The organism is Priestia sp. 53B2 (assembly GCF_056099005.1).
Window position 1 is genome coordinate 115343 of record NZ_JBLZXA010000027.1, and the last position, 461373, is coordinate 576715.

The 461373-nt window shown below is 37.9% G+C and carries 474 protein-coding genes, 3 tRNA genes, 1 other RNA gene, 5 pseudogenes, 5 riboswitches and 2 other annotated features (2 of these 490 only partly in view); of the genes and pseudogenes, 358 read left to right on the forward strand and 125 right to left on the reverse strand.

The genetic code is table 11. The features are described 5' to 3' along the window. A protein-coding gene (locus tag ACN6NE_RS21030) for a YibE/F family protein (protein WP_129708381.1) crosses the window boundary here: on the forward strand, positions 1-749 show its 3' portion. 34 nt of this gene lie to the left of the window's left edge; the window shows 749 of its 783 coding nt (coding positions 35-783); its start codon lies off the left edge, out of view; its stop codon occupies positions 747-749. Positions 750-1354: 605 nt separating this feature from the next. On the opposite strand, the gene ACN6NE_RS21035 is transcribed toward ACN6NE_RS21030, so the two are convergent. After that, positions 1355-1588, reverse strand: coding sequence for a hypothetical protein (locus ACN6NE_RS21035; RefSeq protein WP_474327059.1), 234 nt, complete (start codon positions 1586-1588; stop codon positions 1355-1357). 72 nt (positions 1589-1660) lie between these two features. Further along, positions 1661-2341 (reverse strand): hypothetical protein, encoded by a 681-nt coding sequence (locus tag ACN6NE_RS21040; RefSeq protein WP_240702662.1) that lies wholly within the window; start codon positions 2339-2341, stop codon positions 1661-1663. A 295-nt stretch (positions 2342-2636) separates the two neighbouring features. On the opposite strand from ACN6NE_RS21040, the gene ACN6NE_RS21045 reads away from it, so the two are divergent. From ACN6NE_RS21045 to ACN6NE_RS21060, 4 genes are all read left to right on the forward strand, one after another. Further along, a complete protein-coding gene (locus tag ACN6NE_RS21045; protein WP_474327062.1) occupies positions 2637-2987 on the forward strand; it encodes an ArsR/SmtB family transcription factor in 351 nt (116 codons plus the stop codon). 15 nt (positions 2988-3002) lie between these two features. Then, the gene (locus ACN6NE_RS21050) at positions 3003-4301 is read left to right on the forward strand and encodes an arsenical efflux pump membrane protein ArsB (RefSeq protein ID WP_057274862.1); all 1299 of its coding nucleotides are present in this window, start codon (positions 3003-3005) and stop codon (positions 4299-4301) included. A gap of 265 nt (positions 4302-4566) precedes the next feature. After that, entirely contained in the window at positions 4567-6720 is a 2154-nt protein-coding gene (locus tag ACN6NE_RS21055) for a DNA topoisomerase III (protein ID WP_129708393.1), read from the forward strand. Positions 6721-6838: 118 nt separating this feature from the next. Continuing rightward, the gene (locus ACN6NE_RS21060) at positions 6839-7237 is read left to right on the forward strand and encodes a PaaI family thioesterase (RefSeq protein WP_129708396.1); all 399 of its coding nucleotides are present in this window, start codon (positions 6839-6841) and stop codon (positions 7235-7237) included. Between the two features lie 4 nt (positions 7238-7241). On the opposite strand, the gene ACN6NE_RS21065 is transcribed toward ACN6NE_RS21060, so the two are convergent. Continuing rightward, the gene (locus ACN6NE_RS21065; protein ID WP_474327734.1) at positions 7242-7871 is read right to left on the reverse strand and encodes an NUDIX hydrolase; all 630 of its coding nucleotides are present in this window, start codon (positions 7869-7871) and stop codon (positions 7242-7244) included. Between the two features lie 135 nt (positions 7872-8006). Between ACN6NE_RS21065 and ACN6NE_RS21070 the strand changes: the two genes are divergently transcribed. Together ACN6NE_RS21070 and ACN6NE_RS21075 are read left to right on the forward strand one after the other, a co-directional pair. After that, positions 8007-8696: a DUF421 domain-containing protein gene (locus ACN6NE_RS21070; protein ID WP_240702689.1), complete on the forward strand. Its 690-nt coding sequence runs from the start codon at positions 8007-8009 to the stop codon at positions 8694-8696. Between the two features lie 120 nt (positions 8697-8816). Beyond that, on the forward strand, positions 8817-8951 hold the full coding sequence (locus tag ACN6NE_RS21075; RefSeq protein ID WP_474327065.1) for a hypothetical protein: 135 nt from the start codon (positions 8817-8819) through the stop codon (positions 8949-8951). Between the two features lie 68 nt (positions 8952-9019). On the opposite strand, the gene ACN6NE_RS21080 is transcribed toward ACN6NE_RS21075, so the two are convergent. Then, entirely contained in the window at positions 9020-10537 is a 1518-nt protein-coding gene (locus ACN6NE_RS21080) for an alpha/beta hydrolase (protein ID WP_474327067.1), read from the reverse strand. Positions 10538-10829: 292 nt separating this feature from the next. Between ACN6NE_RS21080 and ACN6NE_RS21085 the strand changes: the two genes are divergently transcribed. Both ACN6NE_RS21085 and zwf read left to right on the forward strand, forming a co-directional pair. Then, positions 10830-11741, forward strand: coding sequence for an AEC family transporter (locus ACN6NE_RS21085; RefSeq protein ID WP_474327069.1), 912 nt, complete (start codon positions 10830-10832; stop codon positions 11739-11741). 125 nt (positions 11742-11866) lie between these two features. Beyond that, positions 11867-13366, forward strand: a complete 1500-nt coding sequence (gene zwf / locus ACN6NE_RS21090; RefSeq protein WP_129708408.1) for a glucose-6-phosphate dehydrogenase — start codon at positions 11867-11869, stop codon at positions 13364-13366. A 146-nt stretch (positions 13367-13512) separates the two neighbouring features. Here zwf and ACN6NE_RS21095 read toward each other — a convergent pair whose 3' ends face one another. Continuing rightward, the gene (locus ACN6NE_RS21095; RefSeq protein WP_129708410.1) at positions 13513-14181 is read right to left on the reverse strand and encodes a GntR family transcriptional regulator; all 669 of its coding nucleotides are present in this window, start codon (positions 14179-14181) and stop codon (positions 13513-13515) included. A gap of 208 nt (positions 14182-14389) precedes the next feature. Here ACN6NE_RS21095 and ACN6NE_RS21100 point away from each other — a divergent pair, with 208 nt between their 5' ends. After that, positions 14390-15445 carry a tartrate dehydrogenase gene (locus tag ACN6NE_RS21100; protein ID WP_474327072.1) on the forward strand — a complete coding sequence of 352 codons (1056 nt, stop codon included), beginning with the start codon at positions 14390-14392 and terminating at the stop codon, positions 15443-15445. 369 nt (positions 15446-15814) lie between these two features. Beyond that, complete coding sequence (locus tag ACN6NE_RS21105) at positions 15815-17023, forward strand: MFS transporter (RefSeq protein ID WP_129708417.1); 1209 nt, start codon at positions 15815-15817, stop codon at positions 17021-17023. 124 nt (positions 17024-17147) lie between these two features. Here ACN6NE_RS21105 and ACN6NE_RS21110 read toward each other — a convergent pair whose 3' ends face one another. Continuing rightward, entirely contained in the window at positions 17148-17471 is a 324-nt protein-coding gene (locus ACN6NE_RS21110) for a winged helix-turn-helix transcriptional regulator (protein WP_014460492.1), read from the reverse strand. Between the two features lie 356 nt (positions 17472-17827). On the opposite strand from ACN6NE_RS21110, the gene ACN6NE_RS21115 reads away from it, so the two are divergent. The 4 genes from ACN6NE_RS21115 (at position 17828) to ACN6NE_RS21130 (ending at position 21084) form a co-directional block, all read left to right on the forward strand. Next, complete coding sequence (locus ACN6NE_RS21115) at positions 17828-18577, forward strand: GTP cyclohydrolase II (protein ID WP_474327075.1); 750 nt, start codon at positions 17828-17830, stop codon at positions 18575-18577. Continuing rightward, the gene (gene ribD / locus ACN6NE_RS21120; RefSeq protein ID WP_474327077.1) at positions 18574-19665 is read left to right on the forward strand and encodes a bifunctional diaminohydroxyphosphoribosylaminopyrimidine deaminase/5-amino-6-(5-phosphoribosylamino)uracil reductase RibD; all 1092 of its coding nucleotides are present in this window, start codon (positions 18574-18576) and stop codon (positions 19663-19665) included. The genes ACN6NE_RS21115 and ribD overlap by 4 nt, the downstream gene beginning before the upstream one ends. 143 nt (positions 19666-19808) lie before the next feature. Beyond that, a complete protein-coding gene (locus ACN6NE_RS21125) occupies positions 19809-19943 on the forward strand; it encodes a hypothetical protein (protein ID WP_474327079.1) in 135 nt (44 codons plus the stop codon). A 265-nt stretch (positions 19944-20208) separates the two neighbouring features. Next, positions 20209-21084, forward strand: a complete 876-nt coding sequence (locus tag ACN6NE_RS21130) for a helix-turn-helix domain-containing protein (RefSeq protein ID WP_474327081.1) — start codon at positions 20209-20211, stop codon at positions 21082-21084. A gap of 304 nt (positions 21085-21388) precedes the next feature. Here ACN6NE_RS21130 and ACN6NE_RS21135 read toward each other — a convergent pair whose 3' ends face one another. Then, positions 21389-21535: a hypothetical protein gene (locus ACN6NE_RS21135; RefSeq protein WP_013056671.1), complete on the reverse strand. Its 147-nt coding sequence runs from the start codon at positions 21533-21535 to the stop codon at positions 21389-21391. 12 nt (positions 21536-21547) lie between these two features. Beyond that, positions 21548-21772: a DUF3892 domain-containing protein gene (locus tag ACN6NE_RS21140; RefSeq protein ID WP_013082820.1), complete on the reverse strand. Its 225-nt coding sequence runs from the start codon at positions 21770-21772 to the stop codon at positions 21548-21550. A gap of 104 nt (positions 21773-21876) precedes the next feature. Between ACN6NE_RS21140 and ACN6NE_RS21145 the strand changes: the two genes are divergently transcribed. The 4 genes from ACN6NE_RS21145 (at position 21877) to ACN6NE_RS21160 (ending at position 24176) form a co-directional block, all read left to right on the forward strand. Then, positions 21877-22557: a class I SAM-dependent methyltransferase gene (locus ACN6NE_RS21145; protein ID WP_129708426.1), complete on the forward strand. Its 681-nt coding sequence runs from the start codon at positions 21877-21879 to the stop codon at positions 22555-22557. Between the two features lie 65 nt (positions 22558-22622). Beyond that, positions 22623-22751: a YuzL family protein gene (locus ACN6NE_RS21150; RefSeq protein ID WP_013056674.1), complete on the forward strand. Its 129-nt coding sequence runs from the start codon at positions 22623-22625 to the stop codon at positions 22749-22751. 375 nt (positions 22752-23126) lie between these two features. Then, a complete protein-coding gene (locus ACN6NE_RS21155) occupies positions 23127-23396 on the forward strand; it encodes a CD3324 family protein (RefSeq protein ID WP_057243870.1) in 270 nt (89 codons plus the stop codon). A gap of 135 nt (positions 23397-23531) precedes the next feature. Continuing rightward, positions 23532-24176, forward strand: a complete 645-nt coding sequence (locus ACN6NE_RS21160; protein WP_129708428.1) for a FusB/FusC family EF-G-binding protein — start codon at positions 23532-23534, stop codon at positions 24174-24176. Positions 24177-24252: 76 nt separating this feature from the next. On the opposite strand, the gene ACN6NE_RS21165 is transcribed toward ACN6NE_RS21160, so the two are convergent. Then, positions 24253-25095, reverse strand: a complete 843-nt coding sequence (locus ACN6NE_RS21165; protein WP_474327085.1) for a sulfurtransferase — start codon at positions 25093-25095, stop codon at positions 24253-24255. Between the two features lie 245 nt (positions 25096-25340). On the opposite strand from ACN6NE_RS21165, the gene ACN6NE_RS21170 reads away from it, so the two are divergent. Together ACN6NE_RS21170 and ACN6NE_RS21175 are read left to right on the forward strand one after the other, a co-directional pair. Beyond that, complete coding sequence (locus tag ACN6NE_RS21170) at positions 25341-26090, forward strand: Cof-type HAD-IIB family hydrolase (RefSeq protein WP_129708431.1); 750 nt, start codon at positions 25341-25343, stop codon at positions 26088-26090. A 122-nt stretch (positions 26091-26212) separates the two neighbouring features. Beyond that, on the forward strand, positions 26213-26908 hold the full coding sequence (locus ACN6NE_RS21175; protein ID WP_129708433.1) for a peptidoglycan-binding protein: 696 nt from the start codon (positions 26213-26215) through the stop codon (positions 26906-26908). A gap of 123 nt (positions 26909-27031) precedes the next feature. Here ACN6NE_RS21175 and ACN6NE_RS21180 read toward each other — a convergent pair whose 3' ends face one another. Both ACN6NE_RS21180 and ACN6NE_RS21185 read right to left on the reverse strand, forming a co-directional pair. Then, a complete protein-coding gene (locus ACN6NE_RS21180) occupies positions 27032-27196 on the reverse strand; it encodes a hypothetical protein (RefSeq protein ID WP_013056680.1) in 165 nt (54 codons plus the stop codon). A 464-nt stretch (positions 27197-27660) separates the two neighbouring features. After that, entirely contained in the window at positions 27661-28392 is a 732-nt protein-coding gene (locus ACN6NE_RS21185; protein WP_028408814.1) for a polysaccharide deacetylase family protein, read from the reverse strand. A 160-nt stretch (positions 28393-28552) separates the two neighbouring features. On the opposite strand from ACN6NE_RS21185, the gene ACN6NE_RS21190 reads away from it, so the two are divergent. Together ACN6NE_RS21190 and ACN6NE_RS21195 are read left to right on the forward strand one after the other, a co-directional pair. Next, on the forward strand, positions 28553-28963 hold the full coding sequence (locus ACN6NE_RS21190; protein ID WP_028408813.1) for a hypothetical protein: 411 nt from the start codon (positions 28553-28555) through the stop codon (positions 28961-28963). Between the two features lie 84 nt (positions 28964-29047). Next, on the forward strand, positions 29048-29236 hold the full coding sequence (locus ACN6NE_RS21195; RefSeq protein ID WP_474327089.1) for a hypothetical protein: 189 nt from the start codon (positions 29048-29050) through the stop codon (positions 29234-29236). A gap of 172 nt (positions 29237-29408) precedes the next feature. Here the strand turns inward: ACN6NE_RS21195 and metA are convergent, their stop codons facing one another. After that, positions 29409-30320 carry a homoserine O-acetyltransferase MetA gene (gene metA, locus ACN6NE_RS21200; RefSeq protein ID WP_129708439.1) on the reverse strand — a complete coding sequence of 304 codons (912 nt, stop codon included), beginning with the start codon at positions 30318-30320 and terminating at the stop codon, positions 29409-29411. A 352-nt stretch (positions 30321-30672) separates the two neighbouring features. On the opposite strand from metA, the gene ACN6NE_RS21205 reads away from it, so the two are divergent. The 6 genes from ACN6NE_RS21205 (at position 30673) to ACN6NE_RS21230 (ending at position 37541) form a co-directional block, all read left to right on the forward strand. Continuing rightward, positions 30673-32361 carry a formate--tetrahydrofolate ligase gene (locus ACN6NE_RS21205; protein ID WP_474327092.1) on the forward strand — a complete coding sequence of 563 codons (1689 nt, stop codon included), beginning with the start codon at positions 30673-30675 and terminating at the stop codon, positions 32359-32361. 278 nt (positions 32362-32639) lie between these two features. Next, positions 32640-33158 (forward strand): hypothetical protein, encoded by a 519-nt coding sequence (locus ACN6NE_RS21210; RefSeq protein ID WP_474327094.1) that lies wholly within the window; start codon positions 32640-32642, stop codon positions 33156-33158. A 61-nt stretch (positions 33159-33219) separates the two neighbouring features. Then, positions 33220-33696 carry a glutathione peroxidase gene (locus tag ACN6NE_RS21215; RefSeq protein ID WP_025752029.1) on the forward strand — a complete coding sequence of 159 codons (477 nt, stop codon included), beginning with the start codon at positions 33220-33222 and terminating at the stop codon, positions 33694-33696. A 124-nt stretch (positions 33697-33820) separates the two neighbouring features. After that, positions 33821-34474, forward strand: coding sequence for an HD domain-containing protein (locus ACN6NE_RS21220; RefSeq protein WP_129708445.1), 654 nt, complete (start codon positions 33821-33823; stop codon positions 34472-34474). Continuing rightward, complete coding sequence (locus ACN6NE_RS21225; protein WP_474327096.1) at positions 34455-36353, forward strand: ABC-F family ATP-binding cassette domain-containing protein; 1899 nt, start codon at positions 34455-34457, stop codon at positions 36351-36353. The genes ACN6NE_RS21220 and ACN6NE_RS21225 overlap by 20 nt, the downstream gene beginning before the upstream one ends. Positions 36354-36416: 63 nt before the next feature. Then, on the forward strand, positions 36417-37541 hold the full coding sequence (locus ACN6NE_RS21230; RefSeq protein WP_013056691.1) for a conserved virulence factor C family protein: 1125 nt from the start codon (positions 36417-36419) through the stop codon (positions 37539-37541). Between the two features lie 32 nt (positions 37542-37573). On the opposite strand, the gene ACN6NE_RS21235 is transcribed toward ACN6NE_RS21230, so the two are convergent. Beyond that, a complete protein-coding gene (locus ACN6NE_RS21235; protein WP_205654935.1) occupies positions 37574-38440 on the reverse strand; it encodes a polysaccharide deacetylase family protein in 867 nt (288 codons plus the stop codon). A gap of 241 nt (positions 38441-38681) precedes the next feature. On the opposite strand from ACN6NE_RS21235, the gene ACN6NE_RS21240 reads away from it, so the two are divergent. The 14 genes from ACN6NE_RS21240 (at position 38682) to rarD (ending at position 49609) form a co-directional block, all read left to right on the forward strand. Continuing rightward, the gene (locus tag ACN6NE_RS21240; RefSeq protein WP_013056693.1) at positions 38682-39119 is read left to right on the forward strand and encodes a BrxA/BrxB family bacilliredoxin; all 438 of its coding nucleotides are present in this window, start codon (positions 38682-38684) and stop codon (positions 39117-39119) included. A 134-nt stretch (positions 39120-39253) separates the two neighbouring features. Continuing rightward, positions 39254-40033: a class I SAM-dependent methyltransferase gene (locus tag ACN6NE_RS21245; RefSeq protein WP_474327736.1), complete on the forward strand. Its 780-nt coding sequence runs from the start codon at positions 39254-39256 to the stop codon at positions 40031-40033. Positions 40034-40415: 382 nt separating this feature from the next. Continuing rightward, a complete protein-coding gene (locus ACN6NE_RS21250; protein WP_025752035.1) occupies positions 40416-41018 on the forward strand; it encodes a YpjP family protein in 603 nt (200 codons plus the stop codon). Between the two features lie 188 nt (positions 41019-41206). Next, positions 41207-41521: a thioredoxin family protein gene (locus tag ACN6NE_RS21255; RefSeq protein WP_013056696.1), complete on the forward strand. Its 315-nt coding sequence runs from the start codon at positions 41207-41209 to the stop codon at positions 41519-41521. Positions 41522-41611: 90 nt separating this feature from the next. After that, a riboswitch (cobalamin riboswitch) is annotated at positions 41612-41744 on the forward strand. Between the two features lie 259 nt (positions 41745-42003). Continuing rightward, positions 42004-42963, forward strand: a complete 960-nt coding sequence (locus ACN6NE_RS21260) for an ABC transporter substrate-binding protein (RefSeq protein WP_129708456.1) — start codon at positions 42004-42006, stop codon at positions 42961-42963. Positions 42964-43051: 88 nt separating this feature from the next. Next, positions 43052-43660: an adenosylcobinamide amidohydrolase gene (locus ACN6NE_RS21265; RefSeq protein WP_129708459.1), complete on the forward strand. Its 609-nt coding sequence runs from the start codon at positions 43052-43054 to the stop codon at positions 43658-43660. A gap of 4 nt (positions 43661-43664) precedes the next feature. Next, positions 43665-44651, forward strand: coding sequence for an adenosylcobinamide-phosphate synthase CbiB (gene cbiB, locus ACN6NE_RS21270; RefSeq protein WP_057237138.1), 987 nt, complete (start codon positions 43665-43667; stop codon positions 44649-44651). Further along, a complete protein-coding gene (gene cobD, locus ACN6NE_RS21275; RefSeq protein ID WP_474327102.1) occupies positions 44626-45705 on the forward strand; it encodes a threonine-phosphate decarboxylase CobD in 1080 nt (359 codons plus the stop codon). Before cbiB ends, cobD begins: the two co-directional genes overlap by 26 nt. Then, the gene (locus ACN6NE_RS21280; RefSeq protein WP_129708465.1) at positions 45702-46262 is read left to right on the forward strand and encodes a bifunctional adenosylcobinamide kinase/adenosylcobinamide-phosphate guanylyltransferase; all 561 of its coding nucleotides are present in this window, start codon (positions 45702-45704) and stop codon (positions 46260-46262) included. The genes cobD and ACN6NE_RS21280 overlap by 4 nt, the downstream gene beginning before the upstream one ends. Beyond that, positions 46259-47032, forward strand: a complete 774-nt coding sequence (cobS, locus tag ACN6NE_RS21285) for an adenosylcobinamide-GDP ribazoletransferase (RefSeq protein WP_129708468.1) — start codon at positions 46259-46261, stop codon at positions 47030-47032. The genes ACN6NE_RS21280 and cobS overlap by 4 nt, the downstream gene beginning before the upstream one ends. Beyond that, the gene (locus ACN6NE_RS21290) at positions 46990-47604 is read left to right on the forward strand and encodes a histidine phosphatase family protein (RefSeq protein ID WP_129708471.1); all 615 of its coding nucleotides are present in this window, start codon (positions 46990-46992) and stop codon (positions 47602-47604) included. The genes cobS and ACN6NE_RS21290 overlap by 43 nt, the downstream gene beginning before the upstream one ends. Next, positions 47556-47981 carry a bifunctional adenosylcobinamide kinase/adenosylcobinamide-phosphate guanylyltransferase gene (locus ACN6NE_RS21295; protein WP_474327105.1) on the forward strand — a complete coding sequence of 142 codons (426 nt, stop codon included), beginning with the start codon at positions 47556-47558 and terminating at the stop codon, positions 47979-47981. The genes ACN6NE_RS21290 and ACN6NE_RS21295 overlap by 49 nt, the downstream gene beginning before the upstream one ends. Next, a complete protein-coding gene (locus ACN6NE_RS21300) occupies positions 47978-48547 on the forward strand; it encodes a cob(I)yrinic acid a,c-diamide adenosyltransferase (protein WP_474327107.1) in 570 nt (189 codons plus the stop codon). Before ACN6NE_RS21295 ends, ACN6NE_RS21300 begins: the two co-directional genes overlap by 4 nt. A 135-nt stretch (positions 48548-48682) precedes the next feature. Continuing rightward, positions 48683-49609 (forward strand): EamA family transporter RarD, encoded by a 927-nt coding sequence (gene rarD, locus ACN6NE_RS21305; protein ID WP_013056706.1) that lies wholly within the window; start codon positions 48683-48685, stop codon positions 49607-49609. 91 nt (positions 49610-49700) lie between these two features. On the opposite strand, the gene ACN6NE_RS21310 is transcribed toward rarD, so the two are convergent. Further along, positions 49701-50027: a MerR family transcriptional regulator gene (locus ACN6NE_RS21310; RefSeq protein WP_013082852.1), complete on the reverse strand. Its 327-nt coding sequence runs from the start codon at positions 50025-50027 to the stop codon at positions 49701-49703. 297 nt (positions 50028-50324) lie between these two features. Here ACN6NE_RS21310 and ACN6NE_RS21315 point away from each other — a divergent pair, with 297 nt between their 5' ends. Further along, a complete protein-coding gene (locus ACN6NE_RS21315; RefSeq protein WP_013056708.1) occupies positions 50325-50483 on the forward strand; it encodes a hypothetical protein in 159 nt (52 codons plus the stop codon). A 32-nt stretch (positions 50484-50515) separates the two neighbouring features. Here ACN6NE_RS21315 and ACN6NE_RS21320 read toward each other — a convergent pair whose 3' ends face one another. Next, positions 50516-51436: a CobW family GTP-binding protein gene (locus ACN6NE_RS21320; protein ID WP_474327111.1), complete on the reverse strand. Its 921-nt coding sequence runs from the start codon at positions 51434-51436 to the stop codon at positions 50516-50518. A 252-nt stretch (positions 51437-51688) separates the two neighbouring features. Between ACN6NE_RS21320 and panE the strand changes: the two genes are divergently transcribed. Continuing rightward, positions 51689-52618: a 2-dehydropantoate 2-reductase gene (gene panE / locus ACN6NE_RS21325; protein WP_474327113.1), complete on the forward strand. Its 930-nt coding sequence runs from the start codon at positions 51689-51691 to the stop codon at positions 52616-52618. Further along, positions 52618-53418: a GIY-YIG nuclease family protein gene (locus ACN6NE_RS21330; RefSeq protein ID WP_474327115.1), complete on the forward strand. Its 801-nt coding sequence runs from the start codon at positions 52618-52620 to the stop codon at positions 53416-53418. The genes panE and ACN6NE_RS21330 overlap by 1 nt, the downstream gene beginning before the upstream one ends. Positions 53419-53468: 50 nt before the next feature. On the opposite strand, the gene ACN6NE_RS21335 is transcribed toward ACN6NE_RS21330, so the two are convergent. After that, the gene (locus tag ACN6NE_RS21335; RefSeq protein WP_016763842.1) at positions 53469-53780 is read right to left on the reverse strand and encodes a hypothetical protein; all 312 of its coding nucleotides are present in this window, start codon (positions 53778-53780) and stop codon (positions 53469-53471) included. A gap of 243 nt (positions 53781-54023) precedes the next feature. Between ACN6NE_RS21335 and ACN6NE_RS21340 the strand changes: the two genes are divergently transcribed. The 4 genes from ACN6NE_RS21340 to proC (ACN6NE_RS21355) are packed head-to-tail and all read left to right on the forward strand — an operon-like array spanning position 54024 to position 56798. Further along, positions 54024-54911: a 5'-3' exonuclease gene (locus tag ACN6NE_RS21340; RefSeq protein ID WP_129708488.1), complete on the forward strand. Its 888-nt coding sequence runs from the start codon at positions 54024-54026 to the stop codon at positions 54909-54911. Between the two features lie 46 nt (positions 54912-54957). Continuing rightward, positions 54958-55305, forward strand: a complete 348-nt coding sequence (locus ACN6NE_RS21345; protein ID WP_013056714.1) for a YojF family protein — start codon at positions 54958-54960, stop codon at positions 55303-55305. 23 nt (positions 55306-55328) lie between these two features. After that, entirely contained in the window at positions 55329-55991 is a 663-nt protein-coding gene (bshB2, locus tag ACN6NE_RS21350; protein ID WP_013056715.1) for a bacillithiol biosynthesis deacetylase BshB2, read from the forward strand. A 3-nt stretch (positions 55992-55994) separates the two neighbouring features. Next, on the forward strand, positions 55995-56798 hold the full coding sequence (gene proC, locus ACN6NE_RS21355; RefSeq protein WP_474327119.1) for a pyrroline-5-carboxylate reductase: 804 nt from the start codon (positions 55995-55997) through the stop codon (positions 56796-56798). A 160-nt stretch (positions 56799-56958) separates the two neighbouring features. Here proC (ACN6NE_RS21355) and ACN6NE_RS21360 read toward each other — a convergent pair whose 3' ends face one another. Continuing rightward, complete coding sequence (locus ACN6NE_RS21360) at positions 56959-57357, reverse strand: thiol-disulfide oxidoreductase DCC family protein (RefSeq protein ID WP_474327121.1); 399 nt, start codon at positions 57355-57357, stop codon at positions 56959-56961. A 149-nt stretch (positions 57358-57506) separates the two neighbouring features. Here ACN6NE_RS21360 and ACN6NE_RS21365 point away from each other — a divergent pair, with 149 nt between their 5' ends. Both ACN6NE_RS21365 and ACN6NE_RS21370 read left to right on the forward strand, forming a co-directional pair. Then, the gene (locus tag ACN6NE_RS21365) at positions 57507-58073 is read left to right on the forward strand and encodes an RNA polymerase sigma factor (protein ID WP_013056718.1); all 567 of its coding nucleotides are present in this window, start codon (positions 57507-57509) and stop codon (positions 58071-58073) included. Beyond that, positions 58070-58831, forward strand: coding sequence for an anti-sigma factor (locus ACN6NE_RS21370; protein WP_474327124.1), 762 nt, complete (start codon positions 58070-58072; stop codon positions 58829-58831). The genes ACN6NE_RS21365 and ACN6NE_RS21370 overlap by 4 nt, the downstream gene beginning before the upstream one ends. A gap of 42 nt (positions 58832-58873) precedes the next feature. On the opposite strand, the gene ACN6NE_RS21375 is transcribed toward ACN6NE_RS21370, so the two are convergent. Then, complete coding sequence (locus ACN6NE_RS21375; protein WP_474327126.1) at positions 58874-59308, reverse strand: Hsp20/alpha crystallin family protein; 435 nt, start codon at positions 59306-59308, stop codon at positions 58874-58876. A gap of 229 nt (positions 59309-59537) precedes the next feature. Here ACN6NE_RS21375 and ACN6NE_RS21380 point away from each other — a divergent pair, with 229 nt between their 5' ends. Both ACN6NE_RS21380 and ACN6NE_RS21385 read left to right on the forward strand, forming a co-directional pair. Then, entirely contained in the window at positions 59538-59918 is a 381-nt protein-coding gene (locus tag ACN6NE_RS21380; RefSeq protein WP_013056721.1) for a replication termination protein, read from the forward strand. Between the two features lie 374 nt (positions 59919-60292). Beyond that, positions 60293-60571: an AbrB/MazE/SpoVT family DNA-binding domain-containing protein gene (locus tag ACN6NE_RS21385; RefSeq protein WP_025752053.1), complete on the forward strand. Its 279-nt coding sequence runs from the start codon at positions 60293-60295 to the stop codon at positions 60569-60571. Positions 60572-60659: 88 nt separating this feature from the next. On the opposite strand, the gene ACN6NE_RS21390 is transcribed toward ACN6NE_RS21385, so the two are convergent. Further along, the gene (locus ACN6NE_RS21390; protein ID WP_474327129.1) at positions 60660-62033 is read right to left on the reverse strand and encodes an MATE family efflux transporter; all 1374 of its coding nucleotides are present in this window, start codon (positions 62031-62033) and stop codon (positions 60660-60662) included. Positions 62034-62254: 221 nt separating this feature from the next. On the opposite strand from ACN6NE_RS21390, the gene ACN6NE_RS21395 reads away from it, so the two are divergent. After that, positions 62255-63007 (forward strand): SDR family NAD(P)-dependent oxidoreductase, encoded by a 753-nt coding sequence (locus tag ACN6NE_RS21395; protein WP_474327131.1) that lies wholly within the window; start codon positions 62255-62257, stop codon positions 63005-63007. A gap of 31 nt (positions 63008-63038) precedes the next feature. On the opposite strand, the gene ACN6NE_RS21400 is transcribed toward ACN6NE_RS21395, so the two are convergent. Then, the gene (locus tag ACN6NE_RS21400; RefSeq protein ID WP_474327132.1) at positions 63039-64550 is read right to left on the reverse strand and encodes a phytoene desaturase family protein; all 1512 of its coding nucleotides are present in this window, start codon (positions 64548-64550) and stop codon (positions 63039-63041) included. A gap of 136 nt (positions 64551-64686) precedes the next feature. On the opposite strand from ACN6NE_RS21400, the gene ACN6NE_RS21405 reads away from it, so the two are divergent. Continuing rightward, positions 64687-65790, forward strand: a complete 1104-nt coding sequence (locus ACN6NE_RS21405; protein WP_129708511.1) for a glycosyltransferase family 2 protein — start codon at positions 64687-64689, stop codon at positions 65788-65790. Next, positions 65733-66251, forward strand: a complete 519-nt coding sequence (locus ACN6NE_RS21410) for a glycosyl-4,4'-diaponeurosporenoate acyltransferase CrtO family protein (RefSeq protein WP_474327134.1) — start codon at positions 65733-65735, stop codon at positions 66249-66251. Before ACN6NE_RS21405 ends, ACN6NE_RS21410 begins: the two co-directional genes overlap by 58 nt. On the opposite strand, the gene ACN6NE_RS21415 is transcribed toward ACN6NE_RS21410, so the two are convergent. After that, complete coding sequence (locus tag ACN6NE_RS21415) at positions 66248-66700, reverse strand: hypothetical protein (RefSeq protein ID WP_013056728.1); 453 nt, start codon at positions 66698-66700, stop codon at positions 66248-66250. The two genes, ACN6NE_RS21410 and ACN6NE_RS21415, sit on opposite strands and share 4 nt — an antisense overlap. A gap of 669 nt (positions 66701-67369) precedes the next feature. Between ACN6NE_RS21415 and ltaS the strand changes: the two genes are divergently transcribed. The 3 genes from ltaS to ACN6NE_RS21430 all read left to right on the forward strand — a co-directional run bounded on the left by ltaS (position 67370) and on the right by ACN6NE_RS21430 (position 71287). Beyond that, on the forward strand, positions 67370-69307 hold the full coding sequence (gene ltaS, locus ACN6NE_RS21420) for a lipoteichoic acid synthase (RefSeq protein WP_013056729.1): 1938 nt from the start codon (positions 67370-67372) through the stop codon (positions 69305-69307). 165 nt (positions 69308-69472) lie between these two features. Then, positions 69473-70117: a 5-bromo-4-chloroindolyl phosphate hydrolysis family protein gene (locus ACN6NE_RS21425; RefSeq protein WP_474327137.1), complete on the forward strand. Its 645-nt coding sequence runs from the start codon at positions 69473-69475 to the stop codon at positions 70115-70117. 24 nt (positions 70118-70141) lie between these two features. Beyond that, on the forward strand, positions 70142-71287 hold the full coding sequence (locus ACN6NE_RS21430) for a toxic anion resistance protein (protein WP_129708517.1): 1146 nt from the start codon (positions 70142-70144) through the stop codon (positions 71285-71287). 46 nt (positions 71288-71333) lie between these two features. Here the strand turns inward: ACN6NE_RS21430 and ACN6NE_RS21435 are convergent, their stop codons facing one another. Together ACN6NE_RS21435 and ACN6NE_RS21440 are read right to left on the reverse strand one after the other, a co-directional pair. Continuing rightward, positions 71334-71909 carry a hypothetical protein gene (locus ACN6NE_RS21435; protein WP_474327140.1) on the reverse strand — a complete coding sequence of 192 codons (576 nt, stop codon included), beginning with the start codon at positions 71907-71909 and terminating at the stop codon, positions 71334-71336. A 21-nt stretch (positions 71910-71930) separates the two neighbouring features. Beyond that, entirely contained in the window at positions 71931-72440 is a 510-nt protein-coding gene (locus ACN6NE_RS21440; RefSeq protein ID WP_474327142.1) for a hypothetical protein, read from the reverse strand. 139 nt (positions 72441-72579) lie between these two features. Here ACN6NE_RS21440 and ACN6NE_RS21445 point away from each other — a divergent pair, with 139 nt between their 5' ends. Together ACN6NE_RS21445 and ACN6NE_RS21450 are read left to right on the forward strand one after the other, a co-directional pair. After that, positions 72580-72723: a hypothetical protein gene (locus ACN6NE_RS21445; RefSeq protein WP_165351731.1), complete on the forward strand. Its 144-nt coding sequence runs from the start codon at positions 72580-72582 to the stop codon at positions 72721-72723. Next, positions 72724-73491 carry a polysaccharide deacetylase family protein gene (locus ACN6NE_RS21450; protein WP_129708526.1) on the forward strand — a complete coding sequence of 256 codons (768 nt, stop codon included), beginning with the start codon at positions 72724-72726 and terminating at the stop codon, positions 73489-73491. 39 nt (positions 73492-73530) lie between these two features. Here ACN6NE_RS21450 and ACN6NE_RS21455 read toward each other — a convergent pair whose 3' ends face one another. Both ACN6NE_RS21455 and ACN6NE_RS21460 read right to left on the reverse strand, forming a co-directional pair. Continuing rightward, a complete protein-coding gene (locus ACN6NE_RS21455) occupies positions 73531-75009 on the reverse strand; it encodes a potassium/proton antiporter (RefSeq protein WP_474327144.1) in 1479 nt (492 codons plus the stop codon). Between the two features lie 165 nt (positions 75010-75174). Continuing rightward, positions 75175-76551 (reverse strand): M28 family peptidase, encoded by a 1377-nt coding sequence (locus ACN6NE_RS21460; protein WP_129708529.1) that lies wholly within the window; start codon positions 76549-76551, stop codon positions 75175-75177. 325 nt (positions 76552-76876) lie between these two features. Here ACN6NE_RS21460 and ACN6NE_RS21465 point away from each other — a divergent pair, with 325 nt between their 5' ends. From ACN6NE_RS21465 to ACN6NE_RS21495, 7 genes are all read left to right on the forward strand, one after another. Next, positions 76877-78160, forward strand: a complete 1284-nt coding sequence (locus ACN6NE_RS21465) for an ATP-binding protein (protein WP_474327147.1) — start codon at positions 76877-76879, stop codon at positions 78158-78160. Between the two features lie 104 nt (positions 78161-78264). Continuing rightward, positions 78265-78633, forward strand: a complete 369-nt coding sequence (locus tag ACN6NE_RS21470) for a hypothetical protein (protein ID WP_013082877.1) — start codon at positions 78265-78267, stop codon at positions 78631-78633. Positions 78634-78886: 253 nt separating this feature from the next. Next, positions 78887-80281 (forward strand): L-cystine transporter, encoded by a 1395-nt coding sequence (locus ACN6NE_RS21475; protein ID WP_474327149.1) that lies wholly within the window; start codon positions 78887-78889, stop codon positions 80279-80281. 149 nt (positions 80282-80430) lie between these two features. Next, the gene (gene pulA, locus ACN6NE_RS21480; protein WP_474327151.1) at positions 80431-83343 is read left to right on the forward strand and encodes a type I pullulanase; all 2913 of its coding nucleotides are present in this window, start codon (positions 80431-80433) and stop codon (positions 83341-83343) included. Positions 83344-83471: 128 nt separating this feature from the next. Beyond that, entirely contained in the window at positions 83472-84965 is a 1494-nt protein-coding gene (locus tag ACN6NE_RS21485) for an aldehyde dehydrogenase family protein (protein ID WP_474327738.1), read from the forward strand. Positions 84966-85072: 107 nt separating this feature from the next. Then, positions 85073-86359, forward strand: a complete 1287-nt coding sequence (locus ACN6NE_RS21490) for a cytochrome P450 (protein ID WP_474327740.1) — start codon at positions 85073-85075, stop codon at positions 86357-86359. Positions 86360-86478: 119 nt separating this feature from the next. After that, positions 86479-87138, forward strand: coding sequence for a serine/threonine-protein kinase (locus ACN6NE_RS21495; RefSeq protein ID WP_057237085.1), 660 nt, complete (start codon positions 86479-86481; stop codon positions 87136-87138). A gap of 13 nt (positions 87139-87151) precedes the next feature. Here the strand turns inward: ACN6NE_RS21495 and ACN6NE_RS21500 are convergent, their stop codons facing one another. Beyond that, entirely contained in the window at positions 87152-87430 is a 279-nt protein-coding gene (locus tag ACN6NE_RS21500; RefSeq protein WP_013082883.1) for a hypothetical protein, read from the reverse strand. Positions 87431-87570: 140 nt separating this feature from the next. Between ACN6NE_RS21500 and ACN6NE_RS21505 the strand changes: the two genes are divergently transcribed. The 3 genes from ACN6NE_RS21505 to ACN6NE_RS21515 all read left to right on the forward strand — a co-directional run bounded on the left by ACN6NE_RS21505 (position 87571) and on the right by ACN6NE_RS21515 (position 89464). After that, positions 87571-87714 carry a hypothetical protein gene (locus ACN6NE_RS21505; protein WP_014460421.1) on the forward strand — a complete coding sequence of 48 codons (144 nt, stop codon included), beginning with the start codon at positions 87571-87573 and terminating at the stop codon, positions 87712-87714. A gap of 129 nt (positions 87715-87843) precedes the next feature. Then, a complete protein-coding gene (gene motA / locus ACN6NE_RS21510) occupies positions 87844-88638 on the forward strand; it encodes a flagellar motor stator protein MotA (RefSeq protein ID WP_013056745.1) in 795 nt (264 codons plus the stop codon). Then, positions 88631-89464 carry a flagellar motor protein MotB gene (locus ACN6NE_RS21515; RefSeq protein WP_474327155.1) on the forward strand — a complete coding sequence of 278 codons (834 nt, stop codon included), beginning with the start codon at positions 88631-88633 and terminating at the stop codon, positions 89462-89464. The genes motA and ACN6NE_RS21515 overlap by 8 nt, the downstream gene beginning before the upstream one ends. A 35-nt stretch (positions 89465-89499) precedes the next feature. Here ACN6NE_RS21515 and ACN6NE_RS21520 read toward each other — a convergent pair whose 3' ends face one another. Next, positions 89500-89832 carry a hypothetical protein gene (locus ACN6NE_RS21520; protein WP_013056747.1) on the reverse strand — a complete coding sequence of 111 codons (333 nt, stop codon included), beginning with the start codon at positions 89830-89832 and terminating at the stop codon, positions 89500-89502. A gap of 199 nt (positions 89833-90031) precedes the next feature. Between ACN6NE_RS21520 and ACN6NE_RS21525 the strand changes: the two genes are divergently transcribed. Together ACN6NE_RS21525 and ACN6NE_RS21530 are read left to right on the forward strand one after the other, a co-directional pair. Next, positions 90032-90985: an NAD(P)/FAD-dependent oxidoreductase gene (locus ACN6NE_RS21525; RefSeq protein WP_474327157.1), complete on the forward strand. Its 954-nt coding sequence runs from the start codon at positions 90032-90034 to the stop codon at positions 90983-90985. 19 nt (positions 90986-91004) lie between these two features. Continuing rightward, positions 91005-91700: a YqjF family protein gene (locus ACN6NE_RS21530; protein ID WP_474327159.1), complete on the forward strand. Its 696-nt coding sequence runs from the start codon at positions 91005-91007 to the stop codon at positions 91698-91700. A gap of 3 nt (positions 91701-91703) precedes the next feature. Here ACN6NE_RS21530 and msrA read toward each other — a convergent pair whose 3' ends face one another. Next, entirely contained in the window at positions 91704-92609 is a 906-nt protein-coding gene (gene msrA / locus ACN6NE_RS21535) for a peptide-methionine (S)-S-oxide reductase MsrA (RefSeq protein WP_474327161.1), read from the reverse strand. Between the two features lie 323 nt (positions 92610-92932). Between msrA and nhaC the strand changes: the two genes are divergently transcribed. Next, on the forward strand, positions 92933-94339 hold the full coding sequence (nhaC, locus tag ACN6NE_RS21540) for a Na+/H+ antiporter NhaC (protein ID WP_129708552.1): 1407 nt from the start codon (positions 92933-92935) through the stop codon (positions 94337-94339). Between the two features lie 179 nt (positions 94340-94518). On the opposite strand, the gene ACN6NE_RS21545 is transcribed toward nhaC, so the two are convergent. Further along, complete coding sequence (locus ACN6NE_RS21545) at positions 94519-95172, reverse strand: GntR family transcriptional regulator (RefSeq protein ID WP_129708554.1); 654 nt, start codon at positions 95170-95172, stop codon at positions 94519-94521. Between the two features lie 364 nt (positions 95173-95536). On the opposite strand from ACN6NE_RS21545, the gene ACN6NE_RS21550 reads away from it, so the two are divergent. The 8 genes from ACN6NE_RS21550 to ACN6NE_RS21585 all read left to right on the forward strand — a co-directional run bounded on the left by ACN6NE_RS21550 (position 95537) and on the right by ACN6NE_RS21585 (position 105368). Continuing rightward, the gene (locus ACN6NE_RS21550; RefSeq protein ID WP_129708557.1) at positions 95537-96949 is read left to right on the forward strand and encodes an amino acid permease; all 1413 of its coding nucleotides are present in this window, start codon (positions 95537-95539) and stop codon (positions 96947-96949) included. 296 nt (positions 96950-97245) lie between these two features. Then, positions 97246-98247, forward strand: coding sequence for an acyltransferase family protein (locus tag ACN6NE_RS21555; RefSeq protein ID WP_474327164.1), 1002 nt, complete (start codon positions 97246-97248; stop codon positions 98245-98247). A gap of 25 nt (positions 98248-98272) precedes the next feature. Next, on the forward strand, positions 98273-99148 hold the full coding sequence (locus ACN6NE_RS21560) for a peptidylprolyl isomerase (protein ID WP_474327166.1): 876 nt from the start codon (positions 98273-98275) through the stop codon (positions 99146-99148). A gap of 30 nt (positions 99149-99178) precedes the next feature. Beyond that, a complete protein-coding gene (locus ACN6NE_RS21565) occupies positions 99179-99337 on the forward strand; it encodes a hypothetical protein (protein ID WP_165351732.1) in 159 nt (52 codons plus the stop codon). Positions 99338-99512: 175 nt separating this feature from the next. Continuing rightward, positions 99513-100187, forward strand: coding sequence for a response regulator transcription factor (locus ACN6NE_RS21570; protein WP_129708566.1), 675 nt, complete (start codon positions 99513-99515; stop codon positions 100185-100187). Continuing rightward, on the forward strand, positions 100177-101604 hold the full coding sequence (locus ACN6NE_RS21575; protein WP_195780261.1) for a sensor histidine kinase: 1428 nt from the start codon (positions 100177-100179) through the stop codon (positions 101602-101604). Before ACN6NE_RS21570 ends, ACN6NE_RS21575 begins: the two co-directional genes overlap by 11 nt. A gap of 380 nt (positions 101605-101984) precedes the next feature. Further along, a complete protein-coding gene (locus ACN6NE_RS21580) occupies positions 101985-103349 on the forward strand; it encodes an allantoinase (protein WP_129708572.1) in 1365 nt (454 codons plus the stop codon). A gap of 528 nt (positions 103350-103877) precedes the next feature. Further along, a complete protein-coding gene (locus ACN6NE_RS21585; protein WP_129708575.1) occupies positions 103878-105368 on the forward strand; it encodes a peptide MFS transporter in 1491 nt (496 codons plus the stop codon). Between the two features lie 28 nt (positions 105369-105396). Here ACN6NE_RS21585 and ACN6NE_RS21590 read toward each other — a convergent pair whose 3' ends face one another. Next, positions 105397-105801: a hypothetical protein gene (locus tag ACN6NE_RS21590; RefSeq protein WP_129708578.1), complete on the reverse strand. Its 405-nt coding sequence runs from the start codon at positions 105799-105801 to the stop codon at positions 105397-105399. 498 nt (positions 105802-106299) lie between these two features. Between ACN6NE_RS21590 and ACN6NE_RS21595 the strand changes: the two genes are divergently transcribed. Together ACN6NE_RS21595 and ACN6NE_RS21600 are read left to right on the forward strand one after the other, a co-directional pair. Then, positions 106300-108009 (forward strand): NAD-dependent malic enzyme, encoded by a 1710-nt coding sequence (locus tag ACN6NE_RS21595; RefSeq protein ID WP_129708581.1) that lies wholly within the window; start codon positions 106300-106302, stop codon positions 108007-108009. 143 nt (positions 108010-108152) lie between these two features. Further along, on the forward strand, positions 108153-109496 hold the full coding sequence (locus tag ACN6NE_RS21600) for a 2-hydroxycarboxylate transporter family protein (protein ID WP_474327170.1): 1344 nt from the start codon (positions 108153-108155) through the stop codon (positions 109494-109496). A 47-nt stretch (positions 109497-109543) separates the two neighbouring features. Here the strand turns inward: ACN6NE_RS21600 and ACN6NE_RS21605 are convergent, their stop codons facing one another. Then, positions 109544-110365 (reverse strand): Cof-type HAD-IIB family hydrolase, encoded by an 822-nt coding sequence (locus ACN6NE_RS21605; RefSeq protein ID WP_474327172.1) that lies wholly within the window; start codon positions 110363-110365, stop codon positions 109544-109546. A 399-nt stretch (positions 110366-110764) separates the two neighbouring features. After that, on the reverse strand, positions 110765-111790 hold the full coding sequence (locus ACN6NE_RS21610; RefSeq protein ID WP_129708589.1) for an LLM class flavin-dependent oxidoreductase: 1026 nt from the start codon (positions 111788-111790) through the stop codon (positions 110765-110767). A gap of 327 nt (positions 111791-112117) precedes the next feature. Here ACN6NE_RS21610 and ACN6NE_RS21615 point away from each other — a divergent pair, with 327 nt between their 5' ends. From ACN6NE_RS21615 to ACN6NE_RS21670, 12 genes are all read left to right on the forward strand, one after another. Continuing rightward, positions 112118-112648: a hypothetical protein gene (locus ACN6NE_RS21615; protein ID WP_129708592.1), complete on the forward strand. Its 531-nt coding sequence runs from the start codon at positions 112118-112120 to the stop codon at positions 112646-112648. A 10-nt stretch (positions 112649-112658) separates the two neighbouring features. After that, positions 112659-113183: a GNAT family N-acetyltransferase gene (locus ACN6NE_RS21620; RefSeq protein WP_129708595.1), complete on the forward strand. Its 525-nt coding sequence runs from the start codon at positions 112659-112661 to the stop codon at positions 113181-113183. A 26-nt stretch (positions 113184-113209) separates the two neighbouring features. Continuing rightward, positions 113210-113476 carry a glutaredoxin family protein gene (locus ACN6NE_RS21625; RefSeq protein WP_129708598.1) on the forward strand — a complete coding sequence of 89 codons (267 nt, stop codon included), beginning with the start codon at positions 113210-113212 and terminating at the stop codon, positions 113474-113476. Positions 113477-113545: 69 nt separating this feature from the next. Beyond that, the gene (locus ACN6NE_RS21630; protein ID WP_029714094.1) at positions 113546-114367 is read left to right on the forward strand and encodes an amino acid ABC transporter substrate-binding protein; all 822 of its coding nucleotides are present in this window, start codon (positions 113546-113548) and stop codon (positions 114365-114367) included. A 74-nt stretch (positions 114368-114441) separates the two neighbouring features. After that, complete coding sequence (locus tag ACN6NE_RS21635; protein ID WP_013056769.1) at positions 114442-115140, forward strand: amino acid ABC transporter permease; 699 nt, start codon at positions 114442-114444, stop codon at positions 115138-115140. A 27-nt stretch (positions 115141-115167) separates the two neighbouring features. Next, positions 115168-115878, forward strand: a complete 711-nt coding sequence (locus ACN6NE_RS21640; RefSeq protein WP_474327177.1) for an amino acid ABC transporter permease — start codon at positions 115168-115170, stop codon at positions 115876-115878. Next, complete coding sequence (locus ACN6NE_RS21645; protein ID WP_129708601.1) at positions 115875-116648, forward strand: amino acid ABC transporter ATP-binding protein; 774 nt, start codon at positions 115875-115877, stop codon at positions 116646-116648. The genes ACN6NE_RS21640 and ACN6NE_RS21645 overlap by 4 nt, the downstream gene beginning before the upstream one ends. A gap of 165 nt (positions 116649-116813) precedes the next feature. Next, positions 116814-117536, forward strand: a complete 723-nt coding sequence (locus ACN6NE_RS21650; protein WP_474327179.1) for a riboflavin kinase — start codon at positions 116814-116816, stop codon at positions 117534-117536. A 1-nt stretch (position 117537) separates the two neighbouring features. After that, complete coding sequence (locus ACN6NE_RS21655) at positions 117538-118860, forward strand: LLM class flavin-dependent oxidoreductase (protein WP_474327181.1); 1323 nt, start codon at positions 117538-117540, stop codon at positions 118858-118860. Between the two features lie 168 nt (positions 118861-119028). Then, entirely contained in the window at positions 119029-119532 is a 504-nt protein-coding gene (locus tag ACN6NE_RS21660) for a hypothetical protein (protein ID WP_240702664.1), read from the forward strand. Positions 119533-119628: 96 nt separating this feature from the next. Beyond that, complete coding sequence (locus ACN6NE_RS21665) at positions 119629-120627, forward strand: N-acetylmuramoyl-L-alanine amidase family protein (RefSeq protein WP_129708613.1); 999 nt, start codon at positions 119629-119631, stop codon at positions 120625-120627. 99 nt (positions 120628-120726) lie between these two features. Next, the gene (locus ACN6NE_RS21670; RefSeq protein WP_025752091.1) at positions 120727-120906 is read left to right on the forward strand and encodes a DUF8096 family protein; all 180 of its coding nucleotides are present in this window, start codon (positions 120727-120729) and stop codon (positions 120904-120906) included. Positions 120907-120962: 56 nt separating this feature from the next. Here ACN6NE_RS21670 and ACN6NE_RS21675 read toward each other — a convergent pair whose 3' ends face one another. Then, positions 120963-121343 (reverse strand): plasmid mobilization protein, encoded by a 381-nt coding sequence (locus tag ACN6NE_RS21675; protein ID WP_013056777.1) that lies wholly within the window; start codon positions 121341-121343, stop codon positions 120963-120965. Positions 121344-121815: 472 nt separating this feature from the next. Here ACN6NE_RS21675 and ACN6NE_RS21680 point away from each other — a divergent pair, with 472 nt between their 5' ends. After that, entirely contained in the window at positions 121816-123675 is a 1860-nt protein-coding gene (locus ACN6NE_RS21680) for an N-acetylmuramoyl-L-alanine amidase (RefSeq protein ID WP_129708616.1), read from the forward strand. A gap of 153 nt (positions 123676-123828) precedes the next feature. Beyond that, positions 123829-124731 (forward strand): GNAT family N-acetyltransferase, encoded by a 903-nt coding sequence (locus ACN6NE_RS21685; protein ID WP_474327186.1) that lies wholly within the window; start codon positions 123829-123831, stop codon positions 124729-124731. A 20-nt stretch (positions 124732-124751) separates the two neighbouring features. On the opposite strand, the gene ACN6NE_RS21690 is transcribed toward ACN6NE_RS21685, so the two are convergent. Together ACN6NE_RS21690 and ACN6NE_RS21695 are read right to left on the reverse strand one after the other, a co-directional pair. Further along, positions 124752-125297, reverse strand: coding sequence for a DUF4825 domain-containing protein (locus ACN6NE_RS21690; protein WP_474327188.1), 546 nt, complete (start codon positions 125295-125297; stop codon positions 124752-124754). A gap of 83 nt (positions 125298-125380) precedes the next feature. After that, the gene (locus ACN6NE_RS21695; protein ID WP_474327190.1) at positions 125381-126112 is read right to left on the reverse strand and encodes a ZIP family metal transporter; all 732 of its coding nucleotides are present in this window, start codon (positions 126110-126112) and stop codon (positions 125381-125383) included. 284 nt (positions 126113-126396) lie between these two features. Between ACN6NE_RS21695 and ACN6NE_RS21700 the strand changes: the two genes are divergently transcribed. Further along, a complete protein-coding gene (locus ACN6NE_RS21700; protein WP_129708628.1) occupies positions 126397-127608 on the forward strand; it encodes a cytochrome P450 in 1212 nt (403 codons plus the stop codon). A 29-nt stretch (positions 127609-127637) separates the two neighbouring features. On the opposite strand, the gene ACN6NE_RS21705 is transcribed toward ACN6NE_RS21700, so the two are convergent. Further along, the gene (locus ACN6NE_RS21705; protein ID WP_129708631.1) at positions 127638-128216 is read right to left on the reverse strand and encodes an LOG family protein; all 579 of its coding nucleotides are present in this window, start codon (positions 128214-128216) and stop codon (positions 127638-127640) included. 309 nt (positions 128217-128525) lie between these two features. Here ACN6NE_RS21705 and ACN6NE_RS21710 point away from each other — a divergent pair, with 309 nt between their 5' ends. From ACN6NE_RS21710 to ACN6NE_RS21720, 3 genes are all read left to right on the forward strand, one after another. Beyond that, positions 128526-129854: an NAD-dependent malic enzyme gene (locus ACN6NE_RS21710; RefSeq protein ID WP_129708634.1), complete on the forward strand. Its 1329-nt coding sequence runs from the start codon at positions 128526-128528 to the stop codon at positions 129852-129854. A gap of 144 nt (positions 129855-129998) precedes the next feature. Further along, the gene (locus ACN6NE_RS21715; protein WP_013056785.1) at positions 129999-130481 is read left to right on the forward strand and encodes a PH domain-containing protein; all 483 of its coding nucleotides are present in this window, start codon (positions 129999-130001) and stop codon (positions 130479-130481) included. Further along, complete coding sequence (locus ACN6NE_RS21720; protein WP_474327194.1) at positions 130474-131853, forward strand: PH domain-containing protein; 1380 nt, start codon at positions 130474-130476, stop codon at positions 131851-131853. The genes ACN6NE_RS21715 and ACN6NE_RS21720 overlap by 8 nt, the downstream gene beginning before the upstream one ends. 31 nt (positions 131854-131884) lie before the next feature. Here the strand turns inward: ACN6NE_RS21720 and ACN6NE_RS21725 are convergent, their stop codons facing one another. Next, entirely contained in the window at positions 131885-133243 is a 1359-nt protein-coding gene (locus ACN6NE_RS21725) for a D-serine ammonia-lyase (protein ID WP_129708640.1), read from the reverse strand. A 177-nt stretch (positions 133244-133420) separates the two neighbouring features. Between ACN6NE_RS21725 and ACN6NE_RS21730 the strand changes: the two genes are divergently transcribed. Next, positions 133421-133630 carry a cysteine-rich CWC family protein gene (locus tag ACN6NE_RS21730; protein ID WP_474327196.1) on the forward strand — a complete coding sequence of 70 codons (210 nt, stop codon included), beginning with the start codon at positions 133421-133423 and terminating at the stop codon, positions 133628-133630. A gap of 1 nt (position 133631) precedes the next feature. Continuing rightward, the gene (locus ACN6NE_RS21735; RefSeq protein ID WP_129708643.1) at positions 133632-134570 is read left to right on the forward strand and encodes a carbohydrate kinase family protein; all 939 of its coding nucleotides are present in this window, start codon (positions 133632-133634) and stop codon (positions 134568-134570) included. 24 nt (positions 134571-134594) lie between these two features. On the opposite strand, the gene cyoE is transcribed toward ACN6NE_RS21735, so the two are convergent. Beyond that, positions 134595-135512: a heme o synthase gene (cyoE, locus tag ACN6NE_RS21740; RefSeq protein WP_129708645.1), complete on the reverse strand. Its 918-nt coding sequence runs from the start codon at positions 135510-135512 to the stop codon at positions 134595-134597. A 388-nt stretch (positions 135513-135900) separates the two neighbouring features. Between cyoE and ACN6NE_RS21745 the strand changes: the two genes are divergently transcribed. The 4 genes from ACN6NE_RS21745 to ACN6NE_RS21760 all read left to right on the forward strand — a co-directional run bounded on the left by ACN6NE_RS21745 (position 135901) and on the right by ACN6NE_RS21760 (position 138425). Further along, positions 135901-136518: a poly-gamma-glutamate hydrolase family protein gene (locus tag ACN6NE_RS21745; protein WP_129708648.1), complete on the forward strand. Its 618-nt coding sequence runs from the start codon at positions 135901-135903 to the stop codon at positions 136516-136518. 95 nt (positions 136519-136613) lie between these two features. Continuing rightward, a complete protein-coding gene (locus tag ACN6NE_RS21750) occupies positions 136614-136790 on the forward strand; it encodes a hypothetical protein (protein ID WP_013056791.1) in 177 nt (58 codons plus the stop codon). Positions 136791-136858: 68 nt separating this feature from the next. Then, a complete protein-coding gene (locus tag ACN6NE_RS21755; protein ID WP_129708650.1) occupies positions 136859-137467 on the forward strand; it encodes a methyltransferase in 609 nt (202 codons plus the stop codon). Positions 137468-137990: 523 nt separating this feature from the next. Further along, the gene (locus ACN6NE_RS21760; RefSeq protein WP_033578828.1) at positions 137991-138425 is read left to right on the forward strand and encodes a MerR family transcriptional regulator; all 435 of its coding nucleotides are present in this window, start codon (positions 137991-137993) and stop codon (positions 138423-138425) included. A 60-nt stretch (positions 138426-138485) separates the two neighbouring features. Here ACN6NE_RS21760 and ACN6NE_RS21765 read toward each other — a convergent pair whose 3' ends face one another. The 3 genes from ACN6NE_RS21765 to ACN6NE_RS21775 form a co-directional block, all read right to left on the reverse strand. Continuing rightward, on the reverse strand, positions 138486-138698 hold the full coding sequence (locus tag ACN6NE_RS21765; RefSeq protein ID WP_013056795.1) for a hypothetical protein: 213 nt from the start codon (positions 138696-138698) through the stop codon (positions 138486-138488). Between the two features lie 129 nt (positions 138699-138827). Next, positions 138828-138974, reverse strand: coding sequence for a hypothetical protein (locus ACN6NE_RS21770; protein ID WP_013056796.1), 147 nt, complete (start codon positions 138972-138974; stop codon positions 138828-138830). A gap of 141 nt (positions 138975-139115) precedes the next feature. Beyond that, positions 139116-139424 carry a hypothetical protein gene (locus ACN6NE_RS21775; protein ID WP_129708653.1) on the reverse strand — a complete coding sequence of 103 codons (309 nt, stop codon included), beginning with the start codon at positions 139422-139424 and terminating at the stop codon, positions 139116-139118. A 220-nt stretch (positions 139425-139644) separates the two neighbouring features. Here ACN6NE_RS21775 and ACN6NE_RS21780 point away from each other — a divergent pair, with 220 nt between their 5' ends. Together ACN6NE_RS21780 and ACN6NE_RS21785 are read left to right on the forward strand one after the other, a co-directional pair. After that, complete coding sequence (locus tag ACN6NE_RS21780; RefSeq protein ID WP_474327202.1) at positions 139645-140004, forward strand: hypothetical protein; 360 nt, start codon at positions 139645-139647, stop codon at positions 140002-140004. Positions 140005-140081: 77 nt separating this feature from the next. After that, positions 140082-140261, forward strand: a complete 180-nt coding sequence (locus tag ACN6NE_RS21785) for an H-type small acid-soluble spore protein (RefSeq protein ID WP_013056799.1) — start codon at positions 140082-140084, stop codon at positions 140259-140261. A 71-nt stretch (positions 140262-140332) separates the two neighbouring features. Here the strand turns inward: ACN6NE_RS21785 and ACN6NE_RS21790 are convergent, their stop codons facing one another. Both ACN6NE_RS21790 and gltC read right to left on the reverse strand, forming a co-directional pair. Continuing rightward, positions 140333-141403 (reverse strand): DUF3900 domain-containing protein, encoded by a 1071-nt coding sequence (locus ACN6NE_RS21790; RefSeq protein ID WP_474327204.1) that lies wholly within the window; start codon positions 141401-141403, stop codon positions 140333-140335. A 160-nt stretch (positions 141404-141563) separates the two neighbouring features. Further along, the gene (gene gltC / locus ACN6NE_RS21795; RefSeq protein WP_013056801.1) at positions 141564-142466 is read right to left on the reverse strand and encodes a glutamate biosynthesis transcriptional regulator GltC; all 903 of its coding nucleotides are present in this window, start codon (positions 142464-142466) and stop codon (positions 141564-141566) included. Between the two features lie 134 nt (positions 142467-142600). Here gltC and gltB point away from each other — a divergent pair, with 134 nt between their 5' ends. Next, positions 142601-147154 carry a glutamate synthase large subunit gene (gene gltB / locus ACN6NE_RS21800; protein WP_474327207.1) on the forward strand — a complete coding sequence of 1518 codons (4554 nt, stop codon included), beginning with the start codon at positions 142601-142603 and terminating at the stop codon, positions 147152-147154. 16 nt (positions 147155-147170) lie between these two features. Beyond that, positions 147171-148652: a glutamate synthase small subunit gene (gene gltD, locus ACN6NE_RS21805; protein WP_129708665.1), complete on the forward strand. Its 1482-nt coding sequence runs from the start codon at positions 147171-147173 to the stop codon at positions 148650-148652. Positions 148653-148686: 34 nt separating this feature from the next. On the opposite strand, the gene ACN6NE_RS21810 is transcribed toward gltD, so the two are convergent. Both ACN6NE_RS21810 and ACN6NE_RS21815 read right to left on the reverse strand, forming a co-directional pair. Next, positions 148687-149166 (reverse strand): hypothetical protein, encoded by a 480-nt coding sequence (locus tag ACN6NE_RS21810; RefSeq protein WP_474327209.1) that lies wholly within the window; start codon positions 149164-149166, stop codon positions 148687-148689. Positions 149167-149218: 52 nt separating this feature from the next. Then, complete coding sequence (locus ACN6NE_RS21815; RefSeq protein ID WP_129708668.1) at positions 149219-149689, reverse strand: staygreen family protein; 471 nt, start codon at positions 149687-149689, stop codon at positions 149219-149221. A 201-nt stretch (positions 149690-149890) separates the two neighbouring features. On the opposite strand from ACN6NE_RS21815, the gene ACN6NE_RS21820 reads away from it, so the two are divergent. The 3 genes from ACN6NE_RS21820 to ACN6NE_RS21830 all read left to right on the forward strand — a co-directional run bounded on the left by ACN6NE_RS21820 (position 149891) and on the right by ACN6NE_RS21830 (position 153338). After that, positions 149891-151291 (forward strand): tannase/feruloyl esterase family alpha/beta hydrolase, encoded by a 1401-nt coding sequence (locus tag ACN6NE_RS21820; protein WP_129708671.1) that lies wholly within the window; start codon positions 149891-149893, stop codon positions 151289-151291. A 248-nt stretch (positions 151292-151539) separates the two neighbouring features. Next, a complete protein-coding gene (gene folD, locus ACN6NE_RS21825; protein ID WP_028408722.1) occupies positions 151540-152394 on the forward strand; it encodes a bifunctional methylenetetrahydrofolate dehydrogenase/methenyltetrahydrofolate cyclohydrolase FolD in 855 nt (284 codons plus the stop codon). Between the two features lie 344 nt (positions 152395-152738). After that, positions 152739-153338, forward strand: a complete 600-nt coding sequence (locus ACN6NE_RS21830; RefSeq protein ID WP_057243784.1) for a DUF3298 and DUF4163 domain-containing protein — start codon at positions 152739-152741, stop codon at positions 153336-153338. Between the two features lie 2 nt (positions 153339-153340). On the opposite strand, the gene ACN6NE_RS21835 is transcribed toward ACN6NE_RS21830, so the two are convergent. Continuing rightward, positions 153341-153607 carry a diaminopimelate epimerase gene (locus ACN6NE_RS21835; protein ID WP_474327212.1) on the reverse strand — a complete coding sequence of 89 codons (267 nt, stop codon included), beginning with the start codon at positions 153605-153607 and terminating at the stop codon, positions 153341-153343. Positions 153608-153779: 172 nt separating this feature from the next. Here ACN6NE_RS21835 and ACN6NE_RS21840 point away from each other — a divergent pair, with 172 nt between their 5' ends. Both ACN6NE_RS21840 and ACN6NE_RS21845 read left to right on the forward strand, forming a co-directional pair. Next, the gene (locus ACN6NE_RS21840; protein ID WP_474327214.1) at positions 153780-155204 is read left to right on the forward strand and encodes a phospholipase D-like domain-containing protein; all 1425 of its coding nucleotides are present in this window, start codon (positions 153780-153782) and stop codon (positions 155202-155204) included. A 190-nt stretch (positions 155205-155394) separates the two neighbouring features. Beyond that, positions 155395-155907, forward strand: a complete 513-nt coding sequence (locus ACN6NE_RS21845; protein ID WP_035335711.1) for a GNAT family N-acetyltransferase — start codon at positions 155395-155397, stop codon at positions 155905-155907. A 36-nt stretch (positions 155908-155943) separates the two neighbouring features. On the opposite strand, the gene ACN6NE_RS21850 is transcribed toward ACN6NE_RS21845, so the two are convergent. Further along, entirely contained in the window at positions 155944-156231 is a 288-nt protein-coding gene (locus ACN6NE_RS21850) for a phospholipase (RefSeq protein WP_306461257.1), read from the reverse strand. Between the two features lie 99 nt (positions 156232-156330). Continuing rightward, positions 156331-156762 (reverse strand): MarR family winged helix-turn-helix transcriptional regulator, encoded by a 432-nt coding sequence (locus tag ACN6NE_RS21855; RefSeq protein ID WP_016763912.1) that lies wholly within the window; start codon positions 156760-156762, stop codon positions 156331-156333. A 191-nt stretch (positions 156763-156953) separates the two neighbouring features. Between ACN6NE_RS21855 and ACN6NE_RS21860 the strand changes: the two genes are divergently transcribed. The 3 genes from ACN6NE_RS21860 (at position 156954) to ACN6NE_RS21870 (ending at position 159156) form a co-directional block, all read left to right on the forward strand. After that, positions 156954-157358: a CidA/LrgA family protein gene (locus ACN6NE_RS21860; protein WP_474327217.1), complete on the forward strand. Its 405-nt coding sequence runs from the start codon at positions 156954-156956 to the stop codon at positions 157356-157358. After that, on the forward strand, positions 157328-158020 hold the full coding sequence (locus tag ACN6NE_RS21865) for an LrgB family protein (RefSeq protein ID WP_129708682.1): 693 nt from the start codon (positions 157328-157330) through the stop codon (positions 158018-158020). The genes ACN6NE_RS21860 and ACN6NE_RS21865 overlap by 31 nt, the downstream gene beginning before the upstream one ends. 263 nt (positions 158021-158283) lie before the next feature. Next, on the forward strand, positions 158284-159156 hold the full coding sequence (locus ACN6NE_RS21870) for an STAS domain-containing protein (protein ID WP_474327219.1): 873 nt from the start codon (positions 158284-158286) through the stop codon (positions 159154-159156). Positions 159157-159276: 120 nt separating this feature from the next. Here ACN6NE_RS21870 and ACN6NE_RS21875 read toward each other — a convergent pair whose 3' ends face one another. Both ACN6NE_RS21875 and ACN6NE_RS21880 read right to left on the reverse strand, forming a co-directional pair. Further along, positions 159277-159753, reverse strand: a complete 477-nt coding sequence (locus tag ACN6NE_RS21875; RefSeq protein ID WP_129708688.1) for a hypothetical protein — start codon at positions 159751-159753, stop codon at positions 159277-159279. Positions 159754-159821: 68 nt separating this feature from the next. Continuing rightward, on the reverse strand, positions 159822-160394 hold the full coding sequence (locus tag ACN6NE_RS21880) for a GNAT family N-acetyltransferase (protein ID WP_474327222.1): 573 nt from the start codon (positions 160392-160394) through the stop codon (positions 159822-159824). Positions 160395-160634: 240 nt separating this feature from the next. Here ACN6NE_RS21880 and ACN6NE_RS21885 point away from each other — a divergent pair, with 240 nt between their 5' ends. The 13 genes from ACN6NE_RS21885 to ACN6NE_RS21945 all read left to right on the forward strand — a co-directional run bounded on the left by ACN6NE_RS21885 (position 160635) and on the right by ACN6NE_RS21945 (position 173627). After that, positions 160635-162806, forward strand: coding sequence for a glycosyltransferase family 39 protein (locus tag ACN6NE_RS21885; protein ID WP_474327224.1), 2172 nt, complete (start codon positions 160635-160637; stop codon positions 162804-162806). Between the two features lie 13 nt (positions 162807-162819). Continuing rightward, the gene (locus tag ACN6NE_RS21890) at positions 162820-163785 is read left to right on the forward strand and encodes a glycosyltransferase family 2 protein (protein ID WP_129708694.1); all 966 of its coding nucleotides are present in this window, start codon (positions 162820-162822) and stop codon (positions 163783-163785) included. Then, entirely contained in the window at positions 163778-164182 is a 405-nt protein-coding gene (locus ACN6NE_RS21895) for a GtrA family protein (RefSeq protein ID WP_129708696.1), read from the forward strand. The genes ACN6NE_RS21890 and ACN6NE_RS21895 overlap by 8 nt, the downstream gene beginning before the upstream one ends. After that, positions 164179-165066, forward strand: coding sequence for a UTP--glucose-1-phosphate uridylyltransferase GalU (gene galU / locus ACN6NE_RS21900; protein ID WP_129708699.1), 888 nt, complete (start codon positions 164179-164181; stop codon positions 165064-165066). Before ACN6NE_RS21895 ends, galU begins: the two co-directional genes overlap by 4 nt. Before the next feature lie 144 nt (positions 165067-165210). Then, positions 165211-165885, forward strand: a complete 675-nt coding sequence (locus ACN6NE_RS21905) for a response regulator transcription factor (protein ID WP_474327227.1) — start codon at positions 165211-165213, stop codon at positions 165883-165885. Position 165886: 1 nt separating this feature from the next. Further along, entirely contained in the window at positions 165887-167266 is a 1380-nt protein-coding gene (locus tag ACN6NE_RS21910; RefSeq protein WP_474327229.1) for a sensor histidine kinase, read from the forward strand. A gap of 372 nt (positions 167267-167638) precedes the next feature. Then, positions 167639-167803, forward strand: a complete 165-nt coding sequence (locus ACN6NE_RS21915; protein ID WP_013056824.1) for a YezD family protein — start codon at positions 167639-167641, stop codon at positions 167801-167803. Between the two features lie 347 nt (positions 167804-168150). Then, positions 168151-168303: a Fur-regulated basic protein FbpA gene (locus ACN6NE_RS21920; RefSeq protein WP_129708707.1), complete on the forward strand. Its 153-nt coding sequence runs from the start codon at positions 168151-168153 to the stop codon at positions 168301-168303. 252 nt (positions 168304-168555) lie between these two features. After that, the gene (locus ACN6NE_RS21925; RefSeq protein ID WP_474327232.1) at positions 168556-169620 is read left to right on the forward strand and encodes a sulfate ABC transporter substrate-binding protein; all 1065 of its coding nucleotides are present in this window, start codon (positions 168556-168558) and stop codon (positions 169618-169620) included. Between the two features lie 94 nt (positions 169621-169714). After that, positions 169715-170551, forward strand: a complete 837-nt coding sequence (gene cysT, locus ACN6NE_RS21930) for a sulfate ABC transporter permease subunit CysT (RefSeq protein ID WP_474327234.1) — start codon at positions 169715-169717, stop codon at positions 170549-170551. 12 nt (positions 170552-170563) lie between these two features. Continuing rightward, positions 170564-171430: a sulfate ABC transporter permease subunit CysW gene (cysW, locus tag ACN6NE_RS21935; RefSeq protein ID WP_474327236.1), complete on the forward strand. Its 867-nt coding sequence runs from the start codon at positions 170564-170566 to the stop codon at positions 171428-171430. A gap of 19 nt (positions 171431-171449) precedes the next feature. Continuing rightward, positions 171450-172523: a sulfate/molybdate ABC transporter ATP-binding protein gene (locus ACN6NE_RS21940; RefSeq protein ID WP_474327238.1), complete on the forward strand. Its 1074-nt coding sequence runs from the start codon at positions 171450-171452 to the stop codon at positions 172521-172523. A 108-nt stretch (positions 172524-172631) separates the two neighbouring features. Further along, positions 172632-173627: a beta-ketoacyl-ACP synthase 3 gene (locus tag ACN6NE_RS21945; RefSeq protein ID WP_474327240.1), complete on the forward strand. Its 996-nt coding sequence runs from the start codon at positions 172632-172634 to the stop codon at positions 173625-173627. A 149-nt stretch (positions 173628-173776) separates the two neighbouring features. On the opposite strand, the gene ACN6NE_RS21950 is transcribed toward ACN6NE_RS21945, so the two are convergent. Next, positions 173777-174616: a YitT family protein gene (locus tag ACN6NE_RS21950; protein WP_063248093.1), complete on the reverse strand. Its 840-nt coding sequence runs from the start codon at positions 174614-174616 to the stop codon at positions 173777-173779. 247 nt (positions 174617-174863) lie between these two features. Here ACN6NE_RS21950 and ACN6NE_RS21955 point away from each other — a divergent pair, with 247 nt between their 5' ends. The 9 genes from ACN6NE_RS21955 (at position 174864) to ACN6NE_RS21995 (ending at position 183972) form a co-directional block, all read left to right on the forward strand. After that, positions 174864-175217, forward strand: coding sequence for a YolD-like family protein (locus ACN6NE_RS21955; protein ID WP_129708725.1), 354 nt, complete (start codon positions 174864-174866; stop codon positions 175215-175217). 122 nt (positions 175218-175339) lie between these two features. Beyond that, the gene (locus tag ACN6NE_RS21960; protein WP_013056833.1) at positions 175340-175480 is read left to right on the forward strand and encodes a hypothetical protein; all 141 of its coding nucleotides are present in this window, start codon (positions 175340-175342) and stop codon (positions 175478-175480) included. Between the two features lie 381 nt (positions 175481-175861). After that, positions 175862-176614 carry a DeoR/GlpR family DNA-binding transcription regulator gene (locus tag ACN6NE_RS21965; protein WP_013056834.1) on the forward strand — a complete coding sequence of 251 codons (753 nt, stop codon included), beginning with the start codon at positions 175862-175864 and terminating at the stop codon, positions 176612-176614. Beyond that, entirely contained in the window at positions 176611-177525 is a 915-nt protein-coding gene (pfkB, locus tag ACN6NE_RS21970; RefSeq protein WP_474327245.1) for a 1-phosphofructokinase, read from the forward strand. The genes ACN6NE_RS21965 and pfkB overlap by 4 nt, the downstream gene beginning before the upstream one ends. Positions 177526-177537: 12 nt before the next feature. Beyond that, a complete protein-coding gene (locus ACN6NE_RS21975) occupies positions 177538-179409 on the forward strand; it encodes a PTS fructose transporter subunit IIABC (RefSeq protein WP_013056836.1) in 1872 nt (623 codons plus the stop codon). A 195-nt stretch (positions 179410-179604) separates the two neighbouring features. Beyond that, positions 179605-180987 carry an aspartate kinase gene (locus ACN6NE_RS21980; RefSeq protein ID WP_013082960.1) on the forward strand — a complete coding sequence of 461 codons (1383 nt, stop codon included), beginning with the start codon at positions 179605-179607 and terminating at the stop codon, positions 180985-180987. A 116-nt stretch (positions 180988-181103) separates the two neighbouring features. After that, entirely contained in the window at positions 181104-181589 is a 486-nt protein-coding gene (locus ACN6NE_RS21985) for a YusW family protein (RefSeq protein WP_474327248.1), read from the forward strand. A gap of 188 nt (positions 181590-181777) precedes the next feature. Next, the gene (locus ACN6NE_RS21990; protein ID WP_129708729.1) at positions 181778-182368 is read left to right on the forward strand and encodes a superoxide dismutase family protein; all 591 of its coding nucleotides are present in this window, start codon (positions 181778-181780) and stop codon (positions 182366-182368) included. Positions 182369-182484: 116 nt separating this feature from the next. Next, positions 182485-183972: an FAD-dependent oxidoreductase gene (locus ACN6NE_RS21995; protein WP_474327249.1), complete on the forward strand. Its 1488-nt coding sequence runs from the start codon at positions 182485-182487 to the stop codon at positions 183970-183972. Positions 183973-184046: 74 nt separating this feature from the next. Here the strand turns inward: ACN6NE_RS21995 and ACN6NE_RS22000 are convergent, their stop codons facing one another. After that, positions 184047-185279: a helix-turn-helix domain-containing protein gene (locus ACN6NE_RS22000; protein ID WP_474327251.1), complete on the reverse strand. Its 1233-nt coding sequence runs from the start codon at positions 185277-185279 to the stop codon at positions 184047-184049. A gap of 308 nt (positions 185280-185587) precedes the next feature. Here ACN6NE_RS22000 and ACN6NE_RS22005 point away from each other — a divergent pair, with 308 nt between their 5' ends. From ACN6NE_RS22005 to ACN6NE_RS22015, 3 genes are read left to right on the forward strand one after another with little or no spacing between them, the layout of a single operon-like run. Then, positions 185588-186367, forward strand: coding sequence for an SDR family NAD(P)-dependent oxidoreductase (locus ACN6NE_RS22005; protein WP_474327253.1), 780 nt, complete (start codon positions 185588-185590; stop codon positions 186365-186367). A 12-nt stretch (positions 186368-186379) separates the two neighbouring features. Next, positions 186380-186682 carry an ArsR/SmtB family transcription factor gene (locus tag ACN6NE_RS22010; RefSeq protein ID WP_129708738.1) on the forward strand — a complete coding sequence of 101 codons (303 nt, stop codon included), beginning with the start codon at positions 186380-186382 and terminating at the stop codon, positions 186680-186682. A gap of 13 nt (positions 186683-186695) precedes the next feature. Continuing rightward, the gene (locus ACN6NE_RS22015; protein ID WP_129708740.1) at positions 186696-188096 is read left to right on the forward strand and encodes an aldehyde dehydrogenase; all 1401 of its coding nucleotides are present in this window, start codon (positions 186696-186698) and stop codon (positions 188094-188096) included. Between the two features lie 28 nt (positions 188097-188124). Here ACN6NE_RS22015 and tenA read toward each other — a convergent pair whose 3' ends face one another. Next, positions 188125-188814 carry a thiaminase II gene (gene tenA, locus ACN6NE_RS22020; RefSeq protein ID WP_013056845.1) on the reverse strand — a complete coding sequence of 230 codons (690 nt, stop codon included), beginning with the start codon at positions 188812-188814 and terminating at the stop codon, positions 188125-188127. 97 nt (positions 188815-188911) lie between these two features. Further along, positions 188912-189010, reverse strand: a riboswitch (TPP riboswitch). A 226-nt stretch (positions 189011-189236) separates the two neighbouring features. On the opposite strand from tenA, the gene ACN6NE_RS22025 reads away from it, so the two are divergent. From ACN6NE_RS22025 to ACN6NE_RS22035, 3 genes are all read left to right on the forward strand, one after another. Beyond that, a complete protein-coding gene (locus ACN6NE_RS22025) occupies positions 189237-189983 on the forward strand; it encodes a TspO/MBR family protein (RefSeq protein WP_474327256.1) in 747 nt (248 codons plus the stop codon). 303 nt (positions 189984-190286) lie between these two features. Continuing rightward, the gene (locus ACN6NE_RS22030; protein WP_013056847.1) at positions 190287-190469 is read left to right on the forward strand and encodes a hypothetical protein; all 183 of its coding nucleotides are present in this window, start codon (positions 190287-190289) and stop codon (positions 190467-190469) included. 175 nt (positions 190470-190644) lie between these two features. After that, a complete protein-coding gene (locus ACN6NE_RS22035) occupies positions 190645-191979 on the forward strand; it encodes a sodium-dependent transporter (protein WP_474327259.1) in 1335 nt (444 codons plus the stop codon). Between the two features lie 30 nt (positions 191980-192009). Here ACN6NE_RS22035 and ACN6NE_RS22040 read toward each other — a convergent pair whose 3' ends face one another. Next, complete coding sequence (locus ACN6NE_RS22040; protein ID WP_028408694.1) at positions 192010-192585, reverse strand: cell wall hydrolase; 576 nt, start codon at positions 192583-192585, stop codon at positions 192010-192012. Between the two features lie 250 nt (positions 192586-192835). On the opposite strand from ACN6NE_RS22040, the gene ACN6NE_RS22045 reads away from it, so the two are divergent. The 5 genes from ACN6NE_RS22045 (at position 192836) to ACN6NE_RS22065 (ending at position 197756) form a co-directional block, all read left to right on the forward strand. Beyond that, the gene (locus tag ACN6NE_RS22045) at positions 192836-193867 is read left to right on the forward strand and encodes a LacI family DNA-binding transcriptional regulator (protein ID WP_129708751.1); all 1032 of its coding nucleotides are present in this window, start codon (positions 192836-192838) and stop codon (positions 193865-193867) included. Positions 193868-193985: 118 nt separating this feature from the next. Next, complete coding sequence (locus ACN6NE_RS22050; protein WP_013056851.1) at positions 193986-194711, forward strand: ThuA domain-containing protein; 726 nt, start codon at positions 193986-193988, stop codon at positions 194709-194711. A 32-nt stretch (positions 194712-194743) separates the two neighbouring features. Next, complete coding sequence (locus ACN6NE_RS22055; RefSeq protein ID WP_129708754.1) at positions 194744-195769, forward strand: Gfo/Idh/MocA family protein; 1026 nt, start codon at positions 194744-194746, stop codon at positions 195767-195769. Positions 195770-195781: 12 nt separating this feature from the next. Then, positions 195782-196786 (forward strand): Gfo/Idh/MocA family protein, encoded by a 1005-nt coding sequence (locus tag ACN6NE_RS22060; protein ID WP_129708757.1) that lies wholly within the window; start codon positions 195782-195784, stop codon positions 196784-196786. 1 nt (position 196787) lies between these two features. After that, positions 196788-197756: a sugar phosphate isomerase/epimerase family protein gene (locus tag ACN6NE_RS22065; protein WP_129708760.1), complete on the forward strand. Its 969-nt coding sequence runs from the start codon at positions 196788-196790 to the stop codon at positions 197754-197756. A gap of 68 nt (positions 197757-197824) precedes the next feature. On the opposite strand, the gene ACN6NE_RS22070 is transcribed toward ACN6NE_RS22065, so the two are convergent. Further along, positions 197825-198433, reverse strand: coding sequence for a DNA-3-methyladenine glycosylase (locus ACN6NE_RS22070; protein WP_129708763.1), 609 nt, complete (start codon positions 198431-198433; stop codon positions 197825-197827). 468 nt (positions 198434-198901) lie between these two features. Between ACN6NE_RS22070 and ACN6NE_RS22075 the strand changes: the two genes are divergently transcribed. Beyond that, positions 198902-200401 carry a UDP-N-acetylmuramoyl-L-alanyl-D-glutamate--2,6-diaminopimelate ligase gene (locus ACN6NE_RS22075; protein ID WP_474327264.1) on the forward strand — a complete coding sequence of 500 codons (1500 nt, stop codon included), beginning with the start codon at positions 198902-198904 and terminating at the stop codon, positions 200399-200401. A 97-nt stretch (positions 200402-200498) separates the two neighbouring features. Here the strand turns inward: ACN6NE_RS22075 and ACN6NE_RS22080 are convergent, their stop codons facing one another. Then, complete coding sequence (locus tag ACN6NE_RS22080) at positions 200499-201005, reverse strand: hypothetical protein (RefSeq protein WP_474327266.1); 507 nt, start codon at positions 201003-201005, stop codon at positions 200499-200501. Between the two features lie 170 nt (positions 201006-201175). Between ACN6NE_RS22080 and ACN6NE_RS22085 the strand changes: the two genes are divergently transcribed. The 5 genes from ACN6NE_RS22085 to thiE all read left to right on the forward strand — a co-directional run bounded on the left by ACN6NE_RS22085 (position 201176) and on the right by thiE (position 205873). Next, positions 201176-201640, forward strand: a complete 465-nt coding sequence (locus tag ACN6NE_RS22085; protein ID WP_129708769.1) for a GNAT family N-acetyltransferase — start codon at positions 201176-201178, stop codon at positions 201638-201640. 479 nt (positions 201641-202119) lie between these two features. Continuing rightward, positions 202120-202719 (forward strand): TetR/AcrR family transcriptional regulator, encoded by a 600-nt coding sequence (locus tag ACN6NE_RS22090; protein WP_474327268.1) that lies wholly within the window; start codon positions 202120-202122, stop codon positions 202717-202719. Positions 202720-202815: 96 nt separating this feature from the next. Beyond that, positions 202816-204024 carry an MFS transporter gene (locus ACN6NE_RS22095; RefSeq protein ID WP_474327270.1) on the forward strand — a complete coding sequence of 403 codons (1209 nt, stop codon included), beginning with the start codon at positions 202816-202818 and terminating at the stop codon, positions 204022-204024. 201 nt (positions 204025-204225) lie between these two features. Further along, a riboswitch (TPP riboswitch) is annotated at positions 204226-204334 on the forward strand. A 74-nt stretch (positions 204335-204408) separates the two neighbouring features. Then, positions 204409-205215 carry a hydroxyethylthiazole kinase gene (gene thiM / locus ACN6NE_RS22100; RefSeq protein WP_474327273.1) on the forward strand — a complete coding sequence of 269 codons (807 nt, stop codon included), beginning with the start codon at positions 204409-204411 and terminating at the stop codon, positions 205213-205215. A 13-nt stretch (positions 205216-205228) separates the two neighbouring features. Continuing rightward, positions 205229-205873, forward strand: coding sequence for a thiamine phosphate synthase (thiE, locus tag ACN6NE_RS22105; RefSeq protein ID WP_474327275.1), 645 nt, complete (start codon positions 205229-205231; stop codon positions 205871-205873). A 27-nt stretch (positions 205874-205900) separates the two neighbouring features. Here thiE and ACN6NE_RS22110 read toward each other — a convergent pair whose 3' ends face one another. The 3 genes from ACN6NE_RS22110 to ACN6NE_RS22120 all read right to left on the reverse strand — a co-directional run bounded on the left by ACN6NE_RS22110 (position 205901) and on the right by ACN6NE_RS22120 (position 207383). Further along, on the reverse strand, positions 205901-206329 hold the full coding sequence (locus tag ACN6NE_RS22110; protein WP_013082985.1) for a pyridoxamine 5'-phosphate oxidase family protein: 429 nt from the start codon (positions 206327-206329) through the stop codon (positions 205901-205903). Positions 206330-206475: 146 nt separating this feature from the next. After that, a non-coding RNA gene (gene ssrS / locus ACN6NE_RS22115) (6S RNA) lies at positions 206476-206653 on the reverse strand. Between the two features lie 109 nt (positions 206654-206762). After that, entirely contained in the window at positions 206763-207383 is a 621-nt protein-coding gene (locus tag ACN6NE_RS22120) for a hypothetical protein (RefSeq protein WP_474327278.1), read from the reverse strand. Between the two features lie 153 nt (positions 207384-207536). On the opposite strand from ACN6NE_RS22120, the gene ACN6NE_RS22125 reads away from it, so the two are divergent. Next, on the forward strand, positions 207537-207989 hold the full coding sequence (locus ACN6NE_RS22125) for a helix-turn-helix transcriptional regulator (RefSeq protein ID WP_041816549.1): 453 nt from the start codon (positions 207537-207539) through the stop codon (positions 207987-207989). 281 nt (positions 207990-208270) lie between these two features. Here ACN6NE_RS22125 and ACN6NE_RS22130 read toward each other — a convergent pair whose 3' ends face one another. Beyond that, complete coding sequence (locus tag ACN6NE_RS22130) at positions 208271-209461, reverse strand: anti sigma factor C-terminal domain-containing protein (protein WP_474327281.1); 1191 nt, start codon at positions 209459-209461, stop codon at positions 208271-208273. Continuing rightward, positions 209458-209952 (reverse strand): RNA polymerase sigma factor, encoded by a 495-nt coding sequence (locus ACN6NE_RS22135; protein WP_016763958.1) that lies wholly within the window; start codon positions 209950-209952, stop codon positions 209458-209460. Before ACN6NE_RS22135 ends, ACN6NE_RS22130 begins: the two co-directional genes overlap by 4 nt. Positions 209953-210373: 421 nt before the next feature. Here ACN6NE_RS22135 and ACN6NE_RS22140 point away from each other — a divergent pair, with 421 nt between their 5' ends. From ACN6NE_RS22140 to ACN6NE_RS22155, 4 genes are all read left to right on the forward strand, one after another. Beyond that, complete coding sequence (locus tag ACN6NE_RS22140; RefSeq protein ID WP_013056869.1) at positions 210374-210604, forward strand: YkvS family protein; 231 nt, start codon at positions 210374-210376, stop codon at positions 210602-210604. 131 nt (positions 210605-210735) lie between these two features. Then, positions 210736-211650, forward strand: coding sequence for an ATP-binding protein (locus tag ACN6NE_RS22145; RefSeq protein WP_013056870.1), 915 nt, complete (start codon positions 210736-210738; stop codon positions 211648-211650). Between the two features lie 11 nt (positions 211651-211661). After that, positions 211662-213578, forward strand: a complete 1917-nt coding sequence (locus ACN6NE_RS22150; protein WP_474327284.1) for a vWA domain-containing protein — start codon at positions 211662-211664, stop codon at positions 213576-213578. 98 nt (positions 213579-213676) lie between these two features. Next, entirely contained in the window at positions 213677-214588 is a 912-nt protein-coding gene (locus tag ACN6NE_RS22155; protein WP_129708791.1) for an EamA family transporter, read from the forward strand. A 36-nt stretch (positions 214589-214624) separates the two neighbouring features. Here ACN6NE_RS22155 and lacZ read toward each other — a convergent pair whose 3' ends face one another. Next, the gene (gene lacZ, locus ACN6NE_RS22160; RefSeq protein WP_474327286.1) at positions 214625-217729 is read right to left on the reverse strand and encodes a beta-galactosidase, LacZ type; all 3105 of its coding nucleotides are present in this window, start codon (positions 217727-217729) and stop codon (positions 214625-214627) included. Positions 217730-217867: 138 nt separating this feature from the next. On the opposite strand from lacZ, the gene ACN6NE_RS22165 reads away from it, so the two are divergent. From ACN6NE_RS22165 to ACN6NE_RS22180, 4 genes are all read left to right on the forward strand, one after another. Beyond that, positions 217868-218686 (forward strand): AraC family transcriptional regulator, encoded by an 819-nt coding sequence (locus ACN6NE_RS22165; protein WP_240702692.1) that lies wholly within the window; start codon positions 217868-217870, stop codon positions 218684-218686. 145 nt (positions 218687-218831) lie between these two features. Then, positions 218832-219308, forward strand: coding sequence for a site-2 protease family protein (locus ACN6NE_RS22170; protein WP_129708800.1), 477 nt, complete (start codon positions 218832-218834; stop codon positions 219306-219308). Between the two features lie 157 nt (positions 219309-219465). Beyond that, positions 219466-219942 (forward strand): GNAT family N-acetyltransferase, encoded by a 477-nt coding sequence (locus tag ACN6NE_RS22175; protein ID WP_474327743.1) that lies wholly within the window; start codon positions 219466-219468, stop codon positions 219940-219942. Between the two features lie 24 nt (positions 219943-219966). Further along, on the forward strand, positions 219967-220752 hold the full coding sequence (locus ACN6NE_RS22180) for an ABC transporter ATP-binding protein (RefSeq protein WP_474327289.1): 786 nt from the start codon (positions 219967-219969) through the stop codon (positions 220750-220752). Position 220753: 1 nt separating this feature from the next. Here ACN6NE_RS22180 and ACN6NE_RS22185 read toward each other — a convergent pair whose 3' ends face one another. The 3 genes from ACN6NE_RS22185 to ACN6NE_RS22195 all read right to left on the reverse strand — a co-directional run bounded on the left by ACN6NE_RS22185 (position 220754) and on the right by ACN6NE_RS22195 (position 223805). Further along, positions 220754-220948 carry a hypothetical protein gene (locus ACN6NE_RS22185; protein WP_129708806.1) on the reverse strand — a complete coding sequence of 65 codons (195 nt, stop codon included), beginning with the start codon at positions 220946-220948 and terminating at the stop codon, positions 220754-220756. 101 nt (positions 220949-221049) lie between these two features. Continuing rightward, positions 221050-221592, reverse strand: coding sequence for a GNAT family N-acetyltransferase (locus ACN6NE_RS22190; protein WP_129708809.1), 543 nt, complete (start codon positions 221590-221592; stop codon positions 221050-221052). A gap of 335 nt (positions 221593-221927) precedes the next feature. Next, positions 221928-223805, reverse strand: a complete 1878-nt coding sequence (locus ACN6NE_RS22195) for a terpene cyclase/mutase family protein (protein WP_129708812.1) — start codon at positions 223803-223805, stop codon at positions 221928-221930. A gap of 142 nt (positions 223806-223947) precedes the next feature. Here ACN6NE_RS22195 and ACN6NE_RS22200 point away from each other — a divergent pair, with 142 nt between their 5' ends. From ACN6NE_RS22200 to ACN6NE_RS22210, 3 genes are all read left to right on the forward strand, one after another. Beyond that, a complete protein-coding gene (locus ACN6NE_RS22200; RefSeq protein ID WP_129708816.1) occupies positions 223948-224988 on the forward strand; it encodes a C45 family autoproteolytic acyltransferase/hydolase in 1041 nt (346 codons plus the stop codon). An 11-nt stretch (positions 224989-224999) separates the two neighbouring features. Next, entirely contained in the window at positions 225000-226502 is a 1503-nt protein-coding gene (locus ACN6NE_RS22205) for an NAD(P)H-hydrate dehydratase (protein ID WP_474327292.1), read from the forward strand. A gap of 113 nt (positions 226503-226615) precedes the next feature. Beyond that, on the forward strand, positions 226616-226894 hold the full coding sequence (locus tag ACN6NE_RS22210) for a hypothetical protein (protein WP_223268911.1): 279 nt from the start codon (positions 226616-226618) through the stop codon (positions 226892-226894). 40 nt (positions 226895-226934) lie between these two features. On the opposite strand, the gene ACN6NE_RS22215 is transcribed toward ACN6NE_RS22210, so the two are convergent. The 3 genes from ACN6NE_RS22215 to ACN6NE_RS22225 form a co-directional block, all read right to left on the reverse strand. Continuing rightward, on the reverse strand, positions 226935-227825 hold the full coding sequence (locus ACN6NE_RS22215) for a PhzF family phenazine biosynthesis isomerase (RefSeq protein ID WP_474327295.1): 891 nt from the start codon (positions 227823-227825) through the stop codon (positions 226935-226937). Positions 227826-227969: 144 nt separating this feature from the next. Then, the gene (locus tag ACN6NE_RS22220; protein WP_474327296.1) at positions 227970-228635 is read right to left on the reverse strand and encodes a hypothetical protein; all 666 of its coding nucleotides are present in this window, start codon (positions 228633-228635) and stop codon (positions 227970-227972) included. Positions 228636-228799: 164 nt separating this feature from the next. Beyond that, positions 228800-229573 carry a sulfite exporter TauE/SafE family protein gene (locus ACN6NE_RS22225; RefSeq protein ID WP_013056888.1) on the reverse strand — a complete coding sequence of 258 codons (774 nt, stop codon included), beginning with the start codon at positions 229571-229573 and terminating at the stop codon, positions 228800-228802. Positions 229574-229695: 122 nt separating this feature from the next. On the opposite strand from ACN6NE_RS22225, the gene ACN6NE_RS22230 reads away from it, so the two are divergent. Beyond that, positions 229696-230463, forward strand: a complete 768-nt coding sequence (locus tag ACN6NE_RS22230; RefSeq protein ID WP_474327298.1) for a TrmB family transcriptional regulator — start codon at positions 229696-229698, stop codon at positions 230461-230463. Positions 230464-230490: 27 nt separating this feature from the next. On the opposite strand, the gene ACN6NE_RS22235 is transcribed toward ACN6NE_RS22230, so the two are convergent. After that, positions 230491-231117, reverse strand: coding sequence for an FMN-dependent NADH-azoreductase (locus ACN6NE_RS22235; protein WP_474327300.1), 627 nt, complete (start codon positions 231115-231117; stop codon positions 230491-230493). A 197-nt stretch (positions 231118-231314) separates the two neighbouring features. Here ACN6NE_RS22235 and ACN6NE_RS22240 point away from each other — a divergent pair, with 197 nt between their 5' ends. Next, positions 231315-232034: an SDR family NAD(P)-dependent oxidoreductase gene (locus ACN6NE_RS22240; protein WP_474327302.1), complete on the forward strand. Its 720-nt coding sequence runs from the start codon at positions 231315-231317 to the stop codon at positions 232032-232034. 87 nt (positions 232035-232121) lie between these two features. Here the strand turns inward: ACN6NE_RS22240 and ACN6NE_RS22245 are convergent, their stop codons facing one another. Beyond that, positions 232122-232256 carry a hypothetical protein gene (locus ACN6NE_RS22245; protein WP_276319808.1) on the reverse strand — a complete coding sequence of 45 codons (135 nt, stop codon included), beginning with the start codon at positions 232254-232256 and terminating at the stop codon, positions 232122-232124. A 234-nt stretch (positions 232257-232490) separates the two neighbouring features. Between ACN6NE_RS22245 and ACN6NE_RS22250 the strand changes: the two genes are divergently transcribed. From ACN6NE_RS22250 to ACN6NE_RS22260, 3 genes are read left to right on the forward strand one after another with little or no spacing between them, the layout of a single operon-like run. After that, entirely contained in the window at positions 232491-233054 is a 564-nt protein-coding gene (locus ACN6NE_RS22250; protein ID WP_474327304.1) for a class I SAM-dependent methyltransferase, read from the forward strand. A gap of 11 nt (positions 233055-233065) precedes the next feature. Then, positions 233066-233746, forward strand: coding sequence for a response regulator transcription factor (locus ACN6NE_RS22255; protein ID WP_474327307.1), 681 nt, complete (start codon positions 233066-233068; stop codon positions 233744-233746). Then, on the forward strand, positions 233743-234819 hold the full coding sequence (locus tag ACN6NE_RS22260; protein WP_474327309.1) for a HAMP domain-containing sensor histidine kinase: 1077 nt from the start codon (positions 233743-233745) through the stop codon (positions 234817-234819). Before ACN6NE_RS22255 ends, ACN6NE_RS22260 begins: the two co-directional genes overlap by 4 nt. Here ACN6NE_RS22260 and ACN6NE_RS22265 read toward each other — a convergent pair. Next, on the reverse strand, positions 234810-236252 hold the full coding sequence (locus ACN6NE_RS22265; RefSeq protein WP_474327311.1) for an aminotransferase-like domain-containing protein: 1443 nt from the start codon (positions 236250-236252) through the stop codon (positions 234810-234812). The two genes, ACN6NE_RS22260 and ACN6NE_RS22265, sit on opposite strands and share 10 nt — an antisense overlap. A 103-nt stretch (positions 236253-236355) precedes the next feature. On the opposite strand from ACN6NE_RS22265, the gene ACN6NE_RS22270 reads away from it, so the two are divergent. The 3 genes from ACN6NE_RS22270 to ACN6NE_RS22280 all read left to right on the forward strand — a co-directional run bounded on the left by ACN6NE_RS22270 (position 236356) and on the right by ACN6NE_RS22280 (position 237776). Continuing rightward, positions 236356-236967: a LysE/ArgO family amino acid transporter gene (locus ACN6NE_RS22270; RefSeq protein WP_129708852.1), complete on the forward strand. Its 612-nt coding sequence runs from the start codon at positions 236356-236358 to the stop codon at positions 236965-236967. Positions 236968-237034: 67 nt separating this feature from the next. Further along, positions 237035-237463, forward strand: a complete 429-nt coding sequence (fosB, locus tag ACN6NE_RS22275; protein ID WP_129708855.1) for a metallothiol transferase FosB — start codon at positions 237035-237037, stop codon at positions 237461-237463. A gap of 115 nt (positions 237464-237578) precedes the next feature. Next, the gene (locus ACN6NE_RS22280; protein WP_129708858.1) at positions 237579-237776 is read left to right on the forward strand and encodes a hypothetical protein; all 198 of its coding nucleotides are present in this window, start codon (positions 237579-237581) and stop codon (positions 237774-237776) included. A 62-nt stretch (positions 237777-237838) separates the two neighbouring features. Here ACN6NE_RS22280 and ACN6NE_RS22285 read toward each other — a convergent pair whose 3' ends face one another. Genes ACN6NE_RS22285 through ACN6NE_RS22295 form a run of 3 tightly spaced genes read right to left on the reverse strand, consistent with a single transcriptional unit; the run spans position 237839 to position 239880 of the window. Next, complete coding sequence (locus tag ACN6NE_RS22285) at positions 237839-238312, reverse strand: DinB family protein (RefSeq protein WP_474327313.1); 474 nt, start codon at positions 238310-238312, stop codon at positions 237839-237841. Positions 238313-238327: 15 nt separating this feature from the next. Then, positions 238328-239359, reverse strand: a complete 1032-nt coding sequence (locus tag ACN6NE_RS22290) for an AfsR/SARP family transcriptional regulator (RefSeq protein ID WP_474327315.1) — start codon at positions 239357-239359, stop codon at positions 238328-238330. Continuing rightward, on the reverse strand, positions 239317-239880 hold the full coding sequence (locus ACN6NE_RS22295; RefSeq protein WP_474327317.1) for an alpha/beta fold hydrolase: 564 nt from the start codon (positions 239878-239880) through the stop codon (positions 239317-239319). The genes ACN6NE_RS22290 and ACN6NE_RS22295 overlap by 43 nt, the downstream gene beginning before the upstream one ends. Before the next feature lie 232 nt (positions 239881-240112). Here ACN6NE_RS22295 and ACN6NE_RS22300 point away from each other — a divergent pair, with 232 nt between their 5' ends. Then, positions 240113-240238 carry an anti-repressor SinI family protein gene (locus ACN6NE_RS22300; protein ID WP_474327319.1) on the forward strand — a complete coding sequence of 42 codons (126 nt, stop codon included), beginning with the start codon at positions 240113-240115 and terminating at the stop codon, positions 240236-240238. A gap of 204 nt (positions 240239-240442) precedes the next feature. Next, entirely contained in the window at positions 240443-240778 is a 336-nt protein-coding gene (locus ACN6NE_RS22305) for a helix-turn-helix domain-containing protein (protein ID WP_116072478.1), read from the forward strand. A gap of 105 nt (positions 240779-240883) precedes the next feature. Here the strand turns inward: ACN6NE_RS22305 and ACN6NE_RS22310 are convergent, their stop codons facing one another. Then, positions 240884-241972, reverse strand: a complete 1089-nt coding sequence (locus ACN6NE_RS22310; protein WP_129708867.1) for an FAD-dependent monooxygenase — start codon at positions 241970-241972, stop codon at positions 240884-240886. A gap of 331 nt (positions 241973-242303) precedes the next feature. On the opposite strand from ACN6NE_RS22310, the gene ACN6NE_RS22315 reads away from it, so the two are divergent. From ACN6NE_RS22315 to ACN6NE_RS22350, 8 genes are all read left to right on the forward strand, one after another. After that, a complete protein-coding gene (locus tag ACN6NE_RS22315; protein WP_129708870.1) occupies positions 242304-242699 on the forward strand; it encodes a CDI toxin immunity protein in 396 nt (131 codons plus the stop codon). Positions 242700-242922: 223 nt separating this feature from the next. Beyond that, positions 242923-243699 carry an NUDIX domain-containing protein gene (locus ACN6NE_RS22320; protein WP_129708873.1) on the forward strand — a complete coding sequence of 259 codons (777 nt, stop codon included), beginning with the start codon at positions 242923-242925 and terminating at the stop codon, positions 243697-243699. Between the two features lie 71 nt (positions 243700-243770). Beyond that, a complete protein-coding gene (locus tag ACN6NE_RS22325) occupies positions 243771-244319 on the forward strand; it encodes a cysteine hydrolase family protein (protein ID WP_129708876.1) in 549 nt (182 codons plus the stop codon). 23 nt (positions 244320-244342) lie between these two features. Then, a complete protein-coding gene (locus ACN6NE_RS22330) occupies positions 244343-245812 on the forward strand; it encodes a nicotinate phosphoribosyltransferase (RefSeq protein WP_129708878.1) in 1470 nt (489 codons plus the stop codon). Between the two features lie 15 nt (positions 245813-245827). After that, on the forward strand, positions 245828-246508 hold the full coding sequence (gene nadD / locus ACN6NE_RS22335) for a nicotinate (nicotinamide) nucleotide adenylyltransferase (protein WP_129708882.1): 681 nt from the start codon (positions 245828-245830) through the stop codon (positions 246506-246508). 34 nt (positions 246509-246542) lie between these two features. Further along, the gene (gene nadE / locus ACN6NE_RS22340) at positions 246543-247364 is read left to right on the forward strand and encodes an ammonia-dependent NAD(+) synthetase (protein ID WP_474327324.1); all 822 of its coding nucleotides are present in this window, start codon (positions 246543-246545) and stop codon (positions 247362-247364) included. A gap of 181 nt (positions 247365-247545) precedes the next feature. Further along, positions 247546-247983, forward strand: coding sequence for a S1 domain-containing RNA-binding protein (locus ACN6NE_RS22345; protein WP_129708888.1), 438 nt, complete (start codon positions 247546-247548; stop codon positions 247981-247983). A 740-nt stretch (positions 247984-248723) separates the two neighbouring features. Then, a complete protein-coding gene (locus ACN6NE_RS22350; protein ID WP_129708891.1) occupies positions 248724-251135 on the forward strand; it encodes a S8 family serine peptidase in 2412 nt (803 codons plus the stop codon). A gap of 38 nt (positions 251136-251173) precedes the next feature. Here ACN6NE_RS22350 and ACN6NE_RS22355 read toward each other — a convergent pair whose 3' ends face one another. Together ACN6NE_RS22355 and ACN6NE_RS22360 are read right to left on the reverse strand one after the other, a co-directional pair. Next, positions 251174-251950: a 3-hydroxybutyrate dehydrogenase gene (locus ACN6NE_RS22355; RefSeq protein ID WP_129708894.1), complete on the reverse strand. Its 777-nt coding sequence runs from the start codon at positions 251948-251950 to the stop codon at positions 251174-251176. A gap of 82 nt (positions 251951-252032) precedes the next feature. Further along, positions 252033-252314: an acylphosphatase gene (locus tag ACN6NE_RS22360; protein ID WP_028408645.1), complete on the reverse strand. Its 282-nt coding sequence runs from the start codon at positions 252312-252314 to the stop codon at positions 252033-252035. 140 nt (positions 252315-252454) lie between these two features. Between ACN6NE_RS22360 and ACN6NE_RS22365 the strand changes: the two genes are divergently transcribed. The 3 genes from ACN6NE_RS22365 (at position 252455) to ACN6NE_RS22375 (ending at position 255113) form a co-directional block, all read left to right on the forward strand. Beyond that, positions 252455-253672: an MFS transporter gene (locus tag ACN6NE_RS22365; protein ID WP_474327328.1), complete on the forward strand. Its 1218-nt coding sequence runs from the start codon at positions 252455-252457 to the stop codon at positions 253670-253672. 129 nt (positions 253673-253801) lie between these two features. Beyond that, the gene (locus ACN6NE_RS22370) at positions 253802-254017 is read left to right on the forward strand and encodes a hypothetical protein (protein ID WP_474327330.1); all 216 of its coding nucleotides are present in this window, start codon (positions 253802-253804) and stop codon (positions 254015-254017) included. A gap of 85 nt (positions 254018-254102) precedes the next feature. Further along, a complete protein-coding gene (locus ACN6NE_RS22375) occupies positions 254103-255113 on the forward strand; it encodes an LLM class flavin-dependent oxidoreductase (RefSeq protein WP_474327332.1) in 1011 nt (336 codons plus the stop codon). Between the two features lie 84 nt (positions 255114-255197). Here ACN6NE_RS22375 and ACN6NE_RS22380 read toward each other — a convergent pair whose 3' ends face one another. The 4 genes from ACN6NE_RS22380 to ACN6NE_RS22395 all read right to left on the reverse strand — a co-directional run bounded on the left by ACN6NE_RS22380 (position 255198) and on the right by ACN6NE_RS22395 (position 257654). Further along, the gene (locus ACN6NE_RS22380) at positions 255198-256313 is read right to left on the reverse strand and encodes a site-specific integrase (protein WP_474327334.1); all 1116 of its coding nucleotides are present in this window, start codon (positions 256311-256313) and stop codon (positions 255198-255200) included. Between the two features lie 79 nt (positions 256314-256392). Then, on the reverse strand, positions 256393-256683 hold the full coding sequence (locus tag ACN6NE_RS22385) for a DUF1827 family protein (protein ID WP_080743208.1): 291 nt from the start codon (positions 256681-256683) through the stop codon (positions 256393-256395). A gap of 132 nt (positions 256684-256815) precedes the next feature. Then, positions 256816-257289, reverse strand: a complete 474-nt coding sequence (locus tag ACN6NE_RS22390; RefSeq protein ID WP_474327337.1) for an ImmA/IrrE family metallo-endopeptidase — start codon at positions 257287-257289, stop codon at positions 256816-256818. Positions 257290-257303: 14 nt separating this feature from the next. Next, entirely contained in the window at positions 257304-257654 is a 351-nt protein-coding gene (locus tag ACN6NE_RS22395; protein WP_034652432.1) for a helix-turn-helix domain-containing protein, read from the reverse strand. A 172-nt stretch (positions 257655-257826) separates the two neighbouring features. On the opposite strand from ACN6NE_RS22395, the gene ACN6NE_RS22400 reads away from it, so the two are divergent. The 6 genes and pseudogenes from ACN6NE_RS22400 to ACN6NE_RS22425 all read left to right on the forward strand — a co-directional run bounded on the left by ACN6NE_RS22400 (position 257827) and on the right by ACN6NE_RS22425 (position 260623). Continuing rightward, entirely contained in the window at positions 257827-258096 is a 270-nt protein-coding gene (locus tag ACN6NE_RS22400) for a helix-turn-helix domain-containing protein (protein ID WP_474327339.1), read from the forward strand. Next, on the forward strand, positions 258089-258358 hold the full coding sequence (locus tag ACN6NE_RS22405) for a group-specific protein (protein ID WP_129708912.1): 270 nt from the start codon (positions 258089-258091) through the stop codon (positions 258356-258358). Before ACN6NE_RS22400 ends, ACN6NE_RS22405 begins: the two co-directional genes overlap by 8 nt. A 13-nt stretch (positions 258359-258371) precedes the next feature. After that, a complete protein-coding gene (locus ACN6NE_RS22410; protein ID WP_165351733.1) occupies positions 258372-258545 on the forward strand; it encodes a hypothetical protein in 174 nt (57 codons plus the stop codon). Between the two features lie 264 nt (positions 258546-258809). Then, positions 258810-259160, forward strand: a pseudogene (locus tag ACN6NE_RS22415) (Rha family transcriptional regulator); the annotation flags it as partial. A 48-nt stretch (positions 259161-259208) separates the two neighbouring features. Continuing rightward, positions 259209-259529: an ORF6C domain-containing protein gene (locus ACN6NE_RS22420; protein WP_276319815.1), complete on the forward strand. Its 321-nt coding sequence runs from the start codon at positions 259209-259211 to the stop codon at positions 259527-259529. A 112-nt stretch (positions 259530-259641) separates the two neighbouring features. Further along, positions 259642-260623: pseudogene (locus ACN6NE_RS22425) on the forward strand (DnaD domain-containing protein). 216 nt (positions 260624-260839) lie between these two features. Here ACN6NE_RS22425 and ACN6NE_RS22430 read toward each other — a convergent pair. After that, entirely contained in the window at positions 260840-261028 is a 189-nt protein-coding gene (locus ACN6NE_RS22430) for a DUF4177 domain-containing protein (protein ID WP_129708918.1), read from the reverse strand. A gap of 465 nt (positions 261029-261493) precedes the next feature. Then, positions 261494-261679, reverse strand: coding sequence for a type Z 30S ribosomal protein S14 (locus ACN6NE_RS22435; protein ID WP_129708921.1), 186 nt, complete (start codon positions 261677-261679; stop codon positions 261494-261496). Positions 261680-262022: 343 nt separating this feature from the next. Between ACN6NE_RS22435 and ACN6NE_RS22440 the strand changes: the two genes are divergently transcribed. Further along, the gene (locus ACN6NE_RS22440; RefSeq protein WP_129708924.1) at positions 262023-262475 is read left to right on the forward strand and encodes an ArpU family phage packaging/lysis transcriptional regulator; all 453 of its coding nucleotides are present in this window, start codon (positions 262023-262025) and stop codon (positions 262473-262475) included. A 117-nt stretch (positions 262476-262592) separates the two neighbouring features. Then, entirely contained in the window at positions 262593-263099 is a 507-nt protein-coding gene (locus tag ACN6NE_RS22445) for a CBO0543 family protein (RefSeq protein ID WP_129708927.1), read from the forward strand. Positions 263100-263542: 443 nt separating this feature from the next. On the opposite strand, the gene ACN6NE_RS22450 is transcribed toward ACN6NE_RS22445, so the two are convergent. Beyond that, a complete protein-coding gene (locus tag ACN6NE_RS22450; RefSeq protein WP_129708930.1) occupies positions 263543-263785 on the reverse strand; it encodes a hypothetical protein in 243 nt (80 codons plus the stop codon). 710 nt (positions 263786-264495) lie between these two features. Between ACN6NE_RS22450 and ACN6NE_RS22455 the strand changes: the two genes are divergently transcribed. The 5 genes from ACN6NE_RS22455 (at position 264496) to ACN6NE_RS22475 (ending at position 268782) form a co-directional block, all read left to right on the forward strand. After that, the gene (locus ACN6NE_RS22455) at positions 264496-264684 is read left to right on the forward strand and encodes a hypothetical protein (protein WP_474327343.1); all 189 of its coding nucleotides are present in this window, start codon (positions 264496-264498) and stop codon (positions 264682-264684) included. Positions 264685-265254: 570 nt separating this feature from the next. Continuing rightward, positions 265255-265491 (forward strand): hypothetical protein, encoded by a 237-nt coding sequence (locus ACN6NE_RS22460; RefSeq protein WP_474327345.1) that lies wholly within the window; start codon positions 265255-265257, stop codon positions 265489-265491. Between the two features lie 967 nt (positions 265492-266458). Further along, positions 266459-267088, forward strand: coding sequence for an alpha/beta hydrolase (locus tag ACN6NE_RS22465; RefSeq protein ID WP_474327347.1), 630 nt, complete (start codon positions 266459-266461; stop codon positions 267086-267088). Positions 267089-267116: 28 nt separating this feature from the next. Beyond that, positions 267117-267833 (forward strand): helix-turn-helix transcriptional regulator, encoded by a 717-nt coding sequence (locus ACN6NE_RS22470; protein WP_129708939.1) that lies wholly within the window; start codon positions 267117-267119, stop codon positions 267831-267833. Between the two features lie 64 nt (positions 267834-267897). Further along, positions 267898-268782, forward strand: coding sequence for a DMT family transporter (locus tag ACN6NE_RS22475; RefSeq protein WP_129709693.1), 885 nt, complete (start codon positions 267898-267900; stop codon positions 268780-268782). A 38-nt stretch (positions 268783-268820) separates the two neighbouring features. On the opposite strand, the gene ACN6NE_RS22480 is transcribed toward ACN6NE_RS22475, so the two are convergent. Continuing rightward, the gene (locus ACN6NE_RS22480; RefSeq protein ID WP_129708942.1) at positions 268821-270440 is read right to left on the reverse strand and encodes an ABC-F family ATP-binding cassette domain-containing protein; all 1620 of its coding nucleotides are present in this window, start codon (positions 270438-270440) and stop codon (positions 268821-268823) included. A gap of 505 nt (positions 270441-270945) precedes the next feature. Between ACN6NE_RS22480 and ACN6NE_RS22485 the strand changes: the two genes are divergently transcribed. From ACN6NE_RS22485 to ACN6NE_RS22495, 3 genes are read left to right on the forward strand one after another with little or no spacing between them, the layout of a single operon-like run. Next, positions 270946-272523 carry a spore germination protein gene (locus ACN6NE_RS22485; protein ID WP_129708945.1) on the forward strand — a complete coding sequence of 526 codons (1578 nt, stop codon included), beginning with the start codon at positions 270946-270948 and terminating at the stop codon, positions 272521-272523. 6 nt (positions 272524-272529) lie between these two features. Then, positions 272530-273657 carry a spore germination protein gene (locus ACN6NE_RS22490; RefSeq protein WP_129708948.1) on the forward strand — a complete coding sequence of 376 codons (1128 nt, stop codon included), beginning with the start codon at positions 272530-272532 and terminating at the stop codon, positions 273655-273657. Further along, complete coding sequence (locus ACN6NE_RS22495; protein ID WP_129708951.1) at positions 273641-274852, forward strand: Ger(x)C family spore germination protein; 1212 nt, start codon at positions 273641-273643, stop codon at positions 274850-274852. The genes ACN6NE_RS22490 and ACN6NE_RS22495 overlap by 17 nt, the downstream gene beginning before the upstream one ends. Positions 274853-274988: 136 nt before the next feature. Here the strand turns inward: ACN6NE_RS22495 and ACN6NE_RS22500 are convergent, their stop codons facing one another. Continuing rightward, a complete protein-coding gene (locus tag ACN6NE_RS22500) occupies positions 274989-275429 on the reverse strand; it encodes a YtoQ family protein (RefSeq protein ID WP_025752263.1) in 441 nt (146 codons plus the stop codon). 170 nt (positions 275430-275599) lie between these two features. On the opposite strand from ACN6NE_RS22500, the gene ACN6NE_RS22505 reads away from it, so the two are divergent. The 3 genes from ACN6NE_RS22505 (at position 275600) to ACN6NE_RS22515 (ending at position 278875) form a co-directional block, all read left to right on the forward strand. Beyond that, a complete protein-coding gene (locus tag ACN6NE_RS22505) occupies positions 275600-276511 on the forward strand; it encodes an ABC transporter ATP-binding protein (protein ID WP_474327746.1) in 912 nt (303 codons plus the stop codon). Beyond that, positions 276504-277271, forward strand: coding sequence for an ABC transporter permease (locus tag ACN6NE_RS22510; protein ID WP_474327352.1), 768 nt, complete (start codon positions 276504-276506; stop codon positions 277269-277271). The genes ACN6NE_RS22505 and ACN6NE_RS22510 overlap by 8 nt, the downstream gene beginning before the upstream one ends. A 101-nt stretch (positions 277272-277372) precedes the next feature. Next, positions 277373-277479: riboswitch (SAM riboswitch) on the forward strand. Positions 277480-277564: 85 nt separating this feature from the next. Then, entirely contained in the window at positions 277565-278875 is a 1311-nt protein-coding gene (locus tag ACN6NE_RS22515; protein WP_129708958.1) for a Na+/H+ antiporter NhaC family protein, read from the forward strand. 39 nt (positions 278876-278914) lie between these two features. On the opposite strand, the gene ACN6NE_RS22520 is transcribed toward ACN6NE_RS22515, so the two are convergent. Beyond that, on the reverse strand, positions 278915-279043 hold the full coding sequence (locus ACN6NE_RS22520) for a hypothetical protein (protein ID WP_276319809.1): 129 nt from the start codon (positions 279041-279043) through the stop codon (positions 278915-278917). A gap of 124 nt (positions 279044-279167) precedes the next feature. Here ACN6NE_RS22520 and ACN6NE_RS22525 point away from each other — a divergent pair, with 124 nt between their 5' ends. The 9 genes from ACN6NE_RS22525 (at position 279168) to ACN6NE_RS22565 (ending at position 288651) form a co-directional block, all read left to right on the forward strand. Next, positions 279168-280127 carry a LacI family DNA-binding transcriptional regulator gene (locus ACN6NE_RS22525; protein ID WP_129708961.1) on the forward strand — a complete coding sequence of 320 codons (960 nt, stop codon included), beginning with the start codon at positions 279168-279170 and terminating at the stop codon, positions 280125-280127. An 85-nt stretch (positions 280128-280212) separates the two neighbouring features. After that, positions 280213-280461: a transcriptional regulator SplA domain-containing protein gene (locus tag ACN6NE_RS22530; RefSeq protein ID WP_016764006.1), complete on the forward strand. Its 249-nt coding sequence runs from the start codon at positions 280213-280215 to the stop codon at positions 280459-280461. 110 nt (positions 280462-280571) lie between these two features. Then, positions 280572-281600, forward strand: coding sequence for a spore photoproduct lyase (splB, locus tag ACN6NE_RS22535; RefSeq protein ID WP_474327748.1), 1029 nt, complete (start codon positions 280572-280574; stop codon positions 281598-281600). Between the two features lie 153 nt (positions 281601-281753). Further along, a complete protein-coding gene (locus ACN6NE_RS22540) occupies positions 281754-282197 on the forward strand; it encodes a hypothetical protein (protein ID WP_129708963.1) in 444 nt (147 codons plus the stop codon). 99 nt (positions 282198-282296) lie between these two features. After that, positions 282297-282533 (forward strand): hypothetical protein, encoded by a 237-nt coding sequence (locus ACN6NE_RS22545; protein WP_013056931.1) that lies wholly within the window; start codon positions 282297-282299, stop codon positions 282531-282533. Between the two features lie 173 nt (positions 282534-282706). Next, positions 282707-284362: a DUF2339 domain-containing protein gene (locus tag ACN6NE_RS22550; RefSeq protein WP_474327356.1), complete on the forward strand. Its 1656-nt coding sequence runs from the start codon at positions 282707-282709 to the stop codon at positions 284360-284362. Between the two features lie 127 nt (positions 284363-284489). Then, positions 284490-286571: a DNA topoisomerase III gene (locus ACN6NE_RS22555; RefSeq protein ID WP_474327358.1), complete on the forward strand. Its 2082-nt coding sequence runs from the start codon at positions 284490-284492 to the stop codon at positions 286569-286571. Positions 286572-286654: 83 nt separating this feature from the next. After that, positions 286655-287092 carry a YrvL family regulatory protein gene (locus ACN6NE_RS22560; RefSeq protein ID WP_129708973.1) on the forward strand — a complete coding sequence of 146 codons (438 nt, stop codon included), beginning with the start codon at positions 286655-286657 and terminating at the stop codon, positions 287090-287092. A gap of 224 nt (positions 287093-287316) precedes the next feature. Continuing rightward, the gene (locus tag ACN6NE_RS22565) at positions 287317-288651 is read left to right on the forward strand and encodes an FAD-dependent oxidoreductase (protein WP_474327360.1); all 1335 of its coding nucleotides are present in this window, start codon (positions 287317-287319) and stop codon (positions 288649-288651) included. Positions 288652-288676: 25 nt separating this feature from the next. Here the strand turns inward: ACN6NE_RS22565 and ACN6NE_RS22570 are convergent, their stop codons facing one another. Then, positions 288677-289810, reverse strand: coding sequence for a GerAB/ArcD/ProY family transporter (locus tag ACN6NE_RS22570; RefSeq protein WP_474327362.1), 1134 nt, complete (start codon positions 289808-289810; stop codon positions 288677-288679). Between the two features lie 95 nt (positions 289811-289905). Continuing rightward, complete coding sequence (locus ACN6NE_RS22575) at positions 289906-291036, reverse strand: GerAB/ArcD/ProY family transporter (protein ID WP_474327364.1); 1131 nt, start codon at positions 291034-291036, stop codon at positions 289906-289908. Positions 291037-291540: 504 nt separating this feature from the next. Here ACN6NE_RS22575 and ACN6NE_RS22580 point away from each other — a divergent pair. The 7 genes from ACN6NE_RS22580 (at position 291541) to ACN6NE_RS22610 (ending at position 297058) form a co-directional block, all read left to right on the forward strand. Beyond that, positions 291541-291810 carry a hypothetical protein gene (locus ACN6NE_RS22580; protein ID WP_014460213.1) on the forward strand — a complete coding sequence of 90 codons (270 nt, stop codon included), beginning with the start codon at positions 291541-291543 and terminating at the stop codon, positions 291808-291810. 209 nt (positions 291811-292019) lie between these two features. Beyond that, on the forward strand, positions 292020-293159 hold the full coding sequence (locus ACN6NE_RS22585; protein ID WP_474327366.1) for a zinc-dependent alcohol dehydrogenase: 1140 nt from the start codon (positions 292020-292022) through the stop codon (positions 293157-293159). A 388-nt stretch (positions 293160-293547) separates the two neighbouring features. Beyond that, positions 293548-294942, forward strand: a complete 1395-nt coding sequence (locus ACN6NE_RS22590; protein ID WP_474327750.1) for a phospholipase D-like domain-containing protein — start codon at positions 293548-293550, stop codon at positions 294940-294942. Positions 294943-295168: 226 nt separating this feature from the next. Then, positions 295169-295242, forward strand: a tRNA-Trp gene (locus ACN6NE_RS22595). Between the two features lie 26 nt (positions 295243-295268). Further along, positions 295269-295350, forward strand: a tRNA-Leu gene (locus ACN6NE_RS22600). A gap of 19 nt (positions 295351-295369) precedes the next feature. Beyond that, positions 295370-295441 (forward strand) — tRNA-Gly (locus tag ACN6NE_RS22605). A 216-nt stretch (positions 295442-295657) separates the two neighbouring features. Then, on the forward strand, positions 295658-297058 hold the full coding sequence (locus tag ACN6NE_RS22610) for a Na+/H+ antiporter NhaC family protein (protein WP_474327367.1): 1401 nt from the start codon (positions 295658-295660) through the stop codon (positions 297056-297058). 199 nt (positions 297059-297257) lie between these two features. Here ACN6NE_RS22610 and ACN6NE_RS22615 read toward each other — a convergent pair. Next, positions 297258-297464, reverse strand: a pseudogene (locus ACN6NE_RS22615) (spore gernimation protein KB); the annotation flags it as partial. Positions 297465-297623: 159 nt separating this feature from the next. On the opposite strand from ACN6NE_RS22615, the gene ACN6NE_RS22620 reads away from it, so the two are divergent. Together ACN6NE_RS22620 and ACN6NE_RS22625 are read left to right on the forward strand one after the other, a co-directional pair. Next, complete coding sequence (locus ACN6NE_RS22620; protein WP_474327369.1) at positions 297624-298136, forward strand: GNAT family N-acetyltransferase; 513 nt, start codon at positions 297624-297626, stop codon at positions 298134-298136. A gap of 188 nt (positions 298137-298324) precedes the next feature. Continuing rightward, entirely contained in the window at positions 298325-298447 is a 123-nt protein-coding gene (locus ACN6NE_RS22625; RefSeq protein WP_013056948.1) for a YjcZ family sporulation protein, read from the forward strand. Positions 298448-298521: 74 nt separating this feature from the next. Here ACN6NE_RS22625 and ACN6NE_RS22630 read toward each other — a convergent pair whose 3' ends face one another. Then, positions 298522-299460 carry a VanW family protein gene (locus ACN6NE_RS22630; protein WP_474327372.1) on the reverse strand — a complete coding sequence of 313 codons (939 nt, stop codon included), beginning with the start codon at positions 299458-299460 and terminating at the stop codon, positions 298522-298524. 178 nt (positions 299461-299638) lie between these two features. Between ACN6NE_RS22630 and ACN6NE_RS22635 the strand changes: the two genes are divergently transcribed. Continuing rightward, on the forward strand, positions 299639-300454 hold the full coding sequence (locus tag ACN6NE_RS22635) for a hypothetical protein (RefSeq protein ID WP_129708999.1): 816 nt from the start codon (positions 299639-299641) through the stop codon (positions 300452-300454). Between the two features lie 299 nt (positions 300455-300753). After that, positions 300754-302820 (forward strand): FUSC family protein, encoded by a 2067-nt coding sequence (locus ACN6NE_RS22640; RefSeq protein ID WP_474327374.1) that lies wholly within the window; start codon positions 300754-300756, stop codon positions 302818-302820. Between the two features lie 26 nt (positions 302821-302846). Here the strand turns inward: ACN6NE_RS22640 and ACN6NE_RS22645 are convergent, their stop codons facing one another. The 5 genes from ACN6NE_RS22645 to ACN6NE_RS22665 all read right to left on the reverse strand — a co-directional run bounded on the left by ACN6NE_RS22645 (position 302847) and on the right by ACN6NE_RS22665 (position 305496). Further along, the gene (locus ACN6NE_RS22645) at positions 302847-303140 is read right to left on the reverse strand and encodes a hypothetical protein (protein WP_474327376.1); all 294 of its coding nucleotides are present in this window, start codon (positions 303138-303140) and stop codon (positions 302847-302849) included. Positions 303141-303207: 67 nt separating this feature from the next. After that, complete coding sequence (locus ACN6NE_RS22650) at positions 303208-303669, reverse strand: DUF3231 family protein (RefSeq protein WP_240530759.1); 462 nt, start codon at positions 303667-303669, stop codon at positions 303208-303210. 353 nt (positions 303670-304022) lie between these two features. Further along, positions 304023-304280 carry a hypothetical protein gene (locus tag ACN6NE_RS22655; protein ID WP_474327378.1) on the reverse strand — a complete coding sequence of 86 codons (258 nt, stop codon included), beginning with the start codon at positions 304278-304280 and terminating at the stop codon, positions 304023-304025. 121 nt (positions 304281-304401) lie between these two features. Next, positions 304402-304728 (reverse strand): YflT domain-containing protein, encoded by a 327-nt coding sequence (locus tag ACN6NE_RS22660; RefSeq protein ID WP_013056955.1) that lies wholly within the window; start codon positions 304726-304728, stop codon positions 304402-304404. Between the two features lie 348 nt (positions 304729-305076). Continuing rightward, positions 305077-305496 (reverse strand): hypothetical protein, encoded by a 420-nt coding sequence (locus ACN6NE_RS22665; protein WP_013056956.1) that lies wholly within the window; start codon positions 305494-305496, stop codon positions 305077-305079. A gap of 270 nt (positions 305497-305766) precedes the next feature. On the opposite strand from ACN6NE_RS22665, the gene recQ reads away from it, so the two are divergent. From recQ to ACN6NE_RS22705, 8 genes are all read left to right on the forward strand, one after another. Then, a complete protein-coding gene (recQ, locus tag ACN6NE_RS22670; protein ID WP_474327380.1) occupies positions 305767-307902 on the forward strand; it encodes a DNA helicase RecQ in 2136 nt (711 codons plus the stop codon). A gap of 113 nt (positions 307903-308015) precedes the next feature. Continuing rightward, positions 308016-309392, forward strand: a complete 1377-nt coding sequence (locus ACN6NE_RS22675) for a sigma-54 interaction domain-containing protein (RefSeq protein ID WP_129709017.1) — start codon at positions 308016-308018, stop codon at positions 309390-309392. Positions 309393-309609: 217 nt separating this feature from the next. Beyond that, positions 309610-310593: an agmatinase gene (gene speB, locus ACN6NE_RS22680; protein WP_474327382.1), complete on the forward strand. Its 984-nt coding sequence runs from the start codon at positions 309610-309612 to the stop codon at positions 310591-310593. Between the two features lie 82 nt (positions 310594-310675). Then, positions 310676-312130, forward strand: a complete 1455-nt coding sequence (locus ACN6NE_RS22685; RefSeq protein WP_129709024.1) for an aldehyde dehydrogenase family protein — start codon at positions 310676-310678, stop codon at positions 312128-312130. A gap of 14 nt (positions 312131-312144) precedes the next feature. Next, entirely contained in the window at positions 312145-313506 is a 1362-nt protein-coding gene (locus ACN6NE_RS22690) for a purine-cytosine permease family protein (protein WP_129709027.1), read from the forward strand. A 256-nt stretch (positions 313507-313762) separates the two neighbouring features. After that, complete coding sequence (locus ACN6NE_RS22695; protein WP_129709030.1) at positions 313763-316375, forward strand: helicase-related protein; 2613 nt, start codon at positions 313763-313765, stop codon at positions 316373-316375. A gap of 174 nt (positions 316376-316549) precedes the next feature. Beyond that, on the forward strand, positions 316550-316729 hold the full coding sequence (locus ACN6NE_RS22700) for a hypothetical protein (protein ID WP_129709033.1): 180 nt from the start codon (positions 316550-316552) through the stop codon (positions 316727-316729). Positions 316730-317029: 300 nt separating this feature from the next. Next, positions 317030-317950 carry a 1,4-dihydroxy-2-naphthoate polyprenyltransferase gene (locus tag ACN6NE_RS22705; RefSeq protein ID WP_129709697.1) on the forward strand — a complete coding sequence of 307 codons (921 nt, stop codon included), beginning with the start codon at positions 317030-317032 and terminating at the stop codon, positions 317948-317950. A 41-nt stretch (positions 317951-317991) separates the two neighbouring features. Here ACN6NE_RS22705 and ACN6NE_RS22710 read toward each other — a convergent pair whose 3' ends face one another. Then, complete coding sequence (locus ACN6NE_RS22710) at positions 317992-319167, reverse strand: alanyl-tRNA editing protein (RefSeq protein WP_474327385.1); 1176 nt, start codon at positions 319165-319167, stop codon at positions 317992-317994. 111 nt (positions 319168-319278) lie between these two features. Here ACN6NE_RS22710 and ACN6NE_RS22715 point away from each other — a divergent pair, with 111 nt between their 5' ends. From ACN6NE_RS22715 to ACN6NE_RS22725, 3 genes are all read left to right on the forward strand, one after another. Then, entirely contained in the window at positions 319279-321426 is a 2148-nt protein-coding gene (locus tag ACN6NE_RS22715) for a YhgE/Pip domain-containing protein (protein WP_129709039.1), read from the forward strand. 64 nt (positions 321427-321490) lie between these two features. Beyond that, positions 321491-321868 carry a PH domain-containing protein gene (locus ACN6NE_RS22720; protein WP_129709042.1) on the forward strand — a complete coding sequence of 126 codons (378 nt, stop codon included), beginning with the start codon at positions 321491-321493 and terminating at the stop codon, positions 321866-321868. A gap of 224 nt (positions 321869-322092) precedes the next feature. Then, the gene (locus ACN6NE_RS22725; protein ID WP_474327387.1) at positions 322093-323292 is read left to right on the forward strand and encodes an MFS transporter; all 1200 of its coding nucleotides are present in this window, start codon (positions 322093-322095) and stop codon (positions 323290-323292) included. Between the two features lie 69 nt (positions 323293-323361). Here ACN6NE_RS22725 and ACN6NE_RS22730 read toward each other — a convergent pair whose 3' ends face one another. Next, positions 323362-324234 carry a selenium metabolism-associated LysR family transcriptional regulator gene (locus ACN6NE_RS22730; RefSeq protein ID WP_129709048.1) on the reverse strand — a complete coding sequence of 291 codons (873 nt, stop codon included), beginning with the start codon at positions 324232-324234 and terminating at the stop codon, positions 323362-323364. Between the two features lie 341 nt (positions 324235-324575). Between ACN6NE_RS22730 and ACN6NE_RS22735 the strand changes: the two genes are divergently transcribed. The 4 genes from ACN6NE_RS22735 to ACN6NE_RS22750 are packed head-to-tail and all read left to right on the forward strand — an operon-like array spanning position 324576 to position 328337. Beyond that, entirely contained in the window at positions 324576-324965 is a 390-nt protein-coding gene (locus ACN6NE_RS22735) for a GntR family transcriptional regulator (protein ID WP_013083081.1), read from the forward strand. Further along, complete coding sequence (locus ACN6NE_RS22740) at positions 324958-325857, forward strand: ABC transporter ATP-binding protein (protein ID WP_129709051.1); 900 nt, start codon at positions 324958-324960, stop codon at positions 325855-325857. Before ACN6NE_RS22735 ends, ACN6NE_RS22740 begins: the two co-directional genes overlap by 8 nt. Next, on the forward strand, positions 325832-327841 hold the full coding sequence (locus tag ACN6NE_RS22745; RefSeq protein WP_474327390.1) for a DUF6449 domain-containing protein: 2010 nt from the start codon (positions 325832-325834) through the stop codon (positions 327839-327841). The genes ACN6NE_RS22740 and ACN6NE_RS22745 overlap by 26 nt, the downstream gene beginning before the upstream one ends. 16 nt (positions 327842-327857) lie before the next feature. Then, positions 327858-328337 carry an RNA polymerase sigma factor gene (locus ACN6NE_RS22750; RefSeq protein ID WP_474327392.1) on the forward strand — a complete coding sequence of 160 codons (480 nt, stop codon included), beginning with the start codon at positions 327858-327860 and terminating at the stop codon, positions 328335-328337. 51 nt (positions 328338-328388) lie between these two features. Here ACN6NE_RS22750 and ACN6NE_RS22755 read toward each other — a convergent pair whose 3' ends face one another. Beyond that, entirely contained in the window at positions 328389-328967 is a 579-nt protein-coding gene (locus tag ACN6NE_RS22755) for a DedA family protein (protein ID WP_474327394.1), read from the reverse strand. A gap of 164 nt (positions 328968-329131) precedes the next feature. On the opposite strand from ACN6NE_RS22755, the gene ACN6NE_RS22760 reads away from it, so the two are divergent. After that, on the forward strand, positions 329132-330340 hold the full coding sequence (locus ACN6NE_RS22760) for a DNA polymerase IV (RefSeq protein WP_129709064.1): 1209 nt from the start codon (positions 329132-329134) through the stop codon (positions 330338-330340). 156 nt (positions 330341-330496) lie between these two features. Further along, positions 330497-330916 carry an organic hydroperoxide resistance protein gene (locus ACN6NE_RS22765; protein WP_013056975.1) on the forward strand — a complete coding sequence of 140 codons (420 nt, stop codon included), beginning with the start codon at positions 330497-330499 and terminating at the stop codon, positions 330914-330916. A gap of 62 nt (positions 330917-330978) precedes the next feature. Here ACN6NE_RS22765 and ACN6NE_RS22770 read toward each other — a convergent pair whose 3' ends face one another. After that, positions 330979-331428: a MarR family winged helix-turn-helix transcriptional regulator gene (locus ACN6NE_RS22770; protein WP_013083086.1), complete on the reverse strand. Its 450-nt coding sequence runs from the start codon at positions 331426-331428 to the stop codon at positions 330979-330981. A 144-nt stretch (positions 331429-331572) separates the two neighbouring features. On the opposite strand from ACN6NE_RS22770, the gene ACN6NE_RS22775 reads away from it, so the two are divergent. The 4 genes from ACN6NE_RS22775 (at position 331573) to ACN6NE_RS22790 (ending at position 333982) form a co-directional block, all read left to right on the forward strand. Continuing rightward, complete coding sequence (locus tag ACN6NE_RS22775) at positions 331573-331782, forward strand: cold-shock protein (RefSeq protein WP_013056977.1); 210 nt, start codon at positions 331573-331575, stop codon at positions 331780-331782. Positions 331783-332073: 291 nt separating this feature from the next. Continuing rightward, complete coding sequence (locus ACN6NE_RS22780; protein ID WP_474327397.1) at positions 332074-332895, forward strand: MBL fold metallo-hydrolase; 822 nt, start codon at positions 332074-332076, stop codon at positions 332893-332895. A 401-nt stretch (positions 332896-333296) separates the two neighbouring features. Continuing rightward, the gene (locus tag ACN6NE_RS22785; protein ID WP_013056980.1) at positions 333297-333503 is read left to right on the forward strand and encodes a zinc ribbon domain-containing protein; all 207 of its coding nucleotides are present in this window, start codon (positions 333297-333299) and stop codon (positions 333501-333503) included. Positions 333504-333505: 2 nt separating this feature from the next. Then, positions 333506-333982, forward strand: a complete 477-nt coding sequence (locus ACN6NE_RS22790) for a GNAT family N-acetyltransferase (RefSeq protein ID WP_129709073.1) — start codon at positions 333506-333508, stop codon at positions 333980-333982. A gap of 20 nt (positions 333983-334002) precedes the next feature. Here ACN6NE_RS22790 and ACN6NE_RS22795 read toward each other — a convergent pair whose 3' ends face one another. Then, complete coding sequence (locus tag ACN6NE_RS22795; protein ID WP_474327399.1) at positions 334003-335031, reverse strand: 3D domain-containing protein; 1029 nt, start codon at positions 335029-335031, stop codon at positions 334003-334005. Between the two features lie 301 nt (positions 335032-335332). Between ACN6NE_RS22795 and ACN6NE_RS22800 the strand changes: the two genes are divergently transcribed. The 3 genes from ACN6NE_RS22800 (at position 335333) to ACN6NE_RS22810 (ending at position 339183) form a co-directional block, all read left to right on the forward strand. Next, the gene (locus tag ACN6NE_RS22800) at positions 335333-337867 is read left to right on the forward strand and encodes an AAA domain-containing protein (RefSeq protein ID WP_129709079.1); all 2535 of its coding nucleotides are present in this window, start codon (positions 335333-335335) and stop codon (positions 337865-337867) included. 99 nt (positions 337868-337966) lie between these two features. Next, positions 337967-338566, forward strand: coding sequence for a cobalamin B12-binding domain-containing protein (locus ACN6NE_RS22805; protein ID WP_474327401.1), 600 nt, complete (start codon positions 337967-337969; stop codon positions 338564-338566). Then, positions 338563-339183 (forward strand): hypothetical protein, encoded by a 621-nt coding sequence (locus ACN6NE_RS22810; RefSeq protein ID WP_129709082.1) that lies wholly within the window; start codon positions 338563-338565, stop codon positions 339181-339183. Before ACN6NE_RS22805 ends, ACN6NE_RS22810 begins: the two co-directional genes overlap by 4 nt. On the opposite strand, the gene ACN6NE_RS22815 is transcribed toward ACN6NE_RS22810, so the two are convergent. Beyond that, positions 339180-342740: a CheR family methyltransferase gene (locus ACN6NE_RS22815; protein ID WP_474327403.1), complete on the reverse strand. Its 3561-nt coding sequence runs from the start codon at positions 342738-342740 to the stop codon at positions 339180-339182. The genes ACN6NE_RS22810 and ACN6NE_RS22815 overlap by 4 nt on opposite strands. 420 nt (positions 342741-343160) lie before the next feature. Here ACN6NE_RS22815 and proC (ACN6NE_RS22820) point away from each other — a divergent pair, with 420 nt between their 5' ends. The 5 genes from proC (ACN6NE_RS22820) (at position 343161) to ACN6NE_RS22840 (ending at position 347531) form a co-directional block, all read left to right on the forward strand. Continuing rightward, on the forward strand, positions 343161-344003 hold the full coding sequence (proC, locus tag ACN6NE_RS22820; RefSeq protein ID WP_474327405.1) for a pyrroline-5-carboxylate reductase: 843 nt from the start codon (positions 343161-343163) through the stop codon (positions 344001-344003). Between the two features lie 87 nt (positions 344004-344090). Then, a complete protein-coding gene (gene proB / locus ACN6NE_RS22825) occupies positions 344091-345197 on the forward strand; it encodes a glutamate 5-kinase (RefSeq protein WP_013056988.1) in 1107 nt (368 codons plus the stop codon). Between the two features lie 114 nt (positions 345198-345311). Further along, positions 345312-346574: a glutamate-5-semialdehyde dehydrogenase gene (locus ACN6NE_RS22830; protein ID WP_129709090.1), complete on the forward strand. Its 1263-nt coding sequence runs from the start codon at positions 345312-345314 to the stop codon at positions 346572-346574. Between the two features lie 358 nt (positions 346575-346932). Beyond that, on the forward strand, positions 346933-347130 hold the full coding sequence (locus ACN6NE_RS22835) for a cold-shock protein (protein ID WP_013056990.1): 198 nt from the start codon (positions 346933-346935) through the stop codon (positions 347128-347130). A 38-nt stretch (positions 347131-347168) separates the two neighbouring features. Continuing rightward, the gene (locus ACN6NE_RS22840) at positions 347169-347531 is read left to right on the forward strand and encodes a VOC family protein (protein WP_057243662.1); all 363 of its coding nucleotides are present in this window, start codon (positions 347169-347171) and stop codon (positions 347529-347531) included. A gap of 22 nt (positions 347532-347553) precedes the next feature. Here the strand turns inward: ACN6NE_RS22840 and ACN6NE_RS22845 are convergent, their stop codons facing one another. Further along, on the reverse strand, positions 347554-348159 hold the full coding sequence (locus ACN6NE_RS22845) for an RraA family protein (protein ID WP_129709093.1): 606 nt from the start codon (positions 348157-348159) through the stop codon (positions 347554-347556). Between the two features lie 572 nt (positions 348160-348731). Between ACN6NE_RS22845 and ACN6NE_RS22850 the strand changes: the two genes are divergently transcribed. Both ACN6NE_RS22850 and ACN6NE_RS22855 read left to right on the forward strand, forming a co-directional pair. Next, positions 348732-349187, forward strand: a complete 456-nt coding sequence (locus ACN6NE_RS22850; RefSeq protein ID WP_013056993.1) for a hypothetical protein — start codon at positions 348732-348734, stop codon at positions 349185-349187. Beyond that, entirely contained in the window at positions 349175-349471 is a 297-nt protein-coding gene (locus ACN6NE_RS22855) for a YxcD family protein (protein WP_129709096.1), read from the forward strand. Before ACN6NE_RS22850 ends, ACN6NE_RS22855 begins: the two co-directional genes overlap by 13 nt. 46 nt (positions 349472-349517) lie before the next feature. Here ACN6NE_RS22855 and ACN6NE_RS22860 read toward each other — a convergent pair whose 3' ends face one another. Next, entirely contained in the window at positions 349518-351689 is a 2172-nt protein-coding gene (locus ACN6NE_RS22860) for an MMPL family transporter (protein ID WP_474327409.1), read from the reverse strand. 207 nt (positions 351690-351896) lie between these two features. Here ACN6NE_RS22860 and ACN6NE_RS22865 point away from each other — a divergent pair, with 207 nt between their 5' ends. The 3 genes from ACN6NE_RS22865 (at position 351897) to ACN6NE_RS22875 (ending at position 354127) form a co-directional block, all read left to right on the forward strand. Continuing rightward, positions 351897-352757, forward strand: coding sequence for a dimethylarginine dimethylaminohydrolase family protein (locus ACN6NE_RS22865; protein ID WP_474327411.1), 861 nt, complete (start codon positions 351897-351899; stop codon positions 352755-352757). A gap of 128 nt (positions 352758-352885) precedes the next feature. After that, positions 352886-353089 carry an alpha/beta-type small acid-soluble spore protein gene (locus tag ACN6NE_RS22870; RefSeq protein ID WP_013056997.1) on the forward strand — a complete coding sequence of 68 codons (204 nt, stop codon included), beginning with the start codon at positions 352886-352888 and terminating at the stop codon, positions 353087-353089. A gap of 189 nt (positions 353090-353278) precedes the next feature. Beyond that, entirely contained in the window at positions 353279-354127 is an 849-nt protein-coding gene (locus ACN6NE_RS22875; protein ID WP_129709104.1) for a YihY/virulence factor BrkB family protein, read from the forward strand. A gap of 33 nt (positions 354128-354160) precedes the next feature. On the opposite strand, the gene ACN6NE_RS22880 is transcribed toward ACN6NE_RS22875, so the two are convergent. Beyond that, complete coding sequence (locus ACN6NE_RS22880) at positions 354161-354439, reverse strand: hypothetical protein (protein ID WP_035438954.1); 279 nt, start codon at positions 354437-354439, stop codon at positions 354161-354163. Positions 354440-354636: 197 nt separating this feature from the next. Here ACN6NE_RS22880 and ACN6NE_RS22885 point away from each other — a divergent pair, with 197 nt between their 5' ends. Both ACN6NE_RS22885 and ACN6NE_RS22890 read left to right on the forward strand, forming a co-directional pair. Continuing rightward, positions 354637-355569, forward strand: a complete 933-nt coding sequence (locus ACN6NE_RS22885) for an alpha/beta hydrolase (RefSeq protein ID WP_129709106.1) — start codon at positions 354637-354639, stop codon at positions 355567-355569. Positions 355570-355770: 201 nt separating this feature from the next. After that, positions 355771-356664, forward strand: coding sequence for a helix-turn-helix domain-containing protein (locus ACN6NE_RS22890; RefSeq protein ID WP_474327414.1), 894 nt, complete (start codon positions 355771-355773; stop codon positions 356662-356664). 369 nt (positions 356665-357033) lie between these two features. Here ACN6NE_RS22890 and ACN6NE_RS22895 read toward each other — a convergent pair whose 3' ends face one another. Together ACN6NE_RS22895 and ACN6NE_RS22900 are read right to left on the reverse strand one after the other, a co-directional pair. Continuing rightward, a complete protein-coding gene (locus ACN6NE_RS22895; RefSeq protein ID WP_129709115.1) occupies positions 357034-357567 on the reverse strand; it encodes a PIN domain-containing protein in 534 nt (177 codons plus the stop codon). 7 nt (positions 357568-357574) lie between these two features. Then, entirely contained in the window at positions 357575-357931 is a 357-nt protein-coding gene (locus ACN6NE_RS22900) for a hypothetical protein (RefSeq protein WP_129709118.1), read from the reverse strand. Positions 357932-358167: 236 nt separating this feature from the next. Between ACN6NE_RS22900 and ACN6NE_RS22905 the strand changes: the two genes are divergently transcribed. Next, the gene (locus ACN6NE_RS22905) at positions 358168-358728 is read left to right on the forward strand and encodes a maltose acetyltransferase domain-containing protein (RefSeq protein ID WP_474327416.1); all 561 of its coding nucleotides are present in this window, start codon (positions 358168-358170) and stop codon (positions 358726-358728) included. A gap of 246 nt (positions 358729-358974) precedes the next feature. Next, complete coding sequence (locus ACN6NE_RS22910; protein ID WP_129709126.1) at positions 358975-359952, forward strand: ring-cleaving dioxygenase; 978 nt, start codon at positions 358975-358977, stop codon at positions 359950-359952. A 150-nt stretch (positions 359953-360102) separates the two neighbouring features. On the opposite strand, the gene ACN6NE_RS22915 is transcribed toward ACN6NE_RS22910, so the two are convergent. Then, positions 360103-360609 (reverse strand): PCYCGC motif-containing (lipo)protein, encoded by a 507-nt coding sequence (locus tag ACN6NE_RS22915; protein WP_474327418.1) that lies wholly within the window; start codon positions 360607-360609, stop codon positions 360103-360105. Between the two features lie 234 nt (positions 360610-360843). On the opposite strand from ACN6NE_RS22915, the gene ACN6NE_RS22920 reads away from it, so the two are divergent. The 4 genes from ACN6NE_RS22920 to ACN6NE_RS22935 all read left to right on the forward strand — a co-directional run bounded on the left by ACN6NE_RS22920 (position 360844) and on the right by ACN6NE_RS22935 (position 364106). Then, complete coding sequence (locus tag ACN6NE_RS22920; protein WP_129709132.1) at positions 360844-361698, forward strand: STAS domain-containing protein; 855 nt, start codon at positions 360844-360846, stop codon at positions 361696-361698. A gap of 323 nt (positions 361699-362021) precedes the next feature. Further along, positions 362022-362219, forward strand: a complete 198-nt coding sequence (locus ACN6NE_RS22925) for a DUF3311 domain-containing protein (protein ID WP_013083119.1) — start codon at positions 362022-362024, stop codon at positions 362217-362219. Further along, entirely contained in the window at positions 362219-363712 is a 1494-nt protein-coding gene (locus tag ACN6NE_RS22930; protein WP_474327421.1) for a sodium:solute symporter family protein, read from the forward strand. Before ACN6NE_RS22925 ends, ACN6NE_RS22930 begins: the two co-directional genes overlap by 1 nt. Before the next feature lie 226 nt (positions 363713-363938). After that, positions 363939-364106 (forward strand): Fur-regulated basic protein FbpA, encoded by a 168-nt coding sequence (locus ACN6NE_RS22935; RefSeq protein WP_014460141.1) that lies wholly within the window; start codon positions 363939-363941, stop codon positions 364104-364106. 26 nt (positions 364107-364132) lie between these two features. Here ACN6NE_RS22935 and ACN6NE_RS22940 read toward each other — a convergent pair whose 3' ends face one another. Together ACN6NE_RS22940 and ACN6NE_RS22945 are read right to left on the reverse strand one after the other, a co-directional pair. Further along, positions 364133-364258, reverse strand: a complete 126-nt coding sequence (locus tag ACN6NE_RS22940) for a hypothetical protein (RefSeq protein WP_276319810.1) — start codon at positions 364256-364258, stop codon at positions 364133-364135. An 83-nt stretch (positions 364259-364341) separates the two neighbouring features. Next, on the reverse strand, positions 364342-364935 hold the full coding sequence (locus tag ACN6NE_RS22945) for an exonuclease domain-containing protein (protein WP_129709137.1): 594 nt from the start codon (positions 364933-364935) through the stop codon (positions 364342-364344). 237 nt (positions 364936-365172) lie between these two features. Between ACN6NE_RS22945 and ACN6NE_RS22950 the strand changes: the two genes are divergently transcribed. The 14 genes and pseudogenes from ACN6NE_RS22950 (at position 365173) to ACN6NE_RS23015 (ending at position 378111) form a co-directional block, all read left to right on the forward strand. After that, complete coding sequence (locus tag ACN6NE_RS22950; RefSeq protein WP_474327423.1) at positions 365173-365469, forward strand: hypothetical protein; 297 nt, start codon at positions 365173-365175, stop codon at positions 365467-365469. A 382-nt stretch (positions 365470-365851) separates the two neighbouring features. Beyond that, complete coding sequence (locus ACN6NE_RS22955; RefSeq protein WP_474327425.1) at positions 365852-368203, forward strand: immune inhibitor A domain-containing protein; 2352 nt, start codon at positions 365852-365854, stop codon at positions 368201-368203. A 223-nt stretch (positions 368204-368426) separates the two neighbouring features. Beyond that, positions 368427-369806 (forward strand): class II fumarate hydratase, encoded by a 1380-nt coding sequence (fumC, locus tag ACN6NE_RS22960; protein ID WP_129709146.1) that lies wholly within the window; start codon positions 368427-368429, stop codon positions 369804-369806. Between the two features lie 175 nt (positions 369807-369981). Next, positions 369982-370221: a hypothetical protein gene (locus tag ACN6NE_RS22965; protein WP_013057019.1), complete on the forward strand. Its 240-nt coding sequence runs from the start codon at positions 369982-369984 to the stop codon at positions 370219-370221. Positions 370222-370247: 26 nt separating this feature from the next. Beyond that, complete coding sequence (locus ACN6NE_RS22970; protein ID WP_474327427.1) at positions 370248-371144, forward strand: GH25 family lysozyme; 897 nt, start codon at positions 370248-370250, stop codon at positions 371142-371144. Between the two features lie 61 nt (positions 371145-371205). Beyond that, the gene (locus tag ACN6NE_RS22975; RefSeq protein ID WP_474327429.1) at positions 371206-371472 is read left to right on the forward strand and encodes a hypothetical protein; all 267 of its coding nucleotides are present in this window, start codon (positions 371206-371208) and stop codon (positions 371470-371472) included. Between the two features lie 132 nt (positions 371473-371604). After that, complete coding sequence (locus ACN6NE_RS22980) at positions 371605-372231, forward strand: LytS/YhcK type 5TM receptor domain-containing protein (protein ID WP_240702675.1); 627 nt, start codon at positions 371605-371607, stop codon at positions 372229-372231. Between the two features lie 296 nt (positions 372232-372527). Then, on the forward strand, positions 372528-372740 hold the full coding sequence (locus ACN6NE_RS22985) for a hypothetical protein (protein WP_013083131.1): 213 nt from the start codon (positions 372528-372530) through the stop codon (positions 372738-372740). Between the two features lie 260 nt (positions 372741-373000). Continuing rightward, positions 373001-373123: a YjcZ family sporulation protein gene (locus ACN6NE_RS22990; protein ID WP_474327431.1), complete on the forward strand. Its 123-nt coding sequence runs from the start codon at positions 373001-373003 to the stop codon at positions 373121-373123. Between the two features lie 605 nt (positions 373124-373728). Then, positions 373729-375327, forward strand: a pseudogene (locus ACN6NE_RS22995) (M4 family metallopeptidase); the annotation flags it as partial. A 306-nt stretch (positions 375328-375633) separates the two neighbouring features. Beyond that, the gene (locus ACN6NE_RS23000; protein ID WP_098578800.1) at positions 375634-376374 is read left to right on the forward strand and encodes a metallophosphoesterase family protein; all 741 of its coding nucleotides are present in this window, start codon (positions 375634-375636) and stop codon (positions 376372-376374) included. A gap of 276 nt (positions 376375-376650) precedes the next feature. Continuing rightward, entirely contained in the window at positions 376651-377319 is a 669-nt protein-coding gene (fsa, locus tag ACN6NE_RS23005) for a fructose-6-phosphate aldolase (RefSeq protein ID WP_474327753.1), read from the forward strand. 165 nt (positions 377320-377484) lie between these two features. Next, complete coding sequence (locus ACN6NE_RS23010) at positions 377485-377703, forward strand: spore germination protein (protein ID WP_129709155.1); 219 nt, start codon at positions 377485-377487, stop codon at positions 377701-377703. A gap of 120 nt (positions 377704-377823) precedes the next feature. Then, complete coding sequence (locus ACN6NE_RS23015; protein ID WP_474327434.1) at positions 377824-378111, forward strand: C-type lectin-like domain-containing protein; 288 nt, start codon at positions 377824-377826, stop codon at positions 378109-378111. A gap of 29 nt (positions 378112-378140) precedes the next feature. On the opposite strand, the gene ACN6NE_RS23020 is transcribed toward ACN6NE_RS23015, so the two are convergent. The 3 genes and pseudogenes from ACN6NE_RS23020 to ACN6NE_RS23030 all read right to left on the reverse strand — a co-directional run bounded on the left by ACN6NE_RS23020 (position 378141) and on the right by ACN6NE_RS23030 (position 380195). Then, the gene (locus ACN6NE_RS23020) at positions 378141-378812 is read right to left on the reverse strand and encodes an NAD(P)H-dependent oxidoreductase (RefSeq protein WP_116516258.1); all 672 of its coding nucleotides are present in this window, start codon (positions 378810-378812) and stop codon (positions 378141-378143) included. 300 nt (positions 378813-379112) lie between these two features. Beyond that, positions 379113-379253 carry a small, acid-soluble spore protein L gene (gene sspL, locus ACN6NE_RS23025; RefSeq protein WP_013057030.1) on the reverse strand — a complete coding sequence of 47 codons (141 nt, stop codon included), beginning with the start codon at positions 379251-379253 and terminating at the stop codon, positions 379113-379115. Between the two features lie 171 nt (positions 379254-379424). Further along, positions 379425-380195 (reverse strand): annotated as a pseudogene (locus ACN6NE_RS23030) (SDR family NAD(P)-dependent oxidoreductase). Positions 380196-380390: 195 nt separating this feature from the next. On the opposite strand from ACN6NE_RS23030, the gene ACN6NE_RS23035 reads away from it, so the two are divergent. From ACN6NE_RS23035 to ACN6NE_RS23045, 3 genes are all read left to right on the forward strand, one after another. Further along, positions 380391-381998 (forward strand): ATP-binding protein, encoded by a 1608-nt coding sequence (locus ACN6NE_RS23035; RefSeq protein WP_129709158.1) that lies wholly within the window; start codon positions 380391-380393, stop codon positions 381996-381998. Beyond that, on the forward strand, positions 381995-382702 hold the full coding sequence (locus tag ACN6NE_RS23040; protein WP_474327437.1) for a response regulator: 708 nt from the start codon (positions 381995-381997) through the stop codon (positions 382700-382702). Before ACN6NE_RS23035 ends, ACN6NE_RS23040 begins: the two co-directional genes overlap by 4 nt. A gap of 202 nt (positions 382703-382904) precedes the next feature. Further along, positions 382905-384212: a CitMHS family transporter gene (locus tag ACN6NE_RS23045; RefSeq protein ID WP_129709164.1), complete on the forward strand. Its 1308-nt coding sequence runs from the start codon at positions 382905-382907 to the stop codon at positions 384210-384212. Positions 384213-384247: 35 nt separating this feature from the next. Here ACN6NE_RS23045 and ACN6NE_RS23050 read toward each other — a convergent pair whose 3' ends face one another. Then, entirely contained in the window at positions 384248-384847 is a 600-nt protein-coding gene (locus tag ACN6NE_RS23050; protein ID WP_014460120.1) for a DedA family protein, read from the reverse strand. Positions 384848-385184: 337 nt separating this feature from the next. On the opposite strand from ACN6NE_RS23050, the gene ACN6NE_RS23055 reads away from it, so the two are divergent. The 9 genes from ACN6NE_RS23055 (at position 385185) to ACN6NE_RS23095 (ending at position 392903) form a co-directional block, all read left to right on the forward strand. Then, on the forward strand, positions 385185-386465 hold the full coding sequence (locus ACN6NE_RS23055) for a GntP family permease (protein ID WP_474327440.1): 1281 nt from the start codon (positions 385185-385187) through the stop codon (positions 386463-386465). A gap of 19 nt (positions 386466-386484) precedes the next feature. After that, positions 386485-387261, forward strand: a complete 777-nt coding sequence (locus ACN6NE_RS23060) for a 3-hydroxybutyrate dehydrogenase (protein ID WP_474327442.1) — start codon at positions 386485-386487, stop codon at positions 387259-387261. Positions 387262-387452: 191 nt separating this feature from the next. Continuing rightward, the gene (locus tag ACN6NE_RS23065) at positions 387453-388913 is read left to right on the forward strand and encodes an aminoacyl-histidine dipeptidase (protein WP_129709170.1); all 1461 of its coding nucleotides are present in this window, start codon (positions 387453-387455) and stop codon (positions 388911-388913) included. 244 nt (positions 388914-389157) lie between these two features. After that, positions 389158-389631, forward strand: coding sequence for a hypothetical protein (locus ACN6NE_RS23070; protein WP_129709173.1), 474 nt, complete (start codon positions 389158-389160; stop codon positions 389629-389631). A 181-nt stretch (positions 389632-389812) separates the two neighbouring features. Beyond that, on the forward strand, positions 389813-390391 hold the full coding sequence (locus tag ACN6NE_RS23075) for an N-acetyltransferase family protein (protein WP_474327445.1): 579 nt from the start codon (positions 389813-389815) through the stop codon (positions 390389-390391). Positions 390392-390548: 157 nt separating this feature from the next. Continuing rightward, positions 390549-390878, forward strand: a complete 330-nt coding sequence (locus ACN6NE_RS23080) for a PadR family transcriptional regulator (protein ID WP_013057038.1) — start codon at positions 390549-390551, stop codon at positions 390876-390878. Positions 390879-390896: 18 nt separating this feature from the next. Continuing rightward, entirely contained in the window at positions 390897-391616 is a 720-nt protein-coding gene (locus tag ACN6NE_RS23085) for a pentapeptide repeat-containing protein (RefSeq protein ID WP_474327447.1), read from the forward strand. A gap of 179 nt (positions 391617-391795) precedes the next feature. Then, the gene (locus ACN6NE_RS23090; RefSeq protein ID WP_129709184.1) at positions 391796-392482 is read left to right on the forward strand and encodes an O-methyltransferase; all 687 of its coding nucleotides are present in this window, start codon (positions 391796-391798) and stop codon (positions 392480-392482) included. A gap of 163 nt (positions 392483-392645) precedes the next feature. After that, positions 392646-392903, forward strand: a complete 258-nt coding sequence (locus ACN6NE_RS23095) for a hypothetical protein (protein ID WP_129709188.1) — start codon at positions 392646-392648, stop codon at positions 392901-392903. Here ACN6NE_RS23095 and ACN6NE_RS23100 read toward each other — a convergent pair. From ACN6NE_RS23100 to ACN6NE_RS23125, 6 genes are all read right to left on the reverse strand, one after another. Continuing rightward, on the reverse strand, positions 392854-393765 hold the full coding sequence (locus ACN6NE_RS23100; RefSeq protein ID WP_474327450.1) for a LysR family transcriptional regulator: 912 nt from the start codon (positions 393763-393765) through the stop codon (positions 392854-392856). The genes ACN6NE_RS23095 and ACN6NE_RS23100 overlap by 50 nt on opposite strands. A gap of 136 nt (positions 393766-393901) precedes the next feature. Then, positions 393902-394087 carry a hypothetical protein gene (locus tag ACN6NE_RS23105; RefSeq protein ID WP_129709194.1) on the reverse strand — a complete coding sequence of 62 codons (186 nt, stop codon included), beginning with the start codon at positions 394085-394087 and terminating at the stop codon, positions 393902-393904. A 157-nt stretch (positions 394088-394244) separates the two neighbouring features. Beyond that, positions 394245-394379, reverse strand: a complete 135-nt coding sequence (locus ACN6NE_RS23110) for a hypothetical protein (protein WP_013057043.1) — start codon at positions 394377-394379, stop codon at positions 394245-394247. A 138-nt stretch (positions 394380-394517) separates the two neighbouring features. Then, entirely contained in the window at positions 394518-395780 is a 1263-nt protein-coding gene (locus ACN6NE_RS23115) for a dicarboxylate/amino acid:cation symporter (RefSeq protein ID WP_474327453.1), read from the reverse strand. A 52-nt stretch (positions 395781-395832) separates the two neighbouring features. Then, positions 395833-397161, reverse strand: coding sequence for a diaminopimelate decarboxylase (gene lysA, locus ACN6NE_RS23120; protein WP_129709199.1), 1329 nt, complete (start codon positions 397159-397161; stop codon positions 395833-395835). A 145-nt stretch (positions 397162-397306) separates the two neighbouring features. Then, a riboswitch (Lysine riboswitch) is annotated at positions 397307-397489 on the reverse strand. Positions 397490-397555: 66 nt separating this feature from the next. Continuing rightward, on the reverse strand, positions 397556-398068 hold the full coding sequence (locus ACN6NE_RS23125; protein ID WP_129709202.1) for a CBO0543 family protein: 513 nt from the start codon (positions 398066-398068) through the stop codon (positions 397556-397558). 335 nt (positions 398069-398403) lie between these two features. Between ACN6NE_RS23125 and ACN6NE_RS23130 the strand changes: the two genes are divergently transcribed. The 42 genes from ACN6NE_RS23130 (at position 398404) to ACN6NE_RS23335 (ending at position 438904) form a co-directional block, all read left to right on the forward strand. Continuing rightward, positions 398404-399522, forward strand: coding sequence for an NAD(P)/FAD-dependent oxidoreductase (locus ACN6NE_RS23130; RefSeq protein ID WP_129709205.1), 1119 nt, complete (start codon positions 398404-398406; stop codon positions 399520-399522). A 73-nt stretch (positions 399523-399595) separates the two neighbouring features. Continuing rightward, positions 399596-399910 carry a YckD family protein gene (locus tag ACN6NE_RS23135; protein WP_013057048.1) on the forward strand — a complete coding sequence of 105 codons (315 nt, stop codon included), beginning with the start codon at positions 399596-399598 and terminating at the stop codon, positions 399908-399910. A gap of 161 nt (positions 399911-400071) precedes the next feature. Beyond that, positions 400072-401796: a PAS domain-containing sensor histidine kinase gene (locus ACN6NE_RS23140; protein WP_474327455.1), complete on the forward strand. Its 1725-nt coding sequence runs from the start codon at positions 400072-400074 to the stop codon at positions 401794-401796. An 86-nt stretch (positions 401797-401882) separates the two neighbouring features. Then, positions 401883-402146 carry a DUF1292 domain-containing protein gene (locus tag ACN6NE_RS23145; protein ID WP_013057050.1) on the forward strand — a complete coding sequence of 88 codons (264 nt, stop codon included), beginning with the start codon at positions 401883-401885 and terminating at the stop codon, positions 402144-402146. Between the two features lie 151 nt (positions 402147-402297). Further along, complete coding sequence (locus ACN6NE_RS23150; RefSeq protein WP_474327458.1) at positions 402298-403542, forward strand: acyl-CoA dehydrogenase; 1245 nt, start codon at positions 402298-402300, stop codon at positions 403540-403542. Continuing rightward, positions 403520-404293: an SDR family oxidoreductase gene (locus ACN6NE_RS23155; protein WP_474327460.1), complete on the forward strand. Its 774-nt coding sequence runs from the start codon at positions 403520-403522 to the stop codon at positions 404291-404293. The genes ACN6NE_RS23150 and ACN6NE_RS23155 overlap by 23 nt, the downstream gene beginning before the upstream one ends. 19 nt (positions 404294-404312) lie before the next feature. Continuing rightward, a complete protein-coding gene (locus tag ACN6NE_RS23160) occupies positions 404313-405929 on the forward strand; it encodes a long-chain-fatty-acid--CoA ligase (RefSeq protein WP_129709222.1) in 1617 nt (538 codons plus the stop codon). A 90-nt stretch (positions 405930-406019) separates the two neighbouring features. Beyond that, positions 406020-406583, forward strand: coding sequence for a TetR/AcrR family transcriptional regulator (locus ACN6NE_RS23165; RefSeq protein ID WP_129709225.1), 564 nt, complete (start codon positions 406020-406022; stop codon positions 406581-406583). Positions 406584-406666: 83 nt separating this feature from the next. Further along, a complete protein-coding gene (locus tag ACN6NE_RS23170) occupies positions 406667-407548 on the forward strand; it encodes a 3-hydroxyacyl-CoA dehydrogenase family protein (protein WP_474327462.1) in 882 nt (293 codons plus the stop codon). Further along, a complete protein-coding gene (locus ACN6NE_RS23175; protein ID WP_474327464.1) occupies positions 407548-408330 on the forward strand; it encodes an enoyl-CoA hydratase in 783 nt (260 codons plus the stop codon). Before ACN6NE_RS23170 ends, ACN6NE_RS23175 begins: the two co-directional genes overlap by 1 nt. Positions 408331-408344: 14 nt before the next feature. Next, a complete protein-coding gene (locus ACN6NE_RS23180) occupies positions 408345-408746 on the forward strand; it encodes an acyl-CoA thioesterase (protein ID WP_013057057.1) in 402 nt (133 codons plus the stop codon). Positions 408747-408771: 25 nt separating this feature from the next. Further along, positions 408772-409830, forward strand: a complete 1059-nt coding sequence (locus ACN6NE_RS23185; RefSeq protein ID WP_474327466.1) for a phosphotransferase family protein — start codon at positions 408772-408774, stop codon at positions 409828-409830. Further along, positions 409827-410570 (forward strand): 2-phosphosulfolactate phosphatase, encoded by a 744-nt coding sequence (locus tag ACN6NE_RS23190; RefSeq protein ID WP_474327468.1) that lies wholly within the window; start codon positions 409827-409829, stop codon positions 410568-410570. The genes ACN6NE_RS23185 and ACN6NE_RS23190 overlap by 4 nt, the downstream gene beginning before the upstream one ends. After that, the gene (locus ACN6NE_RS23195) at positions 410558-412336 is read left to right on the forward strand and encodes an acyl-CoA dehydrogenase family protein (protein WP_474327470.1); all 1779 of its coding nucleotides are present in this window, start codon (positions 410558-410560) and stop codon (positions 412334-412336) included. The genes ACN6NE_RS23190 and ACN6NE_RS23195 overlap by 13 nt, the downstream gene beginning before the upstream one ends. A gap of 11 nt (positions 412337-412347) precedes the next feature. Next, complete coding sequence (locus ACN6NE_RS23200) at positions 412348-413109, forward strand: SDR family NAD(P)-dependent oxidoreductase (protein ID WP_474327472.1); 762 nt, start codon at positions 412348-412350, stop codon at positions 413107-413109. A 29-nt stretch (positions 413110-413138) separates the two neighbouring features. Further along, complete coding sequence (locus tag ACN6NE_RS23205; RefSeq protein WP_474327474.1) at positions 413139-413912, forward strand: enoyl-CoA hydratase/isomerase family protein; 774 nt, start codon at positions 413139-413141, stop codon at positions 413910-413912. 14 nt (positions 413913-413926) lie between these two features. After that, positions 413927-414910: a quinone oxidoreductase family protein gene (locus ACN6NE_RS23210; protein ID WP_474327476.1), complete on the forward strand. Its 984-nt coding sequence runs from the start codon at positions 413927-413929 to the stop codon at positions 414908-414910. A gap of 193 nt (positions 414911-415103) precedes the next feature. Beyond that, entirely contained in the window at positions 415104-415988 is an 885-nt protein-coding gene (pdxS, locus tag ACN6NE_RS23215; RefSeq protein ID WP_014460089.1) for a pyridoxal 5'-phosphate synthase lyase subunit PdxS, read from the forward strand. Positions 415989-416018: 30 nt separating this feature from the next. After that, positions 416019-416267: a ferredoxin gene (locus ACN6NE_RS23220; RefSeq protein ID WP_013057065.1), complete on the forward strand. Its 249-nt coding sequence runs from the start codon at positions 416019-416021 to the stop codon at positions 416265-416267. 213 nt (positions 416268-416480) lie between these two features. Continuing rightward, on the forward strand, positions 416481-416810 hold the full coding sequence (locus ACN6NE_RS23225; RefSeq protein ID WP_013057066.1) for a DUF3870 domain-containing protein: 330 nt from the start codon (positions 416481-416483) through the stop codon (positions 416808-416810). A 178-nt stretch (positions 416811-416988) separates the two neighbouring features. Then, on the forward strand, positions 416989-417645 hold the full coding sequence (locus tag ACN6NE_RS23230) for a CoA transferase subunit A (protein ID WP_013057067.1): 657 nt from the start codon (positions 416989-416991) through the stop codon (positions 417643-417645). A 1-nt stretch (position 417646) separates the two neighbouring features. Next, positions 417647-418309 carry a 3-oxoacid CoA-transferase subunit B gene (locus ACN6NE_RS23235; protein WP_474327480.1) on the forward strand — a complete coding sequence of 221 codons (663 nt, stop codon included), beginning with the start codon at positions 417647-417649 and terminating at the stop codon, positions 418307-418309. Beyond that, a complete protein-coding gene (locus tag ACN6NE_RS23240; RefSeq protein WP_474327482.1) occupies positions 418309-419499 on the forward strand; it encodes a thiolase family protein in 1191 nt (396 codons plus the stop codon). The genes ACN6NE_RS23235 and ACN6NE_RS23240 overlap by 1 nt, the downstream gene beginning before the upstream one ends. Continuing rightward, positions 419487-420872 carry an aminotransferase family protein gene (locus ACN6NE_RS23245; RefSeq protein WP_129709258.1) on the forward strand — a complete coding sequence of 462 codons (1386 nt, stop codon included), beginning with the start codon at positions 419487-419489 and terminating at the stop codon, positions 420870-420872. The genes ACN6NE_RS23240 and ACN6NE_RS23245 overlap by 13 nt, the downstream gene beginning before the upstream one ends. Then, on the forward strand, positions 420856-422151 hold the full coding sequence (locus ACN6NE_RS23250; RefSeq protein WP_129709261.1) for an aminotransferase class III-fold pyridoxal phosphate-dependent enzyme: 1296 nt from the start codon (positions 420856-420858) through the stop codon (positions 422149-422151). The genes ACN6NE_RS23245 and ACN6NE_RS23250 overlap by 17 nt, the downstream gene beginning before the upstream one ends. Before the next feature lie 28 nt (positions 422152-422179). Then, positions 422180-423637, forward strand: coding sequence for an aldehyde dehydrogenase family protein (locus tag ACN6NE_RS23255; protein ID WP_474327485.1), 1458 nt, complete (start codon positions 422180-422182; stop codon positions 423635-423637). Positions 423638-423666: 29 nt separating this feature from the next. After that, the gene (locus ACN6NE_RS23260; RefSeq protein ID WP_474327487.1) at positions 423667-425187 is read left to right on the forward strand and encodes a M81 family metallopeptidase; all 1521 of its coding nucleotides are present in this window, start codon (positions 423667-423669) and stop codon (positions 425185-425187) included. Continuing rightward, a complete protein-coding gene (locus tag ACN6NE_RS23265; protein WP_129709270.1) occupies positions 425175-425654 on the forward strand; it encodes a GNAT family N-acetyltransferase in 480 nt (159 codons plus the stop codon). Before ACN6NE_RS23260 ends, ACN6NE_RS23265 begins: the two co-directional genes overlap by 13 nt. Positions 425655-425696: 42 nt before the next feature. Continuing rightward, the gene (gene kamA / locus ACN6NE_RS23270) at positions 425697-427106 is read left to right on the forward strand and encodes a lysine 2,3-aminomutase (protein WP_029714300.1); all 1410 of its coding nucleotides are present in this window, start codon (positions 425697-425699) and stop codon (positions 427104-427106) included. A 2-nt stretch (positions 427107-427108) separates the two neighbouring features. After that, positions 427109-427387 (forward strand): YokU family protein, encoded by a 279-nt coding sequence (locus tag ACN6NE_RS23275; RefSeq protein WP_129709272.1) that lies wholly within the window; start codon positions 427109-427111, stop codon positions 427385-427387. Positions 427388-427488: 101 nt separating this feature from the next. Further along, positions 427489-428970, forward strand: a complete 1482-nt coding sequence (locus tag ACN6NE_RS23280; protein WP_474327490.1) for an amino acid permease — start codon at positions 427489-427491, stop codon at positions 428968-428970. A 240-nt stretch (positions 428971-429210) separates the two neighbouring features. Next, positions 429211-429957 carry an MBL fold metallo-hydrolase gene (locus ACN6NE_RS23285; RefSeq protein WP_474327492.1) on the forward strand — a complete coding sequence of 249 codons (747 nt, stop codon included), beginning with the start codon at positions 429211-429213 and terminating at the stop codon, positions 429955-429957. An 18-nt stretch (positions 429958-429975) separates the two neighbouring features. After that, positions 429976-430233 (forward strand): SunI/YnzG family protein, encoded by a 258-nt coding sequence (locus ACN6NE_RS23290; protein ID WP_474327494.1) that lies wholly within the window; start codon positions 429976-429978, stop codon positions 430231-430233. Between the two features lie 39 nt (positions 430234-430272). Beyond that, the gene (locus ACN6NE_RS23295) at positions 430273-430734 is read left to right on the forward strand and encodes an N-acetyltransferase family protein (protein ID WP_474327496.1); all 462 of its coding nucleotides are present in this window, start codon (positions 430273-430275) and stop codon (positions 430732-430734) included. 190 nt (positions 430735-430924) lie between these two features. Next, entirely contained in the window at positions 430925-432097 is a 1173-nt protein-coding gene (locus ACN6NE_RS23300; RefSeq protein ID WP_129709288.1) for an iron-containing alcohol dehydrogenase, read from the forward strand. Positions 432098-432276: 179 nt separating this feature from the next. Further along, a complete protein-coding gene (locus tag ACN6NE_RS23305; protein ID WP_474327498.1) occupies positions 432277-432615 on the forward strand; it encodes a hypothetical protein in 339 nt (112 codons plus the stop codon). After that, a complete protein-coding gene (locus ACN6NE_RS23310; protein ID WP_474327500.1) occupies positions 432612-432962 on the forward strand; it encodes a hypothetical protein in 351 nt (116 codons plus the stop codon). The genes ACN6NE_RS23305 and ACN6NE_RS23310 overlap by 4 nt, the downstream gene beginning before the upstream one ends. A 552-nt stretch (positions 432963-433514) precedes the next feature. After that, positions 433515-434777, forward strand: a complete 1263-nt coding sequence (locus tag ACN6NE_RS23315) for an ATP-grasp domain-containing protein (protein ID WP_129709293.1) — start codon at positions 433515-433517, stop codon at positions 434775-434777. A gap of 15 nt (positions 434778-434792) precedes the next feature. Beyond that, positions 434793-435353 carry a hypothetical protein gene (locus tag ACN6NE_RS23320; RefSeq protein ID WP_129709296.1) on the forward strand — a complete coding sequence of 187 codons (561 nt, stop codon included), beginning with the start codon at positions 434793-434795 and terminating at the stop codon, positions 435351-435353. Between the two features lie 32 nt (positions 435354-435385). Beyond that, positions 435386-436324, forward strand: a complete 939-nt coding sequence (locus ACN6NE_RS23325; RefSeq protein WP_129709299.1) for a DMT family transporter — start codon at positions 435386-435388, stop codon at positions 436322-436324. A gap of 27 nt (positions 436325-436351) precedes the next feature. Continuing rightward, entirely contained in the window at positions 436352-437587 is a 1236-nt protein-coding gene (locus ACN6NE_RS23330; protein ID WP_129709302.1) for a DUF6421 family protein, read from the forward strand. Positions 437588-437602: 15 nt separating this feature from the next. After that, positions 437603-438904 (forward strand): valine--pyruvate transaminase, encoded by a 1302-nt coding sequence (locus tag ACN6NE_RS23335; protein WP_474327503.1) that lies wholly within the window; start codon positions 437603-437605, stop codon positions 438902-438904. Positions 438905-439061: 157 nt separating this feature from the next. Here the strand turns inward: ACN6NE_RS23335 and ACN6NE_RS23340 are convergent, their stop codons facing one another. Together ACN6NE_RS23340 and rpsN are read right to left on the reverse strand one after the other, a co-directional pair. Continuing rightward, positions 439062-439454 (reverse strand): (2Fe-2S) ferredoxin domain-containing protein, encoded by a 393-nt coding sequence (locus ACN6NE_RS23340; protein ID WP_129709325.1) that lies wholly within the window; start codon positions 439452-439454, stop codon positions 439062-439064. A 91-nt stretch (positions 439455-439545) separates the two neighbouring features. Continuing rightward, complete coding sequence (rpsN, locus tag ACN6NE_RS23345; RefSeq protein WP_129709328.1) at positions 439546-439815, reverse strand: 30S ribosomal protein S14; 270 nt, start codon at positions 439813-439815, stop codon at positions 439546-439548. Between the two features lie 257 nt (positions 439816-440072). On the opposite strand from rpsN, the gene ACN6NE_RS23350 reads away from it, so the two are divergent. The 3 genes from ACN6NE_RS23350 to ACN6NE_RS23360 all read left to right on the forward strand — a co-directional run bounded on the left by ACN6NE_RS23350 (position 440073) and on the right by ACN6NE_RS23360 (position 445089). Beyond that, positions 440073-440531: a cell wall hydrolase gene (locus ACN6NE_RS23350; RefSeq protein ID WP_474327506.1), complete on the forward strand. Its 459-nt coding sequence runs from the start codon at positions 440073-440075 to the stop codon at positions 440529-440531. Positions 440532-441160: 629 nt separating this feature from the next. Next, positions 441161-441387, forward strand: a binding site (T-box leader). Between the two features lie 39 nt (positions 441388-441426). Further along, positions 441427-441655, forward strand: a binding site (T-box leader). Positions 441656-441701: 46 nt separating this feature from the next. Continuing rightward, complete coding sequence (gene thrS, locus ACN6NE_RS23355) at positions 441702-442925, forward strand: threonine--tRNA ligase (RefSeq protein WP_129709335.1); 1224 nt, start codon at positions 441702-441704, stop codon at positions 442923-442925. A 763-nt stretch (positions 442926-443688) separates the two neighbouring features. Continuing rightward, positions 443689-445089, forward strand: coding sequence for an amino acid permease (locus ACN6NE_RS23360; protein ID WP_129709341.1), 1401 nt, complete (start codon positions 443689-443691; stop codon positions 445087-445089). Between the two features lie 66 nt (positions 445090-445155). Here ACN6NE_RS23360 and ACN6NE_RS23365 read toward each other — a convergent pair whose 3' ends face one another. Beyond that, complete coding sequence (locus ACN6NE_RS23365; protein WP_474327508.1) at positions 445156-446364, reverse strand: MFS transporter; 1209 nt, start codon at positions 446362-446364, stop codon at positions 445156-445158. A gap of 255 nt (positions 446365-446619) precedes the next feature. Here ACN6NE_RS23365 and ACN6NE_RS23370 point away from each other — a divergent pair, with 255 nt between their 5' ends. The 9 genes from ACN6NE_RS23370 (at position 446620) to ACN6NE_RS23410 (ending at position 456734) form a co-directional block, all read left to right on the forward strand. Then, positions 446620-447081, forward strand: a complete 462-nt coding sequence (locus ACN6NE_RS23370; RefSeq protein WP_047750944.1) for a MarR family winged helix-turn-helix transcriptional regulator — start codon at positions 446620-446622, stop codon at positions 447079-447081. Next, positions 447078-449747, forward strand: coding sequence for an MMPL family transporter (locus tag ACN6NE_RS23375; protein ID WP_474327511.1), 2670 nt, complete (start codon positions 447078-447080; stop codon positions 449745-449747). The genes ACN6NE_RS23370 and ACN6NE_RS23375 overlap by 4 nt, the downstream gene beginning before the upstream one ends. A 264-nt stretch (positions 449748-450011) precedes the next feature. Next, positions 450012-450176: a hypothetical protein gene (locus ACN6NE_RS23380; protein WP_474327513.1), complete on the forward strand. Its 165-nt coding sequence runs from the start codon at positions 450012-450014 to the stop codon at positions 450174-450176. A 301-nt stretch (positions 450177-450477) separates the two neighbouring features. Next, the gene (locus tag ACN6NE_RS23385) at positions 450478-451626 is read left to right on the forward strand and encodes an ABC transporter ATP-binding protein (protein ID WP_129709350.1); all 1149 of its coding nucleotides are present in this window, start codon (positions 450478-450480) and stop codon (positions 451624-451626) included. Positions 451627-451705: 79 nt separating this feature from the next. Then, entirely contained in the window at positions 451706-452692 is a 987-nt protein-coding gene (locus ACN6NE_RS23390; protein WP_129709353.1) for an SIS domain-containing protein, read from the forward strand. 116 nt (positions 452693-452808) lie between these two features. Further along, the gene (locus ACN6NE_RS23395) at positions 452809-454095 is read left to right on the forward strand and encodes an ABC transporter substrate-binding protein (RefSeq protein WP_013083210.1); all 1287 of its coding nucleotides are present in this window, start codon (positions 452809-452811) and stop codon (positions 454093-454095) included. A 15-nt stretch (positions 454096-454110) separates the two neighbouring features. Continuing rightward, complete coding sequence (locus ACN6NE_RS23400) at positions 454111-454992, forward strand: carbohydrate ABC transporter permease (RefSeq protein ID WP_474327516.1); 882 nt, start codon at positions 454111-454113, stop codon at positions 454990-454992. Then, entirely contained in the window at positions 454992-455876 is an 885-nt protein-coding gene (locus tag ACN6NE_RS23405) for a carbohydrate ABC transporter permease (protein WP_098600457.1), read from the forward strand. Before ACN6NE_RS23400 ends, ACN6NE_RS23405 begins: the two co-directional genes overlap by 1 nt. Before the next feature lie 15 nt (positions 455877-455891). Then, positions 455892-456734 carry a fructoselysine 6-kinase gene (locus ACN6NE_RS23410; RefSeq protein WP_129709356.1) on the forward strand — a complete coding sequence of 281 codons (843 nt, stop codon included), beginning with the start codon at positions 455892-455894 and terminating at the stop codon, positions 456732-456734. Positions 456735-456775: 41 nt separating this feature from the next. Here the strand turns inward: ACN6NE_RS23410 and ACN6NE_RS23415 are convergent, their stop codons facing one another. Next, positions 456776-457507, reverse strand: a complete 732-nt coding sequence (locus ACN6NE_RS23415; RefSeq protein ID WP_013057106.1) for a GntR family transcriptional regulator — start codon at positions 457505-457507, stop codon at positions 456776-456778. A 294-nt stretch (positions 457508-457801) separates the two neighbouring features. Between ACN6NE_RS23415 and ACN6NE_RS23420 the strand changes: the two genes are divergently transcribed. The 4 genes from ACN6NE_RS23420 to ACN6NE_RS23435 all read left to right on the forward strand — a co-directional run bounded on the left by ACN6NE_RS23420 (position 457802) and on the right by ACN6NE_RS23435 (position 460737). Further along, positions 457802-458821, forward strand: a complete 1020-nt coding sequence (locus ACN6NE_RS23420) for an STAS domain-containing protein (RefSeq protein ID WP_129709358.1) — start codon at positions 457802-457804, stop codon at positions 458819-458821. A gap of 188 nt (positions 458822-459009) precedes the next feature. Further along, on the forward strand, positions 459010-459438 hold the full coding sequence (locus ACN6NE_RS23425; RefSeq protein WP_129709361.1) for an SRPBCC family protein: 429 nt from the start codon (positions 459010-459012) through the stop codon (positions 459436-459438). Continuing rightward, positions 459439-459774 (forward strand): ArsR/SmtB family transcription factor, encoded by a 336-nt coding sequence (locus ACN6NE_RS23430; protein ID WP_129709364.1) that lies wholly within the window; start codon positions 459439-459441, stop codon positions 459772-459774. Positions 459775-459957: 183 nt separating this feature from the next. Continuing rightward, positions 459958-460737, forward strand: coding sequence for an MBL fold metallo-hydrolase (locus ACN6NE_RS23435; RefSeq protein ID WP_129709367.1), 780 nt, complete (start codon positions 459958-459960; stop codon positions 460735-460737). A gap of 71 nt (positions 460738-460808) precedes the next feature. Here ACN6NE_RS23435 and ACN6NE_RS23440 read toward each other — a convergent pair whose 3' ends face one another. Continuing rightward, positions 460809-461373 carry the 3' portion of an alpha/beta fold hydrolase gene (locus ACN6NE_RS23440; RefSeq protein ID WP_306461263.1) on the reverse strand. The gene runs 239 nt beyond the window's last position, so only the last 565 of its 804 coding nucleotides appear in the window; the start codon falls outside the window, past its right edge — the gene reads right to left on this strand; it ends in the stop codon at positions 460809-460811.

A 461373-nucleotide genomic window follows, 5' to 3' on the forward strand; every position in this document is an offset into this window, starting at 1 on the left:
TTATTCTTATGAGTATTGTGGGCGGAAAAAAAGGGGTTAGATCTTTCCTTGCTTTGTTCTTGAATTTTGTCGTTATTTTTCTAACCATTCTCTTTATGCTGTCTATAAAAAATACGATTATTGTTACGTTAATCGCTTGTACAATCATTAGCTGCATTAATTTATTTTATATTAATAAATTCAATCATAAAACGCTTGCTGCGTTTGTTTCAACGATTATTACCTTAGCCGTTTTAGTACTCTTTATTTTTATCATTGAACATCATGCCGTGATTCAAGGGTTTGGAGAAGAACAAGAAGAAGAAATTAACGCTTTTTCACTTTACGTTGGAATTGACTTTGCTAAAATAGCTATTTGTACCATTATTATGGGAGCCATAGGAGCGATTATTGATATTTCGCTATCTATTTCATCTTCTATGAATGAATTATTTGTTCATGATCCGTCCGTAACTAAAAAAAATCTCTTCAATTCAGGACTGAAAATCGGAAGAGATATTTTAGGCACCACAACCAATACACTGTATTTTGCATTTGTAGGGGGATATTTAACTTTAATTATATGGTTTAAGAGATTGTCGTATTCGTTTGGAGATATTATCAATTCAAAAACCTTTTGTGCAGAAGTCATTTCTATCTTAAGCGGAGGCATTGGTGTAGCCATTATTATTCCAATTACTTCGTGGATTAGTGCCTCTATTTTCTTACAAAAAAGAGAAAAGCGAAGCATATGTACAAATAAAAAATAGAAAAATTATAAGAAAATGCCCATCCAACTGGTTGTTGGTAATATTTGGATGGGCATTCACAATATTTGTGGAATGTTGAAAAAAACTTGATAGAGGCTGGAAGTTATAGTTGAACGAAGGATTATTCTCTATTTTTCTCAATGATAGATAATACGAAAAGGCCAGGAAGCAGAATTTACAGGAGAAGCAGCTTTTACAAGGACGGTCTCACCGTTAACTGGAATTACATTTTTAAAAGCATAAATTCTACGTTCACCTCTTGGAGATCCAGGTCCTCTGGAGGTCTTTTGAGGTATAATATTTCGCTCATTGTTTGGGTCAAGTATCCAGTGTACGTACCAAATCTGCCGTAAAAATTGCCTATTTGTACTTTGCGGACGTTCATCAAATATACAGTGATTCACTTGGCCTGTCCAATATAGATATCGCCCGTTTCCTATATGCCATTCATCACCTGCCCGATATCTGATTCCTACACATTCACCGAGATAGATAACATCAGGGATGTTATAATGATTCTCTCTTTGACAGCTAGGGTCACTATATTGTGTATAAGGCGTAACTTCTACTTTTTTCAATTGATTTTTTCTAAAATACAAATATTGCTACGTGACTTGCCCTGTCGTTCGGTTTACGGCTCGGTGGCTAAGAAGAATACCATTATAAGTCTGTAACTTTGTGTTATCGATGCTTCTTGTAACGGTTAAGGTACCAGCATTTGAGCTTATGACGCCGCCTACTAATCTTCCATTATGAACACAGTACCCGTTTCTGCAAGAGGCACCGGCATTAGCTCGATATAGAACTCCTACGCATGTCCCACTATTAATTAAAGTCAATTATATTCACCTCGCATTCCAACTTGTTTTATAGAAATAGCTTTCGAAAGTGCTCTTCGTTTGAAGTGATTTCTATAGATCATCCGGGCCGTATCGATAGGAAGGCTGTGTTTGAATAAAGTAGCCATTTCGCACTTGAGCCACCCAGTTTTGAAATATTTCTCTCCATTCAACACGGTTAAAAAACTCATCAAGCGGCTTTGTAGAATCCCATTCAATAATAAAGAAAGGAACTACTGATGGATTCCAGACGCCTATACTATTGACACCTGATTCTTTGATAAGAAGTAAAGGCAGGCCTCGTTGGTAACCCATGATTGGCTCTATTTGTAAAAACGGGGCACCTTCCCATGATGGTGGCGGAGGTGTACCGCAGGGAATATTCGTCATGGTATAATTGGCGAAGACTTGCTGCATATTCACCGCGATCAACCCATAGCTAGAGAGTATCATTCGGCGAACGCTTGTTATCGTTTTATTAGGATATTGCTCTGTATCAGGCAGTGTACCAGGGAAAATAAGAGCACGTTCAATTTCATCAATTAAACGATTAAGAAATTTTGTTTGAGTAGTATTAAGCATAGAAGGGTGGCTGAGGAATACAGGGATTTTAAAAGCTCTGTCGGCTGTATTTTTCAAAGAGATTTTAGGGGAAGCAGAGGGAGATACTTTATTGTCTCTAAGAGAGTAAGGCTTGTCTACATAATATTTACCATCTTGCGGGTTATAATAGGAATAATGTTTTTTTATCATAATCATTCTTTCTTATTTTTCTCTATATTTTATATGGATAGACAAAATAAGTATGTTTGTTTGTCGAAGGACATTAGGAGCATTTTTACGAGAAAATATACCTATAGTATTATGTGCTAGATTTGGTTTAGATTAGTAGGGAAAAAATAACTTCTTTAAATCCTTAGACAACTACTAAATCACTTTTAGTTTACTAAAAAATTGTAAAACATTTAGAAATCAATTATAGTAATGAGCATTAATACATAAGCACATTATTATCTATCAACTGAAAGGGAGTAGGAGGTATTCATTAATGACCACAAAATCTATAGATAGTATTGAAAAGGCAGCCCAAATCTTAAAATTATTGGGAGATAAAACAAGGCTTTCGATGGTGAAATTAATAGAGAACAATGAATGCTGTGTGTGTGAGTTCGTAGATATCTATCAAGCTAGTCAACCTTCAATTAGTCAGCATTTACGAAAATTAAGAGATGCTGAACTTGTGAAGGAAAGAAGAAAAGGGCAATGGGTTTTTTATTCTCTTAATAAAGAAAGCCAGTACTATGAGTTTGTTCTGGGCATACTTGAATCTGTACCAAGTCAGGACGAACGTTTAAAAGAGCTGGAAAAACAAGGACTGCGTATTAGTTGTTGTGAATAATTGGAGGTTTAAAAAGTGGCATCAGTTGTACTAGCATCATTGATTTTTTTAGTAACATTAATTTTTGTCATTTGGCAGCCGAAAAATTTATCAATCGGCTGGTCGGCTTGCGGGGGAGCTATGATTGCTTTACTGGCAGGCGTTGTTGATTTTCAAGACGTTCTTGAGGTAACCAGCATTGTGTGGAATGCGACTCTTACGTTTATTGCTATTATTATTATTTCTTTAATTTTAGATGAAATTGGTTTCTTTGAATGGGCAGCGCTTCATATGGCTAGAGCTGCAGGAGGGAACGGCGTGCGTATGTTTGTTTACGTGTCTCTTCTTGGAGCCGTTGTAGCAGCGCTATTTGCTAATGACGGAGCAGCGTTGATTTTAACACCCATTGTACTAGCCATGGTTCGGGCATTAAAGTTCGACGATAAAATGGTTTTTCCGTTTATTATCGCAAGTGGATTTATTGCAGATACAACTTCGCTGCCCCTTGTTGTTAGTAACTTAGTAAATATCGTATCAGCCGACTTCTTTGGTATTAGCTTTTCTGAATTTGCATCACGCATGATTGTTCCAGATTTGGTTTCTCTGTTTGCAAGTATTATGGTCTTGTATCTGTATTTCCGCAAAAGAATTCCTAAGAAATACAATGTAGCAGATTTGCAGAAGCCAGTGGATGCCATCAAAGATGAAAAGATGTTTCGGTTATCTGGAATTGTCTTAGTTTTGTTAGTGCTAGGCTATTTAATTGGAGAATTCTTTAGCGTCCCTGTTTCGATTATTGCAGGTATTATTGCTATTCTATTTTTGATGATGGCCAAAAAAAGCCGAGCGGTTCATACAAAAAAAGTGTTACAGGGAGCTCCATGGGCGATTGTCTTTTTCTCTATCGGCATGTATGTCGTTGTATACGGCTTGCGTAATGCTGGTTTAACAGAAATTCTGGCTGACGTGATCCGAGCAACGGCCAGTCATGGACTGTTTGCAGCAACAATTGGTATGGGATTCACTGCGGCTATTCTTTCATCGATTATGAACAATATGCCAACTGTTATGATTGATGCACTAGCAATCGATGCAACACACGCAGCTGGAACAATCAAGGAAGCATTGATTTATGCAAACGTCATTGGATCGGATTTAGGTCCGAAAATTACCCCGATTGGTTCTTTAGCGACGCTTTTATGGCTTCATGTTCTTTCAACAAAAGGCGTGAAGATTTCATGGGGAACGTATCTTAAAACAGGTATTATCTTAACGATTCCGACATTGTTTATTACGCTTGTTGGTTTGTATATTTGGTTATTGATTATTTCATAACACGTCCTAAAGGAGATTTGTTTTAGTCGATATGATAATGGCTGTTGCCAGAAAAATTCAGATGTGTATCGAAGCTGTAGAAAATGATCTACAGCTTTTTTATTGAAAAGGTATAACGGATAGCGACACGTTTTTAAAATGAGATAGGTATCCCTCATCTAAACTACTTTTCTCCTCATTCATACTCCAACAGCTCTTTCTATGATAAAATAATAAAACTGACTAAGTTTCACATGGAAATTTGAAATGTAAGGTGATTAGATACATGAAGTTAATTATTGCAGAAAAGCCGGATCAAGGATCTACGCTAGCTTCACAGTTTAAGCCGAAGCGTCACGACGGCTATTTAGAGATTCCACCGAATGAAGTGTTTACAGACGGAGCGTATGTAACGTGGGCAGTCGGGCATTTATGTCAGCTTGTGAGTCCGGAAGATTATAAGCCGGAGTGGAAAAAGTGGTCAATTGACACGCTGCCGATGATTCCAGACCGTTTTCAATATGAAGTGACGCGCTCAAAAGCGAAGCAGTTTCAAGTGGTAAAAAAGCTGCTTAAAAAGCCTACGGTCACAGAAATTATACATGCGGGAGATGCGGGGCGCGAAGGAGAATTAATTGTTCGTAATATCATTCAGCTGTCAGGTGTGCATAAGCCGATGAAGCGATTGTGGATTTCTTCTTTAACGCCAAAAGCCATTTATGATGGGTTTCAACAGTTAAAAGACGAAAGCGATACGCGTAACCTTTATTATGAAGCATATACAAGAGCATGTGCAGATTGGGTCGTTGGGATGAATGCTTCACGGGTGTATAGCATTTTGTTAAAAAAGCATGGCATGTCAGATGTTTTTTCGGCAGGACGAGTTCAGACGCCAACTCTTGCTTTGATCGTGAAGCGTGAAAAAGAAATTGATAACTTTAAATCAGAGCCTTTTTGGGAAGTGCTGGCTAAGTTTGATATTGAAGGAAAGAAGTATGAAGGCAAATGGCATCAAGACGGAGAATCGCGTCTTAAAGAAAAAGAAATGGCCTATAAAATTGCTCAGTTTTGCGAAGGAAAAGACGCGGAAGTTCATGAACTCGTAACGGAGCGAAAAGAGTTCCAGCCGCCTTTATTATTTAACCTATCATCACTTCAAGCAACCGCGAATAAAGCGTTTAAGTTTTCTCCTAAAAAGACGCTTGATGTGCTGCAAGGGCTGTATCAGAAAGGAATTGTTTCTTATCCACGATCAGACTCAAACTACGTAACAGAAGGAGAAGCGGAAACGTTTCCTGAGATTTTAGAAAAACTGAGTGCTTTTTCTGAATACGAACATTTATTTCCGCTTCCGTACGATTCAATTCTAGGAAATAAACGCTATGTAAATGCAAAAAAAGTGAGCGACCACTATGCGATTATTCCCACGGAACAAGTGAAGGACCCTAGCAAACTGTCAGGAGACGAACAGAAAATTTACGACTTAGTCGTAAGACGTCTAATTGCGGCACACTATGAAAAAGCGATTTTCGATTATACAACGATTACGACACTCGTGGAAAAGCGAGCAGCTTTTATTTCAAAAGGAAAGCAGCAAATTCAAGAAGGCTGGCGCAAAGTAATTTTTCAAAATGAGAAAGACGACGATGTCATTCTTCCGAATGTCCAAGAAGGCGAAGAAGGAAAAGTTGTTAAGGTAGACGTAAAAGAAGGTAAAACACAGCCTCCAAAACGCTACACCGAAGGTCAGTTGATTACACTGATGAAGACAGCGGGTAAGCATTTAGATAATGATGAGCTGGAGAAAATTTTAGCAAAGTCAGAAGGCTTAGGGACGGAAGCAACGCGTGCTGGAATCATTACGATGCTTAAAGATCGTAAATATATTGATGTGAAAAAAAACCAAGTGTTTGCGACTGATAAAGGAAAGGTATTGATTGACGCGATTGGAGATAAAATTTTAGCTTCTCCAGAAATGACGGCTAAATGGGAGCAGCGTTTAGCTGAAATTGGAGAAGGAGCAGCATCAGCCGCTGCTTTTATGGAACAAACAAAAAAGCTGTCAGCTAAAATTATCGAAGACGCTGTCGAAGCCGAAAGCAAGTGGAACTTCAGCGGATATGACACTGAGTCTATTCAGCGAAAAGGCAAGGGCAAAGGTAAAAGCTTTTCTTCCAAATCGTTTGGTTCGTGTAAGCTTTGCGACGGAAAGGTAGTCGATAAAGGTTCATTTTACGGATGCTCAAACTATGCAAAAACAAAATGCACGTTTACCGTATCGAAAAAGATTTTAGGTAAAACAGTTACGCAGGCTAATTTAAAAAAGCTGTTAAGCGAAGGACAGACAGATTTAATTGAAGGTTTTAAAAAAGGTGATAAAACCTTTAATGCTAAGTTAGAATGGAAAGAGAACAAAGTGCAGTTTTTATTTGAAAAGTAGAGAAATAAAAAGCGTTTGCTAAAGAGCAAGCGCTTTTTGCATGTGAAGAAACAGGAGTTTTCCAGCTTTTCTAGAATTTCTTATCTTATATAGTTTATTCATATAAAGGATGAGATTAATGAAACGAACGAGTAAAGGGATGATTCCGTTTTGGGATTATATTGGCATTGAAGAAACGCTGCTTGAAGAAGGATATGCGGAGTTAAAAATCGCGATTCAACCGCAGCTTCTGCAAGGAAGAGGAACGGTTCATGGAGGCGTTATTGCCACGCTTATCGACGCGGCGGTTGGTTCAGCTGTGCGGTCTTCTCTTTCTGGGGATGAAAGTGCCAGTACAGTTGAGTTAAAAGTAAATTATACTAGACCAAGTATGGGCGAATATTTAGTTGCAAAGTCTACCCTGTCTCACCGAGGCAAGACGCTTGCTGTTGGAGAAGTGAAAATTGAAGACAGCAGCGGCAAGCTTGTTGCGCTTGGGAGTGCAACCTATATGATTTTTTCAGCAAAAAAAGCTTAGGATTCTAAGCTTTTTTTGCTGAATGCAGCTGCTGACTAATACATGCAATGATTTTTTTATAGTAAGCTTCGGGATGGGGAGCAAATTCACTTTTGTGTGCCGTACGGTGAATAGGCTCTTTTTTATTTGTTATTCCTTCAATCATCAGTTCTGTTTGATTTCCAAGCCACAGTTCGCAAAAGTGAGAAAACGGCGCTTTTACAAGTCCTGATACCTCTTCTTGCTGCAAAGTAAAAGCACTAAGAGGATGAGAGCTGTAGTATAAAAATACGTGTGCAAATTCTTTATCAATATAGCGTGGCTGAGATACTTCGTATTTAAAGACATCTAAAGAAAGCAATTCATCAAATGAAATGTTTATGCCGAGCTCTTCGTGAATTTCTCTTACACCGTCCTCAGCGGTTTCTGTATGAAGCAAATGTCCGGCAGCTGTGATATCAAGCGCACCGGGATAATCTTGTTTTTGTTCGCTTCGAATTTGAAAATAAATATAGTCTGTATCATTTTCACGGCTGACAAACCAGCAGTGAAACGCTTCGTGCCAATAGCCTTTTTCATGAACTTCTTTGCGAGACGCTGTTCCTATGCGCTCCTGTTGGTCGTTAAATACGGTTAACACTTCATTGTTCATGATAAGCCCTCCATTTGTTTCCTACTTCTTTCTACTCTAACCTGTCGTGAAAGGTATGTAAATAATGGAAGATGAAAAAACGTGTTCATACATAAAAATAAGTACAAAATAAAGGATACATCAATTTTAGTAAAGAAGGTGCATGCGTTGAATCATTGGATGGAAGTGGTACTTCGTTCAGTGTTGATTTTACTTGGCTTATTTTTTATTACAAAGCTGTTAGGGAAAAAACAGTTATCTAAACTTTCTTTTTTTGAATATATCGTTGGCATTACGATTGGAGATATTGCGGGAACAATTTCAATGGATGTAGATTTACAGGCAAGTCACGGGGTAGTAGCAATTTTAGTGTGGGCATCCTTTCTTATTGTTGTCTCAAATGTATCGTTAAAAAGTATAAGCTTTCGAAAAGCAGTGGAAGGGACAACAACGCTCCTTATTAAAGAAGGAAAAATCCTTGAGGAAAATGTAAAAAAAGAAAAATATACAGTAGATGAACTCATGGAACAGCTTCGGAAAAAAGACATCTTTTATGTGGAAGATGTAGCTTTTGCCATGCTCGAAACCAACGGCGAATTAAGCGTGCTGTTAAAAAAAGAAAAGCAAAACGTTACGAGAGAAGATTTATTAATAAAAGGTGAGGCGACACGATTACCTCAAACGATTATCATGGACGGAAATATAATGAAAGAAGCGGTTCATGAGCTGGGATATAGCGTAGCGTGGGTTAAAGAAGAGCTCAAAAAGAAAGGTGCTGCAGCCGATAAGGTATTTTTAGGTCAAGCAGACTCAGCAGGTCATTTGTATCTTGATTATTATGAAGACTGAGGCTGAGAGAAAAGTATTTTAGCCCAAGTGAAAAACGAACCACTAATCAACATGTTTGATTAGTGGGTCGTTTTTTTGTGATTGTGAACATAGTATTATTTGTTTCGTTCCTTCTAGCAGGTGATTGGAGGGCAAGGCGAAGACTCCTGCGGGAAAAGCGGAACAGATGAGACCCCGCAGGAGCGCAAGCGACGAGGAGGCTCAACGGCCACCCGCGGAAAGCGAAGCTTTGCACGGAAATCAACTGCGGTGTAATAAGCAGTCAAGCTCATCTATCTCATTTGTTCATCTTTAGGTTGGATTCATTTAGTTATGTCTCAACCTCAGCGGGGATCTACTTCTCGTCCAGATTTTATGTCGATGACTTTAAGGCTGTCTTTTGGTGCTTTAATATCTTTACTTGCAGGCGCTGCTTTTTTATTTTCCACCCAGTCTACTAACAAATCAAAAGACTGATGAGCATATGGAAGCAGGGGCTGAAGTTCTTGATTTGGGTCCGTTTGTTTATTCCATACTAAGCTGTCAACGTGATTTCCGTTTTTAACAGTATAAAGACGATGAAGATTTGTCTTGCCAGCTTTTTTAACGAGCTTTTCATAGCCTTCGGCGTGAATAGAAGGGAAGATAAGTGAATCGAGAGAGCCGGTCATACTGATAAGAGGCACATCGATATCGCCCGTATTTTCTACTTTTGCTACATTTTCTTTTACGCTTTTTGGACGGGTTTGATAGCGATAATTTTCAAAGATGTAGTCCCATGAGCGGTCCCGTAGGCCTGATGAAGTAAAGTTTAAATAGTTGTGCCAGTTTGTTCTTCCGGGAGCTGTCGGATCAAAGTGGTCACGGTAAATGTTTAAAGTGACCGCCCAGTACACTTGATCATGATAATTCCACAATTTTTCTGATCCTTTCGGAAGGCCGGCTTTATACATTTGTTTAATAGCTTTTTTCTGCTCTTTTCCCGTTCCGTACAGCGCTTCTTCTGCGTTGTTCACAACAGGGGTTAGTGAGCTAATTAAATTGGGTGCTTTTGCACTCCACAATACGCCTTCCCAATCGACGCCTCCATCAAATAAACGAGGCTCTTTTGTTTGTTTTGGATCGTCGTGTTCAAGTGCATATCTGACGACGTATCCGCCGTTTGAAATGCCAATTGCATACGTGGGTACTTTATGATCGTTTCGAATCAAATGGCTTGCAGGATTTTTTCGATTGGACGGGTTGATTAGCTTGTCTGAATAATGAGTAGTCAAGTATTTCTGGGCAGCTTTTGTCATTTGACGATAGCGCATATTCCATTCTGCTACGCTGTCGTCATCGTTAGTAAGTGCATTTTTTACTTTAGCAAAAGGGTCGGTAGGGTCACTTTCTCCTTGCGTTCCTTTATCAATCGCAGCAAACGCATAGCCTTTTTTAAGAACGTAATCGCTGAATAATAAATCGGTGGACGTTTCATTGCGCGTGGCAGGAATGCCTGCTACTACAAGTTTTCCATTCCAGTTATCAGGAACTCGGATGACGAACTGAGCGTCTTCGAAAATTCCATTTACTTGCGTTCCTTTAACCGCAGCAGGCTGGTTGATTCGATACCAGCCCGATTCATCTTCAGCTTTCCCCCAATTATAAGGAGTAAGCCCAATGTTTCCATAGAGCGTAGCCTGCTGATATTGAGCGGGGTTTTTAGTCGTCAGCCAATTCCCGTTCGCTCCATCAAAATAGGTTTCTGCCGACTGATCAGCATTTGGGATGACATCTGTTTTGTTAGAAGCTTCAGCAAGAGATCCTGAAGCTGAAAAACAAAGAGCAGCCGAAAAAATAAGCGCTATCATTTTTCGTTTCACGTTTCTTCCTCCTCATAAAAATACTACATACCTTTTAAATAAATTCCATAAAAAAGAAAAATGTCCTGTTTTAAAATCAGTTTGGAGGATAGTTTTTTCATTTGTTTCTAAGCTGTTTTTGTCTAACAAACAGGTAAACTGCATCCAATTCTCTAGTTTCTTTTTGAGCTGCTTATATTATAATGAAACAAGGATTAAAAAAGACAGGGTAAAACAATCGATTAAATAAGTATAAAAGATATGAAAAACGTTTCTATAAAACGTTTATCTTAAAGGGCAAGGGAGTAGGTCTATGAGCAGCTTTAACAGTCAGTTTTTGTATTCCATTACAATCATTCTATTAGGATACATACTAAAACGAACAAACCTCCTTCAGCAAAAAGACGGGGAAGCTTTAGCAAGAATTATTTTTAATATTACAATGCCTTGCTTGATTATTGTCACATTCAGCAGTATTAGAATTGATGGATCGCTTATCTTACTATTAGTTATTGGGATTGTCTATGGCTTGCTGCTAGCTGCTGTAGGGGTTTTTGTTTTTCGAAAAGATGAAAGAAAAGTGAAAGGCATGTTAACAATGATGATTCCAGGGTTTAATATTGGAATGTTTGCTTATCCATTAGTAGAAGGCATCTGGGGAAAAGAAGGGCTTAAATATTTTGGAATGTTTGATGTCGGAAATGCCTTTGTTATTTTTGTTTTATGCTATGTGATTGGCAGCTACTACTCAGGAGATGATATTGACATTGAATTTAAAAAGATTTTATACAAAGTATTAAAATCGATGCCGCTTCTTACCTACGTAATCATTTGTCTTCTTGCGATTATAGGCATTCATTTACCATCATATGTATTAGACATTTCAGGCATTATCTCTAAAGCGAATATGCCGCTTTCTCTTTTGCTTTTAGGCGTATATTTAAATTTTTCGTTCCAAAAAAGTTACTTGAAAAAAATTATTATGTTTTTAAGTATCCGCTACGTAATCGGACTTGGCGTAGGAATTGCACTGTTTTTCCTGCTTCCATTTGAAGATATGTTCCGGTATACAATCTTAGTTTGCTTCATTCTACCGGTAGCGGGGTCAGTTTTACCTTACGCAGTAGAATTCAAATACGATCAAAAATTTGTCGGCACCGTTTCAAATATGACCATTCTGCTGAGCTTTTTGCTGCTGTGGGGAATGACAAATATTTTAATGTAAATAACAAAGGACGCTCGCACTTGTGAGCGTCCTTTTTGATAAAAAAAGGATATTCCCAAATAAACAGAGGTAAGCTAGGAGAAGAGAAAATCCATCATACATACAACCTGACGGGAGGAAAAAAAGTGGAGTCCTTAACTTTTGTTTTATTTGGCGCAACGGGTGATTTAGCAAAAAGAAAAATCTTTCCCGCTCTTTATAATTTATTTACAGACAAAAAGCTCCCTGATGCTATTTCTATTATTGGATCGGGGTACGAGCAGATGTCTCATGAGGATTTTAAAGAGCGTGTAAAGCAATCTATAAACGATTTTTCGAGACGGAAAATGGAAAGTAACGAAGAAGATTTTTTGTCCCTGTTTCATTATCAAGCAGTAGACGCAAGCAAAACAGAAGATTACGAACAGCTGCTAAAACTTGTGAATGAGCAAGAAACAACTCATGGAAGTAAAGGAAATCGGTTGTTTTATTTGTCCGTAGCACCAGAATACTTCGATGTAATTGCTCTGTATATAAAAAAAAGCGGCTTGGATCAAACCAGCGGCTGGAAGCGTCTTATGATTGAAAAGCCGTTTGGACATGATCTTGTTTCAGCAAGAGAGCTTAATGAAAAGCTAAGCAGCACGTTTAAAGAAGAAGAAATTTATCGAATTGATCATTATTTAGGTAAACCGATGGTGCAAAATTTAGAAGCGCTTGAATTTACGAACCCCGTGCTGCAATCGCTTTGGAATAACAAACACATTGCGAACGTGCAAATTACGGCAAGTGAAACAGTCGGTGTTGAAAATCGTGCAGGGTATTATGATCATACGGGGGCCATACGCGACATGATTCAAAATCATATGCTGCAGGTTCTCATGATGACAGCTATGCATCTTCCAAAACGAATTTGCTCAGAAAACATTTTAGAAGAAAAGCAAAAAGTAATGGAGTCACTGAGGAAAATTCAAGCGAAAGAAGTAGCTCGCGATGTTGTACGAGGGCAATACGGAAGCGGAGAAATCGATCACAAATCTGTTAGAGGATACAAAGAAGAGCCTGGCGTAGAAGCAGACTCTAAAAATGATACGTTTGTGGCAGCACGTTTATGGATTGATAATCCATTTTGGAAAGGCGTTCCTTTTTATATTCGAACGGGCAAACGAATGAAAGAAAAATCAACTCGTATCGTCGTAGAATTTAAAGATTCTTTAAAAGGTCTGTACGAAACTCCTTATGACAAAGTAGCACCAAACTTATTTATTATTGAAATTAGTCCAAGCGAAAACGTCGCTTTGCAGCTTAACAGCAAAAATCCATTAAAAAATGGTGTTATTGAGCCGGTTCGTATTACGTTCTCAAGAGAAGAAGAAAGTGTACCGGAAGCATATGAACGAATTATTTACGACGCATTAATCGGAGACTCCACGTTTTTTGCTCATTGGAAAGAAGTAGAGCTATCTTGGCAGTGGGTGCAGCCTGTATTAGATGCATTTGAGGCTGACATGCTGCCGCTTTATGAATATCCATCGGGTTCACAAGGTCCTGAAGAAGCCCAGAAATTAGTTGAACAAGAAGGCTTTAAGTGGTGGCTCGATGACGATGAGCATGGGGAAGCACCTGGAGTGTTTTTGCCTATTTAAAAAAAGAGGCTAGGACAAAATTTTTTTCGTTGAAGAAAGATCCGAACGATAAATCGAGATTCTTGATGGAGAATCTCGATTCATCGTTCGGATTTTTTTATGTATCCCATTTGTTCGGCTTTAGATTGGATTGATGTAGCTATGTCTCAATCTCTTTTGGTGTTTAATCGTTTTTGTAAATAAACAAGATCATGATGTAAATGTTTTTGCATATGTTCAACAGCTTTTAAACTGCGTTTTTTAATAAAGGTGAACACTTGCTGATGTTCATCTAAAATCTCAGCAGCGCGTCCTTTACCTTTAAAATTAAGCACCCGACAAAAATAAATCAATACATTTACGCTATCGAGCTGTTTTTTTAAATGTTTATTATGACTGTATTGAAGAATCAGCTGATGAAAATGTTCATTTAGTTCAATAAGTCGAGAATCTTCAGCTCCTTGCTTTATTTCCTCAGCGGTTCTGTCTAACAGCTGCTCAATGAAAAGAAGCTCTTCATCAGAAGCGCGAGTAATACACAGCTCAATGGCTAAAGACTCTAAAGCCGTACGAATTTGATAAATTTCTTCTACGTCTTCAGGAGACAGGGAATAAACAATAAAGCCTGTTTTTTGATCTGCAACTAAAAGGCCGTCTTTTTCTAATAAACGCATTGCTTCTCTTATGGGAGAGCGGCTAACCCCAAATGCTTTAGCTAGCTGGGTTTCATTGATTCGCTGGCCCGGTTTATATTCACCGTTCACAATCATTTGCTTAATTTTTTCATAAAATTGAAGATAGTATGGTAACGGCTTATGTAAATCAAAATTGTTCATTGATATACCTCGTTTATTTATAATCATTTATTTCCTAATTATAATACGCTTGTTCATAAGAGTCATAATAATTTTGAATTTTTGAAGCGAATGAATATATTCAGAATTTTCTTGATGAAAGCGTTATTTTTGCGTATAATCAAATAGATAATATCAGTCGACGGTCGACCGATAGGTTTTTTACATAAAAGACGCAGGGGGATTTTTGATGAAAACGTTAAAAATAGCGAACATACCAGGAGATGGAGTTGGAAAAGAAGTTGTGCCGGAGGCGGTTAGAGTCCTTCGTACGATTGCAGATCTTCACGGGGGATTAAAATTTGAATTTACAGAATTTCCTTGGAGCTGTGATTATTATTTGAAGTATGGACATATGATGCCGGAAGATGGGCTAAAGCAGCTTGAACACTTTGACGGAATTTTTTTAGGAGCCGTAGGAAATTTAAATCTTGTGCCAGATCACGTGTCGCTATGGGGTCTGCTCATTAAGATTCGTCGAGAATTTCAGCAGGTAATTAATATTCGTCCAGCCAAGAGGCTAAAAGGCATCGCATCTCCACTAATGAACCCAAAAGATTTTGATTTAATTGTTGTTCGTGAAAATAGTGAAGGAGAATACAGTGAAGTAGGAGGCCGGATTTATCAAGGAGAAGATCAAATTTCGATTCAAAATGCGGTTTTTTCTCGAAAAGGAACAGAACGAGCGATGCGCTATGCATTTGAATTAGCTTCTAAAAGAAAAGAAAAAGTTACAAGCGCAACGAAGTCAAATGGAATTGTTCATTCCATGCCGTTTTGGGACGAAGTGTTTCAAGATGTTGCAAAGAGTTATCCTCATATTGAAACAGACTCACAGCACATCGATGCGCTGGCGGCTTTTTTCGTTACAAATCCAAGTCGTTTTGATGTAATTGTAGCAAGCAATTTATTTGGAGATATTTTAACAGATATCGGAGCTGCTATTATGGGGAGTATTGGGGTTGCTCCTGCTGCAAATATTAATGTGAACGGAAAATATCCTTCGATGTTTGAACCGGTGCACGGGTCTGCTCCTGATATTGTCGGAAAAGGAATTGCAAACCCAGTCGGACAGATTTGGACGGCTAAAATGATGTTGGATCATTTTGGTGAACAAGAATTAGGCAGTCATTTATTAGAGGTTATCGAACAAGTGACGGAATCGGGTATCATTACACCAGATGTTGGAGGCAGCGCAACTACTAGTGAAGTAACGAATCAAATTATCTCTTATTTAAAAAAGTAATAGTTCTAAAAAAGGCTGGAATAAAAGTAATTTAGTTGAAGGAAAGAGGCTAGGATAAAAGAATATTAGACGAAGTGAAAAACGAACCATGAATCAAAGTGTTTGATTCATGGTTTGTTTTTTTGTGGTAAACGTAGGTTTCATGTGTGTAGGTCTTTCTAGCAGTTGATTGAAGGGCAAGGCGAAGACTCCTGCGGGAAAAGCGAAGTCTTGCACGGAAATCAAAATCGATAAATACATGTTGACACTTACATATATGAACCCTATAATAGTTTGAGTTGATATAATTCGTATACATATTATTTCTAGACTATGATTTAGTTTGTTTTAAGAAATAGATACGAATAAACAAATAAAAGGAGGAAAATCATGCAGAAATCGAAATTATGGACAAAAGATTTTTTAGCGGTCTCATTGACTAGCTTTTTTGTTTTTGTCATTTTTTATATGTTAACTGTCACATTGCCCCTGTTTGCAATGGATGAACTTCATGCAAGTAAACAAAGCCTAGGGCTAATTGTGACAATCTTTTTAGTGTCCGGTATTGTGTTCAGACCGCTAGCCGGTAAGTGGATGACAACATTAGGACAAAAGAAAGTACTATTGATAGGTGTCTTTATCTTTTTAATTGGTTCTATTTTATATATGAATATTCATTCATTATCTGCGCTGCTGCTGCTGCGTGTGCTTCATGGTATTGGTTTTGGAATGAGCACAACTGCTACAGGAGCAATTGTTGCAAATGTAATCCCAGAACAGAGAAAAGGCGAAGGGATGGGGTACTATGCGACGTTCATGAACTTAGCGATGGTAGTAGGTCCGTTTGTAGGCTTAACGTTAACAAATACTTTGAGTCATACAGCGGTCTTTACCGTTGCGGTTGTATCTTCCGTTTTAGCAGTATTATGCAGTCTAGTACTTCGTGTACCTGAGGTGCAAGCTTCTTCTGCAACAAATGAAATACAGCCAGCTAAAGGTCTTGCAGCGTTTTTTGAATACCGTTCGCTGCCTATTTCTGTTGCAGGCCTTGTGGTAGCTTTTTCATATGCAAGTGTTATTTCGTTTGTGTCTATTTATGCAAAAGAAATGGGCTTTACGCAAGCTTCAAGCTTTTTCTTTGTTGTATACGCAGTGTGCCTGTTGGCTTCTAGACCCTTTACAGGAAAATGGTTTGATCAATACGGAGAAAACAGCGTGGTATATCCGTCCATTTTATCTTTAGCTATCGGTATCTTTTTGCTTAGCCAAGCGACAACAAGCTGGGTGTTTTTATTAGCTGGAGCATTGATTGGATTAGGCTTTGGAACGATTACATCAAGTTTTCAATCCATTGCTGTAAAAAAAGCTTCTCCTCATCGCCGAGGTGTCGCCACGGCTACGTTTTTTGTGTTTTTTGACTCTGGAATGGGCTTAGGGTCCTTTTTATTAGGCATTTTATCCACAGCAGCCGGTTATAAAGGAATGTATGTATTCTGTTCCATTATTGCTCTTTTAGCTATAGCAGTATATCTTGTATTGCACGGCCGAAAAAGCGAGAAACAGCGTATTATTTCTCAAAATGAATCATTAGGAAAATAACATAAATAAAAAAAGGCGTGCTCAAGGGGAGCATGCCTTTTTTATTTATGGAGCTCTAAAGAAAAAGAAAACGGCTGTGAGCATATCGATTTAGAAGCCCTCCTGATTTCTTTAGAGATTTCTTTTATTCCACTTCTTCTTTTGTTATCCACTCACTGGACCATGTCTGAATTTCCTGAATTACCGGCGCTAGTGCTAATCCTTTGTCGGATAATGAATACTCGATTCGAACAGGAGTTTCCGGAATAACCGTACGAATGACGATTCCTTCATGCTCTAATTCTTTTAAGCGCTCGGATAAGAGCCTTCCGCTTACTGGAAGTGCTTCTTGCATTTGAGAAAACCGCTGTGAGCCGGAAAGTAGCTGAAAAATGATCAAACTCGTCCAACGTTTCGTTAGTATAGTAACAGCCTTCTCAAAACGTGGGCAGAGTGCTAAACCGTCCATGTTATTACCTCCATTCTCTTCCTATATTATAAAACAAAGTCAGCATTTTATCTAGTGTTGTGTAATTTAATTACTTAAAGATTATAAATTACTTTACGTATTTATATTTTGATTATATAATTTATAAAATTACAGAAGTTAATTACTAAAAGTAACAAAAGGAACATAAAAGCTTTACAAGATAAATGTATCGTCATATAATACTTTATGCAAGTAAACCTACTTACTTTTAGTAAGCTGATAAACCAATTTAAAAAAATAAATGTTGTGAAGTGCTAAAAAAACAGTTGCTCATGTGAGAAATTGAGCAAAATGTAAAAATAGTAGATAAGTGAGAAGACACATAAGAGGAGGAAATGACTGTGATTAACCAAAAAGTTATTTCAATTTTAAAAGATAAAATTAACGTAGTGAAAAATGAAGATCATTTTATTTATATAGTAGGACCTATTACGCTTCCTGTGAATCTGGATGGCGAGACACAAGTATTTAGTTGGTATTCATGGTTGCGTTCTGATAATGTAAAAGAAGGAGCCTTAAGTACGGAAGAACTTATTGAAAAAATGCAAGGAGCTAATTTGGCAGACATGCAGCAATCGAGTGTTCTTGTGTACGGAGATTTTCAAGAATCACATGAGGCACTCATTCGTATGCACAGCATCTGCCATACGGGAGATATATTCGGAAGCAAACGCTGCGACTGCGGTTTTCAATTAAAACAATCGATGAAAATGATCGTCGAAAATGGAAGCGGAGCGCTATTTTATTTAGCAAATCATGAAGGACGCGGCATTGGCTTATTCAGCAAAGCAATGGCATACGTTCTTCAAGAAAACGGATTTGATACGGTAGAAGCGAATGAAGGATTAGGATTTGAAGATGATACTCGCAGCTATAGTGATGCCATCAGCGTGTTAAAAGTGCTGCGCCAAAAACCGGTTACGCTGATTACCAATAATCCGAAAAAGCTAATCGCGCTTGAAAAAAACGGCGCACTTTTATCAGGGCGCGTTCCACTTTGGGGAGATGTATCGCAGTTTAATGAAAAGTATTTGGATACTAAAGTTAAACGTTCAGGACATTTAAAAGAGGAGGTTCTTCTTTGATCAATCACGAATTTTATATGAATATAGCTTTACAAAACGCAAAAGCAACAAAAGGACAAACAGAGCCAAACCCGCTTGTAGGATCGGTCATTGTAAACGATAATCGAATCGTTGGAATTGGTACGCATTTAAAAGCTGGCGAACCGCACGCTGAAATTCACGCGCTGCGAATGGCTGGCGAACAAGCAAAAGGAGCGACTGCTTACGTAACGCTAGAGCCATGTTCACACCACGGACGTACAGGTCCTTGTGCTGAAGCGCTAGTTGAAGCCGGTGTAAAAAAAGTGGTCATAGCAACTTTAGACCCCAATCCTTTAGTAGCAGGTAATGGGGTTAAAATTTTAGAAAACGCAGGCATTGAGGTCATAACAGGTGTAGGTGAAGAAGAGTCACGTCAAATGAATGAAGTCTTCAATAAGTATATTGTAACGAAGAAGCCGTTTGTTTCCTTAAAGTCAGCGATTACGTTAGACGGTAAAATAGCAACTGCTTCTTCTCACAGCAAGTGGATTACATCTGAGAAAGCTCGTTTGGATGTACATCAGCTGCGTCATGAAACAGCGGGTATCTTAGTAGGGGTGAACACGGTCATTAAGGACAACCCCGAGCTGACAACTCGCATTGAAGGCGGCCGCAGTCCAATTCGCATTGTGATGGATTCAAAGCTGCGCATGCCCCTTGATTCGAAGTTAGCAACCGATTCTTTAGCTCCAACGTGGGTATTTACAAGTCAGGGCTATTCAAAAGAAAAAAAAGAACAGCTCGAAAAGCAAGGCGTCGAAGTATTTGTCACAAGCGGTGAGGACAAAGTAAATCTTGAAGATATGCTTTCTATACTAGGTGAGAAATTTGTGTCGTCTCTTTTAATTGAAGGAGGGGGCGAAGTGAATGCCGCATTCCTGGAAAATCGTTTAATTGATAAATTGGTGCTGTATATGGCTCCAAAGCTTTCAGGAGGAAAAGAAGCTCCTACTTTCCTAGAAGGAAAAGGCGTAGAGAAAATGTGGGACGCAGTGGACGTGGAGCGTCTTTCTGTGACGTCAATCGGCAAAGACTTTAAATTTGTTGGATATCCTGTTTATAAATAAAAATGTGAATAGTGGTGTGACAAAAGTCGTTTAGTTAAAGCAAGATCCGAACGAAGTTAATTCTTGAATAAGAATCAGCTTCGCTCGGATTTTTTTATTGGTGTGGTGAACGTAGGTTTCATGTATGCAGGTGCTTCTAGCAGTTGATTGGAGGGCAAGGCGAAGACTCCTTCGGGGAAAGCGGAACAGGTGAGACCCCGCAGGAGCGTAAGCGACGAGGAGGCTCACCGGCCGCCCGCGGAAAGCGAAGTCTTGCACGGAAATCAACGGAGGTGTAACAAGTAGTCCAGATCATTTATCCCATTTGTTCGGCTTTAGATTGGATTGATGTAGCTATGTCTCAATCTCATTTTTTTGTGGGATTTTTTAGAGAAGAGAAATCATACACTATTTTACTCTTATAGATTAATTTGCTATTATAGGGAATGGTCAATTTCGAAACATTGTATAAATTTTTAACGTGTTTACAGTTGACTATCTAAATAAAATCACTATATGTTTATAGAGAGAATATATTATGTGAAAGTAAGGGTGAGAAAAGAGATGAGAGAGTATAGAATTGGGAGTGTTATGAGAGACCTTCGCAAAATGGCAGGGTTGACACAACAAGAATTATCAAGAGACATTTGTACACAAGCGCAAATCAGCAAAATTGAAAACGGTGAAGAATATCCATCAAGCATTACCCTCTATAAAATTTCTAAGCGCCTTGGCGTAGATGTTAACTACTTTTTTGATAGTGTAGAATCACCTCGACTTGATTACGTAGATGCGGTTCAATCGTTAATTCGTCAATATATTCGTCAGAGAGATTATGATGCTATTCATAATATCATTGTAAAAGAAAAAGAAAGTCCTCTGTTTCAAAATCCGCTGAACAAGCAATTTTTAATGTGGCATGAAGGTATTTGCGTGTATTACATTCATCATAATAAAGAAGATGCGCTGGCTAAAATGTACCAAGCGATCGAGCTTACTAAGCAATCGGCAACGTTTTATAAAGAAAGAGAAATTGAAATTTTAAATAGCATTGGAATTATTCTTTATGAAGAGAAAGAGTATGAACAGGCTCTAGATACATATCAAACAGCACTCAAAAGCTTAAATGAGCTGCCCCAAACAAAAAACGAAAATATAAAAATTAGAATTTTAAATGCACTTGCCAAAACGCTTGGAGATATGAGTAACTATGATGAATCATTAATATATAGCAACCGAGGAATCGATTTGTGCATTAGTAATGAATCAATGTATTTATTTGGAGAACTTCATTACCAAGCAGGAGAGAGCTTAATCAAATTAGGTAAAATTGAACAAGGTAAAGAATATATGGAAAAGTCCATGACCATTTTCACCCTGCAACGAAATGAGCGATTCGTCAAGCTAGTAGAAAAAGAACTTGAAGCTCTATTTGTTTAAAATATTCCTATCATTATAATTTTTGAGAAATTTCTATCAAAATGGAGGAAACCCGTGGTTTTAAGGGGATAAATGCTGATAGAAAGGAATTCATCTACTTTTATCCTGTGATACACTAGAGTCAAATCAAAGAAAGAGGAGGAAATAATTATGAAAAAAGTATTAGTCGGTATGGCATTAGCGTTTACATTAGTAGCAGGTGTTGCTTCAGTTGGAACAAGCGTAGCAACAGGAGATTTTTCAACATTAGGTCTTCCAAGCCAACATTAATAAAAAAAGCCGTGCTTCTTAGCACGGCTTTTTTTTATTGTGTTTTACTTGACTGATCTTTGTTGCGTTTGTTTCCCTTTGAATTATCCCCGCTTGAAATTTCTTCACCCATTTCAACAAGATGGTGCTGCGTTTTTGGGTTACTTTGATTAGCGCTTCCTTTATTATTCTTTTTTGTCATATTCATTCTCCTTTAAAATGATGGCAATGCATCGAGATTATTTGTTTTGTCATGGTCAGGAATACTGCGAATATACGTACCGCCGTCTTTCCCTACAAAGGTACTCACATGTTCAACGTCTCCTGCTTCTACTTTCTTTAACGCTTCTTCATAGGTTAAAACAGCTCCTGAAGCCGTTTGAAATTCTAGCAGGTCACCGTCTGCATTTTTACGTACCGCAACGAAACGTTCTTTCATACAAATAAACACCTTCCTTTACATCTATATGGTTGCTGAAATAGTCGTTTTTATTCATTGCAAAAAGTGATAAGGTAAAGAAAAGAGTGCAAAGGGGATAAAAAATGACAACATTTAATTGGCATGATCAAGCTCAAGACGAATGGAATCAAAAAGTATCATTTTGGAATAGCCGAAGTGAAGAAATGTGGAAAAACGGAAGTCGGAAAACAGTTATTCTATTTATTCAAAAACATCTTAAAAAAGGCGCTTTGCTAGCAGACGTCGGCTGTGGTGATGGGTTTGGGACGTCTCTTCTGGCCGCTTCTGGATATAAAGCAATCGGTCTTGATTTATCAGAAGAAATGGTTCAAAAAGCATCTGAACTGCATAAAAGTGAAAATTTGTCGTTCGTTCAAGCTGATATTATGAAGCTCCCGCTGTCTTCTGAATCAGTAGAAGGAGTTATGGTAATCAACGCCCTGGAATGGACGGAGCACCCGCGATTAGCTCTGAAGGAATTGCACCGAGTTGTAAAAACAGGAGGATATGCATGTGTAGGTATTCTTGGACCAACTGCTCAGCCTCGTACCAATAGTTTTCAAAGACTATATGGTGAAGACGTTATTTGCAATACGATGATGCCGTGGGAGTTTGAACAGCTTGCAAAAGAAAATGGATGGGAAGTAATCGATGGCGAAGGTGTATATAAGCGAAATGTTACAGATAAGCTGATTGGACAGCTCCCAAATGAATTAAAGCAAGCCTTAACGTTTCTATGGCTATTTATGCTCAAGAAACAATAAAAACAGCACACCTCTCCTTATATGTAGCTGTACAAAGGGTACACTACAAACGGGAGGTGAGTGACATGAGTAAAATTAAAAAAGACCGCTCAAAATCAGAGCTAGGTTCACCAAATGTAGAAGGACAAGGGACGACCACTTCTGAACAAGGTGTTCAAAGCAGTTCAGCTAACAAAAAGCAGAAGCGTTCATAACAAAAATAAAACGAACTTGCAGGGAGAACAACGAGCTCCCTGCAAGTTCGTTTTATTTATGGTGTCAGCTTTATAAATAAGAAGGTGTTGTGTGCAAGATTATAGATAGCTTATAATAAAATCTGAGCCAATAATTGTAATTTTATACAAGTTTGGTTTACAGTCGATGTAAAGTGGAGGTGTAATAAATGGTAAATAAAAGATGTTTACCGGATACTGCAGCGTCTCATGCAAAGCCTGATATTAGAAAGGCGATACTTTGCATGGGGTGGACGGTTTAGTAATACACATCGCCTAACCGCGCATATCTCATTTCTAATATATACGGCTTTGCCCCTTATTGTATAAGCAAAACCACATAAGGAGCTGGCAGAAATGACGTATGTAAAAGCAACAAATATTTTACCTGAAGAGCTGATTAGTGAAATTCAAAAATACATTCAAGGAGAAACCATTTATATTCCAAAGCCGCAGAAGGCAAAAAGAAAATGGGGAACTTGCTCTGGTGGAAGAAAGTTGATTGACGAGCGAAACGAACGGATTAAGAATTTGTTTAAAAAAGGAACTTCGATTGAGGAACTAGCCCGTGAATACTTTTTATCAACCGAAACCATCAAAAAAATTGTATATAAAAAGCAACGGTAGAAATCAAGCGCTGGCAACTGAATGCCCGCGCTTTTTTAGGTATAGTTTATTTCTGATTTATTTTTTACGTTTCATAAAAGGAATCCGTACGGTAAAGTAAAAAGTAGCTGATTAAATGAAGAAGGAGTGAAGAACGTGGAAGCGTTTATAAGAAATGATCAATATAACTTTATCAAAAGCCAAACCCAAATCCTTATCAATGGGCATGGAACAGTAAACAATTCTGATGTGCTGCAGGCTTTAAAAGCTCTTGCAAAAGAAAAAGTATTAAATGTGTTTGATGTTCTTAGCGAGGAAGAAGAAGAATTGCTACTGTCAGTTGCTGAAGTTAGAAATAAAGAACAAGCAGAGGTGTTTTTAGAAACGATAAAGCCTTACGTGATTCCATTTAAATCTTTTACAGAAGCTGGCGTGAAAAAGTTGTTTCCAAAAGTGAAAAAGTTAAAAGTGCCTTCTGCTGATAGCATTGATCTAACGAGCATTTCCTATGTTAGCTGGATCGATAAAGGCTCAAACAGAAAGTTTATCGTAGCGCAGGATCCGTATACCCAGAAGTTAAAAGGTATTCAAGGAACGTTTAAACCTATAAACCAGAAGGGAATATGCACACTTTGCCACAGCTACGAGGAAGTCGGTATGTTCACCGCTGAAATCAAAGGAACTGTTCAAGGGACATTTACACAACGAGGAAATTATATTTGTCAAGATAGCGAAGCATGTAATCGAAATCTGCTTACCTTAGAGCGGCTTCATGATTTTATGTTAAGGCTCAGTAAATAACATGCGCCTAATAAGAAGAATACAAAAAGAGAAGGTTCAGCCTCTATACTTTTGGTGAGACTGAGCCTTCTTTGTGCTATCTTGTTTTCTCAATGGGGTTGTCACGATAGCTAATCCAATCGCTCCAGCTGCCGGCATATAATTTTACATTTGGAAAACCTGCTGATTTTAAAGCTAAAACGTTTGGGCAAGCAGATACACCCGATCCGCAGTATACAATGATTTCAGCGTGAGAATCAATAGCTGAAAACATCTCCTTCCACTCTTTATCTGTTTTCCATAAACCTTCTGAAGTTAACACATCTTGCCAGAAAGAATGAATGGCGCCTGGGATATGTCCTGCTACAAAATCAATGGGTTCTTCTAAGCCGAGATATCTCCTTTTTTCACGAGAGTCGATAAGAACAACATTAGGGTTATGAAGATTCTCTTTTACGTATTCAACTCCTGCAAGTCCCCAATCTTGTTGAACGAAAGGTACAAACGTTTGAGGAGAAGCTTCTGGCACGTTCTTCGTTGTTTCATATCCCGATTGTTTCCAGTTATTAAAACCTCCATTTAAAATTTTTACGTCTTTAATTCCTATATATCGCAGTAGCCACCATGCTCTTGAAGCCATCATTCCGTTTTGTTCATCATAAACGACGACTTTTGAATCAGCATTAATCCCTAAGCTGCCGAGCTTTTGAGCTAGCTTTTGAACGTCAGGCAGCGGGTGTCTGCCTCCGCGAGAAGCAGCTGCAGAAGACAAATCTTTTTCTAAATCCAAGTAATGAGCATGCGGGAGGTGCTCATTTTGATAAGCATTTGTGCCTGCCTCAGAATTTCCAAGGGTAAATCGGCAGTCAAGCAACACAATGGAGTGTTGGGGTTGCTGTAATGCAGTATGTAAGTCAGCTGGTGAAATAATAGTATTCATAACATTCACATCCTTTTAACAAAATTCTAGTTGAAATAACTAAAAATGAAAAGCGTTATATGTAAATTACGGCAAAGCTATTTTATTTTCCTTTAATTATTCCCCGTAGAATAATTGACCATTTTAACGCTTATCTGATGCAGGGCGAAATGCTCCTGTGCTAAAGTTATAATAAGAGTTACATAGTGTAAGTCAAATGCTCAGCGTAATGTCATACCTACTATTGATGAGAAGGAGAGAGAAAGATGCAAACAAATGAAAAGAAAGAATTTAAACTGATCGCACTAGATATGGATGGAACGCTGCTGAACAATCAGCAAGAAATTTCCAAAGAAAATCGTGAGGCCATTGCTAAAGCCCAAGACCAAGGTGTTCATGTGGTGCTCAGCACGGGGCGATCTCTTTTAACATGCCGTGAATATGCGCAGTCTCTTCAGCTATCTTCTTACCTTATTACAGTGAACGGAAGTGAAATTTGGGATGAATCTGGAGAGCTTGTAGAACGAAAGTTAATTGATGCTTCTTCCATCGAGAAGATGTGGAATTTAACACAAGAGCATAAGCTTAACTTTTGGGCTGTGACTACGGATAAAGTATGGAGAGACGAATTTCCAGAAGATATTGCCTCACAGGAATGGCTGAAGTTTGGCTACGATATTCCAGATGATGCTTTACGAGAAGAAGTGCTGAAACAAATAGCAGGCATTTCAGATTTTGAAATTAGCAACTCTAGTTTAACGAATCTAGAAATTAATGCACTTGGTATCAACAAAGCAAAAGGGATTATGACTGTATGTGAACGTTTGGGCATTTCAATGGATGAAGTCATTGCCATGGGAGACAGCTTAAACGATATGGCTATGATTGAAGCGGCAGGATGTGGAATTGCCATGGGAAATGCTCAGGAAGCTGTAAAAGAAGCAGCAGACTGGGTAACAGATACAAATGTCAATAACGGAGTAGCGAAGGCTATCAGCCACTGGGTGCTGAAATAACAGCAGCTCTACATGTTGCACAACTTAACTGCTTCCCGCATAAACTGATACTGGATGCCTCCCTTAGAGTTCGTCTTATACGTATATATAAGGAGAAGCCATCTAGTTAAGGAGTGGGGAGTATGAGTGATTTATCATTAGACAAGCTGTTACAAAAAGCAGAAAATAAGTTACAGGATGTACATGAAATAGTGCAAGAAAAAGCGTACGAGCTCATTGGGCAAGCATATAAAGAAAGCATATTTGTTAGTATCACTGAAGGATTTAGATCAATAGAGCATCAGCACAAACTATATTCACAAGGCCGAACGACACCAGGAAGTATTGTGACTAATGCCAAAGGCGGCTATTCTTATCATAATTATGGACTAGCTTTTGACATTGCGCTGCTTGATAACGACGGAAAAGTTGACTGGACCATTGATCGAAGATGGAACAAAGCGGGAGAGATAGGAAAAAGGATTGGGTTGGAATGGGGAGGAGATTGGACAAGCTTAAAAGATTACCCTCATTTTCAATATACATTCGGTCTATCTTTGTCGGAGCTTCGAAGTGGAAAAGTACCTAAAAAACAGACGCCGAAGGCTTCAAGTATGTTAATTAAATACGGAGATCGAGGAAATCACGTACAGTTAATTCAGCGTATGCTTATTCACTTAGGTTATTCTCTTTTTGGAGGCGCAGACGGTATATTCGGGTCTTCCACTTTCAAAGCGGTAAAAGCTTTTCAACAAGCACTTTATCTGCAGGTAGATGGAATAGTTGGACCGAAAACACTCGAAAAACTCTACAATAATTTTAATAAAACTATGTTCTAAATAACCACAAAAAACCGATAACGAGAAAAGGAAGAAAAGAGATGGATGGAAATCGTCTCCTTTCTTCCTTTTCTGTAGTTATAGTAGAAAAACTGAAATTTATAAAGAAATAAAAAGGATTTTCTAAGCGTAAGAAACGTTCACGTGATCTAACTGGATAACATTGCTCAACAACACGATATCTTTATATATTTCACTTTTTACAGAGGCGTTTGAACAGTTTTGATAGTCTTTCAACAAGCGGCCAAGTTCTTTAATAAATAACAACGTCTCTTGTTCATTAATCATAGTCAAAACTCCTTGTTTAGAAATGAATCCAGGTCATTATATAGGAATTCTATCATATCTATACGCACCTGTTGACAAAAAAAGTTCGTCAATTTTTTTGTGAGAAGAAGAAATTTAGGGATATGTGGAATACGTTCGACTCTCTCATTTTATCTATATGCAGCTTGTCTAAAAATATGAGAGTAGTTATAGTAATATTTACTCCTAATCATGCAACTTAAAACCTATTTTAGAGGTTATCCGTAAATTTCCTCTATTGTAGAGCGATGGAACAAAAAAAGAATGCCTCTTTTTGTATCTTTAGTATGATAACGTTTTGAAGAAATAAGGCATATTTTTGAGTTTTAAGGTGGATTTGAATTAGATCTTTTGACACGCTCTTTTTGTAGGAGAGGCATATTTACTTTCTATCAAGGGAAATCGTAAAGCGCCAAAGAGTTTCTAAATCAGAAACTCTTTGGCGCTTAATTTTTTGGATAAGGGATGTGCAAAAGTTCTGGGACGGTCACAAAATGATATCCTTCTTGCTTAAGTCTAGGAATGATGGTATCCAGCGACTTTGCGGTGTTAGAAAGGTCCATGGTCCAATGGCCGCCGTCGTGCATCAAAACAATTGTTCCGGCGTGCATGTTCTTAAATACATTATTGGTGATTTCTGTTTCTGGGATTTGCTTCCAGTCTAATGAATCAGAAGACCAGTTAATCGCATAGACATTTTCATTTGGCAGCTCGTTGATCATTTCTTGCGTTAAATTTCCATATGGAGGTCGAAACAGCTGTGTTTCAAAACCGGTAATGTTTTTAATAATAGCCTGAGTTTTGGCAATTTCCCAGTGAAACTTTTCAGTAGATTCCTTTAGTAAATTGGGGTGCCAATAGGTATGAATCCCAACAGCATGACCTTCAGCTACCATTCTTTTCACCAGCTCAGGATGTTCGTGAGCTTTTGCCCCAATAAGAAAAAAGGTTGCTTTAATACCATGCTTTTTTAACTGATCCAATACATGTGGAGTAAAGCGCGGATCCGGTCCATCATCAAATGTTAGGGCGGTTTGCTTTAGTTGGTTATTACCTTGATAAAGCAAACGGTCACGCACTTCTACATTTTTTACTTGTTCCGCTTTACATAGTGCAGGAAGGGCTCCATTAAATAAGAAGCACAGTGTAAAAAGCAGTATGCTAATTCTTCGTATCATGTACATGCACGCTCCTTTCTAGGGCAAAGTATAACGTTATGATACCCGATTGAAAATTTTGTATGAAGCTGAATTTCCCTTTTGTGTCAAAACGTATGATATGCATGAAACAGCGTACTATAATAAACAGTTACTATTAGGTGAAGAAAGGAAAAAGCAGATGAAAAAAATAATGATTGCCGTAGCATTGATTTTTTCGCTAAGTTTATCTCCCTTAGCTGAATATATTTCCTATCACGATGACTATAACGTAAGTGCAAGGTCGTATCGGTCAGGGAAGCGGTCGTTTAATAGACAGCCAAGCGTTAGACAAAATGAGCCGAGGTCTAATTTTTCAAACCGCAGAAATGGAACTGTAAATCGAGGCGTTACCCGTTCAAAACGAGGAGGATTCGCCCGTGGACTGCTTTATGGCGGCCTGGCAGGGATGTTATTTGGCGGTTTGCTTGGTCATATGGGTGCACTGGGCGGGATTTTTGGGTTGTTAATTAACATTTTAGCTATTGTGCTTATAATTAATTTAATTCTGCGTTTATTCCGCCCTTCTCGTCGCGACAATAATTGGAGGTAGACCGTAATTGCTGTCATAAACTAATAAGAAAGCTCCATATAAATAAGAAAACGCTTTCTATAGTTAATCGAAAGGATGAAACGTATGTCAGCAAACAGACAGCGCAGCAAATACCTGGCGTTTTGCACAGAATGCGGTCTCCCAACCAGGTTAACATTGTTTCTTTTAAGACAGTACGTTGCGAAAGACGAATATAGCGGATTTTATTGTGGGAATTGCGGAATTCGAAACGAATTTCCAAATTCGGTCATTGAATATATTAAAGAACTGTAAAACACAATCTTTTAGAAGATTGTGTTTTATTTATTTGATAAAACTATGTTCTAAATAAGAATTAAAAAAGAAAGGGAGACTTTAGAAAAAAGAAATACAATAAATGTAAAAACGACAAATCCATATAAGGACTTGTCGTTTTTTATGTTTGAAATACGGCCACTCGGTTCTTTCATTCCCACAGATATGGAGTCTCTTGGTAAACATAATAGTTCAACCAATTCATAAACAGCAGGTTGGCATGAGAACGCCATGTTTTTAAAGGGTTTTTGTCAGGATCATTGTTTGGGAAATAGTGTTCCGGAAGCTTTGGTTCTAGCCCTTTTTCTGTATCTCGAAGAAATTCTTCCTGCAGCGTTTGAACGTCGTACTCTGGGTGACCTGTAACGAAAACAAACTTTTCGTCTTTAGACATAGCCATATAAACACCAGCTTCTTCAGAGTAGGAAAGAAGCTCAAGGTCAGGATGGTTTTTTACTTCATTCATGTCGACGTCGGTGTGACGAGAATGAGGAGAATAAAAGACATCATCAAATCCTCGCAGCAGCTTAATCGGTTCTTCACTCGATACAACATGTGTAAATACACCCGTGCATTTATCAGAAAGAGGTCGCTTGTCAATGCCAAAGTGATGATAAAGTCCGGCTTGAGCTCCCCAACAGATATGAAGGGTAGAAGTCACATTTGTTTTACACCAATCCATAATTTCTTGAAGTTCTTTCCAGTAGTTTACTTCTTCAAATGGTATATGTTCTACAGGTGCTCCTGTAATAATCATTCCGTCATATTTTCGTTCTTTAATTTGTTCAAACGTTTTATAAAACTGATCTAGGTGATTTTTACTCGTTGTTTTTGCTTTATGGCTTGCCGTGTAAAGAAGTGTAATATGCACTTGCAGCGGTGAGTTCCCGAGTAAACGTAATAATTGCGTTTCAGCTTTTTCTTTTTCCGGCATTAAGTTTAGGATAACAATATTAAGCGGGCGAATTTCTTGGTTAACCGCGCGCAAGTCGTCCATGATGAAAATTCTCTCTTTTTCTAAAATTTCTTTTGCCGGAAGATCACGTGGAATATTAATAGGCAATAAAATTCCTCCTATTCGATTTCGAAGTAATGACGCGTATAAATGTTCTTTCTCACGTGAAGATGAGGTTCAACATTTATGTACAATATACTATTATATGAATATACAGAATATTAAGCAATTGAATTTTGAAAAAAAAGAGCATTAATATGCGTAATGGCTAAAATGAAATGGTACAATAAGGTTAAACTGGAGCGTTGCTATGCTTTTTTTAGCTTGACTGGAACTCAGTAAAATTTATAGCACAGTCGTTCCTGTATTTATTAAACTTCATATCTCCCCCAGAAAATGGATTTTATCCTTTTTTGATGAAGTGTTTAAAAAGAATTCTCAGCAGAAAAGGGGTTTTTATATGACAACTAAGAAGCAAATAAAAAGTGATTTGCAAATTGCACAAGAGGCAACGATTAAACCGATTAAAGAGATTGCCGAGCAGCTGGATATTTTAGAGGCCGAGCTAGAGCCGTACGGACATTATAAAGCCAAGCTTTCTTTGTCCGTTATGGAACGTTTACACACAAAACAAGATGGAAAAGTGATTTTAGTTACAGCTATTAATCCAACTCCAGCAGGAGAAGGGAAGTCGACAGTGACGGTTGGCTTAGCTCAGGCATTACATAGATTAGGTAAAAAAGCGATTGTCGCCATGCGTGAACCATCTCTTGGTCCGGTAATGGGAATTAAAGGAGGTGCCGCTGGCGGCGGTTATGCTCAAGTGCTTCCAATGGAGGATATTAACTTACACTTTACTGGAGACCTGCATGCCATCACAACAGCTAACAACGCGCTGGCAGCTATTTTAGATAACCATATACATCAAGGAAATGAATTGCGTATTGATACACGTAAAATCACGTGGAAACGAGTGGTAGATTTAAACGACCGCGCGTTGCGTCAGGTCGTCATTGGATTAGGTGGTCCGATGCAGGGTGTTCCTCGAGAAGATGGATTTGATATTACGGTGGCATCAGAAATTATGGCTATTTTCTGCTTAGCATCAGATTTACAAGACTTGAAGCGTCGCTTAGCGTCTATTGTGGTAGCTTATAACATGGACAATGAGCCTGTAACGGTTGCAGACTTAGGTGCACAAGGAGCGCTTACTCTTCTTTTAAAAGATGCGATTAAACCAAACCTTGTACAGACGTTGGAACATACTCCAGCCCTCATTCACGGAGGTCCTTTTGCTAATATTGCCCACGGCTGCAATAGCGTCATTGCCACAAAAATGGCTGCAAAACTAGGTGATTATGTAGTAACAGAAGCGGGATTCGGGGCAGATTTAGGCGCAGAAAAATTCCTGAATATTAAAGCTCGTATAGCAGATATTAAACCTGAAACGGTGGTGATCGTTGCGACAATTCGGGCTTTGAAAATGCATGGGGGCGTTCCTAAAGAGCGTTTAAATGAAGAAAACATTGAGGCTTTAGAAGCGGGAATTGAAAATCTGGAAAAGCATATTGAAACGATTCAGGCATTCGGCGTTCCTTACGTTGTAGCCGTGAACCGTTTTGTGGCGGACTCAAAAGGTGAAGTAGAAGCGCTTATGAATTGGTGTGCTTCAAAGAATGTTCCCGTTGCTTTAACAGAAGTATGGGAAAAAGGTGGAGAAGGCGGCGTCATGCTTGCTGAAAAAATTCTTGAAGTCATGAACGAGACAGAAAGTCAGTTTTCTCCTCTTTACGATGTGTCAGCTTCGATTCCAGAAAAAGTAGAAGCTATTGCTAAAACCGTATACGGAGCACAAGGCGTAGATTTTGCTCCAAAAGCGTTAAAGCAAATACAGCAATTTGAAGCAAACGGTTGGGATCACCTGCCGATCTGTATGGCCAAAACGCAGTATTCGTTAAGTGATGATCAGACGAAGCTTGGGCGACCAACTGATTTTAAGATTACGGTAAGGGAATTCCGTCCTTCACTCGGAGCTGGGTTTCTCGTGGCGCTAACAGGTTCAATTATGACAATGCCTGGACTTCCAAAAAAACCTGCTGCGCTCAATATGGATATTGACGAGAATGGACATGCATTAGGGATTTTTTAAGAGAACAGGCTAGGGTAAGAGTATTTTAGTTGAAGGAAAATCCGAACGATGAAGCAAGATTCTTGATGAAGAATCAAACTCGTTCGGATTTTTTCATAGTTATGGTAAAAATAAGTTTCATGGGTGTAGTGGCTTCTAGATGTAGATTGGGTGGACTTAGTTGTGTCTCAATCTCTTTCTTGCAATATAAAATAAAATAACAGGTATGTTATGAATTAATTTGGCAAGAAAGAAGAAGAGCTGACTGTTCGTATTTTATAAAAAAGGAAGTAGTTGAAATGTTTGATCCGATTGTATTTGATAATTTAAAAGTTGTTGTAGAAGGAGAGATCTATGATCTTGACTTATCTGGGCAAGTATCTGTTACGAATCGCGAAGATTTTGTAGACTTAGCTCAGTTTACTCGAACATACCGCATTTCTTTTCAACAGCATTTTTGCTGTACCGCGTCGCTAACTTTATCAACCGACTTAGACAACATTCATGCCGAATTAACGCCTTCCCGTGTAGAAAAACCAGGGTGTACAGTTTATATTCATTTTCAGCTAAAAAAACAAAAACCGTTTGAAGAAGCTGAGTTTCAAAACATACAGGAAATGTGTGAGAGGATCTGGGGAACAACAAGAGTTGTTAAGCAGCGTATTACTCATGAAGTCGAAGGAAGCGAATATGAAAACAATATTGAGGTAACCTTTAACCGATTTATTTACGAAGACCAAGTAGGAGATTTAATCGAGATGATTGATTACATGCTGCAAACGACTGATCAGCTAAAGGTTCTTTACGACAAATCATAAGAGCGTTTCAGTTGTACTTCCGAAATAAAGTGAATTACAATAGGGAAAAGGAGGCGTTTTGATGAGCGTGTATGAATACTCGGCAAAAACAATTAAAGACGAAGACGTATCGCTATCTAACTATCAAGGTGACGTGCTGTTGATTGTGAATACAGCTAGCAAATGCGGCTTCACCCCTCAATATAAAGATTTGCAGGCGCTGTACGAAGAAGAAAAAGAAAACGGCCTAACGGTTCTAGGTTTTCCTTGCAATCAGTTCGGTGGTCAAGAGCCAGGAAGTTCAAATGATATTGAACAATTTTGCGAGTTAAACTATGGCGTTTCGTTTCCGATGTTTGCAAAAGTAGATGTAAAAGGGGAGCATGCACACCCGTTATTTACATACTTAACAGAACAAGCACCGGGTCTACTAGGTTCCAAAGGGATAAAGTGGAATTTCACAAAGTTTTTAGTGAATCGTCAAGGTGAAGTCGTGAAGCGATACGCACCTCAAACTGCACCAAAAGACATTCAAAAAGATATAAAAGAATTGCTGTAAAAGCAGGTGGATCTCCATCTGTTTTTTATTTTTCAGCAAGAGTTTTCAAACGGTGATCAGCTGTCAGTGAGACGAGCGCCTCACTTTGTGCTAAAATAATGGTGGATATAATTGAGGTGAGCAAATGAATAAAATAGTGGAAACGGAAAAGTGGGTTCAAGCAAAGCTTGCGCATGACACAACAGGTCATGACTGGCAGCATATCGATCGCGTGCGTCGAAATGCAGTGCTTTTATATAAAAAAGAAGGCGGCAATCGGGAAGTTATCGAACTAGCCGCGCTTTTACACGATGTTGTAGATGATAAGCTAGTGGAAGATGTTGAAAAGGCGTACGAAGAAGTGTGGGAGTGGCTGAAGAGTCAGCAGGTAGAAGAAGAGAACTGCAAGCATATCGTTCACATTTTACAAACGATGTCATTTAAAGGCGGAAACCGTCCGGCTATGGCTACGCTTGAAGGTCAAATTGTTCAAGATGCAGATCGTTTAGATGCGATCGGTGCAATTGGTATCGCACGTACGTTTATGTATGCAGGTGCTAAAGGCACCGCTTTGTATGATGAAAACATTGCTGTACGAAGTGAGATGACGGAAGAAGAATACAGACACGGGAAATCAACGGCTATTGCACATTTTTATGAAAAGTTATTAAAGCTCACTGCGTTAATGAATACTCAAACAGCACGGTCTCTAGCGCAAGAGCGACATACATATATGAAAGAATTTTTAGTTCAATTTAAGAAAGAGTGGAATTATCATTATGAAAATGCTGACTGTTGAAAACTTAACAAAAACGTATGGAGAAAAAGAGCTGTTTCATCAACTAACATTTACCATTACGGAAAATGAGCGAATCGGCTTAATCGGTGTAAACGGAACAGGGAAATCAACACTTCTTAAAATTATCGCAGGTTTAGAGCTCGGAGACGAAGGAGATATTGTTCATGCTAAAGACTACAGCGTGACATATTTACCGCAGCATCCGGATTTTGATGAAGACTTAACGGTTTTGGAGCAAGTTTTCAGCGGAGATACGCCTCTTCTTAACTTATTAAAAAATTATGAGCTAGCTCTGTATGCGTTAGAGCAAGACTCTGCAAACGAAAAAAATCAGCAAACATTGTATGATTTGCAGCAGAAAATGGATGCGATGAACGCATGGGAAGCCAATTCTAATGCACAGTCGATTTTAACGAAGCTTGGAATTTTAAATATGAGTGCGAAAATTGGTGAGCTTTCAGGTGGACAGAAAAAGCGCGTGTCCATTGCGCAAAGCCTAATTCAAACACCTGATTTATTGATCTTAGATGAGCCGACTAACCACTTAGATTATGAGACCGTTAAATGGCTCGAAGAATATTTATCCAAATATCAAGGAGCTGTGCTGCTTGTTACTCATGATCGCTATTTCTTGGATGCTGTTACAAACCGAATTTTTGAATTAGACGGTGGAAATTTATATAGCTATAAAGGAAACTATGCTGCTTTTCTAGAAGGAAAAGCGATTCGAGAAGAGCAGGAAAAAGCAACTCAAGCAAAATTAAGCAACTTATACCGCAATGAATTGGCTTGGATTCGCAGAGGAGCAAAAGCGCGTACGACTAAGCAAAAAGCGCGTATTCAGCGATTTGATGAATTAGAGGGGAAACTCGATTCCTCTGAAAAAGAATCACTGGATTTAAGTTTAGCAGGCAGCCGCCTTGGGAAAAAAGTGTTTGAATTAAAAGATGTGTCTAAGACGTATGAAAATAAAATCATTCTTTCAGACTTTACGCACATCGTAAAAAAACAAGATCGAATTGGAATTGTCGGAAAAAATGGCAGCGGAAAGTCTACCCTGTTGAATATGATTGCAGGACGCATTGAGCCGGACAGCGGTGAAATTGACAGAGGACAAACGGTTAAAGTTGCTTACTATACCCAAGAAAGCGATGATATGGACTTGAATCAACGCATGCTTGATTATATTAAAGAATCGGCAGAAGTTGTGCATACGACGGATGGGAAAATGATCTCTGCCTCGCAAATGCTTGAGAGATTTCTATTTCCTTCTCATACGCACGGAACACTGATTCAAAAGTTGTCCGGAGGAGAGCGCCGTCGTTTATACTTGTTGAAATTATTAATGACATCGCCAAATGTTTTGCTTCTAGATGAGCCGACTAATGATTTGGATACTCAAACGCTAACGGTGCTTGAAGACTATCTCGAAGAATTTCCAGGTGTTGTGATTACCGTATCGCATGATCGCTATTTCTTGGATAAAGTAGCAGATTACTTACTAGTTTTTGAAGGAGAAGGAAACATTTCGATTTATTTTGGCGCTTATACAGATCAATTGGAAGAAGCGATGAAGAAGAAGCAGGCAATGATCCAGCAGGCTAAAGTGAAAGAAGAAAAGCCAAAACAGCCGGAGAAAACGAAAAAGCGTCGCTTAACGTATAAAGAACAAAAAGAATGGGAAGAAATCGAAGATAATATTGCAGCAAAAGAAGAAGAAATTGAACGCTTAACAAGTGAAATTGAACAGGTGGGCAGCGATTATACAAAAGCGCATAACCTATCGTTAGAACAAGAGAAAGCAAATGAAGAATTAAGTGCACTGCTTGATCGCTGGGCAGAGCTTTCAGAGCTGATTGAAGAAATTGAAAACGCGTAAACAAGTCGTTAGACTGAGTATAAGGCACATGCTACAATTTTAATGAGAGGAGTACGATACGATATGAACATTAAATCAATTGAGCCAACGCCAAGTCCGAATACAATGAAAATTAATTTAGACGAAGTGCTATCAGGTGGAAAAAGCAATAACTATACGGAAAAAAATGCTGAAGCAGCCCCTGAAGTTGTTCAAGACATCTTGAAAGTAGAAGGGGTAAAAGGAGTCTACCACGTAGCGGACTTCTTGGCAGTAGAGCGAAATGCCAAATATGACTGGAAGCAAATTTTGCCGCAAGTTCGTGCAGCGTTTGGTGAAGATTTGCAAAGCAACAGTGAACAGCACAAAATGAATGAGCATTTTGGTGAGGTCAATGTGTCAGTTCAAATGTTCAAAAATGTACCGATGCAAGTCAAGCTAACGGACGGAAATGAAGAGAAGCGCTTTGGTCTGCCCGAGCGATTCGCAAAAGCGGTAGCAGAACTTCAACGTTTTTCAGATAATGTGGTATTAGAACGGAAATGGAAAGAACAAGGCGTTCGTTACGGAGAGTTATCGGCTATCGGAGACGAAGTAGTGGAAGAGTTAGCAGCAGCATATCCGCAAGAAAGATTAACTCGCCTTGTGTCTAATGCACAAGAAGAAAAAGAAGGCGGAAAAGTTGTACAGCCGCGTAAAACCTATAAAGTTACAGAAGAAATGCTAGAAGACAACGATTGGTCAGTGCGCTATGCCCATTTAGAACAAATGGATCCAACAGAAGCTGATTTAGACGTTTTAAATAAAGCGCTTGATGATGAAAAAGCATCTATTCGCCGCTTAGCTACGGTCTACTTAGGAATGATTGAATCAAAAGCGGTACTGCCTTATTTATACAAAGCATTAAAAGATAAATCAGTCACTGTGCGCCGTACTGCTGGAGACTGCATGTCAGATTTAGGTTTTGAAGAAGGTATTCCGGCAATGTGTGAAGCTCTTGGTGATAAAAACAAGCTTGTGCGCTGGCGTGCAGCTATGTATTTATACGAGGTAGGGGACGAGACGGCTCTTCCTGCATTAAAAGCAGCAGAGAATGATAAAGAATTTGAGGTAGATTTACAAATCAAGCTAGCAATTGAACGTATCGAAGGCGGAGAAGAAGCAAAAGGTTCTGTTTGGAAACAAATGACGGAAAGCAGAAAAGCATAAAAAAAAAGATCATTCACTTGAATGATCTTTTTTTACGACTGTTTTGCAGCGGGAGTTGGAAACTGCATAGGCTGCATAGTGTTATCAATTTTAATAGGCTGATAGCCCGACTGCTTTAAGTAAGTCAAAATAGCAGGAAGGGATTGTGCCGTAAAGGATTTATCATGAAATAAAATGACTGGTGTTCTTCCATTGGAGTTAACCCCTTGAATATGAGGTTCAAGGCCCTGAATAATTCTAGGTGCAGAACGAAGTGCCCAGTCTTCGCTGTCTACATTCCAGTCCCATAATTTAAAGTGGCTTAGCAACTCTGTACGGTGGGGCTCTTTTAAATAAGGAACGCTGCCGTAAGGAACGCGGATTAACTTACTGTCAACACCGGTTACTTTCTTAACTGTCGCTTGACACTCTTGCATTTCTTTTAACGCGGCGCCGTCTTCACTATACATGACATGGATATCATGAGAGACGCCGTGACAGCCGATGGCATGTCCTTCCTGTGCTACTTTTTTAGCAATTTCAGGGTGAGCGTCAATTTGATACTTTAACATAAAGAAAGTTGCTTTTACGTTATATTGACGCAAAGCATCTAAAATATGAAGGGTATCAGGTGTTGGGCCATCGTCAAACGTAAGGTAAACAGGCTGTGTAAGAGCTTGGTTTTGATCATTTAACGTATTTGCTACATACATATTATGGCGAAGTGTATTAAGAAGCTTCTCAGGTTGTGCTGAAGATGGAGCTTCTTTCAGCGGCAATGCAGTAGATGCTAAGACTTGCTGAGATGCAGCAGGTTCACTTCCTTTGGCTTCTGTAATAAAAAACAAAGAAGCGACGATCACTAACACTAAAGACAAAAATGCATAAAATCGTTTGTTTGGCTTAAATCGCTGGTTCAATTTGAAAATCCTTTCTACTAAACTACTATTTACTACTATAGTACAAAAAATGGAATATTAATAGTAAAAATCGACATTTTTATGGAAAAAAATTAGATGATATGACCCGGTTTTAATCTTTTTTTGTCAAATGGAAAAGGAGCACGGGACAACGATAAGGATTTGAAGAGTGAGTAGCTAGATTTTTCCTGGCTTTTATAGTATGCTTTTAGCGTGAAGGATTGTTAGGAGGAATGTTAATATGTCAATGGCATATGAAGAATATATGCGTCAGTTAGTTAAACCAATGCGTCAAGAATTAACTCAAGCTGGTTATGAAGAATTAACAACAGAGGAAGCCGTAGTTGATTTTATGGAAAACGTAGAAGGAACAACTTTTGTTGTCGTTAATTCAGTTTGTGGATGCGCTGCTGGTTTAGCACGTCCTGCAGCAACACAAGCGTACTTACAGTCTGAGCAAAAACCAGATCAAGTGGTAACTGTTTTTGCCGGTCAAGATAAGGAAGCAACAGCTAAAATGCGTGAATATTTTGGGGACATTGAGCCTTCATCACCGTCTATGGCGCTTTTAAAAGGAAAAGAAGTCGTTCATTTTATTCCTCGACATGAAATTGAAGGTCAGCCTTTAGAAGTTATTTTTGAAAACATTTTAAATGGCTTTAAGCAGCACTGTTCATAAAATGTCCTGCTTTTGTCACATCTAGTATATAGATTTTTAGAAAAAAATCGCATATACTTTATAAGAAAAAGGATGTCTATCGGCATCCTTTTTCTTTATGTAAATAGCCAAACAGTGTAGGGGGAGTTATGAAAGTGATTGTTACGACTGCTGGTCGAACAAATGAACAGATGATTGTAAAAGCCAAACAAGTAGCCGCTGATTTAAGTATACCTTTTGTAGTAAGAGAGAAGAAATCCGTTGCAGATCTTCAAAATTTTGAAGCCGCAGACGTGCTGGTTGTCGGTAAGAGTAGAGTAGAATTGCATGTCCAAAATGAAGAAGAACCTATTTTTTTTCATCCAAACTCCGCTATGTTTAGAGTGAAGAGATGGCTGCGCGGAGAACGTGATCCGTTTATTGAAGCTGCTGGTTTGGAAAACGGAATGAGCGTGCTTGACTGTACACTTGGTCTTGCATCGGATAGTATGATGGCGAGCGCAGCGGTAGGGAAAAGTGGAAAAGTTGTCGGACTAGAAGGCAACCGCTATGTAGCTTATTTAGTCAAACAAGGACTTTTAAATTGGGAAAGTGACGTACAAGAGTTGAACGATGCAATGAAGCGTATAAACGTGGTTCATCAAAATTTTGAATCGTTTTTGGCGTGTTGTGAAGATAAATCTTTTGATGTTGTTTACTTTGATCCTATGTTTCAAGAGCAAATTGATGAATCGAATGGAATTAACGGTATTAAAGCAATAGCACTGTATACCACGCTAACGCCAATGGCTATACAAGAAGCAAAAAGAGTAGCCAAACAAAAGATCGTGCTAAAAGATCATTGGAAAAGCAGTCGTTTTGAAGAACATGGATTTACCGTGCAAAAACGAAAAACATCAAAATTTCATTACGGGACAATCGATATACAAAAATAAACAAAAAAGTAAAATGAATAACGATCATTGAAAAGACTTCCAAAACCTTTTAGGAATTAAAAAGTTTTGGAAGTTTTTTTTTATGAATTTCATCTAAAGTTCATAAAAGTATGATATATTTTTGAACATAAAAATACTTTTTGTGTTTAAGCATCCAGCAAAAAAGGAATATCTTGTATAGGTTTCCGCTCGGTGTGACAACCTCAAACAGAAGAAGGAAGGTGCTAATTAAAAAGTCGTCGAATGCCCGTAGACAGCATAAATGAATAAGCAAATATAGGTAAAAAATTAATAAGTATGTTACAATACCTAGTGAGTTATGATAATGAATTTTACGATATGAAAAGACCATATGGGAAAAGATGAGAAAGGAAAGATACGAATGCCTAGATGGATAAAAAGAATGCTAGTTGTATTTATTACAGTATTTACATTTGGGCTTGTCACTCCACCAGAATATTTATACGTTGATGATGCAAAAGCGGACAAGCAACATAAAGCAGGGTATGTAAGAGAAACAACTCCTGTCACGGCTGTTATAGAAGATATTCATTTGCCATATGAAGAACCAAAATATGAAGACGTTTCATCATTTGTTACGTATGCAATGGAATCAGCTGAAAAACAGTCAGTGGAAAAATTCGGAACAAAAATTGGGCCTGTCATTGAAGATGAATTTCGTCAAGCAGTGTTACCTAAAATTGAAGAAGTGCTGACCGACATTGGCACTGAACGTGAACAGTCAATTCAGAATCTCGAGATAAGCGAGCATCCTGCTGCTGGCTACGGTGAAAAGATTTTCCATGTATATGACCGGGAGACCGGTCAGGACTTAATACGGTTTCATGTACGGCGTGAAAACCCTCCAAAAGATGGATACTGGTTTAATTTTCACTATCATGCGGCTGCAGATAATTTTCAAAAGCATTATGATTTAGGGAAAATTTATTGGAACCGAAACATGCCGCCTAAATGGTTTAGCTGATAATAGACACAACATTCTACGATTTCGAAATGTTAGCTTTTTTAAGCTAGCATTTTTTTACGTCTAAAACCGTTATGGTCTAAATAAGCTGAAACATTAGCACAACGATAAAAAAATCGTTTATAATGAAGTCAGACTTCTTACCATAGAATAGTGAGAAGGAACGAATAGATGCTGGAGGTAACACAATGAAACAATTTACGGAAGAAAAACAATTTCGCGAACAAATTAAGAACGAAACACTAAGCGTTGGGATTTTTACGACAACGTGGTGTCCTGATTGCAAACGTTTGGATATGTTCATTGATGAAATCGTTGACGAAAATACAGATAAAGCATGGTTTAAAATTGACAAGGATGAGTTTGAAGAACTTTCTGCTGAAAACAATGTAATGGGTATTCCTTCTCTTCTTGTATATAAAAACGGTGAAAAAATTGCGCACTTGCACAGTGCAAATGCTAAAACGCCTGAAGCGGTCCGTGAATTTTTAGCAACTCTTTAATTCCTTAAGCTGCGAGAGCATTCTCGCAGCTTTTTTTGTGAGAATGGCTATTTCCATTTTTCTATGAGTGGGGTATACTAGGACAAGTGAATAAACGTAAAGCAATAAGGTCTCAATTTAAAGATTGAGTGAAAAGGGAAGTCTGGTGAAAAACCAGCGCGGTCCCGCCACTGTAAGCGCTTTGTGCGTAAGTCAGGAAACCTGCCTTATTGTTAGCTGTGAAACCTTCGAGGAAGGGTGAAGCAGGGTAATGAACATACATATCAAGTATAGTGAACGGATTCTTTTCCTGCTTATCTTGACGTTACCTGCTTTGCTTTCAATTGAAAGTAAAGCTTTTTTATTTTGAAGCTGCCGGCGAGCAGTATACATAGTCAAAGCGGAAAAAACGGGATAGCGCTGCTTTTTGCATGATCATTTGCTTTTTCTTTAACGTGGAGGTTTCGTATTCACAATGAACAATATATAGGGGGAGTATTTAGATGAAAAAATGGCTATCGTATTCCATTATTACACTGTTAGTCATCGTACTTGCTGCATGCGGTGCAGGCAGCCAAAGCAACAGTGATAAAAAAACGAAGCAAGATACGGCACAAACGTCACAAGCTGCATTTCCAGTGAAGGTAAAAGACGCGCGTGATAAAGAAATTACGTTGAAAAAACAGCCTAAGAAAATTGTTTCATTAATGCCAAGTAATACGGAGATTGTATATGCCCTTGGTCTTGAAAAAGAATTAGTTGGTGTCACAAGCAACGATGATTATCCTAAAAGCGTAAAGAAAAAAGCGCAGGTAGGAGATATGAACGTTAATGCAGAAAAAGTTATTGCTTTAAATCCTGATTTAGTGCTGGCACACGCTTCAAGTATGGGCGTTTCGGATGAAGTATTTAAACAAATTGAAAGTGCGGGTATTCCGGTATTTGTTGTAAAAGATTCAACAACGTTTGATACGGTTTATGATTCTATTGCGCAAATCGGTAAATTAACGGGTAAAACAAAAGAAGCTAATCAAACAATTAAAGACATGAAAGAAAAAGTAGCTTCAATTGAGAAAAAAGCAAAAACGATTTCAAAAGAAGATCGTAAAAAAGTATGGATAGAAGTATCAGGAGCTCCTGAGATTTATACAACAGGAAAAGGTACGTTCATGAACGAAATGCTTACTATGATCGGTGCTGATAACGTAGCGGCTAGTGAAAAGGGTTGGGTTAAGTTTTCTGAAGAGCAAGTTGTTAAGTTAAACCCTGACGTTATTATCGCAACGTATGATGCAGACAAAAATGAGATTATGAAGCGTCCCGCTTGGAGCAGCATGACTGCTGTAAAAGAGGGTAACATCGAGAAGGTTGATCAAAACAAAATCAACCGCTTAGGACCTCGTATTGTAGATGGCTTAGAGGACTTAGCAAAAGCAGTATACCCTGAGGTGTACAATAAATAAGAAGAGGGACCATATTCCAGTTCGAATTGAAAAGGGGATTGGTCCCTTTTCACATCTTAAAATTGAAGAACGGCCTGAGCTTTTAATCATGAAAACCGAGACTTCTTATAAAACATACAGCTCAGGGGTTTTAGGAACAGGCATTACGGAAACGGACACCTTTTACAATCGATTTGTTCACAAAGACTATTATTCAGATACTCCTTCTTTGGAGTATGAGCAATATTTGATGAAAGAAAATGTGCGCCATGAGCAAATCGTAGGGTTGATGACAGCCGTTTGGTTAAAAGAAAGAGCGGTTTACTGTTATGAAGACTACGGAGTAAGAGTAGCTTCCGTGATAACGGCTGGAGTAGGAAACGCAGTAGATATTACAGCTGACGAAGCTGTCCCGTTCTATTCCTCTCCCGGTACAATTAATATGTTTTTTTTCGTGGAAGGTACGCTTACGGATGCTGCGTTTTTACAGCTTTTTATTGCGGCCACAGAAGCCAAAGCAAAAACGCTGTCACAGCTGGGTGTCATAGATCCAGCTACAAAGACGATTGCTACAGGAACATCTACGGACAGCATCTCAGTTGCAGCGTCTCAGCAAGGACCATTATATGAATATGCAGGCTCTATGACTGCTTTAGGTCAAGCGGTAGCCAAGCTTGTGAAAATAAGCTTAGAGCAGGGACTTAAGGGAAAGAGGTGAAGAAATGAGTATTACACAAGCGATAATTGCACACATGACGGCCATGACGATTGCTTTACTAATTGACCGAATCATAGGCGACCCCGAAAATTGGCCGCATCCCGTTCGCTGGTTTGGCAAGTGGATTTATTGGATGGATTCTAGATTAAATAAAGGTGCAGGAAAACGATTCAAAGGATTGCTTCTTGTGATAAGTATGGCTGTGCTCGCAGGAGTTGTTCCCTTTTTATTCCTCCATGCTTTGTACGGAGTTCATTTTATAGCAGGTGTTTTAGTAGAGGGCGTAATGATTGCGACTACTATATCCACTCGTTCTTTAAGCGAAGCTGCTTATAAGGTACAAAAGCCGCTTCAGCTAGGAGATATGGAGAAAGCTAGATATGAAGTAAGCATGATTGTGGGACGAGATACAGATCGTTTGTCAGAAGGAGAAATTGCCAGAGCGACGGTAGAGACCGTGGCTGAAAATACAAGTGATGGTATTACAGCTCCGCTTTTTTATGCATTTATAGGAGGAGGAGCCCTAGCCTTTTTTTACCGAGCTATTAACACGTGTGATTCGATGGTTGGGTACAAAAATGACCGCTACTTTCTGTTCGGCTACTTTAGTGCAAAAACCGATGACGTATTAAACTATATTCCAAGTCGGTTAACTGCAGTGGTGATGACGGCTGTTAATGTAGTAAAAAGCCAGTATTCTCTTGGGCATGTAACGAGTTTGATTAAGCGTGATGCTAAGAAGCATCCCAGTCCAAATAGCGGATACGGGGAAAGCGCAGTGGCTGCTCTTTTAGGTATTCAACTCGGCGGGCTTAATACATATAAAGGCATAGAATCTAATCGTGCAAAAATGGGTGAACCACTCATTCCTCTGCAAGCCGGTCATATTGAACAAGCTGTTTTCATTATGAAAAGGACGGTCTATGCTACGTGGTTATTATATCTTTTGTTAGGAGGAGTTATTAGTGCTATTACCTACACATGGAGCTAATCCTAATGTCTTTTTAAAAGCAATAGGGGCCGAGAATTTATCGCATATAAAAGACTTTAGCGTGAACACAAATCCTTTAGGGGCTCCCCTTGTGCTTCACGAAAAGTGGAACGAATTCAAGGATGCAGCGTTTAGTTATCCTGATCCTCAAGTAACAAAGCTGAAAAATAAACTTGCAGCTCATCATCATGTTTCAGCTGCTCAAGTGCTGCCTACAAATGGCGCCGCTGAAGCGTTTTTCCTTATTGCTTCGTTATTTTCAGGAGAGAAAGCAGGGATTGTACAGCCGACTTTCGTTGAATATGAACAGGCAAGTAAAGCTTATGAATGTAAAGTGACATACGTTCCTTTAGCTGAAGAAAATGGCTGGAGCTGGGATATAGAGTTAATTATGAGCATTCTTCCGGACATAAAAGTACTGTGGATTTGCCATCCAAATAATCCAACGGGCGTTATGTATAGTCATGAGGAATGGATGAAAGTAGTAAAAGCTGCTGCTCATCATGGTACATACTTAATGATTGATGAGGCATTTATTGATTTTGTCGAACATCAGCCTTCATTTGATTCTCTTATTCTGGATTATGAGCATATCATTGTTGTGCGTTCCATGACAAAGATGTTTAATATTGCCGGGCTTCGTCTTGGCTATATTTTGGCAAATGAAAAAATCATTAGCAAGATGTCTAAAAAGCAGCCTCCTTGGAGTGTAAATGGATTGTCGCAGCAAGTAGGAATGATATGTGTGGATGAAGAAGATTTTGTGAAAAAAACCGTACATTATATTAAACAAGAACGGGAACGGATCTTGAGTCAACTAAAGGAATGGGGACTTTTGGTTTCTCCTTCTCAAACAAACTATTATCTTTGCAGCGTTCCGTCTTCTATTAAAACGCGCGAATGGCTTGTCTATTTAGCAAGCCATGGCGTGGTAGCTCGTCATACTGAAAACTTTCCATTTTTAAATGGACGCTATATCCGTTTGGCTGTGAAAACGAAAGAAGAAAATGACTATTTACTTAAAGTAATCAAACAAGGACTCGATGAAATATGATCATCTTTATTAGCGGAGGCGTTCGAAGCGGAAAATCACGTGCAGCGGAGAACATGGTTCAAACTTTTTGTGCAAAGCGCGCTGTTTATATTGCCACAAGCCGGCAAACAGATAGTGAAATGCAAAAACGCATCCAGCTTCATCAAAAAGAACGCCAAGCAGCGAACACGCCTTGGGTAACGATCGAACAGTCTGTAGATTTACAACAAATTCTGCCAAATCTTCAAAGTGATGATGCTATACTTTTGGATTGTGTCACGAACTGGCTTGCCAATGAGCTTTTTTTAACAGAAAAAAGGTGGCAAACAAAAGAAGGGAAACAAGCGGTTTTTCTTCATATGATAGAAACGCTCGATAAGCTGTTTGCGCAGTCTCAGACGGTTGTGCTAGTATCTAATGAACTGTTTGAAGCGGGCGTATTAGAAGAGCCCACATATAGCTATATGAAGATGTTAGGGGAATTACATCAGTATATTGTAGAAAAAGCAGATGTGGCTATTTGTGTAGAAGCGGGAATTTATCGTTTTAAAAAAGGAAAGGAATGTGTAGATATATGAAAGAATGGATAGCCATACTACGAATTTCTCTCCAGTTTTTTACGATCTTACCACTGGCTAAAACCGTTCAATGGACTGAAAAAAGAACGGCACGCTCACTTTTTGTGCTGCCTTGGATTGGTATGTTACTAGGCTTGATGTTTTATAGCTTTTTACAGCTGCTTCAATCTTCACCTATCACTACGATTGTTGATAGTATTTTAGTTTTGCTTTTACCGCTTGTTTTAACGGGTGGCCTTCATTTAGACGGCTGGATGGACGTAAGCGATGCGTATTTTTCTCATCAGTCAAAGGAAAAAAAACTGCAGATTTTAAGTGATCCGCACGTTGGGTCTTTTGCTATTCTTTCTCTTATGGTTCTGCTGCTGCTGCGTTTTAGTGCGATCTATGAATTAGCGTCTCTTTCTTCTTTATCAATTTGGGCATGCTTAATTGTCTTTACGCTTCCAAGAATTGGAGCAGCCTTTTTGTTGTTGAGAGATAAGCCCGCTAAAGATACGGGTCTGGCTGCTTATTTTCAAAAAGGAGTCACCAAACGGTCTGTTTACGGATTTATCATCATGAGCCTATTCTTAGTTGCTATTTTCGTTATTTTTATGGAGAATAAATTCATTATTCTTTTCTTTGCCGGTCTTTTATGGCTCTGGATACGATTTTATCGTTCGCAGTTTGGTGGCGTAACAGGAGATGTTATAGGGGCAACCATTGAAGGAGGAGAAACGTTTTTATGGATAATTCTTTGGTTATCACATGTATTCGTCACGGCATGACGCTTGAAAATCAACAGAAAAAATATATAGGGTGGAGTGATCCGTCTTTAAGTATAGAAGGGAAAAATGAATTAAAAGAGCTTTTTCTAGAACCTCAGCTCGTTATTTCCAGTGACTTAAAAAGAGCGCTAGAAACAAGTGCAGTTGTTTTTCCAAAATCTCAGGTGGTTAAAAGGGAGAATTGGCGTGAGCTGCATTTTGGAGATTGGGAAGAGAAGACGTATGAAGATTTAAAAAGCATACGGGCGTATAGAAATTGGATTGATCACTGGACAGAACATACGCCTCCGAATGGGGAAAGCTTCTCAAGCTTTTCAAACCGAATTTGGGAAGCGTGGGAAGAAGCGGTCGACTTGGCGGCCAGTCAGCAATTGCATCACATTGCTATTGTTTCACACGGCGGACCACTGCGTTTACTTGCATCCCATTTTAAACAGACAGCGTCGCTTTGGGATGTTTCTTTTTCTTACGGAGAAGGTTTTTCAGTAGCGTGTACATACAAACAGGCAAAGGAGAAAAGAGCATGCATTTCGTATTCGGCGGTGCATTTACCGGTAAAAGAAAATGGGTGAAGCAGCATTATGCCAGTGAGTCGGTAAAATGGCATTGTTTGTATGAAGACCCTGTTTTACCAGCGTTTGAGTTCGAAGAAAGTTACGTAGTGCTAGAAGGATTTGAGCACTATGTTAAGGAATTAATACATAGCGAGCTGGAGTCTCCGCACCTTGTTGTTAAAAAGTTAATACAGAAGTGGAGAGACAGCGGTGTATGGGAAAAGTTAATAGTGATTGGAACTGAAGTCGGCAAAGGGATTGTACCTTTAGATCCAACAGAGCGGCAGTGGAGAGATGAATGCGGGTATGCGTATCAGCATTTAGCGGCACATGCCCGGAAAGTAGATCACATTTGGTACGGAATTGCTAATCGATTGAAGGAGGAAATACAATGAACATTTACACAAAAACAGGGGACAAAGGGCAGACAAGCTTAATTGGAGGACGAGTAAATAAAGATGATATTCGAGTGGAAGCATACGGTACGCTTGATGAGCTAAATGGCTTTGTAGGTCAAGCGATTTATCAGCTGGATGAAACAACATTAAAAGATGTAAAAGAAGAGCTAATTACGATTCAACATGAGCTTTTTGACTGTGGAAGTGATTTAGCATTTGCAAAAGATGATCATCCGTACAAAGTAACAAACGACATGATATCAGTACTTGAAAAGCGCATTGATGCCTATATGTCAGAAGCTCCGGCCATTGAGCGTTTTATTTTACCTGGAGGCACACCTGCAGCGACAACGCTTCATATTTGCCGGACGATTACACGCCGCGCAGAACGGCTTGTTGTTGGCGTGCAGCGTGAGCATAAAATTAATGCGGCGGTGCTTCAGTATTTAAATCGTTTATCCGATTATTTCTTTGCTGCGGCTCGAATCGCTAACGCCCGAGAAAATGTACAAGATGTAGAGTATATTCGCAGTGCCAAAGTATTTAAACAGCCTAAAAAATAAGGTATAAAAAACGGTCGAGCTAAAAGCGATCGTTTTTTTTATGAGCTATTTTGATAGGCAAAATAAAGCTATAAAAAAGAGGTAAATGCATCTATAATGATAAGAGACAGAGAGATAAAGAAAAGAGGTTGAGAAATGAATCAAGATTCTAAACGAGCAGGTATTGTTTATACAGCCAGCGCTTACGTTATGTGGGGGCTTTTTCCGCTTTACTGGAAGCTTCTTGGCGAGGTGAATGCAAATGAAATACTCGCTCACCGTGTCATATGGTCATTTGTTTTTATGCTTTTACTTTTGCTTGTGACAAAGCAAATGAGTGCTTTAAAGAAGACGCTTGGTTTATTATTTCGTAATACGAAACAAGCGGTCATTTTATTTGTGGCTTCAGTGCTGATCAGCATCAACTGGTTCGTTTACATTTGGGCGGTTAACCATAATCATATTATTGAAACAAGCTTAGGTTACTACATCAATCCGCTCGTTAGTATTTTACTTGGTATAGTCGTTTTAAAAGAGAAGCTTAATTTTTGGCAGGGTGCTTCTGTTGGATTGGCTGCTATAGGTGTTATCGTTATGACAGTTACATACGGGCATATCCCATGGGTATCATTAAGCTTAGCGTTTAGCTTTGGTTTGTACGGTCTTGTAAAAAAGACTATTCAATTAGAAGCAAAAGTAGGATTAACGATTGAAACGATGATGGTTGCACCTATTGCAGTTATTTATTTTATTTTTCTTTTAGTGAAAGGATCTTCAAGTTTTTCCCTTCAGTCGCTTGATCTGAGTGCTCTTTTAATTGGAGGCGGTGTTGCTACAGCTATGCCACTATTGTATTTCGCTAAAGGGGCCCCGCTTATTCCGCTATCAATGGTCGGTTTTTTACAGTACATTGCTCCTACCATGACGCTTTTATTAGGGGTATTCGTGTATCATGAACCGTTTTCTAGCGTGGAGATGATTGCCTTTTTGTTCATTTGGGGCGGATCGGTTATGTTCATTTTATCTAAAACTAAGTTCATGAGTTCTCATCAGCCGAAATTCTTTAAAGGGCGCTCAGCTTAACGGACAAAAAAGCGGATATCTTTAGATATGCGCTTTTTTGTCTGCCGTAAAGAAATAAAAACGGAGACGGGAAAGTCACCGTATGTATACTTTATAGCTTCCGCTTGAAATGAGCGTTCAACTGACCTTGAAGCATTTGGTTTTTTACTTCTTTCATTTTTCTCGCTTCATCTTTTTTAGCCAGTTCTGTGCGTATTTCACTTGTTTGAACTCCTTCTTCTATGCGATCGGCAATATCCATTAATCGTTCGACGTCTGAAAACGAATATTTCCGGATACCCGTATTGGTTCGGTCCGGAAAGAGCAGGCTTCTTTTCTCGTAGTAGCGAATTTGCCTTTCTGATAAACCGGTTAATTCTTTTACAATCCCAATAGACATGACTTTTTTATCTCGATATGACGCTTCATTCGTAGACAATCTCCCTCACCCCTGAGTACGTAGTAGTATGTTATTATTATAAAGGAAAAAAATACAAAAAATTATAACATGTAATACATTCTAACATATATATGTTATATTTTTGAATTACTATGTAAGAAAAAATGACATAAATAATGAAATAGGGAAAAGAGTCCTATAAACTAATGATTAACTCGATCCCAAGTGGTTAACCATACAGGATAAAGCCTTGTGGTTAATCACTTGCTTTCAAAATGATGAATAGAAAATAAATGCGAGAATATACATAAATTCTAAAAGGGAAGGGCGTTTTAAATGGCTGTGCAACAATTGAAAAAAGAAGAGATTATTGAGCTGGCAAAAGAAATTATTGAACTTGATTTGAAAAGAGATGAAAAATTTGAAGAATTGACAGAGTTAGCCGGAAATCGTGCATATGAAATTTTGCGCAGAGTACAAAATGCCTGTTTATAAGTAATAAAAAAATCCCGCCTAGAGCGGGATTTTTAATGAGATTGCTGTTCAAGATTAAATAATTCTTGTTTCATCTTAGCGTGGTCGAGGTTTTCTCCTATAAAGACAAGAGTGGTGGGCAGCTTCATCATTTCTTTCATATATAGAGGCATGCCGTATGAATATTGAAACGAATACGTATCATTCGAATGAGTGAAGCGCATATAGCCTTTAATGCGATAAATGGTATCTGGCATTTGGCGCAGCCAATTTTCAAATAATTCAAGATCCACTTTTTTTGTAAACTCATATACAAATGTTTTCAAATGAAGATGATCTTCAACATGAGCCTTATGGTGCGGCTGTTTTTGAGACAGCTGAGCTTTTTGAATCAGGTCAAGCTTCACGCGGGAAAATGTCGTTAATAATGTTATTGCACGAGCGTTGATTGATTGAACCTCAAAAAGCAGGGAAGACTTTTCTGACTCAGACAGCATGTCCGTTTTATTTAATAAAATTACATCCCCATGTTTTACTTGTTCTTGAAGAAGTTTTTGAAGTTGAATGCTTAAGGATCCACGTTCTTTCCACCTTGTTGCATCGAGTGTGGTGATAATACTTTTAATTGTGACTTGATGCGCAAAAAGAGGAGACATACAGGCATCCAACACTTCAATGGGATGTGCAACTCCGGTTGTTTCTATATAGATAGCATCCAATGTGTTCTCCTGTAGTAGTGAATGAAGCTGAGTTTCAAATTGACCTTGAATAGTACAGCACACGCAGCCGTTTAGCAATTCTTTTAACGGCGTGTCTTTTTCTACTTCATTTGAGTCAATCGAAACTTGGCCAAGCTCATTCATCACAACAGCAATGTTGCGATTACGATCTTTTTCTTGCTGAAGCAGCTGTTTAAGTAACGTTGTTTTTCCACTGCCTAAAAATCCAGATAAAATGTAGATTTCTGTTTTCATTTCAGTCTCTCCTATGTAAATAACATTGTTTAAATCGAAACTTTTCCGATTACGGATTGGTAAATAGTATATCCAAGAGGGGATAAATATCTATGCGTAAATTTTTATGCTTTTTTGTATTCATTATAACAACTTTAAAAGCGCTATGGCTATCTTTTGTAAAAAACTCAAAATACAATTAAATAAGAATATTATAAAATTTCAAACTAGCTGTGCTACAATAAAAGAAAAAGAAAAAGGGGAGCAAAAGTTATGCGAATATTAGTTTTAGGCGCAGGCGGCGTTGGAGGTTACTTTGGAGGCAGGCTTGTGGAAAAAGGAGAGGATGTTACTTTTCTTGTCAGAGAACGCAGAAAAAAAGAGCTGGAACAAAATGGACTTGTTGTCAAGAGCATACACGGTGACTTCACTTCACCTGTACAAGCTATTACAAAATCTGAGATGAAAGAGCCTTATGATGTTATTTTGTTCACAACTAAGGCTTATCATCTTAAACAGGCAATTGAGGATGTGCGTCCTTTTGTAGGGAATCAGACAGTTGTCGTACCTTTGTTAAACGGTATGGCTCACGTCGTTCCTTTACAAGAAGCTTTTGGGGAAGAAAAAGTCATTGGAGGACTGTGCTTTATTGAAACAACTTTAAACAAAGATGGAGATGTCGTCCAGACGAGTCCTGCTCACAGACTTGTATTCGGTGAATTTAAGCAGAAGGAAACAGAAAGATTACAACTGATTGAGCAAGCGTTCAGTGGTACAAAGGCTTCGTTTGTAAAAAGTTCATATATTGAACAGGATATGTGGCATAAGTATTTATTTATTACGGTTATGTCAGGCATGACCACTCTTATGCGCGCACCTGTTGGCCCAGTGCTAGCGGCAAAAGGAGGGCGTCAATTTGTACAAGAGCTTTTTAAAGAAGTTGAAAATATTATGATGGCATACGATGCCCCATTAGCTGAAGGGATTATTGAACAGCATATGAATACGATGGACAAAATGACGTATGACATGAAGTCATCGATGCAGCGCGATATGGAAAAAAGTTCTCAAATTGAAGGAGAACATCTTCAAGGATATTTGCTGACATTAGCTGAAAAATCATCTATACACGTACCGCTTCTTCAAACTGTGTATACGCATCTAAAAGTGTATGAAGAAATGTTAAAAGGTTATCAAAAATAATGACAGCAAAAATTGATTTAGCAGTCATGCAGGTACTGCAGAAGCTGCTAAGTACAGCAGAAATGGGACAATTGCCTTCCGCTCCCGGCATTTATTTTTTCTTTGATAAACCCGGCAGGCTTTTGTATATCGGAACAACGACGGGCTCTCTATTAGAAAGAGTAAGAGCTCACGTTGCAGGAAAAGGAGTTAGCAACACAAAAAAATTCCACAAAGAAATTTATGCTGTTGGATATATTGAAGTTCATGGATTAAAAAAAGAATTAGATATGCTGAGAACGATGCTTGTAAATGGTTATTTTCCAAAATACAATAAACAAGATGTAAAAAGAGAAAATGAATACGACATTTACACCGTTCACGGCAGAGTCCTCAGGGATACAGGAGTTGATAAGAAAAAAGTCTCCAAGCGAAAAACGGTGCTAAAGCCAACGTTAAAAGAGATAGAGATTCGTCAAGAAAACAGCGATATTACATATGCACGAGTCGCAAATATGAATGCTGAAGATCGAGTGAAAAAATTGTGGTCTTGTCAAGAAGCGGGAGCGCAGCTACATCTTCCGGGGTCGAAAGTGTTAGCAATAAGCGACCGGCTCTTAAAAGAGCAGTATACATTTCAGCGAGATATGAAAAAGAATATGATGTTTACGATGCGGGATTTAGTTGTTATTCAAGTGTTGTTAAATTTAAATCCGACTCATGATTTGAAAAAGAGAGAAATAAAGGAAGCTATCAGTTTAGTGCGTAAATTTGGCATAGAAGAAGCTCTTCGCATCTCTGAAAAATTACTCAAAACGTAATAAAATCCATGATCATTGTGATCATGGATTTTATCATTTATCATTCACACTTAAGCTAATTCGTCAATAACTTTTGGTAAAGCCATAATGGAAATAACGCAAAGTGAACTGACAACTTGATGCATTTCAAAAATGGCAATGATGAATAACATCAGTGATATATATAATTGAAGGCCTTTTAATCCCCACGGCTTGCGATCGAAAAAAAAGTCGCTAAGTACAAATACAAAGAAAATGAGCGAACTGAACAAAATAATCATGGATGTAGACATGGAACGATCATAAGCAATGATAAATAACAAAGCGAGAAGCGACACAACAGATATAACTTTTAATGTTTTAATCATCGTGTTTTTATTCACTTTTTTCACCTTCATTTGTAGGATTGATCTTTCATCCTCATTTTATAGGATAGTCAAAAGTTCTAAAAGTCAAACGAATAAATCATAACAACAATTTAACATCTTTATACTACATTTACATTGAGAGAAAAAAATGGGCGGGTTTTGAGCTTTATGCACTTCATTGACGCGTGCAAAGAACAAGTGCTATAGTATGTTTGCTCTAAAAGCTAAAGGAGCAAAGTTTTCAAAGGACGTGACTATGTGAACGAAACACTATTAATAATTGATGGATTTAATTTATTAAGCCGCTGTTATTTTGCTACTTCTTATGGCAGAGATGAAGCAGCGTTGACAAGAAACAGTAAGGGCCAATTTACGAATGCCCTGAGAGTAACAATTCAAAAAATGCATGCATTGATTCACCAATATGAGCCAAGCCATATTTTCGTCGCTTGGGATGTTAAGCGCGAGGATACAAAACGTAAAGATACATACGCACTATATAAGCAAACAAGAGCAGAGCTGCCTGAGCCGCTGATTCAGCAATACGAAACGTTAAAACAATTTTTTGACACAGTAGGCATTTATCAAATGTCATTGTCTTCTTATGAAGCAGATGATTTAATTGGAGCACTTGCAAGCAAGTGGAGTAAGGAAAAGCAAAGTCCAGGGTACATCTATAGCAATGACCGAGACTTGCTTCAGCTCCTAGATCAACATATTTCGCAAATTATTGCCAAAAAGCAAGTTGGAGATCTTGTGTATGGTTTTAAGCACTTTCAAGAAGAATACAATATTCATCCTCGTCAATGGGTGGACGTAAAAGCATTGCTTGGTGACAAATCTGACAATATTCCGGGCGTTCCTGGTGTAGGAGAAAAAGCCGCACTGCCTCTTATTCAACAATATGGCTCTATCCATGAAATTTATGCACAAATTGAACAATTAGATCCAGCTTTTAATCGTTATAAAAAAAAGCTGGCCGAAGGAAAAGAACTAGGTATGCTTAGTCGTGAACTTGCTGAGATTATTATAGACATTCAAGAAATCAGCATGTTGAATTGGGAAGAATTAATATTTATGTATGATTATGAACGATGGAATAGAGAAATTCAAAGTCTAGAACTAAACATTAGGATTCGCTCATGATTTTTAGTACAATACAATTTATGAACATGAGAAAGGAGTAACAAGCGTGCAACCAATTCATAAAGAAACAGTCCAAAAAAAAATACAAACATTTTTAAATAAAGACGTATATGTACACCTGGAAACGACAAACGGTGCATATGCTTCACACGTAAATGAAAAAGTAATGACAGTTGGGGCTTTTATTCGCAATGGTAAAGTCACTATTTCAAATGGAAAGATAACTGGAGAAGGTCCTTATCGTGTAGGTCTTCAAATTGATTTAGGATGGATTTATGCAGAGGGATTAACAGATTGGGAAATTGATGAAGAAGGCCGACTTCTTCTAGCTGGGCATGACTTTGAAGGTCGTTTAGCAGTTGCCCTTCAATTAAGTGAACATCCGTTTTCATAACAGAAAAGAGAGGAGAATAGAACATGGAAGAAAGATTATTAATTGTATTTCCGCATCCTGACGATGAAGCATATGGAGCAGCGGGTATGATCACGCAAGCTAGACAAAAAGGAACGCCCGTTACATATGCCTGTGTTACGCTAGGTGAAATGGGACGAAATATGGGTAGACCGCTGTTTGCTAACCGTGAAACTTTACCTCAAATCCGAAAAAAAGAACTTTTAGATTTAGCGAACGTTTTAGATATTCAAGACTTGCGTATGCTAGGGCTTCGTGATAAAACACTGGAATTTCTTGATATTGATGTTTTTGCAGATAAAATTGAAGAAATCATTAACGATGTAAAGCCGACTCATATTTTAACGCATTATCCTGGCTTTGCGGTACACCCTGATCATAATGCTACGGGAGCAGCTACGATTCAAGCGGTAAAGCGTATGCCAAAAGAAAAGCGTCCGGTTGTTTGGTGTCATGCGTTTTCAAAAGATCGTATTGAACATATTGGAGAACCAGATGTTATTTTTGATGTAACAGCGATGAAAGATAAAAAAATTGAAGCGTTAAAAGCCCATCGTTCTCAAACTGAAGGAATGATGAACGCAATTGACTTCGACCGCTTATCTGATTATCCGCAAATGGAACGTTTATTAACTAGAGAAGAATTCTGGACATATAACTGGGAGTAACAGATGAAAAAACAGCGAATTTTATTTATTGGAGCAGGACGAATGGCTGAAGCTGTAGCGGCTGGTTTGGTTACGAGCAGCGCTGACAGTATTGAGGCAGTGGTGATGTCAAACAACGGAGATATTGAGCGGTTACAGCGTGTTGAAAAAACGTACGGCGTACAAACGACGCAAAATTGGCGCCAAGAAGTTGACAATTCGGATGTTATTATTTTAGCGATGCCTCCCGAGGCCCATCCTTCCGTGCTCAAGGAACTTTCGACTCATTTAAATCAACAATTTGTCGTAACGTTAGCGGCAGGAATTGATCCGAGTTACTTAGAAAATCACCTTTCGCAGGATACGCCTGTCGCTTGGATTATGCCAAATACAGCTGCTATGATTGGACAATCGATGTCTCTGTATACACTTGGAACTTCTGCTACAAAAGAGCATAAAGAAGTCCTTCAAATGATTTTAAAAGGAATTGGTGAAGCGCATGAGTGTTCAGAGAAAGAAGTACATGAGCTCACTGCTGTAACTGGCAGTGCACCTGCGTTTTTATATTATTTTGCAGAATCGTTAATTGATGCAACTACTGCTTACGGTGTGGACGAAAAAACAGCCAAAGATTTAGTTATTCAAATGATGTATGGCTCTGTACAAATGCTGCATGAAACCAAAGACCCTGCATCTTTAAGAGAGCAAGTAACAACTCCAGGCGGCGCTACTGCCGAAGGGTTAAAAGTGATGAAAGAACAAGACTTTTCCTTACTAATGAAGCAGGCAATTGAAGCAACGAATAAAAAAGCAATGGGTGGAAGCTAAAAAAGCTCGTACAACCATATGTTAGCTGAAAAATCCGAACTGTAGTTCAGCATTCTTTCATTAGAATGTTGAATCAGTTCGGATTTTTTAATGAATAGACTTTCTTAACATAAAAATATTCCTCTTTGGAACTGTTTTTTTCTCTATGTGCCAAGCTTTTTTAGTCATCGACAAACCGCTTTTTCGTATCAGAAGTTGGGAGCATGCAGTGCTGCTGTTTGCCAAACCACTTATATCGGTTGCGAGCGATCCAGTTGTATACTATATCCCGAATAGGCGCAGGAATAATAATGAAAGCATATAAAAATTTAACGGGTCCATCTAAGCGCTTGGCGATTTTTAAAGCAGCCGTTGATTTTACATATCTTTGTTTTCCATGAATATATACAATGCTGTCTAATTGCTCAGGAAGTAAGCCGTGAGAGGCTACCTGCTGCTTTCCGAAATCTGATTGAAGAGAAGCGAAAGAAAACAAAGCTTGTTCATCATGTTTAATAATATATTGAACACTGCTATTACATAAATTACATATGCCATCAAAAAGAATCAAATGTTTCATTGGACGATTTCGCTCCTATTCCATAAAAAAAGTATAATTACTTGTCATTTTTGAAAAATAAAGTTACGTTTAAAAGATGTGAAAGTGATCCAAATTTAAAGGTAATTCGATTATATAATAAGGACTCATAAGAGTTAAAGGAGAAGGGTATGAAAGAGCAAAACGACGTTGTCTTATACAATAGAATAAAAGAACGAGACAAAAAAGCCCTTGAACTGCTGTATGACAAGTATGAGCGAATTCTTTATTCGTTTGTATACCGGTTAACAAATAGCTCTGATATTGCTGAAGAAGCTGTTCAAGAAGTATTTATTAAGCTTTGGAGAGGAAAGGGAGTTTACAGCGATGGAAAAGGGAAGTTTTCATCATGGCTGTTTACGATTACAAGAAACACCGCGATTGATATTGTGAGAAAAAGAAAAACCGATCCTATTTTCTCAGAAGAGATTTTTGATTTTATTGAAGATGATCATCCTCAGATTGACGAGCAGCTTCAGTGGAAAGAAGAACAGCAGAGAGTACGGCACGCTGTATCAAAATTGTCTGAAGACCAAAAAAAGATTATTCAATCCGTTTATTTTAAGGGATTAACGCAGCAAAAAGTTGCAGAAGAGCAGCAAATCCCATTAGGAACAGTAAAGGGTAGGGTGCGATTAGCATTGCGGAAATTAAAAACATATTTAGGTACTGATGCAGAAGGGAGAGCTGATTCATGAGTATGTGCAATAAACTAATTGATTACTATAATGATCAGTTGACTTCCCATGAGAAAAAAGAGTTTGAAATGCATTTGAAAAACTGTCAAAGCTGTCAAGAAGAATTAAGAGAACTGGAGGAAGTTCTTGGAGATCTAACGTATTTGACACCAGAACAATCTCCTCCGCCAGAAATGAAACAGCGAATACTTGCGAATGTATTCGAAGAAAATCAAGGTGAGACAAAGAGAGAACCAATAGCTTTAAAAAATGAAAAGCAATATGCTGCGTCTAAGAAATCAAATAAAAAATCCATCATTATTGGATTAGCTGCGGCACTTCTTTTATCCCTTGCAGGAAACAGCTACTTTCTGTTGAAAGATGAAGACAAAGACAAACAAGAACCAAATGTTTCGGTTGCTCCTCAAAACGAACCTCTTACATCTGAAAAAACAATGAAGCTGCAGGCGGAGCCGAACGTTTCTGGTGAAGCAACAGCATCTCTTACTAAAAAAGGTGGAAATTTAAATGTGGTCATTCAAGCGAATAACTTGAAAAACGTAAAGGGGAATGAAGTTTATCAGGTGTGGCTCATAAAAGGTGATAAGCCTCATCCGGCAGGTGCTTTTGTAACAGATAAAAATGGAAACGGGACAGTGGTCTATACGATGAGCCAAAAAGAACAGACTGAAAAGTGGGATGTTATGGCCATTACTTTAGAACCGAATGCGAATAATAAGACGCCAAAAGGAAACATTGTGTTAAGTTCAGCGCTCTAACAAAAACCCTTCTGCTAACAGAAGGGTTTTTGTTACGTGCAGTTAATCATCTTCAAATTGTATGGCAATGGTTTGATCATTTTCTATCTTATTCAGTCGAATTTCCAATAATCCATTTTTGTACTTAGCGCGAACTGGTTCGTCTGTGTAGTGAAAAGGAAGTTTGACCGTGCGAGAAAATACGCCTGTATGGCGTTCGTTGAGCTTTAACTTTTGTTTAGATGCTTCATAAGCATAAGGAACGTTCCCTTCAACTGTTAATATATTTGCGTCCAACTTGATTTGAATGTCGTTAGTTGAATGCAGTCCAGGAACCTCAACGATGATAATGCCTTCTTTATCGGTTTCATATAAGTCGACGTTTGGAAATCGCTTTGGTAAGATGTGATTTAAATCGCTCCAAAAGTGATTTCCAAGCATATCTTCTACCTTATGCTGAATCGAACCCCAATCAATTTCTTCATATTTTTTACTCAAAGGAACTCCTCCTTATATTCACGTAAATTCCTTCTATATATATGAAAAAAAGAAAATTCAATGCCTGCTTACAAAGAATGAGAAAAACACGTAAATAAGTGAAAAAATGTGAGAAAAAAAAGAGATTTTGAGTGAAAAAGAAGGATTATGTAGAATAAAAAAAGTATAATTACGTATAGAGCTTTCTATTATCCTGAATGAAAGCAAGTATGTGAAGGAGGAAGTTGAGATGAGAGAAAAGCGTACATCCAGTGGTTTTCTATTAAAACAACGTGCTTTCTTAAAATTATATATGATTACGATGACAGAACAAGAGCGTCTGTATGGCCTTCGGTTATTAGATGTGTTGAGAGATGAATTTCGCCCTTTTGGATTCAAACCTAATCATTCTGAAGTATACAAAGCTCTTCATGACTTGATTGAAGACGGTGTCCTCAAACAGGTGAAGCGTAAAAAAGAAGGAATGAAGCTTCAAGAAGTGGTTTATTATACATTTACAAATGAAGGAGAAGAGAAAGCTAAATTATATAAAAAACAATTAAAAGTAGAGCTGGAGCGGTGTGAAGCTATGATTCAAAAAGCTATTCGTGACAACTTCGGGTCTAAATGAACGTGTCTTTAGTTAGAAAAGACACGTTTTTTCTATAGCTGATTTTGTCGTCTTATGTCGGAATAAAAGTTATAAAATGGGTACAAAGTAGTGTAAAAGATGGATATATAGTTATATTATGGATAAAATACACACTTTTAACATATATGGATGAATTCGATTTTAAAGATTATGCACTATTCATAAATAGTGTACGAATTGATATGATACAAAGTGTATATAAATCTATTTAATGCGTTATTTGCCATATTTTAAGAACTTATAAACCGTTATCAGACCATCATTGAAGCATTTTGGTTTTAGCAACTCTGACGAATTTGACTAGATTTGTATCGAGAAGATATTATTTGTTTACTATGAAAGGAATGGATTTTATGAAGTCTACAGGAATTGTAAGAAAAGTAGATGAATTGGGTCGCGTAGTAATTCCTATTGAATTGCGCCGTATTTTAAATATCAACACAGGTGATCCAGTAGAAATATATGTTGATGAAGATATTATTATTTTACAAAAGTATAGCCCGTATGGTGCTTGCTTAGTAACTGGGGAAATTACGCGTGAAAACTTAACTTTTGGGAATGGGAACGTTGTGTTAAGTAAAAAAGGTGCGGAACAGCTTTTACAAGAGTTAGAGCGTACCTTAAATAAATAAGAAGTTTTAAGTCTTAGTATTATAAGGAAGAATATCAATCCATCTTTAAACCAAAAAAGAACGTTCTTTTGAGAACGTTCTTTTTTGATTAAGCTGTTCGCGAAGATTTATCCTCCTCTAGCAGCTGCTTTTTTTGTATTTTTATCAAACGATACGCAAGTCCTGTTGCTCCTGCAGCGAGCCCCGCAATTAGTCCAACCCAATAGCCAAACGCCTGCAAATCGGTGTATTTTGCTAAAACAATGCCTAAAGGTAGACCAATTACCCAATAAGATACCAAGGACATTAAAAAGGTTACATTTACATCTTTATATCCTCGCAGAGCGCCTTGAATAGGAGCTTGAAGAGCATCAGAAAGCTGAAAGAAAATTGCATAAATCAAAAAATGAGAAGTTAATGCAAGTACATCTGCATCTTTTGTATACAAAGAAGCTACTGATTCTCGAAGAGTAAATAAAAGACCTGCGCACACAAAGGCCATGCCAACAGCAATTGTTATACCAATTCTGCTATAGCTTCGTGCATCTTGATTCCGTTTAGCACCCGCTTCAAATCCTACAACAATTGTTAAAGCCATAGAAATACTCAGTGGAATCATATAGAGAAATGAGGCAAAATTAATAGCTGCTTGGTGAGAAGCGATCGTAATGGTATTGTACGAGCTCATAAACAGCGTGACAGCCGAAAAAATACTTGTTTCGAAAAATACCGAAAAACCGATAGGTAAACCAATTTTTAATATTTCTTTCCACGCAGAAAAAGAGATACGGTGAAATTTTTTGAATAAACCGAAGCTAGAAAAAGGCTCTTTTTTATGAATAATTAAAATCGATATGACAAGTATGCACCAATATGTGATGGCCGTTGCATAACCAGAGCCTACTCCACCCAAGTGAGGGAAGCCCAGCTTACCAAAGATTAATACATAGTTTAAAGCCACATTAATCGGAAGCCCTAAAATGGTGATAAGCATAGACGTACGAGTTTGCCCCAAAGCATCAATAAAGTTTCGTAACACGGTATAAATAAAAAGCGGAATTATACCAAAAGATAAAGCAATTAAATACTGTTTGGCAATGCGCATCACGTTTGCTTCTAAATTCATTCCTTTTAAGATAGGACTAACAACAAAAAAGCCGATTAAAATGATAACGGCGGCCATTAAAATGGAGACATAAAGCCCTTGAATGACAGAGAACGGAACTTTTTTCTTTTGATTAGCTCCCACCAGCTGTGCAACAATTGGCGTAATAGACATTAAAATTCCGCTTAGCCCTGCAAAAACAGGCACCCATAAGCTCGAACCAATTGCTACCCCTGCCAAGTCATCTGCACTAACTCTTCCTGACATCATCGTATCAAAGAAAGTCATTGAAAACATTCCAAACTGGGTGACCAATATCGGAAATAAAATAAAAACGAACTGCTTAACTTTTTGAGACGTTGAAAACGTTTGTTGCATTAAAAAACCCCCAATTTGAAAACATTTACACCAAAAAGCATTATATCACGCCGTGGCTTGTTTTTGCTAAGAGTTCTGACAATAAATTCAAAGAATCTAATCCATAAAACGCAGCGATTTAAAAGGAGTAAAAAGGTAAAACAGTATATGATTTTAATTTTGACATGCAGTGAGCTATGATAGAAAGTATAGTAATTATCATTTAACGTGGAGGGATACGTGTGGATTTACAGTTGCAAAGTAAAAATGTACTTATTACCGGCGGGTCAAAAGGAATTGGGAAAGCTATTGCTGCTTTGTTTATTCAAGAAGGAGCAAACGTTGGAATTGCGGCAAGAGGAGAGGAAGCGTTACAGGATGCACAGTCAGAATTAGAAAACGTACGTACATATACAGCAGACCTAACAAACGAATCAGACAGAGTTGCATTAATTGAGAAGTTCATTAACGACTTCGGAAGCATTGATATTTTAATTAATAACGCTGGAGGAAGTAATGGAAGCAAGGCAATGGAAACAGATCTATCCCTTTTCAAAGAAGCGATGGAGCTTAACTACTTTTCAGCTGTCCACTTGAGCAAGCTAGCAGCGGCGCATATGACAAAAGATACGGCAATCGTTAATGTTACGTCTATTTTCGGAAGGGAAAGTGGAGGGAAAGTCACGTACAATAACGCAAAAGCAGCGCTTATCAGCTTTACAAAGTCGTTTGCAGATGAAATGATTTCTAAAGGAATTCGTGTAAATGGAGTAGCGCCGGGAAGCATTTTGCATGAAACCGGTAATTGGAAAAAAAGAATGGATGAAAATCCGGAAAAGATTAAGCAGTTTGTTGAAAACGAAATACCAGCAGGGCGCTTTGGAGAGCCGGAAGAAGTGGCAAACGCCGTTGTTTTTTTAGCATCTTCTCAAGCTTCATGGATAGTGGGCGCGACGTTAAACGTAGACGGTGGACAGTCAAAAATGAACTTTTAAAAAAGATGCAGGAATTTCCTGCACTTTTTCATTATCCAATATCTTTTTGCATACGAGGAATCTGAAAATCTTCATTAATTGCGTCCGCTGTAAGCTGACCTGATAATGTCACCATTGGCACGCCGCCTCCAGGGTGTGTAGAGCCGCCTACAAAATAAAGGTTAGAAAGAAGCTGACTTCTTGCCGGAATTTTAAAACCTCCATTTTTCTTACGGTCAGTTGCTACGCCATAAATGGACCCGCCGTTAGCACCGTAAAGCTCCTGGATATCGTTAGGAGTAAACGTATATTCAAACTCAATGCTTGAACGTAAGTCTTCTAATCCCATTGCCTCAAGCTTTTTCAATACGACATCACGGTAGCGGTCTTTTAATGCAGCCCAGTCGTCGCCTTCTTTTAAAGGAGGTACATGAGTAAGAACGAACAGGTTTTCTTTTCCTTCAGGAGCTTGCGTAGGGTCTGATTTAGACGATACGCCAATGTAAATTGTCGGATCCATGGCTACTTGACCTTTGTTAAAGATTGTATCAAACTCTTCTTTCTGATCCTTTGAGAAGAAGAAATTATGATGTTGAAGCTGCTTGTACTGTTTGTTAACCCCTAATAAAAGAACAAGGCCAGAAACAGTAGGTTCAAATTTTGCAAGCTGCTGAGTTTGCTTAGCTGCTTGCGCATGATTTTTTAATAAATAGCGGTAAGTTGGAATTGCTTCTAGATTAGATACCACAATATCTGCTGATAGATTCTCGCCATTTTCTAGTGTAATTCCAGTTGCCTTTGCTCCACTTGTTGTGATTTCTTTTACTGGCGTATTTAGATGTACAGTGACGCCAAGTTCTTGAAGGAGCTTATCCATCGCTTCAGCAATTTTGTACATTCCGCCTTTTGCGTAATAAATACCTAATCCTAGCTGAACGTGAGCAAGCTGTGTTAATACAGCTGGTGCATGATAAGGAGAAGAGCCGATGTACATAATTAAAAAATTAAACAATTGACGCAAATGTTTGTTTGAAAAATATTTGCGTGTAGTAGTATCCATAGATCTCATTGGATCCATTTGAAGCAGTTCTTTTACCGTGTGCATCGTTCGTAAATCGTGCAGTCCAGATAAACTTTTTTTATAAAAACTTTTTAAGTTCGATTCATACATTTTATTTGCATAAGATAAATATTCAAAAAAACCTTCAATGTCTTCTGGAGCAAGTTCTTGAAGCTGCTGAAGCATGCGAGGAAGGTCACTGGTCAAATCAATTTGTGTTCCATCTTGGAAAAAAGTTCTCCACTGAGGCTCAATTCGTTCTATTGTTAAGTAGTCATGGATATTGCGGCCTGCACTTTCAAACAGCTGCTCTAGCACCCACGGCATTGTTAAAATAGAAGGTCCCGTATCGAAAGAAAATCCTTTGCCGCTGCGAATATTTAACTTACCGCCAATTCGCTCGCTTTTTTCAATAACTGTGACATCATATCCATCAGCTGACAGACGAATAGCAGCTGACAGACCACCTAAACCTGCGCCTACAACAATTACTTTCTTTTTCATCTTTTTCCTCCTTATAAAACAAAAGCGAGTTGTCAACAATGTGTATAAAATGACTTCACGCAAAATAAAAATAGGTCTACAACTTTTTATTTTGTCCAGTTCGCTCAATTTCATACGTGAAGGAAAGGAGAAAGGGATGTCTTTTTTACTGGTTGCTCTCGTCTTGACAGGTACGCTTGTCATCACTATCCCTACATTTAAACGTGTAAAAATAGTAAGAAACGATATGTCATGTTTGTCCATTATCATTCCAGCTAGAAATGAAGAAAGAAACCTTACCTTTTTATTGCAGTCACTCCAGTTACAGAACGCTGACTTTGAAGTGATCGTTGTAGATGACAACTCAACAGATAATACTGAGAGGGTAGCCAAAGCATTTGGCGTAAAAGTAGTGCACCCGGGAGCACTTCCAGCTGGGTGGCTAGGAAAGTCATGGGCATGCTGGAATGGAGCAAGAGAAGCAAAAGGCTCGGTGCTTTTGTTTTTAGATGCTGATATTACAGTAGAGAAAGACGGAATTGAAAAAGTATTTTTCTACTATCAACAGCAAGGGGGTGTGCTGTCGGTTCATCCTTATCATCTTGTTAAGAGGCCTTATGAAATGTTTTCTGCTTTATTTCACTATGTTACGTTTGCATCGATTGGCGCTTTTCACCCCTTTAAAAATTGGAAAAGTCCTTCTGTCGGTTTCGGGCAGTGCTTGCTTTGCAGCGCAGCCTCCTACTTTCAAAGCGGAGGCCACGAAGGGATAAAAAAAGAAGTGGTTGAAAATATGGCGCTGGTTGAAAAAATGAACAAACAAGGTGAATTTATTACGTGTATGAGTGGACAGGGAGCTCTTTCCATGCGCATGTATCCAAATGGTATGAAAAGCCTTATAAGAGGGTGGAGTAAAAGTTTTGCTTCAGGTGCGGGGAAAACGGAAGCCATTTATTTATTTCTAGTAAGTTTATGGCTTACTAGCATGATTAATTATGTCCTTTTTTTACCTACTCTATGGAATCAACATGCAGGCTTGGCAATTAGCAGTTATGTTTGCTATGTAAGTCTCTTATTTAATAGCTTAAGAAAAATAGGTTCATTTACTTTTTTTTCTTTGTGCTTATTTCCTATTCATGTGCTGTTTTTTCTGGGTCTATTCGTATGGTCTTTCATCCAAACAGCGGTGAGAAAGCAAGTTAAATGGAAAGAACGCAGCATATCTATAAAAGAAGAAAAAAAGAAGAAAGTGATAAAATGACAGGTGCTCAGCTCTTAATTAATATCATGGCATGGTTTGTGATTCACATGTTCATCGCCTACAGATGCACAAAAATTTCTGCCTTTTATTTAAAAAGGGACCTTGCGCTGTTTAAGGTTCAAAGCTGGGAAACAGTTGGGATATATAAAAAATTCGGGGTACACCGATGGAAAACGTGGCTTCCTGATGCAGGAAAGCTATTTAAACGAGGATTTTATAAAAAGAAATGGGAGAGTAGAACGAAGGAATATGCACAGCTTTTTTTAATTGAAACAAATCGAGCAGAGTTAACTCACTGGATCAGCATACTTCCTTCTATTCTTTTTTTTATATGGAACTCTCCTTCTATAGGTGTTTGGATGGTTATTTATGCGATTGTTGCAAACGTACCGTTTATTTTGGTTCAAAGATATAATCGAATACGGATCCATCAAGTCGTTTTGAAACTCAAACGAAATTAATTCACGTGCCTTTGGCTCCGAGTAGGGGCCTCGGTTTTTATTTTTTTCTCTTTATTCGAAGACAATAACTTCTTGGATAAAAGGAAAAAAGAAGCAAAGGCGATATAAATACTAAAAAAGACTAAAAACCCCCATAAACCTGCTATGGCATCATCAAATTCCATATTGCCTCGAGTGGTAATTCCTTGCTGAATTTCAATGGCAAAAACTAAGACAAGCATAACGGTAAGGGTATAGATAAAAGAAATAGCTGTAATACTAAATTTCCATTTTGACAATAATTTAAAGATCATATAAACGCTTAAAAACGTGAGCAGTCCAATAATGCCAATAATCCAGAAGTGAAGTTCTTTATCTGAAAGAGAAAATCCTAGTAAATAAAAAATATAAATTAATCCGTCGTGCAATACATTAATAATATTTGTAATGAAAACAATACATTCTTTCATTTTTTCTCCTTTATAAAAATGTAAGACGTTTAAACTTCTAGGTATACAAGCATACATAGCCCGTACTCATTCCAATTTTATATAAAAAATGCACTTTCTAGATCAGACGTTAAAGGGATCTGAAATTTCAAATAATATTTATAATTTATATTATAAACAAAAAGGTAAAAAAATAAAAATTTTCGATGCAAACTGACACATTTTTTTCATATTTAAAGAAAGAAATAACTCAAAATATGTGGTTTACTGTAGAAAGAAAAGAAAATAAGAGGTATTGATATAACAAATATTCACAAGTGCTTTTATGCATTCTCTTGTAAAGTAGAAGGAAAACTAAGGCAAGTGTTAAATTTATATGTATAGCGGACAAAATAAAAAATAAATATAAAATAGTGAAACCTAAAGAGAAGCTGTCCGTATTAAATAGTAAGAAGAAAAAAGCGGAGGATATATTTGTGTTCGAAAGCCGATAGAGCTGGGAATAAGAAAGTAGTTATTTTCTCACGTTTGGTGAAAATTATACGTAGCGGTGTTGACAATTTTTTTAAAAGAGTTAAAATGTGAAAGAACAGATTAGCTCTCTTACATTTTTTGTAAGGGAGATTTCTTTTTACATTTACTATAAATATAAAAGTGAGCTTAAATTTCAATAGAGACAGAGGTGGGAATATGAAACAGCTCATGACAAACGGTAAAAATATTTTTTCGAAACAGCTGCCGTTATTTCTAATTGCAGTTTTGTTGTTTTGGATTAAAACGTATACCGTTTATCGTATCGAATTTAACTTAGGGCTAGATAATTTTATGCAAAAGTTCTTACTTTTCATAAACCCAATTGGTTCGGCAATTTTCTTTTTTGCCATTGCACTACTATTTAAAGGGCGCGGAAAAGTACGAGCACTGCTTGGAATGAATTTTTTACTTTCATTCATCCTGTACGCAAATGTAGTATACTATCGCTTCTTTAATGATTTTATTACTGTTCCTGTATTGACTCAGTCAAACAACTTTGGTCAATTAGGCGGCAGTGCTATGGCTTTAATTAGCCCAACTGATATTTTATACTTCACAGATTTCTTTATTCTTTTAGTTTTAGTACTATGGAAAAAAGTTGACTTACCAGCAACAATTAGTCGACGTACTGTGACAGGTGTATTTTTATCAGGGATTTTATTCTTAAGTGCCAACATCGCACTAGCGGAAATGGATCGTCCTCAACTATTAACAAGAACATTTGACCGCAACTATTTAGTAAAATATTTAGGAACGTATAACTATACGATTTATGACATCATCCAGAGCTCGAAATCTTCAGCACAGCGCGCGCTAGCAGATAGCAGTGATGTGGCTGAGGTAGAGAACTATGCAAAAGCAACATATGCTGAGCCGAACAAAGAATATTTCGGTCAAGCAAAAGGCAAAAACGTCATCTATATTTCATTAGAGTCACTTCAGTCATTTATGATTGGTTATAAGTTAAATGGTGAAGAAGTAACGCCATTCTTAAATTCACTATTAAAAGATCAGAACACAATGTATTTCGATAACTTCTTCCATCAAACAGGGCAAGGTAAAACGTCAGATGCTGAATTCATGATGGAGAACTCATTATTCGGCTTACCTCAAGGTTCTGTATTTACAACAAAAGCAAATAACACCTATCAGTCGCTATCTGGTATTCTAGATCAGCAAGGCTATACAACATCTGTGTTCCACGGAAATGGAAAATCGTTCTGGAACCGTGATGAAATGTATAAATCAATGGGTGTAGAAAAATTCTTTGATTCAGCTTATTACAATATGTCAGACGAAGATACGCTGAACTATGGTTTAAAAGATAAACCATTCTTTAAAGAGTCAATGCCGTACCTAAAAGGCTTAAAGCAGCCATTTAGCGCGAAGTTCATTACGTTATCAAACCACTTCCCTTATCCGCTAGATAAGGAAGACCAAACGATTGGACCTCACAATACGGGAGATAAGTCAGTTGACCAATACTTCCAAACGGCTCGTTATTTAGATGAATCAATCAAGCAATTCTTTGAGGATTTACAGGCCTCTGGTTTAGCAGACAATACGATGGTCGTGATGTACGGTGACCACTACGGTATTTCTGAAAACCATAAGCGTGCAATGGGCAAAGTAATGGGTAAAAACATCAATGATTTTGAACAAGCTCAACTGCAGCGCGTACCATTATTTATTACTTCACCAGGCCTTAAAGGCGGCGTAAATCATACGTATGGCGGAGACGTAGATGTTCGTCCAACAGTGATGCATTTATTAGGTCTTGATACAAAAGACTATATTGACTTTGGTACAGACTTATTATCAAAAGAACATCAGCAAGTTGTACCTTTCCGTAACGGTGACTTTGTTACACCTAAGGTAACAAAAGTTGATCAGAAAGTGTATGACAACGCAACGGGCAAGCAGCTTTCAGATAAGGAAGCGAAACAGTATGATAAGTATGATGAACTAGTTAAGAAAAAGCTAGAACTATCAGATAAACTTGTTTACGGAGATTTACTCCGCTTTCATACACCAGAAGGGTTCAAACCAATTGAACGTTCGAAGTATGATTACAACAAGCGCGAAGATCAATAAAAAACAGGCAGCTTTTAATAGCTGCCTGTTTTTTGTTTTATGAAACCTTTAAAGGTTTTATCCGTATATAAATTATAACAGTAATCGTTTTAAGAGACGGGAAGGAAATGGTATAATATGTATACGTTTAAAAGTTCGGTCACATTTGAGATAGGAGTGAAAGCGATGAAAGTCGTTCGAATCATAAAAAAGATTCTTGCCATTTGGGTAACAGGAGCAGTAGCCGTTCCGGTCAGTTATTTTGGATTTAGTACTACGATGATTCAATCCTTTGGCATTAGTATAGGAGTAATGGTCGTGATGAGCCTGTTTTTTATTATGAGCAGTGCTCGACGTCATTATCAAAATCCGTATAGAGAAGAAATTGCATACGTTCGTCATCAAGTAAAAGAGGCAAAAAAGCAATTAAGAACCATTGGAAGCTATCGTTTTAAAATTCGGTCTGTTCATATGTGGACAGAACTCTCTAAACTATACAAAGTAGGTAAAAGCATCATTGAAATGGTAGAAAAAGAGCCCGCACGATATAAAGATGTTCAGCCCTTTTTTACGAACTACTTACAATCAACGGTTACCGTCATTGAAAGGTATATGTTTTTATTATCAAAACCAACGAAAAGCATAGAAGTAAAAGAAAGTCTTCATGAAGCGGAAGACATGCTGCGCGGGTTATCAGGGAAGTATGAGCATTTATTAACAAGTGCTCTTTCACAAGATAAGCTGACGTTAGATGTAGAGCTTAAAGTGCTAAAACAAGCATTTGAAGAGGAGCAGCCGTATATACCGACAGCTACTAATCGCACAAAGTAACGTAAATGCAAAGGATGGGATTTTATGATGAAAGAATATAATCAAAATCAATCGTTAGATGCGCTGCTTGATGATCCTTTTGCGTCGCCTACCCCGCAGGTACAATCGGACCCTCGCGCTGCAAAAAGAAACACATACGATGATTTGACACCGGAATATCAGGAAAAAGCACAGAAAATCGCAAATCAAATTGATTATAAAAATCAGCAGGCTATCTTACAGTACGGGGTAGCAGCTCAGTCAGAACTATCTCAGTTTTCTCAATCTGTACTACAGCATGTTCAAACGAAAGATACGGGACCAGTAGGAGACGTTATAGGAGACTTAATGAGTAAGATTCGCCAAGTGAATCCCGATGATTTTTCTGCAAAGAAAAAAGGAGTCATCGGTCGATTATTTTCAGGAGTCTCTAGGCCTATTCAAAATTTATTAACAAAATATCAAAGCATTAATGTTGAAATTGATAAAATTGCAGATAAGTTAGAGCGCTCAAAACAAATGCTGTATCGAGACATTACGATGCTAGATAGCTTATATGATAAAAATAAACAGTTTTACGAGGCGCTTAACGTCTACATTGCAGCGGCAGAATACAAGTTAGTGGCGCTGCAGAATGAAACGCTGCCCCAGCTTCAGCAAACAGCATCTCAAAAAAATGACTACTTGATGGCTCAGGAGGTCAATGATTTAAATCAATTTATCAATAGGCTAGAAAAACGAGTGCATGATTTAAAACTGAGCCGTCAAATTGCCATTCAAAGTGCACCGCAGATTCGATTAATTCAAGAAGTCAATCAGACCCTTGTTGAAAAAATTCAAAGCTCTATTTTAACAGCTATTCCACTTTGGAAAAATCAAGTAGTAATCGCAACCACTTTATTACGCCAAAAGAAAGCAATGGAAGCCCAAAAGCAAGTATCTAAGACAACAAACGACTTGCTTACTAAAAATTCAGAGCTGCTCAAGCAGAATACGATTGAAGTAGCTCGTGAAAACGAGGCGGGGATTGTCGATATCGAAACATTGAAAAAAACGCAGTCCGATTTGATTACCACGTTAGAAGAAGTGCTAAAGATACAAGAAGAAGGACGTACGAAGCGTACCGAGGCAGAATCAGAGCTGTATCAAATGGAAAAAGATTTAAAAACTAAACTATTAGATATGAAATAAAGAAAAAGTCGGTTTACACACTTTGTAAACCGACTTTTTCTATGTTTTATGCATTTTGAAGCGTTCTCGCCATTTCTAAAAACGGAGTTAAATCTCTTTCGGATTTAGGAGCAAAGATCGTTAACCGGAAAGTAGGGTGTTGATTTTGCTTTCGAACGAGAAAACCGTATGCGTTACTTTTATCATCTGATGCTTTGTACGCAGCTTCTATCTCTAAGTTATGGTGGATGAGGTGCGTATCAAGGGAAGCCACTTCTGAAAAGCTAGCTCTTAAAATTTCTTTTGTTTCTTTATTGAGCTCCTCTACACTTTTATTTGAGGGAAACACTTCAATTCGCATCCACAAAGCATCATTTTTTTTGTTGTAAATGACATCTTTTCGGGGCTCTTCCTCTGTAAACTCGTATCCTTCTAGTACGTAAAGCGTATAGTTTTGATTGATGCTTCTTTTAAGATAACCCACATCTGTTCTACTGCTTCCTTTGTAAGGATAGGTGAATTCTTGCTGTGGCAAGCGTTCTTTTGGAATTTCTTCCTGTGTGTTAATAAGCTCTTCACGAAAAGCAGTTGAGCAGCCACTCATCAAACATATAAAGCAAACAAGAAATATCTTTTTTTTCATAGCTGGCTTCCTTATCTATTTTCATTCATGCGTTTTTACTGAGTTAACAATTGAAATTAATTTTTTTTCATCATCAGAATTTTTAGCTGTAACCATCGTGATTTTTAAAGGAGGGTGCCCCTTTGTTTCTCTTAATACATATAGCTTTGCCGTTTCTTTTTTACTCCCGGATATAGATGCAAATACAACGGGTTGAATAAATAGGGATGTAGAAGAAATTTTTAACGATTTTCCAAACTGGTCATCAAACAATTCTTTTGAACGATCTAGATATGATTTGCTTGTACTTTCTTTCCCGGAAAGGACTTCAATTCGCATCCACGTATAGGGAGTCTTGGTTGAAAAAAGAATATCTTTTCCATCCTCTTCTTTTTGAAGCGCATATTCATTGGGCAATGAAAGAGAATATCCTTGTTCGCTTACGGTGAGCTGCTGATGTTTTTCATTGCTTTCACTGACTGCTTTAACAGAAGGCAGTATAAATATGGTTGCGCTTATCATTAACAGAAGCGCTAAATAAAATTTTCGCATGTATATATCTCCTATTCAAAACGCTAGACAGCGTGTAGTTACTATATAAAAATGTTTTCGCCATGTTAGAACCCGCAGGTTTATTTTTGGCTTTTTGGTAAAGCTAAAAACACAATTAATTAGTAATGGAGAGAAGACTATGAAAAACCGTAAATCAACTTCTGCAGCTAATCGCCGTCAACAGCGCGTGTGTTTGGGTGATGAACGATTATTTGCAGTTGGTATTAAAGCGTTTATTGACAATACGTATGAATCACACCTAGACAAAAAAGGAGGTCATTGAGTGAAATGGTGCTTGTCAATTATCATTATTGTTTCCATTAATTTCTATGGTATTCAGGCGGACGCTGCAAAGAAGAGCAGATTTTATTATGAAAAAAAAGGAGATATCGTGTGGGAAGTTCCCATGAAAGATGAGAAGTTGATTGCGCTTACATTTGATGATGGACCAGATCCTAAATATACGCCGACCATTTTAAATTTATTGCAAAAGTACGGTGCCAAAGCAACTTTTTTTGTAGTCGGCGATCGAATAACTTCGTTTCCCAAGCTTGCTCAAAGAGAAGTTCGCGAAGGTCATGAACTTGCTAATCATACATATAGCCATTTGAAAGTAAGGGGCCAGGAAGTAGAGAGAATTGAACAAGAAATTGAAAAAGCGGATGAACGTATACAAGCTATTACAGGAATAAAACCTTATCTGTTTCGTCCACCTACTGGCTATTATGACGATCGCGTAGTAAAAGCTGCTAAAAATCAGCAGTATACTATTATTCTTTGGTCTTGGCATCAAGATACATTTGATTGGAGAAATCCAGGCGTATGTAAAATTGTAAGTCAAGTGCTTAACCATGCCAGGTCAGGAGATATTGTATTGTTTCATGATACTGGAGGAGATCGAACCCAAACCATTGAAGCATTAAAACAAATTTTACCGAAGTTAAAGGAAGAGGGGTATAAATTTGTAACGGTCTCAGAACTTTTAAAACATCACCCTAATTATAAATCTCTTTATTTGATGCAACAGCAAAAACAGCACTCCGTTCAATAATCGGGTGCTGTTTTTCTAGTAAAGGCTTTAGCCAATTTTTTAACTGGTTTTTCCTTCTCTTTCGTCTCCATCAGACGTATTTTTTTGGAAAAATGCTTTTACTTTATCCCGTTTTTTCTTCGAAATAAGAATATATAATGTATCACCTGCAAAAATTTGTGTATTTCCTCTAGGGGTAAGTAGTTTATCATCTCGAATAACAGCAGTCACTAAAATGTCTTCAGGGAGGTGAAGTTCTTCAAGCGATTTTCCTGATATATCTGCATGTTCCACGAGCTTCAACTCAATCATTTCATTTTTGGTTTTGCCCATCGAAACAAGCTCGAGACTGTGAGGAACCGTCTCTTTTTCACCTTGAGAAAGGTTTAGAAATTTGGCTAAAGGAGCGATTGTTGCTCCTTGAAGAAGAGCGGAAGTTAAGACAACAAAGAAAACGACGTTAAAAATGAGCGTGCTGTTCTCCAAACCTGCCATCATAGGATAAGTAGCTAATACAATTGGAACAGCTCCTTTTAAACCGGCCCAAGAAATAAACAGTTTTTCTTTGGATGAGTATTTAGCAAACATCATCGAAAGAAATACGCCGAGTGGACGAGCGACAAACATAAGTAAAAGAGATAACAGTATACCCTGCCAAATGATATCTAGCAGTTGATTAGGAAAGACAAGAAGGCCGAGTAAAATAAACATTAAAATTTGCATCATCCATGCAAAACCTTCGTTAAAGCGGACAATTGTGTGACGATAAGTTAGATCTGCATTTCCTACTACCACTGCCATTACATATACAGCAAGTAGACCGCTTGCTTCTACAAATGTGGAAATTCCATAGGGTAAGGCGGCCAATGACAATGTAAGCACAGGGTAAAGACCTGAAGAATCCAAATTAATTCGATTAATAATCCAAACGGATGCTTTTCCAAGTACTAAACCAAGTACCAGCCCGATTCCCATTTGCCAAAAGAAATTAAGGATTAATGAGAGGATAGGAGAGTCCGGATGTTGAATTAATTCAATAATAGAAACGGTTAAGAAGATGGCCATCGGATCATTGGAACCAGATTCTGCTTCTAGCGTGGAGTTTAATTTTTGGCGGATATTCTGTGTCCCTAGTACAGAGAACACGGCTGCAGCATCTGTAGAACCAACGATTGCCCCAAATAAAAAGCCTTCAAGCCAAGTAACACCTAAAATATATTTGGCAAGTACACCCGTTAAAACTGTCGTAATGAGGACTCCGAAAGTAGCTAATGAAACGGAAGGGCGAACAACGCGTTTAACATCTTTCCATTTGGTCTGCACACCCCCATCAAAAAGAATAATGATAAGTGCTAATATTCCGAATCCTTGTGTTAAAAGAGCATTGTCAAAGTAGATGTAGTGGCTAACAACCATTCCTACAATAATAAAGAGTACGAGCGAAGGGACTCCAAGGCGAGTAGAGAACTTTGCAGTAAGTACCCCTATGACAAGGAGAATAGATAATAAAAGAATTGAATGGTCTACCGTAAAATCCAAAAAATACACCTCTTTTGTTCGAAATTTTTATGTAAGCAATAAGTGAGGTTCCTCTATAATAATTGTAGCATAATGGATTTAAAACCTTGAGAAATCTGCTTATCAAAAAAAGAGATGCATAAACATCTCTTTTTTTAATCATGTATGAATAACAGGGATAGATTCTTATTTAACATCTTGCTCGTGATAAAGATGAGGAGCTTTAAATGTTGCTTTCTTTTTAACTGAAGAACCTTGTTGGTCGGGACGGGAACGATCGTAAATAGCTGTTCCAACAATCTCAGCCACATCTTGAAGTTTTTCTTTGCTTATTTTATCAAGGGTATCTTCAGGCGTATGATACCAAGGTTCAGATGGACTGTGAATAAATAGAGCAGCCGGTATTCCTGCCTCTGCAAAAGGAACGTGATCACTGCGGCCGCCAGCTTGGAATGGCGTAGGTGATCCATTTAATCTTGTACTTGAAGCTTGAGCTAATTCTGTGACAAGATTTGGTGTTCCATCAGCTGTATTCATCACCAAATCTCCCGCATCTCGACTTCCTACCATGTCTAAATTAAACATTCCAACAATACGATTTTTCTCATCTTCAGATAGCTCACTAACATAATGCTCGGATCCTAGTAAGCCTACTTCTTCAGCTCCGAATGTAACAAATCGCAGTTCTGTATCAGTAGGAAGAGTTTTAAATATGCGAGCTAATTCAAGAACCATTGCTGTTCCAGAAGCATCGTCGTTTGCCCCAGGCGCTCCAGCCACAGAATCATGATGAGCACCTACTACAATAATATCATTTGTTCCTTTTTTCTTAAAAGTAGAAGATTTAGTAGCGGTTACATTATAAGATGTTCGCTCACTTACGACAGCTCCTTCAATTTTTACTGTACCTAAAGGCTTTTCGCCTTTTTGAATAGAAGTAAGAATCTTTTCACCTTCTTCTTTGGTAACAGCAAGAGACGGAATGTAGTTATCATTAGCGCCGCCAAGCGTTCCGTTTAGCTCACCGTCTGTATTATTAAAAATAATGACGGCTGCAGCCCCTTTTTCAGCAGCATTTAATACTTTTTCACCAAAAGTAATAGTGCCTCGCTGAACTAATACAATTTTACCTGTCACATCTTTGTTTGCTAAATTATCTTTTGTACCCAGCCCTCCATCTACAATTTCAGCTGTGACATTTCCATTGGTGCTATAAGTAAAAGTTGTTGGAGAGTAGCTGGTACCGTTTACGCTTAGTGAAAAACTAGCTGCTGGTGTGTAACCGGTAAAGGTAAAAGGCTCTACTGCGCTCTCATAACCTAGTTTAGACAAACGCTTTTGAACAAATGTAGCAGCTTCGCGTTCAGCTTCAGTTCCTGCCACGCGAGGTTTTTTTGATAGATACGCAATGTCTTGATAAATTTTCTCAGCATTGACTTTTTTTAATACTTTTTGTTCAGAACTTTGATTGTGAGAAGCATTTGCAGAAGTAGAAGCTTGTACACTTGTAAAAGATAAAGTCAAACTTGTTGCTACAGCCAAAGAAATCACGGTTTTTTTCATTAAAATCCCCCTAAATTTATCGATGTAGTTGGTACTACTCGAATTTACAATATTAAGAAAATGCAAAAAAGAGTATTATTACCTAAATGTTCCAGGATATTCCGTATCTAAATTCCTATTTTGATAGAGAAAATAATTCAAATAAAATGAAAATGCGGAAACAAATAAAGAGGATAAAAGAAACTGTGTCAAAAGTAATAAAAAAAGGTATTAGATAAGAATAAAAAAATAAGGTAAACTAGTTTAAAAGTAAGAAGAATGTTCAGAACTTAATTGATGAGACATAGAGAGTATTCACGTAAAAAACAAAGGCTGGTGGGAAATATTGATAAAAAATAGGGAGGGTGTACGAAAAGCAGCGGCGGTAGCGGGTCTTCTGCTTGTAGGGGTGTACATCGTCTTTCAAACAATGGCATTTTTTAAAGGGGCATATGCTCTTAGCAGTTTGATAAAAGATAGTTTACTAGTGGGCGTAACGGCTGGCACGTTTTATTTACTTCATAAGCGTTCGGTTCATACCCAGGTGTCTGATGAACAGTATCAGCTTGCTACATTAATAAATTCAATGCCAGATTTTATTTGTTTTAAAGATGGAGCTGGCAAATGGGTGGCGGTGAATGATTTTGGAAAAGAACTTTATCATTTAAAGGGTATTGATTACAGGGGTAAAACCGATGCAGAACTCGGGGAGCTTGTGCCTTTCTTTCAAGCCGCTTTCTTACACTGTATTTCATCGGATGAAGAAGCTTGGAGAAAAAAGGGAAAGGTACGCACGGAAGAAGCATTTGAAATACCAAACGGCGAGGTCAAAACATTTGATGTTATTAAAGTACCTGTGTTTTTTGATGATGGCTCAAGAAAAGCTCTTATCACGATTGGACGAGATATCACTCAGCAAAAGCTTGCAGAAGCGCTTCTGATAAAAAAGGAAAAGCTTTCTGTAGTAGGCGAATTAGCTGCTGGAATTGCTCATGAAATTAGAAATCCGCTTACGAGTATTAAAGGGTTTGTTCAGCTCATGAAAGAAACAGACCGATCCGCAATAGGGTATGCTAACATCATGCTTGATGAGCTGGAACGAATTAATGGTATTGTCAGTGAAATGCTCCTTTTGTCAAAACCTGAAAGTGAACATTTTCGCGTGTTTTCTCTCACAGAAGCGGTTAAGTATGTAATGAGTTTAACTTCCCATGAAGCTTTATTGAAAAACATTGACTTCTTATACGATGAACAAACAAATAACGCTAGTGTGTATGGAAATAAAAATCACCTTATTCAAGTATTACTTAATGTTTTTAAAAACGCAATTGAAGCCATGGATAGGACTGGAAATATTTACATTACAATCAAAACAGCGCCGGATAACCATATTTTTATAGAAGTTAGAGATGAAGGAGTAGGAATTTCTAAAGACCGTCTAGAACATATAGGAGAACCATTTTTTACTTTAAAAGAAAAAGGAATGGGGCTTGGATTAACAATCAGCTCCAAAATTATTCATGATCATCACGGTACCCTGCAGATTGAGAGTGAACAGAACAAAGGGACGATTGTTAAAATCCGACTGCCTCTGTATGTCGAAGATACGGCGGTTTTTGCAAGCAAATGAAATGTTGTAAACGAAAAGTAATGAAAACGTCATCCATTTCTTATTGCTAAACGCAGCCGTACATGATGTAATAAAAGAAACGAACATGTCAGGAAGGTAGCAAAATGAGACGTGCAGATCAAAAAATTATATTACCGTATACACCGGAAAATTTAAGAATGCTATTGCTTCAAGTATGTGACGGAGAAAATCCGTTTTCCCATCAGGACCTTACGTATTGGTGTGATAAATATACTCTCCATTATTATGAGTATGAAGCGGATGAAACGCAGTGGATGAATGATATGCAGCAGACAGATAATAGGCAAGATCTAGCTAAATCCTATGCCATTGCTAAAGATATTGGCTGGCAGTGGTACTTTTATATGGCTAGAGGGACGACGCTATCTGATATTCAATATGTCGAGCTTCACGAACTAGAATTACCCAGACATTTGTTTGTAAAATGGCTAAATGAATTATATGAAATGTAATCCTATATATGAATTGTAGTACATCCGGTGTGATGAAAGAAAGACCATCTCTGGTAACGGAGCAAAAGACCACTGAAGTACATACAAGCGTAAAATAGAAAGCTAAGGAAAAACCTTAGCTTTTTTGTTTTGTCAAAATTATTCAAAAAAACTGTCTTCAGGAAAAAATATAAAACCTAGTTGACTTATTGGTATTGTTATATTATAAGTAATAGAGACATAATTTATGGAAAAAATTACAGGGGGAACATCTATGAATTACTTATTAGTCATTCTAAACATCCTCATTATGATCGCATTGCTTGCGGGGCTGTTTATGATGCAGAAAAAACATGTAGCATTTTCAAAGCGTGTGTTTACAGCGCTTGGACTAGGGATTATTTTTGGCTTTGCTCTTCAGTGGGTGTATGGTCCGACTCATGAAGTAACGATGACGACCGCCGATTGGTTTAGCATTGTAGGAAGCGGATATGTTAAGTTTCTCCAAATGATTGTTATGCCGCTTGTATTTGTATCGATTGTAGCGGCATTCACTCGTTTAAAATTGACGAGCAATATTGGAAAGATTAGTAGTTTAATTATTGGGATTTTGCTTGTCACAACAGCGATAGCAGCTGCAATTGGTATTTTTACAACAACGAGCTTTAATTTAGAATCTGTCCAAATCACAAAAGGGGAAGCGGAACTTCAGCGCGGAGAGGACTTAGAAAACAATTTATCTAGTTTAGAAGCAAAAACAATCCCGCAGCAAGTAGTAGAATTATTACCTGCTAACCCGTTTCTTGATTTAACAGGCGCACGTTCAACTTCCACGATTGGCGTTGTCATCTTTGCGGCATTTGTTGGAATTGCGTATTTAGGCGTGAAGCGTAAAAAGGCTGAGGAAGCGGCGTTATTTTCAAAAATTATTGATACGCTTTATGCAATTGTAATGCGTGTAGTGACGCTAATTCTTCGTTTAACTCCTTATGGGGTACTCGCAATTATGACCAAAACAGTAGCAACGAGTGATATTGATGCAATTGTTAAACTTGGAAAATTTGTTGTAGCATCCTATGTCGCATTGGCAGCTATGTTTATTGTTCACTTAGTTATTCTAACAATCATCGGTGTAAATCCGATCACATATGTTAAGAAAGTATTTCCGGTATTGGCTTTTGCCTTTACTTCCCGTACAAGTGCTGGAGCATTACCTTTGAATGTTAATACACAAACAAGGCAGTTAGGGGTTCCAGAAGGAATTGCGAATTTCGCAGGTTCATTTGGTCTTACAATTGGTCAAAACGGATGCGCTGGAATATATCCAGCTATGTTAGCCGTTATGATTGCACCAACGGTAGGTATTGATCCCTTAACGCCTTCATTTATTTTCACGTTGATTGCCATTGTAGCAATTAGTTCGTTTGGCGTAGCAGGCGTTGGCGGAGGAGCGACATTTGCGGCTTTACTTGTATTATCTTCTATGAATTTGCCCGTAGCGCTAGCAGGCTTATTAATTTCAGTAGAGCCATTGATTGATATGGGACGTACGGCGCTTAATGTAAGTGGAAGCATGACAGCCGGAGTCGTCACTAGTAAATTAACAAAAGAGCTAGATACAAACGTATACAACGATCAAACCATCTCACCTGAAACAGCAGAAGTGTAAAAGAGATACGTCATCCATAGTTAACATTGTTAACTATGGATTTATTTTCTTTATCCACATAAAATAGGAAAAAATACTTATGATAACGCTTTCAAAAAAAGGTTATAGTGAAAAATGTGTACGTACTTTATTTTACGGGAGGGTTTTAATTGAAACGTAGTTGGACTAAATATGCAATGGTACTGACGGCTTTGCTCTTACTAGTAAGCTCTTTTTTTAGCCCATTTATGCAATCGTTTGCATCTGCAGCAGACGCAACAAAAATCACGATTCACTATCAGCCTGCTCCAAATGATACAAAGGAATGGGGATTATGGGTTTTTCCTGAAGGAGGAGAAGGGAAGCCTTACGCGTTTACAGGGGAAGATCAATTTGGAAAAGTAGCGGAAGTTGAATTACCCGGTACTTACGACAAAGTAGGTTTTATAGTTCGAACAGAGTCGTGGGAAAAAGATGGAGGAGACCGCTTCGTTTCAGTGGAGAACGGTGAAGGAGAAGTATGGGTGAAAAGTGGAGATGAACATACATATACGTCTCCTCCTGACGGTGAATACCGAGATTTACCGAAGTTTGATAAAGTAAACGTTACCTTAAATTATCATCGGTACGACGGAGATTACAGCGGGTGGAACATTTGGACATGGCCAGGTGATGAAAAAGAAGGCAAGCAAATCGAATTTACGGAAGACACGAATTTTGGGAAGAGAGCGACTTACGCCATTAACAGTGGAAGTGGTAATTTATTTGACAAAATTGGTTTTATTGTACGCCATTCTACTAGTGACAACGATTGGGAAAATAAAGACGGAGGAGACCGCTTTATTACCAAGGTTGGTAAAGATGGGAATGTAGAAGTATGGATTGTTCAAGGACAAAATCGAATTTATTATGATAGAGCAGGAGTAGATATCACTCGGAAAATCACGAAAGCGACGATGGATACATTTAATCAAATCACCTTAGAAACAAACGTGCCGTTTGACTCTTCTAAGACCTTAGGAGACATTGAAATTGACGGAGCTCAAATTGAGAAAGTGACACCTTATAAAGAGGGAGGAGAGGCTGTTACTACTAAAGTTAAAATCATAACCAAACAGCCTCTGGACGTTGCAAAAACGTATAGAGTTAAGCAAAAAGGATACGGCTCAGCTGAGGTAGTCAATGGAAATGTCGTTCGCACGAAAGAATTTGACGAAAAGTATGCATATAGCGGAAACGATTTAGGAAACACGTATTCTAAGAAACAAACAAATTTTCGCGTATGGGCTCCAACCGCAAGCGAAGCCAAGCTAGTGACTTATTCGTCATGGAACTCCAAAGCTATAAAAGAAATTTCTATGACCAAAAGTGAAAAAGGAACGTGGAAAGCGGAGTTAAAAGGAAATCAAGATGAACTAATTTATACGTACAAAGTAAAAATTGGGAACAGCTGGAACGAAGCGGTTGATCCATATGTACGAGCAACAACGGTGAATGGAGATCGCGGAGTTGTCGTAGATTTGGCTAAGACAAATCCGCGAAAGTGGAGTACAAATAAGCCGAAATTTAAAAATCCAGAAGATGCGATTATCTATGAACTGCACGTACGAGATTTATCGTCTCAAAAAGAGAGCGGTATCAAAAATAAAGGGAAATATTTAGGCGTAGCGGAGTGGAATACGCAAGGACCAAATGGAGTAAAAACAGGACTCAGTCATATTAAAGACTTAGGTGTAACGCATGTTCAATTCCTGCCTATTTACGATTATCGCACGGTGGATGAAACGAAATTAAACGAGCCGCAGTTTAACTGGGGATACGATCCAAAAAATTATAACGTTCCAGAAGGTTCCTATTCAACAAACCCATATAATCCTAAGACTAGAATTATTGAGCTTAAACACATGATTCAAACGCTTCATGACAAGCAGCTTCGTATGGTAATGGACGTTGTCTATAATCATGTGTATGCAGTGAGTGAGCATAGCTTTGATAAACTAGTTCCAGGCTACTACTTCCGTTATAAAGAAGATGGAACTCTATCCAACGGAACAGGTGTTGGAAACGACACGGCTTCTGAACGGAAAATGGTTCGGAAGTTTATTGTAGATTCTGTTGCGTATTGGGCAAATGAGTACCACATTGACGGGTTTCGATTTGATTTAATGGGGATTCACGATACAAAGACAATGAATGAAGTGAGAAAGAAGTTAGATGAAATTGACCCTTCTATTATCGTACTAGGAGAAGGCTGGGATCTAGAAACCGAGCTTGATGCTAAGCTAAAAGCTAATCAGAAAAACGCTCAAGATATGAAGCGCATCGCTCACTTTAATGACGGTATGCGAGATGGTCTTAAAGGCAGCGTATTTTTTGAGCGTGACAACGGATTTGTTAATGGAAAACAGGGACAAGAAAAACTCATACAGCAAAGTATAGCAGCTGGAATTGATTATGATCGTTCAACTGCCACATATGAAGATCCAGATCAAGTTGTGACGTATGTAGAAGCACATGATAACCATACGTTATGGGATAAGCTTCAGCTGACGAACCCTGCTGACACCGAGCAAACGAAAAAGCAAATGCATAAGCTTGCTTCTTCTATTATTTTAACATCTCAAGGAATGAACTTTATACATGCAGGTCAAGAGTTTATGAGAACAAAAGGCGGAGATCATAATAGCTATCAGTCACCCGATTCTGTCAATCAGCTAGATTGGAAGCGCCGAGCAGCTTTCAGACAAGAAGTAGATTACATGAAGGGACTTACTGCGCTTCGAAAGCAATATTCCTCATTTAGAATAACGAGTGCACAGGCTATTCATCAAAATTTACGCTTTGTTGATGCACCAGCAAACGTAGTAGGTTATACGTTAAATGCTAAAGCCAATAAAGATAAAGCAAACGAAATAATGGTGATTCATAATGCAAATAAACAAGCTCAAACGGTTCATCTACCTTCTAACAGAACGTGGAGATTACTTGTTGACGGCGAGCAGGCAGGAACAAAAACGCTCCGTACGGTGAAAGGAAATACAGTAAACATTTCGCCTCTTTCGACATTTGTACTAGTAAGATAAGTTTTAGATAACTAGAATATATGTAGAAAAATTCAGAATATTGTATGCAAAATTGTTGATTTTACTAGATAACATGGTAAAATATTCATTGTTAGCGTTCTCAAAATTCGTGGGGAGGTATGTATTTGATGCAAAATCTTGGAGCGAAAAAAGTTGAAATGAGTCCGAAAGTAGTGGAGTTTTTAAAAGGAGTTAAACAGCTATACATTAACGGCGAATGGGTAGACTCTGTTTCAGGAAAAACGTTTGAAACAGTAAATCCAGCAACGGGTGAAAAGTTGGCAGATGTAGCTGAAGCAAATCCAGAGGATATTGATCGTGCCGTCAGAGCGGCTAGAGAAGCCTTTGATCATGGAACTTGGACAAAGATGTCAGCAGCTGAAAGAAGCCGACTTATTTATAAATTAGCTGATTTAATGGAAACACATCAATTGGAGCTTGCGCAGCTTGAAACGCTTGATAACGGAAAACCAATTCGTGAAACATCAAATGCAGACATTCCATTAGCAATTGAACATTTCCGCTACTTTGCTGGGTGGTCAACTAAAATGGTTGGACAAACTATTCCTGTGCAAGGAGCGTATTTTAACTATACAAGATATGAACCAGTAGGAGTTGTTGGCCAAATTATTCCGTGGAACTTTCCGCTTTTAATGGCCGCTTGGAAGCTCGGAGCCGCTTTGGCAACTGGATGTACAATTGTGCTCAAGCCAGCAGAGCAAACACCGCTTTCTGCACTTTACTTGGCTCGACTAGCCGATGAAGCAGGGTTCCCAAAAGGCGTGCTAAACATTGTGCCAGGCTACGGGAAAACAGCAGGTGAACCGCTCGTTCATCATGATCTTGTCGATAAAATTGCTTTTACAGGATCTACTGCTGTCGGAAAAGCAATTATGAAGCAAGCTAGCGACTCCTTAAAGCGTGTGACGTTAGAGCTTGGAGGTAAATCACCAAACATTATCCTCCCGGATGCAGACTTAACAAAAGCAGTTCCTGGTGCGCTTTCAGGTATTATGTTTAATCAAGGACAAGTATGTTGTGCTGGAAGTCGTCTGTATGTCCAAAAAAGTTTATATGATAATGTCGTAGCTGATTTAGTTTCTCAAACGAAATCTATTAAACAAGGAAATGGATTAGCAGATGAGACAACAATGGGTCCGCTTGTATCTGCGCAGCAGCAAAAACGAGTGAAAACCTATATTGATAAAGGAATTGAAGAAGGAGCGGAAGTACTCGCAGGAGGAAACATTCCATTTGATCAAGGCTATTTCGTAGAACCGACTATCTTTGCAGATGTCGATCATTCGATGACGATTGCTCGTGAAGAAATCTTCGGTCCGGTTGTAGCTGCTATGCCGTTTGACGATCTCGATGATTTGATTGCCAAAGCAAATGATACAGCATATGGTCTAGCAGCGGGCGTCTGGACACAGGATTTAAAGAAAGCACACTATATTGCTCATGGTATTAAAGCGGGTACAGTTTGGGTGAACTGTTACAACGTATTTGATGCAGCAAGCCCGTTTGGAGGCTATAAACAGTCGGGAATTGGTCGTGAAATGGGAAGCTATGCGCTTGATAATTACACTGAAGTGAAAAGCGTATGGATCAATATGGAATAATAAGTAAGATTTTTTGTGGAAATCAATAGCATATCTTTGTGTGAAAAAGAGTAGTCTTTAGTGGACTACTCTTTTATTTGGTTAAGTCCCGCATTTTTAGAAAAGGAGTGATAACATTGCCGGTTATACAGGGCCCCTCGTCGTATAAGCTTACCGGTCACCTGCAAAAGTTTAGAGAGAACCCACTGGGTTTTTTGGAAAACTTGACTCAGTATGGAGAAATTGCAACATTTAGAGTTGCGCACAAACGCTTTTATGTAACGAGAGACCCTCAACTTATTAAAGATGTAGTCATTACAAACAGCAAGGCGTTTCAAAAAATTAAACTAACGAACATGTTTAAAACGCTGCTAGGCGAAGAAATGTTATGGACAGATGAAGCATTATACATGAGCCCCATTCAACCCTCACAACTTAAACAACATCTAACTTATAATAAGGAAGCAATCGCAAAAATAATTGAAAAGCATACGGAAACGTGGGAAGAAGGGCAGCTTCGAACGATAGTAAAAGACATAAGACAGATAGTCGTAGCTGTACTCCTTCAACTTGTATTTGGCATTTCGATTGAGGATAAAGATAAAATTCACTATGTTCAAGCGCTTATGAGAAAAAAAGAAAAGTTAGGCAAAATTTATATTCGTCTACCTTTGCACCAGCCTGACTCAGATGAGCAGCTAGAACAACTCCTTTTTGAACGCGTTCAAATGCGTGTTCAAAACAAAACCGAAGGAAATGATTTACTGCAGTATATATTGAATTCTTGCGGAGAAGAAATTGATGAAAGAGAAATATACGAACAGCTAAATTCTATATTCCTTTCGATGTATGAAATGATTACGCACGTATGCAGCTGGTCTATTCATTTACTATCTCAAAATACTAGGGAGCATCTTCAGCTGAATAAAGAAATTCAAGCCTATGCTAGCGGCGAATCACTTTCAACCAAAAATCTGACCTATATGCGCAAAATAATTGCTGAAAGCATGAGGTTATATCCGCCTCTTTGGCTATTTGGGCGTCAAGCACGTGAAGATATACAAATAGATGGCTACAGTATTAAAAAAGGGGAGATTATGTTAATTAGCCCTTATATGATGCATCGCCATGAAGATTATTTTTTAGAGCCAAGTGAATTTTTACCTGACCGTTTTGAAAAAGGAGGGTCCATTGATGTCCCAAGCTATATGTATATGCCGCTTGGGATTGAGCATCAAGCGGAAAGGGGCATGGACTATATCACTGAAATAGTAACCATTTTTCTGTCAGAAATGACAAAGCGCTTTTTATTTCAGCTGACTAAGCCCGAATCTATTGCTCCGATGGCGGGGGTAATGCTGAATATGAAAGAAGAACTGAAGGTGAATGTTCATAAAGTTCACGCGCAGTCTTGAATGAACGGGAATACTTTCCCTCTTTATATCAGGCTGTCAATTTATTGACACATCCTGCATTGAGATTTATCATAGGGTAATATTTGATAGAGATTACTGAAGGGTTTTTAGAGGGGACTATGGATAAAACAATTAAACAGTTGGTGTCGCTAGTTGAAACATCATTACTAACGCAAGTTACGATTCAAAGTGAAAGTGACTATGATCCAGTTGAAGTTACGAACAAAACAAAAGAGTGGGTACTTATTGGTAAAGGAAACTATGCCGGTGTGTTTACGCACGAAAATTATCCTGAATTTGTCGTGAAAGTATACGGAAGAGAAATTTATGGTGTAAAAAAAGAAGCGCAAGTGTATAGAAAGCTGGGCGTTCACCCAGCTTATTCTCAACTTTTTCATGAGGGAAAGACGTACTTGATTTTAAAAAGACTTACAGGCGTTACCTTGTATGATGCCGTACAGCGGGGAATAAAGATTCCAGAACAAGTCATAAAAGATGTGAACACAGCTTTGGACTATGCAAGAAGCCAGGGGTTAAACCCGTATGATGTGCATGGTAAAAATGTCATGATGAAAGATGGAAGAGGGTATGTGGTGGATATTTCTGACTTTTATAAAGAAGGTATTGATAAAAAATGGACAGACCTTGTAAAAGCCTATTACACCTTTTATCCGTTTATTGATAAATACCACATCCGCTTGCCTTATCCGCTTTTAAACGTTATCAGAAAAGCATATCGTCTATATCGTAGAATCAAATCAAAAAGGAGTTTCCGCTAAAGGGAACTCCTTTTTAAGATGAAATACAGCGCAGTACATGCTGCTGCTCAAAAGTTGGTTTTAATTTGAATAGAATGGTTTGCAGTATTTCAGATTGATAGACAAATTTTAGCGTATGTTTAAGGGAAAGAGGATGTAAGAAAGAACGTATTCTTTTTTCAGCATAACGTATCACCTGTTCTTCATAAAATAAAGTACGTGCGGAGATTTTAGCGTGAATGTCTTTTGTTAGTTCGATTGTAAACTGGATAATCAATAAATCAGTGTCTTTACAGTATTTTTCTAGTAGCATGATATCACCTCCATTTTGTCAACTCATTTACATAATCTTAATATAAAATTTACAAATGTCAATAAAACACGGAAAAATAAATGGTAAGACTGTTCTTTTTATATGTCGAATAAACAAGAACGTGACAGAGGTGAATAAAGTTGAACATTAACGTCGGGTTTGCAATTTTAGCTGATATTGATAATAAGATGACGGCTGCTATTTATGTGGAAAATCAAATTGTAGCGATTATAGCTGGACCTTCAGATATTCTGTATGAAAAGTTGAAAAAAGTGTTTTTATAATAGAGAACAGCTGTAATTGTAAATATGATTCATAAAAAGCTTAAAAATTCTATGAAATAGTCGAAATAAAAGATGAGGATAAAATATACAAAAAGAAAGAACAGGAAGTTAAGGATAGGAGAATTACATATGGATAAAACATCTTTTATTGGACTGATTTTAGGAATAGCCTCTCTTATTGTAGGCATGTTTTTTAAAGGGGTTAATCCATCTGTGTTAGGAAATCCGGCTGCTATTTTAATTATTATTGTCGGAACCGTCGGAGCAGTAGTGATTGCATTTCCTTCAAATGAAATCAAGAGAGTCCCAAAACTGTTTGGTGTCCTGTTTAAAGAACAAAAAATGCTGCAGCCCGTTGATTTAGTATCCATGTTTTCTGAATGGGGACAAGTTGTTCGAAAAGAAGGGTTACTATCACTTGAAGCCCAAATTATTGATGTAGATGACCCTTTCTTAAAAAATGGTTTGAATTTAGCTATTGATGGTCAAAGTGCGGATTATATACGAGACGTGTTGTCTGAAGAAATTGATGCTATGGAAGAAAGACATCAAACGGGTGCAAGTATTTTCGCTTTAGCAGGTACATATGCTCCAACTCTGGGTGTACTTGGAGCTGTTATAGGATTAATTGCTGCGCTTGGGAACATGGAAGATACAGATACGCTAGGACATGCGATCAGCGCGGCGTTTGTTGCTACGCTTCTTGGTATTTTTACTGGGTATGTACTATGGCATCCGTTTGCAAATAAACTAAAGCGTAAATCGAAACATGAAGTAAAGGTAAAGTATATGATGATCGAAGGAGTGCTTTCACTCCTAGAAGGAGAAACACCAAAAGTAATTGAGCAAAAGCTGGCTTCTTATTTGCCAACAGCGGAACGTAAAAAGCTTCTTCAAGAAAGTGAAGTGGGCATAAATGAGTAGACGCAGAAAACGAAAGCATGAAGAGGACCATGTTGACGAAAGCTGGCTGCTTCCTTACTCAGATTTGCTTACACTTTTACTTGCTTTATTCATTGTATTGTTTGCAATGAGCTCAGTGGATGCGCAGAAATTTAAGAACCTTTCCCGCGCATTTAATGAAGCGTTCGTTGGAGGAACGGGCGTGATGGAATTTCAATCTCTGCAGGAATCTGAAGAAGCGGTTCAGCCTTCAAATACTCTTGCAGCTAAAAGTACGGAAAAAACAAATGAAGTGGAGACAGCCCCCAATCAGTCTCCTGCTTCTTCACAATCGTTAACGAGCGAACAAAAGGAACAAACCATTCGAGAAGCTGATCAAGAAGAGCTTCAGCAAATTCAATCTAAAATTAATGCGTATATTCAAAAGAAAAACTTAACAAATCAATTACAGACTTCGCTAACTGATGAAGGTCTCTTAATTTCCATTCGAGACAATGTATTGTTTGATTCGGGAAGAGCACAAGTTCGGAGTGAAGATACAAAAATCGCAAATGATATTTCAGAGCTTTTGGTGATTGATCCTCCTCGTAATATTATTATTAGCGGTCACACCGATAACGTACCTATTCGCAACGCTGGTTTTGAATCCAACTGGGAGTTAAGCGTGATGAGAGCAGTTAACTTTATGAAAGTTATCTTAAAAAATGATAAGCTTAATCCAAGCATGTTCAGTGCAAAAGGATTTGGAGAGTTCAAACCGGTGACATCTAACAATACAGCAGAGGGACAAGCGAAAAATAGGAGGGTTGAAATATTGATTACTCCTCGTACAATTAAACAGCCGTAAAAGCAGTCCTGCTTTTACGGCTGTTTTTCTATGTGTTATAAAGCTAAGAGTCTTCTCTTTTCAAAGTTTCCTCGTACTAACTTGAGATCCATTCCATCTAAAATCAAGTCAATGAGAGCGCCTTTAAAGACATCCGCTGTTTTTTTCTTATCATTGGACTGCAAATATTGCACGCGATACCACTTGTCTTCAACTTGAAAGTACATAAAACGTCCGTGCGTAAAGTCAATCCAAAACTTTGTAGGTTGTCCATTGAGATTTTTATAAACATATCCCCAGCTTCGTCCTTGGTGAGCGTCCTTCATTTTAGGGCGAGCTGTATTAAATACTTCGTAATATACTTTGTGCTTAATATCATAGAGCATCATGTGACAGTCCTCCTATCTATAGACGTGCTAGCAGGTAAAAATATATTTGTATACAATAAGTATACTCAGCTGAATGGAATCGTAGACTATTTTTTTGAGACAAGCAGAAACGCAGTTAAATGAAAAAGACAGTTTAAATTAGCTCAATCATTCCGCTTTTTTTATACTGTAAGTAAAGGCGTTAAATAAGGAGGAAAAAATGAGACGAGTAGGAATAGTAGGTGCTGGAATGACGGGCCTTACAGCAGCGGCTGAATTACAAAAAGAAGGAATAGAGGTCTTTCTTCTTGATAAGGGTAAAAGTGTAGGGGGACGAATGGCTACCCGAAGAGTAGGGGATGGAAAAGCAGATCACGGAGCTCAATTTTTTACAGTGAGATCCGATGAATTTCAACAAGACGTAAATAAATGGATAGCTGATAGAAAGGTTAAGAAGTGGTTTGGTGACCATCACCCTCGGTATCAAAGTATGAATGGCATGAATGCGCTAGCTAAATATTTAGCTGAAGATCTACGCGTATACGTGAATCGAAAAGTTCAAGCCATTGATTTTCAAAACGGAAGGTATCAGCTGTATACAGAAGAAAATGAGATTTTTGAAGCGACTGATATCATTCTTACACCTCCGTCTCCTCAGGTTATTGAGGTACTTAATAATAGTAAGCTGCAAGCGGACCAATCAATTCTTAATACACTGAAATTTAGTCCCTGCTTGGTTGCTATCGTGGAGCTTTACACAGAGATGCTGTATGGTGATCATGGTCAAATCACGAATCCATCTAGCACAATTCAAAGAATCGTTAATCATGAGCAAAAAGGAATATCAAAGACGCCCGTTCTTAGCATATATATGAATAAAGACTGGTCAGAAAAACATTTTGATGAACATGAACATGAGCTGCTGCGGGCGATAAAAAATGAAATAAAAGAATGGATAGGTGCAAATCATATTAAAAGCATTCAGTTAAAGAAATGGCGCTATGCAGAGGTTGAACAAGTTCTTCATCAGCCCTTTGCTAAAATTATGCCGTCGCTACTGGTGGCAGGAGATGCTTTTTTAAGAAGGGAAGACGAAACAAATCACTCACGGTTAGAGAGCGCATATTTGTCAGGGAAATCGGCAGCCGCTGAATTAATGGGAAAGAACATCTAGAAAAAGGAGGGACCAAGAAGTGAAAAATAATTGGATAATGAAACAAACGTGGAAAGATTTACTGTTTATTCATTGGCCTGTAGATCCGGCATTTTTGGCTTCTTTATTGCCTAGTCAGTTAGAGCCTGACACCTATAATGGTCAAGGATGGATTGCACTTGTGCCTTTTACGATGACAGACATTCGATTCAAAGGAACACCTGCAGTTCCCATCTTTTCACGGCTATATGAGCTGAATGTGCGTACATATGTTACATATAAAGGGGGGAAAGGCGTTTATTTTTTTAGTTTAGACGCGAGCAATCCGCTAGGAGTATGGATTGCTCGTCAGTTTTTTCACTTGCCTTATTACCATGCTGCTATGACATTCAACAAAACTCAGAACTATATTTCTTTTCAGTCAGTTCGAACGCACAGAGACTCACAAAAAGAGCGAGTAAAGCTTACATATAGAGGTACTTCTCCGTCCTATCGCAGTAGAAAAGGAGAATTAGCTTATTGGCTTACAGAGCGCTACTGCTTATTTACCACTCATCAAGGAAATGTCTATAGAGGAGACCTTTATCATGATCCTTGGGAGCTGCAAAAAGGGGAGTGTGAAATAAGAGATGATTCTATTACTCAGCCTTTTTTGCGTCCGGCGGAAAATCGCGATTTAATTGTGCACTATGCAAACCAAGTTACGGCTTATTTTTATCCTTTTAAAAAAGTATAGGCATCAAAACAAAATTAAAAAATCTTCATAGCCTTCTTCTTTAAGCTTCTCTTTTGGAATAAAGCGTAAAGCCGCGGAATTTACTTGATAGTATTCCCTGTTTTCTTCTGTTAAAAGTAAACCAAGATAGTTATCTCCTTCTTTGCTTTTTAGTGCTGTTTCATGCTGCATCGGAACTTTTTTTATGTTTCCGTATAAGATAGGGCGCTTAAAAATGGGCCAGCCTGTATGAGAAGGAAGCTGATCTGACGTTTTGAACAGTGCTTCTCCAGTTAGAAGGTCAACGTAAATTCCTTGTTTTTTGTTATTCCAATATAAATTTGTAAAAGGGGGTTCGGTTCCGTTTTCCTGCGTAACAAAATATTGCATAGGCGTTAGGATCTTTTTAAGGTAAGAGCGGTCCTTGGGCCAATGCTGCGTCAGAAAATCAGTTCGCCCCGAGCCTTCTTTGTATAATTTATAGTGAAATGCATTTTTTCGATAATAATCCTGCTGCTGTTCTTCTGCTTCGTAAAAAGAAGAAAAAGGTAAAATAGGGGGGACGATAGGGTTCTTAAAACGTCCGCTTTGGGCGAGCTTTCTTTTAGAATCGAGAGCCGCTTCTTTTTGCTTTTCGTTATGATAAAAAATAATGGCTCGATACGACGGTCCGCGGTCTGAAAACTGTCCGGCGGAATCCGTAGGGTCAATTTGCTGCCAGTACAGGTTAAGAAGCTCTTCGAACGTAATTTGAGAAGGATCCCATACAATTTGTACTGCTTCTACGTATTTGCTTTCCTTTTTAGCTTCAGAAGTAATTTGTTCATCTCTAGCGTAGCCCGAGCGGATACTAATGATTCCTGGAAGCTGATCGAAAGGAGCGACCATGCACCAAAAGCATCCTCCCGCAAACGTTGCATATGCTTTCACGTTACTTTCCTCTTTTCGTTGAATAAAATAAATAAAAATATATTTATATATTAAAATGTATAAATAAATAGAAAGCGCTTTATAACTAGTCTTGTAAGAAAGCACGTTCTTATGGTATTATGACCACTGGATAAAAGAAAAATGGCTTATTGTTTACGCGAGTATCCTTATTTTATGTTCTTAAAAAGATGCAGTTTATTGTTTAAGTACTCATAGAAATACATACGTTGGAGCAGTAAGAGGAACAATTAAAAAATAAGGACGTTTTGCTCTTAAACGATACCACATTCCAGAATCTACATACCAGTTTAGGAGGAGCTACTTTGAACACAACCCGTTTACCATCTATGTGGGAAATAATGATTGTGCTTGCTTTATTTTTAGCTGTTGTTATTTCATTTGCAACTGTTTTTGATTTACCTATTCAGCTCGCTTTATTTATTTCATGGTTTATTGTTATGGCGCTAGGAGTACGACTTGGGTATACGTATAATCAGCTGCAAGGGGCCATTACAAGAGGAATATCAAACGGCTTAGAAGCTATTTTAATTTTATTAGCCGTCGGTACGTTAATTGGAACATGGATTGCCGGAGGAGTTGTTCCTTCTCTTATTTATTTTGGATTAGAGTTTATTAATCCAACATTCTTTTTACTTGCTACACTTATCATTTGCTCTATTACCTCGATTTCAACAGGAACATCTTGGGGAACGGTTGGTACAGCCGGAATCGCGATGATGGGAATCGGACAAGGCCTAGGTATGCCGCTTCCTTTAGTAGCTGGAGCCGTGATTTCAGGAGCTTATTTCGGAGACAAGCTTTCTCCTCTTTCTGACAGTACCATTTTATCTGCATCAATGGCTCGAGTGAACGTTATTGATCACGTAAAAGCAATGTTAGTGTTGGATATTCCTGCTTACCTCATTACGGCAGTATTATTTACGGTAACAGGGTTTATGTATGGAGGAAAAGATTTTGATGCTGGACGGGTAGAAGGATTAAAATCTTCGCTGTTGGATACATTCCATATCAGCGGGTGGATGCTGATTCCGGCTTTGGCTGTCATTGTCCTTTTAGCATTTAAGAAACCTTCTCTTCCAGCAATTGCGATTGGCTCATTATTAGGAATTATATGGGCAGTTGTCTTTCAACATATGGATGTGGCGAGCGCATTTAATACGGCTTATGAAGGGTTTAAAATTAATACCGACAACACATTTTTAAGTGAGCTGTTAAATCGTGGCGGAATTTTAAGCATGGTCGGTTCCATTATTGTCATTATTTTTGGACTAGGCTTTGGCGGGTTATTAGATGAGCTCGGCGTCTTAGAAGTCCTGCTATCTAAATTCGAAAAAATTCTTGTCAATTCAGGAAACGTTACGGCTTCTACTATTTTCGTTGGGTTATTAGGGAATATATTTGGTTGTGCAATGTATGTTTCATTAATTTTAACACCGAAAATTATGGAGAAAAGTTATGACAAGTTAAGAATACAGCGTCTAGTGCTTGCCCGTAACTCAGAAGTAGGGGGAACCTTAACTTCAGGGATGGTTCCGTGGACGGACAACGGTGTATTTCTAGCTACAACGCTTGGGATTTCTACATTCGCTTATCTGCCGTTTATGTGGCTAAGCTTTGTCTCTATTATTTTGGCGATTATTTACGGATATACAGGGAAATTCATTTGGTACGTAACCGAAGAAAAACAACGTTCTTCTATAGCGAAATAAAAGAGGCTGAGACAACAGTAGGTTAGTTGAAAGAAGATCCGAACGATGAATTGAGATTCTTGATGGAGAATCAACTTCGTTCGGATTTTTTTATTGGTATGATAAACGTAGGTTTCATGTATTTCGTTGCTTCTAGCTGTTGATTGGATTGATTTAGTTATGTCTCGAGCCCTTTTTGATCAAATCATTTCTGGATATTCGATTTTCCAGTGGACATTTTGAAGGTAAAGCTGAACATCCGCCTTTTTTTTCTGCTTCAGAAGTTTTAGAATATGGCGGTGATGTTCATTCATCACATGTAAAATGGCGTATAGCTCTTTATTGTCATCGCTAAAGTACGTTTGTCTGATGAATCCATCTTGTAAAGACATAAGCTGTTCTTTTAAGGTCACATTACCGCATCGGTTCAAATATACTCGGTGAAAATACGTTTGATATTTTTGATAATCCTGATAATTTTCTAATTCAATCGAAACATCGATTTTTTTAATAAGCTCATCCATCTTCGTAAAATCTTCTTCCGTTAAGTGATCAATCGACAGTGCAGCTGCAAGACCATCTAAAGCACCGACGATTTCAAATACTTCTAGTTTTTTTGGTATGTCAATTTCCTTTACAGTAAATCCTCTGCGCGGTCTGTATTCTAATAGGTTGTCTGAAGCCAGTTTAATAAGCGCTTCTCTCACAGGCGTTCGGCTGACATTCAGCTGAGAACAAATACTGGCTTCATTTATTTTGTCGTTAGGCAGCAGTGTACCGTCTTGAATTTGACTTGCTATGTAGTTATATACATGATCTTTTAATGAATGATAAATCACAGGCCCCTTGTTCATTGTTTCCCCCTAAAATAAATATCGCATCAGCCGTTCTTTCTCTTCATGTCATAATGATGAAAGAGTATAAAAATAGCAAGAAAGAACGTACAGGTGTAAAAATAATCATATCATATCACTTCATCTAATCTTAGTTAGAATATAAAAAATAGAATTATTGAAATATTTTTTACTATTCATTGTTGTAAAAAATCTGAAAAATGATATAATCGTAAAAAGATTTAAGAAGTGTATATTGTATACAATATACAAAATTAGTACATATCGAAGAAATAGAGCCTACTCCTGCAGAGAAGAGACTATAGAGAATATGTAAATAAACCAAGTTTTTAGATGGGTTTACTATAAAAAAAGGAGGTACATAATGGGAGAGAATACAACATCTATGAATCAGTTACAAAGAAAAATGAAAAGCCGTCATTTATTTATGATTTCTCTTGGCGGTGTTATCGGTACGGGGCTGTTTCTTAATTCAGGCTACACAATTAATGCAGCAGGTCCTGGGGGAACACTCCTTGCTTATTTAATCGGTGGATTAATTATGTATTTAGTCATGATATGTCTAGGGGAACTAAGCGTAGCAATGCCTGTGTCAGGATCATTTCAAGTATACGCTACGAAGTTTATCGGGCCGGGAACTGGTTTTGCGGTTGGCTGGCTCTACTGGCTGACTTGGGTGGTATCTGTCGGTTCGGAGTTTACAGCGTCTGGATTGCTTATGCAAAGATGGTTTCCTGACGTTTCGGTTTGGATATGGAGCGCGCTGTTTGCCCTTTTATTATTTGGTTTAAATGCAACATCTGTACGTTTTTTCGGCGAAACAGAATTTTGGTTTTCAAGTATTAAAGTATTAACGATTATTGTATTTATTATTTTAGGCGCAGCAGCGATGTTTGGATTCATTCCTCTTAGCGGTCATGAAAAAGCGCCGATGCTTTCTCATTTTACAGGAGAGGGCGGTTTATTTCCAAATGGACTTATGCCTGTATTAATTACGATGGTTTCTGTTAGCTTTGCTTTTTCGGGAACAGAATTAATTGGTATTACGGCGGGGGAAACAGAGGATCCGGAAAAGAACATACCTCGCGCAATTAAAAATATCATTTGGCGTACGTTCTTCTTTTTTATTGGCGCCATGTTTGTACTATCTGGATTGATTTCATGGAAACAAGCAGGAGTGTTAGAAAGTCCTTTTGTGACGGTATTCGATCAAATAGGTATTCCTTACGCAGCAGATATCATGAACTTGGTTATTTTAACAGCTTTATTATCAAACGCTAATGCAGGATTATATGCATGTTCGAGAATGCTATGGTCATTATCTGATCAAAAAATGGTCAGTACTTGGTTAGGGAAAGTAACGTCTAAAGGAGTTCCATTTAATTCGTTACTTATCAGCATGGGAGTAGCATGTCTGTCCTTGCTGTCAAGCGTAGTTGCACCAACAACTGTTTACTTAGTATTAGTTTCTATTTCTGGATTTGCGGTTGTAGCTGTATGGATGGCTATTGCGGCTTCTCACTTTATGTTCAGAAGACGCTATATTAAAGAAGGGAATGATGTATCGAAGCTTGTTTACAAAGCTCCTTTATATCCTATTGTACCTATTTTAGCGTTTGTTTTATGCTTTGCTGCTTGTGTAGGACTGGCTTTTGATGAGAGTCAGCGTATCGCATTATACTGCGGTATCCCCTTTGTCCTTTTTTGTTACTTGTTTTATTATTTGAAAAATAAAAAAGGAAACAGAAAAAACGAAAGTCAGCCTATAGCAAGATAAAAAGCAGAAGACCTAGGTCTTCTGCTTTTTTTGCATACAAAAACACCCTATCCATCCGTACTGGTTAAGTGTCCCGCAACAAGCGAAATTGAATTGGATAGGGTGCGTATCTATATAGTAGAGAAAGAGGTGCCATTTGTCAAACTTATTTAGCCGCGCCTTATTTAAAAATAGAAGTAAGCAAGGTTTTCACTGTTTTTTCATTTTCACTATGTATAGTAAGGAATGTAAAGAAAAGATATTCGCAGCAGCACGTCGTACAGATCCGTAGAACGCGAAAGAAAGGAGGAGGTCAAATGGCTAAGCGGGATGCGTATTTTGATAATGTGAAATTTATCTTAATTGTATTAGTAGTGTTTGGCCATTTGTTAACTCCCTTCATCAATGATGAACAGTGGCTACGAACGCTCTACATATTTATTTACACCTTTCATATGCCAGCGTTTATTTTAATAAGCGGATATTTTGCAAAGGGATACCGAAAAAAAGGATATATGTGGAAGGTGGCGAAGAAAGTATTACTTCCTTATATTATTTTTCAACTTATCTATGCGGTATACGACTATAAACTGTATGATGAATCCACATTCGAAGTTTCAGTGTTTCAGCCAGCTTGGTCGCTATGGTTTTTATTGAGTTTATTTTGTTGGAACGCCATGTTGTTCATTTTTACAAAAATCAAATATCCTTTAGCCGTTGCGGCAGTTTTAGGAATTATGATTGGCTTATGTGAACCGCTGGAAACAACGTTAAGCCTTTCTAGAACCTTTGTGTTCTTTCCCTTCTTCTTAGCAGGATTTTATATGAAAAAAGAACATTTTAAAAAGTTGACGTCTGTTTCTTGCAAAAAAGTAGCTGGAGGCACTTTGCTGATTATTGCTCTATGGATCCAGTATATAGCACCGGACTTTGAGAAAGAGTGGTTATTTGGTTCAAAATCTTATGCCTCTTTAGGTGTAAATCAATTAGAGGGAATGACCATTCGTACGCTATTTTATAGCATCAGCTTAGTAATGACGATTTCCTTTCTAGCTTTGATCCCTACACAAACGATGTCCTTTACATCTCGAGGTGCTCAAACCTTTTATGTATATCTGCTACATGGGTTTCTGATTAAGTATATCCGCCTATCTTCTTTTGGAGACTGGATAGAAAGTGTACAAGGATACAGTATTCTTCTAATTGGAGCTTGTGGAGTGGCGTGGTTGTTGTCGAGTAAATACGTATCTACTATTGCAAGACCTTTAATTGAGCTTAAACCGTTACCAAGGCGTAAAAGTTTAAGTTTAGGTAAGTAATGAGAAATGGAAAAGGAGTTTAACGATGTCTAAAAGCAAAATAATTATGATTATTGTAGCCGTTGTGATTATTGCTGCAGTAGCTATTGGTGCCGTAGCAATGAATAAATCAAAGGTGGTTGCTACCGTTGGTGATGAAAAAATCACAAAAGATCAGCTGTACGATGCTCTTCTTGCTCAAGGAGGATCAAGTGTCCTTGATTCACTGATTGAACAAAAAGTTATTTCAAAAGAAGCAGCTAAACAAAATATTAAAGTAACCGATAAAGAAATTAATACTGAATTAGAAAACCTTAAAAGTCAGTACGGGGGAGAAGATGCATTAAATCAAGCATTAGCATCTAGCGGTGTAAAATTGTCAGAGCTGAAAAAAGATTTAAAGACGAATATTGAAGCAAAAAAAATGGTTGAGTCGACTATTAATATTAAAGATAGTGAAATGAAATCGTACTTTAATCAAAATAAAGATTCACTAGCTACAGAAGCACAGGTGAAAGCTAGTCATATCTTAGTAGCAGACGAAAAAACAGCGAAAGAAGTAAAGGCAAAGCTTGATAAAGGAGAAGATTTTGCGAAGCTAGCAAAAGAATACTCAACAGATACAGCTTCTAAATCAAATGGCGGAGACCTTGGATATTTCAAAAAAGGCGATATGGTCGAAGCTTTTGCCAACAAAGCATTTTCAATGAAGGTAAATGAAGTAAGTGATCCAGTTAAAACAGAATACGGTTATCACATTATTAAAGTAACAGGCAAAAAAGAAGCGCAAAAAGCAACATATGAAAATAGTAAAGCAAAAATCAAGCAAACGCTGCTTGATCAAAAATACCAAACAGAGTATCCAACATGGTTACAAAAGCTAAAGAAAAAGTATGATATTACAAACAAACTTGATTCATAAATAATACCTTAACGAAATGAGGGGATGGATATGAAACAAACAGCGTCTTATAGTAAATTAGAAAAAATCGTCGAGCAATTGAAGCACAGAGGTGTACGAGCTGAGATATGCCGGCGTGTTGTAAAGGTCACAGAAACTGTTAGTGGATCAAACCCTTCATATTCAAATCAAATCGTTAGGCATTCATAAAGAGTACAAAAGACGCAAACTGCTGGACAGCAGTTTGCGCCCGTGCTGAGTATAGCTAAGGGAATTTAAAATGAAAAGAGATCAGTAGAGGCAGCTTGTTTCTGCTGATTCTTTTTGTATAATAAAGTAAACAAAGGGATGCAGCGAAATGTATCAAAGGAAGGAGTTACGCGGAATGAATGTACTGCTAGCAGAAGATGATTTGCAGCTAGGTGAATTAGTTAGTTATATGCTAAAGAAAAAAGGAGGCTATAACGTCGAATGGGTGACGGAAGGGAATGATGCATATGATTACGCATCTGAAGCGCATTATGATGTGTTAATTCTTGACTGGATGATGCCCAATGGAGACGGAATCGATGTATGTAAACGTCTAAGAAAAGAAGGATACGCCGGAGCTATTCTTATGTTAACAGCAAAAGATGCGGTTCAAGATCGTATACAAGGCTTAGATGCGGGAGCGGATGATTACGTTATTAAGCCATTTGAAATTGACGAGCTGCTTGCAAGGCTTCGTGCTTTGTCTCGTCGTAATTATGCACCGATTTTAGAAGAAGAAGTAGAGATTGCCAGCATGATATTAAAAAGAGCAAGTCAAACCGTACAGCTTGACGAGGAGTTTATTCAATTAAGTCCTCGTGAATTTCAACTCCTAGATTTTTTAGTGAAAAACAAAGGACAAGTTCTTTCTCGAGATATTATTTTAGACCGGGTATGGGGATATGAATCAGATGTTTCCATTAAAACGATTGATGCGACGGTTAAACTTTTGCGAAAAAAACTAGAGAAATTTAACAAACAGGATCTTATTCAAAGCATTCGCGGAGTAGGCTACAAAATTGAAAGCTAAACTCCTTACAAGAGCTAAACAGAAAGTAAAACAAAAAGTAAAGCAAGATTTATTCAGCCAGACGCAAAATCGTTTAACATTCCGATATAGCGCATTACTAATGCTGTTTCTGCTATTATTCGTGTTTATTGTTTATGCATTGGTATATGTGGTTGTATCCAATAGTCAGCAGCAAAACTTAAATAGCATGCTAAAGCAAGAGTCCCGAATAGTCCAAAGCATCTTAATTAAACAAGCGATAAACAGCTCGGATCAACAGTCAAAAGAAGAGTACAAAAACATTGTCGTAGCCGGTGAAGATCAATTTTTTTATTATGTAATCAGTCCTGAAGGGGACCTTATTATGGGAAACGAAGCGAGCGAGCGGCTTCGCTCTAACTTATTAGATTTAATTGATGGGTGGATCCCTATTGAAAATGAAGTGAGGAAAGAACGAATAAAAGCCCCGCGTCCTAGTTTCGAACACATTGAAGGAGTAAAAGGGCAAAACGGGGAAGGCAAAATAGATATTGATTTGATGATGGCGGGTGAACCTATTTTTTATAAAGGTCAATTTTTAGGGATGCTTTATATCGGAAAAGACGTTTCATTTCTTTATCAGCTGTTAAAGTGGCTCCTTATTATTATGCTGAGCCTTACTGTACTGTTTGTAGGAGTAGCCATTTATATCAGCCGCTTAATGTCAAAACGGGCCATGGTTCCAATTGAAACAGCTTTCCAAAAGCAAAAAGAGTTTGTGGCGGATGCATCCCATGAGTTAAGAACGCCGCTTAGCGTTATGCTTTCTTCTATCAACGCTTTAGAAATGCAGGAGGAAGTAACAGAAGATCCTTTTTCTAAAAAATTAATCAATAATATGAAAGCTGAAGTGAAGCGCATGACGAGTCTCGTCAGTGATTTGCTTACGCTTGCACGCTCAGACTCTAATAAAGTAGAAAAAGCAATGATGCCTTTTGATATTACAGATGCGGTGCAAAAGGTAATGGAATCCGTTGAAACCCTAGCGATTTCTAAACATATTGATTTGCAGCTGGATACGCCGGAAAAATTAGTGGTAACTGGAGATCAAGAGCGTCTAACTCAGCTGATTTACATTTTGTTAGATAATGCGATTAAATATACGACTCCTCATGGAAGTGTCAACATTCAAGTGGTTCAGCATGGGAGTGAATGTATATTAAAAGTACGTGATACTGGCGTTGGGATTCATCCAGATGAAAAGGATCGGATTTTTGACCGCTTTTATCGTGCTGACAAATCGCGATCTCGTCAAATGGGAGGTCATGGGCTAGGCTTAGCAATCGCTAAATGGATCGTAGAAACACATAAAGGGAAAATTGACGTAGAAAGTGAACAAGAAAAAGGAAGTACATTTACAGTAAGGTTGCCAATGTCACAAAAAGTGAAAAAGAGTTGAAAGAGGCTGTGACAAAATTAGTTGAAGGATGATCCGAACGAGTTTGATTCTTGATGAGGAATCAAACTCGTTCGGTTTTTTTATGGTTAGGGTGAACGTAGGTTTCATGTATGTAGTTGCTTCTAGCTTTTGATTTGGTTATGTCTCAATCTCTTTTTAGTTAGTGAAAGTGACCAAATGAAAAAGAAAAGTTTAGACAAAATGGCGAGTGTAAAAATCAGATAATTCAGTTATATTTACTAGCGTAATAACCAGTCTATGTGTCAGGTTTCTTTACAAGGATAAAGACTTTTTGAAGGAAACAGTGCATGATAGAACAATAGCAGACTGCTTCGTTTAATAAGAAGATGGAGTAGTTAAATAAAGGGGAGTTTGATAACATGTACGATTTAATTATTCGGGATGGTTCGGTCGTATTAGAAGACGAAATAGTAAAAGCAGATATAGGGATTAAAAAAGGAAAGATTGCAGAAATAGCGCAAGGTGTTAGCATACCAGCAAAAAAATACGTAGATGCTAAAGGCAAATATGTTCTGCCTGGAATGATTGATATTCACGTACATTTTGATGAACCGAGCCGAGACCATTGGGAAGGGTTTGATTACGGTTCAGCATCTATGGCCGCAGGAGGCTGCACTACATATTTTGATATGCCTTTAAATGGCGTTCCTCCTACCGTAACAGAAGCAGCGCTGTGGGAAAAGAAAAAGCTGGCTGATCAAAAGTCAGTAGTAGATTATGGTCTATGGGGAGGGTTGGTTCCTGGTAATAAAGAAGAATTAGCCAAAATGGCTCATTCGGGTGTAATAGGTTTTAAAGCATTTATGTCAGAAGCTGGTTCTGAATTTGATTTCTCAGATGATCTCACATTATATGAAGGAATGAAAGAGATTGCAAAACTAAATAAAGTCCTTGCCCTGCATGCTGAAAGAAATGATTTAATACAAAAGCTTGAACAGGCTAAACAGAAGCAAAAGCAAACTGCTATTAAAGATTATTTAGAAACGCGACCTGTAATAGCAGAAGTAAACGCAGTAAAGCAAGCGCTTGAGTACGGTGAAGAAACGGGATGTCCGCTTCACTTTGTACACATTAGCAGCTATGAAGCAGTGCAGCTTATTACGGAAGCAAAGAAGAATGGGATGAACGTTACGCTGGAAACTTGTCCGCATTATTTACTTTTTACAGAGGAAGACTTTGAAGAAATTGGCGTAACGGCTAAGTGTGCACCTCCTCTTCGCAGCAGGAGTCAAAAAGAAAAATTATGGGCTTGTATTCAATCAGAGGAAGTAGATATGATTTCTTCGGATCATTCTCCTTGCCCGATTGAGTTAAAAACAGCTCATCAGAATGATTTATTTAAAGTTTGGGGTGGAATATCGGGCGGTCAGTACTCTTTGCAAGCAATGATTAGTGAGGGAGCCATCACTAGAGGGATTTCTCTTTCTCACATTTCAAAGCTTGTATCAACCAATCCAGCTAAACGATTCGGTTTATATCCTAAAAAAGGAAGCATCTTGCTGGGATCCGATGCGGATTTGGTTATCGTTGATCTGGATCAAACTGAAAAAGTGACAAAAGAAGGAATGGTTTTCAAACATAAGCACAGTATATATGAAGGAACGGTATTTAATAGCGTTATTTTAACTACCATTAATAGAGGAACGATTGTATACAGTAAAGAAGCAGGTGTGTTTTCTCTTCACAAAGGACAAATGGTAAACGGTGAATACGTAAAATTGTAGGTACAGTGAAAAAAGAGATAAAAAATAAACCTTTTATCTCTTTTTTTACATAAAAAAATCAGGGTGACTTATATTAAAGGTATTACATAGATGAAAAAAGAGTATCTACTATAACAAAAGAGACATTTTTAAAGAGTTTTTTATTATTCTGAAAAAGTATATTTTTGATTGAGGGAAGCATAAGGAAAAAATAATAAAGCTTCTTTTTTAATGTGAAGAAAAAATTTCCAAAAAGAAAAATATTATCTGGTTGTATGAAAAGTAGATAATCAGATGCTTTGTAATCAAGGGTTTTGTATAAAAAAAATTTCAAAAAGATATTTTAAGAAAGGAAATCTTGATTTAAAGCTTTTTATAGGTGCAATTTTATAATGGAAAACCGTATTTTATGCACTCATTGTAAAATTCTGATATTGACAGAATCATTTTATAAGAATAAAATTTTCTTGTTTCTATTTTTTTATATCATCATAATTTTTCGACAGTTTTGTCTATGGTGGTTTACGGTTGAAAGAGAGGTTAAGGAATATGTCGGTAGAGAGAGAAAAAGTGTATGAAACAGTTCCTCAAAAAGGATTCTTCGGACATCCTAAAGGGTTATTTACCTTGTTCTTTACAGAATTCTGGGAGCGTTTCTCATACTATGGAATGCGTGCGCTACTTGTATTGTACATGTACGATACAATTGCAAACGGTGGATTAGGAATGGAACAAGGAACCGCTTTAGCGATCTTTTCTATTTATGGTTCCCTTGTTTATATGTCTGGAATTATTGGCGGTTGGATTGCAGACCGCATTTTAGGTACGTCTAATACGGTGTTTTACGGTGGTATATTTATTATGCTGGGGCATTTAGTGCTTGCGTTGCCAGCAGGTGTAACCGCGCTGTTTATTTCAATGTTCTTGATTATCATTGGAACAGGTTTATTAAAACCAAACGTTTCAAGCGTTGTGGGCGATATGTATAGCCCGACAGACAACCGTCGAGATGCTGGATTTAGTATCTTCTATATGGGTGTAAATGCAGGAGCATTTATCGCGCCGCTAGTTGTTTCAACAGTAGGTGAAAAATATAACTACCACTTAGGTTTTGGAATCGCAGCAGTAGGAATGCTTTTAGGTCTAATCGTATTTATGGCTACACGAGGCAAAAACCTAGGTCGTGCAGGCAGACAAGTTCCAAACCCTTTAAAACCAGAAGAACGCAAAAAAGTTTTTGGTACCATTGCACTTGTTGTAGTTGTACTGGCAATCTTTATTGTACTGACTTCTTTAGCGGGCATTTTAACTGTTGAAGGCGTTATTTTATTTGTAAGTATTTTAGCGATTGTTATTCCAATTATTTACTTTGTTGTTATGTATAAGAGCCCCAAGACAACAGCTGATGAGCGTTCACGCGTATTAGCGTACATTCCTCTTTTTATCTCTGGAGTAATGTTCTGGGCAATTCAAGAGCAGGGATCAACAATTTTAGCAACGTATGCAAAAGATCATACGCAGCTAACGTATGGTGGTTTTAAAATTCCAGTTGGCTGGTTCCAATCGTTAAATCCGCTATTCATTATTATATTTGCGCCAGTTTTTGCAGCGGTTTGGGTGAAATTAGGAAACAGACAGCCTTCTACACCAAAGAAGTTTTCATTAGGACTTTTATTTGCAGGGCTTTCTTTCCTTGTCATGGTTATCCCGGCTAGCATTCATGGAAATGAAACGTTAGCGAGCCCGCTATGGCTAGTGCTAAGCTTCTTCTTAGTTGTAGTTGGAGAGCTTTGTTTATCACCGGTAGGGCTATCAACTACAACAAAACTAGCACCTGCAGCGTTTTCTGCTCAGACGATGAGTTTATGGTTCTTAACAAGCGCAGCGGCACAGGCAATCAATGCTCAGCTTGTTCAATATTATGAAAACATTTCGCAAGTTGTTTATTTCGCTGCATTGGGCGGAGTTTCGGTCATTTTAGGTGTAATTGTACTAATGATTTCGCCAAAAATTCAGCGTTTAATGAAAGGTGTTCAATAAAAGAAACCGTCCTTAAGGGCGGTTTCTTTTATGATTTATTTGAAAAAATATTCATGAAGGAGGCGTAGGTCTGATCGTCTTCACCTTCGTAAAACGCAAGATTTAAAAGTCTGTTCAGTTCGTTTGTTGATTTTTCAGTTTCTGCAATAATTTGATGCATATGAGCAATCTTAGACACGGATCCGTTGCCATGAGCATTTTTGATTTGATTTAATGTTAAATGAAGCGATAAGACCTCTCGGCGAAGAGCTTGTCTTAATTCAGAGGAAGCAGGGATAAAAAAACGTTTATAAAAATAACTGGCTTCTTCAAATACCAATTCTCCATTTTCTAGCTCTTTAGCCGCAATTTCTTTAATCTCTTGATCGTCTAATCGACTGGCCGCTTCTTCGATAAGAAATCCAAAAATAATAGCTGTATCTGGTTTTAACATACAATAACCTCCATTATTATAAAAAAGAACTATGTAGTTTATATGTATAGAGAGAAAGGAAAAAATATTCATAGTAATTTACTAATCAGCATAGACAAAAAAATAAAAAATATTCTTTTATAGGTAAACTAAAATTATTTCAAAATAAATTTTTTATAATTAAACATTTTTTCCATATTAAAGGATTATTTTGACTTTCAAAAAGAGATGAATAGAATAAAGAGGTTTCTTAGTACCTATATAAAAAGAAAATTGATAAAAGATTTTAAATTCAGAAATTTCTACCTCTTTATAACTAAAAAATTGCTCTACTAAAATAGTTGACAGCAGAAATAGATAGGCATAAAATATACTATTGTCAAATGAATTAGCAAGCTATTCATAAAAAGTTAACGGACATTTGAATAATATGAGTAATATCCATATAAGGTATTAGTTACTTAAATCTAACCAACTTGTATGCTTGTCATACAAGTCTACAGAAAGGAAGATAGTCGTATGCGCAACGTATTTTTTGCAGATAATGAAACAATTGAAACGACTTTACGTGGGAAAGAAATTTTAGGAGCTCCAATGTTAAACAAAGGAGTAGCTTTTACAAAAGAAGAGCGTAAAACGTTAGGATTAGAAGGTTTACTTCCTCCAATGACTTTAACTTTAGATGAGCAGGCAAAACGTGCATATGAGCAATTTTTAGCTCAGGCAGATAACCTTGGTAAGAATGTGTATTTAAACGATTTACAGAACCGTAATGCTGTATTATTCTATCGTTTATTGCAAGATCACTTAAAAGAAATGCTTCCAGTTGTTTATACACCAACAGTTGGACAAGCAATCCAAGAATACAGCCATGAATATCGCCGTCCGGGTGGCGTATACTTGTCAATCGATAATGTAGAAGGCATTGAAGAAGCTCTTAAAAATATCGATGCAAATAGTGAAGACATTGATTTAATGGTTATTACAGATTCAGAAAGTATTTTAGGAATTGGTGACTGGGGCGTTGGCGGTATTAATATTGCTATCGGTAAATTAGCCGTATACACAGCTGCAGCAGGAATCGATCCAAGCAGAGTACTTCCAGTTGTTCTTGATGTAGGAACAAACAATGAAAAATTATTAAATGATCCTTTATATATCGGAAACCGTCATGAACGTATCCGCGGTGAGCGCTATGATCATTTCGTAGATCAATTCATTTCAAAATCTCTTGAAATATTCCCTAATGCACTGTTACACTGGGAAGATTTCGGTAATGTAAATGCTCGTAACATTATTAACAAGTACGGAAAAGAAATTCTAACGTTTAATGATGATATCCAAGGAACAGGTGCTGTAACGCTTGCCGCTATTTTCTCAGCAGTTCAAGTGTCTAAAATGCCACTTCGTGACCACCGCGTTTTAATCTTTGGACCGGGTACAGCAGGTATCGGTATTGCAGATCAAGTTCGTGACGCAATGGTATTAGACGGGATTACAGAAGAAGAAGCATACAAAAACTTCTGGGCAGTTGATTTCCGAGGCCTTTTAACAGATGACATGGACGACTTATTAGGTTTCCAAACGCCTTATGCACGAAAAGCAAAAGAAGTGAAGGACTGGAACCGTGAAGAAGACAAAATTTCTCTTTTAGAAGTTGTCAGACAAATTAAGCCGACAATCTTAATTGGTACGTCTGGTGTAGCAGGCGCATTCTCAGAAGAAATCGTAAAAGAAATGGCGAAGCATGTAGAACGCCCAGCTATTTTACCAATGTCAAATCCAACTCCGCTTGCGGAAGCTACTCCTGAAAACCTATTAAATTGGACAGAAGGAAAAGCGCTTGTAGCGACTGGAAGTCCGTTTGAACCAGTTAACTACGATGGTGTGGAATATGAAATTGGTCAATCTAATAATGCTTTTGTTTTCCCAGGTCTTGGTCTTGGATCAATCGTGGTAAAAGCAGAAGTTATTACAGACAGCATGTTCGCAGCATGTGCACACGCTGTAGCTCAAATGGTAGACAGCAGCAAGCCGGGTGCTTCATTACTACCACGCGTAGAAGAATTACGTGAAGTATCATATAACGTTGCTTTAGCGGTTGCTAACGCAGCGATTAAAGATGGCGTTGCAAAAGAAGTTCCAGCAGATGTTAAAGCAGCAGTAAAAGCAGCAATGTGGGAACCAACATACAAAGAAATCAAAGCTTTAGAAACAGTAAATGCTTAATTTTTAGGTAGAAAAGGCACAGCTTCTGAAAAAAGGAGCTGTGCTTTTTTTAGTTACAAAAAGAATTCTTAAGTTACATAACGTATATAGTTTTTTGAAACTTGTGTATGATTCTCTATATTAGAACCACAGGGGGTTATGAGATGAATACAGCACGTAAATTGGAAACGTTTACTCAAGATTCACAGCCTAAAAATAAAGGGTTTTGGAACCGCATCAACAATATTAAAATAGGTGTTATTCCTCTGCCACTATATGTTTTACTTGCATTAATTGTATATGGCGCGGCCGTTTACAACGAGCTTCCTCCAGATATGATTGGCGGATTTGCGATTATTATGGTAATGGGAATGCTGCTTGGTGATTTAGGATTAAAAATTCCGATTTTAAAAGATATTGGCGGACCAGCTATTTTATCACTGCTTGTACCTTCCGTATTAGTTTTTTATAATGTTTTAAATCCCGCGTCTATGGAAGCGGTAACAACTTTGATGAAAACATCAAACTTTTTATACCTTTATATTTCTTGTTTAGTAGCCGGAAGTATTCTTGGTATGAATCGCAAAGTTTTAATTCAAGGATTTACACGTATGTTTGTACCGCTTGTATTAGGTACGCTAGCCGCTGTAGCTGCAGGCGTAGCTGTTGGGATGTTATTTGGCTACGGAGCAAAACATACATTTTTCTATATTGTTGTACCAATTATTGGAGGAGGGATTGGTGAAGGTATTTTACCGCTCTCACTTGCTTATTCTCAAATTTTAGGTAGTTCAGCAGAATCTTTTGTGTCGCAAATGATTCCAGCTGCTGTTATCGGAAACATCGTTGCTATCATATGTGCTGGCTTAATGAAACGTCTAGGAGAGAAAAAGCCAGAATTAACAGGTAATGGAGTTCTTGTGAAGACAAAAGGCGGAGATGGCATCTCAGAAGATACAAATATCAAGAAACCAGTAGATTTTTCGTTAATGGGCGCAGGTCTTTTAATTGCATGTAGTTTCTTTATTTTCGGAGGCTTAGCACATAAGTTTTTAGGAATTCCAGGTCCAGTTTTAATGATCGTAGCGGCAACGCTAGTCAAATGTTTACAAGTAATGCCTGCTAAGATGGAGCAAGGTGCTTACCATATGTACAAATTCATTTCTACGAGCTTAACATGGCCGTTAATGGTGGGGCTAGGAATTTTGTATATTCCTCTTGAAGATGTAGTGAAAATTGTTACACCAGGTTATGTAGTCGTATGTGCAGCAGTTGTTATTGCTATGGTAGCAACGGGTTATTTTGTAGGTAAAATGATGAAAATGCATCCAGTGGATGCTGCAATTGTAACCGGCTGTCACAGCGGTTTAGGAGGTACGGGAGACGTAGCGATTTTATCAGCTTCCAACCGTATGTCACTTATGCCATTTGCTCAAGTAGCAACAAGACTTGGAGGCGCTTCCACTGTTATTTTAGCTACGCTTCTTATGAAACTTTTAGGAGTATAAAATCAAAACAAAAAAGCAGCTCGGTTCGGACGAGCTGCTTTTTTGTCTTATGAAACGCTAACAGGTTTTAAGATAAATTCTTCCACAACTTTTGCCACACCGTCGTTCATGTTTGTATCTGTTACGTGGTTGGCTTTTTCTTTAATATCTTCAGGAGCATTTCCCATTGCTACGCCAAGTCCAGCGAATTCAATCATGGCAAGATCATTATAACTGTCGCCAATGGCAATCACTTCATCGCGTGTAATGCCAAGCTGCTGAATCAATAAGTGGAGACTTGTCCCTTTTGTGACACCTTCTTCTGTAAACTCAAGGAAGTATGGTTTAGAGCGCATTACGCTTAGCTCTCCTTGAAGCTGCTTTTGAAGTTTCTTTTCAACGTGAACCAGCATTTCCGGTTCTGCAAGCATGAGTACTTTTACAACGGGTTCTGTAACGGCATCAGTAAAAGATGAAACAACACGGATCGGCAGACCTGTAATGTCACTTTCAATATCCGTAAATTTATTTTCTACTTCGGTTATAATTTCATCTCCAACGTACGTATGAATTAAAACGCCTTCTTCGCGGCTAATATCGTTGAGACGTGCAACGGTTCTCGGAGATAATGTGCTGCTAAATAGCTCTTCATTTGTTAGGCAATTAATGATTTTTGCCCCATTAAACGATAAAATAAAGCTTCCGTACTTTTCTAATTCTAGCTCTTTCGCAATGTGAACCATTCCGTAAGTTGGTCGTCCAGAAGCAAGTACAACTTTCACTCCCGATTCTTGCGCCTTCATTAATGCTTCTTTTGTGCGCGGAGAAATAGTGTGATCATCGCATAATAGTGTATCATCCAAATCTAAAACAATCATTTTGTAAGGCATATTTTTAAATTCCCTTCTTCTACTAGACTCATATCTTCATATGGTACTATAAAAAAACGTTTGATTCAATTTAATGATTTTTTGAAAAAATGAGAGGTATGCGTATACTTTCTTTGAACTGCTGGTAAGTAGATAAAACAAAGAAATTGAGACATAACTAAATCACTCGAATCTATAAACGAACCAATGGGATAAATGATCCAGTATGGATGACTTGTTACACCGCTGTTGATTTCCGTGCAAGACTTCGATTTGCCCTCCAATCACCAGCCAGAAGCAACTAAACACATGAAAGCTACGTTCATCTTACTAACGAAAAGACACGAACTAATAATCGATAATTTTGATTCTTAGTTCGTGTTTTACTTCTGCTAAAATACTTTTGTCTCAGCTTCTGGATTAGTAAGCAGCTAGAGTCTGATTAGTTTTCTGTACATCTCCTTCACTGAATGCTTGTTTTAAGAGCGTATAAGACCGCTTTTTTTGTTCGAAGTCTTGAAGAGCAGTAAGAATAATAAATTCATCAATACAAAACGCCTGTTTCAAAGCTTGAAGCTTTTGACGAACGGTTTCTTTTGTGCCGTATATAATGTTTGCTTCTTTTTCTTCAATTCGATAGCTTTCTTTGGACTGCTGACCAAATTCTTCTGCTTTTTCTTTGGAGCCTAATGTAGCGGACTTACCATTTTGTAAGTATACTTTAAATATTTTTGTGCTGGATGCTAATGCTTTTGCTTCTTCTACGGTATCTGCTACGATGACGGAAAGCGCAACGACAAGCGAGCGTGCGCGAGATGAAACGTGCTGATTATAGACAGAAACCGCTTCTTCTAGCACCTTTTGCTCCCCATTAATGAATTGAGCAAATACATAAGGAAGGTTTAATGAAGCTGCAAGCTCTGCGCTTGAAGCACTTGCTCCCAGTAAAAACATATCGGCTGGTTTTTCCGGCCTTGGATAGGCTTTTAAACCGTAAAGCAGGTGATCTTCCGGCAGCGTATCGTTTAGGTATTGTTTAAGTTCTATCAGTTTGTCTGTTAAGGACTTAGTAGGCTGAGAGTTTTGTTGCAAGGCTTGAGTAGAATGAGGTAGTCCTCCTGGTGCTCTACCGATTCCAAGATCGATGCGATTTGGAGATAATGAGGCTAAAACATTAAAATTTTCTGCTACTTTATAAGGGCTGTAGTGCTGAAGCATAACACCCCCTGAACCGATACGGATATGATGAGTTTTAGCGAGCAGGTGAGAAATTAACACTTCAGGTGATGATCCTACAACATGTTCAGAATCGTGATGCTCCGCTACCCAAAAGCGGTGGTAGCCAAGTTCTTCCGCTAGCTGAGCTAATTGTATAGTATGCTGAAATGCATCTTCAGCACGCTCACCTTCATAACGTGGGCTTTGATCTAAAATACTTAATTTCACTGAAAACACTCCTTAAAGTTGATAAAAAAGGTAAGAATAATTGGGATTAATTTTAGCAAAGGATTTTCCAGATGAAAAGAGTTTTTTTAAAGAAAAATATTTTTTGAAAAATAAGTTGACTTTGCCATTATGAGGCTATATAGTTGAATCATCAAACAGAAAAGCCGATAAAACAACTTGGATAAATAAGAATTAAGTGAGTATGTTTCAAAGACACTTCACTTCATTCTCCGGTTTTATCAAAGAAACAGTTAAAGCTGATTGGTCTACCAAAGGCTCCTGAGGAAACTCAAGGAGCCTTTTTGCTATAAAAAGGAGGGGAAGAAAGTGAGCGATGTATGTATTTTATATAACGGAAGCTCTCATAATTATCAACAAATAGCCTCAGTGAAAGATGAGCTAGAAGCTTGCTTAACCTCAAAAGGAGTGCACGCAGAAACTATTTTGTATCATGATGTACACGCTTTGAAGCAGGAAGCACAGAAAGAAGTAAAGGCATTTATTTCAAAAGTGAACCAAGCTAAAAGTATTGTCGTTCTGTTATCTGGAGTAAATGAAACATACGTACAGTCTTTTGAACGGCTAACAAAAATATTGCCAGAAGATTTATTGCATGAAAAAATACTTCTGCCGATTCTTATTGGCAAAAATGTGAATTCTTTACTAAAAGCTAAGTATGATTTAAAACTTTTAGCGTCTTTTTTAGGTAGGCCTTATTGGCTCAGCAGTCTTTTTCTGCTGCATGAATACGTCTCTTTTACAGGCATCAACAATGCGAATGCCAAAAACCGTTTAAAAGAAGGGGTGGATGAGCTGATTTATAAAGCAGGTCTATCTCTTCAAACATTTATAAAATGAGGTGAAGAAAATGAGTGAATTATTTCGATTAGCAACCGTAGAAGATGCTGAAGAACTGTTGAATTTAACACTTCGAGCATACGAGCCGATTCGAGCGCTAGGAATTAAGTTTCCCGCCGCGACGGCAACGATTGAACTTGTAAAAGAAAACATTCAAAACAGCCGCTGCTACGTGCTGGAAAGTGATGAAAAAATCGTAGCTACGATTACAGCAAGAACGTATAAAGAAATAACGAACTGGCCTTTCTTATGGTGGTTTGCGGTAGATCCTTTGGTTAAAAAGAAAGGAGTAGGTTCTAAACTCTTAACATGGGTTGAAGAAACAATTATTCGGGATCAATTGGGGGAACCTGCCGTTACATTGGCTACTTCTGATCGACATCCGTGGTTGATTCCTATGTATGAAAGGAAAGGGTATGAACGTTTTTTTGAAGTCGATCAAGGAGAAGAAGGAAAAGGTGTATTCTTAAGAAAAATCTTACATCCTGAAAGATACGAGTTAGAAAAACACAAGGAGTTACAAAAAGCGAATTAATAATTTAAAAGAAAAGAGGAAAAACCATGTCAGCAAAGATTTTATTATGGAATCGAAAAGGTTGTCATCATTGCGAGGAACTAAAAACATATTTTCATGAGAAAGGATATCAATATGAAAGTATCGATGTAGAAGGAAAAGATTATTTACGGGATTTACTTGAAATTAAATACGGTATTCGCCATGTACCGGTCGTTGAAATTGGAGACGAGGGGCAGTTTAAAGGAGTAATTGAAAAAGATTATGAACAAATAGAAAAATTGATTGAAGACTATTCACCAATTGTTAAATAGCTGGAACATCTATTTTATTAATTCATTAAAACAATAAATTATTTTGAGACATAGTGAGGGACAAAACACATGAAAAAACTACAGCTGACAGCTATCTTTTTATCACTTCTTTTATTACTAGCCGCTTGCGGAACATCAAATAAAGAAACAGCGGCTAACGCAAGCAAAGACAAAGTGCAAAAAATTATTGTAGGAACGGGTACGCAATTTCCGAACATTTGCTTTCTTGACGATAAAGGAAATCTAACAGGTTATGATGTAGAGCTTGTTAAAGAAATAGACAAACGTCTTCCAAACTATAAGTTCGAATTTAAGACAATGGATTTTTCTAATTTACTTTTGAGCTTAGAATCGAACAAAATTGATTTAGTAGCCCATCAGATGGAAGTAAATGAAGAGAGAAAACAAAAGTTCCTTTTTAATAAAGAGCCTTATAATATCTTTCCGCTACATGTAGTTGTAAACGAAAAAAATACGTCTATTAAATCAATTAAAGATTTGAGCGGTAAAAAGGTAATTGTAGGAGCAACGAGTAATTCTGCTAACTTAATCGATAAGTATAACAAAGAACATGGAAATAAAATTAATATCGTCTATTCAGGCCAAGGATCTGATGATACAAAAACGCAGCTGAAAACAGGGCGTGCGGATGCCACGATTAGTACGCCGTTTGCAGTTGACTTTGTCAATAAACAAGCGGACGCAGAGCAAAAAGTTGTAGGGCCTGCTATTTCAAATTCAAAAGTATATTTTATGCTTCGCAAAAATGAAACAGGTTTACAAAAAGATGTTGATAAAGCGCTAAAAGAAATAAAAGAAGACGGAACATTGACAAAATTAAGTAAAAAATGGCTGGGAGAAGATTATACAAAAGCAGCTGGAAATAACTAAAGCACTTACTGTGACCCAAGCCTTGAACTTGGGTCCTTTCGCTACCTGTAGAGGGAAACAAAGGAGAGAAAAAGATGGGAAAAGCATTTGATATAGAGCTGATTTTCACCTCTATTCCTCAATTATTATCTTATTTGCATATTACAATTTGGATTTTGATTGCTTCACTTGTGATTGGCAGTACCTTGGGATTGTTTATTGCCCTGCCTCGTATTTATAAAGTACCGGTGTTAAGTCAAATAGCAGCAGTTTATATTTCTTTTATGAGGGGAACCCCTATTTTAATTCAATTATTTTTAGTTTTTTACGGGATACCTGCCCTTTTACAATTGATTCATATTGACGTTTCAAGAATGGCTCCGCTCGTATTTGTTATTATCACGTATTCACTGAGCACGGCGGCGTCTTTTTCTGAAATGATGCGCGGTGCCATTAATAGTGTAGATAAAGGGCAAACTGAAGCAGCTTATAGTATAGGAATGACCGGAAAACAAACGTTCACTCGAATTGTGCTGCCGCAAGCTCTCGTTGTAGCCTTTCCTAACTTTGGAAATCTTGTGATTGGGTCCTTAAAAGATACGTCTTTAGCCTTTACCATTGGTGTGATGGATATGATGGGAAGAGGAGATACCATTATCGCTGCAACGGCTCATGCAGTGGAGGTATATATCGCACTTGCCATTATTTATTATTTTGTGGCGATTATATTAGAGAAATTTTTTGTGAAATCAGAACAGAAGCTGCAAAAACATGATCAGCCTGTTCATGTATAAAACGAGCTTACTAAAAGAGGTGTAAACATGATTATTGACGTACCGTTTATATGGACAGCATTTGTAGAAATTTTAAACGCATTACCTTTAACGCTCCTTATTACCATCGGTCCGTTACTAGGCGGGTTGCTTATTGGTATTGCTGTTGCGGCTGTGAGAATCAATTCAGTGAAAATAATAACGCCAATTGCCAATGTATACGTATCATTTTTCCGAGGAACGCCTGCTATTCTTCATATTATGGTTATTTACCTAGGGTTCCCGCTATTTATTAATAAACTATCGAGTTACTATGGATGGGGCTTCAATGCAAACAGCATTCCTATTGTCGTATTTGTATTAATCGCTTTGTCTTTTACAGCGGGAGCTTATATGTCAGAGATTATTCGCTCTGGTTTGTTAGCTGTAGAAAAAGGACAAATTGAGGCTGCGTATGCCATTGGAATGAATCGTTTTCAATCGATGAAACGAATTGTTTTTCCACAGGCGTTTGCTTTGTCTTTACCGAATTTATGTAATATTTTCATCGGCTTTTTGCATACGTCTTCTATCGCATTCATCGTATCGCAAAAAGAGCTAAACGGTGCTGCTAATATCGTAGCTTCGAATAATCTCAAGTTTTTAGAAGCCTATATTGCTGCTGCTCTTATTTATTGGATGCTGACGATGTTAATAGAAGGAATAACAGCGCTGCTTGAACGAAAATTAACTGTTTATAATCGAGGAGGGGTTGTATGATTACACTAACAAATATAAAAAAAACATTTGGTCATAATACAGTATTGGACGGTATTGATTTACTTGTTAAAAAAGGCGACGTTGTGACCATTTTAGGACCGAGTGGTTCTGGAAAGACTACGTTTTTACGCTGCATTAATTTCTTAGAAAAAGCAGATGAAGGAGAAGTTTCGATTGATGAATTTACGGTTCAGTGCCAAAAGCCAAACCGCAAAGACATTTTAACTCTTCGACAAAAAACAACGATGGTTTTTCAGCAATACAACTTGTTCAAACACAAAACCGTTATTGAAAATATTATGGAGGGGCTAGTTATTGTTCAAAAGCTGCCAAAGGAAGAAGCGAAACAACGCAGTTTAGACGTCCTTGAAAAAGTTGGGCTTGCTGAAAAAGCAAATGCTTATCCAAGTCAGTTATCAGGAGGTCAACAGCAGCGAGTGGGCATTGCTAGAGCGCTTGCTTTAAATCCTGAAGTCATTTTATTTGATGAGCCGACGTCTGCTTTGGACCCTGAACTGGTGGGTGAAGTACTGTCTGTTATTCGTAAAATTGCTGAAGAAGGAATTACGATGATCATTGTTACGCACGAAATGAGTTTTGCCCGTGAAGTTTCTAATCACGTGGTGTTTATGGACAGAGGAAAGATTGTCGAACAAGGTCATCCTGAAGACATATTTTTAAACCCAAAAGAAGATCGAACAAAGCAATTTTTCAAGCGTATTAACCCAACGCATTCTCCTTACTCTTATATTTATGAAAAAACAATCTAATATTTTAATTAAAAACCAACTTGACTCATAGGAATAATAAGTATATGATGAAATCATCAAATAAAACAAACCGACTAGATCACTAGAGGTTCTTTGCACAATGTGTGACATTGTGCAAAGAACCTTTTATTTTTTACTAGACTTAAGGGAAGAAGGGTGAACGTAGTGAATAGAGGAGCATTAAAAGCTAAAACAAGCAAAAAACTTATTATAAAAGGCCAGGTTGTACCTGGAAGGCAGCAAGGAAGACACTTAGGGTTTCCAACAGCTAATATAGATACTCAGCATGAGGAATTAAAAAATGGCGTGTATGGTGTCCTCGTTCATCTGCGGGGACTTGAACATATAGGAGTTATGAATGTAGGGGTTAAGCCGACATTTGGATCGGAACTATTTAAAACATTTGAGGTTCATATTTTGGATTTTAACGACGTTATTTATGGAGAGACAGTTCAATGCGACGTAATCTTTCGGGTGCGAGGAGAGAAAAAGTTCCCTTCTATTGAGTTTTTAAAGCATCAAATTAAAGCTGATACGCTACAAGCTAAGCAAAGATTTCAACATATGGGCTATGTATCTAGTGATGCTACAGCTTCCAAGCTAGGGCAAGCGAGATATTTAAATCTGCCTGATCTCCAGTTTTTTAATTGGTGCCACAGTCAATTCAGAGTCAATAAAGGGATTTACAATACAATTGATCAATGGTTTTATGACGAAGGAATTGAAAATATTCACCCTAGAAGAGTTCACGTTATCGCTTTTTTGAAATTTGCACAAGAAGGAAATGAAAGAAAGACAGAAAAAGAAGGAGTCCTTCGCTTTGGAGCAGGCGGTTTAACCAATCAATTACGAGAATTTATGAATGGGTATGAAAAAGGAGAATGGTAATATGACAAATCAAAGACAATTAAAGCTAGGGGCTATTATTCATGGAGTCGGAGGAAATATGGGGGCGTGGAGACATCCTGAAATTTTGTCAGATGCCAGCGTTAATTTCGGTTTTTACAAGCAGCAGGCTCAAAAAGCGGAAGAAGGAAAGTTTGATTTAGTGTTCATTGCCGATGGGTTATATATTAATGAAAAATCGCTTCCGCATTTTTTGAATCGTTTTGAACCTCTTACTATTCTATCAGCACTTGCTTCTGTCACTTCTCATATTGGTTTAGTCGGCACTCTATCGACTTCGTATAGCGAGCCGTTTACGGTGGCTAGACAATTTGCTTCGCTTGATCATATTAGCAGCGGCCGAGCGGGATGGAATGTTGTAACATCTCCATTAGAAGGATCTGCGCTTAACTATGGAAAAGAGCACCCCACTCATGACAAACGCTATAGAATAGCTGAAGAGTTTCTAGAAGTAACAAAGGGATTATGGGATTCTTGGGAAGATGATGCATTTATTCGAAATAAAGAAACCGGACAATTTTTTGAGGAGAAAAAGCTGCACCGATTGCATCACAAAGGCGAATTTTTCTCTGTAGAAGGCCCGTTAAACATTGGGCGCTCAGCTCAGGGGCAGCCTGTAGTGTTTCAAGCAGGCTCTTCTGAAAGCGGAAAAGATTTAGCAGCAAAAACGGCTGACGCAGTGTTTACGGGACAAGACAATTTAGAAGAAGCAAAAGCTTTTTACCAAGATGTAAAATCAAGAGCTGAAGCGCAAGGACGCAATGAAAACGAACTTTTAATTTTCCCGGGAATTGGTCCTATAATTGGTAGTACAAACGAAGAAGCCGAAAGAAAATATGAAGAACTTTCTCAATTGGTGACAATTGAACATGCGCTAAACTACTTAGGACGCTTTTTCGATCATTTTGATTTTTCACAGTTTCCATTAGATGATGCATTTCCTGACTTAGGAGATATAGGAAGTAATAGTTTCCGCAGTACAACCGACAAAATTAAAGAAAACGCCAGAAAATATAAGTGGACACTGCGAGAAGCAGCGCTGCGAATTGCTACACCTAAAACACAATTTATTGGGACGCCAGAGCATATTGCTAATTTGATGGAACAGTGGTTCGAAGAAAAAGGAGCTGACGGCTTTATTATTCATTCAAGCGTTCCGCATGGCCTAGATGACTTTGTTGAACATGTTGTACCGATGCTGCAAGAAAGAGGCCTGTATCGTACAGAATACGAAGGGAGTACGTTAAGAAGTAACTTGCAGTTGAATGTTCCTAAGAATCGCTACACACAGGTGAAAGTTAATTGAAGTGGATTCAAAGAGACTCGAAGGAGTCTCTTTTTTAATATTTTTAATATTAAAAATATGGTAAAATTCTTTTTGTAGGTTATTCGTTTCAGTTCATAAGGCCTAAAGGGTTTTGAATACCCGGAAAGGAGTCAAATGGAAAAAAGACATAAAAGTAAGAAGAAGCGTATGATCATTTCGATATCTTTATCCGTTCTTTTAGTCGGGGGAGGAGCGACAGGGTGGATATTGTACCAAAACGGAAAAATTCCTTTTTTATCACAGCAAAGTATAAAGGCAAGTGCCATTAAAGTGAATCAACAAAAAGTTGATAAGCTGGAAAGCAGCGATCAGCAGGCAAAAGATTTTATAGCTGAACATCATGACATACTAAATGATCTGACAGGGTGGAGTGCCATTGAGCACCCAGACTGGCCTGCCGTACAAGAAGAAGCTACAGCCATTAAAAATACGATTGGCACGATTGAAGTAAAAGATTCTGTTTTAAAGAAAGACTTTCAGCATATGGAGAAGCTCGCTGGACAGCTAGAGCAGGCGAAAGATCAAGCACTGTTAAAAGAACTTCATCGTTATTTTCATGACTTAGATGTTGTGATCAATGAAGACGATGGATCAAATACATATTTTGATGTTACCAGCTATGGTAAATCAGTTGTAAAAACTTCTAAATGAGCCATCGCAAAAAGCTTTATACATAAAAGTAGTTTTGTATAACAAACGTCTTCGCTTATTCATGCATATGCTATGGATAAGGAGGAGACAGGTTATATGAAAAAAATTTATTTAGATGCAGGTCACGGAGGGGCAGATCTAGGGGCTGTCGCCAGCGGGCTATATGAAAAAGACTTAGTGTTAGCTGTTCAACAGTATATCATCTCTTTTCTTTCTACTCACTATCAAGGATTTTCTCTTTGTACAACGCGTACAACCGATGTGTTTTTGTCATTAAATGAACGGGTCAACAAAGCCAATGCGTGGGATGCTGATGTATACTTATCTATTCATATAAATTCAGGCGGCGAAACGGGATATGAAGATTTTATTTATAGCAAAAATATAAATAACCAAACCATTGTGTTACGAAACGATATTCACGATCATGTGAAATTTGTTCTCACTAAATACAATCACTCTAACCGAGGCAGGAAATTGGCTAATCATAGTGTGTTAAGGCGTTCATATATGCCGTCTGTACTAACTGAAATTGGGTTTATTGATACGGAACATGATGCAAAGCTTTTAAAAAATCCTCAATTTCTAAAAGATATAGGGGTGGCATATGCAAAAGGGATTGCGCAGTTTTTAAACTTGGAGCCTAAATCTACAAATCCTGTGAGAGATTCTGACGAGGAAGGTTTTCCAAAGCCTACTTTTTTATATAAACCTTTATGGATAAAAGCAACCGAGGATACAGAGACGTATAAGGATGCAAATATGTCAGAGAGAACAGGTTATTTAAAAAAGAATACCTTCTTTCAAGTTTATGGTGAAACGCGTGCAGCCTGGGTGATTGATGGACAACATTTTATTGAAAAAAAAGATACAATCATTGAAGGAGAAACCATCACAACTGCGGAATTAACAAAAGAGAATATGGAAACATTAAAAGTGTTTGTGACAAAAGAGAAATTAGAAACAGCCGTAACCTTTTCCAAAGAAGGAGCTGCGGTAGCCATCATTACCCTTCGCGATAAAAAAATACTGAATGTAAAAGCATTTTTAGATAGAGAAAAATGGTGGTACAAAGCTGAACGGATAAAAAAATAGTGAAAAAACCTGCTTGTTTTTTGAAGCTTTCACCCTAGTAATTTTACTTATTTTTGATAGAATATAAAGAGCTGAATCGTAAAGATGCATAAAGGTGTGATGGAAATGGAAGAGCAACAAGAAGCGATTGATTTAACAAAAGTATATGTATATGAGGAGTTTCCGGATAAAGTGGCAGGCAGATGCGATAACTGTGGACATGTGAAATTTAAAAGCTTAGTAAAAGACTTTATTTTTATCCGTACATGCGCAAAGTGCGGCATGAAAAAAAGCATTTAAATCCCTACTTCTTTATAAAAAACGCTCTTTTCTGAAATGAAAAGAGCGTTTTTTCTCTATTTAACGTATAAATGATCGCTAAGCTGCTCTGAAATAGTCTCTACATCTTCTTGTACATGTTTTTGTTTTTTCATCATTTCTAATAGGATTTCTTCAAGATTCTGTGAATGGTTTTGCTTATCTTTTGGTTTATGTAAGTACTTTGCAATTTGATGCATATTATTGCTTAGCCGGCTTAGTTCAGACTCAATCTTTCGCAGGTTAACCAATAGTTCCACACCTGCTTCTTTGCCGATTAAAGGAGGCTTAACTTTTCCATCCATAATAAATTTTCGAATGAGAGACGTTCGTTTTAAATTATAGTGTTCAATAAGTTCCTCTAATTTTTCTTTTTCTTCTTCATTCAACTTAATTGCTGGAATGCTGTGTCCTCTCATAAGGTATCTCCTTTCAAGAGCAGTTCTTGCTGCGTTCAATCATATGTAAACATTCTCTTGTCTTTAATAATAGCAACCTTTTCCATGGTTAACTATGGTGAAAAGTTACTAAAATGTCGAACGTACAGTCTGTTAAAAAACTGGTAAATTAAGAAATTTGGTTTAGTAATAGTTGAATTATAGAAGGAATGTCATTATCTACAATATTGCTGCTTTATTAAAAAGGCAGCAAAAGGGATGAATGGACCGCCTTTGTACTCAACCATTTTTGAGAGCTCAGCTTTAAAGAAGAGGGATGATTTTTATGATTTTTTCCTCGTACCACATCTTTCCTCCTAGTAACTCTGTCGAATCTTCTAGACTATTGTCTCAAGGGAATAGAAAGAAAGAAGACGAAATGGTTGAGAACGAGGTAAAGTCATATTATGTCTTTATTGACTTCATTTACATACTTTACGGGGGAGGAATACGTTTGAAACTAAAAAAACGATTAAAATTAAATAAGATAGGGGGAGCCATGCTTGCGGCCGGGGTTATGTGTACAGCTTATACATCTATTCATACGCTACAAGCGCCTGTAGTCGCTTTGGCTGCAGAGAATCAGTCAGATTCTTTGGAGCTAGCATTTGCACAAGCATCTAACGAATTTGGTGTGCCAGCTTCGCTTTTAAAAGCAATTTCCTACAACAAGTCGCGCTGGGAAAATCATAACGGAAAACCTAGTGCAGCCGGGGGATACGGCCTTATGCATTTAACAGACATCCCTTCTTTAGAAGATGGAAAAGGAAACGGAGCTGCACCTTCAAAACCAGCATATGACAAACAGCAAACGCTCTCCTTAGCTGCTAAGCTGCTTAACTCAGATAAAGAAAGATTAAAAAAAGATCCTGTGCAAAATATTCGCGGTGGCGCTGCTGTGCTAGCTTTTATCGCAAAAGACAAAAATGGAAACATACCGTCCACTGATCAGAAATGGTACGATGCAGTCGCCGCTTACAGTGCTTCTCAGGATGAAGAAAACGCTCAAGTATTTGCCGATGATGTATATGAAACGTTGGAAAAAGGAGCAGAGCATACAACATCAGACGGACAGCATCTTAAAATTTCCCCTCAAAATATAGATATGTCGATTCCTCGTGCTGAAAATTCCAATACGAATAAAGCGGATTGTCCGGCATCTTTAAAATGTGAATACATCCCTGCATTTTACGGGAAATATAGCGAAAGTCCTTCAGATTACGGAAACTATGATATTGCAAACCGTCAAAAATCAGATGTTCGCTATATTGTTATTCATGATACAGAAGTAAGTTATGATGGAACGATTGATTTGTTTGCTAACCCTAATAGAGCAGCTGCAAACTATGTAATCCGTTCAAGTGATGGTCACATCGCACAGATGATCAATAACAAAGACGTAGCATGGCATGCAGGAAACTGGTATTTTAATACGCACAGTATTGGAATTGAACATGAAGGATTCGCCCTTGAAGGATCTACTTGGTTTACAGAAGAAATGTATCGTTCTTCGGCAAGACTCGTACGCCACCTTGCCAAAGAATATAATATTCCATTAGACCGAGCTCACATTATTGGTCATGACGAGGTGCCAGGTTTGTCTCCTAAGGCTCAATCAGGTATGCATTCAGATCCCGGGCCGTTTTGGGATTGGGGACACTATATGGATTTGGTAGGAAGCCCTGTTGAGCGCCAGCACACAAACAAACTAGCCGTTACGATTAATCCAGTCTTTCAAAACAATCAGCCGGAGGTATCAGATGCACCAAAGCAGCCGGCCAACTTTGTGTATTTGCATCAAGCTCCCAGCAATGATTCACCGCTACTGAATGAGCCTGCAGCTTCAGGGCCGGGAACGAAACAAACGTTAGACTGGGGAAGCAAAGCTGTAACTGGCCAAACGTATGCAGTAGCTGAGAGAAAAGGAGAATGGACAGCGATTTGGTACGGAGGTCAAAAAGCGTGGTTTTATAATCCGCATAATAAAAATACAAGTAAAGGTACAGGCATATTATTAACGCCAAAACCAGGAAAAGAAAGCATTCAAGTGTACGGAGGAGCTTTTCCGGAAGCTTCAGCCTATCCTTCTGATATACCAGTTAAAGCTATGGTGCCACTTCAATATAAAATTTCTCCAGAGCAGGTGTACGTGGGGGTAGAAAAAGTAACGAGTGACTATTACTATGCACCAACTTTTACAACATATCCAAACGATCACAAAATGATTGCTGGAAAAGACGAATATTATCAAATTCATTTTAATCACCGCTATGCGTTTGTGAAAGCTTCGGATGTAGAGGTTAAAAAACAATAGAATAGACTGTTAAAAGAAAGGAAGAGACAGGGTGTAAACGGTATGTCTCTTTCTTTTTTTAAAAAAACCACAAAAATTCAGAAGGTTATTGATGATGTTTTCTCATAATGATTTTCTAGCTTATTATCTTTTTACAAAAGGAAGGAATGTCCCATGATTATAATTAAGCCTCTAAGTCAGTGTTCTTTTTCTGATGCATTACAAGCATTCAATAAGGGTTTTGAAGATTATTATCTTCCGATTGAGCTGTCACTAGATCAATTCACTTGTAGATTTGGTTCGGATCAGCTATCTGTCGACCATTCTTTTATGGCTTTTTATAATAATACACCAGCTGGAATTATGTTAAATGGAATAAAAAAGGTCAAGGGAAAAAAACATGCTTGGAATGGAGGTACAAGCGTAGCCTTACCTTACCGAAAAATGGGAATTGGAGAAGCCTTACTAAAAGCTACACTTGAGAGATACCAGCAGCAAGGAGTAGTGGAAGCCAGTCTGGAAGCATTTGAAGTGAATGAAAAAGCCATTCACCTTTATCAGAAATACGGATATGAGATTGTAGATACCCTTTTATTTCTAAAGCATAGAGGTAGTTTTCACGCTTCTCTACTTAAAAAGAAGAATCAGCTTACATATTCGTTAAAGCGAAGGCTTGCAAAAGATATTCGAAACCTATCCTTTTATACATACGACGTTCCGTGGAAAAATCAATTTGAGTGTATTCGTGATGGAGAATCGTTTATTGCGTTGAATGAAAAAAACGAAGAAGTTGGCTATCTGTTATTTCAAAAGAATTTTTCTTCCATAGGCATCGTGAATTCCGTTACTTTTTATCAAGGAAGCGTTAAGGAACATATCTCAAATTCAGAGGACGTTCTAGGCTTTTTATTAGCAACCATTTTTAATATGTATGGACCAATTGCTTACAATACATATAATGTCCCTGAAAAAATAAATAGCTTACTCGTGAAAATGTTAAAATCATTTGGTTTTCAAGATTTATATACAGATGAAGGAATCAAACTTGAGCAGGTGTTTATGAAAAAACAACTTTAAAAAGCGGCCATGGGCCGCTTTTACTGCATTTCCGTAATTGGATGTGCATCATAAAATTCCTCGATTTTTTCTTGCTGTCCTTCGAATTTTTCTTTCCATACTTGTTTCACGTCATTATAATTCCGAAGATCTATTCCGTAGAAGTCTGTTAACTCTTTTCGAGTAATGGTGATTGTCTGAGGAACAGTCGTATTAATAGTAAAGTGAACGCTGTCAGCATTTTGTACGGCAGAAAGTAAAATGGTTGCGTTATGTAAAAGTATGCGTTTAGTTTTCATAGACGTCCAGCTTTTTTCAAACGTATGCTGATTATTTATTGCAGCGTAATTAATTGCTAAGTAACAAGGTTTTTGCGTATCTTGAAAGGCTATACCTTTTAAATAAACGTGTCCTGGAAGCTTATTTGTAATTTCTTCTACTGAAGCCTCATGTTTTGAAGAAGAGGTATGTTGAATAGAAGAAGCAGAGACTCTTTTGGCAGACAGATTATTATGAGGTGCATAAGCACACCCTGATAGGCAAGTGAGCACTGTGCAAAGTGTAAGAGAAGCATATATTTTTTTCATAATGGTAACTCCTTTTGTTTATATCTACTTGTAAAGACGAAAGACCTATATATTTTGTTTCATACAAAATATAAGTTTATTCACTAAAAAGACAGATAATCCAAAATAATAGAAGTTAATAACCCTAATGAAGCAATAAAACCAATAACAGGGCCACCTTCTTCAAAAGCTTCCGGCAACATCGTAGAAGCAACCATTGACACAATTCCACCCCCAGCGAATGAGGCAATAAAACCCATCATGTTTGGGGTAGCATTTTGAAGAAATAGATATCCAATCCAAGAACAAAGGGCTGATATAAAGAAGACCGAAAGCCATAATGAAAAAATTTTCTTTTGCTTATATTGGCTTTTTAGTAGTCCGCTTGTCCCGGAGATTCCTTCGGGTATATTGCTGATAAAAATAGAAACAACAAGCAGCCAGCTGACGTGGTGCTGTTCAATCAAACTTGCGCCAATCATCAGTGACTCAGGTATAGCATACATAATGGTACCAATAAAAATGGCTAGTCCCGAGCTAGCGGGGACAAGGTGGTCCGAACGTTTTCTTTTGTGAGCGCCTTTTTTAGCTAAGGAGATGTCAAGAAGAGTAAAAAGTGTTGCGCCTGTTAAGAAGCCTAAAGAAGAAGCAATAATTCCCGCTTCTTTTACCGAATCTTGAATGAGCTCGTAAGCAGCAGCTCCTAACAAAACGCCCGTGCCAAAAGCCATAATATAAGCAGTCAACTGTTTTTTTAAAGGTACAAAAATAGCTATAATAGCTCCAATTAATACAGCTGAGCCTGAGACACCACCCCACATAAGGGCATCTATCACATGAGATCCCTACTTTCTTACGTACTTACTTGTAGTGTAACCATCTCTAAGATTATTATGAAACAAGATAAATGAACTAAAAAAATGGAAAATAATAACTGATTTAGACCCTGAATAAAATAAGTCTTCTGTATAATTGACAAAATTTTCTGATTATGTCCGTTGAAAGTGAAAAAACCTTGTGATAGTCTGACCAAAAGATACAAAGATGGAAAAAATTCTTTGATCTGTAGAAGATTAAAAAACTTAACGAGGTCACTTTTAAACGAAAGAAGGAATACGAGATGAATTCAAAAGCAGTAAAAAGAGAAAATCGCTATGCTAACTTGATTCCTATGCAAGAAATTAAATCAGTTGAACAGCAGCTTTACCCATTTGATATTTATAACAGTCTGCGTCAAGAGGCACCTATTCGTTACGATGAAAGCCGAAACTGCTGGGATGTATTTGATTATGAAACAGTAAAGTATATTTTAAAAAACCCGTCGCTTTTTTCATCCAAACGAGCGATGGAAGAACGCCAAGAAAGTATTTTAATGATGGACCCTCCAAAACATACAAAGTTACGAAACTTAGTAAACAAAGCTTTTACGCCAAGAGCTATTCAGCACTTGGAGGGTCATATTGAAGAGATTGCAGATTATTTATTAGATGAAGTATGCAGCAAAAAAAAGTTTGATATAGTAGAAGACTTTGCTGGACCACTGCCGATTATTGTAATAGCAGAGCTGCTCGGAGTACCTATACAAGACCGAGCGCTGTTTAAAAAATACTCCGATGACTTAGTGAGCGGTGCTGAAAATAATTCAGACGAAGCTTTTGCGAAAATGATGCAAAAGCGTAATGAAGGAGTAATTTTTTTACAAAGGTATTTTAAAGAAATTATCGCGGGGCGTCAGCAAAATAAACAAGAAGATCTTATTTCGCTTCTTTTAGAAGCAGAAATCGACGGCGAGCATTTAACAGAAGAGGAAGTACTGGGTTTTTGTATTTTATTGCTAGTAGCAGGCAATGAAACAACAACAAACTTAATTACGAACGGAGTCCGGTATATGACAGAAGACGTAGACGTGCAGAATGAAGTTCGTCAAGACATATCGCTAGTGCCGAACCTGGTGGAAGAAACGCTTCGTTATTATCCTCCTATTCAAGCGATTGGACGCATAGCTGCTGAAGATGTAGAACTTGGAGAGTGTAAGATTAAAAAAGGGCAGCAGGTAATTAGCTGGGCAGCGAGTGCAAATAGAGATTCAGCTAAGTTTGAACGTCCTGACACTTTTGTCGTGCATCGTAAAACAAATCCTCACGTGAGCTTTGGATTCGGCATCCATTTTTGCTTAGGAGCACCGCTAGCAAGAATGGAAGGGAAAATTGCTTTTACTAAGTTACTAGAGAAAGGCGAGTTTTTAAAAGTTGAGAATCAGTCTTTAAAGCCAATAGACAGCCCTTTTGTTTTTGGCGTAAAAAAATATGAAATTGCTTTTAATAACGCTTGAAAAGCGAGCGCAAATTATGCGCTTGCTTTTTAGCGTTCAGTGTTCCATTTTTGGTACTCTGAAGGGGACGTGTAGGTGTCCATTGAAGAGATAAGCTGCTCGGGAGTATCAGAAATGTTGATTAGACGAATAGCAGAATCCGTAGAAAACCCTTCATCTACGGCATGCTGAACCATTTGCATAAGCGGGTTGTAGTAGCCGTTCACATTTAATAACCCTACTGGTTTTTTATGTATACCAATTTGAGCCCAGCAAAGAGCCTCAAACAACTCTTCAAATGTCCCGAAACCTCCAGGAAGCGCAATATAACCATCAGCTAACTCGTGCATAGTTGCTTTTCGCTCATGCATGCTCTCTACTTCGATGAGTTCTGTCAGCGCGGTATGAACAATTTCACCGCTAAACAAACCGCGGGGCATAATGCCGATGACTTCGCCTCCATGCTGAAGCATTTCATTTGCGACTTCTCCCATCAGGCCCATTCGTGAGCCTCCGTAAATCAGCCGGTAGTTTTTTTTGGCCATGTAGCGTCCTAGCGAGACGGCTGCCTCTTTATATTCTGTTTTTATTCCAGCGCTTGATCCTGCAAACACACAAATTGATTTCAATTGCTTCACTCCTTTGTTTCTTCTCTATATAAGTCTTTTCTGTTTATGAAGAACAAATTCCTTCTTAATAATTTATGAATTTTCACAATGTCATCGCTTGATTATTCTAAAAACTTTGCTTATAATCAAAGCGAAACGTCTGTTTGAAAGCGTTATCTATTGCTTTTCTTTTAATGGAAAAGACAGTACGTATAGATCTACTTGTAAGATAAGTAGATAACATGAACTTATAGGAAATTTGACAGTTTTAAACGCTTCATTTAGGAAGCATACGTACTTGCGGGATTAAGACAAGGGGGATATGGGGATATGCTGAACAATTTAATACGCACATTAATGGTACAAACACCGACTGTACCGGGAAACTTAGGAAGAGTAGCAACAGCTATCGGAAATGTTGGAGGGGACATTGGCGAGGTTGAAACCGTTAAAGTAGGACATAACTACACCATGAGAAGCATTACGGTTCAAGTAGAAAGTGAAGACCAGCTTGAGGAATTGCTTGAAGCGGTTCGCAGTTTAGAAGGCATTACTTTACATACAGTATCAGATGAAGTTCTTCATGCGCATGAAGGCGGTAAAATTCAAATGAAAAGCAAGATGAAAATTGAGTCGATCGCTGACTTAAGAAGAGTATATACACCAGGTGTAGCAAACGTTTGCCGTGCTATTCAAGAACAGCCCGACAAAGCTAAAATTTATACGAGCATTGGAAACACGGTTGCGATTGTAACAGATGGTACCGCTATACTAGGATTAGGGAATATTGGTCCAGTTGCAGGAATGCCTGTTATGGAAGGAAAAGCTGCGTTATTTGATCAACTTGCCAATGTAAACGCTATCCCTATTTTGTTGAATGTAAATGAGCCGGAAGAAATCATTCAAACGGTTAAAAATATTTCACCGGGATTTGGCGGTATTTTACTAGAAGATATAGGGTCGCCTCACTGCTTTGAAATTGAAGAACGTTTAAAAGAAGAGCTCGATATTCCAGTTATGCATGATGATCAGCACGGAACAGCAGTGGTGACACTAGCGGCAGCTATCTCAGCTTGCCGCAGCACAGGTGTGAATTTGAAAGAAGCAAAAGTAGGACAAATCGGCTTAGGAGCTGCCGGCATCGCTACTTGCAGAATGTTCATGGCTTACGGTGTCAAACAGGTGATAGGAGCTGATAAGTCTCCTGAAGCGAATGAGCGCTTAGTCAGCTACGGTGGAAAAGTAGCGGATTCATTAGAAGAGCTTATGGAGAACTGTGATATTGTTATTGCGACAACAGGTGTACCTGGCTTAATACAAAAAGAATGGATCCGAAAAGGGCAAATCATTCTAGCACTTTCTAATCCAAAGCCAGAAATTGAACCTGAAGATGCTCTTGAAGCAGGAGCTATTTACGCTACTGACGGAAGGTCAGTAAATAATGTACTTGGCTTCCCAGGTATTTTCAGAGGAGTGTTAAATGCGGGGGTGCGCGATATTACGCATACGATGCTTGTAGCTGCAGCTGAAGCCATTGCAAATTCAACGCGTCCAGGCGATTTAGTTCCTCATCCTCTTAATCTAGCTGTACACGAAGCAGTATCTGAAGCAGTTGAAAGAGCGGCTGTTGTACACGGAGAGAAAGACAGCGTTTATTGATAACAAACAAGGCTGCCTCGAAATAGGCAGCTTTTTTGTTTTTTATCAAAAAATAATAAGGAAATAGCAAACTATGAAACTTTTTTCCTTTTTTAACGTAATATAGTAATAGAAATAGTAAAAAAGGTAGAGAAAGGAGTTTTTATGGAGTTTGAACATTTAAAGGGCAAACTGCCCCTCGAAGCTAAAAAAGCGATGCGCTGGCAATCCATTTTTACGCATAGCCTGTGGCTTCTTGCAACAGCGGGTTATTTTCTACTCGTTCATTTTTTTGATTGGTGGTCAATTATTGGATGGATATCAGCTGGACTATTAGTCGTGAGCTTTATCATATATACAATTATAGCTCCAAATGTATATATGAATGTATATTCATATGAAGTCACAGATACTCAAATTGATGTACAAAGAGGGCTATTCATCTGGTATCATACGAAAATTCCGCTTGTGAAAGTGCAGCACGTTGAAACGTTGACAGGGCCGATTTTCCGAAAATTTGACTTGGCATCTGTTAAAATCATCACAGCAGCTGGAAGCGTCGAAATTCCTGCACTCGTACAAAGAGATGCTGAAGCACTGCGAGAGTATATTGCTAGACTAGCAGAGGTAGATGATGAAGATGAGTAAGCGGCTGCATCCTCTATATATTGCAATAGCATTTATTGAACATATAAAAAATAATATCCTGCCTTTTGTGTTTGTATTTATCGTCAATCGGCACCTATTGTTTACATATTGGTGGGCAACGCTATTAGCGGGAGGCGTAGTCGCTTTATTTGCTTTTTTTACTTGGAAGGAATTTCGTTATGAAGTAACGGAAACGGAAGTGCGTCTGTATAAAGGGATTTTTAAAAAAGAAAAACGATTTATTCAACGAAATCGCATTCAATCGATTCAGTTAGATCAGCCGTTTGTTTTTAGAATTCTTCGCTTAGCCCGGCTTCGTATTGACACGGCCAGCAGCGGTACGGATGCTGAAATTGATTTATCTGGTATTTCACTAAAAGAAGCGCACCATCTTAAAGATACGTTAAAGTTGTCAGGGAGTCAGCCGGAAATAAGGGAAAAAAATCCTGAACGTACGATGAAAGTGTCGGTGAAACAGCTGGCGTTAGCTGCTGCGTTTTCCGGGAATTTTGGCTATATATTTGCTGCTCTTGGTTTTCTCTATCAGTATATTGATACGTATATCAACCGCTGGGTGAAGACAGCTTATGAAGAAGTGATTCATCAATCGATGCTTGGTTTATTTGTATTAGTGGCTGTAATTATGGTGCTTACTTATTTGCTGTCTATCGTTTTATATGTAATACGATTTGGCGGTTTTACAGTAGAACGCTACGATCATTATCTACATATTAAATACGGATTGTTAAATAAGAAATCCCTTACGATTCCTTTTCATAAAATACAGGCTGTTACGATAGAGGAAGGGTTGGTTCGACGCTTATTTGGATGGTCTTCCGTTTCGTTAAACGTCGTAACCTCTGATTTAAAAGAAAAGGTCTATTTACACCCGTTTATCCAACAAAAAAAGATTGCAGCGTTAATCAACGTATATGCGCACTATGAATATGTAAAGTGCCCAAGAAATACAGCGATTCAATATGCGTGGTATCCATTACTATTACCGGTCTTGTTATTTGCAGCAGCAGGGATTGGCATCAGCTTTTGGAAATCAATGTTTGTGTGGATTATTGCTGTGCTATGCCTTGTATACGTACTTATTCACTGGTTGGGCTATCGCCAAGGCGGCTTGATGATGAAAGATGTATTTGTCAGTATTCGATCGCAGTTTTTAACACGAAAAACAACGATTATTAGAAGGAAGAAAATAGAAGAAATTGAGGTGTTTGCAGGAACCTTTTTATGGGAAAAAGGATACAGGAAAATAAAAATTGCAACTATGGGTACAAACGGCAGCTATAAGTCCGGATATTTTCCATTTGAGATTTGGCATCCTATCTTTCTGCAAGCTACTTCGGCTAAAAAGGCATGAAGAACATCATTGTTCTCCATGCCTTTTGACGTTATCTATTCATTAAATTTTTCCCTTGCTCGTAATAGCTGTTCATCACCTCAACTGGCACCATACTGCCTCCAGTTGACCATACAAGATGAGTAGCTTTTGACATATCGTTTCCTAGTCCTTGCGCTTGTATATAGGAAGACCCGCTTTTCATCAGGTGAAGAGGCCCTTGTAAACCAGCCGCTGCTGAAGGTTCTATATACATATTTTCACGATTGGCTAGCTCATAAATAAATCGGAAAAGTTGATCATCTTCTACGGTATAAATTCCGCTAATAAGCGATTTTACCGTTTCGCCTACAAAGCTAGATGGCCTTCCTACAGCTAGTCCATCGGCAGCTGTTACGTTATCAAGTCCAATATCCGTAACGGAAATACCATCATGCAGCTCGGTCATTAATCCAAGCAGCATGCAAGGAGAGTGAGTAGGTTCAGCAAAAAAGCAGTGAACGTGATCACCGTATATTGCTTTTAATCCAAACGTAATACCGCCAGGACCTCCGCCTACTCCGCAAGGTAAATAGACAAATAAAGGATGTTCGGCGTCTACCTGAATCTGCTGCTCAGCTAGCTGCTTTTTCAAACGTAAAGCCGCAACGGAATAACCAAGAAATAAATCTCTAGACTGCTCATCGTCAATAAAATGACAGGCGGGGTCTGCTTCGGCTTGCTTTCGTCCTTCTTCCACGGCTTTTCCGTAGTCAGACTGATATTCAATAACGGTTACACCTTTAGAACGAAGCAGATCTTTTTTCCATTTTTTAGCGTCCGCTGACATATGGACGGTGACGTTAAAGCCGAGAGTAGCGCTCATAATACCAATGCTTAAACCTAAATTACCGGTAGATCCTACTGCAATAGAATAAGAAGAAAATAACTTTTTACAGCGTTCTTCAGCTAGAAGAGCGTAGCTGTCTTCCTCGGTAAGCAGTCCTTCTTTGATAGCAAGACTTTCAGCAAATTTTAATACTTCATAAATGCCGCCTCTTGCTTTAATAGAACCTGATATGGGAAGATTATGATCGCATTTCATCAATAATTTTCCTTGCAGCTTATTATTCATTTGTTGATTTAAATAGTCTTTCATGTATACAACTTCTTGAAGAGGTGATTCAATTATTCCTTTTGATGCTTTCAGCTCAGGAAAAGCGATTTGAAGAAAAGAAGAAAAGCGAGAAAGTCGTTCTTTTGCATCTTTTATATCTTTGGTATGTAAAGAAAGAGAAGAAAGTGCTTCTTGAGCAGGTTTTATATAAGGATTTATCCAAAGTATTTCCTGATTATTGATTAAAGGTGTTAATAAAGGATATTCATGCATCCATGTAGCAAGGGGTTTTTGGTGAAATAAATGTGTCGTCATAAAGGCTCCTTTCGCAATATGTTATTTCCTTTATATGTATAGTATCAAGAATAGAAGAAGTTGAAAACGAAAATATCACAAAGCACAAAGCACAAAGCACAAAGCACAATTTAACCACCTCTTGTATACTAATAAAGATAATCTACACAATTGCATAGAAAAAAAGGAGGGGAATTCATGCCATTTTCAGGCGATGATAGCAGATGTCCTATCTGCGGAGAAAAAAATAACTGTGCTTCTGTACAAGGCAGAGTAATAGAAAAGTGTTGGTGCATGCAGAAAGTTTTTACTCCTGATCTGTTTAAACAAATTCCTTTAGAAAGCAGAGGAAAAGCGTGTGTATGTGTCAAATGCGTTGGGAGACAGAAGAAAGAAGGTGAGGATTAACTTGAAAAAAGGAATTATTTCATACGGTGAGGCATTTATTGATTATATTGCTAAAAACGAATTTAACACCAGCTTTGACCCTTTTTTAGGAGGCACAACCGTTAATGTAGCAGTTGGAGTTCAGAAGTTAGGAGCAAAAGCATATTATATCTGCAAGTTAGGCAGTGATGAAACAAGTGATTTTGTAAGAAAGAACCTTTTAATTGAAGGAGTGAATCAAAGCGGCTGTGTAATATCGGAGGCTAAAAAAGTTTGTGAAGTGTATGTACATAAAAGTAAAGAAGGAGATCGTTACTTTCATTCCTACATAGATTCTACACCTCATGAGCAAGTGTATAAACATGAGCTGCAGGAAGCTTTATTTGAGCAGGCAGCGATTTTTTATTTTGGATCAGGTACGTTGTTTCATCCGATTTCTCAGGAAACTACAAAAGAAGCTGTGAAGCTCGCAAAAAAACATCGTTTGCTTGTAGCGTTTGATCCAAATATTCGAATGAAAAGATGGGAAAGTGAAGCAGCATGTAGAAATATCGTGACACCGTTTTTGTCCGAAACAGACATTTTGAAAATCTCTCAAGATGAGCTCCTATTTTTGATGAATTCAGCAGACCTGACAGAAAGCCTAGAAAAACTGAGAGCGTATCATATTCCGTACGTGTGGGTCACTCAGGGAGAAAATGGCGCAGCAGCCGTTACTGCAAATCAAACGCTTCATGTGAGTGCAAAAGAAGTGCAGGCGATAGACACGACGGGAGCGGGTGATGCATTTATGGCAGGAATTTTATGGTGTGTTCACGAAAAAGGATTACCTGAAAGTGAGGAGTCACAGAAGCAGTACACAATCTTTGCTAACGCGTTAGGTGGAGCAGTTTCGGCAAGGTACGGAGGAATAATTTCGCTTAAAGCAAAAGATGTATCTAGTATAAAAGCAGGTAGCTGATAGCTACCTGCTTTTGAACGTTTATTATTTAAAAAATGACAGTATAATCATAAGGGCAAAAATAATCGTAAGATGGTTCAATGAGAACACAAACATTAAAGTAGCCCATTTTGTATCTTCTAATTTTTTAAATCCAAAAATCCCAAGAAGCATCCAGACTAGTGTTAAACCGAACATTGTAAATGCGATAATTTTACTAAACGACAAAAATAAGAAAGATGCCGCTAGCAAAATAACTAGGTATACAAGCGTTTGGACTTTGGAACGACGGATACCTTTTACTACAGGAAGCATTGGTACACCTGCGGCTTTATATTCCTCAAGTCTTCTAATCGCAATAGCGTAGAAGTGAGGAGGCTGCCATAAAAACATAAATACAAACAATCCAATTGCTACCGGATGAAATAAGTCTGGTGAAATAGCGGCCCAGCCAATGATTGGAGGCATAGCTCCAGAGATACTTCCGACTTCGGTATTATAAATGGTTGTACGCTTTGTAAGCATAGTATAAGGCACTACATAAAAGAAAAATCCTAAAATACCCATAATGGCGGCCATGTTAGAAACTAAAAATAAAATACCTACACCAATAACAAATAAAGCCAGTCCTAACCATAGAGCAAATTTAGGGTTGACCGCTCCTGTTACCGTCGGTCTGTCTTTCGTACGTTTCATGATCGCATCAATATCACGGTCATAGAAGTTATTAACTGCCCCAGCTCCTCCTACGACAAAGGATGTCCCAATTAAAGCCAAAATAATGATAGGAATTTGTGTCACAAAGCTTAAATCATTAACAGCAATTGCGAGACAAAGCCCAGCAACCATTCCTAGTGAGTTCGATTTAATAATCCCAGTTTTTATAATAGCACTGATTACTTCCCGGGAAAAATACTGATTGATAGGAAGTGATTCCTTTGTGATAACTTCGGTATTTTTCACAGCAATTCTCCTTTTTGAGCTTATTCTTGCATGAATAAACCTAATCTTTATTAATCAACTAAACTATTTTAACAAAAAAAAATCGTAATTACATCAAGGTTGCTCGTAAAATTTGTTAACATTCCTTGAACTTTTAAAAAAAACAAAGAAAAATGTCGAATTACCAATTAAAAATAAGTACATCCTTTATTATAAGATAAAAATGGAATGCTTAAAAATGAAAATTTTGACTATCTGGTGAACTTTTAACGAGCAAGAAACTCGAACTTAATCGTACCATATTTATTGGTAATTGCAATCACATAGTATGTGATGAAAGAAAAGATGTGGTACATTAAAGAAAGAACTAATAAGTTTGTTTACTATGTCTTATTCACAAGGAGGATATATGATGCCAGATAAATATGCTAGCTTCTCTGAACTTGCCTCTTATGAAGTATACAACCAGGACTATAAAATTCAATTTGAAATCAGACCTTCTAACATTATTATGCTTGCGATACACGGCGGAGGTATCGAAACTGGAACATCCGAACTTGCTGTTGGGCTAGCAGGAAACGAATACTCGTACTATATATTTGAAGGGTTAAAGAAAGCAGGGAATGCCGATCTTCATATCACATCCACTCATTTTGATGAACCTCATGCGCTAACTATTATGTCGAAAGAAGACTATGCAGTATCTTTTCATGGATACAATGATAAAAGTGAAAAACACACTAAAATCGGCGGTGCTGACAAAGCGTTAAGGTCCAAAGTACATGAAGCGCTTGTTTCCAAAGGTTTTAGTGCAGAAATTTTATCAGATCAAGACCCTTTTTCCGGTACAAGCCCTAGAAATATAACCAATAAAACAGCTAGGCGGATGGGTGTGCAAATTGAGATAAGTAAAGCGCAAAGAGAAGCTTTTTTTGCAACTAATACGAGAAATGAACGTAAAAATTCGAAAACCCAGGAATTTTTTGAGTATATATCAGCTATTAGAAGTGGATTTCCTCTTAGATAAATCAGATACGTTTAGTATTTATTAAACAGGTTAGATTTATTACGGACATGTTTGTGGTATACATATAGTAACTACATATACTGGAGGAGATAATCATGAAAACATTTGACCAAGAAGATACCCTAGAACGTCTTAAAGCCTCTTATCGATATTTAAAAAGCGTAGACGTACGGGGAATCAGCACATTAGATGATCAAAAACGAGCGGAAGCTGTGCAGTTAATCGAAGAGATTGGTCTTAAAATATCAGAAATGCGTGTAAAAGTAGAGTGAGAAAAAAGAGAAAGAAGGACATCTGTCCTTCTTTCTCTTTTTCAACAACTATAAACAGGAGATTGGCTATGAATGAGCAATATTATGACGCTTTATTAAATATAAAAACAACGGGAGAACAAAAGGGATTTAATGATTCATTTCATTACCATCGTTATGAACCCACGCCTTATAGTGCATTAGAAACACTTTTCACTCAGTATGAGCTAACAAGCAGTGATAGAATTGTCGACTTCGGGTGTGGAAAAGGAAGGCTGAATTTTTATGTGAACTACCTGTGCAATGCCACCGCTGTAGGGGTAGAAATGAATGAACACTTTTATGAGCAGGCCATAGATAATCAGAGGCGCTATTTGAAAAAAGCCAAGGGCCGCAAACATCATATTCATTTTCAGTGTTGTTTAGCTCAGGAATATAAGGTTCATCCACTAGACAACTGCTTTTATTTTTTTAATCCTTTTTCAGTTCAAATCTTTATCCAAGTAGTGAACAATATTTTGCTTTCGTGGGAAGAGAATAAGCGCGAAATTGATTTGATTTTATATTATAGTTCGGAGGATTATCTTCATCATCTCGAAAAACACCCTTCTTTCATTTTAAAAGAAGAGGTAATGCTGCCAGAGTTGGATCGTAAAAACCCATATGAACGGTTTTTGATTTATAAAGTAGCTTATTAAGACGACTTATTTACTGTTTGATAAAGCTGTATCGTGCCGGTTCTATTTAAAAAATCAGCAGGAGGTGGAAAAATACCTGCTGATTTTATTTATAACTTTTTAGAAATTAAAGCATAACACTTTATTATGTAAGCGCTTTCTGTTATAATAAAATTAGGTTGGATAGCATGCGTGGCTATCGGTGTACTCAGCGCAGGCGGGGCTAGTACAGAAAGAGAAGGCTACATACAAGTTAATAAACATTTAGTGGATAGAAATAAGAACTGTCAAAAAAAAATTTATTAATTTGTATGCTAAATCGTAAATTAACAAAAACGGCACTTATGATAAGGTTTTAGAGAAAAGAACCCAGCATATACTGTATAAGCAATTTTTTTACTCTAAAAAAGGGTAAAGAAATTGCTTATTTATTTTTAAATAAGTGCACAGCTGTTCAGATTTCTTTTGAGATATCTAGCGTTAGTGTATAATAGTAACAAGTATGAAAAGTTGACATTGTTAATTGATTAAAGGGGATTTAAAAATGAGTGAACTAAAAATAGATGATGTAGCGAAGCAAAGCGGTTTAACAAAACGTACAATTCGTTATTATGAACAAATTGGACTGATGCCAGCACCTCCAAGAAGTGAAGGTGGATTTCGTCTGTACACCGAAGAGCATGTAGAATTTTTAAAGAAAATTACGAATGCCAAAGAAGTCATGGGTTTTTCACTTCAAGAATTACAGGAATTTCTTGCTTTAAGTGATACTCTTGAAATACAAAAGATGGATTATAGGCAAGTGAAAGGAACAAGTCAACAAAAAGAAAAGTTAGAGCAAGTGTTACATACGGTAGAAGAGCAGCTCAAGCTGATTGAACAGAAAAAGAAAAATATCTTAAAAGTAGAGTCTGACCTTCTGTCACTGAGAGATCGTGCTAAGGCTGCAATTGTAAAATTTGAGCAGGAAGAATCATAAAAAGCAGGCGCATTCACCAGAAGAGTGCGTCTGCTTTTACGGTTTTTATGGGGCATTCATTTATGATTGTGAAGTGTTTTCTTCTAGCTGTACCCCTAAAAGAAGTAAAATAGCCTGTATCCCATCGGCTTTTCCACTGTGAAAGCTTCTGGTTTCAGCATCCAAAGCTTCATTTACAGATTCCATCATATTTGATTCGTACAAGTCTAAAATTAATTGTTTTCCTTCGGGACTCAAATGCAGCTGCCCGCGTTCCTTCATTTTAAACTTCAACTTCTTCAACTCCCTTTCCCATAATACTATCAGTATACAAAATTAATAACATTTACGTAAACGTTAATTTTTGTATATGGACAGAAGAACGTATTGAGTATAGGTACTAAGTGAGGTGAGAGATACTGATTATCCTTTGCTTGTTTTAATGTTTGTCAGCTTATAGCCGCAAGCTGAGCATGTATAGATAACGTTTTGATTGGACTGAGCAGTTAAAACGGTAGCAAGCTCTTTTTGAGAATGACAGTTAGGACAAATAACAACAGGGGATTTCATGTGATTTTCTCCTTTTCTTTTTCATAGTCATATTTTATTTTATGTAAAGTTTAATCAAATATCCTTTGTGCTATCAAAAACGACGGAAGATATGTAAAAAAGCATTCTCGCTCAAAAGAAACGGGAATGCTTAAGGTGAGTTTAAAATCCGTCCTGGCTTGCTGTAAATGGAATGTTAAGTCTTCTTTCTAAATTGCGTAAGCGCTGATTTAATCTGTTTATACGATCAGTATGTCGCTCCACAACTCGATTTAAACGAGTAATTTCTCTGGCTTGCTCCTCATTTTGTCTCTCAAGGGCACGAATTCTTCTTTCAAATCCTCCAAGATTTTGAAGCTGCTGTCTTTCATCGTATTCTTCATGCTGTGGTACGTGAGGGGGGTAGTATTGGTGAACTGAGTAATCAATTTGCTGAGGAATGTATCCAGGGTTGAAATAATAAGGGTTCATTAGGGCACCGCTCCTTTTAAATAGTAATTTCAAATCAAACACGATATAACGTATGCGAAGATAAGAAAAATGCTATAGGCATATACCTAAAGACATTCTGTATTTAAAAAAGGAAAGTATTTTTAAAAGCGACAAGGAGATAGCGGGTCCTTTCTTGAATATGCAAAATAGAAAAGCTTCTTTTTTAGACACTTTATTTAAGAAAGAGGGAAAGTGACCGATGGCTCAAGGGAAACAAAAACCAGCACCTAAAATAGAAGAATCAAAAGCTCCGCCTGCAAAGAAACAAAAATCGAAGAGCCGCAGCACTAAAAAAGCGCAGCTTCCTACATCGCCCTGGGGAAAAGCTGCTTCCATTTTATCTAACATTGATTTCATTCGTTTGTTTCGAGTGCTGTTTCTTGCTTTATTGGTTGCTTTTATTGTGTATCAATATATTTTACTTACAAAGGGAATCTTCATCAAAACATATGCGGCTCTTTGGCATCATCACAAAATGCTCTTGTTGGCCGGAGCTGCATTCATTACCTATACTTCTTTCGTTTTTTACCTTGGCTACCGCACCGCTAAAAAAAGGTAGAACTGCTCTAGGGGGCGAATAGCATCTATTCTTTGAGCAAACCTTATATGTATATCAGCATAGAGGGGGGAAGAAACGTGGACAAGCAGCGAGCAAAACAAATTGCTGATTCACCCGTTATGGCTAACGTTACGTATAACGATACGGCCGTTTATATTCAACATGTAAGCGAAGAAAATGATACGGTAAGAATTTATCCGCTAGGTCAGCCGGAGAATGAACAAAATGTTTCCGTGAGCCAATTAGTAGAGAATTAAGGTGGATAAATAGAGTTGCTTTTTCAGTTAAATAAAAGACAGAGAGCACAATACAGCTCTCTGTCTTTTATTTATTCTTCCCATTTCTTACTGCTGATTTTCTCAATAATCCCGTGCAAATCACCCGGCTTATGAAACTCAATCGGAGACGCGCCTCTTTCAAACAAAATCGATTCCGCTTCAATTAAAGCCACGTAGCGTCCGTTCACTTTCGCTAAGTGAATATTTTCACCGAAATCAGCTAACAGTCCTTTAACCTCTGTTTCGCCAAGCTTCATTTTAAGCTCTGCATCAGGCGTATGCTCGACGATATGAGCAGCAGCTTCCATGACTTGATGCGTATCTAAACGTTCTTGAAGCTCACGCTTTTCACTTGTTGCCCATAGTTCCATATCCGACTCAAACTGTTCGAGTTCTACGCTTTCTGCTTCAAACGTTTCGCTGACGTGTTCACGCACCATGTCCATCACTTGTGTTTTCATAATCTCAGGCATCGGCTCGTTGTAATCAATAAATTTCAAGAAGTCTTCAAAGTAACGAGCGTGAGACGCTTGATGTATGACGAGTTCGCTTTCTTCGACCATGCCTTCTTCAGGCATGTATGGGTATTGAATAGATTTCATGTTTTTAGTAGTAATCGCCATCTCTACGTGGCGAATAAGAGTTGATTCATCTGAAATTGAAGCCACTTTTGGTTCAAAGTCACATTTTAAAATAAACACAAAAGCATGATCAAAATATTTTCTTGGAACAGCAGATACAACTAAAAATGCTCCTCCTCGAACGGCTGCAGTATCAAGGTATGCATTGATAAACTGTTCGCTGTTTTCTTCAAATTCTTCTTTGGTTGTGGCAAAACGAGTGCGGTGAAATAAATTATAATTAGGGTTTGAGTCGAGAGCATGTCCTGGTTCAACTATAAAATACCCGAGCTTTGTAGGCACTTGTTCTGCTTTGGGGTGTCGCTCTACTTTGCGCTTTACAATTTTTTTAAATTCACCGTCTAAAAAATCTTTAATGGAACTTTCTTCATATTCTTCTGTATCAAGCGTTTGAAAATGCTTATATTGTTTAGAGGCCTGTTCTTCTTTTCCTTCTACTTGTATTACGTAAAATGATAAAAAATTAATTTTAAAATCCATAGCAGTCACCTTGTTTCTTTTTAGTCAGTTACTTCAGTATAAGAAAGAGTCCGGTAAGCGTCAATGCCTGTTAGCTTTAGGGAAAGAAGATCTATTTATACAATTGATCAGCTGAGAAATAGTGTATAAAGCAAAGAATAAGAGAGGCAGGGGGCCTCTCTTATTTATACTGCTCCAACCGTTCAAAAAAGGTTTTGACAAACTTATAAAAAATTTTATCAGAAGGTGCTAAATCACGATTTCGAGGAATAATCATCCCGACTGTACGCTGAAGCTGCGGCGTATGAATAGGAAGTTTAGTCGTAAAACGAGGAGTCGTTTCAGACACTGTGCTTTCAGGAAGAAGCGTGACGCCAATTCCTGCGGATACAAGACCTTTAATCGCATCTAAATCTTCTCCTTCAGATGAAATATTGGGCATGAATCCTGCTTGTTTGCAAGCGTCAAAGGCCATTTTATGTAAAATGAATCCTTTTGGAAATAGCACAAAATCTTCATTTCTTAAATCCCGCAGCCGGATGTTATCCCGTTCAGCGAGCGGATGATGAGAAGGAACAAGAGCTAAAAGATTTTCAGTGAATAAAATATGCCCTTCTATACTCTGGTCCTCTACAGGTACAGGGCCTAAAAAAGCGATATTAATATCTCTTTTTTTAACCGATTCAATTAAAAATTTATACGAACCTTGTCTAAGATGAAAAGCAACATTTGGGTGTTCTTCTTTAAAGGCTGATATAATAGTAGGAAGAAGGTGACTGGCAAGGCTTGTTGGAAATCCGATTTTAATCGTTCCTCTTTCGGGATCCAGGTATTCATCAATTTGTTCTTTCGCATAGTCAATAGCTTTCATAGCCGTCTCCGTATGCTCAAGAAAGACTTTTCCTATTGCTGTTAACTTGACATTTCTTCCTTCGCGTTTGAATAAACTAACACCTAGCTCAGACTCCAGGTTCGCGATTTGACGGCTGATCGCTGATTGAGCTACATGCAGATATTCTGCCGCCTCAGATACGTGTTCTCTTTTTGCAACTTCCATAAAATAGCGTAATTGACGCAGTTCCATAGGCATCCTCCATCTATATATATCAAAATTAGATTAGTTTTATCTAAATTATATATTGTTTATATTGATTTGAAAACTTACAATGTAAACAGGTGATCTTAAAAAGATAAAGAAAACGAACGGGGGAGAAGAAGATGACATACAATCAAATGCCAAAAGCTCAAGGTCTCTACCGTCCTGAATTTGAGCACGATGCATGTGGAATCGGACTATACGCTCAATTGAAAGGCGTAGCGTCACATGATATTGTTAAAAAAGGACTAAATATGCTTTGCCAGCTTGACCATCGAGGCGGACAGGGAAGCGATCCGTTAACAGGAGATGGAGCTGGATTAATGGTACAAATTCCACACGCGTTCTTTAAAAAGACATGCGTTGAATTGAACTTGCCAGAAAAAGGTCGTTATGGAGTTGGAATGATCTTTTTCTCAAATGACGAAGACGAGCGTCGAGAAATCGAAGCTTATATTAATAAATTAATTGAAGAAGAGGGACAAACGTTACTAGGTTGGAGAACTGTACCTGTAAATGTCGGAAAAATCGGAAAAGTCGCAAAAGAAAGCTGTCCGTATGTACGACAAGTATTTATTGGGGCAAATGACGGTATTCAAGATGACTTAGCGTTTGAACGCAAGCTATATGTTATTCGTAAGCAAGCGGAAAATTGGGCGCAGGCGCGTCAAAACCGTTTTTATTTTACGAGCCTTTCAAGTAGAACAATTGTGTACAAAGGGTTATTAACCCCTGAGCAAGTTGATGCTTTTTATCTTGACCTACAAGATGAAGACTTCACTTCAGCGTTTGCTTTAGTGCATTCTCGCTTTAGCACAAACACGTTCCCAAGCTGGGAAAGAGCACATCCAAACCGTTATTTAATTCATAACGGTGAAATCAATACGCTTCGCGGTAATCAAAACTGGATGAGAGCACGTGAACAGCAGTTTGTTTCGGACGCATTTGGTAAGGATTTGCCGAAGGTTCTTCCAATTTTAGATGCTGAAGGAAGCGACTCATCCATGTTAGATAATGCGCTAGAGTTCTTTGTATTGGCCGGCCGCAAGCCAGCGCATGCAGCGATGATGCTTATTCCAGAGCCTTGGTCTGAGAATCCGCACATGTCAAAAGAAAAACGTGCTTTCTATGAGTATCATAGCGCATTAATGGAGCCATGGGATGGTCCGACTGCTATTTCGTTTACAGATGGAAAGCAAATCGGTGCTATTTTAGACCGTAACGGTTTACGTCCAGCTCGCTATTATGTTACAAAAGATGATTACATCATACTTTCATCAGAAGTAGGCGTCATTGATGTTGAAGATGAAAATGTATTATATAAAGATCGTTTAAGCCCAGGTAAAATGCTTCTAATCGATTTAGAGGAGGGCCGAATTATTTCAGACGAAGAAATTAAATCTGAAATGGCACAGGCTGAGCCTTATCAAGAGTGGTTAGATGAACAGCTGGTAACGTTGCCAGAAGTGCAGGAAGTAAAATCTGAATACTTCGATGATTTAGTCATTCGCCAGAAGTCATTTGGCTACACGTATGAAGATATTCATAAATATTTAGTTCCAGTTATTACAGAAGGAAAAGATCCGCTTGGTTCAATGGGTAACGATACTCCATTAGCCGTGTTGTCTGATCGTCCTCAATCGCTGTTCAGTTACTTTAAGCAGCTATTTGCTCAAGTAACGAATCCACCGATTGATGCTATTCGTGAACAGTTGGTTACATCGACAATGACATTGCTTGGTGCAGAAGGGAATTTACTGCATCCAACCAAAGAAAACATTCATCGAATTCAGCTTGAGACGCCGGTTTTAACAAACGATCAAACTGATCAGCTGAAGTCTGTCATTCATCCGGATTTCAAAAGTGCCGTTATATCTGCTGTATTTACAAATGATTTAAAAGCAGATCTTGATCGCGTATTTGCTGAAGCTGAAGCTGCAATTAACGCAGGTGCTAGCATTCTTGTTCTGACAGACCGTGAAGCGGGAGCTCAATCCGTAGCTATTCCAGCTTTATTAGCGGTCAGCGGGCTGCACCAGCACCTAGTGCGAAAAGGAAACCGTACAAAGGCGAGCATTGTAGTGGAAACGGGAGAAGCGCGTGAAGTGCACCATTTTGCAGCGCTGATTGGTTACGGCGCAGACGCAATTAATCCATATCTTACTTTTGCAATATATCAAAATGAAATTAACGCAGGTACGTTGAACGTATCGTATGATTATGCTGTTGAGAAATATGTAAAAGCCGTTACTGAAGGTGTCGTAAAAGTAATGTCTAAAATGGGTATTTCAACGGTGCAAAGTTATCGGGGCGCACAAATTTTTGAAGCAGTTGGAATCAGTGCAGAGGTTATCGAGCAATATTTTACAGGTACTGCCTCGCAGCTTGGCGGTATCGGTTTAGATGTTATTGCAAAAGAAGCAAAAACGCGTCATGACAATGCTTATGTTGAAACAATTGAGCAAACGTTGGAATCAGGAAGTGACTTCCAGTGGAGGCACACGGGCGAGCATCATGCGTTTAATCCAAAAACAATTCACACGCTGCAGTGGGCTTGCCGTAAGGGAGATTACAGCTTATTTAAAAAATTCTCTGAATCGGCTAATGAAGAACGCATCGGTTTCTTGCGCAACCTGTTCTCGTTTAATGGATCGCGTTCATCTATCTCCATTGATGAAGTGGAATCCGTTGATTCGATTGTAAAACGTTTTAAATCAGGTGCTATGTCGTTTGGATCTTTAAGTCAAGAAGCTCATGAAACATTAGCGATTGCGATGAACCGTTTAGGGGCACGCAGCAACAGTGGAGAAGGTGGCGAGCATCCTAGCCGCTACACTCTGGATGAGAATGGAGATAATCGCCGCAGTGCGATTAAACAAATCGCTTCTGGGCGTTTTGGGGTGAAAAGTCACTACCTTGTGAATGCGGATGAGCTTCAAATTAAAATGGCACAAGGTGCAAAACCTGGAGAAGGCGGTCAGCTTCCAGGAAACAAAGTATATCCATGGGTGGCAGATGTGCGTGGATCAACGCCAGGAGTAGGCTTAATTTCACCTCCTCCACACCACGATATTTATTCGATTGAAGATTTAGCGCAGCTTATTCATGACTTAAAAAATATAAACCGTGATGCACGAATCAGCGTCAAGCTCGTTTCAAAAGCAGGTGTAGGAACGATTGCTGCCGGAGTAGCAAAAGGAGTAGCGGATGTTATTGTCATTAGCGGTTACGACGGAGGTACGGGAGCATCTCCAAAAACAAGTATTAAACATACTGGACTACCGTGGGAACTTGGCTTAGCAGAAGCTCATCAAACGCTTATGTTAAACGGTCTTCGTGAAAAAGTAGTGCTTGAAACAGACGGGAAATTAATGACGGGTAAAGATGTAGTCATGGCAGCACTTCTAGGAGCAGAAGAGTTTGGTTTTGCTACGGCGCCTTTAATTGTTTTAGGCTGTATCATGATGCGTGCGTGTCACTTAGATACATGCCCAGTTGGAGTGGCAACGCAAAATCCAGAGCTTCGTAAAAAGTTCCTGGGAGAAGCGGACCACATCGTTAACTATATGAAATTTGTTGCACAAGAAGTGCGCGAAATTATGGCTGAACTTGGATTTAAAACAGTGGATGAAATGGTTGGACGTACAGACGTATTAAGCGTTAGCGAACGTGCAAAAAATCACTGGAAGGCTCAGCACTTAGACTTAACAACTCTTTTATATCAAGCTGAAGGTGTACGTACCTTTAAAACACCTCAAAATCATAAAATTGACGAATCTCTTGATATGCAAAAGATTTTGCCTGCGGTACAGCAAGCAATCGAGCATAATTATCAAGTGGAGTTAGAACTTCCAATTTCTAATATTAACCGTGTAGCTGGAACAATTGTAGGAAGTGAAGTTACAAAACGTTACGGTGAGAAAGGTCTGCCAGAAGATACGATTACCCTTCGATTCACTGGCTCTGCAGGACAAAGTTTTGGTGCGTTTGTTCCAAAAGGAATGTCTATGTATCTAACTGGAGATGCAAATGATTATATCGGAAAAGGTTTATCAGGAGGTAAAATCATTGTTGCTCCACCTAAGGAAACAACAGCAGTGTCAGGCGAGAATGTTATCGTGGGGAACGTTGCATTTTACGGTGCAACAAGCGGTGAAGCCTATGTTAGCGGGCTAGCAGGGGAACGTTTTGCAGTTCGTAACAGCGGTGTGAACGTAGTGGTTGAAGGAATTGGCGATCATGGCTGTGAATATATGACTGGCGGACGTGTTGTCGTATTAGGCGATGTAGGTAAAAACTTTGGTGCAGGAATGTCAGGCGGTATTGCTTACGTATTTGCTGATGATCAAGAAGCATTCAAAAACCTTTGCAATAAAGACATGATTGGGTTTGAGAGCTTAAAAGGCGAAGAAGCAGAAGAAGTAAAAGAGATGGTTTCAAATCATCTGAAATATACGAACAGTCATAAAGCAGCATTTGTCTTGGAAAATTGGGAGCAATCACTTTCAAAATTTGTAAAAGTGATTCCGAATGATTATAAACGCATGATGAATCGCATTGAAGAGCAAAAAGCAGCTGGACTAACGGAAGAAGAAGCAGCTATGAGTGCGTTTGAGGAAAATGCAAAACAAGAAAAGAAAGCATCGGCAAAACAACAAGAAGCGGTAGCTCAGTAAGAAAGGGGAGAGTACGATGGGAAAACCAACAGGATTTATGGAAATCAAACGTGAAAAAGGGAAGGAACGTGACCCGTTAAAACGTTTAGGTGATTGGAAAGAGTATGCTGCTCCTTTATCTGATGAAGCGCTAAGCCGTCAAGGGGCACGATGTATGGATTGTGGCACACCTTTTTGCCACATGGGAATGGATATTAATGCTTTTACTTCTGGATGTCCAATCTATAACTTAATTCCAGAGTGGAATGATTTAGTTTATAAAGGACGCTGGAAAGAAGCTTTAGAGCGTTTAATGAAAACGAACAACTTCCCGGAGTTTACAGGACGAGTTTGTCCTGCTCCGTGTGAAGGTTCCTGTACGCTTGCTATTTCAGATCCAGCCGTTTCGATTAAGAATATCGAACGCGCTATTATTGATAAAGGCTTTGAGAATGGGTGGATTACTCCGCGAATTCCGGAGAAAAGAACAGGCAAAAAAATTGCTGTTATTGGCTCTGGGCCAGCAGGATTAGCAAGCGCAGATCAGCTGAACCAAGCGGGCCATTCAGTAACGGTATATGAAAGAGCAGATCGTGCTGGCGGTTTATTAACATATGGAATCCCAAATATGAAGCTAGATAAAGAAGTAGTGGAAAGACGTGTTCGCTTATTGACGCAAGAAGGTATTGATTTTGTAACGAATACGGAAGTTGGAAAAGACATTACTGCTGAAGAGTTAAAAGAACAATATGATGCTGTAATTTTGTGTACAGGAGCTCAGAAGCAAAGAGATCTAGTATTAGAAGGTCGTGAAGCAAAAGGAGTTCACTTTGCAATGGACTACTTAACAACTTCAACAAAAAGCCTTTTAGACTCTAACTTCAAAGATGGTCAATTTATTGATGCTGAAGGAAAAGACGTTATTGTTATTGGAGGCGGAGACACGGGAGCTGACTGTGTAGCTACTGCTCTTCGTCAAAAATGCCGCAGCGTTGTTCAGTTTGGTAAACATCCTCAGCTTCCTGCTGAGCGTACGGCAGATAATATGTGGCCTGAATATCCACATGTATTTAATCTTGAATATGCTTATGAAGAAGCACAGGCAAAATTTGGGGACGATCCACGTGAATATTCAATTCAAACGAAAAAAATCGTGGCAGATGAGCAAGGCAATCTAAAGGAACTTCATACGATTCAAATGGAAAAAGTAAAAGGTGAAAATGGACAGTACATTTTTACCGAAATTCCAGGAACAGAAAAAGTATGGCCAGCTCAGCTTGTCTTTATTGCGATTGGATTTGAAGGTCCAGAGCATCCGGTTCTATCAGCGTTTGGTGTTGAAACGAAAAATCGTCGCGTAGATGCAGCGTATGGAAATTACAAAACAAATGTTGAAGGTGTTTTTGCTGCTGGTGATGCTCGTCGTGGGCAAAGTTTAATCGTATGGGCTATTCATGAAGGTCGTGAAGTAGCTAAACAAGTTGATAGCCATCTAATGGGAGCAACTGTATTACCATAACAAAAAACCGTCACAATTGTGGCGGTTTTTTTGTTTATCTAGGATTTGGCACTTCATTTCCTCTACGTAAATTCTCAAATGAAACGGTTAAAATCGTGTTGGTAATTCGAACTTGTGAAGCGGGGGAAACGCTGTATAAGTTAAAAAGTTCAAATATCCAGGGGTCACGTTTTTTCAGCTGTCGCGCGGCTTTTTCGACGCGTTCGTTAATAGATCCGCTGTAATTGTTATAGTTATCCTCAACAAATCTTACAATGGAACGAAATAAGTATTCTGTTAGTTTGCTATCCATCCCGCCTCGTTGAGCATCTCTGTAGATGGACTGATACTGGCGTTTTAAAATTTTCATCACTCTGTCTACATCGCGTGTAGATCTAACTTCCTCTTCTTCATGCAGGATATAAGAAAATAAGTCTTCATTGTATCTATAAGGTTCTAAATAATTTTCATTCGTAGTAGGAACCACTGGATGGTAATAGCGCGGCATATAGGGGTAAACCCATTGACTGTACATGAAACATTCACACCTTCCTCGTTCATTTCCCATTAGTTTATGCACTAGCGTGCTAGCTGCTGCATGTTTGTTTTAAATAAAATTTAGGAGTTTGATAATAGGACCACCCTCTAAATTCTTGATAAGTCGATACAAAATAAATGTAAATCGGTGTATTTAGCAAGTCGGGATAATGTTGAAAAAACGCTTGGTCTCCGTAAAACATTGCTTCTAAAGCAAGGGGGAGTTCACGACGGAAAATCTGATAACGAAGCTGCGCTTGCTCGCGGCTGAACTTACCTCCGCTAACAAAAACTTCGCCTTGAATAACTGCTTGTCGGTCTGTTACGTGAAGAGCAGCCAGTACTTCATCACGCATATTTTCATCTATCGCCTTGTTGTTATATGAGCATCCGATGCTTAAAAAAAGCTGACCGGTTGTATCAGAATGAGTAAGAGTATATTTTCTTCTGGAAACCGGATAGGAGAAAGTAGCAGGGGGAATAAGAGTCGTAGAAAGTTTTGAAGAATTAAACGAACTCATAGTCATTGACACTCCTTTTTTTGAATAAATTTCAATATTATACGGCGCTATAGGCTCAGTTGTGATAAATGTCTACTTTCTTTCTGTAAGAAAGGCGTTTTGATGTACTTTTTGAGAAATGGATGGTAATATTTAACTAAAATTATGCGTGTACAGTCCCCAAGAGTGTCTTCAAAAGCAAATGTGAATGGAGGTTATCACTTGAATATCATAACGTTTGACGGTAAGTATGGAAACTGGCTAACGACTAAAAACCCTCTTCAATTTCAAGCAGCGACTGCCTATGGGAACATTGGGCTGGCTCCTATCTATTGGGGAACAAAAGAAGAAAAAAATGGATGGTATTACATGTATCAGCCTGAAGAAATAACGGGCGTTCAAGTAGAAGGTGAAGTTGACGGTGGTAAATTTCTCATTCGAATTCCTGATGATTGGAATGGAAAGTTAGTTATGTCAGGAGTTCCAGCTACCCGAGATGAGAAATCAACGGATTTACTATTCAGCGACTATGTGTTGGCAAAAGGGTTTGCGTTTGCTGCTTCTGATAAAGGAACTCAGGGAGAAGAAGTGCGAGATGATCCATTTGCTAAAGCAAAGAACGCTCTAGTCAAAGAAGAAGACTCCATTAGGAAATGGCATATTCAATACCGAGAAGTGACAAAAATAGCTCAGAGATTTTTGTTTGAAAATTATCGTCACAAACTTCAAAAAGAAGTGACAGAATATTTTGATATAAAAACGTATGCGTTAGGTATTTCTAACGGGGGTTATGTTGTTCGTTATGCTTTAGAAAACGATGGAAAAAATGGAGAGCCTCAGCTTTTTAATGGGGGTGTTGAATGGGAAGGGGTTATGTGGCGAGCTGAACACGATAACTTGATTACTTCCTTAACACCTGTTGTAAATCATGCCGAAGAAGCACTGTACACGGTAGGTGAATCGCAAAAAGAAGCTTTGCACCGTTTGTATCAGGCAGGGTTGCCAAAAGGATCTGAGTTTTTATGGCCATATCATGACCAGTATTATTGGTTTTTAACGCTTAATATATACAGAGATGAGTTTGACAGTCAAGCACCTGGAAGAATTCCATGGCAAAAATACTTGACGCTTTTTGAAAACGGAGTTAGAGATCGTTCGTTAGATTCTATTTTTGAAAAGTATGATTATCAAGAAAGACCCCAAGATGTAAAGCAAAGAGTTCGTGAAATTGAAAATACAGGTGATATTTCCGTTCCGTTGATAAGCATTACAGGGTCGTTAGATGCTCTTATTTTTCCGGATATTCATGCTTATCCGTATGAACAACTGGTAAAAGATTCTGGTAAGCAGCACCTTCATCGTCACTATGTAATTGAAAATGGAAACCACATTGATAGCTTAGTATGGAACCATCAAATTGACCCAGATCGAAAGCTTCAGCCTCTCCTGCCTTATGTGTATCAAGGATTTGAATTGCTATGTGATTGGGTAGAGAATTTTGAAGAACCTCCGAAAAATAAGAAAATAAGTGCGCCTCTCAAGGAAATGCATGTAAAGGATCTAAAAACAGAGGAAGACGTGCTGCCGTTGACTACAAAGAAAAGCATATCAACAGAAAAATAAATCGTCGAAAACCGTGCCGAAGGTGCGGTTTTTAATTTGGAAAAGCAACGTTTGAATAAAAATAGCTTTGGTGAATACAAAATATTATAGTACGATAAGAACGGAATATACGTTATTTGTTATTTATTTTCATCTATTTAAAATAAAAATATTAAAAACATTGAACAAAACCGAACTTTTGTGTTAGATTAATAACTATAATTCGTACATTTATTAAATGGCTACAGTTGAAAGGAGCAAAAAACATCATGACAGCGAAAGTAATTAAAGGAAAAGAAGTAGCGCAAGAACTGCGCGCCGCATTAAAAGAAGAGGTAGCTCAATTAAAAACAAAAGGTATCGTTCCTGGTTTAACCGTGATTTTAGTAGGAGAAAATCCTGCGTCCCAATCATATGTAAAAGCAAAAGCAAAGGCTTGTGAAGAAATCGGTGTTGCATCTGAAATTATCAAACGTGACGTAACGATTACGGAAGAAGAGCTTTTAAACGAAATCCATCACTTGAATGGAAATCCATCTGTTCATGGTATTCTTATTCAACTTCCATTACCAAAACATATTGATGAAAAGGCAGTATTAAATGCTGTATCTCCTAAAAAAGATGTAGATGGCTTCCACCCAGTAAGCGTAGGGAATATGGTTATTGGCGATGAGTGCTATTTACCATGTACACCACACGGTATCGTTGAGTTAATTAAACGTTCAGGTGAAGAAATTTCAGGTAAACATGCGGTAGTAATTGGGCGAAGCAATATTGTTGGTAAACCAGTATCCATGCTGTTACTTCAAGAAAGTGCAACGGTAACAATTGCTCACTCTCGCACAAAAGATTTATCTGCTTTAACAAAACAAGCTGATATTCTTGTGTCAGCTGTAGGACAACCTAGACTTATCAAAGCAGATGATATTAAGCCGGGTGCCATTGTAATTGATGTAGGTAACACAATGGAAAATGGTAAACTTGTTGGTGATGTTGATTACGAAGCGGCTTTAGAAGTTGCAGGTTATATCACACCAGTACCAGGCGGAGTTGGTCCGATGACCATCACAATGTTATTAAAAAATACGGTAGACGCTGCTAAAACAATTAATAACGTAAAATAATAAGAAGTAAAAAAGAGGCTGAGACAAAGGTATTTTCGTTGAAGGAAGATCCGAACGAGTTTGATTCTTGATTGAGAATCAAACTCGTTCGGATTTTTTCATTGATAAAGTCAACATAGGTTTCATGTATGGAGGTGCTTCTAGCTGGTGATTGGAGAGCAAGGCGAAGACTTCCGCGGAAATCAATAGCGGTGTTACAAGCGATCCATACTAGAGCATTTATCCAGTTTGTTCATCTTTGGGTTGGATTGATTTCGCTATGTCTGAATCTTTTTTTGCTTCAGTAATGGAATGGAGGCTAAAAGAATAGAATGTAACAACCTGTATACAAAGAGGAGGAAGCGATGGTTACGTTACCTGCAACCGTATATTCTCAACAAATGGTGAAGAAAAAGTTAAACGTTTATTATCCAGTTGTACATTTGACTAATCAAGCTGTTCAGCACAGCATGAACAGTAAAATTTTGCAGCGCACGAATGAATTAATTCGTCAGCAGGGATATGGAGAAAATCCAGATACAGAAGAAACGGGTTACTATGAGTTGAAAACAAACGAGCGAAATGTGCTCAGCTTAACACTTGTCAATTTTGCTTATTCTGGGGGAGCGCACGGATTGACCGTGGTCGTTCCGTTAACGTTTAATGTGCTGACTGGAAAAACGTATCAACTCAAAGATCTATTTAAAAAAGACAGTAATTACGTGAGCGTTCTTTCTAAAATAGTAGGAGAGCAAATAAAAGAGCGCGATATTATGGTTCTTGGAGAATATAAAGGAATTAAACCAGATCAAGATTTTTATATCGCCGATAAATCACTTGTGCTCTTTTATCAGCTGTATGACCTGGCTCCTTACGTATATGGAATTCCTTACTTTCCCATTTCTATCTACGCTATTCAAGATATTATTGAAGATGAAAGTCCACTTGGACAAATGTTTGGATAAAGTTATAAAAAATTGCGGTGCGGCCGTACGTATCTTTTTAATTCGGCCGCTAACTGCTGACGAAGCGAACGAACGCCAATCGCTTCAGCAATATCTTTTGCTACAGGAAATACCCCAATATTAGTGATATGAACACGAAGATAACCCTCATACAAGCATCCTCGCTCCGCATGCTTGATTTTGGTGCGTACCACAGCTTCTATTTTATCGTTTTCATTTTGCAATGAGTAAGAATCTGTAATATGAAAACGAAAAGAATATTCCTCCATCACCATCATCCTTTTTTCTATGATATGTACTAGCATACTATACAAATAGTGAATCAGAAAAAATAAATGTGTCAAAAAGACAAAGCGCAAAGCAATTAAGGAAGCAGTTTCTTGCATGTAATGATCCTTATTTGTGAACGATAACAGAAAAAGACAAAAAGCTGGAGTTGCGATGATAAAAATAGCATTCAAAGGATTACTTATTATTTTATCTTTATATATTCTGTACGTGGTTATAACCGCGGTGGTTCTCTTTTATGTACCTTTAAAAACAGGAGAGGAAACGACCTCAATTAAACCGGCTAGCTTTTTTGGTCACAGTGAGTCTACGGACCGAGTGAGACTTCTTGAAGATGGTTACGAGGCAGGAAGAGTTCGTATTCAAATGATTCAAGAAGCTGAGAAATCGATTGATATTGCATATTACTCAATAGGAAAAGGAGAGTCAACTGATTTAATTATGGCCGCTCTTTTTAAAGCAGCTGATCGAGGCGCCCATACTCGCGTTCTTTTAGACGGGGTAGCTAACGGCTTGCGTGGAAACCGAAGAGGCGTGCTCTACGCATTAGCATCACATCCTAATATTGAAGTGAAGTATTATGAATCGTTTCAATTGTTTAAACCTTGGGCGTGGCAAAATCGTATGCATGACAAAATAATGATTGTAGACGGACAGCTAGGCATAATAGGGGGACGGAATATAGGGGACAAGTATTTGGCTAAAAAGCCTCCTCCAGACTTCGTCTATGATCGTGATGTCTTCATTACAAACAGCAAACATAAACAAGATAGCGTCATCACTCAAATGCAAAATTATATAAATGAACTATGGGCTCATCCTTACACTAAAAAAGCTTTTTATCATCTCACACAGTACCAGGTCGATCAGGGAAAGAGGATGAAAGCTTTGCTGCTGCAGCAATATGATAAAGCTAAGCAAGTAGGAGAAACGTTTGCGACGCCTAAGATTAATTGGAATGCTTCCACTGTTCCTACAAAGCGTGTTTCTTTTATTCATAATCCAATTGAACGCTTTAATAAAAGACCTTTTATGTGGAAAACTTTTATTAACCTGGCAGAAGGAGCTAACCGCTCTGTTCTTATTCAAAGTCCTTATGTGGTGCCAACCAATGCGATGAGAAAGTATATAACACTGAAAAAGAATCCAGCTGTTCAATGGACGCTACTCACAAATTCAGTTACATCTACGCCCAATGTGTTGGCTTTTTCCGGGTATATAAGTATGCGTGATACGATTATAAAGACAGGTGTAAAGCTTTACGAATACCAAGGACCTTATTCGATCCATGCAAAGTCTGTGATTTATGATCAAAGACTCAGCGCCGTAGGCTCTTTTAATTTAGATTCCCGTTCTACATTTTTGAATAATGAATCAATGGTCATTATCGATAGTCAAGAATTTGCAAAAAAGTTGAAGATAGCGATGGAAAACAAAATGGATAAAAGTATCCTTATTGCCAACCATAAGCGATGGATTAAATCTCCTGACATCCAAAAGAAAGAAGAACCTGTTATGAAGCGAACCTTCCTATACGCCCTTGCAAAAGTGACGAGGTTTTTTAAGGAATTTATTTAAACAACCGGCAGTAGAACAAAAAGCACTCAATGGATATACCATTGAGTGCTTTTTGTTACATATCTTATAAATAAGTGAATAAACACATTTGTCACATTATGTAAATTATCCCCTTTTATTTACTGGGGAAAATCGGTAGTATAAACATAATAAACAAAAAGGAGGAAGGTACGTGGAAACCGCCGTTTTAATGAAACCAGATGCAGCTTATAAAAAGGCTTATATGAGCTTTTATCATGAATGGAAAGCAAGCGGAGAAAAAATGATTCCGTGGGTAATTGCTAAAGATCCTGCTTACTTTGAAAAAATGGTTCAAGAGTTGTTAGATGCAGAAAAAGGGATCGGATTAAAAAAAGGATATGTACCCGATTCCACCTACTGGCTAATGCATCATGAAAAAGTAATAGGCGTAGTTAATATCCGCCATGAGCTAAGTGAAATACTTCGAAACAGCGGAGGGCATATAGGTTATGGTATTCGGCCAAGCGAAAGACAAAAAGGATATGCGAAGCTGCTACTGAAGTTATCTCTTCAAGAAATTAAAAAGCTGGGAGTTCAACGGGCATTAGTTGTGTGTGATGATTGGAACACCGCTTCTCGTCGAACTATTCTGGCAAACGGTGGTATACAAGACGAGGATTATATAGAAGAGGATGGAGCTGTTGTTCAACGTTTTTGGATTCATACAGATAAAATGGCATAAGAAAGAGGTGAATTTTTCAATTCTCCTCTTTTATGCTTAGTCATATTGTTTTAAAGCTAACTTCAGCCGCATATAGGTATACATGGCGTATGCCTGTCTTCCTTTTAAACTGTACGGATTTGCTTTGGAGCAAAGACAGTCAAGAAATTGCTCATCACATGAGCGGCATGATCCATAATCTTCATAGCATAAATCATGGTATTTACAGCAGCAGTCTACATCATTTATAGGACATCCAGGACCACTGCATCCGGGACCACACCATTTATAGCCGGGGAAGAGGCAGGGCGTGGCTTTCCGTTTGTTCGGAACAGACATAATCATACATCCTTTTCAATAGTCTCTTTACATTAAATGCAAAAAAGAGAAAAGAGACAGGGACAAACACCTTGCAGCAGCAGCCTAATTTTTATGAATTTCTATTTAATCGATAAATGCGTCATTCATCCGCATTAGTAGTTTGCCAAACAGCTCCTTTTCTTCACTTGACCATTTTTTTAACATACTATGATAGCGTTCAAGGCGCATTTGTTTATCAGTTTGCAGCATGCGTTTTCCACGTGGTGTGATGTCAAATAGGCTGACGCGTCCATCCGAAGGATCGGAAGAGCGGGAAATAAGCTTTTTGTTTTCTAAAGCAGCAGCTTGTCTAGACAGAGTTGAAATGTCGAGTTTAAACGCTTCTGCTAGCTCTTTTACACGAGCTGGTCCAAATTCATCTAATTGCCGCAATAATAAATAAGCTGATCTTTCTAGATTTCCTATTTTATTTTCAGAATTATCAAGATAGACGGCTCGTCTAATAAAGGTAGTAAGTTCATATTCAATCAATTCAATTGAATTTTTTTCTTGCATTATAATCTCTCCTTACAAAATCATTCATTGACAAAGAAATATATACTTGTATAATACAAATGTATATATAGTTGTATAGTACAAGTAAAAGTAGGTAAAGTAAAGGGTGTCTATATAGTTTAATGTTAGACAACATGACAAAATAAAGAGAGGAGGACAGCTGTTCTTTATCTATAGGACAGTTACCTATAATGAAAGTGATACGAATCATTTTACAAATCGCGATTCTTTATGCTTTTTCTATGATTGGCGAAGCTGTTCACCACATACTTCACCTGCCTATTCCAGGCAGTATTATAGGCTTAATTTTAATGCTCATTTGCTTAACGTGCAAAATTGTTCCCATCAAAGTGATCGAAGACGGAGCAAGCTTCTTGTTATCTTTTTTACCTTTATTATTCATACCAGCTATGGCAGGAGTGATGAATTATCCTTCGCTTCTTTCAAGCAGCGGAGCGATTTTGTTTTTAATTATTGTGCTTAGTACAATAATTACGATGGCCTCCGCGGGGGCTGCTAGCCAACTTTTAGAAAAGAAAGCGAACAAACGAAAGGAGAAACAACAGTGCAAGAATTCTTTATCGCGCTCTTTATAATCATAGCTACAGTTGCTCTGTATCTAGTCATGGCGAAAGTATACGTACGGTTCTCCTACCCAATTCTTATTCCAGTTTTAACTACAACCGTATTCGTTATTCTTCTTTTACTTGCTTTTCATATTTCCTATGACGAGTATATGATTGGGGGCAAATGGATTAATTCACTTCTGGGGCCAGCGGTTGTTGCATTAGCGTATCCACTGTATAAACAGCGTGAGATGCTAGTGAAATACAGCATTCCTATTATTGGAGGAGTGTTTGTAGGATTATTTGCAGGCATGATTAGCGGACTTGTGTTCGCTGAAGTATTCGGCATTGACCGAAGCCTGATTTTATCCATTGTTCCTAAGTCTATTACCACTCCCGTTGCAATTCAAATTGCCACGGGACTAGGAGGGGTTCCATCCATGACTGTGGTATTTGTTATGATTGCAGGCTTTTCGGGAGTAATTCTTGGACCTTTACTTTTAAAGTGGATTCGTATTAAAAGTTCTTTAGGAAAAGGAATTGCACTAGGCAGCGCTTCTCATGCGCTAGGAACTTCTAAAGCATTTGAATACGGTGAACTAACGGTATCGATGAGCTCAGTATCAATGACGTTAAGCGCTGTAATGGGCTCGGTTTTTGGGCCGATTGTTGTCTGGCTATTCCAAGTGTAAAGTGAGATAAGTAAATACAGAAAACAATCCTGTTTGAGTTCAAACAGGATTGTTTTCTGTGTCAAATTACGAATTTTATTCGCAGCAAACTTTCAGTTGTACGGCTCTTACTCTGGTACTATAATAAAAAGAAAGAAAATTCATAAAATAACCGCTTTTTTGTTATTTTTAGGAAGGCTAGTCAATTGTCGGATGGGTAAGTAGGCTTAGTCAAGGTTATATACGCAGTAAAAATAGCAGAAAAGAGGAGCTGAACATATTTTATGAAAGAGGAGCTCGTGTATATAGGAAAAAAGATTCTTGAACATAAATATAGCTTGTCAGAAAAATTAGCGGAACGTTTAGATTCTACACATACGCTAAGTATAGAGGAATTAAAAGAAAAGAAAATTTTGAAATGGCGAGTGTCAATTATGGAGTACTTTGGAAGAGCGCTATTTGAAGAACAAGAGGCTATCCTTAAACTTGTTAAAGAATGGGCACTTGACACGGGAAAATATGCAGTGGAAAAAAATATTCCTTTAGAAAAAGCACTCGGTATCCTCCCAATCTATCGCAGCGTTATTTGGGATGTATTTACAAGAGAACTAGAGGAGCATCAGTTTGCTGCAATTACCATGCTGCATGTCAGTGAGCGAATCGATCCGCTTTTAGATACGGTAACATGTGTTTTTGGTCAAATTTATGATGAGCATAATCGATATATGATGAATTTAGCTTACACGTCATTAGAAGAACTGTCAGTTCCACTCGTGCCTGTCACAAAAGGTATCGCTATTATGCCGATTATTGGAGAAATTGATACTTATCGCTCGCAAGTTATTATGGAAACTTGCTTGAAAAAAGGGACAAGCCTTCAATTATCCTATCTTATTTTGGATATTTCAGGTGTCGTGATTATTGATACAATGGTAGCAGACAATCTTTTCAAAATTCATCGATCTCTCAAATTAGTAGGAGTGGAAGCTATTATAACAGGGATACGACCGGAAATTGCCCAAACGGTAGTGAAACTGGGAATTGATTTTAATCAAATTAAAACAGAAGCAAATTTAGAAGCAGCGCTTTTAAAAATTGGGTTTAGACGTCCTGAAGAACATAGCCGCGCGCATATGTCATCACGGCGCATAAAATGACCGGCTATGAGCATGCAATGGAGATATTCATTCTTCTAAACGTCGGTATGAAATATGGATTTCAGCAGATAGAAAGTAAGCGCATAGTAAAAAAGCGGATGTTCATTAACATCCGCTTTTTTACTTAATAAATGCCATATGCCATGGTAGCACAAAAGCATAAACGAGGAAGTATACCACTATTGAATAGATAAAAAACCAGCCGTTTAAATGCATATAGCCACTTTTAATCATTCCGTATTCTATGAGTAGTGAACCAGCGCAAAAGAGAAGTGATAAAACCCATTTATTTTTAGCTGTTAAGTAAGTCAAAAATAAAACAGAAAGGGAAGGTGGAATAAATGTATAGCTTAGAATATCTCCAAGTCCTGTAACTGTTGGATCTCCCAAATCAATCATGTTAAAAACACGCGTAATGATAACATCACAAAGCCATCCGACAAATCCAACTACGCAAAACGTGATATAAAAATCTCGCCAAGTTAGCTGTCGTTTAAATAAGATAAGGGCAAGAATAAATAAACATAAACTAACGGTAATCGGAAACCACAAACCATGTGCAGATAAGTCTAAATGCTGAATTGCTTGCTCCAACATTGTTCATCTCAAAAGAAAGAGTTAGTGTTGAAGTTAGCCTATGTTATGGAAAGTATTTTATACATTTTCTACGCGTTGCGTGTATATTCTTCTCGCAAGATTGAATATAACTTTAAGTCTTGATGAGCTCCCTTAATAAACATGGCTTTTCGAATCGTTCCTTCATAAGACATACCGATTTTTTTCATCACTTTCTCAGAAGCGGCATTTTCAACAAAGCACCTCGCCTGAATGCGCACTAAATCCATTTTTTCAAATCCAAACGCAATTACTTTTTCAGCTGCCTCCGTAACAAATCCCTTATTCCAATATGCTTCAGAAATCGCATAGCCAATTTCCGCAATGCGATGAGTAGGATTCCAAGTGACAAAGTCAATGGTGCCAATACATTTTTTCAAGGCTTTGATTTCCATAGCCCAAGGAGAAATGGATTGGTTGCTGTACTGCTTCAAAACGAAGGAAACAAACTCTTTTGTATCTTGAAGCTTTCGGTGCTTTTCCCAATTTACATATCTGCTTACCTTTTCATTTGAGGCATATTCAAACATGTCACGCACATCTTTTTTGGTAACTTTCCGCAAGCGGAGTCTTTCTGTTTCTAGTGTGGGTAAATTTCCGTATATATCTTTTACTTGAATCATAAAGTTGTCTCCTTTCTCAGCAAGAAGTGGATGAAGTGTTGATAATAATGTTTCATAGAAGCTGCGGCATTCCAAGAATATGCTTTCTATTTCATGTGCTTGATTCTTTAATTGTAAAATATTTCATTGGTGAGCGTAAGAGGTCAAATAGGTTTTTAAAAAATAAAAAATTATTTTTTCTGTTCATAATCAGTTCACATATGCTTGTTAGACTAAAGTCAGAAATTACGAAGGAGTGAAATGAAACACATGAACAGTGAAGTGAAAGAAGAACGAACTTCAAATAAAAAAAGAATAGACTTATTTTTAGTTCCCATTGTTTTAATTGCAGCATTTTTGAACTTATTTAAAATTTGGACAGATGAATACGCCAACGCTTATTACACGGCAGCTGTCAAAAGTATGCTTCAGAGTTTTCATAATTTCTTTTACGCATCTTTTGATCCAGGAGGCTATGTAACGATTGATAAGCCGCCGGTTGTGTTTTGGATTCAGACAATTAGTGCCAAAATATTTGGATTTCACGGATGGAGCGTCATTCTACCGCAAGCATTAGCTGGCATCGGTTCAGTCCTTTTACTATACGTACTCGTAAAACGTACGTTTGGCGTATGGGCTGGGAGATTTGCTGCTCTTGCCATGGCTCTGACGCCAATTGTACCTGCGGTAAGCCGAACAAATAATATCGATAGTATGCTTGTATTTACATTATTAGTAGCAACGTGGATGTTATTTCGTGCTGTGCGTACGGCTAAATTTGGCTGGGTGTTAGCAGCTTTTGCGATGATTGGTGTTGCATTTAATATGAAAATGCTTCAAGCATACATGGTTTTACCAGCATTTTATGTTTTCTATGTAGTGGCAACCAAAATCACTTGGAAAAAGAAAATTGCTTTTTTAACAACAGCGACTGCACTAATGCTCGCGGTTTCTGTCTCATGGGCAGTTGTAGTGGATTCAACTTCTGCTGATAAGCGACCTTATATGGGAAGCAGTCAAACAAATTCAGTTCTAGAGCTTGCTTTTGGATATAACGGTATTAATCGTTTAACTGGAAATACAAGCGTGACGGGAAGCAGTCATAAACAGCCTGCTCAAGCTCAGCAGCAAACAGCAAGCAGTGAAACAAAACAAAATAGTAATTCAAGTGCTGATTCTTCACAAAGCTCAAATCAAAGAAAGAGCAGCTCTTCTCAAAAGATGCAGGCTCCAGGCGGAGGGAATCAAAACGGAATGTTCAACACGGGGAATCCTGGTCCCTTCCGACTATTCCAAAAAGGTTTATCAGATCAAATCAGCTGGTTATTACCATTTGTAATCTTTTCAATCGTGGGTTTATTTGCCGGAGTAAAATTTAAAGGGCCTTACACGACAAAACAAAAAGAAAGTTTATTTTGGTTAGCGTGGCTGCTACCAGTAGCTGTCTTCTTTAGTATCGCAGGATTTTTCCATCAGTATTATTTAATTATGCTGGCACCTCCAATCGCTGCATTTGCCGGAGCGGGAGCAGTAGCTTTATGGAGCATGTACAAACAGCATAATGGCTGGAAATCATGGCTGCTGCCAGGTGGTATTTTAACAACAGCAGCACTTCAAGTATATATTATGTCTCCTTATGTCAGCTCAATCGGCGTAGCGCCAATTGCAGGTGTAGGAGCACTGGGCGTCATTTTAGCTCTTGTTTTAGCTGTTCGTAAACAGCGTAAAAATTCGTTGACGAATTACCTAGGAGCCGCAGCGATGGTTGTCTTACTTGCGATGCCGGCGTACTGGGCGATGACACCAATTATTTATGGTGGAAATAGCATGCTTCCAGCAGCAGGTCCTGATTCTTCAAGCGGTATGGGAGGACCTCCAAGTACAGCTACAAATAGCAAACAGTCTGGCTTTAACGGCATGCAGCCTCCAGGAAGCTCTAGCGGCAATTCATCATCGAACAATCAAATGCAGCCGCCAAGCGGTTCATCCAATAATAGTAAAATGCCAAATAGCTCTTCAAGCAAATCATCATCTTTAAAACGAAAAAGTGGAGGGATGAACGCAGAAGTAAACCAAAAGCTACTAAACTATTTAACAAAAAATAATACAGGTGAAAAATATTTATTTGCCACAACGGATTCAACTTCAGCTGCGCCTTACATTATCAAAACGGGCAAGCCAGTAATGGCAATGGGTGGATTTAGCGGTTCAGATCCAATTTTAACGGTAAGTAAATTAAAAGCCATGATTAAAAAAGGTGAAGTGAAATATTTCTACTTGTCTGGAATGGGCAAGGGAGGTCAATCTGACGTTATCACGTGGATTAAAGAAAATAGTAAGGAGATTCCTTCTTCCAATTGGCAGTCTACTTCATCAAGTGCTCAGCAAGGGCCATCTGGAAACGGAACACTATACGAAATAACGCTTAAATAAGGAGGACATGAACATGAGTTCAATTGTTAAATATTCTATTGTTGTTCCTGTCTACAACGAAGAAGAAGTGATTCATGAAACCTACCGCCGTCTCACAGAAGTGATGCGTTCAACGAAAGAAGCTTACGAGCTTCTTTTCGTGAACGACGGCAGTAGAGATCGAACAGCACAAATCATTAAAGAGTACAGTGAGCAAGACCCAGCGGTTGTTTTATTAGATTTTGCCCGTAACTTTGGTCATCAAATTGCTATTACAGCTGGTATGGATTATGCAAGAGGAGAGGCGGTCGTCGTGATTGATGCTGATTTGCAAGATCCGCCCGAATTGATTTTAGAGATGATTGAAAAATGGAAGCAAGGGTTTGACGTTGTATACGCTAAGCGTACAAAGCGAAAAGGAGAAACATACTTCAAAAAACAAACGGCTGCTATGTTTTATCGCTTCTTACGTGCAATGACTGATATTGATATTCCGCTTGATACAGGGGATTTCCGTTTGCTAGATCGCAAAGTGTGCAATCAAATGAATAGCATTCAAGAAAAAAATCGCTTTGTTCGCGGATTAGTAAGCTGGGTTGGATTTAAGCAAATAGCAGTAGAATATGAGCGAGACGAGCGTTTGGCCGGGGAGTCGAAATACCCTTTGAAAAAGATGCTGAAGCTTTCAATGGATGGCATTACATCTTTTTCCTATAAACCATTAAAGCTAGCTAGCTATGCTGGTGTAACTCTATCTGGTATCGGTTTTATTTATCTTTTAGTGGTGCTGTATTTGAAGTTATTTACAGACAGCACCATCACCGGGTGGTCGTCATTAATTGTCATTCAGCTATTCTTTAGCGGCATCATTTTAATTATTCTTGGGATGATTGGAGAATATATTGGCCGCATCTACGATGAAACAAAAAATCGTCCACTCTATATCGTCCGTGAAAAGTATCAGCTTGAGCCACGCAAGGAAGTATCACTTCGTGACTAACAAATGGATATCTTTTATTAAATTTGCGTTAGTAGGAGTTGTAAATACACTGATTGATTTTGTAGTATACGCACTTTTAACAACAATCGGTGTTAACTACATACTAGCGCAGTGGATTTCATACAGTGCGGGCATTTTAAACAGTTATGTCATGAATCGCAAATGGACGTTTGAGAGAAAAGAAAAAAGCAGTAAGCGTGAAGTGATTTCATTCGTGATCGTAAATTTGATCACTTTATCCCTAACATCCTTTCTGTTGACTGTTCTATATAATAAATGGGGTATATCGCTGCTAATCAGTAAACTTTTAATTACAATCGTAAGTGTCGGTATCAACTTTATTGGTACTAAATTATTTGTATTTACTACTAAAAAAGAAAGAGGGATTCATATATGACGATAAAAAAAGCAGTTATTCCAGTAGGCGGTTTAGGAACTCGGTTTTTACCAGCGACAAAAGCGCAGCCGAAAGAAATGCTGCCAATTGTTGATAAGCCTGCTGTACAATATATTGTAGAAGAAGCTGTGAAATCAGGCATTGAAAGTATTATTTTTATTACAGGGCGAAACAAAAAATCAATTGAAGACCATTTTGATAAATCAATTGAGTTAGAGCAAATGCTTGAAGAAAAGCACAAGTTCCAAATGCTAAAAGAAGTACAAACGATTTCATCAATGGCCAGCATTCACTATATTCGTCAAAAAGAGCCGTTAGGACTCGGTCATGCTATTCTTTGTGCCGAGCAGTTTATTGGAGATGAGCCGTTTGCCGTTCTTCTTGGAGATGATATTATGACTTCTGAAGAACCTGCGCTCAAACAGATGATCCAAGCGTATGAAACGACTAATCAATCAGTTATCGGAGTTCAAAAAGTGGATGTTGAAGAGGTATCGAAATACGGAATCATTCAGCCAAAAAATAAATCCGGCAGCCTTCACGAAGTGAATGACTTGATTGAAAAACCATCGATAGAACAAGCTCCGTCAACTATTGCCGTTATGGGCCGCTACATTTTAAACCCTTCTATTTTTTCTTATCTAAAAACGATTGAAAGAGGGGTAGGAAATGAATTACAATTAACAGATGCACTGCGTGTAGTATGTGAAAAAGAGAGACTGTTTGCTCTTGAACTAGAAGGGCAGCGCTTTGATATTGGAGATAAGGTAGGCTATATGAAAGCGATGGTAGAAGTTGCGTTAAAGCGCAGAGATTTACGTCAAACGTTTTTATCATATTTGGAGGGAATTGTAGAAAAAGAACGAGCAAACAACTTCAGCTAATAAGAGTTAATCAGTTTGTTCATATTCAGTTCATATTTGAAGTATAAAATCATTGTGTGATCTTATGTGGCTCTCTGTTTACTATAGACAGAGAGCTTACTGTGCGTAAAAGCTGGACAAACTTAGGAATAGGGAGAGACATGTATGATTCAAATATTAGTTGCAGATGATGATCAACATATTCGAGAGCTGATGTCATTATATTTAGAAAATCAAGGATTTAAAATTATAAAAGCAGCAGATGGTGAAGAAGCATGGGCGAAAATGGAAGAGTTTCGAATTGATCTAGCAGTCGTTGATATCATGATGCCATTTAAAGACGGATGGGAACTTACAAAGGAAATTAAGGAGTATTTTGATATACCGGTTTTAATGGTAACAGCTAGAGGCGAATCGCATGATAAGCTAAAAGGATTTGATATCGGAACAGACGACTATGTCGTGAAACCTTTTGATCCTCAGGAAATGGTTGCTCGTGTAAAGGCTCTTTTACGCAGGTACCGAGTAGAAGCTAACAATGTAATTTATATGGGGAATGTAAAATTGGACCGTACCAAATTAGAGATGAGTGCTGGAGAAGCAAGCGAACAGCTGCCTTTAAAAGAGTTTGAATTACTGTTCACGTTAGTTAGTTCTCCTGGAAAGATTTTTACCCGTGATCAGCTTATTCAATTAATTTGGGGATATGATTATGAAGGAGATGAGCGCACGGTAGACGTTCATATAAAACGTTTGCGGGAGCGGCTTAATCATATAGAAAACGTCGGAATGGCAATCAAAACAATTCGCGGACTAGGCTATAGAGCAGAAGGGTGTTAACGTGAAGTCAATTTATGTAAAGCTTGTACTGTCGTTTATTATTACGATTTTATTGAGCGTTGTGATTACTGTCGTCGTCACGACATTTCTTAGTAAGCAGAAGCTGGAAATGCGATTAGGTCAGGATATGGTGAAGATGGGAGAAGATTTTATTGACTTGTACGGAGCAGAAGACTCCGACAAAGCTGCAAGGTTTTTATCTAATTCATCTTTTATTCATTTTTCGTTTATTATTATTGATGATCAGCATGAAGAAAAAGTATTAGGACAGCCAGGACCGCCTATTCCAATTACACCGCAAGAAGTGGATCAAGTATTAGACGGGAAGCGTTATTCTAATTTAAACGAGGAAAAAGGTGATCGTCCACAGCCAAACGTAGTGGGTCTTCCTTTTAAAGAAAACGGAAGGTCGTATGCTCTATTTATTCAGTCTCATCCACAGCGACAATTTTCAGTTATTCAAGATGTTCAAAATATCCAGCTTATTACGATTTTATTAGTAGGTATTGTATTATTTGCATATGTTTCAACGATTATTATTAAACCGATTAAGCGTCTCAGTACAGCAATGAAAGTGGTCGGACAAGGTGAATACAATGTACAAGTGGAGCACGCAGCGAATGATGAAATCGGTCTGTTAACTAAAAACTTTAATCAAATGACCAAAGAATTAAACAAGATAGAAACGATGAGGCAAGAGTTTATTGCTAGCGTTTCGCATGAAATTCAATCACCGCTGACTTCTATTCGCGGTTTTTCAGCGGCACTTAAAGATAATATCGTCAGTGAAGATAAAAAGATACAATATTTAACGATTATTGAAAAAGAAAGTACAAGACTTTCTCAGCTTAGTTCCAATTTGCTAAAGCTTGCTTCTCTTGATTCCGAACATCAAACGCTAATGCTGCAGCAATACCGGTTAGATGAACAAATCAGGCATGTGGTCATGGCTTTAGAACCTCAGTGGACAAAAAAGAACATAGAAATTGACCTTGATTTATCCAATGTTCAAATGGAAGCAGATAAAGATTTGTTAGAGCAAGTTTGGCTAAATTTAGTAACAAATGCTATTAAATATACGCCTGAAAATGGATTTGTGAAAATATCCATTCATCAAAAAAACGAAGAAATAGACGTGAAAATAAAGGATAAGGGAATTGGTATTGCACAAGAAGATCAAAAATATATTTTTGAAAGCTTTTATAAAGTAGATAAATCCAGAACGTTAAAAGGAAGCGGCCTCGGTCTAGCCATTACAAAAAAAATTGTGCGACTGCATGAGGGGGCAATTCGTGTTGAAAGCAAAAAAGAAGAAGGAAGTACTTTTACGGTAACCCTGCCTATCCAAAAAAATAGGAATAAAAAAGACTCGTCTGTGTAAGTTCATCCAGATGAGTCTTTTTTATTAGGTCAAAGATATAAAAAAAATTAATAATATCTATTTATTTTTTTAATTCCTACTTGACATATAGGTAAAGTGTAAATAATATAGATAGTATAAATCTTTTGAAAAAATTGGGATGCTAAAGAAGCTGATCGGTCAACCGAAGGCTCATACTTGTTCGCTACTAGTGTGGGCCTTTTCTGTACATTGGTTGTGATCATTAAAATCTCAATCTTCAACTGAACATATGGGGAGGATTACCATGTATTTATCTTCTGCACATTATACAAGTACTTATAGATGTTGTTCGCTTTGTTTATTCAACTGCAACTAAAATATAAATTTATCTATGAATAGGAGAATGATAAAATGGCTTCAATTACACAAGAAAAATTAGATTATATTGTTAAATTACTAACTGAAATCAACTATGGATCTGTACTAATTACTCTTCACGACGGACAAATTACTCAAGTGGACAGCACGGAAAAAAACCGCTTTTTAGCTAAAAGCAAAGTAGCAAGCCACAAATAAGCCTATTTGAATACGTATTTAGAGAAACTGAAGGGCCAGCCTAGCTAGCGAATGCTTGACGGTGGGGCAAGCAAGTACTGTATTAAATATAGAAAACGTGCGTATTCGAAGAAAAATTGACTTTCTTTCCGGTTAAAGATTTAGAATTTTTTGAATTAAAATTGTGTCATAGGTTGTATGAGTATGACGATGAGAAGTGTAAAGCTGCTAAAGCAGCAGCTTTATACTTTTTAAAATTATGAAAATCTGACAGTTTCATTCCTGTGCTGACCGGATTACCGAAGGCTTCTGACTTGTGTTAGGAGTCTTTTTTTATTCTTAAATTAATATAAGTAGGAGGAGAAAAGATGGAAAATTTATTACGAGTAGCGGTGCGGCAAAGAAAACAATACCTCATTGAAGAGTTACTGAAAAAAGGGATTTACAAAAAAGAAAACCATCATCTTTTTGAACTTACACTCTCTGACTTAGAAAAAGAGTATCAGGCACGCAGTAAGTAAGGAAAACACGTAAAAAGAACTAAAATAAGTGTAAAAAAGATTAAAAACCTAGTTGACTAATAGGTAAAGTGTGTTTATTATAAAAACAAGAATAAATTGTCTTTTCAGAAAGTATCTTCTTTTTATTCTTACGAATAAATTTAATAAGAATAATTTAAGAGCATATACGCTGATCAGACTAACTGAAGGCTGCTTCTCTTTTCAAAGAGATAGCAGCCTTTTTGTATTTTTTTATAAAAAGGGGAGTAAAACATGAAGAAAAAAGCAGTTCAGTTTTTAATGGTGCTAACAGCACTGCTCGTCGTGCTAGCAGGTTGCGGCAATGGGAAATCTACTGAAACAGCAGGGAAAGATAGTTCTGCGAATAAAACCGATTCAAAAAAATCAGTAGAGCTTTTAAACGTTTCATATGATCCTACACGTGAGCTTTATCAGGAGTTCAATAAGAGCTTTGCATCTTATTGGAAAGATAAAACAGGGCAAGACGTTACTATCAAGCAATCACACGGTGGCTCTGGTAAGCAAGGCCGAGCAGTTATTGACGGTTTGGAAGCGGATGTAGTAACGCTGGCGCTTGCTTACGATATTGATGAAATCGCTCAAACTCGCCAATTATTAAACAAAGACTGGGAAAAAGAATTGGCTCATAATTCTACACCATACACATCAACAATTGTTTTTTTAGTTCGTAAAGGAAATCCAAAGGGAATTAAAGATTGGGATGATTTAACGAAAAAAGGTACATCCGTTATTACACCAAATCCAAAAACTTCTGGAGGCGCACGCTGGAATTATTTAGCGGCTTGGGCATACGCGAAGAATAAATATAACGGAGATAACAAAAAGATTGAAGACTTCATGAGTAAACTTTATGGAAATGTCGAAGTGTTAGACTCAGGCGCACGCGGAGCGACAACTACGTTTGTAGAACGGGGCATTGGAGACGTGTTAATTGCATGGGAAAATGAAGCTTACTTATCGTTAAATGAGCTAGGAAAAGATAAATTTGAAATTGTAACACCGTCATTGAGTATTTTAGCAGAACCGCCTGTTGCTGTAGTAGATAAAGTAGCTGAAAAGAAAGGCACAACAAAGGTAGCAAAAGCATACTTAAAATACTTATATACAGAAAAAGGTCAGGAAATTGCAGCGGAAAACTATTATCGTCCTCGAAATGAAAAAGTATTAGAGAAACACAAAGATCAATTCCCTTCGCTTAACCTAGTCACGATTAAAGATTTTGGCGGCTGGAAAAAAGCTCAAGAAACTCATTTTAATGATGGGGGAACATTCGATCAGATTTATCAGCCAAAGTAATATGATGCATTAAAAAAAGTAAATGAGGAAGATACGAATGGTAATTCGTAACTTCTGTGTACATGTATCTTGAAAGCAGAGAGAGGTGTAAGAAGTGAGCGTGTTACAACGACAGAAGAAAAAGAAAAGCATCTTACCTGGATTTGGGCTTTCTTTAGGTTTTACGATGTTTTATGCAAGTGTCCTTGTGCTTTTTCCGTTAGCTATGATTTTTTTAAATACGGCATCTATGGGATGGAGCGACTTTATTAAAACTGTTACGGATTCTAGAGTAGTAGCATCATATAAATTAAGTTTTGGAGCAGCATTTGCAGCAGGGATTATTAATGTTATTTTTGGAACTATTATTGCATGGGTATTAGTGAGATATCATTTTCCTGGAAAGAGGTTTATTGATGGACTTGTAGATTTGCCGTTTGCTTTACCAACGGCTGTTGCCGGCATTGCCTTGACCACTCTTTACATCCCGAAAGGATGGATTGGTCAATTATTTACGTTTAAAATCGCATTTACGCCTATCGGAATTATTATCGCTCTGACGTTTATTGGTCTGCCGTTTGTTGTCCGAATGGTGCAGCCAGTATTGCAAAACTTTAATGCAGAGATCGAAGAAGCATCTGCTAGTTTAGGAGCCAGCCGAATGCAAACGTTCAGAAAAGTTATTTTTCCAGAGCTGGTGCCTGCTATTTTAACAGGCTTTTCTCTTTCATTCGCAAGAGCGCTTGGAGAATACGGGTCAGTTGTTTTTATTGCTGGAAATATGCCGATGAAAACTGAAATTACGCCGCTTATTATTATGACAAAACTCGAGCAGTACGATTATGCGGGCGCTACTGCTATTGCATCAGTCATGCTCGTTGTATCATTTTTTCTGTTATTACTTATTAATATTATTCAATGGTGGACAAATCGTAAATTTGTACATAGTTAAGGAGGGATGACATTGGCAGGACATGTTCCAATGCAGCATGCAAAAACGACTGTTAAACTTAATCATTCTAGTTTAAAAGAGCCCAAAGTCGTCCAGTGGCTGCTTACATTTATTGCACTGGCTTTTTTAGCTCTATTCTTAGTGCTCCCGCTCATCACCATTTTTATGACAGCTTTTCAAAAAGGGTTGGAAACGTATCTCGCTGCGATTACGAATCCGGATGCTTTGGCTGCTATTAAACTAACGCTAATTGTGGTGCTTATTACCGTTCCTTTAAATGCCGTTTTCGGCGTGATAGCTGCATGGTTAATTACAAAGTTTGATTTTAAAGGAAAGAATATTTTAATTACGCTTATTGATTTGCCGTTTGCAGTTTCGCCTGTTATTGCTGGATTGGTTTTTATTTTATTATTTGGTGCACAAGGGTTATTCGGAGAATGGTTGTTTAATCAAGATATTAAAATTGTCTTTGCTATTCCCGGTATTATATTAGCTACTCTTTTTGTAACGCTGCCGTTTGTTGCCAAAGAATTGATTCCACTCATGCAAGCTCAAGGGTCAGCCGAAGAAGAAGCGTCGTTAACGTTAGGAGCCAGCGGTTTCAAAACTTTTTTTCTAGTGACGTTACCTAATATTAAATGGGGCTTATTATATGGCATTATTTTATGTAATGCGCGGGCGATTGGGGAGTTTGGAGCTGTTTCCGTTGTGTCTGGGCACATTCGAGGAATGACAAATACGATGCCTCTTCATATTGAAATTCTCTACAATGAATATCAGTTTGCAGCCGCATTTGCGGTAGCTTCTTTAATGTCGGTTCTAGCTATTTTTACCTTAATTGTGAAAAACATTATCGAGTGGAAAGCCAAGCATATTTAAATAGGAAGGAGCTTATGAGATGAGTATCCATATTAAGCATGTATCAAAGAACTTTGGTGATTTTAAAGCGCTGGATTCTATTAACATTGATATTCGAACGGGTGAATTAGTAGCTTTACTCGGTCCGTCCGGTTCTGGAAAAACATCTTTGCTTCGTATCATTGCCGGTCTTGAACACCTTGATCAAGGAGCTATTTTATTTGATGGAAAGGAAATTACGCACGTAAATCCAAAGGAGCGAAATGTAGGGTTTGTTTTTCAACACTATGCTTTGTTCAGACATATGACTGTATTTGATAACGTTGCGTATGGTTTAAAAGTACGACCTAAAAAAACAAGACCTTCTAAAACAGACATTACCAAGAAAGTAACCGAGCTGCTGCAGCTTGTTAAACTAGAGCCGCTTGCCAATCGCTATCCCTCTCAATTATCGGGCGGACAGCGCCAGCGAGTAGCGCTTGCTCGAGCGTTAGCAGTAGAACCGAAAGTACTGTTATTAGATGAACCTTTTGGCGCTCTGGATGCAAAAGTTCGCAAAGATTTGCGCAGGTGGCTGCGTAAATTGCATAATGATTTTCATATTACGAGTATTTTCGTTACGCATGATCAAGAAGAAGCTTTAGATGTGGCCGATCGTATTGTTGTGATGAACAACGGGAAAATTGAGCAGATTGGAAGTCCTGAGGAAGTATATGATCATCCTAACAGTCCATTTGTGTACGATTTTTTGGGGAACGTCAATTTATTCAAGGGCCGCATTCATAAAGGCAGACTAAAACAAGGAAGCTTTGAAATGGATGTTCCAGAGTTTAGCGGAAGAAATGAAGAAGCAGCTGTTGGATACGTGCGACCTCATGATATTCACCTTGAAAAGGTAAAAACAAGCACAGATGCTGTTTCTGCAACCGTTAGCTATATTCATGTGATAGGGCCTATCGTGCAAGTTGAATTAAAAAGAGAAGATGCAGAAGAATTTTTAGAAGCTGAATTGAGCAAAGAGCACTATAAAGTCCTCAGTCTTCAAGTGGGAGAACAGGTGTATGTAAAGCCTAAGCAGCTAAAGGTATTTATTCCAGAAGATTATTCTATTTAATAAAAAGCGTAAAGGGTATGCCTTTGCGCTTTTTATCTGCTAATAAATTAGTATCAGATATTAAAAGTAGGTGTTATAATTAAGTATCAACTGATTTGAGGTGGAGAAATGATACAATCAAAAGCTAGAATCACAGGAATGGGGACGTATACACCAAAGCAAAAATTAACGAACGACCATTTAAAAGAAATGGTTGATACAAATGACGAATGGATTGTGCAGCGTACCGGAATGAAAGAGCGACGAATTGCTGGTGAAGGCGAATACACGTCTACGCTTGCCATTCGAGCAGTTGAAAATTTGCTTAACCGATATGCTGTAGAAATAGAAGATGTAGATGCAATTATTGTTTCGACAACAACGCCGGATCACTTTTTTCCTAGCGTAGCATGTCAGATTCAAGATTACTTTCATATTGAGCAAGCTGCTGCATTTGACTTAAGTGCAGCATGCGCCGGGTTTACATATGGCCTTCATGTGGCGAACGGCTTAGTGACGTCGGGATTGCATAAAAAGATTTTAGTTATTGGTGCCGAAGTCATGTCGAAAATTACAGATTATACGGACCGGGCCACATGCGTGCTGTTTGGTGACGGAGCGGGAGCTATGCTTGTAGAGTACGATGAGCATAATCCAAGTTTCTTAGGATGTCACTACGGAACGGACGGAAGCGGAGGGGGAAATTTATACCGTTCTAACTTATCTAACACTCTTTTTGGAAAAGAAATTAACTCGAGCGGGAATTTAGTTCAAAACGGGCGTGAAGTATATCGCTTTGCTGTCCGAACGATTCCAAAAGGAGTAGAAGCATTATTAAAGAATACTTCCATTTTTCTTTCAGATGTAAATTGGTTTATTCCGCACAGCGCAAACCTTCGAATGATTGAAGCTATTTGTGCTAAAACAGGTGTTTCAATGGATAAAACGTTAACGAGTGTGCAATACTGCGGAAATACATCTTCAGCTTCTATTCCGCTTGCTTTAAACGAAGGAATAATGACAGGGAAAGTACAGGGTAATGACCTCCTTATTCTCTATGGGTTTGGGGGAGGATTAACGCACTGCGGCTTGTTAATTAAATGGACGTGTAAAGAAAAAAGCTAAAAGGCATCGCCCTTTAGCTTTTTAGATTTTCATTACAGAGCTTTTTATTGTCGTTCCAAGAAAGTTTTTTCTTTTTATAACGGCAGGTTTGCAGTATTTTCAGCGCAAACATATATAATAGAAAAAACCCGCTTTTTTACAGCGGGTTTTCAACTGGCTTTTGGAATGGTAAAACCTACTCCAAAGACGTCGCGCACGTCGTGTACGACCACAAAAGCTTGTTCGTCGACTTTATGAATAATGCGCTTTAATTCTAGCAGTTCTTGTTTGTTCACCACTACGTACAATACGTCTTTTGCTTCTTTTGTATAGCTTCCATGAGCAGAAAAGACAGTGACGCCACGCTGCATCTTTTTATTGACTTGTTCGGCTACTTCAGCTGAACGGTGTGAAATAATAGTGATTGCTTTGCGGGGGTTGAGTCCTTCAATGATATAATCAAGCACCTTCGTTCCGATGTAAAGAGAAATAACCGTATACATCGTCTTTTCTCCACCGATGACAAAATAAGCGCTTGCTACAACTAATAAATCAATTGCCAGCATCGTTTTGCTAATATTCCAGTCTAGATATTGATTAGCTAAGCGGGCAATAACTGCAGAGCCTCCGGAAGTTCCGCCGCCTCTAAACACAAGTCCGAGTCCTACACCAGCTAAAATACCAGCAAAAATAGCCCCTAGTAGCGTATCGTCAAGAGGATTTCCCAGTCCTTCAGTTATATGTAGGAATAGAGAAGTGAAAATAATACATATAATTGTGTAAACAATCACACGTTTATGAAGCAATTTGTATCCGATCAGTACCAGCAAACCGTTTAATATAAAGTTTGTGATACCCGGAGACCAGCCTAATACATAATAGGTAATCATTGTTACACCGGTTACGCCGCCTTCTGCTAATTCATTTGGAATAGCAAAGTAATTAATGGCCAGTGCGAAAATGAGGCTCCCTAGAATAATGAGGATAATTTCTTTTATTTTATTAATCATGAACGTTACCTCCAATCATCAAAAGCTCCGAAAACACAGTCATGACAATGTATTATACCAACTCTAGAGACCGAATTAAAGATGGGATATTATTATTTTTAAAAAATCAGTTTCTGCTATTAACATAAAATCTTTTGACAGTTTTTATGGAGTATGAAAAAATAAATTGTTTGCTTTTATTTTGATTAAAAAGTTTTGCAATGAGAATGTTCGTTCGGTAAAATAGAAGCAAGAGTCAAGGGGGAGAATGAACGTGTATCAAGATGAATTAAAACAGTATGCGAAGTTAGTAATGCCCGAGCATTTAGAGAAAATGAAGAAAATGTACAGTCCCGAGGCGCATAAGCAGCCTTTAGGGTTGAAAAAAGAAAAGATTGAGCATATTGAAAATGTCATTATGAACAGTTACTCGGAGCATCATCCAGTAACGCTTCACGTCTATGAAGCAGGACATATTCAAAGGTATGAACGAGTGACGATCGATAAAGTCTCGCTGCAGTCGAATACGCTGATGGTTACAGGCCCTTGTTATACATATTCGATTCGAGCGGATGCAGTAATTGAAGCAGATGTATGGAAAGATGAAAGCTACTCTAGCTAAGAGTAGCTTTTTTGTTCGTTTTGTATCTTTTTTTTAACGCATGCATACAATACATAAAAGCATATTCTGCGAGTAGTAACTTCTAGCTACTAGGAAATTTTAATTAAAGAAGGGATTATTGTATGCAAAATGAAAAAACTCAAGTAAGAGAAATCGAATTAACGCAGTTCATTAAAAAAAGACTCGTTCGTTTTATCTCAAGTTTAGCTATTTCTTCTGCCCTTGCTTCCATATTATATATGCTTCTGTTTTTATTTAAATGATGGGTCACTTTGAGTTGTCCAAAAAGGTGGACAACTTTTTTGGTGTGTAGGCTTTTATGAAATCAGGACAAGCTATGCTCGATTCAGTCAGAAAAATTCAATCGGTCAAGAAATAGTCAAAAACAGTCATAGCTAATTGAGTAGAAGAAAACCTTTACATATAATGAGAAAAGTAGACAAATTCTTGAATTACCAGCATATTTCCTTTTGTGCTAACTATTATTAAACCAAATGCAAATCTAATTGTTCGTTCAAAAAACTTTATTTTGTAATTAAAAAAATGAATGTTTTTGATTTTTTATGATTGATTTTGAATGTAAAGCGTGATAAAGTAAGTACATGAAATAAATGAAAACGCTTTTTTGAAAAAGGAGCTAGAACATGTTAACGCCGGAAAGACATCAACTAATCTTAAAACTTTTAAAAGAGAAAGAACTTGTAAAAGTGCAAGAGTTTATCGAAGTTACAGGCGCTTCGGAATCCACCATTAGAAGAGACTTAAGTCAACTAGAAGAAGAGCAAATGCTCAAACGTGTTCACGGTGGCGCTTCGCTTATTCGCAGTAAACGAATCGAACTGAGCGTTATCGAAAAATCTGCTAAAAATGTTCAAGATAAACGAAACATTGCAGAGTATGCGGCTTCCATTATAAATGAAGGTGACTGTATTTTTTTAGATGCAGGAACTACAACGTATGAAATGATTCCTTTTTTAAAGCAAAAAGATGTAGTTGTCGTGACAAATGGTTTAATGCATTTAAACCCGATGCTAGAACAAGGTATCACCCTCTATTTAATTGGGGGATCTGTTAAACATAAAACGGGTGCTTTAATTGGCAATGGAGCTCTTTTAAGTCTTGAGCAATATCGTTTTGATAAGTGCTTTATGGGAGCGAATGGGATTCATCATCAATATGGATATACAACTCCTGATCCAGAAGAAGCATTGATCAAGCAAACGGCAATGAAGCTGTCTAGAGAATCTTATATTTTATCAGATTCCACTAAGTTTTTTGAAACAAGCTTTGCAAAAATAGCCGATTTACATGAAGCAAAAATTATAACAAATGACGTACCTAGCGATGTACTTATACAGTATGCAAACAAAACAGACATAAAGGTTGTGAAATCATGATTTATACATGTACGTTGAACCCATCCGTTGATTACGTAGTACATGTTTCAGCATTCGAAGAAGGCGGGCTTAACCGCACAACGAATGAAGCCAAGTTTCCAGGAGGAAAAGGCATTAACGTCTCTCGCGTTTTAAAGCGATTAGGTGTTGATAATAAAGCCCTCGGTTTTGTAGCCGGCTTTACAGGAACCTATATCGAAGACTACTTAAAAGCGGAGAATATCGAAACAGCTTTTACAAGAGTTGAGGGAGATACCCGTATTAACGTAAAGTTAAAAACAGAAAAAGAAACAGAAATTAACGGTCAAGGACCTGCTATTACAGACGAAGCGCTTCAGTCTTTATTGACTCAAGTAAAGCAAATGACTGAAGGCGATATCTTCGTATTAGCGGGGAGTATACCGAAAACGCTTCCAAGTTCTGTGTATGAAACGTTAACTGAACTAGCAGCAGCGAACGGAGTAAAAGTTGTAGTAGATGCAAGTGGAAAAACCTTGCTAGACGTCGTGTCTCACAAGCCGTTTTTTATCAAACCGAATCATCATGAACTTGCAGAATTGTTTGATGTAGAAGTAAACAGTGCAGAAGATGCGCTAGTATACGGTAAGAAGCTCGTAGAACAAGGAGCGCAAAACGTCGTTGTGTCTATGGCAGGTGATGGAGCACTTCTTATTAACGAAAGCGGTGTCTACAGTGCCACAGTCCCTAAAGGAACGCTAAAAAATTCTGTTGGAGCTGGCGATTCACTTGTAGCTGGATTTATTGCTTCTTACGTAAAACAAGGTGATTTATTAGAAGCTTTTCAAACAGGAGTAGCTTCAGGAAGTGCCACAGCATTCTCACTTGAATTATGTACAGCAGAAGATGTAAAGACGCTTCGTGAACAAGTGTCAATCACAAAGGTAGAGTAGGGGGAAACGAGAATGAGAATTACTGAATTATTAAAAAAAGATACAATCATTCTTGATTTAAAAAGCACGTCAAAAGCTGATGTTATTGATGAATTAGTTGGGAAATTAGACGAAGCTGGTCGCTTAAGCGACCGAGCTGGCTATAAAGAAGCAATTTTAAATCGTGAATCCCAAAGTACAACGGGAATTGGGGAAGGTATTGCCATTCCGCATGCGAAAACAAGCTCGGTAAAAACACCGGCCATTGCATTTGGACGCTCAACAGAAGGTATTGATTATGAATCATTAGACGGACAGCCTGCACACTTATTCTTCATGATTGCAGCGAGTGAAGGAGCGAATAATGCTCACTTAGAAACACTATCTCGTTTGTCTACGTTATTAATGGACGAATCGTTCCGAAAAACGTTGCTAACAGCATCATCAATTGATGAAGTCATTAAAGCAATTGATGATAAAGAAACTGAAAATGAAGCGCCGGAAGAGGAAGTAGATACAGCTTCAGATCAATTAGTGCTTGCTGTAACGGCTTGTCCAACGGGAATTGCCCACACATATATGGCAGCGGACAGCTTAAAAGCAAAAGCGAAAGACATGAATGTCACGCTCAAAGTTGAAACAAACGGTTCCAGCGGGGTTAAAAACGCGTTGACGAAGGAAGAAATTGAAAACGCTACCGCTATTATTGTTGCAGCGGACAAGCAAGTAGAAATGGAACGTTTTGCAGGTAAAAAAGTCATTCAAGTTCCAGTAGCTGAAGGGATTCGCAAGCCTGAAGAATTAATTAACCGCGCGTTAAAAGGAGACGCTCCTGTATACAGCGGCGGCGGTGGCAGCAAAGAAGGCGGAGAAAGTAAAGGATCAGAGCGTACAGGCTTTTACAAGCACCTAATGAGCGGTGTATCCGCAATGCTTCCGTTTGTTGTAGGGGGCGGGATCTTAATTGCCATTTCATTTATGTTTGGCATTCACTCAGCAGAGCCGAAAGATCCAACGTACAATGCATTTGCAGCGGCGCTAAAAACAATTGGCGGAGATAATGCATTCTTCTTACTAGTACCAGTACTAGCAGGGTTTATTGCAATGAGTATTGCTGATCGTCCCGGTTTAGCTCCCGGTATGGTTGCAGGTCTTTTAGCAGCTTCTGGCGGAGGCGGTTTCTTAGGTGGTTTAATCGCTGGTTTCTTAGCAGGTTATGTAGTAGTGGGGTTAAAGAAATTATTCAGCGGTTTACCGCAAGCGCTTGATGGAATTAAGCCAGTTCTTCTTTATCCGCTATTTGGGATTTTTATTTCAGGATTGATTATGCTTTATGTTGTAAATGAGCCAGTTAGTGCAATTAACAAAGGATTAACGCACTGGTTAAGTGGATTTGGTACAGGTAACTTAGTATTATTAGGTATTATCTTAGGCGGTATGATGGCGATTGATATGGGTGGTCCTATTAATAAAGCAGCCTTTACATTTGGTATTGCAATGATTGATGCTGGAAACTATGCACCACACGCAGCGATTATGGCAGGCGGTATGGTTCCACCATTAGGTATGGCTATTGCGACAACTTTGTTCAAAAACAAATTTACTCGCCAAGAGCGCGAAACAGGTAAAACGTGTTATGTAATGGGTCTTTCATTTATCACAGAAGGTGCGATTCCATTCGCAGCAGCTGACCCAGGCCGTGTGATTCCCGCATCGGTTATCGGTGCTGCAGTAGCAGGTGCTTTAACAATGATGTTCCACATCGGTTTACCAGCACCACACGGCGGCGTATTCGTTATCGGAATTGTACAAGGAAATCCTCTTTTATATGCACTAGCAATTTTAATTGGTGCAATTGTAACAGCGGTCCTTGTAGGTGTATTAAAAAAGCCAAAAGCAGAATAACAAATAAAGACTGATTTTACATGATGTAAAATCAGTCTTTTTGTGTTTTTCTGGTAGACATTTGTTCTTTATGAGAGTACAATTACGGTAGTATTCCTTTAATTTTTAGAAAAGTTAGATAGATAAGCTTTTCTACTTGATAAAATATGGTACAATAATCGAATATTAAAAACAAAGTAAGGAAGTGTCTCAAACATGAAGGTTGCGAAGTTTGGCGGGAGTTCAGTTGCAAGCGCAGAGAAATTTAAACAGGTTGCGCATATTGTAACGTCTGATAAAGAGAGAAAGCTGGTGGTTGTATCAGCTCCGGGCAAGCGATACGGAGAAGATACAAAAATGACAGATTTGCTAATCGCACTTTCTGCCAAAATACAGCTTGGAGAAGATTACGTCGATGAGTTTGGGCAAGTAATTGATCGCTATCGTGAAATCGTTGTGGACTTGTCTATGCCAGAAACGATTATTACTGACATTATTACGAATTTACAATCACTTATTGATTTACATAAAAACGATCCATTTCGCTTATTAGACTGCCTAAAAGCAAGTGGAGAAGATAATAACGCAAAGGTAATGGCTGCTTATTTAAACCATTTAGGTTTTGAAGCTCATTATGTAAATCCAAAAGAAGCAGGTATTTTTGTTTCTGATGAACCCGGAAGAGCAAGAGTGCTTCCACTGTCTTATGAAAAATTACCGCAGCTAAGAGAGCGTTCGGGCATTTTGGTGATTCCAGGATTCTTTGGCTACTCTGAAGAAGGGAACATGGTTACGTTCTCGCGCGGTGGGTCAGATATCACAGGCTCAATTGTAGCAGCGGGAGTAAAAGCTGATTTGTATGAAAACTTTACCGACGTAGATGCTATTTATAGCGTAGATCCAAGACTTGTGGAAAAGCCTCATGAAATGAAAGAAGTAACATACAGAGAAATGCGTGAACTATCCTATGCAGGTTTTTCTGTCTTCCATGATGAAGCGCTAGAGCCGGTTTATAAACTAGGCATTCCTGTATGTGTAAAGAATACAAATAATCCTGAAGCAAAGGGTACATTCATTGTAGCTGAGCGTCCTCACGGCGATACGCCGGTAGTTGGAATCGCTGGGGATAAAGGTTTTTGCAACATCCACGTGAGCAAATACTTATTAAACCGTGAAATTGGTTTTGGCAGAAGATTGCTTGAAATTTTAGAGGATGAAGGTATTTCATACGAACATACCCCTTCAGGAATTGATAATATCTCTGTCATCATGCGCGAGCATCAGCTTACGCCAGATGTGGAAAAGCGTGTATTTGCTCGAATTGAAAAAGAACTTGAAGTAGATGAAATCTTTATTGAACGTGATCTTGCTATGGTTATGGTAGTAGGAGAAGGAATGAATAGCACAGTAGGAATTGCTGCAAAAGCTACAGAAGCTTTTGCTCGTGCTGAAGTGAATCTTGAAATGATCAACCAAGGTTCTTCTGAGGTAAGCATGATGTTTGGTGTGAAAGCAGATGCTTTAGATCGTGCTGTTCAAGCTCTTTACAATACGTATTTTAACAGCATGTACAGTATTTCTTATTCGAATGTAAAATAAACAAGACGAAAAACCCCGCTTTCTTTTTAGAGAGCGGGGTTTTCTAGTGAAAGCGTATAAAAATCAAATTTGTGGACATAAAGGGAAGGAAGAGTGAAGTCAAAGGAGGAAATACAGTGAAGAAACGACCCTTTTTCATATTCTTTTCCCTTATAGGTATTAGCGTACTTTCAGCATGCCACAATGATGATGCAGCACCGGCAAAAGAAGCTCAAAATAAACAAGGTGTGACGAATGGCGGAACGCCGATGAGCTATGATAATCAAAGCGAAAACACATCTTTTAACTTTTCAAAATTTGATTTAGAAGTAGACTATAAGGGGCTCAACAATGATTATGAAGCCGACTACGAAAATGAAAATGATGAGATAGAAGCCAAAGTGGATGATAATATTAACGATAAGCACTTGAACGGAGACAAAGCTTTTAATAAATTATCTTCAAAATTTAAAAAGTTAAATTTTGATCAGCGCACGCCCGATGAAGATGTAAAAAAGGAAGTAATCGATGCGTTTGGTCTAAAAAAAGATTTTCAGTCGTTTGAATTAGAAGTTCGTTTTTCAAACGGAACGGAAAAAGAATACAACTTTAAACAGAAGTAAGACGTTAAAGCAAAGTATTTTAGTTGAAGGAAAATCCGAACGATGAATCGAGGTTCTTCATTAAGAATCCAACTCGTTCGGATTTTTTCATTGGTAAGGTGAACGTATGTCTCAATCTTATTTTTGATGTCTAAAAAAAGGAAAATAGTGAAAGGATGGTGATAAATAAGAAAAAGGAGGAATCACGGATGCAAAAGTTGATAATGAACGGATGCGTAGTCTTTGTTCTGTTATTGTTAGGAGCATGCAGCATGATAAAAGAGCAAAATAACGCTCATGAAAACCACCTGAAAACAGAGGAAGCGAAAGAAACAAGCGAAGTATCGGTAGAGCCTGTTAAAGTGGATTTAACAAATACATCGGGCAAAAAAGTAGGAGAGGCTACCCTGTCAGAAGCAAAGAACGGCGTGCACATTAAATTAACTGCTCAAGGTCTTTCACCGGGAAGACATGGATTTCATATTCATGAAATAGGAAAATGTGAGGTGCCGGATTTTAAAACAGCGGGTGCCCATTTTAATCCTTTTAAACGTGAACACGGCCTGAAAAATACAAAAGGCCCGCATGCAGGTGATTTGCCCAATCTAGAAGTTGCTCCAAATGGCAAAGTAGATACAGAAATTTTTGCTTCTCTTGTCACGCTGCAAGAAGGAAAGCCAAATTCTCTTTTGGATATGGATGGATCGGCATTAGTGATACATGATAAAGTCGACGATTACACAACGGATCCTTCAGGAAACTCAGGAGATCGGATTGTTTGTGGAGTGATTACAAAATAAGCCAAAAAGCTGTGAGAACATTCACGGCTTTTTTATTTCAGTAACGAGCCGCTTCTAAATTGCGGTGAGCTTCTTTTTTTTGCACAATAGAAGAAAGAGCTAAAGAAGGTGAAAACATGCATAAGCAAGTTGTCGTAATAGGCGGAGGAATAGGTGGGTTAACAGCGGGAGCGCTTTTAGCTAAACATGACTATGAAGTGACGGTTTTAGAAGCTTCTCGAGAATGGGGAGGCTGTGCAGGGAAATTTCAGCGTCATTTGTATACGTTTCCTGTTGGGGCGACGCTTGGAATGGGATTTGAGCACGGAGGGATACATGAGCGAATCAGCACGTACCTTGGCCTGGAAATTGAAAAGGTTTCTCTTGAGAAAATCATGAAAGTTCATCTTCCTCATCGTACACTGATTTATTATCAAGACCGGTATCAGCATATTTCCTATCTCCAAAAACAATTTCCCCATAAAGCAAAAAATATTAGGAGCTTTTATGAAAATGTTTTTAGAATTGCAAAAGAAATTCGCAAGCTTATGCAGTCTCTGCCGGTTCTTCCTCCTCTGACAGTCGGTGAGTGGAACAGGCTGGTAAGTTCGTTGAATTTTGGTTCTGTGAAGCTGTTGCCTTATTTTCATCAATCGTTTAGTTATTTACTAAAAAAACACAGCTTGTTAGACGAAGCGGACTTTCTTCATTTTGTTGATGGTCAATTAATAGACAGCATGCAGACAACGAGTGAGAACTGTTCAATGCTTATTGGATGTTTAGCGTTGGATATTTATCACGAAGGTGCTTTTTATGTAAAAGGTGGCTTATACAAAGTTGCAGAAGCGCTGCAAAAATCGATTAAAGTCAACGGAGGAAAAACGACTCTAGGAAGGAAAGTAGTAAAGATAGAGCGTGATAATGACGGGTGGATAGTGCATGATCATAGAGGTAACCGTTACCGTGCATCAGACGTTGTATGCAACGCGCCGGTTCAAAGCTTAAAGTCTTTGCTGCATGATGAAGATTACCAACATATTCATAAGCGGGCAAAAGAAAAAAGCGAGCTTCCGCAGTGGGGAACGTTTTCGATGTATTTTGCGATTGATGAAAGAGATCTGCCGCAAAATGTAGAGTTGTTTCAGCAAGTACTTCAATCCGAACAAGGGGAAATGACAGAAGGAAATCATTTATTTATCTCAGCCTCTCATCCTGATGATCGTTTTCGAGCGCCTGAAGGCAAGCGTACAATTACAGCGTCTACTCACATTGATCTTAGCAAGTGGAGTAACAAAGAAGCCTATGACCTTCAAAAACAAGTTCTTGAGAAAAAAATGGTAGCAGGCATTAAAACCATTATTCCTAGCATTGAAAAAGCAGAGCATCAAATTTCGGGAGCTCCTAAAGCATGGGAAAGGTTCACCTCTCGCCCAAACGGGGGAGTGGGAGGCTTTCCGCAAACGTTAGATCATGCCTTGTTCAACAGCATTTCGCATCGATCTGGCTTACAAGGACTGTGGTTATGCGGAGATACAGTGTTTCCAGGAGCGGGAACTATAGGTGTATCGGTAAGCGGCTATCATGTGTTTCAAAGTATAACGTCTCATCGCCATACGTTACCTTAACATTTCTTACATACAAACTACTATTGTTCATACCATTAAAAAACACCGGCCCCATTACCATAGGGCCGGTGTTTTCAGGAGAGGAACAGCTTCCACCACTTCCGTTTTCGCTTCATATCAGCAGCGGCGGTTTGTCTAAAGGTTTGGACAAAATCACTAAACATCTCTTCGCGTTCAGCTACGCTTTGACGATGAAGCTTACGTTCTTTCTCCATTTCTTTTAAATAATAGACTCGTTCCTCATTCATTGAATCAATTAAATCACGAAGCTCTTCTGTTGTATTAGTTGAAGAATTGTTTAATTTTTCAACCATAAATTTCACTTGATTCATCGCAACGGTGGAATTGCTTGAGAATCGGTCTAATAAATACTGCATTTCTTTAGAGGATTCATCCGCATTCTCCATGACATCTTTCATGAACAGGCGCATATCCTCGGTTTTCTCTTCAGCGATTGTTGAATAATCTTCAATCAAAGAAGTGACTTCATCAAACGATTTTTCGTTAGAACGGATAATTTTTTTAGACATATTTTCTACATCTCTTGCGCTGCGTTCTGAAGACTCAGAGATGTATGCCCCGACCGACTCCACCATTTCTACAGTTTGGGTAGCACTTTTTTCAAGCTCTCTTTTTACTTCTCCGACAATTTCTTCGCGAACTTCATTTCGCATACCTTCTCGCATTTCTTTTAACAAATCAGCTTTAAATGTATCAAGTACCTCAAACACATCTTCATAGCGGCGAACAGCTTCTACTAATTCCCCTTGAAGCAGTTCTTTTTCATTCACAACAAGGTCGTTTGGTTTTGGCTCTTCAATAGAAGCGGAAATAGCCTGCTTTTCTTCTTCAGTAGCTAATCGTGCTTCAGGTATAGGAGGGGTCTTCTCTTGCCTATTTTCTGAAATGCTTTCCTGCTTTTCAGCAGCTTTTTTCTTTTCTTGCTTCATTTGTTTATTGGAATGTTCTTGAAAATCAATGACGTTTTCTTTTTTAGCAGTTTTCAGCTGTGCTGGTTCTTCTTCTTTTGAAACCGCTGCCTCTGATTCCATCACTAAATGCTCCTGTTCTTCTTGTTCCTTTATCAGCAGCTGAACGTATTCTTTGACTTCATCTAACGTACATTGTTCATCAAACAGCTGTTTAATATCATTAAATAATTCAATTTGTTCCTCTGTATAGACACGGGCCCCATCTACTCGTTCAATTGTTAAATAGCTGCCCAATAATTTTTCCCATTGTTTTAGCGTTTTCTTTTCTACCTCTAATTGATCACTTACTTTTTTAATTGTATATGTCTCCATCATTTTTCATTTCCTCCCTTATCTATTTTCATCCAACTATGTAATGGATTATTTGTTGTATGTTGTATTCACCATATCTTCACTTGTTTTCCTGCTAGGTGACAAAGGTTGTCAAAACTAGACGACATTAGCCTTCTATGTAAAGAAAACGCATATTTTGTAAAAAAATGTACAGAAATGCACAAATGGCAAAAATGGAAAACACAAAAGAAAAGGAGAGTATAGAAAACAGTTGACGGGAAAAAATGAACCCTATAAGATAAGTTTAAATGTTTAAGTTCTTGAACATATAAACATAAGGAGTGAACACTATGTCACAGCATTATGCGCTCATCACCGGTGCGTCGGGAGGAATAGGTAAAGAGTTAGCTTATCAATTCGCAAAGGATGGGCATCCTGTAATTTTAGTTGCCAGAAGCGCTGATAAACTAGCAGCTATTGGAGAGAATTTAAAATCTACTTATAATATTGAAGTCATAACGGTTGTTAAGGATTTATCAAGAGAAGAAGAGATACAGTCATTATATAAAGAACTTAAAAATAAAAAAATGCACGTTGATTATTTAGTGAACAATGCTGGTTTTGGATTATACGGCAAATTTATTGAAACAGCTTTAGATGAAGAGTTAAACATGATTGATTTAAATATTCGAGCATTAACTCATTTAACAAAATTATTTTTACCGGATATGGTCAAAAGAAATCGCGGAAAAATTTTAAACATTGCATCTGTTGCTGCATTTATGCCAGGCCCACTTATGACGGTATATTACGCAACGAAAGCGTATGTGTTATCTTTCACAGAGGCCCTTGAAAACGAATTAAGAGGTACCAATGTAACGGTAAGTGCTCTATGCCCGGGTCCAACTAAAACTGGTTTTAGCGACCGAGCCCAGCTAAGCAACTCCAAGCTTTTTCAAAGCGGTGCAATGGATGTAGAAACAGTAACGAAAGTTGGCTATAAAAAATTTATGAAAGGGCAGACGGTTATCGTACCAGGAGTACAGTTTCGTCTTGCTACGTTCATCCTGCGCTTCGTGCCAAGAAAGTGGCTTACATCCGTTGTCCGAAGAACGCAAGAAATTAAATAAAGGAGAATATATATGAGTGAAAAAGCAGTCGAGTTATTTCGTGCCAGCATTCCTATTTTTCAGGCTCTAAGTGATTCAGCAAGACAAGATATTATTTTGCTGCTCGCCGAAAAAGAGCCTTTAACCGTTAATGAAATTGCAAACGAGTCTACTCTATCACGACCGGCAATTTCTCATCATTTAAAAATTTTACGCGATCAAAAGCTTGTGCAAATTGAGCAAAAAGGGACGCAGAGATATTATTCACTAGCTTTAAGTGAGGCAGTTGAGCTATTAAAAAGCTTGCTTGCTACAGTTGAAAGCGAATGTTTATAGGGAGATGAAAGAGATGAACCACGAGCGATTCTATATCACAGATAAAACGGTCATTGAACATATTGTCTCTACACAAAAGCAGTATTTCTATGCGCAAAAGACAAAGAGTATCAGCAGCCGTATTCAAGCGCTGAATAAGCTAAGAGACGTAGTCAAACAAAACGAGCAGAGAATTATGGATGCTTTAAAACAAGATTTAAATAAATCTGAAGTAGAGGCCTACACGTCGGAAATTGGGATTTTACTAGAGGAAATTCGATTTACGCTTAAACATTTAGCAAAATGGATGAAGCCTAAAAAAGTAAAAACCGCTTTAACACATGTGGGATCTAAAGGGGAAATTGTTCCTGAACCGTATGGAGTCGCGTTAATTATTGCTCCGTGGAACTATCCGTTTCAATTAGCACTGTCTCCTTTAGTAGGAGCGATTGCCGCTGGAAACACGGCGATTATAAAACCTTCTGAATTAACGCCTAGCGTATCTCGCGTTATACAAGAATTACTAGCTGAGGCTTTTGATCCAGCATTTGTGACGGTGATTGAAGGCGCTGTAGACACAACAAGCCTGCTTTTAAAACAGCCGCTTGATTATATTTTCTTTACGGGAAGTGTAAATGTAGGGAAAATTATTATGCAAGAAGCAGGGAAGCAGCTTATTCCAGTCACGCTTGAGCTAGGCGGGAAAAGTCCGTGCATTGTACATGAAGATGCAAATCTAGATCTTGCAGCAAAACGAATTATGTTTGGCAAAGGAATGAATGCAGGGCAAACGTGCGTTGCTCCTGATTATTTGCTCGTCCATAAAAAAGTGAAAGCGCAGCTGATAGAGAAACTTCGCGAAGCGATTTCTCAATTTTACGGTAGTAATCCGCTTGAAAGCGACCGCTACGGCCGTATTGTCAGTGAGCGCCATTTTACTCGGCTAGTTGAGTTTTTAAAAGACGGAAATGCTATAGTTGGAGGCGGATACAATAAAAACACGCTAACAATAGAACCTACGGTGTTAAGTGAAGTAAGCTGGACATCAGATGTCATGCAAGAAGAAATCTTTGGGCCTATTCTTCCTATGATTGAATATGAAACACTAGACGAAGTCATTCATAAAGTTCAAGAAAAAGCTAAGCCGTTAGCTCTTTACTTATTTACAGAAAGTGAAGATGTGCAAAACGTCATAACGGAGCGTCTTTCATTTGGAGGAGGCTGTATAAACGATACGCTTATGCATATCGCTACGCCATATTTGCCGTTTGGCGGAGTGGGAGAAAGCGGCACGGGTCAATATCATGGAAAAGACAGCTTTCAGACATTTACTCATTTTAAAAGCATGCTGTCTCAAACAACCAAGTTTGATTTGTCATTCCGCTATCCTTCGGAAAAACAAAACTTGAAAATGATCAAAAAATTATTGAAATAAAAGAGCCTCCTGATAGGAGGCTTTTTCGTTATTTTGAAAGTGAAAGCTGAGAAAGCGGCCATTTTTCTTGGGTATATGCCATTTCCCAAAATAAATACTCGAGTTCACAGCTTTTGATGAAGTGATCTTTCATACGGTTACGTTCTTCTTCAGTCGCTTGTTCGGCGAGTTCATCAAGCTTGTTACAAAACCATTGTGTTGTGCCATTCATTTCTTCATTATTATAAAACTGAATCCATTCATAAAAAGGATGAGAAGGAGATGGATTTACTTGTTCTGTAATGCGCTGGCCAATTTCAACGTACGTCCATGGACATGGAAGAAGTACTGCAATGATTTCTGCTAAGCTGCCTGTATGCGCAACACTTGTCATATGGTTAATGTAGTGGCTGGCCGTCGGTGAAAGCGTCTCAGTGTGAAGGTCTTCATAACGTACGCCTGCTACTTCACAAAAATTATTGTGAGGGTGTACTTCACTATGTAATACCGTAGAAATGCCGGCATTAAAGGCTTCCATTTCGGTACGCGTGCGGCATTTCGTTAAAGCAGCGCCGTAAATGCGAACAAATGCTGTTAAGTATTCGTAATCTTGAGAAACGTAATGAATAAGCGCTTCTTTTGGCACGTTTCCTTCAGCAATTCCTTTAATAAAAGGATGGTTAAAAATGGCTTCGTAAATATAGTTTGCTTCTTGTCTTAATTGAGATGAAAATGACATCAAAATCCTCCTTTAATTATGAGAAAGTCACAAACAAGCACATAAAGGAAATAAAAAACACTCCGTTTATAAACGGAGTGGCAAAGGACAGTAAAAAAACTGAACATTGCCACTTTCCTACGCTGGTATGAGCCAGATCAGGTTCAAAGGGATCAAGAAAACTTGTCTCAGCCGGTGGGCACCCCTAGTGGACTTCCTATTAATCTATGTTTAACTTACCATATATTCTGAAAAATAGAAAGCGTTATAGGAAAATGTGCGCTAACCGTTTTTATTTCTTAAAGAGGAAGCTTCTTAAAGCTATTTTTAATCATTTTTGTTTAAAAATGCATATTTTTAGGGAAGAAGAGGTATTAATGAAGGGAAGAGCCGTTTTCGTCTCCGAAACATTCCCATATAAATAGAAGAAAGGAGAGAACAAAATGGCGAAATTTCGTTTGTATGCTGTATTAAATACAGTAGGCTTGGCTATTACACTGCTTGTGAATTATTTAGCAAATGCTATTCCAATAGGAGGCAAAACAACGGGAGAAGCTTCTGCGCAAGTTCCTACGTTGTTTACACCAGCGGGTTATGCCTTTGCTATCTGGGGCGTTATTTATTTATTATTAACCATTTGGGTTATACGCCAATTTTTTGCAAGAGAAGATCAAAAGGAAATATATGCACGTATCGGCATTTGGTTTTTTCTAAACTGTTTGTTAAATAGTGCGTGGATTTTTATTTTCCAAAACGATTACTATAAGTTATCCCTTTTAGTTATGCTCTTTATTTTAGGCACATTAATGATTGTATATTCCATTATTCAGCATTCTCGGATGACGACATGGTTTATGCGTCTGCCGATTTCGCTTTATCTTGGATGGATTTCTGTTGCGACTATTGTCAATGTGTTTGTCGTATTTCAAGCAAATGGAATACAGCACTTGTTTGGCCTAAACGAGTTAGTATGGACGATTATTATGCTGCTGGTAGGAGGTGCGCTGGGCAGTATGTTTACATTAAAAAACCGAGACGCTGTTTATCCGCTTGTTTTTATTTGGGCTTATATTGCCATTGCAGTGAAGCAAAGTGGAAATCAGCCAATTGTCATTACTGTCATCATTTCAGTTGTTTTATTAGCAATTGCCATTATTGTGGGACTCATTAAACGCTATAGACGTTTTTAAAAAGAAGCTCTAGCTTTTGTAAGCTAGAGCTTTTTATGATGCTCTTTTGATTGTAAAAAAGCAGCTGTAAAAGCAATTAAGCTAATTAAAATACCAAAAGGAACAACAATTGGTACGAATGATAAAATAAATGTCATAAGTGTAACCTCCATGTTGCATCGGTGCATAATGAAAAATTCAACTTTTTTAAATTGAAGTTCCGCTATTATAGTATGCTAGGCTTTATGTTTGGAGCCTATATGTTTAGAAATAAACGAAAAAGGCAACATACGTTACATACAGGTTATATTAGGAGGAGTTAAAATGGAAACATATTTAGTCGCTTACACAGATAAAGATGATATGGAATATAAACAAGTGACGTGCGAGAGTTATGAAGATGCAGAGCGTACGGTCCTTCGTTTAGAGAGAGAAGGGCATATGCATATTGAAGAAATTTCAAATCAAGAAGCCTACCGTGGAGATGAATCATCGTACAGAGAATAAATTTTGAATAGAAACACCAACCTTAAAATGAAGAAGCAGCTGCTTCTTCATTTTTCTATTCTATATAGATATCGTTTTATAGAAAAAAGTAAAACGGGAATGATTTTCTTCTGCATTTATGGTACAGTACTAATCAGGTGAGTTTTGAGTTTAGAAGAGGAGAGAGTAACATTATATGAGTAAAGGAAATCAGTGGTCTTCACGCCTCGGTTTTATTTTAGCATCTGCTGGGGCAGCAATTGGTCTAGGAGCGATATGGAAGTTTCCATACGTAACGGGAACCAGTGGCGGTGGAGCGTTTTTTGCGTTGTTTATTTTATTTACGATTTTTATTGGATTGCCGCTTCTGTTGGCAGAATTTATCATTGGAAGACATACGGGAAAAGAAGCGATTAGTGCTTATAAGGCAATTGCTCCAAAATCCGTTTGGGTATGGATTGGCAGGCTGGGAGTACTAAGCTGTGTCGTTTTGCTTTCCTTTTACAGCGTCGTTGGCGGCTGGGTGATTTTATATACGATTATGAGCGTAACCGGTATGCTAAGCGGAAAAGAGTACGGCCCGTTGTTCAATGCCGTCATTAGCCAACCTTATGTAGTATTAGGTGCACAGGCGCTGTTTTTATTAATTACAGTGTTTGTTATTTCAAAAGGTGTACAAAAAGGAATAGAGCGTGCTAATAAATACATGATGCCGCTGTTATTTATCTGTTTTATCATTATCGTGGTGCGTTCTTTAACATTAGATGGAGCAATGGACGGAGTAAAGTTCTTTTTAAAACCGGATTTTTCAGCCATTACAGGGTCATCTGTTCTCTATGCGCTCGGTCAGTCGTTTTTCTCGCTTTGCGTGGGATTATCCTGCATGGTGACATATAGCTCTTATTTAGGGAAAAAAGTAAGCTTGACGCGTTCAGCTGGCACTATTGCTATTTTGAACTTGTTTGTTTCGCTGCTGGCGGGCTTGGCTATTTTTCCAGCCGTTTTTTCATTTGGATTAAAGCCAACTGAAGGACCTGGACTTTTGTTTGTGGTCTTGCCAACAGTATTTGAGAAAATGCCGTTTGGTACCGTCTTTTTAGCACTGTTTTTAATTTTATTTTTATTTGCTACGCTTACGTCTGCTTTCTCACTGCTGGAAATTATCGTCGCTGCTTTAACCAAAGACGATCAGACAAAACGAACTCGCTACGCTTCTTCATCAGGGATTCTTGTGTTTGTGGTAGGTATCCCATCAGCGCTTTCGTTTGGTGTACTAAAACATGTCTCACTTTTTGGCAGAAGTATATTTGACGTAGCTGACTTTTTTGTGAGCAACTTAATGCTGCCTCTTGGAAGTTTAGCCATTGCGATTTTTGTGACATTTAAAATGAAAAAAGAAGCCGTGTACGAAGAGTTTATTTCAGGAAGTACAAAAGGCGCTAAATTATTCAACGCATGGTTCTTTCTAGTTAAATACGTATTGCCTATTATTATTATAGCTGTTCTATTAAGCTTACTTGTTGCATATTAAAAAAAGCACTCATTTGAGTGCTTTTTTTGTTTATTTTGCAAAAACGTGATTTCCGATTGTAATCGTAACCTGTTTTTGACGAAGCCATTGGTCGCTTGTTTTATCTGGATTAAAGAAGAATAACGAACCTTTTCCTTGACCTCTAAAAGCTAGTGCTTCATTTACAGCTTTTTTTGCTTCAGCATCCGCTGCTTTATTAATTTCACCATTTTGTACAGGTGTAAACTGTGTACCTTGATAAATGACATCATGAATAGAGTTTGGGAAAGAATCGCTATCCACGCGGTTTAAGACAACTGTTGCTACAGCCACTTTGCCAGCGTAAGGTTCGCCTTTTGCTTCAGCTTGTACAAGGCGAGCTAACAATTCTTTATCACTTTCGCTAATAGAGTTAGGGATTGTTAGTGTTTCATTTGCATTAATAGAGTCGGTAGATTTGTGATTCGCTTCTTTCAACTGTTTAACCGTAACGCCGTATTCAGCGCCAATCTTGTAAAGAGTCTCTCCGGCTTTTACGCGATGGGTTGTTTCAGCGGCATTTGCCCCGTGACTCATGCCGAACATAGGAACTGCTAGTGCTCCAATAATTGCTAGTTTCTTAAACATAAAGTAAGTACCTCCTGAAATCCTTTTGAACGCCCCTTTTATCACGGATCGGTGCGTGCTGTGCACCGAACTTTATATGTACGTTTCAAAGATTAACAGGTGTCAATACATCTTGTCACTGCTTAAAACATACCAATCTAGGAAGATATTATAATAGTTAACAGATAATTTGAAAAATACGTTGACTGATAATAAAGGAGTGAATTATAATGAACGAGTAAATAGTTAACCGTTTAACTGGAGAGATTTTATGGGAGAAAAGATAACGATTCGTGATGTAGCAAAGCATGCAGGGGTGTCTGCAGCTTCAGTATCTTACGTCTTAAACGGAATTAACAAAGTATCCGATGAAACAAAAGAGCGAATTTTAACAGCGGTAAAAGAATTAAACTACGAACCAAATTTAACCGCCGTTAGTCTTTCGAAACAAAAGTCAAATATGATTGGCGTTATGTTCCCGCTTACAGATGATTCACTTTCTACTATATTTAAAGATAACCATTATTACAGCGAAATGATTAGTGGAATTGAATATGTAATCCGTAAGCATGGTTATGATCTAGTCATATCTGGAGCGAGTAGCCCAGCTGATTGCCTAAAATGGATTCGAACGAGAAATATTGATGGTCTTCTGTTTTTAGGAGCCTTCCCGCATCGATTGTATGAGAAAATGAAAGCGTTATCCAATCCGATTGTGCTAGTAGATACATACGAAAGGTACGAACGTGATTATCATCATATTTCTGTAGACGATGAGTATGGAGGATATCTAGCTACAACACATTTAGTGAATTTGGGGCACAAAGAAATTGCCTTTGTTGCTCATCACCTCGTCAATAGTCCAGTGGATAAAAAGAGGTATATAGGCTACGAGAAAGCATTAAAAGAAGCGGGCATTACACCGTCCAGGGCATTTGTTTTTGAAGTGAACGAAAGCTCGTTTGATAACGGTTACAATCTAGGGAACAAGCTGCTGCAAGATCATAAGGATATTCGGGCGGTTTTTGCATCCTCTGATACGCTGGCGCTTGGAATTATGAAAGCACTGCAAGAAAAGGGGAAAAAAATTCCGCAGGACTACTCAATCGTAGGGTTTGATGACATAACGTTTAGTAGCTATGCATCTCCAAGTCTAACAACCATTCGTCAAGATGTATTTAACAAAGGAGTCGTCGCCGCGACGTCTGTTATTCAAGCAATTGAACACCGTTTCAGCACGCTGCAGCATGTGAAATTATCGGTTGAACTTATTATTCGAGATTCGACTGCTAAGCGCGGGTGAATCACAGTAAGTTAACCGGTTAACCAAAGTTTAGCATTTATAAATAAAGGGGATATAAGTTAGCATTCACAAAAAAAGGGGATATAAGTTAGCATTCACAAAAAAAGGGGATATGAAAATGATTAATGTTACAGTATGGAATGAAAATCGTCATGAACAGAAAAATCCGGTTGTAAGAGAAATTTACCCTGAAGGCATTCACGGTGCCATCGCTTCTTTTTTAGAAGAAGGAGGGTTTCGTACACACACCGCAACATTAGACGAAGTAGAACACGGGTTGACTGAAGAAGTATTAAATCAAACGGATGTTTTAGTATGGTGGGGTCATTTAGCACATGACGAAGTAAAAGATGACATCGTTGAGAAAGTAAAGCAGCGCGTGCTAGACGGTATGGGGCTTATTGTCTTACACTCAGGTCACTTTTCTAAAATTTTTAAAACGTTAATGGGCACAAGCTGCGACTTAAAATGGCGTGAAGCAGATGAAAAAGAGCGCTTGTGGGTAGTAGAACCAAGTCATCCGATTGTGGAAGGTATTGGTGAATTTATCGAGCTTGAGCGCGAAGAAATGTATGGAGAGCACTTTGATATTCCAGCACCTGATGAACTGATTTTCACGAGCTGGTTTGAAGGCGGAGAAATTTTCAGAAGCGGCTGCACGTACAAACGCGGAAACGGAAAAGTATTTTATTTCAGACCTGGACATGAAACATATCCAACATACCATAACAAAGACATTCAGCGTGTCATTATGAATGCTATTAAATGGGCGAAGCCAGCAGAGAGAAAACGTCCTGTTTATGGCAATGCGCAACCGCTTGAATCAATCGCTGTTAAAAACTAATTAATAATGCTTAAGCAAAGGGGATAGGAAAGATGGCAAAAGTAAAAATTGGCGTTATTGGGTGCGGAAGCATTGCGCAACACCGTCACTTACCAGAATATAAGATGAATGAACAAGTAGAATTAGTAGCCGTTTGCGATATAAACACAGAACGTGCAAATAGCGTAGCGCAGCAGTACGGTGTAAAAGCTTACACAAACTACGAAGAACTTTTAGCAAGCGGTACAGTGGAAGCAGTGAGCGTATGTACGCCCAATTATCTTCATGCGCCTATTTCGGTGGCAGCGTTAAACAGCGGAGTTCATGTCCTGTGTGAAAAGCCGATGGCAACATCAGAAGAAGAAGCGAAAGCAATGATTGAAGCAGCAAAAACAAACGGTAAAAAACTAATGATCGGACATAATCAGCGCTTTGTAGCTTCTCATCAAAAAGCTCGTGAACTTATTGAAAAAGGGGAAATCGGTAAAATTTATAGTTTCCGTACGGCTTTTGGCCACGGTGGCCCTGAAGGTTGGAGCGTGGACGGAAAGAACAGCTGGTTCTTCAAAAAAGACGAAGCATTTATTGGTGCTATGGGGGATTTAGGTGTTCATAAAACCGATATGCTTCGCTACATATTGAGCGAAGAAATTGTAGAAGTCGGTGCATTTGTAGAAAGCAATGCAAAAGAATTTGCAAATGTAGACGATAATGCTGTGTGCGTATTAAAAACGGAAAGCGGGATTATCGGGACGCTTGCGGCAAGCTGGGCTTACAATGGAAAAGAAGATAACTCCACGATTGTTTACGGGGAGAAAGGGATTCTTCGTTTAGAGGACGATCCGACGTATTCATTAGTTGCACAATATGCAACGGGTGAAGTGGTGAACTATGAATTAGGAAAAATCCAGTCGAACGATGAAGGCGGACAAAGTAATTCTCACGTCATTGAACAATTTGTAGATGCAGTTGCAGAAGATAAAGAATCTCCTGTTTCTGGTGAAGAAGGATTAAAATCACTTGCTGTTATTTTAGCAGCTTTAAAATCAAGTCAAACGAAACAAATTACGCGCGTGTAAGAGGTGAAAAACGTGAGAATTGGCATAATCGGAGCAGGAGGGATTGCTGTAAGCAGGCACATCCCGGCATTCAAACAACTGGGTGATGAATATGTGATTTGGGGGCTTAGCGATATTAATAGTGAAAGAGCCACAGAGGTAGCCAATGAGCATAATATCCCTCACGTATTTGTTGATTACAAAGATATGTTTAAAGAAGTGGATGCTGTATGTATTTGTACACCGAATAAATTTCACGCCGAGTTTGCAGTAGAAGCGCTAAAAGCAGGCGTTCACGTCCTATGTGAAAAGCCAATGGCGATGTCTAAAGAGCAAGGTGAAGAAATGCTTGCTGCTGCTAGAGAATCAGGTAAGCAATTAGCGATTGCGTATCATTACCGATTCATGAAAGAAGCGCAGGCGGCGAAAAAAATGATGACAGAGGTAGGGCGCCCATTAGTTGCACGTGTCAGAGCAATGCGTCGCCGAAAGGTTCCCGGTTGGGGGGTATTTACGAACAAAGATCTTCAAGGAGGAGGCAGCTTAATTGATTACGGCTGCCATTTGCTTGATTTAACGCTTTGGCTAATGGGAAACCCAAAGCATACTGAAGTACTGGGAAGTACATATAATGACCTGAGTAAAACGCCTAACCAATTAAATCAATGGGGAGCATTTGATCATGAAACATTCAGCGTGGATGATCATGTAACGGCCTATATTAAATTTGAAAATGGAGCGTCGCTTCTTTTAGAAACTTCTTGGGCAGCTAATATCGAAGATGATGAAGAGCACGTAAGCATATCAGGGGTAGAGGGCGGTTTAAGCGTGTTTCCGTTTGAACTATACACGTCTAAAAACGGTATGCTCATGAACAGTACGTCACCTTGGATAGATGGAGAAGATGATTACAGCCTAAGTCAGGCTAAAAATTTCGTTGAAGCGTGTAAAGGAAATGCTGAATTAGTGGTAAAGCCACAAGAAGCGCTTCAAGTCTCAGCTATTATTGACGAAATATATCGCACAGGGGGAAATTAAAATGAAACTTGGAGTATTCACGGTCTTATTTGCGGATCTTTCTTTTGAAGAGATGTTAGATAAAGTAAAAGCAGCAGGTCTTCATGCTGTTGAAATCGGAACGGGCGGCTATCCGGGAAACAGCCATTGTCCGCTAGATGAGCTGCTTGAAGATGAAGAAAAAAGAGAAGCCTATATGAAGCAGATAAAAGATCGCGGACTTACAATCAGCGGATTTAGCTGCCACGGCAATCCTATTTCACCTGAGGCAAGTTTTGCAAAAGAATCTGACGAAACGCTTCGCAAGACCATCCAACTAGCATCGTTAGTAGATGTTCCAGTGGTTAACTGCTTTTCTGGAACAGCAGGAGATCACGAAGAGGCGAAGTACCCAAACTGGCCTGTTACTCCTTGGCCAAATGAATATGGAGACGTATTGAATTGGCAGTGGGAAAATAAGCTTGTTCCTTATTGGAAAGAAATTGGAGAACTAGCGGAGGAGCATAACGTGAAAATTGGTTTAGAACTTCACGGTGGATTTTTAGTTCATACTCCGTATACGCTCCTAAAGCTTCGCGAAAAAACAAGTCCAGCGATTGGCGCTAACCTTGATCCAAGTCATTTATGGTGGCAAGGAATTGATCCGGTAGGAGCTATTAAAATTTTAGCAAAAGAAAATGCGATTCATCATTTCCATGCAAAGGATACGTACTTGGACCAGGATAATATTAACATGTATGGCCTGACGGATATGCAGCCATACGGAGAAGTCCAAACGCGTGCATGGACGTTTAGATCCGTAGGATGCGGACATGATGTGAAAGAGTGGTCTGATATGATGAGTGCACTTCGCACATACGGATACGATTATGTAGTCAGCATCGAGCACGAAGATCCAATCATGTCGATTGAAGAAGGATTTAAACGCGCGGTTACAAACTTACAAAGTGTATTAATTGAAGAAACTCCCTCACAAATGTGGTGGGCGTAAGTAAAAAGAAGCATCTCTAAAAAGAGGTGCTTCTTTTATTTTCGTTAATAAATCAATTCGCCTTTTGTTCACCTGAATTTCGATACAAACGGGTGATTGGTAACCCAAAAGCGCCAAGGGTAATCCTTCGCTTCACCAGAATTATCAATGCCAACCCGAGGTCCGGCGGAAATCGCTGAAGGAGTGAAGCCACGAGCAATATAAAGAGGAGGGCTGGTTAAATCATGACCGTACAAATCCATTGAAACCCCTAGTGCTTTTGTTAGTTTCCCAGGACCGTTTGTCCAATTTATTTCATTTTCCATCCCTCGACGTCTAGTTTTCATCAAATCTTTTCCGCTAAATGGCTCAATAGCTCGAATGAGGACGCCTTCTGGACAATCGATGTCGCTGCTTACAACATTGAGTAAACAATGTGTATGCATTGTATGCGTATAGGCATGACCAGGAGGACCGAACATTACCTCTGTTCTTTTTGTACGCCGGTTATTAAAGCTATGGGCTGCTCGGTCGAAAGGCCCTTTATAAGCTTCCGTTTCTACAATAAAACCAGATGCAGTTCCTTCTGCCGTTTCGTGAACAAGAAGGCATCCTAACAGCGACTGAGCTAGTTCAAGCGTAGACTGTTGATAAAACGAAAGAGGAAGTGGTTCAATCGCTAAAAGAGAACGCGTCATTTGCTGTAGTCCATCCTTTCAAAGCAAAGTCATTCACGCTGTTATGCGCATCTTTTATTATGATGTTTTCTTTGTTATTTTGCAAAGGTAGGGGCTGATTAATACAGTAATCTTCCTTACCCAACATTCAAGTATTTACCATGACCATGATTCAACTTATTCTATAAAATTATTTTATTCTAAAGAATGGTTTCGTTTTGCACGTGTAGGGGGAATATTTTACTACAATACTTCGATTTTGCTGCTGGTATGATATACACAGTTCATCCATATTTTACATGCTTTTAGTTTTAAAAAATAGTGATCCGTCTTTTCTTTATTTTCGTTCTACACATGAAAGCAAAATAAAAAGAGTGAATTATAAAAAGTTCTTTATAAATGGAAATAAAGAAAAAATATCCTTCAAAGAGTATTTAAGGAATTTTAGAACATATTAAAAATAAAATTTATACACTGTGAGGAATAGCTATGAACATCCACTTTGATACATTAACCAACTTATCAATTAAACATATTTTTGGGCCTGCATCTCAAACGATCAACCATCTAACATATCATTCAAAGCAGGTTCACGACGGATCCGTATTTTTTAGTATAAAAGGTGAAAATGAAGATGGACATCAATATATCAAAGAAGCTATAGCTAGAGGAGCACTAGCAGTCTTTGGGACAAGCATTGAGGAGCTGCGTCTTTTGAGCACTCAGTATTCTCACTGTACGTTTTTAGCTGTTGACGACGTTCGTAAAGTAATGGCGTCTTTTTCTAAAATGTATTTTGATTACACGGATGAAAAAATTGAGACAATTGGCGTTACAGGTACAAATGGCAAAACAACCGTAGCAGCTTACATAAGGTCTCTTTTAACTCTTTTAAAATTACCGACAGGATCCATTGGCACGACCGGCATTTGGTCATCAAAGGAGAAGTTAGTTTATAAAAAAAGTACGCCTACAACACCTGAATCGGCAGACTTGCATAAAATCTTTTATGATTTGTATACAAGAGGCGATGAAGCGGCAGTGATGGAAGTATCTTCAATTGCGATTGATCAGCAGCGAGTAGAAAATATTTATTTTGATGTAGCCATTCACACAAATCTTTCAGAAGAGCATTTAGAGTATCATAAAACGTTTGAGCACTATAAAAAGTGCAAGATGAAATTATTTCAGCAGGCAAAACATGCTGTTATTAATATAGATGATCTGGAAATGGGTAAAGACTTAAGCAGGGTATTTGAAGGACCTAAAGTCACGTATAGCTTATTAAATAATGCGGAGGCAACTTTGCAAGCAAAAAACATTACTGTCAAAGAAGGGGGCTCTTTCTTTGATTTACTGTATAAAGGACAGTCATACAAAGTAGCAGTGCCTGTATATGGCGATTACAACATTGCTAACGTGCTAGCAGCCATTGGTACAGCTCTTCACTTTGAATACCACATTGAGGATATTATTAGCGTGCTTCCTCAATTGGAAAGTCCAGAAGGGCGATTTCAAGTGATAGAAGGTCCTAATAACCAAAAAGTGATTTTAGACTATGCCCATACGCCTGTTGCCCTTACGCGTTTAGTAGAAGAAGTAAAAAAGATGGAGTATAACCAGCTGATTGTCATGATTGCAGGAATCGGCATTCGAGATTTTAATAAAATGCCTAAAATGGCGCGCACCATTGAAGGAAAAGCTGATGAAATTATCGTAACGGTTGATCATCCAGGTCATCATGATCCGAACGTAATCGTAGATCAAGTGATGACAGGTTTTTCGAATCCGAGCGCAAGCAATATTCACCGCGCCCCCACTCGAACAGAAGGAGTATTAAAGTCGCTTTCTTTAGGAAAGTCGAATGACATTATTTTACTTACAAGCGGCTGTATTAACGGCGCTCAGCTTGTAAAAGGAAACGAAATTCCGCATTCAGATGAAGAAATTATTGCCTCTTATTATGCATCGTTAAGCAATATTTCCTGATATTCTTCTTCATTTATTGAACGAATGTGGAGAAATTGAAACAGCATACGAAAGAAGGTCTCTTACTACTTTTAGAGACCTTCTTTTTGCATCAAAACTATAGGCTGTTTTCTTGCTGTGTTTTTGGTTCTTCAATTTTTACATCATGTTCTTTAGCCAGCTTTTTAATAGCTGCATTGTAATCGCGTATGCCTTTTCGTGCTTCATCAAGCATAGCGTTTGCCTCAGCAATAAGGTTGCGGTCCTGCTTTTCTAAAGCGCTGACAATTTTAATGAAAGCATTATACTGGGTATTGGCAGCCTTTATATAGCCTTCATGAACCTTTCGAAGATCGTCGGTTTCTACATCGATGTTTTCCAGTTCGTCAACAAATTTACGATAGGTAGGAATGACTTCACTCGTCATCGTATCATACATCACCGCGTCACTTGTGTAGTTAGCGCCTGTAACAGAATCGTATGCGTCAATCGCTTCTTTTTCAAGCTGAGCGGCTTTTTTTAAATCTTGATTGTTATAGTCGATTAAATCATTTTGAACAGGATCACTAAAGCAGGCGGATAATAAAAACAAAAGAGGGACAAGACAAAATAAAACCTTCTTCAACGAATTTCACCTCCGTTTAACAATGTATGAAACATCTGCTTGGCAAAGTCGGTTTTAATAACTGGAGAAAAAGAAGGGAGTGTATAAAAGGATTTTTAAGGGTCGACAGTGAATTTATTCATAAGTCGGTTTGTAGTTGACCACCTTTTAGTAGCAGGAAGGAAGAGAAGATGATTAAAATAAAAAGAGACCACTTAACGAACAATGAAGTTATTGAACTAGTAAGTTCTCATCTTCAAGGAATGAACTTACATTCACCCCCTGAAAGTATTCATGCTCTAAATATTGAAAGCTTAAAACAACGTGATATTACGTTTTGGAGCGTGTGGGAAGGAAGTCAGCTAGCAGGGTGCGGGGCTGTAAAAGAGTTAGATGAGCACCACGGAGAAATTAAATCGATGCGAACAGCTACCGCCCATTTGCGAAAAGGAATTGCTAGAGAGCTGCTGCAGTACATAATAAATGAAGCACAAAAACGAGGGTACTTACGCTTAAGCTTAGAAACAGGATCCGCACCCGCTTTTGAACCGGCTAGAAAGCTATACGCGAGTTTTGGATTTTACGAGTGCGAACCGTTTTCTACCTACAAAGAAGATCCATACAGTGTATTTATGACAAAGAAATTGAATGATTGATTAAAAGAGGTTGGAACAAAAGTATTTTAGTCAAAGAAGATTCGAACGATGAATCAAGATTCTTGATGAAGAATCTTGATTCATCGTTCGGATTTTTTCATAGTTATGGTGAACGTAGGTTTCATATATGTAGTGGCTTCTAGCTGTTGATTGTAGGGCAAGGCGAAGACTCCGGCAGGAGCTGAAGCGACGAGGAGGCTCAGCGGCGGCCCGCGGAAAGCGAAGTCTTGCACGGAAATCGACAGCGGTGTAACAAGTGATTCATACCCCATCATTTATCCCGTTTGTGTGTCTTTAGATTGGATTGATTTAGTTATGTCTCAACCTCTTTGTTTTTTGTGTTGTCATAATTCATATAAAAAGGTATAAACTAGGTTCTCTCACTAGACAAAAAGGTTTTTCCTATGTAGTATAGGTGTCAGATAATACAAAACGAATGTTCAGTATAAATAATAAATGTGCGGGGCGGTGGAAATAGCTTGAATAAAAAAAAGCTTCAAAGTGAACAAACCAAAAGAAAAGTGGCAGATGCCGCTAAAGCATTGTTTTCTCAAAAAGGCTATAAAGCTACATCTATTGAGGAAATTGTAGAAGCTACGGGAAGCAGTAAAGGAAATATTTATTATCACTTTAAAAGTAAAGAAGGGCTTTTTCTCTATTTAATAGACGAATGGAATCTCGAGTGGGAACGAAACTGGAAAGAAAGAGAGTCTCTTTACAAAACAACAAGAGATAAGCTTTTTGGAATTGCGGAGCAAATCATTTTAGATGATTTGAATCATCCTCTTACGAAAGCCGCCGATGAGTTTTTTAACAACGAGGAAAAGGGCAGCGACATCGAAGAGCGAATTGATGAGATGGTGAAACGACACTTGGAGTTTAACCGGGAACTTTTGCAAAAAGGCATTGATGAAGGAGAGTTTTCTCCTAAAAATGCAGAACAGCTTGCAGTAGTTTTAGAAGGGCTGTTTGTTGGAATGAGCCGCATGTCTCGAAAAACGAACACGGAAAATGCCCTGCAGCTCTACCATTCAGCAATCGATGTATTTTTAAACGGAATTATAGCAAGGTCTTCTTAAATAATCGGGGATGCTTATTGCGGTAATGAGTAATCCCTCATTATTTTGTATTTTTATAGACCGAACGTTCAGTATTTTTGAAATCAGGAGGTTTATATGTCATTATTGTTAAGAAATCGAGCGGCGATTTTGCTGCTCATGCTAAATATTTTTATTATTTTTACAGGAATCGGTCTCGTGATTCCAATTATGCCAACATATATGACGGAGCTTCATATCAACGGCAGCGTGATGGGGCTTTTAGTAGCGGTGTTTTCACTAACTCAATTTCTGTTTTCACCTTTAGCGGGGCGGTTATCAGATTCGTTAGGAAGAAAGAAAATTATTGTAGCGGGAATGATTGTTTTTGCCTTGTCTGAATGGTTCTTTGGTTCAGTGAGTACACCTCTTTTATTATTTGTATCGAGAATGTTAGGCGGAGTCGGGGCCGCGCTTATTATGCCTGCTGTTATGGCTTATACAGCGGACGTGACGTCTGCTAAAGAACGCGCTAAAGGAATGGGCTATGTGACGGCCGCAATTACAACAGGATTTATTATTGGGCCCGGTATCGGAGGCTTTTTAGCTGAATACGGCATGCGTGTACCATTTTATATGGCCGCAGTAGCAGGAGGCTTGGCTGCAGTGATTACGCTTTTTGTTTTGCCAGAGTCTCGTCCTGTACAAAATCATGCTGTTTCAAACAATGAGAATCCAAAAGAAGATCGGCTGCTACTGCAGCTTATGAATTCCTATAAAGAACCTTATTTTTTAAGTTTAATTATTGTTTTTGTGACATCGTTTGGATTATCCAATTATGAAACGATTTTTTCACTATTTGTTGATCATAAATTTAGCTTTACGCCAAAAGATATTGCGTTTGTTATTACGTTTGGCTCTATTGCGGGGGCTGTAGTGCAGGTTACGATTTTTGGCTGGATTTTAAATAAGTTTGGTGAAAAAAGAGTGATTTCGTTTTGCTTGATGATGACGGGACTTTTTATTTTACTTACGCTATTTGTGCACACGTACTGGCTTATTATTGTTGTGACGTTCATCGTCTTTCTAGCAACAGATATTTTACGTCCGGCAATCAGCACGCAAATGTCGATGATGGCACAAGACGACCAAGGATATATAGCCGGACTAAATTCTGCTTATACAAGTCTTGGGAATATTATTGGACCCGTTGTAGCAGGCTTTCTCTTTGATATAAACATTAATTATCCGTACGTATCAGCTGCACTTGTACTGCTGCTTTGTTTTCTTTTATCTTTAAGAGCAGGGAAGGACAGAAAAACAGCTGTGAGAAATCAAGCGGTTTAAGAGAAATAACCATAAGGAAAAAATGATAGAATTCTTAGGGAATAGAAGACCTCCAGTAACTTACTGGAGGTCTTTTGAGTATTCTTTTAGGAAAGGTGTAAGGTTTACAACGCCACTCAGCCTATAGAGAAGATTTATTTTATCGGCAAAACAGTGAAATGGTTGCAAATAAAAAAGGTTAATAGTAAACTTTAAACGTAACAAGAATAGTATGGGAGCTTGCGCGGGGCAGGCTGAGAGTACAGGGACGCCTGTTGACCATTTGAACCTGTTGGATAATGCCAGCGCAGGGAATGTGAGTACATACCAAAGCACTTTGCGCATGCAAGGTGCTTTTTGTCTTTTTTTTGCAGTGTTAAAACTAAATGAAAAGAGTGAGAGAATATGGATATTAGTAAAATTTCAGCTCAATTAGAAAAAGTAAGAGATACAAGTCCGCTTGTTCATAATATTACGAATGTTGTGGTAACCAATTTTACTGCAAATGGACTGCTTGCACTAGGAGCTTCACCTGTTATGGCTTATGCGAAGGAAGAAGTGGCTGACATGGCACGAATCGCCGGAGCGCTTGTCTTAAATATGGGTACACTGACGGCTCAAGAAGTAGAAGCGATGAGAATAGCAGGAAAATCAGCAAATGAAAATGGCGTGCCGGTTATTTTCGATCCTGTAGGAGCCGGAGCGACACCGTTTCGTACAGAAGTAGCAGGTCAGCTTGTAGAAGAATTAAATATTGCAGTTATTCGTGGTAACGCTGCTGAAGTTGCGAATGTAGTAGGCGAGTCATGGCTCATTAAAGGCGTTGATTCATTAGAAGGGCAAGGAGACGTCATTGAACTTGCTGAGAAAGCAGCGAACAAATTAGATACAGTGATTGTTATCACGGGTAAACAGGATGTAATCACAGATGGAAACACAACGTATACAGTAGACAACGGTCACCCGTTATTTACGAAAGTGACGGGGACTGGATGTCTGCTGACATCAATAATAGGAGCTTTCGCTGCTGTAGAAAAAGAATATGTCGAGGCAAGCGTTGCTGCTTTAAGTTTTTACGGAGTGGCAGGTGAGATCGCCGCAGCGAAAAAAGGTGAAGAAGGGCCGGGAAGCTTTCAAATTGAGCTGTTAAACCAGCTTCATCTTTTATCCGGGCAGGATATTGAATCATATGCAAGAGTACATCAACGTTAAAAGGAGCCGGAAAATGACAAACGAAGAAATCAAAAAGCTGCTGCAAGTTTATTTTATAATGGGCAGCAATAACTGTACAAAAGATCCGAGAGAAGTGTTGAAAGAAGCAATTGAAGGCGGCGTTACCGTGTTTCAATTCCGTGAAAAAGGCGAGGGTGCCTTAACAGGAGAAGCGAAATATCAGCTGGCGAAAGAACTTCAGCAAATTTGTCAGCAGCATAGCGTTCCTTTTATCGTGAATGATGATCTTGACTTAGCGATCCGCTTACAAGCAGATGGCGTTCATATTGGACAAGAAGATGAAAAAGCGCATATTGTTCGAGAGAAAATAGGAAAAGGAATTGTGGGCGTTTCTGTTCATAATATACAAGAGCTGCAGCAAGCGATAAAAGACGGAGCGGATTATGTAGGAATGGGACCTGTTTTTCCTACTTCTACAAAAAAAGATGCAAAAGCAGTGCAAGGTACAAAATTAATTGAAGAAGTACGAAACCAGAATATTGACTTTCCAATTGTAGGAATCGGTGGCATCACACCTGAAAATGCCAAACAAGTAGTAGAAGCAGGTGCAGATGGCGTTTCTATTATTACCGCGATTAGCTTAGCAGCTTCTCCAAAAGAAAAAGCAGCTCAATTGAAAGAAGCGGTAGGAAAATAAAAAAAGCGCACAGTGTGCGCTTTTTTATTATAGCTGAACAGTTTGAGGAGTTTCTTCGCCTTCATTCATGAAGCGAATTTCGTTCGGCGTAATTTCAAGAACAACATACTCAGGGTCATTTGGACCGTCAAACCATTCTTTCATGTGATCGTTCCATATACGCCCTTTTAATTGATCACCAGTACGAAGAACAGCTGTCCCAGATAATTCTAAGTATTGATCGCCATATCCTTCGCCGCTGTAGCCCAATAGTACGTGCACGTTCGGATTGGCTTCGATTTCTTCTGCCTTATGTGTATTGATATTTGTTGGTGTGTAAAGAGCGATACCATCTTCATCGCTAAAGAATGTCATATAGCGAGAGTGGGGTTTGTTGTTTACAACTGTAGCTAATGTACCTACACGATTTCCTTCTAATACTTCGTTTACTTTTTTAGCAATTTTTTGTTCATTCATTTTATCCATCTCCTTTATTACTTTTTGTGTTCCTCAATCGAAGATAAATAAAACATACATGTCTAAAAAAAAGTAAGTTAACAATAAAATAATTATGTAAACTAATAAATTGAAAAATAAAAAAAGCTAGCTACAGCTAACTAAAAAATAAGCCCGCACTGCCGTAACCCTAAGTGTCTTAAATACCCAGATCTACTAGGTGGGTGCCCTCATAGCCGGGTTTAGCGTCCCAAGAAGGGCGTGCTATCTGCAGCTAAATTTTGAGCTCCCTTTTAACACTCAAAGGTTTAAGACAACATGAGTATACGCACAGCGCAGGTATGTATAACAAATGTAAATAAGATGCCGATATATAAATGTTTTCTAATTAATCAACTTTCATCGTACAAGAAATGATTATAACGGAATAATGAATGGAACGCAAGACTTTTATTTAAAGTTTTTCTTCTCTAACATCTTGGCGGGGAAGCAGTAACAAAATAAGAAAAGGGCCCGCAACTGGAATGAAACATAAAAGAAGGTAAGGCCGGGATGCTATCCTTTCTTTTGTCATAACGGAGTAAGAAAGCCACGTTAAAACAAAAAAATCAGCGGTCATCACGCTAACAAGCTGTGACTGCATAAAAGCATCTCCATAAGCTTTTATTGAACCTATGGATAGTCCGTATACGTAACCTGCAATCGTGAGCGCTAAGCATAGTCCAATCCATAGACGAGAAGAAATGATAGCAATGAAACGTGAAGGAATACGCGAACGTGGTCGAACTTTTTGTCCTTTCCAATGATAATAGAGCAAAAGAGAAAAAGCTCCAAGCGCAAATGATAGAAGAGAAAATGGCCATCCAGGCAGTTTGTATGTATCTTTTTTACAGATCATTAACATAAACAATACTGGGAAAAGTCCTAAAAAAGAGAATACCGTAACCACGAGCGGATCTACCTGTTGAAAATTTCCTGTGATAAGATTTTTAAACAGCAAATCATTAGCGGCGCTTGCTCCCGGAGCTAGCAGCAAGGCGTATAGTACAAGCATAGCCCATACAATGATATACATATTCTCAACTCCTTTTAATTGTTTTAGTGTACAAAAACCATTTCAGTATATTTCCCTGTCTTGTGACGAAGGGAAACACTTGAAACTCTTCTTTAATTAGGTGTAATATTACACTAAAGAAATGTGCGTGTATAGAAAGAAAGGGCTGTGAAAATGAATAAACAAGAAGTGATTAAATCAGTATCGGATAAAATACGATTAATTCGTTTAGAAAGAAACTATTCACAAGACAGAATGGCTGAAGTCATCGGTATTTCCAAAAAAACATTGGTTCAAATTGAAAAAGGGCGCACGGAAGCAGGGTGGACGACCACTGTTGCAGTATGCGGTTTGTTTGGTGACAGTGAAATCCTTCAATCGGTTTTAGGAGACGTTCCTTTAGAAGTAGTAGAAATCATTGCTCATAACGGGGTATCTTCTCCAAAAGATAAAACGCTCGGAGGAAGAGTATGGTGGAAAGAAATTCAAAAAGAAGGCTCTTTTCGTCTGCAGCAAAATATGATTAGTCAGCACTATCGCATTTTAGATGACCAAGACTATCGATGGTTTAGTTCATTTGATAAAAGCGAAGCGGTAAAAAGGTTTGAAGAATTAACGAATGAATAAAAAAGAGGCCGGGACATAACAAAATCACTTCAATCTAGAGACGAACAAATGGGATAAAGGAGCTGAATCGCTTGTCACACAGCTGTTGATTTCCGTGCAAGACTTCGCTTTTCCCGCAGGAGTCTTTGCCTTGCCCTCCAATCAACCGCTAGAAGCAACCACATACACGAAACCTACGTTCACCCTATCCATAAAAAAATCCGAACGAATTTGATTCTCCATCAAGAGTCTTGATTCATCGTTCGGATTTTTCTTCCACTGCTATACTTTTGTCTCGGCCTCTACTGATTCATTAACGTACCTGATGAGGGACGACTGAACCAATTCCATAGCTCTACATCTCCAAGTGACGCATATGTGATCGACGGATCATCTTTTAATTTCAGAAGTTTTTTTGTAGGCCCTGTAATCACAACGCCGTACACACCGACGCCATGTTTTTTCACATAAGAATATCGCTGCTTTAACAACAGATCGGAATGGTCTAGCTGACGAACTTTTTGGACCGTTTCTTCATTATCGGCTAATAGTTTCATCATATTTAAAACGTTCGACTTGCTAGTAGAGTGGGTTTGATTTCCTTTGTGATCGTAAGGTAAGTCTAAAAACTCTGGAAAGCCAAATGTTGATGTTAAGTCAATTAATGGCTCATCTTTTGTGCTTGTTTTTTGTTCGTGTCCTGTATTAAGCGCATACCAAGAGGTAGAAAAATCACGGCTGTCGATGGCGTTCATTTTTTGCTGAACTTCTTTTAGCGAATACGTCTCATCAAAAGAAATAGCCACTTCGCTTACCGTGCCTTTTGGGAGATTTTCTAACGCTTTCCATGTTTCGTTTGTCCATTCCTTATACTCTTTTGCATGCTGCTTTAGTTTTTTGGGATCAGGATATACAAAAGAAAGGTTAAGGTCGTATTTGCCGCCAGAAAATTCTTTTTCTACACCGCTTGTTTTATCAAACAGCTGATGAAATGTAAACGTCCCAATGGCTTGCTCTTCACGTCCGATTTGCTTATAAGCTTCCATTTGCGACTGCATGCGGAAAAAGGACTGTGTATCAGAAGTGGTTTCACGTATATGAACGTTCGGAAAAGCAGATTCGATAGCCGCTTGATTCACGCTGTTTATGTATTCGGTTTTTGATTGATGATAATATACAATAGATAAAAAGCTGCCGATTATCCATAGCAGAACGACAGAACTAATGACAGTTGTCACATTTGAAAGGCGCTGCTTCCATTTGGCGATATAAATGGACTTTTTAACTTTTTTATTATCCAACATCGTATCGTCACTTAGTGAAGTAGCCGATGAAGTTGGCGGTAACGGTTCATCTTCGGTTAGCAAGTGCTCCAAATGAGCTGAGCATGCTTCACAATTTTCCGTATGTTCTTCAAGTGTTTCTGCTTCTTTGTCTGTCAAAGTGCCGTTTTTATATTTTTCCCATTGATGCTTCATATCTTGACAGCTCATCCGTCCTCTTCCTTTCTTTTTTTCAATTGTTGACGACCACGATACAAGTCCATTTTCACTTTTGACAGAGTATAGCCAGTCATTTCTGCAATCTCTTCATATGTGAAGCCGTGATAATCTCGTAACAGTACAATATTCTGCTTAGCCGGAGGCAAAGCAGATACATCAGAAAGCCAGCCGTCGATTTCACTTTGAATCATCACTTGTTCTTCAGCACTTGGCTGAGGAGTAAAGTGCCATTCTTCTATTTCGACAGTAGGGCGTTTTTTTTCTTTTCGATACCAGTCAATAAAGGCGTGATAAGCAATTTTGAACAGCCAAGGCTTCACTTCCTCGCCTTTATATGTTTCTAAGTGTAAAAGTGCCCGGTAAAAGGTCTCCTGCATTAAATCTTCCGCTGATTCTTTTCTGCGAGTAAGAGAGAGAAGATAGCGCAGCAAATCATGCATGTGCTGTTTATAAATGTGTTCAAAGTTATGCTGTTGTGCCATTTTCTCCCCCTTTCATTTAATCAACGCAATTTGTGGATAAAAGTTTCGGTTTTTTTATCAAAAATCGTATGTAATAGATAAAAGATGCTTAAAATACGATATATAGCTTATCATACTAAAAAGAAAACCATATGAAATTCGACATAATTCCGTGTAATTTGTCATTTTTTTAAAAAACTAAAGGGTAATTGGTGTTCGAAGGAAACAGAAAATGTTATGATAGAACAAGGATGTGCTCTTACAAAAAACAGCTACATACATAATAAAAAATACAGCGTTTGTTTGCAAAATAAAAATGGACAAACACATGGTGTTTAACCATGGATGTTTGTGGGAAAATAAACTAAGTATTTTCAACAAAAAGTAAATTAAATTGTGTTTTCACTTATAAAAAACACGGTAAATTGGAAAAGGTGGGGTCATGATGGACGTAGAAAATACACAAGGTACAGAAGAACAAGCACCTAAAGTCAAAGCAGCTAAAGTTGGCGATACGATTCAGCCAAAAAAAGGCGACTATAAAGGATTTAAAGGAATTGTTATGGTAGTGCGAGACAATTCGGTTATCGTAGATTTTGGGAAAGATGCTGAAACGGGCGAATCCATGAAAACAGTCGTTAATCATAAAAACTATAAAATCGTAAAAAAGTAGGTGAATAACCTACTTTTTTTTACTGAATATATGTTTAAAGACTGCGATTTTTCTATCGGAAACCTTAGAGAAAAGCGTAGGTAAAGCAATTCTTTGAGAAGAAGAATGTTTTTTAGTAAACTATAGAAAGTATGCAGAAAGAAAGGATTTTTGTTATGTCAATTCAACTATCACAATTATCATTACCACAAGAGGTTCTTTCGCTTTTAGCGAATCGTAAATATGAAAACTTGTCCGATGCTGATCAGCTATTAATTGGAAAAGGAGGCTATACAGCAGAAGAAGCAGATATTTTAGAAGATGCCATTATTGCCTTGTCACTAGGGAAAAACGTACTTTTAAAAGGGCCAACAGGTTCAGGTAAAACAAAGCTGGCTGAAACGCTGTCACATTTGTTTTCTCAGCCGATGCATAGCGTTAACTGCTCGGTTGACTTAGATGCAGAAGCGCTGCTTGGTTTTAAAACAATTGCTGAACAAGAAGGGAAAACAGGTATTGAGTTTGTGGAAGGACCTGTTATTCAGGCAATGAAAAAAGGCCATTTATTATATATTGATGAAATTAACATGGCTAAACCTGAAACGCTTCCTATTTTAAACGGGGTTCTTGATTACCGGAAAATGATTACGAACCCATTCACTGGAGATGTAGTACGCGGTCAGCAAACGTTCGGAGTAGTAGCGGCTATTAATGAGGGGTATGTTGGTACTGTTCCATTAAACGAAGCGTTAAAAAATCGTTTTGTTGTTATTGAAGTGCCATATATTCAAGGAGGCAGCTTAAAGCAAGTTCTGATGTCTCAGTCTCAGTTAAAAGACGAAAAATTAATTGATAAATTTGTCACGCTCTCTGCAGATTTAATTACTCAAGTTCAAAGCGGACATGTATCAGAAGAAGCTGCGTCTATTCGTGCGCTTATCGATACGTGTGATTTAGCTCTTTATATGCCGCCTCTTCGCGCGATTAAACGCGGTATTATTGAAAAGCTAGAAGATGAAAGGGAAAAAGCCGCCATTCAAAATATTGCTGAAACATTATTTGAGTAAGGAGTGGCGCTATGCGATTTATTAAATTTAACGACAAAAATGTAGATTCCTTTCTCTATATGGAGCTGGCAGATTTAACGAAAACATTAACAAAAAATGATGAAATTGAAGTAGAGTATCGCGTTTCTTCTTATTATGATCCTGTACACGGCATTATTTATCTCAGTCACTTTTGGGATAACCGTCCAGAAGAAGACAAAGTGTCCGGCTTAAAAAGTGATGTATTTTTAAGAAGTATTGGAAGCTATAAGCATTCAAACTTCAAAGAAATTAATGCATATTTAAAGAAAATAAATAAAACGTCGGTACCTAGCTTAGCTAAGCAGCTGTTTATGCTGTTTGAAGATATTCGTTTAGAAGAAGTATGCAAACGCGAACGTCCTGGAACGAAAAAAGCCTTCGCCGTCAGAAGACAGCTCTACAGAAAATATTTTGCTACACAAATGAGCGCAAATTTAACAAAAAGCGTGTATACGGATGCACTTTTTAACGGCATCTACTTGCTATTAACGGCTGAAAATCCATTTGAAGAAATTCCTTCAATGAGTGAATCGATTAACTTAGCGATGCCTTTTATTCGCAGACAGCTAACAAATGTATATGAAGCTAAAACAACAAAAGATGTATCGCGCATCTGTCTTGAACTTATAGATGTTTTTGATGATATTATTGAAAAAGATATGCTTAATACTTATTTCTTCTTGGCTGAACTTCAGTATGATCAGTTAGAAGAAGGGTTAACATTTGAAGATTTAAAACGCAAAGATTCATTAGTGAACGATGATATTTTAGAGCATGAAAAAGACGGAGATGAAGACATTCACGAAGAGAAAATGGAAATGTGGCATCGAGAGACAAGCGAAGCGACGCAAAGTTTTCTACAGTTTGATATGGATCAAGGCTCAAAAACAGACATGCTAGGCGATGGTGTTCGTGAAGGCGATGATGGAGATCAAGCAATGGGCATGGTGCAAGGGTCTTCTCAAAAAACATCGCGCAACGATTATTCTCAAATGGAAGCCATGGAGCAAACGCACCCAGAAAAAGACGGAGAAGCGGATTATGAGTATGGCAAAGAAAATAAGCATGCCTATGCTGTTTTTATAGATTCTAAACTTCCGAACGACGATCACGTTGTTCAGTATGATGAGAATAAAAAAATTATTGCATCGTATCAAAAGAAATTAAAGCAAATGATTGAAAAAACGCTTGAACATAAAAAAACGCTTCCTAGAAGCGAGCTGCACTTTGGCCGATTAAATAAAAAGCTTCTAAAACTATTGACAGATGACAATCCTCGTTTGTTTTATAAAAAAGATGAAGATTCTGCGCAAATTGATGCTGTCTTTTCTCTTTTAGTTGACTGTTCCGCATCAATGTACGACAAAATGGATGAAACGAAGCTTGGGATTACGCTATTTCATGAAGCGTTAAAGTCTGTTATGGTGCCTCATCAAATTGTAGGGTTTTGGGAAGATACAAATGATGCCACCGAAACGAGCCAGCCTAACTACCTGCAGACGGTTATGGACTTTCAAGCATCGTTAAAGCGTAAAAGCGGTCCTGAAATTATGCAGCTTGAGCCTGAAGAAGACAACCGTGATGGATTTGCCATTCGCCATATGACACGCCGCTTGCTTCAGCGTTCTGAACAGCAGAAGTTTTTACTTGTGTTTTCAGACGGTGAACCAGCCGCTATGGGATATGAACAAAATGGTATTGTAGATACGCACGAAGCGGTATTAGAAGCACGCAAGCACGGAATTGAAGTCATCAACGTCTTTTTATCCAACGGGGAAATTGATGAAGGACAAAAGAAAACCATTCAAAATATGTACGGGAAATATAGTATTTTAGTACCAAACATCGAAGAACTTCCCGATGTGCTATTTCCTTTACTCAAGAAATTACTTCATAAAAGCATTTAAAAAAGTCGAAGCATATTGCTTCGACTTTTTTTGCTATTGACCGTTAAAGAGGAGCGAGGTAAGTTAAATATATATGAAAAAGAGAGAAGGAATGGCAAGTGGAAGGAGTTCAAACGTCATCTAGAAGAGCATGGGGGCTGCTGCTTGTAATCATTGGTGCCACAATGTGGGGAGTATCTGGCACGGTGGCTCAATATTTATTTCAGCATAAAAGTTTTAACGCAGAGTGGCTGGTCGTCGTTCGTATGTTAGTATCCGGAGTGCTGCTTTTGTCAATAGCCTCTAAGCAGCGCAATATTTTTGCAATTTGGAAAACAAAAGAAGAGAGGAGTTCGCTGCTTTTGTTTGGTGTAATCGGTATGCTCGGCGTGCAGTATACATATTTTGCAGCTATTCAAGCAGGAAACGCTGCTACAGCTACAGTGCTTCAATATACGTCGCCAATATTTATTATTGGCTATTTAGCTGTGCAAGCAAGAAAGTGGCCGGTGAAAGTAGAAATGATTTCTGTTGCACTCGTCATAACGGGGACATTTTTTCTTGCAACAAGCGGAAATTTTAACGAGCTGTCTATTACAGGATGGGCGTTGTTTTGGGGGATTGGGGCAGCTGTGACGTCTGCTTTTTATACGCTTCAGCCTAAACGTCTTCTTGCGAAATGGAGCTCAATTGAAGTAGTAGGCTGGGGAATGGTGATAGGCGGCGTAAGTTTTTCATTTATTCACCCGCCGTGGCATATAGCAGGTGAATGGTCGCTATTGTCGCTGTGTGCGGTGTTATTTGTAATCATCTTCGGAACGCTCATTGCATTTTATTGCTATTTGGAAAGCTTGAAGCATATTAGCGCTTCTGAAGCCATTGTTCTTGCGTCAGCAGAGCCTTTATCAGCAGCGGCGCTCTCTGTTCTATGGCTTCATGTGACCTTTGGATGGACGGAGTGGTTAGGTACAATTCTTATTATCGCTACGGTATTTTTACTTTCTCAGCGAAAGCCAGAGGTGACATCATAAGTAAAAAGGACTTTCAAATGAAAGTCCTTTTTATTTTTATAGAGGTTTTAGCGTAAACGTGTTTGTATACGAGCGGTTAGCATATAGTGTGTAATCAGGATGTGTTTTAGCTCCCCAGCTGTCGTCTCCGCCAACGCCCATTTGTTTGTAGTTAACCCGCACGGTTACTGAATCGCTTGACGGCAATTTGTAAAAATGATCGTAAGCCTCCAGTTCAAAAGGTGAATAAGGTAAAGCATTCAGCTCGACTGTTGGCAAACCTTTTATCAAAAAGCCGCGTCCTTGATCGTTTGTAATAGTGGCCCATCGAACGTCCGTTTTATTTCCGCATTCTTGAGGGCGTAAATACGGTGTAACTTGCTCTTTTACACTGCCTTTATGAAGGGCCAGCTTAGCGCCAGTTTTACGGTCCCAATAATTTTCATGAGGTCCTCTTCCGTACCACGTTAAAGAATCAAAAGCTGCATTCATCGTAAACAGCATGCCGATTTCAGGAATTTCAGGCATTGTCTCAGAAGGTGCTAAAGATTGTTCAATCTTCATTTCACCATCGTTATATAGCGTATACGTTACATAGCAAGAAGCAAGAGAGTTGTCTAAAGCTAGTTCAACCGAAATGATAACAAAGTCAATTTGCGGTTGAACACTTATGTTTTGCACACGCTGCTCTAAGCTTGCTTGACGCCACGTTTGACATCTTTCATGCAGTTTATTCCCGAGGTCATTATCGGTTACTGCACGCCAAAAGTTTGGATGGAAACCCGACGCAAGCAGCTCGGTGTGCTCATAGTTGTAAGAAATAAACTGTCCTTTTCGCTTATCAAAAATAGCCGTGAAGTTAGTTCCTGTAACCGTAAGCGTTTGTTCATTTTGGTCAACGGTTAAAGCAGGATGAGCAGCTTTTACTGAAGGCACAGCGGTTTTGGCAGGCAGCACAAACTGTTCGTACGCCACTTCATATCCAGCTGAAGCCCAGGCTGTATCTTTGGACAATCTGAGAGAAAGAGTTAAAACAAATTCGTCAGCTTCATTTTCTTGCTCATAAAGAGAATAAGAAAGCGTCAGTTCGTCTGTACCATCAGGAGCTACATTTAAAAGAGACGCATGCTTTTCAACAAGTTCACCGTTTTTTTCAACAGTCCAAACAAAATCATAGGCGTTCAAGTTTGTAAACAAGTGTTTGTTTTGAACGGCAAACTTTCCTTTAGCAGCGTCGACTGCTGTCCACTTTACGGGCTGATAGCATTTTTTTACTTCTGCAATTTTAGGGCTAGCTGTCCCATCAGCAAAGATTAAGCCGTTTCCGCAGAAGTTACCATCGTTAGGAGTATCACCAAAATCTCCCCCGTAAGCTAAGTAAGAAGTACCGTCTTCTGCTGTTGTTTGAAGAGCTTGATCTTTCCAGTCCCATATAAAACCGCCTTGCAAGATCGGATATTGATCAAACAGCTCCCAGTATTTGTACAAATTTCCGCATGAATTGCCCATTGCATGACTGTATTCACATAAGATATAAGGTTTTTTCGGATTCATTAATGCATAGCGCTCTACATCTGCTGGCTTAACGTACATCGTGCTTTCTATATCTGAAGCATCATAGTCGCGATGATGGAAGATTCCTTCGTAATGAACAAGTCGTGTGGAATCTTTTTCTTTAAAAAAGGTATACATATGGTGAAAGTTTTCTCCGCCAAATGATTCGTTTCCAAGCGACCAAATAATGATAGAAGGGTGGTTTTTGTCACGTTCGTACATCGAACGACAGCGATCCAATACGTTTTCTTTCCATTCTGGCTTGCTTCCTGGAACGGCTTTTTGCTCACCTTCTTGTAAATAAGTCCACGTTCCGTGCGTTTCTAAATTGGTTTCATCAATAACGTACAGTCCGTATTCATCACATAGTTCATACCATACTGAATCGTTAGGATAATGGGATGTACGCACTGCGTTAATATTATGCTGTTTCATCAGCAAAATGTCGTGAAGCATGTCTTCGCGCGTAATGCCTGCCCGGCCTTTTACTGAATCAAATTCGTGGCGATTCACTCCTCGAAGTACAATACGTTTGCCGTTGATTGTCATAAGACCGTTCTTTAGTTCAAATATACGGAAGCCGACTTTACAGCTTTCTGTTTCGATAATAGAACCAGCAGAATTCTTTAAGCTGAGTACAAGCGTATACAAATTAGGACTTTCTGCGCTCCATTTTGCAGGGCTTTTAATGTGTGTACGCAAGGAGACTGTACGTTGATCGCTCACACTTAAATTTGTTTGCAGCGGAGCTTGTAGTACTTCTTGGCCATTTGCGTCATACAGCGTGGCTCCAAATGTTAGATCTTGAGTATCTTGCTCAAAGTAGTTTAAAATATCAGCTGAAACGATAAGTTCACCATCTTGGTAGTTGTTATCAAGCGACGAACGAACGCTAAAGTCATAGATGTGAACCGGTGGAGTAGAATAGAGATACACATCTCGGAAGATGCCGCTCATTCGCCAAAAATCTTGGTCTTCAAGCCAGCTTGCATCACTCCAGCGATATACTTCTACTGCTATCGTATTTTCACCTTCTTGAAGGTAAGAAGTTATATCAAATTCAGCTGGAGTAAAGCTGTCTTCGCTGTATCCAACAAACTCACCGTTAATCCATACGTAAAAAGCAGATTCGACGCCTTGGAAGCTGACGTACACCGGCTGATCTTTCCATTCTGGTTTAGGTGTAAAAGTACGGATGTACTGACCGACAGGATTATATTTAGTCGGTGCAAAAGGAGGTTCGAGCTCTTCATTTTCAACCCAAGGGTATGTCACGTTTGTATATTGAGGATAGTCATATCCTTGCAGCTGCCAGTGTGAAGGAACTGAAATAGAGTCCCATTTCTCATATGAAAACTCAGGTACGAAAAAGTTTTTGACGCGGCCATCTGCATTTTCAGCAAAATGAAAATACCAGCTGCCATTTAAGCTTTGATAGTAAACAGAAGATTTTCTATTATTTTTTAAGGCCTCTTCGATTGTTTGATAAGGCATAAGTAAAGCGTGTGCTTTTGAACGGTTCAATTGAAAAGTTTCAGGGTTGTTATTCCATTCAGGGTATCCGTTTACAGGTGCTGTATAATTAAATTTCTTGCCGGTTTTTAACACGTCGATCCCTCATTTCTAAAGTACTAGGTTATTAGTTTATATGAAAATGATAACGTTTTCTGAAAACCTTATCAATCTAATTATTTTCATGATAATATAACTATATTCACATAAAAAGGGGGAAGTAATGTGGACCGTATGTACTTTCCGGCTCTTTCAGATGAAGATATGAAACTGCCATTCTATGTTACAAGCGCTGGAAGCTGGAGACACCAAACGCATATTAAGCGTCAGGGAGAGTTTCCTGATTATCAATGGATTCAATGCATAAAAGGAAGAGGCGAGCTTCGTGTAAATGACGAGGTTTATATTATAAAAGAAAATGAAGGGATGTTTCTGACGCCGCACGTTCCGCACGAATACTATCCCGTTACGAGCGAATGGCAAGTATGCTGGGTTTCTTTTAACGGAAGTGTGATTGATGATATCATGCTTTCTCTTCAATTTATTAATTCGGGAAAAATTGTCCTTACAAATGCTGAAAGTCTTTACAGGATGCTTCAAGAACTAATGGATCGGTTAGAAGAAAATCATAACTCTAGCACCATGCAGTGCTCTGAACTACTATATAGCGTCATTTTAAAACTTCGCCAAGACAGCGTATATATAGAAAGCAAAAGTCGCCTGCAGCAAATTACTCAGCTAAACCCAGTCCTTCGTTATATCGAGGAATATTATCATCAGCCGTTAACGCTAGAAGTACTGGCGCAGCAGCTCAATGTAACGGAGCAGTATACGTGTTTGCTTTTTCAACAATCTCTTGGCATCCGGCCATTTGAATACGTAACGCGCGTGCGGATTCAAAAAGCAAAGAAACTGCTGCTTAAAAACAACCAAATCTCTGTACAAGATATAGCAAGACAAGTAGGATATGAACATCCAAGCTATTTTATCAAGCGCTTCAAAGAACAGGAAAACGTTACGCCAACTATTTTTCGGAAAATGTATTTTTCATAAGCTACATACAGCGGTTTTTATCTAAGTCATAAGACATGATATGGGGGTAGTTATTTCGTATGAGTTTTAAAAAAGAAATTAAATGTAGTTTTAAGTGAAAACGGGGAGGAAAAGTAGAGAGAAGAAACAAAAAGGAGGGATAAACGTGTTTGGGTTAAATGATCTTCCAAAGTTTGTGTGGTCATTCTGTCTTGTGTTGCCACTTGTATCACTTGTTCATCAGCTGGGGCATTCCGTCATGGCAATTATTTTCGGAGGGAAGGTCGATTTTACTATTGGGCGAGGGAAAACGATTCTTAAAATGGGGAAGTTTAAAATTAAGTCAGTCTATTTTTTAGACTCGTTTTGTAAATATGAAAATCTTAAGAATGACAGTCGCATTTCTCATGCAGTGGTGTATGCGGGTGGTGTACTGTTTAATTTGCTTACTATTTTTATAATAAATGGATTAATTATGGCTAATATTCTGCCTGAAGATATATTTTGCTATCAATTTGTTTATTTTTCAGTCTATTATGTTATTTTCTCACTGCTGCCAATTCAATATACAGAGACATCTGCAAGTGATGGACGTGCTATATATAACGTATTACGGTACGGGAAAACGTGTGATCCAGATTAAAGGGCTGTGTGTAGCAGCCTTTTTTGGTGCGTTTTTTCTCGTTCATTTAAATAAAAAAGGAAAACTTTACGAAAAGAAAATAGTAGCGGATAATAAAGATAGTAGATGTTGGAATGTAAGAAAGGAGAGGATTCATACGATTATTGAGACAGAACGAATGACGCTGCGAGCCATGGCTGAAAGCGATGCAGGAAATTTACTGAAAATCTTTGAGGATGCTGAAGCAATGAAGTATTATTCTTCTACTAAAAGCGAACAAGACACACGCCGCTGGATTCAATGGATGAAGCAGCATTATCAAACGTACGGCATTAGCATGTGGATCGCTGAGGATAAACAGAAAGGAGAGTTTCTAGGGCAGTGCGGCATGATTCTTCAAAAAGTAGACGGAAAGGTAGATCCAGAACTTGGTTATTTGTTCTTACGCAGCCGCTGGGGGAAAGGCTATGCGAGTGAAGCAGCAAAAGCTTGCTTAGATTATGGACTTCATACGCTGAAATTTCAGAAGATTATATCATTGATAGATCCTGACAATTACCCATCGATTAAAGTGGCTGAAAGAATTGGCATGAAAAAAGAAAAGCAAGTTAACAAATGGGACAAATCATTATTCTTTTATAGTATATATAATTAAAAATGAGAGTATAGGAGTGTTAGCATGATCAAAATTAAGAACGTTTCGGTAAAACGAGCAGAAAAAGAAATTTTAAAAAACGTGTCGTGGTTAGTGGAAAAAGGGGAACATTGGTGTTTGCTTGGGTTAAATGGTTCCGGAAAAACGACGCTTTTAAATATAATCAACGGATATATCTGGCCTACAAAAGGCCAAGTAGAAGTTCTTTCAAGGAAATTTGGAGAAACAAATCTGTCTGAGCTCAGAAAAGAAATCGGATGGGTAAGTTCTTCGCTTCAGCAGAGGTTTCGAGATGACGATACGGTTTTAGAAATGATTTTAAGCGGCAAATTTGCCTCTATTGGTTTATATGAACAAGTGGAGCAAAAAGATATGAACCAAGCTATAGAATTAATGCAGCTGCTAAATTGCGAAGATTTACAAAATCAGGCGTACGGAACACTTTCTCAAGGAGAGCGCCAGCGAGTGCTAATTGCCCGAGCTCTTATGGCTTCACCAAAGCTTTTAATACTTGATGAGCCAAGTACAGGTCTAGATATAATGGCCCGAGAACAGCTTCTTCAGCTGATTGCAAAAATGGCAGAGCAGCCAAAAGCGCCTACGCTTATTTATGTTACTCACCATGTAGAAGAAGTTTTGCCTTGCTTTACCCATACGCTTTGTATGCGCCAAGGAGAAGTGTTTTCTTCTGGAAAAACGAAGGACCAGCTCACTGAGCCGCATCTTTCTAAATTTTTTAATCACTCCGTAGAGATTCAGCAGCAGAAGGAACGCACTTGGCTGTCATTAAAAGAACCGGTAAAAAGCTGAGCTAGCGTCGAGAAACCTTCTTACATACCATGGGAAAAAGAGCGCTGCTTGCAATGGAAACAAGCTCATTGTGGAAATAATGTTTACATGCTACATAAATAGTGGTGCCGCAAATAATATCAATTAGTAAAAAAGCAGCAAGGTCATGTTTATCAATGGTTACAAATACAAAAGAAGAGGAATCATAAGCTGTCATCGTTGGCTCCTTTAGTTACATCGTTATGTTACTTTATTCACAGAAGGCTTGGGCTATACGAACTTTTAAAGAAGTAAGATGATGACAGCTGATTCTCTTTTCTACAGCTGATAATATTCTTGTTCGAGTATACTCATGATAAGATCTGTCTGAAATGCTTCTTCAATAAAAGCACCTTCACGCTCTATTCCTTCTTTTACAAAACCGCATTTTTCATAACAAGCAATGGCTCTATTGTTGTATTCGAGCACTCGTAAATCGACTCTGTGCAAGTGAAGGTATTCAAATGCGTACGCAAGTACCAATTTTGTAACTTCAGTGCCGAGCCCTTGATTCCAAACGGAAGAATCAAATAAACCAATTGCATACCGTGCGCGCCGGTCGTACTCGTTAACGGTCAGCCGGGCCTCTCCGACAAACCGCTGCTGATATTCTATACACCAATTCAGCTTTTGAGACTTTATGTACTCGACGTGCCGCTTGGCACCTTGTAATGTAAGAGGTTTTAAGTTTCGGGTATCGCCTCCGTACATGCGAATAAGTTCTTTTGTTTGTTTGCATGCTAGATAGTCATTTACATCGCTGTCTTTTGGTTTTCTTAGTATCACGTTTTTTCCTTTTAAAAGTGGTGAAACATTATTCATTTGATGCATCCTTTCTTTTCTAACATTTAAAAAGATATTCCACTTGTCTCCTAAAAAACCTGCTTTTATGTATAAAAAGAAATTGAGACATAACTACGTCCATCGAATCTTAAAACAAACAAATGGGATCAATGCGCTAGTATGGAGTGCTTGTTACACCGCGGTTGATTTCCATGCAAGACTTGGCTTCCCATTAACTGCTGAAAGCAGCTACATACATGAAGCCTACGTTCATCCTACAAATGAAAAAATCCGAACGAGTTGGATTCTCAAGCAAGAATCTCGATTCATCGTTCGGATCTTCCTTCAGCTAAACTACTTTTGTCCCAGCCTCTTTACAAAGAATGTTTTTTTGCGTAGTGGGCAAGTGCAAGAAGAGGAAAAATATCATTGTAGCTGTGGTACTGAATATAAAATTGTCCAGGAAGACCAATTCCCGTGGGGTAATGAGTTTGCTGCTCTGTAAGATTTGGATTCAGTAAAAATTTAATTCCTTTTTCAACGGCTCGATCTTTTAACGGACATATTGTCATTAAAGCATCGAGAGCCCAAGCCGTTTGAGAAGGGGTGCTAAACGATAGTGGCACATATTTTTTTAAAGAAGCGCTATAGCATGATTCTCCGAATCCACCGTCTTCTTGTTGAATGCTTTTGAGCCAGTTGATAGCTCTGATGATACGCGGATCAGAAGCAGAAACCCCTACAGCACGGAGTCCTGTAATAGCGGCCCACGTTCCGTAAATGTAGCAAACTCCCCACCGGCCGTACCAGCTCCCGTTATCCAATTGATGATCAAACAGCCATTTTACTGCAGCTTTAATCGAAGGGTGGGATTTATTCATACCAGCAAAGTTTCCGAGGCACTCAAGCACTCGACCGGTTAAATCGGCAGTAGCCGGATCCGTCGCTGCATCTTTTGCATTTTCAAGCGGCAGATAAGTAAATAAAATAGAGTCGGTATTTTTTTCAAATGCAGCAAAACCCCCGTCTTTGTTTTGCATGGACAGCAGCCAGTTAATGCCTCTTTGCCAAGACTCCAAATAATCTGTATCAGTTTGCGCTCTTCTAGAAAGAGCTCTGATAGCAGCAGACGTATCGTCTAAGTCAGGGTTATTCGTATTAATATCGGAAAACCCCCAGCCTCCAGGTGCTGTATTTGGGTTATGAAACTGCCAATCTCCAAGCTTTGTATGCTGTCTTTTCTTTAAGTAGCGAGTTGTGCCTTTAATCATGGGATCTTGCTGCGGTACACCTGCTTCCTGTAGAGCGTAAGAGAGCAGCGCGGTATCCCAAACGGTTGACGTGGAGTTTTCTACGTGCACGTGGCCGCTGCATGTACTAAGTAGTGAACAAATCCCGTCAATTGCTTTTTGGATCACAAATGAATCTTTTTTATAGCCAAGAGCCAAAAGACCGTAAATCATAAAAAAAGTAGAGGTGGCGTAGCTGTAGAGTGTTCCATCTTTTTCAATTCTTTCTAGCATGTAACGCTCGGCTGCTTGATAACCAAGCTTGTGGATGTAAGAAGGTAAAGAAGCCAGCTGTTTTAAATGGTCGACTAAAAAAATAGAAGCGCGTGATTCTTGAGTAGTTTCCTCCGATTCCTGTTTCTGTTCTCTTACATCTAAATGAGAAAGAGAAGGTGTATGCCTAGAAGTAAGTGAAAACTTTTTGTTTCCTGCTACCATCATCGGAACGAAGTGAATTCTGGCATAGGTGCTTAATTCATAAAAGTTAAGCGGTACATAGGTAGGTACGAGCAAAAGAGAAAGCGGGAGGTAAAATAGCTTTGGCCACTCGTATAAGCCGTTAACAGAAAGCATCCATCTTGTGAGAAAATGAGCGCGCGAAATGCCTCCCGAATCTATAATATATCTTTCTGCTTTTCGCAAAATCCGGTCGTTTTTTTGGTAATAGCCTGAATATAAAAGAGCTGTATAAGCTTGAATAGTGGCGGATAAGTTATGTTCTTCATCATCAAACAACGTCCAAAGACCATCTTCATTTTGAAGGGAAACGATCCGTTCGGTTAATTGTTTAATCAACACTTCTTTATCTAAATCAAAGGTGCGAAGAAGCATAATTAAAAACGCATCAGGCATAACGCCTGTTTCAAAACAGTAGCGAAATGACCCGTCATTTTTTTGTGTTGGGCGCAGATAGGCGATTCTTCGCTGAATCTCTAGCTGAACTTCCTTTAGCAATATGATCACCTCTTATGATAATGCTTTTCAATCTTTCGACCTGTTTCTTTATAACTGTATTCAAAGGAAGAGAGTTCTATGAGAGGAGAAAGTTGCAAAGAATAGAGCGCTTGCTGCACAATAAAGGTACTGGAAAATTGGAGTGATAGAAGTGAAAGAAATACAGGTAGAAGTCATTCAAGGACGAGGCTCTTACCGAGAGCTTGGTGAAATGCAAGGGAAATTACATAAAGGAACAAAGCTGTTTGAAAATCATCAAAAAAGAAGAAAACGTTCATTACGAAGCTATCAAACGATAACAAAAGAAGCTCGTCATTATTACGACTTATTTGCTCCCGGACTGTGGGATGAACTAGTGGGCTTAGCAGAAGGCTTAGATTGGCCTCTTGAAGACGTTATTCATGAGTACAGCGGGTATCAGCAAGAGTGGAAAAAAACGGGATGTTCGGCTCTTATGCAGCACGGCGTGTATGTACGAAACTACGATTATCATCCTAAAACGTACGAAGGTCGATTTTTGCTTTTTCAGCCAAATGAAGGGTATGCAAGCGTCGGATTTGGAACGAGAATGATTGGGCGAATGGATGGAATGAATGAAAAAGGACTGGCAATTGGCTATCATTTTGTTAATCGCCGCCGTCAAACAAACGGATTTATTTGCTGTACGCTCGCTCGGTTTATTTTAGAAACATGTGAAACGACAGAAGAGGCTGTTGCTATTTTAGAAAGAGCACCGCATCGTCATGCGTTTAATTATTCCATTTATGACCGCAGCGGACAGGGAGCAGTAGTCGAAGCATCTGGACGAGGCGTTCATGTACAAAGAGGGACGATGATGGGGTGTACGAACCATTTTAATCAGCTAATCGAAGAAAATCGTCATCATTTGGTAGAGTCAAAGGAAAGGCTCGATCATATTCGAGATCATATTGAAAAAAAACTATCGCCTCTTGAAGCTTTTTCTTTATTTAATGAAGATGAATACGGTATTTTTAAAGAAGATTACCGGAATTCTGCTGGGACGCTTCATACAGTAGCATATGTACCGGAGACGCTGCAAGTTATTGTGGGGATTGGACGAAAAGCAAAGCCTCTCATTTTCTCGTTTGAAGATTGGGTGAAAGGAGAACAATTAACTATAACGAAAATAAAAGGAACGGTAAATACAGATGAACCATTTCCGTTTCAGTAAGGAGCAGCGTAATGAGAATTGTAACGAATCAAGAGATGTATCAAGTAGATGATTATATGATGAATGCAATTGGGATGAGTGAAGAGTCCCTTATGGAAAATGCCGGGCAGGCTGCTGCAAACGCGCTGAGTGAGCGAATTAAAAAACATGAAAACATAGGGCTGCTTATAGGAACGGGAAACAATGGAGGAGACGGCTTTGTTATTGCCCGTGCTTTGAAGTCAAAAGGCTATGAAGTTGACGTCTGGGTAGTTCCTGCACGGGGAAAAATAAAAGGCGCGGCTAAAAAAGCCATGATCATCTATGAAAATGCTGGATTCACGTGGCAATCGGCGGGAGATAACTTCTCTGTAAAAAAGTATACGGTGATTATTGACTGTCTACTAGGGATAGGAGTAAAAGGCAGCATCAAATCTCCTTACGATGACATTATGAAAAAAATAAATGACTCTAAGGCTTACATATACAGCATCGATGTCCCAAGTGGAGTAATGGAACAGAAGCAAGAGCTTACGGTACGTGCAGATGCTACGATTACGCTTCAGCAGCCGAAAATCACGGCATTTACATACCCAAGCAAAGAAAGTTACGGTGAATTGATTGTAGTAGATATTGGCATCCCGCCGCTAGCAATTGAAAAAAGTTCATCACTTAAGGAAGTATGGTCAACTCAGCATATTAAACGATCTTTTCCCATTCGAAACGCTTCGTCTAATAAAGGTACACATGGAAAGGGAATCGTAATAGGAGGTTCGCTTCAAACACCCGGAGCGCCGATGCTAACGTCAAAAGCAGCGCTCACAAGCGGAGCGGGACTTTTAACGCTTGCGCTTCCGAGCGATATTCATGCGATTGCAGCTGCTCACATGCTGGAAGTGATGTATAAACCATGTCCAAGCAAAGATGGATTTTTTGCAGGCGAGATTCCTTTAGAAGAAGGGAAGTATAATGCAATTGCAGTCGGACCGGGGCTTGGGAGAACGAAAGAAACGAAGAAAGTCGTCGAACAAGTGCTTCACCAGCCGGTTTCTGTTGTGGTTGACGCCGATGCTCTTTTTCATCTTCCCCATTTAGAAAAAGAAGTAAAAGAAAGAGAACATGCCACGATTTTAACGCCTCATCCGGGAGAAATGGCAAGGCTCGTGGACACAACAATCGCCGAAGTAGAAGCAAATCGATTTTCAATATCTAGGCAATACGCAGTAGAAAATGGTGTGTACCTTGTATTAAAAGGTCCAAACACGATTGTTGCAACACCTGACGGAAAACAATACGTAAATACCACTGGAAACGCGGGACTTGCAAAAGGCGGAACGGGTGACACGTTAACAGGGATCATCCTCGCTTTTATTATGCAGCATGATTCTCTTCAAGAAGCAATCAGTAATGCGGTATATGTTCACGGAAAAGCAGCGGATGTGCTGCTCGATCAGGGGCATACAATGATGGATATGTTAGCAAGCGACGTTATTTCTGCACTGCCGGCAGTCTTAGGGCAGCTGAGTGAGAAGTAATTTCTTCTAGATTATTAAAATTTGTTGACAAAATCCTTCAAAAAGTTGTCAAAACTCTTTGTAAATGATAACGTTATTTTACGTAAGATTTTACATAGAAAGAAAGTGATGTTGTGTACTACTCAATGAGACCAAGAGGCATTCATTTAGCTGTGCCTACACTTTTCTTCCTTATCACAGTCGTGTTATTTGCGATGATGCAGTTTGGTTTTTATTTGGATTCCAGCATTCTTCGTAAAATTTGGGTCATCGTTATGGCTTTATTGCCCATTGCTGGACTAATCACGGCTATTAAAGGTAGAAGAGGAAGCGCAAAGCCGTGGTTAATTATAGGGAACGTGATTCTTATTTTAACCGTTACAATAATGAGCGTACAGGCTATTATTTACTAAACAAAAAAACGTGTTCGCCAAATAGGCGGACACGTTTTTATTAGGAAAGAGAAACGATTTGCTTGGTTACATAGGCAGCTTCTCCTGCGATTACCACACCATACGTATTTTCTTTTTTTGTAATTTCTACATGAACGAAGCCATCTTTATCTATTTCCTGTCCTTGCTCAATCACAAATTGCCAGCGGTCGTTATCTTGCAGGTCCACATATCTCGCATAATAGGCGCCCATTACGCCTGATGCTGTTCCAGTTACGGCGTCTTCTACCGTACCTGAAAATGGTGAAGAGAAATGTCTTCCGTGCATATGAGCTTCTGAGTGAATCGTTTCAAAACAAAAGGGATGAATAGATGCTTTTGGCATATCTGTTAAAATATGAGGAAAATCTTCTTGATTAGGCTTCATCTTTTTACAGGCATCTAAATTTTTTAAAGGTACAATAAGCGTCCAGTTCCCTGTACTTCCATATACAATAGGAAGTCTTTGATCAAGGTCATCAATATGAAGATTAAGAGCTTTTGCCAGTTTTTCTTTTGAACCTGAAAACGGATGAAACTGCGGAGAAGCTTGACTCATGGTGATAACAGGTTGTCCGTTTCTATTCTGTACAGTCATCGGCAAAATTCCAGCATTTGTTTCCACTGTAAATGTAGTTTTTGGAAGTTTGTTTTTACTATGTAAAGCATAAAGAGAAGCGACGGTCGCATGGCCGCACAAATCTGCTTCTTGTCCGGGCGTAAAGTATCGAATTCGTAAATCAGCGCGCGAAGAGTCCATGATAAAAGCAGTTTCGTTAAACTGTGCTTCATAAGCAATCTTCTGCATTTCTTCAGCTGAAAAATCATCTCCGTTAAACACAATTCCTGCAGGGTTTCCTTTATTAGGGCGCGTGCTGAACGCATCGTATTGATAAACAATCGCTTCTTTCATAGAAATTACCTCCATTTTGATATCATTGTATGAAAGCTTTAACCAGTGTCGTTAAATAATCGGCTGTTAAAATAGTGAAGTGCCTGAACGTTATTTGGAATAAAAAAACAGCAGTTTTTACCTGCTGCTTTTCACTTCGCAAAACTATTCTTGCATCGCGGCATTTATTCCTTCTTTTCTAACTTCCAGTATATGAGTAGCTTTTTTATCAATATCTTTAGCTGTATCGGAAGAAATGACGCCTACGCTGCTTAAGTCATAGGCAAGACTTGTAACAAGCAGTTGCTCTCTTTGTGCTAGTGTGCCGTATGTAAGTGCAGCGGTTTTAGCTTGAATGCCACTCATATTTAATTCATCAGTAGAAGAAGCTGCTTCTTTTTTTGCGGTTATTGCTTCTTGATAAAGAGAATCATATCCTCCAAACCCCACTTGGGCAATTAGAAAGTTATAAATATCATCGGCCGATTTTTTAGAAGGCTGAGAAAAAGCTCTTTGAAATTTATTGCGCGGTAAAAAGTTTAGTGCCGCCTGTCTTCCGTCTTCATAAATTTTTTCTTGTATTTCTTTAGTAGTTTTTTCGTCGCTTTTTTTCTGCGCTGCATCTAGCTGTTTGCGATATTTTTGAATAATGACTCCGTCCTGCTGATTGTTTCCCTCTTTGAAAGTAGCCGCGGCTTGTGGAACATCTGACGTTGCTAGAGTCTCAGCAGCGTTCTCTGAAGAAGAAAAGAACGTATTTTTGACAAAAATAAGTGCAAAGATCAGCAAAATAAACCATAAAAACCTGAATTTCTTAAACAAAATGTTCACCTCTGTATAATATTTCTAAATTATGTAAAACAACATGGACCAGTATACAGCAATTTTCGTGTTTTTTTACACATTTACCCAAAAATAAGAAAATAGTAAGAGGTGATTTTATTAATCTAATAGATATATAGGTTCATTGTTATGTTTCTAAAGAAACCATTGATCTATTTGTACTGATTCACATAATCGAATATGTTTTTGCTAATAAGGCTTAAAGTGACAAGAATAAAAAGCGTTCGGACGTACGTCACGCCTTTTGATAGAGCGACATTTGACCCGACAAAAGAACCCACGATCATCGCAAACCCCATAATTAATCCGTAAGAAAATACAACAGAATCGAAATATAAAAACACAAGCAAAGCACCTAAGTTACTGCCGAAATTTAAAAATTTTGCACTGCCTGCTGACTGCAGGAAATCAAATCCCATAAATAAAAAAGCAAATAAAATAAATGAACCTGTGCCTGCTCCTAAAAAACCATCGTAAAAGCCAATAATAAAAATAAGTGCAGTAAAGAAAATAAGTTTCTTAATAGACAGCGGCTTATACGTGGACGTGGTGCCCCAGTTTTTTTTGAAGATTGTATAAATAGCAACTAAAACAAGGAGAATCAAAATAACTGGTTTCAAAAAAGCAGAGGATAGAAAATGAACGGTGATTGAACCTCCTAAAGAACCAATAAATACAAAAGGAAACCATTTACCTACGACGCGAAAATCGACTTTTCCGGATTTGACAAATCGAATGGTACTCGTTAATACGCCCATCGTTCCGGCTAATTTATTTGTAGCTAAGGCAGCAGCGGGAGGCAGGCCTAAAAATAAAAGGGCAGGCGTTGAAATTAAACCGCCTCCGCCAACTACAGAGTCGATGAATGCAGCTAAAAAACCAAATAGTAAAAGCAAAAGAACAATCTGTAAACTTAATTCTTCCATAAAGCACCTTCCTCATGTCATAATATGTAGTGACTACTTAAATAGTAACTATATAAAATGCAGTTGTAAATATGTAAATGATGAAAATTTCAAATAACTTAAAAAACAGGGAGGTTCTCTCTATGGAGAACATTATTCAGCAGCTTCAGTCGCTTGGGTTTAATCAGTATGAATCAAAAGTATACGTAACGCTTGTCAAAAAAGGATCTTCTACCGCCTACAGCATTAGTAAACATTCAGGTGTGCCAAGAGCGCGTGTATACGATGTTTTACAAACGCTAGAGGAAAAGGGCATGGTGCTAAAAGAAGAGCGCAGTGATGGCACGGAGTACACACCGCTGCCCGTCGATGCTTTTTTACATTCGCTGCAAAAAAAATGGAATGAAACGTATGAAGACGTTAGCGAAACGCTTAAACGTTTTGAAGCTGCGGAGTCTATAGAAGAAAGCCGGATTATGACGATGAAAGGAGAAAGAGCCATTCTCGCTTTTTGTGAGTCTCTATTGCTAAAAGCAAAAAATAAAATTGTCATCTCACTTTGGCCTAGTATTTACAATGAGTTGAAGCCTCTTTTATTGCAATTAAGAGAGAGTGTAACACTAAAAGGAATTGTGTTTGAACAAAGTGAAGTGATGGAGGAATTTGACCGGCACCGTCATACAAGCTATACCGAAAATATTGGGAACCAAAACTGGTTTATTATAGCTGTTGACAGCAAAGAAATGATTTATGGTCATAAAGAAATGGCTTACTATACCAATAATGCAGTCAACATTAATTTACTTGAGAATTATATTTGGCATGATATTCTCGTTAACAGACTTGTAGAAAAAAGTGATCAGGAAATGGACAGGTGGATTGAAAGGGAAAGAGAAATCTTTTTTGCGTAGAAAAACCCGCTTTATGCGGGTTTTGTATTAAAAAGTTTGTGCAAGTTTTTTGGCTTCTGCTATGCCTTTTTCTTTAATTTCCTGAGCTTTATCTGGCATTGCATTATGCCCTTCCACAAAAATGCCGTCTAACGAAGGGACTCCAAAGAAATTCATCATAATTCCAATATAGCGATGCCCCATTTCCATATCAGCTGCAGGACCTTCAGAATAAATGCCTCCGCGCGCTTGAATGTGAAGCGCTTTTTTATCCGTTAATAGCCCCACAGGACCTTCTGCCGTGTATTTAAATGATTTACCAGCTACGGCTACAGAGTCTAAGTAGGCTTTCATAACCGGTGGAAACGAAAAGTTCCACATAGGCGTTACAAAAACATATTTGTCCGCTGTTACAAACTGTTCGCTCAATTCTGCAAGGCGATTAACTTTTTCCTGTTCATGAGAAGAGAGTTCAGAACCCGACTGAAGTTTGCCCCAGCCGCTAAATACATCCGCATCAATATGAGGGATATTTTCTTTATAAAGGTCAATATGTACAACTTCGTCACTTGAATTGTGCTCTTTGTAAGTATCGATAAATGCTTTTCCAGTTGCCATACTGAATGATTGAGACTCATCGTGAGGATGAGCTGTAATATAAAGTACTTTTGCCACGTTTTATCAACTCTTTCTTGTTTGAAATAATGTACTATCTTATCGTTATCACTCGTACAAAAAACTATACGCGCTTTGTCAGGAAAGCTAAAAAAGAGCGCAAGAAAGAGATGTCTATATAGAAAATAATGGTATAATAAATGTTTGAATATTTACATAACAAGTATGTGTAACAGAAGTAAATAAGAGGTGTCGAGATGAAAGAAAAATGGATAATCGTTACGGGTGCAGGTTCTGGAATTGGTAAAGAAATTGTAAAAGAGTGTGTGTCAAAGTGCTATTCAGTTATTGCTTGTGATATTAATGATGAAGCTTTGAGACAGCTAGCTGAAGATACAAAGGGCCATATTGAAACGTATGTAATAGATGTTAAAGAAGGGAAGGATGTAAAAGATCTTTTTTATCAAATAAAAGATAAAAATTTGTATGGGTTAGTTAATAATGCAGGCGTGTATTTAGGGAAAAATTTATTGGATTATGAAGAAAACGAAATAGATTTTGTGATGGATATTAATATTAAAGGATATGTTTATTTCTCCAAGTACTTTGGCGAATTGTTAATGAAAAAGGAGACAGAAGGAGCGATTATTAATATATCGTCCGTGTCAGGAATGGAAGGAAGCTCCGATGCTATATATGGAATGTCTAAAGCAGCAACATTAGGATTAACCAAGAGCTGTGCGATGAATTTTTCTCCTTATATCCGGGTGAATGCTGTAGCACCTACAATGGTAAATACCGATATGATGAAAAATATTCCAGAGTGGCGCAAAAATGAATACATCGCTCATCAGCTGATTCCAAGCTTTGTTACGCCTCAAGACGTGGCAGATACGGTTCTTTTTTTACTGAGCCCTCAAGCAAAACATTATACAGGAGCCACCTTCGATTTAAATAGCGGATGTTATTTGCGCTGAATACTCTTTCAAAAGGAATTGAGACATAACTACATCAATCCAATCCAAAGACGAACAAATGGGATAAATAATTCAGTATGGCGCTTGTTAAACCGCTGTTGATCTCAGTGCCAGACTTCGCTTTCCGCGGGCGGTCGATGAGCCTCCTCGTCGCATGCGCTCCTGCGGGGTCTCATCTGTTCCGCTTTTCCCGCAGGAGTCTTCGCCTTGCCCTCCAATCAACAGCTAGAAGCAACTACATACATGAAACCTACGTTCACTATCACCATAAAAAAATTAGAATGCACTTAATTCTCAATAAAGAATTTTAATTCATAGTTCGGATCTTCCTTCAACTAAAATACGTTTGTCCCATCCTCCTTTTTGTTTTCTTAAGAATTCTTAAGAAATTTACTTAACGTTTCTTTAGTTTTTTTTTCTATTCTAGAAAGAAAGAGTAGAAAGAAGGAATAGAAAATGAATTTAGCTTTTATGTATCAATATTTTCATCAGCCGAGAACGGTAGGAGCACTTTTGCCAAGCTCTACGCACTTAGCGAAAAAAATGGTAAAAGGGATTGATTTTGAACATGCAGCCTGTATAGTAGAGTACGGGCCAGGAACCGGAGTTTTCACCCGTGAATTAATAAGAAGACGAAGCGCTCGTACAACTTTGCTTCTTATCGAATACTACCGGTACTTTTACGAAAAAGTAAAGGAACAAGTAAGAGATGAAAAAAATGTGTACGTGATACACGGCTCAGCTGAAAATATCCAAAAGTACTTGATACAGTACGATATTCCAAAAGTAGATTACATATTATCAGGTCTTCCTTTTGCTTCTTTAGCGTCTGAAGCGTCGGACTGTATTTTGCAAAACACGCGAAGTGTATTAGCTGATGAAGGGAAATTTATTACGTTTCAGTATACGAATTTTAAAAAGGAGTTGATCCGCACGTCTTTCCCGCAGATTGAAGCGGAAAAAGAGTGGAGAAACGTTCCGCCTGCATACATTTTTACATGTGAAAAGAATGAGATATAAGGAGTTTGTAAATGAAAGACAGAATCTTAATTATTGATGACGATGAGCAAATTCGTAATTTAATTGGTATTTACTTAGAAAATGAAGGATTTGAAGCGCTGAAAGTTTCTAATGCTGTATCTGGGTTAGCGCTTTTAGAAGAACAAGAAGTAGATTTAATTATATTAGATATTATGATGCCGCAGATGAATGGGATTGACGCTGCTTTTAAAATACGTGAAGGAAAAAACATGCCTATCATTATGCTGTCGGCTAAGTCAGAAGATATGGACAAGATATCTGGCTTAACAGCAGGCGCAGATGATTACTTAACAAAGCCATTTAATCCTCTCGAGCTCATCGCGCGGGTTAAACCACAAATTAGACGCTATAAAAAATACAATCAACGTGCTGAGCATGAAATTATTCAAATTGGCGATTTGGAAATTAACCGCAGCACCCGACTTGTCTTTGTACGCGGCCAAGAGATTCGCTTAACACCAAAAGAGTTTGATATTTTAGAGCTGCTTGCACGCCATAAGGGCACGGTGATGAGTATGGGGAAAATATACGAAGCCGCTTGGCAAGAAGATGCGTTTAAATCGGATAATACCGTAATGGTTCATATTACAAAGATTCGCGAAAAAATTGAGGATAATCCGAAAAAGCCCATTTATATTAAAACAATATGGGGCGTAGGATACAGGATATGAGAAGAATAAGTGTAAAGTTTCTTTTTGCTGTCATTATAAGCTTTTTGGCTACTAATTTAATTTTCATTTTAATTTCTAGGCTTGTTTTAAGCAGGTATATACAAGAAGAGAAAATGAATGTTTCTGCATATAACCTATTGGCGTTTGGGCTTATTTCTATTGCGGTTGTGGTCTTTATTTTTGTTTTTTTAGTACTTATTCGTTCCCATATTCGTTACCTGAAAGAAATTTCTGAACAGGTTCAAAAAATATCAAATGGAGATTTAGGCGCAACCATCCATGTACGAGGAAAAGATGAACTGGCTGAATTAAGTCAAAACATTAATAAAATGTCTGCGCAGCTTCGTACAAAATTTGATCGTGAACGAGAGCTGGAGCAAGTGAAAAATGAGCTAATATCCAGTGTATCTCACGATTTGCGTACGCCGTTAACATCCATCGTTGGATACCTAGATTTAATCAAAAAAAGAGAAAGTATGGATGATGAAACATTAGATAGCTACTTATATATTGTTGATTCAAAAGCAAAATACTTAACTGATTTAATAGAAGAATTGTTCGACTATACGAAATTGACGAGTCCTGATCTGCAGCTTCAACGAAATGAGGTCGATATGAAACGTTTGCTTCAGCAGGTAATAGGAGAGTACGAGCCGATTTTAAAACGAGAAGGCATTGACGTTCAGACTAACTTTGCTTGTGAATGGAATGCACTTATTGATGTGGAAAAAATGGTAAGAGTATTTCAAAACTTGCTCGAAAATGTCAAGAAATACAGCAAAAAGCCTTCCGTATTAGAGGTGAATCAGGAAATTTACGAGGGTTACATAGTTATTTCCTTTAGGAACAGCATTGATATCAGTGAAAAAATTGAGGTAGAAAAGTTGTTTGATCGATTTTATCGAGGTGATGAATCAAGATCGGACGCGAATGGTTCAGGTTTAGGACTGGCTATTGCAAAACAAATCATCCAGCTGCATCAAGGAGAGATACGAGCGGAGCGTCAGCATGATAAGCTCACTTTTTTTATAAATCTGCCCCTAACACAAGAAAGCCTTAAGACTCACTTGTAAAGATTCTTAAGGCTTTTTGCGACTATTTTGATGCCATATTCAAATTCTGCAAGCGTCGCATAAGCAAAGGATATTCTGATATGCTGCGACGTTTCATGATCATACAATGCGCCTGGGTTTAAAAGAACGCCTTGGTCGAGACAATGCTTAAATAACTTCCGCATCGAAATAGGCTTATGCAGCGTAAGCCAAAAATAAAAACCTCCGCTCGGAGTATTCCACGAAGCAAGGCTTTTCAAATGCTTCTCTAAAATGGCCTGTGTTTGCTGAGCTTTTTCTTTTAATTTATAGCGTACGCTGGCCACATGCCTATCATAAATTCCGGTTTTAAGAGCCTCAGCAGCTGCCCATTGAGATAAGGAACTGGCTCCGTAGTCAACTTGCATTTTAAGGTCGGCCAATCGCTCAATTACATGTTCAGGCCCTACAATCCATCCAATTCGAAATCCTGGACTGAATGTTTTAGAGAACGTTCCTAAATAAAGAACCATTCCATTTTTATCTCGAGCTTTTAATGAAAGTGGAGGCGGTGAATGGAACCAAAGCTCTCCGTAAGCATCATCTTCAATAATAGGCAAATGCATTCTTTCACACTGGCGAAGCAGCTCTTGGCGCCTTTGTTCACTCATCGTTACATTGGTGGGGTTATGAAAGTTCGGTATTGTATATAAAGCTGTGCCTTTTTCTTTTTCGTGCTGGTCTTTTAATGAAGCTAAATGCATTCCTTCTTCGTCTAACGAAACGCCCGTTATTTTCATTTGTGCGGACTGAAATAACGGCAGAGAATAAAGATAAGAAGGCTTTTCAGCTAATATATTGGCACCTGGAGACAGCAGGCCGATTGAAATTAACTGAAGGGCTTGAAGTGAACCGGATACAATTAAAATAGATGAAGGAGAAGTTTCAATGCCTCGTTTTTTTACATGCTTCACTAACTCTTGTCGGAGTTCATCATTTCCTCTTGGGTGCTCGTAGCCTAAGTGTACGCTTCTATAATTAATTCCGCTAAACAGTTCCGAAAGCTGATGGGAAGGAAGCAGGTCAGGTGCTAACTCTCCAGTTCCTAAACGAATAATGCTCGGTTGAAATTCAGCTTCGTTAATATGGCGGATAGTTGGAGAATTTGGTTGGTATATTCCTGCTTCTACATACGAATTCCAGTTCATGTGAGAACCTGATGCTAGTAAGCTCCACGTATTATTAATGACCTTGGTGCCGCCACCTTTGTTTCCGCTGAGCAGTCCTTCAGCAATTAAGTTTTCAGTTGCTGTCACCACCGTGCTTCTATTTACAGAAAAGCTAGCAGCTAAATGACGCTGCGAAGGAATTTTAGTTCCAATAGGCCACTCTCCATTTATGATTTTCTCTATCATATACTCTTGAATTTGTTTGTGCATTGGCTTTTTATCAGCCGGATCTGGAGTCCAGTTCATATGAGACCACCTTTTTATAATTTGGTTGGTATTATAAATCAAAACTTGGATGGAGACAACAGGGGAGGTCAATTGTAAGATGAAAGAGAAAGGAGAGAGCAACATGTTTACAGTGGTTATGCATGCTTTATTGTTAGCATTCGGTTTGATTTTACCTTTAGGGGTACAAAATGTGTTTGTTTTTAATCAAGGAGCAAATCAACGAACGTTCAAACAGGCGCTTCCCGTAGTTTTCACGGCTTCTGTTTGTGATACGATTTTAATTCTAGTAGCAGTGCTGGGAGTTTCAGCAGTAGCCGCTGCTTTTTCATTTTTTCAAACGCTTATTTTTGGAATAGGTCTTCTTTTTTTAGCGTATATGGGCTTTGTGACGTGGAAGAGCGAACCTTCAAAAACGTCATTAAAGGAAGGGATGACGGTAAAAGCACAAATTTTATTTGCTGCTTCTGTATCTCTGCTAAATCCCCACGCGCTGATGGATATTATGGGCGTGATCGGAACAAGTTCTCTACTGTACAGCGGAAAAGAAAAATGGATTTTTACGCTGGTGACGATATCCGTTTCATGGATATGGTTTTTGTCCTTGGCTTTTGCAGGAAAAGCAGTAGGAAAAATGGATTCGAATGGGAAAATAATGATTTGGGTCAATAAGGTTTCTGCATGTATGATTTGGGGAGTGGCTCTTTACATGGCAAAAAGTATCTTTTTTCAGTAAAATAGATGCTAAAAAGAAATTTGTGTAATAGAAAGAAGTACTTTTTTCTAGAAAGCGAGGGTAAAAGATGATTCAAGGAATTAATCATATGTGCTTTTCTGTGTCAAATTTAGAACAATCCATCACATTTTATCAGAAAGTGCTAGGAGCAGAACTTTTAGTGAAAGGAAAATCCACCGCTTACTTTAGTTTGAATGGACTGTGGCTGGCGTTAAACGAAGAAAAAAGTATTCCTAGATCAGAAATTCAGTATTCGTATACTCATTTAGCGTTTTCTATTTCTATTGAAAACTTTGACGAAGCAAGAGAGCTGTTAAAACAGCATAATGTAACCATCTTACCTGGAAGAAATCGTGACGAGAGAGACAAAAAATCTATTTATTTTATGGATCCTGACGGTCATAAATTTGAATTTCATACCGGCACGCTCCAAGACCGTTTAGCGTATTACCAAGAAGAAAAGCCTCATATGACATTCTATTCGCTAAAAGAGTAGTATTAAAATAGTTATATAAGGTTACAGTTTTATTACATTCGCATTCCTCGCTCAGTTATCATTAAATAAACGATGCTGTTGTGATATAATGGAAAAAAAGTGAGGAGGAGGAAGAATGTATACCGCAAAACAGGTGAAGTTTGGTTCGCATATTGTGATAGGCATACTTTTCGGCATCCTAGCTGCAATGTTAATCGGCACTTTTTATCAAAATGTACCGGGTGTATTACCGTATGGTATGATTAGCGGACTTGCAGTAGGACTAATAGCAGATACATATTATACAATTAAAACAAAAATAAAGGTTATCTAATATAGAGAGTAAGAAAAAGCAGTGAAGCTATAGCTTCACTGCTTTTTCTGTTTCGGATTATATCACTCAAAAAGCACTACATCCAATCCGTTTCTGCGGTAACAGGTTAGAAGCGTATACAGTTCTGCACGGTGATGGTATAAATGAGACTGAATTTCAAGCAGCCACTCAAAACGTGTATACGTGCATCCCCAATAGGATGTGTGCAGTGAAAATAGCTTTTGTTCGTCAAAAGAAGAGTAAACTGCTTTTAGCTGATTGAAGCCCTCTACTAAAGCTGCTTTGAGTTCAAGCTTTGTATAAGCTGGATGCTGCAGATAAAAGTCATTCATTTTATCTGCAGAGTAGCCTAAGGAAATATAATAGTCTGCACTACAAATGAGACATAAATGCTGCAGCAGTTCTTGAATAGACCGCTTGTGAGGGAGGAGGGGACGATAAGCAAGCTCTTCTTCTGTAACGTCATTAATGATTGCGGTTAGGGAATGGATGTTAACGTTTATTTGATTAAATACCATTTCACAGTACGAATTCATGTATTCACATCCTTTTTATTCAAATAAATACCGCATTTTTTGATCGAGCCAGTACTCTGATTTTTCATTGTTATCGAGTTTGATATAGCAATCGACAATTTCATCATAATTAAATTCCTTTTCTTCTACTAAATCAATAAATTTAATGAGTAAAAATACGGCTTTTGAAACCTTTCCATTCTCACAAAGCCATTCTTTCATCCAAATTAATAAGTCAAGAAGAATAATTTCTATTTTTACTCGGATATCAAGGAACCAATCGTCATAAATCGTTGTTAAGTAATGAGGAACTAATTGCTGCAGTCGCTGTTCAGCTTCCTTGAATTTCAGCGCCGGGTCAGACTGTTCGGTTATCCACTGAAGGTCAGTTAGTAAATCTAATCCATCGCTTGACACATCGGCGTTCAAAGAAATGAGCTGTCTATTAACAAGTAAAACTGGCTCTTCCTTTTCTGCGTTCAATAACTTTTTTAAATGAGACAAGTAGACGCGTAAATTCTTTTTGGCATTGCTTAAAGGTATGTCAGGCCAAAGCGCTTCGCATAGCTGTTCTCTGCTGATAGAATGATGAAAAATAAGATATAGTAAAATTTCTTGAGCAAAGCGCTTATTCCAGCCCTCTGTAATAAGATGGCCATTTACATAGACGGAAAAAGAGTATAAGAAATCTACTTTAAGAGAGGGCGTGTGGGCATGGAAGTCTTTTTGTATGTCTATAGCCGTATCACTTTCCCAGTTTTTAAGTATTTTCATAGAGTCATTTCTTAAAGAAGACGGCTGAGTTTTGTTACTTTTAATAAAATCTACGGCAATTTCTTTGAGTAAAGTTGTTTTTTCTTTTACTAAAAATAAAGAATGTGCGTTGGGTATGGTCATATGACTGTAGTTTTTTAAAAACATCGTTTTTGAAATCAGATACTGAGATGAAAACAGAAAATCATGTTGGCCAGACAAAGTGAGTACAGGAAGTGAAATACTAGTCAACTCTTGAAATAGATTGTCTGTTATAGATAGTTTAAGAAAGCGGAAATATACACCGGGATCCATTTTTTTAGTCTTTCAATTACCTGTTGTATGTTTGTAGGTTCCAGACTCTCTAGTTTGCCTAATTCGAAAATTTCATCTACCGGTATTTGCTTTTTACTTTCTTCGTTGTAACATCTCTTAATCTTTTGGAGGGTGCTATCTGAATAAAAAGGAAGAGACAATAGTATCAGTCCTTCAATAAGAAATTCATAGCGAGCAGCAAATTTAACAGCGATTTGTCCTCCAAATCCCACTCCAACTAAGTAACATTTTTTTATATGTAACGTATGTAATAAGTGGAAAAGATCTTCAATATGAGCCTCAAACGATATCTCCCCTGTAGCGGAGGCGCTATTTCCTGTCTCTCTCAAATCGTATTGAATAACAGAATAATGTTGGGTTAATTCTGCAGTAATAGAATCAAAAAGCGTATGATCAGTGATAACAGAATGAACCATTACAATGGTTTCTGTCTTGTCAGTGAATACGGGCGAATGAACTTCATAGTAAATTTTTTCTGTCGCCGTATGCAGAAAAGGCATAAAAACAATCCTCCTAGTGTCTAACTGTAGCGTTTGTGTAACGGTAAAATTATTATGATAAGAATAGACAAAAATTTCAAAAAAATGGGTGCTTTTTAGTAATTAAAAAATGTCTAATGTTCTAGTAATATCCATTATACTGTAAAACCATAGTGAGAAATAAGGGAGAATGCCCAAAAACAGCAAAAAGAAAACGTTATCAATTTCGAAAAAAGAAGAACGGAGGAGAATTATGAATTTTAAAGACGAAAATGCGTTAGACTTAGAATGGGTTATGCTCATAATGGAAGCAAAACAAACAGGTATAAGCAATGAGGAAGTTAGACAATTTTTACAAAGTATTAGCTCAAATTCTTAGCCGATGCACTAGTAAGGAAATAAAGAATTCTCTAAGCATAGATAACCCTTATAACCAGTCTCAAGCGATTTTCACTAGATGTATAATCACCCTTTTCTAGATGTATAATCACCCCTTTATGGTAAGAACGTTTATTTATAATGCACGGTAAAGTGAAATTATGGTATTATTATCGATAAGTAAGCATTAGTAAGGGTGATTAAAATGACAATTGGTCAACGTATTCGAGATCTTAGAATGAAACAGGGAATATCGCTAACAGAACTTGCAAACCGAGCGGGTGTTGCTAAATCGTACATATCTTCAGTAGAAAGAGGAATTCAGCTCAACCCATCTATTCAATTTCTAAACAAAATTTCTACCTCATTGAACGTGAGTATTGATAGATTGATTCATGAGCCTATGGATAAATCTGAATCGTTGGATATTGATGATGAGTGGCTTGAGTTAGCAAAAGAAGCAGCGGAGTCAGGAATAAGCAAAGAGCAGTTTAAACAATTTCTTGAATTTCAAAAATGGCAGCGGGCAAAGCAAGATTAACTTCGCGGAATATACATAAAAGAGAACTTATATAGAATAACTGCTAAAAAATCATGATTACAAAAAAGAGATTCCATTTGTCTATGGAATCTCTTTTTTGTAGGCTTAAGAAGAAATAAAATGGGACGAGAATTCTTTTTCTCGCTGAAACTGAATACGTTCAAGAGCTATTAATTTTGGCTTTCTTTTCTTTTCAAACTGTCTCAATGTTTCTGAAATCTCTTTGTTTTGATAAAAAACTTGATGCAGTAAGTCAGACAGTAAATCAGCATCTTTTAATGACTCGTTTAATCCAAAAGCGCCAGTAGGGGTCATCGTATGAGCAGCATCCCCTAATAATAACAGGTGATGCTTTGACCATACTTCGCTTATGCTGCTTTGCACAGAAAGAAGCGTAAAGTCTGACCACGACGTAATAAACCTTTCTATTGAAAGGTTTAAGCTAGGAAAAGCGTCTATTAAACGCTGAATAAACGGTCTAAACGATTGTTTTCGAAGAGCAGGATAGCTGCCTTTTTCAATATTCCATCCGATTTGAACAAAGCCTTTTGCTTGAGAAAAAAGCGCCACCTGCTGCTGCTTCACAAGTGCAAATTTAATAGAAGGCTCCCATTTCTCAGGTGCAGGAATTTTCGCCCAAAGCAAATCGTATCCATGATTGTGGATATTGTTTTTTATGTGCGCAAGTTTGCGAACAGTTGAATATCGACCATCTGCTCCAATAATGATTTTACTTTCAACTATTATTTCACCCCGGCCTTTTTGCTGAGCTTTTATTCCAGTATATTGGCCTTTTTCATTCTGCATTAGTTCCGTTATTTTTGTGCCCAGCATAAGCTTGTAGGAGGAATGGATGCTTGCTTGGTTATTTATAGACTGAAGAAGGTGCTGCTGTGGAACATGAATTCCTGCATGTCCAAGTTCAGATTCTATGGTTTTGAATATATGTCCATCCTTCCAGTATTCGACCCTAGACATTCGAAGAAGGCCTAAGCTTTCAATTTCTTCAAATATATGATGTTTCTTAAGAATCATTTCTCCATCTTTATTTAAATGCTCGCCTCGAAATTCTTTTCCAAGCTTATTAGATCTCTCTACCAATATAGTTGATATATTTTGTTTAGCCAGTAGATAGGCCAGTAGAGCACCGCCTGGTCCGGCTCCTATTATACACACATCTGTTTGATAGTTCATTTTCTTCACCTTGTTTGTTATATGCAATTAAGTTACTTTTAGTAAGTATATTAACTTTTATAAATGTTAATGTCAACTTTTTTATAGCTTTTCTTCTATGGAATTCGCTCTTTAGACAAAACATAAATAAGGTTTTACATAATCAAAGTCAAAGATTAAGTTTTATGGTAAACTAAAATACACAAATTATTTTGAATAATTTGTATAAAAAGGTGAAACTTCAAAATTGTTGAGAAAAAGCACGGTTGGAAAGCTGCAGGGTTTTTAGCAAGAAGAGTAGAGATCGTCTCTGAAAATTCTAGCAAACTCCAAATTCGACTGGAGGATGATTATGACAAAAATAGAACATTATATTCAAACATTGGGTAACAATGCAGATTTGCTAACAAAAAGGCAGACAAGCATTTACTTCGAAAAACTTTCAAACACCTTTCCTTTTTTAACAATCATGCAAATTAATTGGAGAAAAGTATTAATTAAAAAATCCACCCGTCATATTGAAGAAATCAAAAAATGGCTTCAAGAGATGAATATAAAAGAACATCAGGTTGTTTTATTCTGGAAACGAGCGACTAAAGCTGTAAGTGTCGATTTAGCTCAAGCTTTAACGTTTTTCCAACAAACAGCAGATCTTACAGAAGAAGCTTTTATTTACTGTCCGTCTGTTGACTATGTAATTGAATATTTTAAAGACGGTAAAATGATGATTGGTTTAGCAGCACGTTAATTAAAAGGGAAAAGAAAGCTGAGGGAAGAGGGGAATGAGAACTTCTTCACTCGGCTTTTTATGCATATAAACTCTAAAAAATACGAAACATAACGTTATTTACAACATAAATTACCTTCTCTTTATAATTAGTGGGAAAAGTATTGACATTTTCTATAAAACAAATATAATTAACATTAATCATATTGTTAATTGTAAAAAGAGTGATCAGGAGAAATGCTGAATGTCGAACAAAAAAGCAATGACGAATCAACCGAAAAAAGAATACCCTAAACCCTATGGCTATACGTCAGATATTGCTGTATTTACGATTGTGACGGAAGAAAAAGAACCATACAAACCACCTAAAATGAGTTTGAAATTAATGCTTATCCAACGAGCAATGGTGAATGCAGAGGGAGAAAAGAACAGCGAAGCAGGAAAGTGGGCGCTTCCCGGCGGATTTGTCCATCCTGATGAATCAGCTTTTGAAGCGGCCAAAAGAGAGCTCGAAGAAGAAACGGGCGTAAAGGATATTCATTTAAAACACTATGGTGTCTATGATGAGCCTGGCAGGGACGATAGAGGATGGGTCATTACAAACGCACATTATGCAATCGTCCCAGAAGATAGTCTAATAAAGCGAAAAGCGAATGATGATGCTGCTCGAGTTGAATTATTTAAAATAGATGAAATCTTTTCATTGCCTTTAGCTTTTGATCATGAAATCATCATTCGAGATGCAATCAGAGAAATTAAGAAAGATTTATTGCAAACGACCATTGCCCAGAAGTTTCTGCCTTCTCAGTTTACATACTCTGAGCTGCAGGCTGTGCTGCTTACCGTAACGGATGATGCAGCGATTAAAAGTGATCAGGCCTTTGCACGAAAAATAAGAATGCTGCCATTTATTGAAGAAGTAGATGGAAAAACAACGACGAGAACTTCTAAAAAACCAACAAAGCTCTACCGGTTTGTTGAAATGAATGTGATGAAGCCAATCTATACAGCACGCTATTAAAAGAAAAACTTTCAATTCAAATAATTAACAATATGTTAACTGTTAATTTTTACTTATGAGGGGGAAACATAATGAAAAAAGCACTGATTAACATTGATTATACAAATGATTTTGTAGCTGAAAACGGAGCTTTGACATGCGGAGAACCAGGGCGACACATTGAAACATCCATAAGCGATATTACGCGTCAATTTATTGAGCAAAACGAGTATGTGGTGTTCGCCATTGATTTTCATAAAGAAAATGATTCCTTGCATCCAGAATCAGCGCTGTTTCCGCCTCATAATGTTGAAGGTTCTGCAGGAAGAGAGCTATACGGAAAGTTAAATGATTTATATAATGTGTATCAATCACAGGCAAATGTAGAATGGATGAATAAAACGAGATACAGCGCATTTGCTGGAACGGATCTGGAGATTAAACTGAGAGAAAGACAAATTACCGATATCTACTTAGCAGGTGTATGTACGGATATTTGTGTACTTCATACAGCAGTAGATGCCTATAATAAAGGATTTGCTATTTATATTTATGAAAAAGCCGTAGCAAGCTTTAATCAAAAAGGTCATGAGTGGGCGCTTGAACATTTTAAATCTTGCCTCGGAGCAGAAATTATCTAAGGACATAAAAGTGGAGGAAATCAATGAATATGTTTACAGATGACAGCGTAATGCTACACACCGATTTATATCAAATTAATATGGGAGAAACGTACTGGGAAGATAATGTTCATCAAAAGAAGGCTGTTTTTGAAGTTTTCTTCCGCAAACTTCCTTTTGGGAATGGCTATGCTGTTTTTGCTGGATTAGAAAGAATTATTGAATATATTAAAGCATTTAAATTTAGCGAATCAGATTTAACCTACTTGCACGAAGAATTAGGTTTTAAAGAAGATTATTTAGCTTACTTAAAAGACCTTACGTTTACTGGAACGATTCGATGTATGCGTGAAGGTGAGCTTGTGTTTCATAATGAACCAATTTTACGTGTAGAAGCACCATTAATTGAAGCTCAGCTCGTAGAAACAGCGATTTTGAATATTGTGAATTACCAAACGCTGATTGCAACGAAAGCAGCTCGAATCAAACATGTAGTAGGAGATCAAGTGGCAATGGAATTTGGAACACGCCGCGCTCAAGAAATGGACGCTGCTATTTGGGGAACAAGAGCAGCCTATATTGGCGGATTTGGTGCTACTTCTAACGTGCGAGCAGGAAAGAAATTTGGAATTCCAGTGGCGGGAACGCATGCTCATGCGATGGTGCAAGCTTATAAAGACGAATACATTGCATTTCATAAATATGCTCGTCGCCATAAAAACTGTGTGTTTCTAGTTGATACGTACGATACGTTAAAATCAGGAGTTCCCAACGCCATTAAAGTAGCAAAAGAATTAGGCGATAAAATTAATTTTACAGCGATTCGCTTAGATAGCGGCGATTTAACTTATTTGTCTAAAAAAGCTCGTCAAATGTTAGATGAAGCAGGGTTTACAGATACAAAAATTGTTGCTTCCAATGATTTAGATGAAGATACGATTATGCATTTAAAGTCGCAAGGGGCACAAATAGACATGTGGGGAATTGGTACTAAGCTCATTACTGCATATGATCAGCCGGCGCTTGGAGCAGTGTATAAACTCGTCTCTATTGAAGGAGAAAATGGCGAGATGATGGATACGATTAAAATTAGCGCAAATCCTGAAAAAGTGAGTACACCAGGGTTAAAGCGCGTATATCGTATTATTAATAATTTGAATGGGAAATCTGAGGGGGATTATATCACGATGGAAGACGAAGATCCTCAAAGCGAAGAACGTTTAAAAATGTTCCATCCTGTTCATACGTTTATTAGTAAATTCGTCACAAATTTTGAAGCAAAAGAACTCCATCATGATATCTTTGTAAACGGAGAGCTTGTGTATGAAACAGAAGAACTTCAGGAAATTCAGCAGTACGTAAAAGATAATTTAGAGCTGCTTTGGGATGAATATAAGCGCACGCGCAACCCTGAAGAATATCCAGTAGATTTAAGCGAAAAATGTTGGGAAAATAAAACGCGTCAAATTGCGTACGTAAAACAAAAAGTAGCGGAAGCCCTAAATAAAAAATAGTAGGGAGCTGGAGACATGTCAGATACGCTTGCTTATTTTCAACAGCTAAACCTTGATAAGAAAATAGATAAGCTTTTAGAAAAAGGAGCGAAAATTGGTATTTATGGTTCATCTTTTGATCCGGTTACCAATGTTCATCTTTGGACGGCATCAACGGTTGCGCATCGAAAGAAGTTAGATGCTATTATCTTTTTGCCTTCATCGCACAAACGAACAGATAAAAAGCTCCAGACGTCGGATGAGCACCGTGTAAATATGGTTAGCTTAGCGATTAAAGACAACCCAAAATTTTTGCTCGATACGTATGAGCTAGACGTATTGCCCGGCTATCATTACACATACTACACTATGGAGCATTTTAAAAAATTGCTTCCACACGCTGATTTATTTTTTATTATGGGAGCCGACTTGCTGCAAGATATTGGTGAAGGCAAGTGGAAGAAAGCAGATGAACTTATTAGTAAAAACCAGTTTATCATCATGGCAAGAGAGGGAATAGACATGTTGAAAGCTATTAGTCATTCTCCATTGCTTCGAAATTATGACGACGGCCGGTTTCAGCTTCTTGATAAAGGGCTGGCGATGGAAATCAGCTCTACTTATATTCGTCAAGAATTTGCCCGGGGCGGAGAACCAAGATATTTAATGCCTGATCTCTGTTATTTTTATAGTAAAAAACATGGACTATATCAGTAAGAAATCTACATATAATGGAAGGAGAGCATGTATCATGTCAGACATGCAAGAAAAAATAAGAAAAGAGCTACATGTGAAATCTGAAATTGATCCAGCACAAGAAATTCGTGCCCGCGTTGATTTTCTGAAAAACTACCTAAAGTCAGCAAATGCAAAAGGCTTTGTACTAGGTATAAGCGGAGGGCAGGACTCTAGCTTAGCTGGACGATTAGCGCAGATTGCTGTAGACGAATTGCGAAAAGAAGAATATGAAGCAAAATTTGTAGCCGTTCGCTTGCCTCATGGCACGCAGCATGATGAAGCGGATGCGAAGGCGTCACTAGAATTTATTAAACCTAATGAAAAGTATACGTTTAATATTAAAAACACGGTGGAAGCATTTGAAAGTTCGTTTACAGGTGCTACAGATATAGCGCTGTCTGATTTTCATAAAGGAAATGTCAAAGCACGTACGCGTATGATTGTACAGTATGCAATCGGAGGAGAAAACGGCCTTTTAGTTATCGGAACCGATCATGCAGCAGAAGCAGTAACAGGATTTTTTACGAAATACGGCGATGGCGGAGCAGATGTGCTGCCTCTAACGGGATTAACAAAACGTCAAGGTAAAGCATTGCTAAAAGAATTAGGTGCAGATAAACGATTGTACGAAAAAGTACCAACAGCTGACTTGTTAGATAATAGTCCTGGTCAATCTGATGAAACGGAACTAGGAATTTCTTATGATGAACTAGACGATTATTTGGAAGGAAAAGAAGTGTCACAAGAAGCCGCTGAAAAAATTGAACAGCGCTATCGTATTACGGAACATAAGCGTCAGTTACCGGCTAGCATGTTTGATGAATGGTGGAAATGAGAGAAATGCCCATATTAGGTATATCTAATATGGGCATTATTTTGACTGATTTCTTTCATAAAACAAAAAAGAGGCGGAAAAAGTGTAATTTAACGAATTGTTTTCTCATACACACTTTGTTATTCTTACGCACTTTGGTATAATGAAGTGCTTTTAATATTATTGAGGAGGAACATTTTTTATGGCAGTTGAAGTAGGTAGCAAGGTACAAGGTAAAGTAACAGGTATTACTAATTTTGGAGCATTTGTAGAATTACCTGGAGGTCAAACTGGGCTTGTACATATTAGTGAGGTAGCTGACAGCTATGTAAAAGACATTAATGACCATCTTAAAGTTGGTCAAGAAATTGAAGTGAAAGTCGTTAATGAGAAAGACGGAAAAATTGGATTATCGATTAAAAAAGCAATAGATAAACCTGAAAGACCCTCATCTTCTTATTCACAACGCCCGACACGTCAGGCAAGAAATAATGATAATCGTTCTAAAAGCAACTTCCAACCAAAGGAAAACTTCGAACAAAAAATGGCGCGTTTCTTAAAAGATAGTGAAGATAATTTATCTACACTAAAACGCAGCACTGAATCAAAACGAGGTGGCAGAGGCGGAAGACGCGGATAAATCCCTTCCACTTTAACTACTTTATTATATAGCTGAAGCAAGCCAGTAAAAATTGGCTTGCTTCTTTTTTGTAATAGCTTAAGCACATGCGCTAGAAGAGTAAAGAGAAGGTTAGGTACTTACTTGGTTGTAAAGTAGATGCCAATAGTGACAAGAGATGAGAGAAGATCAAGGATGAGTAGGATGAAATTTAAATCTATCATAATCATGCCTCCCTTTGTGCGAGCGTTGACGTTAGTATCTGCAAGACCTCCCTTTATTATTCGTAATTTTTAAAAATTTCATTTAATTAAGTGCGATATTTTATATTAAATTAAACTATGTTCTAAATAATAAGTTATAAAATAAAAAGCGCTTATAAGAACAATTTTCTTAAAATAATAAAAAAACCTTATAAGTAAACGAAGGGAAAGCAGGGATTAGTCCCTGATAAAAATAGTTAAATTAACAGAAATTCGTCAGTATTCTTGTATATTCATCTAATCTCTTCATAATTTTAGGAATAAAAAAGTTACAAGAAGACAAGAAATAGACAAAATTCTTCATTTTTTGAGCATTAGTGCTTAATTTGCAGGGATATATAAAATGATTCCATAGACTCAAGGATTTTATAGTAATATATAGAACTTCCATACTATTCTAATTTTTAGCTCACAAGCTAAGCAAAAGATGCGTATGTTCTGGGGATGAAGACATACATAGTTGCATGAGTTATAGAGAGAAATGGAGAGGGAAAAACGATGAAAAAAGTATCAATTCGGGCTGTATTGAGTACAGTAGCATTTTCGGTTGCTTTATCTTCTTTTGCAATGGGAGCATCTGCTAACGGAAATTCAAAACCAGCGCTTGAACCGTCTTTAGTTAAAATTCAAGGAGACTATAACTTAAAGTCGGCTAAAAAAGTAAAAGTTATTGTGGAGTTAAATGAAGAGTCTGTAGCGGAAGCAAAGAAAAAAGGAGTAGCGCAAAGTAAAGGAAAGATTAAAAAAGCGCGTGACGAAGTGAAAAAAGAGCTTTCAAAAGCTTCTAAAACTTCAAAAGTAAAGCGTGAATATGACCAAGTGTTTTCCGGGTTTTCAGCAGAACTTCCGGCTAATGACCTTGAAAAAGTAGCAAGTTTGCCCGGAGTAAAAGCTATTTATCCAAGCGTTGAATATCATACAACAGAAGTGAAATCGAAAGAAGTCAGCGCCGAAGAATACGGTTCTGAAATGGATAAAAGCATTTACTATGTGGGAGCAGATCAAGCATGGAAATCAGGATATACAGGTGAAAATATGACCGTAGCCGTTATCGATACAGGCGTTGATTACGACCACCCGGATTTAAAGTCAGCGTTTGAGAAATATAAAGGATGGGATTTTGTAGACGATGACAAAGATCCTCAAGAAACACCTGCTGGAGATCCAAAAGGCGAAGCAACAACGCACGGAACGCACGTAGCGGGAACAATTGCAGCGGACGGGAAAATTAAAGGAGTAGCTCCTGATGCTCATTTACTTGCTTATCGTGTACTAGGTCCAGGAGGAACGGGTACAACAGAAGACGTGATCGCGGGTATTGAACGTGCGGTAGAAGACGGGGCGGATGTAATGAATCTGTCGCTTGGAGATACAATTAATAATCCGGACTTGGCAACGAGTATTGCGTTAGATTGGGCAATGGAAGAAGGAGTAGTAGCTGTTACATCAAATGGAAACAGTGGACCAGCTAACTGGACAGTAGGCTCTCCGGGAACGTCTCGTGAAGCTATTTCAGTTGGTGCGACTCAGCTTCCTTACAATTTGTATAAAACGACATTAACTGTAGATAACGCAAGCTATGCTTCAGCTGAAGTAATGGGCTTTCCAAATGACAAGGCGCTACTGGATGCAAGCGGTAAAAAGTATGAATTTGTACCTGTCGGACTCGGTAAACCAGAAGACTTTGAAGGAAAGGATGTAAAAGGAAAAGTAGCGGTTATTTCTCGCGGAGACATTGCGTTTGTAGATAAAGTTGACAATGCGAAAAAAGCCGGTGCTGTGGCAACGGTGATTTACAACAACGTAGAAGGGACAATTCCTGATATTCCAGGCACATCTTTGCCAAGTATTCGCCTATCAAAAGCCGATGGACAAGCTTTGGTAGCTTCTTTAGCAAAAGGATCCGTTACGGGCTCTTTTACTGCAACATTTGATCAGACAGTTGATGAAACAATGGCTGAATTTTCATCTCGAGGACCGGTTGTCGATACATGGATGATTAAGCCGGACATTTCGGCACCGGGAGTCGATATCATCAGCACAGTGCCAACCAATGATCCAAGCAACCCTCATGGATATGGGTCAAAACAAGGAACAAGTATGGCCGCGCCGCACGTAGCAGGAGCAGCAGCGTTAATTTTACAGGCGCATCCAAATTATAAAGTAGAAGACGTAAAAGCATCTTTAATGAATACAACGGAATTGCTTCGTGACCATAACGGGCTGGTTTATCCTCATAATACGCAAGGTGCAGGAAGCATACGCGTAGTAGATGCAATTAAAGCAAAAACGCTTATTACACCAGGAAGTCACTCGTACGGTGTCTTTTATAAAGATAAAGGGAAACAAGTAGAAAAACAAAGCTTTAAGATTAAAAATCTATCAAATCACAGTCAAAAATACTCGGTCAAAGTAAAATTTAAGAAAAGCCATCAGGCAATTGACGTTAAATCAACAAACGATTTAGTTGTTAATGCAGGAAAAACGCAAAAAGTAAACCTGAATGTAAAAGTAGATGCAGGGAAATTATCTCCTGGCTATTACGAAGGGACAATTACCGTAAGTAACAATAAAGAAACGTACGATGTTCCAACCATCTTATTTGTAAAAGAGCCGGATTATCCTCGCGTTACTTCTGCGTATGTAGATGTACTTGGAAATGGATCATTTGAATACGGCAGTTATTTACCAAGAGGAGCAGAGAAGCTTAGCTATTACATTTACGATGCAACGTTAGAAAAAGGGGAATTGTTAAGTTCGTATACGAATGTAGAAAAAGGATTCTCTAGCGCAACGTGGGACGGAAAGATTAATGGTGAAGCTCTTCCAGCGGGAACGTATTATTTATACGCAGAAGCAGTAAAAGCAGGTCAGACGACAGGTTCTTTAGGAGAATTCGAAATTAAATAAATAATAAAAAGAGTGTCAGTCTAACTGACACTCTTTTTTTATTGAGCTGTATATCCACCATCGATCACAGCAGCTTGGCCGGTTACGCCTTTTGCTAAATCACTTGCTAAAAACATTGCGTAGTCTGCAATTTCATCAACTGCAAGCAAGCGTTTTTGAGGAACAAGAGGGTAAATAACTTCTTCTAGTACTTTTTCAAGCGCTACATTTCGCGTACGTGCCAAATCTTTTAATTGATTTTGAACAAGCGGCGTATCGACATAGCCAGGGCAAATTGCATTTACCGTAATGCCGTGCTCTGCACCTTCAAGAGCAGCCACTTTTGTTAAGCCAATCACGCCGTGCTTAGCGCTGTTGTATGCCGCTTTTCCTGAAAAACCAATCAATCCGTTAATGGAAGACATGTTCAAAATGCGGCCGAATTTTTGCTTTTTCATAATAGGAAACGCATGCTTAGTCGCAACAAAAGGTGCAACAAGCATAATTTTCGTTAAAAGTTCAAATTTTTCAGTAGGAAATTCTTCGAGCGGGGAAACAAATTGCATGCCAGCATTGTTAATTAATACATCAAGGCGGCCATATGCTTCAACCGTTTGAGCAATCATTTGTTCAATATCACTTTCATTTGTCACATCTGCTTTAATGCCTAATGCTTTGTAGCCTTTTGTCTTCAATTTGTCTGCTGCTTTCTTAACTCCATCTTCATTTAAGTCAGTTAAGACAACAGTCGCTCCGTCTTCAGCAAAGCGCTCACCAATTTGATAACCAATACCTTGAGCTGCACCTGTAATTAACACAATTTTGTTTTCAACCATCATTTTTCCCCCTTATATGTAGATGATATAAAATCGCTTACTTTTCCATTTTATCAAAAATTATCTTGATTTAGCGAGTTTTTTAACTGTACTTTACGCGAAAAGAATGGGTGTGGGAAGGGGTGTTTACTATCTTTACTTCCACATTGCTAACAGAAGCGAACGGTGAGGGACCTTTTTTTATTTCTTCAATAAATTTTTGGATGTTACTTTCTTCACCTTCAGCATCAATTTCCACTTTTTGATCGTCTCGATTTCGTACCCATCCGTTAATGGAGCATTCCATTGCTTTTAGCTGCGTGTAGTGACGGAACCCAACCCCTTGAACGCGTCCGTCTACGATCATATGCACATGTTTTTTCACTGTTTTCACCTCACAGGCAATTTTCCCTTTTTTATAAAAAAGAAAACAACTACAATCTTACTTTTCACTGTATAATAGAAAAAGACATTGTAAGACTTTAACAGTTTTAATGTAGATTAAATAAGAAAGAAGGGTTATGAATGCAAGCAGCAGCACGAACGCAGCAAGCGCAGCCGGCGACGATTTATCGTATTTTATTTGCTATTAGTTTAGGACATTTCCTAAATGATTGTATGCAGTCCGTTATACCGGCACTTTTTCCTGTCCTTGAAAAATCGATGAATTTAAACTACACGCAAATCGGCTGGATTGCCTTTGCTTTAAACATGACGTCATCGATTATGCAGCCGGTATTCGGCGTATTTGCCGATAAGCGTCCCTCGCCATTTTTATTGCCAATTGCAATGTGTTTAAGCATGATTGGTATGGTTGGGCTCGCTTTAGCGCCAAATTTTTATTTTGTGATTATATCTGTCTTATTTGTAGGATTCGGCTCCGCTATTTTTCATCCGGAAGGTTCTCGCGTAGCGTATATGGCAGCAGGAGGAAAACGGGGGCTAGCACAGTCTATTTATCAAGTTGGCGGAAATACAGGACAGTCGATGGCTCCGTTATTTACGGCATTTATCTTTATCGGACTTGGTCAGTTTGGAACGATTTGGTTTACGTTAATTGCAGGTATCGGCGTAGTGGTTTTGTATAGCGTCTCTAAATGGTACAAATCGGAGTTAACTACTCGTCAACGCTTGAAGAAAAAGCAGTCAGACGCTGCATTTACGATGAACAAGCAAATTATTTTTGCGATTGGACTTTTAATTTTTCTTGTTTTTGCACGTTCATGGTACGGAGCAGGCATCCTTAATTTCTTTCAGTTTTATATCATTAAAAAATTTAATTTGCCTATCAAAAGTGCTCAGCTTTACGTTTTTTTATTTATGATTGCAGGGGTATTTGGAACATTCTTTGGAGGTCCGCTTGCCGATCGTTTCGGAAAACGAAATATTTTGTTATTTTCTATGTTAGGATCAGTACCGTTTACTTTATTACTCCCTCATGTTTCTCTCGGAGTGGCAGCACCTCTTTTAGTACTAATCGGCTTTATTCTTCAGTCAAGTTTCAGCGTCACGGTCGTCTATGCTCAGGAGCTGATGCCGGGGAAAATTGGCTTGGTTTCCGGCTTGATTGTAGGGCTTGCTTTTGGAATGGGAGCTTTAGGAGCTGTTGTATTCGGTAAATTAGCCGATGTCTTCAGCCTTCAGTTTATCATGCTGTTTTGCAGCTATCTTCCAATTCTAGGGCTGTTAACATGGCTGTTACCGAGCGATAAGCGTGTGAAAGAAATGCACGTAGAAAAATAAGAAAAGGGCTGGGTCAAAAGGAATTTAGACGAAGTGAAGAACGAACCATTGATCAACATGTTTGACGAGTGGTTCGTTTTTTTTGGTTAGGATAAACGTAGGTTTCATGTGTGTAGGTCTTCCTATCTGTTGATTGGAGGGCAAGGCGAAGACTCCTGCGGGAAAAGCGGAACAGGTGAGACCCCACAGGAGCGTATGCGACGAGGAGGCTCATCGGCCGCCCGCGGAAAGCGAAGTCTTGCACGGAAATCAACGGCGGTATCACAAGCGCTTCAGCCCATGTATCCTATTTGTTCGTCTTTAGATTGGATTCATTTTGTTAATGTCTCAACCTCTTTTTTATGAGCGTGAAGCAAATTTCAAGACGAATTCATATTTTTCTCCTACAATAGAGACAATAGAAATTGAAAATCGAAAGGAAGAATCACCTATGATTAAGCTAAGCGTATTGGATCAGTCTCCTGTTTCAAGCGGATCAACACCAAAGGAAGCGTTGAAACGCACGGTAGAGCTTGCTAAATTAACGGAAGAGTTGGGCTACCATCGCTTTTGGGTAGCGGAACATCATAATACGAACGGTCTTGCAGGCTCATCTCCGACACTTTTAATGACGCACTTAGCTTCTCAAACGAGCCGAATTCGAATTGGATCTGGAGGAGTTCTTCTTCCTCAATACAGTCCGTATAAAGTAGCAGAAGATGCTCAGCTGCTTGAAAATCTGTTTCCTAATCGAATTGATTTAGGTCTTGGACGGTCACCGGGAGGAGATGCGCTGACTCGGCTTGCGCTGACAGATGGAGTCCGTAAAAGCCTCAATGAATTTCCGCGTCAAATTCAAGCGTTAAAAGGACATCTTGAGCATAATTTGCCGTCTGATCATCCGTATTACGGCGTGACGGCTTATCCGTTAAGTGAAACAAAGCCGGAACTGTGGCATCTTGGCATTAATAAAAGAGGAGCAAGATCTGCTGCTGAGCTGGGCATCTCTTTTACATTTGGACATTTTATTTATTCAGTTGGTGGACAAGAAGCCATTCGTCATTATAAACAAGAATTTATCCCTTCTTCGTATCAATCAAGGCCTAAAACCAACGTATGCGTATTTGTTGTATGTGCAGAAACAACAGAAGAAGCCGAGCAGCACGCCAAAACGCTAGATGATTGGCTGTTGAAAGTAGCCAAAGGCGGGGATACAACAATTTCATCGATAGAAGAAGTGCACAATCGTTCTTATTCAGAAGAAGAACTTAAAAAAATAAGTACCAATCGCCCTCGTATGATCGTAGGAAATCCAGCTGAAGTAAAACAAGGATTAACTCAGCTGCAGCAAAAATACGATAACGACGAATTTTTAATTATTACAAATATCCATGATTATGAATCGAAAAAGAAGTCTTATGAATTGCTTGCAGAGCTATTTCCTCAACCCTCATTTTTTTAAGAAAAAGATGGGGTTTGTGAGTAAGCTATTGATATGAGAGGGATTTAAGAGGGGGGATTAGGCGTTTGCCCCATTTTTGCCCCACTAATTACTTAGATAACGATCTAGCTTAGTAATGTTTTCAGATTCATATTTCTTTGTAATATGAAGATATACATCAGCTGTCATTTTAATGTTTGTATGCCCTAGCCGATCACTTACAAATTTAATATCAGCTCCGCTCTCTAATAACATAATTGCATGAGTATGGCGTAAACCGTGAGGACTTATGTGATGCAGTTTAGCTTTGTTGGTAATAGCCTTCATAATATCGTTAATTCGAAATTCACTAAGCGCTTTACCATTGGCTTGGGTAATCATGTACTCTTGTTCAATATAATTAGCTCCATATTTAAGTTTATTTCTTTTTTGCCAAGTCTGATATTTTTTTAACTCAGTTACCAATGTATTATCAATACTTATTGTCCGCATACTGCGTTTTGTTTTAGGAGGCTTTACGCCGTGACTGCTCCGTGTTTTAGTGATGCTAATAGTTTTATCTTTAAAATTAATATCGTCCCAATGCAATGCAATTAATTCACCTTTTCTCATGCCTGTACGCAAAAGGGTAATAGCTACGATATATTGATAAAAAGGGCACTGTTTTGCTGTATCCATAAAAATGGTAACTTCATCTCTTGTAAGATAATTAATTTTTCTCTCGGAAAGATCCTTTTCTTTTTTTATAGAGATATTTCTATATTTGTTGTAAGTTAGCATTTCTAGCTCTACCGCTTTATTTATAGCAATACAAAAAATCGAGTGAATAGCTTTAACTGTACCTAGTGAATAATTCTCAGTTAATCTATTGATGAATTTCTGATATTCTAGTCTAGGTAATTGATTAAGCTTGAAATCACCTAAGTAAGGGATAATTTGATTATTAACGTAGGTTTTTCTGTTTTTTAATGTTCGCAGCTGAACTTGACTACCATATACCTCGAGCCATTCGTTAAACCAATCTTTAATTAATTTTTCCCGGTTCTCTAAAAGGGAATGTTTGCCCAAATATATTTGTTTTTCTAATTCACTGGCTGCAAGTTTAGCTTCTGATTTAGTTCTAAAACCACCCTTTGATATTTCTTTCGTTTTTCCACAAGCAGGATTTACATATCTAATTCTATATTCCCACTTCTTTCCTCGCTGGCGATAGCTTGCCAATCTAATCACCTCTTTAAAAATATTAAGTCAATGGATAAGAATTTCTATTTCACCTCCTTTAAGTAACTTGTGTTTAAAATTAGTTATTTTTATGTATATGGATAACCCCGTTGGCGCTATAGAATATTTCGACTGAAGCAGGTTGAGCCTTTAATATTTTCTTTATTGCATACGATACCTCAGATTGTTTTACGTCTCTTTTAAGATTCGATATACTGACTTTTTCAGACTTTTCACTGCTACTGTAAATAATCTTAGTTACTCCATTACTAAAAATCTTGATTGTATTCGTATCTTTACTTTGGTTTTTAAAACAAGAAACGAACGTTTTTCTTTCTGCAGTTACATCTTTAAATCTCAAGTAAATCACCTCTGTTAGGAATGTATGTTCTGTTTTAAGATAAAGTTAATCCTTCATTTACTCGTGAAAGAGTAAGTTTAGAGGATAATGGTTTAGAAGTTTAGCTTTTTAATAAAGCGCGGAATAAAGATTATACATCCATTAATTAAACTCAGAGTTAAGAGGTAATTTTTCTATAATTAGCGGATCAAATCCTATTAAGTAACCATCGTAAAAAGTGCAAACGCCATATTTTTCTTTATACCAATCTAATGCTTCTTGTGAAAATTTTTCTGTTACATTTAAAAAAGAAGCAGTTTCATATCGATTTGTACAATTATTGTGAAAAGCTTCAATAAGACGAGACAAAAATAATATTTCGTTGAAGCCCCAGCAGCGAGCTAACTTTTCCTGCTTTCGGTTTACGATGCTATCCTGGTTAAGGATATTTCCAACAGTTGTAAAGTGGTGACCTAACTCTTCAGCTAAGATACAATATTTTTCTGTCTCATCCAGGTTTTTATTAATTAGGATACGACCGTCATAGTATAGTCCTTTGAAGCCATGCATTAAAGGAATCTCATTCATAGGAATACTGCTGTATTTAGACTGTAACTTTTCATATGAACTTAACATTGAGTGTACTCCTTTTATTTATCAAACTGTTTGCTGAAGACATAATCGATATAGTTTAAAACTTCCTTCATTTTTTCTTCAGTTATATCTTTGCCTTCTAAATGAGCAGCAATTGTTTGAATAGGAGTGGGTTCCTTTTTATTGTTTAGCTTTTCAATTCCAAGTAAATAATCAAGCGAAACATCAAAATAATCAGCTAAGAATCTTGCTGTATCAATCCTTGGTTCTTCTTTATTATTTTCCCATTTGGAAATCATGCTTTTATTAATTGATGTTCCATATTGATCATTTAACGCCTTTGCTAACTGATCTTGAGTGATTTTACCTCTAAGCTTTTTTAAAGTTTCCCCAAAAGAATACTTCATTTCTTTACCTCCTTTTCTACCAATTTAGATGCAGTTTAATTATAAGTTATTTGTTTCGATACCGCAATATTTATTTCGATTTAAGTTAATTAAGTTATTGACATCGAAACTTTTAAGATGTATATTGGCATTGGTAAGTTTCGGAAATGACAACTTATAAGGGAGTGATGAAGTGTATGAGATTAAACGGAGACATCTTCCTTATTCAAAATTAAAAGCTTATATGGTGGAAAATCGCATTACGCAAAAGGAATTGTCTAAATTGCTTAAAATTTCAGCAGTTGGATTAAATCAAAAGATTAATGGGACTGGAGGAGATTTTAATTTGAATGAAGTACGTAACATATGTCGACATCTTAAAATTTCATCAGATGAGTATTTTATTGAACCTCAAGTTTCGAAAGTGAAAACAAAATTAATGGAGAGGGTAAATAGTGATTAATGTTGAGATTGATGAAAATGAAGTTAGAGAACTGTACTTAAAAACTCTTAAAGAAAAAATAGACGAAGTTGATGCTGAACTTATATTTTGGGATACCAAAGAATTAAAAAGAAGGACCTGTATGAGTTGGAATACTATACAAAAAGAATTCTTCTTTGATCCCCGCTTTCCAAAAAGGAAAGTAGGGGGGAAATGGTATATTTATGCTCCGAAAGCAAAAGAGTTTCTGGAAAATTGGTTGTTTGAACAATGTAACTTTTAAAAGGGGTGAAGTAATGAAAATTATTGAGACTATTCATAGTCGACTAGTATGGAATAAAGAGCAAATAAGTCGTTTGAGAATAGAGCTACTCATATCAGATACACCACTAGCAATTGAAAAACTGATATCTGGATATGAACAGCAAAATTTAGCTCTGTCTCTTGCATTGGAAAGAGCAGGTGAATAGGGAATGGAAATTACTCTTTCGTTATTTACTTTTTTGTTCTTAATGTTCCTAGGTGGTCCATCAGTAATACTACTAATTTTTTTAATAATCTATAACTCTTTTACAAGAAGAAAGGAAGTTTAAATATGAGCAGTATTTTAATATCTACTTTTAGGTATTTTTGTGGAACATGTGGCTATGAAACATTGAGTTGTAGTGTTGAGGTCAAACTCAAATGTTTACGTAACTTACTTGTTGAACATGAGGAAATAGAAGAAGTCATTAATGAAACTTATTAATAGATTAAGAGAGGGAGAAATAAAGGTGAAGGAATTAGTTAGTATACAAAATGGGCAAGCTGTCACGGATTCTTTAACTGTTGCTGAAGTTTTCGGGAAGCGGCATGACTCAGTAATGAGAGATATTCGTAATCAAAAAATGAAGTTAGTTGAAGCCGGTATGAATGAATTTATATTCCACAACTTTGTGGAACGTGAATATCAATCTCAACAATGAAACTTTTACAGAAAATATGAATTAACAGAGGATGCATTTGCGTTAGTTGCTATGTCTTATGTAACACCAGAAGCAATGAAATTTAAAGTGGAATTTTTACAAGAATTTAAGCGAATTAAAGCAGAATTGAAAGGGAAACCCCAAATTTTAACGGAACGTGAGCAATTAATGGCATCCATGAAGTTAAGCATAGAAGCAGCTGAAGAAATTCCTGTAATAAAAAAAGAAGTAACAGACTTAAAGCGTGTTTTTTCTGAAGAACTAACCCTTAATCATGGCCAACAACAATCTTTGCATCATGAGATTAAGAAACGTGTTGAATCACTTATAGAAGATTATCAAGAAAGCGGTTTTACCAAACAAAGAATGTATTCGGAGATTCATAAGAACTTGAGACGAGCATTTTCAGCACCTAAATATATCTTTGTGAAACGGCGAGATTATCAAGATGCTATTGCATGGGTCAAAGCCTGGAGGCCATTATTATGAATGATAACCTAATTAATGTCTTATTAAGTAAAAAATAAAAGTCTCTGCTGCAACAGAGACCCAAAAGAAAAAATTCTTACGGATAGTATAACATGGAAAAGGAGAGCTTAACATGGCTAAATATAGACAAGTTCATACAACTTTTTGGCAAGATCCCAAGGTCCTAGAAGAAATGACGCCAGAAGATAAGTATTTTTATTTATATCTTCTTACTAACCCAAACACTACCCAAATTGGTGTATATCAGATTACAAAAAAGCAGATGGCTTTTGATTTAGGGTATTCTACTGAATCAATTAACAGCCTTTTACATCGTTTTATTACACTGCCATGAACTTATTAAATATAACGAGCAGACAAGAGAATTAGCGATTCTTAATTGGGGGAAGTACAACTTACATAAAGCTGGAAAACCCGTAATTGATTGTGTAAATAAAGAATTAAAGGAAGTAAAAGACAAAACATTGTTACTAGATACCATGAAGCATATTCCTAATGATTCAGTACTTCAAGCATTTTCACGACACGTAGACGACACGTATAACGATACGTTAACGATAAGTGGACAAGAAAAAGAAAAAGAAGAACTACTACTACCTGAGAAAGATATGGGACCGGAAGTAGGTAATTCTTCAGAAAGTGAAGTAAGTAGTCGTAGTAGTTATCAATCTGTTTTTGATTTTTATCAACAAAATTTTGGCATGCTTAATCCGTTTATTAGTCAGCAAATTCAACATTGGATTAACGATATGGGAGAAGAACTAGTTCTAAAAGCAATGGAGTTAACACTTAAACAGCAAAAAGCATGGAAATATGCTGAAGGTATCCTAAAAGCATGGGCAAACCGCAATGTTCGTACAGTAGCGGATGTTCGAGTGTTGGAAGCAGAGTTTAAAAACAAACGTGGTTTTAAACAGAGCGGACGTGTTCGTAAAGAAATAGTTCCGGATTGGTTATCTCGAGATACAAGCAAAGTTGATAGTCAAACTAGCACTCTTGTTGCAGTTGCTAATGATGAATTTGAAGAGGAAAAACGTAAGCTAGAAGCTGAATTAAAAGCACTCCATGAAGAATTGAAAGCTAGAAAGGAGTGACTAAATAATAGCGTCTCTAAAAAAAGCGGTTGATCAGCGTCGTAGCTATTTAGTAATCGAGCTCACACGCTATGGATATTTCAAAAATCCTACTAATAGAAAGCGGCTATACGAATTAACGTTAAATGAACCTGAAGAAATTTATAAGGCTCAAAAACAAAAATAATATGAAACGAAGAAAGGAAGAGATAAATTTAATTATCTCTTCCCATCAATTTAATCTATATCTCTAGAAAAAATGATTTCAAAATATGCGGCAGTACCATACGAAGCAGTTCCAGGAGCAAATATCTGAACTAGTTCCCATCCATCTCTTGCCGCTTCATGAATAATCTCATGGTAATCTGCTTTAGGATCGCGCGTGAAGGACTTTAGTTCAACTTTTTCAAACCGGTATTCTTTCATACTCTAACCTCCCTTTCAAAATAATTACGCTTAAAATTGGAAAAGGTTTCAAAAAATGATGAGCTTTGGCTCCTTGTAAACAAATTGGAGGGGGAAACGTAAATCACAGGCTGAGTTGCAAAAAGTATTCGATCACCAACAAACAGTTAGCGTTCCAACGGTAAATCGATTGTTCCAGTCATTAAGTATGTAGGTAAAGAAGCCATTAAGAAATTCAAATAAAGAAATATCGTTCTTGAAAGGTGAAAAATCTAAGTTGAAGAAAGAAAATAAGTAATTAAGAAAGGGGGAGAAAACCTTTAGATAACCATTATAAGCCATCAACCTTTAGAATGTAAAAATAATGCATGTTAAAAAGTCTTTGATAAAAAATAAGATTAGCAAGCGGTGTGTTAGATCTAAGACAAAGATATAACTATGGATATTTTAGGATAATAAAAAAACCTCCAAAAATAGGGAGGTTTTTTACCAACTTGCTTTTTTAACTCCAGGAATTTGGCCTTTATAAGCAAGTTCACGGAAGCAAATTCGACAAAGCTTAAATTTACGTAAAACGGAATGAGGGCGTCCACAACGCTCACATCGTGTATATTCTCGTACTTTAAATTTTTGATCATTTGTATGTTTTTCAATTAAGGCTTTTTTAGCCATAGTATTGCCTCCCTTTTATTAATGTGTAATGTGGGATAGCGAAGTTATAATATTATATCTTAAATTTGGCTGAATTTCATTGGCAATATTTGAAAGGGTTGAAATACGACAAGTAGTGATTTCTATAAATTTTACTTTAAGTATTTAGAACATAAAAAAAGACGCTTGGTCGGAAGCGTCGAATGGATAAAAAGGTAAAATAATTTTATAAAAGGTAGTGATTCCATTATACAATACCTTTTACGAAATTTAACCAGGGATCTCTTACCAATAAATCCAGTGAAATTATAACAGGAAGTAAAGGAAGCTTATAGACAACTATAAATTAAGAGGAGGTTATGTTATGGCTAAACAAATATCATTTTTAAGAGACGTGGATGGAGTAGCAACTAAATGTAAGGTGGAACAGGTTTTTAGTGATTATCGTATGTATATGATGATTGTTCCAGAAGACATTTTACCAAAGATTACACCAAGTTATTCTCTGGTACCTCCTTCTAATACAAACGCCTTTCATTCTTCGACTGAAGATGCTGCTATTAAACGAGTGAATTATGAAATAGAACGACACAATTTCATGCGGAAAGTACAACAAGCAGTAAATCGACTTAGTAAAAGAGAACGTGAATTAATTATTAAGACATACATGACATATGAGGATGTGTATGTATTTGATGTGTATAGTGAAATGGGAATTAGTGAAACAACTTATTATAGAATACGTGAACGAGCCTTTTATAAGCTTGCATTTTCATTACATTTACAGGTATTTAAAGAAGCCGAGACACCCGCCTAAGGTGTCTTTTTTATTGATTTAATTAGGAATTTCAAAAGATAAATAAGGAGGAATAGAAAATTATTACATTTATTTTTTCCTATAGAGCATACTATCCCCGGGAAGGAGTGAATTTCAATGAAGAAGAAAAATTTTGATAGAAGCTTTTTACGTGTAATTTTAATTACAAACTTACTTGTCATTATCCCTCTTATCCTTAGGAAACCGCCAATAAAAGATTGGCTATTGGTATATATATATAATGCTGCTACGAATGGTATAGTCGATAAGGCTCTTACTACGTATAAAATAGTTCAATATCCATCCCGTTTTTTACCAAAATTATTTAGAACCCACATTTTATTTGATTATTTAATATACCCAACCTTTACGGTCCTGTATAACCAAATGACAATAAAAGATAAGCCTTTTGCTATTGTTTATAAACTGGTTCTAATTACGTTTCCTGCTTTTTTGGTTGAGTTATGGGCAGTTAAAAAAACGGATTTAATCAAATGGAATAAAGGCTGGAAATGGTACCATACATTTGGCAGCATTATTATTAAATCTTTAATTACAAGATCATTTATTGGAGCTGTAAGGCTAATTGATAGTAAGCAGCAAAAGGTTACACAAAAAAGTTAGAGTATGGTCGCTATATGTACGGGAGAAAAGTGAAAGAAATACGAAAGGTTATTGGGTATTAAGGATGCTATTATGGTATTAACGAAAAATATTTAGTATAAGAAATATCAAATAGGTAACTTTATAACTGTTGGTTAGTAGTTTAAGGTCCTACTAATTAACTTCCTTTTTTCTCTATTGTAGAAGCAGCACCTTTGCCGAGGGTGCTGCTTTCTATTTTACGTATAAACTTTAAAAAGAAACACATACTATATATAAATGATCCACCGTTCCCTTAGTTGGTGAATGGTTTCTCCTTTCAAAGAAGAAGTTTTCTAAGAGCACCCTCATCTAAGGGTGTTTTTATTTTAAAACATGTTAAGTAAATGTTCACAGTACAAATGAAAATTAGTAATGTAACCGCTTATGATCTTGTCTATTATAAGGGGTTATATCACGAAATTTTAAAGTGGATTTGGATTTCCACTGCCAAAACTAGGTGCCGCAGGGGATGTTGAACTAGGCATCGTAGTAGAAGAGTTTTGAGAGCTTGTTGTTGAATTTGAATTAGGACTGGCGTTTAATCCTGGGCTTGTTTGTGAATTGGAATTTGTAGTTGTCATGGGGCATACTTGGCCTACGTTGCCAAGAATAATAGTTCCACCCGATACATTCCCAATTGTAAGTGAATTGATATAAGCAGGCATATGTTTTCAACCTTTCATTAGTGATAAAGAAAATAGAATGTACCTTAATGTATGTTTAGGTTGTCAAATTTGTATAGACGGGCTAGAAAAACAGGCCAACTTATTATTACAATTTTAAAATTGTATAGTTTTTAAAAAGGAATCCATACTATACGTAAACAGCTGACTCCTTTGGCTGAAGAATCGTAACTCCTTAAATCAGTATCATTTTAAAAAACATCCTCCTTCGGGGGTGTTTTTTACTTTTATAAGGTATGGATTTAGGTGAATAATCCAATAATATAGATGGAGTTAGCAATCTCCTTTGACTAACATCTCATTACCTTTTTAAGTTAAGTATGTAGTTCGTAAAAAGCATCCTGTTCCTAATCAGGATGTTTTTTATTTTTATAGGGTATAACTTCAAAAAAAGAATTCATAATATGAATAGTCAGCAAGTCATTTTGTCGTCAAAATGTTTCTTCTTTAACTAGTGTATTTTTGTTTAAAAGCATCCTTCTCTAGGGGTGTTTTTTAATTTAAGGTATAATTCTTGTGAAGATAGTTAATCATAGGTTTGTTAGCTAACTCCTTTCAGCTGGCTAGAGTCTACATTATGCATTGCTATTGTCTAATAAAAAGCACCTCACTAAATGGGGTGTTTTTTATTTTGAAAAAATGTGTTAATTTTCCTCTTTTGTTCGATATAATTGGGACAGGGGGTGATTCTAGTGAAAATCTTGGTAAAGTTTAAAGACGGTATGGTAATAGAAGTACCGATTCAAGAGGGAGCAGGCTTTCTTGGACAAGGTAATCTACTTGAATTAATCCAAAAAGGTAAAGAACTAAATAGTACTATTCAATTCGGTGATTTAGAACGAAGATATAGCGATTTGTACTCTTACGAAATTATTTTGTGAGAAAAGAGCATCCTTTCGAGGGTGCTTTTTTATTTGTATGAAAGGCGGAATAAAAAGTTCTTTTCCTGTATTTGTTGTTATAGTAATTATATTACGTTCATCATCTATAGTATTTAAGTCACCAGTATCATATTCACCATTTATATAATTTACCCTAATATACGAATTAAGAAGAACTTCTATATTCATTTAGACACCTCCTTTTTTACAATATTCGTCAAAAAAAGGGTATTCCTCTTATTCGTCGAAAGAATTGGAGAAAGGAGAGGATAAAATGTCCTATAGATATGACATGGGTGGTAAAACTCCTCAACAGAAGGCTATTGTTAGAGCTTTTATTTATAGGCTAACTTTGAACTTCTGATTAATTCAGGAGTTTTTCTGTTTTAATAAGTTCAACCTAAGTTAACAATCAAAGGGTAATTTAGGTTGAACTTATTAATGCGGAGATAAAAGTATTATTATTTTTAAGTAATTAGCATATGATGCGCTAAAAAATATTTATTTGTTCAAGAAGGTAAATGTCGCTTTCTGTCGAAATTAAAGATAGAAAGTTGGTGTTTTTAGGGAATGAATATTAAATTTGATTTTAAAGTATTAAATATAATTGAGGAAAAAGACTATAAATGTTACGTCGTAAGATGCTCATTTCAAAAATTCAGGCGAGTTATTAAAGCTCACTATGACGGAAGTGTATATATTCCGGATTATCACCAACAGTTAGCAGCTATGGCTGATTTAGATAGAACAGTTCTTGATATTCAACTGGCAAGTTTTATATTAAAAAAGGAAAAGCCTAAAGTATAGTAAATTTAACATGGGAGTATGCTATAAATAGCCAGCTATTCTCTTGGTTGGCATGATGTTTCTCCTTCAACGAGTATAAGTTTTTTAAAAGCACTCTCCTCCAGGGATGGTTTTAATTTTAAAAAGCGTAAATTTAAAGGGAGATTTATCCTTTATTATTGTATTATTGAGTAAAAAGGAGAAAATAATTGTAACTATGCTAATGTTTATTTCGCTATGTGTAATCTTTGTAAGTGCTTTTAACTCCATATTTACTGAATGGGCAAATGATTACATAACAAAAGGGAATCTATTGTTAATAATCTTACTTAAAATTACTCTCTTGGTTCTTAGAAAGAGGTTGTATGATAGCTTAAATCAAAATCCTGTTGTGAGGTTTTTATTAAGCTTTATACCAGCTATTTTTATATCAGTAGCTGGCCTTATCTGTGTTAGGATTTATCTCATTACATTTGATCGGCTATTTATATACTTAGGAAGTCTCAAACGTTTAAATAAGATGCAAAAAAACGAAGGTTAGCTAATAAGTAATTATTTTGATGAATAATGCAGAAGAACAAGGAGTATTATCATATTTAAAATAAATTAGTTGACCACGTAAATAACCAGATACTATCTAAAAAAAAGCTAAAAGATGTGAATATGAAATAAGCCATATTCAGCGAAGATGAAGAATCTTCACTAGTTCATGAGCTACTTTGAAAACCTTTGGTACTATACCTAAGCTATTCTATATATTTCTTGAATTTCAGAAAGAAAAAGGAAATGGGGCAGAAGTTTTGCCCCATTTTTGCCCCACATAATTTAATTTATAATGATATGTTTTGAAAATCAGAACCTAATAAAAATCAATTAAACAGCTCTACAATAGCTTAACAACAAATTATGAAACCATCTTGTTTTTTAAGAAAAAGATGGGGTTTTTTTACGGAATTAAATGTTAGAATATTTAAAAAGGAGGAGTGACATGCACGTAAATCAGAAAAGTGTAAGCAGCCAAACTCATAGGATTACCTATACACATATTAAAACAGGAGGGTCTCGCATTTGCTTTATGTTTTCAGGCCTGGGCTATACATATGAAAAGCCGCTATTGTATTACACAACGATGCTGATGCTAAAATGCGAAATTGACGTTGTCCATATTCACTATACATATCCAAAAGAGTTGATGACAAAGTCTACAGATGAGATTGCAGATGTTATGATGCAAGACATTGATCTTGTGCTGCAAGACGTTTTATCTCACAATGACTATAAAAATATCATATTTGCAGGAAAATCAATTGGTACAATTCCACTGATTCAGCGAATTATGAAAGATGAAGCCTACAAAGACGCAGTGATGCTTTTACTGACGCCGCTTTTAACCAGATCGGAACTGTTTGAAAGTTTACTAGAAAGCACTCATAAAGGTCTTACTGTAATAGGAACTCGTGATCACTATTATAATGAATCAGTCTATGGGTTAAAAACAAAAAAGATGCATATTGAAGTCATCGAAAATGCCGATCATTCATTGGATGTTTTTTATTCTCCGTCCGATTCGTTAAAGGCGTTACAAACCGTTATGAGTCGTATAGAAATGCTTTTGTGAGGTAAGAACAAAGAGAAAGGAGAGCATAATGGATACGCTACGTGAAATTATTTGCGAAAAAAGAGCCTACAGCTATTCACCTCATACTCATGATCATAACTACAGTCAGCTTCTGTTTCCGCTAGCAGGTGCTCTTGATATTCAAGCAAGCGAGCAGCGCTTAACGCTGCAAGAAGGCTGCTTTTACATTCCGCCACGTCAGCTACATACGTATCAAGCTAGAGATACAAATGAATGTTTGGTTGTTGATATTCCTTTGAAATTTACAGAAAGTGCGCATCTTTCTCAAGAAGCAGCTTTTATTCAATGGGATTCAAGGTGGAAAGCACTTCGCTACTTGTTACTTGATCAGCTTCAAAAAAGCGCTGACAGGGGGGCGCTTGAAGATTTAGTCCGTTACGTTCAGCATTATTTGCCAAAGAAACAAACGTTTAAATCCATTGATTACCTTCATGCTAACTTTAATCAAGAGCTAAACATAGAAAGTCTTGCTAAGCTGGAAAATTATCATCCTGCCTATTTTTCTGCTTGGTTTAAACAAAAAACGGGTTATTCACCTCAAAGTTATGTAGCGCATATACGTTTAAATAAAGCAAAAGAACTGTTAAAAGAGAGCAGCTACTCGGTAACGTATATTGCGTATGAAGTCGGCTATCATAGCTTGTCTTCATTCACTAAATGGTTTGCAAAACAAGAAGGAATCTCACCCACGCAATATCGCAGTATCTTAAAAACAGACAAGTAACATCATAAAAGCGGAAAAACTTTTTTCTTTCTTTTAGCTATGATAAAAGAAAGGAGATGGAATGATGAATACTTCATTATCAAAAATACTTATTTTATGTGCAGCTGTCCTATGGGGAACAACAGGGACTGCCCAAGCTTTAGCATCTGCTGAAGCGCATTCTGTGGTGATAGGAGCGGTGCGTTTAGCGGTAGGGGGACTGTCGCTTCTTGCAGCTTGTCTTATACAAAAAAAGAAAGTGAACGTAAGACGCCTTCCTATTCTGCCTCTTGCGGTTGCTGCAGCAAGTATGGCCGCTTATCAGCCTTTATTTTTTTCAGCTGTTATTAAAACGGGTGTTGCAGTAGGAACAATGGTGGCAATTGGCAGTGCGCCGCTTTTGTCAGGAGTGTTAGATTACATAGTGTATCATAAGAAACCTACGAAAAAATGGCTGCTTGCCACGTTTACTGGTATTATAGGGTGCTGCTGCTTATTGTTAAAAAAAGATAGTCAAATCGATGTGATAGGTTTGGGTATGGCGATAGGAGCAGGGGCATCTTTTGCTTGCTATACCACGGTTAATAAAAGCATTGTTCAGCATGTTGATCCGCAAGTAGGCGCTTCTCTTGTGTTCACAGCAGCTGCTGTTCTACTAATCCCATGCTGGTTTATGTATGATATGAGCTGGCTAGTTTCTTTAAATGGAATAGGCATTGCTCTTCACTTAGGAATACTTACGACGGCTCTTGCTTATGTATTATTTTCTACAGCGCTCAAGTCGGTGCATGCGTCTACCGCCGTGACGCTATCGTTAGCAGAGCCCGTTACCGCTTTTTTACTTGGCGTCTTTTTCTTAGGAGAATCTCTAACTTTGGTGAACATATGCGGAGCAGCACTAGTATTTGCTAGCTTAGCGTTTTTAACGTATTCTCCGAAGTCATCGCTAAATCAAGAGGTGCATATATAAAAAAACCCCCCTTTCTTTAAAGAAAGGGGGGTTTTTTATTAAGCGTACATGCCTGCTACTTGTTTTTGTAGGTTGCTGTCTTCTAAATACTCATCGTACGTCATTTGCTTGTCAACTACTCCGTTTGGCGTAATTTCAATTACACGATTCGCAATCGTTTCAACGAACTGATGGTCATGAGATGTGAAAATCATTGAACCTTTGTAGCTGATAAGTCCATTATTTAGTGCTGTGATTGATTCTAAGTCAAGGTGATTCGTAGGATCGTCTAGTAAAAGAACGTTTGAACCGCTTAGCATCATTTTAGAAAGCATACAGCGAACTTTTTCTCCTCCTGAAAGAACGTTGGCTTTTTTCAACACTTCTTCACCAGAGAATAGCATTCTGCCTAAGAAACCGCGTAAGAAGCTTTCGCTTTGGTCATTAGGTGAATACTGACGCAGCCAGTCTACTAAGTTTAAATCTCCGTTTTCAAAGTACTCGGAGTTGTCTTTTGGGAAAAAGGCTTGAGACGTTGTCACACCCCATTTGTACGTACCGCTGTCTGCTTCCATTTCACCCATTAAAATCTTCATTAATGTTGAATTTGCAAGTTCGTTGCGGCCTACAAGAGCAATTTTATCATCTTTATTCATAATAAAGTTTACGTTATCAAGAACTTTTACGCCGTCAATTGTTTTTGTTAGACCTTCCACGCGAAGTACGTCATTTCCAATCTCACGTTCCGGCGTGAAGTTCACGTATGGATAGCGACGAGAAGAAGGACGGATGTCATCTAATGAAATTTTATCAAGCAATTTTTTACGAGACGTTGCTTGTTTTGATTTCGATGCATTTGCGCTAAAGCGAGCGATAAAGGCTTGAAGCTCTTTAATTTTTTCTTCTTTTTTCTTGTTTGCATCTGACGCCATTTTTTGTGCTAATTGACTTGATTCATACCAGAAATCATAGTTACCAACGTAGATTTGGATTTTACTGAAGTCAAGGTCAGCAATGTGCGTACATACTTTGTTTAAGAAGTGACGGTCATGAGATACAACAATGACTGTGTTTTCAAAGTTAATTAAGAACTCTTCTAACCATTGAATTGCTTGGATATCCAAGTTATTCGTAGGCTCATCTAAAAGTAATACATCAGGTTTTCCGAATAAAGCTTGTGCAAGAAGCACTTTTACTTTTTCACTACCCGTTAGTTCAGCCATTTTTTTTGCGTGAAGATCTTCAGAAATACCTAATCCTTTTAAAAGAATAGCTGCTTCTGATTCTGCTTCCCAACCGTTTAATTCAGCAAATTCACCTTCAAGCTCAGCTGCTTTCATTCCGTCTTCATCTGTGAAGTCTGCTTTCATATAAATAGCGTCTTTTTCTTGCATTACTTCATAAAGGCGAGCGTGCCCCATAATAACGGTTTTCATAACTTCTTGATCTTCATATTCGAAGTGGTTCTGTTTTAAGACAGCAAGGCGTTCGCCAGGGCCCATATGTACATCACCAGTTTGAGATTCAATTTCACCAGATAAAATTTTTAAAAACGTTGATTTTCCAGCACCGTTTGCGCCGATTAATCCATAACAGTTACCAGGCGTGAATTTAATATTCACATCTTCAAATAACTTTCGGTCGCCAAATCGTAAACTTACATTACTAACTGTAATCATGTATGAGCAGTCCTCCAAATTCAATATCTATAAAATTATACCATTCTTTCGAGATAAGAGCGATATGAATACAATATTTCAAACATAAAGTGTAACCGACACTTTAAGCACTCGTCAACCATTTAAGGGATTTTTTGAGCGGTAAAACTTAATTATTCTAGCATTCACCAAAACATTGAGCAGCAAACCAGCATGTCTAAGCATTCAGTAATCAGCTCTTTTTCATTTTTAAGATGGATGTTGTATTCCTTTGTATAAGAAACAAAAAGAAGAATAATACTACCTGGTAAATAAAAGAATTTCTATGAAGTAAACAATAATATTTTACGGATGCTTATTTCTAAAATTGCTTTGTTATAGACATAAATAGGGTGATTATCATGTGGGAATTAGTTGTTTCCTATCTTCCAGAAGGGCCAGTTTTTATACAAGCAGTTATGGTTTTTTTAATCCCGTATATAATCTACAAATTATTAAGCGGGATTCGTAATTCAGAGGAAGAGTGATGAAAGTGAAAAAATGGAGATCAACAGTAAAAAAAATAGGAAAACATGCGAATGAGAAGGAAAACAAACAGGAATTTACACCTCAAGATTCATCTAATCATGTTACGGATCATTTAGCTTTAACTCTAAAAGTAGTTAAAAATGAAATTGGTCATAACTCCGACGTTCATTTTCGGGAGTTTATTATAGGACGCACTGGCATTCAGGCAGCTATTATTTTTGTAGAGGGGCTCTCAGATAAAGATCTTATTGAAAAGCATATTTTGTCATCATTGATGGCTGATTTTTCAAAAGAATACCAACAGGATCAGCTTTACGTAAAGGGAAGCCTTTCAAAACAGTGTATTAAAAGCCAAGTATTATCAATTAGTGATGTAGAAGAGGTCTATTCCATTAAAGAAGTAACATCAAAAGTCTTAACAGGATCTACGGCTCTTTTAATTGACGGGTTATCACTTGCCTTAATTCTTGGTACAAGCAAAGTAAAAACAAGAACGATTGAAGAGCCCGTATCAGAAGCATTGGTGAGAGGGCCAAGAGTAGGCTTCACTGAATCTTTAAGTGATAATACTTCTTTATTAAGAGGAAGCGGAGATATTGAAAATTTGTCGCTGGTGAAATTTCAAGTAGGAAAGCGTTCCAAAAAAGACTTAGTTGTTGCTTACATAAAGGAGATTGTTGATCCAGAGCTAGTTCAAGAAGTAGAAAAACGAATTAAAAAAATTAATCTTGATAATGTACCGGAGTCAGGATATGTTGAACAACTCATTGAAGATAATTACCTTAGTCCCTTTCCTCAGGTGCAGAATACGGAGCGTCCGGATCGTGTAATTGCTGCTTTGATGGAAGGGAGAGTAGCCATTTTATTAGACGGGACGCCTTTTGCTTTGATTGCCCCTGTTACGTTTAGCATGATGCTACAGTCGCCGGAAGATTATTATGAAAGGTGGATTCCCGGTACATTTATTCGTTTTCTTCGTTATATCGCAGTAGTTCTTTCGCTTTTTACACCGGCTTTGTATATTGCTTTTATTTCGTTTCATCCAGGGATGATTCCGACTAAGCTCGCTATTTCCATTATAGGAACAAAGTCCGGAGTGCCATTTCCAGCCCTTATAGAAGCCTTATTCATGGAAATAGCTATCGAAATCTTGAGAGAAGCTGGACTCAGGTTACCAAAACCAATTGGTCCAGCAATGGGAATTGTCGGTGGATTAATTATTGGAGAAGCTGCTGTGCAGGCAGGGATTGTTAGCCCTATTTTAGTGATTATTGTGGCGTTAACTGCAATTTCATCATTTGCTATTCCGCAATATAGCGTCGGGATCTCACTGCGTATTCTTCGCTTCATAGCTATGCTATGTGCTGCCATACTCGGGTTATATGGAGTCGTTTTATTTTTCCTTTTTATGACCAGTCATTTAGTGAAACTAAAAAGCTTTGGCGTATCTTATATGAGTCCAGCGGTACCCTATCGGTTAAGCGAATGGAAGGATTTGATGGTCCGTATGCCTCTTATGATGATGAAAAGACGTCCAAAGATGATGCATACCAAAGATTCTCTACGAAAAGGATAGCAGCTTATGATAAAAGGAAGTGAATCAGTGGTAATGATAAATTCAAACGATCGTATTACGACGCCCCAAACAGCTATTATTGTCATCAATTTTATACTTGGAACCGGTATTCTGACGTTGCCTCGAACAGCTGCGGAACAAGTGAAAACACCAGATGTATGGCTAACTGTTATTCTAGGAGGAATAGTCACCATGATAGCAGCAATAATCATGGTGAAATTAAGCCGGAAATTCCCTGGAAAGACGTTTTATCAATACAGTAAAGAAATTACAGGGAAATGGTTGAGTAAGTTAATTAGCTTACTTATGATAGGTTATTTTTTACTGCTTGGTGGTTTTCACGCCCGTTCATTGGCAGAAGTAACCGGATATCTCTTACTGGAAGGAACGCCGACGTGGGCTATTATTATGCCATTTATGTGGATAAGCCTCTATTTAATTAGAGGAGGCATTAATCCGATCGCTCGACTGTTTGAAATTATATTCCCTATTACCGTTATTCTTTTTTTACTGGTAGCTTTTATGAGTATGAAAATATTTGAAATAGATAATCTGCGCCCCGTACTTGGATCAGGAGTCCTTCCTGTACTAAAAGGGGTAAAAACAACTGCTCTTGCATTCACGGGCCCTGAAATCATGTTAATCATTTTAGCTTTTATGAAAGAACCACACAAAGCAGGAAAAGCTGTGCTAGTTGGAATTACTATTCCTATATTTATTTATGTGATTACTGTTGTAATGGTTATCGGAGCGTTATCGATTGATGGAGTAGTAATAAGAACATGGCCAACGCTTGATTTAATAAGGAGTTTTGAGCTGACAGGCTTGATTTTTGAACGATTTGATTCCTTGCTGTTAGTTGTATGGATCATGCAGATGTTTGCTTCTTTTACTATTAATCATTACGCCGCTTCATTAGGACTGTCTCAGCTTTTCCAAAAAAACATTCATCCATTTATGTATGGTTTGCTTCCGGTTATATATTTTATTTCCATGATTCCTAAAAATATTAATGATGTATTTAAACTGGGAGATGTGATTGGCAATATTGCCTTAGTTTTATTTGGGTTTTTGCCGCTGCTTCTTCTCATTATTTCAAAAGTAAAGGGAGTAAAGTATGAAACAAACCTTTAACCATTTCCAGTTCCTATTGGTTTTGTTTTCTGTTTTTTTGCTCTTTCCTCTGGCAGGCTGCTGGAGCAGTCATGAAATTGAAGAGCAAAGTTTTGGAGTGGGTGTGGCCTACGATAAAGGTAAGGAGTCCATAGCTGAAAAAGAATTTGATGAACAAGGAGAAGGGTATACTAAAAAAAACCTGATTACGTCAACTTATCAACTTATCACTCCTCAAGTTGCAAGTTCAACCACTAAACAAGGAGGACCGCAGCAGAAATCTTACGTAAATATCTCGGAAACAGGAGATTCTCCTTTTCAAATGCTTCGTGAATTATCTTTAAGAAGTGACACTCCTTTAACTAGTCCCCATATGAAAGTAATGGTTATCAGTGAGGCTCTTGCACGAGCGTATAGTTTAGAGCAATTAGTGGACCAAACTCTTCGGGACAATGATTTTAGACCTAGTTGCCTTGTGTTTATTAGCAAAGGAAGAGCTAGGGACACGTTAGAATCAAAAACAGCAGGAGAGATCCCGGCTTTTCACCTGTATGGAATGATAGACAATACTTATCGAACAACGCGAATTTTACCGCCCATGCCGCTTATTAAATTAGCAAGCAAGATTCAAACTGGGTCTAGTTTTCTGCTGCAAAATGTATTATCAGCAAATGGAGAAATCAAATTTGCGGGTGCTGGTATAATTAAAGGGAAAACAAGCAAAATGATTGGTTTTTTAAATGAAGAAGAACTAGATGGGTTGGCTTGGATTACAGGCAAAGGAAAAGGCGGCCTAGTAAAAAGCTTTGATAAAAAGACCGGTCAGCTGATTGTATATGAAATAGAGTCTATGAAAAGTCACATTCAACCTCATGTTAAAGGAAATAATATCTCTTTTGATGTACACATTGAATCAGTGGGAAGGCTATCTGAAAGCTGGATGACCTCAGGGAGCTCTTTTAACAATCAATTTTTACAGAACGCGCAAAAAACTTCAGAAAAAAAAGTAAAGCATCTGGTAAGAAACGTACTAGAAAAAATGCAAACAAAATATAAAGTTGATGTTGCAGGTTTCGGAAATCAATTGAGAATTGAGAGGCCCGGAGTATGGATGAGGGTTAAAGACAATTGGGATCAAACATTTAGTGAAGTGCCAATTAACTATGATGTGAAGTTAACGATTAAAGATTATGGAGCATCCGGGTCAAAAAAGTAAGCACCCGACTATAACTTTGTTTATCTGTATGTCAAAAGTGAAAAAATCTCCCAAAAGAAATACTCATCACATGCTTCGTACGGAGCCCTCAATAAACAATAAATAAGAGCTGTCCAAAAGTGGCAGCTCTTATTTATTATTCAAAAATATAAGCTAATGCTTGAAGAGCCTGTTCTGGCGTTTCGACTACAACTTGGGCTTTGTTTGACAGTTCTTTAAGCGGATGGTGCAGTTTTTCAGGGCGAACCAAAATTAACGGTTTATCTAATGCAATGGCTGTTGCCGCATCCATTGCGCTGTTCCACTGCTTGTATTTTTCGCCAAATAAAGCAATAACCACATCAGATTTTTTAAGGAGCACCTGCGTGCGTAAATTATTAATTTGAGAAGCAGCTTCATCTTTTAAGACAGCGTTAGGCTGTTTTCCTAAAATTTCTTCTCCAATGTTGTCGGAGCGGTCATGGTCTGTCATGGGACCGACAAAGGTAAGGGGAAGGTTTAATTGTTCTGCTTGGTTTTTAATTTCGTCTCGCCAGTTATCGTGAATCTGCCCGGCAAGGTATACGGTTAAGTTCATTATGTAGAAGTCCTCCTCTAACTAAAGTTTGTTTTATTTTATCAAATGTAAGCGGATAATACGAATGATTTGAATGGGCTACTTTTCCAAAAATAAGGTTATAGTAGACAAATAGTTAAAAAAGAGAAACAATAGAAGGCGTATTGCTAATTAAAGAAAGGATGTACATGATGACAGAAACAGTGCTACAAGTAGATCATGTCAGTAAAGTAATTGGGAAGAAAACCATTTTGCATGATGTATCCTTATCGGTTGAGCGCGGTGAGATTTTCGGATTGCTTGGTCCAAATGGTTCTGGAAAGACAACGCTAATTCGTACCGTCGTAGGACTCATTAAAGAAACAAAGGGAACGATTACCGTCAATGGGTTTCCTTTAAAAGAACAGTTTACATCAGCTATGAAATCAATTGGAGCGATTATTGAAAATCCTGAGTTTTATGATTATCTGACGGGCTATCAAAATTTAAAACATTTTGCGAATATGCATGAAGGGATCACATCAGAACGCTTGGATGAAGTGATTGCTTTAGTAAAGCTTGAAAACAGCATTCATGCAAAAGTGAAGACGTATTCTCTTGGGATGAGACAGCGTTTAGGAGTAGCTCAAGCTATTTTACATAAGCCTGCATTGCTTTTACTAGACGAACCAACAAATGGTCTAGACCCAGCGGGAATGAGAGAATTTCGTATATATTTACAAACGCTTTGTACAGAAGAAGGAATTTCAATCTTAATCGCGAGCCACTTATTAAAAGAGGTAGAAGCATTATGTGACCGCGTTGGCATTATTCAAGACGGTGAGTTAAAAACCATTCAAGATCTATCTCCAAATCGTCAAGACCAAGGAATGTACGTAGAATTTGAGGTATCTGACGCGCAAAAAGCAGCGGATCTTTTATCACAAGAATTTGAAGTAACGATGAGATCACATATTATCGACGTGGCGATTGTAAAAGAACAAATTCCAGCTGTAAATAGAAAATTAGTGGACAGCGATATTTTAGTCTACCGAATTACCCCTGTGTATGAGACGCTTGAAGATTCGTTTATGTCCGTTACGGAAGGAGAGCACCATGCTTAAGCTAATTCAAAATGAACATATGAAATGGTTTCACAAAAGAAGTACAAAAGTCACGTTTATTACAATCGGTATTTTAACTCTTTGTATGGCTCTATTAATGAAAAAAGTAGCAAACAGTGCAGGAACAGAAGACAACATTTTGAACTTTCTGTCATTTAGTTCAGGTATGCTGATTCTTGTTCAATTTTTTGCTCTTGCTGTTGGAGGGTCAATGGTTGCAAAAGAGTTTGAAGCAGGTACCATTAAACTTCTGTTAATTCGCCCGGCTAGACGTTCAACGATTTTAACGTCCAAGTACATAACGCTCATTTTAATTAGCTTGTATTACTTACTGAGCTATTTGCTTTTTTCGTTTGTATGGGGAGCATTGTTCTTTGGATTTACCAGTCTAGAAGGAGATGCGCAGCTGCTTAAAAACATTACGCTTACGTATGACAGTGCGTATATGGAAACTTTTATGATGATGACGTTCGCATTCATGCTGTCGTCTTTATTTAGAAACAGCGCGCTTGCTTCCAGTCTGGCTATTGTCGTAAGTATCGGCGCGAAAGCTGTAACAGGACTAGTATCAGAGCTAGGTTTATGGTGGGGGAAATTTTTATTATTTGCCAACACGAACTTTGTGCAGTATATGGAGGGAATGAAGACGATGTTTGACGGCATGACGATTCCATTTTCAATCTTCATCTTAGTCGCGCATTTTGTCTTCTTTATAGGCGTGGCATGGGCAGCGTTTTTGAAACGAGACGTAGCTAATTGATGTGAGAATTTTCGCACTATATATTTTTCTAAAATAGCATTTGACAATTAAATAAAAAGAGATTACAGTAGTGAAAGACTATTTTTAAAACAACTATAAACTTCTTATCAAGAGAGACGGAGGGACTGGCCCTATGATGTCTCGGCAACTGGCTGTACGCAGTGCGGTGCCAAATCCAGCAGACGATGTTTCGTTTGGAAGATGAGAAGGGTAATCTTATGATACAAATAAGAGACCTCTTCTTATCAATAAGAAGAGGTCTTTTTTTATTACGTAAACAAGAGGTGTTAAGAATGGAACAACAAAAAGGAAACGGCTGGGCGCTGTTACCGCTGGGCGTCTTTTTAGTCCTGTTTGTCGGATCAGGAATTATAACGGGAGATTTTTATAAGCTGCCTGTCTTAGTAGCCATTATCATTGCAGCCATTGTGGCGCTGGCTATGAATCGCAAAGATTCACTTAATGTAAAAGTGGAACGTTTTGCTAAAGGAGCAGGGCATCCTGATATCATTATTATGGTGCTTATTTTTATTTTAGCAGGTGCTTTTTCAGAAGTCGCTAAAGGTATGGGAGCTGTTGATTCAACGGTAAACTTAGCGCTGTCTGTGCTTCCGCAAAGCTTAGTGGTAGTCGGAATCTTCGTTATTGGCGCATTCATTTCAATTTCGATGGGAACGTCAATGGGAACAATCGCTGCGCTAGGGCCTATCGCTGTAGGAATCAGTGAGCAAGCGCATGTATCCATTACGTTAGCAATTGCTGCCGTTATTGGTGGTGCAATGTTTGGAGATAATTTATCTATAATCTCTGATACGACCATTGCAGCAGTTCGTACGCAAAAAACAAATATGTCAGATAAATTAAAAGTAAACTTTTTTATTGTCCTTCCTGCAGCGATTGTTACGGTGATTCTATTGCTTGTCATGACGATCGGCAACACGTCTTCAGTAGAAATCAAAGATTTCAGCTGGTTTAAAATCTTGCCATATATCGGCGTACTAGTGGCTGCCATATTTGGTGCAAACGTATTAAGCATTTTAACTGGAGGAATTGTATTAGCCGGCGTAATCGGATTGGCTGATGGAAGCTACACGCTTTCTTCTCTTGCCAAAACTGTGACAGAAGGTATTGGCGGAATGTCGGAGTTAATTATTTTATCTCTATTAATTGGTGGAATGGTTGAGCTTATTCGCTATAACGGCGGTATTCAGTTCTTATTGAATTTATTAACACGACGTATTCAAACAAAAAAAGGTGGAGAATTCAGCATCGCCGGATTGGTAAGTTTAACAAATTTGGCCACGGCTAATAACACGATTTCAATTATTACGGCAGGTCCGTTAGCAAAAGAAATCTCTGATAAGTATTCAATTGATAATCGGAAATCAGCCAGTCTGCTTGACTTGTTTTCATGCAGCGTTCAAGGGCTTATCCCTTACGGCGCACAAATGCTTCTCGCAGCAGGATTTGCTAAAGTTTCACCGATTGAGATTATTCCATTTACATTCTATCCAATGTTAACAGCGGTTTGCGGGATCATTGCGATTGTAATTGGATTTCCTCGTTTAAATAAAAAGTCAAAATCATCTAAAGAAGCTGCGTAATATCAAACCCTTAAAAAGAATGTTCTTTTTAAGGGTTTTTTACTGTTTGAAAAAATCATTCGGCTTTTCTTCATCTAACTCCTTCCAAAGCGTCTCATTTTGTTTAAGTGCATAAGCCGCTCCTCCAATTTCAATTCCGCATAATAAAATGAATAATAAAATACCCATGAAATGACCTCCTTAAGTAAATGAATAAAAACACGATGGTAACGGGTTTAGCTTATTGCTGTTTCACTTTATAATGAGAATAAAGTATGAAACGCGTTTCAGCGCAAGAGAAAAAGGTGAAAACATGACAAATATCCGAGATATCGCAAAAAAAGCTGGTGTATCTGTTTCGACTGTATCCCGGGTGCTAAATCAGCATCCGTATGTAAAAGAAGAAAAACGCCGGCTGGTAGAGCAGGTTATTCACGAACTTAATTATGAACAAAACATTAATGCCGTTCATTTATCAAAAGGGAAAACAAATATGATTGCCGTCGTCTTGCCTTTTATTAATCATCCGTATTTCAGCCTGCTTTTAGAAGGAGTGGCATCTCAAGCTTTAGAAAAGCAGTATCAGCTTGTTATTTGTCAGACGAACTATGATGTAAAAAAAGAAGAAGAAGCGCTTCATATGCTAAAAACAAAGCAAGTTGATGGAGTGATTATTTGTTCTAGAGCAAGCAGCTGGAGCACGATTGAATATTATCAGCAGTACGGGCCGATAGCCGTGTGCGAAAACGTACAGAATCGTTCTATTCGCTCCGTATACGTTGATCATTATGCAGCTTTTAAGCAGGCGCTCCTGTATTTAAAAGAAAAAGGATATACGGATATTGGCTACTGTATTGGAAGAATGACGGGTACAAATAGCTTGCAGCGGCAACAAGCATACAAAGAATATATAAAAAGAATAAATCAGCCTTATCATTCAGAATGGGTTTTTCAAGGCTGTTTGAACGTGACAGATGGTGAAAAAGTGGTGGAAAAATTAGTGCAGATGAAAAATCGGCCTCAGGCGCTTTTAGTAACAAACGATCAAGTAGCTATCGGAATAAAAGCTCAGTGCGAACAAGCGGGTATTTCAGTTCCTGGTGATTTAGCTATCATTGGTTTTGATAATCATCCGCTTTCTTCTTATTTACAAATCACAACGATCGAACTTCCTCTTAAGGAAATGGGAGAAACGCTTTTTACATTAGTGGGAAGCAAGGCTCCTCAGAAAATTGAGCTCCCTTTTCGGTTTATTGAGCGTAAAAGCGTATGAATTCTTGATGATGCCATGAGGTGTTTTTACCGGATAAAATGAGCAAAAGCGGACATCATACGAGTAAAGAAAGAAGAAAAGGGTGATGATCGTGGAAAAAAAAGAATATCAAGTGGGAGATCAGGTATTTGTTATTTACCGAAATCCTCATACGGCAAACGTTGCGAATATTAATCAAGCTGAAATTGTTGAACATCCTGAAAACAAAGGTGAAAAGGCGCTGTTTCTACATGAGTCTTATCATTTGTTAGCTGAAGATGATGCCGTGTATTCAACGTATGAAGAAGCTGAAAAAATGTATAATAAGATATTTGATTATGAACAATATGACTGACGGAAGGCTCTCTTAAACGGAGAGTCTTTTTTGTTTGAAAAATAATTACCAAGGATAGAGTCTTTTTATTTTTCAAACGCTATTAGTATTAGAAAAAAGGAAGTGTAATGATGATAAAACCTTTTGTACCTCAATTAGTATATATTGAGCCAGGGGCAATGGAGTACCCGCTTGGTGTTCAATTAAAAGAAAAATTTGAGAAGATGGGAATTGAGATTCGTCAAACAACTTCTCATAATCAAGTGCGTAATATACCGGGGAAAAATGATTTGCAAAAATATCGCAATGCCAAGTCGACTTTAGTAGTTGGAGTGCGTAAAACATTGAAATTTGATACATCTAAACCGTCAGCTGAATATGCAATACCGTTTGCAACAGGGTGTATGGGGCACTGTCACTATTGTTATTTGCAGACAACAATGGGAAGTAAACCATATATTCGCACGTACGTGAATGTTGAAGAAATATTAGGTCAAGCAGAGCAATATATGCAGGAAAGAGCCCCTCAAATAACGCGATTTGAAGCGGCTTGTACATCTGATATCGTAGGAATTGACCATTTAACACATTCATTAAAGCGCGCGATTGAATATTTTGGGGAAAGTGAACTAGGTCAACTGCGCTTTGTGACTAAATTTCATCACGTGGATCATCTATTGGATGCTAAGCATAATGGTCGCACGCGCTTTCGCTTTAGCATAAATGCAGATTATGTTATAAAAAACTTTGAACCTGGTACATCTCCTCTTGATTACCGGATTGAAGCTGCTAATAAAGTTGCAAAATCCGGATATCCACTTGGCTTTATTGTAGCGCCTATTTACATTCATGAAGGATGGCAGGAAGGATACCGTCAGTTGTTTGAAAAGCTTGACGCCTCTATACCTGAGGAGTCAAGAGATGATATTACGTTTGAAATGATTCAGCATCGCTTTACCAAGCCGGCCAAGCGGGTAATCGAGAAAAATTATCCGAAAACAAAGCTTGAGATGAATGAAGAGGAGCGCCGCTACAAATGGGGGCGTTACGGAATTGGAAAGTATGTATACGCAAAAGATGAAGAACAAGAATTAAGAGAAACATTAGAATATTACATTGATCAGTATTTTCCGAATGCAAAAATCGAATATTTTACGTAATTATTCTACAGTAATTGAAAAGTTATTCTGACGCCTTAGTCAAAATAACTTTTCAATTTTTAATGTAAAAAAATAAATTGCTTGCTAATAAGTTGAAAAAAAGAGGTTATTTTTATCTCTTGTCGTATTACATACAAAAGGGAGGTGACTGAGATGTTAAAAAATGAAGAGTTTGCGCTAACAAAAGAATTAACAAACGAACAGCAAGAAGCTGCACGAAATTTTATTCAAGTGTTATTCCAAGAGGATTTATCTGAATTTTGGAACATATTATGTGATATCGATAAGTCTCGTATTTACGGCTTGTATGAAGCAAACCATTATTATGATGCTGATGTGGAACTACATGGGTTTGTACAAGAAATAAGAGATAATGTAAGAGCTGTTTATGCGCCTCTTCAAGGGCAAGGGGGTATTTCGACGAAAGTTCGATATACAAGCGAAGGAAAGATGTATGTATACATATTAGGCAGTGGCGAAAACCCTAAGGTATATCCTGTTGGATTAATGCCTGAAACATATATCGAACAAGAACGTTTTTCTCAGCGGCTTCAAATTAGCATTTATAACGACGAGTTTCGAAACGTTGCCCTATAAACCATATATATAGAAAAATAAAGAATAATAAAATTAATTTGTTAAAATAGAAATATTTGGGGTATGTAATAGGTATAACATTAAAAAGGGGTGAAAGAAATGCATTATTATCGTATTTCAGAGGGAGATCATGAAGAGTATTGTGAAACGATTCTGCTTCATGAAAAGAAGTTTTGCAAAGAAACATTTCAATCTATGGTGCGAGAAGCAATGAATAATAAGCCCGGTAAAATTGACCGTGTGGATATTGTTAAATATTTAATTGGTCACCATAGCTTTCAAGTAGCCCACATCGAAGCGGGATTTCATAGTACATACAGCGAGAAAGTGACATAAAAAATGCAGCACATCCTATACAACGAACTTTTCTTTTGAAAAGGGCGCTGTATTTTTTTTTGCTGAAAATAGAATGTTTCTAAGTTATATTCCTTTTAATGGTATAATAGTTAAGTACTGTAAGATACACATATAAAAATCACAAATGCTTTAAAGAGAAAGGGTGAGGAAATATGGAAAAAGAAAGAATAGAAGAACTTGAACGAAAAATAAGCAGTTTAGAAGAAGACGTAGCCAGGCTAAAGTCGCTCGTATATAAAACAAATTCTTCAAGACCAAAAACAGTTCACGCTCCTCCCAAGCAGCGTGAGGAGACCACTAAACGTCCTGCTCAAACAGGAGCTAAAAGTTCACAGGCAATAGAAGAACCTGTTGATTGGGAAAAAGTCCTTTTTCAAACATGGCTGCCGAGAATTTTTATTTTTGTATTTATTATTGGTGTGCTATGGGGATTTAAAGCAGCCTCTGACTATGGGTTAATGAATGAAAAAGCAAAAGTTGTTCTCGGTTTCGTTGTTTCAATAGGTTTTGCTGTGACAGGTCATTTCCAAATTAAAAAGGGTAGGTTGGTGCTCGGGCAAGTACTTGTAGGAGGAGCTATTCCTATTCTCATGTTAACGACGTTTGCGATGCATAGCCTGTATTATTTAGCGGGACCAACGCTTGCTTTTATCCTAAATGTGAGCTGGATTATCCTAGGGATTATCGCGACAGTCTTTTATCGTTCGCAGGCATTAGGAATTATTAGCGCGGTTGGAGGCGTACTAGTTCCTTTTCTTATTGAAAGTAATTCGCCTAATGCGCTCGTTTTCATTGGCTATGAAACGCTTCTGTATATTGCCTTTTTATACGTGGCAATCAAACAAAAATATTCAATTTTATATGTTCTTTCCGCGGTACTATTAAACCTTACGCTACTCATTTATTACTCGTTTGTTGGTGATAATGGTGTAAAAGAGTTATTAGGTATGGCGATTCTTATTCAGCATTTATGCTTGATTTCTAGTTTTTTTCTCTCACAATCCGTACTCCAAGTATATGCGTTTACCCTTCTATCGAGTTTAGCAGTTACGTACGGCTGGCTGCTCGCCGTTTTTGACGATGGCACGACCACAATGGTGCTGCTTGCGCTAGTTATTATTTACGCATTAGGTGTTTACGCAGTAAGAAGTTCTAAAGAGAAATTTGAATTTTTTATTACCTATTTAATTGTTGCAGTAGCGTTTTTTATTCATCAGCTCGTCGATTTAAGAGAAGGAGTCATTTTATATGTGATTCAAGGACTTGCTGTTTACTATATCGCCATGACGTATAAAAATCTACTTCATCAACTATTTTCTTATACGATTTATATACTGAGTGCAACGTATATCTTAGTTACACCAATCGAACAAGTGCTGTCTCTTCCGACATTAAATTGGCTTGTTGTGTTAGCTTCTATTCTAGTATTTATATGGATCAGCATTCAAAAAACAGAACAGGATGAGCACGATATGTTCAAAATCGGAGGAAGTATTGTTTTTTCTATTCTTTCTTTAATTTTTGCTACGGAAGTTACAGCCGCTGGAACCAATCATCTTTCCGCTAATCCGCAAACGCTTATTATGACGGCCGTTTGGTTAGGGCTGTCCATTGCAGCATTTGTAATAGGATCACTTAAAACGTTTAAAACAGCAACGTATATCGGCGTGGGCATTTTGTTCTTAACACTTTTTAAACTCGTTTTATACGATTTACCTTTTATCCCAATGGCTATACGAGCCTTGTTATTTATCGTCTTAGGAGCTATCGGTTTAATTATCTCGCGACTATTTTATAAAAAGAAGTAGCTAGAAGCTGAAGAGAAATTCTTCAGCTTTATTTATTATAATATTATTATGTAAACTTAATCTTGAAGTCGTACAAAAAGTATACAATCATGTATAATGGAACAAGTGAATTGGAGGTATACATAAAATGAAATCACTTGTATTAGCAGAAAAGCCAAGTGTAGCACGTGATCTTGCACGCGTACTTGGCAGCACACAAACAAAAAAAGGGTATATTGAAGGACCAAAGTATGTCGTAACATGGGCACTCGGTCATTTAGTTGAATTACAAACACCAGAGGATTATGATAACCAATATAAAACGTGGCGATTAGAAGATCTGCCAATCATGCCTGAGAAAATGAAATTAAAAGTAATTCGTAAAGTGAGTTCTCAGTTTCGCACAGTATCCGATCTAGCAAAAAGAAAGGATATTGGAGAGCTAATTATTGCGACTGATGCAGGGCGTGAAGGAGAACTTGTAGCACGCTGGATTATGGAAAAGGTACGCTGGAACAAGCCGTTTAAACGCCTTTGGATTTCGTCTCAAACGGATAAAGCAATTCGTGACGGGTTTAAACAGTTAAAACCAGGAACAGAGTTTAATCGCTTGTATGATTCAGCCGTTTGCCGTTCAGAAGCTGATTGGCTTATCGGTTTAAACGTGACGAGAGCGTTAACGACTAAATATGAAGAACCATTGTCGGCAGGAAGGGTACAAACTCCGACGCTTGCGATGATAATTGAGCGTGAACAAGTAATTAACACATTCAAACCTAGTGAATATTGGACGCTCACAGCTCAGTTTTCATCTTTTGAAGCGGCTTGGCAAAAAGGCAATGAAAAGCGCATTTTTGATGAAAAACGCGCAAAAGAGCTGCACTCAAAATTATCAGGTGAGGCAGTTGTAAAAACAATTAAGCGCAAAATGCATAAAGAAGCGCAGCCGCTTCCTTATGACTTAAACGAACTGCAGCGAGATGCTAACAAACGCTTTAACTTCTCTGCTAAGAAGACATTGAATGTACTTCAAAAGTTATATGAACAGCATAAGTTAGTCACGTATCCACGTACAGATTCTCGTTATTTAACAACAGATATGGTTTCTACTATGAAAGAGCGTTTGGAAAGCATCTCTGCTGTATATAAAGAAGAGGTTCGTCCAATTTTAAGAAATGCACAGCTGCCAAAGCGAGTGGTTAATAACGAAAAAGTAAGTGATCACCATGCTATTATCGTAACGGATCAGCCTGTATTTCTACAGGACTTATCAGCTGATGAACGAAAGCTGTATGACTTAATTGCAAAGCGATTTATTTCATTATTTTATCCTGCATATGAATATGAAGTGGTTAAAGCAGAGCTTGAAGTAAATGGGGAACAGTTAGTAGCAAGCGGAAAGCAAGTCGTGAATGCAGGCTTCAAAAAAGTTTCCGGTGGAGACTCAGAAGCAACGGTGAAGCTGCCTGATATGGAAGAAGGCAGCAAGCTGCTCATTCAAGATGTAACGATGAAAAGTGCATTTACAGAGCCGCCGCAGCGCTATACAGAAGCGGATCTTCTTGGACAAATGGAAAAACATAATTTAGGTACTCCGGCAACACGTGCAGATATTATTGAAAAACTTCTGCAAAATGAATCCATTGATCGCCAAAACAATCGTCTGCACGCAACCAAAAAAGGGAAGCAACTGATTGACCTAGTAGCAGATGAGTTAAAGTCGCCTGAGCTTACGGCTAAATGGGAACGTGACTTAGAAGCAATTGCTAAAGGAAAAGGAAATGCAAAAGAGTTTTTAACAAATATTCGCGAACAAACAGAAAAGCTAGTTAAGCAAGTAAAAACGAGTAATCAAACGTACAAACCTCATAATTTAACGGGCTCTAAATGTCCGGAATGTGGTTCTTTCTTGAAAGAAAAGAAAACAAAGCAAGGAAGAGTGCTCGTTTGTTCAAGCCTGGAGTGCAGCTATAGACGCGCAAAAGACCCTAAACTATCAAATCGACGCTGTCCGCAGTGTCATAAGCGAATGGAAATTCACTCAGGAAAAGCGGGTACATACTTCCAATGTCGTTCATGTCAAGTAGTGGAGAAAGCTGAGGACAAAAAGAAAAAGATTTCAAAACGAGAAGAACGAAAGCTTCTTAACAAATATAATGATGACGGAGCATTTGGTTCAAGCTTGGGGGATGCTTTAAAACAAGCTCTTCAAGATAAAAAAGATAAATAATGTATAAAAGTGCGATACCACGGTATCGCACTTTTTTCGTATAATATGGATTAAGTGATGAGCAAGTAAGGTGGAGTGGAAGAATGAAAAGAAAAAGCAGGGGAATGGATCGTTTAATCGCGTTCTTTATAGTAGGAGCGATGGTACTAATCATTTTAGCGATACTAATGGGAAGCTACTTTTTTGGTTTTATAGGCTTCCTTAAAGTAATGGGAGTGGAATATGAGTCCTACTGGGCCATATGTTTATTTCTATTTTTAATTTTTGTATTTGGCTCTATCACAGAGCTTTTTTCAAAGGCACTCATTTTTTTAATGAAGAATGCCAGACTGAATAGAGTACTATTTGTAACATCTGCAGCTTTTGTAGATATATTTTTTACTTTTCTATCAGTTTATATAGCAGACTCGCTTGTGAGCGGAATCCGTGTATCTATTTTAGCGGTGACTCTTTTATCCGTCTTATTTTTTTGGATGGAGAGTGCATTGGATAGTGAGTTTCTACGTAAAAAAACAAGCTGATGAAGTTTTTCATCAGCAGCGCATCATATCAAGATTCAAAGCTATTTAAAGAACCCTGTAACATATTTTTTAAAAAAAGTATGTGATTTTTTTCACATATGTCTTGAAAAAGGACAAACATGTTTGTATAATAAGAATTGTAAAATATTTGTGAAACATTTCACAATATATGTGAAAAACTTCACAATATCATATTTTCTATAATCCTAAGGGGGATATCATCTATGAAAATTGCAGTAGTAGGTTGTACACATGCAGGAACGGCAGCAGTAAAAAATATGGCAGAACTTTATCCAGAAGCTAAAATTACAGTTTATGAGCGAAATGATAATGTTTCATTTTTGTCTTGTGGAATTGCGCTCTATGTAGGCGGGGTCGTAAAAGATGCAAATGGTTTATTTTACTCTTCACCGTCTGAATTGCAAGAGATGGGTGTAAATATGAAAATGAAACATGAAGTTACGAATATTGATACAGATGGTAAAAAAATAGCTGTACGAAATTTAGAAACCAACGAAGAATTTGAAGATACATTTGATAAATTAGTGATGACAACTGGCTCATGGCCGATTATTCCAAACCTTGAAGGCATCGATTTAAACAATGTTGTGCTTTGTAAAAACTATCAGCATGCTAATCACATTATTGAAAAAGCGAAGCAAGCGAAGAAAATAGCCGTAATTGGTGCGGGCTATATTGGTGCAGAATTAGTAGAAGCATTCGAAGTATATGGAAAAGAAGTCACGTTTATTGATAGTGCTGATCGCATTTTAAATAAATATCTTGATCCAGAATTTACGAATCTAATGGAAACTGAGTTTGAAAATCGAGGAGTTAAATTAGCATTAAACCAAGCGGTTACTAAATTTGTAGGTAATGAGGGATCTGTTGAAAAAGTAGTGACAACTGAAGGCGAATACGAAGCGGATCTTGTTATTCTGTGTGTTGGTTTCCGTCCAAATACAGACTTAGTAAAAGGACAAGTAGACATGCTTCCAAACGGCGCAATTGTGGTTGATGAATATATGCAAACAAGCAAAAAAGATATATTTGCTGCCGGAGATAGCTGTGCCATTTACTACAATCCGATTAAGAAACATGCTTATATTCCGCTTGCTACCAATGCGGTTAGAATGGGAACGTTAGTAGCTCAAAACCTTGTTAAGCCGACGATTAAGTATATGGGAACACAAGGAACATCAGGCTTGCATATTTATGATTACAATGTTGCATCTACCGGCATAACAGAAACAGCAGCTTCTCTTTTTGATATGAATGTGAAAAGTATCACAATATCAGAGAATAACCGACCAGAATTCATGCCAACGTACGAAAATATTACGTTAAAAGTAGTATATGAAGAAGAAACAAGACGAATTGTAGGCGCACAGGTTATTTCTAAAATTGATGCTACTCAAGCAATCAATACATTGTCTGTATGCGTACAACAGGAAATGACCATCGATGAGCTTGGATTTATGGACTTTTTCTTTCAACCGCATTTTAATAAGCCTTGGCACTTCTTAAATCAAGCAGGTCTTCAAGCGCTTCAAGGATAAAAAAGCAGGTGACTACCTGCTTTTTTTATGTAGATTTTATTATTTTTTTTATTTTAGCAGGTCTAAAGCGGATCCAGCCTATAATAAGGAGAATAAAAGGATAAAAAGCCCCTACGAAAAAACTATAGGGAATCCACGTTTCAGCTAACCATGTTTTTTGATAGATAATGGTTGGATAAACGATAATAGAAAAAGTTGTAACGATTAACCCCATCGGTAACGTTAGAAATCGAGTTTCGTTGACGTTAAAAATGTGGCAAAGCCCAGCGATAGAAGCATGAAAATAAAGAGAAACTTTAAAGAAAAGAGTAAGAAACCATATAATAGCAATAATTACTTCAATTCCTTGCAAAAAATTCCCCAGCTCAATTCGCTTAGCCATTTCGTATACAGGAAACATGGTAGTTGAAGAATGGTAAGAGCCAATAACCATTATACAAAAGAGAATAATTGCTACCATAATAAATCCACCTAACAGACTTCCGCTCATTAAAGCTTTAGCACCTTTTTCAGGTTTTCTTAAATAAAGAGGAAATACCATCATTAAAGGAGCAAAAGTAAAATAAGTGATGCTAAGAAAGGTGAAAACCGAATGAGTCAGCGGCTTTAAGTGAATATCTAATAAAGGCATAAGGTTTTCGACTTTCATTTGAGGAGTCAGTGAGAAGATGAAAATTCCGAGAAGGCCAATAAACCAAGGGAAAAATATTTCACAGCAGCGTGCGTTTGTTTCTAGTCCGAGTCTTGCTCCGAACACAACCACAAGCATAAAAATAATGTGAATAGCAATCAGCGGAGTTTCTATTATAATATGTGTATTTAAAAAACTCCCCACGTAGTATACAATGCGGCTGCATGTTATGACAGTAGACGTGACGAATAAACAAGATACACCTTTTCCTAGATATTTTCCAAACACTGCTTCATTAATTTCTATCAGATTTTTATCTTTAAATAAAAGTCCGAGAGCTATATATACTTTCACTGAAGGATTTGGAACATTCAAACCAAGCGTTTTACAAATGCTTACGGTCATTCCGATTGCAAGAACTGTGTAGAATACCCACAGTTCTTTCTTCGCTTTTTTTAGCCGCAGTTTAGGTGCTTCAAACCAAATGACGAGCGTGCAAATAATAAGTAATCCCAATACCCCTAGCATACACTAGCTCCTATACGTGAATAATTAATGTTAATTTTCCAAAAAAATAAGTGCTTATACTGAAGACGCCTTCTCTATTACAGGTTTTTAATTTTTTAGTCGCTGCTAGAAGAGCGCTGCTTTTTGTTTTGAATAAACCCTGCAATTAAAAGGAAAAGCGGATATAAGATGCCTACAAGTAAGCTGTAGGGAATCCACGTTTTTGTATCCCATTCCTTTTGATAAGAAACGCTTGGATACACAATAAGAGAAAGAGTAATCATGATGAGGGCTACTGGAAACGAAAATAGTTTGTAATCCTTTATATGAAATACGTTGGCAAACCCTAAAAGAGTAGCGTAAAAATAAATGCAAAGCTTAAAAAAGAGAGTAATAAACCACAAAATAGCAATGACTACTTCAATTCCTTGGAGAAAGTTTCCTACATCAATTCTTCTACCTAATTCATAGCTTGGAAACATGGTGATTTGGGAGTAATAAGGACCAAGCACTAAAATTCCGAGTAAGATTAACGTAACCATCACTAGTCCACCGGCTATATTACCTATATAAAAGGATTGAGTTGCCTTTTTTGTGTCTGGTGTATGAGAAGGGAAAATCATAAGCAGAATCGTATAAGTCAAAGAACTCATGCTTAAAAAGGTTAAAACAGCACGAATAAAAGCTTTTGGATGGATTTCGAACACAGGCTGAATATGCTCTATTTTAATTTGAGGGATCATAGACAAAATGAGAAGTCCGAATAATCCGACAAACCAAGGAAATAAAATCTCGGCACTTCGTGCAATAACTTCTATTCCTAGGCGTACTCCTACGACGACCACATCCATAAATGCAATGTGGATGGCTGTCAGCGGCGTGTAGGGAAGAATTTGTGTAGTGAGAAAATTACCTACATAGTAAAGAACTTGACTGCTGATGAATAAATTGGATAACACAAAAACAGCAGAAACAATCTTTCCAAATAGTTTGCCTAAAATTTTTTCGTTCATTTCCATCAGCTCCATCAGCGTAAGCGTTGGAAACATTTTTCCTAGTGAGGTAAAAAGCAAAACTAAGCCAATTCCTAATGCAACACCGAAGAGTGCGGCAATCCAGGCATCTTGATGAGCATCAGCTGTAATAGCGGCAGGTACAACAATAATTGTGCTTCCGATGCTATACAAAGTTACTAATTTGCGAAACTGCGCAGCTGAAATATTGATTTCATTAAGCAAAATGAGCACATCCTTTTGCCATATACACTAATTAAGTGATCCAACGGAATAATAAGTGACTTAAAGGGTGAAACATTACTTCTACCCAACCAGAAGGGTTCGGTAGAGGCAACCGAAAGATTTTTGCAAGAGCGATTATGATACTGATTGTCATGAACACAATAAAAATGTTCCGTTCCTTTTTATGAGAGTGTTGAGGTAATTTTTTCATTTATATCCATATAATACCTGAGCGAATGATTAAAAAGGAAAGAAACAAGTGCATGCAGTCAACCCCAATACATTTTTTCGTTCAGATAAGCTATTCGTATGATGTCCGCTAAAGAAAGTGATAATACATTTCTGTAAAATATGGAAAATTTTTAATTATATAGAAGATATTCTCTAGGGCTCTTATATGATTGAGAGGTTTGTTATGAGGAATATTCACTTAGCTTTAACCTATTGAAGCGTCGTATGAATAAGTAGAAAAATGCCACACTAAAGAGTGAACAAATGGAAAGGAGTACTATGATGAAAAAATTCCCATACAACAAAGATAAACAACAATCGTTTCAAGCAGCACAGCAGGGGCATAAAGAAGCAGTAGATGCATATGAACAGGCAAATGAAGCTAAAAATGATGCATCGTACGGCCATGAAGCGAAGCAAGCGATAGGTGAAGTGAATGAAGCCTCTCAGCAAATTGAGAATGCGCTTGAAAATGCTTCTGAAACACAGCGTCAGCGTTTAACAGAGTTTCAGCAAGATATAAAAGATATGGAGAACGACCTTAATCAATAAAAGAGCCGCTGTTTTACTTAGAGCAGGTTCACAATAGAGAGTATAAATTGTAAAAGCAGAAGATAATGAACTTCTGCTTTTTTGTTGTGTAAGAAGTATTTACGCTCATTTTTTAATCTAAATGAAGGCTAAATAAATTTCTAGCCATACATATACATATTTTGGGACATTAAGGGTATAGAGTAGTAATTTAATTAAGGAGGGTGATTATGAAAGCAGTAACTTTTCAAGGTGCAAAGGATATCCAAGTAAAAGAAGTAGAAGATCCATCTTTGAAGAAAAAAGACGACATTATTGTTAGGATTACATCTACAGCTATTTGCGGTTCGGATTTACATATCTACCAAGGTGCTCTCCCTGCTGAAAAAGGATACGTTATTGGCCATGAACCAATGGGAATTGTAGAAGAAGTGGGTCCAGAGGTAACAAAAGTAAAAAAAGGAGATAGAGTAGTTTTACCGTTCAATATTTCGTGCGGGACCTGTTATTATTGTCAGCATGATTTAGAAAGTCAATGTGATAACTCTAATCCTAATAAGGAAATCGATACAGGAGGATACTTTGGGTTCACTGAACGATACGGGAATCACCCAGGAGGACAGGCTGAACTATTACGTGTTCCCTTTGAGAATTTTATGCCATTTTTAATTCCGCCCTCCTGTGAGCTTGATGATGAGGCATTGTTATTTATGTCTGATGTTCTGCCAACCGCTTATTGGAGTGTAGAAAATTCCGGAGTTGGACCTGGGGATACAGTAGTGGTTCTTGGCAGCGGCCCCATTGGATTAATGACTCAAAAGTTTGCATGGATGAAAGGTGCTAAACGGGTCATCGCTGTTGATAACGTTCCATATAGATTAAAACGAGCTAAACAAATGAATAACGTAGAGTGCTTTAATTTTGATAAATACGGCGATATGGGAAGCTATATCAAAGAGGTAACCGGTGGTGGAGCAGATGTTGTAATTGATTGTGTAGGAATGGATGGAAAGAAATCACCAGTAGAAGCGATTGAACAAAAACTCAAGCTGCAAGGAGGAACGTTAAGTGCTATTCAAATTGCCTTAAAAGCAGTAAGGAAATTTGGGACAATTCAGCTAACAGGTGTATATGGATCGATATATAATATGTTTCCTCTTGGGAACATTTTTGAAAGAAACATTACTTTAAAAATGGGACAGGCTCCAGTAATTCATTACATGCCAGAATTATTTAAAAAAATTACAGATAGGGAGTTTGATCCTACAGAAATAATTTCTCATAGAATCCCTCTTAATCAAGCAAGTGAAGCCTATGAAATGTTTAACAATCATCAGGATGAATGTACGAAAGTTATCTTAAAACCATAATAAACCATATATCTCCTTAAATATGTATAAAGAAAAAATTGAGAATTATTTTTACAATAAGCATATCTATTTGAAAGAGGCTGGAACAAAAGCATGTTACTTGAAGGAAGATCCGAACGCGTTTGATTCTTGATGGAGAATCAAACGCGTTCGGATTTTTTTATTGGTAGTGTAAACGTAGGTTTCGTGAATATAATTGCTTCTAGCTGTTGTTTAGAAGGAAAGGCGAAGACTTGAACGGAAATCAACAGTGGTGTAACAAGTAATCCATCATTCCATTCTTATTTTAAAAGGTATAGAAGTTAAAAAAGTAAGAATCCTAATAAAAACAGAACGATAAGAATGGAAAGGGATTGTGACAGGAAACATGCTAATAAATATACTCATAATGATTGTCGTATTGTACTTCATATATGTATTCGCAACTGCAGTGGTACTGTTTTATGTCCCTTTGCACAAGGGAAAAGACTTAAAAGTAATGAATACTGAGAATTTTTACGGGAAGAAAGAATCCACAGACCGAGTTATGCTTTTGGAAAACGGTTATTTTTCAGGGCTTGTTCGAATGCAGATGATTCAAGAAGCGAGGCATACAATCGATATTGCGTATTTTTCCATCGGTAAAGGTCGTTCTTCGGATTTACTTATGGGCGCTTTATTCGAAGCTGCCGATCGAGGTATACGTATTCGCGTGCTGTTAGATGGGATCTCTCATGGGTTAAAAGGTAAGAGAAAAAATGTTCTTTATGCTTTAGCTTTCCACGATAATATTGAATTAAAGTACTATGAGCCCTTTACTATTTTTAAACCTTGGACATGGCATAATCGTCTTCACGATAAAATAATAGTAGTCGATGGCCAATTAGGTATTAGTGGAGGACGAAATATTGGAGATAAATACTTGGCCAGTCAACCAGATAAAAATTTTGTCTATGACCGTGATGTGCTGATTTATAACACAAAGCAAGAAAGTCATAGTGTTATTCTCTCAATGGAGAAGTATATAGAGAAATTATGGAATCATCCGTATACACGCAAAGCTTTTCCAAAGCTCAAGAAAACTAAACAATTTCGTGGTCTTTCAGGAAAAAAGTTGTTGATAGATCAATACGAAGAGGCCAAAAAAGCAAACGAACCTTTTGTCCATCCTTATATTGTATGGAGAGAATCAACGATGCCTACAAGAAAAGTTTCTTTTATTACAAATCCTATTCAAAGAATGAATAAAAGTCCTTTTATATGGAAAACATTTATTAAGCTTTCGCAACAAGCTGAAAAATCCATTGTTGTTCAAAGCCCTTATATCGTACCAACAAAAGAGATGGAACAGTATATAGATAAGCAAGTAAAACCAAAAGTGCAAAGAATTATTTTAACTAATTCTATTACATCCACTCCAAATGCTATGGCTTTTTCTGCATACTTGGGAGTGAAGAATCGCGTCATAAAAGCTGGTTCAAAGCTTTATGAATATCAAAAGCCTTATTCAATTCACGGGAAATCTGTTGTTTATGATCAGCGTTTAAGTGCAGTTGGTTCTTTTAACTTAGATTCACGCTCTGCATTTTTAAATACTGAATCCATGGTTATGATAGATAGTGAAGAATTTGCAGCCGAGTTAACAGGAGCTATTGAAACTAAAATTTCTCACAGTACGCTTGTGGGAAATGAGGGAGAACCTGTGGATTTTAATACGGATTCTCAAAAAAACGCGCCTCCTGTAAAATCTGCACTGCTACATATTCTTTCGGTCTTTACACGATTTTGGAGACATTTTGTATAGTACTGTGTTACAGCAGAGTCTCTAAAAACAAATAGTCGATATTAAAATTAAAAAGGACTGCAGGTGGTGAAGGGAATGTGTGAAAAGCTGTGATATGCCTCACAGTTTTTTTTGAATTGCTAGTCCTAGTCATGACTTTTAAAAAGACCTATTGACGAATTTCTATATATGTTTTATTATAATATAGCGTCGTTGATAAACGAGGTTCTTTTAGAAAATCATTTCTAGGGGCATAGTTTAAAGGTAGAACTACGGTCTCCAAAACCGTCAGTGTGGGTTCGATTCCTACTGCCCCTGCCATTTTGGAGTTATCTTTTAATTCACACGCGGGTGTGGCGGAATTGGCAGACGCGCTAGACTTAGGATCTAGTGTCTTATGACGTGGGGGTTCAAGTCCCTTCACCCGCATCTTTATTTTCATATATGTGCGGAAGTAGTTCAGTGGTAGAACACCACCTTGCCAAGGTGGGGGTCGCGAGTTCGAACCTCGTCTTCCGCTTCTTTTCAAAAGCAGTTTGCATGTGCAAACTGCTTTTTTTTGTTGTAGAAATAAAGAGTTTTATTATGCTGTTTTTAATCAGAAATATTTTATTAAAGCCGTACTGCTTATACGTGTTGTTTTCGTGAATATACACATAATATTGGGGTTACATTAAAAGCTAATGAACGATACGTGAAGACATCTAATATGGTTTTTAAGATAGGGGAGAGTCCTATGGAATCTAGTTGGTTTTCAATTATACCGTTTTTAATTGTTATTCCAATAGCTATTTTCACCAAACAAGTGCTGCCAGGGTTGTTTTTAGGCCTATTAGTAGGCGCTTATTTGATTGATCATTCGATTATAGGAGGTGTTGAAAAACTACTTCACTACGTTGTACAAGCTCTTAGAAATAAAAGTAATATAGAAATCGTCGCCTTTTTATACGCGTTTTCAGGGCTTATCGGAATGATTAAGACGGCTGGAGGAGTTAAAGGTTTTGTGGAAACAGCTGCTGAAAGAATTGATACAAGAAAAAAAGCCCTTATTTTAACCTATGTTTCAACCATTGGAACATTCAGTGCTCCCACATTTCGTTTTGTTACAATCGCGCCCATTATGAGAGCGCTGCTGAAAAAAGTGAAAATGACGACAGCAGAGCTAGGGTTTGTTATTGAAACAACTGCTACTCCTGTTATCGTCTTAATTCCCGTGGCAACCGCATTTGTCGGATATATGGTATCAATCATTCAAATGGCGATTGATCATCAAGGCATAAAGCAAGACGCTTATTCTTTATTCATTCAAAGCATTCCTTATAATTTCTTTTCAATTGTGATTATTTTAGTAGGGATTTATTTCAGCTTTTTTCATCATTCAAAATCTACGGCTCCTATGAAGCTTGAAGAAGAAGACGAAAAAGATTGGCATGATTGTCATCCTTGCGTATCGAAGGATTTGCCTTCTAAGCCTTGGAATCTGTTACTGCCTTTACTTGTTGTGATTTCGTTCACTTTATTTTTAACATGGTGGAGCGGTCATCATAAGAGTCACACTTTTTTTGAAGCATTTATTAAAGCAGACGTGCTAGAAGCGATGGTAGTAGCTTTAATTATAACTATATTAATTACCCTTATTTTTTTCTTATTTCAGCGCTTTACCTTACAGAATTTGCTTAATGGTTTTATCACAGGAGGCAATGACTTAATGTCCGTTATTCTGTTGTTATCGGTAGTATGGGGATTATCCGCTGTTACAGAAGACTTGGGGTTTTCCAACTTTGTGACCGCACATTCCAAGTGGATTCCTCATATGTTCATCACCCCGTTCATGTTTATCTTTGGAGCTGCTATTTCTTACTTTATCGGGTCTGCTTGGGGGACGTGGGGGATTTTAATGCCGCTTGGCGTATCGCTTGCAAGTTCTGCAGATCTTTCTTTGCCGTTGATTATCGGTGCAGTATTTGCAAGCGGTTCATTTGGATCATTTTCTTCACCTTTAAGCGATGATACGAATACCATCGCCAAAATATTAGATTTATCTGTTATTGAATATGCCAAGTATAAATTAAAGCCAGCTTTAATTGCAGCGGGAATAACAGTTGCTTTTTATCTTGTTGTATCTTTCTTGTTTTGAATGTGGGAAATAGCCATCTAGTATCAATTTTTCATTTTTTTTAGCTTAAAGTATGCATACAGTCCTAATGATACGCACACTAGCATGATACAAGTAAGCGGAAATAAGATGGTATTAACAAAATGATCATAAAACCATATATACACGAACATCACCTCGATCATTTTAAGGCTATTCTTTCTATTTACTAGAGATGCAACTATTCGTGCTGCTTCTTCCTATTCCTTAAAAATGCGATAATCAGAAGCAGTACAGGTATGATAGAAAATAGTGGCATATGTAAAAGAAATCTCGCAACGTGTAGGCCTTCGTAAAGGTGTTCTTGAAAATTACTAGCGATTGTAATCGACAAAAATAACACAATGGTGCCTAAAGGATAAGCTAGCCGTGAAGGAGATTTTATTTGTCCTTTTTTCTCTTTTGTTTTTCTTTTTCGCAGAGTCACTTTATCTTGTTTTAAAGAAGCGTCAACAAAAGCAATAGTAACTTGGTGCAAAGAGGTTTTTATATCTTCATTATCGAAACAAGCGTATAGAAAGATAGCTTTGAGATAGGGGAGAACCACATGAACATTGAGACCAACAGATTACTAATACGCAAATTTAAATATGAAGATTGGCAAGATGTCTACGCATATACATCTGATGCTAATGTCATGAAGTACATACCAAAAGGTGTTTTTAGTAAGGATGATGCGAAGAAATTTGTAAATGAAAATACGAAAGAAAATGTTAAAAGTTTTCCAGTTGTATTAAAAAATGAAAAAAACCTAATTGGTCATATCGTCTTTTTTAACTATTTTGGAGACCATACTTATGAAATTGGCTGGGTATTTAATTCTCTCTATCATCAGAAAGGATATGCTTCAGAAGCGGCAAAAGCAATAGTGGACTACGGTTTTAACACAATGAAACTGCATCGGATTATTGCTACTTGTCAACCTGAGAATACGTCTTCTTATCGTGTTATGGAGAAGATCGGGATGAGAAGAGAAGGGTATTTTAAAAAATGTATTCCAACTGAAAAAGGATGGTGGGATGAATATTGTTACGCGATTTTAAAGGAAGAGTGGAAATGAGCTTTACTTTTACGGAATTACATTTTCCGAGTTGTAAAGACGAAAACAAGCCCAATTTTTAAAAAATGAGCAGAACAGCAAACCAAAACGTCTAGGCAGACATACAATAACCTATCCATGAGAAACACCCCATGTTTGAACCTTCTTTGTTTTAGCAACAGAAAATTACGTTGAAAGGGAGTGCTTGTATGTCTAATGCTGGATGTGGATTTGGTTCTGGTTTCGCTTTATTAGTTGTATTATTTATTCTATTAGTAATTATCGGATGTAGTTGTTATAGCGGTGGTTACGGTGGCGGCTACGGCTGCTAATTATATCACTGAATAGCCTAAAGGATATCCTTTAGGCTTTTTTTATGTTCATTATAAAAAGCTGGAAGAGATGATTAATCGGCAGGCTCAGTATCAACATGCGATTCAATTTTTTTCTCTTTCGGCAATTGATCAATAGAAGCCCAAGGCACGCGGCGAGGCTTATATTCAATCGCATCAGTAGAGTAAACGGCCACGCTTACGACTCCCCCGTGCACCTGCGCTCGAATCAACAAAGGATCACTATACGTATTTTTAAAATGAAAGTCAGGTCCATACCAGCTGACGGTAGCGTCTCGCCCAGGAGGTACGTAGGAAACACTGCGGCTGTGTGAGTAGCGCTGCGTAATCGTGACGCCAGCGTTATCGACAGCGTTAAATAAAGTAGAAGAAACTTGGCAAATTCCTCCTCCAACTCCTTCAGAATACTCTCCTTTTACAATGATTGGCGCACGCATATACCCTTTTGCTGCCGTTCTTTTTCCGACGGTTTGATTAAAAGAGAAAACTTCCCCAGGAAATATGACGCTGCTGTCTAGTGATTCAGCCGCAAGAGAAATATTGTGAGAACGATTTTTATTATGAGGGTTAAATACGGTATGATAATGACCGATTTGCTTAATACGAATCGTTGCAAGCAGCTCCTTATCCACGCGAGGCGGAACAGGAAGCGTCGGGATTTCTAATGTTGACGTACCGCCGTTAAAAAAATAAGTATAAAATTTCTCCGCAAAATCTTTATGATATAGTTTGACACCCGCTTGCTCAGGAACAATTTGTCCGCTTTTATCAATCCGGGCATTTATGGGCTCTCTATATGTTTTTTTATCCAATTCTTTTAGAAGAAGATTATATCGATCATGATCAACCATAGGTACAGGAAGAAGAGGAACAGCCACTTTTTCCCGTTCAATCCGTTGAATTGGTTTACCATCATGAGTAATAGATAGGTGGTCTTGTGTAGAAAGAGGTTGAATGAGCATTAAAAGTCCAACCATCCAAGTGAAATTCATATCATATACCTCGCTTTCACCTGTTAGTATGAATAAAATGAACGGTTTAATGTATAGGATTCATAAGCTCTTTTTTGTATTATTTTCCATGAGCCGAGCGTGTAAAAATTTCTATTTATATTTGTATGTGTACTTTCGCATATTACATAGAGAAACTACAAGGTAATGAGGGTAGACAATGACAAAATTAATGATTTTAGTCTTTATGCTTATTAGTTTTTTTGTGCATCCCCAAAAGATGAAAGCAGAAGAAAACCTTACGTACTTTCCGGTAAGTGACACAGGAAAAGTATTAAAGTGGAAACGTGTAGAAAACTTACTGCTGAAGGGGAAAAAATTTAAAGTTATCGATGTGGAAACCGGTTTTTACTTTTATGTGCAGCGAAGAGCAGGCTCGCACCACGCAGATGTTCAGCCGCTTACACGTCAAGATACGAAAGTAATGAAGCACTTATATAATGGAAAATGGAGCTGGAACCGAAGAGCTGTTCTCATTCCGTTTAAAGGCCAAATGCTTGCAGCTTCCATGAATGGAATGCCTCACGGAGCCGGTGCGCTTGACAATGGGTTCCCCGGCCATTTTTGCATTCATTTTGCAGGAAGTACGACTCACAAGTCTCAAAATGTGGATCCAGGTCATCAGTTAATGGTATTAAAAGCAGGAGGAAAACTTGATGAATATGCATTAAAAGCTGAGCCGGCAGAAGTCGTCAATATGTTTTTAACAGGATTAAAGCAAGATGATGATGCCTTAATGCAGCCGGTTTTGCGCGTGAAGCAAGAGCATAAGCTATGGGCAAAACTGCATAGTATCTCCACTATTTATTATAAAACGGACTTATTTCATGCAAAAAAATATAAAACAAAAGAGAAAATCACCGTAGATTGCCTTATTTATTACGAGAATAAAGGGGCTCAAAAGACAACGATGGTTTTTACTTTAAAAAGAAATCCATTAACAAACGGATGGGAAATTTCTTCTCTTACATTGTAAGTACTGATTAATGCTTAAAAACACATCTGACAGAAAATAGATGTGTTTTTAAGCATTTGTTTAGCTCTTTAGTCCTTCGCAATGTTATAGTGGAAAAACGTGCTTACATACGATAGAAAAGAATAAAAAAGGGTATAAGTAATAATATTACTCTTTCTGTAAAGAACTCTACAGCACGAAAGGAGAGGGGGTTTATTTTTTCATATTGGTTTAGTCGCTTAGTCGCTGCAGATCCTGGACGAAAAAGGCTCAAAACGGCTTCTAAAGCTACGATTAGCGTAATTACAGCGGTTGTTATTATGCTGATCGTATTAAAAGCAGCGGGAAGCTCACAAATTACCGCTGCTATTTTATCGGGCGTAATCGGCCTGATGGGTATACTGGTTGTGAATGATGAAACAACAAAAGCAAAAAAAGTGACAACAGGCTTAGTAGCGCTTTCTAGCGCCGTTTCTCTCGGAATTGGCTCGTTTTTATCACGATATGGACAAGCAGAAAATATTTTTCTTGTTCTGTTGGTGTTTTTGTCTTTTTATTTACAGAAATTTGGTATTCGCTATTTTTCCCTGTCGATGGTAGCATTTATGTCGTTTTATTTTGCTTCTATTTTACACGTCACATTGTCTCAGCTGCCGTGGCTGTTAGCTGGCGTTATAGTAGGAGCCTGCTGTGCATTTATCTATAATTTTGTTATCTTTAAAGACCGACCTGCCAACGTGCTGAGGTCTTCAATGAAATCATTTCATATTCAAGTGAATTTGGTGCTTGATTTAATTATTGAGTTAATTCAAAAGAAACAAATTGAACCGGCTCAAATCAAACAATATAACCGCAATATTAAAAAACTAGCGGAGTATGCCCGTGTAGCATCAGAAGAGCTTGGAAATACAGATCCCCACGACATATGGCCTGGCGTAACAGCTGAACAGATGCGCCTTTATGTATTTGATACAGTTATGCTGCTCCAGACATATTCCCAGGCGATTCGAAAGCTCAGTGAATTAAAAGCATTTAATCATTTTGATATTCAGCAGCTGCTGTTAAAGCTAGTGGAGTCGATTCGCGAAGCGGAAGTATTAAATGAAAATCCTACTCATTCCTTAACGGATGCAGCTCAGCATCTGCAAGAGCTACGCCAAAAATTAAGTGAACTTGAACCTCAAGACAAAAGGTATAAAGATTGGCTTTACTTAATCCGCCGTATCGAAACGATATCAAATCACGTGATTGATGAAGCCTATGAGCTGCAGCAAGCAATTGTGAAACAAGAAAAACAGCCTCAAAAAGAAGCGGAAGAAAAAGAAGACGAAGAGGATAATGATGAAGAAAAAGGATTAAAACCATCTACGAAAAAGTCTATTCAAGCGGTCATCACTGCTGTTGCGACGCTAGTATTTGGCTCGTTTTTATCTCCATCGCACCAATATTGGGCGCTCTTAGCAGGTTATTTAGTGCTTCTTGGTACAGAAACAATAGGGAGTACGTTTGTAAAAGCAGTCCAGAGAAGTGTAGGAACGCTTTTAGGAGCAGCTGTTGGCTTTGTTGTCGCAAGCTATGTTTCCCCCGGAATGCTAGAAGTAACGCTGCTTTTTATCTGTGTGTTTATGGCTTTTTATTTCTTTCCTATTACGTATTCGTTTATGAGTTTTTGGATTACGATGATGCTGGCCTTTATGTATGATATGCTTCTTGGTGGAATTTCAGAGAGCTTGTTACTGGCCCGCGTGTTAGATACAGTCGTAGGAGTTGGAATTGGTTTAGCCGTATCGGCTCTTGTATTTCCTAAAAGAACAAGAGATAAAATAACGGACACTTCAATAGAATACGTATCGGCTTTAAAAGAATTTGTGCAAACTTATTTGCATCGTTTTACGAATCAGCATGCGTTTACCAATTTAGCTGATAAAGGAATGGAATTAGAAAAAAAGCTAAAACAGCTTCATGTCGATTCAGATCCTATTATCAAAGGTTTTGTTGGCCGTTCACGTCTGCAGCAATTTTTGACCGTCTTTACAGCCATTAATTATTATGCCAAGCATTTAGTAGCGTCTTCTACTAGAAACGAAGCTTTTTATAATGAATTAGAATTTCATGGTGTAGTAAAGGAAGTGGAAGAGAAAGTGACAAGCAACTTCACTCAGCTTGAAAAAGCGTTGCGAGGAGAGCGAGGAACGTATGTACACACGCTTGAAGATGTAAGACAAAAGATTGAACAATCTTTAGATTATTTTGATACGTCCGTTCAATCAAGAAATTTACAGCATCTTCAGCTGCTGCATAACATTTATTACGTATGGAAAATCAATCAATCGGTTGTTCACTTAGCCAAAGAGCTAGGAGCAGAAGAAATAAGTAGTGAAGACTAAAAACCAGCGAATATTTCGCTGGTGTTTTAGTCTGATGAATAAGGAGACGTATCTTTTCTAATCGTTCTCCACGTGGTTTTAAGACCGGCATAGCTGCCAATTGCGGCGTATCCATAAAAATATCCCATAAACAATCCGGCAATAATATGATGAGGATGACTGATAAATACTGAAAAAAGCACGCCAACAGCTAAAGCAATAGTCGGAATATACTGCTTTTTAGGATGGAAAAGCCATTTGATCAGCTGCGTCACGATTAATACGACAGGAACACCAATGACTGCGTCCCAAAAATTTGTATGAATTGTAGGGAAATCCATATTCAAGCACCTCGTTAAATGTGTTAGATGTAAGGTTATCTATGCTGCTTACCTTAAAACACTTCAATTAGTTATGAGGTGCTCCAGGTGAATAATAATAAGGTGGAATTTTAAGCCAGCCTTTTTGCTGCATCAGACTTTTCACTTTTGATCCTAATATGACCTTTTCAGTGTGGAATTTTAGCCACATCAATCCAATATCGGTTCTAATAGACTGTCCCATATTCGTGCTGCACATGACGATATTAGAGGCAACTTTTACAGATATTAAGTTAGCGATTTCAGAATCCGTTGCTTTTGCTCCTAATGGAATGCTGTTAGGGTCGGATTTCGGCTTGGTAGCCGGTATTTCAGGAAGCAGAATTCCTTCTTTAACCATTAATTTTTTTAGGGTATCAATCTGAGATTCAGCCAGGTTTTTTGAGTCTTGAATAAGCTTAAGCAGTTCACTGTTGGTTGTTGTATTAAGACAGGTTTCTAAGGCGGGTACTTCTTCCGCTAAAGCAGTGAAATATAACCAGCATCCCATAGCCTCACCAATATGCGGGGGAGGGGGCGAATCATCTGTAGAAGAGTTCTTTATATAATCAAGTAGTGTCTCAATGACGTTAATCATAACTTTTTATAGTTTATGCTTCTTCATTATTGCCTTCAGCAGAAAAGGATAAACACAGCTAAGAAATGTTACATATAAAATTGATTATGATGAGTGTAAGGAAAAGTATCTCACGCAGCAATTTACAACGATGATAGTACATTTACTGTCACCACATCTCAAGGTATAAAAATTGTGGCAATGTGTAATAAATACGTTGGGGCTAGAAAATGAAGTAAATAGAAAAAAATCTCCTTGCTCATCAAGGAGATTTTTTATCAGGTGTGTTATATAGTTTTTCTCCGGTGCTCTCTCCATAAAGAAGTTAATTCCTCTGACCAATATTTATAATCAAATACCGTCATATTTTTGCTAGGCATAAAAACATTCAACAGCCAATTAACCCTTAATTTGTCCCTGACGCCTATCGTTTTATCATTTTTACAGCAGCCTTCATCACAAGGTTTATCGTGTATCTTGTAAGGAATATTTTTAACGACTAATCCATTTTTCACACGTTTTGTGTACTCAATTCCTATAATCAAATATATCACTCCTCACAGTAACTCTTATCTTCATAATCATATGTATGAATGACTTCTTTAATGAAAGGGTAAGAAGGGAGGAAGACAAAAATAAAAAAAGCCCTGCTGTAGGGCTTTTAGATTAAGCAACTTTTGATGCAACGACGATGACTTTACCGTGATCTAATTCTTCTTCATAGCGTTCAGCTTCCGGCTGTGATAATCCTAATGAACGCATTTTGGCACGAAGCTCGTCTCCTCGAGAACGAAATACATTCGCAATCGCATCAAAAACACCTTGTTCAGAAAGACCGATATTGTTTGTATTTGTTGCAGCTGTTAAATCCTCGGAGCGATCTTGATGGTGTGCAAGTAAATAAACTTCGTCTTTTGTAAATCCTTCACGCAAAAATTGTTCGATTGTATCTTTTGCCTGTACGCCATTTTCAACTACTTTTACATTTACCATTTCAAAAAACCTCCTTGTATGATAGACAACTTTCTCGAATACGTTTAGTAATGAAGAGAAGTTTAAGTAACTTATCTCCTTGTTTTGTGTATACACGTTATTGGAAGTGATAAAACCTATTTCATGAAATTGAGTTAAAAAGTCTAATATAGAAGAAGAAGGAAAAACGCTGTTATTTTTAAGGAGAATCTGGTGAAAAATAAGCGGGAAGAAGCTTTAGCCAGTCTTTTTCCTGCATCGGTTTTTTTTTTTTTGACCTTTTAAGGTACAGTACAAACTGCAAAAAGCCTAGATCTTAAACAGCTAAGATCCAGGCTTTTTGCATGCATAAAAATAGAGAAATTTAATTTAAGATGAAAGACGTTCTTTTTGTTTTTCATAAACAGAAGTAGACTCGTTCCATGTATATCGACCATCTTGTAATTGAATGGTTGCGCTGAATGGACAGTCTATTGACGTTTCTGCGTCATCTAAACTACTTTCAAGTAAACTTTTTTTAAATCGAAGCAAATCTTCTTTTGAAGCAACTCGAAAAACCATTTCTAACGTAAGATCATCGTCCATTGCATTGTGTAATTGACTAATACTTTTGCGGAATTCTTTATTATATTGAAGCATAATTTTAATATCTGCTACGCAAGCAACACCAAACACATCTTTCACAACAGACTCAACCGTTAACTGAGTTGTGGAAGCATATGTTGAAATATTACGCTGTGGATTTTCTAAATAATAAATCGTTTCTACAGGATGTCTCGTGATAAGCACCTCTTTCCTATTCTTAATTATACAGGAAAAAAGAATGGAATGGGGAAAGATTTTTAGGAAAGGAGTCCTGACATACATAAAAAGACTGTTTGCGATAGGAGAGAGAGTTATAAATTGAGGGCTTTTCGCTTATCATTTTTGCTATATCCTTAAATCAACGAATTCTGTGCAACATCCCTTAAGATTTGATAAAATAAAATTCTACGTCTTAATTTCTTCCAATGGATTCCTCAACTACTATTTCTACTTATTTTAAAGGAGGACGCTATTTTGCAATTTGAACAAGCTTTAACACATTTACAGTCCTATTTTGGCTATGATTCATTTCGAAAAGGACAGGAAGAGTCGATTCGTTATGTTTTAGAAGGGCATAATACCGCTTGTATTATGCCAACAGGGGGAGGGAAATCGCTTTGTTATCAAATTCCTTCATTATTATTAGAAGGCACGACACTGGTGATTTCTCCGTTGATTTCCTTGATGAAAGACCAAGTCGACACGTTGAACGCAGCTGGTATTCCGGCTACGTATATCAACAGCTCGCTGACGCACACGGAGGTGCAGCAGCGCTTGGAAGAAGTAGCGCTTGGCGAATATAAGTTACTTTATGTAGCGCCGGAACGACTGGAATCACCGCAATTTTTAGAACAGCTTCAAATGCTTCCTATTCCGCTTGTGGCGGTAGATGAAGCACACTGTATTTCACAGTGGGGTCATGATTTTAGACCGAGTTATTTGCGCATCAGCGACCTCATCAGCAAGCTGTCTAATGCTCCGATTGTGATGGGGCTGACAGCTACTGCGACGCCTCAAGTGCGTGAAGATATTTGTCGAGCTCTTCATATTAATGAAGAGTACACGGTGATGACGGGATTTGAACGTGAAAATTTATTGTTTGCGGTTGTGAAAGGTCAGGATCGAATCAGTTATATCGATCAGTATATCCGTAAAAATGATCAAGAAGCAGGCATTATCTATGCCGCTACGCGTAAAGATGTTGAAGAGCTTCATGCTAGATTGCAAAACTCAGGAATCAACGTATCAAAATATCATGCTGGTATGAGTGCAAACAGCCGTGATGAAGAGCAGAACCGCTTTCTGCAAGATGATGTGCAGGTGATGGTGGCTACCTCTGCCTTCGGAATGGGGATTGATAAATCCAATATTCGCTTTGTTCTTCACTATCAGCTTCCAAAAAATATGGAAAGCTATTACCAAGAAGCAGGACGTGCTGGTCGTGACGGACTGCCAAGTGAGTGTATCGTGCTTTATTCTCCTCAAGATATTCGCGTGCAGCGCTTTTTGATTGAACAGTCAACGTCGAATCCTAAAAAGCAGATTCAAGATCTTGAAAAGCTGCAAAGTATGGTGAACTACTGTCATACAGAAGGCTGCTTGCAAGCGTATATTCTTCATTATTTTGGAGAAAGTGAAGCGCATGAGTGCGGCCGCTGCAGTAATTGTACGGATGATCGTGTAGAAATAGACGTAACGGTCGATACGCAAAAAGTATTATCTTGTATGATTCGTATGGGCGAACGCTTCGGTAAAATGATGATTGCTCAAGTATTAACGGGTTCTCGAAATAAAAAAGTAGTTGATTTTGGTTTTGACAAGCTGAAAACGTACGGCGTCATGAGCGACCGGTCGGCTAAAGAAGTGAGCGATTTTATTGAGTATTTGATTTCAGAGCAGTTTATTTTAATAGGACAAGGATCATTTCCTACTTTATCAGTAGCAGCCAAAGGAAAAGGTGTGCTTCTTGGTACGGAAAAAGTGATGAGAAAAGAACAAATGGAAGTGAAGCAAATTGTCCAAGATGACGAGCTGTTTGCTCATTTGCGTTCCGTTCGAAAGCAGCTGGCAGACGAAGCGGGCGTGCCTCCTTTTGTTATTTTTTCAGACGATACTCTTCATGATATGTGCGCAAAACTTCCGGTAACTCTTGAACAGTTCGCCACTGTAAAAGGAGTCGGAGAACAAAAACAAGAGCGATACGGAGAACGATTCACAGCTGAAATCAAACAGTTTGGTAAAGAAAATCCAGATCGAAAGCGAGAAGTGTCAGCACCTGCTCCGAAAAAAGCAAGGGCATCGTCAAAAGAAGGGTCTCACTTAATGACGTATGAGCTCTTTCAGCAAGGGAAATCGTTAGATGAAATTGCTGCAGAGCGTGAATTGAGCCGTATTACCATTGAAAATCATTTGTTTAAATGTGCAGAAGAAGAAAAAGAAATCGACTGGTCCCCTTTTCTTTCAGAGGAGGACGAAGAGCTTATTTTAGAAGCTGCTTCGTCAGTAGGTGATGAAAAGTTAAAACCAATCAAAGAAGAATTACCTGAAAACATTACTTATTTTATGATTAAAGTAGCGCTGTTTAAACAAAAAATGAAGCAGCTATCTTAAACAAAAGCTCCTATTTTAGGAGCTTTTTGTGTTGAATAAGTGAGTTTATTGATAAAATAGAAGATATAAATGTTTGAAAAATCAGATTAAATAAAAAGGAGTACTGCATTGAGATGATTGAACGAGAGCTTGAAGCTATTTTGCATGCTTCTAACGACAATATCGTCATCACTGATGAAAAAGGGTGTATTTTACGAGCGAGTCAAAACTGCCGTGATATATACGGGTATGACGTGTCAGAGTTAGTCGGACAAACCGTATACGAATTGCAAGGCCGCGGAATATTTTCACCTTCCGTTACGATTGAAGTGTTAAAGAAAAAGAAAGAAGTACAGCTGATGCAAAAAACAGAAACGGGAAAAGTGGTAATGGCAACCGGTATTCCCGTTTACGATGAAGATCAGTGTATGAAAAGAGTAATCAGCTTTTCACATGATTTAACAGAGCTTCAGCGCTTAAAAGAAGAGTATCAGCAGCTCGAGGTTAAAATGAAAACATATCAGCTAGAAGTGGAAGAGCTTCGGGAACAGCAGTCAAATGATATGGTCATACGAAGTGAATCGATGAAAAAGGTATGGTCCATTATTAATCGCGTGGCAGACAGCGATGCAACGGTTGTGTTGCTAGGTGAATCGGGTGTTGGTAAAACGGCTTTTGCTCGTGCTTTACATTATGGAAGTGAACGAAAAGAAGAGCCGTTTATTGAAATTAACTGCGGAGCTATTCCAGCTAGTTTGTTTGAATCTGAAATGTTTGGATACGAAGCAGGCTCTTTTACAGGTGCAAGTACAAAAGGGAAAATAGGAAAGTTTGAATTAGCTCATAACGGCACGCTTTTTTTAGATGAAATAGGAGAGCTCCCTCTTGATATGCAAGTGAAGCTGTTAAAAGTGCTGCAAGAAAAAACAGTCACCAAAATTGGAAGTGAACGAGCCAAACACGTAAACTTCAGGCTGATTGTAGCAACAAATCAGCCGCTTGAGGAAATGGTCAAAAAAGGAACCTTTCGCGAAGATTTATTTTATCGGTTACATGTTATTCCGATTACAATTCCTCCGCTTCGGGAGCGAAAAGAAGACGTCGCGGCACTGCTTTATCACGTGTTACATAAACAAAATGAAAAATATAAAATGAAGAAATTTTTTCATGCAGAAGCATTAAATCTATTGGTTGAACATCCGTGGCCTGGAAATGTGCGGGAGCTTGAAAATACAATTGAACGCCTTGTGTTAACAACAGATGAAAACAGCATCTCGCCTCAAGACCTGCCGTTTCATGCAGAAAAGATCAAAAGCGAAAAAGAAGAATGGGAGACTCTTGATACGTTAACCTCTCAGGGAATGACGCTTCAGCAAGCACTTGCAGAAGTGGAGAAAAACTGGCTGATTCGTGCTTATCGCCAGTGTCAAACAACGTATGAAATGGCAGATGCATTAGGAATCAGCCAGCCTACGGTCGTAAGACGTTTACGAAAGTACAACATTAAATAATGAGATTTTAATTCAAAATGAATTAACTGATTCAATACTGAATCAGTTTTTTTGTTTTGATTCTATTATGAATTAAAAATCCTCCATAATTGCACGAAATAGAGTGATAAAAATTGGCATGCATTTTGCATTAATAAAAAGTATCTAAATAAAAAGCGTCAGTATCTAAAATGATGATACGGCGCTAATGAATGAAACCCATTAGGAGGAATAAATCATGCCAAAATATCAGCCGAAAAATTCTTTTGAATCTCCGCGTTTTTGCGGACCTCGAACGTTTATGAGACTTCCGTATGTAGAACAAGTAAATTCAGAAATGAGTTTTATTGTGACAGGTATTCCATTTGATTCAGGTCAATCTTTTCGAACAGGAGCACGTTTTGGGCCGGAAGCTATTCGAGATTTCTCCATTTTGCTTCGTCCGTATAATCCAGAACAAAAGATTAATATCTTTGATTACATTTCAGGCGTGGACTACGGCGATTTATCAGTCGTTCCGGGATATATTTTAGAAACGTATAAAAAAATTGAAGAAGGGTTAACGCCGGTTGTGAATGAAGGAATTATTCCTATTTCACTAGGCGGTGATCATTCGATGACGCTTGGTGAACTTCGTGCCATCGCGAAAAAGCACGGACCCGTAGGGCTTTTACAGTTTGATGCTCATTCTGATACGTGGGATAGCTATTTTGAACAAAAATACAATCACGGTACGGTATTTAGACGAGCAATTGAAGAAGGGTTAATCGACGTGTCGCGCTCGATTCAAATCGGTATGCGAGGCAGTCTGTACGGCATTGAAGATTTAGAAGATGCAAAGAACTTAGGTCTAGCTCTGTATACGACAAATGAATATAAAAAACTGGGCGTTGAAAGAATGCTAGAAATTATTCATGAGCGTGTAGGGGAAGGACCCGTATTTTTATCGTTTGACATTGACTTTTTAGATCCAGTTTACGCGCCGGGAACAGGAACGCCTGAAGTATCGGGTGCAAGTATTGACGATGCGCTTCAATTCGTTCGTGGGTTAACAAATATTGATTTTGTCGGATTTGATTTAGTAGAAGTACTGCCAGCTTATGACCATGGCCAAATTACAGCAGCAGCGGCCGCTAACATTGTTTATGAATTTATCACGCTTATCGCATTAAGAAAAAAAGCAAAAGAAGAAGAAGCGCTGTTAGTGAAAGCACGCGACTGAATATAAAGGAGGCGGTAAAAGTGGGAAGGTACTATTATCTTCCCACTTTTATATAAGAGTTCTCTATAGGGAGTGTTTGACTATGAACGGGCAAGTAAATGTAAAAATAGATAAGAAACAAGAAAAAACATTAAAAAGAGAAATACTCAATCCAGCGACCAATAAGATCATAGCAGAAGTATTTGATTCGTCACTTCAACAAGTAGAGGAAGCGGTAGATAAAGCAAAACAGGCTTTTGAGCAGAGTGAATGGAAGAAAAATAAATCACTGCGTTTAGGGATACTTACGAAACTAGCGGACTTATTAGAAAAAGAAGCAAGTGTATTTGCCGAAACAGAAACATTAAATACAGGCAAACCGATAAAAGAATCACAGTTAGATATCGAAGATACGATTAATTGTTTAAGATATTACGCAAATTTAATAGAAGAAAATCAGCCCTGGACAAAAAACATGTTCGACAATACAAACAGTAAAATCATTCAAGAACCTATTGGCGTATGCGCGCTAATCGTTCCTTGGAATTTTCCTTTACTGCTTGGCATGTGGAAGCTGGCTCCTGCATTAGCAGCTGGAAATACGGTGGTTTTTAAACCGTCAGAATTAACGCCACTTTCTTTTCTGAAATTAGATTCATTATGTGAAAAAGCTGGTATACCAGAAGGCGTGTTTAATTTACTTACAGGAGACGGTAAAGTGGGAAGCGCGCTGGTTGAACACAAAGACGTAGCCAAAGTCTCTTTTACAGGAGGATCAGAAACAGGCAAACGTATTTATCAGCAGTGCGCAAAAGAGATGAAAAGAGTTTCGCTTGAACTGGGAGGGAAATCTCCGCTCCTTATTTTTGAAGATAGCGAAATTGATATTGCAGTAGATTGGACAATGTTTGGTTCATTTTTTAACCAAGGACAAGTGTGTGTAGCTTCATCGCGTATACTTGTACATCAATCTATTTATAAGCCGTTTCTTTCTGCTCTTACGGAGGCTGTTGCTACTATAAAAATTGGCAACCCCTTAACAGAGGAAACGGAGATGGGTCCGGTTATTAGCAAGAAGCATCTGAACAAAATACGGAATTTTATCAAGCTAGGTCAAGAAGAAGGTGCGAATTTATTAACAGGAGGAACGTTAATCGACTGCGAAGGTGGAAACTATATGAAGCCGGCTGTGCTCGTCGATGTGGAGCAGCATATGAAAGTCGTACAAGAAGAAATATTTGGTCCGGTCATTACCGTTCAATCCTTTTCAAGTGAAGAAGAAGCCATAGCCCTTGCCAACGGCACTAAATTTGGTTTAGCTGCAGGAATTTTAACGAACGATGTAGCGAAAGCAGAGCGAGTTGCTGAATATCTTCAAGCGGGAACGATTTGGATCAACGGCTACCATACACCTCATATTGAAACTGCTTGGGGCGGTTTCAAAGAAAGCGGCATTGGCCGAGAGTTAGGCCCATCTGGCTTAGCTGCTTTTACTGAAACAAAACATGTGAATACAAATTCCAAGTTAGCTCGAGCCAATTGGTATCAGAAAAAATGAAAGGTGGAAAAGGAATGACAACAAAAAGTGGTCTCGCCCATGATAATGTGCAGCCGATTGCAATGAATAAAAGAAGTATGGGCTTCTTCTCTACATTTTCCATGTGGATAGGAGCCAATGTGGTAGTAACGACCGTTTTTACGGGAATGCTGTTTGTACCCGATATGCCATTTCTAAAGGCATTATTTATTATCGTGCTTGGCTCTTTAGTTGGTGCCATACCGCTCGTGCTAATGGGGAATATCGGAACTCGAACCGGTCTTCCAACCATGGTTTTAATGAGACCTGCCTTTGGACAAAGAGGAGCTATGCTTCCTGCTGCTGTTAATCTTATTACATTAATAGGCTGGGCCTGGATTCAAGCCTACATGGCAGGGCTAAGTTTAAATCATGCCGTTACCTTTTTGACCGGTTACAGCAACATCAATCTATTTACAATTCTTACTCAAGTGTTGGTAGTAGCTATTTCTATATACGGACATAAAGGCATTGAAGCAACGGAGAAATTAGTAGCTACGCTTATGGTCATTTTAGCAACCGTTGTGTTTAGCTATTTGTTTATCGAATTCGATGCAGCCAAATTAATTCAAATGAAAGCAAGCGAAAATCCTGGCATTACAGGGATGTTAGCTTTTGATATTGTAGTAGCTACAGCTTTTACGTGGATTCCCATTGTTTGCGATTATAACCGAAACTGTAAATCTGAAAAAACGGGAATTGCGGGAACGTATTTAGGGTATAACGTCGCGACTTTAATTGCGATGGGGTTAGGCGCAACGGTTTCCGGTTTTTCGATTCTCGGAAATATGACGCAAACGTATGACCCAGTAAATTTAGTTGGAGCATATAGACCGCTGTTAGGATTAGTAGCAGCCATCGTAATTTTTTTATCGGTACTGTCCACGAACGTAATGGTATTGTATAGCGCGACGATGTCTTATTTATCTATTTTTCCAAAGCAGCGGTTCTGGATACCGGCACTAACCATGGGAGTTGTGACAGTCCTAGGTTCTTTATTAAAAGAGTGGTTGATGACAAATTTTCAAAGCTTTTTGCTTATGATCGGCGTCTTATTTATTCCCATTATCGCGATTGTTCTTGTTGATTATTATATCATTCGCAAAAAACACTATGATGTTTCAGCTATTTTAGAAAAACAAAATAAACTGTACTGGTATACAAAAGGATTTAACCTTCATGTGTATGTATCTTATATAGTGGGTGCTGTATTTGCCTACTATTTCACGTATGTTCACCCGGTCGCCACAGGTGCAACGATTGTAGCTTTTTTATTTACAGGTGTTTTACATGTATTGTTAACCAAGCTTTCAAAGCTCTCCATCCCTTATTCAAAGGAAATCGACAGAAATGCTTGATATACGCTTGTAATAGACTGAATTATCTGAAATATAACACCGTCAAAAAGCTCCTATTTAAAGGAGCTTTTTGTGCTGAATAAAGGAGGGTTTTACTATAACAAGGCAAGCAGATTTAAAAATAGATGAGAAATAAGTAAAAGCAGGGAGAAGAGAGGTTCTTAATCCAGCCACAAATAAAGTAATAACGTGTATTTGATTCTGTCAGGGGTCTTTCCTATAATAAATGTAGGAAAACTTTCCAAAGGAGAATTTTATGTTCGAATTAGAGGCTATTCAAAGCAGGGCCATAGAAAAAACTAAGCATACATTATTACAGGATATAAAGAGCGTACTAGGTGAACAAGCTGAATGTCCTGATTTAGAGACTTATTTAACAGACAGGCACTCTTTTATTAAAAAAGCCTGGGGAACTACGTGGAGAAAGGTAATTGTTTCTTCTGTATCTAAGAAAAACAGAAAGTCTTATTTAACAGAGAAAGGCTTTGAGGTAAAAGGGTATAAACCTCAAGCTATAGATAAGTTATTTGCTAAAGAAACGAGAAAAGGTATAGAGTTTGATGCTTTTTCTTGGCTAGAAAAACAGTACGGAAAGGGCAATAAAGCAGAGTGGCTATCTCTATACGGAGAAGCAAGAGCTGAATTCGCCGAAAAAGAAGAAGAAAGAAAAGAGAAGGAACGACAGCAAAGTATTAATGATCGAAAAGCTAGATATCAATTACAGTTAAACTTAGAAGCAGCTCCTATTTTGGAAGTAAACAAAGAGCTGTATTACCTACATATAAGAGAACAGCTTTCCCATCAGCTGTCAAAAGACATTAAAACAAACTCAAAGTATATTGAAAATTATGCGCCGCATACTGAGCTTGAAGATGAATTAATAGCAAACGGTGATTTAACACGCTATGATTATGAAACGGTTAATGAATTTTTTCAAGAGCTCACCGGTAACGTAAGCTCAGAATTAGACAGATATTCAACGATTATATTGTTTGAAACGTATGAAGATGTATACGAGGTATTTATCACCGATAAGATTTATGAAATCATTCCAAGTATGATTATGGATGACCTTCCTACTTCATTTAAAGAAGAATATAAATCTTATACAAATGCTTCGGTAACACGAATGGATATTATAAAAGCACTTAGAAGTGATTTATCGGATTTGGTCTATGAATATAAAAGAATGCTTGTAGAAGAAAAGCTTTCCGATGTACTAGAAGTTTCAGATCACAACTTAACGATTGAAGAACATCAAGAGCGATATCAACAGCAGCTGGAAGAAAGAAGATTACAACAGGAACGTGAACGTGAAGAAAAGAAAAAGCTTATTGAAGAAGAACAGCGACAGTTAAATTATATTTTTGGTGCAGAATACGAAATGGACCCAAGAAAAGAAACGGAATACATCCTTCATCTCGGTGATACAAACACAGGAAAAACGTATACGGCATTAAAGTCATTAAAAAAAGCTGCTTCGGGTAGTTACTTAGCGCCGCTTCGCCTGTTAGCTTTAGAAGTTTTTGAAAAGCTGAACAAAGACGGAGTCCCTTGTTCGTTAAAAACAGGTGAAGAAGAAAAGATTATCGAAGACGCTCAGCATATGGCCGGTACCGTAGAGATGTTTAGTGAATTAGAACATGGCGATGTAACAGTCATTGATGAAGCACAAATGATTCAAGACAGAGACCGAGGTTTTTCATGGTATAAAGCCATCACTCGAGCTAATGCCAAACAAGTTCATGTTATCGGGAGTTTAAGCATTCGAAGTATGTTAGAAGAGATGTTAGACGGTGTGATCTCAGAAATTCATGAGTATGAAAGAGATATACCTTTAAAAGTAGATCTTCGAAAGTTCAAAATTGAACAAGTGAAGCCCGCAGATGCTTTAATTGTTTTCTCGCGTAAAAAAGTGCTCCAGACAGCGGCTAAGCTAGAAAAAGATGGTCACAAAGTTAGCGTGATTTATGGAAGTATGCCGCCTGAAACGAGAAGAAAACAAATTGAGCAGTTCATTAATAGAGAAACAAATGTCATTGTGTCTACAGATGCAATTGGAATGGGGTTAAATCTTCCAATTAGACGAATTGTCCTTTTAGAAAACATGAAGTTTGACGGACAAAAGAGGAGATTGCTGACTTCTCAAGAGTTAAAGCAGATTGCAGGTCGTGCTGGAAGGAAGGGCCTCTACAATGTTGGAGAAGTTGCATTCGCTAAAGATGCAAAACAAATGAGAGAACTGTTATTTTCAACAGACGAGCAAATCAGCAAATTTTCAATTGCGCCTACTTCAGATATGCTAAGAAGATTTAAAGAATATCATCATGACCTCGGAACGTTTTTTGATATGTGGGCTAAATTTAAAAATCCAAAAGGGACACAAAAATCAAATTTGGCACAAGAACGTGAACTTTATGAGGAAGTGAAAGACACGCTGATTGAAGCGAAAATGCCAATTGTTGATTTATACGGCTACTTGCAGCTGCCTTTTTCAGCCAAAGAAAGCTCTTTGAAAAAGCAGTGGGTTGCCAGCATGAATGCGATTGTTAACAGAGAAGAGTTACCTGAACCAAGGATGATAGAAGGTTCACTGGAAACATTAGAGCTGTCTTATAAAGCAATTGGCCTGCATCTTTTATTTTTATATCGAATGGACAGAAGGCCAGAGGCTATTTACTGGGAGCGTGTCCGAGAAGAGCTTACAGATAAAATCCATAACGTATTAAGAAAAGATATGAAAAAATTTAAAAGAACGTGCAGTGCGTGTTCTAAAGACCTTCCTTGGAATCATGATCATGCGATATGCGATTCGTGTTTTCATAAAAGATTCCGCAGAAGACACGGGGACGACGATTTTAATTACTAAGATGTAGTGATAAAAAAGAGGCTTGTATAAACGTATGTTAGTTGAAGGAAGAGGCTGGGGCAAAAGTATTTTAGCCGAAGTGAAAAACGACCCATTGATCAAATTGTTTGATTAGTGGTTCGTTTTTTTTGTTATGGTGAACGTAGGTTTCATCTGTTTCGTTCCTTCTAGCTGTTGATTGGAGGGCAAGGCGAAGACTCCTGCGGGAAAAGCGGAAGAGATGAGACCCCGCAGAAGCGTAAGCGACGAGGAGGCTCAGCGGCCGCCCGCGGAAAACGAAGCCATGCACGGAAATCAACAGTGGTGTACCAAACACCCCATACTAAATCATTTATCCCATTTGTTCATCTTTAGATGAGATTGATTTAGTTAAGTCTCAACCTCACTTTTCGTATAAGCTTTTCATCTTTTTGCTATAAATTTCTGCGTCAAAGCAGATTTTTGTAGAAAAAAATCGGAAATGTATAAGCGGTCATCTTGTAAAAAGACCGATAAATTATTATGATATAGAGTGGAACTTATATTTTAAAGAGTTCCGTGATTTTTTTTGTTGGGCGGACGTGTATTGTATTAGAGTAAGTTTGCTATCATTCGTTATGTTAAAAGCAGCACTTTTAAATAGAGATACGGTTCGTAATAGAAGGGAAGAGGATGATGACAAGTCATAACAAAGAAAACAAAGCTGCAGTCGAGCAGTACAGTAAAGGGAAGATTTTGTGGCAATTAACCCGTCCTCATACGCTAACAGCATCGTTTGTACCGGTTTTAATTGGAACAGTTCTAGCCATGTTTTACGGTCATGTGAACGTTTGGATGTTTCTTGCGATGCTTTTTTCATGTTTGTGGATTCAAATTGCGACGAACTTATTTAACGAGTACTATGATTTTAAACGCGGGTTAGACACAGAAGACTCCGTAGGTATCGGAGGAGCTATCGTCAGACACGGCATGAAACCGAAAACGGTATTAAATTTAGCACTGATTTCTTATGGAATTGCTCTTATTTTAGGTATATATATATGTGCAAACAGCAGCTGGTGGCTTGCTTTAGTTGGATTAGTAGGTATGGCGATTGGTTATTTGTATACGGGCGGACCGCTTCCGATTGCGTACACACCGTTTGGAGAATTATTTTCAGGTCTTTGCATGGGCGCGATGTTCGTGTTGATTTCATTTTTTATTCAAACGAATACCGTAACGTCTGAAAGCATCTTTGTATCACTTCCGATTGCGATTTTAGTAGGTGCGATTAATTTGTCTAACAACATTCGTGATATAGAAGAAGATACAAAAGGCGGACGTCGTACGCTAGCTATTTTATTAGGTTCTAAAAATGCGATTAGATTTTTAGCTGCTTTGTTTGGCATTGCGTATATTTGGACCGTTGCATTAGTGATATTCTTCGATATTAGCCCTTGGATTTTTTTAGTGTTTCTTAGTGCACCTAAGCCAATTCAAGCCGTACAAGCATTTGTACGCGGAGAACTTATTGCGATGAAAGCAACTGCGCAAACCAATACGTTTTTTGGATTTACTTTATCAATCGGATTATTAATTGGCTATTTAGTAAGCTGATTGAGTGGAAAAAGCCTGTCTTTTTAAAGACAGGCTTTTTGTTATGCTCCGTTTACTTTTTCTTTTACTGCGCTAATAAATGCGTTCATATTTTCAGAAGATGAAAAGCTGGCTTGAGCTTGTTTTGGTCCGCCGCCGCCTTTTCCATCGTAAAGCGGAAGCAGCTCTTTATAAAGCTCTCCGCATTTTACTTCACTGCCGCTGTGAGCCAGTAAGACTTTTTGATCACTTGAAAAAGCAAAAAGAACCGTCGTATCAGGTGTTTGAAGAAGCTGCTTTATCAAAGCTTGCACATCTTTTAGTGTGCGGTTTTCAAAGTGATGGTACAGAAATGAACCTTCTTTTTTGGCTTCTAATTCACTTGCTAAATAAGCTGCATTTTCATTTTTTAATTCTTCTAGTTGTTTTTGCAGCTCTTTTTGTTCAGTTTCTACTTTTTTAATGCGTTCTACAACTAATTCACGGCTTGTACTGAATTTATTGCTAAGTTCTGCTACGATTTCTTGATACTGCTGATAATCAGCTAATGCACGCATACCGCATTTAAAAAAGAGGCGTGTATTGCCGCGCTGCTTTTCCGTTTTCGTAAGTTTAATAAGGCCAAGCTCTCCAATTTGGTTCACATGAGTACCGCAGCAGGCAGAAACATCAATGCCTTCAATTTCCACGATGCGTACCACTTCGTCTTCTAGCTCGGGCACTTTGCGAAGCGCAAGAGTATGTAAATCTTCTTTTTTCACTTCGTACGTTTTAATGTGACGGTTGCTGTAAATAGCATTGTTTACAAATTTTTCAATATGTAATAGCTGCTCATGAGATAATTGAGGTACATTCAGATCAATAGAGACAGTGTCACTTCCTAAATGAAAGCTGACGGTGTGAATATCATATGTATCGATTAACAGAGCTGAAAGCAAGTGCTGTCCGCTGTGCTGCTGCATGTGATCAAAGCGGCGATTCCAGTCAATTTCACACGTGACGTTCGCTTGTCCAGGGAGTGTATCAACGATATGATATACTTCTCCATTTTCTTCGTACACATCTTTTACATCGATGCCTGCAATATTACCGTAGTCAGAAGGCTGTCCGCCTCCTTCTGGATAAAAAGCGGTATGTTTTAATGTTAATACGTAGCCATTTGAAAGAGAGCGCGTCTCTATCACTTCAGTTTCCCATGTTTTTATGTAGGGATTGCTATAATAAAGTCTTTCTGTCATATTCATCATCCTTTCTAGTAAAACCATATCTAACTTTTTCTATAGTATCAGAAATATGTTTCTTCGAACATGGATAAGCTAACTTGTAACAATAAAACTGGGTGGGGACATATGAAAAATACTGTTTATATTTATACGCGGGATTTAAAAAGAATTTTCACCAATTGGGCGATGATTATCATTGTGCTGACGCTTATGATTCTGCCGTCTTTTTACGCATGGTTTAATATAAAAGCATCTTGGGACCCATACGGGCGGACTGAAGGTATTTCCATTGCAGTAACGAGCGAAGACGAAGGTTCTACGATAAGAGGGCAGCACGTGAACGTGGGAAAAGATATTATTGCAACGTTAAAAAAAAATAAAACGCTTGGATGGACGTTTGTCTCAAAAGAAAAAGCTGATCACGGAGTAAAGCACGGAGACTATTATGCAAATATTGTTATTCCAAAAGATTTTTCACAAAAGCTTGGTACCGTTCTTCAAGATCGTTTGGAAAAACCGGTCATTATTTACAAAGTGAACGAAAAAATAAACGCAGTGGCGCCTAAAATTACTAGTAAAGGAGCCAGCAGCTTAACACAACAGATCAGTGAAAAATTCGTCAAAACAGCGAATGGAGCTATTTTTTCAGTGTTTAACGAACTAGGTATTACACTGCAGCGGGATTTGCCAACCATTCAACAAGTTGAACAACGGATTTTTGAACTTGAAAATCGTCTTCCTGAAATCAAAAAAGTAATTAACGAAGCGAATGACACCACTCAAAAAGCTGGAGCCATTGTATCAAAAGCCCAGGCTGCTCTTCCTGAAGTAGAGAGACTAACAGCTGACGGCACACAAATGACTCAGCAGCTAAACACTTTTTTAACTAAAAGCGATGAAGTTTTAAAAAACGCTGAGCCAACGATCAACGAAACGCTGCATCGTGTTCAGCAACGAGCTGTTGGAGTTCAAGAATTAAAGAATCAGCTGATGGAAAAAGATATAGCACCGGCTGAAGTCAGCGCAGCAGTAGAACAGCTAAAAGTGCAGTTAACAAAACAAATTGCTGACACAGGAGAGATTCTTACGCTTCTTACAGATTTAAATGCGTTATCTCAACAAAAAGTTCTTTCACCTGTTATTAATGACGTAAAAGATGTAAATACGCTTTTACAGCAGCAGCTTTCGGATGTAAACAGTCTGCAGCAACAAACAAAGAATGGGGATGTTCCAAATCAAAGCGTACTTGATAAGTTTAGCTCTCGCACCGATCAAGCTGTTTCTAGATTAAATGCGTTAACGAATTCATATTCTTTTACGATTGTGCCTGCTGTTGAACAAGCAATCAAAGAAGCGAAAGATAAAACGGCAAGCGCAAACTCACTGCTTGATGAAGCTAACAAAAGCATACCGGATGTTTCTAACGTCTTGTCTAAAACAGCCAGTGGCATCTTGCTTGGGCAGCAGGAGCTTGAGAAAATAGCAAAAGACTTTCCGCGAATTGAACAAAACGTGCACAATATAGCGGATAAAATACGAGAATTTCAGCAAAAAGAAAATATTGAAGATATTATTAATTTGCTAAAGAATGATGTGCAAAAAGAAAGTGACTTTTTTGCTAAGCCGGTTCTTTTAAAAGAAGAAAGACTTTACCCGATTCCGAACTACGGCTCAGCTATGTCGCCGTTTTATACAACGCTTTGCTTATGGGTGGGAGCTTTGCTGTTAGTTTCGATTTTAAGCGTAGAAGTAGCGGATGAAGAGCGATTCAAAAGCTATGAAGTCTATCTCGGAAGACTTTTAACGTTTTTGTCTATTGCTCTCGTGCAAGCTTTTATTGTGACGCTAGGAGATTTATTTTTAATCAAAACGTATGTCGTAGAAAAAGTGCCTTTTATCTTTTTAGGCTTGCTGTGCAGCTTCGTATTTATGACAATTGTCTATACGCTTGTTGCGATATTTGGCAATGCAGGAAAAGCGATGGCGATTGTTTTACTTGTGCTTCAGCTTTCCGCTGCAGGCGGTACATTTCCGATTCAAGTCGTGCCTGCTTTTTTTCAAGCAATCAATCCGTTTTTACCATTTACGTATGCAATAAGCATGATCAGAGAAGTTGTAGGAGGCATGTTAGCGGATATTGTCAGAAAAGACGTTACGGTGCTTCTTTGCATTTGGCTTGGCGTGCTGCTCGTTGGCATTTTTCTTCATAAGCCTCTTAGTAAAACGAGTGCAAAATTAACAAAAAAAGCGCGTGAAAGTAAATTAATTCATTAAAAAAACATTTTGGGTTTCCAGACAGAACAAAATGCGGTAGTGTAGATATAAAGGAGTGATCAGCATGGGTATATTAGATGGACTATTAGGAAATGCATCAGAAGCAGATATAAGAGGAACTGAAAAAGACTTACAAAATATCTTAATTGCCAACGAGCGAGTGGAACAAGCGTATAAAGTCATTCGCGATTTAATGGTGTTTACGACGAAACGCTTAATTATCGTTGATAAGCAAGGAGTAACGGGAAAGAAAACAGATTATCATTCCATTCCTTATAAGACGATTACCCATTTTAGCGTAGAAACGGCTGGAACATTTGATTTAGATGCGGAATTAAATATTTGGGTATCGGGTTCTAGTGCACCGGTCTCAAAAGAATTTCGTAAAGATAAAAGCATTTACGACGTGCAAAAAGTATTAGCATCTTATGTACTGGATTAAAAAAGTTGAGCCATGAAAAACTGGCTCGACTTTTTTTATGTGTGTGTAAAACGAGAAAGCATAACAGTCTTGCATGCAGTCGTTTGAAAATACTCAGGTTGTTGTCCATTCCTATTTTCACTTTACTCATTACCGAAATGCATGAAAACGATTTACATAATGAATTATACAGAATAAAAAAACCGTGATATGCTTTTTTTAGAGAAAAAAGGAAGTGACCAACTGTGAGTTATACCGTAATTGGAACATCAGCTTTTCGCAAAACAAATGTTGCGCTTTTTGCAGCAGGCTTCAACACATTTTCGATTTTATATTGTACACAGGCCATTTTACCCGAATTTTCTAGAGAATTCGGGATATCTCCGGCGTTTGCCAGCTTGTCTCTTTCGTTAACAACCATTACGCTTGCGGTTAGTATGCTTTTTTTAGGTTCTTTATCAGAAGTGTGGGGACGAAAGAAACTGATGGGTCTATCGTTAATTTTTGCGTCATTGCTATGCATCATGACAGCATTTAGCTCTACCTTTGAAACGCTGTTAGTCTTTCGTGTTATTCAAGGAATTGTTTTAGCAGGGCTGCCTTCTGTGGCCATGGCTTACTTAGGAGAAGAAATTGAACCAGGAAGTTTAGGAAAAGCGATGGGGATTTATATAAGCGGAAACGCATTTGGAGGCGTAGCGGGAAGACTTATGACAGGGGTGCTCACGGAATATTTCAACTGGTCCGTAGCTCTTGATGTTGTAAGCGCAATCAGTTTGCTAGCCACCTTTGTTTTTTTTATGAACTTGCCTGATTCACAAAACTTTACTTCCCGGTCCTTTGAACTTCGTCAGCTTACCGGCTCTCTTCGCAGTCATCTTCAAGACAAAGGGATGCTTTGTCTTTTTGCTATTGGTTTTGCACTGCTTGGAAGTAACGTAGCTTTATACAATTATATTGGATACGCTTTAGCCGCTCCACCGTATTCTTGGAATCATACCCTTGTAAGTTTTATTTTTATTATTTTTTTTGTGGGAGTATTCAGCTCGGTTTGGATGGGGACGATGGCGGATCGATACGGCCGGAAAAAAGTGCTGTTATGTACGATTGCTGTTACGCTTATAGGTTCAATCGTTACGCTGCATCCGGTCTTATGGATAAAAATTACCGGGCTTTTGCTGCTGACTTTTGGCTTTTTCGGAAGTCATTCCATCGCAAGCAGCTGGGTGGGAAGAAGAGCAACTCATGACAAAGCTCAGGCTTCGTCTTTGTATTTGTTTTTTTACTATGCAGGATCAAGCGTTGGAGGGACGGTGGCTGGATTATGCTGGAGTGCGTACGGCTGGAAAGGTGTTATTGCTTTAATTGGTGTGTTTCTTACAACAGCCTTTCTCCTAGCTGTTCGTTTGTCAAAAATGCCGGCTCAGCAGACGCATGTTCACTAAAAAAGAATGTAAAGACATGTATGGCTATTGACTTAAAAAGACTTTCCACTCAGCGTGGAAAGTCTTTTTTTAGTTTAAAAGCTGAATAAAAAGCTCGGCTACTTTTTTATGAGCGCTGTTAGCAGGATAGATATAAGAGAAACGGCGCTTAAAAGGAGCGGTGTTAACGTTCAGAATCGATAGGTGCTTTTGTTCTACATCTTCTTTAATAGCGCAAAGCGACAGCACAGACATTCCTAAATCGTGAACGATGGCTTCTTTAATTCCTTGATTGCTGCTGATCGTTAGCATGCTTTTCATTTTTAAACCGTTGGACATTAGAACGTGATCTAAATATTCTCTTGTTCCAGAGCCTTTTTCACGTGCTACCCACCGCTGATTTTGTAAATCATCAATTTTTACTTTTTTAAGCTGAGCTAAAGGGTGATCCACTGACGCAACGATGGCAAGCTCATCGTCCATAAAGGACTGAATATGTAAGTCGGATTCTTCCGTGTGACCTTCAATAAGCCCTACGTCTACTTTGAAATGACGAACAAGCTGAGCGATTTCCTTTGTATTACCGATAGTCACTTCTACATCAATATCAGGATATTGTTCACGAAGCTTTGCTAAAAATGAAGGGAGAATATATTCGCCAATCGTGAAACTGGCGCCAATCGTTAGCATTCCTTTGACACGGTGATGATGTTCATAAATATCTCGTTTCGTATGCTCATATATCTGGATCATTTGTTTAGCACGATCGTATAAAATTTCGCCGCTGGGTGTGATTTTTAACATTTTAGGTGAACGCAGGAACAGGGAAGTTTGAAATTCTTTTTCAAGATTTTTGATGTGTACGCTTACGCTTGGCTGTGAAATCATTAACTTTTCCGCAGCTTTTGTAAAGCTTTGCTCTTCTACAACAGAAACAAACGTCTTTAACGCATCATAGTACATAGAGTATGGCTCCTTTTATATTAAAAAAATTAATTATAAACATTATAAAACATTACTATTGTAATAACTAGAGGCACTTGGTTAAAAAAGTAAAATAAGGTGCCGACTTAGAGGTTTATAACGAAAGCAGTACACGCTATTTTTGGAATTCAAACTAGTTATTTACATTTATTCTATAAAGCTACTAAGCACTTTTTTGTCATCTTTTTGTAACAAAAGTAAAAAAATTACTTGTTTTTTCCAAAAAACACACTATAATATTAACTGTAATACGATAAGTAGTACAGTTAATACACCTAGTACACACATCATGATTTTTGGTGAATGAAGGGAGGCAGACTATGTTTGATTTAGATATTCGTAGTCGCAAGCCGATATACGAGCAATTAGTAGATAAATTGAAAGAACTTATTATTCATGAAGTCTTTAAGGCCGATCAAAAGCTTCCATCTGTTCGGCTGCTGGCAAAAGAATTAACAATTAATCCAAATACAATTCAAAAAGCGTATCGTGAACTAGAACATCAGAATTATATTTATTCAGTTCCAGGCAAAGGAAGTTTTGTAACGCCTCAAGTTGATACACTAAATAACGAGAAGGTGAAAAAGATGAAAGAAGAATTAGTAAAGCTGTTGGCAGAAGCTATGTATTTAGGGATGGATAAAGATGAAATTCTATCACTTATTTCGCAGGCTGAAAAAGCAGTAAAAGGAGGAAGCGATAGTGATTGAACTGAAGGCGATAAAAAAAGAGTTTGAAGAAATGGAAGCTCTAAGAGACGTCACGCTTTCTATAAAAAAAGGATCTATTTACGGACTGCTTGGCTCCAACGGGGCAGGGAAAACAACGCTACTAAAAATCATTGCCGGTATTTACAAGCAAGATCAAGGGAAGATCGTAATCGACGGGGAGGAAGTCTTTGAAAACGTTGGTTTAAAAGAACGTCTTATTTTTATGCCAGATTCTCTTTATTTTTTCCCTCAAACAACGATTAAGCAATTGGCGTCTTTTTATAGAAGCGTCTATCCGACTTGGAATGAAGAACGGTTTCAAAAATTAAAAGAAGCTTTTCCCATTCAATTACATAAAAAAGTACATAGAATGTCCAAGGGAATGCAGCGTCAAGTAGGTTTTTGGTTAGCGCTGTCTGCTATGCCTGATGTACTTATCTTAGATGAGCCGCTCGACGGTTTAGATGCGGTAATGCGTCAAAAAATTAAAAACCTTCTTGTTCAAGACGTGGCAGAACGGGAAATGACGATTTTAATTTCGTCACATAACTTGCGAGAAGTGGAAGATCTTTGTGATCATGTAGGCATCTTGCATCATGGCCAATTATTAATTGAAAAAGAGCTGGATGATTTAAAATCAGACGTGCACAAAATTCAAGTCGCATTTGAAGGAGATGTGCCGCTAGCGCTTTATGATACGCTAGACATTTTATATCAAGAAAAACGAGGAAGCGTCTTGCTTTGTATTGTTCGAGGAAAAGAAAATCACTTAGTAAACAAAGTTCGATCGTATAAGCCTTTAATTTTTGACATCTTGCCACTTACGCTGGAAGAAATCTTTATTTATGAAATGGGGGATGTTGGTTATGCAATCGAAAACATCATCGTTTAATCGCGGCATGTGGATTCAATCCATGAGAAACGTGGGATGGATTGGGCTTGTATACTTGCTAGTACTGCTTTTCGCTTTACCTTTACAACTGATTTTCACTTTTACAGGAAAGGTAGAGCCTTATATAGAGAAACCAGATACATTATTTGAGGTATTTGATGGGCTGGAATTTGTGTTTATGTTTGTTGTACCAGTGTTACTCGGTATTTTCCTATTTAGATATATACAAACGAAGATTGCGGCTGACTATATTCATAGTTTACCAATCAAGCGTTCTACGCTGTTTCATCAAAATATGCTTCTGGGCGCGTTGGTTTTAGTTGTTCCTATTTTAATTACGGGAGTCGTTACTTTTGCCGTTAAAGGAGTTTTAACGGTTGAGAATGTTTATACAACAAGAGATGTTCTGAGCTGGGTCGGATACAGTATTCTGATTAACTTATTCGTGCTAACTGGAACTGTTTTAGCCGGAATGTTCACCGGAATGTCTGTCCTGCAAGGAATCTTTTTATATGTTCTATTTCTTCTCCCCGGCGGGATCTCTTATTTAGCTATATCCAATGTAAAGTTTTACTGGTACGGCTATGCGTATGACTATTACGTGAACAAAAATGTTGACAGCCTTGTTCCGTTTTCACTCGTAGCGCAAATGGTAGCTCATAAAAGCCTTTCTACTAGTGTATTTGTTTATATTGGACTCATTGTCTTATTTTACATCGTTGCTTTAATCACCTATCAAAAAAGGAGAGTAGAAGCTGCTACGCAAACTATTTCAGTTGGCTGGTTAAAACCGGTATTTGTATACGGAGTAACGGCTTGTTCACTGATGTTAGGCGGATTTTACTTTGGTAGTATGAAAGGTGAATTTTCATGGATAGTCGTGGGCTATATTATTGGTTCATTAATAGGCTATATAGTTGCTCAAATCATTTTAAATAAAACGTGGCGGATCTTTACGAAATGGAAAGGTTATCTAGGCTTTGTAATAGCCGCGGCTATTGTTGGCTTTATCATTCATTTAGATGTATTCGGCTATTCTACTAAAGTTCCGGAAGTTTCAGAGATTGAAAGTGTGTATTTCGATGAAGATATATATCGATTGACCGATAAACCTGAAAACTATGCAAATGGTATGAATGGCTATTATGAAGCGCCATATTACTACACAAGCAAAGAAACGATTAAGAGCGTTCGTCAGCTGCAAAAACAAATTACAGCATCTAAAGATAAGAAGATGGACCCTGATAAACAAAGTGAAATAGAGGACAGAAATGGGAAAATCGCTGTATTTGCTTATAAATTAAAAAATGGAAAGCAAATAGTTCGAGAATATGCTATCCCATTTTCAGACTATAAAGCTTTTTATAAAGAAATTGCGGAAACGAAAGAATACAAAGAAAATTTCCATCCGCTTTTACGAACAAAAAACACGGATAAAATTAAAAGCGTAAGTTTTTCTGTTGTAGGAAAGTCAAATTCCATTAATATTACAAATCCAGAAAAAGTGCAAGAGCTTATACACGTAGTCAAACAGTCGATGATGAACGAAACATTTGATGAAATGTACAGCACGAAAGAAAGCTGGGCATCAATTGAGTTTATGGATGGAAAAGGACAATACGTACAAACTGCATCTTGGGATAAGTCTTATAGCGAAGTAGAAGCATGGCTGAAGAAAGAGCATTTATATGAACGTGCTCGCCTTATGCCAAAGGACGTAGAAAAAACCGAGGTCTTTAAAAATTCTTCTCATCTTAAAAACGACTATCGTCTTCAAGAAGATTTTACATCTCTAACGAAGGGTGAGAAGTCAATTAAAGTAAAAAACAATCAGCAGGTAGAAACACTGCTTCAACGTGCTAATGTACGAGACACAGGAGATTATCTTGTTGCTTTTTATTACAAAGATCAAGTGGATACTCCTCAGGTTTACATGTTGAATGAAAATGAGCTGCCAAACGAACTAAAAGAAAAACTAAAATAACAAGGGAGAACTTATTATGTGCGGCGAGGAATTGCAAGATTATTTAAATCAGGTGCTGGCTTATTTATTGAAAAATGGCGTGAATAGACAAGACGCCGAAGATATTACGCAGGAAGTAGCATTAAAATATTTAGAAAAACAAGAAATGGTCGATCCTGAAAAAATAAAAGCTTGGATGTTTCGCGTGGCATTAAATAAACGGTGTGATTTAGGAAGGCGTAAAATAGTGAAAGACCGCTATACGTCTTCTTACATAGAAGAGTCCGTTATGTATACGCCTATTCAGCAGGTGCTTAGAAATGAAGAAGCGGCTGAATGTCAGTCGATTTTAAATAAATTAAATCCTAAGTATCGCAATTTGCTTCTATTAAAATATGGATTTGGATTTAAATATGAAGAAATTGCCGAGTTATTAAATATGCAGATGACTACGTTAAAATCAGCTCTTTACCGCGCGCGCAAATACTTTGTAAAGGGATATAATGAAGTCATTTAATATAAATAAATGAAACAGCAGCAGTTTGTGAAAAAGAACTTTTTACACAAACTACTGCTGTTTTTTTCGTATTTTTCTTCTCTGGACGGCATAGATAATCAAACTGATCGCACAAAAAGCTAAGGTGATCTCAATCACATCAGTATAAGAAGATGTCGTATTAAAAAAGGAACCGAAAATAAATAAAGCGAGCGTCCAAATAAAACCGAAAGAAAATGAGACTTTAATATAATGCCGATGCTTCATTCCGCTTGCTCCGAGAAAAAAAGGCATCACATGTCGCATGCCTGGTAAAAAGTAGCTTGCAATGATGGCATGAGATCCATATTCTTGAATCGTTCGCTCGACTTTCATCACATTTTTTTCCCATCGCGGGCGTTTTAATAGCGCAAGCGCCTGAGTTGAAAAAAGACTGGCTATCAAAAACTTAAGGTATAAGCTAATCATCATGCCGCTGTAGGTAAGTATAAAAGCTGGAATATACTGAACGGATGGAGATGTAGCCTGACTGCCCGCAAGCATAATGTATACTGGGTCAGGAATAGGAGTAAGGTTGGCTCCGACTAAAATGATAAAAAAGAAATATCCGTAGCCTAATTGGTTAATGGCTTCGATAAGCTGATCAATCACGTTTTCTTCCTCCTTTCTTCATTAGAGTACGAGAGAGTGACACACAGTGTTCGCTCAAAATAAAAATAAAGTATAGGTACGCACAACTTAGAAAAAAAGAGTTATAATAAATAAGAATATACGTTCTTCTTTCGGGGATTAATTATACAGAAAGAGGTGATAGTATGAAAATGATGTACCCTAAAAACGGCAAAGTTATTCTTCATATTGATGCCAATGCTTTTTATGCATCTGTTGAAACTGCACATGATCATACGCTCAAAGATAAGCCTCTTGCTATTGCTGGCAATCCAAAGGAACGAAGAGGAATTGTTGTAACCTGTAACTATATTGCTCGTAAACGCGGAGTATATGCACCAATGCCTCTTTGGGAAGCGAAAAGAAAATGCCCTGAGCTGGTTGTTATAAAACCTAATTTTCCATTATATCGCCAAGTGTCCAAAAACATGTTTGATTATTTAGTAACCATTTCATCTCTTTTAGAGCCCGCTTCAATTGATGAAGGCTATTTGGATATTACAAACTGTGCTGAATTAGGCTCTCCTCTTGACATAGCAAAATCAATTCAGCAGCATTTAATACAGACGCTGCAAATTCCTGTGTCAATTGGAATCGCGCCGAATAAATTTTTAGCCAAAACGGCAAGTGATATGCAAAAACCTTTAGGGATTACCGTCCTTCGAAAAAGAGATGTCCAAACGGTTCTTTGGCCAAAAGCTGTAGAGGAAATGCACGGAATCGGTAAAAAAACAGCTGAGAAGCTAAATGCGATTAAGATTGTGACCATCGGTGATCTAGCAAAAGCCGCTCCCGGTCTTCTTAAACAAACTCTCGGAGTAAAAGGAGAAGTTATGAAAGAACGAGCATGGGGCCAAGATGATCGACAGGTGAACCCTGATCGCCAATCACAGTTTAAATCTATTGGAAACTCTACGACGCTATCTCAAAATGCAGTAGATGAACATGAAGTTCTCCCTATTTTAAATAAACTATCGCATTCTGTAAGCTCTCGTATGAAAGCGAAAAAAGTTGTAAGCAAAACGATTCAATTAACGATACGATACAGTGATTTTAAAACCATTACTCGAAGCCAAACTATTTCAAAAGCAATTAGCGAGCCAAACGATCTTTTTCATTACAGTGCGGTATTATTTCAAAGGCATTGGAACGGAGAACCGATTCGTTTATTAGGCGTAGCTGCTCTTCAAGTGAGCCATCATCTTCAGGAAGAAGAACAGTTAGATTTGTTTACATATGGAGAGCAAGCAAAAAAAGAGCCTTTATACAAAGCGGTCGAAAGTTTGCGTGAAAAATATGGAGATAACATTATTCAAAGCGGTTTAAAAAAACAAAGAGGAAAAAAAGAGAGGTAACTCTCTTCTTTTGTATAAAATAATAGGTTTACACTCATTATAGAAGGGGAAGTACATTACTATCACGGTAATCAAAGTGATTACAAAATGAATTTGATTGCGACTTTTTTGATTGTCTGCAATGAAATTACATAAAATAATCTATGAGGTGATCTTATGTCAGACGTACTATTTACATCTAAAGCAACAGCGGTAGGAGGCCGAGATGGTCGAGTTAAATCAGATGATGGTATTATTGATTTAACCCTTGTAAATCCTTCTCCAAATAACAAAGAAGAAGGAACAAATCCCGAGCAGCTGTTTGCAGCAGGATATTCTGCTTGTTTTGACGGTGCTTTAAATTTAATCGCTAAGAAACAAAAAAAAGACATTGATTCGTCTATTACTGCAGAGGTAAGTCTACTAAAAGACCACACTGATGATGGCTTTAAAATTGGAGTGGTGTTAAACGCTCATATTAAAGGCGTTTCACAAGAAGTAGCTGAGAAGCTAGTAGAAGATGCACATCAATTCTGCCCGTATTCTAAAGCAACGCGTGGAAATGTTAACGTAACGTTAAATACAACGGCTGAGTAAATAAAAAAACGCCTGGATTTTTCTTAAATCCAGGCGTTTTTTTATGTGCAATTTTATATGGTTTATTTTTGATTGTACGTATGCAGTGATTGCAATAACTCCTGCAGCGTTTCTTTCAGCTTTTCTAATTCTCCTTGTGACTTATTCGTCATACTAAAAACTTCTTCTGGAATATGACAAGCTTTATCACGTAATTTTTTTCCTTTTTCGGTTAAACTAATAAAAACAACGCGTTCATCTTCATGAGAACGCTGACGAATCACTAATTCTTGATCCTGCATTCTTTTTAGCATAGGAGTAAGGGTGCCTGAATCCAAATACAGAAGTTCGCCCATTTTTTTCACGCTGAGTGTTTCATGTTCCCATAAAACAAGAAGGGCTAAATACTGCGGATAGGTTACTCCTAATTTATCGAGCAGCGGCTTGTACACCTTTGTAATTTCTCGAGACGTGGCGTAAATTGAGAAACAAAGCTGATTTTCTAGCTGCAGCTGCTTATAAAGTTGTTCCATTCATGTTGCCTCCAGTCTATTGTTTTTTATTTAATTATACACAATTAAATAGTGGTGTCCAATAACGCCGGATGAAAAAGTAATCAAGCTGTAAATAAAAAATGGGAATTTTACATATACTAAGAAAAAAAGGGAGCTGTGCACATGTATTTTGCAAAAAAAGCCGTAGAAGAAGAAGTAGATCAAATGATGGATACGACTGTATATGCGTGTCAATCTGAATCATGTAATGGGTGGATGAGAGAAGATTTTGTTACGGTTGATTATAACTGTCCGATGTGCGGAACGGAAATGTCGCAGGAAGTACGCGAGCTGCCGAAAATTAAGTACGATCACCAATTTTATAATAAATAAAAAAAGAAGCAACTGCTTCTTTTTTTATTTTTCACTAAAGTTTCATTAAGTTGCGCTAGACTAAGAACCAACATACTATGAAGGTGAGGAATATCAGAATGAATCAAGGGAACTTTTTGAAGGGTTTATTTTGGGGAACCTTATTTAGTATTCCTGTTTGGATTTCATTGTTTGGCTGGTTCCGCATTTTATCACACCTTGCATAGTTTCGTTTTATAAACCGTCATACGCGCCCTTATCTCTCTATTTCCACTATAATAAAGATGGTAGAAAAAATAAGGAGCTGTTCTCATGATTCAATATAAAACGGAGCAAATGACGGTTTTTGAAAGCGCGCTATTTCAAACAACATCTGCAGTGATTGAAACAAAAGACTGTGTCATTGTTGTTGATCCAACATGGCTTCCTCACGAAATTAATGAAATTAAACAGCATGTTCAAGGGATCTTAAACCACCGCAAACTGTATGTGTTTTTTACTCACGGAGATTTTGATCACGTCATTGGGTATGGGGCTTTCTTAGAATTAAATGCCACCTTTATCGGCAGCAAATTTTTAGAACATCACCCGGACAAAGAAGAAAAAGTTCAAATGATTAAGCAGTTTAATCATGACTATTATATAAAAAGATCTCATGATATTATATTCCCAGAGTTAGATATTGTTGTAACCGAAAATGAACAGCATATTACTTTAGGTGAAACATCTATTACCTGTTATTTTGCAAAAGGTCATACAAATGATGGCCTATTTATGATTGTCGATGATTCGATATGGATTGCAGGGGATTATTTATCGGATTTTGAATATCCGTACATATATGAAAGTGTAAACGATTATCGCAACACGCTTGCTACTGCGCGACACATTTTAGCTAAGAACCAAAATCTAACGCTAGTTCCCGGACACGGGAAAACGACACATCACCGAGCTGAAATTCAAAGACGAGTGGAGATGGCCAGCTCTTATTTAGATGAACTTCAAGCGGCAGTGAAAGAAAACAGTAAAGAAGCGCTTGATAAGTTAAATGATAAACTGGCGTTTTCCTCTGATTTCACCGCACAATGTCATCAAAAAAACGTTGAAATTATGAAAAGAGAAATGCTGTCATAGAAATCGAGTGTACAGTTAGAACGTTGATATTAAAAGTAAGAAGAAATTGAGATATAACTAAGTCAATCCCATCTAAAGACGAATAAATTGGATACATGAGCTAGTAGCTTGTTACACTGCTGTTGATTTCCGTGCAAGGCTTCGCTTTCCGCGGGAGTCTTCGCCTTGTCCTCCAATCAACAGCTAGAAGCAGTTACATAAAACCTACGTTCACCATGACAACGTAAAAATCCAAATTATTAATCGAGAATTCCGATTAATAATTTGGATTTTTTTCATTTAAACTACTTTTGTACCAGCCTCTTTTCTTGGTTCCTTTATTTGTGAATTAAATGAAACTTTTTCCTTTTCTATCCGTTTATATAAATAAGAGATTATTTTATTTATAAAGGAGTATGACAATGGGGAAAAACGGTTGTGTAAAATGCGGACATACAGAAGCACAAACAAAAGAAATTGCTACAACGGGAACGGGACTGTCTAGATACTTAGATGTCCAGCACAATCACTTTACAGTGGTATATTGCACGAACTGCGGATATTCAGAGCTATATAATAAATCATCTTCAAGAGGCAGTAATATTATTGACTTATTTTTTGGAGGATAAAGATGAGTATCGACCTTATTGAAATCCACAAAGACAGGCGCGCTTGCTATTTGAACCTGCTATTAATAGGGGATGAAGACGAAAAAGTGGTGAAGTCGTATATAAATGAAGGTTCCTTATTTACCATTGTGTATGAAAAGAAGGAGATAGGAGTTGTGCAGTGCCTCATCGATGAAGAGGAATCGGCAGTAGAAGTAAAAAATATCGGTTTAAAAGAAGCATACAGAGGAAAAGGAATCGGCAGCAAAGTCATTAAAAAGTTAGAAGTGTTGTATGAGTGTAACCATTATTCTAAAATGATTGTAGGAACTGCGGACTCCAGTCTTGAAAACATAGCATTTTATAAAAAGGCAGGCTTTTATCAAAGTGGTGTCAAAAAGAATTTCTTTTTGCAGTACGTTCCACCGATTTATGAGAATGGCTTGCAAGCTATCGATATGATTATGTTTGAAAAAAAATTAAAAAGCAGAAGCGACTAACACGCTTCTGCTTTTAGTGATTAATCTAAAATTTGAAGTTTTACCGTTTTGCGTCCCCAATTTAAAGCTGAGCTTTGAGATGCCATAAATAAATCAACGCGAGTACCTTTAATAGCACCGCCAGTATCTCCAGCAATTGCTTCTCCGTAACCTTCTACGTATACGCGAGAACCTAATGGAATCACGCGAGGATCCACTGCAATTACTTTTCGATTAGGATTTGACCTTAGGTCGATGCCTGTAGCAGTGATTCCGCTGCAGCCTGCACAGTAAGCAGTATAAGCTGTTGCTTCAACCGTAATCTCTTTCGAAACCGACTTGCTTTCTTGCGCTGGAGCAGGTGCCGGCGTTGAAGTCGACGGTGCTGAAGGAGCAGCAGGTGATGGTGTTGATGATGATGGTTTAGCCTGAGCTGCAGCTTGTCCGCCTACTTGTAGCACTTGATTAATGTAAATCGTATTAGACGATAAGTTATTCCACTGTTTTAATTGAGAAATTGAAATGCCGTGTCGCTGTGCTACGCTCCACATTGTATCTCCAGGCTGAACTTTGTAACTTTTACTGTTTCTAGGAGCCGGGGATGCTTGCGTTTCGTTTGTTTTTTCTTGTACAGGTGCTGAAGGTGATGATGAAACAGTTCCTGTTCCGCTTATTTTTAATACTTGATTCACATAAATTAAATGACTAGATAAGTTATTCCACTCTTTTAGCTGCTGTACGGAAGTACCGTTATTTTTAGCGATACGATAAAGCGTGTCACCTGATTTTACTGTATATGTATGATTTGAAGATGTCGTAGTTGGAGTTGAACTAGATGAAGAGTCAGTAGATGTAGATCCAATTTGTAATGTTTGGTTTGCATAAATTAATGTCGAAGAAAGACCATTCCACTTTTTTAAGTCTTCAACTGTTACATTATGCTGCTGTGAGATGCTGAATAACGTTTCTCCAGCTTTTACTTTATGCGTGTCTGTGTCAGCTGATGCTGCGTCTGCAATTCCAATTGATACTAAAGCTGTAGCCCCTAATGTAAAAATGTGTTTTTTCATCTAATATTTCTCCTTTATTTCCAATAGTTGTCTCTTATTCTATCAGCAATATGTAACAAAATCATGACAAAATGGTGGGTTTTATATTACAAGTTTGTAACAATACGTCTAAAATTATAGAAAAAACGCGGTTTTTTTACGATTATGATGAAAAAAGTCTTAATTTGTCTGTAGAGATAGAATAGTAAAAAATGTGTTCTGCTTTTATAAAAATGAACAAGAAAGAAGCTATGCTATATTCAAATGACATGATAGAATAGACAAGTTAGAAATGAACGGATAAAAAGGGAGTTAGACATCTATGGAAAAACGCTCTATCTCTTCATATTTAAAAGCATGGGTGCGCGCACTTTCAATTGAGATTAATTATATGAAGAAACACGGCGGAGAAAAGTATACGGTAGGAAAAGGAGAGTACTTAGGGCAGCAGGAGGATGCGTATCTTTACCGGTTTGAACGCACAGCCGATTTATACCTTTTTGATGGAGCTCAGGTACGCCTTGTCCACCAGCATAAAGAAAGTAAAGGAGAAGTTATCGGAACAGAAGGGTTTGATTTGTACCTTAAAATAGATGCGTTTATTGGACAAGAAGTAGACGAACTCGATATATATAACGAACCATGGGAATTATTGCAGGCTCTCATTGATAGACTCACGGAAGCAAAAGATTACAAGCAAAAAATAGTGAGAATCAAACGTCTTATGAGAGGTGATAGTCCTGTTTGTCATAAGGAGTATACGTCTAAGAACGCTCTTCATGAAGTGTTGCTGCGAGCGCGTTATAACCGTACTACGTATATTTGGGGGCCTCCTGGAACAGGAAAAACATATACGCTGTCCAAAATCGCGGCAAGCTATTACCGGAAATCAAAGCGGATCCTTTTATTATCTCACAGTAATGCAGCGGTGGACGGTTTGCTGCAAGAAACTGCACGTCAGTTAAAAAAGAAAGAAGCTTGGAAAAAAGGAAAACTCATTCGATACGGAGCAACAAAAAGCAGCGGCTTAGAAAATATAAAAGTAGAAGAAGTCATTGGAGAAGATGATCCGGATTTAGCTCAGGAGATGCGTGATTTACAAGAAGAACGAGTTTACTTAAGCAGGTATCCCAATAGAGCTCACCAGCTTCAGCAAGTTAACAAAAAGCTAAACGCCCTTCGTAACAAGTGGATTGAAGCGGAGAAAAATGTTTTTGATCAAGCGTATATTGTAGGCACTACTTTATCAAAAGCGGCTATTGACCGATTACTTTATCAAAGTGAATTTGATATGGTTGTGGTAGATGAAATTAGCATGGCATATGCACCGCAAATTGCTTTTGCAGCTACGTTAGGAAAACGAATTGTCGTATGCGGCGATTTTAAACAGCTTCCCCCGGTATCTCAATCTTCTCATGCTGAAGTGAAGAAGTGGCTGCAGCGAGATTTATTTGAGCAGACGGGTCTTGTAGAGCAAGTAGAAAGCGGTGAGATACACCCGCATCTTTTTATGTTGACGAAACAAAGAAGAATGCATAAAGATATCTCAGCTTTTACAAATCGCTATATTTACAGCAATCGAGTAGCAGATCATCCATCTGTCACAACAAGTCGAGAAGTGGTAGCAGGCAGCCGGCCGTTTGCTCATGAAGCAGCGTTTATGCTTAACATTGGTCATTTGCATTCTTCCGCTATGCGAGATGTCGCTTCCGGCTCACGTTACAATGTGACAACGGCTGTTTTGGCGGTAAGTTTGATGCTGCGGGCACGCAAAGCTTCTTCGGCTACTCTTGGCTATGTAACTCCTTATAAGTCTCAAGCTAAATTGATCAACGCATTTCTTCAAGATATTGAACCAGCTAGCGATATAATTGCAGCAACCGTACACAAATTTCAAGGCGCGGAACGAGATATCATGATTTTTGATACGGTCGATACAAAGCCGCAGTCAAAACCAGGGTTACTTTTAACAAATGAAAATAGCGATCGATTGGTAAATGTGGCGGTGACGCGTTCAAAAGGAAAATTTATTATGCTTTCAGACGAGTCGTTTGCCCAGCAGCGTGTACCGAAGGAACGAGCGTTATGGAAGTTGGTCAACCACTTTAACGAAAATCAAAAAGTATACCAGCCTCAGCAATTTTTAAAAGAAGTCATTCAGCATCCTAAATTGATTTGGTACCATCCATCGAACAGCAACCAGTTAAAAAAAGACTTATATCAAGCTCGTCAGCAGATTTTATTGTGTATTCCTTATGCTTCCCTTGTTCCTCAAGAAATACAGGATGTGTTAAATTCGTTTAAAGGTGAAGTGACCGTTCTTACTCGTGAACCAACAGAAGTTCGAATTGACGGTGCTCATGTCATTTCATCTGCTGTTCCGATGTCACTGCTTATCATCGATGAATCCACTATATGGATTAATATGCCTTATGGCGGAAAGAATGAAGCATTTATGGCAGCTAGAATTGAATCAAAGCTAGGCGCTAAACAGCTTATTCGGTTAATTGACTTTACCGAAGATAAAACAAGAAATCAAGAAACGAAAATGTATATAGAAACAAATAAACCACAATATTCTTTGAGCAATTACCTTCGCAGCTGGGATCGCTGTGAATCTTGTCAGCATATGCGAGAAGTAGAGATAACAAAAAAAGGAAAAGTAAGGTTTATTTGCTATTATTGCGGGAAAACAAGTGGGGCAACACGTTTATTAGTGGAAAAATATTTAAACTACGTACATGCTGTATGTAAAGCATGCAAGCAGCCGATGAACGTAGAGTATGATGAAAATAAAGGCGTCTACGCATGTTGTCCATCTTGCAAAAAGGAAGTTTTGCCTAGAGATTTATTGTAACTTTAGGAAAAGGGCGTGATCTTATCGTTTACTCTCGTAATGTAGTGGCTTTAGCTGATTGTTTGCTAGAAGGAGACGTTCAAAAAAGCTGGCTGCTCATTGCTATATATAGAAGAAGGCCATTCTTCAACTGACGTATACACGTTTCTGACAGAAGCAATGTACGAGATAGGGAAAAGGTGGCAAGAAAATAAAATTTCAGTCGCGGACGAGCATTTGGCTACTGCAACCTGTGACTATGTGTTAACTCGCTTTCAGCTATCGCAGCATCAATTGCCCCAGCGCCATCGAGCACTTCTTTTTTGCATTGAAGGAGAAGAGCATTACTTAGGCATTAAAATGATTGAAGGACTTATGAGGGAACAGGGATGGGAAGTTAAAAATTTAGGAGCGAATTTGCCGCTGCCGTTTGTTCTAAAAAGCATTGAAAGATGGGACCCTGGTGTAGTGTGCTTGTCTGTCTCGCAAGTACACCTCTTGCCGGATTTACAAAAGTATATTGCTGAGATTGAAAGCATGTCGCAACACCCACTTGTATTGGTAGGCAGCAGGCTCCTCAACAAGCACGATTTGTCGGCTTCAGGATCTTCAAGAACCATATTCATTAATCATATTCAAGCTTTTAAAGACTGGCTTCTAATCAACAATAAAGAAAGTTTGACGCAAGATAAAATGTTAGCAATGGGGGAAGAAATATGATCAGTTTGCCGATTCAACACATTCCGGTTCCAATGTTTTTACTCAATAAAGACAACGAAATAATTGAATTTACACCAAGCGTCACGAAAAGTTTCCCGCCTGTTCAGAACTTTTTAGATCTAGTTGATGAAGACAGCCAAGAAAAAGTAAAAAGAGCACTCGAGGGAAAGGAAGAAGTGCAAATCGAAGTAAATATGCGCACGTTTTCTAACCCGGTTGCTCTTTTTGATTTTCATTTTAAGCCTGAAGCCTATCATTCGCTGCACGCTGTTTTCTGCTATCCTATTCATGAGCATATGACGAGTGTTCAATCAACCCTTCAACAGTTTCGCTCTATGCTTATGCAAGACTCATCACAAGTGAACCAAGATTTTTCAGTCAGGGAAACAGATGTAGAAACGGCGAAAAAAATGCAGCTAGTTGATCTTCAGCGTCATTTTCGAGAAATGAAAACAAATGTGCTAACCATTCAAGACCTCCTAAGTATTATCCGCTCCGACGTAATTGAAGCAGGAAAAGGAGAATATATTGAATTGGTCTCTACACATTTGTTTGACATTCAAGATGTAATTAATCAGGAGCTTAAATGTTTAAGGCAGAAGAACAAAGTACATTAAGAAAGCGGCAATCGGATTTCTACCGTTGTTCCTTTTCCTTCTTCACTATCATACGAAATGCTTCCTTTATGATTACTAATGATTTTGTGACTCACCATCAATCCTAATCCTGTTCCTTTCTCTTTTGTTGTATAGAAAGGCTCGCTAATTCGTGTTAATCGATCTTTCGGCATGCCTTTTCCTTCATCTATCACTTGGACGACTACTTGATTTGTATCTGGATCAAATTTAGATACCACCAGAATAGACCCGGGGTCATCCATCGCTTCAATAGAATTTTTTACCATGTTGATAAATACTTGTTTCATATCTTTTTCAATACAATGAACAACAGGTAATTTTTCTTCAAAATTTGTTGAAATAGTAATGTTTTTAAGAATGGCCTGTGTATGCAGCAGTGTACATACATCTTGAAGAATTGAATTTATCTGTTTATTTTCATATTTTACGACTTCGGGCTTGGCTAGAATGAGCAGTTCGCTAATAATCAGTTCTAAGCGGTTAAACTCGGACATCATGACATCCATATATTCTTTTTTATACGTTTCTTCTTGCATCATAAGCTGTAAAAAGCCCTTTAATGATGTAAGAGGGTTTCGTATTTCATGGGCAATGCCAGCAGCCAGCTGTCCAAGCGCTGACAGCATCTCTGAATTTTTGAGCATCATTTCCGACTGTTTGCGCTGTGAAATGTCTTCGCTTAACCCAATGTAATGGATGATTTCATCCTGATCATTTTTAACAGGCATTAAGGCTAACTGTTCCCACACGGTTTCTCCGTCTTCTTGAACGTAGGAAATTTCTCCGTTCCATTTTTCTCCTCTGTATACTTCATTCCAAATCTTAGGGAATCTTTTAACGCCCAGCTTTTTTGTATATAAGTCATAGAGGTGTAGCCCAAATACTTCCTGAGGGGCATGCTTTTGTTCCATGAACTTTTGATTAATGTACTTAATTTTACCTTGATGATCGGTAATAAAAATGCCCGTAGGACTATGAGCTACTGTAAATGATGTAATAGCCAATTCTTCATTTGATCGTTTAATTTCTGTAATATTAATAAACGTAATAACTACACCGTTAATCAAATTCTCATTCGTCCGATAAGGCATCATTTTCATGCTATACCATTGGTTATCGTAGCTTTGAATTTCTTTTTGAAGGGTATTATTTGTTCTTAAAACGTGCATTGCATCCTCGATTAGATGGTCATATCTAAAGTTATGCGAAATATGAAAGAAAGGTCTTCCGATATCTTGATGAAGAACGTTGATCACTGTTTTCGTTTCCGGCGTAAATAATTTAATATTCAGCTGCTCGTCTAAAAAGATGGTAGCAATAGTTGTACTGATTAATAAATTATCAATATCGTTGTTTAAGTCCGTTAATTCTTCAATCTTTCGCTCGTACTGATTGTTAACACTAATTAACTCTTCATTAACAGACTGCAATTCTTCATTTGTGGACTGAAGCTCTTCGTTAGAAGCAATCAGTTCTTCGTTCGTGGACTTTAGCTCCTCATTTGCTGTTTCTAGCTCTTCAATCGTCGTTTGTAAATGCTGCTGCGTGTAATGAAGCTCTTGCTCTAAATCTACTACAAGCTCACTAATAGAGCTTGTTTGATTAAGAAACATGGGCTCTTCCTTATCAATAATGGCACTATCTGTCTGTTCATCAAACATAAGTAAGTAAAGAGAGTGATTTGTTGGAAGAGCAGATATCGTAATATTAAAACGGCGCTGCACGTTGTTTATGACAAACTCAATGTGCTGACAGCATACGCTCATACCTTGCTCTTTTACGCGTTTAATAGCCGCTGCAATGGCTAAAGAGACGTGAACAGGAACCATTTTGAAAATTGTATAATTAATTTTCCCTACTGGAACGTTAATAAGCTGAGTTGCTTCTTTTGAACAAAATATCACTTCATTGTATTCATTTAATACGAGACAAGGACTCATAAAGTGATCAATCATTGACTGATACATCTCATCTAATTTAAGCGAAGAAAGAGGCTTGTAAAGTTGACTTGGCAGCGGCACGCTAGAAAAATCACCTTCATGCAAGTTGGATTTTGAAAGATTAAAAGCTCCCGTAATTTGTCGGCTGGGCTGTCCGGAACGCTTAAATATTTTCCACTTACTATTGATAGGACGGAACAAATCAGACAAATTTCCCGTTGTTTCACTAGGGCCTAAAAAAAGTACGCCTTCTTCTGTTAAAGAAAAATGAAAAAGAGACAGAATGCGCTGCTGCAGTTCAGCTTGGAAGTAAATCATCATATTTCGACAGCTAATTAGATCAACGTTTACAAAAGGCGAGTCTTTTCCTATATTATGCGGGGCAAAAACAATCATTTTGCGGATTGTTTTTTTAACTTGATAACCACCATGTTTTGTTTGCTCAAAATATTCATTAATTTGAGCTGCTGAGAAGGAATGAACTTCCGCTTCTTCATAAATACCTTGACTCGCTCTTTTGATTGCATGACGATCGATGTCCGTAGCAAAGATTCGGACATCGAAATAACGGTTGATTGTTGATAAATAGTCATGAAGCAAAATAGCTAATGTATATGCTTCTTGACCAGTAGAACAACCTGCTACCCAGATGCGGATTTCATCTTCTTGACTATGAATCTTTCTTTCAACTAATTGAGGGATGACTTGTTCTTCAATAATAGAGAATGCTTCTTTATCTCTAAGAAATTGTGTCACTCCAATCAGCAAGTCTCGCTGCAGTTCGACGATTTCTTCGGCTTCTTTACATAAATAGTCCCGATATTCTTCCATCGTTTGAGAGGGAGGATCGAGTAAAGCCATTCTCTTTTCAAGTCGTCGCAGCACCGTGTTTTTTTTGTACATAGAGAAGTCGATGCCTGTTTTCTTCTTTATTAATGAATAAATGTATTGCAGCGTTTCTTCATTATATGTAAATTCTGTTTGGCTGACATGCGTTTGCACAAGGGCGGGCATATCAGCAGGAGAAAGAATATAATCCGCAAGGTGTGCATCAATAGCGCTTAGGGGCATATCTCCGTATTTTGCTGTGCTTTCATCTTGTACAAGTACAGTTCCGCCATACTCTCGTATCGTTTTTGCTCCTCCTGTTCCATCATTTCCTTTTCCAGATAAGATAACGGCTGTGCACCGGTGTTTTTTTGCAGCAGCAAGAGAATGAAAAAAGGCGTCAATCGGATACTTTACTTGATCATTTTCTTCATAAAGACGAAGGCGAAGAGTATGATCAACAATCGTCACATAATGGTGGGGAGGATTTAAATAAATTGTGTCTTCTTGTAAAGTCATCCCGTCTTGTGTCAGTTTGATATTCATTCCTGTTTTTTTTGCTAAAAGTTCTGGCATAAAACTTTTATATTTAGAGGAAAGGTGCTGCACAATAATAAACGCCATTCCATTTGGTGAAGGCATATTAGCGAAAAACTGCTCAATAGCTTCTAACCCTCCGGCAGAAGCGCCAATTCCCACAACGTGTAAATCCTGTTTCTCTATTCCTTCTGAAGACGATGGAACTGTAGAAAACGAGTTGTTCTTCATAATAGAACCTCCAATAATATTTAGACACTTCCTAGATTGTATGTCGTTTTGTTCATTTTAATGTCGACAGCACAGCATGATTTACATCGCTGGTACATAGGTTCATTTTAGCAAACCTATTATATTGTTCAAATAACGTTTTCAAAATCCCTCTATTTCTCGCAAAAAAATTTTAAAGTCCAAATTATATAGTATGCCCCGATTTTCTTTATATAAACGTATTTTTATAAAAAAATCGTTTTTTTTTGCAGAAAAAAATATTTAAAAAAGTTTTGTTTACGCTTACATACGCATAAGGTTATGCGCTCAAGGAGGAAAAAAACGGTTAAATTCAACTTGACACTCTTTTTCAGCATGTTACTATAGGAACCGTTGAAAGAAACGAGAACAAAAATACGAACAAATGACAGGGGAGATTTGATGGATCAAAAACAAAAAGTTGCTTTTTTAGGCGCTGGATCAATGGCAGAAGCGATGATTTCTGGTATGGTCAATGCAAAGAAATTACCTGCTGAAAATATTATCGTAACAAATCGAAGCAATGATGCGCGACTGCACGAACTTGAAAATAGATATGGTATCACAGCAGTAAAGCGCAGCGAGCTGAAAACAGATGACATTGACGTTTTTATTCTAGCGATGAAGCCAAAAGGCGCTGAAGAGGCATTAAACGAATTAAAGCCTCAAATCAACAAAGACCAGCTTGTCCTATCTGTTCTTGCAGGGATTTCGTCTTCTTACATGGAAGAGTTATTGCATGATGAACAGCAGGTCATTCGAGTGATGCCGAATACATCAAGTATGATTCAGCAATCAGCAACGGCTATATCTCCAGGTCAATATGCTGCAATGGATGCTGTGCTAACAGCAAAAGAGCTGCTTTCTGCAATCGGAAAAGTATACATGATTGATGAGCCACAAATGGACATTTTCACAGGAATTGCCGGAAGTGGACCCGCTTATTTTTATTTCCTTATGGAGCATATCGAAAAAGCAGCTAAAGAAGAAGGTCTCGATCCTGAGCTAGCACGTGAAATTGGCGCCCAAACCATTTACGGTGCAGCAAGAATGATGATGGAAAGAGATGAAACGCCGACGGAGCTTCGTGAAAATGTGACGTCTCCAAACGGTACAACAGCAGCTGGTTTAGACGCCTTAGCTAAACACGGCGGCGGAGAAGCAATGATGCAAGCAGTTAAAGGAGCATCAAAGCGTTCAAAAGAAATGAGTGCTCAACTACAAAAAGTGGCAAGTACCAATTAATTCGTCACTTATCTTCTTCGTGAATTCCTCACCACAAAAAAATAATCATAAACAAGAAAACATACAGAACACACTAGGAGTGATTTGATGAGTCCCGACAATAAGAAGCGGGTTGTAATTAAAATTGGAAGTAGTTCATTAACAAGTTCACACGGTGAAATCAGCAGACGGAAGCTCGAGCGCCTTGTGGATCAAGTCGTAGACTTAAAAGATAGCGGTCATGAAGTGCTATTGGTTTCATCAGGAGCTGTAGCTGCAGGATACCGCAAGCTTGGCTGCTTAGAGCGACCTAGCTCTTTACCTGAAAAACAAGCAGCTGCCTCAATCGGTCAAGGATTGTTAATGGAGGCTTATTCAGAACTGTTTCTATCACATGGATACGTTGCTTCTCAAATCTTAATTACGAGAGACGATTTTTCAGACGAAAATCGTTACAACAATGCACGAAATACAATTAACGTGCTGTTAGAACGCGGCATTGTGCCAATTGTCAATGAAAATGACACGGTAACCATCAATCGATTAAAATTTGGCGATAATGATACACTTTCAGCTAAAGTTGCTGGACTAGTGGATTCCGACCTGCTTATTATTTTATCGGATATCGATGGCTTATACAGCGCGGACCCTCGCCAGGATCCAAATGCAAAATTAGTTCCTCACGTAGGGGAGATTACGCAAGAAATCGAAGAATCTGCAGGAGATTCAGGAAGTTCAGTTGGAACAGGCGGTATGCGCTCGAAAATTGACGCGTTCAAAATCGCTATGGCGTCAGGAATTCCAGCATTTTTAGGAAGAGCTGGCGTGCCAAACATCTTAACACAAGCGGTTGACGGAGATGCAACAGGAACGTATTTTGAATCTGAAGATGATTCTGCGAACCTCAATCAGAAAAAGCAGTGGATTGCATTTAACTCTGGTCCTGAAGGGGAAATAGTAGTCGAAGATGCCGCGAAACGTGCAATTATTGAAGATAAAGAGCCTTTACTTCGCGAGCACGTTAAATATATTAAAGGCCACTTTAGTGAACGAGCAGTTGTACGTATTCTAGATAAAGACGAAAATGAGCTGGCTCTTGGCGTGACAAATTATTCATCTGATGAACTTGCACTGAATGAGCCAATTGATCAACCGATTGTAGACAGCGAAGGTCTAGTTTGTCACTTAGAAATTCCAGTACCGGTCGGTTTGTAAGCAAACATGCTGTAAAGAAAAGGAGCCCTTCCTTTTCTTTGCATGATTGCATTTACCTCTTATGCCTCAAACTTTAAAATCAAACAAAACTAAAACGAATCCAGGAGTGATTTGGTGTTACAAACAAATGAAAAGTATTCAGTAGAAGAACAAGCTATTTCAGCAAAAAAAGCAGCTAAGCAATTAAGTTTACTAACAACAGAACAAAAAAACGATGCGCTGTTAATCATTGCGTCTACACTTGAAAGCAACACGGAGTATATTTTAAAAGCAAATGAAGTAGACTTAAAAAACGGGAAAGAAAAAGGTTTTGATGAAGCGCTGATGGATCGCCTTGCTCTTTCAGCGGAACGTGTAAAAGAATTTGCAAACGGCCTTCGTGAGGTTGCTGAGTTAGATGATCCAACAGGAGATATTTTATCAAGCTGGACATTGGATAACGGTCTAGATGTAAAGCAAGTACGCGTTCCTCTTGGCGTTATCGGAATGATTTACGAAGCACGTCCAAACGTAACGGTAGATGCAACAGGGCTAGCGTTGAAATCTGGAAATGCCATTGTGTTAAAAGGCGGCTCTTCAGCTATTTCATCTAACCAAGCTATCGTAGACATTATTCATAAAGCTCTTGATGAAACGCCAATTCCTAAAGAAGCGGTACAGTTTATTGCAAGTACAGATCGTGCGGCTACGCAAGAATTATTTACAATGAAAGAGCATATTGACGTGCTAATTCCGCGCGGAGGGGCTTCATTGATTCAAGCGGTCGTCAATAACGCAACGGTTCCCGTGTTAGAAACGGGAGTCGGAAACTGCCATATTTACATCGATGAACAAGCTGACGTTAAGAAGGCCATTCCGATTTTGATTAATGCAAAAACTGATCGACCAGCGGTGTGTAACGCAGCAGAAACGGTTCTTGTACACAAGAACTGGCTCGATTCTCATAAAGATGAATTGATTCAAGCATTCAACGATCATAATATTGAAGTATATGGTGATAAAGCGACAGTAGGTGAAATTCCTGGAGCAAAACCAGCGGCTGAAAAAGACTGGGCTGAAGAGTATTTGCGCTTAGCAATCGCGATGAAAGTAGTAGAGAGTGTGGATGAAGCGATTGACCACATCGAAACATATGGAACAAAACACTCTGAAGCCATCATTTCAGAAGATGAACAAGCCGTTTCACGCTTCATGTCTTTAGTGGATGCAGCCGCACTGTATCATAATGCATCTACGCGTTTTACTGACGGAGGAGCTTTAGGATTTGGAGCTGAAATTGGGATCTCAACTCAAAAGCTTCATGCACGCGGTCCAATGGGACTTCCTGCGCTTACGACAATTAAATATATTATGAGTGGAAACGGACAAACTCGATAAGAAATGAAAAGCGAGCCTAATCATGTGCTCGCTTTTTTTTATGAAAAGCAAAACAAGTAATTGGAAGCTGATTTGTAAAAAATTATAAACTATGTTATAATAGTAAAATATCTAATTTTTGTGATCTTCATTTTTGTTCTTTTCAGACTATCCCGTTGTTTTAAGAAAAGCAACTGCTATCTGCTTTGTTATAACTTCATTTTTATTTTAGTCTTTCAAGACGCCGTATGTATTCCTCAAAGATTGATTTACGGATGTATAGTATCACTTTATCTTGCACCATTTACCACATTTACACGCTAAGTTAATCTTCATTTATTATCCACTTAAAAAGTACTGTTTAAAGGAGACGATGTGTATGTATAATCGTAAAAATTTAGAGCCGGCTGTTATTGAAGAAACAAAAGTTTGGGAATGTACATCAGATACGTGTAATTGCTGGGTTCGAGATAACTTTAAAAGCGGAGATCAGCCAACTTGTCCAATTTGCAAAAGCGAAATGAAGCAAGCTGTAAAAGAACTGCAGGTTATTCATAATCCTAGAGTCATTGATTAATAACTTTTAGGAAGACGTTTTTTGAAAGGGGTTTGTGGATGTTTCTAGGAATTGATCATGTTCAGCTTCTTGGTCCAGAAGGATGCGAGCAAGAAGCAAGAAATTTTTATGAAAATCTTTTAGGAATGAAAACTGTTCTTAAGCCGGAAAATTTAAGGCACAGAGGCGGCATATGGTTTCAATGTGGGACTCAAGAAGTGCATATCAGTATTCAAGATGACTACATACCTGCTAAAAAAGCGCATCCAGCTTTTGTCGTGGAAGATATCAAGACGCTTAGACGTAAGTTGGCACACGGGGGCTGCGTTCTTTCTGAAGAAGAGCCTATTGCAGGGAGAGAGCGTTTTTTTGTCCACGACCCGTTCGGAAATCGATTAGAATTTTTACAATATGACAAATAAAAGGCCTCCAAGCGGAGGTCTTTTATTTTAGGGCGTTATCTAAATACGTATATACCGTTTCTTTGCTAATTAATACTTCATTTTCTCTGTCTTTATCTTTTTGCCACTTTTCCCGTGCTTTTGCTAATACTTCTTCGGCTTCCTCCTTGGGAATGACAATGACTCCACCGGCGTCACCTGCAATAAAATCGCCAGGGTGAATCTTCACTCCCCCGCAGGAAATGATTTCGTTTACCTTTCCCTTTTCTTTTTTACTGCTTGCTGCCATTGTAGAACCCTTACAAAATATGGGGAAGTCGAGCTTTTCAATGTCTTCTTGATCTCGTATAACGCCATCTAGTACAATACCGCTTATTCCAACAAGCTTCGCCATGGCTACGACAAAGTCTCCTGCTAAAGCACGGTTACAGTAGCTTTTTCCATCAATGACGAGCACGCTTCCAGGCTCCGCTAGTCGAATGGCTTCAAGCACTGAGTAATTATTGCCAGCGGGCGTATCTACGGTAAGAGCCGGCCCAAACAGTTTGTAATGACGCTGCAATGGCTTAATGGAAAAGTCTAAGTGGTTGGCACCTTCCATTGCATCTGATAAATTTGCTGTTGATAATGGGAGCTGTTCATTCAACATCGTATCTCTCCTTTTTAACTTTAGTCTATCTATACATATTCATATAAGAGAAAGCTCTTATTTATGAAAGGCAAGTAGATAACGTGAAGCATTGACTATCAATTAACTGCAAATGTACAGCATTAGAAGCTTCCAGAGCCAATTTTTAATGCATTGTATTATATCTTTGAGACGCTGTTTCCTGTATGGTATTCGTCATATAGACATCTATATCCTTTAATTAGTAATAAAGGCGAAGGTAGCCTATAAAGACATTATTAAAGAAGTGGAAAAACCAAAGAACTCTAGAAAAGTTACTTTAGATAATATTTTTGGCAAAGTGTAAAATAAGCTGTATTTAATGAAGATGAAGGACTTTTGTTAGTTTTATGAATGTCTTTGATTTATACTTAAATGGTCTTATATACACAAGAAATACGTGCAAACGTTTAATCCTGTGAACATTTGATGGAGCTTGATGCAATTTTATATAAAAAAGTGAAACCTTTTGGTATGATGAAACGTAGGAACATATATGGAAAGCATATATGAAAAAACATATGTGACGTTAGTCATTTAGTGGAGGGAAAGCAATGGTAAAAAAATTATTGGCCGCATTTATCGCATTAGCGGTTGTGTTTTCACCAGTCGGTGGATCACTTATTCATGACGGTTCAAACGTAGCAAGCGCAAAAGGGTATAAATCAGGAAAGCGCTCTTTTGACAGCGGAAGCAATAACCAATCCAGCTTATTTAAAAACAATAACAGCAATTCGGTTAAGCAAAACAATACGTCTAAAAACTCATCATCTAAAAGTACAGCGGCTAGCTCAAAGCGCGGCGGCTTAATGAAAGGTCTTTTAATGGGAGGAATTGCGGGCTTATTATTCGGAAGCTTACTATCTAGCTTAGGACCATTAGGCCCAATTTTAGGCTTTATGGTAAATATGCTTGTGATTGTAGCTTTAATCCTTCTTGTAGTAAAGTTATTCCAAAGCGTACGTAGCAACAAGCGTAAAAATGAGGAAGTGAAATCTTGGAGACAATAAAAATTTCTGAACAAGATATTATCAATGCGATGTGCCTATATATCGCAGAAAAAAAACAAGTTCAACCTCAAGAAGTAGAGATTGAGCTAATGTATGATGATGACTACGGTTTTTCAGCAGAGTCATACGTGCATGATCGTAAGCAGGTTCATATTACTTTGAACATTATTGAAGCGCTGCGCTTTTGGCTGGATACGGAAATGAACGTAGACCCATACGCAGCAGGACTAGAACTGGAATTAGATGATGAAGAAGGCATTATCGCTTTTGCTAAATTAAGTTGATAAAGAAATCTTCAGTGCAAAACCCGCTCATTGAGCGGGTTTTTTATTATGATTTTAACTGTTCGTTGGAACTGGACTTATCGCTTTTTTTAGTAAAAAACCACCAGTTGGCATCTCCAAGTAACTTCATAAGAGAAGGGACAAGAAGCATTCTCACAATCGTTGCATCAATAAATATAGCTAAGGCAATTCCTACACCCATTTGTTTAACAGGAGTTACGTCTGTAAAAGCGAAGGCTCCTGTAATGACAATCATGATTAAAGCAGCGCTTGTAATAATTTTACTAGTAGAAGCCAATCCTTCTACCGTTGCTACATTGTTATCCTTAGTTTGATGATACACCTCGTGAATGCGCGAAATCAAAAAGACTTCGTAGTCCATGCTAAGCCCAAATACAAGGCCGAAAACAAAGACTGGCAGTACTAAAGCAATATTGGATTCGATAAGACCTAAATGCCCATTTTGAAACAGCCATACAAGCAAGCCGAACGTAGCGGTTAAGCTTAAAATATTCATAATGATAGCTTTTAAAGGAATGAGTACGGAACGAAAAGCAATCATTAAAATAACATACGTTGAAAATAAAACAAGAGCCAAGCCATACGGAGCTTTTTCATAAATTTCATCAAATATTTCTTGTTCAAATTTCGGATAGCCGCCAATGTGAACGGTAAAAGGTGAACGTTTGTCTTTCCATTTTCGAACAAAATCTTTTGCTTGATCTGAATTTTGGTCTGTATCTAGCGTAGCTTTTATGAGCATATAATGTCCGTTAATGAACGAATCTACAGCTGGCTTTGTCTGCGCACTTATCTGCGGGTTTTCCAGCATAGCTTGAAGCTGATCACTCGATTTTACGTTTAAAGCGGTAGAAATAGAATCGACTTGCTTAACTAACGAATCTTCTTTTAATTGTTTTATAACACTAAAGGCATTTGTTAAAGGCTTTTCATTCAGCATATCTTGCTTAGCTTCTAGCACAAAATAAACGTCTGCCGTGTTTTTGTTTATAAACGTATCGTTATACGTGTCAAAAGCTTGACGGGACTCGTATTTTGTTGGCAGCGCTTCTGAAGACGGTATTTCTAGATGCATGTCTCGAACGGGAATAAGTGCTACTAACAGAATGATAAGAGAAACAATCGTCATAGTTACAGGCTTTTTCATGACAAATGTAGCGAATGAACGCCACCTAGACTGACCGCCTTGTTCACTGACTCTTAAGATGCGTAAACGATTAATGCGTGTACCTAATATAGCCAGTATGGAAGGAAGCAGCGTGAGAGCTGAAAACACAGCAATAAAAACAACAGCCATTCCTCCAAGAGCGACGTTTTGGAAAATATCCACTTGAATAAACAGCATTCCCGCTAATCCAATAAATACGCATAATCCTGAGAAGATGACCGAGCGTCCCGCTGTTTGAATGGTGATTTTAATTGCTTGTTCTACCGATTTTGTTTGAATTTCTTCTTTAAAGCGATTAATAAATAAAAGGGCAAAGTCAATACTAAGAGCTAATCCAATCATTGGAATCACATTTAAAATAAAGATGGACAGCTCTGTGTACGGATGAAAGAAATAGACAACGCCCATGGTGGTAACGACGGTTACAATTCCTATCATAAGAGGGATTGCAGCGGCTACCACACCGCCAAAAGCTAGAAGAAGCACAACTAAAGCAACAGGAATGCCGATGGCTTCCGCTTTTGCTAAATCAGCTTGGCTTGCTGTATTCATATCTTTTTCAATAATAGGACCACCGGTTAATTTTACACTAACTTCTTTTTCTTCAACTGAAAGAGTTCTGATCTTTTCCACTCGTTTATCCATGGTTCCATCATCGTGATTAAAATGGATAATTCCATACGCTGTGTTTCCTTTTATCATATTGTTAGAAGCCGTTGGTATGTCAACTTTCGAAGCGTCTGATTTGTCCTTTGCTTTTTGCATATACTGAGCGATCGTTTGCTGGAATTCCGAGTCAGAAACTCCGTCTTTTTTTTCAAACAAAACGATGATCTGAGCTTCGCTAACATCAAATTTATTAACTAAAAGCTGCTCGGTATCTTTATACATTCCTTTCATTTCAAATCCGTTTCCTCCCAGCACGGAAGGAAGCTTAGCCGCATAAAAGCCAAATCCGACAATTAGGATGATCCACAGTATTAATAAAATTTTTCTGCCCGCATATAATGCGTTCGCTACTTTATTCATATTAACCTCCAATTTTTTGTACAGTTACTAGACTATTTTATACTAACAGTTATTGTAATTAGAAGAAGTATTGTGTTTTTTTGTTTTTATTGCCGGAAAAAGCTTTTTATATAGAGGCGCAGGGGTGTTTCCTCAGCAAAATCGGGTTTATGTTTCAGGAGATTTAGGGAACACTGTACATAAATGCACGAAGGGGGATTAAAAAAGATGCAAATGAAACAGCCAGCTAAAATGACGAATAGTTATGGGTGTAAAAATGAGTATGATACATTAAAACGTGTGATTGTTTGCCCACCTACATATATGAAAATTGAAGAAATTATTAATGAAACACAAAAGCATTATGCGGACGAAAATATTGATGAGAGCTTGGCTTCAAAGCAGCACTGTCAATTTGTCGAATGCCTTCAAAAAGAAGGAGTGGAAGTCATCGGGCTATCTGCACAAGAGCCATTTCCAGAACAAGTATTTACGCGGGATATTGGCTATACGCTCGGAGATACCATTATTGTCACGAAAATGGGCAGCGAAATTCGAAGTGGAGAAGAACAAGTGCTAGCAGAGTGGCTGCAGCAGCAAGGTATTCCTTTCCATCAGGTACCGGACCATCCCATTGAAGGTGGAGATGTGCTGATTGATGGACAAGCTATTTTTATTGCGCTCAGCGACCGTACAAGTAAAGAAGGCGTGGAGCATGTCCAAGAGCTGCTTCCCGCGTATGAGGTTGTTCCGATTCCTATCGATCGGTCTTATCTTCATCTTGATTGTGTGTTAAATATTTTATCACCTACAGAAGCGCTCGTATTTTCACCAGCTTTACATGAGAAAGAATTAAATTTACTTCGCATGAAATATGACTTAATTGAAGTAACAAAAGAAGAGCAGTTTACGATGGGAACCAATGTATTATCAATCGGTAATCAGCGGGTGATCAGCCTGCCAATGAATACAGAAGTGAATGAAGAGTTAAGGAAACGAGGCTATAAAGTGATTGAAGTTGATATATCTGAAATTATTAAGTCCGGCGGTTCTTTCCGCTGCTGCACAATGCCTCTTGAACGAGTATAAAAAAGCTTAAAAAGAAAAAAAGATCTCGGCGATAGCCAGGGATCTTTTTTTTTGAAGGATGTTGTATAAAATTTCAAGCGAAAGGAACATTAACCTATATAAGCTGTTGAAGGAAAGGAGTGATAAACATGGCAAATCGTAATCCTATTTTAGTTCAAGGTGCTGAACAGCTTCTTGATCAGTTAAAAACGGAAATCGCGGGAAGACTTAACGTTCAGCTTGGCGCTGAACAGACGGCTCGTGCAAATGGTTCTGTTGGTGGAGAAATGACGAAGCATCTTGTTGCAATGGCGCAACAGCAATTAAGTGGTGCACAAGGACACATTCGCTAGTCTGCTCTACATAAACACTCTGATGAAAAGTTCTGGCTCTTTTGAGCTGGAACTTTTTTTGTGTAGGAAACATCATTCTACTTTCTCTTGGTCGTTTGATCTGAGATTTTGCTTGAAATTCTCCACTTTCAAGATTGAAAAGTGCATAAAATGGGAAAAGAACAAAAAAAGAGAAAGTAGAGGTTTATCATGAAAAAGCTATTATTATTTGGAAGAAGTCTCGGTAAAGAAATTCAAGAAGACCAAGCAACGGGACTAGCGGCTGAGCAAGCCTATTATTATATGCTATCATTATTCCCTATGCTTATTTTACTGATATCGATTGTTCCTTATCTATCTATTAAACCGGAAGAGGCAATCGATGTCCTTCAAAGCGTTATGCCGGGAGAAACGGCTGCAATCTTTAAAGATAACGTAGCTCAATTTGTAAGCCAACCAAACGGCGGGTTACTGACTGTAGGGATTTTAGGAACCATTTGGTCCGCTTCAAATGGTATGAACGCCTTTATCCGTGCAATGAACCAAGCCTACGACGTGAAAGAACAGCGTTCATTTATTAAAGTAAGAGGTTTGTCTATTCTTTTAACGATTGGATTGATTGTAACGATTGTTGTATCACTTCTTTTACCAGTGTTTGGAGGAGTTTTGTTAAATTGGATAAGCGAATGGTTTTCTCTTCCTTCAGGTACAACAGTGATTTTAAATGTTCTGCGCTGGATTATCGGTGTCGGCATTATGGTACTTGTTTTATCCGTATTATACAGATTAGCTCCAAACAAAACGTTTCCTTTTGCTCATGTATGGCCCGGAGCACTCGCTGCTACGCTGTTATGGCAGCTGACATCTTTAGGGTTCTCATTTTACGTAAGCAACTTTGGCAATTATTCTGCTACTTATGGAAGCTTAGGAGGCGTGATTGTTCTGATGCTTTGGCTATTTTTAACGGGGTTAATTCTCGTTATTGGAGGAGAGATTAATGCTATTTATCACCGAAACAAAACGGCTGCGCCTCCTAAAGATACGTCTCAGGCGATGTAATAAAAAAGGAAACCTTTATAGAGGTTTCCTTTTTTAACGTTTAAAGCTATTAACAAGCTGTTTAAATGAGTTGGCTGTATATTTGACCGAATCTTTTTTGTACTGTACATCAGTTTTAATCGCCGCTTGCGTTACTTTTAAATGATTTGTTTTTTCTTTGATATGATCGGTTTCATTTTGAAGATGCTGAGAAGTGGCATTTACAGAGTTCACAGTTGGTTTGATTTTTTTATTAAATGATACGCCTGCGTAAATAAGATACGCAAGTGATGCCAAAACAACAGCTAAGCTTATATAAACAATAATCATCATTGTGCCTCCTTTATACGTATTTATATTTATATAGGTGAGAATAAAATATATACGAATATCATCCTCTTTATTTAATTGTTATACCCATTTTTAATAAAAACAAACAAAAGCCTGCTGAGAAGACAATATATTGGATTTTTTCTGAAATTTCATTCATCATTACATATAGAGTTACCTTGAAAGGAGAGAGAAGAAGAATGCCGTTAGATCCGCATATTCAAATATTTCTAAATCAATATAATGAAATGCCCCGTCCTTCTTTAGAGGACGTTACACCCCCGCAGCTGAGAGAAATGGAAAAGATGTCTTTAACTCCTTCCAAAGAAGCAGTTAAAAAAGTATATAATAAAGAAATCCAATTAAATGAATGTACGCTCACTATACGAGTGTATGAACCTGAAGGAACAGGGCCATTTCCCGCTCTTGTTTATTATCACGGAGGAGGCTGGGTATTAGGAAGCTTAGATAGCCATGACTCTATATGCAGATCGTATGCAAATGAAACAAACTGTATTGTGGTGTCTGTTGATTACCGCCTTGCTCCTGAGGATAAATTTCCCGCTGCAGTGAACGATGCCTATGACGCCTTGGATTGGATTGCAGCTCATTCGTCTCAATTAAATATCGATTCAAACAAAATTGCCGTCGGGGGCGACAGTGCCGGTGGCAACCTTGCTGCGGTTGTAAGCATTTTAGCAAAAGAAAGACAAGGTCCATCCATTGTTCATCAGCTGCTTATTTATCCGTCTGTAGGATTTAAAAATCAGCACCCTGCCTCTATGAAAGAAAACGCCGAAGGATATTTTCTTTCAAAAGATCTTATGGATTGGTTTCGCCTTCAGTACTTAAATAATAAAGAAGAAGAACAGCATCCCTATAACGCTCCGGTATTACTAGAAGATTTATCGAGTCTGCCAAGCGCTACCATTATTACAGCACAGTACGACCCTCTAAGAGATAGCGGAAAAGACTACGCGGACGCATTAAAAAATCACGGTGTTCCCGTCACCTACGAAAACTATGAAACAATGATTCACGGGTTTTTAGGGTTTCATGAATTTGTCCCACTCGCTCAGCAGGCGATCAATAAAAGCGCAGCTCAACTGCGTCAAGTATTTGATTCTATTTAAGGCGCAAAGATATATAGTGTCATAAATTATATGAACTTGGGAGAAGCAGCACATGGATGTGCTGTTTTTCTTTATTGATAGGGAGAAAAGATTGACAAGATTTTCAAAAAATAGCCCATTATCTCTTTTAAAGTCATTTTGTTTGGAGTATAGTAGAAAAGTAGGATAAAAACATTTATTGACATTAAGTAAGGTGATTTTTTGAATGATAAAAAACAAGTAGGTCAGCTGATTCAAGATCTGCGAAAGATTGCGGAAATGACAACTGTCGAGTTATCAGAAGGAATTTGTACAGAAGAAGAGCTACATCGATTTGAACAAGGTGAAATTCATGCAAGCAGTGAAGTTCTCTATCATTTATCGAAACGCTTAGGGGTTCCGATGAATTATTTCTTTGAAGCAGGAGAGCTAACGCCCAACGATTATTCAAAAGAAATTAAATCGACCATTAGGCATTATATACGAAAACGCGATTATGAAACCGTGTTACATATGGTGAACAAAGAAAAAGATAATCCTATGTTTCAAGATCCTTTTCACGCACAATTTTTCCTATGGCACGAAGCCATATGTGATTATTATATTGGAAATAAATTTGAACAAGCGCTTCGTAAATTGGAAAAAGCCATTGCGTTCACGCGTACGGGCGAACAGTTTTATTCAGAAAAAGAGATTGCTATTTTAAACAGTATTGCCATTATTTATGAAGAAGAAGGTTATTTAAAAAAAGCGTTCAGTACGTTTATGGAAGGGTTGCAGCATATTGCTTTGCTTCCTAAGTTAAAAGATCCTCTTGTCAAAATTCGAATTTTATACGGATTATCGCGTGCGCTTTTGCAAATGGAACGTTATGAAAAGTCGGTTAAATATGCACAAGCAGGACTAGAGCTTTGTATTCAGCATGAGACGCTTTATTTATTAGGAGAACTGCACTATCAAATTGGAGAAGCACTCTGTCAGCTTGGTGAGCTTAAAGAAGGAATAGCTTACTTAGAAAAAGCTATTACTGTTTTTGAAATTGAGCAAAATGAAGCGTTTGTGACCATTATTAAAGAAGAGATGTCTAAATATCAAGAAATAAAAAAGAAGAGCTGATAGCTCTTCTTTTTTTATCTCCAATACACTGGGTGTGGGTAAAATGGACGAGGACGAGGGTAAAAGTAAGGGGGATGGTAATAAATAGGACGAGGATAAGGGTAAGGATAAAATGGACGTGGGCGAGGATATGGATAATAACCATAAGGGAATCTTTCGTCAGTTTCATGAGGATTCGAATAATAATCATAGCCATGTTGATACTCTTCTAAAGGTTGTTCCGGGTAATATTGATAATTCACTCTTTTCACCGCCTAAGTTTTTATGCTTTTTACTGTATTCATTATAGAAAGAATTGGAGTATGTACCCATCAAATTTTTAATTTGAAAAAGGCGGGAGACAAGGAGTATTTTGAAGATAAAAACAAATTAGCTTTCCTTCTCGTTTTCTTGTAAGTTATCAGCATCGGGAAGGTTGGGAAGTTCAAAGCTTTTAATAAAAGAAGCGTAAGCAATCGTGTCTTTAATAGGATTTACATAAGATAATAGTTGACCTCGATAGCTGAAATTAAATGTAATCCAAGCAAAATCTTTATTATTATTGGAAATCAGTTTCGCATTATGTATAAAAGCAGATGCGGCAATCATCGCATCCGGGCCTTTAATTTTTTTATTGGATTCTATTTTGGCTTTTCTGCGAATTTGAGCTGCTAGCTGTGCAATTTCACTTGTAACGTCTACAATTTTATCTGTCATATCGTAAATATAATGATTTTTTACTGCTTTGACTTGAGGATTTGTTTCTACTTCCCAATGCGACAGAAGTTCCATTTGTACAACGGTAGGCATTAAAAATTCCGCATTATTTGAAATAAGTTCATTAATATATTCCACAACTTCTGGATAATTAAGCGCATGTGAAGCCCAAATGTTTGTATCAATGATTACTTTTTCACCCAACACAAATCGTTCACTCCTCTCTACTAGCCATTCGTACCAGCTCTTCTAACCCAACAGGTGAGTAAAGAGCCGCAGATTCTGAAAGCTGATTGCTTAATAGAAGCTTTTCATATTTAGTTAATCTAGTTTTTGCAGATTTTATGAGCTTTTCTTGTGTATCATTTAATGATTTATCTTTTTTATCATACGTGCGTAGAACTTTATTTTGAGGTTTGTATTTAAGATTTTTCTTCTGTATAGGGGGTGAGGAAGGTGATTGTGGTGAGGGTTGTGTGTGAATTTTTCCATTTATTTTTAGTTTAAAGTGCTTCTGAACCTCCTTGCTGTATGTTCCTTTTTGGTCATCTACCAAGCGCTGTGCTTTCATAATATCCCTGCCTTTTATATAAATTTATATAGTATATGTGATGAAGTTTTCTCTTACTATTCCTTTTATATAAAAAGATTAAAAAATTAGCTTCCAAGAGTTATTAAATTAACTAATGTTTGCCTGGTGGGTGATAATCTCAGCGAATATCGGACAAAGGTTTAAAAACATGGTATCGTGTAAGAGAAATAAATCAGTATAGGTTAGAGAAGGAACTACAAAAAAGGGGATGCAAAATGAAAACAGAAAAACAAAAAATGCTGGATGGAGAATTATATTTTTCCGCTGATCCGCAACTAATAAAAGAACGCGAAAACGCTCGAAGATTAACAAGGCTTTATAACCAAACAACAGAAAGGGAAGAAGAAAGACGTACAAACTTATTAAAAGAACTGTTTGGGTCTACGGGAAATTCTCTTTGCATAGAGCCTACTTTCCGCTGTGACTACGGTTCTAACATTCATGTTGGAGAAAATTTTTATGCTAACTTTGATTGCGTACTTTTAGATGTATGTGAAATAAGAATAGGAGATAATTGTTTTCTTGCACCAGGTGTACATATCTATACAGCAACTCACCCTTTGCATGCTCTTGAAAGAATTTCAGGAGCTGAGTTTGGAAAGCGTGTAGAAATAGGAAATAACGTCTGGATTGGGGGAAGAGCCGTTATTAATCCTGGTGTGAAAATAGGCAACAATGCGGTAATTGCTTCGGGTGCCGTTGTGACAAAAAATGTTCCTGATAACGTGGTAGTCGGAGGTAATCCTGCAGTTATAATCAAGCATATTGAAAATTAAAGAATAAACAAAGAGCTTTTGAATTGTAAAAGCTCTTTGTTTATACGATGTTTTATTGCCGACTTGGCTCGTCCTCATTTATAATGTTTTGGTTAAATGTAAAAATATACATATTTCCTTCCGAGATCATCCATACTTTATTGACAAAGGAAAATTAATCATGGTATATTATCTTTAATTAAAGATATTTAAATTAAAGATAAATGATGAATGATAAACTAGACGATTTATCCGGAGGAATGTAGAATGAACCACTTAAAAGGAATACACCACGTAACGGCTATTACAAGCAGTGCAGAAAAGAATTATGAATTTTTCACATATGTGTTAGGCATGCGCTTAGTTAAAAAAACGGTCAATCAAGATGATATTCAAACGTATCATTTGTTTTTTGCAGATGATAAAGGAAGCGCTGGAACGGACATGACTTTTTTTGATTTTCCAGGTATTCCAAAAGGTTTTCACGGAACAAATGAAATTTCAAAAACATCTTTCCGCGTTCCAAATGATGAGGCTTTAGACTATTGGGTAAAGCGCTTTGATCGCTTAGAAGTAAAGCATACGGGGATTCAAGAGCTATTTGGGAAAAAGACGCTTTCGTTTGTTGATTTTGATGATCAGCAGTATCAGTTAATTTCCGATGAAGGAAATCAAGGAGTTGAATCAGGCACTCCTTGGCAAAAAGGCCCTGTACCTCTTCAATACGCTATTACGGGACTTGGTCCTATCTTTATTCGTATTGCCGAGTTTAATTACTTTAAAGAAATGATGGAAAAAGTCCTTTTATTTAAAGAGATTGCTCAAGAAGGAGATCTTCACCTATTTGAAGTAGGAGAAGGAGGAAACGGGGCGCAAGTAATAGTTGAACATAATGAAAAACTTCCGCAGGCTCAGCAAGGTTTTGGAACTGTTCATCACGTTGCTTTTCGTGTAGAAAATCGACAGGCTCTTGAAGAGTGGATTAACCGAATGCCAAGCTTTGGTTTCCATACGTCTGGTTATGTGAATCGTCACTTCTTTGAATCATTGTATGCAAGAGTGGCTCCGCAAATTTTATTTGAATTTGCGACAGATGGACCAGGATTTATGGGAGATGAACCTTACGAAACGCTCGGGGAAAAATTATCACTGCCTCCGTTTTTAGAGCCAAAACGTGCAGAAATTGAGAAGCTCGTCCGTCCGATTGATACAGTAAGAAGTACAAAAGAGTTTGTAAAAGAATAGTATACAAAAAACACTCAAATAGCTATTTGAGTGTTTTTTGCTGTTTCACAGACGAATCAGCTTTCAAAACGCTAAAAAAGAACGCGTTTTTGATATCTTCTACTTTTATATATACCTGTCGCGAATGTTTACTTAAAAACTGCCAATGTTCTACAGGGAAGGAGTAGGAGTGGGTTGTGCATAGCCTTCTTTATATTTTTCATCGATGTCTTTGCGGATATCTTTTATTGATTTGCCTCGATTATAGTCGAGCATAGCTTTAGCTGCAATTTCTATACACAATCCGCATTTTGTTCCATGATCATCCCAGACAACTGCTCCATTTCTTTTGTTTTTAAAAATAAAGCAGTCATAGCTGTTTTTGTGATTCGCTTCCATCCCACATCCGCAGTAGCAAGGGATTTTTTTAAGTAGTTCACGATTTTTAGCAACGGATAGATAAACTAATTTGATATCTTTAGGCTGGTTCTTCAAAAACTGTGGTAAAACATCTGCTCCTGGAGTCTCTTCGCGAATATCAGCAACTGCAGCTTTATGATGTTCATGACCTGAATGTGCAGAAGAGTTTGTGGCAGAAGAAGTTGTTGTATTGTTTGAACAAGCGGATAATCCAATACTTGTAGCGAGAATCCCCAACAAAATAATTGGTTTTTTCAATACAATTAACATCCTTTCATGTGAAAATAAATGATAGTTGCATCATACACGGCAGTTTATCTATGTAGATAATCAAATACCTGCTTGTTTATATCTAATTCTCTATAAGTATGCAGAGCGGTTATCGTGTATGATAGAGATGGACGAGGAAAAAATATGAAGCATGAATTTATCATAAGGTGCGTTTTGTAAGTAATTGGACAGAAGGAGAAAGTGAACGGAGGTTAAACAGTAGTGAGTGAACAAAATCAACGTCTTTTTGAATATATTTTAGAAAATTCAGCCTCTATCAGTGAAGAATGGCTGCGCCAAAGAAGTAATGTTAAAGGATCGATTTACTCAAAGGACGCAGATGCTTCAGTTGAGAAAAAGCTGCGCGAGCAGCATCTTTATACGATCGAAACAATTGCGAGCGGCTTTCTTGACGATCAAGAGATTTTTAAACAACGTATGATGAAATGGACGACGGAAGTAGTAAACAGCAGAATTAAATTTGATACGCCGATTTACGAGGTAGTAGAAGCGTTAAGCAAAACAAGAAAAATTATTTGGACGTATGTCAAGACATATAGTCTGATACATTCATCTATTACAAAAGAAGATATACTGTCTTGGAGTGAAGTTTATCATACAACATTTGATAAACTCATTAATGAATTCTCCGAACAGTATTATAAAATCACAAGGCAAAAAATAAGTCTTCAGCAAGAGCTAATCGACGAAACAAGTTTTCCTGTCATTCCAATTGTAGATCACATCGCGGTCTTGCCTTTGGTAGGGCTTATTGATGAAATCAAAGGTGATTCTATTATCGAGGTTGTTCCAAAAAGGTGTGCAGAAAAACATATAAGACATCTAGTCATTGATTTATCGGGTGTAAATTATGTAGATACGTATGTCGCTCACAAATTTTTTGACTTGATTAACATTTTGCAGCTGCTAGGCATCCATGCGATTATGTCAGGAGTGAGTCCTGACATGGCTCAGACAGCTGTTAATGTAGGAATTAGTTTTAATAAAATTGAAACATTTGGACATTTAAAACAAGCTCTGTCTTCGCTTGGTGTAAAGAAAAAAGAAGAAGAATAAAGTATAGAAATGCTAGATCGAAACGGAACTGTTTGAGACCTTTACTCTCAGTTCCGTTTCTTTTTGTTTGTCTATATTCTGTATATGAAAATATGAAATAATATTCTGCTGCATTCAAAACCTTGTAAGCATGTCTTACAAACTTCTTTTCATATGGGGACAAATGGAAGATACTAAGGAACAAATAAACGGCGGTTTTCTATGCCAAACGTCTCGTTTAGCTCAAGAATGGAGGTGTAAAGAGAAGAATAAGAGAAGTACATAATGAGATAGTTAAAGTCTTAGATAAGTACTGATAAGCCGTGTGATTAAGGAGGAGCTCTATGAAAATAATTTATCTTCTTTGTTTGCTTCCGTTTGTAGGAATATTAGGTTTATTGCCTTTTGTTAACAAAGTAACGCCGTTTATTTTAGGGATGCCTTTTTTTCTCTTTTGGATTGTTATGTGGGTAATCCTTACGTCCTTTATTATGGGTATTGTGTACAAGCTCGATCCTGCTGTTAAAGGAGGAGATAAATAATGAATACTGCTCTGATTATTATTTTTGGTTTTTTACTTTTAGCTATTTATCTTGGAATTCGAGCTACGCGAGGCAAAAAAATGGATTTAGAACAGTGGAGCGTAGGCGGCAGAGGTTTTGGAACCATTTTTGTCTTCTTTTTGATGGCGGGTGAAATCTATACTACTTTTACGTTTTTAGGAGGAAGCGCGTGGGCATATGGAAAAGGAGGGCCGGCGTTTTATATTTTAGCCTATATTTCTTTAGCGTACGTATTAGGGTATTGGATTGGTCCGCAAATATGGCGGTATGCGAAGCAGCATAAGCTTATGTCTCAGCCGGATTTTTTTGTTTCAAAATATAACAGCCCGTTTCTAGGCATCGTTGTTTCTTGCGCAGGTGTGCTAGCAATTGTTCCTTATATTATTTTACAGTTCAAAGGCTTAGGTATTATTGTATCTGAAGCTTCTTATGGCTCTATCTCTTCAACCGCAGCCATTTGGATTGGAGCCATATCATTAACGGTTTACTTAATGATATCAGGCATACATGGTTCCGCGTGGACGGCTATTGTCAAAGATATTATGATTTTTATTGTCGTATTATTTTTAGGAATATATATGCCGTTTCATTACTACGGAGGCTTACAGCCAATGTTTGAGGCTGTGCATCAAGCAAATCCAACGTTTCTTACTCTTCCCAAGATAGGGCTAAGTATTTCGTGGTTTATTTCTACAGTCATGCTGACCGTATTAGGATTTTACATGTGGCCGCATACGTTTAATGCAACGTATTCAGCTGAAAACGAGAATGTATTTCGAAAGAATTCTATTATAAGTCCTATTTATACGTTAATGCTGCTTTTTGTCTTTTTTGTAGGATTTACTGCTCTTATGCAGGTACCTGGACTACAAGGCGCAGAAGCGGATTTGTCACTGCTTCGTCTTTCCATTCAAACATTTGACCCGTGGATTGTCGGCTTTATTGGCGCAGCTGGTTTATTAACAGCGCTTGTTCCTGGATCGATGCTTTTGATGGCAGCTTCTACGTCACTATCTAAAAACGTTTATGGCGTTCTTGTTCCTTCAGCGACGGGCAAACAAATTTCGATACTGGCTAAATGCTTCGTACCGGTCATTGCGCTTGTTTCAGTCTATTTTACACTTCATGGAGGGAATACGATTGTAACGCTTTTACTAATGGGCTACAGCATTGTGACGCAGCTGTTTCCTGCTTTTATTTTTAGTTTAATGAAAAACAATATCGTGACTAAATACGGGGCGTGTGCAGGTATTGTTGCCGGCATTGCGTCTGTGATGTATATAACGATTACTGAAACAACGCTTGGCACGTTGTTCCCTGCGTTGCCACAAATCATTAAAGATACAAATGTCGGCGTTATTTCTTTATTTATTAATTTAGTTGTATTAATGGTGGTCAGTTTAGCAACGAAAAAAATCGCCGCACAGCCGTATTTTGAAAGCGGGGCAGTAGATAGAAAACAAATTTTGTGAAAATCTTTTTCCAATTGCGTTTTAAGAACATCATGAAGGGTATAAAAGTAGTGCATCACCAAAATATTCAATATGGCTGCAAGACATAAGCAGCCTTCTCGATAAAATGTAACGATTGCGTTGTTTTTAAACATAGGTAACGAGTGTGAAAAGCAACAAGACGTATGCCACAAGCGGTGTACGTCTTTTCTATGAAAGATATTTACCTAAAAAAGGAGATGATAACATGACATCTGAAAAAGCATTTGAGCAAAAGAAAGATCTTTTAATGAATCAAATTATTGAATCGGGTTACTTTAAAGCAGAAGACGGGAGACATTTGTACGAATTGAATTTAAGTGAACTAGAACAAACGCATCACGATCTTCAAAACCAAAAGGTAAGAGAAGTATAATTAAAATCTCCCAGATTATTAGAAATTCAGCTGATTTCGTATATGTGGGTAAACACCAGCTGTTCAGTTTGTTCCTCCGCGGCTTTTTTGCTTGAAAGCAGGCACTTTTCTTTTTCTTCCGGTGCGTTTACAGCCTCGCTGTTTCCAATCATACTCCTCAAACATATAACTCAACACTTAAGAAATATGCGAATAAAAATAAAAAAGCGCAGAAGCTGCGCTTTTTTTTGTTGAGTTAAAAACGAGTGGAAGCCGCTGTTTTTTTAGGTTTGCTCATTGCTTTTTTTAATACTTCAGAAAAATAGGGCTCTCCGCTAGGATTTTGCTGTCTTAGCAAGTCAATGGTTCCTTTCACGTCATCCATAGCTCTATGAGCGTGCTCTCTCTCAATATTATGATGATCAAGAAGCGTTGTTAGTTTTTTATTAGGAAAGCCGTACTCTTTCCATTTGACAGCACGCATAGAGCAGTGCCATTTTTGGTTAAATAAAGATGGATACCGTTTTAAAAGAAAACTGCGATCGAAAGAAGCATTATGAGCGATGATAGCCGAAACGCTAGTTAACAGCGATTCCACTTTTTTATCGTCTAATGTTTTATTTTTGACCATCTCATTTGTAATTCCCGTTAAGTTTGTAATATACGGGAAAATGGGAGTTGAAGGCATATTAAATTCTTCATATTCTTCTACAATGTCGATTATTTCTCTGGTAGAAGAATCATAAGAAACAACAGCAATGGCTAGTTCGATAATATCGCATGTTTGAGCACTCAATCCCGTTGTTTCAACATCTAAAACGGCTGCTAATTTCACTTGTTCAGTTGACAACTCGTCGCCCTCCCTTTCTATTTATCATTCTATTAGCTTATCATTTTTTAACAGAAAACGTTAGTAAAAAAGATGAGCAAGTACGTACATACATGGATTTATTTTATACGCCTACATGGAAAAGGAATTTACTTTTTTAAAGGAGATGACGATAGGAAAGGAGAATAGTAATATTTACTCATCTAAATTAAGTCTTCATTGAAAATAATGAAATGAAGGAAGAAGGGGATCGTTATCATGCAATTGCTGTATATGGTACTTTTTCTTGTCTTAATTTTTTGGGGAATTACATCTTTTATTCATTACAGGAATCAAACTATTAAAGTTCGTTTGAACAAACATTATACGAATGCAGTAGAATGGATTGAAGCTGTTAAACAAGAGCTGGAAAAGAAAGGGAAATCCGTGAGTTATGAAGGGAATTTCTTGTTTAAAATTGATGAAAAACCTTATGAAATCGCAGCGCGTAATATGTCTATTTGGAGCATGTCGCTCTATCATATCTTGCTGCAGCGTCAAAAAGAACATTCTTAAATTTACTTGCATACAGAGATTATCGCTTCTCGTCTATTGAGAGGTGATTTTTTTTATTTTTCTGTACCCATAATGGGGAATTTTTTGTTTTTATATAATAGTAATACGGAAAAGATGGTTCTAATTTCCTAAAAAAATACGCTTCATATATTTTTAGTTTTGGTTATCGATTTGGCATGGAATTTGCATACGTAAGAAGGGTTTATCAGACATTTTAATTGTCAGGAAAAGAAAAATAGTTACATACTATAAAACTATTTTACATTATCTACTAGAATCAAAAAATTTTAATAATATAGTAAAATGTAGTTGACCTTCCTAGTTTTAGAATATAAAATAAATCTTGCTAATAGTTTGAAAATTCTAAAATGGAGGGGTTTACTTGAAAAGCTGGAAAAAGATTTTGGGGACATCTTTTCTTGCCACAACTGTTACATTAAGCGGAGTGGGGCCAGTACTTATGAATGGAAGTACTGCTTCAGCTAAAACCGCACAATCGGAGGAACTTCCGAGTTCACCAATTGATATGAATACAGTACCGGAAGAAAGATTGGCTAACGCACTGAAAAACCAAGGAGTTATTTCTCAAAGTGCAACACCGCAAGAAGTGAAGAAAGCCGTTGCTTCTTACATAAACAAAAAAGATGCACATAAAGAGAGTATGAAGGGACATAAAGCTAGCAAAATTGATTTGAAAGCTAAAGAAATGCAAACAAAACAAAAAGAAAAGTTTCAACGAGGCGAATTTGCTAATATTAAGTCTCAAGGAAACAATTCGGGGAACGGGGTAAACGTTAAACCTGCAGCTCAGGCAAAATATAAAGGACAAGTGAGAAAAGATAAAGTTCTTGTTCTTTTAGTCGAATACGCAGACTTTAAGCATAACAATGTCATTCAAGAACCTGGTTACATGTATGCAAAAGATTTTAACCGAAACCACTATCAGCAATTAATGTTTGGAAAGAAAGACTTTACGCTGTTTAACGGAAAGAAAATTAAAACGTTTAAACAATATTATGAAGAACAGTCTGGAGGTAGTTACACAGTAGATGGAACGGTTTCTGACTGGTTAACTGTACCTGGAAACGCAAAAGAATACGGAGCAGACAATCCAGCGGGAGGAAACGATAATGCGCCTGGATCTAAAGGGCCTCGTAATCTTGTAAAAGAAGCGCTTGCTGCAGCAGCAAAAAGCGGCATTAACCTTTCAGATTATGATCAGTTCGATCAATATGATATCGATGGAGATGGCAACCGCAATGAGCCTGACGGCATAGTGGACCACTTAATGGTCATTCATGCTGGAACTGGGCAAGAAGCAGGTGGAGGTAAACTAGGAAACGATGCTATCTGGTCTCATCGCTCTACTTTGGGACAAGTATATAAAGTTCCTGGAACAAACATGGCTGCTTATGATTATACAATTGAGCCAGAAGACGGAGCAGTTGGCGTTTTTGCTCATGAATTTGGCCATGATTTAGGTTTGCCGGATGAGTATGATACACAGTATACGGGTCAAGGTGAGCCGGTAGGCGTTTGGTCAATTATGAGCGGAGGGAGCTGGGCTGGTGAAGTAGCTGGAACAGAACCGACAAGTTTCTCCCCGCAAAATAAAGAGTTTTTCCAAGCAAATATGGGTGGAAACTGGGCAAATATTCAACAAATCGACAGCAAAAACATTACAAAATCCGGATCTGTGAGCGTGGTTGATCAAAGCGTGACAAAATCTAAACGACCGGGTATTGTGAAGATTAATTTACCTAAAAAAGCTGTTCAAGGGATTAAGCCTGAGTTTGGAAGCAATTACTACTACAGTAAACGCGGAGACGATCTGCATACGACAATGACGACGCCAGAGTTTGATTTAACAACGGCCAAAACAGCGACGTTCAATTATAAAGCGTTCTATGAAGTAGAGGCAGAATACGATTATTTATATGTAAATGCGATTCTTCCTGACGGTTCAAAAGTTCTGTTAGATACAATTGGTGATAAAGCGAATAATGCAGACGGTTCTGCTGAAACTTCCGGCGGAAACTGGGAAGATAAAAGCTATGACTTAACGAAGGTTTTAGGTAAAAAAATCAAGCTTCAATTTGAATACGTAACAGACGGAGGACTTGCTCTTCAAGGATTTGCGCTTGATAATGCCAGTTTAGTAGTAGATGGAAAAACGGTATTTACGGACGATGCTGAAGGAGCGCCAAAAGTAACGTTAGATGGATTTGAAAAGACAAATGGCATCAGCTATAAAGACAACTATTATTACCTTGAGTGGAGAAACTATGCAGGCAGCGATAAAGCACTTCAATTCGCGCGCGGTGCAAAATATAATACAGGCATGCTGCTTTGGTACGCAGATGAAAGCTATCTTGATAACTGGGTAGGACAACATCCAGGTGAAGGATTCCTTGGTGTAGTTGATTCACATGCTCATAAAGTTCTTTACTTTAATGTCAATGGGATTAGCACTACAGCAAATTCAAGCCGATATCAAATTGCAGACGCGGCGTTCTCATTTGATAAATCACCTGCTTGGTCATATTCTCATAAAACGTGGGGAACTATTTCATCTAAAGAATCAAATGGAGTTACAAGTTTCAACGACAAAAAATCGTATTTAGATGAAAGAATTAAAGATGCAGGCCGCTTGCTTCCTCAAAACGGATTAAAATTAGACGTAATTGGTGAAGCAAAAGACAATTCAGCTGGTGCTGTATGGATTCATAAGTGAAATTAGACGTATTCAAAAAAGATCTGAAGAGCGTACTCTTCGGATCTTTTTTTATGTTAGAAAATCAAAATAAACTATGAGCTAAATAATCAAAGTGTTTAATGCCGTTTAAAAAATAAAATAAAGGGAATTTTCAACAGTGAATAATTGTTATTATGTCATGAAATTCATCCATATAATCAATACTAATAGGTAAAGAAAATATTGAAAAGGAGTTCTAACTATGAGCTATCGTATCGAAAGAGATTCAATTGGAGAAATCAAAGTGGCAGAAGATAAACTATGGGGAGCGCAAACGCAAAGAAGTAAAGAAAATTTTCCAATAGGGATTGAAAAAATGCCGATTGAAGTAATACGCGCTTTTGCGGTTTTGAAGAAAAGTGCGGCTATTAGTAATCATAAACTAGGCAAACTATCATCAGGGAAATCGGAAGCCATCGTACAAGCTGCTAACGAAATTATTGAAGGGAAATGGAATGAACATTTTCCTTTAGTGGTATGGCAGACAGGAAGCGGAACGCAATCAAACATGAATGTAAATGAAGTGATTTCCCGCCGGGGAAACCAGCTAATAAATGGCGACGAAACGCTCCATCCAAATGATGATGTCAATATGTCACAAAGCTCTAACGATACTTTTCCTACAGCTCTTCATATTGCAGCTGTACTAGAAGTCGAAGATCAATTATTGCCTGCTCTAAAAACATTAAAAGAAACGTTCGCTGCGAAGCAAGAGCAGTTTAAAGATATTATTAAAATAGGAAGAACCCATTTACAAGATGCTACACCGCTAACACTAGGACAAGAAATTAGCGGATGGCATCATATGCTCGAAAAGAATGAAGAAATGATTAAACAAAGCGTAGAGTATATGAAGGAGCTAGCTATTGGCGGTACAGCTGTTGGGACGGGGATAAATGCACATCCTGACTTCGGCGATGAAGTAGCGAAAGAAATCAGCAGCACGCTTGGGAAAACATTTATCTCAGCACCTAATAAATTTCATGCATTAACAAGTCACGATCAAGTGGTTTATGCCCACGGTGCACTCAAAGCCTTAGCAGCTGACTTAATGAAAATCGCCAATGACGTACGCTGGCTGGCAAGCGGTCCTCGGAGCGGACTAGGCGAAATTACGATTCCTGCTAACGAACCAGGAAGTTCTATTATGCCTGGAAAAGTAAATCCAACTCAAAGTGAAGCTCTAACAATGGTTTCTGCACAAGTGCTTGGGAATGACGTGACGATTGGTATTGCGGCTAGTCAAGGAAACTTTGAATTAAATGTATTCAAGCCAGTTATTATTTATAATTTTTTACAATCAGTCAGATTGCTGACAGATTCCATGCAGGCTTTTAACGATAAATGCGCAGTAGGAATTGAACCCAACAAAGAAAAGATTCAGCATAATCTAGAAAATTCTCTTATGCTTGTAACAGCGTTAAATCCGCACATAGGTTATGAAAATGCGGCTAAAATCGCCAAGCTGGCTCATCAAGAAGGAACGACATTAAAAGAAGCAGCGGTCAAAACGGGCCTTCTGACAGAAGAACAATTTGAGCAATGGGTAAATCCTGCTAATATGATTCATCCATCAAAATAAAAACAAGAAGCCAAGCATTCTGAGCTGCTTGGCTTCTTGTTTTTAATAAAATAAACATTGTTCTAAATAAACACATAAAAAGAAAATGCGGATTAAAAGAATTTTTACACTTCCTTGTTCTAGATTCAACTACATAAAATTAGGGTATTTACTTGTTTATAAAGGAGGGATTCAAGTGACGTACGAAGTGAAGTTTTATTTTGGGAATGAAAAATCAATCAGTACATTGGTTGAATCAGAAAATGTAAAAGAGCTTGAAGAATCTATTATTCATACACAAGGATGGTATCGTTATTATGACAAAAAACACGAAGCTTATTTAGCCATTCAAATGAGCAACGTTTTACACATTGTTATAAAAGAATATCAGGATCCGGAAAAAACAGGGGTTTTGAGAGATTCGTCGTATACATAAGGAAGCTAGCAAAAGAGGTGAAAACTATGCAAAGGCGACATTCAAATAATCCTATTATTCTCGACGTTTCTCATCATCAAGGAATCATTAATTGGAAAGAAATAAAAAACACCTCAGTAAAAGGGGTGTATATAAAGTTAACAGAAGGCGGAACTTTTGTAGACCCTAGATCCTATGAAAATTATATAGGTGCTAAAAATGCGGGCTTGAGAGTAGGGTTTTATCATTATGCTCACTGTACAAATAGTCCGGAAAAAGAAGCTGCTTTTTTTATTGCTCAGCTTGGGCAAATGAAACTAGACCTTCCGCCATGTTTGGATCTAGAAGAAGATAAGAAAAAGCCCAAAGAATTTGTTTCTCGCTTTGCCGTAAGCTGGCTCGAGCATGTTCACAAAACAACAGGGATTAAGCCTATCGTATATACGAACTATCATTTTGCTAAAACTTTTTTTACAAATGAAATAAGTAAGTATCCTTTGTGGGTAGCAAGATATAGTGCAGCCAACAGACAAGGCGGTATGCAGCACCCTGGTGAGCTAATTCAGTGGCAGCGATGGGCAATGTTTCAGTATACGGATTCTGGCAGAGTAAAAGGAATTTCTACAAATGTGGATATAAATGAAATGGACTGCTCATTTTTTAAAGAAGTTACGGCGAACCTCTCTATGACGAATAATACAAAAGGACCCTTTGTGTATTCCAAAGGTGACAGAGGCTTAGGAGTCAAACAAATTCAGCAAAATTTACTTGCACTAGGTTTTTCTCTTCCGAAGTTTGGAGCAGACGGTTTCTATGGAGATGAATTAATCGTTGCAGTGAAAAAATTTCAGAATCGATATGGCCTTTTTTCAGATGGGATAGCAGGAGCGGACACACTGACGCGTCTTGTTAAAGAAGTGAATAATCTGAATAATCTGGTTTGAGAGATTACCTGAGGGGGAAAAGTTACTGTAAGATTCAAAAAGGTACAAGGAAGGAGCTATTATGAGAAAACGAAAACAAAAAGCATTGATATCAGGTATTACGCTATCAACGGTAGGAGTCGGCATTACGTCTTATATATTAAGCGATGCTGCGAAACGACGAAAAGTAAAAGGACTTGTTCGAAGTGCCAAAGTAAAACTTTCAAGTTTATCTAAAAAACAGCAGGTAAATGCTAGCCTAAATAAAGATGCGCATTCAGATCCTACGTACGTTTCTGAAAGCAATATGCTTTCAGAAGGACCTATGTATCAGGATCAGCATAGATAATAAAAAAACTAGTCTTGCCTAGGGCGAGACTAGTTTTTTTATTAATTTTATAAATAGCAGCGCTTATTCATGTTACACTCTCTATATAAAATTATTTTACGCATATTTGCAAGTAAAGGAGGAATAGAAGGAGTGATAAGTAGCGGATTATTTGTTAACTTATGTATTTTTTCGTTTTTTGTCAGTATTATGATTGCGATACGAATATTTTTGTTACAGCGTCTAGCCCATAAATACAAATGGATGAGTGGTATTTATGCAAGTATTGTTTCTGCTATTCTTATGGTGTATAGCGTTGCGTATCAACAGATTACATATGATTTACGTTTTCTTCCTCTTATTTTGACCGTTCTATACTTTGGTTATAGAGCCGGTGCAGTTGAGGGTATCACTATGGCTGTGTGCAGTATCTATTTAGAAAGTCATTGGTTACTGACTATCTTAATTTTAATTTTTACCTTTTTGTTTTCCCTTCCTCTTATTCGATATAAAAAGCAGTTTTCTTTATTAAAACAATCTCTTCTTTGTTTCTTTATTCATTTTATCGTTCATGTCTTACTGACAAATTACTTCTGGAATACATCTATTCAGTCGCCGTTTTATAGCGAAGTAGAATATTTAGTGTTCGGAATTCTCGGACTGGGAGTAGCCGTAGCGATGATAGAATTTTATCGTAAATTTTACGCTGTAGCAGAAGAAGCTGCTTATGCTGGATCAGATTCATGTAAGGATGAAGAAGATTCTTTTTTGCCAGAATAATGAAAAAATAACTAGAATATACGAAAGAACAGCTGGAGTCTTTTATTAATCATCACATGGATGCGGTTATTATAACTGATTTAGAAGGGCGAATCTTGCGAGTTAATGATCTGCTTTAATATTATCCAACAGCATAAAGGGACTCTTAGTATTGAAAGTGAAGTAAACAAAGGGACGAGTGCGGAGATTTGTTTACCGTTAGAATAAAAGGTAATCAGTTAAAGGGAGAAGAAATTTTGCAACAAGTTGTTTAGTAAAGTTATAATATTCTATGTTGGAGTAAAATAAGCAAAGGAGTGGTTACGATTAAACAGAAAAAGTGGATTAACATATTTCGTATTCTGTATATTATTTTTGCTATTATTGCGATTGGAGCCTCTTTTGGAGACTATTCTTTTGGGCTTAATAATCCCCGCATAGTCAGTTTAACGGCTCTTGTTTTGGCGGTTATCTGTATTGTTCCGTATTACATACTTCGCTTTAAAGAACAAGCTTCTAAAAGTAAATAAGTTAATATTTGTTATCTTAAAAGAGGCTGTGACAAAAGTATTTTAGTTGAAGGAAGATCCGAACGATTCATCGTTCGGATTTTTTTATTGTTATGGTGAACATGGGTTTAATCTAGCTGGTTGCTTCTAGCGGTTGATTGGAGTGATTTCGTTATGTCTCAGCCTCTTTTTTATCGTCATAAAAGGGCAATAAATGGGCGAGCATTTTTTCTAGCCTGTACATATGCTATAGAGTAAACAGGCTACGGAGGTGAAGTGAAATGGGATTTTACAACTGGGGTTACGGCGGTGGTTATGGCTACGGTAGTTACGGTGGCGGTTTTGCATTAATCGTTGTACTATTTGTTTTATTAGTTATCGTTGGTTGTACATGCTTGAAATAAACAGAAAAAGCACGGATTTACAAAGATTTTAGTAGATTCGTGCTTTTTTATGTTCATAAGAAGGGCAGTACTATAATAAAATAATGTTGTGCATGTACATAAAAAACATACAAAAAATTTAATTAATAGATTAAAAAAATAAAAAAATGAAGAGAAAGAGTAGATTTAAGCCTCAAAAACGGTCTGAAATTTATAATTTTCCTTATAAGTAATTTTTGTAAAATGCTTCTCAGGACTGATAGTAAGACCGAATAATACTCCGTAGGCCGCTAGTTTTTATCAGCTGACTAGAATAATTATTTTACTTGTATGAAAATCAACATAAATGATTTTCATATAGTTTAAATAGGTAAAAAAGACTTATTGTAAAAGGTTTATTCTCAATTTCCATAATAATAGGAATATTAAAATAATATATAGACGTAGTAATTTTTAGTTGCTATAATGTTGCTAATTATCACAATTAACAGAAAAATTGCGGTAATTAAATTTACTAGGGATAGGGAGAAAAAACTATGAAAAAGAAAAAACAGGCTTTAAAGGTATTATTATCAGTTGGTATCCTTTCTTCATCATTTGCTTTTGCACATACGAGCAGTGCCGCGCCAAATAATGTACTTTCAACCGAAAAGTATAACAAAGAAATTAAATCTCCTGAGTTTATTTCTGGAAAGCTTTCAGGCCCATCATCACAGAAAGCTCAAGACGTCGTATTTCACTATATGAATACAAATAAAGACAAATATAAATTAGGAAACGAAAATGCTCAAAACTCATTTAAAGTGACAGAAGTAGTGAAAGATCCCGTTGAACAAGCAACCGTTGTACGCTTGCAGCAGGTATATAATAATATTCCTGTTTGGGGATCTACTCAATTAGCACACGTAGCGGAAGATGGAACCTTAAAAGTTGTGTCAGGTACAGTAGCTCCTGATTTAGATAAAAAGGAAAAGCTAAAAGGACAAAAGCAAGTTAACAGCAAAAAGGCGATTCAAGCAGCTGAAAAAGATTTAGGCTTTAAACCGACGTATGAAAAATCCCCTTCATCTGAATTGTATGTTTATCAAAATGGTTCAGACACTACATATGCTTATGTAGTAAATTTAAATTTCTTAAATCCTGAACCAGGCAACTATTATTACTTTGTTGATGCTCTTAGCGGTAAAGTGCTAGATAAGTACAATACGATTGATTCCGTAGCTGGTCCAAAAGCCGACGTGAAGCAAGCGGCAAAGCCGGCAGCGAAACCTGTAACAGGCACAAATGCTATTGGCTCAGGTAAAGGAGTGCTTGGAGATACTAAATCCTTAAAGACAACGTTATCTAGTTCTACTTACTACTTACAAGATAATACAAGAGGGGCCACAATCTATACGTACGATGCAAAAAATCGTACATCTCTTCCAGGTACACTATGGGCAGACACGGATAATACCTACAATGCGAGCCGAGATGCAGCTGCGGTAGATGCCCACTATTATGCAGGCGTGACATATGATTATTATAAAAACAAATTTAACCGCAACTCCTATGACAATGCAGGAGCTCCGCTAAAATCGACTGTTCATTATAGCAGCGGCTACAACAATGCGTTTTGGAATGGCTCTCAAATGGTATATGGAGATGGAGATGGATATACGTTTGTTCCGCTATCAGGAGGATTAGATGTTATCGGACATGAATTGACGCATGCGGTCACAGAAAGAAGTTCTAATTTAATCTATCAATATGAATCAGGTGCATTAAACGAAGCGATTTCCGATATTTTCGGAACATTGGTAGAATACTATGACAACCGCAATCCAGATTGGGAAATTGGAGAAGATATTTATACGCCTGGAACAAGCGGTGATGCCCTTCGTTCAATGAGCAACCCAGCAAAATATGGAGATCCAGATCATTATTCAAAGCGCTATACAGGTTCTAGTGACAACGGCGGAGTTCATACAAACAGTGGTATTATCAACAAAGCTGCCTACTTGCTAGCTAACGGAGGAACGCATTACGGGGTTACTGTAACAGGCATCGGCGGCGATAAGCTAGGAAAAATTTATTACCGTGCCAATACGCTATACTTCACTCAGTCTACAACGTTTAGCCAAGCGCGTGCAGGTTTAGTACAAGCTGCTGCTGATCTATACGGTTCAGGCTCTCAAGAAGTAATTTCAGTAGGCAAGTCATTTGACGCAGTTGGTGTTCAATAAGTTATAAACCAAAAGTCGCAAGATAAATGAGGTATCTTACGACTTCCTATACTACCTTACTACCAATAAAGGAGTACTCGTATAAATATATTACAGTACTCCTTTATTTTATGTTAATAAATAAGGAAGACAGATTTCTTCTTGATCTATAAAATCCACTTTTTATTCCTCCCTTTTATGTCCATTCGAATTATACCGTTGTTTGTTAAATGAAGAGGACTCGTTTTAGTAAACGGTCTTATTATAAAATGTTATAATAAAGAAAAGAATTGAATACATACATATGAAAAAGGAGTGGAGGAATCAATGGACAAAATTGCTGTTATTTCAGATATCCATGGAAATCTTCCTGCATTAGAAGCAGTTTTAGCCGACATACAACAGCGAGATATCCATCGCATCATTTGTCTAGGTGATTTAGTAGGAAAAGGACCGGATTCAAGTAAAGCGATTGATATCATAAAAGAAAAGTGCGAAGTAACAGTAATGGGAAACTGGGATGACTTCATTACAAAGCCTGCGGAATTCGAAGCGTTGAAATGGCATCAGAAGAAGTTAAGTTCAGCCCAAGAGGCATACTTAAAGGAACTTCCTTTTTCCGTTGAGTTTATGATGAGCGGAAAATTAATTAGAATGTTTCACGCTTCACCTAGAAGTCTTTATGACCGAATTCAACCCTGGGATTCACTTGAAAAGCGCCTTAGTCTATTTGTTAATACGGAATATACGGAAAATATAAAAGGATCAAGAGAGCCGGATGTTATCTGTTACGGAGATGTACATAATGCATTTATTCAACATATTAAAGGGAAAACGCTATGCAATGTAGGAAGTGTAGGAAACCCGCTTGATTTACCACAAGCTTCCTATCTTATCTTAGAAGGAAAGGATCAAGACGAAAGTCCTTCAGCATTTTCTATTCAATTTGTACGTATTCCATACGATATTGAAAAGGCTATCGAATTGGCGAGAGCTGTAGAGATGCCGGACTTTGAACCCTACGTTCAAGAATTAAAAACAGCTCGCTATAGAGGACTAAAAAATTAAGAATAGAATGTATCTCAACCTTCAGCATAAATGCTGAAGGTTTTTTAGTGGAGTATATGAGGGGTTTTTCAACACTATTAGTATGATACATGCAAATAAAAGTTATTCCGATGAATTTAAGGAAGGGAAAACTTGGAGAAAAACATACAGCATTTGAAAGGAAATAAATTTTATTTTATGAAGACAATATGAAGAGGGCAATTCCATTTGAACATAAAGTCATGCAAAAACGCCCCTGAAAAGCTGTTTTTACCATAACGAGTGGAGGAATACATGATGAAATTTTTTATTGATACAGCTAATCTAGAAGATATTAAAAAAGCATATAAAATTGGGGTATTATCAGGTGTTACCACAAACCCTTCGCTAGTAGCTAAAGAAGGCGTAAAGTTTGAAGATCGCATCGAAGAAATTTTAAAAACCGTCCCGGAAGTAGAATCCGTTTCAGCAGAAGTCACGCCCGACACAGTAACAGCAGATGACATGATTGCTCAAGCAGAAGAGCTTATAAAAATTAATGCAGGAGACAAAAATATAACGATTAAACTTCCTATGACCATTGCTGGATTGGAAGCAACCCGTTATCTAGCTAAAAAAGGCGTAAAAACAAACGTAACGTTAATTTTTACAGTGAATCAAGCGCTTCTAGCAGCTCGTGCCGGTGCCACCTACGTATCGCCATTTTTAGGACGCTTAGACGATATTTCAGAAGACGGTGTTTATCTGGTATCTCGAATTGCAGAGCTATTTCGAATTCAACACATTGACTCACAAATTATAGCAGCGTCAGTCAGACACCCAGATCACGTCACACGAGTAGCTCTTGCTGGGGCTCATATTGCTACAATTCCGTATGCCGTAATTGAACAATTAGTAAAACACCCGTTAACAGAGCAAGGAATTGAAAAATTTGCATCAGACTGGGGAAAAGCTGTAAAAAGTTAAATTCACTTAAGGAGAAGACATCATTTTAGTGTCTTCTCTGCTTAAAGGGTATACGAAGATTCTTTTTTTTCTATTTTGTAGCAAACAACTTATCATTAATAGGCGAACATCCTATACATATATGCAGAGATGACATACGTTAATAGAAACGAAAGAGGTGTTTAAATGGGCTGTATTATTAACATTGAAAATATCGTGACTAACGGGTTAAAAGATAATGCGAACGTAGGCGTAGGCTGTGTTGTACAAAATAGTCACACGGCAAATACAAAATCGGTAGGAGCTTGTTTTTCGTTTGGAAACGGCTCTCCTGCTATTGCCTCTATGACAAACAGTAATATCGATTTTTGCAAAGGCGAAGAAAATAAAGAGCAGCACTCTTGAAAACAATTCCAGAAAGAGTATTTCTGGAATTGTTTTTTGGTAAGTGATAGAGTTGTTGTTAACAAGGTGTTTTGGCTTTTAAAAGAAAAACATTCATGAGGAAGGGGTTTGAGCGGTACTATGAGCATTATTTCTATGATTTCTTATACATACGTTGAAAGAAAAATAAAACGAACACAAAAGGTGACGATTCAGCATTCAAAAGACATGTGCTTATATACTGATAATATTCAAACAGAGAATGATTACTTTTACATTAACAGCATATTTGACATCTCTTACAAACGCGTTTCAAAAGAAAGCGGCTTTTTATACTTACATACAAATCAAGGGATGTTCGCTTATACCATACACACCGATCCTGCCGCCTTTATAGCAGCATATAAAGATATAAAAAAGAAGGAGTGACATTGCTGTCAGCCCTTCTTTTTTTGTTATTATTTTATCCACTGTACAACTTGATCCATACTTCTTCTCGTTTTTCCTCGTTTAGGTTCATGAATTCGGTAGCCGAACGCAACCATAACGGAAATATCAAACTTACCGTCTTCTAGTAATCCTTCTTCTTTTAGAATTTCATGTACTTGGTCATAGTTAAATCCTTCAATCGGACAAGAATCAATACCAATTTGAGCAGCTGATGTCATCATATTAGCTAGTGCAATATAAGATTGTTTGCTAGCCCAATCAAATAGTGCTCGCTTGCTTTCGAACAAGTGAAAATCATTTTCTTGGAAATCTTTATAACGAGGCATTAATGTCTCTAATACATCATCCGGCATTTCTTTTACGTTTTTTTGAAGATTCAACACATATTCAGAGTCATATCTTGCGTCTGTACGAGAAAGAATAATAACAAAATGACTTGCTGTAGGAATTTGACCTTGTGCTCCCCAAGAAACAGCTTTTAATTTTTCTTTTAAATCTTTATTTTCAACGACTAAAAACTTCCACGGCTCATAACCTACTGAGCTTGGAGATAAGCGCCCTGTTTCTAAAATGAATTGGAAATCTTCATCGGAAATTTTCTTCGTTGGATCAAACTCTTTTGTAGCATGACGAAAGTTAAATGCGTCTAAAATTTCTTGTTTTTTATCTGTATTGTTCATGTGTAAACAACCTTTCTGTAAAAAATATTTAGTGATGAAATGTTCAGAGTAATCTATACCCTGTATAGCTTACAATTAACAGTCAGTTAACATACAATTTGTCATAAATCCGTTTGCAGATTTATCATAAATCATATAAATCATTCTAACAAGTACGCACATTTTTGTTGTATAGTATACTTTTTTATACTATTGAGGCAGTTTTATAAGAAGCAGAAAGGAGTCAACAATCTGGGGAGTTTCGTTTTCGAAAAAGTAATTAAGAGGAAGAGAGGAGAAGAGTAGTCTTCTCCTTGTTAATTAAATTTTTGTATTTGACTTTTTCGCTTTGTTTTCAAGTTCACTTTTAGGTTCTGTTGAAAATTCAACATCTTTTCCGTGTCCTTGAGGGTTAACTCCAGGAGCTACTTGACCGCGGTTAGCAGATTTTTTTGTACCCATTTTCTTCACCTCCGTTCGGTTAGTATGTACAAAAAGCAAAACAAAAATTAGGAAGTAAAGCGTGGAAAGATAAATAGGAAAAGATTATCTTTAAGCATCTTCATTACATAAACAAGATAGTTACTCATTTAAACGGCCATAAAAAAACACCCTTTGAAGGGTGTTTTCTGTTTAAGAATCTGAGCTTGTCGCTCTGTCTGCGTATGGATAGATAGGATCTTTTAACTGAAATTCGTAAGTCACTCCATCTACAAGTCCTACCGTTTTATTGCTATCATAAAGGTCCAGCATAAAAGCAGCCATTTCTTTTGACGTATGAAACTTAGGTACTCGTCCTTCGTATTCAAAATCACTCATATCCATCGAACGCTGTGCAAATTCTGTTTCAGTAGCCGCCGGAGCTAGAACTTTAGCCTGCATTTTTGCTCCTCTTCCTTTTAATTCTTGAGAAAGACCTTCTGTAAATGCACTTACGTAGAATTTTGTTGCGCAATAAGTGACTGCATCAGCAACAATGGTGTAGCCTCCTCGAGAAGAGACATTAATAAGCTGTGTACCTTCAACGTTTTCATAATCTCTTACAAATAGAGAAGAAAGAATGGTTAAGGCTTCGATATTTAAATGAAGCATTGTTTCAATTTTAGTTAATTTTTGTTCACCGACAGAAGCAAAGTTTCCGAATCCAGCATTGTTAATCCAAGTTTCTAATTCATACTCTTTGAGTGACTTATAAAACATATGAGCATTTTCTGCCACGGATAAATCAACCGACTGGACAATAACATTTACATCTTGGTTCAGTTCTTCAATTTTTTTTTAAAACTCTTCTAGCTTGTCCTCTCTACGTGCAGCCAATATAAGATTTTTTCCACGTGCTGCAAAAGCTAAAGCTGTTTCATATCCAATTCCTGAACTTGCGCCAGTGATTACTGTATATTTCATGTTGATTCCTCCATTTTCGAAGTTTTCGAATTGATTATAATTGTTAAAGTATACTTTAAGTCAAGCGTTTATTCGATTTATTTTTCCCTTTAGAAGTCTATTTATAAACATTTGAAGTTGGGTGCTAAACTTTTTTTCTTTTATGCTACACTTGAAACAACAGCCGAAATTTCATTTCATTAAAAGGAGGAATGTATGCGTTCTCTAAATGTGAATAGAAGACCTAGCTTACTTGCCCAAATTACATTACTTATTACGGTAGTTATTCTTGTGAGTACCGTCCTTGTATGCATTTTATTTTCTGCAATGATAGATGAAATTGTTGAAAAATATGTAGGTAAGCAAGCTATGACAGTAGCAAAATTAGCCTCTGAAGACAAAATGATTGTAAAAGCTTTTAAGAATAAAAATCCTTCTGAGCACATCCAACCTGTTGCAGAAAAAATCAGAAAAACCACTGGGGCAGATTACGTCACCATAGCTAATGATAAAGGAATCCGCTATTCTCATCCCAATAGTAGCTATATTGGAAAACATACCAAAACAAGCAACGAAGCTTCTTTAAAGGAGCATCAATCCATTATTTACAAAGGAAAAGGAATTTCAGGATTTGCAATTAAAGCCAAGACCCCCATATGGGATAGCCGAGGAAACGTAATAGGCGTTTCGTCAGTAGGGTTTCTTGTAAGCAATATAGAAAAACAGATTAATGATTATAGAATAAAAATTATTAAATTGTCCTGTATTCCTTTTCTTATTGGAGCATTTGGAGCTTTTTTCATTGCAAGGCGGGTAAAAAGACTAATATTTGGACTGGAACCGGAGGAGATTTCCTTTCTTTTTAAAGAAAAGGAGGCTACCCTTGAATCTATTCGAGATGCTACTGTTACTGTAAATGTTGAAAAATATGTAACGTCGATGAACAGAAGGGCTAGAGAACTATTTGGTCATCTTCAAATAGGAGGAGAGATAAAGAACGCCCGTTTAGGACAGCTAATTGATCAAGCGATAGAAAAGCAGCGGGTGTATTCTAACCAGTCCCTTGTACTAGATGGTCAGCAGTATATTTTAGATTTATCTCCTATTGTAAGAAAAAAAGAAGTGCAGGGTATCGTCCTTACTATAAGAACTTTATCTCAAATTGAAGAATTGACAGAAGAGATTTCTAAAATTAAAATTTTTTCTGATAATTTACGTGCTCAAAATCATGAATTTTTAAATAAGCTGAACGTGATTTATGGATTGTTAAAGTTAAAGAAGTATGAGCATGTCATGCAAATGATTTCATCAGAGGTAAAGGAACGCCAAGATATTATTTCTTTTTTAATGTCTTCTGTAAAGGATCCTTTGATTGCGGCATGCTTACTTGGAAAGATCAATCGTTCGAAAGAATTAGATGTTACTTTAGAAATTGACCAAGATAGTAACTTAACAAGTACTTTAGATATCGAAGACGCGAAAAACGTTGTTTCTATCTTGGGGAATTTAATTGATAATGCGCTCGAGGCTGTGCGAGAACATAAAGGGAACGTGCTGGTATCTTTTACAGATGTAGGAAATGACCTGATTTTTGAAGTTGAAGACAATGGACAAGGGATATCAAAAGAAGTAGAAAATATGATTTTTATAGATGGTTACACAACGAAAAAAGGTGAAAATCACGGAATTGGATTGACTATTGTTAAAAGATCTGTAGAGCTGCTTAAAGGTGAACTCTACATAAGCAAAAGTATGTTACAAGGAGCAAGATTTACATTAGTTATCCCAAAGCTATTAAATAATGAAAAGGAAGAATCGATATGACTGAAAATCAAATTAATGTCATGATTATAGAAGATGATTCTACAGCTGCACAAATTTATGAACAGTTTACTAAGAAACTAGAGCATTTCGCTGTTGTTGCGACAGCAGGATCTGGAGAACAGGCTTTAGAATTACTAACAATATTTACGCCGCAATTAATTTTATTAGATGTCTTTTTACCGGATATCAACGGAGTGGAACTGCTATGGGAAATCAGAAAGAAGTATCGAGGAATCGATATTATTTTAATAACGGCAGCCAATGATGTTGAAACAGTAGGGGAAGCAATAAGAGGAGGAGCATTTGGTTATTTGGTGAAACCTGTAATTATTGATAAATTTTTATCTACTTTAAAACATTATCAGTCTACTAGAATAGAATTAACCGAAAATAAAATGATTAACCAAGACAAAATAGACCATTTATTTAGAACATGTCATAACCGCCCCACTCAATCAGCGGCTGCAGTAACAGAATTTCCTAAGGGGATTGATAAACATACTCTTCGTTTAGTAAGAGATAAAGTTCGCGAAGTTCAGCAGAGCTTGAATGTAGATGAGTTTGCTCAACTAGTAGGTATCAGTTATTCAACAATGAGAAGGTACTTAGAGTATTTAGTGTCTTGTAAAGAAATGCAGGTGGAAATAGTGTATGGAAGTGTAGGGAGGCCTGAGCGGAAATACCGAGTAACTAATCTTGCATAAAAACGAGATAGCGGACAAAGAACCGCTATCTCGTTTTTATGTAGAAATGATGCATGAAAAAAATGAAAAGAATTAATTTTATAAAAGATATTAAACTTATGGTAGTTATCTATGAACCTGCTTTAACAAGTGATACCTTTTTAGTAACGTGTAGCAAACAAAAAAATGAAAACGTTACCAAAAAAAAGGAGGAAAAATATCCGTGCTTTCTTTATTAGGATTTTTAATGGTTGCAGTATTCATGTATTTAATTATGTCAAAACGACTTACCCCAATGGTTGCTCTTATCATTATTCCAATTATATTTGGTTTAATAGGTGGTTTTGCTAGTGGAATGGGACCTATGATGCTAGAGGGTGTAAAAGATATTGCTCCTACAGCTATTATGATTTTGTTTGCTATTTTATATTTTGGATTAATGATTGATTCAGGATTGTTTGACCCTCTCGTTTCATTCATTTTAAAGGTTGTAAAAGGAGATCCTCTAAAAATCGTCGTCGGAACTGCTGTTCTTTCAATGATGGTTGCTTTAGATGGCGATGGAACTACTACCTATATGATAACGGTCTCTTCTTTGCTTCCATTATATAAACGCCTAGAAATGAATCCGCTTATCCTAGCAGGAGTTGCGATGCTATCTATGGGAGTAATGAATATGACTCCGTGGGGAGGTGCTTCTGCTATGGCTATGAGTTCATTAAATTTAGATTCGTCTCAGTTGTTTTTGCCTTTAATACCTGTAATGGGTTTTGGGCTTCTATGGGTGCTGTTTGTTTCTATTGTCCTTGGAAGAAGGGAAAGAAAAAGGTTAGGAGTTATCAATATTAAACATTCTGCAAATGAAATTGCACATGCACATGAATTAGAGGGAACAGCGCAACATTCAGACTATCGACGTCCTAAGTTAGTATGGTTTAATTTCCTCCTTACCGTTAGTCTTATGGTGTGCTTAATTATGGACTTTATGTCGCTGATGCTTTTGTTCATGGTAGCGTTTGCTATTGCATTATTAATAAATTATCCAAACATCAAAGATCAACAGCAGCGAATTTCGTCTCATGCAAATAATGCGGTAGCCGTCGTTTCAATTGTTATTGCAGCAGGTATTTTTACAGGAATTATGTCTGGAACAAAGATGATTGATGCTATGGCAAATACACTTGTAGGAATAATCCCAGATGCAATGGGCCCTTTTTTGCCAGTTGTAGTAGCATTTTTAAGTGCTCCTTTTACATTTTTTATGTCTAATAATGCCTTTTATTTTGGCGTATTGCCGATTATTGCTCAAGCTGCCGAAAGCTATGGCATTAGCGCAGCTGAAATTGGAAGAGCTGCTATCTTAGGACAACCTGTTCATGTGATAAGTCCCTTGGTAGCAGCAGCTCACTTATTAATTGGAATGGTAGGAATTGAATTTAGTGATTTGCAACGCTTTTTAATTAAGTGGGCGCTAGGAACTACGGCAGTGATGACAATAGCTGCATTAATTTTAGGTGTTATTTCTATTTGATAAAAAAAGACCCTGAAGGGTCTTTTTTTATACCCTTACGTTGAACTAGACTGTTCGCTGCAGCTGCTTTTTTTAAAATAGAACTTATAAATTAAAAATCCGCATACAGCCACCACCGCTGCAATTAAAATATAGGTTTGTGCATCTGAGATAAAAGATTGAATGGACTTAAAGTTTCCGATTTGTCCTAACCAAAGCATGGCAATATTCAAAGGAAAGATACCAAGAAATGTAAGCAGAGCAAACGGCATAGGCTTCACTTTAGATAGCCCTGAAAGGTAGGAAATGTAGTTTCCGAGCCCTAAAGGACGGGCAATCGCAATACTCCATAATCCGCATTTTTTAAACCATTTTTGTGATTTTTCAAATGCTTTTTTCTTTTTTGATAATTTTTTCTTTACCTTATCCTCTAATTTATAGCCTATTCCATACGGTATAAAGCTAAAAGCTGTATAAACGGCGCTTCCTGCAAGAGCGATTAATAATAATTTCACTATGTGCATGTTTAATAAGTATCCGTAGGTAAGGGTGAGAAGAGAACCAGGAAACGGCAGGGAGGAAGCCTCAATGGCCAGTCCGCTTAAAAGTCCCCAAATTCCAAATTGTTTCAGTAAGTCTGTTATGAAATGTAGCATAAGATCGCCTCTTTTTCTGTGTCATAACATTCAAATACCCATCTATATGTTCGGAAAAACTTATAAAAGAAAAGAAAATAAAGGAAGAAAGCGGGATGTGACAGAAAAAAACTTAGCTTGTACCAGGAAAAAGGAAGGAAGTGTATTTTATAGCTTCTACTCAGAGTAAAATTATAGGAAAAAAATAATTGAGGGTGAATTTTTAAATAAACTACGACTTTTATTCATAGTTTTGCTTCCTTTTATTTATTTTATTTATAAAACTAACGGGTGTAAACTTGTTGTGTTGTGAAATAATCCATTATGTATATGTATTAAAAGGAAAGGAGGTTACCGTGTGGTTATTATTGTAGGATTGTTATTGTTGATGTTTTTTGCTTATCTAGGATGGTCTATTATCTGGGTGGCACCTGTTGTAGCTACGTTCGTTGCTTATTTTAGCGGTTTAAAAGTACTGCCTACTTATACAGATGTGTATATGGGAGGGTTTGTAGATTTTGCTGCAAAATGGTTCCCCATCTTTTTATTAGGAGCCGTCTTTGGAAAACTAATGGAAGATACAGGCGCAGCTAAATCGTTGGCGCAGCGTATTGCTAAATTATTTGGAAGTAAAAGAGCCATTTTAGGGGTACTGATTGCTTCAGCCATTTTGACATACGGCGGAGTGAGTCTATTCGTTGTTGTTTTTGCGATTTATCCTTTAGCAATCGCGCTATTTCGAGAAGCTAACGTATCGCGAAATTTACTCCCAGCAACCATTGCACTCGGAGCATTTACGTTTACAATGACAGCGATTCCAGGTACACCACAAATTCAAAATCTGATCCCGACTGCTACATTTAAAACCAATGCAATGTCGGGTTCGATTATTGGAATTGTCTCAGGTCTTATTATGGCGGTGGGAGGATATTTCTGGTTAGCTTATCGCGATAAAAAATTAAAAGCTAAAAATCAAGGGTTTACCGAGCCTAATGGACCATCAGTCGCAGCGAGTGAAGAGCAGGACTCGATGAATGTAATATTAGCTATTTTACCGCTGATTGTCGTTGTCGTGACATTAAACGTTTTAAAATGGGAGCCTATCGTTTCGTTATTAATTGGTATTTTTTCTATTTTACTTATTAATTTTAAACACTATAAGACATTTATTTCTTCTATAAATGAAGGAGCAAAAGGATCCGTGATGGCTGTTATTAACACGAGTGCAGCAGTAGGTTTTGGCTCGGTTATTACAGCAGTTCCAGAGTTTAAAGATGTCACGCATGTGTTGCTAAACATTTCGAGTAATCCGCTCGTTTCAGAAGCGTTAAGCGTTCAAGTGCTAGCGATGATCACGGGTTCAGCATCCGGTGGTATGGGTATTGCGCTTCAAGCATTAGGAGATACGTGGTATCACTTGTCTCAAACGACGAATTTAAGTGCCGGTGCTCTTCACCGTATTGCAAGTGTTGCGTCAGGTGCATCTATTTTACCGCATAACGGTGCGTTGTTAACGCTATTAGCCGTAACTGGTCTTCGGCATAAAGAAACGTATAAAGACGTATTTGTTGTTGCATTTATCATCCCGACAATCGCTTTATTTGCAGGAGTCACATTAGCGGCAGCCGGTATTATTTAAAAACAGGAGGAGAATACACATGGTTGAAAATCAAGTAATTGTAATCACAGGAGCAGCAAGAGGAATTGGGTTTGAAATAGGTAAACGATTCGCAGAAAACGGCGGAAAAATTGTGTTATCCGATATTGATCAAGCTGCTGTAGAAGCTGCAGCACAAAATCTTCGTGAAGCTGGATTTGAAGCGCTTGGTATCAAAGCTGATGTAACAAAAGAAGAAGAAATCAAACATTTAATTGAAACAGCAAACGCACATTTTGGAGCGGTTCACACGTTCATTAATAACGCTGGCTTGCAGCATGTTTCTCCAATTGAAGAGTTTCCAACTGAAAAATATGAGTTAATGATTAAAATTATGCTAACAGCTCCATTTATGGCGATTAAGCACGCGTTTCCGATTATGAAAAAACAAGGGTTCGGACGTATTATTAACGTTTCTTCTATCAACGGTTTAATCGGTTTTGCGGGCAAAGCAGCTTATAACAGTGCTAAACACGGTGTAATTGGGCTAACAAAAGTAGCTGCTCTTGAAGGCGCAGCACACGGTATTACGGTGAATGCACTTTGTCCTGGCTATGTGGATACACCACTAGTGAGAGGTCAGTTAGATGGTTTAGCTAAAACAAGAAACGTACCATTAGAGAGCGTGCTTGAAGAAGTTATTTATCCTTTAGTCCCTCAAAAAAGATTACTAGACGTGAGCGAAATTGCTGACTATGCTATTTTCTTGGCGAGTAATAAAGCAAAAGATGTAACTGGTCAAGCGGTAGTAATGGACGGCGGATATACGGCTCAATAAAAAGAATAAATCATTAAAAGCATAAAGGAGTCTAATGGTCTCCTTTATGCTTTTTTATGTTATATCTATTCTATCGAGTTAATCAACGTTAAAATATAACTAGGCTATACATAAAAGAAGCCTTATACTATTTCTCCTGTAAAGATAAATAGTATGATAAAAAAGCCTACAGATTAGAAAGGATGATACATATGGTGCAAACAGTAAATGAATTAATTAAACATCCGGTTTTTTATTTTTTTAACGAAATTTCAGCTATTCCTAGAGAATCTGGAAATGAAAAGAAAATTAGTGACTATTTAGTTTCTTTTGCAAAAGAAAGAAGCCTTGAAGTTATACAAGACGAGACTTTAAATGTAATTATTAAAAAGCCGGCAGCTAAAGGGTATGAACATGCTCCAGCCATCATTTTGCAAGGACATATGGACATGGTATGCGAGTTAAATAAAGGAACTGTGCATGATTTCGAAAAAGATCCGCTTCAACTGCGAATTGTGGAAGATATGCTTTATGCAAATGGTACTACGCTAGGAGCTGACAACGGGATTGCCGTTGCATATGCACTGGCTTTACTAGATGCTCATGATATAGCTCACCCCTCTCTTGAAGTAGTCATTACTACTGAGGAAGAAACAACTATGGGCGGAGCCATTGCTGTAAATCCAGCTCATTTTGAAGGGAAAATCTTTATTAACCTTGATACAGAAGAAGATGGAAAGCTGCTTGTCAGCAGCGCAGGCGGGGTAAAAGGCGTGCTTCGTATTCCCGTAAACTGGGAATCGTCTTCCGATAACTCAGAAACATATAGCTTAAGCATCGGTGGATTGCGCGGCGGACATTCTGGAATGGAAATTGACAAAGAAAGAGGAAACGCTAATAAACTGCTAGGGAGAGTTTTATATGATTTACAACAAGAACTTCCCTATTCTTTAAGCAGCATTAGTGGAGGATTAAAATCAAATGCGATTCCCCGTGAATCAGAAGCAATTCTATCAGTTGAGCCTTCTGAGGTAGGAAAGCTAGAAAATAAGATTCGTGAGTGGAACGAAATAGTAAAAAATGAATTACAAGCGGCTGATCCGAGCGTATATGTAAAAATAAACAAATCTTCTTCCGTTAAGAAATGTTTTACAAAAGAAACGACAGAACGAATCGTACAAGCTATTATGCTAACACCAAACGGCGTTCAAAGCATGAGTATGAATATCGAAGGATTAGTAGAATCTTCTACCAACTTAGGTGTGATTACGACGACAGAGTCTGAGATTGTTTTTCAAAATGAAATCCGCAGCTCAGTAAAAAGCTTAAAAGAAAAAATAGTAAGTCAAGTGCACATACTTGCTCAAGTAGTCGGAGGAATAGTTGAAACAAAAGGTAATTACCCTGAATGGGCGTACAATGGAGATTCAAAAATTCGTGAATTATGTAAAAAGGTTTACAAAGAAAAGCATGGGGAAGAGGCGGAGATCATCGCCATCCATGCTGGAATTGAATGCGGTATTTTCCTAGAAAAAATCCCTGGATTAGACGCCATTTCGCTCGGGCCCGATATGTACGACGTTCATACACCTGATGAACACCTGAGCATTCCGTCTACTATTAAGACATGGGAATACTTATTAGCAGTATTAAAAGAAGCAAATAAGATATAAAGTTATCAGCATCTCTATAATTTTTAAAAAAGAGCTTCTGTAAAGGAGCTTTTTTTCATTCGTCATTTATCGGATAATAAGCAGAATTCCGTCAACACGTCAGGCAATTGAGAACATTTATGTAAGCGTTTTACAAATGAAGGTTTTAAAACGGGCCTAAAAGAGGTAAACAATTACTAAAACGATAGACAAATGAATTCAAAACAAGCTCTGCAACTAATAAATTAGTAAGGAGAGAATGTATATGAATGATAATAGTCTTATCAAAGATCCCTTTTTGGAAAAAGGAGAAATTGAATTTTTAGAATTAAGGAAAGACGAAATACGTTATCTAAAGTTCGATCGGTTTTTGAAAGTGATTAAAGCACTTAATCAACGCAGTGATAAAGGCTACCAGAGTCTTATGCTTTCCGTTGATGGCTTTAAAGGTAATTCAAGAGAATTATATGAGATAGAGGAGTTTCGCAGATACGTAAATTTGTTAATTAATCAAGTTCCTCAAATATTATTTTATATTCATGATAAAAACAAAATGACTAATCAAATGTTGAAAAGTCTATCAAACAACAGCAGCCAACCGGCCTCTATAGATCCTAAAAGAGCACGTTTAATGATTGATGCCATACAGGAGCAAGTAGAGAAAACAGAGGATAAAGAGATAAAGGAGAATCTTTCTGAATTCGTATGTAAAATCCAGAGCTTTGTGAATCAGTATTAACAGTTCCCAATAGAAAAGTAGAATCCATATTATAAAAAAGTACGAGAACTCAAAGTTTCTCGTGCTTTTTTATTGGAAAAACAGTAGAAAGAGAAAAGGATTATCAACATAGATTGATAAATAATAAATAATAATGGTAAAGCTTCATATTCTGCCGTGAAATAACAAGGAGGAATGAACATTGCATCATATTGAAATAAGAAGACCAAAAATAGAAGACCGCGCAGAACTCCACGAGCTTTTTAATGAAGTAATCACAGATACCTTTCATAAAGAGGGTCTATCTGACATGGTGAACGATATACAAATAGAAATTGAAAATAAAGAACAATATTTAAAAAGTGACCTTGATAGCGGTGGGAAACATCGATTCTTTTGGCTCGGAATAGATACGTGCACCAATAAGATTATTGGCTGTATTGAATATGGTCCTGCTAGTGAATTAATTACGGCGTGTACAAAAGGAGAGCTGCAAGGATGGATTGAAATCGGCACAGTTTTTGTTCATCCAAAGTACCAAAGAAAAGGTGTAGGGACACTGCTTTTACATACTATGCTGCTTACGCTTCAAAGCAAAGAAATTAAAAAAATTTGTTTTGACAGCGGATACAAAAATGCTCAGGAAGTATGGAAAAACATATTTGGAATCCCTGATTATTTAATAAAAGATTACTGGAGCAAGGGGTATCATCACATGGTTTGGAAAATATCAGCAGAACGCACGCCAATAGTATTTAAGCTCAGTTATAACGAAGAATAAGGTGTCTCCTAGAAAATAGCCGGTAAAAACGTACCGGCTATTTTCTACTGGTTAAGCTGTTTACATATATTCAATTCTATATTAGTATATTTTATTGAATATAATACCTTGACTGTCATAGTAATATGATTTAAATTATACATAAAGAGGTGATACTTTGGTATATGCAAAAATGTCTTCAGATTTACTTCGGGGACATACAGATACAATGATTTTGAAATTACTTCTCAGCGGCGATAAGTATGGTTATGAAATTAGTAAGCTTATTTATACCTACTCTAAAGAGCAGTATGAATTAAAAGAAGCCACAATGTATTCAAGCTTGAAACGCCTGGAAAAAGACGGTCATATTCTTTCTTACTGGGGAGATGCTGTACAAGGCGGTCGCAGAAAATACTATAAAATTACAGAACAAGGAAAAAGTGTATATAAACAAAACAAAGAAAACTGGGAGCAAGCGAAAAAAATTATTGATTTATTGTTGTAAGAAAGGATGATGTTATAAATGAACGAAAAATTAAAAAATCATGTGCACAACATTTTGGCTCCTTATCAGGATGTAAAAAATGTTCAAGATCTAGAAGAAGAACTATCACAGAACTTGCAGGAAAAATTTACAGATTACAAAAAAGAGGGGCATAATGAAGAACAGGCTTATTATATGACAATCAATTCTATCGGTGATATCACAGAACTGATTCAATCAATGAATGTAGAAACAAAGGAATTAAAGCAAACCGCCCCTATGGATTTTTCAAAGACCGAGCTTACAAAATCTGATTTTCGTTCTGTATCGGTGTATAAAGGGAAATTTAATGCAAGTAATTTGAATGAATCTGATTTTAGCTACGCAGATCTTACAGACAGCATGTTTAAAAGCAGCAATTTAACGAAAGCAATATTTCATCACGTTAATTTGACAGGCGTACAATTTAAATGGGCAAATTTTAAACAGGCCAGTTTTAAAGGCTGTATCTATGACAACACGTACTTTAAGCAATGTAATTTAACAGACATTATATTTGACGAAGAAACATTTAACGGAACAATCTTTGAAGGAACATCATTAAAAAAAGCCTCGTTTCGCAACGCAACTTTGCTAAATGTACAGTTTCGAGGATCAGATTTAAAGAAATCCGATTTTGAAGGTGCAAAAATGGATAAATTGACATATAACTTTTTAAAAAGTGCCAAGATAGATCTTAGTAAAGTTACGGTTATTTAAAGATAAAAAAGACCTCTCTGAAGGTCTTTTTTTATGGATATATAACAATTCTTTTTAAGAGCGAGCAGGATAGTTTATTAGAGAGCTAGAACACATTCATAATACGAACAATTACGGCACCAAGCTGAATATGAGAAGAACATATTCGTATCTTTGAAATAATACAGCTTTTATCACTTATGTGGAGGAGTATGGAAATGTCTATATATGAAATTTGGAATGAAGTGGATCTTTATATGAATGATAAGCTTATACAACCTGACCCTATTCTTGATGAGGTATTGAAGGCAAATCAAGAGGCTGAATTACCTGCCATCGACGTATCGCCTAGTCAAGGAAAGTTTCTGCATTTGTTAGCTTCATTAAAAGGAGCTAAACGCATTTTGGAAATTGGTACTCTTGGAGGGTACAGCACGATTTGGCTAGCCAGAGCTCTTCCGAAAGACGGACAGCTAATTACGCTCGAATTAAGCGCTCAGCATGCAGAAGTAGCAAGAGCTAATTTAAAAAGAGCGGGAGTAAGCCACTTAGTAGAAGTCATTGTCGGCCCCGGGCTTGATACATTAGCTGTATTAAAGGATAAGGGAACAGAGCCGTTTGATCTTATCTTTATTGATGCTGATAAGCCGAATAACCCAAATTACTTAAAGTGGGCTCTAGAATTATCGAAAAGAGGAAGTCTGATTATTTGTGATAATGTTGTTCGTCAAGGCCATGTGGTGAACTCAGAAAGTGAAGATGAAAATGTAAAGGGAATTCGCCAATTTATGAATGCTCTGGCTCAAGAAAAACGAATCAGCGCTACGGCTATACAAACCGTTGGAAGCAAAGGCTATGATGGATTCATTGTAGGGATTGTTGAATGATAGAACTCGTGTTACATATAAAGAGGCTGGGACAAAAGTAATTTTGTTGAAGGAAAATCCGAACGATGAATTCAAATTCTTGATGGAGAATCTCGATTCATTGTTCGGATTTTTTCATGGTGATAGTAAACGTAGATTTCATGCATGTATTTGCTTTTAGCTGTTGATTGGAGGGCAAGGCGAAGACTCCTGCGGGAAAAGCGGAAGGGGTGAGACCCCGCAGGAGCGCATGCGACGAGGAGGCTCAGCGGCCGCCCGCGGAAAGCGAAGTCTTGCACAGAAATCAACAGCGGTGTCACAAGCTGTTCAGATCATGTATCCGATCTGTTCGTCTTTAGAGTGGATTGATGTCGTTATCTTCCAGCCTCTATTTAATTTGCGTCCAACTTATTTGTCATTTGTTTTTCGGTTAAAAAACTAATCAGCTCTCTTACAGCAAATGAACTGTAGCGTTCTTTTAACAGAATAATTCCAAGTTCCCACATCATTTCAGGATCTGCAATAGGTACGGTAGTAATATTGGGATCTTTCACTTTGGCATAAAGCGATTCGGGTAAAATAGCAATACCTAGTTCTGCCGCTGTTAATTCAATAATTAAATCCCATTGAGAACTTTTATACGTGATAGAAGGCACAAAGCCTGATTTTAAAGCATCTTGAATTAACCGGTCGTGCAGCGTAAATTCTTCACTGAACATAATGAATTTTTCATGCTCCAATTCTTTCATCCAGACGGAAGAACGTTTCGCTAAAGGATGGTTTTTATGCGCGTATAAAAGGAATCTCTCCTTAACGAACGGGTATACGTGAAAATTTTTATCATGACCGCTTGTGAGAGGAAGCATAACAATTCCCATATCTACACCAGCCTCTTCCACAAGTGCTTCAATTTTTTTTGCTCCAAATTCAATAAGCTCTAGAGATACTTTAGGGTATTGTTCATTAAATGCTTTTGCAATCTTCGGGAAAAACAAGGTCCCGATGAGCGGAGGGACTCCCATCTTGATTTGCCCTGTTTGCAAGTTCATTAAATCTCCCAACAAGTGAGGCATGTCTTTTAACACCGACAGAGCTTTAGTTGCCTGATGATACACGACTTCTCCTGCATCGGTTAGCTTTAATTCTCTTGTTGAACGATCAAGAAGCTCAAATCCTAGTTCATTTTCTACTTTTTTGACGGCTTTACTTAAAGCCGTTTGTGACAAATGAACTTGCAGCGCTGCCTTTGTAAAATTTTTATGATTCGCTACCTCTATAAAGTATTCTAAGTCTCTGATTTCCATGTGAAACTCCATTTCTGCAAACTGCTTATCCTTTTTCTTTACTCTTTATTTTAACCACTAAATTATTTACTGTAAATGCGCTGATTAAAAAGGTGGAGGATATATCCAATGAATAAAAACAGGGAAAGGAAATGAACTAAAGTTTCTGTCGAAATTGATTTATAAAACGAATAATTTTTTTATAGAGAAACATAGATTTTGCTACTAGCTGATGAGGGATATAAAGATTTTTGCATGTACGTTCGGGCAAAAATGCAAAACTTATCAAAATAACTGAAAGTCCAAAGGCTGCGGCTGTAATCTCTAGCCAAGAAAATATCATATTATTCCTCCTTTTACAAATCTATTAATAGAATATGTAAAAGTTTGTAAGGAGGTTGTGCGATAGACCTATAACGAGCGGCGTAATAAAGCTCCCTCTAAAAATAAAATTACGTCCAAGAACGCAGGGCCTGTGCCAAACGTTCTTGGACGTAATTTTATTTGCGCTCTTCAGCTTGATGCTCTTGTTTGTTTTGCTCAGTGAGACGTTTTTGATGAGCTTTTGTTTCTGCGCTTACGTGATTCGCATCATTCGGTTGATTCTTCTTTGAACCTCCTGCAGCGTTACTCATTAGACGACACCTCCAGTCCGGTTATGAAACATACCTATAGAATGTGCGTATTTACAGATTTTATACACTGCTATCGATATTACTGCACACGAAAAAAGCAAAGGTAGAGTCACTAAGACTGTTCCCTTTGCTTTTTTACTAAGCAACTTTATCGGTGGTGATAATTTTGTTAATCCAGTCTTTTCCTTCTGTAAACCTTGTAACAAGCATCGCTGTTACTGTATTTCCCGTACTGTTTAAAAGCGTAGCTGGGGCGTCAATAATTGTGGAAATGACCGCAATAATGGGCAGAACTTCTGGTGAAAATCCATAAATTGTAATAATTAACATTTCACCAATCATACCGCCTCCAGGGATTGCTCCCATTACGGCTCCAACTAAAAAGGCTACGCCTAAAATGCTCAAAATACTCGTAGCAGACGTCATATCTTTGCCAAACAAACTGAATAAGAAAACAATCTTTAGAATACCACCGATAACAGAACCATCTTTATGCGTGTTTGCTCCTAATGGAATCACCGTTTCAGCAATATCCAGCGGCACACCCATTTTCTTTGTTGCATCTAAATTGACCGGAATAGATGCAGCAGAAGAACAGGTAGCAATAGCGGTGATAGAAGGAGCAGCTGCATTTTTCCAAAACAGCTTAATTCCTGCTTTACCGCCAGCAATCCATGCATATAGCGTAAAGAAACCGAAATAGTAAACGATTGCAATTAATAAATAAAGAATAAATGCTCTAGCGTACCCTTGTAAGATCTTTGGTCCAAGTTCTCCTACTACAGTAGCAAAATAGCATCCTAAACCAATTGGAGCATAGTACATCACAATTTTAACAACCTTCATCGATACTTCTTGACCCGAAGTCAGAAATTTCGCCATAGGCTGTCCTTTTTCACCGGCCATTGTGGTAGCAATACCGAAAATAACGGCAAAGACAATTAATTGTAAAATATGCTCTTTCGAAAATAACTGAACAAAATCAGGTACAGTAAATGTGCTAACAAGCTGATTTAAAAGCGTCATTTTTTCAGCTGTATTTTCACTGTCACTCATCAATTCTTTAATGGCAGAAGTATCTACATTATGTAGCGGGTTGTAAAGTGATGCGCCTAAAAAGCCTAAAACGGCTGAAACAGCAGCAGTGGCGACAAACACAACGGCAATTCCTAGCATAATTTTACCAAGACGTTTCATTTCGTTCATGTTTGCAATCGCCGAAGCCACACTAAAAAAGACAAGGGGAACGATAATCATGAACATCAAATTAAGAAACAAATCACCAAAAGGCTTCACGACTGCCACATCGGGTCCAATAGCATATCCTGCTATCCCGCCAATTAAAATAGCGAGAAGCAGAATAAGCGATGATCTGTACGTTTTAAATACACTTAAAACCATAGCTAGATTTCCTCCAAACACCAATAGCTTCTTTACTACGCAAGAACAGCTATTATTTGCTCATTGCATACGTAGTAACGACTGGCTTTACATCTTTACGCACCAAATCTTCGTATGTTTCTCGCTCTACAGCAAGACGAGCTTCTCCATTTTTTACAAATACAACAGCAGGGCGCGGAATACGGTTGTAATTGCTAGCCATTGAATAGTTGTAGGCACCTGTAGAGGACACTGCTAATAAATCTCCTTGATTAACGCGCGGTAAATCAATATCCCAAATAAGCATATCTCCTGATTCACAGCATTTACCCGCAATTGATACTGTTTCATCTTTTTTATCCGTCACTCTATTAGCCAAGACAGCTTCATGTTTTGCATCGTAAAGAGCAGGACGGATATTATCGGTCATACCGCCGTCAATTCCTACGTATTTTCGTACACCTGGAATCTCCTTCGTTGATCCAATTGTATAAAGCGTTGTACCTGCTTCTCCTACGATGCTTCTTCCAGGCTCAACCCAGACTTCTGGAAGGGTATAATTCTGTTCAGTTAACGTGCGGCTTAGCTTTTCTGTCAGTGCATCTACATAATACTCAACTGGAAGAGGAGAGTCGCTTTCGGTATAACGAATACCAAAACCACCACCTACGTTCAAAACTTTTACTTCAAATTCCATTTTATCACGAATGCTGAATAAGAAATCAGTTAAAATATCAATGGCACGAGAAAAACCATCTACTTCAAAAATTTGCGAACCAATATGACAATGAATGCCTAAAAGATCGTAGTAAGGCTTTTCTAACGCAGAACTTACTGCTTTCATGGCTTGGTCATTGGAAAGACCAAATCCAAACTTGGAGTCTTCCTGTCCGGTCATAATATACTCATGTGTATGGGCTTCAATCCCTGGAGTAACACGCAGAAGAATAGATGCTTTCTGTTTGCGCTCAGCTGCTAAGGCATGCAAAACTTCAAGTTCGGTAAAGTTATCAACAACAAAACAGCCAATATTCGCATCAAGCGCCATTTCCATTTCTTCAATCGTTTTATTATTTCCGTGAAAATGAATGCGTTCAGCTGGATATCCAGCTTCAAGCGCTGTAAATAATTCGCCTCCTGAGACCACATCTAGTGACATATCAAGCTTCGTTAAAAGGCTAGCCATTTCCATACAAAGAAATGCTTTCCCTGCATAGGCGATTTGATATGAAAATCCGCTTCTTCGAAAGGCTGAATGGAAGGCCTTGCATTTCGTTTCAATTAATTCTTGATCGTAGATGTATAGGGGAGTGCCGTATTGTTTTTTCAGTTCGACCGTATCGCACTGCCCAATTTCTAAATGATTGCTGCTGTTAATTTTACTCGTTCCATGTAAGTACATAATCCGTATCCCTCCATTTAAATCATTCAACTATAACTTTGAACTTTGATGGTCAGTAGAAAAACACAAAAAAGACCCATGAAGTGATGTTCACGCGTCTTGGTTTCATAATAATAAAGTATTATTACATTCTAGGCATCAACATCTCTTCAATAGCTCTCCACAAACCAAATGGTTTGTGACAGCTCAGCATTTATTCAATACTGAACCAGTATATGAACACAATGGATGTTTATATACTTCGGCACGAAATCCCTTTTACTTATCTTCACAGACTCCATTAGTCTCCAATAAGTGACTCTTGATTTCATGCACCTCTATTCTCAGAGAGGAAAATTATATTTAAATGTAATTCCTATTATATTTCCTTTTCCTCCGTCTAGTCAATGAAAAGTTAAGGCATAGGAATATCAAAAAAAATAAATAAGAAAGCTATGAAGCTTCCAGATAGAATCCAAGCAGCCAGTGCTGTCTTCTGATGAATGACTAAAAGTGAGAACGTGACAATATTGAAGAGAAAAGAACACAGCAGCGACCATCCATAATGATGAGTGATACTGTGATTAACATAAGCAATGAACTCAATCACAGTAAATAAAAGCGCCCACAAAAGAATCCACCACAGCCGGCCGTTTACATGCAGCGGCAGCCTTCCTAAAAAAACCGGTATAACAAACGGATAAATAATTAAGGTTATTCCAAGGGAAACCATTAGGTGATCGGGTAGAAAAAGATGATCAATACCAACAGGGTGAAATACCCATACGCGGTGATGAAACAGCAGCACTTCATAAAGCAAATTCCCCGTGACCCAAAACAGCAAAGTAGGATAGTATTCTTGATACCTTCGCCACTTGCCAAATAGTAAACCAAGAATGATAAAAAATAATACAAATGAAGATTGCATACGCTCTCCTTAAAATAATGGTTACTTCTTTTTATTTACATATTATAGTGGTTTTATTCTTTCATTTTTTTATTCAGAAACCATAATAAAAAAGCGGTAAGCGCAGCGTTAAATATGCGCGATCACTATTTGTGGTTTGCTTCATCTCACTATAATCTCCGTAAAAGAACTTATTGCGCTTTTGTTTACAATGAAAGGAGCTATATGTCAAAGTCAGCAAGACTCAAAAATAAGCTCAAAATAGCTTCGCCTAGTATGTGACTTCTTTTTTTGCTATGCTAAAATTGCGTACATATAGCATGAGAATACTAGAAGAAAGAAAAGGGTGTTTTGGTATGAAAACATACATCGTAGTTGGAGCTGGGATACTTGGAGCTTCTACAGCATATCATTTAGCAAAAGCAGGAGCAGATGTGACATTGATAGATCGCAAGGATGCTGGTCAAGCTACTGATGCAGCAGCAGGGATTGTTTGTCCATGGCTTTCGCAGCGTCGAAATAAAGCATGGTACCGCTTAGCAAAAGGCGGCGCCAAGTACTATCAAACATTAATTCAGCAATTAGAAGAAGATGGAGAAACGGATACGGGATATAAGCGAGTAGGAGCAATTAGCTTACATACTGAGGAACAAAAGCTTGCAAAAATGGAAGAAAGAGCATATAAGCGTCGGGAAGAAGCTCCTGAAATAGGCGAGATTACACGTTTATCCGCTAAAGAAACACAGGCTTTGTTTCCGGTTCTTTCGGAAGAATACAGTTCAGTTCATATTAGTGGAGCCGCTCGCGTTAACGGGAGAGCTCTTCGAAACGCACTTGTGAATGCAGCGAAGAAAAACGGTGCAAAAATAATAGAAGGAAACGCAGAACTACTTTATGAAAATAATCAAGTAACGGGCGTTGCCGTAAATGGACAAACCCTTCTAGCAAGTACAACAATCGTAACAGCAGGAGCGTGGGCAAATCAATTACTAGAGCCTCTTGGAGTGAAATTTTTAGCAAGCTTTCAAAAAGCGCAAATTGTCCACTTGCATCTCCCTGATTTAGATACAAAAGACTGGCCCGTTGTGATGCCTCCAAGCGACCAATATATTCTTTCATTCGAACAAGGTCAAATTGTCATTGGAGCAACACATGAAAACGACACGGGTTATGACTTGAGAGTAACTGCTGGGGGGCTTCATGAGATTTTTTCAAAGGCCTTATCAATTGCTCCCGGCTTAACAGAAAGCACAGTCTTAGAAACAAGGGTAGGGTTTCGACCATTTACTCCAGGCTTCTTGCCAGTCATTGGGGCTCTTCCGGCTTACGAAGGAATACTCGTAGCGAATGGTCTCGGAGCTTCAGGTTTAACGTCGGGTCCTTACCTTGGTTCAGAGCTTGCTAAATTAGCACTTGAAATGGAAATGGAAATTGATCTTAGCGACTATGATGTAAGAGGAGCTATCGAGTCTTAAGCAAACAGAATGAATGAAAACAAATAGAAGTTCGCAAACTATAACTACTATATGATGAAAGGAAGTAGATTGTTTGCGAAAGATTATGATAAGTGCAGCAGCAGCTTTTTTATTTATGAGCGCGACGCCTGTATTAGCAGAAAACAATCCTCAGCCAGAAACAAAAGACGTGCAGCTGACGTCTCAGCAAAAGCAGGAACTGTCCGTGCTGTACAAAGAAATGCTCGCAAAAAAGAAAGAAATACTTTCAAAATATGTGGAGTACGGCGTGCTAAGCAAAACGGAGAGTCAAAACATTTCTTCACATATGGAAAATCGCTATCAACATATGGAGAAAAATGGTTTTGTGCCGAAGCGACACTGTCATAAAATGCATCATTCAAAGTAATTCATATTCACATAAAAAAGCGCCTTTACAGGCGTTTTTTTTATGTGAATGAATGGAAAATATCCGCTTCTTTATCTAGTAAATTCTAAAATCCTCATGTAAAATTAAGAGAATGAGAACGAGTAGGAAAGATGCTAGTGAGGGGTAGGTAAATATGAACGATGAACGAAAATAAAAAAATAGTCCGATTACATGCAGAAAATCATTCAGCTGAGGCGCTAGGAATCATATTTGCTTACAAACAACAAGATGACCATCTTGTTTACAGTATGTATAAAGGTGAAAGCGTTCATGAGCAAAAAATACCTCTAGAAGAATGGGTCTCGTATGAGCATTTTTTCGAAGCACTAAATAAAAAGAAAAAGCTTATGTACGAGCTTCAAATAAATGATAAACGCTATGTAGTAAACTTAACCCCTTTATCTTACACAGAAAAGCCTGAAATTATGGGACATTGCGTGAATATAACTAGTTATCAGGAGAAAAAAGAACAGATTCAGCCTTTTATTTATCATAACGCAGATGCTGTTGCTGTCGTTGACTTAGAAGGTAAAACGCTTCAAGTGAACCCTGCGTTTGAGAATACATTTGGCTGGACGTTTGAAGAAATTTATCAAAAACCTCTTCCGATTATACCTTCGTTTTTAAAGGAGCCAGTGTGCGAACTTCATAAGACCATTCAATCAGGTGAATCGAAAACGGAATTTGAGACGGTCAGACAGCATAAAGACGGTCATTTAATTAATGTAAGCGTCACACTATTCCGCGTTGAAAATATGAATGATTGGCCGCTATGCATTGCTTTTGTCTATCGAGATATAACATCACGCAAGCAGGCTGAAACGGCTTTAAAAGAAAGCGAAGAACGCTACCGAAGCTTGATTGAGTTATCGCCGGAAGCGATTATCGTTCATAGTGAAGGGAAAATTGATTACATCAACCCTGCAGGAGCCAAAGCGCTAGGATACAAAAGTCCTCAAGACGTATTAGGAGCTTGTGTTTATCAGTTTGTTCACCCTGATTACTATGATGTGGTAAAACAGCGAATTTATCGAATGAAAAAAGAAAATAAATCTGTAGACCTACAGGAAGAAAAGTTTATTCATAAAGACGGTCATACGATTGACGCCGAAACCATTGCCTTTCCTATTCCCTATATGGGAAAGCAGGCCATTCAAGTTTTGTTTCGTGATATTACAGAACGTAAAAAAACTGAAAAATTGCTGCGTGAATCCGCTCAGCTTTCTTTAGTCGGACAGTTAGCGGCTGGTATAGCTCACGAAATTCGAAACCCTCTGACGGCGGTAAAAGGATTTATGCAGTTATTAAAAGAAACGAGCGGTCAGCCTTACTATGTAGAAATGATAAATCATGAGTTAGATAGAATTGAATTAATTACCGATGAGTTCTTGAGTCTTGCAAAGCCTCAGGCGAAAACCTACAAAGACAAACATGTCCAAGATATTTTAGAGAATACTTTAAAGCTAGCTGAGGTGCAGGGGATTACAGAGAAAATTCACGTAAAAAAAGAAATTGACCTTCATCTTCCTCTCGTATTATGCGAAGAAAATCAGTTGAAACAGGTGTTTAGCAATATATTTAAAAATGCAGTCGAATCTATGCCAAGTGGAGGAACCGTAACGATTCAACTAAAAAGATTTAATCAGGAGAACCTTGTTGTCCGGTTTAGCGACGAGGGGTCAGGCATCACGCAGGAAAGAATGCAGCATTTAGGAAAACCTTTTTATAGTACCAAAGAGAAAGGAACGGGGCTTGGACTGATGGTGTGTTATAAGATCATTCGAGAACATAGAGGAGAAATTAACTTTGTAAGTGAACTTGGAAAAGGCACTACCGTAGACATTCTTTTGCCTTTTAAAAAGTAGATTTTACTTTTATAAGCATGAAACCTTTTCTAAAGGGGAATACATGTTAGTGAACGAATAATGAGGTTAAAATAGGAGGGAATAAGATGGAACGCATTGAAACGGGAGAGATTTTTACAATTTTAGATGAAAATGATCAAGAGCAAGATATTGAAGTGCTTGGAAAAATGACGATTGAAGGGCACGATTATATTGCTGTTGCGTTTGTGGAAGAAGTTTTAATTGAAACAGAAGAAGAAATTGATGTTTTCTTTTTGAAAATTGAAGATGATGGTGAATGGTCTTCAATTGAAGATGACGATGAGTTTGAAAAGGTATCAGCCGTATTTGAGGAAATGACATCCGCGTAAAAAGAGAGGTTAAAACCTCTCTTTTTTTATTTTTAAATAATATAATATTTAGAATTTTTCTAAAAATATCTTGCTGAATTATTTCCCTTCATTTATGATGAATATGTAACATACCAACCGGTTAGTAAGTAAATGAAAGCGAGGGACTACCGTGTATTTTTCTTACTCTGACAAAGTAGTGAAGCTGCAAAAAGAATTGACCTCTTTTATGGAAGAGCATATTTACCCAAATGAACGGCTATACGAACAACAGCTGAATGAACAGCCATCTAGATGGTCAGCTGTTCCTCCGATCATGGAAGAGTTAAAAGAAAAAGCAAAGCAAGCTGGATTATGGAACTTATTTTTGCCAAAAAGCGAATACGGAGCGGGTCTAACAAATGTCGAATATGCCCCCCTTTGCGAAATTATGGGCCGTTCTATGATTGGACCAGAAGCTTTTAACTGCGGAGCTCCGGACACCGGCAATATGGAAGTACTGGTTCGATACGGAACGCCCGAACAAAAAGAAAAATGGCTAAAGCCGCTGTTAAATGGAGACATTCGCTCCTGCTTTTCTATGACAGAACCAGATGTAGGTTCTTCTGATGCCACAAACATTCAGTGCAGTATTGTAAGAGAAGGCGATGAATATGTAATCAACGGAAGAAAATGGTGGTCTTCAGGTGCGGGAGATCCGCGCTGCAAAATTGCCATTGTTATGGGAAAAAGCGATTTTACCGCATCTAAATATGAACAACAGTCTATGATTCTAGTTCCATTAAATACTCCAGGAGTTAAAATTGAACGAATGCTGCCAGTCTTTGGATACGATCACGCTCCTCATGGACATGCTGAAATTCATTATGACAATGTGCATGTGCCAGCGTCCAATATGCTTTTAGGCGAAGGAAAAGGGTTTGCTATTGCTCAAGGCAGATTAGGGCCTGGACGTATTCATCACTGCATGCGTCTAATAGGAGCAGCTGAAAGAGCTCTTGGAGAATTATGTAAGCGTGTTCAAAGTCGTTCTACGTTTAATAAGTTGCTTTCCCAGCAAGGGGTTATTCAAGAATGGGTGGCAGAATCGCGTATTGAAATTGAGCAAGCTCGCTTATTAACATTAAAAGCTGCTTATATGATGGACACAGTTGGAAATAAAAAAGCGCGGAAAGAAATTGCTATGATTAAAGTAATGGCTCCTGCTATGGCTTTAAAAGTCATTGATCGCGCTATTCAAGCATTTGGAGCAGCAGGTGTTTCAGAAGACACGCCGCTTGCGGCACTTTGGGCAAATGCCCGCACTCTGCGCCTCGCTGATGGTCCAGATGAAGTGCACAAAGCACAGCTTGCAAGGCTTGAATTAAAATCCTATCAAGAAAAGGAGGCAACATATGCACATAAAGGATTTGTTTGATTTAACTGGGAAAACAGCTATTATTACCGGCGGAGGCAGAGGATTAGGAGAACAAATGACAGAAGGGCTTGCAGAGGCAGGTGCAAATATTGTTCTATGTTCGAGAAAAAAAGAAGCATGTCAGCAAGTGGCCGATCGATTGGCCAACATGGGCGTAAAAACCCTCGCTTTAGCATGCGACATCAGTCAGCCTGAAGATATTAAAAATGTCGTGCATCAAACGATTGAAACATTTGAACGTATTGATATTTTAATTAATAACAGCGGAGCTACGTGGGGCGCTCCGGTTGAAGAAATGCCTCTTGAAGCATGGCAAAAAGTGATGAATATTAATGTTACAGGAACGTTTTTAATGTCCCAAGAAGCTGGAAAAGAAATGATTAAACAAAAAGCTGGCAAGATTATTAACATTGCTTCAATTGCCGGTCTTGGAGGAACAGATCCTCAGTACATGGATACAATCGGATACAACACGAGTAAAGGAGCGGTCATTACGTTTACGAAAGATTTAGCTGTCAAATGGGGACAGCATAATATTCAAGTTAATGCGATTGCGCCGGGATTTTTCCCTACTAAAATGTCAGGTGCGATTATGGAACAAGGCAAAGATTATTTTCTAAGTCAAACCCCTTTAAAACGCTTTGGCTCCGAAGCTGATTTAAAAGGAGCGGCTGTTTTTCTTGCTTCTGCGGCGTCTAATTATATTACGGGAGATATTCTGACAGTAGACGGTGGAGTTCATGCTATGTGAATAAGAAAGGAGTAACTTGATGGAAGACGTTAAAAAATGGTTTACACCTTATCCGGAAGCCTACACTCATGACATTCACATCGAAGATATTTCACTATTTGATATGCTGAAAGAAACAGCCGAACGTTATCCTGCTCACACGGCAACACGCATGTATCAGCATACGTTAACGTACCAGGAGCTGTATCACTCAGTTCGCGTATTTGCAGGAGCACTCCAGAAAAAAGGGATTAAAAAAGGAGATCGTGTAGCAATTATGCTGCCAAACTGTCCGCAATATATAATAAGTTATTTCGGCATTGTAGCAGCGGGCGGCATTGTTACTCAGGTCAACCCTATGCTTGTCGAACAAGAGCTAGAGCATATTTTAAACGATTCCGGGGCCAAAAAAATCATGATACTCGATGATTTTTATACGAGACTTCAAGAGATAAGAAACCGCGTTGATATAGAAGAAGCGATAACTGTCAGCTTGCAAAAACCTTTTGTTCCTACATCACCAGACCTTTCCTTCCTAGATTTTTTAACCATAAAACATGAATTTAATCAGCCGGTCATCCATCCAGCACACGATATTGCTGTTCTTCAGTATACGGGAGGAACGACCGGACCATCTAAAGGTGCGATGCTTACACATACAAACATTTACACAAACGCAGTTCAATCATACGAAATATTTAAGCATGATATTGAATTAGGAAAAGAAAAATGCTTAACCGTTATTCCATTGTTTCACGTATTTGGCATGACTTCCTGTATGCATTTATCAATTCTTTGCGGAAATGAAATATTGCTATTGCCGCGTTTTGATTTAGAAGAAGTACTAAATACAATAAAAAAAGAGCAGCCTAGTATTTTTCCTGGCGTGCCAACTATGTATGTTGCTATTACAAATCATCCGCGGGCAGAAGAATACAACATCGAAAGTATTCGCATCTGCAACAGCGGCAGTGCGCCGATGCCTGTTGAGCTGATGAAAGAGTTCGAACGAAAAACGGGTGCTAAAGTGTTGGAAGGGTACGGCTTATCAGAAGCATCTCCTGTGACGCATTGCAACCTGCCGTTTTGTGAGAGAAAGCCAGGTACAGTCGGACTTGGCGTTCCGCAAACTGCTTATAAAATTGTAGACGTGGCTACCGGAACAAAAGAACTGCCAAGAGGAGAGCTTGGAGAAATAGTAATTAAAGGCCCTCAAGTTATGAAGGGCTATTGGAATCAACCTGAAGAGACGGCTCACGCACTTAGAAACGGCTGGCTGTACACAGGAGATATTGGACAGATAGATGAAGACGGGTATTTATCCATTGTTGATCGTAAAAAAGATATGATTATTGCGAGTGGTTTTAATGTGTACCCTCGAGATATTGAAGAAGTTTTATATGAACACAGCCACATTAAAGAAGCCGTTGTAATTGGTGTGCCGCACCCTTACAGAGGGGAAACAATTAAAGCGATTTTGGTAGTGAAAGAAGGGAAATCTCTTTCCGAAGAAGAGCTTACTTCTTATTGTCGACAGCACCTTGCAGCTTACAAAATTCCGCGAATCTTTGAGTTTCGCGCTGAGCTTCCTAAGACTAATGTAGGGAAAATTTTACGACGGGCACTACGAGAAGAAGTGGTGAAAGAAACGATGTAAATAAGCTGAACATAAACAAACTTTTTCAAAAGCTCCCTCTAAGCCATGGTATAATTTGTGAAAATGAGAAAAGACAGAGAGGGTTTGACGATGAAAGATTTGATGATGGAACGAAGCATTCAGCTTTTTGCTCAAAAAGGTTTCAAAGAAACGTCTATTCAAGATATTGTAAATGAATTAAACGTCACAAAGGGAACGTTTTATTATTATTTTAAAAGCAAACAAGAGCTTTTAATGGATATTCACCTTCAATATATTGAAAGATTAATAGAAAACCAAGAGACGATTCTTGCAGATAAGACAACATCTTATCCAGAAAAGCTGCACAGCATTATTTTTAAACTTGTTCATGATATTGAGAAAGAAGGTCTTCGAGCTAAAGTGTTTTTTCGAGAGATGCGTCATTTAAGTGAAGAACACTTAGAACAAATCATTCCAAAACGCGATCGTTTTAAAGAAAATGTACAAGAGATCATTGAAAAAGGAATGGAAGCAGGGCAGTTCCGTTCAGATTTGCCTTCAGATATCGTGACGCTAGGCATATTAGGAATGACAAATTGGAGCTATTTTTGGTTTCAACCGGATGGAGAAAAATCAGATCGAGAAGTTGCGGCTATTTTTTATAAGATGCTGATGAAAGGTATTGAGTCATAGTAGCTGCTAGGCTAGACAGTGCTCGTAAAAGGCGGGAAAGTATAAGCTCTTTCTCTCCTTTTATATTAAAAGGAGGCTATAACATGAATAGTAAAGATATACAGCGTATTGCTGTTATTGGAGCAGGACAAATGGGACATCAAATCGGTATGCTTTGTGCACTCGGAGGATATGAAACAATTATTCAAGATATGAATGAACAATCACTCATTGATGCAAAAGACAAGCTGGAAGCAATTATAGGCAAGTGGGTTCAGAAAGGAAAAATCTCTTCTGAGGCTAAAGAAGCTGCATTTCGAAGATTGTCTTTTACAAACACATTAAAGGAAGCGGTTTCAAGTGCTGATTTTGTAATTGAAGCTGTGGTAGAAAAGTTAGATGTAAAACAAAGTGTTTTTAAAGAAATGGATGAGTACGCACCAAGTCACGCCATTTTAGCATCGAATAGTTCAACAATTGTTAACTCGCTTATTGCAAGTGCAACAAACCGTCCAGAGCAAATCGTTAATATGCATTTCTTTTTCCCTCCCCTTGTAATGGACTGCGTAGAAGTTGTGATGAGTGAAAAGACAAGTGAAAAAACAGCTCAAACGACAATGGAAGTTTGCAAGCAAATTAATCGCACAGCAGTCCTTCTGAAAAAAGAAATCTCAGGCTTTATTGCTAATCGAATTTTAGGAGCTTTGCAAAAAGAAGCCGTTTTCCTTTATGAAAATGGATACGCAGATTTTGAAGACATTGATACGATTTGCAAAAAGGCGCTCAATCACCCGATCGGTCCTTTTGAATTGATGGATCTCTCGGGAATTGACGTCGGATATTTTGTGATGCAGCAGCGCTATAGCGAAACGGGGGATCCAGAGGACAAGCCAGCTGCGTGTATTAAAGAAAAAGTTCAAAAAGGCGAGCTTGGACGTAAAACAGGAAAAGGTTTTTACACATACCACACACAAGGAGTGAAGTAATGATGAAAAAATTTGTACGTGTTGAAAAAGAGGAGAAAACGGCAATTGTAACCATTGATAACCCGCCTTTAAATGTAATGAGCCAGACTGTTGTGCAGCAGCTTGAAGAAACGTATGAAGAGCTTAGTAAAGATCCTGATGTCATTACAATCATTTTAACAGGAGCGGGCGATCGGGCGTTTATGGCTGGAGCTGATATTAAAGAGTTTCCTCAGTTAATGGGGCAAAGCGGCATTAAAGAAGAGTTTATGAAAACTCATTGTGTTTTGCGAAATATTGAAAATATTGAAAAACCAACCATTGTCGTGTTAAACGGTTTAACGTTTGGAGGAGGATGCGAACTTTCACTAACTGCTGATATCCGGATTGCCGAAGAACATGCTCAAATCGGTCTTCCGGAAGTGAAGCTCGGATTGTTTCCTGGAGGCGGCGGAACTCAGCGTCTTCCACGCGTAATCGGCGTTTCTAAAGCTAAAGAGTGGATGTTTGCCGGCAGTCCTGTTTCTGCAGAAGAAGCGCTTCATGCAGGCTTTGTCAATCACGTCACGCCTAAAGGAAAAGGGCTCGAAAAAGCAAAAGAGCTGGCTAAGAAATTTAACCGTCACTCTCTTCCGTCACTTTCTCGAATTAAGACAGCGGTAAACGAAGGAATGAATCGTACATTATCTGAAGGTCTTGAACTTGAGGCAGAGCTGTTTGAAGAAGTCTTTCAAACAGAAGATATTAAAGAAGGAGTATCAGCATTTATTGAAAAGCGTCCCGCTGTTTTTTCACATAAGTAAAGGAGGCGAAGATCATGTACGAAACACAGGTCAAAGTGCGCTTTTGCGAAACAGACGCACTCGGTCACATTAACAATACGAGCTATTTCATTTATTTAGAAGAGGCTCGCATTGCTTTTTTTGAAGAAATGGGAGCATCCATGCATACAGAAAAGTGGGAGTATATTTTAGCGTCTACTAAATGTGATTTTGTTGCGCAAGGTTATTTTAATCAAGTGCTAATGATTAAAACCTTTGTATCTAATGTCGGCAATAAAAGCTTTACAATCGGTCATGAAATTACCGACAGCAAGACGGGATCGCTGATTGCTAAAGGAGAAGCTGTCATCGTGTACTTTGATTTTGATGCACAAAAAAGCGTTTCTATTCCAGCGGACATTAAGCAGTTTTTGATGAATTATAAAGTAGCTGTTTAACTATAAAAAAGCAGGTGGTAAAAGAATGTCACAAATCATTCCTGTACGAAAAGGAGAGGAATTAACCACGGAAAAACTGCATCAGTTTCTCCGTGGTTCGATTCCTGATTTACCTAAAGAGCCTCTTTTAATCAAGCAATTTGGATCAGGTGCGTCCAATTTAACCTACGCTCTTTCAGTCGGAGAGTGGGAGGCGGTGTTGAGACGCCCTCCCTTTGGGCCAGTTGCGCCAAAAGCGCATGACATGCAAAGAGAATACAAGATTTTATCTGTTTTATCGAAGTCTTTTCCTCTCGCTCCTAGACCGTATGTGTTTTGTGAAGATGAGACGGTGGTCGGGAAACCCTTTTTTTTAATGGAGAGAAAGCACGGTGTTCTCATCGACACAGCGTTTCCAGAAGACGTGAAAGGAACTAACGAACTTTGCCGTTGTATTTCAGAACAAATGGTGGATGTCCTTGCTCAACTTCATGATGTTCCTTATAAAGGCACGCTTCTTGAAAAAATCAGCAAGCCCGAAGGATTTTTAGAACGTCAGGTACACGGCTGGATTCATCGTTATGAAAAATCAAAAACAAGTGACATACCGGAAGTAGAAGCCCTAAAAAAATGGTTGACCACATACATCCCCACTACACAGCATTCGACCATTATTCACTATGATTATAAGCTTAACAATACGTTATTTTCACCGGATGGAAATAAAATTGTAGGATTGTTTGACTGGGAAATGACAACCGTTGGAGACCCGCTTGCTGATTTGGGAGTGGCGCTGAGCTACTGGATGGAAGACAGCGATCCTGAACTTTTGAAAAGAGGACTTGGAAATCCACCTGTTACTGTACAAAAAAGCTTTTATTCCCGTCGAGATTTTGTAGAAGCATACGCTAAAAAAAGCGGACGGGATGTTTCACACATTGACTTTTACCTGAAATTTGCGTACTTCAAGCTTGCTGTCATTTGTCAGCAAATTTATTACCGTTATAAAAAAGGCCAAACAAATGATAAACGGTTTTCACAATTTGGAGATTATGTAAAAACACTAATTATTCATGCTCTGCACATAGAACGAGGACATATATGAAAGGAAAAATTCACGTAATACTCAAAAAAGAAGAGCTTCTTGCCAAAAAGCTAGAAGGAAAAACGGTTGTTATATTTGACGTCTTATTGGCTACGTCAACAATTGCGGCTGCTTTACAGCAAGGAGCAATAGAAGTTATTCCAGTAAAAAACGAAGAAGAAGCGCGTGAAAAAGCAAAAACGTACAAGCCTGATGATATTGCGCTTGTAGGCGAATATAGAGGGAAAACAATTGAAGGCTTTTTTGATCCGAATCCCAGCACGTTAAAGGAGCATGTTCAAAATAAAGCAGTTATTTTGTCTACCACTAATGGAACCGTAGCCATCCATAACGCTGAGAAAGCAAAGCATGTATATGCAGCTTCACTGTTAAACGGAGAAGCGGTTGCGAGTGCTGTTTGTCAGCGAGGTCAAGATGAAACTGTTTTATTGGTTTGTTCAGGTTCATCCGATCGCTTCTGCCTAGAAGATTTGTATGGAGCGGGGTATTTTATAAGCTGTCTTCTGCAACTAAAAACATTTCATTTGACGGATGCTGCAAAAGCCGCACTGCTTTTATATGAGGCTTATGAGCATTCACCTGTTGAAATATTGAAGCGCTCAGCCGTAGGAGAAATGCTCACTCAGTATGGATTTCTAGAAGAAATTGGCTTTGTAAGCCGGAAAAACGTCTATTCCGTAGTTCCTAAGGTAGTGAAAAAAAAGCTAGTAAACGGGGAGGAAACGATATGTCTGAAATGAAAACCGAAGCAAAAGGCGGATCATTTTTACTGAAAAAAACATCTACGCATCACGTTTATACACCCGAAGACTTAACGGATGAGCAGCGTATGATTGCTCAGACAGCAAAACAGTTTATTGAAAAAGAAGTAGACCCTTACCATAATGACATTGAGCAGCAGGATTTTAATAAGGTAGTAGAATTGATGCATAAAGCAGGCGAGCTTGGACTTCTTGCTCACAGTATTCCAGAAACATATGGAGGACTAGGTCTTGATAAAGTAAGCAAAGGACTCGTCGGTGAAATCATTGGCCGGACAAGCGGATATGGAGTCGCTCATTCTAATCATACATGCATTGCAACACTTCCTATTACGTATTTTGGCACCAAGGAGCAAAAAGAAAAATACTTGCCTAAATTGGCAAGCGGCGAATATATTGGGGCCTACTGTTTAACAGAGCCAGAAGCAGGTTCTGATGCTCTTGCAGCCCAAACAAAAGCCGTATTAAATCCTGAAAAAACGCATTATGTATTAAATGGAACGAAGCAGTACATTACCAATGCTGCCTTTTCAGATACGTTCATCACGTATGCAAAAGTAGACGGTGAACATTTTACCGCTTTTATTGTAGAAAAAGGTTTTGAAGGACTCTCTCTCGGGCCAGAAGAAAAGAAAATGGGAATCAAAGGTTCGTCTACTCGTCCAGTTATTTATGAAGATTGCTTAGTACCCGTAGAGAACGTACTTGGACAAGTAGGAAAAGGTCACTTGATTGCGTTGAACGTCTTAAACCTTGGACGTTTTAACTTAGGTTCTGCATGTATGGGAGCAGCGAAATATGCGTTTGAACTTGCTTTAGCTTATACAAAAGAACGCAAGCAGTTTAAAACAGCTATTGCGGAATTTAATGCTTCAAAAGAAAAAATAGCAAAAATGGCGGCTCGTATTTTTGCATCTGAATCTATTCAGTACCGTACAGCTGGTTTACTAGAAGAGGCACTTGGTGGCTTATATGAAAGTGAAAATCATAAGTTAGTAGCTAAACAGCTGGCTGAATTTGCAATGGAATGTTCAGTTTGTAAAGTGTACGGATCTGAAACTCTTGATTTAATTGCCGATGAATCGCTGCAGCTTCATGGCGGCGCAGGGTTTATCCAAGAATATAAAATAGAACAAGTATATCGTGACTCACGCATCAATCGTATTTTTGAAGGTACAAATGAAATCAACCGTCTTTTGCTTCCAACTCAGCTTCTAAAAAAAGCAGACAAAGGAGAAATAGAGCTGAGCAAACAAGTAGAACATGCTGGTAGTAAATTGATGAGCGGTCAGTGGGAAATATCCTCAAATGAACTTCTAGCAAGAGAAAAGCAGGCGGTTATTACCACAAGACATTTATTTCTTGCTTTGTTAGGAACAGCATTCCAAACGTTTAACGCCAATCTAGCACAAGAACAAGAAACGCTGATGAAGCTCGCAGAAATTGCTGTTGGACTATTTGCCATAGAGTCATCTGTGCTGCGCGCTGAAAAAGCCGTGAACAAAAATGGAGAAGAAAAAGAAAAGTTAAAAAGCAAGCTGACAGCAACGGTTGTCAGTGAAACGCTCTTTGAAATTGAAAAGCAGGCTCGACAATTAATAAACGGAATGTTAACGGGTGAAAAACACCGACAGTACCGCACAATTCTTGGAAAATGGATGAATGATTTGCAAAGTGAAGGAGAGTTCACGCGCAATCGAGACATCGCCCGTGAATTTATCGAAAGCTGGCGATATGTTGTATAAGGAGGGATATTATGCGTTTTGAAGGGCAAATAGCTGTTATTACAGGAGCTGGAAGCGGCATTGGAGAAGCGACCGCTCAGAGAATGGCAAAAGAAGGAGCCCGCGTCATTCTTGTCGGGCGAACGAAAGAAAAGCTAGTACAGGCCGCATCATCTATTGAGAGACTCTATGAACGAAAATGCACGGATATTTTCTCAGCTGATGTAACGAAAGAAGAAGACGTCAAAGAACTGGCTGAGTTTATAAAAGAAAAGTACGGACAAATTCATTTATTAATTAATAACGCAGGAGGATCAGTTAATTCAACAATCAAAGAAACAACGCTCGAACAGTGGAAACACGTGCAAGACGTCAATTTAACAAGCGTATTTCTTGTAACAAAACAGTTGATTCCTTTTTTTACTGAAGAGATAGGAGAAAATCGATCTATTGTTAACATCGCTTCTCTTTCAGGACATAAAGCAGGGGCACAAATTCCTCACTACAGCGCTGCTAAAGCTGGTCTAATTAACTTTACAAAAGCAATGGCGTTTGAGTTAGCACCCCACGGAGTCAGAGTAAACTCTGTGTCTCCTGGATTCGTAGAAACACCTTTAACGCAGCCTGGACTTGAAAATGAGCGCTTCACTAAGGCAATCGAAAAAAATACGGCTTTAAAACGTGTAGGTAAACCAGATGAAATTGCAAACGTTATTGCTTTTGCAGCGTCTAAAGAGGCATCTTATATGACGGGAAGTGATTTATTAGTAGACGGCGGGTGGCTTATCTTTTAATGAAAAGTACAGAGGAGAGAATCCGAATTATGAGTGATTTAGTAGTAGAAAAGCAGGGGACTATTTTATCTTTAACGTTAAATCGGCCGGATCGTTTAAATGCATTCAGTGAGGAAATGATTGAAAAGTTAACAGCTGAAATAAAACAGGCACAAAGCGATGAGTCTATTAAAGTGGTTATATTAAATGGAGCAGGGCGCTCGTTTTCTGCCGGAGGCGATGTAAAAACGATGGGCCAAGCATCGGGAACTGATGTTTATGAACATATCGGCCGTTTAAATGAATGTATTTTAGCGATGCAAAATCTAGAGAAGCCAATTATTTCAGCAGTTCATGGATTTGCAGCAGGAGCGGCTTTTAATTTAGCTCTCGCTTCTGACTTTATCATTGCGTCAGAAGAAAGTCGGTTCGTATTAAGCTTTTCTCAAGTTGGATTGATTTCAGACGGAGGAGGCCTTTACTTTCTTACAAAGGTCGTTGGTCCCCATAGAGCGAAGGAACTATTATTTTTAGGAGAGCCTATGGATGCCGACACGGCTTACAAAGCTGGTTTTTTAAACCGTGTAGTACCGTTAAATCAGCTGAAAGACGAGGTCACGTCCTTTGCAAGTCGCTTATCACAAGGACCAACGAAAGCGTATGCGAAAATGAAAAAAATTGTCAACGATTCCTTTCATTTAACGTTAGAACAAGTCCTTGAACAAGAAAGGCTAACGCAAGTTCTTATGGTAGAAACGAAGGATCATCAAGAAGGAATATCTGCGTTTAAAGAAAAAAGAAAGCCACTATTTCAAGGGAAATAAGAGGGGGATATAAGATGAAAGCTATTCAATTCACGCAGTACGGAGGACCCGATGTTCTGCAAGTCATCGATATTGCACGTCCTGTACCTAAAAAGAAAGATGTGCTCATTAAAGTTGCGGCAATTGGCGTTAATTATGCCGATGCTGCGCGGCGTGAAGGAGCATATGTAGTAGAAACACCGCTTCCTTTTATTCCAGGTTCTGAAGTCGCGGGAGAAGTGGTCGAAGTAGGCGAGGACGTAAAAGGGATAAAAGTAGGCACAAAAGTCGTGACGCTGCTAGGATCTAATCGAGCAACAGGCTACGCGGAGTACACGCTGGCAGATTCAAGAGGCCTTATTCCGTTGCCGAAGAATGTGGATTTAACACAAGCAGTTGCTTTGCCTCTTCAAGGACTAACGGCTTATCATATTTTAAAAACAATGGGTCGCCTTGAAAAAGGAGAAACCGTCATCGTTCATGCGGCAGCAGGCGGTGTCGGCACCTTAGCTGTTCAGCTTGCGAAAATTTTTGGAGCTGGAAAAGTTATTGCTACAGCGAGCTCCAAAGAAAAGCTGGAGCTTGCAAAAAATCTCGGAGCTGACGCAGCGATTAACTATACAGAAACAGGCTGGGAAAAACGAATTTTAGAAGTAACGGAAGGAAAAGGAGCCGATATTATTTTAGAAATGGTAGGAGGGCATATATTCTATGAATCTCTTCAATGTCTTGCACCATTTGGACGCCTCGTTTTTTACGGAATGGCTAGCGGAAAACCTGTAAAGTTTAACCCTGCCCGCCTGATGGAAAAAAATCAATCGGTTCTTGGCTTTTTCTTACCTCAAATGATGGCCAAACCAACGCTTTATCAGCAAAGCCTGCACGAGCTATTAAACTACGTGAATTCCGGTCAGTTAAAATTAATGCTGGGCGGCACATTTTCACTTGATGAAGCGGCAGATGTACATCGTCTGCTTCAAGGAAGAAAAACGACCGGAAAGTTAGTGTTAGTTCCTTAACAAAACAGCTTCCGTCTCTAATAGGGATGGGAGCTGTTTTGGTTTAAAAAATTGGCTTTCACCTGCCAAATTTTTAAAAACCGCTTAATAATTTGGCATAAAAATCAATACTTTTTACTAATTTCTTCTATATCTTAACACTGGCATGGAAGTTGCATAATAAGTGTTTGAACATATAAAGGAGGAATTGAATATGGTGAGAAATGGAACTGACCGCGTGAAGCGGGGAATGGCGGAAATGCAAAAAGGCGGCGTTATCATGGACGTTATCAATGCAGAGCAAGCAAAAATTGCAGAAGCAGCAGGCGCTGTTGCCGTTATGGCATTAGAGCGTGTTCCAGCTGATATCCGTGCAGCAGGCGGCGTGTCTCGTATGGCAGACCCAACAATTGTTGAAGAAGTGATGAATGCTGTATCCATTCCAGTTATGGCGAAAGCCCGCATCGGCCATATCGTTGAAGCGCGCGTGCTAGAAGCAATGGGCGTAGACTATATTGACGAAAGTGAAGTACTCACTCCAGCTGATGAGGAATATCACCTTAACAAAAGTACATTTACAGTTCCATTTGTATGCGGATGCCGTGATTTAGGGGAAGCCGCAAGACGAATTGGTGAAGGTGCTTCAATGCTTCGTACAAAAGGCGAACCAGGAACAGGAAACATCGTCGAAGCAGTGCGTCATATGCGCCAAGTAAACGCTCAAGTACGTAAAGTGGTAGGCATGGATGAAGACGAGTTAATGACAGAAGCTAAGCTATTAGGTGCGCCTTATGAACTATTACTGCAAATTAAACGTGAAGGCCGTTTGCCGGTCGTAAACTTTGCAGCAGGCGGTGTAGCAACACCAGCAGACGCAGCCTTAATGATGCAGCTTGGAGCAGACGGTGTGTTTGTTGGATCAGGAATCTTCAAATCAGACAACCCTGAAAAATTCGCGCGTGCAATCGTGGAAGCAACAACACATTATCAAGACTATGAACTGATTGCAAGCTTATCAAAAGGATTAGGAAGTGCAATGAAAGGCATTGAAATTTCATCATTATTACCAGAAAATCGTATGCAAGAACGCGGCTGGTAATAACTTTTAAACTTAGTTAGGAGAATGATCATGGGAAAGTATACGATAGTCGATAAAGAAACGTGTATTGCGTGCGGTGCATGCGGAGCTGCGGCACCTGATATTTATGATTATGATGATGAAGGAATTGCGTTCGTTATACTTGATGATAATCAAGGCACGGTTGAAGTACCCCAAGAGTTAGAAGACGATCTAATAGATGCGTTTGAAGGCTGTCCAACAGAGTCCATCCGTATAGCAGATGAAAAGTTTGATGGAGACTCGAATAAATTTCAATAAAGTGGAATAAATAAAAAAATAGAAAGTTTTTTAAAAGAAAAGAAGGATTTTGTCTAGAAAAGGCGAAATATTAGTTGTGTAAGAACATATCTTTTTAAAAATGAAAGCACTTACATAACTAAAAGCATATGAGTTAATCTCATTTGACCTTTCAGAATTATTATTGTAAAAGTGCGGAGTAATTAAATAGTTTTTAAAAGGAGATTAAGGGGCATGCAAATACTGAATACAGTCATTGTTACAGGATATGCAAAAGCTCCACAGGGAACTTCCATGTATGAAATGTATAAGCATGCGGGAATTGTACTAGAAGTGGATCTGACAGAGCATAAAATTGTAAATGCTGAGTTTACGTTTATTACGGAGCTGACGCAAAATTTTTTCCGGAAGCTGCTTATTGGTTACTGCCTTGCAGATGGAATTGAACCTCTTATTGAACGTATTCAAAATTATTATTTTGCTCCATCTCAACAGGCGATTATCGTAGCGCTTCAGGCTGCAATCCAACGTTACTGGGATAATGTGAATCAAAAAATTACATAGCGTTTGGTTAGAATAAAGTGAGAAGAAAACCTCTTTTCATGGTCTTATTAAAACCAAGCAGACACACACGCTTTACAAAGAGTGGGGACATCCCTGTTTCTTTGGGGATTCATTGTGTCCTGCTTGGTTTTTTTCGCGTAAAGCGCTGTGAAATATAAAAAGAAAAGGAGGAAACAAAATGAACAAAATCATCACGCGCGAAGAAGCAATAGAAAAAATAACAGATGGCGCACGCATTATGGTAGGTGGATTTGGTCTTGTTGGAAGCCCGCTTAGTCTGATTGAAGCGATTGCCAAATCAAACCTTAAAGATTTAGAGATTATTAGTAATAACCTCGGTGAACCTGGAAAAGGATTAGGTGTATTGGTTCAAAAAAAACAAGTAAAAAAAGCCATAGGGTCTTATTTTACTTCCAACCCTGAAGTTGTACACGCTTATCAACAACAAGAACTCCAAGTGGAGCTCATCCCCCAAGGAACAATGTCCGAGGCTATTAGGGCAGGAGGAGCAGGCATCGGAGGATTTTATACGCCTGTGAGCGTAGGGACCCAGCTGGCGGAAGGAAAAGAAGAACGAGTATTAAAAGGAAAGAAATATGTTTTGCAAGAATCGCTGCACGCAGATGTAGCTCTTATAAAAGCTAAAAAAGCAGATCGACTGGGAAATCTTATTTACAGCAAATCAGCAAGAAATTTTAATCCAATGATGGCAACAGCCGCTGATATCGTCATTGCAGAAGTAGAAGAAGTTGTTGAAGTTGGACAGATTTCTCCTGAAGAAATTGTAACTCCTCATTTATACGTTACTTATATCGTAGTGAAAGGAGAAAATTAAGATGAACGTCAAACAATATATTGCTGCGCGTGCTGCAAAAGAGCTTTGTCACGGAGATATAGTGAACCTAGGAATAGGCATTCCTACTCTGGTTGCTAATTATATTTCACCCGATGTTCACGTGTTTTTACATTCAGAAAACGGGATTCTCGGCGTTGGGCCTACTCCTGAAGAAGCCTACGTAGATCCAGAACTTGTGAATGCTGGGAAGCTGCCCGTCACGGTTTTGGAAGGTTCCTCATTTTTTAACAGTGCCGATTCCTTTGCCATGATACGCGGAGGCCATGTGAATGTATCTATTCTTGGAGTGCTTCAAGTAGATGAAGCAGGCCGAATTGCGAACTGGGCTGTTCCTGGGAAAAGCGTTCTTGGCGTAGGAGGAGCAATGGATTTATTAGAAGGCTCAAAAAAAGTGATTGTGACGACTCTTCACACAAATAATCAAGGAGAGTCAAAGCTAGTTGGGAAGTTGACCTATCCTCTCACTTCAGAGCGACGAGTCGATATGATTATTACGGAATTAGCTGTCTTTTCCGTAACGGACCTTGGTCTTGAACTTCTTGAAACAGCTCCGGGTGTTTCGTTAGAGGAAGTAAAACAAAAAACACAGGCTTCTTTTCACGTTTCTAAATTGTTTAGTAAAGACAATGAGGTGACAGCATAATGGCAGTGATTGTAAATGCATTTCGAACTCCTATTGGAAAGTTTGGCGGTTCGCTTACAGATACGCTTCCGGAAGAACTAGTCTCTCTCGTGATGAAAAACAATTTGTCTTCAGCCGGATACACGTCAGAGATTGTCGATGAAATTATCGTCGGACAAACGAAACAAAGCGCTCATGCTCCTAATATAGCAAGAGTAGCTGGACTGAAAGCTCAATTCTCTGAACGTATTCCAGCTTATACCGTGCACCGCCAGTGCGGCTCAGGTATGCAAGCTGTGATGAATGGAGCTATGTCCATTTTATCGGGTCAAGCCGAAGTGGTATTAGCCGGAGGAGTGGAAAGCATGTCTCAAGCACCGCACTATACGGTAGGCACTCGTTTCGGTTTTCACGTTGGTGATTTAACACTCTATGACTCTAATACAGAAAGTCAGCCAAAATCACAGCCTGAAACTTTATACGGAACGTTTACAATGGGACAGACGGCTGAGTGGCTCGCTGAAAAGTATAATATTAGCCGCGCGGAACAAGATGAGTTTGCTCTTTATAGTCAGGAAAAAGCTAGGAGGGCTATAGAACTTGATTTGTTTGAAGAAGAAATTATCCCGGTACCTGTAAAAGAAGGGGAAAAAGGAATGGGGCATTTTGCAACAGATGAATTTCCTCGTCTTACTAGCAAAGAAAAGCTTGGTGCGCTTAAACCTGTTTTTCAAAGGAATGGAACGGTGACAGCCGGCAACTCATCCGGCAGAAACGATGGCGCTTCGATGCTGCTGCTGATGTCGGAAGAAAAAGCTGAGCACCTCGGATTAACACCTACGGCAAAAATTGTGTCATTTGCCGCGGCCGGTGTCTCTCCAAAGGAGATGGGAATTGGCCCTGTTTCTGCTTCACAAATTGCTTTAAATAAAGTCGGTTTACGCTTAGGTGATATGGACTTGATTGAATTAAACGAAGCATTTGCCGCCCAAAGTATTGCTTGCTTAAGAGAATGGAATATCACATCAGAAAAAGTGAATGTAAACGGAGGAGCAATTGCGCTTGGCCATCCTTTAGGCTGCTCCGGGGCAAGAATCATAACAACTCTGTGTCATGAACTCCAAAAGCAAAAAAGACGATACGGTCTCGCAACTATTTGCGTTGCAGGAGGATTAGGAATGGCGATGGTGGTGGAAAGATGGACGAAATAAAAAGAGACTATGTGTTTCATAGAGATTTAACAAAAAAGTATCCAATGATTACGCACGGTGAAGGGAGCTACTTAATAGATGAACAAGGAAAAAAATATTTAGACGGATGCTCCGGGGCCGTGGCGGCAAATTTAGGGCACGGCATTGTAAAAATAGCCGAGGCGATGGCAGAGCAGGCAAAAAAAGCGGCGTTTGTTCATACATTACGTTTTGAAACGAATGTTTTGCATAAACTTGCAGAAAAGATTGGTAAAATGGCGCCGCTTCATTTAAACAAAGTCTATTTTACATCAGGAGGATCAGAAGCAAATGAAAGTGCATTAAAATTAGCAAGGCAATATCACAGAGATGCCGGAAAGATGCAAAAACACATCGTAATCGGAAGATGGCAGTCTTACCACGGAAATACGATAGGGGCACTATCAGCTGGAGGAGATGTAAAAAGACGATATCCTTACACACCCAACCTTTTACATTTTGCGCACGTCTATTCGCCGTATTGTCATCGCTGTCCGTATAATCGCAATCAAGAAGACTGCGTGGCAAATCAAAACTGGAGCTGTATCACCGATATTGAACGCACCATTTTAGAGCTTGGTCCAGAAAATATTTCAGCTTTTATCGCAGAGCCCATCGTAGGAAGTCAGCAAGGAGCTGTTGTACCTCCGCTTGACTATTTCAAAAAAGTACGTGAGCTTTGCAGCCGCTATGACATTCTTTTGATTGTGGATGAAGTTATGACAGGCTTCGGGAGAACGGGAACTGATTTTGCAGTGGAACAATTCGGAATCGAACCAGATATCCTAACGTTTGGTAAAGGAGTTTCAGCTGGGTACGCTCCTTTAGGAGGAATGATTGTCCATGACCGTCTGATTCAAGGTCTGTTAGAAAATAGCAGCGGGAAATTTCTTCATGGCTATACGTACAGTGGACATCCTGTTTCAATAGCGGCAGGTCTTGCTGCTTTGGATATGTATGAAGAAATGAATATCCTTCAAAACGTTGAAACGCAAGGCGCATATTTAATGGAATGTTTAGTAGCGCTGCAGCACAAGCAGCCTTATATTTCAGATATTCGAGGCCGCGGACTTTTAATTGGATTAGAACTAATGAAAGACGCCAATCAACAGATATTTTTCGAGCCAAGTGAAGCAGCCAGCGAAAAGCTCAATGAAATTTGTATGGAGCTTGGAGGCGTGTTTTATCCAGGATCCGGATCTGTAGATGGACATAAAGGAGAACATATCATTATCAGTCCACCTTTAAATATAACGAAATCAGAAGTTGATGAAATAGTGAGAGTGCTAGATCATGCGTTTTCTATTTTTCACCAGCACATAAGAAAGGATGAGTCATATGAAAGTGCAAAATAAAACAGAAGAGCTTCAAATCAAAGGAAAAAAACATTTATCACCCGTGATGACAAGAGTAACAGAGCTTGTTATTGAAAAAGCGCACGGTGCGAAATTTTGGACAGCTGATGGCACGGAATACATTGATTTTGTATCAGGAGTAGCTGTCAATGCAGTGGGACATACGCATGAAAAGATGGTAGAAGCGATAAAAAAACAAGCAGATCACCTGCTTCACCTAGGCTTAAACTACGGCTATTACGAAACAGCAGTTAATTTGGCAGAAAAACTTGCGCAAATTACGCCTGGAAACTTAGACACGGTGTTTTTTTCAAACTCAGGCGCAGAAGCCATTGATGGTGCGCTCAAATTAGCAAAAGCGGCCACTGGCAGACCAGCGATCATTGCTTTTGAAGGTTCTTTTCACGGCCGTACACTAGGAGCTACAGCTATTACGGCTTCAAGCTCAAAATACCGAAGCTACTACGAGCCGATTTTAGGAGAAGTGTATCATGCTCCTTATCCGTATCCAAGTCAGCTTCCTAATATTGATGAGGAAGATGCGGAAGCATATTGCTTAAATCAACTGCAAAAGCTGTTTGAACTGCGAGTGGATCCTTCCCGCGTAGCAGCGATTGTAATTGAGCCAGTCATGGGGGAAGGAGGCTATTACCCTGCTCCTTCTAGCTTTTTACGCGCACTGAGAGACATAGCCAATGATTATGGCATTCTGCTTGTTTTTGATGAAGTGCAAACGGGATTTGGGCGTACTGGAAAAATGTTTGCCGCAGAACATGCTGGAGTCACACCAGATATTTTAGTTTTAGCAAAAGCTCTTTCCGGTGGCATGCCATTAGGAGCCATTGTAGCAAGCCGAGAACTGCATGAGAAATGGCCAACAGCTGGACATGGTTCTACTTTTGGAGGAAATCCAGTATCGTGCGCAGCTGCTTTAGCCAATATTTCAATCATTGAAGAAGAAAAGCTTGTAGAGCGCAGTGAAAAAATAGGCGCTGATATTGTTAAACGCCTTCAGCATTCTATCGGACATTTAGCGGCTGTTAAAGAGGTTAGAGGAATTGGTATGATGATTGGTATTGAATTTCATGTTGAAACAGCAGCTGCTTATGTCCCTGTTATTAAATCAAAAGCGCTGGAAAAAAGACTGCTTATTATGAACTGTGGAGTCAAAGGGCAAACTATTCGTTTAATGCTGCCGCTAAATATTGATAAAGACGTGCTGGATCAAGGGCTGTCTTTACTAGAAGAAGTCATCACAGAAGCAGTTTCAATTAACTAGCTTTTAAAATGAAAAGGAGGGTAACAATATGAGGCAGACTAAAACCGAACTGTTACAAGGAAATTTATATATTAACGGCGAGTGGGTAAGTGAAGAGGAGCAAACCTATTTTGAAAGTATAAACCCTGCAACAAAAGAGCTCGTCGGAACGTGCGCAGCCGCTACGGCTAGTCAAGTCGATGATGCAGTAAAAGCGGCTAGTACAGCCTACAGCCACTGGAAAAATACATCTATTCCTGAACGTGCAGCATTTTTAACAAAAGCAGCTGAGCTTTTTGAAGACAGAAAAGAAGAGCTAGCTCAAGTGATGACAAAAGAGATGGGAAAACCGCTGACAGAATCCATAGGGGAAGTTGGTGTCGTCATTGCAACAGCTCAGTATATGGCGGGAGAAGGAAGACGTTTGTTTGGCGAAATAGTGCCCGCTGGCTTTCCTGACCGAGATATAAAAATGGTTCGCGAACCGCTTGGAGTTGTGGCATGTATTACACCTTGGAACTTTCCTGTTTCTCTCGCTTCTTATAAAATGTTTGCCGCTTTAATCGCTGGCAATACCGTTGTTTGGAAGCCGGCTTCAGAAGTGGCGCTCTCAGCGAAGATTTTTATGGAAGTATTGCACGCTGCGGGGCTTCCAAAAGGAACAATTAACTTGCTTACAGGATCGGGCAGAATCGTTGGACAAAAGCTTGCTACGCACTCTGAAGTGAAAATCATCTCATTTACAGGTTCTACGGAAGTTGGTCAGCAATTAGCAGAAATGAGCAGCAAAACCTTAAAGCGTATTTCTTTAGAGCTAGGAGGAAAAAACGCGGTTATCGTATTAAAAGATGCCGATCTGGATAAAGCAGCAGAAGGAATTGTTAAATCAGCATTTACGACAACGGGGCAGCGCTGTACCGCAGCTAGCAGAGTCATCGTGGAGCGTTCAGTAAAAGAAGAGCTTTTGAAAAAAGTAATAGCTCTTACAGAGGAAATGAAGATTGGAAATGGTCTTGAACAAGGAGTTGTAATAGGACCGCTTGTTAATGAACAGCAGTGTCGTTTAGTAGAAAATTACGTACAAAAAGCGGTAGAAGAAGGCGGGAATATTGCGCTTGGAGGTCATGCTTTATCAGAGTTAGGGGCTTGTTATTACATGCCTACCATTATTGATAACGTCCGTTCGAACCACACGATTGCTCAAGAAGAAATTTTTGGTCCCGTGCTTGCTTTTATTGAAGTAAATGGCTATGAAGAAGCAATGAGCGTCAATAATGGAACGATGTACGGACTTTCCACTTCTATTTATACAAGCAGCTTACATTATGCCAGCCGAGCGGCGAAAGACGCTGTTAGCGGATTAGTCTATATCAATAATGGAACATCTAATGCTGAAATGGGAGTAGCATTCGGAGGAATGAAAATGTCTGGAAACGGCCACAGGGAAGTTTCTCATCATGCATTTGATGTGATGACAGAATGGAAGTCTGTCTACACCAACTATTAATCTCGCACCTTAGCGAAAAGGAGGAGCACATGTCTTCATATCGCATTGGCATTGCCTTTTTTTATCATGAATCTCACAGCTTTAGTCCATTAAAAACAGAAATAGAACAGTTTGTACAAGAAGGATATTTTGTTGGAACGGAAATATATAAAGCATACTCAGGAACCAAAACAGAAGTAGGGGGATTTTTGGATGTATTAAAGCAAGAGAAGCAGGTAGAAATCGTTCCCCTTGTTTGTGCAGCTGCGGTTCCGTCTGGGGTTGTATCTTCGGCGGCTTATTACACAATTGAAAAGCAAATGCTGCATGCGCTTACTCACGCCGGCCCCCTAGATGGCTTGTTAATCGCTTTGCACGGCGCAATGGTAGTAGAGCATCTTTTCGATCCTGAAGCTCATTTGTTAGGTCAAATAAGAAGCTGTATAGGAAATAACGTTCCTATTGCTACTACGCTCGATATGCATGCAAATGTCAGTGAAGATATGCTTACGTACACGCCGCTTCACTTTGGTTTTAAAACATATCCCCATGTTGATATGTACGAACAAGGAGTGAACGCTGCGCGAGCGCTTTTAACACAAGTAAAAGAAAGCGCTGTCTATTATGCATCTTTAAAGAAATTGCCTATGCTTTTGCCGTCGATTAATATGCGAACAGCAGAAGGACCGATGAAAAAAATGATTGATCTTGCCAAGCAAGCCGAGCAAGAAAAAGACGTATACAATGTTTCCATTTTTGGAGGCTTTCCGTATTCTGATATTCCAATTGCCGGAGCAAGCGTGCTCGTAACAGCTTTGAATTCTGAAACAGCAGAAAAAACAGCAAAGAAACTAGCTTCTCAGTTTTGGAGTATAAAAGAAGAGTTTATCATGGATTTGCCTACCGTTGAAGAAGGTCTGCAAACAGCGTCAAAACTATCAAACGAAAAGCCCATTGTGCTCGCTGATATAGCGGACAATCCTTTAAGCTGCGGAAGCGGCGATACAACAGAGCTTTTGGAATACATGCTGAAGCTAAATATGCCGGGAACACTGTTTGGATGTCTTTATGATCCTGACTCTATCAAACACTGCGTGCAGGCGGGAGTAGGAAATTTCGTCTCTCTTTCCTTAGGAGGAAAAGTTTCTCCTGAGTTCGGAAAGCCCGTTGAAGTTGAGGCCAAGGTCGTTGCTTTGTCGGAAGGTGAGTTTTATAATTCAGGACCGTTTAATCAACATTTAAAAGTAAATGTAAAAGGTGCAGCTCACATTCAAGTAGGAGAATTGGACATTTTGCTGATTGGAAGGCCTGTATCAGCCAATGATCCTGAACTTTTTCGCCATATTGGCATTGAGCCAGCGACGAAAAAAATCATTGGTTTAAAAGCTAAAAATCATTTCAGAGCCGCTTTTGAACCGCTTATAGGATCTATCATCTATGTGGATGCTCCAGGCGTAGCGTCAAATCGCTTAACGACCTTTAAGTATCAGCACATTCCAAATCCAATATGGCCGCTGCAAGATGTCAAATATGAAAGTGAAAAAAGGAGGAAAGAGAAATGGATGCACTAAAAGAGCAGTATTATATCGAAGTCCCAGATTCGTTAAGTCCCGCACAGCAAAAAATGATGATTGAACTTGAAAAAGACGCGTTTCCGGGCATGGGAGCCGTGGATGAACAGACGCTTGTACCTTTAGCCCGCTACGGAAAGCTCATTCAATATTTCCAGGAAAATGACGCAAGGCCAATTGCAATTTGCGAGCTGCTTCGAGATTACAAAGATGTCACAAAAGCTTATATCTTTGGGTTCTACGTCCGCTCTGACAAACAAGGAAGCGGAATTGGAAAGCTGTTTTTAGAAGAAATATTTTCGATTCTACAAAAAGATAGTTTTGAAAGCGTTTGTTTGACGGTGAATGTAAAAAACGAAGGCGCTGTTAAGCTGTATAAAAAAATGGGCTTTACGATTAAAGAAACGCGAGCAGGAGAGTTTGGCGAAGGAGAAGATCGCTATTATATGGTACGGTCAATTTCTTAGTAGAACATCTATTCAAAAAATAAACTTTGGAGGGAATATAAAATGAAAAATACATTATATAAAGCAAGCAGACACTGGAAAGAAATTGAGCTTTGGAAAGATGTAACGGACGAGCAGTGGAACGACTGGGTATGGCAGCTGACAAACACGATTAAAACATTGGAAGATTTAAAGAAAGTGATCAATTTAACACCTCAAGAAGAAGAAGGCGTTAAAATTGCAACCAAAACGATTCCGTTAAATATCACTCCTTATTACGCATGGTTAATGGATGAGAACGATCCGAAATGTCCAATCAGAATGCAGTCCGTTCCTATTTCAGAAGAACTGCATAAAACAAGGTATGATTTAGAAGACCCGCTTCATGAAGATGAAGATTCACCGGTTCCTGGCTTAACGCACCGTTATCCCGACCGCGTGCTGTTTTTAGTTACAAATCAATGCTCTATGTACTGCCGCTACTGTACAAGAAGACGTTTTTCAGGACAAATTGGCATGGGCGTTCCAAAAAAACAGCTGGATACAGCTATTAATTACATTGCAGCCAATCCTCAAATCCGTGATGTATTAATTTCAGGAGGAGACGGCCTATTAATCAATGACAATATTTTAGAATATATTTTGAAAAATTTGCGCGATATTCCGCACGTAGAAATTATTCGTATCGGTACAAGAGCACCCGTGGTGTTCCCTCAGCGCATTACAGAAAACCTGTGCAATATCTTAAAGAAATATCATCCGGTTTGGCTAAATACGCACTTTAACACATCAATCGAAATTACAGAAGAATCAAAGCGTGCATGTGAAATGCTTGCGAACGCAGGAGTTCCAGTTGGAAACCAAGCGGTTATTTTAGCCGGAATTAACGACAGCGTGCCAATCATGAAGCAGCTTATGCATGATTTAGTAAAAATCCGCGTTCGTCCTTATTATATTTATCAATGTGATTTATCAGAAGGAATCGGCCATTTCCGTGCGCCGATCAGTAAAGGACTAGAAATTATGGAAGGACTTCGCGGCCATACGTCCGGCTATGCAGTTCCTACGTTTATCGTGGATGCTCCTGGAGGAGGCGGTAAAATTCCGCTGCAGCCAAACTATATTATTTCTCAAAGCTCCAATAAAGTAGTGCTTCGAAACTTTGAAGGTGTTATTACATCTTATCCAGAGCCGCAAAATTACCAAAGTGGAAGCGCAGAAGAATTTTATAAGAAAGTATATCCTGAAGTGTTTGAAAAATTTGAAAGCAACGGTGTTCTTTCAATTATTGATGATACAAAATTCAACTTAACACCGGAAGGTCTAAACCGTCTTGACCGCCGGAAAACGTACGACCAAAATCCAGAGCATAGCTCTTTAAAAGACAAGCGTGAAAAGCGCGATCAATTAAAAGAGAAAAAATTTGAAACGCAAATGAAAAAATACGAAACGGCGGGAGCGAAGGAGGAATAATATTGAAATGTCAATGGTGCGAATCCTATGAAGCGAAAGAGACGGCTGCAACGGTTTATTGGGAGCTTCCTGACGGCACAAAAGCTATAGAAATTAAAGAGACGCCTTCCATTACATGTTCAGAATGCGGAATTACTTATCAAACAGATGAAACGGTTGAACACATTGAAGATCAACTGTTTTTAATCAGCACCTCTGCCTTAGAAAAAAGTGTAACGTACGACCAGCTTATGAATCTGCCTCGTTTATTAAAACGAAACTACTTTGATTTTTCAAAGTAAGCAATGAATGGTCCATCTCCTGCTTTTTGTGGGAGATGGATATTCTTATACGCTTTACGTTAAACATGTTCGCATAGTTCATTTATAAAGGTGGGATAAGTATGGAAGCGGTCGATATAAATCGTAATGAAGAAGAAAAGAAGCAGGACCATAAGCATGTAAAACGCCACTTAAAAGCGCGTCATATGACCATGATTGCCATTGGAGGGTCAATAGGAACTGGCTTATTTCTAGCCACGGGATCATCCATCCAAACTGCTGGACCTGGAGGAGCGCTGATTGCTTACGGGGCCATTGGAATTATGGTTTACTTTCTCATGACTAGTCTTGGAGAAATGGCCACGTTTATGCCGGTATCAGGTTCTTTTTCAACGTATGCCAGTCATTATGTAGACCCAGCTCTCGGCTTTGCGCTCGGCTGGAACTACTGGTTTAACTGGGCTGTTACGCTCGCTGTAGAAATAGCTGCTTCTGCTATTATCATGAAGTTTTGGTTCCCTGATGTGCCAAGTATTATCTGGAGCGCTTTGTTTTTAGGCTTAATTTTTTTACTTAATTTCCTATCTGTAAAAAGCTATGGAGAATCTGAATATTGGTTTGCTCTCGTAAAAGTAGTAACCATCATTGTGTTTATCGGAGTGGGCCTTCTGACGATCTTTGGTATTTTCGGCGGTGAATATATCGGCTTTAAAAACTTTACATTAGAAGAAGCGCCGGTCAACGGCGGATTTCTGTCCGTACTAAGCATTTTCTTTATCGCGGGATTTTCTTTTCAAGGTACAGAGCTAGTCGGCATTGCGGCGGGGGAAAGTGAAAACCCTCAAAAAAATATACCTAAAGCCATTCGCCAAGTCTTTTGGCGCATTCTTCTATTTTATATTGCAGCCATTGCCGTGATCGGACTTATCATTCCTTACACAAGTCCATCTCTTCTAGGAGGAGATGTGGATAATATTGCTGTTAGTCCATTTACGCTTGTTTTTGAAAAAGCAGGAATTGCTGCAGCTGCTTCGGTGATGAATGCTGTTATTCTTACCTCGGTTTTATCAGCCGGAACTTCTGGCTTATATGCTTCTACGCGAATGTTGTGGTCAATGGCAAATGAAGGGCAAGCGCCTAAAGCGCTTCGAAAAATTAATCGTCGAGGAATTCCAGTAAACGCGCTTGTTTTAACCACTATCATTGGCGGTCTTGCCTTTTTAACATCAATTTTTGGCGATCAAATGTATATGTGGCTTTTAAACGCTTCAGGCATGAGCGGATTTATTGCGTGGATTGGTATTGCCATCAGCCACTATCGTTTCCGAAAAGCATATGTTGCTTCAGGACAGGATATAAATGAACTGGCGTATAAAGCAAAATGGTTTCCTCTAGGTCCTGTTCTTGCATTTGGAATGTGTCTCATCGTTATTCTAGGACAGAACTATCAAGCGGTACTTTCTGACAAAATTGATTGGTACGGCTTGACGGTCTCATACATCGGTCTGCCTCTCTTTTTAGCGACGTGGTGGGGGTATAAAATAGCAAAGAAAACCAAGGTTGTATCTTTGCATGAGTGTATCCAAAGAGAAGATAAGAAATAAAAAAGCTATAGCGGCTAACGATAAGTAAAAAAGGTGAACCTTGTTGTCCAGGGTTCACCTTTTCATTTATAGAAATCTATCATAGTAAGCTTTATTTTATAGATATCATAGCATAAAAAGTGATTTTTTTCCAGCCTGGTTTTTATTTTGTTTATTGATAAAATTCAAGAATAGCACTGTAAGCTACGCAATTATAGAAGGTTAAAGTTTTTGTAATTTTAATAAGAAAAGGGGTTTGTGATGAGAATTTCAGAAGGTGTTGAAATGCTACAGTTGACTGCCAGAGCTTTTGACCAAGATATAATATTAAATCCTACGTTAGTTTGGAATAACGATGAAGCTATTCTAATTGATACAGGAATGCCTGGGCAAACCGATCAACTGAAAGAGGCCTTGGGTGAATTGAATATATCTATTGAACAGCTAAAAGTAATTCTTTTAACACATCAAGATCTAGATCATATAGGATGTGCGACTGATATACGAAAAAAATCAAATGAAAATATCATCGTATATGCTCATGAATTTGATAAGCCGTATATTGAAGGGAAACTTCCGCTTATTAAAACGAATGCGAGTCGAATGAGTAACGAAGAACTAGCAGCTATACCTGATGAAATAAAATATTTGTATACAAACCCTCCAAAAGTTGACGTAGATATAGTATTAAAAGGGAGTCGAATGCTCCCATACTGTGAAGGCATTGAACCGATTTTTACCCCTGGACACACACCTGGGCATGTAAGTTTTTATTTAAGAAAATCAAAAACACTGGTTGCTGGAGATGCTTTAGTATTTGCAAATGGACAACTAATGGGACCTGTTAAACAAACGACCTTAAATATGGACCAAGCAGTTCACTCACTGGAAAAATTCTTACACTACGACATTGAGCATGTTATTTGTTACCATGGAGGGTATTTTCAAGGCTGTCCGAAAGAAGCAATTTTAAGGATAAAAGAACACATTGCACAGGGAGAAAGTTAAGGGGAGGGTATGTATAAAATGTTTACACCAACTATCAGTATCCGAAAAATAAATGATAATCTCATTATAAAATGGCAGCTTGCACACTTTAGGATTCCGTTAGAAGACATTCTTGAAGTAACGGAAGATGACACGTACGGGGGTAAAGAAGCAAACGCCCTTCGGATTGGTCCTCCGTACGGAACGACTAACCGCATCTTTATAAAAACGACCAGTAAAAACTATTTGTTATTCACCTCAAACGCACCGGCTATATTAAACGAAATAAATTCATAACGACCATTACTAAATACGAGATATATAGGAGAGAAAAAATTGAAGATTAGCCGTACTTTCGATGCTGGTAAAATTGCCAAGCTTAATCAGTCTGTTCATCAACTGCATGTAGAATTATACCCGCAGCATTTTCAAACATATGACTTTCATCAGATACATGAATTTTTTAAGAAAGTGATAGAAAACGATAGGTTTATCTTTCTTTTAGCAGAAGGCGAGGGGCAGCATGTAGGATTCGCTTGGTTGGAAATAAAGCAGTATTCAGAGACAGTGTTTAAAAAGACTTACAAGTCAATTTACGTTCATCAAATAAATATCACAGAACTCCACAAAAACAAAGGGTTTGGTTCGAGTTTGATGAAAGAAATTTATAGCATTGCTCGTACAAACGACATAAATACAATTGAGTTAGATTATTGGAATGACAATACGATTGCCGAGAGCTTTTACGAAAAAGAAGGATTTGTTACGTATAGAAAAATGGCTTATAAAGAACTTTAAAGAGAGCATTTACTTGCTCTCTTTTTTATATCTAAGAAGCCATTTTCTTCATTTTAATTACTCAATAAAATAAAGTACGCGATTTGAGAACTTAACTCTTGAAAAATTTTTGTTTTACATTTATACTTACATTCTTGTTCGCGTAATGCGACAACTTACTTTATATTCAACTAGGAGGTATACAGATAGTATGGAAAATTTCATTTATCATAATCCCACAAAATTAATCTTCGGAAAAGATCAGCTTCAAGCATTATCAGAAGAACTCCCGAAATACGGAAAAAATATTTTGCTTGTTTACGGCGGAGGAAGCATTAAAAAAAACGGTTTATACGATCAAGTTCTTACGCTGTTAAAAGAGTTAAACGTAAATATACATGAGTTAGCGGGCGTAGAGCCAAATCCTCGACTATCTACGGTACGAAAAGGAATTGAAATTTGCCGAAATGAAAACATTGACTTCATGTTAGCAGTCGGCGGAGGAAGCGTTATTGACTGCACAAAAGCAATCGCTGCCGGAGCTGAGTATGAAGGAGACGTCTGGGATATTATTAACAAGAAAGTAACGGCTACAAAAGCACTGCCGTTTGGAACGGTATTAACATTGGCAGCAACAGGTTCTGAAATGAATCCTGATTCTGTTATTACGAATTGGGAAACAAATGAAAAATACGTTTGGGGAAGCGCCGTTACGCACCCTGTATTTTCTATACTAGATCCTGTGAACACGATGTCTGTTCCTAGAGATCAAACTATCTACGGCATGGTAGACATGATGAGCCATGTGTTCGAACAATATTTCCATAACGTGAAAAACACGCCTTTACAAGATCGTATGTGCTATTCCGTATTACAAACAGTAATTGAAACAGCACCGAAATTACTAGAAGATCTGCAAAGCTACGAGCACCGCGAAACGATTTTATATTCCGGAACAATCGCATTAAACGGAACACTTCAAATGGGCTACTTTGGAGATTGGGCTTCGCATACGATTGAACACGCAGTGTCAGCGGTATATGACATTCCTCATGCGGGCGGTTTAGCAATCCTATTCCCAAATTGGATGCGACACGTTGTAGATCAAGATGTAACTCGTATGAAGCATGTAATGACAAGCATGTTCGATATTGAAACTGCAGGTAAAAGCGACAAAGAAATTGCGTTAGAAGGAATCGATAAACTAAGCGCTTTTTGGTCAAGCCTTGGTGCACCTTCTCGCTTAGCAGATTACGATATCGGAGAAGAGCGACTAGACGAAATTGCTGGAATTGCTGCTCGTGAAATGGAGCACGGAGGTTTCGGTAACTTTAAAAAACTAAATAAAGATGATATTTTAGCTATTTTAAAAGCGTCGCTATAAAGTGAAAGAAAAAAAGAAGGAGACATACGTCTCCTTCTTTTTTATTTTATCTTGTAAATGACTGGAAATTAAGTGAAGTAGGAAGAAAGGTCTTTTTCTCAAATTTCAGTTAACCATTAAAAAAAGCTTTATAATGAAGTACAGAAAGAAAATTTTAAAGAATTTAAGGGAGTGGGGAGATGAAAAAATTTGCGCTAGCTTCGTATGCGCTTTATTTGCTGGGCGGATTAGTCATTACAGCCGTTGGGTCCGTCTTACCGCAATTGTTAACTCATTATCATGTTTCCTATACGATAGGGGGGCAGCTTGTATTATTAGGTTCTTTAGGATTTTTGATAGGAGTTCCGCTATCTTCTTTTCTATTAGGACGCTTCAGAGAAATGAATTTACTTACAATTGCCGCACTGATGATAGCGCTATCACAAATAGGTATGCTTTTATTGCCTCCATTTGAGTGGATTATCGCATTCAATTTTTTAAACGGTATTGGTGTAGCCGCATTGGAGGAACGATTGTGAGTTTAGTGCTGTTTATCGTATTAAAAGAAGCTGTTGCAGGCTATATTTTATTAGGGTTTTTAGGGCTTGCAATGTCAGGTATCTATTCGATTACGATGGTATATGCTAATCATACATTTACCGGATCTGCTCGTATTGTAACAAGTTTAATTACTGGTTTTTCAGGGCTTGGAGGAGCTATTTTTCCTGCACTTATTGGCTTTACTATGGACGCAAGCGGAATTACCTCAACACTTTGGTACATAACAGCTTTTGCATGTTTATATCTTCTGGCGCTTTGCATCATTTTTTTCGTTCAGCGTGATGCAAAACAAAAATCTAATAATCATTTGCAGGCTATGAAATAAATGCTAAGTCGAAAAGAGGCTGGGATAAAATTATTTTAATTGATGGAAGATCTGAACGATGAATCGTTCGGATTTTTTTATGGTTAGGATGAACGTAGATTTCATGTATGGAGGTGCTTCTAGCTGGTGATTGGAGGGCAAGACGAAGACTCCTGTGGGAAAAGCGGAAGCGACGAGGAGGCTCATCGGCCGCCCGCGGAAAGTGAAGTCTGGCACGGAAATCAACCGCGGTGTAATAAGTGATTTATACTAGCTACTTTATCCAATTTGTTCGTCTATTGATTTAGTTAAGTCTCAATCTCTTTTTTTTTATAAAAATTCTCATTAAATTTTTTCTAACAATATCTTTATAATCAAATAGCAAAATTCCTGCTTTTAATTTCGCTTTAGTATTAACCCTATAAACCATTCTTTTCTTTACTTTTTACTAATATATAAAATATTCTATATATTCCTAATGTTATATAAAATTAAATTGACAAATATATGAAGCGGTCATTAGAATTTAGTCATCGAACAGTGAAGAACTGTTTAAAAGTAGGGGGGAAGTAAATGCCGTTACAAAATAAGCATCTAGCAGTTGTGTTACAAAATACATATTTACCGTTTATTTTTGAAGAAGCAGAAGCTCTCGGAATTAAAGTGACGTTTTTTTATAACCAAGAAGAAGTAGAACCTAAGCATCTTAAAAACGTACAAAAGTTCATACCCATTGATTTATTTCACACCCCAGACAAAGCTCTTGAGATTATTAAAACAGAGCATGACAAAAATCCTTTTGACGGCATTATGACATTATATGAGCCTGCATTAGAGTTTGTAGCTCAGCTGACAGAAGAATTAAACTTACCGGGCTTATCACCGTTTGTGATTAGTAACTGTCGCAACAAGCAGAAGATGAGAGAGGTTTTAAAAAATAATGATCTTAACACTCCGTATTTTAAAGAGGTTGAAAATAAGGAGGAATTAAAGAATCTTTCACTGCCTTATCCTGTCGTAGTAAAACCTTCTAACGGATTTTCCAGTCAAGGTGTATCACGAGCGAATAATAAAAAGGAACTGATTGACAGCATAGAAAAAGTGAGACGCGTAAATGAAGAAGACCTAAGTAAATTCACAAAAAATAAAACGGGCATGGTAATTGAGCAATTTATAGACGGACCAGAGTTTGCTATTGAGACGTTTTCTGTAGAAGGAGAAGTTTATGTACTTTCTATAGGTTATAAAGGAAATTCCAAAGGACCTTTCTTTGAAGAAGGTGTTTATATAGCTCCAGCTCAGCTAGAAGAAAACGTTTGGCAATCTATTGCACAAGAAGCAGCTAGAGCAGCAAATGCTTTAGGAATTGAGGATGGACCGGCTCATATTGAATTACGCCTGGATCCAGCGGGAAAACCTTATGTGATTGAAATAGGAGCGCGCATTGGAGGGTCTGGGATTTCTCATTATATCGTAAAGGAAAGTACAGCTATTAACTATATGGAACTAGTTTTTCACTATGTATTAGGATTAAAACCTCCTGCATTAAAAAATGAAAGAAAGCAAAAGAAAGTGGTGGGCAACTACATTATTCCTGTGCAGGGCCATGGGATTTTTAAAGAAATTCGAGGCTTAGAAGACGTGCGTAGAGACACTGAAGTAAAAAGGGTTATTCAATTTATAACTAAAGGGACAGACATTTTACCATATCCGCACTTTTCAGGTTACCCTGGATTTATTTTAACCACTCATGACTCTTATTCCGGCTGTGAGCAGTATTACAGCTATTTAGATAACAAAGTAAAAATCGTTTATAAAAATAAAGTAAACGCATAGGGGGTATCAAAGGCTATGATAGTTGCAGAGTCGTCTAGTAAGAAAAAGAAGCAGCTTCAAAAGATTAGCATTATCCATACCTTAGGGCCTGAAGGAACAAATTGTGAAAAAGCAGGCTATCTGTGGTTCGAACGCCAAAGCATACAAGGTCAGGTGTTTTTACATCAAACGTTGGAAGAAGCTTTAGTTCATGTGAAAGAAACAGAGAGTTCTGCTCTTCTAGGCTGTGCGGTATATCCTTACTTACATGATATTGTGTTTAAAAATTTAACTAGTTTAGAGCTAGTAGATAGCTTTATTATGCCAACGTATAACATGGTGCTTGCCTCAAAAGAAGAGGTGATAACAAACAATAACCTGTTAATTGCTTCACATCCTGCCCCTGTTGATTTAGCTCATTCCATCAGTCCTAATGTTCAGTTAGTAAATAGTAATGCTCAAGCTGCGATTGATTGCTTAGAAGGAAAGGTAGACGCATGTATTACAACGAGTAAAGCTGCTAACGAGCAGGGTTTAACAGTTGTAAAAGATTTTGGAGAAGTGCCGATGTGTTTTACGCTCCACGGAAGAAAATAGGCTTAACTTTAAAAAAGAAATAAGGTGAAACAGTGATTTCTAAATTAACCCGTATTCATGTACATCTTTTGTTTTGTCTATTAGCCGTCATCGGGGGAACGACATGGGCTTTTCAAAAGACTGGATTAAAAGATAGCTTGCCTCTATGGTCAGCAGGTATGAGGTTTTTAATTGCTAGTTTAATAATTGCCCTCTACCTCTTATTCACAAAAAAAATGGCCGTTTCAAAAGAAGTAGTAATCATTTCAGCATTAAACGGAATTTTGTACTTTGCTCTACCGTTTGGTTCTGTTTATTGGGCATCCGTCTATTTGCCAAGCGGGCTTGTTTCCGTTTTAGCTGCCAGCATTTCAGTGTTTGCTCTTTTATTTAATCGCTTATTTAAAGGAACACCAGCTACAAAAGGACAAAAGATAGGTGTAGTCATGTGCTTAATTGGTATGAGCGTTGTATTTGGAAATCAGCTGTTTATACAGGGAAATGTTATTCAAATAGTAGCAATGATTGTCATTTTAATGGCTATGCTAGGTTCTGCTTTTATAACTGTTCAAGTTCAATCTCGCATAAAATCCTTGCCTATTATGACCTTTAATTCTTTTTCGATGCTCAGTGGAGGCGCTTGTTTACTGATTGTTAGTTTATATGTAGAAAATGGAAACCGTACTTTCTCTGGGATTAGTCTTATCTCATTATTATACTTGGCCATTATAGGATCGGTCTTGGGGTTTTCTATTAATATTTATTTATTAAAAAAATGGCATATATCAAAAGCAACGGCGCATTTATTTATTTCACCGGTTATCGCCTTATATGTAGGATTTGTCTTTTTAGGTGAAACATTAAACAAACAGGTCTATATAGGTACAGCGTTTATAATAGCAGGGGTTATATTTATTAACTTGAAAAAACAAATAGAGAAAAACACAAATAACTCTACTCTTAAATCATCTAAAAATATTTCTGCTAAGTAGCTGTTCTAAAAAAGGAGGGTTTTAATCATGTTAACAAAAAATCATACTCAAAGTTTAGTGGAGTTATTAAACGATAAAATAGTACCTGCTCTATATGAGATAAGAAAATATCAGGGCCCAAATGGAGAGGTCAAAAGAAATTACGAAAAAGCTAGAGAGCTCCTATTAAAAGTAGTTGCTGAAACTGAAACAATATATAACTCTTTAAATTTATCTGAAGTGTGGAGTGCATTAAAAAATGACGTATGTGATTGGATTGAAAGAGGACTCGATCAGGCTCCTTATTTTGATCAAACGTTAATTGCTTATAGCCCGCCTGCAAACGGGGAAGCGACGTTCTTTTTAGGACCGATTGTAACACCTAATGGCCCTACAAAAAGAGGGTTTTATTTAGAAGCCTTTATAGCCGTTCGCGATGAACCTGAAATCATGAAATCCATTGAAGCAGACCTTCCTCATCCTAAAAATGGATGTGAATCTTTAAAGCTGCTGGCTGGTACTCGAGGATTTATGGAAGGGAAGTGTATTGTATTTTTTCCTGAGAATGTAAAAACAAAAGAAAAGGTAACAAGTCAAAACTTCGCGATATTTTTCTTTAATAAATTTCACAGCATATACAATGAGGATACATTAAAAAGAGCGTATTCTATCTTTCCTGATTTTAACCTTAAATCTCGCACTATGAATAGACAAGACACCTATCAGGCAAGGGTGATTTGGGGATATCTGCATGATTATTATCATCACTGCGGAAATAAACCTTTTGACCAGCATATACAGGCGAAAATGAATTTTTTTGCAGGCATACTAGAAGAAGTTAAAGTAGATTGCCAGACGGTGCTGACTCTTCATAAAAGAAAATATCCTTTTTGGGAAGAGATAACGGAATTTGTTCTCTTTGAACGACTTTTAAGATACCCTAGTCAGCATAATGCACCCCGAAACTTTGATTCTGGAACAGGATTTTTTCTTTTTAGCTGGTTAGTTAAAAACGGTCGTTCAATTTCCCTAAAAGGAGATCATGCTTCTTTAGATTTAGACATGTGCTTGAAAGAACTAGATCTTTTAGTAAAAGAAATTGAGGAACTTGAAACGATTCAAAGTGACCTTGACTATAAAGAAGAAGCTGAGCGTTATGTTCGAAAATATTTATTGCCTAGTGAGAACGGTGATAAATTTATTATTCCGGACAATTATTTTATTAATCAGCAAAATAAAAAGATTGAAGTTCCATACTTACTATTCGATAACCATAATCTCTAAGGAGAAGGTGCACTGATGACTGCTTTGCATTTAAGTAAAATAGGAAACAAAATGACTAATAAAGTAGGCGTTCGCGCTATTATGCATGATATCCAAGAAGTGCTCAATTCTGATTCCCATCACTATGTGAATTTAAGCGCTGGCAACCCTGCTATACTCCCTGGAGTTTATGAAATGTGGGAAGAAGCTTTAAAAGATATTGTGAACGACAAACAACTAAAGAATTTAATTAGCCAATATGGTTCTAGTTACGGTACGTATGAATTAATTGATTGCATAAGAGAATACTTCTCTACGAATTATCGTATTAAACTGGACAGAGAACAAGTCTTGATCACTTCGGGAAGTCAAAATCTGTTTTTTTTAGCTCTAAATTCATTTTGCGGTACAAATAAAGAAGGAAGAGTAAAAAAAGCATTAATACCTATGCTGCCAGATTACGCTGGGTACAGCGGAGTGGCACTAGAGGAAGGTGTAATAGAAGGAATTCCTCCTATCCTCTCAAAGCTCGATCATCATACGTTTCGTTATGAATTTAACAAACAGGCATTCAAAGATAAAATAGCTCAGGACCCAGATATCGGAGCGGTGGTATTATCAAGACCTAATAACCCAAGCGGCAACATTCTTTCCGAAGAAGCCGTACAGCTTATATCCCAAGTGTGCAAGGACTATCACATTCCATTGCTAATTGATTCAGCCTATGCACCGCCTTTTCCTGCTATTAATTTTATTGAAATGGATCCAATCATACATGATAATATCATTCACTGCATGAGTCTTTCTAAAGCCGGCTTGCCTGGAGAGAGAATAGGGGTTGCTATAGGAAAAAGTGACTTTATAAAAGTGATGGAAGCATTTCAATCAAATATTCTGATTCACTCTTCTAGGCTAGGTCAACGGATGGTGGTTAACACCTTGAAGAGCGGGAAGTTAGCTGAAATTTCAGCTAGCTATATAAGAGCTCATTATAAACAGAAACATGACTATTTAAAAAATCTTTTAACTACCCATATGTCGGATGATATTCCTTGGTATTTGCACAAAGCAGAAGGTTCGTTATTTGGTTGGCTTTGGCTAGAAGGTCTTCCTTTTAGTGATAAAGATTTATACAATAAATTAAAAGCAGCAAACTTGATTGTAGTACCAGGACGGTCATTTTTTCATGGCAGTCAATCTTCTTCTCACAATCAGGAGTGCATTCGCATAAGTCTTACCGCTACAGATGAAGAGGTAAAAAAAGGAATCCATATTCTTTCATCAGTAGTTAAGAAAATATATAGTTCAAATTTCATATTTGAAACAGAGAAAATATAATTTCTACAAAATTTAAAGGTGACAAAAGCCGCCCCGTTTGCTTAGGGCGGCTTTTGTTGTTTATCTCGAGTAACAGGTGCATTAGAGAGAACAAACAGACATTTTTAATTATGTTTCTCTGTTAATTGATTAAAGACCATGTTTTCACTATTTTAAATTAAAGTTTTTTAGATACTTTGATGACGTTTTCTTTTTCTTTTGAGATACCTTTCACAGTGCCTTCTGTTCGCTGGAAACCTTCTCCGCAAAAAATATGGCTTATTTTCTTTGAAAAAGATTGACCTGTTTTTAAAGAGTTAATAAACTCTCGTGCATCATGATGTTTTATATCTTTATACCAAATACCGTCTGGATAGGAAACGACGACGCATTTATCATGGCATCTTCCGTTACATCGAGTGCGAGTAGTGTGTATGTATGGATCTAATTCTTGATTAGCTATTTCATTTCGGATCGCTTGCGTGACTTCTTCGGCTCCAGCTTGATTACAGCTGCTTCCATTACAAATGAAAACGTGATGTTTTGTTTTATCTAAGTTCCATGTAGCCATATTGATCCCTCCTATTAAAAGTAATGATTACGATTTATAATGCGTGCTTCTTCCTTTTGTGGCAAAGAGGGTCCTTTACTTAATTAGAAGTTTACCAGCTTGATTTTTTTACTCCAGGAAGCTGTCCCTTGTGAGCAAGCTCTCTAAATGCAATTCGCGAAAGCTTAAATTTACGTAAATACCCGCGAGGTCTTCCCGTTACTTTACAGCGATTATGCAAGCGAGTAGGCGAAGAATCCCTCGGTAGCTTTCGTAGTTCATCATAATTTCCTTGTTCCTTTAACTGATGCCTTAACTCTGCGTATTTTTCTACAAGTTCTTGTCGTTTCTTTTCTTTTACTATCTTTGATTTTTTAGCCAAATAATCCACTCTTTCTTAAAATATTTCCCTAAATCGTAATCATTACTATTTATATTTTTACATCATAAACTACTAACGAAGTAAATGCAACTAATATTTATAATTCAGGCCGCAGTTTTATGCTGCTAAAAGCTGCCGAAAAAGCATAACAATATCCAATTTCTTTTGTAATTGGATAATTTTTCGTAATGAAAGCCTCTTATATTTCTGCTAGCATATGATCCACGTTAAGAAATAGCAAGGAGGATTTTATTTTTATGATAAAAAAACTAGTGATTGCTATAGCAATGCTTATCCCAAGCTTTGGTGCAGGTTACTCAGCGTTTGCTGCAGCGCCCGCTCATGAACAGCACATTCAAGTAAATAAAAATGATAAGGAACTATTAGCTCGTCTTGTATCAGCTGAAGCCAAAGGAGAGCCGTACGCAGGCAAAGTAGCCGTGGCGACAGTGGTATTAAATAGAGTCGACAGCAGCAAATTCCCGGATACTGTAAAAGGCGTTATTTATCAAAAAGGTCAGTACAGCCCGGTTAGCAACGGTCAAATTAATAAACCTGCAGATAAAGATTCACAAAAAGCTGTAGAAGAAGCAATTAACTTCCAAGGTCAAGGAAAAGGTTCATTATTCTTCTTTAACTCTAATAAAACGGCAGATCAATGGCTGCGCGGAAAACAAGAAACAATTAAAATTGGACAGCATGTATTTGCAAAATAACTAAAAAGCTAATGGTTAGCTATACGCTGCCATTAGCTTTTTTAGTTGTGTACATAACATAAACAGTAGAGTAATATTCACTATTAGAGCATTAGAATGGATTTTAAGAAGAAATAACGTAGCATGAAGTATGCATGAGGAGTTTTTACGTACATGTATATAACAAAATAGTTTCTATGAATTCTCATCCAATATTTACGTGATAAAAAAATAATATGTTAGTATATCATCAATAGTCTCTGTTTTACCCGAAATCACCATTTCGTTTTATAAGCTTTCTTAAGATGTCTCCACGAGCATTTTAGATGGACACGTAGCTTGTGACCGTTTTTTGATATTTTTGTTGCCGGTAGAGGAGTTGAATGAACTGTATATGGGTTCATGAGATTTATCTCGCTTTTCTTCTTTTACCTTTATTGTTACAAAAATTAGTCATAAATCTAGTCATTGATACTACTATGAGTAGGTTGTCAATATTATAATAAAAAACTTTTTGAGCCCAGATATTCCTAAGTAACTTTTCGGGAATTCAAGCATAAAGTAATTCTATAACATTAAAAAATAAAAAAATAACTCTTGACTTTTGTTAAATTTATACACTATAATCGCTTTTAACAACTAATAAACAGTATTTGGCAATGAAAAGGACACGAATTAGATGCTGTTTTCTTCGCAGAGAATAGGGTCACTGGCTGAGAGCCCTTAAGAAATCATCTAATTTACCACCTTAGAGCTATTGCAGGGAACGTGCATAACTGAAACTGCAATCGGTAAAACCGTTATCTTTTTTGAGCGTAAAATACGTGTAGGTATTTTATGGAATTAGGGTGGTACCACGGCCGCATTCGTCCCTTCACTAGGGATGAGTGCGGTTTTTTATGTAGAAAAAATGAATATACAAGCAATGAAAAGGACATGAATCATTTTTAGATTTTCTTTACAGAGAGTAGGGTCACTGGCTGAGAACCCTTAGAAAACGAAATGAATTTACCACCTTGGAGCTGCGGCGGGGAATGTGTATACACTGAAACCGCAACCGGTAAAACCGTTATCTTTTTAAGCGTAAAATACGTATGGGTATTTTACGGAATTAGGGTGGTACCACGGCCGCATTCGTCCCTTTACTAGGGATGAGTGCGGTTTTTTGTTGAATAAAAACATATTGGAGGAATGAACGTGTCAAAACAAATGGAAGCAGAAAAGCGAAATCATCAAAAGTTAGGTCAAGAACTGGAGCTGTTTATGTCGATGGAAGAAGCTCCTGGTATGCCGTTTTTCTTACCTAACGGAATGATTGTTCGAAATGAGTTAGAAAATTACTGGAAACAAAAACATTACAAAGCAGGCTATCAAGAAATAAAAACACCCATCATGATGAAACAGAAACTCTGGGAACAATCAGGGCACTGGGAGCACTATCATGAGAATATGTATTTTTCAAATGTTGACAAACAAAACTATGCGATTAAACCGATGAATTGTCCGGGAGCCATTTTATTGTTTAACAGCAAGCGAAGAAGCTACCGAGAACTTCCGATTCGATACGCAGAGCTTGGATTAGTTCATCGCCACGAGCTTTCTGGCTCTTTAAACGGATTGCTAAGAGTCCGGTCATTCACACAGGACGACGCTCATTTATTCGTAGAACTCAGTCAGATTGAAGCTGAGATTAGCCGCATTCTAGCGTTTATCCATGACTTTTATTCACATTTTGGCTTCGATTACAAAGTGGAGCTATCCACACGGCCTGAAAAATTTATGGGAGATATCGAAACATGGAATCAAGCAGAAAAGTCGCTTCAATCTGTGTTAAGTGAAAAAGGCTTAGACTATCAGGTGAATGAAGGAGACGGAGCTTTTTACGGGCCGAAAATCGATTTTCATATTTTAGATTCCTTAGGTCGCAGCTGGCAGTGCGGAACAATTCAGCTTGATTTCTTAATGCCAGAGAAGTTTGACTGTATGTATATTGGAGAAGACAATAAACCTCATCGTCCCGTAATGATTCACCGCGCTATATACGGTTCCGTTGAACGATTTATGGCCATCTTGATTGAACATTACGAAGGTCAATTTCCTCTTTGGTTAGCTCCTGTTCAACTCAAACTATTGCCTATTGCACTGCCGCATGTGGAATATGCATATAAAGTGAAACACGAGCTGGAGTCACAAGGGTATCGTGTTGAGGTTGATGATCGCATTGAAAAAATAGGTCTGAAAATTCGAGAAGCAGAAATGATGAAAGTTCCTTATATGGCCGTGATAGGAGATAAAGAAGTGGAAAATGAATTGCTTGCCATGCGAAAGCACGGAAAGAAAAATATTGGAACAATAAGTGTTGAAGATTCAGCTGTATACTTGAGTAAAGAAATGAATTCAAACGGAGTTTATTAAAACTATTCACCTTACTAAATAGAAAAATCCGATTTTTTAAGTCGGATAGTGATTCCCTTCATCTTGTCTTACACCAAAATGAAGGGAATATTGAACTAGAAGGGTATAAGATAATATATATCAGCAGTATAACTTTTGCCTTAGACAAACGCCGGTATTTTATAAAAAAATTTATCTTATTCCATTCGAATCGTTTGTGCTGGATGAAGCTGAATTCTCATTAGGTAATTTGCTCACCTTTTGCTGGTCTCGCTTCTTTTTAGAAGGAGAATAAAAAAGAAATTTAAACATAAAGTACACTCCTAAAGCTAACAAAACACAGCCAATAAGTAAGTTAAGCATCTGTTTCCGCCCTTCATATACTTCATTTTTCATCATTATAACACCCGGTAAGATAAAACATTCATCGTTCTGTAAATAATCTCTATGCCAGGAATTTATATCTGAAGATAGTTAGTAAAAAAATTATCTAAAAACTTATAATTTTATTTTTTAGAATATTATTTTCATTCAAACTTATTATGTATAAGCACAATGATAACTGCTTTGTTTAGTTTATAAATCTAAAATATAGTGATGGTAAGAAATCGCTTACAAAAACTCTTGAAATATATATAATGATATTAGTATACTAATAGACAAGTTAGTAATTATTTCTATATAATTACTTCTGTATCTGAAGTAAAAACGCGCAGCCAAATGGGGAAAAATGTCATTTTCAAGTTTTTTAAGGGATGAGTGGCAACAGAGAGGAGAGAGTGCAATGGGAAAACTATTTAAAAAGAAGTCAATCGAGCAATTATTAGAACAAAGTCAAAACAAATCTCTAGTCAAAACATTAGGAGCATTCGATTTGACTCTTCTTGGTATTGGAGCCGTAATAGGAACGGGGGTTTTAGTGTTAACAGGTTTGGTGGCTGCTAATGATGCTGGACCAGCCGTTATTTTTTCTTTTATACTGGCTTCTATTGTATGCGGTTTTGCAGCGCTTTGCTATGCGGAATTTGCTTCAACTATACCTGTATCTGGGAGCGTTTACACTTATACATATGCAACCATCGGCGAAGTGGTAGCACACTTAATGGGATGGACGTTGCTTTCCGTCTATTTATTAACAATGTCAGCAGTAGCAAACGGCTGGTCTTCTTATTTTAACAACTTTTTAGAAGGCTTTGGTTTTTCACTGCCAAAAGAATTAATTACGATCCCTGCAAATGGAGGCCTAGTAAACCTTCCTGCTATTTGTATTACGCTTCTTATTACATGGCTGCTTTCAAGAGGAACAAAAGAAAGTAAAAAAGTGAATAATTTTATGGTGCTTGTTAAATTATTTATTATCCTTCTCTTTATTATTGTAGGGGCTTTTTATGTAAAGCCGTCTAATTGGACTCCTTTTATGCCTTATGGAATTGAAGGTGTTGTGACAGGGGGAGCAGCCGTATTTTTTGCTTTCTTAGGTTTTGATGCCTTATCTACATCAGCAGAGGAAGTAAAGAACCCGCAGCGCAATTTGCCTATTGGCATTATTAGTTCACTGGTGATCTGCACGATTATTTATGTAGCAGTATGCCTTGTTATGACTGGAGTTGTTTCATACAAGGAACTGAATGTCCCAGAAGCAATGGCTTATGTTCTTCATTCAGTAGGGCAAAATGCAGTGGCAGGAGTTATTGCTGCAGGAGCTGTTATTGGAATTATGGCTGTTATTTTCGCCTACATTTATGCAGCAACACGCATTTTATTCTCAATGAGCCGCGACGGCTTGCTGCCAAAAGCATTTGCTAAAACAAATGAGAAAACGGGAGTTCCGACTCTGTCTACTTGGCTAGTAGGGATTATCGGAGCGTTAATTTCAGGATTTATTGATCTAAAAGAACTTGCGAATTTAGCAAATATCGGAGCTCTTTTAACTTTCGGCATGGTGGGCGTCAGCATTATCATCTTACGTAAAACGCATCCAACTTTAAAACGTGGATTTACAATGCCGTTTGTACCAGCTTTACCAATCCTATCCGTATTATCTTGTTTATTTTTAATGATTAACCTTCCTAAAACAACATGGCTGTATTTTAGCATATGGATTGTGCTTGGTATTATTGTGTATATGGGTTACTCTCGTAAACACAGTCGATTAACAAGTAAAGAAATGAAAAAAGCGAGTTAAAAGTAAAAAAAGAGCCTTTCAGCAAAGAAAGGCTCTTTTTTTACTTGTTGTTCGGTTGTTAGACAGTTAGGACGATTGTTCACTATGTTTTTTGCGTGTTTCCACAATAAAAAGACAAGTGCTGATAATAAAAGCCGTTCCTACAAAAATGGCGCCGACCCAAGGAAGTGAAGTAAGTCCCATATGGTTAATAATTACGCCTCCGAAAAAGGCGCCAAAAGCATTTCCTAAGTTAGCAAACGAGTGATTCGAAGTAGAAGCTAAAGCAGGTGCTTCCTGTGCTAAGTTCATAATTTTCACTTGAATACCAGGCATTACAGCAAACGCTGCTGCTCCCCAGAAAAACAGCGTGATAATTGCTGCTGCTGGGCTTTTAACAGTAAACGTAAAAATAGTCAGCACAATACAAAGAAAAGCAAATATACCTACAACCGAAGGCATTAACTTCCAGTCTGCAAGCTTGCCTCCAACAACGTTTCCGAGCGTAACGCCGCATCCATATAATACAAGTATCCATGTAACGCTATGTTCACTTACTCCTGTAACATCTTCAAGAAGCGGTGTAATGTACGTAAAAACAGTAAATAAACTGCCGCATCCTATTGCGCTTAAAAGAAGCATCACAAGAAGCTTTGGTTGAGTAAAAGCAGCAAACTGCTGTTTTAGACCCGTTAATTTTTCTTGACCAAGCTTTGGGATAAACAGAATAATACCAATAAATGCAATAATCCCCATGATCGTAATAGCCCCAAACGAAGCTCTCCAGCCTAAGTGTTGCCCAATGAATGTTCCCACAGGAACCCCGATGATATTTGCAATGGTTAAACCCGCCATCATCGTTGCGACAGCACTTGCACGTTTATGAGGCTGCACGAGCCGTGAAGCAATAACAGCGCCTACTCCAAAGAAAGTACCGTGACATAATGCCGTAACTAAACGAGCTCCCATTAAAATTCCATAGCTAGGTGCAATAATAGCAATCGCATTTCCGAGAATAAATAAAAGCATGAGTAAACAAAGCAGAAGCTTTTGAGGAAGTCGGTGAGTAAAAATGGTTAAAATTGGCGCGCCGATTGCTACTCCTAAAGCATAGCTTGTAATTAGCTGGCCAGCAGTCGAAATGCTAACATGAAGGTCTTCCGCAACGTTAGGCAGTATCCCCATAATAACAAATTCCGTCATTCCAATAGCAAAAGCTCCAAGAGTCAACGAGATGAGAGCAATCGGAAAGGAATCTTTCTTACTGACCTGCTCATTAGCATGCATTGTATTCATGTGTGATCACCCTTTCTGTGTATAAAATTTATATCTCCTTAAAAAGAAGTCAATTACTAATAATACTTAAGTGATGGAGCTTTGACAACCAAAAAAGCTGATGTAAGCGGTATCTTTTAGAATTCCGTTTATCTTTATCATATATGAAGACAGTCAAACATAAATTTATTGACAGAATAAAGTTTAGTCCTATAAACTATTTTTAAAGTTAAATAGTTTATACCTATAAACTAAATAAGCAAAGGAGGGAAAGAAGTGACAAAAAGCAAGTTATATCAAGCTGTAGAACTTTTTGAAGAAGTGCTGTTTGTAGGAACAGAAGTAATTCATAGAGAGATCAGCCATAACCTCTTTGAACATGTCTCTAGGCAGCAGTTTGATTTGTTAAATAGTTTAATGATCAAAGGTCCGTCTTCACCTGGCAGTCTTGCTGTCTTGCAAGGTGTTCATAAAAGTGCCATTTCGAATCGAATCAAAAAATTGCTCGAAAAAGGGCTTGTGGAGTGGGACACTAATGAACTAGAGAGCGATAAACGTTCAAAGCTTATTAAGATTACGGCTGAAGGAGAAAAGGTAATAAATGACGGAAATGCCGCGTGTTTTAGTATCATTGAGAATTTGTTTGATGATGTAGAAGAAGAAAAAATAGATACATTTATTGAAATTCTTACAATGGCAAAAGAAAAGTTAACTATAAAAGGGGAAAGCAAAGAATGAAATTTATTGTGAAATTTAAATGGGTGATTGCGGCCTTTATTTTAGCTTTAACGGTTATATTGATGCTAACGGCACCAAATTTAACAAAGCTCGCAAGTGAAAAAGGACAGTCTCAGCTTCCCGACGATGCCGTTTCATCTAGAGCCAGCCAAATTCTAAAAAATGCCGGAGAAGACAGTAATACCATCAGCATGGTTATTAAGTTAGATAACTCATTAGATAAAGAGAGTGAGAAACAAATACAGAAAATCATTGATAAGACAGAGAAAATTAAAGGTGTAAAAGATGTCACAACGCCTTTAACGGCTGATCAAGATGTTCGTAATCAATTAATGTCTAAAGACAAAAAAACCGTTTTAGTTCCGGTTACTGTCAGTGGATCGGATGAAAAAGTTGAAAAAATAGCGAATCAGATTTATGATAACGTGCCAAAAGACGTTACGGCATATGTAACAGGTGCATCTCTTATTAATCAAGACTTTGCACACAGTTCAGAAGAAGGGTTAAAGAAAACCGAGTTTATTACTATCTTTTTGATTTTAGGTTTGCTTTTACTCGTTTTCCGTTCAGTCGTGACGCCGTTTATTCCTATTTTAATTGTGGGAATCACATACTTAATCAGTCAATCGTTACTAGGGATTTTAGTTAAAAATGTCGATTTTCCAATCTCAACATTCACGCAAACGTTCTTAGTAGCTATTTTGTTTGGAATTGGTACGGATTACTGCATTCTTTTACTTAATCGTTTCCGTGAAGAATTGGCAAACGGACATGATAAAGTAGAAGCCACGATCACGGCTTACCGTACAGCAGGAAGAACGCTATTTATCAGCGGAATTGCCGTATTTATTGGGTTTGCGGCCATCGGATTTGCCAAGTTTGCCATTTTCCAATCGGCTGTCGGCGTAGCAGTGGGGGTAGGTGTACTGCTAGTCATTTTATTTACTCTGCTTCCACTTTTTATGGTTACACTTGGAGAAAAATTATTTTGGCCGTCTAAAAAAGTGGCTTCTCATAGCGATAATAAGCTGTGGGGCTTTTTAGGGAAAAAGGCAGTGGCGCGACCGTTCGTGTTTTTAGTCATTACAGCGATTATTACCGTTCCTTTTATTGTAACGTACGACTCAAAAGTATCGTTTGATTCTACTGCTGAAATAAGCAGCGATTATAAATCTATAAAAGGACTAAACGCTATTAGTGATGCACTGGGAGAAGGAAAAGCGTTTCCTGTCAATATTATTATTAAAGGAGATAAAGAGTTAACAAAGGCGGATGTTATTCCTTATTTAGGAAATATAAGCAAAGCAATTGACAAAGTGGATCATGTGGATTCTGTCATCACTATCACACAGCCTACCGGAGAAAAAATTGATGATTTATATGTTAATTCACAGCTAGGCTCTGTATCAGACGGAATCAAAGATGCTGTTAAAGGAATTGGAGATGTAGAAAAAGGATTAAGTGATGTAGAAAAAGGGCTAAATCAAATAGCTGACCAAACGGGTTCTGCTTCTAAAAAGAAATCTGGGGGATCGCTTGCACCTGCTGCAGACGGATTAGCTCAAATTAATCAACAGCTGCAGCTCATCAGCACTCAGCTTTCTACAACAGGAAATGTGCAGCAAGCGGTTTCTCAGCTCGCTGCAATCAGCAAACAGCTTACTGTCATTCAAACCGGTCTCCAACAAGCAAATGAGAATCTTTCAGCTCAGCAAGGTCAAGTCGGAACGCTATCAGACAGTATCAATCAGTTAGCAAAAGGAGTTAAAAGTGCGAATGACGGACTGACGAAGATCTCAGATGGCTTAACAAAAGCAACGGATATGCTTGATAACATGAGCGACAGCTCAACAGTTAGAGATACGGGTATTTATCTTCCAGCAGAAGTGATGAAAGATAAAGGGTTTAAACAATCCATCGATAACTATTCTTTTGCAGATGGAAAAGGAGTTAAGCTCAGTGTAGTGCTTGATCAAAATCCATATTCTGAAGAAGCCATTTCAACCGTAAAAAATATTGAAAAAGCAGTGGCAAACGAAGTCGTTGAGACGCCGTTTGAACATACAGAAATTGTGTACGGAGGAGTATCGAGCTCGAATGCGGATTTAAAAGATTTATCTACAACGGATCTTTCACGCACAATGGTCATTATGATGATTGGGCTGTTTATTGTGCTGACCATTTTATTCCGTTCAATGATAATGCCTGTATACATGATTGCTTCACTGCTGCTTACGTATTATACAGCAATGGGAATCTCAGAGCTTCTATTCGTGGATATAATGGGGAATGACGGAATCAGCTGGGCTGTGCCATTCTTTAGTTTTGTTATTTTAGTTGCCCTTGGAATTGACTATTCTATTTTCTTGTTAGACCGTTTTAACGAAGAAGTAAAAAGCGGCGTAGCAGAAGGGATGGTTACGTCTATGAGTAAGATGGGATCGGTCATTATCACTGCTGCTATTATCTTAGCTGGAACGTTTGGGGCTATGATGCCATCGGGTGTATTAACACTTGTTCATGTAGCAACGGTTGTTATCATTGGTCTTTTACTTTATGGCCTTGTTATTCTTCCGCTTCTTATGCCAGCGATTGTCGTGACGCTTGGAGAAGGAAACTGGTGGCCGTTTCTTCGAAAAAAAGAAAAATACAAAATAGAAGAATAACTTGTATATGCTAGTTGTATCAAAAATCAGATCCTTGTTAGGAAATAGTGATAAACGCCTGTATAGCGTTAAACATTATATAGGATAGAAATGAAGGATAGATGAGCGTCATAGGCATGCTCTATCTATCCTTTTTGTATTATTGGAAAACGTGAGTATAGTTTAAAAGCACAATCAAGCAGGTGCTGTTATAAATACACCTAGTCGAATAAAAGACCTCCCATCAGGAAAACCTATAGTCAAAAACATGAGGGAGGTTCTTTTATGAAATTTGTAAATTTCTTTGCTAATCAGCGAGACAAACGACGGGAACAAATGCGCGAAGCAGGAACATGTCCAGATTGCTTAGGGAAACGATTTCACCATATTGGACTTTATTTTGTGCATGTTTATGAGTGTCCGAGCTGTCAAGGCAAAGAAGTTATGTAATAAAATCTTCACAAGTAAGGCAAAGGCAGTCTCTATGCTGATTATGATGTGAAACCTTCTTATTTTAGAGAAGGTTTTTATTTTTTTGAAGATAAACGGTTGCTTGTATGTTTTGTGTTAGCAACCTTTACATATTTATTTTCTGTCTAACTAGATTCGATTAGTATAGTTATTAAGTTACTTTAATGTCTCAAGTTAACAATTTAAATAAAAAGGAGGAAAGAATTAAGGATTAAGGAAAAAGAGACTCGTAACTTGCAATAATGTATCTCAAACTTTAAATATAAGGAGCTGAGGTGAGATGACAATGTTACATTTAGATAGAGTATATAAAATATATGATAAAAAAAATATCGCCGTAAATGATTTTAACCTTCAGATTGGAGAGAAAGAGTTTGTTGTATTTGTTGGACCTTCAGGCTGTGGTAAATCTACTACGCTGCGAATGATTGCAGGTCTAGAAACGATTTCAAAAGGTGATTTTTACATTGATGGAGATCATATGAACGAAGTAGCTCCAAAAGATCGTGACATTGCTATGGTCTTTCAAAATTATGCTCTTTACCCTCATATGACTGTTCGAGAAAATATGGCATTTGGTTTGAAGTTAAAAAAAATAAAGAAAGATGAAATTGATAGACGGGTAAATGAAGCAGCCAAAACATTAGGTCTAGAAACATATTTAGATAGAAAGCCAAAAGCTTTATCCGGAGGGCAGCGTCAGCGAGTTGCTTTAGGTCGTGCTATTGTTCGGGAAGCAAAAGTTTTCTTAATGGATGAACCATTATCTAATTTGGATGCGAAGCTGCGAGTACAGATGCGTGCTGAGATTATTAAACTGCATCAAAGGCTGCAAACAACAACAATCTATGTGACACATGATCAAGTGGAAGCTATGACAATGGCTACTCGCCTAGTTGTTATGAAAGACGGGATTATTCAACAGATTGGAACTCCTCAAGATATTTATAGGCATCCTAGGAATGTATTTGTAGGCAGTTTTATTGGATCGCCCGCAATGAATTTTTTTCGGGGGTATCTCCAAGGCACTTATTTTATAATGGGAAAAACTAAAATACAGCTTCCTGATTTTCTAATACACGCTTTACATTCTCAAGGTCATAATGAGAAAGAGGTCATAATGGGTGCGCGTCCTGAACACATTGTATATCATAAAGAGGATAGTAAGAGAGAGTTGAACAATGAGTTTTGCTTCACTACGACACTAGATATGATAGAGGTACTAGGTGCTGAAACAATTTTATATGCTAGTTTAGAAAAGCAAACGTTTGTGGCTCGAGTGCCTCTTTTATGTGAGTTTGAAGCAGGAGACAAAGGCGCTTTTTCGTTGAATTTAACCTACGTGCATTTCTTTGATGGAGAAACAGAAGAGCGCATTTCTACAAATATAGATAAAAAAGTTAAATATTCTGATAAATGTATTGACTAGTTAACGTTTGCGGTTTAATATAACAATATATAACATTACATAATGTTGTATATCATATTTTATTTGAGGAGTGGGGAAAATGAGCAAAACAGTAGTGAATGTAAAAAGTGATGTGCAAGCCGTATTAAACGAATTAAAAAGCAAGCAAATTCGTAATGTGTTTTTCGTCGCATGTGGAGGATCTTCTGCGATCATGTATCCAGCTAAGTATGTACTAGATCGAGAAGCTCAACATATTACATCCGATTTGTATAGCTCGAACGAATTTATCCACCGCAATCCGCAGCAGCTAGGAAAAGACTCCTTAGTTATTTTATGTTCCATGTCAGGAACAACTCCTGAGACTACAGAAGCAGCCAAGTTCGCTAAAAGCAAAGGCGCTTATGCTGTAGCCTTAACAAATGAACCTACTTCACCTTTAGCACACAGCGCAGATATTTTTATTAAGTATGAATGGGGCAATGATATCGATGCTTTTGAAACAAACTTAGGCGTTTTATATCAGCTTGTATTTGGTCTCTTATACGTAGCAGAAAAAAATGATAAATTTGCAAAGTTAGTTACTAGCTTAGAAAATTTACAGTCTGTTTATGAAAAAGCTCTAGAATACGAAGCGAGCAACGCAAGAAAATTTGCTGAATCACATAAGTCTGAACCGGTTATTTATACAATGGCCAGCGGATCGAACTATGGAGCAGCATATTCATTCAGCATCTGTATCTTGATGGAAATGCAGTGGATTCATTCTCACGCTATTCACGCCGGAGAGTATTTCCACGGTCCATTCGAAATTATTGATGAAAACGTACCGTTTATCATCCTAGCTGGACTAGATGAAACAAGACCTTTAGAAGAACGTGCCTTAGCATTCTCTAAACAATATGGAAAGAAATTAACTGTTCTAGATGCAAAAGCATATGATTTCGAAGGAATTGATAAAGATGTGCAAGGGTATATTGCTCCTCTTGTATTAAATCGTGTACTGCGTCAGTATGCCGAAGAATTAGCCGAAGCACGCAATCATCCTTTAAGTAAAAGACGCTACATGTGGAAAGTAGAATATTAATAATCTCCTAATAAAGATAGAAATCTGTATATTTTCCTTACGAGTTATACTATAATGTTATAAAACATTATAGTATAACCTATATATGAAAGCACTTACAATGAGGGGGTTTCTATATGAAAAAGACAAATTTAATTTTAGCCTCACTTTTAAGTTGTTCTTTAATGCTCGGGGGGTGTGCTGGAAAACAAACGTCTTCAGACTCAGACACAGGAAAGACAACATTAACATTCTTTCACAGATGGCCAAAAGAACCTGAAAAAAGCTACTTTGAAGAAGTTGTAAAAGAATTTGAAAAACAGCACCCTGATATTGATATTAAAACAGAAGCGGTCTTAAACGATTCATATAAAGACAAAATTAAAGTTATGACAGGCACTAATACCCCTCCTGATGTGTACTTTTCTTGGAGCGATGAGTTTGCTAGACAATTTGTTAGAGGAAACAAAGCCTTAGATTTAACCTCTTATTATAAGAAGGATTCAGCGTGGTCTTCCAAGCTTGTTCAATCTCAAATTAAACCATATACCGTTAATAAGAAAATTTACGGTGTTCCTGTCACAATGGATGGGAAAATGTTTTTTTACAACAAAGATATCTTCGATAAATTAGGATTAAAAGCGCCTACAAACTGGAACGAGCTACTAAATGTTTTAAGCGTGTTAAAAAAGAAGCATTATACAGCTTTAGAATTTGGAAGCCAGGATACATGGACCATTTCTCACTACGTAGGAACCTTAAATCAGCGCATGGTAAAGCCTGACGTTCTTTCAAAAGACTATAATTCAAAAACTGGGACATTCACGGATAAAGGCTATGTAAAAGCTCTAGAAAAATTAGAGGAATTAGTTCCTTACTTTAATAAAAATACAAATTCGATTGATCATGAATATGCAAGACAACAATTTTCAAATGGAAAAGCAGCTATGTTTTATGCTGAAACCGCTGAAATTAAGCTTTTCGGTCCAACGAAATTTAAGATTGGCATGTTTAATTTTCCTAAATTAGAGGATGGAAAAGGAAATGCTACTAATTTAACTGGATCACCTGAAGGGTTTATGATTTCTTCTAAAACAAAGCATCCAAAAGAAGCGATGGAATTTCTTGAATTTTTAACATCAAAACAAATGGGTGAAAAGCTAGTAAAAGAAGTAGGGAAATACAGTGCAGTAAATGATACAGCTAACAGCAGTAATTCAACACCGGAGCAATTAGAAGCAGTAGATAATATTTTACAAGCCAAAGAGATGGCTCCATGGTTTGATATGGCAATCGATGCTCGAATTGCAGATGCTTATTTAACAGGTGCTCAGCTTATGCTAAATGGTGATAAAACACCTAAAGAAGTAATGAAAGATGTGCAAAAAGCTGCAGCGAGTGTTCGTGCTGAATCTAAAAAGTAAGGAAGTGAAAAAGAGATGTTAAAACGCAATAAGCTAACCCCTTATTTATATCTTCTTCCTGCTTTTGCTTTTTTACTACTTGTGTATATCCCTATTTTTCAGAATATTTGGGATAGTCTTTATGAGTGGAGCACATTTTCACCAGACAAAGTTTTTGTAGGAATAGATAATTATGTGCACTTATTTAAAGACCCTGTTTTTTATCAGGCACTCAAAAATAATATTCTTTATGCGGTCATTTCAATTATTTTTCAAGTAGGAGGCGGTCTAATTGTGGCTGCCGTTTTAGAAGATAAACTTATTCGAAAGTTTTCTCCTTTTTTTCGAACGGTTTATTTTTTACCAGTAGTCGTTTCGATGACCGTTATTGCCTTATTGTTTACTTTTTTTTACAATCCTGAAGTAGGGCTTTTAAATCAAGTGCTCAAAATGATCGGATTAGACTCATTTGCAAAACCTTGGCTAGGAGACAGTAATACGGCTATTTATGCAGTTATTGCTGTATCTCAGTGGCAGTCTATCGGCTATATTGCCATGCTATATATTGTAGCGATACAAAAAATCTCACCTGAATTGTACGAAGCAGCTGAAATAGACGGCGCTAATAAATTTAAAATGTTCTTTCATATTACTGTACCGCAAACAAAAGAAATGACATTTGTTGCTGTTATTTTAACGCTCACTGGTGCTTTTACAGTATTTAATGAACCTTATATTTTAACTGGAGGCGGACCCGGTACATCATCTGAAGTCCTAAGTACGTATTTATACAAAACAGCCTTTTCGAAAGATATGATGGGCTATGCTTCCTCAATTGCTACTGTCATTTTAATTATTACGCTGTTGATTTCTCTTGTTCAAATGAAAGCATTTAAAACAGGAAAGGAAGACGCTTGATGCAGATGCCTAAAACAAATGTCACCTTACCTAATGTTGTCAATACAGCCACTAAAGAAAGAAAAAAGAAGAGGTACACAGGTGTAACGATAGTATATGTCGGGTTGATCGTCTATTTTATCGTCATTGCGTATCCCTTGCTTTGGATGATTATAAGTTCTTTTAAAAGCACGGATGAAATCTTTACTCACAGCTGGTCTATGCCGCATACTTGGCTAATTGAAAATTATGTGACAGCGTGGAAAAGCGGAATATCTTCTTACTTTTTAAACAGTGTGATCGTCACGGGCGCGTCTTGTTTTTTGACGGTCCTGGTCAGTGCGTTAGGAGCTTATGGACTATCACGCTTTGAGTTTCAAGGAAAAGCTTTTGTCCTTATTATATGTCTTGGAGGGCTTATGCTTTCCCCTCAGGTAAGTTTAATTCCTTTGTATAGCATTATTCAAAAACTTGGAATCTATAATACACACTTGGCACTGATTCTGCCTTATGTTGCTTATCGAATTCCTTTAACCATCTTGTTAATTCGAGCTTATTTTCTTTCGATTCCAAAAGAACTGGAGGAAGCAGCTCGGTTAGATGGATGTACAAGCTTGGGGATTTTATTTCGAATTTTCATTCCAATGAGCACGCCCATTTTATTAACAACGACAATTTTGACAGCTTACTACACATGGAATGAATTTATGTTTGCCATTATCTTTATCGACGACGACAGTTTGCGTACAATCCCAGCAGGATTAATGCAATTTAGAGACGCTTTGCAAACAGATTGGGGGGTATTACTAGCTGGACTGACCATTTCAGCAGCACCGATTGTTATGTTGTTTTTATTTATGCAAAAATATTTTATCCGTGGCATTGCTAACGGAAGTGTTAAATAATAGGAGGATAAGCAGATGAAACTAATTGGAGTAGGGGATAATGTAGTAGATTACTATAAAGACCAAGGAAAGATCTATCCAGGCGGCAACGCACTAAATGTGGCCGTATTTTATAATAGATTGAGCAATCATCAGTCTTCCTATATGGGAATCGTGGGGAATGACGAATCGGCAGAGCATGTAGTAAATACTCTGCAGCAAGAAAAGATGGATATTAGCAGAGTAAGAAGAGCTGTAGGAGAGAATGGAATGGCGGTTGTAACACTTGATGAACAAGGTGATCGAATTTTTGTAGGATCAAATAAAGGGGGCGTTCAATCTAGATTAAAACTAATGCTGAATGAATCGGATTTAACCTATATTCGTCAGCACGATCTTCTTCATACGAGCGTTTTTAGTCATTTAGAATCTGACCTTCCACTGTTACATAAAGTCGTTGATATTTCCTTTGATTTTTCTACGAGATACGATGAGGAATATTTACAGCAAGTATGTCCATATATCAGCTATGCATTTTTCTCAGGAAGCAGCCTGCCAGAAGAAGAGTGTATGAATTTAATAAAGCGAGTACACTTGTTAGGAACTAATGTCGTATGCGTGACAAGAGGAGAAGAGGGAGCTTTATTATCAGTCGAAAACCAATTATTTAAACAGCCTATAATTCCTACAAATGTAGTGGATACGCTTGGGGCTGGAGATTCTTTTATAGCTGGTTTTCTTTCTTCTTATCTACCAGAAAAAAACATAGCCAAAGCCCTCCATAATGGAGCATTGGTGGCATCACAAACCTGTCAGAATTACGGAGCATTTGGATATGGAAAAGAATATAATGCAGACTGTGCGATAGTTTTAAAATGAATAAAATAGCGCCTTTGCTTTTAAAGCAAGGCGCTATTTTATTAAGAATTAGAACTGTCTATAGTGAACGTAACGCGATTCGCAGGGTAGTGTAGAAAAGATGAATGAATCGGTCTTTTTTGTGCATCATACGCCACTTTTTCCACTTTAAACAGCGGCTCTCCGACTTCACATTCTAAATGTTTTGCTTCATCCACATTTGCAAATACCATGTTCAATAATTTTTTATTATGAACCGGAGCAATATTGTACTTATTTTTTATAGTATCGTACATTGAAACTGAATTATGGACGTGCTGATCTAAGTGTGGTAACAATTCTAAGGAGTAATGAGAAATTTCTAAGGTAAGAGGCTGGTCGTCATAATACAGGATGCGCTGCAGTTCAAGGACTTCACTTTCTGGAGGAATTGATAACATCTTTGCCACATGAGCTTTTACAGGTTTTATACCAAAAGACAAAATTTTAGTCTGCGGTACTTTCCCTAATTCCGACATATACTCTGTATGCCCATTAACGGCAAACAGCTCTCTCTTAGCTTTTGGATATTGAACAAAGGTTCCTTTTCCTTGCTGACGTATCAGAAGGCCTTCTTCTACTAAATCTAATACGGCTTTTCTTACCGTAATCCGACTTACTCCGTATATATCGCACAAATCCGTTTCAATTGGAAGTTTTTCACCGGGGGTATAAACTCCTTTATTAATATCTTCTGTAATAGCCTGTTTTAACTGCATATATAAAGGCGTAGAGCTATGAGTATTTAGCTTCATCTTTTTCCTCCTCTTTTCTAAATACTTTCTTTTCAATATAATTATATTATAACGTAATGTGATGTTATATTACAATTTGCTTTTATTCCTTTTTATCATGTATGTTTGATACAAAAGAAAGAAAGGTTGGCGAATTCAAAGTTCTATAGCATTCACCTTTCTTTTTCATTAATTGAAAACATGGGTAATGGTTAGACAAGCAATAGAAAATATGCAACAATTTTTATTACCAGCTTCTTCAACATAAGATAAAATATAAAGAAGGTAAGAACTTTATAAAAAGGAGATTCCGCCATGGGTGAAAAAAAGAGTATTGATATAGGTGGTCTTAGCTTTGCTTGGGATTTAGAAAAGGGACAATTTAGCTTTGAAGGAGAAGATGCGATCCTTTTTTGGATTTCTTCCGCGATGAAAACATTGTTTGACACAATCGAAGAAATATCTGGGGAAGAGGCAGCTTCTGTAGTACTGGAAACCACTGGTTTCCGACAAGGATTAGTAGTAGGAGAGTACTTTCAAAATATGAAAGGCGTAACGGTTTTTGAAGCGGCTGAGTTAATTACAAATACATACGCTTCGGCTGGATGGGGAAAAACCACTATCAAATATTTAAATCCTGAAAGTAAAACTCTATCTGCTGAATTAAAAGACAGTTGGGAACATAAAATTAACGTGGCGCAAAAGAAAACAAAGGGAGGAAATTTTCTTCCGGCCCATTATGCAGGGATTTTTACAGGACTATTCGGAACAAACATTTGGTACAAGGTGATTCAACATCAAATAGAAGGGCATGAATGCACCACAGTAGAATACTTCCCTTCCAACATTGATATCACTCAAAATATTCATCAATTAGCGAGAAGAAAAGAAGCGCAGAAAATAGAACATTTGCAAAACATTGTAGCAGAAAAAACAGCAGAGTTAAAAGATCTTATTAAAAAGCTTTCTTCTCCTATTATTCCGGTTTTGGAAGGCATAGTCGTCGTTCCTTTGATTGGCAAATACGACGAGGATCGAACGGAAGATTTGATTGTCAATACATTAAATAACCTCCCAAAACATCAGGCTAATTATCTTGTGCTGGATTTAACCGGATTGGATAAAGAACTTACTGAATATACGGCAAGTCTTATTGAAAAATTAGGTGCAGCAGCGTCCCTGATTGGTACGAAAACAATTTTAGTAGGAATTTCTGCTGACTTAGGCTTAGTTATATCAGAGACCCATATTGATTTATCAAAATATGATTGTTTTCAAACATTGCAGCACGGCATTCATTATGCATTGGCACAAAGCGGACGAAGCATCGTTTAAAAGATATATTTGAAATATAACAAAATGCACTCATTCAGCATCATAACAAATCTCTTTATCAAAGAACGGAAATGTATTGAAGGATTTCATTTTTCAAAAGAGGAATTGACATAACACCAAAAGGTGTTATATTATTTTTATATAAAACCTTTTGGTGTTATTTTTTAAAAAGGAGAATGAAGATAACGATGAATGATAAAAGTGTAGTAGAAGATGTAAAACAGACGATAATATTTAACGCGCCGATTCAAAAAGTTTGGGATAAAGTAGCAACCGCCGAAGGGCTCCAACAATGGTTCATGCCTAATGATTTTCAGCCTCAGGCAGGATATGAATTTCATTTGCAATCGCCTTTTGGACCATCTCCGTGTAAAGTATTAGAAATAGATGCACCAAACTATCTTTCTTTCTCTTGGGATACGGATGGATGGGTCGTTTCGTTTACCTTAAAAGAAATGGGTAATCAAACTGAATTTACGCTTATTCATAGCGGGTGGAAAGAAGCTGAAACACTTCTTGAAAAAGCAAACGAAAAGAGTTCAGTGGTACGAGATAGAATGAGCTACGGGTGGATTAGTCTCGTAAATGAAAAACTTCGAAAGGTTGTTGAAAACTAAATGACTTCATCAGCTGCCAAGCATGATATCTTTCAAGCCATTGCTGATCCTACTCGACGAAAAGTACTTGAGCTGCTTTCTGAAAAAGAATTGCCTATATCAGAAATAACGTCTCATTTTTCAATAAGCCGTACCGCTATTGTCAAGCATCTTCATATACTTTCAGAAGCAGACTTAGTCCATGGACAAAAAATTGGCAGAGAAAAAGTGTATTATCTTCAGCCAGCGCCTTTAAAAGAAGTAAAAGATTGGCTTTCTTACTACGAGCAATTTTGGACGAACAAATTATCTATTCTTCAGCATATAGTTGAAAGAGATGAAGAAAGAAATCAATAGAAAAAGCATAAAAACGTTTTTTATAGGGAATATAGCAAAGCCAGTCGTTAAAAAGACTGGCTGTTTTACATAAAAGCTGGTTTTATTCTAGAAGGACAAATAAAAGAAAGATGCAGAACAACATAGGACATTTCTTGAAATAAAAATATAGACCTTTAGAAGAAAAAAGGGGGAAACAGAGCAATGAACAAGCTTTTATTTTACGGGACGAGCGATGCTCAAGGAGTGCCTCGATTATTATGTGACTGTAAAGTATGTACACAAAAAGATCAATTAAATCAGCGCACAAGGCCTAGTGCACAGTTTACAATGGACGGTAACGTGTTTTTGATTGACGTATCACCTGATTTTAAACATCAATTTCATTTATACAATAACAAAAAAATCCCTTCTACCGTTTTTATTACTCATCCTCACAATGACCATGTGGCTGGTTTAGGAGATTTAGCTGATTTATGCTACTGGAATAATGTAAATACAGAAGTCGTAGGAGCACCTGAAGTCATCAGCGAGTTAACCGAAAGATTTCCTTATCTCGCAAAAAGAAAAGGGCTTACCTTTAAAGGAACGTTAAAATGGGATAGCGGAGAAACAACCATTACGTTTCATAAAGTAAATCACGGATTTAACGGTCATTCCTACGGCATTGTGGTTCATCAAAAACAAGGCGAACGCTGGGCATATGTATCCGATTCTTTTAATGTGACAAAAGAACAGTGGCAGCCCTTTTACCACTTAGATTTACTAATATTTGGTGCATCTTTCTGGAAAGAATATCTTCAAAAAGAAAAAAGATCCGTATATGACGTGACAGAGGCAATGGAGATCAAAGCGAAGCTACAGGCCAAAAACATGGTGTTTACTCATTTATCACATGATATCGATATCCCAAAGCACGCCGAGATGCTCTCAGATGAAAACGTAAGCTTTGCCTATGACGGACGCGAGATTTTGTTACCCTAGATAAGTAATACATAAACGCATAAAAGGTTTAATTTAAGAAAGCAGCGGAGGTAAAGCGCTGCTCCCTTAAATTAAATATGCTCGATAAAGTCGCTCACAACTTTATTAAATCGGTCTCTTTCTTCGAGAAAAGGGCAGTGGCAGCTGTTCTCAAAAACTTCAAGTACAGAACCTGAAACCAGCTTTTGAATATGTCTTCCAGCTGCTACCGGAATGAGCTTTTCTTCTTTTCCAAAGCACAGGAAGGTAGGGATTGTAATAAACGGGAGAAAATCTCGATAGTCCACAATGGATTGATCAAACAAAATAGAACTGGCTATCGACTCAGGCATTTTCGTTACTTCTTTCATAATCCAATGTTTATCTTCTTCAGTTAATTCATCCTTAAACATAAGCGGAATAAAATTTTCTAATGTACTTGTTCGATCAAGCTGAATACCCTGCATAAGCGAAATAAGGGCAGGTAAATCAAATGCACCGATCGGAAAGTCGGGCCATTTAAAGTCTGAAGCCATTTCATCTACAATAATATTCCCTTTTACATTTTCTTCACCAAATTGTTTCAAATATTCCCACACAACAAAAGCACCCATCGACCAGCCTACTAATATGACGTCTTTTAATTGATGAGTGTTT

Excerpts from the sequence above, each read along its gene's own strand:
- ACN6NE_RS22180 (WP_474327289.1), top strand. The coding sequence starts at position 219,967 with ATGATCAAAATTAAGAACGTTTCGGTAAAACGAGCAGAAAAAGAAATT.
- ACN6NE_RS22835 (WP_013056990.1), top strand. The coding sequence starts at position 346,933 with ATGTATAATCGTAAAAATTTAGAGCCGGCTGTTATTGAAGAAACAAAA.
- ACN6NE_RS22720 (WP_129709042.1), top strand. The coding sequence starts at position 321,491 with ATGGGTATATTAGATGGACTATTAGGAAATGCATCAGAAGCAGATATA.
- ACN6NE_RS22330 (WP_129708878.1), top strand. The coding sequence starts at position 244,343 with ATGAATATGTTTACAGATGACAGCGTAATGCTACACACCGATTTATAT.
- ACN6NE_RS23425 (WP_129709361.1), top strand. The coding sequence starts at position 459,010 with ATGAATGATAAAAGTGTAGTAGAAGATGTAAAACAGACGATAATATTT.
- ACN6NE_RS23115 (WP_474327453.1), bottom strand. The coding sequence starts at position 395,780 with ATGGTTTTAAGTGTATTTAAAACGTACAGATCATCGCTTATTCTGCTT.
- ACN6NE_RS22770 (WP_013083086.1), bottom strand. The coding sequence starts at position 331,428 with ATGGAACAACTTTATAAGCAGCTGCAGCTAGAAAATCAGCTTTGTTTC.
- ACN6NE_RS23160 (WP_129709222.1), top strand. The coding sequence starts at position 404,313 with ATGGAAGACGTTAAAAAATGGTTTACACCTTATCCGGAAGCCTACACT.
- ACN6NE_RS21625 (WP_129708598.1), top strand. The coding sequence starts at position 113,210 with ATGTCAGCAAAGATTTTATTATGGAATCGAAAAGGTTGTCATCATTGC.
- ACN6NE_RS22745 (WP_474327390.1), top strand. The coding sequence starts at position 325,832 with ATGCAATCGAAAACATCATCGTTTAATCGCGGCATGTGGATTCAATCC.
- ACN6NE_RS22705 (WP_129709697.1), top strand. The coding sequence starts at position 317,030 with ATGACAAGTCATAACAAAGAAAACAAAGCTGCAGTCGAGCAGTACAGT.
- ACN6NE_RS22850 (WP_013056993.1), top strand. The coding sequence starts at position 348,732 with ATGGTAAAAAAATTATTGGCCGCATTTATCGCATTAGCGGTTGTGTTT.
- ACN6NE_RS22550 (WP_474327356.1), top strand. The coding sequence starts at position 282,707 with ATGGAAAAAGAAAGAATAGAAGAACTTGAACGAAAAATAAGCAGTTTA.
- ACN6NE_RS22520 (WP_276319809.1), bottom strand. The coding sequence starts at position 279,043 with ATGGGTATTTTATTATTCATTTTATTATGCGGAATTGAAATTGGAGGA.
- ACN6NE_RS23205 (WP_474327474.1), top strand. The coding sequence starts at position 413,139 with ATGAGTGATTTAGTAGTAGAAAAGCAGGGGACTATTTTATCTTTAACG.
- ACN6NE_RS22735 (WP_013083081.1), top strand. The coding sequence starts at position 324,576 with ATGTTTGATTTAGATATTCGTAGTCGCAAGCCGATATACGAGCAATTA.
- ACN6NE_RS22045 (WP_129708751.1), top strand. The coding sequence starts at position 192,836 with ATGGGAGAAAAGATAACGATTCGTGATGTAGCAAAGCATGCAGGGGTG.
- ACN6NE_RS23360 (WP_129709341.1), top strand. The coding sequence starts at position 443,689 with ATGGGAAAACTATTTAAAAAGAAGTCAATCGAGCAATTATTAGAACAA.
- gltC (WP_013056801.1), bottom strand. The coding sequence starts at position 142,466 with ATGGAACTGCGTCAATTACGCTATTTTATGGAAGTTGCAAAAAGAGAA.
- ACN6NE_RS22300 (WP_474327319.1), top strand. The coding sequence starts at position 240,113 with ATGAATTTTAAAGACGAAAATGCGTTAGACTTAGAATGGGTTATGCTC.
- ACN6NE_RS22950 (WP_474327423.1), top strand. The coding sequence starts at position 365,173 with ATGCAATTGCTGTATATGGTACTTTTTCTTGTCTTAATTTTTTGGGGA.
- ACN6NE_RS21055 (WP_129708393.1), top strand. The coding sequence starts at position 4,567 with ATGAAGTTAATTATTGCAGAAAAGCCGGATCAAGGATCTACGCTAGCT.
- ACN6NE_RS22750 (WP_474327392.1), top strand. The coding sequence starts at position 327,858 with ATGTGCGGCGAGGAATTGCAAGATTATTTAAATCAGGTGCTGGCTTAT.
- ACN6NE_RS21240 (WP_013056693.1), top strand. The coding sequence starts at position 38,682 with ATGTCAATGGCATATGAAGAATATATGCGTCAGTTAGTTAAACCAATG.
- ACN6NE_RS21880 (WP_474327222.1), bottom strand. The coding sequence starts at position 160,394 with ATGATTCAAGTAAAAGATATATACGGAAATTTACCCACACTAGAAACA.
- ACN6NE_RS21165 (WP_474327085.1), bottom strand. The coding sequence starts at position 25,095 with ATGAATACTATTATTTCACCAGCTGACTTACATACTGCATTACAGCAA.
- ACN6NE_RS22970 (WP_474327427.1), top strand. The coding sequence starts at position 370,248 with ATGCAAAGGCGACATTCAAATAATCCTATTATTCTCGACGTTTCTCAT.
- ACN6NE_RS22015 (WP_129708740.1), top strand. The coding sequence starts at position 186,696 with ATGAACCACGAGCGATTCTATATCACAGATAAAACGGTCATTGAACAT.
- ACN6NE_RS23380 (WP_474327513.1), top strand. The coding sequence starts at position 450,012 with ATGAAATTTGTAAATTTCTTTGCTAATCAGCGAGACAAACGACGGGAA.
- ACN6NE_RS21555 (WP_474327164.1), top strand. The coding sequence starts at position 97,246 with ATGGCTAAGCGGGATGCGTATTTTGATAATGTGAAATTTATCTTAATT.
- ACN6NE_RS22420 (WP_276319815.1), top strand. The coding sequence starts at position 259,209 with ATGGCATCCATGAAGTTAAGCATAGAAGCAGCTGAAGAAATTCCTGTA.
- ACN6NE_RS22205 (WP_474327292.1), top strand. The coding sequence starts at position 225,000 with ATGAGAATTGTAACGAATCAAGAGATGTATCAAGTAGATGATTATATG.
- ACN6NE_RS21255 (WP_013056696.1), top strand. The coding sequence starts at position 41,207 with ATGAAACAATTTACGGAAGAAAAACAATTTCGCGAACAAATTAAGAAC.
- ACN6NE_RS21960 (WP_013056833.1), top strand. The coding sequence starts at position 175,340 with ATGCAAAATGAAAAAACTCAAGTAAGAGAAATCGAATTAACGCAGTTC.
- ACN6NE_RS22150 (WP_474327284.1), top strand. The coding sequence starts at position 211,662 with ATGCGATTTATTAAATTTAACGACAAAAATGTAGATTCCTTTCTCTAT.
- ACN6NE_RS22875 (WP_129709104.1), top strand. The coding sequence starts at position 353,279 with ATGAAAAAGCTATTATTATTTGGAAGAAGTCTCGGTAAAGAAATTCAA.
- ACN6NE_RS22905 (WP_474327416.1), top strand. The coding sequence starts at position 358,168 with ATGAAAACAGAAAAACAAAAAATGCTGGATGGAGAATTATATTTTTCC.
- ACN6NE_RS21290 (WP_129708471.1), top strand. The coding sequence starts at position 46,990 with ATGGATAATTCTTTGGTTATCACATGTATTCGTCACGGCATGACGCTT.
- ACN6NE_RS23020 (WP_116516258.1), bottom strand. The coding sequence starts at position 378,812 with ATGAACAATACAGATAAAAAACAAGAAATTTTAGACGCATTTAACTTT.
- ACN6NE_RS22635 (WP_129708999.1), top strand. The coding sequence starts at position 299,639 with ATGACAAAATTAATGATTTTAGTCTTTATGCTTATTAGTTTTTTTGTG.
- ACN6NE_RS22620 (WP_474327369.1), top strand. The coding sequence starts at position 297,624 with ATGAACATTGAGACCAACAGATTACTAATACGCAAATTTAAATATGAA.
- ACN6NE_RS21185 (WP_028408814.1), bottom strand. The coding sequence starts at position 28,392 with ATGATACGAAGAATTAGCATACTGCTTTTTACACTGTGCTTCTTATTT.
- ACN6NE_RS22555 (WP_474327358.1), top strand. The coding sequence starts at position 284,490 with ATGAAATCACTTGTATTAGCAGAAAAGCCAAGTGTAGCACGTGATCTT.
- ACN6NE_RS21920 (WP_129708707.1), top strand. The coding sequence starts at position 168,151 with ATGGAAAATTTATTACGAGTAGCGGTGCGGCAAAGAAAACAATACCTC.
- cbiB (WP_057237138.1), top strand. The coding sequence starts at position 43,665 with ATGAGTATTACACAAGCGATAATTGCACACATGACGGCCATGACGATT.
- ACN6NE_RS23385 (WP_129709350.1), top strand. The coding sequence starts at position 450,478 with ATGACAATGTTACATTTAGATAGAGTATATAAAATATATGATAAAAAA.
- ACN6NE_RS23225 (WP_013057066.1), top strand. The coding sequence starts at position 416,481 with ATGCAAATACTGAATACAGTCATTGTTACAGGATATGCAAAAGCTCCA.
- ACN6NE_RS23125 (WP_129709202.1), bottom strand. The coding sequence starts at position 398,068 with ATGCAATCTTCATTTGTATTATTTTTTATCATTCTTGGTTTACTATTT.
- ACN6NE_RS21685 (WP_474327186.1), top strand. The coding sequence starts at position 123,829 with ATGATTATAATTAAGCCTCTAAGTCAGTGTTCTTTTTCTGATGCATTA.
- ACN6NE_RS22390 (WP_474327337.1), bottom strand. The coding sequence starts at position 257,289 with ATGTTAAGTTCATATGAAAAGTTACAGTCTAAATACAGCAGTATTCCT.
- thiM (WP_474327273.1), top strand. The coding sequence starts at position 204,409 with ATGGATATTAGTAAAATTTCAGCTCAATTAGAAAAAGTAAGAGATACA.
- ACN6NE_RS21100 (WP_474327072.1), top strand. The coding sequence starts at position 14,390 with ATGAAAACGTTAAAAATAGCGAACATACCAGGAGATGGAGTTGGAAAA.
- ACN6NE_RS22250 (WP_474327304.1), top strand. The coding sequence starts at position 232,491 with ATGAATTTAGCTTTTATGTATCAATATTTTCATCAGCCGAGAACGGTA.
- ACN6NE_RS23105 (WP_129709194.1), bottom strand. The coding sequence starts at position 394,087 with ATGATATTTTCTTGGCTAGAGATTACAGCCGCAGCCTTTGGACTTTCA.
- pdxS (WP_014460089.1), top strand. The coding sequence starts at position 415,104 with ATGGTGAGAAATGGAACTGACCGCGTGAAGCGGGGAATGGCGGAAATG.
- ACN6NE_RS23165 (WP_129709225.1), top strand. The coding sequence starts at position 406,020 with ATGAAAGATTTGATGATGGAACGAAGCATTCAGCTTTTTGCTCAAAAA.
- ACN6NE_RS21405 (WP_129708511.1), top strand. The coding sequence starts at position 64,687 with ATGTCTTTTTTACTGGTTGCTCTCGTCTTGACAGGTACGCTTGTCATC.
- ACN6NE_RS22085 (WP_129708769.1), top strand. The coding sequence starts at position 201,176 with ATGATTAAAATAAAAAGAGACCACTTAACGAACAATGAAGTTATTGAA.
- ACN6NE_RS21410 (WP_474327134.1), top strand. The coding sequence starts at position 65,733 with ATGGAAAGAACGCAGCATATCTATAAAAGAAGAAAAAAAGAAGAAAGT.
- ACN6NE_RS22730 (WP_129709048.1), bottom strand. The coding sequence starts at position 324,234 with ATGTACTATGATGCGTTAAAGACGTTTGTTTCTGTTGTAGAAGAGCAA.
- ACN6NE_RS22940 (WP_276319810.1), bottom strand. The coding sequence starts at position 364,258 with ATGATTGGAAACAGCGAGGCTGTAAACGCACCGGAAGAAAAAGAAAAG.
- ACN6NE_RS22435 (WP_129708921.1), bottom strand. The coding sequence starts at position 261,679 with ATGGCTAAAAAAGCCTTAATTGAAAAACATACAAATGATCAAAAATTT.
- ACN6NE_RS21150 (WP_013056674.1), top strand. The coding sequence starts at position 22,623 with ATGAGTAAAATTAAAAAAGACCGCTCAAAATCAGAGCTAGGTTCACCA.
- ACN6NE_RS22430 (WP_129708918.1), bottom strand. The coding sequence starts at position 261,028 with ATGAAAGAATACCGGTTTGAAAAAGTTGAACTAAAGTCCTTCACGCGC.
- ACN6NE_RS21365 (WP_013056718.1), top strand. The coding sequence starts at position 57,507 with ATGAAAGAGCAAAACGACGTTGTCTTATACAATAGAATAAAAGAACGA.
- ACN6NE_RS21595 (WP_129708581.1), top strand. The coding sequence starts at position 106,300 with ATGCGCAACGTATTTTTTGCAGATAATGAAACAATTGAAACGACTTTA.
- ACN6NE_RS22175 (WP_474327743.1), top strand. The coding sequence starts at position 219,466 with ATGACGCTGCGAGCCATGGCTGAAAGCGATGCAGGAAATTTACTGAAA.
- ACN6NE_RS21715 (WP_013056785.1), top strand. The coding sequence starts at position 129,999 with ATGGAGTTTGAACATTTAAAGGGCAAACTGCCCCTCGAAGCTAAAAAA.
- ACN6NE_RS22240 (WP_474327302.1), top strand. The coding sequence starts at position 231,315 with ATGAAAGAAAAATGGATAATCGTTACGGGTGCAGGTTCTGGAATTGGT.
- ACN6NE_RS21720 (WP_474327194.1), top strand. The coding sequence starts at position 130,474 with ATGAGTAAGCGGCTGCATCCTCTATATATTGCAATAGCATTTATTGAA.
- ACN6NE_RS23250 (WP_129709261.1), top strand. The coding sequence starts at position 420,856 with ATGAAAGTGCAAAATAAAACAGAAGAGCTTCAAATCAAAGGAAAAAAA.
- ACN6NE_RS23070 (WP_129709173.1), top strand. The coding sequence starts at position 389,158 with ATGAATGATAATAGTCTTATCAAAGATCCCTTTTTGGAAAAAGGAGAA.
- ACN6NE_RS21315 (WP_013056708.1), top strand. The coding sequence starts at position 50,325 with ATGGCTGTGCAACAATTGAAAAAAGAAGAGATTATTGAGCTGGCAAAA.
- ACN6NE_RS22785 (WP_013056980.1), top strand. The coding sequence starts at position 333,297 with ATGGGGAAAAACGGTTGTGTAAAATGCGGACATACAGAAGCACAAACA.
- ACN6NE_RS22795 (WP_474327399.1), bottom strand. The coding sequence starts at position 335,031 with ATGAAAAAACACATTTTTACATTAGGGGCTACAGCTTTAGTATCAATT.
- ACN6NE_RS22800 (WP_129709079.1), top strand. The coding sequence starts at position 335,333 with ATGGAAAAACGCTCTATCTCTTCATATTTAAAAGCATGGGTGCGCGCA.
- ACN6NE_RS22165 (WP_240702692.1), top strand. The coding sequence starts at position 217,868 with ATGTACTTTCCGGCTCTTTCAGATGAAGATATGAAACTGCCATTCTAT.
- ACN6NE_RS23185 (WP_474327466.1), top strand. The coding sequence starts at position 408,772 with ATGTCACAAATCATTCCTGTACGAAAAGGAGAGGAATTAACCACGGAA.
- ACN6NE_RS21845 (WP_035335711.1), top strand. The coding sequence starts at position 155,395 with ATGAAACCAGATGCAGCTTATAAAAAGGCTTATATGAGCTTTTATCAT.
- ACN6NE_RS21495 (WP_057237085.1), top strand. The coding sequence starts at position 86,479 with ATGGATAAAACAATTAAACAGTTGGTGTCGCTAGTTGAAACATCATTA.
- ACN6NE_RS23085 (WP_474327447.1), top strand. The coding sequence starts at position 390,897 with ATGAACGAAAAATTAAAAAATCATGTGCACAACATTTTGGCTCCTTAT.
- ACN6NE_RS23015 (WP_474327434.1), top strand. The coding sequence starts at position 377,824 with ATGAGCATTATTTCTATGATTTCTTATACATACGTTGAAAGAAAAATA.
- ACN6NE_RS21585 (WP_129708575.1), top strand. The coding sequence starts at position 103,878 with ATGTCGGTAGAGAGAGAAAAAGTGTATGAAACAGTTCCTCAAAAAGGA.
- ACN6NE_RS21760 (WP_033578828.1), top strand. The coding sequence starts at position 137,991 with ATGAGTGAACTAAAAATAGATGATGTAGCGAAGCAAAGCGGTTTAACA.
- ACN6NE_RS21840 (WP_474327214.1), top strand. The coding sequence starts at position 153,780 with ATGATAAAAATAGCATTCAAAGGATTACTTATTATTTTATCTTTATAT.
- ACN6NE_RS21940 (WP_474327238.1), top strand. The coding sequence starts at position 171,450 with ATGAGTATCCATATTAAGCATGTATCAAAGAACTTTGGTGATTTTAAA.
- ACN6NE_RS23200 (WP_474327472.1), top strand. The coding sequence starts at position 412,348 with ATGCGTTTTGAAGGGCAAATAGCTGTTATTACAGGAGCTGGAAGCGGC.
- ACN6NE_RS22140 (WP_013056869.1), top strand. The coding sequence starts at position 210,374 with ATGATGGACGTAGAAAATACACAAGGTACAGAAGAACAAGCACCTAAA.
- ACN6NE_RS21780 (WP_474327202.1), top strand. The coding sequence starts at position 139,645 with ATGGCTCAAGGGAAACAAAAACCAGCACCTAAAATAGAAGAATCAAAA.
- ACN6NE_RS22640 (WP_474327374.1), top strand. The coding sequence starts at position 300,754 with ATGCTGATCGTATTAAAAGCAGCGGGAAGCTCACAAATTACCGCTGCT.
- ACN6NE_RS21320 (WP_474327111.1), bottom strand. The coding sequence starts at position 51,436 with ATGAAAACAGAAATCTACATTTTATCTGGATTTTTAGGCAGTGGAAAA.
- ACN6NE_RS22260 (WP_474327309.1), top strand. The coding sequence starts at position 233,743 with ATGAGAAGAATAAGTGTAAAGTTTCTTTTTGCTGTCATTATAAGCTTT.
- ACN6NE_RS21440 (WP_474327142.1), bottom strand. The coding sequence starts at position 72,440 with ATGCGAAAATTTTATTTAGCGCTTCTGTTAATGATAAGCGCAACCATA.
- ACN6NE_RS22610 (WP_474327367.1), top strand. The coding sequence starts at position 295,658 with ATGGAATCTAGTTGGTTTTCAATTATACCGTTTTTAATTGTTATTCCA.
- ACN6NE_RS22865 (WP_474327411.1), top strand. The coding sequence starts at position 351,897 with ATGCAAATGAAACAGCCAGCTAAAATGACGAATAGTTATGGGTGTAAA.
- ACN6NE_RS22500 (WP_025752263.1), bottom strand. The coding sequence starts at position 275,429 with ATGAACTTAACCGTATACCTTGCCGGGCAGATTCACGATAACTGGCGA.
- ACN6NE_RS21890 (WP_129708694.1), top strand. The coding sequence starts at position 162,820 with ATGAGTTCAATTGTTAAATATTCTATTGTTGTTCCTGTCTACAACGAA.
- ACN6NE_RS21955 (WP_129708725.1), top strand. The coding sequence starts at position 174,864 with ATGAACGTGTATCAAGATGAATTAAAACAGTATGCGAAGTTAGTAATG.
- ACN6NE_RS22295 (WP_474327317.1), bottom strand. The coding sequence starts at position 239,880 with ATGCCTTTTCTGCATACGGCGACAGAAAAAATTTACTATGAAGTTCAT.
- ACN6NE_RS21950 (WP_063248093.1), bottom strand. The coding sequence starts at position 174,616 with ATGATTAATAAAATAAAAGAAATTATCCTCATTATTCTAGGGAGCCTC.
- ACN6NE_RS22645 (WP_474327376.1), bottom strand. The coding sequence starts at position 303,140 with ATGGATTTCCCTACAATTCATACAAATTTTTGGGACGCAGTCATTGGT.
- ACN6NE_RS22445 (WP_129708927.1), top strand. The coding sequence starts at position 262,593 with ATGAAGAAGAAAAATTTTGATAGAAGCTTTTTACGTGTAATTTTAATT.
- nadD (WP_129708882.1), top strand. The coding sequence starts at position 245,828 with ATGTCAGATACGCTTGCTTATTTTCAACAGCTAAACCTTGATAAGAAA.
- ACN6NE_RS21550 (WP_129708557.1), top strand. The coding sequence starts at position 95,537 with ATGGGAGAGAATACAACATCTATGAATCAGTTACAAAGAAAAATGAAA.
- ACN6NE_RS22515 (WP_129708958.1), top strand. The coding sequence starts at position 277,565 with ATGGAACAACAAAAAGGAAACGGCTGGGCGCTGTTACCGCTGGGCGTC.
- ACN6NE_RS22480 (WP_129708942.1), bottom strand. The coding sequence starts at position 270,440 with ATGATTACAGTTAGTAATGTAAGTTTACGATTTGGCGACCGAAAGTTA.
- ACN6NE_RS22410 (WP_165351733.1), top strand. The coding sequence starts at position 258,372 with ATGAAAATTATTGAGACTATTCATAGTCGACTAGTATGGAATAAAGAG.
- ACN6NE_RS21155 (WP_057243870.1), top strand. The coding sequence starts at position 23,127 with ATGACGTATGTAAAAGCAACAAATATTTTACCTGAAGAGCTGATTAGT.
- ACN6NE_RS22560 (WP_129708973.1), top strand. The coding sequence starts at position 286,655 with ATGAAAAGAAAAAGCAGGGGAATGGATCGTTTAATCGCGTTCTTTATA.
- lysA (WP_129709199.1), bottom strand. The coding sequence starts at position 397,161 with ATGTACTTACATGGAACGAGTAAAATTAACAGCAGCAATCATTTAGAA.
- ACN6NE_RS23000 (WP_098578800.1), top strand. The coding sequence starts at position 375,634 with ATGGACAAAATTGCTGTTATTTCAGATATCCATGGAAATCTTCCTGCA.
- ACN6NE_RS23210 (WP_474327476.1), top strand. The coding sequence starts at position 413,927 with ATGAAAGCTATTCAATTCACGCAGTACGGAGGACCCGATGTTCTGCAA.
- ACN6NE_RS22265 (WP_474327311.1), bottom strand. The coding sequence starts at position 236,252 with ATGAACTGGACTCCAGATCCGGCTGATAAAAAGCCAATGCACAAACAA.
- ACN6NE_RS21570 (WP_129708566.1), top strand. The coding sequence starts at position 99,513 with ATGAATGTACTGCTAGCAGAAGATGATTTGCAGCTAGGTGAATTAGTT.
- ACN6NE_RS23220 (WP_013057065.1), top strand. The coding sequence starts at position 416,019 with ATGGGAAAGTATACGATAGTCGATAAAGAAACGTGTATTGCGTGCGGT.
- fosB (WP_129708855.1), top strand. The coding sequence starts at position 237,035 with ATGATTCAAGGAATTAATCATATGTGCTTTTCTGTGTCAAATTTAGAA.
- ACN6NE_RS23315 (WP_129709293.1), top strand. The coding sequence starts at position 433,515 with ATGCCGTTACAAAATAAGCATCTAGCAGTTGTGTTACAAAATACATAT.
- ACN6NE_RS21400 (WP_474327132.1), bottom strand. The coding sequence starts at position 64,550 with ATGAAAAAGAAAGTAATTGTTGTAGGCGCAGGTTTAGGTGGTCTGTCA.
- ACN6NE_RS21415 (WP_013056728.1), bottom strand. The coding sequence starts at position 66,700 with ATGAAAGAATGTATTGTTTTCATTACAAATATTATTAATGTATTGCAC.
- ACN6NE_RS22485 (WP_129708945.1), top strand. The coding sequence starts at position 270,946 with ATGAAAGTGAAAAAATGGAGATCAACAGTAAAAAAAATAGGAAAACAT.
- ACN6NE_RS23340 (WP_129709325.1), bottom strand. The coding sequence starts at position 439,454 with ATGGCTACATGGAACTTAGATAAAACAAAACATCACGTTTTCATTTGT.
- ACN6NE_RS21135 (WP_013056671.1), bottom strand. The coding sequence starts at position 21,535 with ATGACAAAAAAGAATAATAAAGGAAGCGCTAATCAAAGTAACCCAAAA.
- ACN6NE_RS22870 (WP_013056997.1), top strand. The coding sequence starts at position 352,886 with ATGGCAAATCGTAATCCTATTTTAGTTCAAGGTGCTGAACAGCTTCTT.
- ACN6NE_RS23430 (WP_129709364.1), top strand. The coding sequence starts at position 459,439 with ATGACTTCATCAGCTGCCAAGCATGATATCTTTCAAGCCATTGCTGAT.
- ACN6NE_RS23040 (WP_474327437.1), top strand. The coding sequence starts at position 381,995 with ATGACTGAAAATCAAATTAATGTCATGATTATAGAAGATGATTCTACA.
- ACN6NE_RS21265 (WP_129708459.1), top strand. The coding sequence starts at position 43,052 with ATGAAAACCGAGACTTCTTATAAAACATACAGCTCAGGGGTTTTAGGA.
- ACN6NE_RS21885 (WP_474327224.1), top strand. The coding sequence starts at position 160,635 with ATGAAACACATGAACAGTGAAGTGAAAGAAGAACGAACTTCAAATAAA.
- ACN6NE_RS22715 (WP_129709039.1), top strand. The coding sequence starts at position 319,279 with ATGAAAAATACTGTTTATATTTATACGCGGGATTTAAAAAGAATTTTC.
- ACN6NE_RS22305 (WP_116072478.1), top strand. The coding sequence starts at position 240,443 with ATGACAATTGGTCAACGTATTCGAGATCTTAGAATGAAACAGGGAATA.
- ACN6NE_RS21105 (WP_129708417.1), top strand. The coding sequence starts at position 15,815 with ATGCAGAAATCGAAATTATGGACAAAAGATTTTTTAGCGGTCTCATTG.
- ACN6NE_RS21115 (WP_474327075.1), top strand. The coding sequence starts at position 17,828 with ATGACTGTGATTAACCAAAAAGTTATTTCAATTTTAAAAGATAAAATT.
- ACN6NE_RS23230 (WP_013057067.1), top strand. The coding sequence starts at position 416,989 with ATGAACAAAATCATCACGCGCGAAGAAGCAATAGAAAAAATAACAGAT.
- galU (WP_129708699.1), top strand. The coding sequence starts at position 164,179 with ATGACGATAAAAAAAGCAGTTATTCCAGTAGGCGGTTTAGGAACTCGG.
- ACN6NE_RS21665 (WP_129708613.1), top strand. The coding sequence starts at position 119,629 with ATGAAAAAAATTTATTTAGATGCAGGTCACGGAGGGGCAGATCTAGGG.
- motA (WP_013056745.1), top strand. The coding sequence starts at position 87,844 with ATGGATAAAACATCTTTTATTGGACTGATTTTAGGAATAGCCTCTCTT.
- ACN6NE_RS22590 (WP_474327750.1), top strand. The coding sequence starts at position 293,548 with ATGATTGTCGTATTGTACTTCATATATGTATTCGCAACTGCAGTGGTA.
- ACN6NE_RS23100 (WP_474327450.1), bottom strand. The coding sequence starts at position 393,765 with ATGGAAATCAGAGACTTAGAATACTTTATAGAGGTAGCGAATCATAAA.
- ACN6NE_RS21775 (WP_129708653.1), bottom strand. The coding sequence starts at position 139,424 with ATGAACCCTTATTATTTCAACCCTGGATACATTCCTCAGCAAATTGAT.
- ACN6NE_RS23290 (WP_474327494.1), top strand. The coding sequence starts at position 429,976 with ATGTTTACACCAACTATCAGTATCCGAAAAATAAATGATAATCTCATT.
- ACN6NE_RS23050 (WP_014460120.1), bottom strand. The coding sequence starts at position 384,847 with ATGCTACATTTCATAACAGACTTACTGAAACAATTTGGAATTTGGGGA.
- ACN6NE_RS21445 (WP_165351731.1), top strand. The coding sequence starts at position 72,580 with ATGAAAAACCGTAAATCAACTTCTGCAGCTAATCGCCGTCAACAGCGC.
- ACN6NE_RS23240 (WP_474327482.1), top strand. The coding sequence starts at position 418,309 with ATGGCAGTGATTGTAAATGCATTTCGAACTCCTATTGGAAAGTTTGGC.
- ACN6NE_RS21520 (WP_013056747.1), bottom strand. The coding sequence starts at position 89,832 with ATGATGCTCTATGATATTAAGCACAAAGTATATTACGAAGTATTTAAT.
- ACN6NE_RS23320 (WP_129709296.1), top strand. The coding sequence starts at position 434,793 with ATGATAGTTGCAGAGTCGTCTAGTAAGAAAAAGAAGCAGCTTCAAAAG.
- kamA (WP_029714300.1), top strand. The coding sequence starts at position 425,697 with ATGAAAAATACATTATATAAAGCAAGCAGACACTGGAAAGAAATTGAG.
- ACN6NE_RS22225 (WP_013056888.1), bottom strand. The coding sequence starts at position 229,573 with ATGGAAGAATTAAGTTTACAGATTGTTCTTTTGCTTTTACTATTTGGT.
- panE (WP_474327113.1), top strand. The coding sequence starts at position 51,689 with ATGCGAATATTAGTTTTAGGCGCAGGCGGCGTTGGAGGTTACTTTGGA.
- ACN6NE_RS21130 (WP_474327081.1), top strand. The coding sequence starts at position 20,209 with ATGAGAGAGTATAGAATTGGGAGTGTTATGAGAGACCTTCGCAAAATG.
- tenA (WP_013056845.1), bottom strand. The coding sequence starts at position 188,814 with ATGTCATTTTCATCTCAATTAAGACAAGAAGCAAACTATATTTACGAA.
- ACN6NE_RS23415 (WP_013057106.1), bottom strand. The coding sequence starts at position 457,507 with ATGAAGCTAAATACTCATAGCTCTACGCCTTTATATATGCAGTTAAAA.
- ACN6NE_RS23110 (WP_013057043.1), bottom strand. The coding sequence starts at position 394,379 with ATGAGTAACGCTGCAGGAGGTTCAAAGAAGAATCAACCGAATGATGCG.
- ACN6NE_RS22290 (WP_474327315.1), bottom strand. The coding sequence starts at position 239,359 with ATGGATCCCGGTGTATATTTCCGCTTTCTTAAACTATCTATAACAGAC.
- ACN6NE_RS21590 (WP_129708578.1), bottom strand. The coding sequence starts at position 105,801 with ATGTTAAAACCAGATACAGCTATTATTTTTGGATTTCTTATCGAAGAA.
- ACN6NE_RS22495 (WP_129708951.1), top strand. The coding sequence starts at position 273,641 with ATGAAACAAACCTTTAACCATTTCCAGTTCCTATTGGTTTTGTTTTCT.
- ACN6NE_RS21430 (WP_129708517.1), top strand. The coding sequence starts at position 70,142 with ATGATGAAAGAATATAATCAAAATCAATCGTTAGATGCGCTGCTTGAT.
- ACN6NE_RS23280 (WP_474327490.1), top strand. The coding sequence starts at position 427,489 with ATGGAAGCGGTCGATATAAATCGTAATGAAGAAGAAAAGAAGCAGGAC.
- ACN6NE_RS21040 (WP_240702662.1), bottom strand. The coding sequence starts at position 2,341 with ATGATAAAAAAACATTATTCCTATTATAACCCGCAAGATGGTAAATAT.
- ACN6NE_RS23335 (WP_474327503.1), top strand. The coding sequence starts at position 437,603 with ATGACTGCTTTGCATTTAAGTAAAATAGGAAACAAAATGACTAATAAA.
- ACN6NE_RS21330 (WP_474327115.1), top strand. The coding sequence starts at position 52,618 with ATGACAGCAAAAATTGATTTAGCAGTCATGCAGGTACTGCAGAAGCTG.
- ACN6NE_RS21565 (WP_165351732.1), top strand. The coding sequence starts at position 99,179 with ATGAAACAAACAGCGTCTTATAGTAAATTAGAAAAAATCGTCGAGCAA.
- ACN6NE_RS23255 (WP_474327485.1), top strand. The coding sequence starts at position 422,180 with ATGAGGCAGACTAAAACCGAACTGTTACAAGGAAATTTATATATTAAC.
- ACN6NE_RS22900 (WP_129709118.1), bottom strand. The coding sequence starts at position 357,931 with ATGAAAGCACAGCGCTTGGTAGATGACCAAAAAGGAACATACAGCAAG.
- ACN6NE_RS21675 (WP_013056777.1), bottom strand. The coding sequence starts at position 121,343 with ATGAGAGGACACAGCATTCCAGCAATTAAGTTGAATGAAGAAGAAAAA.
- ACN6NE_RS22145 (WP_013056870.1), top strand. The coding sequence starts at position 210,736 with ATGCAGAAAGAAAGGATTTTTGTTATGTCAATTCAACTATCACAATTA.
- ACN6NE_RS22815 (WP_474327403.1), bottom strand. The coding sequence starts at position 342,740 with ATGAAGAACAACTCGTTTTCTACAGTTCCATCGTCTTCAGAAGGAATA.
- ACN6NE_RS21750 (WP_013056791.1), top strand. The coding sequence starts at position 136,614 with ATGAAAACATTTGACCAAGAAGATACCCTAGAACGTCTTAAAGCCTCT.
- ACN6NE_RS23195 (WP_474327470.1), top strand. The coding sequence starts at position 410,558 with ATGTCTGAAATGAAAACCGAAGCAAAAGGCGGATCATTTTTACTGAAA.
- thiE (WP_474327275.1), top strand. The coding sequence starts at position 205,229 with ATGACAAACGAAGAAATCAAAAAGCTGCTGCAAGTTTATTTTATAATG.
- ACN6NE_RS22120 (WP_474327278.1), bottom strand. The coding sequence starts at position 207,383 with ATGTATATCATTGTATGGGCTATGCTTGTACTATACGCCTTGCTGCTA.
- ACN6NE_RS22490 (WP_129708948.1), top strand. The coding sequence starts at position 272,530 with ATGATAAAAGGAAGTGAATCAGTGGTAATGATAAATTCAAACGATCGT.
- ACN6NE_RS21790 (WP_474327204.1), bottom strand. The coding sequence starts at position 141,403 with ATGGATTTTAAAATTAATTTTTTATCATTTTACGTAATACAAGTAGAA.
- ACN6NE_RS22925 (WP_013083119.1), top strand. The coding sequence starts at position 362,022 with ATGAAAATAATTTATCTTCTTTGTTTGCTTCCGTTTGTAGGAATATTA.
- ACN6NE_RS22450 (WP_129708930.1), bottom strand. The coding sequence starts at position 263,785 with ATGCCTGCTTATATCAATTCACTTACAATTGGGAATGTATCGGGTGGA.
- ACN6NE_RS22860 (WP_474327409.1), bottom strand. The coding sequence starts at position 351,689 with ATGAATAAAGTAGCGAACGCATTATATGCGGGCAGAAAAATTTTATTA.
- ACN6NE_RS22685 (WP_129709024.1), top strand. The coding sequence starts at position 310,676 with ATGAACGGGCAAGTAAATGTAAAAATAGATAAGAAACAAGAAAAAACA.
- ACN6NE_RS21525 (WP_474327157.1), top strand. The coding sequence starts at position 90,032 with ATGAGACGAGTAGGAATAGTAGGTGCTGGAATGACGGGCCTTACAGCA.
- ACN6NE_RS21425 (WP_474327137.1), top strand. The coding sequence starts at position 69,473 with ATGAAAGTCGTTCGAATCATAAAAAAGATTCTTGCCATTTGGGTAACA.
- ACN6NE_RS22460 (WP_474327345.1), top strand. The coding sequence starts at position 265,255 with ATGAATATTAAATTTGATTTTAAAGTATTAAATATAATTGAGGAAAAA.
- ACN6NE_RS22215 (WP_474327295.1), bottom strand. The coding sequence starts at position 227,825 with ATGAAAGAAGCGATTGTTTATCAATACGATGCGTTCAGCACGCGCCCT.
- ACN6NE_RS22505 (WP_474327746.1), top strand. The coding sequence starts at position 275,600 with ATGACAGAAACAGTGCTACAAGTAGATCATGTCAGTAAAGTAATTGGG.
- ACN6NE_RS22530 (WP_016764006.1), top strand. The coding sequence starts at position 280,213 with ATGATCGTGGAAAAAAAAGAATATCAAGTGGGAGATCAGGTATTTGTT.
- ACN6NE_RS23035 (WP_129709158.1), top strand. The coding sequence starts at position 380,391 with ATGCGTTCTCTAAATGTGAATAGAAGACCTAGCTTACTTGCCCAAATT.
- ACN6NE_RS21830 (WP_057243784.1), top strand. The coding sequence starts at position 152,739 with ATGGTTACGTTACCTGCAACCGTATATTCTCAACAAATGGTGAAGAAA.
- ACN6NE_RS21915 (WP_013056824.1), top strand. The coding sequence starts at position 167,639 with ATGGCTTCAATTACACAAGAAAAATTAGATTATATTGTTAAATTACTA.
- ACN6NE_RS23010 (WP_129709155.1), top strand. The coding sequence starts at position 377,485 with ATGGGCTGTATTATTAACATTGAAAATATCGTGACTAACGGGTTAAAA.
- ACN6NE_RS21855 (WP_016763912.1), bottom strand. The coding sequence starts at position 156,762 with ATGCAAGAAAAAAATTCAATTGAATTGATTGAATATGAACTTACTACC.
- ACN6NE_RS22695 (WP_129709030.1), top strand. The coding sequence starts at position 313,763 with ATGTTCGAATTAGAGGCTATTCAAAGCAGGGCCATAGAAAAAACTAAG.
- ACN6NE_RS23130 (WP_129709205.1), top strand. The coding sequence starts at position 398,404 with ATGAAAACATACATCGTAGTTGGAGCTGGGATACTTGGAGCTTCTACA.
- ACN6NE_RS22065 (WP_129708760.1), top strand. The coding sequence starts at position 196,788 with ATGAAACTTGGAGTATTCACGGTCTTATTTGCGGATCTTTCTTTTGAA.
- ACN6NE_RS21660 (WP_240702664.1), top strand. The coding sequence starts at position 119,029 with ATGATCATTTCGATATCTTTATCCGTTCTTTTAGTCGGGGGAGGAGCG.
- fsa (WP_474327753.1), top strand. The coding sequence starts at position 376,651 with ATGAAATTTTTTATTGATACAGCTAATCTAGAAGATATTAAAAAAGCA.
- bshB2 (WP_013056715.1), top strand. The coding sequence starts at position 55,329 with ATGGAAGAAAGATTATTAATTGTATTTCCGCATCCTGACGATGAAGCA.
- ACN6NE_RS22525 (WP_129708961.1), top strand. The coding sequence starts at position 279,168 with ATGACAAATATCCGAGATATCGCAAAAAAAGCTGGTGTATCTGTTTCG.
- ACN6NE_RS23395 (WP_013083210.1), top strand. The coding sequence starts at position 452,809 with ATGAAAAAGACAAATTTAATTTTAGCCTCACTTTTAAGTTGTTCTTTA.
- ACN6NE_RS23350 (WP_474327506.1), top strand. The coding sequence starts at position 440,073 with ATGATAAAAAAACTAGTGATTGCTATAGCAATGCTTATCCCAAGCTTT.
- ACN6NE_RS21630 (WP_029714094.1), top strand. The coding sequence starts at position 113,546 with ATGAAAAAACTACAGCTGACAGCTATCTTTTTATCACTTCTTTTATTA.
- ACN6NE_RS22880 (WP_035438954.1), bottom strand. The coding sequence starts at position 354,439 with ATGATGATTATTGTTTATATAAGCTTAGCTGTTGTTTTGGCATCACTT.
- ACN6NE_RS22375 (WP_474327332.1), top strand. The coding sequence starts at position 254,103 with ATGATTAAGCTAAGCGTATTGGATCAGTCTCCTGTTTCAAGCGGATCA.
- ACN6NE_RS22630 (WP_474327372.1), bottom strand. The coding sequence starts at position 299,460 with ATGAATTTCACTTGGATGGTTGGACTTTTAATGCTCATTCAACCTCTT.
- ACN6NE_RS22475 (WP_129709693.1), top strand. The coding sequence starts at position 267,898 with ATGAATACTTCATTATCAAAAATACTTATTTTATGTGCAGCTGTCCTA.
- splB (WP_474327748.1), top strand. The coding sequence starts at position 280,572 with ATGATAAAACCTTTTGTACCTCAATTAGTATATATTGAGCCAGGGGCA.
- ACN6NE_RS23375 (WP_474327511.1), top strand. The coding sequence starts at position 447,078 with ATGAAATTTATTGTGAAATTTAAATGGGTGATTGCGGCCTTTATTTTA.
- fumC (WP_129709146.1), top strand. The coding sequence starts at position 368,427 with ATGAGCTATCGTATCGAAAGAGATTCAATTGGAGAAATCAAAGTGGCA.
- ACN6NE_RS21460 (WP_129708529.1), bottom strand. The coding sequence starts at position 76,551 with ATGAAAAAAACCGTGATTTCTTTGGCTGTAGCAACAAGTTTGACTTTA.
- ACN6NE_RS23065 (WP_129709170.1), top strand. The coding sequence starts at position 387,453 with ATGGTGCAAACAGTAAATGAATTAATTAAACATCCGGTTTTTTATTTT.
- ACN6NE_RS21260 (WP_129708456.1), top strand. The coding sequence starts at position 42,004 with ATGAAAAAATGGCTATCGTATTCCATTATTACACTGTTAGTCATCGTA.
- ACN6NE_RS22540 (WP_129708963.1), top strand. The coding sequence starts at position 281,754 with ATGTTAAAAAATGAAGAGTTTGCGCTAACAAAAGAATTAACAAACGAA.
- ACN6NE_RS23235 (WP_474327480.1), top strand. The coding sequence starts at position 417,647 with ATGAACGTCAAACAATATATTGCTGCGCGTGCTGCAAAAGAGCTTTGT.
- ACN6NE_RS23155 (WP_474327460.1), top strand. The coding sequence starts at position 403,520 with ATGCACATAAAGGATTTGTTTGATTTAACTGGGAAAACAGCTATTATT.
- ACN6NE_RS21210 (WP_474327094.1), top strand. The coding sequence starts at position 32,640 with ATGTTTGATCCGATTGTATTTGATAATTTAAAAGTTGTTGTAGAAGGA.
- rarD (WP_013056706.1), top strand. The coding sequence starts at position 48,683 with ATGAATCAAGATTCTAAACGAGCAGGTATTGTTTATACAGCCAGCGCT.
- ACN6NE_RS21725 (WP_129708640.1), bottom strand. The coding sequence starts at position 133,243 with ATGACGACACATTTATTTCACCAAAAACCCCTTGCTACATGGATGCAT.
- ACN6NE_RS22355 (WP_129708894.1), bottom strand. The coding sequence starts at position 251,950 with ATGGTTGAAAACAAAATTGTGTTAATTACAGGTGCAGCTCAAGGTATT.
- thrS (WP_129709335.1), top strand. The coding sequence starts at position 441,702 with ATGAACGTGTCAAAACAAATGGAAGCAGAAAAGCGAAATCATCAAAAG.
- ACN6NE_RS22660 (WP_013056955.1), bottom strand. The coding sequence starts at position 304,728 with ATGGTAAATGTAAAAGTAGTTGAAAATGGCGTACAGGCAAAAGATACA.
- ACN6NE_RS21815 (WP_129708668.1), bottom strand. The coding sequence starts at position 149,689 with ATGAGTTCGTTTAATTCTTCAAAACTTTCTACGACTCTTATTCCCCCT.
- ACN6NE_RS21605 (WP_474327172.1), bottom strand. The coding sequence starts at position 110,365 with ATGCCTTACAAAATGATTGTTTTAGATTTGGATGATACACTATTATGC.
- ACN6NE_RS22095 (WP_474327270.1), top strand. The coding sequence starts at position 202,816 with ATGTCATTATTGTTAAGAAATCGAGCGGCGATTTTGCTGCTCATGCTA.
- ACN6NE_RS22790 (WP_129709073.1), top strand. The coding sequence starts at position 333,506 with ATGAGTATCGACCTTATTGAAATCCACAAAGACAGGCGCGCTTGCTAT.
- ACN6NE_RS22350 (WP_129708891.1), top strand. The coding sequence starts at position 248,724 with ATGAAAAAAGTATCAATTCGGGCTGTATTGAGTACAGTAGCATTTTCG.
- ACN6NE_RS23245 (WP_129709258.1), top strand. The coding sequence starts at position 419,487 with ATGGACGAAATAAAAAGAGACTATGTGTTTCATAGAGATTTAACAAAA.
- speB (WP_474327382.1), top strand. The coding sequence starts at position 309,610 with ATGCCAAAATATCAGCCGAAAAATTCTTTTGAATCTCCGCGTTTTTGC.
- nadE (WP_474327324.1), top strand. The coding sequence starts at position 246,543 with ATGTCAGACATGCAAGAAAAAATAAGAAAAGAGCTACATGTGAAATCT.
- ACN6NE_RS22280 (WP_129708858.1), top strand. The coding sequence starts at position 237,579 with ATGTATACCGCAAAACAGGTGAAGTTTGGTTCGCATATTGTGATAGGC.
- ACN6NE_RS21600 (WP_474327170.1), top strand. The coding sequence starts at position 108,153 with ATGAATACAGCACGTAAATTGGAAACGTTTACTCAAGATTCACAGCCT.
- ACN6NE_RS23330 (WP_129709302.1), top strand. The coding sequence starts at position 436,352 with ATGTTAACAAAAAATCATACTCAAAGTTTAGTGGAGTTATTAAACGAT.
- ACN6NE_RS22975 (WP_474327429.1), top strand. The coding sequence starts at position 371,206 with ATGAGAAAACGAAAACAAAAAGCATTGATATCAGGTATTACGCTATCA.
- ACN6NE_RS21085 (WP_474327069.1), top strand. The coding sequence starts at position 10,830 with ATGAGCAGCTTTAACAGTCAGTTTTTGTATTCCATTACAATCATTCTA.
- ACN6NE_RS21205 (WP_474327092.1), top strand. The coding sequence starts at position 30,673 with ATGACAACTAAGAAGCAAATAAAAAGTGATTTGCAAATTGCACAAGAG.
- ACN6NE_RS21435 (WP_474327140.1), bottom strand. The coding sequence starts at position 71,909 with ATGAAAAAAAAGATATTTCTTGTTTGCTTTATATGTTTGATGAGTGGC.
- ACN6NE_RS22910 (WP_129709126.1), top strand. The coding sequence starts at position 358,975 with ATGAACCACTTAAAAGGAATACACCACGTAACGGCTATTACAAGCAGT.
- ACN6NE_RS21645 (WP_129708601.1), top strand. The coding sequence starts at position 115,875 with ATGATTACACTAACAAATATAAAAAAAACATTTGGTCATAATACAGTA.
- ACN6NE_RS22545 (WP_013056931.1), top strand. The coding sequence starts at position 282,297 with ATGCATTATTATCGTATTTCAGAGGGAGATCATGAAGAGTATTGTGAA.
- ACN6NE_RS22035 (WP_474327259.1), top strand. The coding sequence starts at position 190,645 with ATGAGTAAAGGAAATCAGTGGTCTTCACGCCTCGGTTTTATTTTAGCA.
- ACN6NE_RS23060 (WP_474327442.1), top strand. The coding sequence starts at position 386,485 with ATGGTTGAAAATCAAGTAATTGTAATCACAGGAGCAGCAAGAGGAATT.
- ACN6NE_RS21770 (WP_013056796.1), bottom strand. The coding sequence starts at position 138,974 with ATGAAATCCCCTGTTGTTATTTGTCCTAACTGTCATTCTCAAAAAGAG.
- ACN6NE_RS21060 (WP_129708396.1), top strand. The coding sequence starts at position 6,839 with ATGAAACGAACGAGTAAAGGGATGATTCCGTTTTGGGATTATATTGGC.
- ACN6NE_RS21875 (WP_129708688.1), bottom strand. The coding sequence starts at position 159,753 with ATGTTGGAGCAAGCAATTCAGCATTTAGACTTATCTGCACATGGTTTG.
- ACN6NE_RS21710 (WP_129708634.1), top strand. The coding sequence starts at position 128,526 with ATGCTGAACAATTTAATACGCACATTAATGGTACAAACACCGACTGTA.
- ACN6NE_RS22580 (WP_014460213.1), top strand. The coding sequence starts at position 291,541 with ATGAAAAAATTCCCATACAACAAAGATAAACAACAATCGTTTCAAGCA.
- ACN6NE_RS22040 (WP_028408694.1), bottom strand. The coding sequence starts at position 192,585 with ATGTTTAAGAAACTAGCAATTATTGGAGCACTAGCAGTTCCTATGTTC.
- ACN6NE_RS21385 (WP_025752053.1), top strand. The coding sequence starts at position 60,293 with ATGAAGTCTACAGGAATTGTAAGAAAAGTAGATGAATTGGGTCGCGTA.
- ACN6NE_RS23180 (WP_013057057.1), top strand. The coding sequence starts at position 408,345 with ATGTACGAAACACAGGTCAAAGTGCGCTTTTGCGAAACAGACGCACTC.
- ACN6NE_RS21745 (WP_129708648.1), top strand. The coding sequence starts at position 135,901 with ATGATGCCAGATAAATATGCTAGCTTCTCTGAACTTGCCTCTTATGAA.
- ACN6NE_RS23420 (WP_129709358.1), top strand. The coding sequence starts at position 457,802 with ATGGGTGAAAAAAAGAGTATTGATATAGGTGGTCTTAGCTTTGCTTGG.
- proC (WP_474327405.1), top strand. The coding sequence starts at position 343,161 with ATGGATCAAAAACAAAAAGTTGCTTTTTTAGGCGCTGGATCAATGGCA.
- pfkB (WP_474327245.1), top strand. The coding sequence starts at position 176,611 with ATGATTTATACATGTACGTTGAACCCATCCGTTGATTACGTAGTACAT.
- ACN6NE_RS22570 (WP_474327362.1), bottom strand. The coding sequence starts at position 289,810 with ATGCTAGGGGTATTGGGATTACTTATTATTTGCACGCTCGTCATTTGG.
- ACN6NE_RS22000 (WP_474327251.1), bottom strand. The coding sequence starts at position 185,279 with ATGATGGAGACATATACAATTAAAAAAGTAAGTGATCAATTAGAGGTA.
- ACN6NE_RS22050 (WP_013056851.1), top strand. The coding sequence starts at position 193,986 with ATGATTAATGTTACAGTATGGAATGAAAATCGTCATGAACAGAAAAAT.
- ACN6NE_RS21980 (WP_013082960.1), top strand. The coding sequence starts at position 179,605 with ATGAAGGTTGCGAAGTTTGGCGGGAGTTCAGTTGCAAGCGCAGAGAAA.
- ACN6NE_RS23190 (WP_474327468.1), top strand. The coding sequence starts at position 409,827 with ATGAAAGGAAAAATTCACGTAATACTCAAAAAAGAAGAGCTTCTTGCC.
- ACN6NE_RS22780 (WP_474327397.1), top strand. The coding sequence starts at position 332,074 with ATGATTCAATATAAAACGGAGCAAATGACGGTTTTTGAAAGCGCGCTA.
- ACN6NE_RS22285 (WP_474327313.1), bottom strand. The coding sequence starts at position 238,312 with ATGAATTCGTACTGTGAAATGGTATTTAATCAAATAAACGTTAACATC.
- ACN6NE_RS22935 (WP_014460141.1), top strand. The coding sequence starts at position 363,939 with ATGACATCTGAAAAAGCATTTGAGCAAAAGAAAGATCTTTTAATGAAT.
- ACN6NE_RS21580 (WP_129708572.1), top strand. The coding sequence starts at position 101,985 with ATGTACGATTTAATTATTCGGGATGGTTCGGTCGTATTAGAAGACGAA.
- ACN6NE_RS23390 (WP_129709353.1), top strand. The coding sequence starts at position 451,706 with ATGAGCAAAACAGTAGTGAATGTAAAAAGTGATGTGCAAGCCGTATTA.
- ACN6NE_RS21690 (WP_474327188.1), bottom strand. The coding sequence starts at position 125,297 with ATGAAAAAAATATATGCTTCTCTTACACTTTGCACAGTGCTCACTTGC.
- ACN6NE_RS22125 (WP_041816549.1), top strand. The coding sequence starts at position 207,537 with ATGAATAAACAAGAAGTGATTAAATCAGTATCGGATAAAATACGATTA.
- ACN6NE_RS22030 (WP_013056847.1), top strand. The coding sequence starts at position 190,287 with ATGGAAACATATTTAGTCGCTTACACAGATAAAGATGATATGGAATAT.
- ACN6NE_RS23400 (WP_474327516.1), top strand. The coding sequence starts at position 454,111 with ATGTTAAAACGCAATAAGCTAACCCCTTATTTATATCTTCTTCCTGCT.
- ACN6NE_RS21470 (WP_013082877.1), top strand. The coding sequence starts at position 78,265 with ATGAGACGTGCAGATCAAAAAATTATATTACCGTATACACCGGAAAAT.
- ACN6NE_RS21280 (WP_129708465.1), top strand. The coding sequence starts at position 45,702 with ATGATCATCTTTATTAGCGGAGGCGTTCGAAGCGGAAAATCACGTGCA.
- ACN6NE_RS22005 (WP_474327253.1), top strand. The coding sequence starts at position 185,588 with ATGTCACAGCATTATGCGCTCATCACCGGTGCGTCGGGAGGAATAGGT.
- ACN6NE_RS23410 (WP_129709356.1), top strand. The coding sequence starts at position 455,892 with ATGAAACTAATTGGAGTAGGGGATAATGTAGTAGATTACTATAAAGAC.
- ACN6NE_RS22255 (WP_474327307.1), top strand. The coding sequence starts at position 233,066 with ATGAAAGACAGAATCTTAATTATTGATGACGATGAGCAAATTCGTAAT.
- ACN6NE_RS21175 (WP_129708433.1), top strand. The coding sequence starts at position 26,213 with ATGAGTGATTTATCATTAGACAAGCTGTTACAAAAAGCAGAAAATAAG.
- ACN6NE_RS21045 (WP_474327062.1), top strand. The coding sequence starts at position 2,637 with ATGACCACAAAATCTATAGATAGTATTGAAAAGGCAGCCCAAATCTTA.
- ACN6NE_RS22625 (WP_013056948.1), top strand. The coding sequence starts at position 298,325 with ATGTCTAATGCTGGATGTGGATTTGGTTCTGGTTTCGCTTTATTAGTT.
- ACN6NE_RS22690 (WP_129709027.1), top strand. The coding sequence starts at position 312,145 with ATGACAACAAAAAGTGGTCTCGCCCATGATAATGTGCAGCCGATTGCA.
- ACN6NE_RS23170 (WP_474327462.1), top strand. The coding sequence starts at position 406,667 with ATGAATAGTAAAGATATACAGCGTATTGCTGTTATTGGAGCAGGACAA.
- ACN6NE_RS22270 (WP_129708852.1), top strand. The coding sequence starts at position 236,356 with ATGTTTACAGTGGTTATGCATGCTTTATTGTTAGCATTCGGTTTGATT.
- ACN6NE_RS21095 (WP_129708410.1), bottom strand. The coding sequence starts at position 14,181 with ATGAACAATTTTGATTTACATAAGCCGTTACCATACTATCTTCAATTT.
- ACN6NE_RS22135 (WP_016763958.1), bottom strand. The coding sequence starts at position 209,952 with ATGGCACAACAGCATAACTTTGAACACATTTATAAACAGCACATGCAT.
- proB (WP_013056988.1), top strand. The coding sequence starts at position 344,091 with ATGAGTCCCGACAATAAGAAGCGGGTTGTAATTAAAATTGGAAGTAGT.
- ACN6NE_RS22810 (WP_129709082.1), top strand. The coding sequence starts at position 338,563 with ATGATCAGTTTGCCGATTCAACACATTCCGGTTCCAATGTTTTTACTC.
- ACN6NE_RS21230 (WP_013056691.1), top strand. The coding sequence starts at position 36,417 with ATGAACATTAAATCAATTGAGCCAACGCCAAGTCCGAATACAATGAAA.
- ACN6NE_RS23145 (WP_013057050.1), top strand. The coding sequence starts at position 401,883 with ATGGAACGCATTGAAACGGGAGAGATTTTTACAATTTTAGATGAAAAT.
- ACN6NE_RS22840 (WP_057243662.1), top strand. The coding sequence starts at position 347,169 with ATGTTTCTAGGAATTGATCATGTTCAGCTTCTTGGTCCAGAAGGATGC.
- ACN6NE_RS21560 (WP_474327166.1), top strand. The coding sequence starts at position 98,273 with ATGTCTAAAAGCAAAATAATTATGATTATTGTAGCCGTTGTGATTATT.
- ACN6NE_RS21300 (WP_474327107.1), top strand. The coding sequence starts at position 47,978 with ATGAACATTTACACAAAAACAGGGGACAAAGGGCAGACAAGCTTAATT.
- ACN6NE_RS22320 (WP_129708873.1), top strand. The coding sequence starts at position 242,923 with ATGTCGAACAAAAAAGCAATGACGAATCAACCGAAAAAAGAATACCCT.
- ACN6NE_RS22710 (WP_474327385.1), bottom strand. The coding sequence starts at position 319,167 with ATGACAGAAAGACTTTATTATAGCAATCCCTACATAAAAACATGGGAA.
- ACN6NE_RS21925 (WP_474327232.1), top strand. The coding sequence starts at position 168,556 with ATGAAGAAAAAAGCAGTTCAGTTTTTAATGGTGCTAACAGCACTGCTC.
- ACN6NE_RS22010 (WP_129708738.1), top strand. The coding sequence starts at position 186,380 with ATGAGTGAAAAAGCAGTCGAGTTATTTCGTGCCAGCATTCCTATTTTT.
- ACN6NE_RS23090 (WP_129709184.1), top strand. The coding sequence starts at position 391,796 with ATGTGGAGGAGTATGGAAATGTCTATATATGAAATTTGGAATGAAGTG.
- ACN6NE_RS22650 (WP_240530759.1), bottom strand. The coding sequence starts at position 303,669 with ATGGGATGCTGGTTATATTTCACTGCTTTAGCGGAAGAAGTACCCGCC.
- ACN6NE_RS21835 (WP_474327212.1), bottom strand. The coding sequence starts at position 153,607 with ATGGAGGAATATTCTTTTCGTTTTCATATTACAGATTCTTACTCATTG.
- ACN6NE_RS21965 (WP_013056834.1), top strand. The coding sequence starts at position 175,862 with ATGTTAACGCCGGAAAGACATCAACTAATCTTAAAACTTTTAAAAGAG.
- ACN6NE_RS22345 (WP_129708888.1), top strand. The coding sequence starts at position 247,546 with ATGGCAGTTGAAGTAGGTAGCAAGGTACAAGGTAAAGTAACAGGTATT.
- ACN6NE_RS22325 (WP_129708876.1), top strand. The coding sequence starts at position 243,771 with ATGAAAAAAGCACTGATTAACATTGATTATACAAATGATTTTGTAGCT.
- ACN6NE_RS22190 (WP_129708809.1), bottom strand. The coding sequence starts at position 221,592 with ATGAATAATGTTTCACCACTTTTAAAAGGAAAAAACGTGATACTAAGA.
- ACN6NE_RS21220 (WP_129708445.1), top strand. The coding sequence starts at position 33,821 with ATGAATAAAATAGTGGAAACGGAAAAGTGGGTTCAAGCAAAGCTTGCG.
- ACN6NE_RS21225 (WP_474327096.1), top strand. The coding sequence starts at position 34,455 with ATGAAAATGCTGACTGTTGAAAACTTAACAAAAACGTATGGAGAAAAA.
- ACN6NE_RS23435 (WP_129709367.1), top strand. The coding sequence starts at position 459,958 with ATGAACAAGCTTTTATTTTACGGGACGAGCGATGCTCAAGGAGTGCCT.
- ACN6NE_RS21360 (WP_474327121.1), bottom strand. The coding sequence starts at position 57,357 with ATGAAACATTTGATTCTTTTTGATGGCATATGTAATTTATGTAATAGC.
- ACN6NE_RS21995 (WP_474327249.1), top strand. The coding sequence starts at position 182,485 with ATGCATAAGCAAGTTGTCGTAATAGGCGGAGGAATAGGTGGGTTAACA.
- ACN6NE_RS21110 (WP_014460492.1), bottom strand. The coding sequence starts at position 17,471 with ATGGACGGTTTAGCACTCTGCCCACGTTTTGAGAAGGCTGTTACTATA.
- ACN6NE_RS21370 (WP_474327124.1), top strand. The coding sequence starts at position 58,070 with ATGAGTATGTGCAATAAACTAATTGATTACTATAATGATCAGTTGACT.
- ACN6NE_RS22585 (WP_474327366.1), top strand. The coding sequence starts at position 292,020 with ATGAAAGCAGTAACTTTTCAAGGTGCAAAGGATATCCAAGTAAAAGAA.
- ACN6NE_RS22230 (WP_474327298.1), top strand. The coding sequence starts at position 229,696 with ATGGAGAACATTATTCAGCAGCTTCAGTCGCTTGGGTTTAATCAGTAT.
- ACN6NE_RS21250 (WP_025752035.1), top strand. The coding sequence starts at position 40,416 with ATGCCTAGATGGATAAAAAGAATGCTAGTTGTATTTATTACAGTATTT.
- ACN6NE_RS21295 (WP_474327105.1), top strand. The coding sequence starts at position 47,556 with ATGCATTTCGTATTCGGCGGTGCATTTACCGGTAAAAGAAAATGGGTG.
- ACN6NE_RS22395 (WP_034652432.1), bottom strand. The coding sequence starts at position 257,654 with ATGAAGTATTCTTTTGGGGAAACTTTAAAAAAGCTTAGAGGTAAAATC.
- ACN6NE_RS23140 (WP_474327455.1), top strand. The coding sequence starts at position 400,072 with ATGAACGAAAATAAAAAAATAGTCCGATTACATGCAGAAAATCATTCA.
- gltB (WP_474327207.1), top strand. The coding sequence starts at position 142,601 with ATGACATACAATCAAATGCCAAAAGCTCAAGGTCTCTACCGTCCTGAA.
- ACN6NE_RS22470 (WP_129708939.1), top strand. The coding sequence starts at position 267,117 with ATGGATACGCTACGTGAAATTATTTGCGAAAAAAGAGCCTACAGCTAT.
- ACN6NE_RS22130 (WP_474327281.1), bottom strand. The coding sequence starts at position 209,461 with ATGAGCTGTCAAGATATGAAGCATCAATGGGAAAAATATAAAAACGGC.
- ACN6NE_RS21545 (WP_129708554.1), bottom strand. The coding sequence starts at position 95,172 with ATGAACAAGGGGCCTGTGATTTATCATTCATTAAAAGATCATGTATAT.
- ACN6NE_RS22025 (WP_474327256.1), top strand. The coding sequence starts at position 189,237 with ATGGCGAAATTTCGTTTGTATGCTGTATTAAATACAGTAGGCTTGGCT.
- ACN6NE_RS21140 (WP_013082820.1), bottom strand. The coding sequence starts at position 21,772 with ATGAAAGAACGTTTCGTTGCGGTACGTAAAAATGCAGACGGTGACCTG.
- ACN6NE_RS22440 (WP_129708924.1), top strand. The coding sequence starts at position 262,023 with ATGGCTAAACAAATATCATTTTTAAGAGACGTGGATGGAGTAGCAACT.
- ACN6NE_RS21145 (WP_129708426.1), top strand. The coding sequence starts at position 21,877 with ATGACAACATTTAATTGGCATGATCAAGCTCAAGACGAATGGAATCAA.
- ACN6NE_RS22990 (WP_474327431.1), top strand. The coding sequence starts at position 373,001 with ATGGGATTTTACAACTGGGGTTACGGCGGTGGTTATGGCTACGGTAGT.
- ACN6NE_RS22760 (WP_129709064.1), top strand. The coding sequence starts at position 329,132 with ATGAAAATGATGTACCCTAAAAACGGCAAAGTTATTCTTCATATTGAT.
- ACN6NE_RS21810 (WP_474327209.1), bottom strand. The coding sequence starts at position 149,166 with ATGTACAGTCAATGGGTTTACCCCTATATGCCGCGCTATTACCATCCA.
- ACN6NE_RS23300 (WP_129709288.1), top strand. The coding sequence starts at position 430,925 with ATGGAAAATTTCATTTATCATAATCCCACAAAATTAATCTTCGGAAAA.
- gltD (WP_129708665.1), top strand. The coding sequence starts at position 147,171 with ATGGGAAAACCAACAGGATTTATGGAAATCAAACGTGAAAAAGGGAAG.
- sspL (WP_013057030.1), bottom strand. The coding sequence starts at position 379,253 with ATGGGTACAAAAAAATCTGCTAACCGCGGTCAAGTAGCTCCTGGAGTT.
- ACN6NE_RS22765 (WP_013056975.1), top strand. The coding sequence starts at position 330,497 with ATGTCAGACGTACTATTTACATCTAAAGCAACAGCGGTAGGAGGCCGA.
- ACN6NE_RS22365 (WP_474327328.1), top strand. The coding sequence starts at position 252,455 with ATGCAAGCAGCAGCACGAACGCAGCAAGCGCAGCCGGCGACGATTTAT.
- ACN6NE_RS21195 (WP_474327089.1), top strand. The coding sequence starts at position 29,048 with ATGTCAGCAAACAGACAGCGCAGCAAATACCTGGCGTTTTGCACAGAA.
- ACN6NE_RS21515 (WP_474327155.1), top strand. The coding sequence starts at position 88,631 with ATGAGTAGACGCAGAAAACGAAAGCATGAAGAGGACCATGTTGACGAA.
- ACN6NE_RS21180 (WP_013056680.1), bottom strand. The coding sequence starts at position 27,196 with ATGATTAATGAACAAGAGACGTTGTTATTTATTAAAGAACTTGGCCGC.
- ACN6NE_RS21730 (WP_474327196.1), top strand. The coding sequence starts at position 133,421 with ATGCCATTTTCAGGCGATGATAGCAGATGTCCTATCTGCGGAGAAAAA.
- proC (WP_474327119.1), top strand. The coding sequence starts at position 55,995 with ATGAAAAAACAGCGAATTTTATTTATTGGAGCAGGACGAATGGCTGAA.
- ACN6NE_RS21755 (WP_129708650.1), top strand. The coding sequence starts at position 136,859 with ATGAATGAGCAATATTATGACGCTTTATTAAATATAAAAACAACGGGA.
- ACN6NE_RS21990 (WP_129708729.1), top strand. The coding sequence starts at position 181,778 with ATGCAAAAGTTGATAATGAACGGATGCGTAGTCTTTGTTCTGTTATTG.
- ACN6NE_RS22930 (WP_474327421.1), top strand. The coding sequence starts at position 362,219 with ATGAATACTGCTCTGATTATTATTTTTGGTTTTTTACTTTTAGCTATT.
- ACN6NE_RS22070 (WP_129708763.1), bottom strand. The coding sequence starts at position 198,433 with ATGACGCGTTCTCTTTTAGCGATTGAACCACTTCCTCTTTCGTTTTAT.
- ACN6NE_RS21975 (WP_013056836.1), top strand. The coding sequence starts at position 177,538 with ATGAGAATTACTGAATTATTAAAAAAAGATACAATCATTCTTGATTTA.
- ACN6NE_RS23175 (WP_474327464.1), top strand. The coding sequence starts at position 407,548 with ATGATGAAAAAATTTGTACGTGTTGAAAAAGAGGAGAAAACGGCAATT.
- ACN6NE_RS22055 (WP_129708754.1), top strand. The coding sequence starts at position 194,744 with ATGGCAAAAGTAAAAATTGGCGTTATTGGGTGCGGAAGCATTGCGCAA.
- ACN6NE_RS23405 (WP_098600457.1), top strand. The coding sequence starts at position 454,992 with ATGCAGATGCCTAAAACAAATGTCACCTTACCTAATGTTGTCAATACA.
- ACN6NE_RS21860 (WP_474327217.1), top strand. The coding sequence starts at position 156,954 with ATGAAAGTGATACGAATCATTTTACAAATCGCGATTCTTTATGCTTTT.
- ACN6NE_RS22775 (WP_013056977.1), top strand. The coding sequence starts at position 331,573 with ATGTATTTTGCAAAAAAAGCCGTAGAAGAAGAAGTAGATCAAATGATG.
- ACN6NE_RS21640 (WP_474327177.1), top strand. The coding sequence starts at position 115,168 with ATGATTATTGACGTACCGTTTATATGGACAGCATTTGTAGAAATTTTA.
- ACN6NE_RS22885 (WP_129709106.1), top strand. The coding sequence starts at position 354,637 with ATGCCGTTAGATCCGCATATTCAAATATTTCTAAATCAATATAATGAA.
- ACN6NE_RS21905 (WP_474327227.1), top strand. The coding sequence starts at position 165,211 with ATGATTCAAATATTAGTTGCAGATGATGATCAACATATTCGAGAGCTG.
- ACN6NE_RS23265 (WP_129709270.1), top strand. The coding sequence starts at position 425,175 with ATGGATGCACTAAAAGAGCAGTATTATATCGAAGTCCCAGATTCGTTA.
- ACN6NE_RS21635 (WP_013056769.1), top strand. The coding sequence starts at position 114,442 with ATGGGAAAAGCATTTGATATAGAGCTGATTTTCACCTCTATTCCTCAA.
- ACN6NE_RS22465 (WP_474327347.1), top strand. The coding sequence starts at position 266,459 with ATGCACGTAAATCAGAAAAGTGTAAGCAGCCAAACTCATAGGATTACC.
- ACN6NE_RS21380 (WP_013056721.1), top strand. The coding sequence starts at position 59,538 with ATGAGAGAAAAGCGTACATCCAGTGGTTTTCTATTAAAACAACGTGCT.
- ACN6NE_RS21190 (WP_028408813.1), top strand. The coding sequence starts at position 28,553 with ATGAAAAAAATAATGATTGCCGTAGCATTGATTTTTTCGCTAAGTTTA.
- ACN6NE_RS22110 (WP_013082985.1), bottom strand. The coding sequence starts at position 206,329 with ATGAATGAACAAAAAATTGCTAAAAAAGTAAACGAAGTATTAGAAGGA.
- ACN6NE_RS21655 (WP_474327181.1), top strand. The coding sequence starts at position 117,538 with ATGACAAATCAAAGACAATTAAAGCTAGGGGCTATTATTCATGGAGTC.
- ACN6NE_RS23285 (WP_474327492.1), top strand. The coding sequence starts at position 429,211 with ATGAGAATTTCAGAAGGTGTTGAAATGCTACAGTTGACTGCCAGAGCT.
- ACN6NE_RS22845 (WP_129709093.1), bottom strand. The coding sequence starts at position 348,159 with ATGTTGAATGAACAGCTCCCATTATCAACAGCAAATTTATCAGATGCA.
- folD (WP_028408722.1), top strand. The coding sequence starts at position 151,540 with ATGACAGCGAAAGTAATTAAAGGAAAAGAAGTAGCGCAAGAACTGCGC.
- ACN6NE_RS21700 (WP_129708628.1), top strand. The coding sequence starts at position 126,397 with ATGAATTCAAAAGCAGTAAAAAGAGAAAATCGCTATGCTAACTTGATT.
- ACN6NE_RS21500 (WP_013082883.1), bottom strand. The coding sequence starts at position 87,430 with ATGCTACTAGAAAAATACTGTAAAGACACTGATTTATTGATTATCCAG.
- ACN6NE_RS21170 (WP_129708431.1), top strand. The coding sequence starts at position 25,341 with ATGCAAACAAATGAAAAGAAAGAATTTAAACTGATCGCACTAGATATG.
- ACN6NE_RS23305 (WP_474327498.1), top strand. The coding sequence starts at position 432,277 with ATGAAAAAATTTGCGCTAGCTTCGTATGCGCTTTATTTGCTGGGCGGA.
- ACN6NE_RS21870 (WP_474327219.1), top strand. The coding sequence starts at position 158,284 with ATGAAAGAGGAGCTCGTGTATATAGGAAAAAAGATTCTTGAACATAAA.
- ACN6NE_RS22315 (WP_129708870.1), top strand. The coding sequence starts at position 242,304 with ATGACAAAAATAGAACATTATATTCAAACATTGGGTAACAATGCAGAT.
- ACN6NE_RS23365 (WP_474327508.1), bottom strand. The coding sequence starts at position 446,364 with ATGAATACAATGCATGCTAATGAGCAGGTCAGTAAGAAAGATTCCTTT.
- ACN6NE_RS22185 (WP_129708806.1), bottom strand. The coding sequence starts at position 220,948 with ATGACAGCTTATGATTCCTCTTCTTTTGTATTTGTAACCATTGATAAA.
- ACN6NE_RS22310 (WP_129708867.1), bottom strand. The coding sequence starts at position 241,972 with ATGAACTATCAAACAGATGTGTGTATAATAGGAGCCGGACCAGGCGGT.
- cobS (WP_129708468.1), top strand. The coding sequence starts at position 46,259 with ATGAAAGAATGGATAGCCATACTACGAATTTCTCTCCAGTTTTTTACG.
- ACN6NE_RS21475 (WP_474327149.1), top strand. The coding sequence starts at position 78,887 with ATGAATTACTTATTAGTCATTCTAAACATCCTCATTATGATCGCATTG.
- ACN6NE_RS21850 (WP_306461257.1), bottom strand. The coding sequence starts at position 156,231 with ATGATTATGTCTGTTCCGAACAAACGGAAAGCCACGCCCTGCCTCTTC.
- ACN6NE_RS21945 (WP_474327240.1), top strand. The coding sequence starts at position 172,632 with ATGATACAATCAAAAGCTAGAATCACAGGAATGGGGACGTATACACCA.
- ACN6NE_RS22510 (WP_474327352.1), top strand. The coding sequence starts at position 276,504 with ATGCTTAAGCTAATTCAAAATGAACATATGAAATGGTTTCACAAAAGA.
- ACN6NE_RS21670 (WP_025752091.1), top strand. The coding sequence starts at position 120,727 with ATGGAAATGGAAGAGCAACAAGAAGCGATTGATTTAACAAAAGTATAT.
- ACN6NE_RS22675 (WP_129709017.1), top strand. The coding sequence starts at position 308,016 with ATGATTGAACGAGAGCTTGAAGCTATTTTGCATGCTTCTAACGACAAT.
- ACN6NE_RS21215 (WP_025752029.1), top strand. The coding sequence starts at position 33,220 with ATGAGCGTGTATGAATACTCGGCAAAAACAATTAAAGACGAAGACGTA.
- ACN6NE_RS22565 (WP_474327360.1), top strand. The coding sequence starts at position 287,317 with ATGAAAATTGCAGTAGTAGGTTGTACACATGCAGGAACGGCAGCAGTA.
- ltaS (WP_013056729.1), top strand. The coding sequence starts at position 67,370 with ATGAAACAGCTCATGACAAACGGTAAAAATATTTTTTCGAAACAGCTG.
- ACN6NE_RS21485 (WP_474327738.1), top strand. The coding sequence starts at position 83,472 with ATGCAAAATCTTGGAGCGAAAAAAGTTGAAATGAGTCCGAAAGTAGTG.
- ACN6NE_RS21620 (WP_129708595.1), top strand. The coding sequence starts at position 112,659 with ATGAGTGAATTATTTCGATTAGCAACCGTAGAAGATGCTGAAGAACTG.
- ACN6NE_RS23260 (WP_474327487.1), top strand. The coding sequence starts at position 423,667 with ATGTCTTCATATCGCATTGGCATTGCCTTTTTTTATCATGAATCTCAC.
- ACN6NE_RS22075 (WP_474327264.1), top strand. The coding sequence starts at position 198,902 with ATGAACATCCACTTTGATACATTAACCAACTTATCAATTAAACATATT.
- ACN6NE_RS21390 (WP_474327129.1), bottom strand. The coding sequence starts at position 62,033 with ATGCAACAAACGTTTTCAACGTCTCAAAAAGTTAAGCAGTTCGTTTTT.